Source organism: Dactylosporangium thailandense, from assembly GCF_059739745.1.
The window spans coordinates 11,641,929-12,096,944 of record NZ_AP029195.1 but is presented as its reverse complement, the minus strand read 5'-3'; the positions used below and the strand labels follow the sequence as shown (position 1 = coordinate 12,096,944).

Annotated in this window: 414 protein-coding genes, 7 tRNA genes, 11 pseudogenes and 1 riboswitch (2 of these 433 running past the window's edge); of the genes and pseudogenes, 198 read left to right on the top strand and 234 right to left on the bottom strand. The window is 73.0% G+C overall.

Annotated elements, in window-relative coordinates; all coding sequences use genetic code 11:
• Positions 1-875 carry the 5' portion of a 30S ribosomal protein S1 gene (gene rpsA / locus AC6JBM_RS54550; RefSeq protein WP_433078370.1) on the bottom strand. Its footprint begins 622 nt before the window's first position, so the window shows 875 of its 1,497 coding nt (coding positions 1-875); its start codon is at positions 873-875; the stop codon falls past the left edge of the window.
• Positions 876-1,135: 260 nt separating this feature from the next.
• On the opposite strand from rpsA, the gene AC6JBM_RS54545 reads away from it, so the two are divergent.
• Entirely contained in the window at positions 1,136-1,951 is an 816-nt protein-coding gene (locus AC6JBM_RS54545) for a class I SAM-dependent methyltransferase (protein ID WP_497981318.1), read from the top strand.
• A 749-nt stretch (positions 1,952-2,700) separates the two neighbouring features.
• Here AC6JBM_RS54545 and polA read toward each other — a convergent pair.
• Complete coding sequence (polA, locus tag AC6JBM_RS54540) at positions 2,701-5,394, bottom strand: DNA polymerase I (protein ID WP_497981317.1); 2,694 nt, start codon at positions 5,392-5,394, stop codon at positions 2,701-2,703.
• Between the two features lie 310 nt (positions 5,395-5,704).
• On the opposite strand from polA, the gene AC6JBM_RS54535 reads away from it, so the two are divergent.
• Complete coding sequence (locus AC6JBM_RS54535; RefSeq protein WP_497981316.1) at positions 5,705-6,967, top strand: ABC transporter substrate-binding protein; 1,263 nt, start codon at positions 5,705-5,707, stop codon at positions 6,965-6,967.
• 433 nt (positions 6,968-7,400) lie between these two features.
• Here the strand turns inward: AC6JBM_RS54535 and AC6JBM_RS54530 are convergent, their stop codons facing one another.
• The 5 genes from AC6JBM_RS54530 to AC6JBM_RS54510 all read right to left on the bottom strand — a co-directional run bounded on the left by AC6JBM_RS54530 (position 7,401) and on the right by AC6JBM_RS54510 (position 12,279).
• A complete protein-coding gene (locus tag AC6JBM_RS54530; protein WP_497981315.1) occupies positions 7,401-8,228 on the bottom strand; it encodes an ABC transporter ATP-binding protein in 828 nt (275 codons plus the stop codon).
• The gene (locus AC6JBM_RS54525) at positions 8,225-9,223 is read right to left on the bottom strand and encodes an ABC transporter ATP-binding protein (RefSeq protein ID WP_497981314.1); all 999 of its coding nucleotides are present in this window, start codon (positions 9,221-9,223) and stop codon (positions 8,225-8,227) included. Before AC6JBM_RS54525 ends, AC6JBM_RS54530 begins: the two co-directional genes overlap by 4 nt.
• Positions 9,213-10,211, bottom strand: coding sequence for a branched-chain amino acid ABC transporter permease (locus AC6JBM_RS54520; protein WP_350612731.1), 999 nt, complete (start codon positions 10,209-10,211; stop codon positions 9,213-9,215). Before AC6JBM_RS54520 ends, AC6JBM_RS54525 begins: the two co-directional genes overlap by 11 nt.
• Positions 10,212-10,221: 10 nt before the next feature.
• Complete coding sequence (locus tag AC6JBM_RS54515; RefSeq protein ID WP_497981313.1) at positions 10,222-11,514, bottom strand: branched-chain amino acid ABC transporter permease; 1,293 nt, start codon at positions 11,512-11,514, stop codon at positions 10,222-10,224.
• Positions 11,515-11,667: 153 nt separating this feature from the next.
• A complete protein-coding gene (locus AC6JBM_RS54510; protein WP_350612734.1) occupies positions 11,668-12,279 on the bottom strand; it encodes an ANTAR domain-containing response regulator in 612 nt (203 codons plus the stop codon).
• Between the two features lie 83 nt (positions 12,280-12,362).
• Between AC6JBM_RS54510 and AC6JBM_RS54505 the strand changes: the two genes are divergently transcribed.
• Positions 12,363-12,439: transfer RNA gene (locus AC6JBM_RS54505), tRNA-Leu, on the top strand.
• A 482-nt stretch (positions 12,440-12,921) separates the two neighbouring features.
• Here AC6JBM_RS54505 and AC6JBM_RS54500 read toward each other — a convergent pair.
• The gene (locus AC6JBM_RS54500; RefSeq protein ID WP_497981312.1) at positions 12,922-13,737 is read right to left on the bottom strand and encodes a spermidine synthase; all 816 of its coding nucleotides are present in this window, start codon (positions 13,735-13,737) and stop codon (positions 12,922-12,924) included.
• A 67-nt stretch (positions 13,738-13,804) separates the two neighbouring features.
• Here AC6JBM_RS54500 and AC6JBM_RS54495 point away from each other — a divergent pair, with 67 nt between their 5' ends.
• From AC6JBM_RS54495 to AC6JBM_RS54475, 5 genes are all read left to right on the top strand, one after another.
• Entirely contained in the window at positions 13,805-15,076 is a 1,272-nt protein-coding gene (locus AC6JBM_RS54495) for a sensor domain-containing phosphodiesterase (protein ID WP_497981311.1), read from the top strand.
• Positions 15,077-15,082: 6 nt separating this feature from the next.
• On the top strand, positions 15,083-15,979 hold the full coding sequence (locus tag AC6JBM_RS54490) for a hypothetical protein (RefSeq protein ID WP_497981310.1): 897 nt from the start codon (positions 15,083-15,085) through the stop codon (positions 15,977-15,979).
• A 78-nt stretch (positions 15,980-16,057) separates the two neighbouring features.
• Entirely contained in the window at positions 16,058-18,115 is a 2,058-nt protein-coding gene (locus AC6JBM_RS54485; protein ID WP_497981309.1) for a hypothetical protein, read from the top strand.
• A 140-nt stretch (positions 18,116-18,255) separates the two neighbouring features.
• A complete protein-coding gene (locus AC6JBM_RS54480) occupies positions 18,256-18,531 on the top strand; it encodes a type II toxin-antitoxin system Phd/YefM family antitoxin (protein WP_497981308.1) in 276 nt (91 codons plus the stop codon).
• A complete protein-coding gene (locus AC6JBM_RS54475) occupies positions 18,528-18,782 on the top strand; it encodes a Txe/YoeB family addiction module toxin (RefSeq protein WP_497981307.1) in 255 nt (84 codons plus the stop codon). The genes AC6JBM_RS54480 and AC6JBM_RS54475 overlap by 4 nt, the downstream gene beginning before the upstream one ends.
• A gap of 43 nt (positions 18,783-18,825) precedes the next feature.
• Here AC6JBM_RS54475 and AC6JBM_RS54470 read toward each other — a convergent pair whose 3' ends face one another.
• A complete protein-coding gene (locus tag AC6JBM_RS54470; protein WP_350612743.1) occupies positions 18,826-19,416 on the bottom strand; it encodes a hypothetical protein in 591 nt (196 codons plus the stop codon).
• A gap of 97 nt (positions 19,417-19,513) precedes the next feature.
• Between AC6JBM_RS54470 and AC6JBM_RS54465 the strand changes: the two genes are divergently transcribed.
• Together AC6JBM_RS54465 and AC6JBM_RS54460 are read left to right on the top strand one after the other, a co-directional pair.
• Positions 19,514-20,179: a response regulator transcription factor gene (locus tag AC6JBM_RS54465; protein WP_497981306.1), complete on the top strand. Its 666-nt coding sequence runs from the start codon at positions 19,514-19,516 to the stop codon at positions 20,177-20,179.
• Positions 20,176-21,552 (top strand): HAMP domain-containing sensor histidine kinase, encoded by a 1,377-nt coding sequence (locus AC6JBM_RS54460; RefSeq protein WP_497981305.1) that lies wholly within the window; start codon positions 20,176-20,178, stop codon positions 21,550-21,552. The genes AC6JBM_RS54465 and AC6JBM_RS54460 overlap by 4 nt, the downstream gene beginning before the upstream one ends.
• Before the next feature lie 6 nt (positions 21,553-21,558).
• Here the strand turns inward: AC6JBM_RS54460 and AC6JBM_RS54455 are convergent, their stop codons facing one another.
• The 8 genes from AC6JBM_RS54455 to AC6JBM_RS54420 form a co-directional block, all read right to left on the bottom strand.
• Positions 21,559-22,497, bottom strand: coding sequence for a TAXI family TRAP transporter solute-binding subunit (locus AC6JBM_RS54455; protein ID WP_497981304.1), 939 nt, complete (start codon positions 22,495-22,497; stop codon positions 21,559-21,561).
• On the bottom strand, positions 22,494-23,105 hold the full coding sequence (locus AC6JBM_RS54450; RefSeq protein WP_497981303.1) for an HAD family hydrolase: 612 nt from the start codon (positions 23,103-23,105) through the stop codon (positions 22,494-22,496). Before AC6JBM_RS54450 ends, AC6JBM_RS54455 begins: the two co-directional genes overlap by 4 nt.
• Positions 23,106-23,118: 13 nt before the next feature.
• Positions 23,119-24,192 carry a carboxylate-amine ligase gene (locus tag AC6JBM_RS54445; RefSeq protein ID WP_497981302.1) on the bottom strand — a complete coding sequence of 358 codons (1,074 nt, stop codon included), beginning with the start codon at positions 24,190-24,192 and terminating at the stop codon, positions 23,119-23,121.
• Positions 24,186-25,172: an aldo/keto reductase gene (locus AC6JBM_RS54440; RefSeq protein ID WP_497981301.1), complete on the bottom strand. Its 987-nt coding sequence runs from the start codon at positions 25,170-25,172 to the stop codon at positions 24,186-24,188. Before AC6JBM_RS54440 ends, AC6JBM_RS54445 begins: the two co-directional genes overlap by 7 nt.
• A gap of 38 nt (positions 25,173-25,210) precedes the next feature.
• Positions 25,211-26,989: a bifunctional metallophosphatase/5'-nucleotidase gene (locus AC6JBM_RS54435; protein ID WP_497981300.1), complete on the bottom strand. Its 1,779-nt coding sequence runs from the start codon at positions 26,987-26,989 to the stop codon at positions 25,211-25,213.
• A 19-nt stretch (positions 26,990-27,008) separates the two neighbouring features.
• Entirely contained in the window at positions 27,009-27,629 is a 621-nt protein-coding gene (locus AC6JBM_RS54430) for a TetR/AcrR family transcriptional regulator (protein ID WP_497981299.1), read from the bottom strand.
• A gap of 232 nt (positions 27,630-27,861) precedes the next feature.
• Positions 27,862-29,448 (bottom strand): phytoene desaturase family protein, encoded by a 1,587-nt coding sequence (locus tag AC6JBM_RS54425; RefSeq protein ID WP_497981298.1) that lies wholly within the window; start codon positions 29,446-29,448, stop codon positions 27,862-27,864.
• A gap of 212 nt (positions 29,449-29,660) precedes the next feature.
• On the bottom strand, positions 29,661-30,290 hold the full coding sequence (locus tag AC6JBM_RS54420; protein WP_497981297.1) for a TetR/AcrR family transcriptional regulator: 630 nt from the start codon (positions 30,288-30,290) through the stop codon (positions 29,661-29,663).
• 45 nt (positions 30,291-30,335) lie between these two features.
• Here AC6JBM_RS54420 and AC6JBM_RS54415 point away from each other — a divergent pair, with 45 nt between their 5' ends.
• The 3 genes from AC6JBM_RS54415 to AC6JBM_RS54405 are packed head-to-tail and all read left to right on the top strand — an operon-like array spanning position 30,336 to position 33,924.
• A complete protein-coding gene (locus tag AC6JBM_RS54415) occupies positions 30,336-31,487 on the top strand; it encodes an acyl-CoA dehydrogenase family protein (protein WP_497981296.1) in 1,152 nt (383 codons plus the stop codon).
• A gap of 14 nt (positions 31,488-31,501) precedes the next feature.
• On the top strand, positions 31,502-32,851 hold the full coding sequence (locus AC6JBM_RS54410; protein ID WP_350612757.1) for an aldehyde dehydrogenase family protein: 1,350 nt from the start codon (positions 31,502-31,504) through the stop codon (positions 32,849-32,851).
• Positions 32,848-33,924 (top strand): Zn-dependent alcohol dehydrogenase, encoded by a 1,077-nt coding sequence (locus AC6JBM_RS54405; protein WP_350612758.1) that lies wholly within the window; start codon positions 32,848-32,850, stop codon positions 33,922-33,924. Before AC6JBM_RS54410 ends, AC6JBM_RS54405 begins: the two co-directional genes overlap by 4 nt.
• Here AC6JBM_RS54405 and AC6JBM_RS54400 read toward each other — a convergent pair.
• From AC6JBM_RS54400 to AC6JBM_RS54370, 7 genes are all read right to left on the bottom strand, one after another.
• Positions 33,875-34,690, bottom strand: a complete 816-nt coding sequence (locus tag AC6JBM_RS54400; RefSeq protein ID WP_497981295.1) for an alpha/beta fold hydrolase — start codon at positions 34,688-34,690, stop codon at positions 33,875-33,877. The genes AC6JBM_RS54405 and AC6JBM_RS54400 overlap by 50 nt on opposite strands.
• Positions 34,687-36,129 (bottom strand): flavin-containing monooxygenase, encoded by a 1,443-nt coding sequence (locus AC6JBM_RS54395; protein ID WP_497981294.1) that lies wholly within the window; start codon positions 36,127-36,129, stop codon positions 34,687-34,689. The genes AC6JBM_RS54400 and AC6JBM_RS54395 overlap by 4 nt, the downstream gene beginning before the upstream one ends.
• 99 nt (positions 36,130-36,228) lie before the next feature.
• Positions 36,229-36,978, bottom strand: a complete 750-nt coding sequence (locus AC6JBM_RS54390; RefSeq protein WP_497981293.1) for a hypothetical protein — start codon at positions 36,976-36,978, stop codon at positions 36,229-36,231.
• Between the two features lie 23 nt (positions 36,979-37,001).
• Positions 37,002-37,859, bottom strand: coding sequence for a hypothetical protein (locus AC6JBM_RS54385; RefSeq protein ID WP_497981292.1), 858 nt, complete (start codon positions 37,857-37,859; stop codon positions 37,002-37,004).
• A gap of 55 nt (positions 37,860-37,914) precedes the next feature.
• The gene (locus tag AC6JBM_RS54380; RefSeq protein WP_497981291.1) at positions 37,915-38,544 is read right to left on the bottom strand and encodes a hypothetical protein; all 630 of its coding nucleotides are present in this window, start codon (positions 38,542-38,544) and stop codon (positions 37,915-37,917) included.
• 13 nt (positions 38,545-38,557) lie between these two features.
• The gene (locus AC6JBM_RS54375) at positions 38,558-39,061 is read right to left on the bottom strand and encodes a hypothetical protein (protein WP_350612766.1); all 504 of its coding nucleotides are present in this window, start codon (positions 39,059-39,061) and stop codon (positions 38,558-38,560) included.
• A 204-nt stretch (positions 39,062-39,265) separates the two neighbouring features.
• On the bottom strand, positions 39,266-40,375 hold the full coding sequence (locus AC6JBM_RS54370) for a damage-control phosphatase ARMT1 family protein (protein ID WP_497981290.1): 1,110 nt from the start codon (positions 40,373-40,375) through the stop codon (positions 39,266-39,268).
• A 29-nt stretch (positions 40,376-40,404) separates the two neighbouring features.
• On the opposite strand from AC6JBM_RS54370, the gene AC6JBM_RS54365 reads away from it, so the two are divergent.
• Positions 40,405-40,746: a YkvA family protein gene (locus AC6JBM_RS54365; protein WP_350612768.1), complete on the top strand. Its 342-nt coding sequence runs from the start codon at positions 40,405-40,407 to the stop codon at positions 40,744-40,746.
• Between the two features lie 53 nt (positions 40,747-40,799).
• Positions 40,800-42,242, top strand: coding sequence for a beta-N-acetylhexosaminidase (locus AC6JBM_RS54360; protein WP_497981289.1), 1,443 nt, complete (start codon positions 40,800-40,802; stop codon positions 42,240-42,242).
• On the opposite strand, the gene AC6JBM_RS54355 is transcribed toward AC6JBM_RS54360, so the two are convergent.
• Complete coding sequence (locus tag AC6JBM_RS54355) at positions 42,239-43,276, bottom strand: TRM11 family SAM-dependent methyltransferase (protein ID WP_497981288.1); 1,038 nt, start codon at positions 43,274-43,276, stop codon at positions 42,239-42,241. The two genes, AC6JBM_RS54360 and AC6JBM_RS54355, sit on opposite strands and share 4 nt — an antisense overlap.
• Positions 43,277-43,351: 75 nt before the next feature.
• On the opposite strand from AC6JBM_RS54355, the gene AC6JBM_RS54350 reads away from it, so the two are divergent.
• A tRNA-Val gene (locus AC6JBM_RS54350) sits at positions 43,352-43,423 on the top strand.
• A gap of 58 nt (positions 43,424-43,481) precedes the next feature.
• Here AC6JBM_RS54350 and AC6JBM_RS54345 read toward each other — a convergent pair.
• Positions 43,482-45,185 (bottom strand): outer membrane protein assembly factor BamB family protein, encoded by a 1,704-nt coding sequence (locus AC6JBM_RS54345; RefSeq protein WP_497981287.1) that lies wholly within the window; start codon positions 45,183-45,185, stop codon positions 43,482-43,484.
• A 95-nt stretch (positions 45,186-45,280) separates the two neighbouring features.
• On the opposite strand from AC6JBM_RS54345, the gene AC6JBM_RS54340 reads away from it, so the two are divergent.
• The 16 genes from AC6JBM_RS54340 to AC6JBM_RS54265 all read left to right on the top strand — a co-directional run bounded on the left by AC6JBM_RS54340 (position 45,281) and on the right by AC6JBM_RS54265 (position 62,116).
• Positions 45,281-45,424, top strand: a complete 144-nt coding sequence (locus AC6JBM_RS54340) for a hypothetical protein (protein WP_497981286.1) — start codon at positions 45,281-45,283, stop codon at positions 45,422-45,424.
• A 480-nt stretch (positions 45,425-45,904) separates the two neighbouring features.
• Complete coding sequence (locus AC6JBM_RS54335; protein ID WP_497981285.1) at positions 45,905-46,396, top strand: hypothetical protein; 492 nt, start codon at positions 45,905-45,907, stop codon at positions 46,394-46,396.
• A 163-nt stretch (positions 46,397-46,559) separates the two neighbouring features.
• Positions 46,560-47,423: a DUF4097 family beta strand repeat-containing protein gene (locus AC6JBM_RS54330; RefSeq protein ID WP_497981284.1), complete on the top strand. Its 864-nt coding sequence runs from the start codon at positions 46,560-46,562 to the stop codon at positions 47,421-47,423.
• A complete protein-coding gene (locus AC6JBM_RS54325) occupies positions 47,420-48,169 on the top strand; it encodes an ABC transporter ATP-binding protein (RefSeq protein ID WP_497981283.1) in 750 nt (249 codons plus the stop codon). The genes AC6JBM_RS54330 and AC6JBM_RS54325 overlap by 4 nt, the downstream gene beginning before the upstream one ends.
• Positions 48,170-48,179: 10 nt before the next feature.
• Positions 48,180-48,941, top strand: a complete 762-nt coding sequence (locus tag AC6JBM_RS54320) for an ABC transporter permease (RefSeq protein ID WP_497981282.1) — start codon at positions 48,180-48,182, stop codon at positions 48,939-48,941.
• 66 nt (positions 48,942-49,007) lie between these two features.
• Positions 49,008-49,892 carry a LysR family transcriptional regulator gene (locus AC6JBM_RS54315; RefSeq protein WP_497986739.1) on the top strand — a complete coding sequence of 295 codons (885 nt, stop codon included), beginning with the start codon at positions 49,008-49,010 and terminating at the stop codon, positions 49,890-49,892.
• A 105-nt stretch (positions 49,893-49,997) separates the two neighbouring features.
• Positions 49,998-50,909: a dihydrodipicolinate synthase family protein gene (locus AC6JBM_RS54310; protein ID WP_497981281.1), complete on the top strand. Its 912-nt coding sequence runs from the start codon at positions 49,998-50,000 to the stop codon at positions 50,907-50,909.
• Between the two features lie 13 nt (positions 50,910-50,922).
• Complete coding sequence (locus AC6JBM_RS54305) at positions 50,923-53,013, top strand: golvesin C-terminal-like domain-containing protein (protein ID WP_497981280.1); 2,091 nt, start codon at positions 50,923-50,925, stop codon at positions 53,011-53,013.
• Positions 53,014-53,027: 14 nt separating this feature from the next.
• On the top strand, positions 53,028-53,588 hold the full coding sequence (locus AC6JBM_RS54300; RefSeq protein WP_497981279.1) for a LacI family DNA-binding transcriptional regulator: 561 nt from the start codon (positions 53,028-53,030) through the stop codon (positions 53,586-53,588).
• 7 nt (positions 53,589-53,595) lie between these two features.
• A complete protein-coding gene (locus tag AC6JBM_RS54295) occupies positions 53,596-54,522 on the top strand; it encodes an ABC transporter permease (RefSeq protein ID WP_497981278.1) in 927 nt (308 codons plus the stop codon).
• Positions 54,523-54,530: 8 nt separating this feature from the next.
• Complete coding sequence (locus AC6JBM_RS54290) at positions 54,531-55,403, top strand: ABC transporter permease (RefSeq protein ID WP_497981277.1); 873 nt, start codon at positions 54,531-54,533, stop codon at positions 55,401-55,403.
• Positions 55,404-55,559: 156 nt separating this feature from the next.
• Positions 55,560-56,951, top strand: coding sequence for an ABC transporter substrate-binding protein (locus tag AC6JBM_RS54285; protein ID WP_497981276.1), 1,392 nt, complete (start codon positions 55,560-55,562; stop codon positions 56,949-56,951).
• Positions 56,948-58,789, top strand: coding sequence for an MGH1-like glycoside hydrolase domain-containing protein (locus tag AC6JBM_RS54280; protein ID WP_497981275.1), 1,842 nt, complete (start codon positions 56,948-56,950; stop codon positions 58,787-58,789). Before AC6JBM_RS54285 ends, AC6JBM_RS54280 begins: the two co-directional genes overlap by 4 nt.
• Complete coding sequence (locus tag AC6JBM_RS54275) at positions 58,786-60,384, top strand: FAD-dependent oxidoreductase (protein WP_497981274.1); 1,599 nt, start codon at positions 58,786-58,788, stop codon at positions 60,382-60,384. The genes AC6JBM_RS54280 and AC6JBM_RS54275 overlap by 4 nt, the downstream gene beginning before the upstream one ends.
• The gene (locus AC6JBM_RS54270; protein ID WP_497981273.1) at positions 60,384-61,358 is read left to right on the top strand and encodes an ABC transporter ATP-binding protein; all 975 of its coding nucleotides are present in this window, start codon (positions 60,384-60,386) and stop codon (positions 61,356-61,358) included. Before AC6JBM_RS54275 ends, AC6JBM_RS54270 begins: the two co-directional genes overlap by 1 nt.
• Positions 61,355-62,116 carry an ATP-binding cassette domain-containing protein gene (locus AC6JBM_RS54265; protein ID WP_497981272.1) on the top strand — a complete coding sequence of 254 codons (762 nt, stop codon included), beginning with the start codon at positions 61,355-61,357 and terminating at the stop codon, positions 62,114-62,116. The genes AC6JBM_RS54270 and AC6JBM_RS54265 overlap by 4 nt, the downstream gene beginning before the upstream one ends.
• On the opposite strand, the gene AC6JBM_RS54260 is transcribed toward AC6JBM_RS54265, so the two are convergent.
• Positions 62,113-62,997 (bottom strand): NADP-dependent oxidoreductase, encoded by an 885-nt coding sequence (locus AC6JBM_RS54260; protein WP_497981271.1) that lies wholly within the window; start codon positions 62,995-62,997, stop codon positions 62,113-62,115. The two genes, AC6JBM_RS54265 and AC6JBM_RS54260, sit on opposite strands and share 4 nt — an antisense overlap.
• Before the next feature lie 61 nt (positions 62,998-63,058).
• Here AC6JBM_RS54260 and AC6JBM_RS54255 point away from each other — a divergent pair, with 61 nt between their 5' ends.
• The gene (locus tag AC6JBM_RS54255; RefSeq protein ID WP_497981270.1) at positions 63,059-63,583 is read left to right on the top strand and encodes a TetR/AcrR family transcriptional regulator; all 525 of its coding nucleotides are present in this window, start codon (positions 63,059-63,061) and stop codon (positions 63,581-63,583) included.
• A 10-nt stretch (positions 63,584-63,593) separates the two neighbouring features.
• Positions 63,594-63,953: a GntR family transcriptional regulator gene (locus tag AC6JBM_RS54250; protein WP_433078458.1), complete on the top strand. Its 360-nt coding sequence runs from the start codon at positions 63,594-63,596 to the stop codon at positions 63,951-63,953.
• Here AC6JBM_RS54250 and AC6JBM_RS54245 read toward each other — a convergent pair.
• Positions 63,950-64,840: a hypothetical protein gene (locus AC6JBM_RS54245; RefSeq protein ID WP_497981269.1), complete on the bottom strand. Its 891-nt coding sequence runs from the start codon at positions 64,838-64,840 to the stop codon at positions 63,950-63,952. The genes AC6JBM_RS54250 and AC6JBM_RS54245 overlap by 4 nt on opposite strands.
• A 114-nt stretch (positions 64,841-64,954) precedes the next feature.
• Here AC6JBM_RS54245 and AC6JBM_RS54240 point away from each other — a divergent pair, with 114 nt between their 5' ends.
• From AC6JBM_RS54240 to AC6JBM_RS54225, 4 genes are all read left to right on the top strand, one after another.
• The gene (locus AC6JBM_RS54240) at positions 64,955-66,034 is read left to right on the top strand and encodes a GGDEF domain-containing protein (protein WP_497981268.1); all 1,080 of its coding nucleotides are present in this window, start codon (positions 64,955-64,957) and stop codon (positions 66,032-66,034) included.
• A gap of 42 nt (positions 66,035-66,076) precedes the next feature.
• Positions 66,077-66,916: a hypothetical protein gene (locus AC6JBM_RS54235; RefSeq protein ID WP_497981267.1), complete on the top strand. Its 840-nt coding sequence runs from the start codon at positions 66,077-66,079 to the stop codon at positions 66,914-66,916.
• Between the two features lie 162 nt (positions 66,917-67,078).
• On the top strand, positions 67,079-68,854 hold the full coding sequence (locus AC6JBM_RS54230) for a DUF6311 domain-containing protein (RefSeq protein WP_497981266.1): 1,776 nt from the start codon (positions 67,079-67,081) through the stop codon (positions 68,852-68,854).
• An 84-nt stretch (positions 68,855-68,938) separates the two neighbouring features.
• Positions 68,939-70,153 carry an MFS transporter gene (locus tag AC6JBM_RS54225; protein WP_497981265.1) on the top strand — a complete coding sequence of 405 codons (1,215 nt, stop codon included), beginning with the start codon at positions 68,939-68,941 and terminating at the stop codon, positions 70,151-70,153.
• On the opposite strand, the gene AC6JBM_RS54220 is transcribed toward AC6JBM_RS54225, so the two are convergent.
• The 3 genes from AC6JBM_RS54220 to AC6JBM_RS54210 all read right to left on the bottom strand — a co-directional run bounded on the left by AC6JBM_RS54220 (position 70,143) and on the right by AC6JBM_RS54210 (position 74,050).
• Positions 70,143-71,066: a hypothetical protein gene (locus AC6JBM_RS54220; protein ID WP_497981264.1), complete on the bottom strand. Its 924-nt coding sequence runs from the start codon at positions 71,064-71,066 to the stop codon at positions 70,143-70,145. The genes AC6JBM_RS54225 and AC6JBM_RS54220 overlap by 11 nt on opposite strands.
• Positions 71,067-71,973: 907 nt before the next feature.
• Positions 71,974-73,299, bottom strand: a complete 1,326-nt coding sequence (locus AC6JBM_RS54215) for a chitosanase (RefSeq protein ID WP_497981263.1) — start codon at positions 73,297-73,299, stop codon at positions 71,974-71,976.
• 97 nt (positions 73,300-73,396) lie between these two features.
• Positions 73,397-74,050, bottom strand: coding sequence for a TetR/AcrR family transcriptional regulator (locus tag AC6JBM_RS54210; RefSeq protein ID WP_497981262.1), 654 nt, complete (start codon positions 74,048-74,050; stop codon positions 73,397-73,399).
• A gap of 109 nt (positions 74,051-74,159) precedes the next feature.
• On the opposite strand from AC6JBM_RS54210, the gene AC6JBM_RS54205 reads away from it, so the two are divergent.
• The 5 genes from AC6JBM_RS54205 to AC6JBM_RS54185 all read left to right on the top strand — a co-directional run bounded on the left by AC6JBM_RS54205 (position 74,160) and on the right by AC6JBM_RS54185 (position 78,902).
• Positions 74,160-75,311 (top strand): FAD-dependent oxidoreductase, encoded by a 1,152-nt coding sequence (locus tag AC6JBM_RS54205; RefSeq protein ID WP_497981261.1) that lies wholly within the window; start codon positions 74,160-74,162, stop codon positions 75,309-75,311.
• Positions 75,312-75,321: 10 nt separating this feature from the next.
• On the top strand, positions 75,322-76,482 hold the full coding sequence (locus tag AC6JBM_RS54200; RefSeq protein WP_497981260.1) for a DUF2786 domain-containing protein: 1,161 nt from the start codon (positions 75,322-75,324) through the stop codon (positions 76,480-76,482).
• Positions 76,483-76,529: 47 nt separating this feature from the next.
• Complete coding sequence (locus tag AC6JBM_RS54195) at positions 76,530-77,036, top strand: hypothetical protein (RefSeq protein WP_497981259.1); 507 nt, start codon at positions 76,530-76,532, stop codon at positions 77,034-77,036.
• A gap of 264 nt (positions 77,037-77,300) precedes the next feature.
• A complete protein-coding gene (locus AC6JBM_RS54190; protein ID WP_497981258.1) occupies positions 77,301-78,311 on the top strand; it encodes an SDR family oxidoreductase in 1,011 nt (336 codons plus the stop codon).
• Between the two features lie 174 nt (positions 78,312-78,485).
• Complete coding sequence (locus AC6JBM_RS54185; RefSeq protein ID WP_497981257.1) at positions 78,486-78,902, top strand: hypothetical protein; 417 nt, start codon at positions 78,486-78,488, stop codon at positions 78,900-78,902.
• Between the two features lie 693 nt (positions 78,903-79,595).
• Here the strand turns inward: AC6JBM_RS54185 and AC6JBM_RS54180 are convergent.
• Together AC6JBM_RS54180 and AC6JBM_RS54175 are read right to left on the bottom strand one after the other, a co-directional pair.
• On the bottom strand, positions 79,596-82,775 hold the full coding sequence (locus tag AC6JBM_RS54180; protein WP_497981256.1) for a hypothetical protein: 3,180 nt from the start codon (positions 82,773-82,775) through the stop codon (positions 79,596-79,598).
• 89 nt (positions 82,776-82,864) lie between these two features.
• A complete protein-coding gene (locus tag AC6JBM_RS54175) occupies positions 82,865-85,480 on the bottom strand; it encodes a CHAT domain-containing protein (protein ID WP_497981255.1) in 2,616 nt (871 codons plus the stop codon).
• A gap of 95 nt (positions 85,481-85,575) precedes the next feature.
• Between AC6JBM_RS54175 and AC6JBM_RS54170 the strand changes: the two genes are divergently transcribed.
• From AC6JBM_RS54170 to AC6JBM_RS54125, 10 genes are all read left to right on the top strand, one after another.
• Complete coding sequence (locus tag AC6JBM_RS54170) at positions 85,576-86,745, top strand: S8 family peptidase (RefSeq protein WP_497981254.1); 1,170 nt, start codon at positions 85,576-85,578, stop codon at positions 86,743-86,745.
• A gap of 1,093 nt (positions 86,746-87,838) precedes the next feature.
• A complete protein-coding gene (locus tag AC6JBM_RS54165; RefSeq protein WP_497981253.1) occupies positions 87,839-88,018 on the top strand; it encodes a hypothetical protein in 180 nt (59 codons plus the stop codon).
• An 80-nt stretch (positions 88,019-88,098) separates the two neighbouring features.
• Positions 88,099-89,835 carry a protein kinase domain-containing protein gene (locus tag AC6JBM_RS54160; protein ID WP_497981252.1) on the top strand — a complete coding sequence of 579 codons (1,737 nt, stop codon included), beginning with the start codon at positions 88,099-88,101 and terminating at the stop codon, positions 89,833-89,835.
• 101 nt (positions 89,836-89,936) lie between these two features.
• Positions 89,937-90,410: a hypothetical protein gene (locus AC6JBM_RS54155; protein WP_497981251.1), complete on the top strand. Its 474-nt coding sequence runs from the start codon at positions 89,937-89,939 to the stop codon at positions 90,408-90,410.
• 53 nt (positions 90,411-90,463) lie between these two features.
• Positions 90,464-91,039 carry a hypothetical protein gene (locus tag AC6JBM_RS54150; RefSeq protein ID WP_497981250.1) on the top strand — a complete coding sequence of 192 codons (576 nt, stop codon included), beginning with the start codon at positions 90,464-90,466 and terminating at the stop codon, positions 91,037-91,039.
• A gap of 64 nt (positions 91,040-91,103) precedes the next feature.
• A complete protein-coding gene (locus tag AC6JBM_RS54145; protein WP_497981249.1) occupies positions 91,104-92,150 on the top strand; it encodes a hypothetical protein in 1,047 nt (348 codons plus the stop codon).
• A gap of 13 nt (positions 92,151-92,163) precedes the next feature.
• Positions 92,164-92,940: an ABC transporter permease gene (locus tag AC6JBM_RS54140; protein WP_497981248.1), complete on the top strand. Its 777-nt coding sequence runs from the start codon at positions 92,164-92,166 to the stop codon at positions 92,938-92,940.
• The gene (locus tag AC6JBM_RS54135; protein ID WP_497981247.1) at positions 92,933-93,730 is read left to right on the top strand and encodes an ABC transporter permease; all 798 of its coding nucleotides are present in this window, start codon (positions 92,933-92,935) and stop codon (positions 93,728-93,730) included. Before AC6JBM_RS54140 ends, AC6JBM_RS54135 begins: the two co-directional genes overlap by 8 nt.
• The gene (locus tag AC6JBM_RS54130; RefSeq protein ID WP_497981246.1) at positions 93,727-94,644 is read left to right on the top strand and encodes an ABC transporter ATP-binding protein; all 918 of its coding nucleotides are present in this window, start codon (positions 93,727-93,729) and stop codon (positions 94,642-94,644) included. The genes AC6JBM_RS54135 and AC6JBM_RS54130 overlap by 4 nt, the downstream gene beginning before the upstream one ends.
• Positions 94,641-95,270: a maleylpyruvate isomerase N-terminal domain-containing protein gene (locus tag AC6JBM_RS54125; protein ID WP_497981245.1), complete on the top strand. Its 630-nt coding sequence runs from the start codon at positions 94,641-94,643 to the stop codon at positions 95,268-95,270. The genes AC6JBM_RS54130 and AC6JBM_RS54125 overlap by 4 nt, the downstream gene beginning before the upstream one ends.
• Here the strand turns inward: AC6JBM_RS54125 and AC6JBM_RS54120 are convergent.
• Complete coding sequence (locus AC6JBM_RS54120) at positions 95,191-96,252, bottom strand: helix-turn-helix domain-containing protein (RefSeq protein WP_497981244.1); 1,062 nt, start codon at positions 96,250-96,252, stop codon at positions 95,191-95,193. The two genes, AC6JBM_RS54125 and AC6JBM_RS54120, sit on opposite strands and share 80 nt — an antisense overlap.
• Positions 96,253-96,324: 72 nt before the next feature.
• On the opposite strand from AC6JBM_RS54120, the gene AC6JBM_RS54115 reads away from it, so the two are divergent.
• Complete coding sequence (locus AC6JBM_RS54115) at positions 96,325-96,750, top strand: rhodanese-like domain-containing protein (RefSeq protein WP_497981243.1); 426 nt, start codon at positions 96,325-96,327, stop codon at positions 96,748-96,750.
• On the opposite strand, the gene AC6JBM_RS54110 is transcribed toward AC6JBM_RS54115, so the two are convergent.
• A complete protein-coding gene (locus tag AC6JBM_RS54110; RefSeq protein WP_497981242.1) occupies positions 96,697-97,692 on the bottom strand; it encodes a zinc-binding dehydrogenase in 996 nt (331 codons plus the stop codon). The genes AC6JBM_RS54115 and AC6JBM_RS54110 overlap by 54 nt on opposite strands.
• A gap of 83 nt (positions 97,693-97,775) precedes the next feature.
• Here AC6JBM_RS54110 and AC6JBM_RS54105 point away from each other — a divergent pair, with 83 nt between their 5' ends.
• The 4 genes from AC6JBM_RS54105 to AC6JBM_RS54090 are packed head-to-tail and all read left to right on the top strand — an operon-like array spanning position 97,776 to position 101,860.
• Positions 97,776-98,225: a (2Fe-2S)-binding protein gene (locus AC6JBM_RS54105; protein WP_497986738.1), complete on the top strand. Its 450-nt coding sequence runs from the start codon at positions 97,776-97,778 to the stop codon at positions 98,223-98,225.
• Positions 98,222-99,193, top strand: coding sequence for an FAD binding domain-containing protein (locus AC6JBM_RS54100; protein ID WP_497981241.1), 972 nt, complete (start codon positions 98,222-98,224; stop codon positions 99,191-99,193). The genes AC6JBM_RS54105 and AC6JBM_RS54100 overlap by 4 nt, the downstream gene beginning before the upstream one ends.
• Positions 99,190-101,295, top strand: a complete 2,106-nt coding sequence (locus tag AC6JBM_RS54095) for a xanthine dehydrogenase family protein molybdopterin-binding subunit (RefSeq protein ID WP_497981240.1) — start codon at positions 99,190-99,192, stop codon at positions 101,293-101,295. Before AC6JBM_RS54100 ends, AC6JBM_RS54095 begins: the two co-directional genes overlap by 4 nt.
• 4 nt (positions 101,296-101,299) lie before the next feature.
• Positions 101,300-101,860 (top strand): TIGR03086 family metal-binding protein, encoded by a 561-nt coding sequence (locus tag AC6JBM_RS54090; protein ID WP_497981239.1) that lies wholly within the window; start codon positions 101,300-101,302, stop codon positions 101,858-101,860.
• Here the strand turns inward: AC6JBM_RS54090 and AC6JBM_RS54085 are convergent.
• Positions 101,834-102,721 carry a Dyp-type peroxidase gene (locus tag AC6JBM_RS54085; protein ID WP_497981238.1) on the bottom strand — a complete coding sequence of 296 codons (888 nt, stop codon included), beginning with the start codon at positions 102,719-102,721 and terminating at the stop codon, positions 101,834-101,836. The two genes, AC6JBM_RS54090 and AC6JBM_RS54085, sit on opposite strands and share 27 nt — an antisense overlap.
• A gap of 92 nt (positions 102,722-102,813) precedes the next feature.
• Here AC6JBM_RS54085 and AC6JBM_RS54080 point away from each other — a divergent pair, with 92 nt between their 5' ends.
• The 5 genes from AC6JBM_RS54080 to AC6JBM_RS54060 all read left to right on the top strand — a co-directional run bounded on the left by AC6JBM_RS54080 (position 102,814) and on the right by AC6JBM_RS54060 (position 106,666).
• The gene (locus AC6JBM_RS54080; protein WP_497981237.1) at positions 102,814-103,686 is read left to right on the top strand and encodes an ABC transporter ATP-binding protein; all 873 of its coding nucleotides are present in this window, start codon (positions 102,814-102,816) and stop codon (positions 103,684-103,686) included.
• A gap of 2 nt (positions 103,687-103,688) precedes the next feature.
• The gene (locus AC6JBM_RS54075; protein WP_497981236.1) at positions 103,689-104,426 is read left to right on the top strand and encodes an ABC transporter permease; all 738 of its coding nucleotides are present in this window, start codon (positions 103,689-103,691) and stop codon (positions 104,424-104,426) included.
• A gap of 13 nt (positions 104,427-104,439) precedes the next feature.
• Positions 104,440-105,531 (top strand): sensor histidine kinase, encoded by a 1,092-nt coding sequence (locus AC6JBM_RS54070; RefSeq protein ID WP_497981235.1) that lies wholly within the window; start codon positions 104,440-104,442, stop codon positions 105,529-105,531.
• Positions 105,528-106,136, top strand: coding sequence for a response regulator transcription factor (locus AC6JBM_RS54065; RefSeq protein WP_497981234.1), 609 nt, complete (start codon positions 105,528-105,530; stop codon positions 106,134-106,136). The genes AC6JBM_RS54070 and AC6JBM_RS54065 overlap by 4 nt, the downstream gene beginning before the upstream one ends.
• Before the next feature lie 107 nt (positions 106,137-106,243).
• Complete coding sequence (locus tag AC6JBM_RS54060) at positions 106,244-106,666, top strand: Hsp20/alpha crystallin family protein (protein ID WP_497981233.1); 423 nt, start codon at positions 106,244-106,246, stop codon at positions 106,664-106,666.
• A gap of 490 nt (positions 106,667-107,156) precedes the next feature.
• Here AC6JBM_RS54060 and AC6JBM_RS54055 read toward each other — a convergent pair whose 3' ends face one another.
• Both AC6JBM_RS54055 and AC6JBM_RS54050 read right to left on the bottom strand, forming a co-directional pair.
• Complete coding sequence (locus AC6JBM_RS54055; RefSeq protein WP_350617469.1) at positions 107,157-107,513, bottom strand: histone-like nucleoid-structuring protein Lsr2; 357 nt, start codon at positions 107,511-107,513, stop codon at positions 107,157-107,159.
• Between the two features lie 354 nt (positions 107,514-107,867).
• Positions 107,868-108,329 (bottom strand): TIGR02611 family protein, encoded by a 462-nt coding sequence (locus tag AC6JBM_RS54050; RefSeq protein WP_497981232.1) that lies wholly within the window; start codon positions 108,327-108,329, stop codon positions 107,868-107,870.
• Positions 108,330-108,779: 450 nt separating this feature from the next.
• Between AC6JBM_RS54050 and AC6JBM_RS54045 the strand changes: the two genes are divergently transcribed.
• Entirely contained in the window at positions 108,780-109,211 is a 432-nt protein-coding gene (locus tag AC6JBM_RS54045; protein WP_344503366.1) for an SsgA family sporulation/cell division regulator, read from the top strand.
• Positions 109,212-109,469: 258 nt separating this feature from the next.
• Complete coding sequence (locus tag AC6JBM_RS54040; protein WP_497981231.1) at positions 109,470-111,149, top strand: hypothetical protein; 1,680 nt, start codon at positions 109,470-109,472, stop codon at positions 111,147-111,149.
• On the opposite strand, the gene AC6JBM_RS54035 is transcribed toward AC6JBM_RS54040, so the two are convergent.
• The 4 genes from AC6JBM_RS54035 to AC6JBM_RS54020 are packed head-to-tail and all read right to left on the bottom strand — an operon-like array spanning position 111,146 to position 113,306.
• On the bottom strand, positions 111,146-111,706 hold the full coding sequence (locus AC6JBM_RS54035; protein WP_497981230.1) for a hypothetical protein: 561 nt from the start codon (positions 111,704-111,706) through the stop codon (positions 111,146-111,148). The genes AC6JBM_RS54040 and AC6JBM_RS54035 overlap by 4 nt on opposite strands.
• Positions 111,703-112,335 carry a DUF4352 domain-containing protein gene (locus tag AC6JBM_RS54030; RefSeq protein ID WP_497981229.1) on the bottom strand — a complete coding sequence of 211 codons (633 nt, stop codon included), beginning with the start codon at positions 112,333-112,335 and terminating at the stop codon, positions 111,703-111,705. Before AC6JBM_RS54030 ends, AC6JBM_RS54035 begins: the two co-directional genes overlap by 4 nt.
• Positions 112,335-112,970, bottom strand: coding sequence for a hypothetical protein (locus AC6JBM_RS54025; RefSeq protein WP_497981228.1), 636 nt, complete (start codon positions 112,968-112,970; stop codon positions 112,335-112,337). Before AC6JBM_RS54025 ends, AC6JBM_RS54030 begins: the two co-directional genes overlap by 1 nt.
• 54 nt (positions 112,971-113,024) lie before the next feature.
• Positions 113,025-113,306, bottom strand: a complete 282-nt coding sequence (locus AC6JBM_RS54020) for a DUF4873 domain-containing protein (protein ID WP_350617457.1) — start codon at positions 113,304-113,306, stop codon at positions 113,025-113,027.
• A gap of 48 nt (positions 113,307-113,354) precedes the next feature.
• Between AC6JBM_RS54020 and AC6JBM_RS54015 the strand changes: the two genes are divergently transcribed.
• The gene (locus AC6JBM_RS54015; protein ID WP_497981227.1) at positions 113,355-114,245 is read left to right on the top strand and encodes an AurF N-oxygenase family protein; all 891 of its coding nucleotides are present in this window, start codon (positions 113,355-113,357) and stop codon (positions 114,243-114,245) included.
• Between the two features lie 189 nt (positions 114,246-114,434).
• Here the strand turns inward: AC6JBM_RS54015 and AC6JBM_RS54010 are convergent, their stop codons facing one another.
• From AC6JBM_RS54010 to AC6JBM_RS53995, 4 genes are all read right to left on the bottom strand, one after another.
• A complete protein-coding gene (locus AC6JBM_RS54010) occupies positions 114,435-115,100 on the bottom strand; it encodes a class F sortase (RefSeq protein ID WP_497981226.1) in 666 nt (221 codons plus the stop codon).
• 19 nt (positions 115,101-115,119) lie between these two features.
• Complete coding sequence (locus tag AC6JBM_RS54005) at positions 115,120-115,989, bottom strand: DUF4397 domain-containing protein (RefSeq protein WP_497981225.1); 870 nt, start codon at positions 115,987-115,989, stop codon at positions 115,120-115,122.
• A 265-nt stretch (positions 115,990-116,254) separates the two neighbouring features.
• The gene (locus AC6JBM_RS54000; RefSeq protein WP_497981224.1) at positions 116,255-117,226 is read right to left on the bottom strand and encodes a CAP domain-containing protein; all 972 of its coding nucleotides are present in this window, start codon (positions 117,224-117,226) and stop codon (positions 116,255-116,257) included.
• Between the two features lie 106 nt (positions 117,227-117,332).
• Entirely contained in the window at positions 117,333-117,944 is a 612-nt protein-coding gene (locus tag AC6JBM_RS53995; RefSeq protein ID WP_497981223.1) for a TetR/AcrR family transcriptional regulator, read from the bottom strand.
• Positions 117,945-117,996: 52 nt separating this feature from the next.
• Here AC6JBM_RS53995 and AC6JBM_RS53990 point away from each other — a divergent pair, with 52 nt between their 5' ends.
• Complete coding sequence (locus AC6JBM_RS53990; protein WP_497981222.1) at positions 117,997-118,665, top strand: pentapeptide repeat-containing protein; 669 nt, start codon at positions 117,997-117,999, stop codon at positions 118,663-118,665.
• On the opposite strand, the gene AC6JBM_RS53985 is transcribed toward AC6JBM_RS53990, so the two are convergent.
• Positions 118,610-119,092 (bottom strand): STAS domain-containing protein, encoded by a 483-nt coding sequence (locus tag AC6JBM_RS53985; RefSeq protein ID WP_497981221.1) that lies wholly within the window; start codon positions 119,090-119,092, stop codon positions 118,610-118,612. The two genes, AC6JBM_RS53990 and AC6JBM_RS53985, sit on opposite strands and share 56 nt — an antisense overlap.
• Before the next feature lie 68 nt (positions 119,093-119,160).
• On the bottom strand, positions 119,161-119,727 hold the full coding sequence (locus AC6JBM_RS53980) for an O-methyltransferase (RefSeq protein WP_497981220.1): 567 nt from the start codon (positions 119,725-119,727) through the stop codon (positions 119,161-119,163).
• 51 nt (positions 119,728-119,778) lie between these two features.
• On the opposite strand from AC6JBM_RS53980, the gene AC6JBM_RS53975 reads away from it, so the two are divergent.
• On the top strand, positions 119,779-120,486 hold the full coding sequence (locus tag AC6JBM_RS53975) for a DUF4097 family beta strand repeat-containing protein (protein WP_497981219.1): 708 nt from the start codon (positions 119,779-119,781) through the stop codon (positions 120,484-120,486).
• A 20-nt stretch (positions 120,487-120,506) separates the two neighbouring features.
• Here AC6JBM_RS53975 and AC6JBM_RS53970 read toward each other — a convergent pair whose 3' ends face one another.
• The 6 genes from AC6JBM_RS53970 to AC6JBM_RS53945 form a co-directional block, all read right to left on the bottom strand.
• Positions 120,507-121,721: a serine hydrolase domain-containing protein gene (locus AC6JBM_RS53970; protein ID WP_497981218.1), complete on the bottom strand. Its 1,215-nt coding sequence runs from the start codon at positions 121,719-121,721 to the stop codon at positions 120,507-120,509.
• Between the two features lie 23 nt (positions 121,722-121,744).
• Entirely contained in the window at positions 121,745-122,320 is a 576-nt protein-coding gene (locus tag AC6JBM_RS53965) for an ATP-dependent Clp protease proteolytic subunit (RefSeq protein WP_433078551.1), read from the bottom strand.
• A 139-nt stretch (positions 122,321-122,459) separates the two neighbouring features.
• Positions 122,460-124,337, bottom strand: a complete 1,878-nt coding sequence (locus tag AC6JBM_RS53960; RefSeq protein ID WP_497981217.1) for a propionyl-CoA synthetase — start codon at positions 124,335-124,337, stop codon at positions 122,460-122,462.
• A 414-nt stretch (positions 124,338-124,751) separates the two neighbouring features.
• Positions 124,752-125,030: a DUF6295 family protein gene (locus AC6JBM_RS53955; protein WP_350617431.1), complete on the bottom strand. Its 279-nt coding sequence runs from the start codon at positions 125,028-125,030 to the stop codon at positions 124,752-124,754.
• 1 nt (position 125,031) lies between these two features.
• The gene (locus AC6JBM_RS53950) at positions 125,032-125,766 is read right to left on the bottom strand and encodes a dienelactone hydrolase family protein (RefSeq protein WP_497981216.1); all 735 of its coding nucleotides are present in this window, start codon (positions 125,764-125,766) and stop codon (positions 125,032-125,034) included.
• Positions 125,767-126,049: 283 nt separating this feature from the next.
• A complete protein-coding gene (locus AC6JBM_RS53945) occupies positions 126,050-128,731 on the bottom strand; it encodes an FHA domain-containing protein (RefSeq protein WP_497981215.1) in 2,682 nt (893 codons plus the stop codon).
• 119 nt (positions 128,732-128,850) lie between these two features.
• Here AC6JBM_RS53945 and AC6JBM_RS53940 point away from each other — a divergent pair, with 119 nt between their 5' ends.
• The 12 genes from AC6JBM_RS53940 (at position 128,851) to AC6JBM_RS53885 (ending at position 139,561) form a co-directional block, all read left to right on the top strand.
• Positions 128,851-130,017: a S8 family peptidase gene (locus AC6JBM_RS53940; protein ID WP_497981214.1), complete on the top strand. Its 1,167-nt coding sequence runs from the start codon at positions 128,851-128,853 to the stop codon at positions 130,015-130,017.
• 98 nt (positions 130,018-130,115) lie between these two features.
• Positions 130,116-130,709 carry an RNA polymerase sigma factor gene (locus AC6JBM_RS53935; RefSeq protein ID WP_433078562.1) on the top strand — a complete coding sequence of 198 codons (594 nt, stop codon included), beginning with the start codon at positions 130,116-130,118 and terminating at the stop codon, positions 130,707-130,709.
• Positions 130,710-130,740: 31 nt separating this feature from the next.
• Positions 130,741-131,202: a hypothetical protein gene (locus AC6JBM_RS53930; protein ID WP_497981213.1), complete on the top strand. Its 462-nt coding sequence runs from the start codon at positions 130,741-130,743 to the stop codon at positions 131,200-131,202.
• Positions 131,203-131,276: 74 nt separating this feature from the next.
• Entirely contained in the window at positions 131,277-131,681 is a 405-nt protein-coding gene (locus tag AC6JBM_RS53925) for a VOC family protein (protein ID WP_350617420.1), read from the top strand.
• A 244-nt stretch (positions 131,682-131,925) separates the two neighbouring features.
• Positions 131,926-132,000, top strand: a tRNA-Met gene (locus tag AC6JBM_RS53920).
• 30 nt (positions 132,001-132,030) lie between these two features.
• Complete coding sequence (locus AC6JBM_RS53915; RefSeq protein WP_497981212.1) at positions 132,031-133,386, top strand: SDR family NAD(P)-dependent oxidoreductase; 1,356 nt, start codon at positions 132,031-132,033, stop codon at positions 133,384-133,386.
• Positions 133,380-134,498, top strand: coding sequence for a leucine-rich repeat domain-containing protein (locus AC6JBM_RS53910; protein ID WP_497981211.1), 1,119 nt, complete (start codon positions 133,380-133,382; stop codon positions 134,496-134,498). The genes AC6JBM_RS53915 and AC6JBM_RS53910 overlap by 7 nt, the downstream gene beginning before the upstream one ends.
• Positions 134,499-134,553: 55 nt before the next feature.
• Entirely contained in the window at positions 134,554-135,735 is a 1,182-nt protein-coding gene (locus AC6JBM_RS53905; RefSeq protein WP_497981210.1) for an AAA family ATPase, read from the top strand.
• Between the two features lie 146 nt (positions 135,736-135,881).
• Positions 135,882-137,048: a vWA domain-containing protein gene (locus AC6JBM_RS53900; protein ID WP_497981209.1), complete on the top strand. Its 1,167-nt coding sequence runs from the start codon at positions 135,882-135,884 to the stop codon at positions 137,046-137,048.
• Between the two features lie 67 nt (positions 137,049-137,115).
• Positions 137,116-137,796, top strand: coding sequence for a YqeB family protein (locus AC6JBM_RS53895; protein ID WP_497981208.1), 681 nt, complete (start codon positions 137,116-137,118; stop codon positions 137,794-137,796).
• Complete coding sequence (locus AC6JBM_RS53890) at positions 137,793-138,929, top strand: sensor histidine kinase (RefSeq protein ID WP_497981207.1); 1,137 nt, start codon at positions 137,793-137,795, stop codon at positions 138,927-138,929. The genes AC6JBM_RS53895 and AC6JBM_RS53890 overlap by 4 nt, the downstream gene beginning before the upstream one ends.
• Positions 138,917-139,561 (top strand): response regulator, encoded by a 645-nt coding sequence (locus AC6JBM_RS53885; protein ID WP_497986737.1) that lies wholly within the window; start codon positions 138,917-138,919, stop codon positions 139,559-139,561. The genes AC6JBM_RS53890 and AC6JBM_RS53885 overlap by 13 nt, the downstream gene beginning before the upstream one ends.
• Here AC6JBM_RS53885 and AC6JBM_RS53880 read toward each other — a convergent pair.
• Both AC6JBM_RS53880 and AC6JBM_RS53875 read right to left on the bottom strand, forming a co-directional pair.
• Positions 139,547-140,263: a TetR/AcrR family transcriptional regulator gene (locus AC6JBM_RS53880; RefSeq protein WP_497981206.1), complete on the bottom strand. Its 717-nt coding sequence runs from the start codon at positions 140,261-140,263 to the stop codon at positions 139,547-139,549. The genes AC6JBM_RS53885 and AC6JBM_RS53880 overlap by 15 nt on opposite strands.
• Before the next feature lie 8 nt (positions 140,264-140,271).
• Positions 140,272-141,201 carry an SDR family oxidoreductase gene (locus AC6JBM_RS53875; protein WP_497981205.1) on the bottom strand — a complete coding sequence of 310 codons (930 nt, stop codon included), beginning with the start codon at positions 141,199-141,201 and terminating at the stop codon, positions 140,272-140,274.
• An 83-nt stretch (positions 141,202-141,284) separates the two neighbouring features.
• On the opposite strand from AC6JBM_RS53875, the gene AC6JBM_RS53870 reads away from it, so the two are divergent.
• Both AC6JBM_RS53870 and AC6JBM_RS53865 read left to right on the top strand, forming a co-directional pair.
• Positions 141,285-141,932 carry a TetR/AcrR family transcriptional regulator gene (locus AC6JBM_RS53870; protein WP_497981204.1) on the top strand — a complete coding sequence of 216 codons (648 nt, stop codon included), beginning with the start codon at positions 141,285-141,287 and terminating at the stop codon, positions 141,930-141,932.
• A 22-nt stretch (positions 141,933-141,954) separates the two neighbouring features.
• Positions 141,955-142,878, top strand: coding sequence for a proteasome assembly chaperone family protein (locus tag AC6JBM_RS53865; RefSeq protein ID WP_497981203.1), 924 nt, complete (start codon positions 141,955-141,957; stop codon positions 142,876-142,878).
• 9 nt (positions 142,879-142,887) lie between these two features.
• On the opposite strand, the gene AC6JBM_RS53860 is transcribed toward AC6JBM_RS53865, so the two are convergent.
• Entirely contained in the window at positions 142,888-143,718 is an 831-nt protein-coding gene (locus AC6JBM_RS53860; RefSeq protein ID WP_350617399.1) for a phosphoribosylaminoimidazolesuccinocarboxamide synthase, read from the bottom strand.
• 74 nt (positions 143,719-143,792) lie between these two features.
• Here AC6JBM_RS53860 and AC6JBM_RS53855 point away from each other — a divergent pair, with 74 nt between their 5' ends.
• A complete protein-coding gene (locus tag AC6JBM_RS53855; RefSeq protein ID WP_497981202.1) occupies positions 143,793-144,395 on the top strand; it encodes a cysteine hydrolase family protein in 603 nt (200 codons plus the stop codon).
• On the opposite strand, the gene AC6JBM_RS53850 is transcribed toward AC6JBM_RS53855, so the two are convergent.
• Both AC6JBM_RS53850 and AC6JBM_RS53845 read right to left on the bottom strand, forming a co-directional pair.
• The gene (locus tag AC6JBM_RS53850; protein WP_497981201.1) at positions 144,392-145,132 is read right to left on the bottom strand and encodes an ABC transporter permease; all 741 of its coding nucleotides are present in this window, start codon (positions 145,130-145,132) and stop codon (positions 144,392-144,394) included. The two genes, AC6JBM_RS53855 and AC6JBM_RS53850, sit on opposite strands and share 4 nt — an antisense overlap.
• Position 145,133: 1 nt before the next feature.
• Positions 145,134-146,021: an ABC transporter ATP-binding protein gene (locus AC6JBM_RS53845; protein ID WP_497981200.1), complete on the bottom strand. Its 888-nt coding sequence runs from the start codon at positions 146,019-146,021 to the stop codon at positions 145,134-145,136.
• Between the two features lie 132 nt (positions 146,022-146,153).
• Between AC6JBM_RS53845 and AC6JBM_RS53840 the strand changes: the two genes are divergently transcribed.
• Complete coding sequence (locus AC6JBM_RS53840) at positions 146,154-147,935, top strand: sensor histidine kinase (protein WP_497981199.1); 1,782 nt, start codon at positions 146,154-146,156, stop codon at positions 147,933-147,935.
• Positions 147,899-148,540, top strand: coding sequence for a LuxR C-terminal-related transcriptional regulator (locus tag AC6JBM_RS53835; RefSeq protein WP_350617388.1), 642 nt, complete (start codon positions 147,899-147,901; stop codon positions 148,538-148,540). Before AC6JBM_RS53840 ends, AC6JBM_RS53835 begins: the two co-directional genes overlap by 37 nt.
• A gap of 53 nt (positions 148,541-148,593) precedes the next feature.
• Here the strand turns inward: AC6JBM_RS53835 and AC6JBM_RS53830 are convergent, their stop codons facing one another.
• Positions 148,594-149,493: an NADP-dependent oxidoreductase gene (locus AC6JBM_RS53830; protein ID WP_497981198.1), complete on the bottom strand. Its 900-nt coding sequence runs from the start codon at positions 149,491-149,493 to the stop codon at positions 148,594-148,596.
• Positions 149,494-149,575: 82 nt separating this feature from the next.
• On the opposite strand from AC6JBM_RS53830, the gene AC6JBM_RS53825 reads away from it, so the two are divergent.
• Positions 149,576-150,601, top strand: a complete 1,026-nt coding sequence (locus tag AC6JBM_RS53825; RefSeq protein ID WP_497981197.1) for an ROK family protein — start codon at positions 149,576-149,578, stop codon at positions 150,599-150,601.
• A gap of 81 nt (positions 150,602-150,682) precedes the next feature.
• Here the strand turns inward: AC6JBM_RS53825 and AC6JBM_RS53820 are convergent, their stop codons facing one another.
• Positions 150,683-151,249 carry a hypothetical protein gene (locus AC6JBM_RS53820; RefSeq protein ID WP_497981196.1) on the bottom strand — a complete coding sequence of 189 codons (567 nt, stop codon included), beginning with the start codon at positions 151,247-151,249 and terminating at the stop codon, positions 150,683-150,685.
• A gap of 343 nt (positions 151,250-151,592) precedes the next feature.
• On the opposite strand from AC6JBM_RS53820, the gene AC6JBM_RS53815 reads away from it, so the two are divergent.
• Positions 151,593-152,549, top strand: a complete 957-nt coding sequence (locus tag AC6JBM_RS53815; protein WP_497981195.1) for a pirin family protein — start codon at positions 151,593-151,595, stop codon at positions 152,547-152,549.
• On the opposite strand, the gene AC6JBM_RS53810 is transcribed toward AC6JBM_RS53815, so the two are convergent.
• From AC6JBM_RS53810 to AC6JBM_RS53790, 5 genes are all read right to left on the bottom strand, one after another.
• Positions 152,546-155,437, bottom strand: coding sequence for an RICIN domain-containing protein (locus tag AC6JBM_RS53810; protein WP_497981194.1), 2,892 nt, complete (start codon positions 155,435-155,437; stop codon positions 152,546-152,548). The genes AC6JBM_RS53815 and AC6JBM_RS53810 overlap by 4 nt on opposite strands.
• Before the next feature lie 88 nt (positions 155,438-155,525).
• Positions 155,526-156,569, bottom strand: coding sequence for a hypothetical protein (locus tag AC6JBM_RS53805; protein WP_497981193.1), 1,044 nt, complete (start codon positions 156,567-156,569; stop codon positions 155,526-155,528).
• A gap of 645 nt (positions 156,570-157,214) precedes the next feature.
• Complete coding sequence (locus AC6JBM_RS53800) at positions 157,215-157,763, bottom strand: sigma-70 family RNA polymerase sigma factor (RefSeq protein ID WP_350617374.1); 549 nt, start codon at positions 157,761-157,763, stop codon at positions 157,215-157,217.
• Between the two features lie 1,157 nt (positions 157,764-158,920).
• The gene (locus tag AC6JBM_RS53795) at positions 158,921-159,457 is read right to left on the bottom strand and encodes a hypothetical protein (protein ID WP_497981192.1); all 537 of its coding nucleotides are present in this window, start codon (positions 159,455-159,457) and stop codon (positions 158,921-158,923) included.
• Between the two features lie 32 nt (positions 159,458-159,489).
• Complete coding sequence (locus AC6JBM_RS53790; protein ID WP_497981191.1) at positions 159,490-160,506, bottom strand: potassium channel family protein; 1,017 nt, start codon at positions 160,504-160,506, stop codon at positions 159,490-159,492.
• Positions 160,507-160,583: 77 nt separating this feature from the next.
• Here AC6JBM_RS53790 and AC6JBM_RS53785 point away from each other — a divergent pair, with 77 nt between their 5' ends.
• From AC6JBM_RS53785 to AC6JBM_RS53760, 6 genes are all read left to right on the top strand, one after another.
• Entirely contained in the window at positions 160,584-161,732 is a 1,149-nt protein-coding gene (locus AC6JBM_RS53785) for a polysaccharide pyruvyl transferase family protein (RefSeq protein ID WP_497981190.1), read from the top strand.
• The gene (locus AC6JBM_RS53780) at positions 161,729-163,141 is read left to right on the top strand and encodes an FAD-dependent oxidoreductase (RefSeq protein ID WP_497981189.1); all 1,413 of its coding nucleotides are present in this window, start codon (positions 161,729-161,731) and stop codon (positions 163,139-163,141) included. The genes AC6JBM_RS53785 and AC6JBM_RS53780 overlap by 4 nt, the downstream gene beginning before the upstream one ends.
• Before the next feature lie 26 nt (positions 163,142-163,167).
• Positions 163,168-163,785, top strand: a complete 618-nt coding sequence (locus tag AC6JBM_RS53775) for an FMN-binding negative transcriptional regulator (protein WP_497981188.1) — start codon at positions 163,168-163,170, stop codon at positions 163,783-163,785.
• An 86-nt stretch (positions 163,786-163,871) separates the two neighbouring features.
• Entirely contained in the window at positions 163,872-164,927 is a 1,056-nt protein-coding gene (locus tag AC6JBM_RS53770; protein ID WP_497981187.1) for a hypothetical protein, read from the top strand.
• Positions 164,928-164,989: 62 nt separating this feature from the next.
• Entirely contained in the window at positions 164,990-165,637 is a 648-nt protein-coding gene (locus AC6JBM_RS53765) for a 4'-phosphopantetheinyl transferase family protein (RefSeq protein ID WP_497981186.1), read from the top strand.
• Positions 165,634-166,212, top strand: coding sequence for an HD domain-containing protein (locus AC6JBM_RS53760; RefSeq protein ID WP_497981185.1), 579 nt, complete (start codon positions 165,634-165,636; stop codon positions 166,210-166,212). The genes AC6JBM_RS53765 and AC6JBM_RS53760 overlap by 4 nt, the downstream gene beginning before the upstream one ends.
• A gap of 53 nt (positions 166,213-166,265) precedes the next feature.
• Here the strand turns inward: AC6JBM_RS53760 and AC6JBM_RS53755 are convergent, their stop codons facing one another.
• The 8 genes from AC6JBM_RS53755 to AC6JBM_RS53720 are packed head-to-tail and all read right to left on the bottom strand — an operon-like array spanning position 166,266 to position 175,736.
• A complete protein-coding gene (locus tag AC6JBM_RS53755; protein ID WP_497981184.1) occupies positions 166,266-167,630 on the bottom strand; it encodes a rhamnulokinase in 1,365 nt (454 codons plus the stop codon).
• Positions 167,627-169,636, bottom strand: a complete 2,010-nt coding sequence (locus AC6JBM_RS53750) for a bifunctional aldolase/short-chain dehydrogenase (RefSeq protein ID WP_497981183.1) — start codon at positions 169,634-169,636, stop codon at positions 167,627-167,629. Before AC6JBM_RS53750 ends, AC6JBM_RS53755 begins: the two co-directional genes overlap by 4 nt.
• Complete coding sequence (gene rhaI / locus AC6JBM_RS53745) at positions 169,633-170,811, bottom strand: L-rhamnose isomerase (protein ID WP_497981182.1); 1,179 nt, start codon at positions 170,809-170,811, stop codon at positions 169,633-169,635. The genes AC6JBM_RS53750 and rhaI overlap by 4 nt, the downstream gene beginning before the upstream one ends.
• A complete protein-coding gene (locus AC6JBM_RS53740) occupies positions 170,808-171,131 on the bottom strand; it encodes an L-rhamnose mutarotase (RefSeq protein ID WP_350617348.1) in 324 nt (107 codons plus the stop codon). Before AC6JBM_RS53740 ends, rhaI begins: the two co-directional genes overlap by 4 nt.
• An 8-nt stretch (positions 171,132-171,139) precedes the next feature.
• Positions 171,140-172,198 carry a rhamnose ABC transporter substrate-binding protein gene (gene rhaS, locus AC6JBM_RS53735; RefSeq protein ID WP_497981181.1) on the bottom strand — a complete coding sequence of 353 codons (1,059 nt, stop codon included), beginning with the start codon at positions 172,196-172,198 and terminating at the stop codon, positions 171,140-171,142.
• 57 nt (positions 172,199-172,255) lie between these two features.
• Positions 172,256-173,230: an ABC transporter permease gene (locus AC6JBM_RS53730; protein WP_497981180.1), complete on the bottom strand. Its 975-nt coding sequence runs from the start codon at positions 173,228-173,230 to the stop codon at positions 172,256-172,258.
• A complete protein-coding gene (locus AC6JBM_RS53725) occupies positions 173,227-174,255 on the bottom strand; it encodes an ABC transporter permease (RefSeq protein WP_497981179.1) in 1,029 nt (342 codons plus the stop codon). The genes AC6JBM_RS53730 and AC6JBM_RS53725 overlap by 4 nt, the downstream gene beginning before the upstream one ends.
• On the bottom strand, positions 174,252-175,736 hold the full coding sequence (locus AC6JBM_RS53720; protein WP_497981178.1) for a sugar ABC transporter ATP-binding protein: 1,485 nt from the start codon (positions 175,734-175,736) through the stop codon (positions 174,252-174,254). The genes AC6JBM_RS53725 and AC6JBM_RS53720 overlap by 4 nt, the downstream gene beginning before the upstream one ends.
• Before the next feature lie 167 nt (positions 175,737-175,903).
• On the opposite strand from AC6JBM_RS53720, the gene AC6JBM_RS53715 reads away from it, so the two are divergent.
• Genes AC6JBM_RS53715 through AC6JBM_RS53700 form a run of 4 tightly spaced genes read left to right on the top strand, consistent with a single transcriptional unit; the run spans position 175,904 to position 179,709 of the window.
• The gene (locus AC6JBM_RS53715) at positions 175,904-176,935 is read left to right on the top strand and encodes a LacI family DNA-binding transcriptional regulator (RefSeq protein WP_497981177.1); all 1,032 of its coding nucleotides are present in this window, start codon (positions 175,904-175,906) and stop codon (positions 176,933-176,935) included.
• Positions 176,936-176,937: 2 nt separating this feature from the next.
• Positions 176,938-177,663: a (Fe-S)-binding protein gene (locus AC6JBM_RS53710; protein ID WP_497981176.1), complete on the top strand. Its 726-nt coding sequence runs from the start codon at positions 176,938-176,940 to the stop codon at positions 177,661-177,663.
• Positions 177,660-179,114: a LutB/LldF family L-lactate oxidation iron-sulfur protein gene (locus tag AC6JBM_RS53705; RefSeq protein WP_497981175.1), complete on the top strand. Its 1,455-nt coding sequence runs from the start codon at positions 177,660-177,662 to the stop codon at positions 179,112-179,114. The genes AC6JBM_RS53710 and AC6JBM_RS53705 overlap by 4 nt, the downstream gene beginning before the upstream one ends.
• On the top strand, positions 179,107-179,709 hold the full coding sequence (locus tag AC6JBM_RS53700) for a LutC/YkgG family protein (protein WP_497981174.1): 603 nt from the start codon (positions 179,107-179,109) through the stop codon (positions 179,707-179,709). Before AC6JBM_RS53705 ends, AC6JBM_RS53700 begins: the two co-directional genes overlap by 8 nt.
• A gap of 9 nt (positions 179,710-179,718) precedes the next feature.
• Here the strand turns inward: AC6JBM_RS53700 and AC6JBM_RS53695 are convergent, their stop codons facing one another.
• The 12 genes and pseudogenes from AC6JBM_RS53695 to AC6JBM_RS53640 all read right to left on the bottom strand — a co-directional run bounded on the left by AC6JBM_RS53695 (position 179,719) and on the right by AC6JBM_RS53640 (position 187,796).
• Complete coding sequence (locus AC6JBM_RS53695; protein WP_497981173.1) at positions 179,719-180,471, bottom strand: 4Fe-4S single cluster domain-containing protein; 753 nt, start codon at positions 180,469-180,471, stop codon at positions 179,719-179,721.
• A complete protein-coding gene (locus AC6JBM_RS53690; RefSeq protein WP_497981172.1) occupies positions 180,455-181,129 on the bottom strand; it encodes a helix-hairpin-helix domain-containing protein in 675 nt (224 codons plus the stop codon). The genes AC6JBM_RS53695 and AC6JBM_RS53690 overlap by 17 nt, the downstream gene beginning before the upstream one ends.
• Positions 181,119-181,310 carry a DUF2997 domain-containing protein gene (locus tag AC6JBM_RS53685; protein ID WP_497981171.1) on the bottom strand — a complete coding sequence of 64 codons (192 nt, stop codon included), beginning with the start codon at positions 181,308-181,310 and terminating at the stop codon, positions 181,119-181,121. The genes AC6JBM_RS53690 and AC6JBM_RS53685 overlap by 11 nt, the downstream gene beginning before the upstream one ends.
• A complete protein-coding gene (locus tag AC6JBM_RS53680) occupies positions 181,307-181,750 on the bottom strand; it encodes a hypothetical protein (protein ID WP_350617321.1) in 444 nt (147 codons plus the stop codon). The genes AC6JBM_RS53685 and AC6JBM_RS53680 overlap by 4 nt, the downstream gene beginning before the upstream one ends.
• 2 nt (positions 181,751-181,752) lie before the next feature.
• A complete protein-coding gene (locus AC6JBM_RS53675) occupies positions 181,753-183,372 on the bottom strand; it encodes a Ycf46 family AAA ATPase (RefSeq protein WP_497981170.1) in 1,620 nt (539 codons plus the stop codon).
• Between the two features lie 59 nt (positions 183,373-183,431).
• On the bottom strand, positions 183,432-183,851 hold the full coding sequence (locus tag AC6JBM_RS53670) for a hypothetical protein (protein ID WP_497981169.1): 420 nt from the start codon (positions 183,849-183,851) through the stop codon (positions 183,432-183,434).
• A 38-nt stretch (positions 183,852-183,889) separates the two neighbouring features.
• Positions 183,890-184,441 (bottom strand): M15 family metallopeptidase, encoded by a 552-nt coding sequence (locus AC6JBM_RS53665; RefSeq protein WP_497981168.1) that lies wholly within the window; start codon positions 184,439-184,441, stop codon positions 183,890-183,892.
• Between the two features lie 690 nt (positions 184,442-185,131).
• Positions 185,132-185,299: pseudogene (locus AC6JBM_RS53660) on the bottom strand (IS30 family transposase); the annotation flags it as partial.
• Positions 185,227-185,466: a helix-turn-helix domain-containing protein gene (locus AC6JBM_RS53655; protein WP_497986736.1), complete on the bottom strand. Its 240-nt coding sequence runs from the start codon at positions 185,464-185,466 to the stop codon at positions 185,227-185,229. The pseudogene AC6JBM_RS53660 and the gene AC6JBM_RS53655, both read right to left, overlap by 73 nt.
• Positions 185,467-185,671: 205 nt before the next feature.
• Positions 185,672-186,349, bottom strand: coding sequence for a zf-HC2 domain-containing protein (locus AC6JBM_RS53650; RefSeq protein WP_497981167.1), 678 nt, complete (start codon positions 186,347-186,349; stop codon positions 185,672-185,674).
• Positions 186,346-186,855, bottom strand: coding sequence for a sigma-70 family RNA polymerase sigma factor (locus AC6JBM_RS53645; RefSeq protein WP_350617310.1), 510 nt, complete (start codon positions 186,853-186,855; stop codon positions 186,346-186,348). The genes AC6JBM_RS53650 and AC6JBM_RS53645 overlap by 4 nt, the downstream gene beginning before the upstream one ends.
• A gap of 143 nt (positions 186,856-186,998) precedes the next feature.
• Positions 186,999-187,796, bottom strand: coding sequence for a hypothetical protein (locus AC6JBM_RS53640; RefSeq protein ID WP_497981166.1), 798 nt, complete (start codon positions 187,794-187,796; stop codon positions 186,999-187,001).
• A 462-nt stretch (positions 187,797-188,258) separates the two neighbouring features.
• Between AC6JBM_RS53640 and AC6JBM_RS53635 the strand changes: the two genes are divergently transcribed.
• The 4 genes from AC6JBM_RS53635 to AC6JBM_RS53620 all read left to right on the top strand — a co-directional run bounded on the left by AC6JBM_RS53635 (position 188,259) and on the right by AC6JBM_RS53620 (position 192,978).
• Entirely contained in the window at positions 188,259-188,942 is a 684-nt protein-coding gene (locus AC6JBM_RS53635; RefSeq protein WP_497981165.1) for a KpnI family restriction enzyme N-terminal domain-containing protein, read from the top strand.
• Between the two features lie 106 nt (positions 188,943-189,048).
• A complete protein-coding gene (locus AC6JBM_RS53630) occupies positions 189,049-190,461 on the top strand; it encodes a ParB N-terminal domain-containing protein (RefSeq protein ID WP_497981164.1) in 1,413 nt (470 codons plus the stop codon).
• Complete coding sequence (locus AC6JBM_RS53625) at positions 190,458-192,284, top strand: DEAD/DEAH box helicase (RefSeq protein WP_497981163.1); 1,827 nt, start codon at positions 190,458-190,460, stop codon at positions 192,282-192,284. Before AC6JBM_RS53630 ends, AC6JBM_RS53625 begins: the two co-directional genes overlap by 4 nt.
• A 67-nt stretch (positions 192,285-192,351) precedes the next feature.
• Positions 192,352-192,978 (top strand): (2Fe-2S)-binding protein, encoded by a 627-nt coding sequence (locus tag AC6JBM_RS53620; protein WP_497981162.1) that lies wholly within the window; start codon positions 192,352-192,354, stop codon positions 192,976-192,978.
• Here AC6JBM_RS53620 and AC6JBM_RS53615 read toward each other — a convergent pair.
• Both AC6JBM_RS53615 and AC6JBM_RS53610 read right to left on the bottom strand, forming a co-directional pair.
• Positions 192,975-193,199, bottom strand: coding sequence for a CbtB domain-containing protein (locus AC6JBM_RS53615; RefSeq protein WP_497981161.1), 225 nt, complete (start codon positions 193,197-193,199; stop codon positions 192,975-192,977). The two genes, AC6JBM_RS53620 and AC6JBM_RS53615, sit on opposite strands and share 4 nt — an antisense overlap.
• A 55-nt stretch (positions 193,200-193,254) precedes the next feature.
• Positions 193,255-194,076, bottom strand: a complete 822-nt coding sequence (locus AC6JBM_RS53610; protein ID WP_497981160.1) for a cyclase family protein — start codon at positions 194,074-194,076, stop codon at positions 193,255-193,257.
• Between the two features lie 273 nt (positions 194,077-194,349).
• Here AC6JBM_RS53610 and AC6JBM_RS53605 point away from each other — a divergent pair, with 273 nt between their 5' ends.
• The 4 genes from AC6JBM_RS53605 to AC6JBM_RS53590 all read left to right on the top strand — a co-directional run bounded on the left by AC6JBM_RS53605 (position 194,350) and on the right by AC6JBM_RS53590 (position 196,951).
• Positions 194,350-195,228, top strand: coding sequence for a DUF929 family protein (locus AC6JBM_RS53605; protein ID WP_497981159.1), 879 nt, complete (start codon positions 194,350-194,352; stop codon positions 195,226-195,228).
• Positions 195,215-195,691: a vitamin K epoxide reductase family protein gene (locus AC6JBM_RS53600; RefSeq protein WP_350617301.1), complete on the top strand. Its 477-nt coding sequence runs from the start codon at positions 195,215-195,217 to the stop codon at positions 195,689-195,691. Before AC6JBM_RS53605 ends, AC6JBM_RS53600 begins: the two co-directional genes overlap by 14 nt.
• A gap of 63 nt (positions 195,692-195,754) precedes the next feature.
• Entirely contained in the window at positions 195,755-196,486 is a 732-nt protein-coding gene (locus tag AC6JBM_RS53595) for a YcnI family protein (protein WP_350617299.1), read from the top strand.
• 54 nt (positions 196,487-196,540) lie between these two features.
• A complete protein-coding gene (locus tag AC6JBM_RS53590) occupies positions 196,541-196,951 on the top strand; it encodes a GntR family transcriptional regulator (RefSeq protein WP_497981158.1) in 411 nt (136 codons plus the stop codon).
• Here the strand turns inward: AC6JBM_RS53590 and AC6JBM_RS53585 are convergent, their stop codons facing one another.
• The 4 genes from AC6JBM_RS53585 to AC6JBM_RS53570 all read right to left on the bottom strand — a co-directional run bounded on the left by AC6JBM_RS53585 (position 196,952) and on the right by AC6JBM_RS53570 (position 204,994).
• Positions 196,952-197,632, bottom strand: a complete 681-nt coding sequence (locus tag AC6JBM_RS53585; RefSeq protein WP_497981157.1) for a PP2C family protein-serine/threonine phosphatase — start codon at positions 197,630-197,632, stop codon at positions 196,952-196,954.
• 105 nt (positions 197,633-197,737) lie between these two features.
• Positions 197,738-198,421: a hypothetical protein gene (locus tag AC6JBM_RS53580; RefSeq protein ID WP_350617293.1), complete on the bottom strand. Its 684-nt coding sequence runs from the start codon at positions 198,419-198,421 to the stop codon at positions 197,738-197,740.
• Positions 198,418-203,100 (bottom strand): diguanylate cyclase domain-containing protein, encoded by a 4,683-nt coding sequence (locus AC6JBM_RS53575; RefSeq protein ID WP_497981156.1) that lies wholly within the window; start codon positions 203,098-203,100, stop codon positions 198,418-198,420. Before AC6JBM_RS53575 ends, AC6JBM_RS53580 begins: the two co-directional genes overlap by 4 nt.
• An 85-nt stretch (positions 203,101-203,185) precedes the next feature.
• Positions 203,186-204,994 (bottom strand): hypothetical protein, encoded by a 1,809-nt coding sequence (locus AC6JBM_RS53570; RefSeq protein WP_497981155.1) that lies wholly within the window; start codon positions 204,992-204,994, stop codon positions 203,186-203,188.
• A gap of 135 nt (positions 204,995-205,129) precedes the next feature.
• Here AC6JBM_RS53570 and AC6JBM_RS53565 point away from each other — a divergent pair, with 135 nt between their 5' ends.
• Positions 205,130-205,678, top strand: a complete 549-nt coding sequence (locus AC6JBM_RS53565) for a GNAT family N-acetyltransferase (protein ID WP_497981154.1) — start codon at positions 205,130-205,132, stop codon at positions 205,676-205,678.
• Between the two features lie 18 nt (positions 205,679-205,696).
• Here the strand turns inward: AC6JBM_RS53565 and AC6JBM_RS53560 are convergent, their stop codons facing one another.
• The gene (locus tag AC6JBM_RS53560; RefSeq protein ID WP_497981153.1) at positions 205,697-206,158 is read right to left on the bottom strand and encodes a MarR family transcriptional regulator; all 462 of its coding nucleotides are present in this window, start codon (positions 206,156-206,158) and stop codon (positions 205,697-205,699) included.
• Positions 206,159-206,180: 22 nt separating this feature from the next.
• On the opposite strand from AC6JBM_RS53560, the gene AC6JBM_RS53555 reads away from it, so the two are divergent.
• Entirely contained in the window at positions 206,181-206,528 is a 348-nt protein-coding gene (locus tag AC6JBM_RS53555) for a hypothetical protein (RefSeq protein ID WP_497981152.1), read from the top strand.
• Here the strand turns inward: AC6JBM_RS53555 and AC6JBM_RS53550 are convergent.
• The 5 genes from AC6JBM_RS53550 to AC6JBM_RS53530 form a co-directional block, all read right to left on the bottom strand.
• On the bottom strand, positions 206,511-206,948 hold the full coding sequence (locus tag AC6JBM_RS53550) for an HIT family protein (RefSeq protein WP_497981151.1): 438 nt from the start codon (positions 206,946-206,948) through the stop codon (positions 206,511-206,513). The two genes, AC6JBM_RS53555 and AC6JBM_RS53550, sit on opposite strands and share 18 nt — an antisense overlap.
• Complete coding sequence (locus AC6JBM_RS53545) at positions 206,945-208,978, bottom strand: NAD(+) synthase (protein WP_497981150.1); 2,034 nt, start codon at positions 208,976-208,978, stop codon at positions 206,945-206,947. The genes AC6JBM_RS53550 and AC6JBM_RS53545 overlap by 4 nt, the downstream gene beginning before the upstream one ends.
• A gap of 69 nt (positions 208,979-209,047) precedes the next feature.
• On the bottom strand, positions 209,048-209,911 hold the full coding sequence (locus tag AC6JBM_RS53540; protein ID WP_497981149.1) for a hypothetical protein: 864 nt from the start codon (positions 209,909-209,911) through the stop codon (positions 209,048-209,050).
• Positions 209,912-209,990: 79 nt separating this feature from the next.
• Positions 209,991-210,326: a transcriptional regulator gene (locus AC6JBM_RS53535; protein ID WP_497981148.1), complete on the bottom strand. Its 336-nt coding sequence runs from the start codon at positions 210,324-210,326 to the stop codon at positions 209,991-209,993.
• A complete protein-coding gene (locus tag AC6JBM_RS53530; RefSeq protein WP_497981147.1) occupies positions 210,323-210,976 on the bottom strand; it encodes a hypothetical protein in 654 nt (217 codons plus the stop codon). The genes AC6JBM_RS53535 and AC6JBM_RS53530 overlap by 4 nt, the downstream gene beginning before the upstream one ends.
• A 122-nt stretch (positions 210,977-211,098) precedes the next feature.
• On the opposite strand from AC6JBM_RS53530, the gene AC6JBM_RS53525 reads away from it, so the two are divergent.
• Complete coding sequence (locus AC6JBM_RS53525) at positions 211,099-211,251, top strand: hypothetical protein (RefSeq protein ID WP_497981146.1); 153 nt, start codon at positions 211,099-211,101, stop codon at positions 211,249-211,251.
• Between the two features lie 120 nt (positions 211,252-211,371).
• Here the strand turns inward: AC6JBM_RS53525 and AC6JBM_RS53520 are convergent, their stop codons facing one another.
• The 3 genes from AC6JBM_RS53520 to AC6JBM_RS53510 all read right to left on the bottom strand — a co-directional run bounded on the left by AC6JBM_RS53520 (position 211,372) and on the right by AC6JBM_RS53510 (position 213,214).
• A complete protein-coding gene (locus AC6JBM_RS53520) occupies positions 211,372-212,043 on the bottom strand; it encodes a hypothetical protein (RefSeq protein WP_497981145.1) in 672 nt (223 codons plus the stop codon).
• A 321-nt stretch (positions 212,044-212,364) separates the two neighbouring features.
• Positions 212,365-212,520: a hypothetical protein gene (locus AC6JBM_RS53515; RefSeq protein ID WP_497981144.1), complete on the bottom strand. Its 156-nt coding sequence runs from the start codon at positions 212,518-212,520 to the stop codon at positions 212,365-212,367.
• A gap of 175 nt (positions 212,521-212,695) precedes the next feature.
• Entirely contained in the window at positions 212,696-213,214 is a 519-nt protein-coding gene (locus tag AC6JBM_RS53510; protein WP_497981143.1) for a hypothetical protein, read from the bottom strand.
• 80 nt (positions 213,215-213,294) lie between these two features.
• Between AC6JBM_RS53510 and AC6JBM_RS53505 the strand changes: the two genes are divergently transcribed.
• The 4 genes from AC6JBM_RS53505 (at position 213,295) to AC6JBM_RS53490 (ending at position 216,702) form a co-directional block, all read left to right on the top strand.
• Positions 213,295-213,636, top strand: coding sequence for a hypothetical protein (locus tag AC6JBM_RS53505; RefSeq protein WP_497981142.1), 342 nt, complete (start codon positions 213,295-213,297; stop codon positions 213,634-213,636).
• A 165-nt stretch (positions 213,637-213,801) separates the two neighbouring features.
• Positions 213,802-214,212: a GntR family transcriptional regulator gene (locus AC6JBM_RS53500; protein ID WP_497981141.1), complete on the top strand. Its 411-nt coding sequence runs from the start codon at positions 213,802-213,804 to the stop codon at positions 214,210-214,212.
• A gap of 5 nt (positions 214,213-214,217) precedes the next feature.
• A complete protein-coding gene (locus AC6JBM_RS53495; protein ID WP_497981140.1) occupies positions 214,218-214,958 on the top strand; it encodes a YaaA family protein in 741 nt (246 codons plus the stop codon).
• 46 nt (positions 214,959-215,004) lie between these two features.
• Positions 215,005-216,702, top strand: coding sequence for a CehA/McbA family metallohydrolase domain-containing protein (locus AC6JBM_RS53490; RefSeq protein ID WP_497981139.1), 1,698 nt, complete (start codon positions 215,005-215,007; stop codon positions 216,700-216,702).
• Between the two features lie 4 nt (positions 216,703-216,706).
• On the opposite strand, the gene AC6JBM_RS53485 is transcribed toward AC6JBM_RS53490, so the two are convergent.
• Positions 216,707-216,779: transfer RNA gene (locus tag AC6JBM_RS53485), tRNA-Gly, on the bottom strand.
• 71 nt (positions 216,780-216,850) lie between these two features.
• Here AC6JBM_RS53485 and AC6JBM_RS53480 point away from each other — a divergent pair.
• The 5 genes from AC6JBM_RS53480 (at position 216,851) to AC6JBM_RS53460 (ending at position 218,701) form a co-directional block, all read left to right on the top strand.
• The gene (locus AC6JBM_RS53480) at positions 216,851-217,891 is read left to right on the top strand and encodes a CapA family protein (RefSeq protein ID WP_497981138.1); all 1,041 of its coding nucleotides are present in this window, start codon (positions 216,851-216,853) and stop codon (positions 217,889-217,891) included.
• A 110-nt stretch (positions 217,892-218,001) separates the two neighbouring features.
• Positions 218,002-218,074 (top strand) — tRNA-Gly (locus AC6JBM_RS53475).
• Positions 218,075-218,089: 15 nt separating this feature from the next.
• Positions 218,090-218,160: transfer RNA gene (locus AC6JBM_RS53470), tRNA-Cys, on the top strand.
• A gap of 34 nt (positions 218,161-218,194) precedes the next feature.
• Positions 218,195-218,269 (top strand) — tRNA-Val (locus AC6JBM_RS53465).
• Between the two features lie 189 nt (positions 218,270-218,458).
• Complete coding sequence (locus AC6JBM_RS53460; RefSeq protein WP_497981137.1) at positions 218,459-218,701, top strand: hypothetical protein; 243 nt, start codon at positions 218,459-218,461, stop codon at positions 218,699-218,701.
• Positions 218,702-218,975: 274 nt separating this feature from the next.
• Here the strand turns inward: AC6JBM_RS53460 and AC6JBM_RS53455 are convergent, their stop codons facing one another.
• Positions 218,976-219,731, bottom strand: coding sequence for a DinB family protein (locus tag AC6JBM_RS53455; protein WP_497981136.1), 756 nt, complete (start codon positions 219,729-219,731; stop codon positions 218,976-218,978).
• 518 nt (positions 219,732-220,249) lie between these two features.
• On the opposite strand from AC6JBM_RS53455, the gene AC6JBM_RS53450 reads away from it, so the two are divergent.
• The 4 genes from AC6JBM_RS53450 (at position 220,250) to AC6JBM_RS53435 (ending at position 232,851) form a co-directional block, all read left to right on the top strand.
• Complete coding sequence (locus tag AC6JBM_RS53450; protein ID WP_497981135.1) at positions 220,250-222,091, top strand: ComEC/Rec2 family competence protein; 1,842 nt, start codon at positions 220,250-220,252, stop codon at positions 222,089-222,091.
• Positions 222,092-222,101: 10 nt separating this feature from the next.
• Positions 222,102-226,577 carry a DUF6603 domain-containing protein gene (locus tag AC6JBM_RS53445; RefSeq protein WP_497981134.1) on the top strand — a complete coding sequence of 1,492 codons (4,476 nt, stop codon included), beginning with the start codon at positions 222,102-222,104 and terminating at the stop codon, positions 226,575-226,577.
• Between the two features lie 77 nt (positions 226,578-226,654).
• Complete coding sequence (locus AC6JBM_RS53440) at positions 226,655-229,258, top strand: hypothetical protein (protein WP_497981133.1); 2,604 nt, start codon at positions 226,655-226,657, stop codon at positions 229,256-229,258.
• Between the two features lie 5 nt (positions 229,259-229,263).
• On the top strand, positions 229,264-232,851 hold the full coding sequence (locus tag AC6JBM_RS53435) for a hypothetical protein (RefSeq protein WP_497981132.1): 3,588 nt from the start codon (positions 229,264-229,266) through the stop codon (positions 232,849-232,851).
• A gap of 239 nt (positions 232,852-233,090) precedes the next feature.
• Here AC6JBM_RS53435 and AC6JBM_RS53430 read toward each other — a convergent pair.
• Positions 233,091-233,360: pseudogene (locus tag AC6JBM_RS53430) on the bottom strand (DUF3631 domain-containing protein); the annotation flags it as partial.
• A complete protein-coding gene (locus tag AC6JBM_RS53425; RefSeq protein ID WP_497981131.1) occupies positions 233,357-233,623 on the bottom strand; it encodes a hypothetical protein in 267 nt (88 codons plus the stop codon). The gene AC6JBM_RS53425 and the pseudogene AC6JBM_RS53430, both read right to left, overlap by 4 nt.
• A gap of 114 nt (positions 233,624-233,737) precedes the next feature.
• Between AC6JBM_RS53425 and AC6JBM_RS53420 the strand changes: the two genes are divergently transcribed.
• Both AC6JBM_RS53420 and AC6JBM_RS53415 read left to right on the top strand, forming a co-directional pair.
• On the top strand, positions 233,738-234,184 hold the full coding sequence (locus tag AC6JBM_RS53420; protein ID WP_497981130.1) for a MerR family transcriptional regulator: 447 nt from the start codon (positions 233,738-233,740) through the stop codon (positions 234,182-234,184).
• A gap of 103 nt (positions 234,185-234,287) precedes the next feature.
• Positions 234,288-234,689 (top strand): hypothetical protein, encoded by a 402-nt coding sequence (locus AC6JBM_RS53415; protein ID WP_497981129.1) that lies wholly within the window; start codon positions 234,288-234,290, stop codon positions 234,687-234,689.
• 169 nt (positions 234,690-234,858) lie between these two features.
• Here the strand turns inward: AC6JBM_RS53415 and AC6JBM_RS53410 are convergent, their stop codons facing one another.
• The 3 genes from AC6JBM_RS53410 to AC6JBM_RS53400 all read right to left on the bottom strand — a co-directional run bounded on the left by AC6JBM_RS53410 (position 234,859) and on the right by AC6JBM_RS53400 (position 236,236).
• Positions 234,859-235,089 (bottom strand): hypothetical protein, encoded by a 231-nt coding sequence (locus AC6JBM_RS53410; protein WP_497981128.1) that lies wholly within the window; start codon positions 235,087-235,089, stop codon positions 234,859-234,861.
• 108 nt (positions 235,090-235,197) lie between these two features.
• Positions 235,198-235,812 carry a DUF6193 family natural product biosynthesis protein gene (locus AC6JBM_RS53405; RefSeq protein WP_497981127.1) on the bottom strand — a complete coding sequence of 205 codons (615 nt, stop codon included), beginning with the start codon at positions 235,810-235,812 and terminating at the stop codon, positions 235,198-235,200.
• Between the two features lie 274 nt (positions 235,813-236,086).
• Positions 236,087-236,236 (bottom strand): hypothetical protein, encoded by a 150-nt coding sequence (locus AC6JBM_RS53400; RefSeq protein ID WP_497981126.1) that lies wholly within the window; start codon positions 236,234-236,236, stop codon positions 236,087-236,089.
• A 306-nt stretch (positions 236,237-236,542) separates the two neighbouring features.
• Between AC6JBM_RS53400 and AC6JBM_RS53395 the strand changes: the two genes are divergently transcribed.
• Entirely contained in the window at positions 236,543-237,085 is a 543-nt protein-coding gene (locus tag AC6JBM_RS53395) for a TlpA family protein disulfide reductase (protein ID WP_497981125.1), read from the top strand.
• Between the two features lie 138 nt (positions 237,086-237,223).
• Here the strand turns inward: AC6JBM_RS53395 and AC6JBM_RS53390 are convergent, their stop codons facing one another.
• The 3 genes from AC6JBM_RS53390 to AC6JBM_RS53380 all read right to left on the bottom strand — a co-directional run bounded on the left by AC6JBM_RS53390 (position 237,224) and on the right by AC6JBM_RS53380 (position 242,555).
• Positions 237,224-240,097 carry a PQQ-dependent sugar dehydrogenase gene (locus tag AC6JBM_RS53390; RefSeq protein ID WP_497981124.1) on the bottom strand — a complete coding sequence of 958 codons (2,874 nt, stop codon included), beginning with the start codon at positions 240,095-240,097 and terminating at the stop codon, positions 237,224-237,226.
• A 254-nt stretch (positions 240,098-240,351) separates the two neighbouring features.
• Positions 240,352-241,440, bottom strand: coding sequence for a glycoside hydrolase family 16 protein (locus tag AC6JBM_RS53385; protein ID WP_350617223.1), 1,089 nt, complete (start codon positions 241,438-241,440; stop codon positions 240,352-240,354).
• A 227-nt stretch (positions 241,441-241,667) separates the two neighbouring features.
• Entirely contained in the window at positions 241,668-242,555 is an 888-nt protein-coding gene (locus AC6JBM_RS53380; RefSeq protein WP_497981123.1) for a sigma-70 family RNA polymerase sigma factor, read from the bottom strand.
• Between the two features lie 191 nt (positions 242,556-242,746).
• Here AC6JBM_RS53380 and AC6JBM_RS53375 point away from each other — a divergent pair, with 191 nt between their 5' ends.
• On the top strand, positions 242,747-244,477 hold the full coding sequence (locus tag AC6JBM_RS53375) for a RecQ family ATP-dependent DNA helicase (protein WP_497981122.1): 1,731 nt from the start codon (positions 242,747-242,749) through the stop codon (positions 244,475-244,477).
• 14 nt (positions 244,478-244,491) lie between these two features.
• Positions 244,492-244,902 carry a nitroreductase/quinone reductase family protein gene (locus AC6JBM_RS53370; RefSeq protein ID WP_497981121.1) on the top strand — a complete coding sequence of 137 codons (411 nt, stop codon included), beginning with the start codon at positions 244,492-244,494 and terminating at the stop codon, positions 244,900-244,902.
• On the opposite strand, the gene AC6JBM_RS53365 is transcribed toward AC6JBM_RS53370, so the two are convergent.
• Positions 244,889-245,248 (bottom strand): DUF6980 family protein, encoded by a 360-nt coding sequence (locus AC6JBM_RS53365; protein WP_497981120.1) that lies wholly within the window; start codon positions 245,246-245,248, stop codon positions 244,889-244,891. The genes AC6JBM_RS53370 and AC6JBM_RS53365 overlap by 14 nt on opposite strands.
• A gap of 212 nt (positions 245,249-245,460) precedes the next feature.
• Here AC6JBM_RS53365 and AC6JBM_RS53360 point away from each other — a divergent pair, with 212 nt between their 5' ends.
• Positions 245,461-245,892 (top strand): hypothetical protein, encoded by a 432-nt coding sequence (locus AC6JBM_RS53360; RefSeq protein ID WP_497981119.1) that lies wholly within the window; start codon positions 245,461-245,463, stop codon positions 245,890-245,892.
• 208 nt (positions 245,893-246,100) lie between these two features.
• Here the strand turns inward: AC6JBM_RS53360 and AC6JBM_RS53355 are convergent, their stop codons facing one another.
• Positions 246,101-247,006: an ArsR/SmtB family transcription factor gene (locus AC6JBM_RS53355; RefSeq protein WP_497981118.1), complete on the bottom strand. Its 906-nt coding sequence runs from the start codon at positions 247,004-247,006 to the stop codon at positions 246,101-246,103.
• A 56-nt stretch (positions 247,007-247,062) separates the two neighbouring features.
• On the opposite strand from AC6JBM_RS53355, the gene AC6JBM_RS53350 reads away from it, so the two are divergent.
• A complete protein-coding gene (locus AC6JBM_RS53350) occupies positions 247,063-247,881 on the top strand; it encodes an isocitrate lyase/PEP mutase family protein (protein WP_497981117.1) in 819 nt (272 codons plus the stop codon).
• Between the two features lie 314 nt (positions 247,882-248,195).
• Complete coding sequence (locus AC6JBM_RS53345) at positions 248,196-248,624, top strand: hypothetical protein (RefSeq protein ID WP_497981116.1); 429 nt, start codon at positions 248,196-248,198, stop codon at positions 248,622-248,624.
• 13 nt (positions 248,625-248,637) lie between these two features.
• On the opposite strand, the gene AC6JBM_RS53340 is transcribed toward AC6JBM_RS53345, so the two are convergent.
• Together AC6JBM_RS53340 and AC6JBM_RS53335 are read right to left on the bottom strand one after the other, a co-directional pair.
• Positions 248,638-249,303, bottom strand: a complete 666-nt coding sequence (locus AC6JBM_RS53340; protein ID WP_497981115.1) for a hypothetical protein — start codon at positions 249,301-249,303, stop codon at positions 248,638-248,640.
• Between the two features lie 189 nt (positions 249,304-249,492).
• Positions 249,493-249,978: a beta-class carbonic anhydrase gene (locus AC6JBM_RS53335; protein WP_497981114.1), complete on the bottom strand. Its 486-nt coding sequence runs from the start codon at positions 249,976-249,978 to the stop codon at positions 249,493-249,495.
• Positions 249,979-250,104: 126 nt separating this feature from the next.
• Here AC6JBM_RS53335 and AC6JBM_RS53330 point away from each other — a divergent pair, with 126 nt between their 5' ends.
• Positions 250,105-251,220 (top strand): geranylgeranyl reductase family protein, encoded by a 1,116-nt coding sequence (locus AC6JBM_RS53330; RefSeq protein ID WP_497981113.1) that lies wholly within the window; start codon positions 250,105-250,107, stop codon positions 251,218-251,220.
• 5 nt (positions 251,221-251,225) lie between these two features.
• Positions 251,226-251,672 (top strand): YdeI/OmpD-associated family protein, encoded by a 447-nt coding sequence (locus tag AC6JBM_RS53325; RefSeq protein WP_497981112.1) that lies wholly within the window; start codon positions 251,226-251,228, stop codon positions 251,670-251,672.
• Here the strand turns inward: AC6JBM_RS53325 and AC6JBM_RS53320 are convergent.
• The 4 genes from AC6JBM_RS53320 to AC6JBM_RS53305 are packed head-to-tail and all read right to left on the bottom strand — an operon-like array spanning position 251,665 to position 254,707.
• Positions 251,665-252,318 (bottom strand): pentapeptide repeat-containing protein, encoded by a 654-nt coding sequence (locus AC6JBM_RS53320; RefSeq protein ID WP_497981111.1) that lies wholly within the window; start codon positions 252,316-252,318, stop codon positions 251,665-251,667. The genes AC6JBM_RS53325 and AC6JBM_RS53320 overlap by 8 nt on opposite strands.
• A 4-nt stretch (positions 252,319-252,322) precedes the next feature.
• Complete coding sequence (locus AC6JBM_RS53315; protein ID WP_497981110.1) at positions 252,323-253,360, bottom strand: LacI family DNA-binding transcriptional regulator; 1,038 nt, start codon at positions 253,358-253,360, stop codon at positions 252,323-252,325.
• Positions 253,361-253,385: 25 nt separating this feature from the next.
• Positions 253,386-253,514: a hypothetical protein gene (locus tag AC6JBM_RS53310; protein ID WP_497981109.1), complete on the bottom strand. Its 129-nt coding sequence runs from the start codon at positions 253,512-253,514 to the stop codon at positions 253,386-253,388.
• Positions 253,511-254,707, bottom strand: coding sequence for an ROK family protein (locus AC6JBM_RS53305; RefSeq protein WP_497981108.1), 1,197 nt, complete (start codon positions 254,705-254,707; stop codon positions 253,511-253,513). Before AC6JBM_RS53305 ends, AC6JBM_RS53310 begins: the two co-directional genes overlap by 4 nt.
• Positions 254,708-254,874: 167 nt before the next feature.
• On the opposite strand from AC6JBM_RS53305, the gene AC6JBM_RS53300 reads away from it, so the two are divergent.
• The 3 genes from AC6JBM_RS53300 to AC6JBM_RS53290 all read left to right on the top strand — a co-directional run bounded on the left by AC6JBM_RS53300 (position 254,875) and on the right by AC6JBM_RS53290 (position 258,065).
• Entirely contained in the window at positions 254,875-256,170 is a 1,296-nt protein-coding gene (locus AC6JBM_RS53300) for an ABC transporter substrate-binding protein (protein ID WP_497981107.1), read from the top strand.
• An 18-nt stretch (positions 256,171-256,188) separates the two neighbouring features.
• Positions 256,189-257,547, top strand: a complete 1,359-nt coding sequence (locus tag AC6JBM_RS53295) for a GH1 family beta-glucosidase (protein WP_497981106.1) — start codon at positions 256,189-256,191, stop codon at positions 257,545-257,547.
• Positions 257,548-257,621: 74 nt separating this feature from the next.
• Positions 257,622-258,065 carry a DUF5709 domain-containing protein gene (locus AC6JBM_RS53290; RefSeq protein ID WP_350617188.1) on the top strand — a complete coding sequence of 148 codons (444 nt, stop codon included), beginning with the start codon at positions 257,622-257,624 and terminating at the stop codon, positions 258,063-258,065.
• A 20-nt stretch (positions 258,066-258,085) separates the two neighbouring features.
• On the opposite strand, the pseudogene AC6JBM_RS53285 reads toward AC6JBM_RS53290, so the two are convergent.
• Positions 258,086-259,282, bottom strand: a pseudogene (locus tag AC6JBM_RS53285) (APC family permease); the annotation flags it as partial.
• 73 nt (positions 259,283-259,355) lie between these two features.
• Between AC6JBM_RS53285 and pdxR the strand changes: the two are divergent.
• Both pdxR and AC6JBM_RS53275 read left to right on the top strand, forming a co-directional pair.
• Entirely contained in the window at positions 259,356-260,765 is a 1,410-nt protein-coding gene (pdxR, locus tag AC6JBM_RS53280; protein ID WP_497981105.1) for a MocR-like pyridoxine biosynthesis transcription factor PdxR, read from the top strand.
• 10 nt (positions 260,766-260,775) lie between these two features.
• Entirely contained in the window at positions 260,776-261,618 is an 843-nt protein-coding gene (locus AC6JBM_RS53275; RefSeq protein ID WP_497981104.1) for a L,D-transpeptidase, read from the top strand.
• Positions 261,619-261,815: 197 nt separating this feature from the next.
• Here AC6JBM_RS53275 and AC6JBM_RS53270 read toward each other — a convergent pair whose 3' ends face one another.
• Positions 261,816-262,610 (bottom strand): ArsR/SmtB family transcription factor, encoded by a 795-nt coding sequence (locus AC6JBM_RS53270; protein ID WP_497981103.1) that lies wholly within the window; start codon positions 262,608-262,610, stop codon positions 261,816-261,818.
• A 151-nt stretch (positions 262,611-262,761) separates the two neighbouring features.
• Here AC6JBM_RS53270 and AC6JBM_RS53265 point away from each other — a divergent pair, with 151 nt between their 5' ends.
• A complete protein-coding gene (locus AC6JBM_RS53265) occupies positions 262,762-263,394 on the top strand; it encodes a histidine kinase dimerization/phospho-acceptor domain-containing protein (RefSeq protein ID WP_497981102.1) in 633 nt (210 codons plus the stop codon).
• A gap of 1,214 nt (positions 263,395-264,608) precedes the next feature.
• Here the strand turns inward: AC6JBM_RS53265 and AC6JBM_RS53260 are convergent.
• The 4 genes from AC6JBM_RS53260 to AC6JBM_RS53245 all read right to left on the bottom strand — a co-directional run bounded on the left by AC6JBM_RS53260 (position 264,609) and on the right by AC6JBM_RS53245 (position 267,500).
• Positions 264,609-265,301 carry an IS30 family transposase gene (locus tag AC6JBM_RS53260; protein ID WP_497981101.1) on the bottom strand — a complete coding sequence of 231 codons (693 nt, stop codon included), beginning with the start codon at positions 265,299-265,301 and terminating at the stop codon, positions 264,609-264,611.
• Positions 265,244-265,480, bottom strand: coding sequence for a helix-turn-helix domain-containing protein (locus AC6JBM_RS53255; protein ID WP_497986735.1), 237 nt, complete (start codon positions 265,478-265,480; stop codon positions 265,244-265,246). Before AC6JBM_RS53255 ends, AC6JBM_RS53260 begins: the two co-directional genes overlap by 58 nt.
• Positions 265,481-265,626: 146 nt before the next feature.
• Positions 265,627-266,376: a dethiobiotin synthase gene (gene bioD / locus AC6JBM_RS53250; RefSeq protein WP_497981100.1), complete on the bottom strand. Its 750-nt coding sequence runs from the start codon at positions 266,374-266,376 to the stop codon at positions 265,627-265,629.
• Positions 266,373-267,500 (bottom strand): 8-amino-7-oxononanoate synthase, encoded by a 1,128-nt coding sequence (locus AC6JBM_RS53245; RefSeq protein WP_497981099.1) that lies wholly within the window; start codon positions 267,498-267,500, stop codon positions 266,373-266,375. Before AC6JBM_RS53245 ends, bioD begins: the two co-directional genes overlap by 4 nt.
• A 105-nt stretch (positions 267,501-267,605) precedes the next feature.
• Between AC6JBM_RS53245 and bioB the strand changes: the two genes are divergently transcribed.
• Both bioB and bsaP read left to right on the top strand, forming a co-directional pair.
• The gene (bioB, locus tag AC6JBM_RS53240; protein ID WP_350617174.1) at positions 267,606-268,589 is read left to right on the top strand and encodes a biotin synthase BioB; all 984 of its coding nucleotides are present in this window, start codon (positions 267,606-267,608) and stop codon (positions 268,587-268,589) included.
• A complete protein-coding gene (gene bsaP / locus AC6JBM_RS53235; protein ID WP_350617172.1) occupies positions 268,586-268,765 on the top strand; it encodes a biotin synthase auxiliary protein BsaP in 180 nt (59 codons plus the stop codon). The genes bioB and bsaP overlap by 4 nt, the downstream gene beginning before the upstream one ends.
• Here bsaP and AC6JBM_RS53230 read toward each other — a convergent pair.
• Together AC6JBM_RS53230 and lgt are read right to left on the bottom strand one after the other, a co-directional pair.
• On the bottom strand, positions 268,755-269,939 hold the full coding sequence (locus tag AC6JBM_RS53230; RefSeq protein WP_497981098.1) for an FAD-dependent oxidoreductase: 1,185 nt from the start codon (positions 269,937-269,939) through the stop codon (positions 268,755-268,757). The genes bsaP and AC6JBM_RS53230 overlap by 11 nt on opposite strands.
• Entirely contained in the window at positions 269,939-270,943 is a 1,005-nt protein-coding gene (lgt, locus tag AC6JBM_RS53225; protein WP_497981097.1) for a prolipoprotein diacylglyceryl transferase, read from the bottom strand. Before lgt ends, AC6JBM_RS53230 begins: the two co-directional genes overlap by 1 nt.
• Before the next feature lie 119 nt (positions 270,944-271,062).
• On the opposite strand from lgt, the gene AC6JBM_RS53220 reads away from it, so the two are divergent.
• A complete protein-coding gene (locus AC6JBM_RS53220) occupies positions 271,063-271,548 on the top strand; it encodes an NUDIX hydrolase (protein WP_497981096.1) in 486 nt (161 codons plus the stop codon).
• A gap of 85 nt (positions 271,549-271,633) precedes the next feature.
• Positions 271,634-272,275, top strand: coding sequence for an SGNH/GDSL hydrolase family protein (locus AC6JBM_RS53215; protein ID WP_497981095.1), 642 nt, complete (start codon positions 271,634-271,636; stop codon positions 272,273-272,275).
• On the opposite strand, the gene AC6JBM_RS53210 is transcribed toward AC6JBM_RS53215, so the two are convergent.
• From AC6JBM_RS53210 to trpC, 4 genes are read right to left on the bottom strand one after another with little or no spacing between them, the layout of a single operon-like run.
• Positions 272,264-273,535 carry an outer membrane protein assembly factor BamB family protein gene (locus tag AC6JBM_RS53210; protein ID WP_497981094.1) on the bottom strand — a complete coding sequence of 424 codons (1,272 nt, stop codon included), beginning with the start codon at positions 273,533-273,535 and terminating at the stop codon, positions 272,264-272,266. The genes AC6JBM_RS53215 and AC6JBM_RS53210 overlap by 12 nt on opposite strands.
• 57 nt (positions 273,536-273,592) lie before the next feature.
• Complete coding sequence (gene trpA / locus AC6JBM_RS53205) at positions 273,593-274,390, bottom strand: tryptophan synthase subunit alpha (protein WP_350617161.1); 798 nt, start codon at positions 274,388-274,390, stop codon at positions 273,593-273,595.
• Positions 274,387-275,610 carry a tryptophan synthase subunit beta gene (gene trpB / locus AC6JBM_RS53200; RefSeq protein ID WP_497981093.1) on the bottom strand — a complete coding sequence of 408 codons (1,224 nt, stop codon included), beginning with the start codon at positions 275,608-275,610 and terminating at the stop codon, positions 274,387-274,389. The genes trpA and trpB overlap by 4 nt, the downstream gene beginning before the upstream one ends.
• Positions 275,607-276,410, bottom strand: a complete 804-nt coding sequence (gene trpC / locus AC6JBM_RS53195; RefSeq protein WP_350617520.1) for an indole-3-glycerol phosphate synthase TrpC — start codon at positions 276,408-276,410, stop codon at positions 275,607-275,609. The genes trpB and trpC overlap by 4 nt, the downstream gene beginning before the upstream one ends.
• 173 nt (positions 276,411-276,583) lie before the next feature.
• On the opposite strand from trpC, the gene AC6JBM_RS53190 reads away from it, so the two are divergent.
• The gene (locus AC6JBM_RS53190; RefSeq protein ID WP_497981092.1) at positions 276,584-277,642 is read left to right on the top strand and encodes a hypothetical protein; all 1,059 of its coding nucleotides are present in this window, start codon (positions 276,584-276,586) and stop codon (positions 277,640-277,642) included.
• A 1,084-nt stretch (positions 277,643-278,726) separates the two neighbouring features.
• Here AC6JBM_RS53190 and AC6JBM_RS53185 read toward each other — a convergent pair.
• The 5 genes and pseudogenes from AC6JBM_RS53185 to hisI all read right to left on the bottom strand — a co-directional run bounded on the left by AC6JBM_RS53185 (position 278,727) and on the right by hisI (position 282,413).
• Positions 278,727-279,185, bottom strand: coding sequence for a hypothetical protein (locus AC6JBM_RS53185; RefSeq protein ID WP_497986769.1), 459 nt, complete (start codon positions 279,183-279,185; stop codon positions 278,727-278,729).
• Between the two features lie 115 nt (positions 279,186-279,300).
• A pseudogene (locus tag AC6JBM_RS53180) lies at positions 279,301-279,999 on the bottom strand (DNA polymerase domain-containing protein); the annotation flags it as partial.
• Between the two features lie 10 nt (positions 280,000-280,009).
• Positions 280,010-280,537: a Trp biosynthesis-associated membrane protein gene (locus AC6JBM_RS53175; protein ID WP_497981091.1), complete on the bottom strand. Its 528-nt coding sequence runs from the start codon at positions 280,535-280,537 to the stop codon at positions 280,010-280,012.
• Positions 280,534-282,069 (bottom strand): anthranilate synthase component I, encoded by a 1,536-nt coding sequence (locus AC6JBM_RS53170; protein ID WP_497981090.1) that lies wholly within the window; start codon positions 282,067-282,069, stop codon positions 280,534-280,536. Before AC6JBM_RS53170 ends, AC6JBM_RS53175 begins: the two co-directional genes overlap by 4 nt.
• Positions 282,066-282,413 carry a phosphoribosyl-AMP cyclohydrolase gene (gene hisI, locus AC6JBM_RS53165; protein WP_433609113.1) on the bottom strand — a complete coding sequence of 116 codons (348 nt, stop codon included), beginning with the start codon at positions 282,411-282,413 and terminating at the stop codon, positions 282,066-282,068. The genes AC6JBM_RS53170 and hisI overlap by 4 nt, the downstream gene beginning before the upstream one ends.
• Before the next feature lie 292 nt (positions 282,414-282,705).
• On the opposite strand from hisI, the gene AC6JBM_RS53160 reads away from it, so the two are divergent.
• From AC6JBM_RS53160 to AC6JBM_RS53145, 4 genes and pseudogenes are all read left to right on the top strand, one after another.
• Positions 282,706-285,285: a hypothetical protein gene (locus AC6JBM_RS53160; RefSeq protein WP_497981089.1), complete on the top strand. Its 2,580-nt coding sequence runs from the start codon at positions 282,706-282,708 to the stop codon at positions 285,283-285,285.
• 147 nt (positions 285,286-285,432) lie between these two features.
• Positions 285,433-286,149 (top strand): annotated as a pseudogene (locus tag AC6JBM_RS53155) (ABC transporter ATP-binding protein); the annotation flags it as partial.
• 81 nt (positions 286,150-286,230) lie between these two features.
• A complete protein-coding gene (locus tag AC6JBM_RS53150; RefSeq protein ID WP_497981088.1) occupies positions 286,231-286,968 on the top strand; it encodes an ABC transporter permease in 738 nt (245 codons plus the stop codon).
• A gap of 200 nt (positions 286,969-287,168) precedes the next feature.
• Positions 287,169-287,759: a TetR/AcrR family transcriptional regulator gene (locus AC6JBM_RS53145; protein WP_497981087.1), complete on the top strand. Its 591-nt coding sequence runs from the start codon at positions 287,169-287,171 to the stop codon at positions 287,757-287,759.
• Positions 287,760-287,957: 198 nt separating this feature from the next.
• Here AC6JBM_RS53145 and AC6JBM_RS53140 read toward each other — a convergent pair whose 3' ends face one another.
• The 3 genes and pseudogenes from AC6JBM_RS53140 to AC6JBM_RS53130 all read right to left on the bottom strand — a co-directional run.
• Entirely contained in the window at positions 287,958-288,398 is a 441-nt protein-coding gene (locus AC6JBM_RS53140; RefSeq protein WP_497981086.1) for a hypothetical protein, read from the bottom strand.
• A 724-nt stretch (positions 288,399-289,122) separates the two neighbouring features.
• Positions 289,123-290,913 (bottom strand): ABC transporter ATP-binding protein, encoded by a 1,791-nt coding sequence (locus tag AC6JBM_RS53135; protein ID WP_497981085.1) that lies wholly within the window; start codon positions 290,911-290,913, stop codon positions 289,123-289,125.
• 104 nt (positions 290,914-291,017) lie between these two features.
• A pseudogene (locus AC6JBM_RS53130) lies at positions 291,018-292,973 on the bottom strand (ABC transporter ATP-binding protein); the annotation flags it as partial.
• Positions 292,974-293,081: 108 nt separating this feature from the next.
• Here AC6JBM_RS53130 and AC6JBM_RS53125 point away from each other — a divergent pair.
• Positions 293,082-293,702: a TIGR03085 family metal-binding protein gene (locus tag AC6JBM_RS53125; RefSeq protein WP_497981084.1), complete on the top strand. Its 621-nt coding sequence runs from the start codon at positions 293,082-293,084 to the stop codon at positions 293,700-293,702.
• A 180-nt stretch (positions 293,703-293,882) separates the two neighbouring features.
• Positions 293,883-295,724, top strand: coding sequence for an AMP-dependent synthetase/ligase (locus AC6JBM_RS53120; protein WP_497981083.1), 1,842 nt, complete (start codon positions 293,883-293,885; stop codon positions 295,722-295,724).
• A 769-nt stretch (positions 295,725-296,493) separates the two neighbouring features.
• Here AC6JBM_RS53120 and yczR read toward each other — a convergent pair.
• Positions 296,494-297,966 carry a MocR-like transcription factor YczR gene (yczR, locus tag AC6JBM_RS53115; protein WP_497981082.1) on the bottom strand — a complete coding sequence of 491 codons (1,473 nt, stop codon included), beginning with the start codon at positions 297,964-297,966 and terminating at the stop codon, positions 296,494-296,496.
• Positions 297,967-297,976: 10 nt separating this feature from the next.
• Entirely contained in the window at positions 297,977-298,882 is a 906-nt protein-coding gene (locus tag AC6JBM_RS53110; RefSeq protein WP_497981081.1) for an EamA family transporter, read from the bottom strand.
• A 71-nt stretch (positions 298,883-298,953) separates the two neighbouring features.
• Here AC6JBM_RS53110 and AC6JBM_RS53105 point away from each other — a divergent pair, with 71 nt between their 5' ends.
• Both AC6JBM_RS53105 and AC6JBM_RS53100 read left to right on the top strand, forming a co-directional pair.
• Positions 298,954-299,901: a LysR family transcriptional regulator gene (locus AC6JBM_RS53105; RefSeq protein ID WP_497981080.1), complete on the top strand. Its 948-nt coding sequence runs from the start codon at positions 298,954-298,956 to the stop codon at positions 299,899-299,901.
• Between the two features lie 108 nt (positions 299,902-300,009).
• On the top strand, positions 300,010-300,495 hold the full coding sequence (locus tag AC6JBM_RS53100) for a hypothetical protein (protein ID WP_497981079.1): 486 nt from the start codon (positions 300,010-300,012) through the stop codon (positions 300,493-300,495).
• A 1-nt stretch (position 300,496) separates the two neighbouring features.
• On the opposite strand, the gene hisF is transcribed toward AC6JBM_RS53100, so the two are convergent.
• The 9 genes from hisF to AC6JBM_RS53055 form a co-directional block, all read right to left on the bottom strand.
• Complete coding sequence (gene hisF / locus AC6JBM_RS53095) at positions 300,497-301,258, bottom strand: imidazole glycerol phosphate synthase subunit HisF (protein WP_497981078.1); 762 nt, start codon at positions 301,256-301,258, stop codon at positions 300,497-300,499.
• Complete coding sequence (gene priA, locus AC6JBM_RS53090; protein WP_497981077.1) at positions 301,255-301,983, bottom strand: bifunctional 1-(5-phosphoribosyl)-5-((5-phosphoribosylamino)methylideneamino)imidazole-4-carboxamide isomerase/phosphoribosylanthranilate isomerase PriA; 729 nt, start codon at positions 301,981-301,983, stop codon at positions 301,255-301,257. The genes hisF and priA overlap by 4 nt, the downstream gene beginning before the upstream one ends.
• A gap of 5 nt (positions 301,984-301,988) precedes the next feature.
• Entirely contained in the window at positions 301,989-302,303 is a 315-nt protein-coding gene (locus AC6JBM_RS53085) for a hypothetical protein (protein ID WP_497981076.1), read from the bottom strand.
• A gap of 6 nt (positions 302,304-302,309) precedes the next feature.
• Positions 302,310-302,933, bottom strand: coding sequence for an imidazole glycerol phosphate synthase subunit HisH (gene hisH / locus AC6JBM_RS53080; protein WP_497981075.1), 624 nt, complete (start codon positions 302,931-302,933; stop codon positions 302,310-302,312).
• Between the two features lie 13 nt (positions 302,934-302,946).
• Positions 302,947-303,093 carry a CG2302 family histidine operon protein gene (locus AC6JBM_RS53075; protein ID WP_350617117.1) on the bottom strand — a complete coding sequence of 49 codons (147 nt, stop codon included), beginning with the start codon at positions 303,091-303,093 and terminating at the stop codon, positions 302,947-302,949.
• 82 nt (positions 303,094-303,175) lie between these two features.
• Entirely contained in the window at positions 303,176-303,790 is a 615-nt protein-coding gene (hisB, locus tag AC6JBM_RS53070) for an imidazoleglycerol-phosphate dehydratase HisB (protein ID WP_433609147.1), read from the bottom strand.
• Complete coding sequence (locus AC6JBM_RS53065) at positions 303,787-304,863, bottom strand: histidinol-phosphate transaminase (RefSeq protein WP_497981074.1); 1,077 nt, start codon at positions 304,861-304,863, stop codon at positions 303,787-303,789. Before AC6JBM_RS53065 ends, hisB begins: the two co-directional genes overlap by 4 nt.
• The gene (gene hisD, locus AC6JBM_RS53060) at positions 304,860-306,161 is read right to left on the bottom strand and encodes a histidinol dehydrogenase (protein WP_497981073.1); all 1,302 of its coding nucleotides are present in this window, start codon (positions 306,159-306,161) and stop codon (positions 304,860-304,862) included. The genes AC6JBM_RS53065 and hisD overlap by 4 nt, the downstream gene beginning before the upstream one ends.
• 30 nt (positions 306,162-306,191) lie before the next feature.
• Positions 306,192-306,833, bottom strand: a complete 642-nt coding sequence (locus tag AC6JBM_RS53055; protein ID WP_497981072.1) for a TetR/AcrR family transcriptional regulator — start codon at positions 306,831-306,833, stop codon at positions 306,192-306,194.
• A gap of 94 nt (positions 306,834-306,927) precedes the next feature.
• Here AC6JBM_RS53055 and AC6JBM_RS53050 point away from each other — a divergent pair, with 94 nt between their 5' ends.
• Positions 306,928-307,626, top strand: coding sequence for an LON peptidase substrate-binding domain-containing protein (locus AC6JBM_RS53050; protein WP_497981071.1), 699 nt, complete (start codon positions 306,928-306,930; stop codon positions 307,624-307,626).
• A gap of 263 nt (positions 307,627-307,889) precedes the next feature.
• On the opposite strand, the gene AC6JBM_RS53045 is transcribed toward AC6JBM_RS53050, so the two are convergent.
• Together AC6JBM_RS53045 and dnaE are read right to left on the bottom strand one after the other, a co-directional pair.
• A complete protein-coding gene (locus tag AC6JBM_RS53045) occupies positions 307,890-308,990 on the bottom strand; it encodes a hypothetical protein (protein ID WP_497981070.1) in 1,101 nt (366 codons plus the stop codon).
• Positions 308,991-309,466: 476 nt separating this feature from the next.
• Positions 309,467-312,775: pseudogene (dnaE, locus tag AC6JBM_RS53040) on the bottom strand (DNA polymerase III subunit alpha); the annotation flags it as partial.
• Positions 312,776-312,824: 49 nt separating this feature from the next.
• Between dnaE and AC6JBM_RS53035 the strand changes: the two are divergent.
• Complete coding sequence (locus tag AC6JBM_RS53035; RefSeq protein ID WP_497981069.1) at positions 312,825-314,189, top strand: transaminase; 1,365 nt, start codon at positions 312,825-312,827, stop codon at positions 314,187-314,189.
• On the opposite strand, the pseudogene AC6JBM_RS53030 reads toward AC6JBM_RS53035, so the two are convergent.
• Both AC6JBM_RS53030 and AC6JBM_RS53025 read right to left on the bottom strand, forming a co-directional pair.
• Positions 314,164-314,925 (bottom strand): annotated as a pseudogene (locus tag AC6JBM_RS53030) (MinD/ParA family ATP-binding protein); the annotation flags it as partial. The gene AC6JBM_RS53035 and the pseudogene AC6JBM_RS53030 overlap by 26 nt on opposite strands.
• Positions 314,926-315,359: 434 nt before the next feature.
• Positions 315,360-316,169: a hypothetical protein gene (locus AC6JBM_RS53025; RefSeq protein WP_497981068.1), complete on the bottom strand. Its 810-nt coding sequence runs from the start codon at positions 316,167-316,169 to the stop codon at positions 315,360-315,362.
• A gap of 112 nt (positions 316,170-316,281) precedes the next feature.
• Here AC6JBM_RS53025 and AC6JBM_RS53020 point away from each other — a divergent pair, with 112 nt between their 5' ends.
• Positions 316,282-317,802 carry a carbohydrate binding domain-containing protein gene (locus AC6JBM_RS53020; protein WP_497981067.1) on the top strand — a complete coding sequence of 507 codons (1,521 nt, stop codon included), beginning with the start codon at positions 316,282-316,284 and terminating at the stop codon, positions 317,800-317,802.
• Positions 317,803-317,826: 24 nt separating this feature from the next.
• Here the strand turns inward: AC6JBM_RS53020 and AC6JBM_RS53015 are convergent, their stop codons facing one another.
• From AC6JBM_RS53015 to mraZ, 22 genes and pseudogenes are all read right to left on the bottom strand, one after another.
• Complete coding sequence (locus AC6JBM_RS53015) at positions 317,827-318,756, bottom strand: RluA family pseudouridine synthase (protein WP_497981066.1); 930 nt, start codon at positions 318,754-318,756, stop codon at positions 317,827-317,829.
• Positions 318,749-319,237: a signal peptidase II gene (lspA, locus tag AC6JBM_RS53010; RefSeq protein ID WP_350614800.1), complete on the bottom strand. Its 489-nt coding sequence runs from the start codon at positions 319,235-319,237 to the stop codon at positions 318,749-318,751. The genes AC6JBM_RS53015 and lspA overlap by 8 nt, the downstream gene beginning before the upstream one ends.
• A 95-nt stretch (positions 319,238-319,332) precedes the next feature.
• Positions 319,333-319,764 (bottom strand): TraR/DksA family transcriptional regulator, encoded by a 432-nt coding sequence (locus tag AC6JBM_RS53005; protein ID WP_433079024.1) that lies wholly within the window; start codon positions 319,762-319,764, stop codon positions 319,333-319,335.
• Positions 319,765-320,206: 442 nt separating this feature from the next.
• The gene (locus AC6JBM_RS53000) at positions 320,207-321,724 is read right to left on the bottom strand and encodes a potassium/proton antiporter (protein WP_497981065.1); all 1,518 of its coding nucleotides are present in this window, start codon (positions 321,722-321,724) and stop codon (positions 320,207-320,209) included.
• Positions 321,721-322,020, bottom strand: a complete 300-nt coding sequence (locus AC6JBM_RS52995) for a DUF167 domain-containing protein (RefSeq protein ID WP_497981064.1) — start codon at positions 322,018-322,020, stop codon at positions 321,721-321,723. The genes AC6JBM_RS53000 and AC6JBM_RS52995 overlap by 4 nt, the downstream gene beginning before the upstream one ends.
• Before the next feature lie 112 nt (positions 322,021-322,132).
• Positions 322,133-322,930, bottom strand: a complete 798-nt coding sequence (locus AC6JBM_RS52990; protein ID WP_497981063.1) for a hypothetical protein — start codon at positions 322,928-322,930, stop codon at positions 322,133-322,135.
• A gap of 261 nt (positions 322,931-323,191) precedes the next feature.
• Positions 323,192-323,989, bottom strand: a complete 798-nt coding sequence (locus AC6JBM_RS52985) for a DivIVA domain-containing protein (RefSeq protein WP_497981062.1) — start codon at positions 323,987-323,989, stop codon at positions 323,192-323,194.
• A gap of 49 nt (positions 323,990-324,038) precedes the next feature.
• Entirely contained in the window at positions 324,039-324,344 is a 306-nt protein-coding gene (locus AC6JBM_RS52980) for a YggT family protein (protein ID WP_344612605.1), read from the bottom strand.
• 17 nt (positions 324,345-324,361) lie between these two features.
• On the bottom strand, positions 324,362-325,045 hold the full coding sequence (locus AC6JBM_RS52975) for a cell division protein SepF (protein WP_497981061.1): 684 nt from the start codon (positions 325,043-325,045) through the stop codon (positions 324,362-324,364).
• Between the two features lie 126 nt (positions 325,046-325,171).
• Positions 325,172-325,879 (bottom strand): YggS family pyridoxal phosphate-dependent enzyme, encoded by a 708-nt coding sequence (locus AC6JBM_RS52970; protein ID WP_497981060.1) that lies wholly within the window; start codon positions 325,877-325,879, stop codon positions 325,172-325,174.
• Between the two features lie 80 nt (positions 325,880-325,959).
• A complete protein-coding gene (gene ftsZ, locus AC6JBM_RS52965; protein WP_350614811.1) occupies positions 325,960-327,072 on the bottom strand; it encodes a cell division protein FtsZ in 1,113 nt (370 codons plus the stop codon).
• A gap of 365 nt (positions 327,073-327,437) precedes the next feature.
• Positions 327,438-328,199 carry a cell division protein FtsQ/DivIB gene (locus tag AC6JBM_RS52960; RefSeq protein WP_497981059.1) on the bottom strand — a complete coding sequence of 254 codons (762 nt, stop codon included), beginning with the start codon at positions 328,197-328,199 and terminating at the stop codon, positions 327,438-327,440.
• A 1-nt stretch (position 328,200) separates the two neighbouring features.
• On the bottom strand, positions 328,201-329,643 hold the full coding sequence (gene murC, locus AC6JBM_RS52955; RefSeq protein ID WP_497981058.1) for a UDP-N-acetylmuramate--L-alanine ligase: 1,443 nt from the start codon (positions 329,641-329,643) through the stop codon (positions 328,201-328,203).
• Complete coding sequence (murG, locus tag AC6JBM_RS52950) at positions 329,640-330,746, bottom strand: undecaprenyldiphospho-muramoylpentapeptide beta-N-acetylglucosaminyltransferase (protein WP_497981057.1); 1,107 nt, start codon at positions 330,744-330,746, stop codon at positions 329,640-329,642. The genes murC and murG overlap by 4 nt, the downstream gene beginning before the upstream one ends.
• A complete protein-coding gene (locus AC6JBM_RS52945) occupies positions 330,746-332,143 on the bottom strand; it encodes an FtsW/RodA/SpoVE family cell cycle protein (RefSeq protein ID WP_497981056.1) in 1,398 nt (465 codons plus the stop codon). The genes murG and AC6JBM_RS52945 overlap by 1 nt, the downstream gene beginning before the upstream one ends.
• 61 nt (positions 332,144-332,204) lie before the next feature.
• Positions 332,205-333,326: a phospho-N-acetylmuramoyl-pentapeptide-transferase gene (gene mraY / locus AC6JBM_RS52940; RefSeq protein ID WP_497981055.1), complete on the bottom strand. Its 1,122-nt coding sequence runs from the start codon at positions 333,324-333,326 to the stop codon at positions 332,205-332,207.
• Complete coding sequence (locus AC6JBM_RS52935; RefSeq protein WP_497981054.1) at positions 333,323-334,723, bottom strand: UDP-N-acetylmuramoyl-tripeptide--D-alanyl-D-alanine ligase; 1,401 nt, start codon at positions 334,721-334,723, stop codon at positions 333,323-333,325. The genes mraY and AC6JBM_RS52935 overlap by 4 nt, the downstream gene beginning before the upstream one ends.
• Positions 334,720-336,192 (bottom strand): UDP-N-acetylmuramoyl-L-alanyl-D-glutamate--2,6-diaminopimelate ligase, encoded by a 1,473-nt coding sequence (locus tag AC6JBM_RS52930; protein ID WP_497981053.1) that lies wholly within the window; start codon positions 336,190-336,192, stop codon positions 334,720-334,722. The genes AC6JBM_RS52935 and AC6JBM_RS52930 overlap by 4 nt, the downstream gene beginning before the upstream one ends.
• A gap of 45 nt (positions 336,193-336,237) precedes the next feature.
• Positions 336,238-338,394, bottom strand: coding sequence for a peptidoglycan D,D-transpeptidase FtsI family protein (locus tag AC6JBM_RS52925; RefSeq protein WP_497981052.1), 2,157 nt, complete (start codon positions 338,392-338,394; stop codon positions 336,238-336,240).
• 261 nt (positions 338,395-338,655) lie between these two features.
• Entirely contained in the window at positions 338,656-338,976 is a 321-nt protein-coding gene (gene ftsL, locus AC6JBM_RS52920) for a cell division protein FtsL (RefSeq protein WP_497981051.1), read from the bottom strand.
• Between the two features lie 293 nt (positions 338,977-339,269).
• Positions 339,270-340,199: pseudogene (gene rsmH, locus AC6JBM_RS52915) on the bottom strand (16S rRNA (cytosine(1402)-N(4))-methyltransferase RsmH); the annotation flags it as partial.
• Positions 340,200-340,404: 205 nt separating this feature from the next.
• Complete coding sequence (gene mraZ / locus AC6JBM_RS52910; protein WP_350615145.1) at positions 340,405-340,836, bottom strand: division/cell wall cluster transcriptional repressor MraZ; 432 nt, start codon at positions 340,834-340,836, stop codon at positions 340,405-340,407.
• Positions 340,837-341,249: 413 nt separating this feature from the next.
• Here mraZ and AC6JBM_RS52905 point away from each other — a divergent pair, with 413 nt between their 5' ends.
• Entirely contained in the window at positions 341,250-342,494 is a 1,245-nt protein-coding gene (locus tag AC6JBM_RS52905) for a Mur ligase family protein (protein ID WP_497981050.1), read from the top strand.
• The gene (locus AC6JBM_RS52900; protein WP_497981049.1) at positions 342,484-343,194 is read left to right on the top strand and encodes a type 1 glutamine amidotransferase; all 711 of its coding nucleotides are present in this window, start codon (positions 342,484-342,486) and stop codon (positions 343,192-343,194) included. The genes AC6JBM_RS52905 and AC6JBM_RS52900 overlap by 11 nt, the downstream gene beginning before the upstream one ends.
• 41 nt (positions 343,195-343,235) lie before the next feature.
• Here the strand turns inward: AC6JBM_RS52900 and leuS are convergent, their stop codons facing one another.
• Both leuS and AC6JBM_RS52890 read right to left on the bottom strand, forming a co-directional pair.
• Positions 343,236-346,091, bottom strand: a complete 2,856-nt coding sequence (gene leuS / locus AC6JBM_RS52895) for a leucine--tRNA ligase (RefSeq protein WP_497981048.1) — start codon at positions 346,089-346,091, stop codon at positions 343,236-343,238.
• A gap of 206 nt (positions 346,092-346,297) precedes the next feature.
• Positions 346,298-347,683: a serine/threonine-protein kinase gene (locus AC6JBM_RS52890; RefSeq protein ID WP_497981047.1), complete on the bottom strand. Its 1,386-nt coding sequence runs from the start codon at positions 347,681-347,683 to the stop codon at positions 346,298-346,300.
• Between the two features lie 283 nt (positions 347,684-347,966).
• On the opposite strand from AC6JBM_RS52890, the gene AC6JBM_RS52885 reads away from it, so the two are divergent.
• The 3 genes from AC6JBM_RS52885 to AC6JBM_RS52875 are packed head-to-tail and all read left to right on the top strand — an operon-like array spanning position 347,967 to position 352,797.
• Positions 347,967-349,010: an AAA family ATPase gene (locus AC6JBM_RS52885; RefSeq protein ID WP_497981046.1), complete on the top strand. Its 1,044-nt coding sequence runs from the start codon at positions 347,967-347,969 to the stop codon at positions 349,008-349,010.
• Positions 349,011-349,012: 2 nt separating this feature from the next.
• A complete protein-coding gene (locus AC6JBM_RS52880) occupies positions 349,013-350,311 on the top strand; it encodes a DUF58 domain-containing protein (RefSeq protein ID WP_350614835.1) in 1,299 nt (432 codons plus the stop codon).
• On the top strand, positions 350,308-352,797 hold the full coding sequence (locus AC6JBM_RS52875) for a transglutaminase TgpA family protein (RefSeq protein WP_497981045.1): 2,490 nt from the start codon (positions 350,308-350,310) through the stop codon (positions 352,795-352,797). The genes AC6JBM_RS52880 and AC6JBM_RS52875 overlap by 4 nt, the downstream gene beginning before the upstream one ends.
• A 980-nt stretch (positions 352,798-353,777) precedes the next feature.
• Here the strand turns inward: AC6JBM_RS52875 and AC6JBM_RS52870 are convergent.
• On the bottom strand, positions 353,778-354,161 hold the full coding sequence (locus AC6JBM_RS52870; protein ID WP_433079067.1) for an SCO2097 family morphological protein: 384 nt from the start codon (positions 354,159-354,161) through the stop codon (positions 353,778-353,780).
• Positions 354,162-354,324: 163 nt separating this feature from the next.
• A complete protein-coding gene (locus tag AC6JBM_RS52865) occupies positions 354,325-355,632 on the bottom strand; it encodes a DNA polymerase IV (RefSeq protein ID WP_497981044.1) in 1,308 nt (435 codons plus the stop codon).
• A gap of 67 nt (positions 355,633-355,699) precedes the next feature.
• Here AC6JBM_RS52865 and AC6JBM_RS52860 point away from each other — a divergent pair, with 67 nt between their 5' ends.
• Positions 355,700-356,158, top strand: a complete 459-nt coding sequence (locus tag AC6JBM_RS52860) for a hypothetical protein (protein WP_497981043.1) — start codon at positions 355,700-355,702, stop codon at positions 356,156-356,158.
• A 539-nt stretch (positions 356,159-356,697) separates the two neighbouring features.
• Here AC6JBM_RS52860 and AC6JBM_RS52855 read toward each other — a convergent pair.
• From AC6JBM_RS52855 to thiE, 9 genes are all read right to left on the bottom strand, one after another.
• Positions 356,698-357,852 carry an alkaline phosphatase family protein gene (locus tag AC6JBM_RS52855; RefSeq protein ID WP_497981042.1) on the bottom strand — a complete coding sequence of 385 codons (1,155 nt, stop codon included), beginning with the start codon at positions 357,850-357,852 and terminating at the stop codon, positions 356,698-356,700.
• Positions 357,849-358,565, bottom strand: coding sequence for a class I SAM-dependent methyltransferase (locus AC6JBM_RS52850; protein WP_497981041.1), 717 nt, complete (start codon positions 358,563-358,565; stop codon positions 357,849-357,851). The genes AC6JBM_RS52855 and AC6JBM_RS52850 overlap by 4 nt, the downstream gene beginning before the upstream one ends.
• Before the next feature lie 10 nt (positions 358,566-358,575).
• Entirely contained in the window at positions 358,576-360,084 is a 1,509-nt protein-coding gene (gene thiC / locus AC6JBM_RS52845) for a phosphomethylpyrimidine synthase ThiC (RefSeq protein ID WP_497981040.1), read from the bottom strand.
• An 86-nt stretch (positions 360,085-360,170) separates the two neighbouring features.
• Positions 360,171-360,959 carry a bifunctional hydroxymethylpyrimidine kinase/phosphomethylpyrimidine kinase gene (thiD, locus tag AC6JBM_RS52840; protein WP_497981039.1) on the bottom strand — a complete coding sequence of 263 codons (789 nt, stop codon included), beginning with the start codon at positions 360,957-360,959 and terminating at the stop codon, positions 360,171-360,173.
• Positions 360,956-361,471 carry a thiamine phosphate synthase gene (locus tag AC6JBM_RS52835; protein ID WP_497981038.1) on the bottom strand — a complete coding sequence of 172 codons (516 nt, stop codon included), beginning with the start codon at positions 361,469-361,471 and terminating at the stop codon, positions 360,956-360,958. Before AC6JBM_RS52835 ends, thiD begins: the two co-directional genes overlap by 4 nt.
• Positions 361,465-362,229: a thiazole synthase gene (locus AC6JBM_RS52830; protein ID WP_350614853.1), complete on the bottom strand. Its 765-nt coding sequence runs from the start codon at positions 362,227-362,229 to the stop codon at positions 361,465-361,467. The genes AC6JBM_RS52835 and AC6JBM_RS52830 overlap by 7 nt, the downstream gene beginning before the upstream one ends.
• Positions 362,222-362,425, bottom strand: coding sequence for a sulfur carrier protein ThiS (thiS, locus tag AC6JBM_RS52825; RefSeq protein WP_350615147.1), 204 nt, complete (start codon positions 362,423-362,425; stop codon positions 362,222-362,224). Before thiS ends, AC6JBM_RS52830 begins: the two co-directional genes overlap by 8 nt.
• Positions 362,425-362,535: riboswitch (TPP riboswitch) on the bottom strand. Its footprint overlaps the gene before it by 1 nt.
• 25 nt (positions 362,536-362,560) lie before the next feature.
• Complete coding sequence (gene thiO, locus AC6JBM_RS52820) at positions 362,561-363,598, bottom strand: glycine oxidase ThiO (protein ID WP_497981037.1); 1,038 nt, start codon at positions 363,596-363,598, stop codon at positions 362,561-362,563.
• Entirely contained in the window at positions 363,595-364,212 is a 618-nt protein-coding gene (gene thiE, locus AC6JBM_RS52815) for a thiamine phosphate synthase (protein WP_497981036.1), read from the bottom strand. The genes thiO and thiE overlap by 4 nt, the downstream gene beginning before the upstream one ends.
• Positions 364,213-364,230: 18 nt before the next feature.
• Here thiE and AC6JBM_RS52810 point away from each other — a divergent pair, with 18 nt between their 5' ends.
• Positions 364,231-365,211 carry an aldo/keto reductase gene (locus AC6JBM_RS52810; protein WP_497981035.1) on the top strand — a complete coding sequence of 327 codons (981 nt, stop codon included), beginning with the start codon at positions 364,231-364,233 and terminating at the stop codon, positions 365,209-365,211.
• Between the two features lie 78 nt (positions 365,212-365,289).
• Here the strand turns inward: AC6JBM_RS52810 and AC6JBM_RS52805 are convergent, their stop codons facing one another.
• Positions 365,290-365,715, bottom strand: coding sequence for a hypothetical protein (locus AC6JBM_RS52805; protein ID WP_497981034.1), 426 nt, complete (start codon positions 365,713-365,715; stop codon positions 365,290-365,292).
• 189 nt (positions 365,716-365,904) lie between these two features.
• Between AC6JBM_RS52805 and AC6JBM_RS52800 the strand changes: the two genes are divergently transcribed.
• Genes AC6JBM_RS52800 through AC6JBM_RS52790 form a run of 3 tightly spaced genes read left to right on the top strand, consistent with a single transcriptional unit; the run spans position 365,905 to position 367,499 of the window.
• Positions 365,905-366,267: a hypothetical protein gene (locus AC6JBM_RS52800; RefSeq protein ID WP_350614863.1), complete on the top strand. Its 363-nt coding sequence runs from the start codon at positions 365,905-365,907 to the stop codon at positions 366,265-366,267.
• On the top strand, positions 366,260-366,715 hold the full coding sequence (locus tag AC6JBM_RS52795; RefSeq protein ID WP_497981033.1) for a hypothetical protein: 456 nt from the start codon (positions 366,260-366,262) through the stop codon (positions 366,713-366,715). Before AC6JBM_RS52800 ends, AC6JBM_RS52795 begins: the two co-directional genes overlap by 8 nt.
• 19 nt (positions 366,716-366,734) lie before the next feature.
• Complete coding sequence (locus tag AC6JBM_RS52790; protein ID WP_497981032.1) at positions 366,735-367,499, top strand: hypothetical protein; 765 nt, start codon at positions 366,735-366,737, stop codon at positions 367,497-367,499.
• 16 nt (positions 367,500-367,515) lie between these two features.
• Here the strand turns inward: AC6JBM_RS52790 and AC6JBM_RS52785 are convergent, their stop codons facing one another.
• From AC6JBM_RS52785 to AC6JBM_RS52760, 6 genes and pseudogenes are all read right to left on the bottom strand, one after another.
• Complete coding sequence (locus AC6JBM_RS52785) at positions 367,516-370,827, bottom strand: error-prone DNA polymerase (RefSeq protein WP_497981031.1); 3,312 nt, start codon at positions 370,825-370,827, stop codon at positions 367,516-367,518.
• Positions 370,827-372,341, bottom strand: a complete 1,515-nt coding sequence (locus AC6JBM_RS52780) for a DNA polymerase Y family protein (protein WP_497981030.1) — start codon at positions 372,339-372,341, stop codon at positions 370,827-370,829. The genes AC6JBM_RS52785 and AC6JBM_RS52780 overlap by 1 nt, the downstream gene beginning before the upstream one ends.
• A 17-nt stretch (positions 372,342-372,358) precedes the next feature.
• Positions 372,359-373,015: a DnaE2-dependent mutagenesis accessory factor ImuA' gene (imuA', locus tag AC6JBM_RS52775; protein WP_497986734.1), complete on the bottom strand. Its 657-nt coding sequence runs from the start codon at positions 373,013-373,015 to the stop codon at positions 372,359-372,361.
• Positions 373,016-373,703: 688 nt separating this feature from the next.
• Positions 373,704-374,345 (bottom strand): hypothetical protein, encoded by a 642-nt coding sequence (locus AC6JBM_RS52770; protein WP_497981029.1) that lies wholly within the window; start codon positions 374,343-374,345, stop codon positions 373,704-373,706.
• Between the two features lie 506 nt (positions 374,346-374,851).
• Positions 374,852-375,376, bottom strand: coding sequence for an SAV_6107 family HEPN domain-containing protein (locus AC6JBM_RS52765; RefSeq protein ID WP_497981028.1), 525 nt, complete (start codon positions 375,374-375,376; stop codon positions 374,852-374,854).
• Between the two features lie 561 nt (positions 375,377-375,937).
• Positions 375,938-376,042 (bottom strand): annotated as a pseudogene (locus AC6JBM_RS52760) (DNA glycosylase AlkZ-like family protein); the annotation flags it as partial.
• A 362-nt stretch (positions 376,043-376,404) separates the two neighbouring features.
• Between AC6JBM_RS52760 and AC6JBM_RS52755 the strand changes: the two are divergent.
• The 6 genes from AC6JBM_RS52755 to AC6JBM_RS52730 are packed head-to-tail and all read left to right on the top strand — an operon-like array spanning position 376,405 to position 381,361.
• Entirely contained in the window at positions 376,405-376,893 is a 489-nt protein-coding gene (locus tag AC6JBM_RS52755; protein ID WP_497981027.1) for a YbaK/EbsC family protein, read from the top strand.
• Positions 376,894-376,940: 47 nt separating this feature from the next.
• Complete coding sequence (locus AC6JBM_RS52750) at positions 376,941-377,573, top strand: monooxygenase (protein WP_497986733.1); 633 nt, start codon at positions 376,941-376,943, stop codon at positions 377,571-377,573.
• Positions 377,570-378,106, top strand: a complete 537-nt coding sequence (locus AC6JBM_RS52745) for a GNAT family N-acetyltransferase (RefSeq protein ID WP_497981026.1) — start codon at positions 377,570-377,572, stop codon at positions 378,104-378,106. Before AC6JBM_RS52750 ends, AC6JBM_RS52745 begins: the two co-directional genes overlap by 4 nt.
• On the top strand, positions 378,103-378,834 hold the full coding sequence (locus tag AC6JBM_RS52740) for a carotenoid biosynthesis protein (RefSeq protein ID WP_497981025.1): 732 nt from the start codon (positions 378,103-378,105) through the stop codon (positions 378,832-378,834). The genes AC6JBM_RS52745 and AC6JBM_RS52740 overlap by 4 nt, the downstream gene beginning before the upstream one ends.
• On the top strand, positions 378,822-379,928 hold the full coding sequence (locus AC6JBM_RS52735; protein ID WP_497981024.1) for a glycosyltransferase family 2 protein: 1,107 nt from the start codon (positions 378,822-378,824) through the stop codon (positions 379,926-379,928). The genes AC6JBM_RS52740 and AC6JBM_RS52735 overlap by 13 nt, the downstream gene beginning before the upstream one ends.
• The gene (locus tag AC6JBM_RS52730; RefSeq protein ID WP_497981023.1) at positions 379,916-381,361 is read left to right on the top strand and encodes a phytoene desaturase family protein; all 1,446 of its coding nucleotides are present in this window, start codon (positions 379,916-379,918) and stop codon (positions 381,359-381,361) included. Before AC6JBM_RS52735 ends, AC6JBM_RS52730 begins: the two co-directional genes overlap by 13 nt.
• Here the strand turns inward: AC6JBM_RS52730 and AC6JBM_RS52725 are convergent.
• Entirely contained in the window at positions 381,348-381,707 is a 360-nt protein-coding gene (locus AC6JBM_RS52725; protein WP_497981022.1) for a hemerythrin domain-containing protein, read from the bottom strand. The genes AC6JBM_RS52730 and AC6JBM_RS52725 overlap by 14 nt on opposite strands.
• A gap of 67 nt (positions 381,708-381,774) precedes the next feature.
• Between AC6JBM_RS52725 and AC6JBM_RS52720 the strand changes: the two genes are divergently transcribed.
• Positions 381,775-382,224 (top strand): MarR family transcriptional regulator, encoded by a 450-nt coding sequence (locus tag AC6JBM_RS52720; RefSeq protein WP_497981021.1) that lies wholly within the window; start codon positions 381,775-381,777, stop codon positions 382,222-382,224.
• Positions 382,225-382,590: 366 nt separating this feature from the next.
• Here the strand turns inward: AC6JBM_RS52720 and AC6JBM_RS52715 are convergent, their stop codons facing one another.
• Both AC6JBM_RS52715 and metF read right to left on the bottom strand, forming a co-directional pair.
• Entirely contained in the window at positions 382,591-383,253 is a 663-nt protein-coding gene (locus AC6JBM_RS52715) for a CDP-alcohol phosphatidyltransferase family protein (RefSeq protein WP_497981020.1), read from the bottom strand.
• Positions 383,240-384,157, bottom strand: a complete 918-nt coding sequence (gene metF / locus AC6JBM_RS52710) for a methylenetetrahydrofolate reductase [NAD(P)H] (RefSeq protein WP_497981019.1) — start codon at positions 384,155-384,157, stop codon at positions 383,240-383,242. The genes AC6JBM_RS52715 and metF overlap by 14 nt, the downstream gene beginning before the upstream one ends.
• 154 nt (positions 384,158-384,311) lie before the next feature.
• Between metF and AC6JBM_RS52705 the strand changes: the two genes are divergently transcribed.
• Together AC6JBM_RS52705 and AC6JBM_RS52700 are read left to right on the top strand one after the other, a co-directional pair.
• Entirely contained in the window at positions 384,312-386,321 is a 2,010-nt protein-coding gene (locus AC6JBM_RS52705; protein ID WP_497981018.1) for a helix-turn-helix transcriptional regulator, read from the top strand.
• A 10-nt stretch (positions 386,322-386,331) separates the two neighbouring features.
• Positions 386,332-387,393: a polyprenyl synthetase family protein gene (locus AC6JBM_RS52700; protein WP_497981017.1), complete on the top strand. Its 1,062-nt coding sequence runs from the start codon at positions 386,332-386,334 to the stop codon at positions 387,391-387,393.
• Here the strand turns inward: AC6JBM_RS52700 and AC6JBM_RS52695 are convergent.
• From AC6JBM_RS52695 to AC6JBM_RS52685, 3 genes are read right to left on the bottom strand one after another with little or no spacing between them, the layout of a single operon-like run.
• Complete coding sequence (locus tag AC6JBM_RS52695) at positions 387,329-387,682, bottom strand: lycopene cyclase domain-containing protein (RefSeq protein ID WP_497981016.1); 354 nt, start codon at positions 387,680-387,682, stop codon at positions 387,329-387,331. The two genes, AC6JBM_RS52700 and AC6JBM_RS52695, sit on opposite strands and share 65 nt — an antisense overlap.
• The gene (locus AC6JBM_RS52690; RefSeq protein WP_350614895.1) at positions 387,667-387,987 is read right to left on the bottom strand and encodes a lycopene cyclase domain-containing protein; all 321 of its coding nucleotides are present in this window, start codon (positions 387,985-387,987) and stop codon (positions 387,667-387,669) included. The genes AC6JBM_RS52695 and AC6JBM_RS52690 overlap by 16 nt, the downstream gene beginning before the upstream one ends.
• 2 nt (positions 387,988-387,989) lie before the next feature.
• Positions 387,990-388,298, bottom strand: a complete 309-nt coding sequence (locus tag AC6JBM_RS52685; protein ID WP_497986732.1) for an Rv2175c family DNA-binding protein — start codon at positions 388,296-388,298, stop codon at positions 387,990-387,992.
• A gap of 83 nt (positions 388,299-388,381) precedes the next feature.
• Between AC6JBM_RS52685 and AC6JBM_RS52680 the strand changes: the two genes are divergently transcribed.
• The 4 genes from AC6JBM_RS52680 to AC6JBM_RS52665 all read left to right on the top strand — a co-directional run bounded on the left by AC6JBM_RS52680 (position 388,382) and on the right by AC6JBM_RS52665 (position 393,460).
• Entirely contained in the window at positions 388,382-388,996 is a 615-nt protein-coding gene (locus AC6JBM_RS52680; protein ID WP_497981015.1) for a hypothetical protein, read from the top strand.
• A gap of 34 nt (positions 388,997-389,030) precedes the next feature.
• Positions 389,031-391,031 carry a Stk1 family PASTA domain-containing Ser/Thr kinase gene (gene pknB, locus AC6JBM_RS52675; protein WP_497981014.1) on the top strand — a complete coding sequence of 667 codons (2,001 nt, stop codon included), beginning with the start codon at positions 389,031-389,033 and terminating at the stop codon, positions 391,029-391,031.
• Between the two features lies 1 nt (position 391,032).
• Positions 391,033-391,905: a deoxyribonuclease IV gene (locus AC6JBM_RS52670; protein ID WP_497981013.1), complete on the top strand. Its 873-nt coding sequence runs from the start codon at positions 391,033-391,035 to the stop codon at positions 391,903-391,905.
• A 397-nt stretch (positions 391,906-392,302) separates the two neighbouring features.
• Positions 392,303-393,460, top strand: coding sequence for an MFS transporter (locus tag AC6JBM_RS52665; RefSeq protein WP_497981012.1), 1,158 nt, complete (start codon positions 392,303-392,305; stop codon positions 393,458-393,460).
• A 295-nt stretch (positions 393,461-393,755) separates the two neighbouring features.
• Here AC6JBM_RS52665 and AC6JBM_RS52660 read toward each other — a convergent pair whose 3' ends face one another.
• From AC6JBM_RS52660 to AC6JBM_RS52645, 4 genes are all read right to left on the bottom strand, one after another.
• On the bottom strand, positions 393,756-394,784 hold the full coding sequence (locus AC6JBM_RS52660) for a threonine aldolase family protein (RefSeq protein WP_497981011.1): 1,029 nt from the start codon (positions 394,782-394,784) through the stop codon (positions 393,756-393,758).
• Positions 394,777-396,171 carry a class II 3-deoxy-7-phosphoheptulonate synthase gene (locus AC6JBM_RS52655; protein WP_350614905.1) on the bottom strand — a complete coding sequence of 465 codons (1,395 nt, stop codon included), beginning with the start codon at positions 396,169-396,171 and terminating at the stop codon, positions 394,777-394,779. The genes AC6JBM_RS52660 and AC6JBM_RS52655 overlap by 8 nt, the downstream gene beginning before the upstream one ends.
• Positions 396,172-396,259: 88 nt before the next feature.
• Entirely contained in the window at positions 396,260-397,639 is a 1,380-nt protein-coding gene (lpdA, locus tag AC6JBM_RS52650; protein WP_497981010.1) for a dihydrolipoyl dehydrogenase, read from the bottom strand.
• A complete protein-coding gene (locus tag AC6JBM_RS52645) occupies positions 397,636-398,604 on the bottom strand; it encodes a magnesium transporter CorA family protein (protein ID WP_497981009.1) in 969 nt (322 codons plus the stop codon). Before AC6JBM_RS52645 ends, lpdA begins: the two co-directional genes overlap by 4 nt.
• A gap of 28 nt (positions 398,605-398,632) precedes the next feature.
• On the opposite strand from AC6JBM_RS52645, the gene AC6JBM_RS52640 reads away from it, so the two are divergent.
• The 5 genes from AC6JBM_RS52640 (at position 398,633) to AC6JBM_RS52620 (ending at position 403,317) form a co-directional block, all read left to right on the top strand.
• Positions 398,633-399,385, top strand: a complete 753-nt coding sequence (locus AC6JBM_RS52640; protein ID WP_497981008.1) for a thioesterase family protein — start codon at positions 398,633-398,635, stop codon at positions 399,383-399,385.
• Between the two features lie 324 nt (positions 399,386-399,709).
• Entirely contained in the window at positions 399,710-400,099 is a 390-nt protein-coding gene (locus tag AC6JBM_RS52635) for an NYN domain-containing protein (protein ID WP_497981007.1), read from the top strand.
• 374 nt (positions 400,100-400,473) lie between these two features.
• A complete protein-coding gene (locus AC6JBM_RS52630; protein ID WP_497981006.1) occupies positions 400,474-401,094 on the top strand; it encodes a winged helix-turn-helix domain-containing protein in 621 nt (206 codons plus the stop codon).
• Positions 401,057-402,916, top strand: coding sequence for an endonuclease/exonuclease/phosphatase family protein (locus AC6JBM_RS52625; protein WP_497981005.1), 1,860 nt, complete (start codon positions 401,057-401,059; stop codon positions 402,914-402,916). Before AC6JBM_RS52630 ends, AC6JBM_RS52625 begins: the two co-directional genes overlap by 38 nt.
• A gap of 101 nt (positions 402,917-403,017) precedes the next feature.
• A complete protein-coding gene (locus AC6JBM_RS52620) occupies positions 403,018-403,317 on the top strand; it encodes a hypothetical protein (RefSeq protein ID WP_497981004.1) in 300 nt (99 codons plus the stop codon).
• Between the two features lie 65 nt (positions 403,318-403,382).
• On the opposite strand, the gene AC6JBM_RS52615 is transcribed toward AC6JBM_RS52620, so the two are convergent.
• From AC6JBM_RS52615 to AC6JBM_RS52560, 12 genes are all read right to left on the bottom strand, one after another.
• Entirely contained in the window at positions 403,383-404,672 is a 1,290-nt protein-coding gene (locus AC6JBM_RS52615; protein ID WP_497981003.1) for an AAA domain-containing protein, read from the bottom strand.
• Entirely contained in the window at positions 404,669-406,144 is a 1,476-nt protein-coding gene (locus tag AC6JBM_RS52610) for a hypothetical protein (RefSeq protein WP_497981002.1), read from the bottom strand. Before AC6JBM_RS52610 ends, AC6JBM_RS52615 begins: the two co-directional genes overlap by 4 nt.
• On the bottom strand, positions 406,141-407,268 hold the full coding sequence (locus AC6JBM_RS52605; RefSeq protein ID WP_497981001.1) for a hypothetical protein: 1,128 nt from the start codon (positions 407,266-407,268) through the stop codon (positions 406,141-406,143). Before AC6JBM_RS52605 ends, AC6JBM_RS52610 begins: the two co-directional genes overlap by 4 nt.
• 12 nt (positions 407,269-407,280) lie before the next feature.
• Positions 407,281-408,093, bottom strand: coding sequence for a hypothetical protein (locus AC6JBM_RS52600; RefSeq protein ID WP_497981000.1), 813 nt, complete (start codon positions 408,091-408,093; stop codon positions 407,281-407,283).
• Positions 408,094-408,172: 79 nt separating this feature from the next.
• Positions 408,173-409,210: an acyltransferase family protein gene (locus tag AC6JBM_RS52595; protein WP_497980999.1), complete on the bottom strand. Its 1,038-nt coding sequence runs from the start codon at positions 409,208-409,210 to the stop codon at positions 408,173-408,175.
• Between the two features lie 125 nt (positions 409,211-409,335).
• Positions 409,336-409,806, bottom strand: a complete 471-nt coding sequence (locus AC6JBM_RS52590; RefSeq protein ID WP_497980998.1) for a DsbA family protein — start codon at positions 409,804-409,806, stop codon at positions 409,336-409,338.
• An 84-nt stretch (positions 409,807-409,890) separates the two neighbouring features.
• Positions 409,891-411,078 (bottom strand): elongation factor Tu, encoded by a 1,188-nt coding sequence (gene tuf, locus AC6JBM_RS52585; protein ID WP_497980997.1) that lies wholly within the window; start codon positions 411,076-411,078, stop codon positions 409,891-409,893.
• Between the two features lie 303 nt (positions 411,079-411,381).
• Positions 411,382-412,473 (bottom strand): FHA domain-containing protein, encoded by a 1,092-nt coding sequence (locus AC6JBM_RS52580; protein WP_497980996.1) that lies wholly within the window; start codon positions 412,471-412,473, stop codon positions 411,382-411,384.
• Positions 412,474-412,753: 280 nt separating this feature from the next.
• Positions 412,754-413,254, bottom strand: coding sequence for a DUF2199 domain-containing protein (locus AC6JBM_RS52575; RefSeq protein WP_497980995.1), 501 nt, complete (start codon positions 413,252-413,254; stop codon positions 412,754-412,756).
• Positions 413,255-414,234: 980 nt separating this feature from the next.
• Positions 414,235-415,038, bottom strand: coding sequence for a pyrroline-5-carboxylate reductase (proC, locus tag AC6JBM_RS52570; protein ID WP_350614936.1), 804 nt, complete (start codon positions 415,036-415,038; stop codon positions 414,235-414,237).
• Positions 415,039-415,127: 89 nt separating this feature from the next.
• Positions 415,128-416,156 (bottom strand): 6-phosphofructokinase, encoded by a 1,029-nt coding sequence (locus AC6JBM_RS52565; RefSeq protein WP_497980994.1) that lies wholly within the window; start codon positions 416,154-416,156, stop codon positions 415,128-415,130.
• Between the two features lie 120 nt (positions 416,157-416,276).
• On the bottom strand, positions 416,277-416,915 hold the full coding sequence (locus AC6JBM_RS52560) for a MerR family transcriptional regulator (RefSeq protein WP_497980993.1): 639 nt from the start codon (positions 416,913-416,915) through the stop codon (positions 416,277-416,279).
• An 86-nt stretch (positions 416,916-417,001) separates the two neighbouring features.
• Between AC6JBM_RS52560 and AC6JBM_RS52555 the strand changes: the two genes are divergently transcribed.
• Both AC6JBM_RS52555 and AC6JBM_RS52550 read left to right on the top strand, forming a co-directional pair.
• Positions 417,002-417,928, top strand: coding sequence for a hypothetical protein (locus AC6JBM_RS52555; protein ID WP_497980992.1), 927 nt, complete (start codon positions 417,002-417,004; stop codon positions 417,926-417,928).
• Positions 417,925-418,392 (top strand): ABA4-like family protein, encoded by a 468-nt coding sequence (locus AC6JBM_RS52550; RefSeq protein ID WP_497980991.1) that lies wholly within the window; start codon positions 417,925-417,927, stop codon positions 418,390-418,392. The genes AC6JBM_RS52555 and AC6JBM_RS52550 overlap by 4 nt, the downstream gene beginning before the upstream one ends.
• Here AC6JBM_RS52550 and AC6JBM_RS52545 read toward each other — a convergent pair.
• Complete coding sequence (locus AC6JBM_RS52545; protein ID WP_497980990.1) at positions 418,342-418,836, bottom strand: polyadenylate-specific 3'-exoribonuclease AS; 495 nt, start codon at positions 418,834-418,836, stop codon at positions 418,342-418,344. The genes AC6JBM_RS52550 and AC6JBM_RS52545 overlap by 51 nt on opposite strands.
• 33 nt (positions 418,837-418,869) lie before the next feature.
• The gene (locus tag AC6JBM_RS52540) at positions 418,870-419,754 is read right to left on the bottom strand and encodes a phosphotransferase (protein WP_497980989.1); all 885 of its coding nucleotides are present in this window, start codon (positions 419,752-419,754) and stop codon (positions 418,870-418,872) included.
• 325 nt (positions 419,755-420,079) lie between these two features.
• On the opposite strand from AC6JBM_RS52540, the pseudogene AC6JBM_RS52535 reads away from it, so the two are divergent.
• Positions 420,080-420,773, top strand: a pseudogene (locus AC6JBM_RS52535) (Crp/Fnr family transcriptional regulator).
• A 115-nt stretch (positions 420,774-420,888) separates the two neighbouring features.
• The gene (locus tag AC6JBM_RS52530; protein WP_497980988.1) at positions 420,889-424,470 is read left to right on the top strand and encodes an AAA family ATPase; all 3,582 of its coding nucleotides are present in this window, start codon (positions 420,889-420,891) and stop codon (positions 424,468-424,470) included.
• Between the two features lie 125 nt (positions 424,471-424,595).
• On the opposite strand, the gene AC6JBM_RS52525 is transcribed toward AC6JBM_RS52530, so the two are convergent.
• Entirely contained in the window at positions 424,596-425,300 is a 705-nt protein-coding gene (locus tag AC6JBM_RS52525; RefSeq protein ID WP_433609349.1) for a lysophospholipid acyltransferase family protein, read from the bottom strand.
• 178 nt (positions 425,301-425,478) lie between these two features.
• On the opposite strand from AC6JBM_RS52525, the gene AC6JBM_RS52520 reads away from it, so the two are divergent.
• Positions 425,479-426,306 carry a DUF308 domain-containing protein gene (locus AC6JBM_RS52520; protein ID WP_350614954.1) on the top strand — a complete coding sequence of 276 codons (828 nt, stop codon included), beginning with the start codon at positions 425,479-425,481 and terminating at the stop codon, positions 426,304-426,306.
• Between the two features lies 1 nt (position 426,307).
• On the opposite strand, the gene AC6JBM_RS52515 is transcribed toward AC6JBM_RS52520, so the two are convergent.
• The 6 genes from AC6JBM_RS52515 to AC6JBM_RS52490 are packed head-to-tail and all read right to left on the bottom strand — an operon-like array spanning position 426,308 to position 431,015.
• Positions 426,308-427,102: an alpha/beta hydrolase gene (locus AC6JBM_RS52515; RefSeq protein WP_497980987.1), complete on the bottom strand. Its 795-nt coding sequence runs from the start codon at positions 427,100-427,102 to the stop codon at positions 426,308-426,310.
• A gap of 11 nt (positions 427,103-427,113) precedes the next feature.
• On the bottom strand, positions 427,114-428,526 hold the full coding sequence (locus tag AC6JBM_RS52510) for a flavin-containing monooxygenase (protein WP_497980986.1): 1,413 nt from the start codon (positions 428,524-428,526) through the stop codon (positions 427,114-427,116).
• Positions 428,527-428,544: 18 nt separating this feature from the next.
• On the bottom strand, positions 428,545-429,231 hold the full coding sequence (locus AC6JBM_RS52505; protein ID WP_497980985.1) for an endonuclease/exonuclease/phosphatase family protein: 687 nt from the start codon (positions 429,229-429,231) through the stop codon (positions 428,545-428,547).
• A gap of 8 nt (positions 429,232-429,239) precedes the next feature.
• The gene (locus AC6JBM_RS52500) at positions 429,240-430,184 is read right to left on the bottom strand and encodes an ROK family glucokinase (protein WP_497980984.1); all 945 of its coding nucleotides are present in this window, start codon (positions 430,182-430,184) and stop codon (positions 429,240-429,242) included.
• Between the two features lie 31 nt (positions 430,185-430,215).
• Positions 430,216-430,575 (bottom strand): hypothetical protein, encoded by a 360-nt coding sequence (locus AC6JBM_RS52495; protein ID WP_497980983.1) that lies wholly within the window; start codon positions 430,573-430,575, stop codon positions 430,216-430,218.
• Positions 430,572-431,015 carry an SRPBCC family protein gene (locus AC6JBM_RS52490; RefSeq protein ID WP_350614963.1) on the bottom strand — a complete coding sequence of 148 codons (444 nt, stop codon included), beginning with the start codon at positions 431,013-431,015 and terminating at the stop codon, positions 430,572-430,574. The genes AC6JBM_RS52495 and AC6JBM_RS52490 overlap by 4 nt, the downstream gene beginning before the upstream one ends.
• Positions 431,016-431,257: 242 nt before the next feature.
• Between AC6JBM_RS52490 and AC6JBM_RS52485 the strand changes: the two genes are divergently transcribed.
• From AC6JBM_RS52485 to AC6JBM_RS52475, 3 genes are all read left to right on the top strand, one after another.
• Positions 431,258-433,048: an AMP-dependent synthetase/ligase gene (locus AC6JBM_RS52485; RefSeq protein ID WP_497980982.1), complete on the top strand. Its 1,791-nt coding sequence runs from the start codon at positions 431,258-431,260 to the stop codon at positions 433,046-433,048.
• A 126-nt stretch (positions 433,049-433,174) separates the two neighbouring features.
• Positions 433,175-434,767 (top strand): sensor histidine kinase, encoded by a 1,593-nt coding sequence (locus AC6JBM_RS52480; protein ID WP_497986731.1) that lies wholly within the window; start codon positions 433,175-433,177, stop codon positions 434,765-434,767.
• Positions 434,768-434,800: 33 nt separating this feature from the next.
• The gene (locus tag AC6JBM_RS52475; protein WP_344610478.1) at positions 434,801-435,469 is read left to right on the top strand and encodes a response regulator transcription factor; all 669 of its coding nucleotides are present in this window, start codon (positions 434,801-434,803) and stop codon (positions 435,467-435,469) included.
• Positions 435,470-435,689: 220 nt separating this feature from the next.
• Here the strand turns inward: AC6JBM_RS52475 and AC6JBM_RS52470 are convergent, their stop codons facing one another.
• Both AC6JBM_RS52470 and AC6JBM_RS52465 read right to left on the bottom strand, forming a co-directional pair.
• Positions 435,690-436,817 (bottom strand): glycosyltransferase family 4 protein, encoded by a 1,128-nt coding sequence (locus tag AC6JBM_RS52470; RefSeq protein WP_497980981.1) that lies wholly within the window; start codon positions 436,815-436,817, stop codon positions 435,690-435,692.
• A 66-nt stretch (positions 436,818-436,883) separates the two neighbouring features.
• Positions 436,884-437,462: a GDSL-type esterase/lipase family protein gene (locus AC6JBM_RS52465; protein WP_497980980.1), complete on the bottom strand. Its 579-nt coding sequence runs from the start codon at positions 437,460-437,462 to the stop codon at positions 436,884-436,886.
• 89 nt (positions 437,463-437,551) lie between these two features.
• Here AC6JBM_RS52465 and AC6JBM_RS52460 point away from each other — a divergent pair, with 89 nt between their 5' ends.
• Together AC6JBM_RS52460 and macS are read left to right on the top strand one after the other, a co-directional pair.
• A complete protein-coding gene (locus AC6JBM_RS52460; RefSeq protein ID WP_497980979.1) occupies positions 437,552-438,283 on the top strand; it encodes a D-alanyl-D-alanine carboxypeptidase family protein in 732 nt (243 codons plus the stop codon).
• Positions 438,284-438,291: 8 nt separating this feature from the next.
• On the top strand, positions 438,292-440,352 hold the full coding sequence (gene macS / locus AC6JBM_RS52455) for a MacS family sensor histidine kinase (protein WP_497980978.1): 2,061 nt from the start codon (positions 438,292-438,294) through the stop codon (positions 440,350-440,352).
• Between the two features lie 888 nt (positions 440,353-441,240).
• Here the strand turns inward: macS and AC6JBM_RS52450 are convergent.
• The 4 genes from AC6JBM_RS52450 to AC6JBM_RS52435 form a co-directional block, all read right to left on the bottom strand.
• Positions 441,241-442,497 carry a M48 family metallopeptidase gene (locus AC6JBM_RS52450; protein ID WP_497980977.1) on the bottom strand — a complete coding sequence of 419 codons (1,257 nt, stop codon included), beginning with the start codon at positions 442,495-442,497 and terminating at the stop codon, positions 441,241-441,243.
• Positions 442,494-442,751 carry a hypothetical protein gene (locus AC6JBM_RS52445; protein WP_497980976.1) on the bottom strand — a complete coding sequence of 86 codons (258 nt, stop codon included), beginning with the start codon at positions 442,749-442,751 and terminating at the stop codon, positions 442,494-442,496. Before AC6JBM_RS52445 ends, AC6JBM_RS52450 begins: the two co-directional genes overlap by 4 nt.
• 9 nt (positions 442,752-442,760) lie before the next feature.
• On the bottom strand, positions 442,761-442,997 hold the full coding sequence (locus AC6JBM_RS52440; protein WP_497980975.1) for a hypothetical protein: 237 nt from the start codon (positions 442,995-442,997) through the stop codon (positions 442,761-442,763).
• Between the two features lie 253 nt (positions 442,998-443,250).
• Entirely contained in the window at positions 443,251-444,624 is a 1,374-nt protein-coding gene (locus AC6JBM_RS52435; RefSeq protein ID WP_497980974.1) for an NYN domain-containing protein, read from the bottom strand.
• Positions 444,625-444,752: 128 nt separating this feature from the next.
• Between AC6JBM_RS52435 and AC6JBM_RS52430 the strand changes: the two genes are divergently transcribed.
• The 7 genes from AC6JBM_RS52430 (at position 444,753) to AC6JBM_RS52400 (ending at position 453,266) form a co-directional block, all read left to right on the top strand.
• On the top strand, positions 444,753-445,700 hold the full coding sequence (locus tag AC6JBM_RS52430) for a sensor histidine kinase (protein WP_497980973.1): 948 nt from the start codon (positions 444,753-444,755) through the stop codon (positions 445,698-445,700).
• Between the two features lie 36 nt (positions 445,701-445,736).
• Positions 445,737-447,470, top strand: coding sequence for a DEDD exonuclease domain-containing protein (locus AC6JBM_RS52425; RefSeq protein WP_350614978.1), 1,734 nt, complete (start codon positions 445,737-445,739; stop codon positions 447,468-447,470).
• 1,236 nt (positions 447,471-448,706) lie between these two features.
• Positions 448,707-450,482: a RelA/SpoT family protein gene (locus AC6JBM_RS52420; protein WP_497986730.1), complete on the top strand. Its 1,776-nt coding sequence runs from the start codon at positions 448,707-448,709 to the stop codon at positions 450,480-450,482.
• Positions 450,483-450,511: 29 nt separating this feature from the next.
• Complete coding sequence (locus tag AC6JBM_RS52415) at positions 450,512-451,030, top strand: NUDIX hydrolase (RefSeq protein ID WP_497980972.1); 519 nt, start codon at positions 450,512-450,514, stop codon at positions 451,028-451,030.
• Positions 451,027-451,842, top strand: a complete 816-nt coding sequence (locus AC6JBM_RS52410; protein WP_497980971.1) for a nucleotidyltransferase family protein — start codon at positions 451,027-451,029, stop codon at positions 451,840-451,842. The genes AC6JBM_RS52415 and AC6JBM_RS52410 overlap by 4 nt, the downstream gene beginning before the upstream one ends.
• A gap of 37 nt (positions 451,843-451,879) precedes the next feature.
• The gene (locus tag AC6JBM_RS52405) at positions 451,880-452,167 is read left to right on the top strand and encodes an Lrp/AsnC family transcriptional regulator (RefSeq protein WP_433079229.1); all 288 of its coding nucleotides are present in this window, start codon (positions 451,880-451,882) and stop codon (positions 452,165-452,167) included.
• Between the two features lie 82 nt (positions 452,168-452,249).
• Positions 452,250-453,266, top strand: coding sequence for an aspartate-semialdehyde dehydrogenase (locus AC6JBM_RS52400; RefSeq protein ID WP_497980970.1), 1,017 nt, complete (start codon positions 452,250-452,252; stop codon positions 453,264-453,266).
• A 155-nt stretch (positions 453,267-453,421) separates the two neighbouring features.
• On the opposite strand, the gene AC6JBM_RS52395 is transcribed toward AC6JBM_RS52400, so the two are convergent.
• Positions 453,422-455,016: the 3' portion of a S9 family peptidase gene (locus tag AC6JBM_RS52395; protein ID WP_497980969.1), read on the bottom strand. Its footprint extends 262 nt past the window's final position; only the last 1,595 of its 1,857 coding nucleotides appear in the window; its start codon lies off the right edge, out of view; the stop codon is at positions 453,422-453,424.

The following is a 455,016-nucleotide window of genomic DNA, read 5'->3' as shown; positions in this document are numbered from 1 at the left end:
AACTGACGCCACGGGTCCTCCTGGGTCGCCTTCAGCGACAGGGAGACGCGCTCGCGGTCCAGGTCGACGTCGAGGACCTCGACCTCCACCTCCTGGCCGACCTCGACCACCTCGGACGGGTGATCGATGTGCTTCCAGGACAGCTCGGAGACGTGGACCAGACCGTCGACACCACCGAGGTCGACGAAGGCACCGAAGTTGACGATCGAGGACACGACGCCCTTGCGGACCTGGCCCTTCTGCAGCTTGTGCAGGAACTCGGTCCGGACCTCGGACTGGGTCTGCTCGAGGTAGGCCCGGCGGGACAGCACCACGTTGTTGCGGTTCTTGTCCAGCTCGATGATCTTGGCCTCGAGCTCCCGTCCGACATACGGCTGCAGGTCGCGCACGCGGCGCATCTCGACCAGGGAGGCCGGCAGGAAGCCGCGCAGGCCGATGTCGAGGATGAGACCACCCTTGACGACCTCGATGACGGAGCCGCGGACGACGCCGTCGTCCTCCTTGATCTTCTCGATCGTGCCCCAAGCGCGCTCGTACTGCGCACGCTTCTTCGACAGGATCAGACGGCCTTCCTTGTCCTCCTTCTGGAGAACGAGGGCCTCGATGTGGTCACCGACCGACACGACCTCAGCAGGGTCGACATCGTGCTTGATCGACAGCTCGCGCGAGGGGATGACACCCTCGGTCTTGTAGCCGATGTCGAGCAGGACCTCGTCCCGGTCGACCTTGACGACGGTGCCTTCGACGATGTCGCCGTCATTGAAGTACTTGATGGTCTCATCGATCGCGGCGAGGAACGCCTCCTCGGAACCGAGGTCGTCGATGGTGACCTTGTTGCTGCTGGCGCTCGAGGTGGCCTCGATGCTGCTCGTCATGTGGGCTGTTGCTCCGGTCGGTGGATTACCTGGTGAACCTGCGCGCTCCCGCGGACCCGTCGTCGGGCACAACCGGCCAGTCGCAGTGCAGGATCAGTGCATTGGAAGCTCAGGATGTGTTCGGCGACCGTGAGCCTGCTCCATGCCGAGGCGCACAAACCCACGAGTGCACCGATCAGCCTACCCTGCGCCATACCACATGGTCCAACCCTCCCCCATACCCGATCTGCCGAGTTTCGCAGGGCCTACCGTTGCTCCCCATGGAATCGTCACCTGACGCAGGCGTCACACGACGCGCCGTGAGCCCCGCCGAGAGCCGGAGGGCGAGCCGGCGCTGGTGGGACGCCGACGCCGACGACTACCAGGCGGAACACGGTTCCTTCCTGGGTGACGCCGACTTCGTGTGGTGCCCCGAGGGCCTGCGCGAGGCCGACGCGCGCCTGCTCGGCGACGTCAGGGGCCGCAAAGTCCTCGAGATCGGCTGCGGCGCGGCCTCGTGCTCGCGCTGGCTGAAGACCCAGGGTGCCGAGGTCGTCGCGTCCGACCTCTCCGCCGGCATGCTGCGCCACGCGAGCGCCGGGTCCACCCGATCGGGCGTACGCGTCCCACTCCTGCAGGCCGACGCCACCGCGCTGCCGTTCGCCGAGGGCGCATTCGACATCGTGTGCACGGCCTTCGGCGCCGTCCCGTTCGTGGCGGACTCGTCCCGCGTGATGCGCGAGGTGTACCGCGTCCTGCGCCCCGGCGGCCGCTGGGCCTTCTCGATCACGCACCCGATGCGCTGGGTCTTCCTCGACGACCCCGGCGAGGGCGGCCTGGTCGCCGTGCACTCGTACTTCGATCGCCGCGCGTACGTCGAGGAGGACGAGCGGCACGTCCCGACCTATGTGGAACAGCACCGGACGCTGGGCGACCGCATCCGGGAGCTGGTGACCGCCGGCTTCGTCCTGGATGACCTGATCGAACCGGAATGGCCGGACGGCCACGACAAGACCTGGGGTCAATGGAGCCCGCTCAGGGGCCGGATCTTCCCCGGCACGGCGATCTTCATAGCGACGAAGCCCACGAAATCATGAAATGTCCGAAAAGTCGTGGCGCGAAGCGCCCGACTTTTCGGCAACCCCCGCGACCCACGCAAACCCCGCGACCCACGCAAACCCCGCGACCCAGGGCAAACCCCGCGGCCATGCAACCGCGCATCCCAGGCAAGTCTCGCGGCACCGATAAGCCTCGCGGCACGGACAAATCGCGCAGCCCAGGCAGAACCCGCGACTCAGTCAAGCCGCGCAGCACCGATAAACCCGGCAGAACACGAGACCCCGGGCACAGGCGAAGCCGCGGGACAAATGCAGCCGCGGACCGAGCAGCCTCGACAGGGAGACGGGCCGACGTGCAGGCCGGCCCGCCCCAACGTGCACACCAGCAGCGCGCCGCAGCGTCAGACCGACGCCGCGGCGCGACCGCGGCCGAGCGCAGAGCAAGCCGGGCGCGCTGCGGCGTCAGAGCGACGCTGCGGCGCACCCACGACCGAGCCGAAGAGCAAGCCGAACGCGCCGTAGCGTCAGACCGACGCTGCGGCGCGACCACGAGCGAGCCGAAGAGCAAGCCGAACGCGCCGCGGCGTCAGACCGACGCCGCGGCGCGACCACGAGCGAGCCGAAGAGCAAGCCGAACGCGCCGCGGCGTCAGACCGACGCTGCGGCGCGACCGCGGCCGAGCGCAGAGCAAGCCGGGCGCGCTGCGGCGTCAGAGCGACGCTACGGCGCGACCACGAGCGAGCCGAGGAGCGGGCCGGCCCGCGCCCAAGAGCACCGGCGGGCTCGAATCAGTGGTCGGCGGCGTTCCAGTCGGAGCCGATGCCGACCGAGACGCCCAGGGGTACGTCGAGCGGATAGGCGCCGCCCATCGCCTCGCGGACGAGTGCTTCCAGGGGCTCGCGCTCGCCCGTGGCCACCTCGAACACCAGCTCGTCGTGGACCTGCAGGAGCATCCGCGAGCGCAGGCCGGAGGAGCGCAGGGCCTCGTCCACGCGCAGCATCGCGACCTTGATGATGTCCGCGGCCGAGCCCTGGATCGGGGCGTTGAGCGCCATGCGTTCGGCCATCTCGCGGCGCTGGCGGTTGTCGCTGTTGAGGTCGGGCAGGTAGCGCCGGCGGCCCAGCACCGTCTCCGTGTATCCGTCCCGGCGGGCCTGGGCGACGATCGAGCGCAGGTATTCGCGCACCCCGCCGAACGTGGCGAAGTATTCCTCCATGAGCACCGTCGCCTCGGCCGGCGTGATGCCGAGCTGGGTGCCGAGCCCGTAGGAGGACAGGCCGTAGGCGAGCCCGTAGTTCATCGCCTTGATCTTGCGGCGCTGGTCGGGCACGACCTCGGCGACGGGCACCGAGAAGACCGAGGACGCGGTCGCGGCGTGGAAGTCGAAGCCGGAGTTGAATGCCTCGATGAGCGCGGCGTCCTTGGACAGGTGCGCCATGATCCGCATCTCGATCTGGCTGTAGTCCGCGGTCAGCAGCGTCTCGAAGCCCTCGCCGACGACGAAGGCGCGGCGAATGCGCCGGCCCTCCTCGGTGCGGATCGGGATGTTCTGCAGGTTGGGGTCGGTGCTGGAGAGGCGCCCGGTGGCCGCGACGGTCTGGTAGTAGGTCGTGTGGATGCGCCCGTCGTCGCTGATCGACTTGAGCAGCCCGTCGACGGTGGTCTTGAGCTTGGCGACGTCGCGGTGGCGCAGCAGGTGCTCCAGGAGCGGGTGCTCGGTCTGGGCGAACAGGCTCTGCAGCGCGTCGGCGTCGGTCGTGTAGCCCGTCTTGATCTTCTTCGTCTTGGGCAGCCCGAGCTCGTTGAACAGGATCTCCTGCAGCTGCTTGGGCGAGCCCAGGTTGAACTCGCGCCCGATCACGCCGTAGGCGGCCTGGGCGGCACCCTTCACCCCGCCGGCGAACTGCGCCTCGAGCTCGCCGAGGTATTCCGTGTCGGCCGCGATCCCGGCCCGCTCCATCTCGGCGAGCACGTAGACGAGCGGCAGCTCGACCTCGGCCAGCAGGCGGGAGGAGGAGTCGCCGTCGCGGCGCAGCTCCTCGCCGATCGCCTCGGCGAGGTCGAGGGTGGCCCGGGCGCGGAGCATGAGGTTTTCCTCGGCCTCGCCGGTGTTGCCGCCGAGCCCCTCCAGGGTCAGCTGCCCGCTCTCGGGGGCATCGACGCGCAGCTCGCGCTTGAGATAGCGCAGGGCGAGGTCGTTGAGGTCGTAGGAGCGCTGGTCCGGCCGGGCCAGATAGGCCTCCAGCGCGGTGTCGCTCACCACGCCGGCCAGCTCGCCCCAGCCGCGGGCCTGGAACGCGAGGCGGGCGGGCTTCACGTCGTGCAGGACCTTGGGCCGGTCGGTGGCGGCGAGCCACGCGCCGACCGCGGCGTCGTCGGCCTCGTCGAGCTCGGTGGGGTCGAACCAGGCCGCGGGCCCGCCGGCGACGGCGAGCGCGATGCCGGTGAGCGAGCCCGTGCCGCGCCCGAACTTGCCGGCGACGGCCACGCCGGTGCGCACCCCGGCCGGGGCGTGCTGCCCGAGCCAGGCGCCGACGCCGCCGCGCAGCACCTCGCCCTCGAGGTCGAAGCCGGACTCGGCCTCGGGCTCGACCGCGTCGAGGTACTGATACAGCCGATCCCGCAGCACCCGGAACTCCAGCGAGTCGAAGATCTGGTGCACGGCCTCGCGGTCCCAGCCCCGCCAGCGCAGGTCCTGGGGCCCCAGCGGCAGCTCCAGGTGGTCGACGAGGTGGTTGAGCTCGTAGTTGCGCATGACGTCGGCGAGGTGGGCCCGCACGTTCTCGCCGGCCTTGCCCTTGATCTCGTCGACCCGCGCGATGATCCCGTCGAGCCCGCCGAACTGCACGATCCACTTGGCCGCGGTCTTGTCGCCGACCCCGGGCACCCCGGAGAGGTTGTCGCTGTCCTCGCCGACGAGCGCGGCCTTGTCCCGGTACTGCGACGGCGGAATCCCGTATTTCTCCTCGACCCGCGCCGGGGTCATGCGGTCCATCTCGGTGACGCCGCGCTTGAGGTAGAGCACCGTGACGATGTCGCTGACCAGCTGGAACGAGTCGCGGTCGCCGGTGATGATCGAGGTCGGCAGACCCTGCTCGGTGGCCTGCCGGGCGAGCGTGGCGATCACGTCGTCGGCCTCGTAGCCCGGCTTCTCCACGAACGGGATGCGCAGCGCGTTGAGGACCTCCTTGATGAGGTCCACCTGGCCGGAGAACTCGGGCTTGGACGCGGAGCGGTTGGCCTTGTACTCCGCGTATTTCTCCAGCCGGAACGTCTGCCGCGAGACGTCGAACGCCACCGCGATGTGCGTGGGCCGCTCGTCCCGCAGCATGTTGATCAGCATCGACGTGAAGCCGAAGACGGCGTTGGTCACCTGGCCCGTCGCCGTGGAGAAGTTCTCCGCGGGCAGGGCGAAGAACGCCCGGTAGGCGAGCGAGTGCCCGTCGAGCAGCAACAGCCTGGAGTCAGTCGAACCCGTCACACCACCGAGCCTAGTCGTGGGGTATGACAAAAAACCGCCCAGCCCCTCGGGGCGTTTCAGGCAGAATGTCCGATTCACCCGGCGGGCGGCACTTGCCGGGAAGCCTTGCCGGAAGGCCGGAACGAAAACCCCGGACAAAGCGATTCGCGTTGCGGTTGCGAACACGAAGATTACGACTGCGCAACTTCCTTGGGCGTGTTGGGCCGAAGGCCTAGTGCCGCGCGGGCACTGTCATTAGGTTGAGCCCTCATCAGCGTCTTGGCATCTAGGCGCAACCACGCCTACCGCGCTGTTAAAAAGGAGACAGGTGATGATCCGCCCCAATCTCGGATGGCGCTCCGTCGCCGTGCTGAGCGCCGCCTGCCTGGCGCTCGGTGCGTGTGGCGACGACAAGGCCGACAGCCCCTCGACGGGCGCCACCAGCGGCGGCGCCGCGGCGGCCGGTGACGGCGTGCTCAAGATCGGCACGATCCTGCCGCAGACCGGCTCTCTGGCCTTCCTCGGCCCGCCGGAGTTCGCCGGCGTCGACGTGGCCATCAAGGAGATCAACGACAACGGCGGCGTGCTGGGCAAGCCGGTGCAGATCACCCACATGGACTCGGGCGACACCTCCACGGACATCGCCACCCAGTCGGTGAACAAGCTGCTCACGGACAAGACCGACGTCATCATCGGCGCCGCCTCGTCCTCCGTCTCGCTGTCCGTCATCGACAAGATCACGGGCGCCGGGGTCGTGGAGATCTCGCCGGCGAACACCTCGACGGCGTTCACCACCTACAACGACCACGGCCTCTACTTCCGCACCGCGCCCCCGGACACCCTCCAGGGCCGCGTGCTCGGCGACCTGATCCTCCAGGACGGCAACGCGAACGTCGGCATGCTGGTCCTCAACGACTCCTACGGCACCGGCCTCGCCGAGAACGCCAAGAAGCAGATCGAGGGCGGCGGCGGCAAGGTCGTCGCGTCGGTGACCTACGACCCGAAGGCCGCGGACTTCAGCGGTGAGGTCGGCCAGATCAAGGCGGCCAACCCGGACGCGATCGCGATCATCGGCTTCGACGAGACCAAGAAGATCGTCCCCAAGCTGGTCGAGCAGGGCCTGAAGAGCAAGAAGTGGTACTTCGTGGACGGCAACATCGCCGACTACTCGAAGGACTTCCCGGCCGGCACGCTGACCGGCTACAAGGGCACCCAGCCCGGCGCCGAGACCAAGGCCGACTTCAAGCAGCGCCTGCTCGCCGCGAACAAGGACCTGAAGGACTTCAACTACGCCGTTGAGTCCTACGACGCGACCATCCTCGCGGCCCTGGCCGCCGAGGAGGCCGGCAGCGACAACCCGGCCGAGATCGCCAAGCACCTCACCACCGTCTCCAAGGGCGGCGAGAAGTGCACCACGTACAAGCAGTGCGTGGACCTGATCAAGGCCAAGAAGGACATCGACTACGACGGCCTCTCCGGCCCGATCTCCTTCAACGACGCCGGTGACCCGGCCGAGGCCACCATCGGTGTCTACACCTACGGCCCGGACAACAAGCTCCTCCCGGACGTGAAGTACCAGAACGGCAAGATCTGAGCCTGACGGCCCCGAAGGCCCCCGTCGCGCGAGCGGCGGGGGCCTTTTCGTGCGTCCGCGCACAGTTCCCGATAAACGAGCAAAAAGCCGCAAAAGCCTATGGCTCGGGCCGCGTCAGTCACAGACCGTCGCTCCCGCCAGACAAAAGGGCGGTCCCCGGAGGGCCTTCGGCCGAGGGGGACCGCCCTAGCCAGGTCCGGGGGGCCAAGGACGGAACGCCGGCCCCGACGGCCCCGATATGACCTCGGAAAATCACCGTTCCGCGAGCGGAACAATGGCCGGATCACCAAGGTCATCATGAATATCGCATTACGCAAGCGGGCGCCGGTAAAAACGCCGTGAAATCGGGAACGAAAGCGAGCCGGATGAGGAGCCGAAAAATCCCGCGCCCCCGAGGGAGGCGCGGGATTTTCCGCGGTGCGAAAACGACGGTTCAGGCCCGGGCGAGCGTCCCGAGGTACAACTCGATGACCCGCGGGTCGTTGATCAGTCCCTGTCCCGACGCGGTGTAGGCGTTGCGGCCCTGGTCGAGCACGTAGCCACGGTCGCAGATCTGCAGGCACCGCCGCGCATTCTGCTCGACCATCACGACCGTCACGCCGGTCGAGTTGATCTGCTTGGTCCGGAAGAACACCTCGTCCTGCAGCGCCGGCGACAGACCGGCCGACGGCTCGTCGAGCAGCAGCACGCTGGGCTCCATCATGAGCGCCCGGGCCATCGCCACCATCTGCCGCTCGCCGCCCGACATGAGGCCGGCCCGCTGCTTGCGCCGCTCGGCCAGGGTCGGGAAGAGCTGGGTGACGAAGTCGAAGCGCTCCTTGAACCGCTTGGGGCGCAGGAACGTGCCCATCTGCAGGTTCTCCTCGATGGTCAGCGCCGCGAAGACGTTGTTCGTCTGCGGCACGAAGCCGATGCCCCGCTCGACCAGCGCGTGCGCCTTGAAGTTGGTGATGTTCTCCCCGCGCAGCGTGACCGCGCCGGAGCGGATGTTCACCAGCCCGAACATCGCCTTGAGCAGCGTGGACTTGCCGGCGCCGTTCGGGCCGATGATGCCCACGAGCTCGCCGTCGTGCACGTAGAGGTCGGCGCCGTTGAGGATGTTGACGCCGGGCAGGTATCCGGCGACGACGTCGTCGGCCCGCAGGATCGCGCCCTCGGCCTTCTCCAGGTGCTCGGAGCGGTCGACGATCTCGTTGCTGGCCGGCGCCTCGGACTCGTCGGGCAGTTCGGTCTCGTCGGGCAGTTCGGGAGAGACGGTCACGATCGGTCCTTTCGGTCGGAGCCGTCGGCCGGCGACTGCTCCTGCTCGAGCTCGTCGACGGCCGGGATCAGGGCCACGTCGCCGCCCTCGGCGAGCTCGCCGGCGTCGACCTCCTCGCCGCCGACGGTCTTGACCGCACCGTCGTGGTGGGCGCCCAGGTAGGCGTCGATCACCCGCGGGTCGGCCATGACCTTGTCCGGGGTGCCCTCGGCGATCACGCCGCCCTGCCCCATGACGATGATCCAGTCGCTGATGTCGTGGACCATGTCCATGTCGTGCTCGACGAACAGCACCGTCATGCCGTCCTCGCGCAGCTGCTTGACGTGGCCGAGCAGCGACTGCGTCAGGGCCGGGTTCACGCCGGCCATCGGCTCGTCGAGCATGACCATGTCGGGCTGCACCATGAGGGCCCGGGCCATCTCCAGCAGCTTGCGCTGGCCGCCCGAGAGGCTGCCGGCGAAGTCGTCCTTCTTGGCGATGAGCTTGAAGCGGGTGAGCAGATCCTCCGCGCGGGCGGTGATCTCCGCCTCCTGCTGCTTCCAGATGCCCGGGATCAGGGCGCGCCAGAAGCCCTCGCCCTTCTGCCCGGTGGCGCCCAGCCGCATGTTGTCCATGACGGTGAGCTTGGACAGCGCCTTGGTCAGCTGGAAGGTGCGGACCATGCCGGAGCGGGCGACCTTGTGTGCCGGTACCCCGGAAAGGCTCTTGCCATTGAACGTCCAGGACCCCTCGTCCGGCGCGTCGAAGCCGGTGAGCAGGTTGAAGAACGTCGTCTTGCCGGCGCCGTTGGGCCCGATGAGCGCGGTGATCGAGCCGCGCTGCACCTCGGCGTGCTTGACGTCGACGGCGGTGAGGCCGCCGAAGCGGCGCACGACGCCGTCGGCGACGAGGATCGGGTCGGGCTTGGGCACACCCGGCTCGCACGCGACGTCGGCCAGGGCCGCCGTCGCCCGCTCCTTGGCGGTGCCGGTCGCCTGCAGGGACTCAGCGGACATCGAGCATGACCTCCCTCTTGTCGCCGAAGATGCCCTGCGGCCGGTAGATCAGCAGCAGGATCAGGCCGATGCCGACCAGGATGTACCGCACCGAGCCGGCCTGGTTGGTGCTGATCAGCCACGACGGGATGTCCTTGTGGTTGATCGCCTCGGACAGCGTCGAGTCGATGAAGACGAGCAGCACCCAGAAGATCGACGCGCCGACGACGGGGCCGAAGACCCGCGCCGCGCCGCCGAGGATGACGATCGTGTACGCGAAGAACGTGAACTCCGTGCCGTACGTGTCCGGCTGCACCGCGGCCCGGTCGAGGGCGAAGACGAAGCCGCCGAGCGCGCCGATGACACCGCCGAGGACCAGCGACTGCATCTTGTAGGAGAAGACGTTCTTGCCGAGGCTGCGCACCGCGTCCTCGTCCTCGCGGATGGCCTTGAGCACGCGGCCCCACGGGCTCTTCATCAGCAGCCAGACGACCAGGCAGGCCAGCAGCACCAGGCTCCAGCCGACGACCAGCACCCACAGCTCACGGTCGGTGAACGTGATGAGGTCGGCGATGTTGACGCCCTTGCTGCCCTGGAACGGGCTCAGGTCGTAGAACTCCTGCGAGAAGTTCTGCAGGCCGTCCGAGGCGCCGGTCCACTTGCGCAGGCCGGTGGCCCGGTAGATGAGCCGGATGATCTCGGCCGCGGCGATCGTGACGATGGCGAGGTAGTCCGCGCGCAGCCGCAGGGTCGGGATGCCGAGCAGCAGCGCCAGGATGATCGCGGCGGCCAGGCCGATCGCGACGCCGAGGAAGAACGGCAGGCCGAACGTGGAGACCGTGATCGCGATGCCGTAGGCCCCGACGCCCAGGAACGCCGACTGCCCGAAGTTGAGCAGGCCAGTGTATCCGAAGTGGACGTTGAGGCCGACGGCCGCGAGCGCGTAAGCAATAGTGGTGGACCCGATGATCGCTTCCAGCGAGACGCTGAAGATGGAGTGCCAGTTCATCGTGTCCCCCTCAGCCGATCCGGGTCCGGCGGCCGAGGATGCCCTGCGGCCGGAAGAGCAGGATCACGATCAGTACGGCGAGCGCGCCAACGGTCTTGAGCTCGGACGGGATCCACAGCGTCGACAGCTGCACGAACAGGCCGATCACGAGGCTGCCCACCAGGGCGCCCCAGGCCGTGCCGAAGCCGCCGAGCGTGACGGCCGCGAAGACCAGCAGCAGGATCTGGAAGCCCATCTGGTAGCCGACGTTCTGGTAGGTGCCCAGCAGCACGCCGGCCAGCGCGGCAAGGCCGCCGCCGAGCGTCCAGACCAGCCGGATGATGCGGTCCACGTTGATGCCGGAGGCCGCGGCGAGGGCCGGGTTGTCGGCGACCGCGCGGGTCGCCTTGCCCAGCCGGGTGCCGAGCAGCGCCCAGGACACGCCCACGATGGCCAGGATGGCGATCACGTCGCAGACGAGGTTCTTCGGCGCGATCGTGAACGGCCCGTACTGGTGGCCCGGCTGGCCGTTGTACTCCCCGAAGGACTTGGCCTCGCCGCCGAAGAAGTACAGGAAGATGTACCGCAGGGCGAGGGACAGACCGATCGAGATGATCATCGTGGTCACCATGTTGGTGCGGCGCCGGCGCAGCCAGCCCCAGAACACCCGGTCCTGGGTGTAGCCGGCCACCGCGCCGATCACGACCGCGATGAGCCCCGACAGGACCAGCGGCAGCCCGATGGTCACGTTGAACAGGAAGGTCATCAGCGCGCCGAAGGTGACCAGCTCGCCGTGGGCGAAGTTGGTCAGGCCGGTGGTACCGAAGATCAGCGAGACGCCGAGCGCGGCCAGCGCGATGATGAGCGCGAAGTGGACGCCGGTGTAGAGCAGGTCCGCGTAGCGGTCGAAGCTCGACGGCGCCTTGGGCGCACCCGGATTGTTCTGGCCGGCGGCACCGGCCGCCCCGCCGAGCGGGAAGAGCACGTTGCGTGCCTGCCCGTCGGCCACGGCCGGCGTCAGGCTCGGGCGGTTGTTGGTCACGGTCAGACCGGACGGGAGCGTGGACACGTCGAGGTCGACCCGGTACGTGCCGGGGCCCGGGACGGCGATGGTCCATTTGCCCTGAGCGTCTGAGGTTGCTACGCCGACGGACGCGCCGTCCTGGGTGAACGCACTGATCTTGACCCCGGCGACGGGTGCGTCGCCGTTCTTCAGCGTTCCCTGCAACGCCTCTCCCTCGGCCCAGGCGCTTGTAGCGCCGATGCCGAAGGAGAGCATCACGCAGGCCAGGAAGGCCGTGAGCATGATCACGGCTCTACGCAATGGTGCTCCTCGAATAACGGTGACTCACGGTGGATCCCGACCCTCGGGACTGGCGGATCATAGCCCGGGGTACAAGCCATTTGCGCGCCGTTACCAAGCCGTTATTCGATGTCGAGCAAGCTGCCACAAAACGTGCCGTGCGCAGGTAAAAGGTCAGGACTCCGCGGTTACGGTGCTGTTTCCGCCGGCGGTCTCGGCAATGATGCGATCGGCGACTTCCCGCATCGTCATGCGGTGATCCATCGCGGTGCGCTGGATCCATTTGAAGGCCTGCGGCTCGTTCATGCCGTACGTCGCCATGAGCTGGCCCTTGGCGCGCTCGACGACCTTGCGCGTCTCGAGCCGCTCGGTGAGCGTCGCCACCTCGGACTCGAGCACCGCCAGCTCCGCGTACCGCGACACGGCGATCTCCACCGCCGGCACCAGGTCGCTCTTCTGGAACGGCTTCACCAGGTAGGCCATCGCACCCGCCGCGCGCGCCCGCTCCACGAGGTCCCGCTGGCTGAACGCCGTGAGGATGACGACCGGCGCGATCCGCCCGCCGGCGATCTTCTCGGCCGCCGCCAGCCCGTCCATGATGGGCATCTTGATGTCCAGGATCACCAGGTCGGGCTTGAGCTCCTCGGCGAGCCGGACAGCCGTCTCGCCGTCGCCGGCCTCACCGACGACGTCGTAGCCCTCCTCCACGAGCATCTCGCGCAGGTCGAGGCGGATGAGGGCCTCGTCTTCCGCGATGAGCACCCGACGGCTCTGTGCCTCGGCCACAAGCCTCTCCCGATCCGATCCGACGCGTCCGACGGCGGTTACCGTCGCGATCAGAGTAGTGGGTACCCTAGTGCGGCGTACTCGTCCCGGTATCCCAATCGGCAGAGGAACGGAGCTCAAACCTCCGACAGTGTGGGTTCGAATCCCACCCGGGGCACCAAACCGGCACACAAGCCCCACGAGAACGTGACGCCGGACACCATTTGGCCGGCGTAACTACCACGGCGCGCGCGAGTCGATGCGCGTTGCGTCGATCCCCGCGGCCTTGCACGAGCACTCAGGACGCACTTCGACCGCCTCCAACCGCGACCCTAACACGCATCCTCACGTGTCGGATATTTCGCCCGACAGGGTAAATATCGGGCAACGACGGGTCTTGTCCCGATCGGCCACCCGCGATCGGCAACGCGCAGCCGAAAGTGCAAGCGAGCGTGGCGCAGAGACCCGCGGGGTGCAGAGACTCGAGTGAGGGCAGTGCAGAGACTCCGGCACCGAGCACCCGGGAAGTCGCAGGAGCCTCGCCGAGCCGAGCCGAGCCGAGACCGAGCGGGCCGAGCGGAACCGACGGAGCCAGGTGCGACCGCAGGCGGAGCCGGGCCCGCACGAGCGCGCCAGCCGGACGAGTCCGGCGAAGTGGGCCGCCTAGTCGAGCTGGACCGGCTCGGCGCCCTCGGTCAGCAGGTCCAGGCTCGCGCCCGTCACGACCTGGGCCGGCTGCCGATCCCGGCCCGCGATCGCCGCCAGCCGCTGCACCGGCAGCCGGTCCGCCTCCAGCGCCGCCGCGAAGACCACGTTGCCGAAGCGGCGCCCCCGCAGCAGCTCCGGCCGCACGATCAGGCACACGTCGGCAAAGGCGGTGCGCAGGGTCGCGGCCTGGCCCCGGGAGAAGTTGAGCGGCGCGAGGTCGGCGACGTTGAGGGCGTACACGCCGCCGGGGGCGAGCAGGCGCGCCACCGAGGCCGCGAAGCCGACGTCGGAGACGCTCTCGGGCATCTGGGCGGCGTCGTACACGTCGCCGATGATCAGGTCCCAGGCGCCGGGCTCCAGGCCGGCGACGGTCGCGCGGGCGTCGCCGAAGAGCAGGTCGATCGAGGCGTCCTCGGGCAGGGGCAGGATGCGCTGGACGAACGCGGCCAGGCGGCGGTCGCGCTCGATCACGAGCTGCGGGGAGCCCGGGCGGGTCGCCGCGACGTACCGCGGCATCGTGAACGCCCCGCCCCCGAGGTGCAGCACGCGGATCGGCTCGCCCTCCGGGAACGCGGCGTCGACGACCGAGCCGAGGCGGCGGGTGTACTCGAAGTACAGGTGGGTCGGGTCGCGCACATCGACGTACGACTGCTGCACCTCCTCCACGAGGAGCGTCCAGCCGCCCTTGCGCCGGGGGTCGCGCACCAGGCGGGCCGCGCCGAACTCCCCGTTCTCGGCGATCCCGTCGATGATCTCCCGCCAGCTTCCCATTGGGGCACAACCTACCGTGCAGGTGCGAAACCCTCAGCTGAGGGCAGGACCAGCCGAATCTGCGGACATGGAGGGCCGCACCACCATCATCCGCACGGTCGACGACGTCATCGACGCCCGCGCGGTCACCACTGTCTTCCAGCCCATTGTGCGTCTCGACTCCTGGAACCACCGCCGGCACGAGGTCGTCGGCTACGAGGCACTGACCCGGGGCCCGGCCGGCACCCCGTGGGAGGAGCCGCTGCCGCTGTTCGAGGCGGCGGCCGGGCGCGGGCGCCTCGCCGAGCTCGACTGGGTGTGCCGGGCCGCGGCCTACCGCGCCGCCCTCGACGCCGGCCTGCCCTTCGGGCTCACGCTCTTCGTCAACGCCGAGCCGGCCGCGCTCGGGGTGCCGTGCCCGCCCGACCTGGCCCCGACGATCCTCGACGCCCAGCTGCGGCTGCGGGTGGTGGTCGAGATGACCGAGCGGGCCATCGGCCACGACCCGTCGGCGCTGCTCACCGCGGCCGAGGCGTGCCGCGGGGCGGGCTGGGGCGTGGCCCTGGACGACGTGGGCGCGGAGCCGGCGTCGCTGTCGGTGATGCCGTTCGTGCACCCCGACGTGGTCAAGCTCGACCGGCACCTGACCCAGCGGCCCGCCGGCGGCGACGCCGCCCGGGTGGTCAACGCCGTCGTCGCCTACGCCGAGCGCGCGGGCGCCGCGCTGCTGGCCGAGGGGGTGGAGACCCGTGAGCACCTCGACGCCGCGCTCGGCATGGGGGCCACGCTCGGCCAGGGCTGGCTCTTCGACCGGCCCGGGCCGCTCCCGGCCGACGTGCGCACCCGCCCCGGCTCGGCCACCGTCCCGTTCGTCGTCGCGCCCGCCTCCCCCGGGGGCCGCACCCCGTACGAGCTCGTCGCCGCCCGCCGGCCCACCGCCGAGGCGACGAAGCGGATGCTGCTGCCGCTGAGCCACTACCTGGAGGCGCGGGCCCACGACCCCGCCGAGCCGCCGATGCTGCTGGCCTCGTTCCAGGAGGCGCGGCACTTCACGCCCGCGACCGCCCGCCGGTACCGTGCCCTGGCCCGCGACGAGTCCCTGGTCACGGTGCTGGGCACGGAGCTGCCGAGCGTGCCGGTGGACGGGGTACGCGGGATCGCGCTGGCGAGCGACGACCCGCTGCGCGGCGAGTGGAACGTCATCGTGGTCGGGCCGCACTTCGCGGGCGCCCTCGTGGCCCGGGACCTGGCCGACACCGGCCCCGAGGAGCAGCGGCGGTTCACCTACGCGCTGACGTACGACCGGGATCTTGTCCTCGACGCGGCCCGTGCGCTCCTGCAGTGGGTTGTGCCAACATAGGCGTCCATGAGGCGCCTGCTCGTCGTCGCGCTGCTGGTGCTCGTCTCGCTGGGCGGGGCGGCGCTGGCCGGGCACGCGCCGCCCCTTGCCCCTACCCCGGCTCCGACGGCCGGCCCCGCGCTGCCGGTACGGGTCGAGCTCACCCAGGGGCGCGTCGACGAGGTGCGGCACACCGTGCAGATCTCGATGCACAACGACGGCGCCGACAAGCTGATCGTCGAGCGGGTCGAGCTGCAGTCGCCGTCGTTCACCGGCACCGAGCAGGTCAGGGCCGACGCGTGGCTGCCGCCGGGCGGCCTGCAGGTCGACGTGCCGGTGTCGTACGGCAAGGGCGTCTGCACCGGCGACGACCTCAAGCCGCGCGCCGCCCCCTCGTTCGTGGCCCTGCGCGTGCGCACGGAGAACGGCCCGGCCCGCGACGTGCGGTTCCCGCTGGCCGACCCGAACCCGATGCTCGACAAGTTCCTCGCGATCGACTGCCAGCAGGCGTACCTCGACCGCCAGGCGACGTTCACCTTCGGCCCCTGGACGCACCTGCCCAGCGGCTGGGTCGACGGCACCGTGGTGGTCCGGCGCACCGGCTTCAAGGGCACGATCACGCTGCGGGAGTTCGTCGGCAGCATCCTGCTCGAGGTCATGCCCGTCCCGCTGCGGGAGGCGACCCCGAAGCCCTACGGCGTGCTCCCGCCCGGCACGGACGAGCTGAAGATCCCGATCATCGTCGACGGGGAGCGCTGCACCCCGCACGCGCTCGCCGAGATCAAGAAGCCGTACGTGTTCCCGGCCTGGGTCAGCCTCGACGGCGGCCCGCCGCTCTACACCGAACTCAAGATCACCGATGCCGAGGTCGCCGCGTTCAAGCCGGTCATCGACGCCTGCGCGGCCGGGCACACGCAGATGTGACGCCATCGTGGCGCCGGAGTTTTAAGCCAGCTTTAGGCCGGTTGCGACGATGTGACGGCTGGTGCCATGCTCCCAGCCATGTCCGAGGCCGGTCGGCGGGCCCAAGCCGCTCTCCCCGCGGTCGCCCTGCTGGTCCTCGCGACCGGGGCGGCGCTGGGCCTGTCCACGCTGCTCGGCTTCGCCCCGCTGCCGCCCGCCTGGCGCATCGCCCTCACGCTCGTGCTCGCGCTGCTGCTCGCGCTGGCCGCCGCCGACCAGGTGCGGGCCGCGCTCACCGACTGGCAGGGGGCGGCCGCCGCCGAGTGGGGCGCACACCGCCGCCCGCGCCGCAACCTCGTCACCGGCGACATCACCCAGCCCAGCCGCTCGCTGGAGCGGCCCAAGGCCCGCCGTCCGTCCTGGGCGCGGCTCGCGATCACCGTGCCGATCGCGCTCGTCCTGGCCGCGCTGCTGTGGGTGCCGCAGGTCCCCCCGCACGCGGTGGCGCTCAAGGCGACGACGTTCTTCCTGGGGTACGCCGCCTACTCCCTGCCCGTCCTGCCGCTCCTGCTCACCTGGCCCCTCCCCCGCCTGCCCCGCGAACCGTGGCCCTGGCGGCTGCTGCTCGTCCCGGTGGCCGACCGGCGGCTGTGGCGCGGCGCCGAGCTCGCCACGCTCGCCCTCGCCACCTGGGCGTTCCTGCGCGAGCGGGTGCTGACCCGGGCCACCGGCATCGTCGTGGCGACGGCCGGCCTGCTGCACCTGGTGCGCGGCAACCCGAACGTGCTCGACGGCGGCGCGGCCCGGGCCGGTGGCCTCCTGGGCTTCCTCATCGCCGAGCCCTTGGCGTTCGTACTGTCCGCAGGCGGCGCGATCGCCCTGCTCGGCGGCGTGCTCGGGGTCGCCGCGGGGGTCATCGCCGCGTCGGTCGGGCGGGCCTGGGGCACCGTCGTCGGGTACGCCACCCTCGCCCTCGCCGTCGCGGTGCCCCTCGGCGCCGTCGGGGCCGGGCACTGGTACGGCTACGAGTACTTCCTGCGCACCGAGAACGGCCGCGTGGTCGTGGTCGCCGGGCTCTCCCCCACGCACCGGCAGGCGGTGCACGACACGAGCCTGTCGGTCGACGGGCTCAGCCCGTCGCTGCGGCAGCTCTTCGCCGACGGGCTCCCGGTCGCCGACTACGCCGACGGGGACCGGATCGCGAAGGCGCTCGCCGCGCCGGCCACCGCCGCGGCCGACGCCTACGCCGGGGAGCAGTTCGACCTCAAGGCCGGCGAGTGCTTCGACTGGATCGGCGGGTCGTCGCAGCTGCGGTACGTCGCGCAGTGCAACGCCGCCCACGTCGGCGAGGTCACCTTCGTCGGGCACCTGCCCTTCACCGTCGACCCCGGCGAGAAGGCGGTGCAGATCGCGACCCGGGCGATGTGCGAGCAGTCCTACGGCGACTACCTCGGCGTCCCCTTCGGGCAGTCCTTCCTGACGCTGGAGAAGCCGCTGCTGCCGCCGGGGCTGGACAAGGCCTGGCACGCCAAGCCGGTCATCGCCTGCTGGCTGCAGTCCGTCGGGCCGTGGCCGCTCAAGGGCACCCGCACCGTCGCGGCGCTGCAGCAGAAGGCGGCCTGGGGCCCGGCCGGCGGCTGCAAGATCGAGGTGCCGGACGCGCTGCGGATCACCGCCGAGCAGCCCAACGTGCGCTGCGTGGCCCCGGGTCCCGAGCAGCGGCTCAGCGTGCCCGGCGCGGGCTTCAACATCGACCTCGAGTTCGCCGCGATCGGCAAGTCGGCCGGCGGGGCCCGCATCGGAGCCGGGTGCTACGACGGGTCGAACCTCGCCAACGGGTACAGCTTCGAGGTCACCGCCGACGGGGTGATCGAGATCTACAAGCACGCCGGGGACCAGCACCCCAAGGTGGCCGCCTCCGCCAAGCCCAAGAACGCCGGCCCGCCGACCACCGCCTCGACGCCGCTGCAGGTGACGTGCAAGCCGACGGGCGACGGCGGGGTCGAGCTGACCGCGTTCTCGACGGGCAACCGCAAGGCGACCTACGTGGACAAGGAGAACCCGTTCACGTCGCTGAGCCCACGCCTGGTCCTGGCCAACGCAGCCACCGGCGGCGTGGTCATGACAACGATGATCTTCAGCGCGACCCGCCTCTAGGCAGCGTGGGGCCTACCGCCTGGGGCCGTTCGCTCGACGAGCCGGCGTCGCGCATCGACAGGACCGCGGCGCATCCGCGGTTTCCCTTGGCGCTCGGGGAAAGTTGTACAATTTCTTGTACGTCAGCACTTGGGGGACTCATGCGCACCGTCAGCTACTCGGAGGTCCGGCAGAACCTGGCCAAGGTCCTCGACCAGGTCGTCGACGACGCCGAGGAGGTCGTGGTGACCCGTTCCGGTCGCGAGGCCGCGGTCATCATCTCGCTGCGTGAATACGAGTCGTTGAAGGAGACGGCCTACCTGATGGCCAGTCCCGCGAACGCCCGCCGGCTGAACGAGGCCATCGAGGAACTCCGCACCGGCGGCGGCGAAGTCCACGACCTGATCGACCCGGACGGCGCCGCGGAGGCCGCGTGAAGGTCCAGTTCGCCTCCCGCGGCTGGGAGGACTACCTGAGCTGGCAGCAGAACCGCCAGATGCTTCGCCGGGTCAACCAGCTGATCGAGGACATCCGGCGCAACGGCCACGAGGGCGTCGGCAAGCCCGAGCAGCTGCGGGGCAGCCGGGCCGGCTTCTGGTCCCGCCGCATCGACCACGAACACCGCCTCGCGTACCGCATCGTCGACGACGTGGTGCAGATCGCGCAGTGCCGATACCACTACGAGTAGCGCTCGCCCTCTTCAAGCCTCGCCCCGGAGTGGCGGATCGGCGTCAGGCGGCGGCTACGGCGGGCATGACCAGCAGCAGCTGGCCGCCCGGGCGGGTCGACATGCGCACCGGCAGCGCCATCATCCGGCCCGCGCGGATCAGCACCGTCGCGGTGTCCAGGTCGGCCACGCGCAGGCCCGGCGAGCCGCTGCGGGCCGGGCCGGAGACCATGAGCACGCCGCGCCAGGCGGCCTCGGCCAGGCGGCGGGAGTGGCGGACCTGGCGGGTCGAGCGGGGTTCGGTGGGCACGGCGCACAGATCGGTGTACCCCTGCGCCCACGCGCGGTCCAGGAACTGCCCGGCTCCGGGGTCGCCGAAGACGCGGAAGATCTCGTACCGGTGGCGATTCCCGGCCGTGTACCGGTGCACGCTCGCCGTGCGCCCCGCGGCGGTCAGCAGCTCGGCGAGCCGCTCGGCCGCCGCCCCGCGGTTGAATTCCGCCAGCACGCCGTCGAGAGATCGTGCCCGGGAGCCCCCCAGCGCCCGGGCACGGCCTCCACCTCCACACACCCCAGTACATCGCACCAGCACGGCCGCCTCGAACGCGGCGACGGTCGAGGCCCGGTAACGCTCGCCGCTCGGCACGATGTCCACCGCACAACCGTGGCAAACGGGCGCCCGGCTGCGGGAGGGTCCGCCCCGGTTCCTTGACGAACTCTTGAAGGTGAGCCTCCCGTACCATGGGCGCACGATGCGGGTGATGCTGGTGGAAGACGACGCACGGGTGGCGGCCGCCCTGGCCACGGCCCTGCGCCGGCGCGGGCACGAGGTGGTGCACTGCCCGACCGCCACGTCCGCCCTCGACACGTTCGCGGGCGAGCCCTTCGACCTGGTGCTGCTCGATCTCAACCTGCCCGACGGCGACGGCATCGACGTGTGCCGAACGCTGCGCCGCAAGGACGAGAGCGTCGCCATCATCGCCGTGACCGCCCGGGCCGAGGAGCGCGACCGGGTCGTCGGGCTGCAGACGGGCGCCGACGACTACGTGGTGAAGCCGTATTCGATGGCCGAGCTCAACGCGCGCATCGAGGCGGTGCTGCGCCGGGCCGCACGGGCCGCGCCGCCGCCGAGCGAGGTGCTCGCGGCCGGGCCGGTCACCGTGGACGTGGCCGCGCGCCGGGTGGTCGCCGACGGGCGGGACGTGTCGCTGACCCGCAAGGAGTTCGAGATCCTCGCGGTGCTGGCCCGCACGCCGGGGGTCGTGGTGTCCTACGACCGGCTGATCCTCGCCGTGTGGCAGACGAGCTTCGTCGGGCGGCACACCCTCGACGTCCACGTGGGCTCGCTGCGCGCGAAGCTCGACGTGCCCGGGCTCGTGCAGACCGTGCGCGGCGTCGGTTACCGCCTCGCGCCATGAGGGTCCGACTGGTCGCGGTGTACCTCGTGCTGCTCCTGCTGGTGCTGGCGGCGCTGGAGGTACCGCTGGCGATCTCTCTTGCGGGACGGGACACCCAGCGGCTGGTCGCGGACCGGCTCGCCGACGCGACGCGGTTCGCCACGCTCGCCGAGCCCGCACTGCGCGACACCGACACCGCGGAGCTGGCCGCCGAGCTGACCCGCTACGACGACGTCTACGGGGTGGCGGCCGTGGTCGTGGACCAGGACGCGCACCAGGTCGTCGGCTCCCGCCCCGACCTGCGCCTCGCCGACGGCAACGTGCTGCGCCAGGCCCGCCGCGCGCTGGAGGGCCGGGAGGCGAGCGAGGACGGCACGGTCTGGCCCTGGCGCACCCAGCCGCTCGTCGTCGCGGTGCCGGTCGGCCGGGGCGGCGAGGTGATCGGCGCCGTCGTGACCGTCTCGCCGACCCGCAGCAACGCCAACGGCGTCGGCAGCGCGTGGGGCATCCTGGCCGGCGGCGGGCTCGTGGTCCTCTTCGCCGGCATCGTCGCGGCCTGGTCGCTGGCGCGCTGGACGCTGCGGCCGGTCGCCGAGCTCGACTCGGCCGCGCACGAGCTCGGGGCCGGCGACTACGCGGTGCGCGTCCCGGCCGCCGACGGCCCGCCGGAGCTGCGCCGCCTCGGCAGCGCCTTCAACGAGATGGCGGCGACCGTCGCCGACTCCCTGGAGCGGCAGCGCGCGTTCGTCTCGCACGCGAGCCATCAGCTGCGCAACCCGCTGACGGCGCTGCGCCTGCGCGTGGAGGACCTCGGCGCCGACCTCACCGACCCGCAGGCGATCGAGGGCCACCGGCTCGCGCTGGAGGAGGCCGAGCGCTTCGGCGAGGTCCTCGACAGCCTGCTCGCCCTGGCGCGGGCCGAGCGGGGCAAGTACGACCTCGCCGTCTTCGACGCGGGCGAGACCGCCTGGGCCCGGGTGCTGGCCTGGCAGCCGGTGGCCGCGAAGAAGGACATCACGCTGCGGTACGTGCGCCCGGCCCGGCCGCTGCGGGCCCGCGCCGTGCGCACCGCGATCGACCAGGCCCTGGACGCGCTCATCGACAACGCGGTGAAGTTCTCGGGGCCCGGGACGACGGTGACGGTACGCCCCGGCGCCGACGATCACGGCGTGGCCCTCCATGTGATCGACAACGGCCCGGGCCTGACCGAGGAGCAGCGCGAGATGGCGACCGAGCGCTTCTGGCGCGCCCCGGACGCCCAGAACGTCGACGGCAGCGGCCTGGGCCTGCCGATCGTCGCCGTGCTCGTCGACGCCTCCGGCGGCCGCTTCGACCTGCTGCCCAACGAACCGTCGGGCCTGCACGCCCGGGTCTGGTTCCCCGCCGCGCTGTGACCGGCGCTACGCCTTCTGGTCGCGGTAGTAGCGGATCGCGCCCGGGTGCAGCAGCAGCGGCGGGGTCGAGATGGCGGAGCGGATGTTCAGCCGCGCGGCCGCCTGGTGGGCCTTCGCGAGTTCGTCGCGGCCCTCGAAGAGCAGGCGGGTCACGCCGTACGCCAGCGGCTCGCTCATCGACAGGCGCACCACGAGGTAGTTGGCGATGCCGATGGCCACGGTGGCCGTGATGCCCGTGTACGTCGAGGCCGGCACCACCCGCTCGGCGTAGTAGTCGCCGTACTCCCCGCGCAGCAGCTGCACCGACTCCTCCAGCGGCAGCAGCGCGATCGGGAACGCGCGGGCCAGGTCGGCGATGGCCGCGACCGGCAGGCCGCCGGAGAAGAAGAACGCGTCGATGGTGCCCGCCTGCAGCGCCTTCACCGAGTCGTCGAGGCCGAGCGGCTGGGCGTCGACGGTGACGTGCGAGACCTCCAGCACGCGGGCGGCGGTGATCGCGGTGCCGGAGCCCTCGGCGCCGATCGAGACCTTGCGGCCCGCGAGGTCCTGCAGGCGCCGGATCCGGCTGCCGGCCGCGACGACGACGTGGATGTGGTCGTCGTAGAGGCGGGCCAGGGCGCACAGCTGCTTCGGGTGGCTCTGCTCGTTGCCGGCGGCGATGTCGGCCTGGGTGAACGCCACGTCGGCGGTGCCGTCGAGCACGCTCTGCACGTTGTACTGCGACGCCGCCGTGGTCAGCACGCTCGCGTGCACGTTGGGCAGGTACCGCTTGCACAGCTCGGCGATCGCCGTGCCGTAGCGGTAGTAGACGGCGCCCGGGCTGCCCGTGGCGATGCGCAGGTCGCCGGTGGCCTCGGCCCCGTCGTCGTCGCAGCCGGCCAGCCCGGGCAGGGCGAGCGCCACCGGGCCGGCCGCGGCCAGGCCCAGCAGCGTCCGGCGTCTCATGCCGGCAGGCCCAGCAGCGGGCGCAGGGCCTCGATGGTCGCCGCCGCGCCCCGGTGGTGCAGCGTGGTCATGCCCAGCGCGCGGGCGGGCTTGAGGTTGCCGGGCAGGTCGTCGACGTAGACGCACTCGGCCGGGTCCAGCCCGACCGCCTCGGCCCCGAGCGCGTAGATCTCCGGGGCGGGCTTGCGCAGCCCGACCTCGGCGGAGATCACGACGCCGTCGAAGAGCTCGGCGAGCAGGACGCGGTCGTACCGGTCGAGCCCCCACGAGTTCGAGATGAGCCCGGTGCGGATGCCGGCGTCGTGGGCGGCCCGCACGAAGCCGAGCATCGCCACGTCGTCCCCGGCCTCGCCCATGAGCCGCGGGATGAGCCCCTCGGCGGCGATGCCGGGCCCGAGCAGCGCGGCGAACCCGGCCTCGAACCCGGCCTCGGGCAGCGTGCCGTCCTCGAGCCCGGCGAGCAGCTCCCGCGCCCGGGGGTCGGTGCGGAACAGCTCCCGAACGGTCCCCGGCGCCAGCCCCTCCCGCGCGCAGAACGCGTCGAACGACGCGAACACGTCGGTGGTGAGCACGCCGCCCCAGTCGACCAGCAGACCCCTGTGCGTCATGCCCCGAGGGTAGTCACCCCTTCGCGGTCTCGGCGGCGAGGGCGAGCACCACCTCCCGGTGCGACCCGGCCTGGCGCTGCCGGTGGGCGGAGGTCCCGCGGGAACGGAGGGCGGCCAGGAGCTCCAGCGCGGTGTCCCACTCGTCGCGGGCCTCCAGCGCCGGGCGCACGTGCTGCAGGAGCGCGTCGATGCGGACCCCGGCCGGGACCGCGGAGCGGGTCGTCGGGTCGACGAGGTGCCCGCCGAGGCCGGAACGGGCCGCGCGCCAGGTGGCCGCGCGCAGCAGCACCTGCGGCGCCTCCGGCAGCGGCCGGCCGGCGTCGTCCTCCTCGGCGGCGACGGTGACCAGGGCCCGGGCGAGCGCGGCCAGCAGCACCACGTCGTCGAGGTCGGGGCAGGAGTCGGCGACGCGCACCTCGACGGTCGGGTAGCGGGCCGACGGGCGGGCGTCGAAGTACACCATCCCGGCGTCGCTGATCACGCCGCTCTCCACGAGGGTGGCGACGACCCGCTCGTACTGCGCCGCCGAGTCCAGGTCCGGCGGCGGCCCGACGGTGGGCCAGCGCGAGGTGACGATCGTGCGGTAGCTGGCGTAGCCGGTGTCCTGGCCGGCGAAGTACGGCGAGGAGACGCTGAGCGCCAGCAGGGTCGGCAGCCACTCCCGGATGCGCCGGGTGATCCGCACGGCCTGGTCGCGGTCCGGCACCCCGACCTGCACCTGGCACGCGGCCACCTGCTGCTCGTCGACGAGCTGCATGTACTCCTGGGCCATGCGCTCGTAGCGCTCGTTCGGGTACACCCGGCTGGGCGTGCTCCCGGAGCTCGGCACCGTGCCGGCGGCGACGATGGCCAGCCCGTGCCGGCCGGACGCCTCCACGAGCGAGCGCCGCTTCTCGGCCAGGTCGGCCCGCAGCGCGCTCAGGCCGGTGTGCACGGCGCTGCCGGTCTCGACCATCGACCGGTGCAGCTCCGGCTCGGCGTCGGCGCCGCGCAGGACCCGGCGGGCGGCCGGCTCGAGGTCGCCGGTCTCGCCGTTGACGACGTGGAACTCCTCCTCGACCCCGATGGTGTCCCCGACGGCTACCACCGGCCGTGCACCGACTCACGCACGAGGTCGTCGTAGACGCGGGCGACCGCGTCGTGGGTTTCGGCCGGCAGCGGCGGGAGCGCGGCGGCCCCGGCGTTGCCGCGGGCCTGCTCGCCGTTGCGGGCGCCGGGGATGACCACGGAGACGGCGGGGTGGTCGATGATCCAGCGCAGCGCGAACTGGGTCATGGTGGCGCCCTCGGGCTTGAGCTCGGCCAGGCGGCGCACGGCCCGCAGACCGGTGCCGAAGTCGACGCCGGAGAAGGTCTCGCCCTGGTCGAAGGCCTCGCCGTGGCGGTTGTACGTCCGGTGGTCGTCGGCTCCGAAGGTGGTCTGCTCGTCGTACCGGCCGGAGAGCAGCCCGCTGGCCAGCGGCACCCGGGCGATGATGCCGACCCCGGCCTTCTCGGCCGCCGGCAGGACCTCGTCGAGCGGCTTGAGCCGCAGCAGGTTGAAGATGATCTGGACGCTGGCCACGTTGGGCCGGGCGATCGCGGCGAGGGCCTCGGCGGTCGTCTCGACGCTCACGCCGTACGCCTTCATGCGCCCTTCGGCGACCATCTCGTCCAGCCCGTCGAACACGGCGCCGGTGTGGTAGACCTCGGTCGGCGGGCAGTGCAGCTGCACCAGGTCGAGGGTGTCGACGCCGAGGTTCTGCCGCGAGCGGTCGTTCCAGGCGCGGAAGTTGTCGAGGTTGTAGTTGGGCGCCTCCTGGGGCACCCGCCGCCCCATCTTGGTCGCCACGGTGACCGTCCGGTCCTGCGGCAGCGAGCGCACGAACTGCCCGACGAGGCGCTCGCTGCGCCCGTCGCCGTACACGTCCGCGGTGTCGATGAACGTCACGCCCGCCTCGTGCGCGGCGGTCAGGGTCGCGAGCGCGTCGTCCTCGTCGACCTGGCCCCAGTCGGCGCCGAGCTGCCACGCGCCGAGTCCGACGACACCCACGGGGACACCGGTGCGCCCCAGAATCCTCTCCTGCATGGAGACCACCCTAAGGCGCACCGGATCACGCCGCCCGGCTAGAACACGGGGGTTCCCTCGCGCACGAGCTTCCAGTTGGCGACGAAGAAGTCCGCGGGGTCGATGGAGCCCTTGGCCTGGGCCCAGTCGATGAGCAGCTGGCGGATCTCCTGCTGCGCGTTGTACACCTGCGTCTTGACGATCCCGGGGAAGTTCCCGCCCCCGGAGCGCCGGTAGTTGTTCACCGCGACGACGAACTGCTCGGCGTCGCCGACCGGGGCGCCGGTGCCGGGGTGCACGAGCCGCGTGATGCGCTGGCCGACCGGCTTGGAGATGTCGATGTCGTACTCCACGCCCGAGAGCGTGTCGTAGTTGTAGTCCGGCACCGACGGGTCGCTGATCGTGGCCGGGTCCACCGGGGCGCCCGGGGCGAGCGTCACGAAGTACTTCGCCGAGTACTCGAGGTAGGCCCGCACCTCGGCGCCGGTGAGCACGACGGCCTCGAGCGTGTTGTCGTAGATGTAGAGCCCCGCGACGTCCTTGATCTTCACCTGCCCGGCCGGGAACAGCGCGGTGCGGGAGAAGGGCGCGGCGATCGACAGCACCGGCAGCGACGCGTACTGCCCACCGGCCATGGCCGCGGCCACGGTGTCGGTCTGGACCTTGTTGATGTAGTCGAGGATCGCCGTGTCCTTGTAGCGCGACTCGGCCGCCGAGAGCTCCTGCGTCGAGGTCGCGACGACCTGGTTGACGTAGGCGACGGTCGTGTTGTGCTGGGCCTTCACCGCGGCGAGGACGACCGGGTCGGCCGCGTACGCGTTGGTGTTGATGGTCGAGGCCGCCTTGGTGGTGATCTGCCAGCGGCCGCGGTCGCGGCTGAGCGTGAAGTCCATCCGGGTGACCCGCTGGCCCCACTTCGACGGCTCGGACAGCAGCACCTGCGCGCCGGTCGCCGTGTTGGTCACGAAGCGCTGCGGCACCTCGTTGTGCGCGTGGCCGAACAGGATCGCGTCGATGCCCGGCACCTGCGCGGCGATGAGCGCCGACGGGTTCTCGTTGGGCAGCTCGGGGCCGTAGCTGCTGGTGCCGCTGTCGCCGCCGTGCGCGCTGATGAGCACGATGTCGGCGCCGCGGCGGCGCATCTCCGGCACGTACTTCGCCGCGGTCGCGATCATGTCGTCGAAGCGCAGCTTCCCCTCGACGTTGGCCCGGTCCCAGATGGCCACGCCGGGGTTGGTCAGGCCGAGGATGCCGACGCGCAGGTTCGGAGCGCCCTGGCCGAGGTCGACCTTCTTGATGACGTACGGCGTGAAGGCCGGCCGCCCCGTCTTGGCGTTCACCGCGTTCGCGGCCAGGGCCGGGAACCCGAGCTGGCGGATCCACAGGTCCAGCAGCGGCAGCCCGTAGTTGAACTCGTGGTTGCCCAGCGTCACGGCGTCGTAGCGGATGACGTTCATCGCCCGCGCCATCGGGTGCCGCTCGTGGGTGGTGGTGATCGGCTCCTGCTTGGCGTAGTACGTGGCCAGCGGCGTGCCCTGGATGGTGTCGCCGGCGTCGAGCACGAGGGTCGCCTTGCCGCGGCGCTCGGCCCGGATGGTGTTCACGACCGTCGCGGCCTTGGCCAGCCCGACGTCGTTGTGGGCGCTGTCGTCGTACTCCGCGTCGCGGTAGTAGTCCCAGTTGTAGACGTTGCCATGCGTGTCGGAGGTGCCCAGCAGGGTCAGGTCCCAGGTCTTCGGGCCGCTCGGGTGCGCCTCGGCCGCCGAGCCGGCGACGAACGGGGCGGCCGCCGCGGCCGCGGCGGCCGCGAGGACGCCGCGCCGGGAGAGGTTGGTCATGTCACGCCTTCCATGGTGATCAGTCCGCCTCGTGGGCGTCCCGAGCACCATAACCGCCGATCAATGACCGGATCCCGTCCAGGTATGTGGCATTGTCCACGCTTCCGGCCAGGACGTGCTGGATCACGTACCCCTGCACCAGCCCCATGACGACCGCGGCCACCGCGCCCGGGTCGGCACCGGGGTCGAGCAGCCCGGCGTCGCGCTGCCGCGTGACCAGCGCCGTCGCGCTCGCCCGGATGCGGCCGTAGATGCCGCCGACGAGCTCGGCGAACGCGGGGTCGTAGGCGGCCTCGCCCCACACCTGCACCGCGATGCGCACCGGCCCGCCGCCGCCGAGGTTGCGGTCGACCTGCCCGATGAGCTCGGCGAAGGCCTCGGGCAGGGCCGGGGGCGGGTCCTGGGCGAGCAGCTGCTCCAGGGTGCCGAGGATGCTGCCGACCTTCTCCTCGGCGATGGCGTGGATGAGCTCGGCCTTACTGTTGAAGTACCGGTAGAACGCGCCGACCGAGAGCCCGGCCTCCTTGATCACGTCCTGCATCGAGGTCTGGTGGAAGCCGTTGCGCAGGAAGCAGCGCGTGGCGGCGTCGAGGATCTGCTCGCGGCGTGCGGCGAGGTGTGCTTCGGAGACGCGGGGCATGTCCCCGATAGTAGAGCGAACGCTCGCTTTCCAAGGCTCGGGCCCAGCCACTGACCGGCCAAAATCCGGCGAGGCAATTGGCCTTGCCCGTGAATCCGTAGGTTCGAGTCCCTGGCGGCCCGCCGATTTCGCGCTCGTTTCGTCGCTCCAGGCGGGGCGCTTCGCCACCTCGCAACCGGGGAAGCCGGGGGTGAATCTCGACGGGGCCGGCTCCTTGGTCGGCGGCTGCGGGTCAGTGCCGCCGAGCCTGCCGTCGGGTCAGTCTCTCTGCGACGATGTGCCCGGAGCCGCCGCCGAGCCCTGCCCCGGGATGGGTGGCGGCACCGATGTGCCACAGCCCGCGTACCGCCGTCGCATGCCGTCCGGACGAGGGCAGCGGCCGCCACAGGAAGCTCTGGTCCAACTCGGCGCAGCCGCCGTACGGGTCGCCGTCGACCGCGTTCGGGTTGTGCTCGGCCAGTTGGGTTGGCGTGACCACGTCGACGGCGAGGACCCGGCCCGGCAGATCCGGTGCGTGTACGGCGATCCGGTCGAGGATTCGGTCGGCGTATCCCCGGGCCAGGTCTGGTTCCCAGCCCCGGGCCACGTCAAGGTTGCCGGCGGCGTCACCGCGCGGTACGTACGGAACCTCCTGGAGTTGCAGCCACAACGCCGCGCGTCCGGGCGGGACCCGCACCGGGTCGAGGAGGAACTGCTGCCCGACCACCACGGTTGGCCGGGCGGGCAGCAGCCCCGCCTCGGCCTCGGCGCAGGCGATGCCCGTGCTGGCCGCGCCATCGGAGACGTGCACGATCGGCATCGCGCCGAGTCGCTCGTCACGCCAGGCGAGCGGAGCTGACAGCGCGACGTGGATCTGCATCGCGGCGCGGCCGTACCGGAATCGGTGCGCCTCTTCACGCATCCGTGCATCCGACGTGCCCTGAGGCAGGAGGCTGCCGTACAGCGCGGCCGGTGTCACCGAGGCCAGCACCGCGCGCCGGGCGTGGATCACCCGGTTGCCGGCCAGCACGCCCACGGCCCGGCCCCGCTCCACCAGGATCCGTTCGACCGGTGTACCCGTCTCGACGTGGACTCTGAGGCTGTCGAACAGCGACCGGAACGCCTCGACAAATCGGCCGGCGCCGCCGGCGACGACCGGCGCGCCGTACTCGTGCAGGGTCGCGGCCAGCAGCGGCATCATGAATCCGCCTCCGGCATGGTCGGGCGACAATCCCGCGTGCAGCAGCCATGGGGTGAACAGGTGGTCCACCTCGGTCCCGCGGAACGTCGCCCGTACGTATCCACGGCCGCTGGTGACAGTCGAGCGCAGCCAGGACTCCACGCCGGTGCGGCCGCCGATCCGCAGCAGCCCGGCGACGTGGCGCAGCAGCGTCGGTGAGCGCGGTTCGCTGCCCATGAGTCCGGCGATCGGGCCGATGTTGTCGCCCAGCCGTCGCAGGGACGCCAGGTAGGCGGTGCGGTCGGCCGAGACCGCGAACCCGTCGGCGGTGACCGCGGGGTCCCGGTGCGCCACCGTCACCCGCCCGTCGTCGGCCACGCTCGCGCACAGCCAGGCTTCCGTGTTGTGGTACCGCAACCCGTGCTCGGCCAACGGTTGGCGCAGGCGTGCGAACGCCGGCCCGGCCAGGAACAGCGGATGCCACGACGAGTACGTGTCGTGCAGGTATCCGGGCAACGTGCGCTCCTCGGTAGCGATGAACCCACCGAGATCGCGGTTGCGTTCAACCAGCGCAACGGACCATCCTGCCAGGGCCAGCTCAGCGGCGGCAACCAGTCCGTTGATCCCGGAGCCGATCACGACGGCATCGACTGTGGCCACCCCATGAGCGTGCGTCCCGCAACCCGACCCCGGTTCACCCGCATGGTTGTATATGCGTGTCTCGGGCTGCCTTCACCGGCCGGTCGACGGGCAGACGTCCGATCAGTGGGCAGCGGTAGCCTGCGTCCGACGCGGCGGTCCTCGCCTCGCGGCGCGGCAGCTCCGTGCCGATCCGCTGCGGTAGCCGATCGGGACATGGACCCTCCGGTTGCTCAGCGCTCCAGCTCGGCGAACCGCCGCTCCAGGCCGTCGACCAGTGCGTCCAGGCCGAGTTCGAAGGCCGAGTCGTCCACCTGGGCGTGCCGGCCCGCCAGCCGGTGTGCGTCGCGCAGGTGTGGGTAGTCGGACGCGTACAGCGAAGGGTCGTCGACGAAGCCCAGCGCGAACGAGCCCAGCGCCGAGCCGGCCACGAAGTACCGCATCGCCGCCCCGATCCGCGTCGCCTGCGCCGGGGGCCAGCCCGCGTCGACGAGGGCGCCGTACACCGCGTCCGCCAGGCGCAGCGAGGCCGGGCGGCGGGCCGGGCCGCGGGCCAGGAACGGGACCACGTTCGGGTGGGCCCGGAAGGCGGCCCGGTAGGCGCGGGCCCACGCGCGCAACGCGGCCGGCCAGGGGTCGCGGCCCAGCATCGACAGGTCGACGCCCGCCACGATGGCGTCGCCGATCGCGTCGACGATCTCCTCCTTCGTGGCGAAGTGGTTGTACAGCGACGGCGCCTGCACGCCGAGCTCGCGGGCCAGGCGGCGCGTCGAGAGGGCGTCCAGGCCCTCCGCGTCCACGATCGCGGTGGCGACCTCGACGATGCGGTCGCGGTTCAGCAGTGGCGTTCGGGGACGGACCATGAGTACGATCCTAGAAACTAACAGCGTTAGTTAAGGAATCAGGCTATGGATCTGACCCTCAGCGACGAGCAGCAGGCCGTCCGGCGCATGACCGCCGAGTTCACCAACCGCGAGATCCTGCCCCATGCGGCGGCCTGGGACCGGGCCGAGCAGGTGGACCTCCAGATCGTCAAGAAGCTCGCCGGCCTGGGGCTGTTCGGCGTCACGATCCCCGAGGAGCACGGCGGTAGCGGGGGCGACCACCTGACCTACTGCCTGGTCCTCGAGGAGCTCGGCCGCGGCGACTCGTCGGTGCGCGGGATCGTCTCGGTCTCGCTCGGGCTGGTCGCCAAGACGATCCTGCAGCAAGGCACGGCGAGCCAGAAGCAGCAGTGGCTGCCCCGGCTGTGCTCCGGGGAGGACCTGGCCTGCTTCGCGCTGACCGAGCCCGACACCGGCTCCGACGCCGGCAACCTCGCCACCCGCGCCACCAAGGCCGACGGCGGCTGGCGGATCGACGGGGCCAAGATGTTCATCACCAACGGGACCTGGGCGAGCGTGGCGCTCGTCTTCGCGCGCACCGGCGGGCCCGGGCCGAAGGGGGTCTCGGCGTTCCTGGTGCCGATGCCCGCCGAGGGCCTGCAGGTCACCGAGATCCACGGCAAGCTCGGGCTGCGCGGCCAGGCCACCGCGATGCTCAGCTTCGACGACGTCTTCGTGCCCGCCGCCAACATGCTCGGAGCGGAGGGCGAGGGCTTCAAGATCGCCATGGCGGCGCTGGCCAAGGGGCGGATGTCGCTCGCCGCCGGCTGCGTCGGCATCATCCAGGGCTGCCTGGACGCGGCGAGCGCCTACGCGACCCAGCGGGAGCAGTTCGGCAGGAAGATCGCGTCGTTCCAGCTCGTGCAGCAGCTGCTCGCCGACATCGCCGTGGAGGCCGACGCGGCGCGGCTGCTCACCTGGCGGGTCGCCGACCTCATCGACCGCGGGCAGCCGTTCGCCACCGAGTCCTCGACCGCGAAGCTCTTCGCCAGCGAGGCCGCGGTCCGCGCGGCCAACGCCGCGCTGCAGGTCTTCGGCGGATACGGGTACATCGACGAGTACCCCGTGGGCAAGTACCTGCGCGACGCGCGGGTCACTACCGTGTACGAAGGCACCAGCCAGATCCAGAAGCTCATCATCGGCCGTGCTCTCACCGGCGTGAGCGCGTTCGCGTAAAGGGGCCCAGCACCGTGATCGACGTCGTCAATCCCGCCACCGAACAGGTCGTCGGCTCCGTCCCGCCCGGCTCGGCCGACACCGTCTCGGGCGCCGTCGCGGCCGCCCGCGCCGCCCAGCCCGCCTGGGCCGCCCTCCCCCGCGCCGAGCGGGCCGAGCGCCTCCAGGCGCTGCTCGACGCGATGACCGCCGCCGCGCCCGAGCTCGCCGAGCTGATCAGCTCCGAGATGGGCGCGCCGCTGCCGATCGCCCGCAAGGTGCAGGTCGGGCTGCCGCTGGCCACCCTCGGCTCGATGGTCGGGCTGCTGCGCCGCCCGGAGGAGCCCGAGCGCATCGGCAACTCCGAGGTGTACCGCGAACCGGTCGGCGTCGTCGGGGCGATCACGCCCTGGAACTACCCGCTGCACCAGACGATCGCGAAGGTGGCGCCCGCGCTCGCGGCCGGCAACACGGTGGTGCACAAGCCCAGCGAGGTCGCCCCGCTGTCGGCCAACCGCCTCGCCGAGCTCGTGCGGGCCGCCGGGATCCCCGACGGGGTCTACAACGTGGTCCACGGCTACGGCGACCCGGCGGGCGCGGCCCTGGCCGGGCACCCGGGCATCGACCTGATCTCGTTCACCGGCTCCACCGCCGCCGGGCGCAAGGTCGCCGCGCTCGCCGCCGCCAACGTCACCCGGGTCGCGCTCGAGCTCGGCGGCAAGTCGGCCAACGTGATCCTGCCCGACGCCGACCTCGCCGCTGCGGTGAAGGTCGGCATCGGCAACTGCTACCTCAACTCCGGCCAGACGTGCACGGCCTGGACGCGGATGCTCGTGCCCGAGTCCCGCCACGACGAGGCCGTGGAGCTGGCGGTGGCGGCCGCGGCGAAGTACACCGTCGGCGACCCCGCCGATCCGGCCACCCGCCTGGGCCCGCTCGCCTCCGCGGCGCAGCGCGACCGGGTGCTCGGCTACATCGAGCGCGGGCGGCGGGACGGGGCGACGATGGCGTTCGGCGGCGGCGAGGTGCCGTCCGTCGGCTACTACGTCGCCCCGGTAGTCTTCGCGGGCGTCGACCCCGGCAGCGCCATCGCCCAGGAGGAGATCTTCGGGCCGGTGCTGTCCATTATCCGGTACCGCGACGAGGACGACGCCGTGCGCATCGCCAACGCCACCAAGTACGGGCTGGCCGGCGCGGTCTGGTCCGCCGACCGCGACCGGGCGGTGGCCTTCGCCCGGCGCATGCGCACCGGCCAGGTCGACATCAACGGCGGCGCCTTCAACCCGCTCGCGCCGTTCGGCGGCATCGGGCACTCGGGCTACGGCCGCGAGCTCGGGGCGCACGGCTACGACGAGTTCACGGCCGTGAAGTCGGTGCAGCTGTGACCCGGGCCGCGGTGATGCGCTCGCTCGACGGGCCGCTGGCCCTGGAGGAGATCGAGCTCAACCCGACCGGGCCCGGGCAGGTGCGGGTGCGCCTCGCCGCCGCCGGGGTCTGCCACTCCGACCTGTCGCTCGCCAACGGCACCCTGCGCCAGCCGCTGCCCGCGGTGCTCGGCCACGAGGGCGCCGGGGTCGTCGTCGAGGTCGGCGAGGGCGTCACGGACCTCGCCGCCGGCGACCACGTGGTGCTGAACTGGTCGCCGCCGTGCCGCGCCTGCTGGTACTGCGAGCACGGCGAGCCGTACCTGTGCCTGCACGCCGACGACGCCCGCGGGGTGCCCTTCGCCACCGCCGCCGGCGAGCCGGTCTACGCGGGCCTGGGCACCGGCGCGTTCGCGGCCGAGACGGTCGTCGGCGCGCACGCGTGCATCCCGGTCCCGGCCGACATCCCGCTCGCCGAGGCCGCCCTGCTCGGCTGCGCCGTGCTCACCGGCGTCGGCGCCGTCACGAACGCGGCCCGGGTCCAGGCGGGCCAGACGGTCGCGGTCATCGGGCTCGGCGGCGTCGGGCTGGCCGCGATCCAGGGCGCCCGGCTGGCCGGCGCGTCCGCGATCATCGCGGTGGACCCGGCCGCGGCCAAGGAGGAGCTGGCCCGGTCGCTCGGCGCCACGCACTTCCTGGCCCCGCACGCCGGGCTGGCCAAGGAGATCCGGGCGCTCACCGGCGGGCTCGGCGCCGACCACGCGATCGAGTGCGTGGGGCGCGGGGAGACGATCCGGGCCGCCTGGTCCGCCACCCGCCGCGGCGGCACCGCGACAGTGGTCGGGCTCGGCTCGGCGCAGGACCCGGTGACGTTCAACGCCCTCGAGGTCGCGTTCTTCGCCCGGACCATCGTCGGCTGCATGTACGGCAGCACCGACCCCGCCGTCGACGTGCCGATCCTGCTGGAGCACTACCGGGCGGGCCGGTTGAACCTGGCCGCGCTCGTCTCCGACGAGGTGGACCTGTCCGGCGTCGGCGCGGCGTTCAGCCGGATGCGGGCCGGTCAGGGAGCACGGACGCTGATCCGGTTCTAGCGACCGTGCCGAGCACGACCCGGACCACGGCGTCCGGGTCGTCGCTCATCGGCACGTGCCCGCAGCCGGGCAGCTCCACGAAGCACGCGCCCGGCAGGACCTCCCGGGCCCGCCGGGCCTGGACGGGCCGCAGTATCCGGTCCCGATCGCCCCAGGCGACGGTGACCGGGACCGTTCCCGGGTCGCCGGTGAACGCGTAGGCGGCCCCGTGCCGGGCCACCGCCGCGAATCCCTTGCCGCCGCGCAGGGCCAGGGTGTCGGCCAGGGCCCGCTCGGGCGTGAAGTACGACGTGTCGCTGACGAGCGGGGCGAAGGAGAACCGGCGGCCGAAGGCGGTGCGGTAGAACGCGCGCAGCACCGGCGCCGGGGTGAACGCGCCGAGCCGCATGCTCCGCAGCGTCCGCAGGGCCCGGCGCACCTGGGCCGGGGTGGCGAAGCCGGCCGGGGAGAGCGCGGTCGCCGAGCGTGCCAGGCCGGCCGCGGCCAGCTCCAGCGCGATCGCGCCGCCGAGGCTGTTGCCGGCCACGTGCGGGCGGTCGAGGCCGAGCCCGGCGAACAGCTCGCCCAGCGCGGCGACGGCGGTCGGCATGCCCCGGTTCACGGCGGGGGCGGGCGAGCGGCCGAAGCCCGGCAGGTCCAGCGCGATCACGTCGTGGCGCTCGGCGAGGCGGTCGAGCACGGGCTCCCACGCCCGCCAGTGGTGCCCGATGCCGTGGATGAGCACCAGGGGCTCGCCGTGGCCCCGGCGGACGAAGTGGACCGTCATGCCGTCACCTCGCGGTAGGCGCGGCGGTCGAAGCGGCGCATCTTCAGGCGGTACCCCCACGTCGAACCGGGCCAGAGGGTCGAGTTGCGGCCGGTGGAGTCGAGATACCAGCTGTGGCAGCCGGTCGCCCACACGGTGCCGGCCATGCGGCGGTCGACCCGGGCCACGAAGCGCGCCTGGGCCTCGGGGCGGGGCTCCAGCGCCCGGATGCCCCTGCGGTCCAGGGTTCTGAGGGCGGCGAGGACGTACGCGATCTGGGCCTCGATCATCAGCACGACCGAGTTGTGGCCGAGCCCGGTGTTGGGTCCCAGCAGCAGGAAGAGGTTCGGGAAGCCGGCCACGGTGGTGCCGCGGAACGCCTGCGGGCTGCCCTGCCAGTGCTCGGCCAGGCTGCGCCCGTCGCGGCCGCGGATGCGCTCGGCGATCGGCAGGTCGCTCACCCGGAAGCCGGTGCCGAAGACGATGACGTCGGCCGGGTGCTCGGTGCCGTCGCGGGTGACGACGGCGTGCGGGCGGACCTCGGCGATCGCGTCGGTGACGACCTCGACGTTGTCGCGCACCAGGGCCGGGTAGTAGTCGTCGGACTTGAGCACGCGCTTGCAGCCCATCCGGTAGTCCGGGGTGAGCCGGGCCCGCAGCCCCGGGTCGCGCACGGCCTTGCGCAGGTTCGCCAGCGCCGCCCGCTCGGCCAGCCGCATGAGCGCCGGGCGCAGGAAGGCCAGCACCGTCGCCTCGATCTGCCAGTACGCGAGCGTGCGCACGAGCCGCTGGGCGCCGGGGATTCGGCCGTACATCCGCTGCTCCCACGGCCGCAGGGGCCGCTCGCCGCGGGGCATCACCCACGCCGGGGTGCGCTGGAACAGGGTGAGCGCCCCGGCCACGGGCTGGATCGCGGGGACGATCTGGATCGCGGACGCCCCGGTGCCGATCACCGCGACCCGGCGCCCGGCCAGCTCGGCGCCGTGGTTCCAGCGGGCGGAGTGGAACGCCTCGCCGCGGAACGTCTCGAGGCCGGGCAGCTTCGGGATCACCGGCTCGTTGAGCGGACCGCCGGCGGCGATGAGCACGTCGGCGGTCCACGTGCCGGCCGACGTCTCGAGGCGCCAGCGGCCGTGGTCCCAGGCGGCGGCGCGCACCTCGGTGCCGAAGCGGATCGCGGGGCGCACGCCGAAGCGGTCGGCGCACGCGCGCAGGTAGGACCAGATCTCGTCCTGCGGGGAGTACGTGCTCGTCCAGCGCGGGTTCAGGGCGAAGGAGAAGGAGTACACCTGGCTCGGCACGTCGCAGGCGCAGCCCGGGTAGCTGTTCTCGCGCCAGGTGCCGCCGAGGTCGTCGGCGCGCTCGAACACGACGAAGTCCGTCCAGCCACGCTGCTTGAGCCGGATGGCGGCGCCCAGGCCGCCGAAGCCCGCGCCGATGATCGCGATCCGCGTATGCATCCGGCCCCCTTGGTACTGTCTGGTACCAAGGGACGTTACCACCGGGTACGGCACGGCAAAAGGCCCGCCTCGGGGGGGCGGGCCTTTTGCGTGAGCGGGTCACATGCCGAGCAGCCGGTCCAGGTAGTCGCGGTAGCCCCGCACGGCCGCGCGCAGACGCTCGGTGTCGTCGCCGGGCTCGTTCTGCCAGTTCGCGAGGTCGCGGCGCTGGGCCTGCAGGGCGTTCGTGATGGTCTCGACGGCCTCGCCGACCAGCGCGTCGGCCTCGTCGGCGACCGAGCGGGGGTCGTCGATGAAGCGGAGCTGCAGCTCGCGCCAGCGGTCGCGCAGGCCGTCGACGGCGCCGTCGGCCCACACCGCCCCGATGGCCGTCACGTCCACGGACCCCGGCGTCGAGGCGACCGGCTCGCCCTCCGCGGGCTCCACGACCTGTTCGTCGGTCGCCGCGTGCTCCGCGGCCCACTCCCGGTCCTCCCGGGCCTCGGCGGTCGCGACCTCGTCCTCGTCGCGCTCATTCTCGTCGTCGTGGGCCTCGTTCTCGCGGACCGCGTCCTCGTAGACCGCGTCGGCCTCGTCCTGGTCGATCACCTGAGTCTCGTCGTCGCGCTCCTCCTCGGCCAGGGCCTCGTCGCGGTCGACGACCTCGACGTCGTCGCGGTCGGCCAGGTCCGGGTCGGCCGAGCCCGACGCGTACGTCGCGGCCGGGTAGCCCTCCTCGTCCGAGTACGGCGCCGGGTCCTCGTCCGGGTGGGGCGCGTGCGCGGTGCCGACCGCCACGTGATCGTCGTCGTGCTCACCGTCGCGCTGGCCCGGCATGTACGTCTGGTGCTGCTCCTGCTGCTGCGTCATCGCCGAAAGATCCTTCCCCGGCCCTACGACCGGCTGCGGGTGTCGTGCGGATGCGGCAGGCGGCCGCCGGTGCGCTGGGCGGGCACGCCGTCAACGGCGTCGTCATCGTCGGCACGGTGCAGCTCGGCGTCGTGGCGCGCCTCGGGGTCGTCGAACCCGGTGACGTGCTCGGCGTCGTGCTCGGCCGCGCGGGCGGCGGCCTCGGCGTGGTCCTCGCGGTCGACCGGCCGGTCGGCGACGGTGTCGGCGGCATCAGTACGGGCGGCATCGGTACGGGCGGCATCGGTACGGGCGGCATCGGCACGGACGGCGTCGCTACGGACGGCATCGTGGCGCCCGTTGCCGGGGGTGACGTCGGTGCCGAGCAGCTCGGAGAAGAGCGTGCGGTAGTGCACGACGGCCTGGCGCAGCTGCTCCGTCGTGGCCTCGCCGCGCTGCGAGAGCTGGGAGATCTCGTGGGCGTCGCGGTAGTGCCCGATGGTGCGGGCGTGCTCGACCGACAGGTGGGCGAGGTGCTGCTCGTAGTCGCCGGTGGGGTACCCGCGCTCGGCGACCAGCTCGGTCACCAGGGCGTCGGCGTCGCGGACGGCGCCGGACGGGTCGTCCAGGAACCGGGCCTGGATCTCCTCCCACTTGCCGGCGTACCGGGCCCGGGACTCCGGGGAGAGCTCCTTGATCTCGAGCTCGGCGTGGCGCCGTTCGCGCTCACGCAGCTCGCGCTCGGCGGCGAGGCGGCTGTCCCCCTCGGCTACGGCCCGGTCGTACTCGGGGCCGAACCGGTTCTGCAGGGCCCGCCGCCGGGTGACGAACCAGATGCCGTAGCCGAGCGCGGCGATCACGACCAGGACAATGATCGTGACCAATACTTGGGTGGCTGTCATGGCGGTCCTCCTTCAATGGAGGTATTCCCGCCCATCACCCTCGCTCAAACGGAGTTCATGCGCCGACTAGGTGGTTGAGGAAGTCCCGGTAGCCGTGGACGGCCGCCCGGAGCTGCTCGGTGTCGTCCCGGCCGGACGCCCGCCAGTTGCTGAGCTGGTCCTTGCGCGCGTTGAGCGAGGCGGTCACCCCGGCGAGGGCGTCGTCCACGAGCCGCTCGGCCTCCCCGGCCGCGGTCTGCGGGTCGTCGACGAAGCGCAGCTGGAGCTCCTGCCACCGGGTGCGCACCTCGTACGCGTGCGCCTCACTCGTCAGCGGCGCGGTCACCGCGAAGCCGGTCCCGCCGAACGGCACCGACGACATCGGCGCGGCGGCCGGGGCCATCGGCGCGGCGCTCTGGCCCATCGCCGGGGCCATCGGCTGACCCATCGACTGGCCCATCGGCTGGGCCATCGGCTGCTGCTGGGCCATCGGGACGGCGGCCTGGGCCATCGGCGTCCCCCCGGGTGCCACGGGCGCGGCGCCGGCCGCGGGGGACGGGGGGCGAGGCTGGGCCACCGGTGCGGCCGTGGCACCCGAGGCCTCCTCCAGCTCCTCCTCGTCCTCCTTGCCGCCGCGCAGCAGGATCCAGCCGCCGACCGCCAGGGCCAGCACCACCAGGCCGATCGTGATCGTCGTGGAGTTCATTGGGTACCACCCCTCACAGTCCGAGGATGCGATCGAGGAACTCGCGGTAGTCACGCAGCGAGGCGCGCAGGTTCTCCGTGTCCAGCCCGCGGGCGGCCCGCTGCTGGTGCAGCTGGCCCCGGCGCGCGTCCAGCGACGCGCTCAGCGAGGTCACCGCCTCCTGCACGAGCCGCTCCGCCTCGCCGGCCACCAGGTGCGGGTCGTCGATGAAGCGCAGCTGGAGCTCCTGCCACTTGGCCTTGATGCGCTGCCGGTCGCCGTCGTTCCACAGCGCCGCCAGGGTTCCCGCCGCCGAGCCGCCGACCGGCCGGTACGGCGAACCGTTGACCGTCGCCGAACCGTGCGCCGGCGCCGGGCCGCTGGCCGACGCCGTCCCGCTGACCGACGCCGCCCCGCTGACGGGCGCCGCCCCGCTGACCGGTGCGGACCCGTCCGTGGGGGCCGCGGAAACGCTCTCCGGCGCGGGCGGGGCGTCCTCATCCGGTTGGGGCGCCAGCTCGTCGCCTTCAGGTTGCATGCGCGCGTTCCTCTCCATCGGGAGGTGGCGCGATACCCCGGTACACCGGGGCAAAAGCCACTCCCGAGGGTGACCCCGGACACGCTTGCTGGCCTTCGCAAGTCGGCCGCAAGTGCTCGCCAAGTCCGTCACGGCAGAGTGCTGAGCATGACGAACTCCTGCAAGTCCTGGGCCGGCCCGACCTTCGCCTCCCCCGCCGCGGCCTCAGCCGCGCACTTGGACAAGGGCAAAAGCGCCGCTGGTGCGCCATGACTCGGGCAGTCCGCGCTCCGCGTCCGCGCCCAGCCCGGCGACCACGTCCGACTTCACCGTCCGCAGCGCGGCGACCGGGCCCGGAAAGTACGCGCTGACCTCCTCGAACGGCGTGTCCACCGGCCAGCGCCGGTCCCCGACCAGGCGGCGGTAGTTGAGATCCCCCTTGAGGATGGTCAGCTCCGCCGCCGCGAACCGGGCCGCGAGCCCGTCCGGTGCGTCGTGGAACGTCAGCGGCGCGCAGTAGAAGTCCTCGGTGTGCAGCTCCAGCCGCCCGCCGCGCAGCGCACCGTCCAGCCGCCCGCCGATCGCACTGCCGGCGGGAAAGCGCCCGAGCTCGGCCAGCACGTCGGCGGTCAGGGCGTCGGAGACGAAGTACGGCGCCGGCTTGACGTGCAGCTCGACCCGCGACGCCCGCCCGGTGCGCAGCAGGAAGTCGATGAGCACCAGGTCGGGCAGCAGCTCCCGCCCCGCGTTGTCGGCGACCACGATCACCGTGCCGCCGCGGGTGAGGCTCCACAGCCGCGCGCTGTCGTCCACCAGCAGCTCGTCGACGCGCTCCGCGTGCGACGCCACCAGCCCGAACCCGAGGTCGGCCCGGTTGCCCCACAGCGCCGCCCGCACCACGCCCGCGGCCTGCTCGTCCCCGGGCAGCTCCTGCAGCGCGTCGAGCTCGGCCAGCTCCCGCTCCCCCGGCAGGTCGGCGGCCTTCTGCGGCCCGAACGGGTCGATCCCCCGCCAGGCACCCGGCGCGTAGTAGCCCACCGCGTCCAGCAGCCGGCGGTAGAAGAAGTTCTCGGCGAAGAGAAACGGCACGTCGTACCACGATCTCCCCCACATCCCCGCACCCCAGACCGCCCACGCCGCGGCGTCGTGCGCGGCATCGTCCAGCGGCACGACGGCCTGCTCTTGCAAGAGCATTTCCAGCCGCTTCTGTACCTCCGGTGCGTACGGATATGCCGCCAGCACCTTCGCCACGATCGCCGGGTGCCGGTCCCGCAGCACCGAATGCGGGAACGAGCTCGGGTCACTGCTCACGATCACGGGTGGCTCGACGCGCATGGGGGCAGTATCGCCCGTAAACTCGAACCATGTCGGACGACTGGCTCTATGCGCTCTTCGTGATCGGCGCCCTGGTGCTGGTCGCCCTGCTGGTGGTGGCGATCGTCCTGGCCGTCCGCGTCTGGAAGACCGGCAAATACCTGCAGGCCATGGGCGTCGGCGGCCGCTGGGTCTTCTGGGGCGCGATCATCTACACGATCTTCCCGATCGACCTGCTGCCCGACCCGATCTACCTGGACGACGTCGGCGTCCTGGGCGGCGCGCTCATCTACCTGAGCCGCCTGGCCGTCAAGGCGCGCCAGAAGCAGCAGGCCCAGCAGGCGGTGCCCCCGTCGCAGGCCCAGCGTCACCCGCCCCAGCGCACCCGCTGACCCCCGCGGCCCACGGGCCGGCCCGGCCTTCGCTTTCCTGCGATGATCGGGACATGAACGACATCACGGTCGTACCCGTCCCGGCCCTCGTCGAGCCGTCGAACGCCACCTTCGAGCTGCGAGCCGACGCGGCGATCCGCTCGGACTCCGCCTCCGCCGGGGCGTACCTCGCCGAGGCACTCCGGCCGGCCACCGGGTTCGCGTTGCCCGTCGAGGCCGCCCATCCGCGTCCCGCGATCGAGCTGCGGCTGGTCGAGCACGGCTCGGACGAGGGCTACGAGCTCGTCGTCGAGGCGGACGGGGTCGTCGTTCGGGCCCGCAGGGAGGCGGGGCTGTTCTACGGCGTGCAGACGCTGCTGCAGCTGCTGCCGTCCACCGTGGACGCCGCGACCGTCCAGGATGGACCGTGGACCGTCCCGGGTGGACGGATCGCCGACGAGCCGCGGTTCGCCTACCGCGGGGCGATGCTGGACGTGGCGCGGCATTTCTTCGGCGTCGAGGTCGTCCTGCGGTTCATCGACGAGCTTTCGCGGTACAAAATCAATGTCCTGCACCTGCACCTCAGCGACGACCAGGGCTGGCGGATCGCGATCGAGTCGTGGCCGGAGCTGGCCCGGGTGGGCGGCGCGACGCAGGTCGGCGGCGCGGGCGGCGGGTGGTTCAGCCAGGCCGACTACGCGCGGATCGTCGCGCACGCGGCGGCCCGGCACGTGACCGTCGTGCCCGAGATCGACCTGCCCGGACACACGAACGCGGCCCTGCACGCCTATGCGGAGCTCAACGACGACGGGGTGGCCCCGGCGGCGTACACCGGCGTCGACGTCGGCTTCAGCACGCTCGCGGTCGGCCGCGAGGTGACGTACGCGTTCGTGCGTGACGTGCTCGCCGAGGTCGCGGCGCTCACGCCCGGGCCGTGGCTGCACATCGGCGGCGACGAGGCGCAGAGCACGTCCGCCGAGGACTACCGGACCTTCATGGCGCGCGTGCAGCCGATGGTGACGGCGCTGGGCAAGACGGTCGTCGCGTGGCACCAGATCGGTCCGGCGGCGCGGGAGCCGGGGCGCATCGCGCAGTACTGGGGCGCCAAACCCGAGCCCGACGAGGACCTCCTGGCCGCGCTCGCCCAGGGCGACCGGATCCTGTTGTCGCCCGCGGATCGGGTGTACCTCGACATGCGCTACACCGCGGAGACCCCGATCGGCCACGACTGGGCCGGGTACATCACCACGCGCACCGCCTACGACTGGGACCCGGACACGCTGCTGCCGGGCCCCTGCGACATCGCCGGGATCGAGGCTCCACTGTGGACCGAGTCGGTCGCGACCGCGGCCGACATCGACCTGCTCACGTTCCCGCGCCTGCCGGCGATCGCCGAGGTGGCCTGGTCGCCGCAGGCCGCGCGGGACTGGTCCGGGTTCCGGGCCCGGCTGGCCGCGCACGGTCCACGGTGGACACTGCGGGGAATCGCCTTCCACCCCGACCCGACCGTGTTTTAGGCGGGCTTCCTCGCGACCAGGACGTCGCGCATGATCGCCTGGTCGACGCGGTGGCGGAACGATTGGTAGGGCTCGTCGTCGACGACCTCGAGCCCCGCCTCCTCCAGCAGGCCGGCCGCGAGCTCGCGTTTGGCCACGAACGTGTTCCACGCGATGCCCATCGCCCCGCCCGGCCGCAGCAGCCGCGCCCACACCGGCGCCGCCTCCGCGAGCAGGTCCTCCGGGCTGCGCGTGAGCCCCTTGCCGGCCGTGCGGCTGCCGTGCTGAACTCCGTAGGGCGCGTCGGTGACGACGAGGTCGAACGAGCCGTCCTTGAAGAACTCCCGCGACCGCAGGGTGTCCACGTTCACGACGTCGAGCAGCTGGGTAGCCTTGGACTTGTAGTCGTCCTTGTCGGCGGCGAGCTCGATGCGCAGCCGCTTCGCGACCACCTGCCGCTCCCGCCGCACCGGCCCGAACTCGGCCTTGTGCTTGATCCGCTTCCGCTTGAGCCAGGTCTGGATGAAGGTGGCGTACGCCTCGAAGTCCTTCTGGTCCCGATCCACACCGGCGGCGTCGAACCCGTACATGAGCGCCTGGTTGAGCGTCGTCCCACGCCCACAGAGCGGGTCGAGCACGCGAAACCGCCTCGTGAGCAGCTCCGAAGCGTGGTCGGACGCGAGCAGGGTGACGTTGAGCAGCAGCTTCGTGAACTGCTCGTTCGTCTTGCCCTGGTACTTCTGGATGGTGATGAGATCGTCGTCGAACCGATCGAGCGACCCGGTCGGCATCGGCCGCAGCAGCTCCCCGACGACCTCGAACAGCGCATACCCGGACGAGAGATTCCCGAGCACCGCGACGTCGCGCTCGGTGAGCTCGTCAACCTCGAACGTCACGTACGGCACCCCGCCGACGACGCGCGGCCCCACCTCACCGAGCCGGTTGCCGAGCACCCCCCGGTCGAACGCCCGCAGCTCGGCACAGGTGAGCTCAACGGACGCGTCGGCGTAGACACGATTGGCGGAGGGCAGGATGAGCAGCGCATACAGGGCCATAGGACACCCACCCTACCGACACGGGCGGTACCGGGATGCAGCGGCGCCCCTTGGTGATGTACAGTTCTGCGGCAGGGGCGATTGGCGCAGCGGGAGCGCGCTTCGTTCACACCGAAGAGGTCACTGGTTCGATCCCAGTATCGCCCACCGCAGGTCAAAGGCCGTTTCCGATCGCCGGAAGCGGCCTCTCGCCCGTTCAGGGGGTCTAACTCTTGCCCCGCCCGGCGGGCGCGGCCGCCCGCCGCCAGACTGCAATGCGGTCCTGGTCCAGCTTGCACGCCAACAGCGCTTCCATGGTGAGGCACTCCGGCGGAGCGGACCAGCGCGGCGCCCGCGCGAGCACCGTCACCGCGCCGGTCTCGATATCGAGGCGTGCGATCAGCGAGCCGCCGGCGGCGCTGCGGCCCGCGACCAGCAACCGGGTTCCCGCCAGGTCGCCGACCGGCTCCCAGCCGTCGATGCGGCGGACGACCCGGCCGGTGGCCGCGTCGAGCACGAGGTGATGGCCGTCCGGCGGGGACGGCGTGGCCAGCGTGTACCGATCGGTGAGGCCGCCCAGATCCGTCCGCTCGCCCACGCGCCATCGCTCACGTCCGGTGTCCGGGTCCAGCACCACGGTCGGCCCGTCGTTCGCCCCGTCGGTCGCACGGGCGCAGATCGCCCGCCCGCACCACCAGAGGCTCTCACCGTCGGGCTCGGCCGTGCGTTGCCACAGCCGCCGACCGGTAGCCAGGTCGAACGCGGTGGTGCCGAGGATGGTTCCCAGCCCGGAGCGGTAGACCAGCAGCCGGTCGCCGGAGATGGCGAACGCGTCGACCTGCCCGGGATCCTCCAGGTGGACCGTCCGTACGACCTCGGCCGTCTCGGCGCTGTGCAGCCGCAGCGTGCCATCGGTGTCGAGCACCGCGATCCGGACCCGCTCGCCGGGTCCGGACGGGACTCGCCGCCGGCCGCCCGGCGGCGTGACGAGCGACCAGCGCACGGCGCCGGTGCGCACGTCGATGCCGGCCAAATAGGGGGTCAACCGCTGCCGTTCCTGCTCCGGGTCGCCGCCCGGCGGATACATCTCGGCGACTACCACCCCGCACGCACAGCCGTGCCCCACCGGTACGTAGCCGGTGGTCCGCCACACCGGCGCGCCGGTGGCGGCATCAAGCCCGACCAGCATCGACGCCGCCAAGCTCGTGACGTCCTGGACCCCCACGACCACCCGCGCCTCGTCCACGGCCAGCAGTTGCGTACCGGCCGCGACCGGCACCGCCCACCGCCGGGCACCGTCCGGCATCCGGTACGCCGCCACGGAGGCCCTCGACAGCACGTACATCGTGGACCCGTCACTGTCGACCGCGCTCACCCCGTCGCCGCGCAGTACCACCGCCGGGTCCAGCGACATTCCCGGCCGCGCGCCACCGGCCAGCCCCAGCACCCCGACGAGGAGCAGGCTGAACCGCCGCCAGGGCCGACGGGACCGCCGCGTCGCACCGCGCGGTTCCGCATCGAGGTCAATCACCGTCACCGACCGTATCAAGCGCCCGCCGGCGGAGTCGCCGCTGATGACCAGTTCGCCCGGTTCGGCGCCCCGCTCGAGCAGCCATCGGTAGGCGCGGAAGGCATCGTCCAGCGCGGCAGGGAGTCCGGCAGCAGCCACGGGGACACCGTTCGCGGCGGCCAAAGCGCCGGCCAGCGGGCGGTAGCCGAAGGCGGAGCCGGAGATGTAGCCACCCGCGCAGGTGGAGCATCGTGATTGAGCCCTGTGGCCACAGCGACGAACGCGCGCAAGTGCTTGAGCTCGATCGCCTCGGCGGTGGGCGGCATCGACGACGGAGGATCGGGCATGCCTCGAGTATCGCTGCGACCGGCCGTGCCCGCGTAATACGGGCCGCGCAACACGGTGATGCGAAACCGGCATTTCCTTCGGCTACGACCGGCATGGAAGGGTTGGTCGTGGCCGAAAGAGCTGGCCATCGCGGCGCGCAGCCGCATCTGCGGGGAGGTGGAGCACGGGTGGACCGGCCGTCCGGGCGCGTCGCGGCGCCGCCGCTGCCGGTCTGGATCACCGCGAGCGGATCGGCCGGCGAACTGGCCGTTGCCGGGGGCATCGTGATCTCGGCCGGGCTGCGAGCCTTCCCCGCCGCACGGGCCGGCTGACCTACTCACTGGCCCGACCAAGGCCCGTACGTGTGGAACAGGGAACACCGGGCTACCGGACTCGAACCGGCTCACACCTCGGCGAGCTGAAACGCCCGGTGAGCACTCCGCGGCAAGCCAGGCCGCCGGGAGTCCCCGTAGCTCCGCGGGCCGGATCGCCGCGGTCGGTGCCGGACATCGTCCCCCGCCCGGCGGCGATGATCTGCCCGCAGGACGGGAAGGCAGGCTGCCCCGGGTGCGGGCGCGCGGCGGACGGCGGGCGGCGGGCGGCGGGGCTATCCCGTGGGGGCCGGGTTCTTTCCGGGCGGCCCCGGCGCGGTGACGGCCGCGCTGCGCCGAAGGTCGGCTCCCGCTGACCCCACCGCGGAGCCTGGGTTACGAAGGCGTCAGGAGCCGGTGACACCACTCGTGGCGGCGCGATGGTGTCGCATGGTGTCACTCCGACTTGTACTGACACCACGTGGGTGCTAACTTGGTGTCATGGACCTCGACCGGTACGTCTCCGAACTCCAGACGCAGCTCGCCGCGGCCGCCGAGCACGGGGACGAAACCGCCCGAGCCGTTGCCGAGCAGCTCAACGCCGCCCTCGACGCCGCGGTGCGCCTGATGCTGCTGGGAGTCCTGAGCGACGTGGCCGGCGAGATCACGCAGCAGATCGCGCCCGGGTCGGTCGACGTCATGCTGCGAGGGCGTGATCCGCACCTGGTGGTGACTCGTCCCGCAACGGCGCAGACGGACGCGCCCGACATGGCGGCGCCGGCCGAGCCGCTCGACGACACGGTGACCTCTCGGACCACGCTGCGGCTGCCCGACCGGCTCAAGGCGCGGGTCGAGCAGGCCGCGTCCGAGGAGGGGGTGTCGGTGAACTCGTGGTTCGTCCGCGCGATCGCCGCCGCCCTGGAGCCCTCCGCCCGTCCCGCCGCCACGCGCAAGACCGGCAACGGCGAACGCTTCACCGGCTGGGCCCGCTGACTCCCGCCAAAAGCAAGAGCTGACTCCCGCCAAAAAGCAAGAGCTGACTCCCGCCGAAAAGCAAGAGCTGAGTCCAGCCAAAAGCAAGAGCTAGCCACACAAACAGTTGCGCAGTCCCGTCGCATGGCGGGACCGATCCGGCATGCCCATGTGGAGGCCAACCATGCCCAGTTACGACGTGTCCGGTCCGATCGACCTGGACGTCACCGCCGGTGTCGCGTTCGTCGACATCGTCGCCTCGGACCGGCCCGACGCCGTCGTCGAGATCGTGCCGAGCAGAGCCGGCCGCGGCGGCGACGAGTCGCTCGCCCGCGACGCCACGGTCACGTTCGACAACGGCCGGGTGCGGGTCAAGGTCCCGCGCCGGCTCAACCTGTTCAGCAAGGGCGACTCGGTCGACATCCGCTGCGAGATTCCGACCGGGTCGCGGGTCACCATCGAGAACACGTACGGCTCGGTGCTGACCCGTGGCGTGCTCGGGGACGCCCGAATCGTGGCGAAGTACGGCGGCCTCACCGCGGACACCGTCGCCGATCTCGTCCTCGAAGCGCCGTACGGCAGCAGCGCCATCGCCGAGGTGACCGGCCGGCTCGACGTCACCATCGGCCACGGCACGGTGCGCATCGCCGAGGTGCACGGCGATGCCCGGCTGCGCGCCTCGCACGGAGGCATCGAGCTGGGTACCACCGCCGGCAACGTGGAGGTCGCCACGTCCGGGACGCTCACCATCGACCGGGCCCTCGGCGACGTGACCGCGCGCAGTGCCCACGGACCCATCCGCATCCGGGAGGTCGGCGGCGGCACGATCCGGCTCGACAACGGCTACGCCGACATCGACGTCGGCGTCCCGACCGGCATCGCGGCCTGGATCGACGCCAGCTCGGCCAACGGCCGGGTCCGCAACGAGCTCACCCCCGACCCGGAGGCCGCCGGGAGCGACCGCACGGTCGAGCTCCACCTGCACGCCAACTACGGCAACGTCTTCGTCCGCCGCGTCTCCACCCCCCGAAGGGAAGCCACGACATGATTCAGGTGCAAGGCCTGCAGAAGGCGTACGGCACCGTGCGGGTGCTGCACGGTGTGGACTTCGAGGTGGCCAAGGGCGGCATCTTCGCCCTGCTCGGCTCGAACGGGGCCGGGAAGACCACGGTCGTGAAGATCCTGTCCACGCTGCTCAAGGCCGACGCCGGCACCGCCCGCGTCAACGGGTTCGACGTCGGCAGGCAGCCGGCGGACGTGCGCGAGTCCATCAGCCTCACCGGACAGTTCGCCGCCGTCGACGAGATCCTCACCGGCCGCGAGAACCTCGTCCTCGTCGCCCAGCTGCGGCACCTCAAGAAGCCGGGCCGGATCGCCGACGACCTGCTCGCACGGTTCTCGCTGACCGACGCGGCCGCGCGGAAGGTGTCGACCTACTCGGGCGGCATGCGGCGACGCCTCGACATCGCGATGAGCCTGGTCGGGAATCCGCCGGTCATCTTCCTCGACGAGCCGACGACCGGGCTCGACCCGCAGGGCCGCATCGAGGTGTGGCAGTCGGTCAAGGAGCTCGCAGGCCGGGGCACGACGGTGCTGCTCACCACCCAGTACCTCGAGGAGGCCGAACAGCTCGCCGACCGGATCGCGATCCTCCACGAGGGCCGCATCATCGTCGACGGCACCCTCGACGAGCTCAAGCGGCTCCTCCCGCCGGCCAAGGTCGAGTACGTCGAGAAGCAGCCCACCCTCGAAGACGTCTTCCTCGCCGTCGTCGGCGCCGGCACGGACAGGTAGGGAACCCCCGATGACCAGCCACTTCTTCGGCGACACCGCCGTGCTCACCAGACGCTCCCTGCGCCACATCACGCGCAGCCTGGACACCATCATCACCACCACGATCATGCCGATCGCGTTCATGCTGCTGTTCGTCTACGTGTTCGGCGGCGCGATCAACTCCGGCTCGAAGTCCTATGTGGACTATCTGCTGCCCGGCATCCTGCTCATCACGGTCGCCTCGGGCATCTCGTACACCGCGTTCCGGCTCTTCCTCGACATGAGGAGCGGCATCTTCGAGCGGTTCCAGTCCATGCCGATCGCCCGCTCGTCGGTGCTGTGGGCGCACGTGCTGACCTCGCTGGTGGCCAACCTCATCTCGGTCGTGGCCGTGCTGCTCGTCGCCCTCCTCATGGGCTTCCGCTCCTCGGCGGGATTGGCGGCCTGGCTGGCCGTCGCCGGCATCCTGGTCCTGTTCACCCTCGCCCTGACGTGGATCGCCGTCATCCCCGGCCTCACCGCGAAGTCCGTGGACGGCGCGAGCGCGTTCTCCTACCCGCTCATCTTCCTGCCGTTCATCAGCTCGGCCTTCGTGCCGACCGCCACCATGCCCGGCCCGGTGCGCGCCTTCGCCGAGCACCAGCCGGTGACGCTGATCGTCGACGCGATCCGCGACCTGTTCACCGAACAGCCCATCGGCACCGGCATCTGGCTGGCGCTCGCCTGGTGCGCCGGCATCCTCGTCGTCGCGTACGCCTTCGCCATGGTCACCTTCCGCCGCAAGATCTCCTAGAACGCACGCCAGGCCCGGTCACCAGCGTGGACGGCCGGGCCAGGCGGTACCTTGGCGCTGGTGGAGATGCGCGAGATCGAGGCGTTCCTCGCGGTCGCCTCGGAGTTGCACTTCGGGCGGGCCGCGCAGCGGCTGCGCGTGACCACCTCCCACGTCAGTCAGACGATCCGCACCCTGGAGCGGCGCATCGGCGGGCAACTGCTCGAGCGCACCAGCCGCCGGGTCACGCTCACCCCGCTCGGCCGGCAGCTGCGCGAGCAGCTCGAGCCGGCGTACGCGCAGCTGTTGGCCGCGATCGCCAACGCCCGTCAGCAGGCCGCCGCGCTGCGCGGGGAGCTGCGTATCGGCTACCACAGCATGACCGCCGGTGGCACGTTCGCCGCCGTCGCCGGGCGCTTCGAGGACGAGCACCCGGAGTGCGCCGTCAGCCTCATCGAGGTGCCGCTGAAGGACCCCTATGGGCCACTCACGCAGGGTGACATCGACATGCTGGTCAGCTGGCGGCCGGTGGAGGCCCCGGCCGGCCTCGTGGTCGGGGCCATCCTGGACAGCCAGCCCCACGTGCTGGCCGTCGCGGCCGACCATCCGCTGGTCACCGCCGGTGAGATCAGCATCGAGCAGGTGCCGGACTGGCCGCTGACGCACACCGGCGAGGCCATCCACCCGGCACTGCTGCGCGCGATCGTGCCCGCCACCACGCCGGGCGGGCGTGCCCTGCGGCGTGCCGTCACCTCTCGCAGCCTGCACGACACCGTCCGGCTCGTGGCCACCGGGCGCGCCGTCCACCTGACCGTCGGGGCGTTCCGGGCGTACGGCCTGGACGACCGGGTGACCACGATCGCGGTGCCGGACCTGCCGCCGGTGGACCGGGTGCTGCTGTGGCGGGCCGACGACCGCAGCCCCCAGATGCGGCAGTTCGCGGCCCTGGCGGGCACGCCTGTCGATTGTTAAGTGGCGGTTCATGATCGTGTAGCGAACCGGCGTTGATCTCCATCCGCTCCTGCACCGAAGGTGTGAGGACACCGCGTTACGGCGGTGTTAACGGCTGGAGGGTTCGTGAAGCACCTGCTCGGTGGCCTGGTGGTGCCACTGGTCACGCCGATGGCACGCCCCGGTGAGCCCTCCGCGGAGGCCGCCGCGCCGCTGCTGCGGGCGATGGCCGGTGCCGGAGTACGCCGGCTGATGCTGCTCGGCAGCAACGGCGAGGGGCCGCTGGTGCGCGCCGACCGGGTTCCCGGCTTCGTCGCCGGCGTCGCCGAGCGCTGGCGTGACCTGGTCGACGACGCCGTCGTGCTGGTCAACGTCACCGCCGCCGGCACCGACGAGGTTCGCCGGCGCGCCGAGGACGTCAACGGCCGCGGCGCCGACGCGCTGGTGCTCAGCCCGCCGACGTACTTCCGCCACCGCACGGACGAGGTCGTCGCCCACTACGCGGCCCTCGCCGGGCACGGGCTGCCGGTCGTGGCCTACAACGCCCCGCGGTACGCCACCCCGCTCACCGAGGCCAGCATCGACGGCCTCGTCACGCTGCCGCACGTCGTCGGGGTCAAGGACTCCTCCGGCGACCCGGCGCTGCTGCGGTACCTCGTCGCCGCGGCCCGGCGCCGACCCGGCTTCACCGTCAGCCAGGGCGACGAGCGCGGCCTCGCGGCGGCGCTGCGGGCCGGCGCCGGCGGCATCGTGCCCGGCACCGCCAACCTCGCCCCCGGCCTGGCCGTGGGCATGGTCGCCGCCCACGAGGCCGGCGACCTCGCCGAACTGGACCGGTTGCAGGAGCTGACCACCAGCCTCACCCGTCTGCACCAGGTCCGCCCCGGCGTCCCGGCGGTCAAGGCGCTGCTGCACCGCTGGGCGTTGTGCCCGCCGTACGTCGCACCGCCGCTGACCCCCTGCACCCCGCAGGAGACCCGCGCCCTGGTTGACGCGGTCCTCCCGCTGCGCCCGCACCTTCTCGACCCCACCGCCTGATGGGAGCACCCGCATGACCACGATCGGCCGACGGACGTTCACGCTCGGGCTGGCCGCCACCGCCGCCACCGTCATCGGCGGGACCGGCGCGTTCGCCGCACCGCAGGGCGGGCGCCACCACCCGGACGAACCCTTCTTCGACGAGACCACGCTGTGGGACTCCACGGTGGACCCGCTGGAGAACTACCACGTACACGGCCTCGTGGTGCTGCCGGACGACACGATCCTGGTGGCGACCGAGGGCCGGCACGAGGTCTGCGACGCCGGTCCCCGCGACCTGCTGATGCGCCGCAGCACCGACGGCGGCGACACCTGGGGCCCCACCCAGACCGTCGTCGCGTCCGCCGACGGGCAGTCCTGGGGCAACCCGGCCCTGCTCGCCGACCGCGTCACCGGCGAGGTGTTCCTGTTCTACAACCTGTCGCTGCGACTGCCGGAGAACACCACCTGCTCCGGCGACAGCGCCGAGATGTACGTGGTCTCCAGCCGCGACGGCGGCCGGACGTGGGGCGAGCCCCGCCACCTCGCCGGTCTCTTCGACGCGTTCCCCTACACGTGGGCGCTGCACAGCCCCGGCCCCGGCCACGGCATCCAGCTGGACAGCGGCCGGCTGCTGCTCAACGTGGCGCACCGCCGCGTGATCGTCGGCAACACCGTCGAGCAGCGCTTCTACGGCGTGGCCGGCATCTATAGCGACGACCACGGGCGCACCTGGAAGGCCACCGGCGAGATCCCCGTCTCCACCGGCTATCCGATCAACGAGGCCCGCATCGTGCAGCGGCGCGACGGCGCGGTCGTCATCAACGGCCGGGCGGCCTCGGGCGGCAACCGGCAACGCATCACCGCCGTCAGCGAGGACCGCGGCCTGACCTGGTCGGCGCCGAAGCTCGACGGCGCGACCGGGGTGTTCAACGCCGTCGACGCGAGCGTGGTGCGCTACACCGGCGGCCCGCGCAGCCGCGACGTCGACCGGATGCTGTTCAGCCGGCCCGACGCGCCGATGCGGTGGAACATGACCGTGTCGGTCAGCTACGACGAAGGCGTCAGCTACCGGTACAGCCGCATCGTCAACCCCGGTCGTTCGTACTACTCCGACCTCGCCCGGCTCCGCGACGGCACCATCGTGCTGGTCTACGGCTGCGACGGCGACATCGCCAGCTTCCCCCGCCGGGTCGCCGTGGCCCGGTTCAACCTGCCGTGGCTCACCCAGGGCCGCGACAGCCTCGCCGGCGGCCCGCGGCTCACCGAGCACACCTACGACCTGGGCCGCACCGCCCCCCACGCGACCCTCCGCGGCGGCACCGTCGCCGTGGTGCGCGAGCCCACCGCCCGCGGCGGCGCCCGCGCCCTGTACACGCCGGCCGCGGCCGGGGACTCCATCGAATATCCGATCGAGGTGCCGCGCGGCGGGGACTTCGAGCTGTGGCTGCGCTACTACCGGCCGGTCGCGGGCGGCACCGTCACCGTCAGCGTCGACGGGCGGGCTCCACGGGTCTCCACGCTGGACACGACGGCGGAGAGCAGCGACGGCTACGACGTGGTGCGCCTGGACCGGATGCGGCTCAACCCGGGCCGGCACCGGGTGCGCTTCACCCTCGCCGGCCCCGGCCGGGGCGGCGGCACGCTCATCTCGCTCGACGAGCTGAGCGTGATCGAGGCGCCGGCCCCGGCCGACGTGCGCGAGAGCGTCACCGTCGACAACGGCGAGCAGGGCTACACGGTGGTCGCCGGCACCTGGTCGGCCGGCACCGGCGTCGCCGGGTACTACGGCAGCAACTACGCCTCGCACGCGGCCGGCACCGGCGGCGCCGTGGTGCGCTGGCGCCCGGCCCTGCCGGCCGAGGACCGCTACGAGGTGCGGGTGTCGTACACCGCCGCGTCGAACCGGGCCACCAACGCCCCGTACGTGGTGCACCACGCCGACGGCGACACCACGGCGCCGGTCAACCAGAAGCTCGCCGGGGCGCCGGACCCGCGCGGCGGGGAGTGGACGTCGCTGGGCGTGTTCCGCTTCGCCGGCGGCATCGACGGTTCCGTCGAGCTGTCCGACGCCGCCGACGGTGTCGTCATCGCCGACGCCGTGCGCTTCGTGCGGCAGGGCTGAGCGAGGTGGTCGCGATGAGGGGCCGGGTCCGGCAGGTCGACATCGCCCGGCGGCTCGGGGTGTCCCAGACGACGGTGTCGCTGGTGCTGTCCGGGCGGGACGTCGCGATCGGCCCGCGGCTGCGGGAGCGGGTGCTGCGCGCCGCCCGGGACCTGGACTACCGGGCCGACCCGGCGGCCCGCAGCCTGGCCGGGGGAAGCAACCGGCTGCTCGGCGTGGCCACGTTCGCCCCGCTCGGGCCGGGCGGACTCGGCCCCTTCGGCGCCGTGCTGGCCGGGATCGAGGCGGAGGCCGCCGCGACGGGCCACGACCTGGTGCTGTTCCCCGGCCCCAGTGTCACCCGCCTCGGCCTGGCCGACGGCGGCCTGCTGCTCGGCGCGGACGCGGACCGGCGCGAGCTGGCACGGCTGATCGCCGACCGGTTCCCGTTCGTGTTCCTCGGCCCGCCGCGCGTGCTGGCCGCCGCCGGCGCCGAGCGGCCCGCCGCCTGCATCCCCGGCCGCGGCCGCGGCGGCGAGGCGCTCGGCCGTGCCGCCGTGCGCATGCTCATCGACAAGCTCGACACAGGGAGGTGACCCGGCGATGGCCATGATGGTGATACGGCGCCTCGCCAGCGCGCTGGTCGTCATGTGGGGTGCCGCGAGCCTCATCTTCGTGGTGATCCGGCTGGCCCCGGGCGGCCCGGCGGTGGTACTGCTCGGCCCGGACGCCGATCCGGACGCGGTGGCCGAGCTGACCGGGCGGCTCGGCCTGGACCGGTCCCTGCCCGAGCAGTACCTGACCTACCTGCTCGACGTCGTCCGGCTGGACTTCGGCGAGTCGTACCGGCTGGACATGCCGGCCATGGAGGCGGTGCTCAACCGGCTGCCGGCGAGCATCGAGCTGGCCGCCACCGCCGCGGTGATCGCGGTGTGCGCCGGGCTGGCCCTGGGCCTGCTCGCCGGCTACCGCCGCGGCGGGGCGCTGGACCGCATCACCTCCACGCTGACCATCGGCCTGCAGGCGTTCCCGACGTTCTGGGTCGGCATCATGCTGATCCTGACCTTCTCGCTGGTGCTGCGGCTGCTGCCCAGCTCCGGTGTCGGCACCCCGGCGCACATGGTGCTGCCGGCCGTGACCCTGTCGCTGCCGTTCACCGCCATCGTGGCCCGGCTGACCCGCAGCAGCGTCGTGGAGGAGCTCGACGAGCCCTACGCCGGCACCGCCCGCGCCAAGGGGCTCACCGACCGGCAGGTGCTGCTCGGCCACGCGCTGCGCAACTCGCTGATCCCGGTACTGACCGTGGTCACCCTGCAGTTCGGCGCGCTCATCGGCGGCGCGGTGGTGGTGGAGAACGTGTTCGCCTGGCCCGGCCTCGGCTCGCTGATCGTCTCCGCGGTCGCCGGCCGCGACTACGCGGTGGTGCAGGCCGCGGCGCTGACCATCGCCGGGATCATCGTGCTGCTGAACCTGGTCGCCGACCTGCTCAACGCCCGCCTCGATCCACGTATCCGGTTGGGGAACGCATGAGTGGCGCCATGAGTGAAGCGATCGGCCTGGTCCGGCTGCGGCGCGGCCGGCCACGGCGCACCGCCCTGTGGATCCCGCTCGGGATCGTCGCCGGCTACGTGCTCGTGGCCGTGCTCGGCCCGCTGCTGCTCGGCTACGACCACGTCGCCACACCGGTGGGCGACCGGCTGCGAGCGCCGGGCTCGGCCACCGCGAACGGCACGGCCTGGCTCGGCACCGACGGGCTCGGCCGCGACGTCGCCGCCCAGATCGTGTACGGCGCCCGCACGTCGCTGCTCATCGCCACCGTCGCGGTGACCCTCTCCGCGCTGGTCGGCATGACGGTCGGCGCCCTCGCGGGGCTCACCGGCGGCTGGTTCGACGTGGTGATGTCCCGCGTGATCGACGTGCTGCTCACCTTCCCCGGCGTGCTGCTCGCGATCGTGGTCGCCGGCCTGTTCGCCCGCGGCCTGCCCACGGTCATCCTGTCGCTGTCCATCACCGCCTGGACGCCGTTCGCCCGGGTGGCCCGCAACGTCACGCTCAGCATCAAGGAACGGGAATGGGTCAGCGCGGCCCGCCTCATGGGCGTGCCCCGCCTGGTCATCCTGGTGCGGCACGTGCTGCCGTTCGTCCTGCCGCCGATCGTGGTGATGGCGACGCTGGAGTTCGCACTCGTCGTGCTCGCCGAGGCCGGCCTGAGCTTCCTGGGCATCGGGCTGCCGCCGAGCACGCCGTCGTGGGGGCAGACCGTCGCCAACGGCAAGGAGTACCTCGCCACCGCCTGGTGGATCTCCGCATTCCCCGGATTCGCGCTGTTCCTGCTCGTGGTCAGCGTCGGCCTGCTGGGCGACCAGCTGTCCGCGCGGCTCGGGCGCAACAGCCGCTCCCGTACGTCGTAAACCCCCGCCGACAGGAGTCAGATCATGCACGCCAACCCGAAAGCCCTGATAAGACCCGCCCTGACTGCCGCCCTGGCCGCCGTCCTTGCCCTCTCGGCCCTCGCCGCCTGCAGCACGACCAGCGGTGGCGGCGACAGCGCCCAGCGGGACTCGATCGTGGTCAGCGGCACCTACCCGGTCGACTCGCTCGACCCGCACTCCGCGGCGGGCGGCTCGGCCGGCAAGGAGTTCACCGGCCAGTCCATCTACGGCCGGCTCACCCGCCCCGACGCCAAGGGCAAGATCGTCGCCGACCTGGCCACCAAGTGGACCCCGGACGCCACCGCCACGGCCTGGACCTTCAACCTGCGCAGCGGGCTGCAGTTCTCCGACGGCACCCCGCTGACGTCCGAGGACGTGGTCGCGTCGTTCCAGCGGCTGCTCGCCGGGGACAGCCCCAACAAGAGCAACTTCACCGGCGCCAAGATCGCGGCCCCGGACAAGGACACCGTGGTCATCACCGCGGCCAAGCCCGACGCGGCCCTGCCCAGCAAGCTCGCGATCTTCTTCGTCCTGCCCAAGACCATCGGCGCGGACTTCTTCAAGAAGCCGGTCGGCTCCGGGCCGTACATGGTCAAGTCGTTCGCCCCCGGAGAGCGCCTCGTGCTCACCGCCAACGACAAGTACTGGGGCGGCAAGCCGAAGATCGAGACCGTGACCGTGCGCACCATCCCGGACCTCTCCGCCCGGCTGACGGCGCTGCGCACCGGCGAGGTCGACCTCATCTGGGGCGTGCCCGACGACCAGCTCAAGACCCTCAAGGCCGACGCCGGACTCAAGCACGAGTCGGTGCCGAGCCACCAGGTGTTCACGATGTGGTTCAACTCCTCCATCCCGGCGCTGGCCTCCCCGGCGGTCCGCAACGCGCTGTGGAAGGCCGTCGACTTCAAGACCATCATCGCCGGCCTGTATCCGGAGACCGGCGCGCTCGCGGTGGCCCCGGTCGCGCCGACGGTGTTCGGCTACAGCCCGCAGCAGCCCAAGACGTACGACCCGGCGGCCGCCAAGGCCGAGCTGAGCGCGGCCGGCTTCGACTTCGGCAAGCCGCTGCGGCTGCAGTTCGCCAACGCCGAGTTCCGCGCCTTCAACCAGGCGGTCGTGTCGGACCTGGCGAAGATCGGGGTGAAGATCGACCTGCAGGAGAAGGAGCAGGCGGTGTTCATCAAGGACCTGCTGGCCATGGACTGGGATGTCAACTTCCAGCAGCTGGGCACCGCGGGGTTCGACGCCTCGGCCAACCTCGGCCGGCTCTACCCGTGCGCGGCCAAGCGCACCGGCTACTGCAACGCCGAGCTGGACAAGCAGCTCACCGCGGCCGGCACCACCACCGACGAGAACGCCCGTGCGGCCGACTACGCCGCCGCGAGCAAGATCATCTGGGATGACGCCGTGGGCATGTACCCGATGACGGTCCAGATCGCGTACGTGTGGAACAAGCGGCTGGACGGGTTCACCCGCGACGCCAGCGGCTACCCGGACTTCTCCGCGGCGACGGTCAGCGCCACGTGACCGCCTACGACGAGGTCCAAGCCCGCCTGGCCCGCGGCTGGAACACCTTCGACACCCGCAGCCTGCTCACCCAGGTGCTCCTGCCCGAAGGGCTCGCGGTCGCGCTGGGCATCAAGGAGTACTACCGCGGCAACGCCCTGCACCAGGTGCAGATCGGCCGCCGTGACGAGGACGCCGAGGAGGTGAGGCTCGGCCCGCACGCCGTCGACGGCTCCTACACCGCGCTCACCGTGCGCTGGCGCGGCATCGAGCTGGACGTGGAGACCGCGCACGCCGGAGCGGACCTGGTGATCCTGGTGACCCCGCGGGCGAACCAGGCCCAGCCGGCGACGCTGACGGTGTCGGCCGGTCCACTGTGGAATCTCCCCGGCTCGGTCCGCCGCGCCGGGGAGGTCCTCGAGGCGTCGCTGCCCGGCCGGGACGAGCCGCTGGCCGTGCACACGACCGCCGCGCCGGTCGACGACCCGTACGCCGACCTGACCGGGCCGTACCTCGCGGCGCGCCTGGACGGGCCGGTCGGGGTGAGCACCGGCACCGCCCGGGACCTCGCCGGGATCGAGGCGGCCGTCGCCGCCGGCCGCGAACGGCTGCGGCCCGCGCCGGCCGGCACCGACGCGGAGCACCGGGACCTGATCCGCGACGCGATCGCCTGGAACACCGTGTACGAGCCGGCGGGCCGGCGCGTGGTGACCACCGTGAGCCGGCTGTGGAACGTCGGCAAGCGCGGCGGGTACGCGCTGTTCTGCTGGGACAACTACTTCAACGCGCTGCTCGCCGGGCTGTTCAGCGCCGATCTCGCCTACGCCAACGCGGTGGAGATGACCCGCGCGCTCACCCCGGACGGGTTCGTGCCCAACGTCGAGCAGGGCACCGGCCGGCGCACGTACGACGGTTCGCAGCCGCCGGTCGGCGCGATGGTGGCCCTGCAGCTGTACCGCCGCTTCGGCGAACGCTGGTTCCTCGAGGAGGTCTTCCCCGGCCTGCTCAGCTGGAACCGCTGGTGGTGGCGGGTACGCCGGGACGGCGATCTGCTCTGCCTGGGCTCGACCGCGTTCGAGCCGCAGTGGCCGTCGCCGCAGGACGTCCCGCGGATCAACCAGCACTTCGGGGCCACCTGCGAAAGCGGCTGCGACGACCATCCGATCTTCGCCGACATCCCGTACGACCCCCGGGCCGGCCTGCTGCGCGCCCACGACATCGGCCTCAACAGCGAGTACGCGATGGACTGCGAGGCCCTGGCGGACATCGCCGCGATCCTCGGCCACGCCGCCGAACGCGACGAACTGCGCGAGCGCGGCGCCGCGGTGGCGGCCGGCGTCGAGCGGACGCTGTGGCAGGAGGACACGGACTCCTACCGCAGCCGGCGCACCGACACCGGCGCGTACACGCGCGACATCTCCCCGATGAGCTTCTACCCGCTGCTCGCCGGGATCGGCGCCGGCGGACGGGCCGCCCGCACCGTCGGGCGGTACCTGCGCGACGAGCGGTACTTCGGCGGCCGGTGGGCCATCCCGTCCACGCCGCGCACCGACGCCGAGTCGGCCTCCCGCAGCTACTACTGGAAGGGCCGGGTCTGGCCGCCGATGAACTTCCTCGTCTACCTGGGCCTGCGCCGCGCCGGCCTGGCCGAGGAGCGGCGCTGGCTCGCCGAGCGCAGCGCGGACGTGGCGATGCGGGAATGGCGCGAGGCCCGGCACGTGCACGAGAACTACTCCGCCGCCAGCGGCGAGGGCTGCGACAAGGCCAACAGCGAACCGTTCCATTCCTGGGGGGCCCTGCTCAGCCTGATCCCCCTGATCGAAAGCGGCGACGCACCGTACTTCCAGGAGGGGTCATGAGCGTGGACGTCCTCGTCGTCGGCGGCGGACTCGGCGGGGTGGCCGCCGCGCTGGCCGCCCTGCGCCGCGGCCGCACGGTGCTGGTCACCGAGGAGACCGACTGGCTGGGCGGGCAGCTCACCGCCCAGGCCGTGCCGCCCGACGAGCACCCGTGGATCGAGCAGTTCGGCTGCACCGCCTCCTACCGCGCCCTGCGCGAGGCCATTCGCGGGCACTACCGGCGCTGGTACCCACTGAGCGAGCGCGGCCGCACCGCGCTGCACCTCAACCCGGGCGAGGGCACCGTCAGCCCGCTGTGCCACGAACCGCGGGTCGCCGCGGCGGTCATCGAGTCCATGCTCGCCCCGTGGACCGCCGCGGGCCGGTTGCGGGTGCTGTACCGGCACCGCCCCGTCGCCGCCGACGTCGCCGGGGACCGGGTGCGGGCCGTGGTCGTCGAGGACGCCGACGGCAACCGGATCGAGCTCGCGGCGCCGTACGTCATCGACGCCACCGAGCTCGGCGACCTGTTGCCGCTGACCGGCACCGAGCACGTCACCGGCTTCGAGTCGCGCGAGCGGACCGGCGAGCCACACGCCCCGGCCGAGGCGCAGCCGGACAACATGCAGGCCTTCAGCTGGTGCTTCGCCCTGGACCACCGCGCCGGCGAGGACCACACCATCGACAAGCCCGCCGAGTACCACTTCTGGCGCTCGTTCAGCCCGGAGTTCTGGGGCGGCCCGCTGGTGTCGCTCACCGCGCCGGATCCGCGCACGCTGCAGCCGTACGCGCGCTCGTTCGTGCCGAACGCCGGTCCGGACGGCGACATCGTGGCCGACCAGAGCCGCAGCGCCGGCGACAGCGAGCTGTGGGTCTTCCGCCGGATCGTCTCGCGGCGCATGTTCACCGACGGGTTCGCCGGCAGCGACGTCACCCTGGTCAACTGGCCGATGATCGACTACTTCCTCGGGCCGCTGATCGGCGTCAGCGAGGAGGAGAAGGCCAAGCATCTCGCCTCGTCCCGGCAGCTGAGCCTCAGCATGCTCTTCTGGCTGCAGACCGAGGCGCCGCGGCCCGACGGCGGCACCGGGTGGCCGGGCCTGCGGCTGCGGGGCGACGTCATGGGCACCGGCGACGGCTTCGCCAAGGCGCCGTACATCCGCGAGTCGCGCCGGATCGAGGCCGAGTACACGGTCGTCGAGCAGGATCTGTCGCTCGAGGTCCGCGGCGAGCGCGGCTCGGTGGTGTATCCGGACAGCGTCGGCGTCGGCGCCTACCGCATCGACCTGCACCCCTCGACCGGGCTGGAGACGTACATCGACATCGGCGCGACCCCGTATCACCTGCCGCTCGGCGCGCTGCTGCCGGTGCGGGTCGACAACCTGCTGCCGGCGGCGAAGAACATCGGCACCACCCACATCACCAACGGCTGCTACCGCATGCACCCGACCGAGTGGAACATCGGCGAGGTCGCCGGCTCGCTCGCCGCGTACTGCCTGGAGCACCGGCTGGCGCCCCGGCAGGTGCGCGCCGACCCGCGCCGGTTCCGGGACTTCCGCGCCTCCCTCGTGCGCGCCGGCGTCGAGGTCGGCTGGCCCCGGATCGGCGGGTACTGATGGAGGCCCTGCTCACCGTGCGCGACCTCGTCGTCCAGGCCGAGCGGCCCGGCGCCGAACCGCTGCGGATCCTCGACGGGGTCGGCTTCGAGGTGCCCGCCGGGCAGACGCTCGGCGTCGTCGGGGAGTCCGGCAGCGGCAAGACCATGACCGCCACGGCCGTGCTGGGCCTGCTGCCGAGCGGCCTGTCCGTGACCTCCGGCGCCATCGAGTTCGCCGGCACCGACCTGGTCGGCCTGCCCGAGCCGCGGCGCCGGGCGCTGCGCGGCAGCGACATCGCGATGGTCTTCCAGGACCCGCTGTCTGCGCTCAACCCGGTGCAGCCGGTCGGCCGGCAGGTCAGCGAGGTGGCCCGCCGGCGCGAGGGCCTGTCCCGGGCGGCCGCCGGCCGGCTCGCGGTGGAGTTGCTCGAGCGGGTCGGCGTGCCGGACCCGGCCCAGCGGGCCCGCGCGTATCCGCATCAGCTGTCGGGCGGGCTGCGCCAGCGGGCCGTGATCGCGATGGCGCTCGCCGGGCGGCCGCGCCTGATCCTGGCCGACGAGCCGACGACCGCGCTGGACGTGTCGGTGCAGGCCCGCATCCTCGGGCTGCTGGCGAAGATCCAGGCCGAGGACGGCGTGTCGGTCCTGCTGATCAGCCACGACCTGCGGGTCATGGCGCACGCGACCCAGCACGTGGCCGTGATGTACGCCGGCCGGGTCGTGGAGCGCGGCGCCACCCGGGACCTGCTCGACGCGCCCCGGCACCCGTACACCGCGGCGCTGGTCCGCTCGGTGCCGGCGGTGCACACCCGCACCGCCGCGGTGGCGCCGATCCCGGGCAACCCGCCGAACCTGGCCGCCCTGCCGCCGGGGTGCCGCTTCCACCCGCGCTGCCCGCTCGCCGCGGACCGCTGCCGCACCGAGGCGCCGGCGCTGCGAGAGGTCGCGCCGGGCCGGCTCGCCGCCTGTCACTTCGCCGAGGAGCTGTCATGACCCTGCTGTCGGTCGAAGAGGTCTGGACCACATTCCGGGCGCCCGGCGGTCGCGGGCTGCGCCGCCCCGAGATCCAGGCGGTGGCCGGCGTCGACCTCACCGTCGCCGCCGGCGAGACCGTCGGGCTCGTCGGCGAGTCCGGCTCCGGCAAGTCCACCCTGGCCCGCACGATCGTCGGTCTCGAACGCGCGCGCCGCGGCCGGATCGTCTTCGACGGCACGAACGTCACCCGCGGCTGGCCGCGCGGTCTGCGCCGCGACGTCCAGATGGTGTTCCAGGACCCCCGCTCCTCCCTCAACCCGCGGATGCGCGTCGGTGACATCGTCGCCGAGGGCCTGCGCGCCCGGCCCGCATCGGTGGCGGCCGACGTCGCGAAGCGCCTGGAGCAGGTGGGCGTCGACCCCGCCCTCGCCGCCCGACGCCCGGCGGAGCTGTCCGGCGGCCAGTGCCAGCGCGTGGCGATCGCCCGGGCGCTGGCGTTGCGGCCGCGGCTGCTGGTGTGCGACGAGGCGGTGTCGGCGCTGGACGTGTCGGTGCAGGCCCAGATTCTCGCGCTGCTCGCGGACCTGCGCGCCGAACTGGGCCTGACGATGCTGTTCATCTCCCACGACCTCGGCGTGGTCCGCCAGCTCGCCGATCGCGTCGCCGTCATGTACCGCGGGCGGATCGTCGAGCAGGGCCCGGCCGAGCAGGTGTACGAGGAGCCGGCCCACGAGTACACCCGGAGCCTGCTCGCCTCGGCCCTCGAACTGCACTAGGTGCCGATCTCGTAGGCGAGCTTGCCGCGGCGGGAGGTGGTCTCGAAGGCGCGGTGCGCCGCGGGCGGGTCGGACATCGGGTACGTGGCCTGCAGCGGCACCCGAATCCGGGCCGCCTCCGCGAGTCCGTGGTGGCCGCCGGGCTCCCCCGCCGGCTCGCCCATGGACAGGGCGGCGCCGAGCCCGGGCGCGGCGAAGTCGGCGATGCTCAGCACGCGGGCCGCGTCCCCGGTGGCCTCGATCAGCGCCGGGAGCAGCCCGCCCCCGGCCGTGTCCAGGGCGCGGTCGAACCGGCCGGCGATCTCCCGGCCCAGGGGCTCGGCGCCCAGGGCGGCCACGAAGTCGGCGGCGTCGCTGCTGCCGGTGCCGTACACCCGGATGCCCCGCAACACCGCGAGCTGGACGGCGATGCTCCCCACCCCGCCCGCCGCGCCGGTGACGAGCAGGCGCATGCCGGGCTCGAGCGCGAGCCGGTCGAGGGCGCGCGTGGCCGTCTCCAGGCTCGTCGCGGCCGCGCCCGCCTCGGCCCACGGCAGTCGCGGGGGCCGGCGAGCCCAGTGGCGCAGAACGGCGAGCTGGGCCGTGGCCCCGCCCAGGGTCGCGAGCGGCACGATGCCGAAGACCTCGTCGCCGGGCGCCCATCCGGTGACGCCGGGGCCGAGCTCGTCGATCACGCCGGCCGCGTCGACGCCGGGGATGTGCGGGCGCGGCAGCCGGGCCGCGGACGGGGACGTGCCGGCCCGCAGCGCGACGTCGACAGGTGAGACGCCCGCGGCGCGGACCCGGATGCGCACCTCCCCCGGGCCGGGGTGCGGGTCGGGGGCCTCGGCGAGCTGGAGGACCTCGGGCGGTCCGAACTGCGCGAACTGTACGGCGAGCATGCGGGCTACGGTAGGCACGTCCCCGCCGCACCGGCCGGAAGTGAGTGCCTTGGACTCGCAAGTGACTCGGAAACGGCGCGCGGACGCGCTGGAGAACCGCGACCGGATCGTGGCCGGGGCGCGGGCGACGTTCGGGGCCGGCGGGCTGGACGTGCCGACCCGGGCGGTGGCGCGGGCCGCGGGCGTCGGGGTCGCGACCGTCTACCGGCACTTCCCCAGCCGCGGGGAGCTCGTCGACGCGGTGCTGGACGAGCTCGTCGCCGGGTGCGAGCGGGACCTGCGGGCGGCGGTGGGACAGGCCGATCCCCGGGCGGGGCTGGAGCTGGTGGTGCGGGGGTTCGCGGGGCGGCGGGTCGCGGCCGGCGGGCTGGGGGAGGTACTGCTGCGGCGTTTTCCCGCACAGCGGGCCGACCATGCCGCGCAGCTCGACGCGCTCGTCGCGCGGGCGGTCCGGGCCGGCGTGGTGCGCGACGGGCTGACGGTGCGCGACGTGCGGGCCGGGCTCATGGGGATCGCGGGGGTCGGTGCGGTGCCCGAGGCGGCGACGCGGCTCACGGAGGTCGTGCTGGCCGGGATATTGGCGTGATACTGGCGTGATGTTCGTCATCGACGCGGGGTCGGCGGTGCCGCCCTTCGAGCAGCTGCGGCTGCAGGTCGCGGCCCGCATCCGGGACCGCTCGCTCGCCGTGGGCACCCGGCTGCCGACGATCCGCAGCCTCGCCGCCGAGCTGGGGCTCGCCGTGAACACCGTCGCCCGCGCGTACCGCGAGCTGGAGGACGCCGGGCTGATCGAGACGCGCGGCCGGGCCGGCTCCTACGTGACCGCGGCCGGGCAGGCGGCGCTGGAGCGGGTGCGGCGGGCGGCCGAGGAGTTCGCGGCCGTCGTCGCCGCCTCCGGGATCGGCCCCGAGGAGGGGCTGCGGATCGCGGAGGCGGCGCTCAACGTCAGGACCTAGCCCGTGACGGCCATCGACTGGAGCATGAGCTTCGCCTGGATGGCCGCGGCCGAGGGCTCCATGGGGTTGAACATGAAGGCCAGCAGCGCGTCGGTGCCCACCCAGGCGCAGATGGACAGCGTCACCCCGGTCGCGTCCGTCTTCTGGCACTCGGCCTTGCCGCCGAGCTTGCCCGGGTCGAACGGGGTCGAGTCGCTGCCGGTGCCGCCGAGGGACTTGAAGGCGCCGTCGAAGAAGTCCTTGAGCTGCTTGTCCGGGCCGCCGATGCTGAACCCCGAGCCGGTGCCGCCCCAGGCCACGACGACCTGCGAGCTCTTCTGGGTGTTCTGGTACTGCGCGGCGAACGGGTTCTGCACGCCGGCGTCCGTCATCTGCTGGCTCATCGTCTTGGCCTGGTCCTGGTTGGACTGCTTCTTCCAGTTGCCGATGGTGGCCGGGTCGGTGAGCGTGACCTTCGGGGTCTTCGGGGCGCTCGTGGTCCGGGTCGGGCCGGCCGACGCCTGCGGCTTCGCGCTCTCGGTCGTCGAGGAGGCCGTCGGGGTCTTCGCCTCGTCGTTCTTGTTCAGGTTGACGTAGGCGACCGCGCCGACGCCGCCGCACAGGACGACCACGATCGCGGCGATGCCCAGGCCGATCAGCAGGCCGTTGCCCTTCTTCTTGGGCGGGGGCGTGTAGAGCGGCGGCGGCTGGTTGTAGCCATAGCCCTGGTCGTAGGACGGGGGCTGCTGGTACGCGGGGGGCTGCTGGTAGGAGGGCGGCTGCTGCCCGTACCCCTGGTCGTACGCCGGGGGCTGCTGGCCATAGCCCTGGCCGTATCCCTGGCCATAGGAGGGCTGCTGCTGGCCATAGGGGTCGTAGTTCGGCTGGGGCGCGTAGGGGTCAGACATGAAAGCTCCTCGGCACACTGAAGACCCCGCGCAGCATAGTCGGCCCTCGCTACACCCGGTGTCTGATAGTGGGCGAACGCTCAGCTTCGCACCCTGGCCGCCGATCGGCATTCGGTGTGGCGCGCGGCGGTCCGGCCCCTGATCCACGCGCGCGACCGGGTGGCGGCGACGCGGGCGGTGGCGTACTTCCTCATGGCCGGCGGCTCGGTCGTCGGCGCCTGCGCGCTGCTCGTGCCGGGGTTCGCGGGCGGATCGACGCTCGGCGTGCTGACCACCGAGGCCGTGGCCGGGGCCATGGTGGCCGCGGGCGCGCTGTGCCGGCTGGCCCCGCAGCGGGTGCCGGAGCCGTTCTGGGTGATCGTGCCGTTCCTGGCGGTCCTGCTGATCGGCGTCCTGAACCTCGTCACGCGGGACGTGAGCGTCAGCGCGCACCTGTACTTCCTGTGGCCCCTGCTGTACGCCGCGACCTTCGTCCGCCGCGACGTCATGTACGTCCTGCTCGCCGTGGCCAGCCTGACCGACGCCGTGGTGACCTTCTGGATCAAGTCCGACGTGACCGCCGTCACCGACATCGCCGCGCTCGTGACCGCCTACGCCGTGTCCACGATCGTCGTGTCGAAGCTGCAGGCCCGGTCCGAGGCCCTGGTCACCCGGCTCGAGGAGCAGGCGCTCACCGACCCGCTCACCGGGCTGCCCAACCGGCGCGCGTTCGACCTGGACCTGGGCCGGGCGCTGCACGCCGGGGCCGAGCGCGCCCTGCTCATCATCGACGTCGACCACTTCAAGACGATCAACGACACCTGGGGGCACGGCACCGGCGACGCCGTCCTCACCCGCGTGGGCGCGGCCCTGCGCGCGGCGGCCGGGCCCGGCGACTGCCCCGCCCGGCTCGGCGGCGACGAGTTCGCGGTCGTGGTCGCCGGCGCCGAGGAGCGCGCCCGGGCCGTGGCGGCGCAGGTGCGCGCGCACGTGGCGAGCGGCTCGGACCTGCCCGACGGGCTGCCCACGCTCAGCATCGGCCTCGCCACCACCGCCGACCTGCCGGCACCCACCGCCGAGGCGCTGCTGGCCGCGGCCGACCGGGCCCTGTACGACGCCAAGGTGCGCGGCCGCGACCGTGTGGCGTCGACCAGCACGCGCGACGAACGGCGCAAAGATCCTCGTTTTCTGACTACAAGGAGTAGCGATGGGTAAACATAGGGTGACTGCTACCGAGACCAACGGGGGTTTCACCCAATGCCTGCCAGCAAGAGCAAACGGCGACTGCCGGTCGCGGTCGGGGCCGCCAGCTTCCTCGCCGTGCTGACCGCCGGCGTTGTCCACCAGACCGGGGCCGACGCGCAGACCGTGCCCGGCGGGGTGCGCGCGGCCGGGACCATGACGCCGGACCCCGCGCTCAGCGCGTGGACGACGGCCTACCCGGGCGCGCCCACCGCCACGGCGACGCCGTGCCCGACCGACACGTTCGGCAACCCCGGGATGCCCAACCCGGGCGGCACGATCGTCATGCCGCCGAGCCTGCCCGCGCCGGGCGCCTCGGTGATCATTCCGCCGGGCGCCTTCGACACGCCGAGCGGTCCCGCGGGCGCGGTGGAGGAGACTCCGTCGACGCTGCCGACGCAGGACCCGATCCCGGACCCGACCGCGACCACCATGCCGGGCGTGACGCCGACCTTCGGCGGGGACGTCGTGCCGGCGCCGACCGACACGGTGAACCCGCAGCCGACCGACACGGCGACCCCGCTGCCGACCGGCACGGTGACGGCCCCGGTGCCGGCGCCGACGGACACCTGCACCACCGCGCCGATGCCGGTGCCGACCGACACGTTCGGCAACCCGGTGCCGCAGCCGACGGACACGCTGCCCGTGCCGATGCCGACCGACACGCTGAACCCGGGTCCGGTGCCGACCGACACGACCAACCCGGTGCCGGTGCCGACCGACATCAACGGCAACCCAATCCCGCTGCCGGCGCCGACCGACACGTTCGGCAACCCCGTGCCGGTCCCGACCGACACGTTCGGGACCCAGCCGGTGCCCATGCCGACGATCACCTACACCGAGCGCGGCCGGTAGGTAGCGGCCGTTCAGCGGCGGCGAACGACGCGGGGCGGGTCCGGGTTCCCGGATCCGCCCCGCTGATATTGTCACGCGATGTTGACGGGTACGGCCGGTTCTGACGACACGGACGACACGACCGCACCTGCCACCGGCAGGCTCGTGCGACAGCGCGGCAGAGTGCCGCAGGAGACCAGCGAGGAATCGGACAGCATCGCCGCCATCACCACCACGCGGACGTCCAGCCGCCGGGCCGACCTGCTCGCGCTCGGCAGCTACCTGCTGGGCGCGCTGTTCGTGGTCGCGCCGATCCTGGCCCACTACGGCCGGCGGATGCCGATCAGCCCCGGCGACCGGGCCCAGGCCGAATACTTCCTGGCCTGGTCGGCCCGGGTGGTCTCGCACGGCGAGAACCCGTTCCACATCGTGCAGTACAACGCGCCCCTCGGCGTCAACGGCATGGCCAACACGAGCGTCCTCGGCCTCGGGCTGCCCCTCTCGCCGATCACGCTGCTGTTCGGGCCGCAGGTCACGTTCGACATCCTGATCGTGCTCGGCATCGCCGGGACCGCGGCCGCGTGGTACTGGGTGCTGTCCCGGCACCTGGTCGCCGGCCGGACCGCCGCCTGGGTCGGCGGGCTCGTCGGCGGGTTCGCGCCCGCGGTGACCTCGCACGCGTCCTACCACGTGAATCTCGTCGCGCAGTTCCTGGTACCGCTGCTGGCCTGGCGTTCCCTGAAGCTGCTCGAGGGCCGCCCCGTGCGCAACGGGCTGATCCTGGCCGCGCTCGTCGTCTACCAGGTCTTCATCAACGAGGAGACGCTGTTCCTGGCCGCGCTCGCGATCGGGGCGGTGCTGATCCTCTACGCGGTGCAGCGCCGCGACCGGGTGCGGGCCGCGCTCCGGCCGCTCGCGGCCGGGCTCGGCGTGACCCTGGGCGCCTCCATCGTGGTGCTCGCCTACCCGCTGTGGTTCCAGTTCTTCGGCCCGGGCGCGTACAACGGCGGCGAAAAGTACATGACCACGTTCCGCATGGACGTGCTCGGCATGACGTCGTACGGCAGCAACAGCGTGGCCGAGCGCCTGCGCCGCTTCGGCGAGCCCCCGCCGCCGCTGGGCGCGGAGGAGCACGGCTACCTCGGCTGGGCCCTGGTGCTGCTGCTGGTCGCGCTGGTCATCTGGCAGTGGCACGACGTGCTGGTGCGCTGCCTGGCGATCACCGGCCTGGGCTTCCAGATGCTGGCCTGGGGCACCCCGCTGCAGTTCCAGGGCCGCGACACCGGCGTGCCCGGCCCGTTCTGGGTGCTGCAGCACCTGCCGCTGTTCGACACGCTGCTGCCGACCCGGCTCGGCGAGGTCACGAACTGGGCGGTCGTGCCGATCCTCGCGATCGGCGTGCAGCGGCTGATCGACCTGCGCGGGCTACCGGTGCGCACGCGGCGGCTGTTCCTGGTCACGGCGCTCGCGGCGGCGCTGGTGCCGGCCGCGCCGATGCCGATCAAGGTCGTGACGCGGCCCGCGATCCCGCAGTTCGTGGCGGCGGGGACGTGGAAGCAGTACGTCGGCGCGGATCAGACGGTGCTCATCGTGCCGCTGCCGCAGTGGGACTTCCCGACGGCGATCTTCTGGACCGGATCGACCAACACGAACATGAAGGTCTCGCACGGGTACTTCCTGGGTCCCGCCGACGGCGTCACCGGCCACCACGCCTTCGTCGGGCCGGTGCTGCGGCCGACCGACCGGCTCTTCACGCAGGCGATGTACCAGCAGACGGCGCCGCCGGTCACCGACGCCGACCGGGCGCGGGCGCGGGAGGATCTGCGGTACTGGCACACGTCGCTGATCCTGGCCCCGGAGGGCGCGCAGTGGACCGCGGTGCGCACCACGCTCACCGCCCTCTACGGCCCGGGCACCAACACCGGCGGCCTGTGGATGTGGGACGTCCGCTCGCTCTAGCGGCCGGCGCCGGTGACCCGTAGCGGTTGACAGATCGCGCTCCGCGCGCGTCCATCGAGTAATGCCGATCGAGGACGCGCGCGGGTGAGGCGCGTGCTCGCCGTGCCGGCGGCCCGGACGTACCTGCTCGGGCAGACGGTGTCACTGCTCGGCGACTCGACCCTGTGGCTGGCCATGAGCGTGTGGGTCAAGACGCTCACCGGGAGCAACGCGGCGGCCGGGCTGGTGTTCCTCTGCTTCACCGCCCCGGCGCTGCTCGGACCCGTGGCCGGGGCCCTGGTCGACCGGTTCCGCCGGCGCTCGCTGCTCATCTGGGCCAACGCCGCGGCGGGGGCGGCCGTGCTGCCGCTGCTGGCGGTGGACGGCCCGCGCCGGATCTGGCTCGTGTACTGCTCGATGGCGCTGTGCGGCGCGGCGTACACCCTGCTCACCCCGGCCCAGTCCGCCCTGCTGGTCTCGATCGTCCCCCGCGACCTGCTCGCCGACGCCAACGGCCTGCTGCGCACCGCCCAGGAGACGCTGCGCCTGGTCGGGCCGCTGCTCGGGGCCGGGCTGTTCGTGGCGGCCGGGCCGAAGGCGGCGGTGCTGATCGACGTGGTCAGCTGCGCCGTGCCGATCGCCTGCCTGCTGCGCCTGCGGGTCGAGGAGCGGCGGCCGGAGCGGTTCACGGGCGGGGGCGGCGGCCTCGGGTTCATCGCCCGCTCGCCCCGGCTGCGGGCCGTGGTGCTGGCGGCGGCGGGCGCGCTGTGCGTCTTCGGCTTCGCCGAGACCACCGTGTTCGCGGTCGCCGAGCAGGGCCTGCACCGCTCCCCCGCGTTCGTCGGGGTGCTCGCCGCCGTGCAGGGGGCGGGGGCGCTGGTCGGCGGGCCGAGCGCGGCGCCGCTGGCGCGGCGGCTGGGCGAGGCGCGCCTGATGGCCGCGGGCATGCTGGCCGGGGCGGCGGGGGCACTGCTGCAGGCGGTTGCGAACCATGCGGCGGTACTGCCCGGAGCCGCGCTGTTCGGCATCAGCCTGCCCTGGCTGACGGTCGGGTTCACCACCCGCCTGCAGCGCGCCACGCCCGACCGGATGCAGGGCCGGGTCTTCGCGGCCGCGACCATGGCGGTGACCGTGCCGCAGACCGCGTCGATCGCGCTCGGGGCCGGGCTGATCGCCGTGACCGGCTACCAGGCACTGCTGGCGACCATCGCGGTGGTGCTCGTGCTGTGCGCGGCGTACCTGTTCGCACAGCCGGCCGAGCCTCCGGGGCCGGCCGGGCCGCCGGCACCAGGGCATCGCCGCGCCGAGGTCAGCCCATGACCCTCGCGCCGTAGGCGGTGGCGACGGACAGCAGGGCGCGGGCGGTCCGGGCCCGGCGCAGGTCGGCGGCGGTCAGGGCGCGCCAGTCCGGGGGCAGGGCGTGCAGCTGCGCGACCGTCATCGGCAGGTGGCCCAGGCTCAGCCGGGTCAGGTCGGCGGCGTGGGGCCTGGCGGCGCGGGCGGTCAGGCTGCGCACGAACCACATCCAGCGCCAGACCCACTCCTCGCGGGGCCAGGCGCCCGCGTCGGCGGCCTGGTCGAGCAGCCACAGCTCCAGGCCGGCCCAGTCGGCCGCGTGGTCGGGGTCGCCGAAGCGCAGGGTGGCGAGCGGGTGCAGCAGGGAGGTCCACCAGTCGGCGGCCTCGGAGGTGTCCGGGACCCGGTCGGCGAGCCACTCGGCGCGCTCGGTGCGCGAGAGCGGCAGCAGCAGGGACAGGCTCTCGCAGACCGCGCGCCAGCGAGCCTCGGGCAGGGCCGGGAGGTCGGGCACGGGCCAGACGGGCGCGGCGATCGCGATGACGGTGCCGTCGTCGGCGGCGGTGACGGTCGAGCCGCTCAGGGGCGCCCGCAGGGTCTGGTCGGTGACGCCGGCCCGGGTCGCGGGCAGCTGGACCAGGCTCTGGCCGGCCCGGCGCAGCTCCTCCCGGAGGTCGTCGAGGCGGACCCGGGCCGGGAGCCGGTCGGCCCGTACGACCAGGAAGCGGCCCTGCCACGGCTCGTCGGGGCCGAGGCGCTCGTAGTGGACCTCGACGTCGCCGAAGTCGCGGTACATGCCGTCGGGGCCCGCGTGCTCGGCGAACTCGGCGCCCAGGGTGGCGGCGAGGGCGTGGATCGGGGCGTCGGCGCTCAGGCCCTGCACGCGGGCGGTGGCGAGCGCCTCGGCGCACAGCTCGAGGGGTCCGGGGGCGCTCATTGCGGCCACCCGCCGGCACCGAGCCGGGCCCGGCGCGCGGCCACGTTCGCCGCGCGCGGGGATGCAGTGAGATCGAAGATCGCCAGCGCCACGCCAGCGATCGTACGCACCCGTGCAAAGGGGCGCCCGGCGCTTGCCGATCACGGCCCGGGACGGGGTCGATGCGCTGGGTGGCCACCGGCGGCCTGGCACGCCATACGGCCGGCCACGGCCCGGACACGCGGCGCGAACTCGGGCCCACGGCGCGCGCTCAGCAACGGCCCGCACCTGGACACGGCCCCCGCGCTCGGACACGGCCCGCACTGAGACACAGCCCGCACTCAGACACGGCCCGCACTCGGACACGGCCCACGCTCGGACACGGCCCACGCTCGGACACGGCCCACGCTCGGACACGGCCCACGCTCGGACACGGCCCACGCTCGGACACGGCCCACGCTCGGACACGGCCCGCGGACGGCGCAACCGACTGCGCGGCCCCGCACGGCGCGGCCAACCGCGCGGCCCGCACTCGGCGCGACCTGCCACGCTCGGCGCGATTAACCTCGCGGACCGCACTTGGCGGAACCAACTGCGGTCCACGCTCGGCGCGACCGACCGCGGCCCGCACCCGGCGCGACCTGTCGAAGCCCCGCGCGCGGCGAGAGCGTGTGGCCGCAGGTTCCCGCGCGGTCAGCCGCAGAAGGCGCTGAATACGACCTTGCGCGTATATCCGAAATGTCGGATATGTCGTGGCGCGCCAGCGCCCGACATATCCGGTTCGACTGTTCGGTGCGGGTAGGAGGGCGCCGGCCCTTGGCACCGCGGGCCTGGCTGGGCGGGCCCCTCCGGCCGAAGGCCCTCGGGCCCGCCCATTTGTCTGGCGGGAGCAACGGTCAGATCGTGACGCGGACCCGAGTCATGGACCCTACGGAATGCGGTAGCTCTCCCCGTAGACCTTCCACGCGAGCGGCGTGTGCAGGTCCAGGTTGCCGTCCCTGAGGAACTGGCGCTGGGCGGTGTCCACGCGGCTCGTGTCGCTGTGCGCGGCCTCCGTGCGCATGGCCGCGGCGCGCGCGTCCAGGAACGCGGCCAGGAAGGCGGGCTCGTCACCGCCCTGGGCCGGGGACTTCGCCCTGGCCAGCGCCGCCTTGCGGATGCCGCCGAAGCTGTCCGCGTCCGGGCCGGGGCCGTGCATGACCATCGCGTCGTAGTAGGCGAACTGGCCGAGCACGCCGAGGCCGTCGGACTTCGCCTGGGTCACGGCGGGGTTGAAGTACACGCGGTCGCGCTCGTCGTCCTGGGCCTTCGTGAACTCGGGGTCGGCCGCGGCCGAGCGCCAGGCCTCGGGGAAGCCGTCGAGGCCGGCGTGGGAGTCGGTGCCGTTGACCTTGCGCAGCGCGGGCAGGAACCGCGCGAGGGGGTTGCCGGGGACGCGGGACGTGTACGCCTCGACGAGGTCCAGCATGTCGCCGGTGCCGGAGCAGAAGCCGATGATGCCGCCGGTGTAGCCGCGGCCGTCGTTGATGTCCTCGATGTAGCGGTACTGGGCCTTCCAGTCCAGGCTCGAGTTCTCGGCCGAGGAGACCAGCTGCATCGCGATCTCCTTCTTGCGCGGATCCGCCAGGCCGGTGCCCGAGGGTGTCGCCGTGGCCGTCCCGGCGGTCGCGGGCCTCGACGGGCGCGGGGCGCCGGAGGTGATCACCGGGGCCGCCTGCGAGGCGCGGCCGGGGCGTCGCGGGGCGGGGGCGTCGCCCGAGGCCGGGCCGGTGCCATAGATGTCGAAGTCGTACAGCGAGTAGCCCCACCTGGTGCCGCGGGCGGTGCCGTACATGCGGACGTAGCGGCCCTCCCCCGTCAGGCCGGTCAGGTCGTCGGTGCCCCCGTCGCCGGCTCGCGTACCGGCGATCGTGGTCCACGTCGTACCGTCGTCCGAGGTCTGCACGTCGTACGCCCGGCCGTACGCGGTCTCCCAGCGCAGCCGGACGCGGCCGATCGCGTGCCGCGCGCCGAGGTCGACGGCGATCCACTGCGGGTCGGCGCCCTCCTCGCTGCCCCACCGGGTCCGGCCGTCGCCGTCGACGGCGTTGGCCGCGCCGAGCTCGGGCGACTCCACCGAGGAGGCCTCGACCGGCCGGCCCGCCGACAGCAGCGCGTCGGTGGCGGCCTCGGCGCCGGCGTTGGCCCAGACGGCGACCGGCAGCGCGACGAGCACCCCGGTGGCGGCGAGCCACCCGGCGAGCCTGCGAGACATGTGCATCGGGCCCTCCCGGCTCACGGTTGCGACGGGAGGATCGGACCACGCGTGAGGGTCCGCTGACTGCGCGCTAAAGCTGGATTTCAGGCAAGCCTCAGCCCGCCGCATCACGTTCGGGTGACGCCGTGAAAGGAAGCGGCCCCGCCAGCCCGTTGAGCAGCAGGTCCGTGAAGGCGTCGACGACCTGCTCGTCGTCGTAGGCGCCGCCGGGCGGCAGGGCGTAGCTCACCAGGGCCAGCATCGCGCCCAGGCCCGCGGCGAGCAGCTCGGGCTCGCCCGGCAGGGGGTGGCCGCGCTCGCGCAGCCACTCGAGGTGCTCACGCAGGATGCCCGTCTGCTCGGTCAGGTCGCGCCAGGAGCGGCCCGAGGCCGGGTCGTCGGCCACCATCGACTGGAACATCGCCACCTGGATCGCCCGGTGCTGGCGCATCACGCCCCACGCGATGCCGAGGTGCGCGCGCAGCTGGGCGCGGTCGGTCAGGTCGTGGTCGCGGGGGTGTGCGCGGGAGTGTTCGTCGGCGGCCAGGCGCTCGTCGGCCGAGGCCTCGATGTCGCCCATGAGCGCCCGCAGCAGCTCGTCCTTGTCCGCGAAGTGCTCGTAGAACGAGCCCGTCGAGCGGCCGGCGGCGGCGGTGATGTCGGTGATCTTCGTGTTGAGGTAGCCGCGCTCGCCGAACAGCGTGCGGGCCGCGTCGAGCAGCGCGGCCCGGGTCTGCGCGGCCCTCGCCTTGCGTACCCCCTGCGTCATGGCCAGTGATCCTTCCAGATTTCCGCGGGTTGACAGCCACCACGCTACCGAACACACTTTCACCGAAGGCAGATTCAGTGAATCGGAATTCAGCCAAGGAGGGGCAGCCATGCGGGCGATCGTGATCGGGGGCGGGGTGGGCGGGGCAACGGCGGCGCTGGCGCTGCGGCGCATCGGGGCCGGCGTGACGGTCTACGAGGCTCACGAGGACCCGGCCGGCGACGTCGGGGCGTGGATCAGCCTCGCCGCCAACGGGCTGCGGGCCGTCGACGCGCTGGGGTGCCTGGACGCGGTGCGGCGGGCCGGGTTCGAGATCGAGCGGCAGCGGATGTGGTCGGCCGGGGGCATGCTCATCGCCGACGTGGCCCGCGGCCGGCGCGAGCGCGACCCGCTGCGCAGCGTGTCGCTGCTGCGGGGCCGGCTCGTCGCCGTGCTGCGCGAGGCCGCGGCGGAGGCGGGCGCCCGGATCGTCACCGGCGCCCGGCTGACCGGGGTCGCCGAGACCGGGACGGGCGTGCTGGCCACGTTCCAGGACGGGTCCACCGACACCGCGGACGTGCTCGTCGCCGCCGACGGCATCTGGTCGACGGTGCGCGGGCAGCTCGACCCGGGCGCGCCGGTGCCGCAGTACGCCGGGCTGTACTCGGTCTCCGGCGTGTCCGAGCCGGGCGGGATCGACCCCGGGGTGTTCAACCTGACCTTCGCCCGCAACGGCGCCTTCCTGCACCTGCGGGCCGGCGACGAGGTGTGGTGGTCGGCCCAGGTCGCCTCGCCGGTCGCCCCGGTGCGGGCCGGGGTCGCCGACGCCGACCGGCTGGCCGCGCTGGCCGAGGCCTTCCGCGAGGAGACGGCGCCGGCCGCGATCATCGCGGCGACCACCGCGCTGCAGCCCACGACCGTCATGCACGTGCTCGAACCGGTCACGACCTGGCACAGCGAGCGCATCGTGATCATCGGGGACGCCGCGCACCCGGTCGGGGCCGGGCAGGGCGCCTCCATGGCCGTCGAGGACGGGCTGACGCTCGCCGCGGCCCTGCGGGCGGAGCCGTCGATCGCGGGGGCCCTGCGCCGCTACGACGCCGAGCGGCGGCCCCGGATCGCGAAGGTGCTGGGCACGGCCGAGGACAACCGCGGCGCCAAGACGGCCGGGCCGGTCGGGCGCCGCCTGCGGGCCGCGATGATGAAGATCTTCGTGCCGTTGTTCTACGAGCGGGCCACAGCCTGGTTGTACGCGTACGAGCCCGCGAAACTCGGCCAGTAGCCTTGGCGCGGTGAAGCAGATCGACGACCTCGTGCGCGGGGCGGTGGCCTACGACGACGGGCTCGACCTCCTCGCCGTCGCCCCCGCCGCCGAGGTCGACCCCGCCCTGTTCGCCGCGGTCGCCGACGCCGTCGCCCGGCTCGTGCGGGGCGGGTGGCAGCCGGCCGAGCTGCACCGGGCCGTGGTGCGCCGCGGCGGGACCGACCGGCCGTTGCTCGCCCACGCCGTCGTGGACGGGATCGCCGGCTTGCTGCGGCGGTACGACCGCAAAACCGTCGACGACCGCTGGCTCGCCCAGGCCGACGAGCTCGCGGCGAAGGTGTGGTGGAGCACCGACGCGCGCTATGTCACCGAGCTCACGGCCCGTCGGCGGCTCGACCGGATCTCCGTCGTCGACGATCTCGTCGGCCTGCTCGTCGTGCTCGCCGAGCTGCCTTCGATCGAGGTGCTGGTACCGCCGCCGGGGTCTGCGCCCAAACCGAAGCCCAGCGCGTCGAGGGTCGACGAGCGGCTGCTCGACCGGGTGCGGGCGCTGCTGGCCAAGGCCGAGTCGACCGGCTACCCGGCCGAGGCCGAGACGTACACGGCGAAGGCGCAGGAGCTCATCGCCCGCCACGCGATCGACGAGGCGCTGCTGGCCGGGCGCGAGGGCGGCGCCGACGTGGTGCCGTTCGCGCGGCGGATCGGGGTCGACCACCCGTACGAGGGCGAGAAGGCCTCGCTGCTCAGCGCCGTGGCGGAGGCGAACCGCTGCCACACCGTGTGGTCGCCCGACCTCGGCTTCACCACGGTGTTCGGGTTCGACGCGGACATCGACGCCGTCGACCTGCTGTACACCTCGCTGCTCGTGCAGGCCGGGCGGGCCATGGCGAAGTCCGAGCCGCCGGGCGGCAAGGCGGGCCGGGCGCGGCTCAAGGCGTTCCGGCAGTCGTTCCTCGTCGCGTACGCGGTGCGCATCGGCGAGCGGCTGGCCCACGCGACGGAGCTGGCGATCGAGGAGGCGGCCGCGGCGAGCGACCTGCTGCCGGTGCTGCGCTCCCGGGACCAGCAGGTGCGCGAGACGATGGCCCGCGTCTTCCCGCGCACCGTGCGCGGGCGCGGGAGCCGGGTCGACAGCCGCGAGGGCTGGGAGTCGGGCCGGGAGGCGGCCGACCGGGCGACCTTGAACTGATCGAACGTCCGAGGCGACCAGGCCGATGGCGTGGGATCCTCCCGCGCATGCTCAGAATTCCCGCCGCGCAGGTCGCCAACGGCCATCTGCCGCACGTCTGCCCGCGTCACGGCGAGCCGGCGATCGAGATGAAGCGGATGAAGCTGATCTCGAAGCCGCCGTCCTGGACGCCGGTGCTGATCCTGCTGGCCGTCATCGTGTACGTCATCGTGGTGACCGTGCTGCGCAAGACCGTCCAGGCGCCCGCCTGGCCGTGGTGCGCGCAGTGCAAGGCCGCCCGCTCCCGCAACCTGGCCATCGGGCTGCCCGTGCTCGGGCTCGGCATCGTGCTGTTCGCCGTCGGCATCGCCACCATCGACGGCGACATCGGGCCGATCATGTTGCTGCTGGGCCTGGTCGCGTTCCTCGTCGGCCTGATCGTCGCGGCGCGCAGCGGGGCCCAGACGGTCGCGGGCGCGTTCGTGTCGCAGGACGGGCAGTTCGTCGAGGTGCCCAAGTCCGACCCGCGGTTCATGCAGGCGCTGCAGTACGGGGCTGCCCCGCAGCGGTTCTAAAGAGCGAGGCCGCGCACTCCGCCAACTGGTGTGCGCGGCCTCGCCTCCCCCGCCCTCAGGGGGTCTTGGTCAGGGCGTAGTCGTCCACGCAACGGCGGCGCTCGCCCCGGAATTGGCGGAAAGGCTTGAGCGCCCTTCGGGGTGAGAGAGCGCTCTCTGAAGAGTTCCCCTTGTCGTCGCTCCTGTCAAGGAGACACCTTGGGCTTTCGCAGGAGAGCGCTCTCCGATTGTTAGGCCCGGTTTCGCGACGGGTAACCGTTGCTCATGGAGCATGAGGGCGTTGGGCAGGTCGTTGTCGTCACCGGGGCCAGCGGCGGGATCGGGCGCGCGGTGGCGCGCCGGTTCGCGGCGCGCGGGGCCTCCGTCGCGCTGCTCGCCCGCGGCGAGGCCGGCCTGGAGGCGGCCGCCGAGGACGTGCGCGAGCTGGGCGGGCGGCCGCTGCCCATCCCCGTCGACGTCGCCGACCAGCGTGCCGTGGACGCCGCGGCGAGCCGGGTCGAGAAAGAGCTGGGCCCGATCGACGTGTGGGTCAACGACGCGTTCACCTCGGTCTTCGCCCCGTTCATGCAGATCGAGCCGGACGAGTTCAAGCGCGTGACGGAGGTGTCGTACCTCGGCTACGTCTACGGCACCCGCGCCGCCCTCGATCGCATGCTCCCCCGCGACCGGGGCACGATCGTGCAGGTCGGCTCGGCCCTGGCGTACCGGGGGATCCCGCTGCAGAGCGCGTACTGCGGGGCGAAGCACGCGATCCAGGGCTTCCACGAGTCGCTGCGCGCCGAGCTGCTGCACGACAAGCGCAACGTGCACGTGACGATGGTGCAGATGCCGGCGGTGAACACGCCGCAGTTCGACTGGGTGCTGTCCCGCCTGGGCCGGCACGCCCAGCCGGTGCCGCCGATCTACCAGCCCGAGATCGCCGCCAAGGCCGTGGTGTACGCGGCGGACCATCCGCGCCGCCGCGAGTACTGGGTGGGCGCCTCCACCGTGGGCACGCTCATCGCGGACAAGTTCATGCCCGGGGTGCTGGACCGGTATCTGGCCCGGACCGGGTACGACTCGCAGCAGACCTCGCAGCGCCGCAACCCGAACCAGCCGCGCAACCTCTGGCAGCCCGCCGACCGCACCACCGACTTCGGCGCGCACGGCGGCTTCGACGACCGCTCGACCCGGCGCGCGCCGCAGCTGTGGGCGTCCCAGCACCACGGCCTGCTGGCGGCGGCCGGGGCGGGCCTGGTCCTGCTGGCCGGCGCCGCCGTGGCCCGCCGCCGCTGACCGTGGTGCATGCGCCGGTATGAGCATGCTGCTCGACGCGCGACCGCTCCCTCGGCTGGTTGGCCGGGTCCGGGTGTGCCGCTGTGTCTTCTCCCGGCGCGGCGCTGCCCGTGTCGTGGGGCGTGGTCCACGAATCGCGTTTGCGCGAGGCAGGGGCCGGGTAGCGTCGCGCTCATGTGGCTGATCGCACGCTCCGCCCTGCTGGGCATCGCCTCCGGCGGCCGCAGCCTGGCGGCCCCCGCCGCCGTGGCCTTCGGCAGCGGCTCCCGCGCCCTACGGCTGGCAACCGCCGCCGCGGCGGCCGGCGAGTTCGTGCTCGACAAGCTGCCGGCCGCCCCGAGTCGCCTGGCCGCCGCTCCCCTGGCCGGACGCGCGGTCTTCGCCGGCCTGGCCGCGGCCGCCCTCGCCCGGCGCGAGGGGAGCAACCCGATCGCCCCGGCCCTGGTAGCGGCGGCGGCCGCGGCGGGCGGAAGCCTGGCGGGTGCTCGCTGGCGCGCGCACGCCGAGGACCGCCACTGGCCCGCCCTCCCCGCCGCCTTGGCCGAGGACGCCGTGACCTGGACCCTTGCCACAGCCGCCACCCGCCGCTGATCCCCCACCGATTTCGCGAACGCCCTCCGAGGCGGTGACCGCCCACCCCGTGACGAGACCTCCCAGTTCGGCCACCGCGTGAACCTGGGACCCGGCCTCTCGCCGCAGCCGTCCGGTGCCACCGGAGCCTTCGCCCCAAGAAGCGACAGCCAGCGGACACGGCATGCTCCGGGCTGGCGGACATGAGAAACCGTGTCCGCGGACCCGGCGGCCCACTGCCCGCCCACCCGGACCACCAAATGTCCGTTGGCAGCGACCACCACGCGAACCTCACGGCGCCGGCTCTCACTGCAGCCGCCGATCGCCGCCACCAGCCGCACGGCCGGGGCAAGCCGCGACCGGAAAGCCGGGGCACAACCCGCGCCTCAGCCAATAGGCGCATCTCCCCGACTTGTAGCTGCGCGGCCGACAGTTGCTGGTCTCGCGATCCGGTGCGGGCTCGCCCCACGCCTCGATCCCGCGACACCGGTCGGCGGCGCGCCTTGTCCCGCAGCCTGGCGCCGGCAGGTGGGCTGCGCGGCGGGCGTCAGAGCTCGTGGAAGCGGTGCAGGCCCGCCCACGTCTCGATCTCGCCCCGCCGGCCCGCCGCACGGGTTCGCCCCACAGCCGCGCGGCGGCGCAGGCTTGCCCCCACGTCGCGGTCGCCCCGCCGGCCCGCGGGCCCACGGCCGCGGGTGGCGCCGTGCCGCAGGGTCAGAGCGCGTGGCGGGGGCGGTGATCCTGGTCCTGGTCTGGCCGCGGGATTCGGGACGGCAGCGGGATGGCGGGGCGGCGGGAAGGCAGAGCCGGCAGCGGCGCGGCGCTCGTCGAGTCCTCCTCGGCCTGGTCGGGGGCGTTGCGGGAATGGCGGCCCGACGGGCCCGCCGGGAGCGCCGGGCGCGGGGGTTCGAAGGGGACGCGCGAGCGGCGGCGCAACGACAGCAGGGCCGCCGCGCAGAGCAGGACCGCGCCCAGGGCCACCGCCGCCTCGGGCAGGAAGGTGGGGATGCCCAGGTACACGGTGATGCCGAGGATCCGCGACAAGCCCCAGGGCAGGAGCGCCATCTGGTCGTTCCAGATGGTCAGGGAGCGCTCCAGGCCCAGGGCCGACACCAGGCCGCCCAGCACGACGAGGGGCATGCCGATGCCGGCCAGCACCACGGCCGTCGCGCGCCGGCGGGGCAGCGAGTAGCGGTCGCGCAGGACCAGGGCCACGGCGACGAAGAGCCATGCGAACGCGGCGAAGGCGATGGACACGTACACCGAGCGCCGCACCGGGTCGGCCCAGAAGGCGAACCAGTAGCCGCCGGGGCCGCGCAGGATCATGGCGGCCAGGAGGATCACGGTGCGCAGCATGGCCACGCCACCGATGGCGGCCCACAGGTGGAACGGGTCGCGGCGGCCGGCCAGCACCCGCGCGGTCAGGGCGAACAGCAGCCAGCCGCCCAGGCTGACCACGAGGTGGGCGGGCGCGGCGAACCACGTGTAGACGAGCCGGGACAGAACGAGCGCGGCGACCGGGATCGCGATCACGAGCAGGCGGTCGAGGCGGCTCGGCAGCGGCGCGAGATCGGCCAGGCGCCACGGGCGGGTCGCGCCGAGCCAGAGCGCGCGCATCCCGGTGGAGCGCCCGACGGCGCCGACGAGCAGCAGGAGCACCACGAGGCCGAGCAGGATCCGGGCCAGCACGGCCATCAGGGGGTCGCGGTCGGCGCGGGTCGCACCGATGTCGGCGGCGGTGAAGTTGTACGCCGGCAGGTCCACGTCCCCGCCGTAGCGCGCCACGTGCGCGTCGTGGGCCGCGCGATACCGGCCCTCCGCGTCCTGCCACGCCGTGCGCGCCGACGCCGAGCCGGTGTCGAGCCACTGGGCGTGCCGCAGGACCATGGTGCGATAGGCGCCGAGGGTGCGGAACAGGTCCGTCTCGTAGGCGAGGGTGTCGAGGAGCTTCGCCCGCAGCGTCGCGTCGCGCCACGACACCGGGTCGGTGGCCGCGATCGTCTCGTGCATCGAGGCGGCCAGGGCAACGGCGCGGTCGCCCTCGGCGATGGCCTGCTCGAGGTGGTCGCGGCTGACGGCGTAGATGCTGTCCAGCGCCGCGGAGTCGCCGGTGACGATGTCCCACTCGAAGATCCACATCATCGGCGGGGGTTCGAGGCCGAGCGCCTTGACCTTGTCGTCGGCGTAGGGGCCCAGGTAGAGACCCTTGGTGACCGCCTCGCGCGACATCGACATCATGCGGCAGATCGCGGTGACGGTCGCCGGGTCGTCGGAGAAGGTCTGCCGGGCCCAGTCGGCGGTGATCTGGGCCGGCGGGGTCGCCGGGTCCCAGGCGAGCCGGCCGAGGGCGTAGGAGTTGAGGTCGTACAGCTGCCAGAAGCCCGAACGCAGCAGGAGTGTCATCGGCCCGGCGCGCAGCGGACCGCCGTCCTGGGTCCAGGTCCACACGCCCTCGACGTGCGGGTTGGCGGCGAGGAAGCGCTGCAGGGCCTGCTGGTGCAGGCCGGTCAGGTCGTTGGGCAGCGAGCCGAACGCCTCGAACTCCCGCCGCGACTGGAACTCCACGATGCGCCGCTGCGCGCCGACCTCCAGCGTCGCGTTGAACGGCAGGTGGCTGTAGAAGTCGCCGAGCGTGTATTTCGTCGACACGATCAGGTGCGCGTTGTCGAAGTCGCCGAGGACCTGCTCGTAGGCGGCCGGGTCGGTGTGCAGGTCACCGACCGCGCCGACGCCGACGGTCCAGGTGCGGAAGATGATGTCGCGGCCGGCCTCGCCCGCGGCCTCCAGCAGCGTGCCGAGCATGGTGCGCACGGCCTGCGGGGTGGTGACCGCGATCTTCGACTCGTAGTCCCAGCCGGGCTGCTTGTAGACGTCGCCGCCCTCGCCCACGCGGATCATGAGCCCGCTGACGAACGGCATGCGCTCGAAGAGCTCGGCCAGGCCCAGCGCGTAGACCCGCCAGAAGTGCGGATCCTCGACCTTCAGGCCGCCGTAGGTCCGCTCCAGGTAGCGCTGCAGCGGCGGCGACAGCGCGAGCATGTCGGTGAGCAGGTAGACCTTCATGCCCATGTCGGCGGCGTAGCGGAACACGGGCGCGAAGGCGGCGGTGAGCGCATCGGCGCGGGCGACGTGCGAGTCGTCGCGGGGATAGACCGCGTGCCCGTCGCCGACCCGGCTGAACGCGATGTATTCCAGGAAGCCGGGCAGGACCACGGCGTTGTACCCCTGTGCGAGCGAGTGCTCGACGAACTGGTGGAACTGCCGGGAGACCCGCTCGACGGCGACCTGGTCGACCCACGGCGCGGCCGGCAGCAGGGCACCACCGACGACGTCGGTGTTGAGCGAGTAGTCGGTGCCCGCGGCGAACGCGGCGACGTCGGGCTCGCGGCCGACCGAGCCGGCGTCGGTGAGCCGCAGCCCGAGGCGGGGCGTGACGACCTCGCCCCGCTGGTCGTCCGGCAGCGGCGGCTCGCCCGAGCGGATGCGGTCGGCCAGCGCGTAGAGCCCGGAGGCGGCGCCCGACTCGTCGCCGCCGGTGAGCACGAGGGGCTCGTCGAGGCGGTAGGAGCCCGCGGGAATGGACTGATCCACATGTACCGCTACATCGGCCGGACCGTCGGCACCGATCACCGGCCGGGCACTCCCGCGGGCCACGAGAGCGTCGGCGACCGCCGCGGCGGCCAGGCTGAGCCGGGGCGAGGCGGGCACCGAGATCGACGCGATCGCGACGGGCGCGGCCGGGCCGACATCGGCGACGGCGGAGCGCTCCACCGGGATCGCGGCCCGGTCGAAGCGCAGGCCGAGGGCCCCGCCGACGCCCCAGGCCACGAGCGCGCCCAGCATCAGCAGCACCGCCAGGGCGGTGAGCGGGATGCGAGCACGTCGTCGGGTCACGTTCGGCATCGTAGGCCCGGGGTCCGACAAATTCCGAGAGTGATCACCTAGGCACGACTGTGCGTGATGTCGTGCTCACTCGGCCAGGGTCAGCCGGCGCCGAAGCAGACGAAACTCTCCGCGCTGGCCCGGTCGCGCGGCCCGGCGGCGGCCTGAGCGGCGGCGAGCGCGGCGGCCGGGCCGAGTCCCGTGGCGAGCCGGCCGTAGAAGGCGCGCATGAGGTGGCGGGTGGCCCCGTCGTCGACGGGCCCGGTGGATGCGATGACGGTGGCGGTACCCATGTTGAGCAGCGCCGCCACGAGTCCCATGAGCTCGTCGCCAGGGTGCACGGCGGCCAGGCCGGTGTCGCAGCCGGACAGCACCAGCAGGGCGGGCGGGCGCCGCAGGGCGGTGAGGTCGTACACCGTGAGCGGCCCGTCGGCGAGCATGAGGAACGAGAACAACGGGTTGTCCACGCGGAACTCCCCATGCGCGGCGATGTGCCCGATCGCGGCCCCGTCCAGCGCGGTCAGGGCGGGCTCGACCCGCGCCCGGTCGCCGGCCAGCACCGTGGCGCCCGCGCGGTCCGCGGCGATCTCCCGCACCTCGTCGGCCGCCTGCTCCGCCGAATGGGCTCCCACCAGCACCAGCTTGCCGTCCACAGTGGACGAGGTCGCGCAGCGCAACCAGATCGTCGCGGAGGGTGCGACGGTCAGTGAGCGTCCGCGGAGGCGGGGTAGCATTCCCCACGGCAGCGCGTGGAGGGCTCCGGTCGGCACCAGGACCAGCGGCCCGTCGCCGAGCAGATCGGCGAGGGGACCCAGCAGGAGCCGGTCGAGGACCTCGGCGCGCCGCTCGAGTCGCTCGCCGCCCGCGGCGTGTCCCAGCACCTGGTTGTGCAGGGCGAACCTCAGCGACTCCAGCTCGGCTCGCACCGCCTCGATCTCGCCGACGATGCGATGCGTGACCCTGCGCCCGCGCACGACGAGGGCATGCAGGCGCCCGTCGATATCCAGCAGTTCGACGAGCACCCGCTCCCCCAGCGCCGTGGCCAGCGTAGGGAGGGACAACTCCACAGCGTTGGGCGAAGAACCGGGCGCACGCCACGAGCGGCGGCGGATTTCGGCCTCCAGCACGCGCTGCCGCCGCAGCAGCCGGCTGGTGCGCTGGGGTCCCGTGGGTGCCGCGGCGAGCTCGCCGTTGATCCGGCGCAGCTCGGTCAGGTGCCGGGCGACGACCGGGTCGGTGGACGGGTGCGTCGGCGGCAGGGAGAGGGCGGCGGCGCGGCATCGCTGGGCCCAGGCCAGGGCGGAGGCCGGTCCGCCGTGGACCAGGGCGAGCCGCAGCCGCAGGCCGGCCAGGGCCGCCGTCTCCGCACTGCCGCGCACGCGCAGCTCGGTGGCGCCGAGGCTGGCCCGGTAGGCGTCGGCCTGGCGCAGGCCGGAGGTGGCCGCCCGCACCGACTCCGCGACGGCGCCGGAGGCGAGCTCGACGCGGGCGCGGATGTGCCACCACCGCACCCGCAGCGGGGCCGGGCCGAGCTTGGCGGCGCCGCCCGCCTCGGTGAGCAGCTCACGGGCCGTGTAGAGCTCGCCGAGGTCGACCGCGAGCTGGGCGGCGTCGAGCAGCGCGTCCCAGCCGGGCTGCAGCCAGCCGGCCTCGAGCAGGTGCGCGGCGACGGTGCGCAGGTCGCGCAGGGTGCCGCGGTTGGCCTTGCCGAGCGCGACGACGGCGGCGAGCTCGGCGACCCGGGCGCGGGCCATCCACACGCTGCGCCCCTGGCGCTGGAACACCCGGCGCGCGGCGGCGGCCGCGGTCTTCGACTCGGCCGGTGTGCCGGCGGCGAGGCCGTGCCGGGCGAGCATGAGGTGGGCCTGGCCGAGCACCGAGTCGAGGTGGCCGTCGGTGCAGGCGTCGATGGCGGCCCGGATCGCGGCGTCGGCCTCGGGCAGCAGCCGCACCGACAACAGCAGGTCGGCGCGGTCGAGCAGGCTGACCGCGTCGACGCCGGTGCTCCACAGCCGGTCGTGGGCCCGGTCGTAGCGTGCCAGGGCGGTGGGCACATCGCCGGCCTGGGCCGCGACGAAGCCGAGGTTGTGCTCCACCTGGGCGGCGGCGGTGGCCATGCCGAGCCGGTTGTAGAGCGCCTGGGCGGCGCGCAGGTCGACCTCGGCCTGCTTGAGATTGCCGCGGAAGCCGTGCAGGACGCCGCGGTTGGTGAGGGTCCGTGCCTCCCAGACCTGGTCGCCGGTGGTGCGGAAGGCGCGCAGGGCCCCTCGGTACAGCTCCATGGCCTGATGGTCGAAGCCGAGCCGGCGCAGGATGAGGGCCCGCTGCATGGTCGCGCGGGCGCGCCGGTGGCCGTGCAGCTCGGCGACCGCCCGGTCGATCTCCTTGAGGGCGGCGCTCGGGCGGCCGAGGTCGTCGAGGATCAGGGCGTGGCTCATGCGGGCCTCGGCCTCGTGGACCTTGAGCCCGTGCCGGCGGGCGACGGTCATCGAGGCGCGCAGGTGCTGGGCGGCCCCGCCGGCGTCGTGGCGGGCGCGGGCCACCAGGCCGAGGGCGCGCAGGGCCACCGCCTCGCGGCCCGGGTCGCCGTCGCGACGAGCGTCACGCAGCGCCGCCTCGGCGAGATGCTTGGCCTTCCCGGGGTCCGCCATGACAATCGGGAGCAGCCGCTGCGCCAGATCATCGTCGGCGGCGGGGAGCACGGACGCTGCCGTCATGGTTGCATCCTGCCAAAGGCTCGGATGTGTATCACGGGGCCCGGAGCGCGACTCATGTCACCGGCCTCATTGTTGATCCGTTTTGGGGAGCATTCATGTCCGTACCGAACGATCGTCTTCGACGGTGGGAGCAGGTCCGCACCGAGCGCCTGTCCACCTTGCCGTGGTTGCGCACCGAAGTACAGTCCGGCCGGCCGGTGCGCTTCGTCGCCGACGAGATCCTGGTCTCCGACCAGGGGGCCGGGATCGCGCACAGCACCCTCGCCGGCCTGGGCCACCGGGCCAGCGACATCAAGGAGGACGAGCCGCACCGGGGGCTGCGCCGGCTCAAGACCCGCGGGCTCGACGTCTCGGCCGCCGTCCGCCAGCTGCGCGGCCAGCTCCCGGACGCCGTCGTCGGCCCGAACCACGTGTTCCTGTCGACCCCGCACGAGCACGGCGGCCCGTTCGGCCCGCCCGTGGCCGCCGACGCTCCCCCGTCCAAGCTCGCCCCTTCGGCCGGAGGCGCATCGTCCGTCCGGGTCGTTGTGATGGACACCGGGGTGTACGTCGACAGCCCGCTCCCGGCCGGCTGCTACTCGGCTACGGCGGAGAACGTCGAGACCGTCCTCGACGGCGACAACGACGGCGAGCTCGACTCCGACGTCGGGCACGCGAACTTCATCGCCGGGGTCGTGGTGCAGGGGACCGACGCCGCGCAGATCCGCATCGTGAAGGTGCTCGACAGCTTCGGCATGTGCACCGAGGCCGACCTGGCCGCCGCGATCACCGGGCTCACCGACGTCGACGTGCTGAACCTGTCGCTGGGCGGGTTCTCGGTCGGCGACCAGCCGCCGGCGATCCTCTCGGCGGCGCTGTCGGGCTTCCTGTCCGGCACCGGGCGGGTCGTCGTCGCGGCGGCGGGCAACGACGGCATCCACGACCGCCCGTTCTGGCCGGCGGCGTTCGCGGCGAGCGGCTCGCCGTGGGCGGGGCAGATCCTCGCGGTGGCGGCGCACGACGGCACCGGGGTCTGCGAGTGGAGCAACCGCGGGCCGTGGGTGAGCCTGGTGGCGCCGGGCGCGGACATCGTCAGCACCTTCATCCACCACCCGGGCTTCGCGTCGGGCTGGGCGGCGTGGAGCGGGACCTCGTTCGCGTCGCCGAAGGTGGTGGCGGCCCTGGTCGAGCGCACGGCGGCGGCCGGGTCCGTGGTGGCGGCGGCGGAACAGGTGAAGGCGGAGGCCTCGCAGCAGCAGCTGGGCGGGTTCCCCTCGCTGCGCTGAGCGGGGGTCTCACGGGGGAGGGCGCTGCGGGCGGCGAACCGCAGCGCCCGGTGTGGGCCGCGCACCTCCGCGCGCCCACGGCACGGCCGAAACGCGGCCCCGCGGCACGGCCGCCACGCGGCCTCCGGGGCAGCCGCAACCGCCACGCGCGCGGCACCCTGGGGCTGGCACAACCGCCACGCGCGCGGAGCGGACCGCACCACCGCGCGCCAGAGGGAAGGCCCGTCTCAACACCTCGCCCGGCCCGCGCAGTGACCCGCGGGTGGGCGGCCGACCGCAGCGCCGCTGGCCCCGGGTCGTCGCGTTCGAGGAACGGGATCATCGCGGTCGGTCGGCACGGGCGCCGCACGTGCGCACGCGCCGAGGTGCGGTGCGGGTGCGGTGCGGTGCGGTGCGGCGGAGCATCCGAACGGGCCGCTAACCGCCGCGCGCGCCCAAATTGCGGCGCAACGAGCGGCTGCCCTCCAGCGCATGCCGCGTTGCGCCGGCCGATCGGACCACTGCGCGCCGGACGAGTGCTGCGTGCATGACGTGACGCCAGCAAATGCGAGTCGGTGAACAGACGGACCACCGCACGCCGAACGGGTGCTGCGTGCATGACAAGGCGCCGGCAAATGCGAGTCGGTGAACAGACGGACCACTGCACGCCGAACGGGTGCTGCGTGCATGACAAGGCGCCGGCAAATGCGAGTCGGTGAACAGACGGACCACTGCGCGCCGGACGAGTGCTGCGTGCATGACGTGGCGCCGGCGAATGCGAGTCGGTGGACAGAAACTCTCGGCGGCGGCCCTCATCCACACCCAACCGGCGCCCCGGGCTCGTGAGCGCGTTCGCGAGGCCGCGGGGCGTGGTGTCACTCGCCGCCGTGCTCGCGGTAGCCTCCGCAGTGGCCGAACGGGCTCGGGCTCTGGATGCCGGCCGTCGTACGCTGGGCGCGGCTGGCCGAGGACGACGGCCCGCGGCGGGAGCTGCCGGCCCAGGCCACGGCGGCCCGGGAGGCGCTGCCGGGCACCGGGGCCGCGGAGCTGGTGGTCTCGCGGCTGCGGAAGGAGCACGAACAGCCTGCGCTAGGGCGGCGAGGAGAACGACTGTGTGGAGCGGATCGAACACGAACAGTACACGACGCTGAAGCTGCAACCCCTGGCCCACAAACGGGCGACGGTCGTGCGTCTGCGGGATGAACGACCGATCGATGACGTGGCGCTCAGGCGGTCGCAGGGCAGACTTGACATCGAAGAGGTTCGACTCACAGGCACCTATACGACAGAGTGAACCAACCGATTGCCCGACCTGCACGGCGGGCGCAGGCATGCTGAGATGTCCCTTTCACGGCAACTGGGCGGGATCTGATCTTGAAAACGCTGGCGGACCGGTACCGGCTGGACTACGCGATCGGCGCGGGCGGCATGGGCATCGTGTGGCGCGCCCGTGACCTGCGGCGGCAGCTCATGGTGGCGATCAAGGAAGTACGGCTGCCGGAGCTCATGACGACCGCGGAACGCGACCGGGTGAACCGCGAGGCGCGGGCCGCCGGGCGCGTCGAGCACCCCGCGATCGTCCGGGTCCATGAGGTCGTCGTCACCGATGACGGGCCGTGGATCGTGATGGATCTCGTCGAGGGCCGCTCCCTCGGCGAGCGCGTCAGCACCGAGGGACCGCTGCCGGCGGCCGAGGGCGCGGCGCTCGGCCTGGTGCTGCTCGACGCCCTCGCGGCCGCGCACGCCGCGGGCATCACGCACGGTGACGTCAAGCCGGCCAACGTCCTGCTCCCGCCGGACGGGACCGCCCAGCTCACCGACTTCGCCGTCGCCGCCATGCTCGACGGGCATCTCCCGCTGAGCGACCCGGCGTTCGTCGCGCCCGAGCGGCGTCAGACCGGCGAGGGCGGGCCCGAGGCCGACCTCTACTCGCTCGGGGCGACCCTGGCGCTCGCCTCCCCCGACGCCGCGCCCGAGATCGTCGCCGCCCTCATGGACGAGGACCCGCGGGCCCGGCCGTCGCCCGAGGCCGTGCGCGCGGCGCTGTCCGCCGCGGCGGGGCATCCGGCCGCCGTCACCGCAAACCCCAAGCCAAGGGACGCATCGGCCCCCGCGAGCGAGCCCGGCACGGCCGGCGAAGGTCCCGCCGCGACCACGATCGCCATGGCCCTCAGCGGCACGCCGAGCGGGCCCGATGCCGCGGACAACACCACCGCACCCGGCGAATCCGGCATCCCAAACGAAGCCGGCCAAACCACCGCGAGCCCGGGCAGTTCCGCCCACCAGCACGACGGCGCGGATGTCACACAGGAGCAGCCCCTCGTCCCCGCCGGAGCCACCCCAGGGACCCCCGAAGCCGCACAGACACCCGGCGAAGCCGCGCAAGCACCCGGCGAAGCCGCGCAGGCACCCGGCGAAGCCGCACAGACACCCGGCGAAGCCGCACAGACACCCAGCGAAGAGGCACCGGCACCCGCCGAAGCCGCGCCGGCCGCGAAGAACGAGCGCCCCGCGCCGCCGGGCATCCGGTCCGAGCTCAAGGTCGCCGCACTCATCGGCGCCGGCGTGCTCGCGTTCCTCATCGCGGTCGCGTTCTTCCTCGACGGCGGCACCCCCACGAACGCGAACCAGGCCGCCGCCCAGACGAGCCCAGCCACCGACGCGGCCCTGGTGAACACCGAGCCCTCCCCGCCACCGTCCGACGATCCCCCCTCACCGAGCGTCGAGCCGTCCCCGTCGTCGCAGCCCCCGACCACGACCCGGGCACCGAAGACCACCCGGCCCACGACGACCTCGCCGAAGCCGGCCACGGTCACGTCGGCGAAGATCGGGCTCAACCCGGTGACGTACAGCGGGCCCTGCTCCGGCAACGGGCTCGACGTCCAGGTGACCGTGACGATCACCACGAATCAGCCCGGCACGAAGGTGACGTTCGCGACCACGGGCAAGGCCGCCAAGACGGTCACCGCCGTCGACGGGACGTACACCGAGACCTACCGCATGCGGGTCGACAGCAGCAGAAAGTACTCGTTCCCGATGACCCTGAGCGTGACCAGCCCGGGCACCACGACGGACTCGCTGACGTTCACCAACGCTTGCACCAAGCCCTAGAGAACTAGGATGTTGCGCCGGGCGACAACGCAACACACCACGATGTGCGTCTAGGGTTACGACCGCAGCACGTTGACCGTCATCTGCCGGAAGGTGGTCGCATGACCGACGACGACGCCACGCGCGACGGGCTGCCCAGATTCATCTACGGTGAGTACACGGGCGAGATCAAGCTGCCACCGCGGCCCGAAGAGGACGAGGCCGCGGGCCCGATGGATCGCAAGACCAAGATCCTCGTGGCGAGCGGTGGCGTGGCCCTGGCGCTGATCGTCGGGCTCGTCGTCGCGGCGCTGAGCACCAGCAGCGGGCCGGACGCCACGCCCGCCGCGGCGAACCCGGAGTCCTCGGTGGTGAGCGTGTCGTCCTCCGCCGCACCGGGGCCGACCGATGACGTCGCCCAGCCGACCCAGTCGTGGCCGCAGCTGAAGAACGACGACATCCCCGGCGGCAAGCCCACGACGTCGGGCAACCCGGGCGCCACCAAGACCACCAAGCCGGCGACGCAGACCACGAAGCCCGAGAGCAAGCCGACCACCCACAAGCCGCCGAAGCCCTCGTTCCCGGGACCCCGATGACCGAACCCGGCTCAGCGGAGGACGGGTTAGCGGGGAGGCCTGACGGTTTTCCGGTGCCACCACCGGAGGGCCTGTCGCGGCGCGCGGTCGCGCTGCTGGCCGGCGGCGGGCTCGCGGTCGTGCTCGTGGTCGGGACCGCGCTGGTGGCGCTGACCACCGGCGACGGTGACCGGCCGCGACCACCGGCGGCGGTGCGGGACACGCCGCAGCCGGTCGTGCCCGAGGACGCGGTGACGATCGGGCCGCCCGCGACCGCGCTGCGGACCACGGCGTCGGCGCGGCCGTCGGCGACGAAGACCCGGACGGCCTCGGCGGCGCCGACGACCCCGAGCGGGCCGCGGGTGCTCACGGTGACGGTGACCGCCGACCCGGACCGGTTCACCAGCTGCCGCGGCACGCTCGTCACCAAGCTCACGGTGCGCATGACGCTGAGCCAGCCGGGGCTTCAGGTGCAGTACACGATCAACGAAGGGTCGGCCGTGCGCCGGACGGCCTCGGGCACCACCTTCAGCGAGACGACACGCGCCACGGTCGGGCAGTCCCAGGGCGACCACCAGGTGCGCATCGCCGTGTCGCAGCCCAGCACCGCGAGCGCCACGACGGTCATCGAGGTCGACTGCGCCAGATGAATGTTCGTGAATCCCCCACGATTGGTTACGATCTATGTACCAACCGTGACGGGGTTGATCGGCCATGCTCGACGCGCGGAGCCTGCTCGTGTACTGCACGACGAACCAGGCCCTGCGCTGCGCCCCGATCGCCGACCGGCCGCACGGCGGGCTCGTCGTCGCGCCGCACCAGGGCGACGAGCGCGGCCTGCTCGAGACCGCGGCCTACCTGCGCGGACGCGCCCGGTTCGGCGCCCCGCTGCTGCTCGACGCGGCCCGGTACGCGGGCCCGGACCGGCTGCCGGCCAGCGCCCCGTTCAACCCGCGATGGCTGCGCCGCCAGCGCGAGCTGGGCCTGCCGGTGCTCACCGACTCCGGATACGTCGACGCCGGCGACGAGCGAGGCCTGGCCGGCATCCTGCACCGCACGATGGCGATCCCCGACGCCGTCGCGGTGCTGCCGCTGCACCCGGCCTGGCTGCGCGACCGGCTCCACCTGAACGTCCTCACCGGCCACCTGCGCGCCGCCGCGGTACCGGTCGCCCTGGTGCTGGAGGCGCGGGCCGACCCGTTCGCGCTCGACGGGTGCGTGCCCGGGCTGCTGGCGGTGCTCGGCTGCGGGGTGCCCGTCATGCTGCTGCGCTGCGACCTGTCCTCGCTCGGCGCGCTGTGCCACGGGGCGGTCGCGGCGGCCGTCGGCACCGTCGCCGCGCTGCGCCACCTCGCACCCCGCGAGGCCGACGGGGTGCGCCCGCCGTCGACGATCTTCCGGCCCACGATGTCGTACCGCCGGATCAGCGCGATCCAGCGCGCCAAACGCACCCGTCCCGACCCGCGGCTCTGGTCCTGCGACTGCCCGGTCTGCGCGGGCCGGGACCTCGACTGGATGGCCGGCCTCGGCGACCGCGAGCGCGAGGTCCCCGCGTTCGAGCACGCCGCGGCCGTGCTGTTCGCGCTGCGCGACGAGCTGCTCGGCGACGGGCGGCCGCTCCCCCGCGCCGCGCGCGACTGGGCCGAACGGTGCGCCGACGCCGCTCTCCGCGAGCGCGAGCTGGGCTGGGCCGTCACCCCGATGCTGCGCCACTGGCGGGACGCGGGCCCGAATCCGGTCGATCTGCGGCTGGCGAGCTGACAGAATCCGGCCGGTGTACGCGACCCTCTTCGTGCTCGGCATCCGACGCTGGTCCGCATACCGCACCGCCGCCCTCGGGGCGGCGTTCACCAACTGCGTGTTCGGCCTCATCCGCTCGGCCGTGATGCTCGCCGTCGTCGCCACCGCGGGCGGGACGCTCGGCGGCTACGACCAGGCGACCACGGCCACGTACGTGTGGCTCGGCCAGGCCCTCGCCGGGCCGATCAGCCTCTTCGGCTGGGGCGAGCTGGCGCAGCGCATCCGCTCCGGGGACATCGCGGTGGACCTCGCCCGCCCCGCCGACCCGATGCTGTCCTTCCTCGCCGCCGACCTCGGCCGGGCCACGTTCTCGCTGCTGCCCCGGGGCATCCCGCCGCTGCTCGTCGGCGCGCTCGTGACCGGGCTCGCGCTGCCGCACGTCCCGGGGCCGTATCTCCTCGGCGCGCTCAGCGTGGCGATCGCGAGCGCCCTGTCGTTCGCGTGCCGGTGGCTGGTCAACCTGAGCGCGTTCTGGCTGCTGGACCTGCGCGGGCCGATGACGCTGTACCTGGTGCTGTCCAATGTCCTGTGTGGACTCGTGGTGCCGGTGCGCTGGTTCCCGCACTGGCTCGCCGTGCTGGCCTCGGCGACGCCGTTCCCCTCGCTGCTGCAGGCGCCGATCGACGTGCTCACGGGAAAAGCAGGGGCGGCCACGGTACTGACGCAGGCTCTCTGGCTCGTGGGCCTGCTCGTCCTCGGGCGCCTCGTCTTCGCGCTCGGGGCGCGCAAGCTGGTGGTGCAGGGTGGCTGACCGGCCCTACCTCACCCTGGCGCGCATGCACGTGCGGGCCCAGACGGTGTACCGCGGATCGTTCGCCATCGAGCTGTTCGCGAGCGTCGGCGCGACCGTCAGCGGGCTGGGCGAGATGTACGTGGTCTTCGCCAACGTCCCCGCGCTCGGCGGCCTGACGTTCCCCGCGGCGCTGCTCGTCTTCGCGCTCGGGCACATCTCGATGAGCCTCGCCGACCTGTTCTTCGGCCATCTCGACGCGCTGCCGGGCTACCTGCGCGCCGGCACGCTCGACGCGTTCCTGCTGCGCCCGCTGCCGGTCCTGCCGCAGCTCATCAGCGCCGAGCTGTCGCTGCGCCGGCTCGGGCGGACCGCGGCCGGGGCGGTCGTCGCGGCGCTGGTCCTGGCCCGGCTCGACGTGCGGTGGACGGCGGCGAACGCGGCCCTCGTCGCGCTCACCGTGCTGAGCGGGGCGGCCATCTTCGCCGCGCTGTTCACGGCCGCGGCCGCGGTGCAGTTCTGGCTCGTCGACGGCGCCGACATCACCTCGTCGTTCGTCTACGGTGGACAGTACGCGTCGCAGTTCCCGGCCACGATCTACCCGGATCCGGTGCGCGTGCTGTTCACGTTCGTGGTGCCGACGGCGTTCGTGGCCTACCTGCCGGCGCTGACCCTGCTGCGGCTGCCGCCACCGCCGGGGTTTCCACTGTGGATCGGCTGGTGCGCCCCGCTCGCCGCGGCGGCGGTGTGGGCCGTCGCGCTGCTCGGCTGGCGGTCCGGGCTGCGCCACTACACGGGGGCGGGATCATGATCATCGAGGTGGACGGGCTGCGGCGGCACTTCGGCAAGGTGGCCGCCGTCGACGGGCTCTCGTTCGGGATCGAGCCGGGCGCGGCGGTCGGCTACATCGGGGCCAACGGCGCCGGGAAGTCCACGACCATCAAGATGCTCACCGGCATCCTGCGGCCCACCGCCGGCTCGGTGCGCACCTGCGGCCTGGAGCCGATGCGGCAGCGGCGCCGCCTGGCCCGGCGCATCGGCGTCGTCTTCGGCCAGCGCAGCCAGCTGTGGTGGGACCTGCCGCTGCGCGACTCGTACCGCGCGCTGGGCGCCATCCACCGCCTCGACCACCGCCCCCGCCTGGCCGAGCTCGGCGAGCGGCTCGACCTCACGCCCTTCCTGGACACGCCGGTGCGTCAGCTCTCCCTCGGCCAGCGCATCCGCGGCGAGGTGGCGGCCGCCCTGCTGCACTCCCCGGAACTGCTCATCCTCGACGAGCCGACGATCGGCCTCGACGTGCTGAGCAAGGAGCGGCTGCGCGCCTTCCTCGTGGAGCAGCGCGAGCTCGGCACCACGCTGCTGCTGGCCACGCACGACATGGGCGACGTGCGCCGGCTGACCGACCGCCTGCTCGTCGTCGACCACGGCCGGCTCGCCTTCGACGGCACCCTGGACGCGCTGGCCCGGCAGGTCGGCGCCGAGCGCATCCTCGTGCTCGACCTCGCCGAGCCGGCCCCGCCGCTGGCCGCGGTGCCCGGGGCGCGGCTCGTCGGCGTGGAGGCCGGCGGGCTGCGCCAGCGCCTGTCGTTCGCGCCCGGCACGACGACGGTGGCCGCGATCCTGGCATCGGTGGCGGCCACGGCCCAGGTGCACGACCTCACGATCGAGGAGCCCGACATCGAGGGCGTGGTGCGGCAGCTCTATTTGCTAGCGTCGAGCCCGTGACCCTGGCTGGTGCTGACGTCCTGCGCGCTGTGTCCCTCGTCCGGACGACCTTCGCCGACGTGCCCGACGACGGCTGGGACCGGCCGGCCGGCACGCTGTCGTGGACGTGCTGGGAGACCATGGAGCACATGGCCGACGACCTGTTCGCCTACGCGGGCCAGATCGCCGTGCCCGACTCCCCCGAGGACACCTACGTGCCGTTCGCGTGGCGCCCGCTGCGCGAGGGCGGCCCGGCGAACACCATCTTCGTGGAGGCCAAGAGCGGGACACTGGGCCTGCTGCGCTCCCTGTCGGCCTGCGGCGCGATGCTCGCGGCCGTGGTGGATGCCGCGCCCGCCGCGCGCCGCGGCTACCACCCCTACGGCGTGAGCGACCCGGAGGGCTTCGCCGCGATGGGCGTGGTCGAGGTGCTCGTGCACGCCTGGGACGTCGCCGACAGCGTGAACCGCGCGTGGACGCCGCCGGCCGACCTGTGCCGCGAGGTGCTCGACCGCCTCTTCGTGGAGGTGCCCGACCACGACGACCCGTGGCGGGTCCTGTTGTGGGCTACCGGGCGGGCCGAGCTGCCGGGCCGGGCGGCACGGACGTCGTGGCGGTGGGACGGCCGCCCGCTGGCGGGGCGGTAGTCCGGAAGGCCTGCCGATACGCGGACGGCGACGTGCGCATCGCGTTGGTGAAGTGGTGGCGGAACGTCACCGCGGCGTCGAAGCCCACGGCCGCCGCCACCTGCTCGATCGGCGCGTCGGTCGTCTCCAGCAGCGGCAGGCTCGCCTGAATGCGCTGGCGCAGCAGCCAGCGGATCGGGCTCGTCCCGGTGGCGCGCGTGAAGTGCCGCAGGTAGGTGCGTGGCGACATGTGCGCCTGCCGCGCCAGGTCGGCGAGGGTCAGCGGCGAGCGCAGGTGCGCCAGCGCCCACGCCAGGCTCGCCGCGATCCGGTCGTCGTCCGCGCCGGCCGGCACCGGGGCCTCGATGAACTGGGCCTGGCCGCCGTCGCGGTGGGGCTGCACGACCAGGCGCCGGGCCACCGCGTTCGCGACCGCCGCCCCGTGGTCGGTGCGCACCACGTGCAGGCACAGGTCGAGCCCGGCCGCGCTGCCGGCGCTGGTCCACACGTCGCCCTCGGCGATGTAGAGCACGTCCGGGTCCAGGTCGAGGTGCGGGAAGCGGGCGCGGAAGACGTCCGCGTAGCGCCAGTGGGTCGTGGCGCGGCGACCGTCGAGCAGGCCCGCGGCGGCCAGCGCGAACGCGCCCGAGCAGATGGACAGGATGCGCGCGCCGCGGGCGCGGGCCTCGCGCAGGGCCTCGAGGACCTCCGGCGGCGGGTCGGCGTGGACGGACTCGACGCCGGGGACGATGACGGTGCCGGCCGACGCGAGCAGGTCCAGGCCCGCCGGCGGGTGCAGGGTCGCCCCGCCCACGACGGGGATCGCGGGCGCCGGCTTCGAGCGCGTGGGGGCGCAGATCGTCAGGCGATACCAGGGAATGTCCAGCTCGGGGCGCGGAAGGCCGAAGATCTCGGTCACGATGCCGGTCTCGAACAGGGACATCCCGGCGAAGGCCAGCACCGCGACCGAGTCGCCGGCCGTCCTCGGGGCCGCAGCACGCATGGCGAGATCTTAGCCAGTAGCGGCGTTTTCGCCACTGGTGCGAGTCCCGGCCGCGACCGCAGGATCGTCGGTATGCGTGAAGCGATTGAGCACTTCGCCCGGCGGCTGCGGTTCGAGACCGATGTCAGCGACGTGCACTCGGCCCTGGCGGCCGGCGGCGGGAACCTGGTGGTGGTCGACTCCCGCGGCGATCAGGCCTGGGCGCAGGGGCACGTTCCGGGGGCCGTGCACCTTCCCACCGCCGACATCGCCGCCCGGGCGCGCGACCTCGTCGACGCCGGCCGGGAGGTCGTCACCTACTGCTGGGGGCCCGGCTGCAACGGCGCCACCCGGGCCGCCCTCGAGTTCGCGCGGCTCGGATACCGGGTGCGGGAGATGATCGGCGGGTTCGAGTACTGGGTGCGGGAGGGGCTGGCGTTCGAGACGAGCCGGGGGCCGCAGCGGCTACCGGCCGACGCTCTGACCGCCCCGCTGCGGGCCGTCTCCTGCGACTGCTGACAGGATCAGGGTCTTGCCGATCGCCGTCCTCGCCTCGATCGCGCGGTGAGCGGCGGGGGCGTCCCGCAGGCCGTACATCTGGCCGATCAAGGGCTCGAAGCGCTGCTCGGCCAGGGCGTGCAGCGCCTCGCCCAGCAGCTGCCGATGGCGCTGCACGGACAACTGCACGTCCGCGATGCCCGTCGTCGTGATGCCTCTCGCGTCCGCGGGCGGGGCGGTGAACGAGCCCGCCGGCGTGCCGTGGGCCGAGAAGCGGCCGCCGTCGCGGACCGCGTCGAAGGCCGCCCGGCCGTAGTCGCCGCCCGCGCCGTCCAGGGCGATGTCCACCGGCGCCAGCGACGCGGACCAGCCGGGAGCCGAATAGTCCACCACCTCGTCCGCGCCCAGGCCGCGCAGGCGGCCGAGCTTGGCCGGGCCGCGGGCCGCCGCGATCGCCGCCGCCCCGGCCGCGCGCACCAGCTGCACCAGGATCGCGCCCATGCCTCCGGCGGCCGCGGTGATCAGCACCCGGTCGCCGGGGCGGACCTCCACCAGTCGCAGCAGGGCCAGGGCCGTCACGCCGTCGTGCAGGACGGCGGCGGCATCCGGGTCCTCGACGCCGTCCGGGATCGGGACCAGGGCCGCGGCCTCGGCCAGGGCGACCGTCGCGTAGCCGCCGCCCGCGTGGCCGGTGCGGGCCACCACCCGGCGGCCGATCCACTGTGGATCCACGCCGCCGCCGACCGTGGTCACCGTGCCGGCCACGCCGACACCGGGGTGGTACGGGAGGGTGACGGGGAAGAACGGGGCACCGTGGCCGGCCCGCACGCGGGTCTCCAGCCACAGGGTGTCGGCGGCGGCCACGGCGATCTGGACCTGGCCGGGGCCGGGCGCCGGGTCGGGCGCGTCGACGGGGACGAGAACCTCCGGACCGCCGAAGCGGGACACCTCGATCACACGCATGGAACCACCCTCGGACCTCAAGCATGGTTCATGTCAAGCCGGGTAGCGGCTGCGGCGTGAGCGGGACTGAAACCGAAAGCGACGTGACGCTGCACGTCAACGGGCGCGAACACCAGCTGCGGCTCGACAACCGCAGCACGCTGCTCGACACGCTGCGCGAGCAGCTCGAGCTCACCGGGGCGAAGAAGGGCTGCGATCACGGGCAGTGCGGGGCGTGCACGGTTCTGCTCGACGGGCGGCGGGTGGTCAGCTGCCTGGTGCTCGCGTGCTCGGTGGACGGCGCCGCGGTGACGACCGTCGAGGGGCTCAGCGCGGGGCGGGGGCTGCACCCGATCCAGGAGGCGTTCATCGCGCACGACGCGATGCAGTGCGGGTTCTGCACGCCGGGGCAGGTCTGCTCCGCGGTCGGGCTCACGGCGGAGGAGACCGAGTCGCCGGCCGCGATCCGGGAGGCGATGAGCGGCAACATCTGCCGGTGCGGGGCCTACACGCACATCGCCGCGGCCGTGTTCGAGGTGGCGGCGGCGGTATGAGGCCATTCGAGTACGAACGACCCGGCGACGGGCCCGGGGCCGTCGCCACCATGGCGCGGCCGGGGGCGATGTTCCTGGCCGGGGGCACGAACCTCGTCGACCTCATGAAGCTCGGCGTCACGTCCCCGGAGCTGCTCGTGGACATCACGGGCCTGCCCTACCACGGCATCGAGACGGGCGAGGGGGTGCGCATCGGAGCGCTGGTGTCCAACACCGAGCTCGCCCGCGACGAGACGATCCGCCGCCGCTACCCGGTGGTGTCCGAGGCGATCCTGGCCGGCGCGTCGGGGCAGCTGCGCAACCGGGCGACCGTCGCCGGCAACCTGCTGCAGCGCACCCGCTGCCGGTACTTCCAGGACGTCACGAAGGCGTGCAACAAGCGCTCGCCGGGCACCGGCTGCGACGCCCGCGACGGGGAGCATCACGACCTGGCGATCCTGGGCGCGTCGCCGCAGTGCGTCGCGACGAACCCGTCCGACCTGGCGGTGGCGCTGTCCATCGTGGACGCTTCGGTGCACTATCTCGGGCCCCACGGCCCGGCCGCGATCAGCGTGCACGACCTGTACCGCCGGCCCGGCGACCGCCCGGACCTGGACACGAACCTGCCCCCGGGGTCGCTGATCACCGGGGTCGTCCTGCCCGAGTGCCCCATCGCCGCCGGCTCGCGCTACCGGAAGGTCCGCGACCGTGCGAGCTTCGCCTTCGCGGCCGGCTCGGTCGCGGCCGCGCTCGACGTGCGCGACGGCATCGTGCACGACGTGCGGCTGGCCTGGGGCGCGGTCGCGCACCTGCCGTGGCGGGCCTGGGCCGCGGAGCGGGCGCTGCGCCACGGGCCGGCCACGCCCGAGCACTACGCCCGGGCCGCCGAGGAGGAGCTGGCGTTCGCGAAACCGTTGCGCGACAACGCGTACAAGATCACGCTCCTGCGGAACCTGACCGTCGAGCTGCTGCGGGAGTTGACGCCGTGACCCTCCTCGAGACGACTGTCCACATCGGACGCGCGGAGCCGCGGCTCGAGGCGCGGGACAAGGTGACGGGGCACGCGCGGTACGCCGCCGACCACCCGATCCCGGGCGCCTGCCACGCCTGGCCCGTGCCGGCCGGGTTCGCCCGCGGCCGGATCACCGCCGTGGAGGCCGAGGCGGCGCTCGCCCTCGACGGGGTGCTCGCGGTCATCTGGCACGCGAACGCGCCGCGCCTGGAGCCCGTCGACGATCCCATGCTCCTGCTGCTGCAGTCGCCCGAGGTGTCGTACTACGGCCAGATCATCGCCCTCGTCGTGGCCACGACGCCGGAGCGGGCCCGCGAGGGCGCCGAGGCGGTGACGGTCCGCGCCGACGTGTCCCCGCCCGACGCCGTGCTGCGCGCCGACCACCCCGGCCTCTACGAGCCCGAGATCGTCAACGCCGGCTACCGGGGCCGGCTGGACCGCGGCGACTTCGACGCCGGATACGCCGCCTCGGCGGTGCGGGTCGACGCCACCTACCGCACCCCGACCGAGCACCACGTGGCGATGGAGCCGCACGCGACCACCGCCTTCTGGGAGCGCGGGCGGCTCGACGTGTTCGACTCGACCCAGGCGTCCTCGACGGTCCGCGAGACCCTGGCCGCGCTGTTCGGGCTGGCGCCGCAGCTCGTGCGGGTGCACAACGAGCACGTGGGCGGCGGCTTCGGCTCCAAGGGCACGGCGCGGCCGAACACGGTGCTGGCCGCGCTGGCCGCCCGATGTGTCGGCCGCCCGGTCAAGCTGGCCGTGCCGCGCTCGATGGTGTTCGCGCTGGGCGGGTACCGCACCCCGACCATCCAGCGTGTCCGGCTCGGCGCCGACAGCACCGGCCGGCTGCTGGCGATCGGGCACGACTCCATCAGCCAGACCTCGCGCCTGACGGAGTTCGCGGAGCAGTGCGCGGTGGTCAGCCGCGTGCACTACGCGGCGCCGAACCTGACCACCAGCCACCGCGTCGTGGCGCTGGACGTGCCGCCGCCGACCTGGATGCGGGCGCCCGGCGAGTGCCCGGGCTCGTTCGCGCTGGAGTCGGCGATCGACGAGCTGGCCGCGGCCGGCGGCTGGGATCCGGTGCGGCTGCGCATCGGCAACGACACCGACCGGGACGCCGAGGGGCGGCCGTTCTCCAGCCGGCACCTCGTGGAGTGCCTGCGCGAGGGCGCGAGCCGGTTCGGCTGGGCCGATCGCGACCCCCGCCCGGCGGCGGTGCGCGAGGGCCGCTGGCTGCTCGGCACCGGGGTCGCGGCGGCGTCGTTCCCGGCGATCACCTGGCCGTCGACGGCGACGGCGCGGGCGACCGCCGACGAGCACTTCGAGGTCGCGGTCAACGCGGCCGACATCGGCACCGGGGCCCGCACGGTGCTGCGCCAGATCGCCGCGGACGCGCTCGGGTGCGACGAGATATGCGTGGAGATCCGGGTCGGCGACAGCGCGATCGGCTACGCGACCGTCGCGGGCGGCTCGATGGGCACGTCGTCGTGGGGCTGGGCGGTGACGAAGGCGTGCCGCCTGCTGCGCGAGCGGATCGACCGGGTGCACGGCGGCGAGGTGCCGCCCGAGGGGGTCGCCGTGACCGCGGACACCACCGCGGACATCGCCGCCCGGGAGGAGTACGCCCGCCACGCCTTCGGCGCCCAGTTCTGCGCGGTGCGCGTGGACCCCGAGACCGGGGAGGTGCGGCTGGACCGGATGCTCGGCGTGTTCGCGGGCGGCCGCATCGTGAACCCGACCACGGCCCGCTCGCAGCTCATCGGCGGGATGACGATGGGCGTGTCGATGGCGCTGCTGGAGCAGACGGTGCTCGACGCGCGCTCGGGCGCGTTCGTGACGGCGGACCTGGCGGCGTACCACGTCGCCGTCAACGCCGACATCCCGCGCATCGACGTCACGTTCGTGCCCGAGACGGACCCGCACCTGAACCCCATGGGCTCGAAGGGCCTCGGCGAGCTCGGGATCGTGGGCGCGGCGGCGGCCGTGGCCAACGCGGTCCACCACGCCACCGGGGTGCGCTGCCGATCGCTGCCCATCACGCCCGCCCTGCTGCTGCCGGCCGTGCCAGGATGAGGCCATGGCCATTCCGGACTACCGCGCCGCGGACGCGATCGCCGTGCGCGCCAGCGTCACGCTGCTCGACGGCCCGCTCGACCTGACCCTGCCCACCCCGTGCGCCGGCTGGACCCTCGCCGACCTGCTCGCGCACATGACCGTCCAGCACCTCGGCTTCGCCGCCGTCGCACGCGGGGAGTCGTGGCCGCTCGAGCGCTGGGCGCCGAAACCGCTCGGGGCCGACCCGGCCGCCGGGTACGCGGCCGCGGCCGACGAGGTGATCGCCGCGTTCGCCGCCGTGGACCTGGACCGGGACGCGCACTTCGCGGAGCTCGCGCCGGTGCCGATCCCGGTCCGGCGGGGCATCAGCGCGCACGCCATCGACTACGTGGTGCACGGCTGGGACGTGGCCACGACCCTCGGCCGGCCGTGGGAGCTGCCCGAGGACGTGCTGGAGACGACGTGGCCGATCGCCGAGGGGGTGCCCGACACGACGAAGGCGTTCGCGGCCCCGCGGCCCGCACCCGCGGGAGCGTCCACGATGGACCGGATCCTGCTACGCCTCGGGCGCGTACCGCGCTAGCGCCTCGACGGGCGGGATCACGTAGTAGGCGCCGGTGAGCGGGGCCGTGTAGCGCGTCAGCGCGTCGCGCACCCCGTCGCCGACGCCGGCCATGCGGCGCAGCATCTCCGCCAGGGGGTGCTGTGTCGCGCAGAAGCCGACGAACATCGTGCCGTGCTCGCGCACGGTGCCGTAGGCGGTGTTGCGGCGCAGGATCTTCAGCTCCTCGCCGTCCTGCTCGATCACGGTGCGGGCCACGTGCGAGGTCGGCGGCTTGTGCTCGTCGTCGAGCTCGACGGAGTCGGCCTTGGTGCGGCCGATGACCGCCTCCTGCTCGGCGACGGTGAGCGCCTCGAACGCGTCGGAGTCGTGCCGCCACTGCTGCACCAGGGCCACGCTGCAGCCCGCGGCCGGGCCCTCGGCGAGCGCGGCGACGGACGGGGCCTGGCTGCGCGGCGGGTTCTCGGTCCCGTCGATGAAGCCGGTCAGGTCGCGGTCGTGGTGGTACACCCAGCCGGCGACCTCGGTGGCGGTGACCGCGACGGTCTCGAGGATCGCCAGCGCGGCCCGGGTGTAGTCGAACAGGGCGGTGCGGTCCGCGCCGGCCAGCCACAGCCAGGCGTCGTGCTGGGTCGCGGGCATGGTGAACCCGTCCGGGCCGGCGATCGCCTCGGTGAAGTCCGCGGCGACGACCGGCTCCCACAGCGACGGGCGGACGCCGACGACCACGTTGATGGCGCCCGTCGCGGGCATCGGCTCGCCGACCGCGGTCAGCGCGGTGAACAGATCGCGCGGCGCCGCCCCCGGGCGCAGGTCGAACTCGAGGTACGCGTGCTCGGCCAGGGCCGCCGCGAAGATGCCCGGCTGCGGGGTCGGTGCCATGCGCTTGATCGTAGGCGACAGGACATTTGTCACCGCCGGACCGCGATCGACGAATCTGCCCGGCGGCCGGCCGCGACCCTAGCGTCGATGTCATGAACGCGGTCGATCTGCAGAACCTCTCCTACGCCTACGGCGGCGTGCGGGCCGTCGAGGACGTGACGCTGTCGGTGCGGACCGGCGAGGTCGTCGCCGTCCTCGGTCCCAACGGGGCCGGCAAGTCCACGACGCTGCTCATGCTGCTCGGACTGCTGCCGCCGAGGACCGGCACGGTGCGGCTGCTCGGCCGGGAGCCGTCGGCCGCGGCCGCCGCCGGGCTCGTCGGCGCGATGCCCCAGGCCGGTGGGCTGCTCCCCCGGTCCACCGTCGGCGACCTGCTGCGGTTTCTCCATGACGTGTACCCCCACCCCATGCCGATCGCCGAGGCGCTCGAGCTCGCCGACCTGACCGGGCTGGCCGGGCGGACGGTCGAGCGGCTCTCCGGCGGCCAGGCCCAGCGGCTGCGGTTCGCGATGGCGGTCATCGGCCGCCCCGACCTGCTCGTGCTCGACGAGCCGACCGCCGCGCTGGACGTGGAGGCCCGCCGCGACTTCTGGACGGCGATGCGCGCCTACGCCGGCCAGGGCCGCACGGTGCTGTTCTCGACGCACTACCTCGAGGAGGCCGACGACAACGCCGACCGCATCGTGGTGCTCGACCGCGGGCGGGTGATCGCCGACGGCACCGCCGCCGACGTGAAGCGGCGGGTGGCGGTGCGCACGGTGAGTGTGACCAGCCTCGATGCCGACTATGCCGCGCTCCCCGGCGTCGTGACGGTCGCCGAGCGGGCCGGGCGGACGGTGCTGACCAGCACCGACGCCGACGCCACCGTCCTCGCCCTCGCCTCCGCGGGCCTGCTGCGCGACCTCGAGGTCGTCGGCGCCGGGCTCGAGGAGGCCTACCTCGCCCTGACCCGCCTGGAGGCCTGACCATGCTGCCCTACATCCGCCTCGAGCTGCGCCGGCTGATCCGCACCCCCGGGCTGCTCATCTTCACCGTGCTCATGCCGCTGCTGAGCTACGTGCTGTTCACGAACATCAGCACGGTCACCGGGCAGGACAAGAGCATCGCCGCGGTCTACACGATGGTGTCGATGGCCGGGTACGGCGCGATCGGCGGCCTGCTCAACTACGCCTCCGGGCTCGTGATCGACCGCTCCGTCGGCTGGCTGCGGCAGCTGCGGCTGACCCCGCTGCCGCCGGTCAAGGTGGTGCTGGGCAAGGGGCTCGCCGCGATGGCCGCCGGGCTGCCGCCGGTGCTCGCGCTGTGCCTGGCCGCGGTGCTCATCAACGGGGTGCGGCTGGACGCCTGGCGGTGGCTGGCGATCCTGCCCCTGCTGTGGGCCGGGGCGCTGCCGTTCGCGCTGCTCGGGCTGGGGCTGGGCTACCTGGCCACCAGTCAGACCGCGCAGCCGCTCAACCTGCTGGTGTACCTCGGGATGTCCATCCTGGGCGGGCTGTGGCTGCCGCTGTCCATCATGCCGTCCTGGGTCGCGGCGATCGGGCGGCTGCTGCCCACGTACGCGTACGCGGACATGTCGTGGCGGGTCGCGTTCGGCGGGGCGCCGAGCCTCGGCGACGTCGTGACGCTGCTCGTGTGGCTGGTCGCGTTCACCGGGCTGGCGATCTTCGGCTACCGCCGCTCGGTCCGCCGCATCGCGGTGCTGTGAAAGGGTGGGCGGCATGACGCGCGGGAACCGTCCCACGATCGGCGGGATGATCTGGGTCGCGGTGTGGACGTTCCCGCTCATCGATCCGCTGACCAACGCCACCAGCACGACCGCGGTCGCCGGGCTGGTCGCGTTCGAGCTGCTGTACGTCTTCACGGCCGCCCTGGGCTTCGACTCGCTCGCCGTCACCCGCCGCCACCACGTCCTCTTCGGGCTGGTGGCGGCGCTCGGGGCCGGGCTCGCGCTCACGCAGGGCTCGCACTGGATCGTGCTGCTGCTGTTCGTGTCGACCTGCGGCGTCGCGGTGTACACCGGGACCGAGCGGCCGGTCGGCGCCGTGTGGGTGCTCGCCGGCGCGCTCGCCGCGCAGATCGGCATCGGGCTCGCGGTCGGCGCCGACTGGTGGCAGACCGGCAGCGTCATCATCGGCACGATCCTGTCGTCGCTGCTCGTCGGGGCGGTGCGGCAGATGATGCGGCTCGTCCGGGAGCTGCAGCACACCCGGGAGGCGCTGGCCGAGGCGGCGGTCGCCGAGGAGCGGCTGCGCTTCTCCCGCGACCTGCACGACCTGCTCGGCCACACCCTGTCCGTGATCGTCGTGAAGGCGGAGGTCGTGCGGCGCATCGCCGAGCGCGACCCGGCCGCGGCGGCGGCCCAGGCGGCCGACATCGAGCAGGTCGGGCGGCGGGCGCTGGTCGAGATCCGGGAGGCGGTCACCGGCTACCGCGAGACCGGCCTCACCGCCGAGCTCGCCCGTGCGAAGGGCGCCCTGACCGCGGCCGGCATCACCGCCGAGGTGCTGCGCACCGCCGACCCGCTGCCGGACGCCGCCGACCGGCTGCTCGCATGGGTGGCGCGGGAGGCGGTGACGAACGTGATCCGGCACAGCGGGGCGGGCCGGTGCGACATCTCGGTGACGACGACCGGCGGGGCGGCGGTGCTGCACGTGAGCGACGACGGCGACTTCGCCCCGGACGCCCCGGCGCCGGAGCCCGGCAACGGCCTGCGCGGCCTCGGGGAGCGGCTGCTCGGCGCGGGCGGGGCGCTGGAGACGGGCCCCCGGCCCGAGGGTGGGTTCATGCTGACTGCGAGGCTGCCGCTGTGACGATTCGGGTGTTACTGGCCGAGGACCAGGGCATGATGCGGGGCGCGCTGGCGCTGCTGCTCGGCCTGGAGCCCGACCTGGAGGTGGTCGCCCAGGTGAGCAGCGGCGACGCGGTCGTGCCGGCGGCGCTGGAGGCCCGGCCCGACGTGGCGCTGCTCGACATCGAGATGCCGGGCGGGGACGGGATCAGCGCGACGGCGGAGCTGCGCCGGAGGCTGCCCGGGTGCCGGGTGCTGATCCTGACGACGTTCGGGCGGCCGGGGTACCTGCGGCGGGCCATGGAGGCGGGCGCCAGCGGCTTCCTGGTGAAGGACGGGCCGGTGGAGTCCCTGGCCGCGGCCGTGCGGCGGGTGCTCGCCGGCGAGCGGGTGGTCGACCCGGAGCTGGCCGCGGCCGCGCTGGCGGCGGGGCCGGACCCGCTGACCGAGCGGGAGCGCGACGTGCTGCGCGAGGCGGCCGACGGCTCGACGGTCGCGGACATCGCCAAGCGGCTGCACCTGTCGGAGAGCACGGTGCGCAACTACCTGTCGGCGGCGATCACCAAGACGGGGACCCGGAACCGGATCGAGGCGGTGGGCGTGGCGCAGTCCCGCGGGTGGCTCTGAAAGTTGAGTCGAGGTGACTCAGGTCACGTTCGCGGACGGAAGACGGTGGGCACCCCCGAGGTTGTAAGACTTGAGCGACACGGGCTCAACCTTGGAGGGACTGCATCATGTTGCTGCGCACCGCACCGTTGCGGAATGTTGACGCGTTCGACCAGTTCTTCGGCTCGCCGGTTCGCGGCGGCGCCACCGCCGCGCTGGACGCGTACCGCGACGGGGACACCTTCTTCGTCGAGATCGACCTGCCCGGCGTCGACCCGGCGACCATCGACGCCACCGTCGACCGCAACGTGCTCACCGTCCGCGCCGAGCGGACCCGCACCGAGCGCGAGGGCGTCCGCCGCGTCATCACCGAGCGCCCGACCGGCACCGTGACCCGGCGCCTGGTCCTGGGCGACAGCCTCGACACCGAGCGGCTCGAGGCGAGCTACGACGCCGGCGTGCTCACGCTGAGCATCCCGGTGACCGAGCGGGCCAAGCCGCGCCGGATCGAGATCGGCACGGCCCCGCGCGAGCTCGCCACCGCGCGGTAAAGAATGCCGGCCCCGCGCTGACGGGCGCCGAGGGCCGCGGTCCCCGAGGGGGCCGCGGCCGTCGCGTTTCCGGGGCGATTCGGAATCGATCGTCGTCGCCACAGCCGGTTATTCCCGATGCGCTCGCGGTGATCATCCGGCGTATTTGCCCGGTGGCAAAATGCCCCGGAGGCGGTGGCGGGGCGTCCGACGGGTGGGACGGGGCCGGCGGCAAAGGGTGGCGGCGAGGGTGCACACCGTCCCGGCGGCCGGTCCGCGCAATTGCGGCGGGGCGCCCCCGGCGGCAAAGGCGACCGGCCTCGGCGGCAAAGGCGACCGGATCGATCGGCAATGCGCGGGGTCTTAGCGAATCCGCGCGGGGCGCGGGCCCCGAATGGGGAAAGCGGCTGCCCGAACGACCGTATGGCCTCAGGAATGCAAAACGGGCCGGGTGCACGATTCGTGCACCCGGCCCGCCCGCTTCGATCACGTCACGCCCGCGGGCGTGCGGTCAGCGGCCCGCCTCGGCGTGGTAGCGGTCGACGATGTCCTGCTTGATGCGGCCCCGGTCGGACACGTCGATGCCCTTGGCCTGCGCCCACTCGCGGATCGCGCGGTTCTGGTCGCGATCCCCGCGGGTCACGCTGCGGCCCCGGGCCTCCCGGCCACGCGAGGTCGCCACGACACCGCCGCGACCGATCTTCGTCGCGGCGGCGACGAAGGGAGCCACCGCGTCGCGCAGCTTGGCCGCGTTGCCGGCGGACAGGTCGATCTCGTACTGCACGCCGTCGAGCGCGAAGACGATGCTCTCGGCGGCGGGCTTGCCGTCGATGTCGTCGATCAGCTCGTGGATGACGCGTTTTGCCATGAGTGGCCTTTCCTCGGTCGTACCCAGGTGTAGAGAACCGTTGTGCAGAACTATGCGCACCGAACCGATCCGGGCCTCGGCACCGAGCGCACCGGCCGTATCATTCGGACACAAACACATTACTTGGCGACATGCTACGCCCATGACTCGGGCGAGATTACCTCCACACTAGCTCTTTCGTCCGCCCGGCACCGAAATCGGCATGTCACGAAACGCATACAACACGAAACGCACACGATCGGTAAAGACGACGCGGCGAATAGGCGTGATCGGCGTGCCCCGATCGCGTCAACGGCCACCCCGGGCGGATGGCGGGAACTCACCCGAGAGCCGCACAACATCGCAGTCGTGGAGTCAGGCGAGTATCCGCAGCGACAGCAGCAACGCGCCACCGACCACGAGGAGCAGCCCGCCGACGGAGGCGATCCGCACCAGCCACGACCCCTCACGCACCAGGCGGGTCCAGTGCAACAACTGGGCACGGGTGAAGCCGAGCAGCCGGCGGGCCCAGGCGAACTCCATCGCGAGCAGCGCCAGGCCGGCCAGGATGACGACCCAGCCCGGGCCGGGCAGCGGCAGGAGCACCACGCCGACCGCGATGACCAGGGTGCCGACGACCGCGACGGCGATCTTCACGCCGAGGCGGCCGAGCGGGGTGGAGTACGCCCGCGCCCGCATGCGCAGGTAGGCATCGCGCACCCGGTGGACTCTCGCCCGCGCGGGCGAGAGGGCGGGTCGATCGGGGGCGGTGGCGGTGTCGCGTGGCTGGTCGGGCACCGTTCCATGGTCCACGCTCCGGCAACCGGGGAGCACCATGCCCGGCAAATCGGACTAATTACGCATAGTCACCACATACGGGACGAGAATCGGCGAAGTTCGCATCCATGTGGCCGGTACAACCACGGCCACGACACGCCGAAAGTCACCCTCGCGAGCCGGGAGAGGTCCGGAATCAGGCGTAACGCCCGACCCGTCCACCTCACTGCCGCGCAATTCTCGTTCCCATCACGCAAAGAGCCGTCACTCCCATGCGCCACAGGACGTTACCGGAATGAATTGACGTACGGCCCACACGTCACGTCAAGGACCCCGACCGCGCCCAGAAAACCAGACATCGCACGCAGGATGTTCGGTTGACGGCAAATCGGGCCCAGAAACACTACAGAGTGAGATCGTAGAATCACTGCGCGTAACACTGGGAATCGCCTCAACATAGGAGAGGCGGGGCACGGCATGCTCCGCGAGCGGTGCCGGGGGGAGTACGACATGAGCGCTATCCGACCATCGACCGTCGAGGTCGAGACATCCCTACGACTCGTCGCGCCCGACGCGACCGCGCTGCCGGTGCGAGCCAGCCTGCGCTATGACCCGAACGACCCGTACGCGGTCCACGTGCTCTTCCATGCGGAGTCCGCGGGCGGCGAGCCGGTCAGCTGGTCGTTCGCGCGGGAGCTGCTGTTCACCGGGCTCGACGAGCCCGCAGGCATCGGCGACGTGCGCGTCTGGCCGTGGAACGGGCCACGTGGCGACTTCGTCGCGCTGGCGCTGTCCTCGCCGGACGGCAATGCACTCTTCGAGGTGCCACGCAGCGTGCTGGTGCGGTTCCTGCGGCGCACCTACAGCGTGGTGCCGCGCGGTCACGAGACCGACCACCTCGATGTCGACAACGCGGTGAGCCGGCTCCTCGCCGGCCGCTGAGCTCGACGGCGCGCCCCTCACCGGCCGGCCGCGGACCACCTCCGCGGCCATCGCGCGGCACCACCCGCCCGCCGGAGAATCCCGCGCCGACCAGTACCCGCCGGCCCTCACCTGCCACCCGCGGTACACCCGAACACGAGCGAAACCGGGCGCCACGCCATGCCCTCCACCTCCGGCACTCCGCCAGATGCCGGGACCGGGGCCGGCGTGGCGCCCGACGCGTTGAGCCGGGCGCCCGCACCGGGATAGCCTCCCTGCGTGACGGGGGGCCTGATGGGTGCGTCCAGGCGCGGACCGGCCGACGTCGGGTCCTTCGCCGGCACCGCCCTGAGCCTGATCGGCCGCCACTTCCCCACGCTGCTGGCGGTCGCCGCGGCCGGCTTCGCCGCACGGTGGGGCGCCACGCGCCTGGCCGTCGTCGCGAGCGCCTGGCACCCGCTCGCGGGCACGCTGCTGCTCATGGTCGTGCCGCTGCTGGTGCTCATGACCTACGTGTTCATGATGCGCGTCGTGCGCGGCTCGCTGCCGTTCGCCCGCGCCGCCCACGACCGCGCCGGCACCTGGCACGACGGCATCCTCGACCACCTCGGCAGCGTGCTGCTGCCCTTCCTGGCCGTGTGGTCGGCGCAGGGGTACCTCGACGACACCATCGAGCGCTACCGGTACGCGGTATGGGACGACTACCACCAGGCCCGCTTCGCCGCCGTGCTCGAGGGCGGCCCGATGCCGCTCACCGACACCCAGCGGCTGGACCTGGGCCTCTCCCCCGCCGTGCTCGCGGTCGTCGCCGTCGCGTTCGCCGCGCGCTGGGGCCTGGGCCGGCTGCGCAGGCCGCGCGAGGAGGGCGCCCCGCCCCGGGGCCCGCACTGGCTGGGCCTGCTCGCCGCCTACCTCGAGTCGGTCTGGCTGATGCTCGTGTTCATCCCGCTCGCCGCGCTCCCCGGGCTCGCCGGCGACTGGTTCGGCGGCCTGCGCATCGGCTCCTGGCTCGGCGCGGTGCGGGCCGACATCACCGGCGGACTCGGCGACATCGGCAACCCGTTCGCGATCGCCGCGGGCGCCGTGTTCGTCGTCGCGGGGCTGCTGCTGGCCAACGCGCAGACCGTCGTGCTCGCCCCGGTCGCGTGGCTCACCGTCGGCGCGGTCGTCTACGGCCACCGCCCGGCCGACCTCGCCCGCGACCACGAGGAGCGCCACGCCGGCCGGGCCGGCCTCGTGCGGCAGTGGGCGAGGCGTCAGGTCCGCGACGAGTTCAACGACCGCTTCGGCCCGCTGCTGGGCGGCCTGCGGCTGCTCGCCCGCGGGAGCACCCGGCCGCTGCTGCTGTTCTGCCTCCTCTTCGTGGCGGTCTCGCCGCTGGTCGTGGACGGGCGCCGGCTCGGCGGCCTGGAGGCGTGGCTGTGGGATCTCGAGCGCTGGATCGCCGGCCCGCGCGACGACCAGACCTGGCTGTTCCTGGACCAGATGCTGAACCCGCTCAACGAGATCGTCGCGAACGTGGTGCTGGTCTGCCTGCTGAGCGCGGCGATCGACCGGCTGGTGCTGGCGCAGCGGCTGGACCCCGAGCTGCGCGACGCCGCCGCGCTCCCGGAGCCCGCCGACGCCCCCGAGCCCGTCCCGGCCGCGGCGGCGTGGGCACCCGCGGCCGAGGCGCCGGCGCGCAACCCGGAGGCGCCGTTCGCGGTGCCGATCGGAACCCCGCCCGCCGATCCGCCTCCGCTCGCGGAGGACGACGCGACGCAGGAGATGGCCGCGCCCGCACCCGCGCCTCCGGTCCTGGAGGACGACGCCACGCAGGAGGTGGCGGCGTCACTGCTCACGGCGCCGCCGCTCACGGCGCCGCCGCAGGACGCGACGCCGGATGACGCGACGCAGGAGATGGCGCTGCCCCGCGTCCGGCCCGAGGACGAGCCGACGCGCGAGATCGGGCGGTTCTAGGGCCGCGGCAGGCGGGCGTAGGACGGGTACGCGGTCGGAACGCCCACGAAGAAGGCCGCCGGGGTCGCGCCGGCCGGGAGCAGGAAGTAGTAGTCGCGCTGGTAGGGGCCCTCGCTCGCGGGCGCCGAGGCACCCGCCGCCCGGGGGCGGTCGCAGCCACCGCCGGACGGGAGGCCGACCGGGGACAGCTCCACCGGCCGGTCCCCGAACCGCCGCGCGCCGCCGTCCTCCAGGTAGACCGTGCACCCCGCGAGGGCCCCGGCGTCGGCGGTCTCGTACGTGACCTTCGCCTGCCACACCCGCCCGCCGCCCAGGTCGACGGGCTTGCCGGAGCGGTCGGCCGGGGACTCGACCTCGGTGACGGCGTCGAGGCGCATCCGGGCGCCCGCGTACGTCACCCAGCCGCCCTGCGCCCCCGTCACCGGCACGTGCGGCTCGGTCGGGTTCTCGAGATAGACGTGGGCGTCGCGGAAGTAGGGCCCGGCGAGCGCGGCGGCGACGGCCGGGACGAGCAGGAGCAGGCCCCAGCGGTTGCGTCGCCACCAGCCCCCGTTCACGCCGCGAGCCTCGCGTCCGGGACGTCCAGCGGGGTGGACTGGCCGAGCCACTGGGGTACCGATGCGGCAATCGGCACTTCGGCCAGGGTCAGCAGGCCCGGTCCGAGGCCCGAGTGCTCGCCCAGGAGCAGGGTCAGGTCCTTCGCGTCCCTGGCGACCTCGAAGACGATGTGGCCCTCGACCCAGACGCCGGGCTGGAACGCGCGGCCGTCGGTGAGGGGCTGGGTGACGCGGCCCGTCGCGCTGAAGGTGCGGTCGCGGTCGTCGCGCAGGCGCGCGTACTGCAGGATCACCGGCTCCCGCGTCGCCGCCACCCGGACGCGGACCAGCACCCACACGCCGGTGGTGTCGAGGGTCAGGCCGTTGCGCGGGTGCTTGAGCTTCGTGCCGCCCGCCGCGTCGAGGACGACGACCTGGAAGGTGTCCACGTCGACGACGCCGCCGGCCTTCCCGGGCCGCAGGAAGGGCCGGCCGCCGTGCTCCTGATCGGGCTTGAGGCGCACGACCAGCGCCCCGGCCGCGACCGTCGCCAGCACCAGCAGCGCGGTGACCATCCGGGTCCGCAGCGGCGGGCCGGCCCTGCGGTGCCGGGCGGCGGCCGGCGGTGCGGACCGGTCGGTGGCGACCATCAGGAGGCCGGTTTCGTGTCGATCGGGACCATCGCCACCGCGGCCGGCCGCTCCTTCGCCGGCAGCCACGCGCCCTTGTTGCTGGCGTTGTCGAAGGTGTACGTGAGGGCGAAGATGTCCACCTGCAGCTCGGTCGGCACCGGCGCCTCGGCCCGCTGCTCCCAGAAGTAGCCGAACCGGGCCGGCACGCCGGGCTGCACGGCCGCGTTCTCGGCGGCGTCGGCCGCGCCCGCCACGTGGTCCGCGTACTTCGCCGGCACCCCCTTGACCCCGTGGATCCGCAGGGCCTGGGTGTGCAACAGGGTGCTCTCGCCGGCGTCGGTCACCTCGACCGTGGCGACCACGACGATCCAGCGCCAGCCGCTGTTCTCCTTGTGCCGCAGCGGCGGCAGCTCGTCGAGGGCCCGCACGCCGAGCACGGTGACGGTCCAGCCGCCGGCCGCGTAGGGCTGCCCGACGGTGAACTTCGGCGGCCCGTCCGGCGCGGCCTTGTCGAAGCCGCCGAACGCGCCGGAGACCAGGATCGCGACCGCCGCGATGCCGGCCACGAGCCAGCGGACGGGGGCGTTGAGCAGCGCCAGCCTCAGCCGTCCGGCCGGCGGCGGATCGGCCGTCCCTGCCCCTGGGCTCGCCACGCCGCAGAGCATACGACAAGCCGGGGCGCCCGCCCGAGGTCCCGCGAACGCCGCTCAGCCCGGCGGGCGCCCGGTGCCGGCGACCCGGATCTCGCCCCACGGGTTGAGCTCGAGCAGCCGCGCGGGGACCGGGTCGGCACCGGCCGGGCCCGCCAGGAGGACCTCGCGGCGGCCGGCGCGCAGCAGGGCCACCACCTCGGGGCCCGCGGACATCCGCGCACTCCAATGGAACCGGCCGTCGATGGGCTGGAACTGGCCGGAAACGCGCAGCTCAACGGCGTAGGTGCGCCCCTCGAACGACAGCGAGGCCTTGACCGGCGGCGATTCCTCGGGCATGGTACTGACTAGTACCAACTACCGGCCGGTAACGTCAAGGAGTCCGCCATGCCGGATGTCGCCGCCGCTCGCGAGGCCACCGCCGCCCGCCTGCTGAAGATCTCGGCCGGCAACTCGTACGACCCCGAGATCGACATCGACTGGGCCGCGCCGCAGCCCGCCGGCCTGCTCTACGCCCCCGAGCGCCGCCTCTCGCTCTACGGCACCGAGCTGTGGGACGCGCTCACCCCCGAGCAGCGCGTCGAGCTCTCCCGGCACGAGGTGGCCAGCATCGCGAGCATCGGCATCTGGTTCGAGGTGCTGCTCATGCGCATGCTGCTGCGCCACGTGACCGGGATGGACCCGCGCAGCGGGCACGTGCAGTACGCGCTCACCGAGGTCGGCGACGAGTGCCGGCACAGCGTCATGTTCGGCCGGATGATCGACGCGCTCGGCACGCCCGCCTACCAGCCGGCCGCGGTGCACCGGGCGCTCGGGCGCTACCTGGGCGCGACCGCCGGCGGGATCCAGACGTTCGCGGCCGCGCTCATCGCCGAGGAGATCCTCGACGCCCTCCAGCGCGAGGCGATGGCCGACGGGAGCCTCCAGCCGCTGGTGCGGATGGTCTCGCGGATTCACGTGGTCGAGGAGGCAAGGCACATCCGGTTCGCGCGCGACGAGCTCGCCCGGCAGGTCGCCTCCGCGTGGAGACCCCGGCGGTGGTACTGCCAGATCATCGTCGCCCGCGCCGCGTACACCGTCACCCACACGCTCATCAACCCGCAGGCGTACGCGGCGGTCGGGCTGGACCCGGCCCGGGCCCGCGCGGTCGCCTGGGCGAACCCGCGCTTCCGCGAGACGCTGCGGTGGGCCGGCACCCGCGTGACGACCTACCTGCAGGAGCTCGGCCTGGTCGAGGGCCCGGCGAAGTCCGTCTGGCGGGCCGCCGCGCTCATCTGAGGGCTGTGTTCTCGATCACGGGACGAGGCGCGGCGACCGCGCTACTGTTCATGGAGTCGGTGTGCTGTGTGTCCCCGGGCCTCACCACACTGCCTTCACGGAATACCGTTCGGCTGGAGCCGTGTCGCGCCTATCGCCGCGAGGCGACCTGGCACACCGACCCTAAACGTTCAGCCCAGATCAGCGCGCTCAGATCAGCACCGCGTAGACGACCAGGTTGTCGCGGTACGAATGGCGCGCCTGATCGAAGGTGCCCCCGCACGTGATGAGCCGCAGCTCCGGCACCGGCGTCGGCCCGTAGACCCGCGCGCTCGGGAACTGGGCCTTCGCGTAGTGCTCGCTCGCCGTCACGCGGAACGTCAGCCAGCCGTCGCCCCGCTGGACGTCGACCGTGTCCCCCGCCGCGAGCTCGTGCAGCCGGTAGAAGACGGCCGGGCCGGTCTTGGAGTCCACGTGCCCGGCCAGCACCGCCGGGCCCGCGTCGCCGGGGTAGGTGCCGCCGGTGAACCAGCCCGCCTCGCCGAACGCCTTCGGGCTCTCCAGCACCCCCGCCGCGTCCATGCGCAGGTCCTCGAGCGGCGTGTCCACGCCGAGCTTCGCGATGCGCAGGCGGGTCGGGGGCGCGTCCGGCGCGGCGTTCGCGGCCGACAGGTCGATGCTGTGCGGCACGATCCAGGTGGCGTCGCCGGCGTCGATGTCGACCCGGCGGCCGACCAGCGTCGCGGCCCCGGCGATCATCGGCGCGGCCAGGGCCAGCACGCACCCGATGAGCATGAGGGTCCGGCGCCGGGTGGCGGTCAGGTGCAGGCGCTGCCGCAGCGCCCGGTGCCTGACCACCCTTCCGGTCTTGCCCATGGGGTCGAGCGTAGGCCGGTTACGCGGCCGCCGCCGTGCGGGAACGGCCCCGGCGCCAGAGCAGGCCGCCGGCCACCGCCAGCAGGACCACGGCCACGCCGCCGCCGATCGGCAGCAGCGGGTTGAGACCCCGCTCGCCGGCCGTGCCGCCGGCGCCGGTGTCCACGCCGCCCTCCGGCACCCCGCTGCTGGAGGCGTCGGTGCGCAGCTGCGCGGTCAGGCCGCCGCTGCCGTCGAGGATGATCAGCGAGTACACCGCGCCGGCCTTGAGCGGGGCGGTCACCGTCGTCGCGGCGCCCGTCGCGCCCGGGGCGGAAAGCCGCAGCGTCCAGCGGCCGGGGTCGACGGTCTGGTACGACGTCGTCGTGGCGAACTGCACGCCGTCGGCGATCTTCGCGCCGCCCGACACCGAGACGTCCAGCACCGGCTGGCGCACCGAGGCCTGGATGACCCGCACCTTCGCCTTGCCCGGCTCCGGCAGGCCGAGGTCGTCGGCGATCACCTTCAGGCCGAGGTCGGCGAACTTGCCGGTGCCCGCGACCGTGTAGGCCTTGCCCTCCTCCACCGTCGCCTGGGTGCTCAGCACCGGCGCGGCCGAGGCCGGGTCGCCCTTCTTGCGCATCGCCACCGCGTAGGTGCCGGGCGGCAGCGGCAGATACTTGGAGACGGTGCCGTACGCGACGGCGTCGAACTTCTGCTGCGGGATGGCGCCGGTGACCGAGCTCAGATAGACGTCGACCGCCGGCGTGTCGGGCGAGAGGTGGGCGAGGCGGACGTACCCGACCCCGGCCGCGGCCGCCGGCGAGGCGTCCACCATCGTCAGTCCCAGGCCGAGGAGCGCCGCGGCGGCCAGCGCCGCGAGCCGCCGCCGCTGGGGAGCAGCGAACACGTTTGTACCCCCTGCTGTGCGCACAGCGAATGCTGGAGATTCCCGAGTGGAACGCACCCGGCGGGGGTTTGAAAGTGAGTAATCCGCGCGGGCACCGTAAGCACTGATCGCGGTGAGTCTGGCACGTCGCTGAGCAACACGCCACCCGCACTGGGCAGGGATCATCGCGCCGTGTGTACGGTGCCCGACGCTGTGCTGCGGCACAACCTCCGGACGGACGAGGCAACCTACTCTTCGGTACCGATCAATCTCTTGATCGGGATCTCTACATCTGGGTGCCGAAGTCCTGGGTCCAGATCGCCGTCTTGCCCTGGTAGGCCAGGCCCACGCCCAGGTCCTTGAGCTTGCAGTTGAGGATGTTGGCGCGGTGCCCGGAGCTGTTCATCCAGGAGTTCATGACCTCTTCGGGCGTGCGCTGGCCCTTGGCGATGTTCTCGGCCGCGTTCGACCAGCGGTATCCCTCGTTCGAGATCCGGGTGGCGAAGGAGGTGCCGTCCTGCGAGTCGTGCGAGAAGTAGTCCTTGGCGGCCATGTCGGCCGAGTGCTTGTACGCGGCCGCGCGCAGCTTCGCGTTGTAGGCCAGCGGCTGGCAGCCGGCCTTCGCGCGCTCGGTGTTCACGATCGCCAGGACCTGGTTCTCGTACGCCACGTTGCTGCCCCCGCCCGCCGCGGTCGTGGGCTTCTTGGTCGTCGGCGTGGGCTTCGGGGCCGCGGCGGTGGTCGGCGCCTTGGTCGTCGGGGCCGGCGCGGTCGAGGCGTTCTCGGCCGGGGCGCTCGAGCCGGCGGCACCCGGGTCGCCGGAGGCGCCCGCGAACAGGTCACCGGCCTCGGTGGTGGCCGAGGCGCCGGCGGCGAGGTTGGACTGCGGGGAGGCGTTGGAGCTCTTGGACAGCAGCAGCGAGCCGCCGAACGCGACCGCGCCGACCACGACGAGGGCGACGGCGCCGATGGCGACCACGAGCAGCATGCGCTTGCCGCGCCGCGCGTCGTCCGGCTCCGGGGCCTCCTGGTAACCGCCGTACGGGCCCCGCTCGTTCTCCGGGGCCTCCTGGTAACCGCCGTACGGGCTCCGCTCGTTCTCCGGCGCGTCCTGGTAACCGCCGTACCGGCCCGGCTCGTCGTAGAAGCGCCGCTCCGGCTGCCCACCGCGGTCGCCCCAGCCGTCGCGGGCGGGCTCGGCACCGTACGGGTCGTAGCGGTCGTACCGGTCCGGGTAACCGTCGCCGTACGCTGACACCAGAGCCTCCAGGCATGCGTGCGAATCGAAGCCGCACCTGACACTAGAAGGCCGGGAGCGCCGGATTCGCCCGCGGAAGCCGATTTAACGACGGTCTAAGCCAAACTTATGCCGTGCCTGCGGCCGGTAGCAGGGCGCTCACCACGCGGCGCAGCACCGCCGTGGCGCCCGCCACGTCGAGGTGCAGCTCGTCGCGCCACATCGACCAGCCCGCGAAGGTCACGGCGACGGTGAGCGCGTCCACCACCTCGGCGCGGGCGCTCCCGGCCGCCTCGAGCTCCGGGGCGAAGAGCGTCTGCAGCTCCTCGCGGGCGATCTCGAGGTACCAGGCCCGGTTCTTGCGCAGCTGCGCCGAGAACGGCTCGCGGATGCGCGCGGCGCGGGCGGCCGGGGCGATGAGCTCCAGCAGGCGGGCGCGCTGGGCGCAGTACCGCTCGATGCGCTCCTGCAGCGGCAGGTCGGCCGGGATCGGGCGGTACTCGGCGCGCTGGCGCTCCATGAGCCGCTCGCCGGCCGCCGCGAACAGGCCCTCCATGTCCTTGAAGTTCGTCCACAGCGCGCGCAGCGACACCCCGGCCCGATCGGCGATCCGCTCGGCGGTGGGCCGCAGCTCACCCTCCTCGAGCAGCGCGAAGTGCGCGTCGGTGATCGCCCGCCGGGTGCGTTCGGCCCGTAATGTGCGCCCGTCCACCCGCGGCCGCACTCCCGCTTCGTTCATGACCTGACAGCCTACGTGCCACACCCTCGGGCGACCCTCTACGGTGAGGTACGTGGCAGTGCGCAGCGTGCACGACATCGACATCGAGCTCCCCGCGTTCGACTCCGGCGAGCTGGAGCCGGTCAGCGCTCCGTGGGGCGGCAACCTCAACGAGGCCCACGTGCAGACCGGCCGCGCCATCCGCACCACGCTCATCGACGCCCGGTTGCGCCGCTCCCACCTGGAGAACCTCGACCTCAACGGGGTCGTGTGGGAGGACGTGACGATCACCGGCTGCCGGTTCGAGAAGGTCGACTTCACCGCGGCGCGGCTGACCGGGCTGACCCTGGAGCGGGTGCATTTCGTCAACTGCAAGCTGACGTGGGCCAGCCTGGGCGAGTCGCGCCTGTCCGACGTGCTCTTCGAGGGCTGCCGGCTCGACGGGGCCACGCTCGACGAGGTGAACACCACCGGCCCGACCGGGTTCGTCGGCTGCGTGCTGGTCAACACCAACCTGCGCGACTGCGTGCTGCCCCACGCGGCGATGCAGGGCTGCCGGCTGCGGCAGATGTCGTTCGAGAGCTGCGACCTGCGCGGCGCCGACCTGCGCGGCAATCAGCTGTCGGAGGTCAGCGGGATGACCAGCCTGCGCGGCGTGACGATCGAGCCGGCGCAGCTGCCCGGGCTCACCGACGCGGTGATGCGGGACCTCGGCGTGATCGTGCGCGGCCCGAAGGGTTGACCCGCCAGCGTGGGCGGCCGTGCGGGAACGTGCGGTGCTCGTCCGGGCTGAGCGGGGGCGGCGGCGGGTCCTCGACGCAGATCGCCGGCGCCGGCATTGCCGGGCCGAGCAGGTCGCGCGGGTCGGCCTCCAGGGCGCCCTCGATGGTGGCGAACGTGGCGATGTCACTCATCCCGGCGGCGACCCCGAGCCAGGAGCGGATCGCGGGCGACGGCGCGGCCAGGCGCAGCTCGCCGCCGCGGGCGCGGGCCATCCCGGCCACCCCGACGAGCAGCTCGGCGCCCGTGGTGTCGCACACCGTCACCTGAGACACGTCGAGCACCAGCCGGGGCTCGTCGGCGACCAGGAGCCCGGCGAGCACCGGCCCGATCGTCACGACGGTCCCCTCCACGAGAAGCCCGTGCAGGGCCAGCACGACCGCACTCATCGCTGATGACGGTACCGACCGCGCTCCCCCGGCGTCAGCGGCCGCGCGGCCGACCCCGCCCGCGCCGTTCAGCCCGCCGGGGGTCGACGGACGCCGATGATCATGCCCGAACCGTGGGCCAGCTCCACGGCGACCAGCTCCGGGTCGGCGAGCAGCGCCCGGCGCACCCCGTCCTGCTTGGCCCGGAAATCATCCGGCCATCCCTCGACCGGGGTCATGTCGTCGACCACGAGGGTCCCCCGGGGGTTCAGTTTGGCGACGGTACGGTCGAGCCCCTCGATCTTCCCGCCGAACGCATCGGCGAACACGAGGTCGAACCCGCCGGGCGCCGCCGCGAGGAACTCGAGCGCGTCGGCCACGTGCAGGCGCACGAAGGACGGCCAGTCCCCGGTCGCGGCGACGGCCGCGACCGCCGGGTCGGCCTCGATCGAGTCGACGGTGACATCGGTGCGGGGGCGCAGGCCCTCGGCGATCCAGGCGGTGCCGGCCCCGGCGCCGGTGCCGATCTCCAGCACCCGGGCGCCCGGCGGCAGGGCGGCGGCGAGGGCCGCGAGCAGCCGCCCGACCTCCGGCTCGCAGGACTGCCCGAAGCCGTTGGCGGCGGCCCGGGCGTACGCGGCATCGACGAGGTTCACGGCGGCGACCCTACCGAAGATCGTCGCGCTCCGCGTGCAAAGCTGTGCCCCGTGAAGTCACTGCCACTGCGCGTCCTCACCCCCGCCGCCGCCGTCCTGCTGGCCCTCGGCGCCTGCGGTTCCCCGTCGCAGTCGCCGGACAAGGCCTCCAAGGACGGCCCGGAGCAGACCGCCACCAACGCGTTCGAGGTCAAGGACGACGTGAGCGTCGTGGAAGTCGACAGCGAGGGCGGCGCGATCGCCATCAAGGCCGGCAGCGGGGCCACCATCAAGGTGACCGAGACGATGAAGTTCAAGAGCGACAAGCCGGGCCGCAAGCAGAGCATCGACGGCGGGGAGCTCATCCTCGGCTCGGGCGGCTGCCCGAAGAGCGACTGCTCGATCTCCTACGAGATCGAGATGCCCTCGACGCTGAGCGTCCGGCTGGACAGCTCCGGCGGGCGGATCGAGCTGCACGGGCTCACCGGCCTGATCGACGTGCAGTCCGACGGCGGCGGCGTGAACGGGGAGGGGCTCGCCCCGCCGGAGTTCAACGCGCGCACCGGCGGCGGCCCGGTCGACCTCAAGGTCACCCAGGCCCCGGACCGCATCGACATCGACAGCGGCGGCGGGAACGTGAACCTGCGGCTGACCTCGGACGGGTACGCGGTGGACGCCCAGCTCGACGGCGGCAAGCAGACCGGGTCGATCAAGACCGACCCGGGCTCGGTGCACAAGGTGCGCATCGCCACGGGCGGCGGCAGCCTCACGTTCGTGTAGGAGGCCGCTCGCCGGCGCGGCTAGTCGGTGAGCGCGCTGTAGATGAGCTGGCGCAGCTGGGGGCGCAGCGGGTAGGTGCTCGACGGCAGCAGCTGGGTGTAGAAGCCCACGGTCAGCCGCTCGACCGGGTCGATCCAGAAGGCCGTGCTCGCCGCGCCGCCCCAGTAGTAGGTGCCGGGGCTGCTGAACACCCGGGCCGGGACGGGGTCGCGGACCACGGCGAAGCCCAGGCCGAAGCCGACGCCCTCGAACGTCGTCTCGGCGAAGCCGCCGGTCTGCACCGTGTCGAGGTCCACGTCGCCGGGCAGGTGGTTGCGGGTCATGAAGGCGACGGTGCGCGGGGCGAGCAGCCCGTCGCCGCGGCGCAGCAGCATGGTCATGAACTTCTGGTAGTCGGCGGCGGTCGAGATCAGGCCGCCGCCGCCCGCCGGGGCCTTCGGCTCCTCGAACGCCATGTCGCCCACCGCGTCGAAGCGCACGCGGCGGCCGTCGGGGCCCGGGACGTACAACGCCGCCATCCGCGGCTCGCCCGGCGCCACGGACCAGGTGGTCTCGTGCATGCCCAGCGGCTCGAGGATTCGGGTGCGCACGAACTCCGGCAGGGACATGCCCGCGACCACCTCGACCAGGCGGCCGAGCACGTCGGTGCTGACCCCGTAGCCCCAGGCGGTGCCCGGCTGGAACAGCAGCGGCAGCGCGGCGAAGTCGCGGCAGGCCTCGGCGAGGTCGGCGCCGGGCCTGGTGGTCAGGTCGTAGCCGGCCTTGCGGTACAGGGCGTCGACGACGGAGGTGTTCAGGAAGCCGTACGTCAGCCCGGACGTGTGCGTGAGCAGGTGCCACACCCGGATCGGCTCGGCCGCCGGGACCGTGAACGGCTGGCTCGCCGAGCCCTTGTCGTAGACCCTCATGTCCCGGAACTCGGGCAGCCAGTTGCTGATCGGGTCGGTGAGCTCGAAGTGGCCCTCCTCCCACAGCAGCATCGCGGCGACGGAGGTGACCGGCTTGGTCATCGAATACAGCCGCCAGAGGGTGTCGGGTTCGACCGGCCGCCCGGCCTCGGCGTCGCGCTGCCCGTAGACGCTGTGGTGCACGACCTTGCCGTCGCGCGCGATCGCGAGCTGCCAGCCGGCCAGGCGGCCGTCGTCGACATATCGCGCGAAGTGGGCGTCCAGGCGGGCCAGCCGCCGTGCGTCGAACCCGGCCTGCTCTGGCGCCACTTCGCGATCAATGCTCACATCTCGGGACTGTAGATCGTGGCTCACGAAAGCGCGAGCTGCTCGGCCCCCTCGACGACCCGGTCGACGAACCCGTAGTCCTTCGCCTCCTGCGCGGTGAACCAGCGGTCGCGGTCCGAGTCGGCCTCGATCTGCTCGTAGGTCTGCCCGGTGTGCTCGGCGATGAGCCGCTGCATGGTCTTCTTGGTGTAGAGCATCTGCTCGGCCTGGATGGCGATGTCGGCCGCGGTGCCGCCGATGCCGCCCGAGGGCTGGTGCATCATGACCCGCGAGTGCGGCAGCGCATAGCGCTTGCCGGGCGTCCCGGCGCTGAGCAGGAACTGGCCCATCGACGCGGCCATGCCCATGACCACGGTCGACACGTCGTTCTTGATGAACTTCATGGTGTCGTAGATCGCCATGCCGGCGGACACCGAGCCGCCCGGGGAGTTGATCCAGAAGGCGATGTCCTTCTCGGAGTCCTCGGCGGCGAGCAGGATCAGCTGGCCGCAGATGCGGTTCGCGCTCTCGTCGTTCACCTCGGTCCCGAGCACGATGATGCGCTTGCTGAGCAGGCGCTCGAAGACGGCGCTGTCGAACGGGATCTCAATATCGGCCATGCTGTCGACGGTATTGCCTCGGCGGCCCGTTGAGATCCCCCGTTCGCCGTGAGCGTGTTCGCTGTCAGCGTCACGGCTCTCTGAGCACCGGGCGGTCACGGCTCTCCGAGCACTGCTTCACGGCTCTCTGAGCACTGCTTCACGGCTCTCCGAGCACAGTGCGCAGGGCGTCGAGCACCGCGGGATCCTCGATGGTCGAGGGCACCGGCTCCTCGCGGCCGTCGGCGATCCCCCGCATGGTCCGGCGCAGGATCTTGCCCGAGCGCGTCTTGGGCAGCGCGGCCACCACGCGCACGCTGCGCAGGCTCGCCACCGCCCCGATGCGCTCCCGCACGAGCTGGACCAGCTCGGCCGCGACCGTCTCGGCCGGGGTGTCCACGCCCGCCTTGAGCACCACGAACCCGCGCGGCACCTGGCCCTTGAGCTCGTCGTCGACGCCGATGACGGCGCACTCGGCGACCGCTGGGTGGGCGGCGAGCACCTCCTCCATCGCGCCGGTCGAGAGGCGGTGGCCGGCGACGTTGATGACGTCGTCGGTGCGGCCCATCACGTAGAGGTAGCCGTCCTCGTCGAACCGGCCGCCGTCGCCGGTCAGGTAGTGGCCGGGGTAGGCGGAGAGGTACGAGCGCACGTACCGCTCGTCGTCGCCCCACAGCGTGGGCAGGCAGCCGGGCGGGAGCGGCAGCCGGATGGCGATGGCGCCGTCGGTGCCGGTCGCGGCGTCCTGCCCGTCCGGGGTGAGCACGCGCACGTCGTAGCCGGGGATCGGTACCGACGGCGAACCCGGCTTCGTGGGCAGCTCCTCGAGACCGCGCGGGCTCGCGGCGATCGGCCAGCCGGTCTCGGTCTGCCACCAGTTGTCCACGACCGGGACGCCGAGCCGCTCGCCGGCCCACTCGTAAGTCTGCGGGTCGAGCCGCTCCCCCGCCATGAACAGGGTGCGCAGGCACTTGATGCGCTCGCGGTCGATCCGGGCCCCGTCCGGGTCCTCCTTGCGGATCGCGCGGATCGCGGTCGGGGCGGCGAAGAGCACGTTGACGCCGTGGTCGGCGACGACCCGCCAGAACGCGCCGGCGTCGGGGGTGCCGACGGGCTTGCCCTCGTACAGCACCGTCGTCGCGCCGGCGAGCAGCGGGGCGTAGACGATGTAGGAGTGGCCGACGACCCAGCCGACGTCGGACGCCGCCCAGAAGACGTCGCCCGGCCCGCAGCCGAAGATGTTCGCCATCGACCACGTGAGCGCGACGGCATGCCCGCCGTTGTCGCGCACGATGCCCTTGGGGCGGCCGGTCGTGCCGGAGGTGTAGAGGACGTACAGCGGATCGGTGGCCGCCGCCGGAACGCACCCGGCCGCGCCGGCGTCCTTGATCGCGTCGGCCCAGGTCAGCTCGCCGTCGCGCAGCAGCGCCGGGGCCTGCTCGCGCTGGAGCACCACGACGTGCTCGGGCCGGTGCCCGGCCTCGTCCAGGGCGGCGTCGAGCAGCGGCTTGTACTCCACCACCCGGCTCGGCTCGATCCCGCACGAGGTCGCGACCACGACCTTCGGTTTGGCGTCGTCGATGCGGGCCGCGAGCTCCTTGGGCCCGAAGCCGCCGAACACCACCGAGTGCACGGCGCCGAGCCTCGCGCAGGCCAGCATGGCGATCACGGCCTCGGGCACCATCGCCATGTAGACGACGACCCGGTCGCCCCGCTCGACGCCGAGCCTGCGCAGGGCGCCCGCGAAGACGGCGACCTCGTCGCGCAGTTCCCGGAAGGTGTACCGGCGGACGGTGCCCGTGACCGGGCTGTCGTACACGAGCGCGAGATCGTCGCCGCGCCCGCCGTGCACGTGCCGGTCCAGGGCGTTGTGGCAGGTGTTGAGCTCGGCGTCGGGGAACCAGCGGTAGAACGGGGGGTTGTCGGCGTCGAGGATGCGCATGGGCATGCGGTCCCAGTCGACGCCGGCGGCCGCGTCGCGCCAGAACCACTCGGGGTCTTCGAGGCTGCGCTGGTACGTGTCGCGGTAGGCGCCCATTCCCTGATCCTGCTCCGCCGGGCCGCGCTGCGGTAGGGCCGGATATGTCGCGCCCGTTTCCACGACACGACATATCCGGATTTATCGGTTTACTTCCCTGCCACGGCTTTTGCGGCTTCTCCCGCTCCTACGGCTTGTGCGGTTCATGCGGCTTGTGCGCTTGTCGACGGCGCTCGGACGCGGTGTGCTGGCACCCACACCGACGCGGCGGCGCTGGCGCTCGGACCGGCGCGGTGGCACTGGCGCTCGGACGCGGTGCGCTGGCACCCACACCGGCGCGGTGGACCGGCACCCACACCGGCGCGCTGGCGCTGGCGCTCGGACCGGTGCGGTGGCACTGGCGCTCGGACGCGGTGGCGCTGGCGCTCGGACCGGTGCGGTGGCACTGGCGCTCGGACGCGGTGGCGCTGGCGCTCAGACCGGTGCGGTGGCGCTGGCCAGGCCCGCGGGGGCGTTGGCCAGGGCCTGCTGGATGGCCGCGACCAGGGCCAGCGCGGCCTCCTCGGTGAGCTCGACCGCGACCCGGGCCGACGGGCCGAGCGCCGGGTTGGCGAAGTCGATGTTCAGGGTGTGCCCGAACTGGGCGTGCACCGGGTGGTCGACGTAGACCGCCGCCCGGGTCACGTCGAACCAGCCCGTCGCGCCCTTGCCGGCGCCCTCGATGTCCACCAGCTCGGTCTCGTAGGTGCACATGTCAGGCCCCCAGGTGCGTGCCGAAGAACGTGAAGATGCGCTTCCAGCCGTCGACCGCGGCCTCGGGCCGGTACGACGGGCGGTCCACGGCGAAGAAGCCGTGCCCGGCGCCCTCGTAGCTGTGGTGCTCGAAGCTCTTGCCGTGCCCCTCCAGCAGCTCGGCGAGGCGCGCGACCTCGGCCGGTGCCGGGAACTTGTCGTCGTCGCCGAACAGCCCGAGCACCGGGCAGCGCACGTCGCCCAGGCGGTCCTGGATCGAGCCGACCTTGAGCGGGAACCCGGTCGGGGGCGCCTCGAGCGCGAACGCGCCGTAGCAGTCGACGGCCGCGTCCACGTCGACCGCGGTCGAGACCAGCAGCGACTGGCGGCCGCCGGAGCAGTGCCCGATCACGCCGACCTTGCCGCTGGCGTTGTCCAGGGCGCGCAGCGCGGCCGCGGCGGTGGCGACGTCCCGGATGATCTGCTCGTCGGGGATGCCGCCCTGCCCGCGCACGAACGCGGACGCGTCGTCGGGCGACGCGTCGGGGGCCTCGCGCCAGAACAGGTTCGGACAGATCGCCGCGTACCCGTTCACGGCGAACCGGCGCACCATCTCCTTGGTGGCCTCGTCGAAGCCGGGCAGGTGGTGAATGACCACGACGCCCGGGAACGGGCCGGGGTCGAGCGGGCGGGCCTGGTACGCCTGGATCTGCTCCTCGCCGATGAACACCGTCTCGGCCCGGATCGCATCTGACATGCTGCACTCCGTCGTTCACTGGTGCGGTTTTCCTTAGCCGGGCAAACAATATCCCCGCCGTCGCGTTGTATGCGTCGGCGGAGACAGATGCGCGGCGGCCGGACCGTGTTCGGCAACCGGCGGCGTCACCCGGCTCGGCGCCCGGGCCGCTGACCGCCGGGCGCCAAGCGTCGCCACCCCGGCCAGGCCCCGAGCAGCGCAGGGCCGGCCGGGCCCAGAGCGGGCAGGTCCGGCCGGGGCCTCGGCGCGAGCCCGAGCGGGCAGGGCCCCGGCGCGACCGGTCCTACTGGCGGCCGGGCTCCGAGCGGCGCAGCGCCAGCCGGGCCAGGCCGATGAGCAGCGCGATCTGCGCGAACAGGATGAGCACCGAGCGCCACCAGGCACCGGTGGTGTGCTCCCACAGGGCGTCCTTGAACGGGATCATCGACTGCAGGTCGACCGTCGACGCGCCCGCGGCCAGGCCCCAGCGGGTCGGGAAGAGCCAGGAGATCTGCTCCAGGACGTTCTGCCCGTCGAGCTCGAAGAGGCCGCCGGAGAGCACGAGCTGGGCCATCACCACGACCACCAGCACCGGGGTCGTCTGCTCGGTCGTCTTGACCAGCGCGCTGACCAGCAGGCCGAACGCCATCGAGGCGAGCGCGACCATGGCCACCGGGATCGTGATCTCCACCAGCCAGTGCTTCGGGAAGATCAGCGGGTCCTTCGGCGGGTTCTTGCCCAGCAGCGCGAGCCAGCTGAACAGCGCGGTCTGCACGATGATGATCAGCGAGAAGACGAAGACCTTGGAGGCGAGGTAGGCGCCGGCCGAGAGCCCGACCGCGCGCTCGCGCTTGTAGATCGTGCTCTCGTTGACCAGCTCGCGAATGGCCGCCGCGGTGCCCAGGAACGCGGCGCCGACCGCGAGCACGACCAGCAGCCGCTGCGCCTCGAGGCTGTATTTGAGCAGGCCCGGGGCGAGGCCGTTGTCCCCCGGCACCGTGCGGGTGAGCAGGGCCAGGGCCAGCGGCAGGCCGATCATGAACACGCTCAGGCCGCGGTCGGCGCCGATCACCCACAGCATGCGCAGGCACAGGGTGAGGAACTGGCGGATCGGGGCCGCGGGATGCAGTGCCCGGCTGCGCAGGGACGCCCCGCCGAGCTTCACCCGCGCCCGCCCGACCGCTTTGTCCGGCTTGGCCGCGCCCGACTGGGCCGCGCCCGACCGGACTGCGCCCGACTGGGTTGTTGCCGGTCGGGCCGGCGCCGGGGAGGGAGCCGGCGCAGGGGCGGCCGGTGCGGGCCGGGCGGGCATCCGCTGCTCCGCGGTCGGCGACTCGAGAGAGCCCGAGGGACGCGGCGGCATCTCCTGCTCGGCCGTCGGCTCCCCGGCCGCCGTCGTGGCACCGGCCGACGCCGTGGACGCACCCGCGGATGCGGCCGGGGCCGGGGCCGAGGGCACGTGCGCGGTGGCGGAGGCGACCCGCTGGGCCGGGACGGTGACCTGCTCCACCGCCTCCGGCTTCGGCGGCGGGGCCTCGGCGATCTGGTCGGTGACGTATCGCGTGTAGAGCTCGGACGAACGGTACTTGCGCGTCCAGTGCTCCGCGTTCTTCGTGACCTCGCGGAACACCTCGGCGTAGTCCTCGGCGCCGAAGAACTCCAGCAGCTCGCCGGGCGGGCCGAAGTAGCCCATCCGGCCGCCTACGGTGAGCACGAGCACGCGGTCGGTGAGGTCGAGGTGCATGACGTTGTGCGTGACGACGGCGACGGTGCGGCCCTTGTCCGCGAGCTCCCGCAGCTCCTCCATGACCTCCTTGTCCAGGGCCGGGTCGAGGCCGGACGTGGGCTCGTCGAGGAAGAGCAGGGACGGCTCGGTGAGCAGCTCCAGCGCCACCGAGACGCGCTTGCGCTGGCCGCCGGAGAGGCTGTCGATGCGCTGCTTGGCCCGCTCGGTCAGGTTGAGCGTCTCGAGCACCTCGGCGACCTTGGCCCGGCGCTCCTTGCGCGGCACGTCGTCGGCGAAGCGCAGGGCGGCGGCGAAGCGCAGGGCCCGGCGCACGGTGAGCTGGCGGTGCAGCACGTCGTCCTGCGGCACCATGCCGATGCGGTAGCGCAGCTCGGCGTAGTCGGCGTAGAGGTCGCGGCCGTCGTAGCGCACCGCGCCCTGGGTCGCGGGGCGCAGCCCGGCCACGGCCTTGACGAGCGTGGACTTGCCGCAGCCGGAGGGGCCGATGACGGCGAGCAAGCTGCCCTCGGCCAGCGCGAAGCTGACGTCGTCGAGCAGGACCGCGTCCTTGATCCGCACCGTGAGGTCGTCGGCGATGAGCGAGGAGGGGCCGGCGTCCTCGAACTCGTGCAGCCGGGCGCCGTCGAAGATGAACTCGTGCTTGCCGATCGAGATCAGGTCGCCGGGCCGCATGTCCTCGCGGGTGACCTGCTTGCCGTTGTGGAACGTGCCGTTGCGGCTGCCGAGGTCGACGACCTCGAAGCCGCCGGTCGCGGTGCGGCGCAGCTCGGCGTGGTTGCGGGAGCTGCGCAGGTCGCTCAGTACGATGTCGTTGTCGGCGCCGCGGCCGATGCGGATGCGCCCGGCCTCGAACTCGTGCCGGGTCGCCTCCCGCTGCGGCGGCGAGGGCTCGACCGGCAGCTGCTCGGTGATCGTCCTCACCCGGAACGTGATCTTCGGGCCGTCGGCCGAGCCGAGGTGGACCTCGCCGCCGTCGGTGGCGGCGATGAAGGCCGCCCGCTCGCCGCCGACGAAGGTGCCGTTGCGGCTGTCGAGGTCGCGCAGGAACCAGCCGTCGTCGTTCCAGATGACCTCGGCGTGCCGCCGGGAGATCAGATTGCCCTCGATCACGAGGTCATTGGCGGCGTCGCGACCGATGGTCACGGTGTCGTCCGGACGGACGGTCGCCTGCTTGTCGCCGGTGGTCACCTCGAGGACCGTGAGCTCCCGGGTCACCGTGCGCTGATCGATGCTCGCCACGGCGCTCATCATGCCGTGGGGGTATGACAGAAAGAAGTCGGGGTGGGTTTGTATCAGGACAACTGTCGCGGCCCTCATGTGTGTCGAGAACGAAGACGGCACGGTGAGGAGGAGCCCCGATGGCCGCGGACACCCGTCCGGACGAGTGGCGCTCCCGGCGCGCCCGGCGACTGGCCGGGCTGCCGTGGGTGCGCCGCGAGGACCGGGCGGACGGCACGCCGGTGCGTTTCGTCGCCGATGAGCTCGTCGTGCGGGCGGAGCACTTCGGCACCGCACGCCAGGCGTTCGCCGAGCAGGGCTTCGACGCCCGGGACATCGTTGAGGAGGGGGATGTCCCGGACGGCTTCCGGCGGGTCCGGCTGCCCGGTCTGGACGTCGCGCGGGCCGCTCGGCGCGTGCGCGTGCAGGCGGAGGCGGCCGGGGACCCGAGGGTGGCCGCAGCGCCGAACCACGTCTTCGTCTCGACACCGTTCGCGCACGCCGGAGCGTACGGGCCGCCGCGCCCGGCGCCGCCCGGTGCGCTGACCCCGCCGGTGGAGGGGACCGGCGGGGTGAGGGTCCTGGTGCTGGACACCGGGGTGTGGCTGAACAGCCCGTTGCCGAAGGAGCGGTACGTCACCGACGACTTCGAGCCCGGCGACGACGGCGCGGGGGTGCGCCAGGGCGACGCCGGGCATGCGAACTTCGTCGCCGGGGTGATGCTGGGCCGGTCGCGGCGGGTGCGGCCGAGAGTGGTGCGGATCGTCGACACGTTCGGGGTGTGCCGGGAGAGCGACCTGGTCGCGGCCCTCCGGCGGGCGGTCGACGACCCGATCATCAACCTCTCGCTGGGGGGATACTCGCTCGACGACCGGCCACCGGTCCTGCTCACGGCGGCGCTGACAGAGCTGCTGACGAGCGGTGACCGGGTGGTCGTGGCGGCGGCCGGCAACGACGGCCAGCACGACCGGCCGTTCTGGCCGGCCGCGTACGCCGGGACGGGCGCGCCGTGGCGGCGGCGCGTGGTCGCGGTCGCCGCCCACGACGGCCGGCGCATCTGCAACTGGAGCAACACCGGGCCGTGGGTGACGCTCGCGGCGCCGGGAGCCGACGTGCTCAGCACCTATGTGCACCACGAGGGCTTCCCGGACGGCTGGGCCCGGTGGAGCGGCACCTCGTTCGCGGCGCCGTTCGTCGCCGCGGCGATCGCCGACGCGCTGCCGGAGTCCGGCTCGGCCGGGCTGGCGGCGCAGTCGGTCGTGGCGGGGGCGGGGCTGCGCTACGGCCGTTACGCGGGGGTGGCGTGAGGGCCATGCATCACACCAGGGGGAGGGTGGTGACGGGGTGCGGCACGCTGGTCGCCGTGCCCCGTCGCCCGGTGGTCCCGGTGCTACCCTTCGGAGCCATGGCCGACCCCGAAAGTCCCGGTGAACACGAGAATGCCGCACTTCTGCGGGCTGCTTCGGCCGGGGACCAGCAGGCGTGGGAGTCCATTGTGGACCGGTACGCCAACCTGGTCTGGTCGGTGGCGCGCAGCTTCCAGCTCGGCCAGTCCGACGCCGCGGACGTGAGCCAGGCGACGTGGCTGCGGCTGGTGGAGCACGTCGACGCCGTGCGGGAGGCCGACAAGCTCGGCTCCTGGCTGGCGACCACCGCCCGCCGCGAGGCGATCGCGCTGCTGCGCAAGAGCGGGCGCGACGTGCCGGCGGGGGCGGCCGGCGACTTCGTGGAGACGCTGGGCGGCGCCCCGGCCGGCGTGGATCCGGTCGAGGAGGAGCCGGACGCGGGCGTCCTGCGCGACGAGCGCGACGCCATGCTCTGGCAGGAGTTCCAGACGCTGTCCCGCCAGTGCCAGCAGCTGCTGCGGGTGCTCATCGCCGATCCCCCGCCGAGCTACGCCGAGGTCTCGGCCGCGCTCGACGTGCCGATCGGCAGTATCGGTCCGACTCGCAAGCGCTGCCTGGGCACGCTGCGCCGACGATTGGCGACTTCGATATGACCACCCACCGCGGCTGCGCAGGGCCGACCCGATGATCGGGGAGGAAGAGGTGCTGAGCTCTTTGCGTGACATCGCCGGCCGGCGCGACCCGGTGCCGCCGAACGTGCTGGCGGCCGCCCGGGCGAGCCTGTCCTGGCGCGACCCGGACGCGGCGCTGGCCGCGCTGACCCGCGACTCGCTGGACCGGCTCATCGCCGTGCGGGGCGGGATCCGCGGCGGAACCCCGCGAGTGCTGACGTTCTTCAGCGGCGCCCTGACCATCGACGTCCAGGTGACCGCGCGCTCGGGCGCCGTCGACGTGGTCGGCGAGCTGGCCCCGGTGGTCGCGGCCAAGGTCGTCGTGGAGTCGCCGGCGGGGTCGCACGAGACGGCGGCCGACGACGAGGGCCGCTTCCGTTTCGAGGGGGTCGCGACCGGCCCCGTGCGGCTGCGCTGCGAGCCGGAGGTCGAGGGGGCATTCGTACCGGTCCGCACAGAATGGGTGCAATTGTAGAATTCTTCGCAAAACCCCTGGTCGCAGCGGGTACCGTCGCGGAAAAGGTGCCGCGACGTTGCGAGGAGCCGGCCATGCCCATCGACCACGTGCAGATCGTGTCCATTCCCGTGACCGACCAGGACCGGGCCCGCGACTTCTACCTCAACGCCCTCGACTGGGAGCTGATCAGCGACAACGACGAGGGCGACCGCCGCTGGGTCGAGGTCGCCCCGAAGCACGGCCAGACGTCGTTCACGCTGGTCACCTGGTTCGAGTCGATGCCGCCCGGATCGCTGCGCGGGATCGTGCTCGACACCGACGACATCGAGAAGACCTACGAGGAGCTCGCCGAGCGCGGGATCGTCTTCGAGTCCCCGATCGAGGAGGGGCCGTTCTCGCGGGTCACGAGCTTCGCCGACCCGGACGGCAACACCTTCGTGCTGCATCAGCTCTACCAGCCGCGGACCCGGACGGTGAGCTTCGCCTCGGCACTGTAGTCCGCGCTCGCTCCGCCGGTCCGGCCGCTCGCAACGGTGAGCTTCGCCTCGGCGCGGCGTCACCTCGGACGGTGTCCGCGCCTCCTGCGGTGTCAGAGGCCGCGTCACCGGGCACCGCGGCCGAGCCGGGGCGGTCCGCCGCCATGAGCCGCGGCGCGATCCCGGCGGTGCTGGAGTTCGCACTCGCCCCGGCCGGACCCGCCCGCTCCGCCGGTCCGGCCGCTCGCATAGGCTCCTGGCGCGGTGGGCCGTAGCGCAGAGGTCGTCGCGCGCCGACTCATAATCGGTGAGGACGCCGGTTCGATTCCGGCCGGCCCGCCGCCTTCGCGCGGGCGGCTACCATACGGCGGTGCCGCTCGACCCTGATGACGTCGAGGCCTGCCTGCGGGTGCTGGCCGCGATCGGCGACGCCGACGAGCGGGTCGCGGCGGCGGTCGACAAGGCCTACCGGGCGCGCAAGAAGCGGCGCAAGGCCGAGCGGCGCACGGCGACGGCCGAGCACGACCGGCGCCTGGTGACGCAGCCGCGGGCCGACGACCCCGCGCTGCTGCGGGCGCGCCGGTGCTACGTGTGCAAGTCGCCCTACCGCGAGGTTCCGCCGTCGTACCCGCAGATGTGCGCCGAGTGCGCGACGAGCAACACCGCGCGGCGGCACGCCCGGGCCGACCTGACCGGGCGGCGCGCGCTGATCACCGGCGGCCGCATCAAGATCGGGTTCGAGACCGCGCTGAAGCTGCTCCGCGACGGGGCCGAGGTCATGGTCACGACGCGGTTCCCGGGGGATGCGGGGCGGCGCTTCGAGGCCGTACACGATGCCGGGCTTTGGCGGCACCGGCTGCACATCCACGGCGTGGACCTCCTCGACCTGGCCGGGGTCGTCGGGCTGACCGACGCCGTCGCCGCGCGCTGGGGCCACCTCGACATCCTCGTCAACAACGCGGCCCAGACCGTCCGGCGGCCGCCCTCGTACTACCGCGAGCTCGCCGCCGCCGAGGGCCGCCGCCCCGCGCTGCCCGCCTCCCCCGCCGACCTGGTCTTTCCGGCCGGCGCGCTGGACGAGACCGGCGCGCTGGACAGGACCGGCGCGATGGACAGGACCGGCGCGATGGACAGGACCGGCGCGATGGACGGGGCCGGCGCGATGGACAGGACCGGCGCGATGGACGACCTGTTCTTCCCGGCCGGCGCGCTCGACGAGACCGGCGAGCCGCTCGACCTGCGCCGCGCGAACAGCTGGACCCTGCGGCTGCACCAGGTCACCCCGCGCGAGTGGCTGGAGGTGCAGGTCATCAACGCCTTCGCGCCCTTCCTGCTGATCGCGCGCCTGCGGCCGCTGCTGCGCGCGGCGCCGAGCCCCGACCGGTACGTGGTCAACGTCTCGGCCATGGAGGGCAGCTTCAGCCGCGCGCACAAGACCGCCGGGCACCCGCACACGAACATGGCCAAGGCGGGCCTGAACATGCTGACCCGGACGATCGCGGACGAGTACGCGGCCGAGGGTATTTACGTCACCAGCGTCGACACCGGCTGGGTCACCGACGAGCGGCCGCACGCGACCCGGGAGGCCCTGCGCGGCCGGGGGTTCCGGGTGCCGCTGGACGTGGTGGACGGGGCCGCGCGCGTCTACGACCCGATCGTGCGGGGCGTGCACGGCGACCCCGTGCACGGTGTCTTCCTCAAGGACTACCGGGTGGTGCAGTGGTAGAGACCGAGATCTCCTGTCCCGTGCTGGCGGCTCCGGCGGTACCGTCGGCCGATCTCACGCTGCTCGAACCGCTGCTGGCGCGGCTGTCCGACCCGTCCGGGGTCGCCGCGACCGAGCGCTTCCCCCTGGGCACGCTGCAGCCCGACGGGCGGCTCGACCTGTGCAAGCAGGGCCTCGGCGCGGACGGGGTGAGCCGGGTGCTGGATCGCGTGGTCGGGTCGGGTCATGCGGTACACCTGCTGCTCGGCACGAACGGCCTCGGGGCGCCCGGGACCGCCGCGCTCGCCGCGTCGCTCGCGCCCGGGCACGGGGTGCGGACGCTGTACCTCGGCTGCAACGCCATCGACGCGGGCGGCGCGGAACCGCTGTTCGAGCGGCTCGCCGGCGACGACACCGTGACCGCGCTGTGGCTCAAGCGCAACCCGCTCGGCGACGACGGGATCGCCGCGCTGGCCGCGATGCTGCGCGCGAACACCGCCCTCACCACCCTCGACCTCGTCAACACCGGGCTCACCGACGCCGGCCTGGCGCTGCTCGTCGACGCCCTCGCCGCGCGGGAGCGGCCCGTCGCGCGGGTCTTCCTCGGCGGCAACGGGCTCGGGCCGTCGGCCGCGCCGCTGCTGTCCCGCCTGCTCACCGACTGCGGCGTGACGGGCCTGTTCCTCGCGGCGAACCGGCTCGGCGACGCCGGCGTCCGGGTGCTCATGGACGGGGTGGTCCGCGGCGGCAGCACGCTGGGCCTGGGCGGCAACGGGCTGACCGACGCCGCCCCGGTCGCGGCCCGGCTGTCCGTGCTGGAGGCGCTGGACCTGAGCCGGCCGCAGTCGCTGCGGGTGCTGGGCGCCACCGGCAACACGATCGGCGACCCGGGCGCGCGGCTGCTCGCCGAGGCGTTGCCCGGCAGCCCGTTGCGCCGCCTCGACCTGCGGCACACGGGCATTCGCGGGCGCGGGGCCAAGGCGCTGCTCACCGCGGTCGAGACCGGCCGGACGGCGCTGCGGCGCCTGACGCTCGGGCCCGATGTGCCGAGGCGCGTCAAGCGCGTGCTCGCCCAGCTGCTGCCCGGTGGCGAGCCGCCCCTGGCGAGCGAGATCCTCAGCGTGTACCGCTAGCAGCACCCGCCGTTCACCCGAAAAACTGTCGTACCTCCCCGCTACTCTCGCGGGCATGACGGAGGCCCTGAACCTGCTCGCCGCCGCGGACGAACTGCTCGCCGCGACCCGCGCGACCCGCGTCGAGCTGCGCGACAACGTCCAGCTCGAGGCCCTCGCGCTGGCCGTGTCGGCCAACCTGCCGGTGCTGCTGTGGGGCGAGCCGGGCATCGGCAAGTCCTCCGCGCTGCAGCAGCTCGCCGACCGGCTCGCGGTGCCGATGGAGACCGTCATCGCGAGCATCCACGAGCCCTCCGACTTCGCCGGCCTGCCCGTCGTCGGCGACGACCCGGCGACCCAGGGCGTGCCGATGGCCCCGCCGGACTGGGCGATCCGGCTCACCCGCGGCGGCGTCGGCCTGGTCTTCTTCGACGAGCTGTCCTCGGCCCCGCCCGCGGTGCAGGCGGCCCTGCTGCGGGTCGTGCTCGAGCGCCGGGTCGGCAGCCTCGAGCTCCCGCCGGGGGTGCGCGTGGTCGCCGCGGCCAACCCGCCGGCCAGCGCCGCCGACGGCTGGCACCTCAGCCCGCCGCTGGCCAACCGGTTCGTGCACCTGCACTGGACCCACGACCCCGCCGTCGTCGCCCGCGGCCTCGCCGGCACCTGGCCCACCGCCGACATCCCGCGCATCGACCCGCGCCGGGCCGGGTCCGCGCTGGCCCGCGCCCGCGGCACGCTGTCGGGCTTCCTCACCGCCCGGCCCGGCCTGACCCACCACCTGCCCGCCGACGCCGAGGGCCGCGGCGGCGCCTGGCCGTCCCCGCGCACCTGGGAGATGGCGCTGCGGCTGCTCACCTTCGCCCTGGCCAGCGACGCCTCGCGGGAGGCCCTGGCGACGGCGCTGATCGGCGCGATCGGCGACGGTGCCGGCCTGGAGTTCATCACCTACCTCGACGAGCTCGACCTGCCCGACCCCAACCGGGTCCTGGCCAACCCCGACGCGTTCGCGCTGCCGGAGCGCGGGGACCGGCAGCTCGCCTTCCTCACCGCGATCGTGTCGGCCGTGCAGTCGGACGTGTCGCGGCCCCGGTGGGAGGCGGCGTGGGCGGTGCTCGCCAAGGCGGTCGAGGCGGGGGTGCCGGACGTGGCGGCCCGGGCGGCGGCGGACCTGGCGGCCATGCGCGAGAAGTCCTGGCCGGTGCCGGCGACGATCGACGCGTTCGTGGACATCCTGCGCCTCTCGGGGGCGATGCAACGATGACCTCGGAGTCGCCCTCCTCGCGGCCCGCGGGCGCAGAACCAGAAACGGCGGCGGGCGCAGAACCAGAAACGGCCGGCACAGGCCCAGCAGCGGCGGCGGGCACGGGCCTAGAGGCGTTCGCGGTGGTGCCGCCCGCGCGGCTGGCGATGGATCGGACGAAGCTGCTCGCGGGGCGGTATCGGGCGGCCAAGCTGCGGCCGTATCTCGCCTCGGCGATGTACGCGCTGTCCGTGGTGCCGTCGTGGCACCTGTCGACGATGGGCGTGGACCGGCACTGGAGGCTGTACGCGAACCCGGACTTCGTGGCCGCGCACCCCGTCGAGGAGCTGGCCGGGGTCTGGGTGCACGAGGTCGCGCACCTGTTGCGGGACCACCACGGGCGGGCCGAACGGCTGCGGCACGTCGACCGCGACGACCACCTGCGGGTCAACCTCGCGCAGGACTGCGAGATCAACGACGACCTGATCGCCGACGGGCTGCCGCTGCCGGCGAGCCGCGTGGAGCCCTCGACGTTCGGGCTGGCGCCGGGGCGGCTCTTCGAGGAATACCTGGCCGGCATTCCGCATACGCACGTCGTCCACGTGCAGTGCGGCTCGGGCGCGCACGGCATCCCGGTGCCGGGCGAGATCGGGGCCGACGGCGCGCCCGCGGTGCCCGAGGTGGAGGCGGGCGCCATCCGCCGGACGACGGCCGAAGCCATCCGCGCGCACGTACGCGCCCGGGGCACCGTCCCGTTCGGCTGGCGGCGGTGGGCCGACGAGATCGCCGAGCCGACCGTCGACTGGCGCCGCCTGCTCACCGGCGCGCTGCGCCAGGCCGTGGTGTGGGCGAGCGGGGCGGCCGACTACACGTATGCGCGCCCGGGCCGGCGCAGCGCCGCCCTGCGCGGGGTCGTCCTGCCGAGCCTGCGCCAGCCCCTGCCGCGCGTCGCGATCGTGATCGACACCTCGGGCTCGATGGGCGACGACCAGCTCGCGTCGTGCCTGGCCGAGGTGACCGGCGTGCTGCGCGCCGTGGGCATTCGCGGCAACCGCGTCACGATCCTGGCCTGCGACGCCGACGTCCAGGCCGTGACGCGGGTGACGAAGGCGGAACAGGTCCAGCTGAGCGGGGGCGGCGGGACCGACATGCGCGTGGGCATCGAGCACGCGCGGCGGGGCCCCGAGCCCCCGAACATCATCGTCGTGCTGACCGACGGCCTGACCCCGTGGCCGGCCGAGCCGACGGGCTGCCGCCTGATCGCCGGCCTGATCGGGCCCAACCCCCCGGACACCCCGCCCTGGATCGAGACGATCCACATCACGGACGGCTGAGCCCGTGGCGCCGGCGGCTACTTTCGGCGACTGTCCCGCGGGGCGGCGGCTGCCTAGCGTTGGTGTCATGGCTGATCACGAGCTGGGGCTGACGCGCGGGGACCGGGTTGTCGTGCTCGCGGGGCTTCCCGTCGCCGGGGGGCTGCTCGGGTGGGGGCTGCCGATCGCGGCTCGGTGGTTGCTGTCGCTGCCGTGGGTACCGTTCGGGGGGCCGCTGCGGCTCGTGCGGCACCTCGGTTCCGGGTGGGGGCTGGCGGCGCTGGCCGGGGCGGGGGTGCTGCTCGGGTTCGGGCTCGGGCTGGTCGCCGTGCACGAGGCGCTGCGGGTCACCGTGGCCGACGGCGAGATCGTCCTGGTCAGCGGGGAGGCCCGGCGGGCCGTGAGCCGGCGGGACGTCGAGGCGGTGTTCGTGGACGGCAAGCTGCTCGTGGTGCTCGATCGGCAGTCGCGGCAGGTGGTGCGGGACCGGCTGGAGAACGCCGGGAGCCCCCGGGTCGAGCGGGCGTTCCGGGAACACGGGTACCCGTGGGTGGGGCAGGACCCGTATGCCGAGCTCTATCGGCGGTGGGTGCCCGACCTGCCCGAGCTGCCGGGGGCCGTCAACGCGGTGCTGGCCGCGCGGGCCAAGGCCCTGGAGAACAAGAGTGCCGCCGACGCCGACGAGCTGCGTGACGAGGTGCAGAAGCTCGGCTTCACCGTGCGGGATGTCGGGGTCGTCCAGCACTGGCGGCCCTTGGTGAAGTCGTGAGGAGCCGGGCTCGCGACCTCGCCGTGGACGTCACGTCCACGGTCATCTCGGTGCTCGTGGCGCTCATGGCGGCCGCCAGCGGGCTCGACAACGGGCTGCTCAGCGACGAGCGGCTGCTCGTCTCGCTGGCCGTCACCGCGCCGGCGATCGTGGTGCTCTGGTGGCGGCGCAAGCACCCGGTCGGGGTCGCGCTCGCGCTGCTCGCGCCGATCGCGGTCACCGACATGGCCGGCGGGGCCGTCGCCATCGCGGTGTTCGGAGTCGCGGTCCACCGGCCGTTGCGGACCGCCCTGTGGGTCGGGGCCCTGCACGTGCTGGCGCCGATTCCGCTCAGCATCCGGTATCCGGATCCCGACCTGCGGATCATCGGGGCCAACACGCTCGGCGTCACGGTCCTGGCGATCGCGATCGCCTGGGGCGCCGCGGTCCGGGCGCGGCGGGAGCTCATCGCCACGCTGCGGGAGCGCGCCGTGCGGGCCGAGGCCGAGGCGCGGCAGCGGGGCGAGATGCTGCGCGGGCTGGAACGGGAGCGCATCGCCCGGGAGATGCACGACGTGCTCGCGCACCGCATCTCGCTCATCAGCCTGCACGCGGGGGCGCTGGAGATCCGCGGGGATCTCTCGCGGGAGCAGGTCGCCGACGCGGGGGCGACCATCCGCACCAGCGCGCACCACGCGATGGAGGAGCTTCGGGAGATCCTCGGGGTGCTGCGGGCCTCCGACCGGGAGGAGCTGCGGCCCCGGCAGGGGCTGGCCGACCTCGGCGAGCTGGTGGAGGAGGCGCGGAAGGCCGGCACGACGGTACACCTGGATCATCGCCTGGACGGGGAACTGCCCGCGGCCGTGGACCGCACGGCGTTCCGGCTGGTGCAGGAGGGGCTCACGAACGCGCGCAAGCACGCGCCGGGCGTGGCGGTCAGCGTGCTGCTCGAGCGCGGGGACGAGGTGCACGTCCGGGTCAGCAACCCGCTGCCCGCCCGGCCCGCGCCGCCCTCGCTGCCGGGCACGCGGTCCGGGCTGGAGGGGCTGGCCGAGCGGGTCGGCCTGGTCGGCGGGCGGTTCGAGCAGGGAGTCCGGCGCGGGGACGGCGGGGCGGCGTTCACCCTGGAGGCGTGGATACCGTGCAGCCGCTGATCCGGGTCGTGGTGGTCGACGACGACGCGCTGGTGCGGGCGGGGCTGGCCATGGTGCTCGGGGGCGGCACCGGGGTCGAGGTCGTCGGCGAGGCCGCCGACGGGGCGCAGGCGGTGCGCACCGTGCGCGCCGTGCGGCCCGACGTCGTGCTCATGGACATCCGCATGCCGCGCATGGACGGGCTGGCCGCGCTCGAGGCGCTGCAACCCGACGGGGCCCGGGTCATCGTGCTCACCACGTTCGACACCGACGAGCACGTGCTCCGGGCGCTGCGGCTCGGCGCGCACGGCTTTCTACTCAAGGACACCCCGCCGCTGGCCATCCTCGACGCGGTGCGGCGCGTCGCGAGCGGGGAGCAGACGCTCTCGCCGTCGGTGGTGCGGCAGCTCATCGCGCACGTCGCGGCCGACGATCGCGGCGCGGCGGCCCGGCGTACCCTCGCGGCCCTCACGCCCCGCGAACGCGACGTGGCCGAGGCGGTCGCGGAGGGGCGCTCGAACGCGGAGATCAGTGCCGCGGTGCACATGAGCGTGGCGACGGTGAAGACGTACGTCTCGAGGATCCTGGCCAAGCTGGGCTGCACGAACCGCGTCCAGGTGGCGATCCTGGTGCACGAGTCACGACTGGACTGAGCCCGCGACGCCGTCGAGGACCGCCTGGAGGCCGCGCTCGAACTGCGCCGCCACCGCGTCGGGGCCCGTGGCGGGGCCGGCGACCTCGGGCGAGCCGGGCTCCCGGCCGCCGAGCAGGGCCGCGGTGTGCGGGTAGCGGCCGGTCGCGAGCTGCTCCATCCCGTAGGCCACGACGGCCTTCACCAGCTCCGGGTCGGTCTCCGCGCGGGCCTCCGCGGCGCGCAGGGCGCTGCCGAAGACGTACGCGTCGACGATCGCGATCACGTCGAACCGGCCCGCGTTGTCGAGCCCGGTGCCGGCCAGGGCCGCGAGGCTCTGCTCGAAGTGCAGCATGGCGTTGGGCCCGATCGCGGGGCCCGGACGCAGCGTGACCGCCCACGGGTGCCGCGAGAGCACCGCCCAGGTCCGCCGCGCGATGGCCGCGGTCGCCTCCCGCCAGTCCGCCGGCAGCTCGCCCTCGGGCACCACGGCCTCGGCCATGAGCGCGTCGTCCATGAGCGCGAAGAGCTCGTCCTTGGTCTCGACGTAGTTGTAGAGCGTCATCGTGCCCGCGCCGAGCCGCGCGGCGACGTTGCGCATCGAGACCGCCTCGATGCCCTCGGCGTCGGCGATCTGCAGGGCCGTGGCGGCGATGCGCTCGCGGCTGAAGCGGGGCGCGCGGGAACCGGGCTCCGGGCGCGCCCAGATCGGCGGTCGGGGCATGGACACGATTATCGGTGATAGCGGTTCGCGATGAACCCGGGCTCGGTCGCGGGTTCGGCCGGCCGGGTGACGACCGGCAGCGCGGTGTGTGCCCCGAAGCCGCGGCCGAGCGTGCGGACCTGCTCCTCCATGAGCGGGACGCTGTGCCGGGCCTGCGACTCGACGACCCGCTCGGCCAGGCGGCTGTTGAGCAGGGTGCGCAGCCAGTACACGAGCATCACGCCGCGGGGCACGAAGACCTTGCGGCGGCGGCGCTCCAGCGCGTCGGCGAAGGCGGCCGCGCAGCGCTCGACGGACGTGGTCGAGCCCAGCGGGGGCGGCAGGCGGCGCAGCGTGTCCTTGAACGCGGGCAGGTCATCCTGGGCGTCGCGGACGAGGTCGGTGTCGATCCAGCTCGGGTGGGCGGTGCCGACGGCGACGCCGTGGTGGGCCACCTCCAGCCGCACCGCGTTGCCGAAGTGCTCGACGCCGGCCTTCGAGGCGCAGTACGGCGCCATCCCCGGCAGCGCCGCGAACGAGGCGGCCGAGGCGACGATGAGCAGGTAGCCGCGGGCCGCGATGAGGTGCGGCAGGCACGCGGCGGTCGTGCGCATGACGCCGACCAGGTTGACCTCGACCGTGTGCACGAGCGCCTCAACGTCGCCGGTCGCCATCGTGCCGCGGCTGGCGACGCCCGCGTTGGCCACCACGGCGTCGATGCGGCCGTAGGCGCCCAGCACCCCGTCGACCGCGGCCGCCATACTGGCCTGGTCGGTGACGTCGGCGGCGAACCAGACCCCGCCGAGCTCCTGGGCGAGCGGCTCCAGCCGGTCGGGCTCGAGCCCGACCAGCGCGACGCGGGCGCCGCGGGCGGCGGCCTCACGCGCGGTATGTTCGCCGATGCCGCGGGCGGCACCGGTGATGAGCACCACCTGACCGGACAGACTCTTGCGCCGCACCGAGGGCCTCCCATCGGCGGTACCGTTCAGTACCAGGCAAACTAGCACCCGGGGACATTGTCGCGAAAGGTGAAGGCCACCGCATGACGAGCACCAGGACCGCCGAGGAGCTGCGCGCCGACCTCACGGGCGGGCTGGCCGAGTCGATCGCCGCCAAGGGCTACGCCGCCACGACGATCGCCGACATCGTGATGCACGCGCGCGTGTCCAAGCGCACGTTCTACGAGCACTTCGCGGACAAGGAAGCCTGCCTGATGGCCCTCTACGCGCAGGGCTGCGAGCACCTGCTCGAGGTGGTGCGCAGCGCCGCCAGGCCCGGCGGACGGCCATGGAAGGAGATGGTCTCCAGCGGGGTGACGGCGTACCTCACCGCGCTGGAGACCATGCCCGCGGTGACCCGGACCCTGCTGGTGGAGATCCAGGCGGCCGGGCCCCGGGCGTTCCGGCTGCGCCAGCAGATGCAGCGCCGCTTCGCCGACGCGCTGGTCGAGGTGATCGAGCGGGCCCGGGCGGCCGACCCCGGCATCCCCCGGCTGTCGCCGCTGCTGGCCATCGCCCTCGTCGGCGGCGTGCACGAGATGATGCTGCAGGTCTGCGACCCGTACACGGGGGCCGGCCCGTCGTTCACCGAGCTGACGCCGGCCGTGGACGAGCTGGTCTACGCGATCCTCACCAACCCCTGGATGACAACGGATGGAATGATCGGGCCTACTGCCGGGTTGCACGGTTGAAAAAGGGAAGGGACGCTTCGCGGTGCTGAACCCCAGCGAACTTTACGAGCTCACCGATGATCCGCCGGCGGCCGACCGGCCGGTGCTCGTGCACGCGCTGACGGGCTTCGTGGACGCCGGCAACGCCGCCCGCCTCGCCCGCGAGCACCTGCTCAGCGTCGGCTCGGCGCGCACGATCGCCACGTTCGACCTCGATCAGCTCTACGACTACCGCGGCCGGCGCCCCCCGATGCTGTTCGTCGAGGACCACTGGGAGCACTACGAGCAGCCCCAGCTGCTGCTGCGGGTGCTGCGCGACGCCACCGGCACCGAGTTCCTGCTGCTCGACGGGCCCGAGCCCGACCTGCAGTGGGAGCGGTTCACCGCGGCCGTGCTCGAGCTCATCGAGCGCTTCGACGTGCGGGCCACGGTCGGGCTCACCGCGATCCCGATGGCCGTGCCGCACACCCGCCCGACCGGCGTGACCGCGCACGGCACCAGCCGGGACCTCATCGCCGGCTTCGAGCCGTGGCTGCAGCGGGTGCAGGTGCCGGGCAGCGTCGGGAACCTGCTGGAGTACCGCATCGGCCAGCAGGACCGCGACGCGTTCGGCTTCGCGGTGCACGTGCCGCACTACGTGGCCCAGGCCGAGTTCCCGGCCGCCGCGGAGAAGCTGCTCTCGTGCCTGGCTGACGCGACCGGGCTGCGGGTTCCGATGGACCAGCTGCACGCCGCGGCCGACTCGGTGCGCGCGGAGATCGACGTGCAGATCGCCCAGGCCGACGAGGCCGCGTCGCTGGTGCGGGCGCTCGAGGAGCAGTACGACGCCTTCACCCGCGGCCGCACTGGCAACAACAACCTGCTGGCCGACTCCCCCGCCCCGCTGCCGACCGCGGACGAGATCGGCGCGGAGCTGGAGCGGTTCCTGGCCGAGCAGACCCGGGGCGACGAGCCGCCCAACCTGTGAGGCGGCGGCCTACCAGCTCGTGCCGGTGAGGCGCTCGTAGACCTCCACGTACCGGGCCCGGGTCAGGGCGACCACGTCGTCCGGCACCTCGGGCCCGGGAGCGGTCTTGTTCCAGCCGGTGGACAGCGACCAGTCGCGCACCTGCTGCTTGTCGAAGGAGAACTGGGTGCGGCCCGGCTCCCACTCGTCCAGCGGCCAGAAGCGCGACGAGTCCGGGGTGAGCACCTCGTCGCCCAGCACCACGGTGCCCGCGCGGTCGCGGCCGAACTCGAGCTTGGTGTCGGCGACCACGATCCCGCGCTCGGCGGCGAGGGCGGCTCCGCGCGAATACACCCGGAGCGTGAGCTCCCGCAGCTCCTCCGCGAGGTCCTTGCCGATCTCCTCGGTGACCTCGCCGAACGTCACGAACGCGTCGTGCTCGCCGGCCGGGGCCTTGGTCGTCGGGGTGAAGATCGGCTCCGGCAGGCGGTCCCCCTCGACGAGCCCGGGCGGCAGCTCGACGCCGGACACGGCACCGTGCGCGGTGTACTCCGACAATCCCTGCCCCGCGAGGTAGCCGCGCGCGATGCACTCGACCGGCAGCATCTCCAGCCGCTTGCAGCGGATCGCCCGCCCGGCGAACTCGGCCGGCACGTCGGTCGCGGAGATCACGTGGTTGGGCACGATGTCGGCGAGCTGCTCGAACCACCACAGCGACAGCCGGGTGAGCACGGCGCCCTTGTCCGGGATCGGCGTCGGCAGCACCACGTCGTAGACGGAGAGCCGGTCCGAGGCGACGAGGATGAGGTCGTCGCCGTCGGCGTACACGTCACGGACCTTGCCGGAATGCAGGAGTTCCACGCCGTCGAGCCTATCGGAGCGGCGTAGGGTGAGCTGCGTCACGACCATGTCGCCGACTGTCGCCGGAGGTCAGCATGCCCCTCGATCCCGCGAAGACCGCCATCGTCCTCATCGAGTACCAGAACGACTTCGTCTCCGAGGGTGGCGCGTTCCACGCCGCCGTCCAGGGCGTCATGGACAAGACCGGCATGATGGCCAACACGCGCAAGGCCGTCGCCGCCGCCCGGGCCGCCGGGGTGACGATCATCCACGCCCCGATCACCTTCGCGCCCGGGTACAACGAGATCACCTCGCATCCGTACGGCATTCTCAAGGGCGTCGTGGACGGCAACGCGTTCGTCAAGGGCGAGTGGGGCGCGCAGATCGTCGACGAGCTCGCGCCCCAGGCCGGGGACATCGTCGTGGAGGGCAAGCGCGGGCTGGACACGTTCGCCAGCACCAACCTCGACTTCATCCTGCGCAGCAAGGGCATCACCACCATCGCCATCGGCGGATTCCTCACCAACTGCTGCGTCGAGTCGACCATGCGGACCGGCTACGAGCACGGCTACCAGGTGATCACCCTGCAGGACTGCGTGGCGGCCACCTCGCAGGAGGAGCACGACAACGCGCTGAAGTACGACTTCCCGATGTTCTCGACACCGATGTCCGCGGACGACTTCGCGGGCCAGATCTAGCCCGCTTTGTAGTGGCGCAGGGCGAGGCCGCCGGCGAGCAGGAAGCTGGCGGCCAGCACCACCAGGTGCAGCGGGTGCGGGGCGTCGCCGGCCCACGCGGCCTGGACGGCCTGGCGGAACGCGCCCAGCGGGGTGAAGTCCCCGATCCTCGCCAGCACGCGCGGCAGGTACTCCACCGGCACGTACAGCCCGGCGAAGAACGCCGACGGGAACCACAGGGCGAGCGCGTACCCGGTGGCCGCCTTCGCGCTGCCCGCCACCGCCGCGACGAGCAGCCCGATCGGGAAGAGCCCGAGCACGCCCAGCAGGAACACCGGCCCCACGAGGGCCAGGTTCGGCACGTGCATGCCCAGCGCGGCGACGCCGATGACGAGCGTGAGCAGCGTCGAGAGCAGGACCACCCCGGCGTTCATCACGAGCTGGGCGCCGAGCAGGGCGGCCGGGCGCACCGGCGTGGTCGCGAACCGGCGCAGCACCCCGCGCTCGCGGTAGTTCGCCAGGACCGTCGGCAGCATGAAGAACGCCACCATCGCCATCGACACCATGATCGACATCGACGGGATGACGGTGTCGACGCCGCGCCGGCCGCCGAGCGCCGGGTCGGCCGTGTGCGCGCTGCCGGGCAGGCCGAACACGACCAGCAGGGCGACGGGCAGCAGGACGGTGAACATCGGGCCGGCGATCTCGCGCAGCATGAGCCGCGTCTCGATCACGGTCAGGCGGGTCAGGGCGCGCATGTCAGGACTCCTTGCCGGTCAGGGCCACGAAGGCGGATTCGAGGTCGGCCTGGACGATGTTCAGCTCGAGCGGGACGACCTGCTGGGCGGCCAGCGCCCGCGACACCTCGTGGGCGAGGTTGCCGCCGCCGGTGACGGTCCACAGGCCGTCGTCGACCGTCACCGAGCCGACGCCGGGCACCCCCGCCAGCTCGGCCGGGCCGGACGGGCGGAACGTGACCGTCACGCCCGCGGCGGCGCCGCGGATCAGCGCGCTCGGGGTGTCGACGGCGACGGTCCGGCCGTCGTCGATCACCGCGATCCGGTCGCACAGCCGCTCGGCCTCGTCCATGAAGTGCGTGACGAGCAGGACGGTCACGCCCCGGTCGCGGATATCCGAGATCAGCCGCCAGGTGTCGCGGCGGGCCTGGGGGTCCAGCCCGGTGGTCAGCTCGTCCAGGACCGCCACCTCCGGCGATCCGACCAGGGACAACGCGATCGACAGGCGCTGCTTCTGGCCGCCGGAGAGTTTCTTGTACTGCATGCCGCCGTGCTCCCCGAGCCCCAGCCGCTCCAGCAGCGGCCCGGTCGCGGCCGGCCGCTCGTAGAAGGACGCGAAGAGCTCCATCGCCTCCCGCACCCGGATGCGGTCGGGCAGCTGCGACTCCTGCAGCTGCACCCCGAGCCGCTGGCGCACCACCGGGTCGCTGGGCTCCCGGCCGAGCACCCGCACCGAGCCGCCGTCGGGCGTGCGCAGGCCCTCGACGCACTCGACCGTCGTGGTCTTGCCGGCGCCGTTGCGCCCGATGATGCCGAAGATCTCGCCGCGCTCGACGGCGAAGGTCACGTCCCGCACGGCCTCGCGGTCGCCGTACCGCTTCTGCAGGCCGCGCACGTCGATGACTGTCATACCGAGCACTCTCCCGGCTCCGGCGACCGGGCAGAATGACGCTGGATGCCGAGGCGGGGGTGCAGTTATCTGCACCCGGCACGGCAGCCAGGGCCGATGTGCGCGGCGACGGGGAAGGCGAGGCTCGATGGCATGACGTACTCCAGGGCGCTCGTCCGCAGCGCGCAGCTGCTCGGGATGACCGTGCTCACGTTCGCCCAGTTCGTGCTGACGGTCCTGCCGAGCGCCGTGGTCGTGGTCGCCCCCGGGATCGCCACGCGCCGGCTGACCAACCGCTGGCGGGCGCTGTTCGGCGACTGGCTCGGCCGCGAGATCCCGGTGCCGTACCAGCCCGAGCCGGAGCCGCCGCGGCCGGACGAGGAGGGGCTGTACCGCCACGACAACCAGCTCTACCGCTCGCCCCGCGTGCCCGCGTACCTGCGGCGGGTCGACTGGTTCGCCAAGGACCCCGCGCTCGCCCGCGACCTGACCTGGATGCTGTGGTTCCCGCTCGTCGTGCTGCTGGTGATCCCGCTGGGCCTGCCGGTCGCGCCGCGGGCCGTGGGCCTGGTCGCGCGGTGGAGCGAGGCCCGGCTGCGCCCGGTCGCCGGCCCGCGGCGCAGCCGGCCGAAGCGCTCCGACCGCATCCTGCTGGCGTGGGCCCGCTGCGGCCTGCTCGCGCTGAGCGCCGTGGTGCAGGTCGTCCTGTTCGCGCTCACGCTGGTGTGCTTCGTGCTCGGCTTCGGCCTCGGCCTGGTGTTCCTGATCCCGCTCGGCCTGACCCACTTCCGCTGGCTGGCGAACCTGCGCCGGGAGTGGGCGGCCTGGGCCGATGTCGCCATCGAGCCGCCCTACACCTCCCGCAAGCGCCCGGAGCTGCGCCCGGACGGCCTGTACCGGGTGGACCGCAGCCTCTACAAGACCGCGGGCATGGCCGAGTTCAACGCGCGCTGGCAGTGGATCTGGCACGACGCCGCCTCGTGGCGGGACCTGCTGTGGCTCGTCGCCGACGCGCTCGTGGTCGGGGTCGTGGCCGGCGTCCCGGTCGCGGCCGGGATCTACGGCGCCTGGTGGCTGGCGCTGCCCTGGGTGTGGACGCAGTGGTTCGGGGCGGAGTCGAGCCGGTGGTACGGCGCCCTCGACGGCCACCGCACCGCCGGCCTCGTCGCCGGCCTCGCGCTCGTCGCCGCCTCCTTCGCGCTGGCCCCCGTCGCGGTGGGGCTCGCCTCGCGCTGGAGCGCCGTCCTGCTGCGCCCGACCGCGAAGGAGCAGCTGCGGCGGCGGGTCGAGCGGCTCACCCAGACCCGGGCCGACGCCGTCGACGCGCAGGCCGCCGAGGTGCGCCGCATCGAGCGCGACCTGCACGACGGCGCCCAGGCGCGGCTCATCTCGGTCGGGCTCACCCTGGGCGCGATCGAGCGGCTCATGGACACCGACCCGGACGCGGCCCGCAAGCTCGTCGCCCAGGCCCGCGAGACCTCGCAGACGGCGCTGAGCGAGCTGCGCGCCCTCGTCCGCGGCATCCACCCGCCGGTGCTGTCCGAGCGCGGCCTGCCCGACGCCGTGCGCGCCCTCGCCCTGGACACCGCGGCCGACGTCACCGTCACCGGCCGCCTCGCCGGGCGGCCGGAGGCCCCGGTCGAGTCCGCGGCCTACTTCGCGGTCAGCGAGCTGCTCGCCAACGCGGTCCGCCACGGCCACGCCGCGCACATCATGGTGCACATCGCCTTCGCCGACGGCCTGCTGCGCATCACCGTGACCGACGACGGCGACGGCGGCGCGGACCCGTCGCGCGGCACCGGGCTGCGCGGGATCGAGCGGCGGTTGGGTACCTTCGACGGGACGCTCGCCCTGCACAGCCCCGCGGGCGGGCCGACCGTAGCCTCCCTGGAGCTGCCGTGCGCGTTGTCCTCGCCGAAGACCTCTACCTCCTGAGGGACGGTCTGGTCCTGCTGTTGCAGAGCCACGGCTTCGAGATCGTGGCGGCCGTCGACACCGGACCGGACCTGCTCGCCGCCCTGCTGGAGCACCGGCCCGACGTCGCCGTCGTCGACGTGCGGCTGCCGCCGAGCTTCACCGACGAGGGCCTGCAGGCCGCCCTGGCCGCCCGCCGTGAGGTGCCCGGCCTGCCCGTGCTCGTGCTCTCGCAGCACGTCGAGCAGCTCTACGCCCGGGAGCTGCTGGCCGACGGCACCGGCGCGGTGGGCTACCTGCTCAAGGACCGCGTGTTCAACGCGGACCAGTTCGTCGACGCGGTGCGGCGGGTGGCCGGCGGCGGCACCGTCATGGACCCGTCGGTGATCGCGAAGCTGGTGGCCCGGCCGACGCCGCAGACGGGCACCCTGACGCCGCGCGAGCGCGAGGTGCTGACGCTGATGGCGGAGGGCCGCTCGAACGCGGCGATCGCCAAGCAGCTGTTCCTGTCGGAGAGCGCGGTGAACAAGCACATCGCGAGCATCTTCGGCAAACTGAACCTGCCGATCTCGGACGACGACAACCGCCGCGTGCTGGCCGTGCTCGCACACCTCCAGGGGGCGTGATGCGATAAATCCCGATCGCTGCCGCGATCAGGATTTATCGGACATATCACGATTTAGACGGCCAGGACGATCTTGCCGCGGCCGTGGCCGGTCTCGATCTCGCGATGCGCGTCGGCGGCCTCGGCGAGCGGGTAGACGCGGCGCACGTGCCACTGGGTGCGGCCGGAGGCGTACAGGTCGATCAGCTCGGCCAGTGCCTCGTTGCTGCGCCGGCCCTGGATGCTGCCCAGCCCCAGCTCCTCGATGCGGTCGTGCGCGACGAGGGTGATGATCCGCTTGCGGTCGGGGACGAGCGCCAGCGACGTCTCCAGGGCCTCTCCCCCGGCGCCGTCGACGGCGGCCGTCACGCCCTGCGGCGCGAGGGCGCGGACCCGGTCCGGCAGGCCGGGGCCGTACACCACGGGAATCGCGCCCAGCGAGCGCACATAGTCCTGGTTGGCCTCGCTCGCCGTGCCGATGACCGTGGCGCCCAGGATCCGGGCGAGCTGCACGCCGGCCGTGCCGGTCGCGCCCGCCGCGGCGTTGATGAGCACGGTGTCGCCCGGCCCGGCCCCGATCGCCGAGAGCGCCAGGCGGGCCGTCTGCCAGCCGGCCGTGAAGCCGCCCGCGACCTCCCACGGCACGCTCGCCGGCTTGGGGGTCACCTGGTCCTCGGGCACCACGATCCACTCGGCGTACGCGTTGAACACGCTGAACCCGAGCACCTCCGAGCCCACCGGCACGGCGTCGGTGCCCTGGTCGACGACGCCGGCGAACTCGTTGCCGGGGATCTGCGGGAGCGTGACAGCGGCGTAGGGCGGGACCCAGCCGCGGCGCAGCCCCGCGTCGAACGGCTGGACGCCCGCGAAGCGCACGCGGACCCGGACCTGACCGGGTCCGGCCTGCGGCTCGGGCAGGTCGTGGAGGCGAAGGACGTCGGGCGGACCGGGTTCGGCGAACGCAGCGGCTCTCATGAGCAACGACTGTGCGACCTGAAGCGCGCTTGAGGTCAATGGGGTACCGTGCTTCCGCGCCGAAGTTCTCAGGGAGTCGACGATGGTGAACGCGAAGGACTGGGTCGTTGTCGGTCTCGACAACGGCGGCACCGCGAACAACGCTACGGTGCTCGACCACGAGGGCTCGTTCCTGGTGGACGGGCTCGTCGAGGTGCCGAGCCGGGTGCTCGACGGCCCCGAGGCGGCCGTGGAGTCGCTCGCCGGGGCGTTCGACAACATCCTCGCGGTGACCAAGGTCGACCGCTCCCGCGTGGTCGCCGTCGGCCTGGACACGCCCGGCCCGGCCAGCGCCGACGGGGTCATCTCGTCCAAGGGCGCGACGAACTTCTCCCAGCCGGCCTGGTGGGGCTACGACTTCCGCGGCGCGCTCGAGCGGCGGCTCGGCCTGCCCGTCGTCTACAACAACGACGGCAACGCGGCCGCCCTCTACGCGCATCACGTGTACTTCGGGCCGGCCGCCGACATCAAGTCCTCGGTCTCGGCGATCGTCGGCACCGGCCTCGGCGGCGGCGTCATCGAGCAGGGCAAGGTCATCCGGGGCGCGGCCGGCATGGCCGGCGAGCTCGGGCACGTGCACATCCCGATGCACGGCCTGCTGGAGGAGGGCCAGCCGCTGCCGTCCTGCGGGTGCGGCTTCCTCGGCGACGTGGAGAGCGTCTCGTCGCTCACCGGGATCGTGCGCAACCTGCTGCCGTACTGGCTCACCCGCTTCCCCGACCACCCGCTGCACGGCGCCGATTCCCTCAAGTCCGCCGCGAAGCAGGTCCGCTCCTACGCCGAGCGGGGCGACGAGCTGGCCCTGCACATCTTCGAGCAGCAGGCGATGGGGCTCGGCCGCCTGTTCACGATCGCCGCGAACTTCACCGACCCCGACTGCTACTTCGTCGGCGGCGGCGTGGTGGAGGCGGCACCCCACTTCCGCGACTGGTTCCTGGGCCGGGTGCGCGAGCACACGCTGCTGCGCGAGGAGCAGGCCGCGGTGGCCGAGTTCTCGCTGGTGCCGGAGCGCGATATGGCGGGCGCGCGGGGCGCGGCCATCGCCGCGGCGGGGACGGTCGTCGCTTGATATGTCGGGCGCTGCGCGCCACGACATATCCGCATTTTTCTCCCGGCGCCGCTTATCCGAGCGTTGCCCGGTGTCGCCGTCTCAGGCGGTCTCGACCGGGACCGGGGCCCGGGGAACGTTCTCGGCCGTCAGGTTGAGCACGCCCTTGTCGTCACGCTGCCAGCGGCGGCCGCTCGCGTCGGTGAAGCGCAGCTCCACGTGCATGTCGGCCGACGGCGCGAGCCGGATGGTGCCGTCGTCGTTGATGCGGTCCCGGTCGACAGGGCCGTCGGTCTGCTCCTGGTCGAACCCGGCGTACACCTCGGGCTGCTCCCCCGGCGGCACGATCCGCACCCGGCGGATCGCCGTCCACGCGGCGGGCGGGTCGTGGAAGACGATCTCGACGTCGTACACCGGCGCCTGCCCGGCGTTGCGCACCGCCGCCCCGACGACGCCGCGCGTGATGATCTTCTCGAACGTCTCGCGCTCGCTGACCGCCCACGCGCAGACGCGTTCGGCGTCGCGCCGGTCGTCGGCGAGGCGGTACAGCGCGGCCAGCTCGCCGACAGCGCTCGCGGCCTGGCGGGCGGCCTGCAGCGCGGCCCAGCCGAGGCAGACGGCGCCCCCGGCGACGAGCACGGCGAGGATCGCGGCGACGAGTAGCCCCACGTTCGCCAACGTACCGGCTCGATACCGACCATCGGCGGCTTTTCCCAGATAAACGACATATCGCCTGACGGGGCATAAGTCCGAAAAGTCGCGGCGCGGAGCGCCCGACTTTTCGCTCCTCGCGACGCCGAGCGCCCGGCATTTCGCTCCTCGCGGGAAGTCGCGGCGCAGAGCGCCCGGCATTTCGCTCCTCGCGGGAAGTCGCGGCGCAGAGCGCCCGGCATTTCGCTCCTCGCGGGAAGTCGCGGCGCAGAGCGCCCGGCTTTTCGCTCCTCGCGGGAAGTCGCGGCGCAGAGCGCCCGGCATTTCGCTCCTCGCGCGAGTGTCGAGCACAATCGGGAATGTGAGCAACCTGGAGGGGCAGCCGGCCGAGGTCGAGCTGCCGGTCGACACCGATGCCGCGCCGTGCGCCGAGCTGCTCGAGGGGCGCGACGTGCCGCTCGGGCGGTACACCGTCGTGCGCCGCAGCCTGCCGAACAAGTCGCGGCGGACCGTCGGGGCGTGGTGCTTTCTCGACCACTTCGGGCCCGAGGACATCACCGGGACGCCGGGCATGCGGGTCCCGCCGCATCCGCACATCGGGCTGCAGACCGTGAGCTGGCTGATGAGCGGCGAGGTGCGCCACCGCGACAGCCTCGGCTCCGATCAGGTCATCGTCCCGGGGCAGCTCAACATCATGACGTCCGGGCGCGGCATCGCGCACTCCGAGAACTCGCCGACCGCCCGGCCGCCGATCCTGCACGGCCTGCAGCTGTGGGTCGCGCTGCCGGAGGGCGAGCGGCACCGGGCGCCCGCGTTCCAGCACATCGCGGACCTGCCCGAGCTCGCCGACGGCGGCACCCGGATCATCGTCGCGGTCGGGGAGCTCGAGGGCGCGCGGTCGCCCGCCGAGGTGCACACCGAGCTGCTCGGGGCCGACGTCCGGCTGGCCGGGGGCGCCGACATCGCCGTACGGGCCGACTTCGAGCACGCGGTCGTCGTCACCGAGGGGGTCGCCCGGGTCGAGGGGGTGCGGGTGGCGCCGGGGTCGCTGCTGTACCTCGGGGCCCGCCGCGACCGCCTCCGGCTCGAGGCCGAGGACGGCGCGCGGCTGTTCCTGCTCGGCGGGGTGCCGTTCGAGGAGGACCTGGTGATGTGGTGGAACTTCGTGGGCCGCTCGCACGAGGAGATCGTCGAGGCCCGCGAGGACTGGACGCGCGGCGCGGACCGCTTCGGCGTCGTGCCCGGGGGCGAGGAACCGCTCCCCGCCCCCGGGCTGCCCACGACCCGGTTGATGCCCCGGCCGCGGTACCGCCGCTAAAGCAGTTTCCACAGATGGTCGGCGGTGCCGTTGTCGGTGAACTGCACCACCTGGGCGCTGTTCGCCGTCGACATGCCGGACACGCCGAGCACCTTCAGGCTGTGCTGGACCTGAATCCGCACCCAGCCGTCGCCGTTGTCGACGAGCCGCCACAGGTGATCCGCGCTGCCGTTGTCCTCATACTGCTGGACCAGCGCGCCGTCGGCCGTCGACATGTTCTGCACGGCCAGGAGCTTCCCGCTGTTCTGGTTCTGGATTTTGTACCACCCTGAGCCCGCGTCGATCAGGCGCCAGTTGTGGTCCGCCGTCCCGTTGTCGTCGAACTGCACGACATTGGCGCTGTTCGCCGTCGACATGCCCGCGACACCCAGCACCTTGAGGCTGTTCTTGTTCTGGATGCGCTTCCAGGAGATGGGGGCCGTGGTGCCCTCGACGCGCATCTCCAGCATGCCGCCCGAGAAGCCGGCCTTGAGCTGGACGACCACGCGCAGGGCCGACGTGGTGATCGCGTTGAAGGTGACCCGGTTGAAGGTGTTCAGCGCGGTCCCGTACGCCGAGGCCCCGCTCACCGCCGTCCACTGCCCGGAGGCGTTGAGGTACTGCACCTGCCACGACTGCGGCACGCGACACTGCCCGGCGCCGGTGTCGTCGAACCAGTACACGGAGACCGCACCGGTGTTGATCGGCGTCGCGTAGGACAGTTGCGCCCACTCGCTCGTGCCGAGGTGGTCCCACCAGGTCAGCCGCGGGATGGACTGGTCGCCGGAGCCGCTCGGGACCTTGCCGTCGTTGATCGCCCCGACGCTGTCGCCGCCCCAGCACCACGACGCCGAGGCCGTCGCCGGGATCGACCACTCGATCGCGTCCGAGCCGTCGCTGATGCGCGGGAACGTCGTGATGCGCACGCGCTGCGCGCCCATCGGCAGCAGGGTCACGGTCTCGTTGGGCTGGGTCGAGCGGGCCGGGCTCTGCTGCAGCGTGCGGACGATCCCCTCGGCGTCGGCCTGCCAGTTGGGGATCTTGCGCCCGGTGGCGGTCAGCGAGATCGGGGCGCCGTCGCGGGTGAACGGGTTCGCGGCCAGCGGGCCGGACTTGCGGGTGACGGTGACCGCGGGGTTGTTCGGGTCCAGCAGGAGCCCGTAGTTCCAGGCGGCGTCCGTGTACACCTCGTTGCTGGGCCACGCGTCGGTGCCGCCGATGCGCGACCAGCGCTCCGGGATCGACAGCGAGAAGGTCAGCGGGCCGTTGTCGACGCTGACCGCGTTGCCGTTCTTGGCCCAGGTGCGCACCGTCGTGCGCATCGGCAGCGTGACGGTGACCTTGTCCCCGTTGTTGAAGGTCTGGTCGAGGATGACGAACGAGCCCGGCTGCAGCGTGCCGGTGACCAGGGTGCCGTTGACCCGGACCTGGGCACCCGTGGACCAGCCGGGGATCCGCAGGTACAGCGGGAAACTCACGGCCCCGGGCGTGCCCAGCGTGAACGTGATCGTGTCGCTGAACGGGTAGTCGGTGTCCTCGGTGATCGTGACGGTGGTGCCGTTCGCGCCGACCTTGGCGGTCACCTGCGAGGCGCCGTACATCGAGGCGCACAGGCCGTTGTCCCACGTGCCGAACCACAGCTCCTGGGCGTAGTACGGCCAGCCCATGCCGTAGTTGTGCGGGCAGCACCGGTAGTTGTGGATGCCGAGCATGTACGCCAGCATCGGGAAGCCGTTCTGGAACTGCCCCTGCGTCAGCGTGCGGTTGGTGAGCGCGATGCTGTTCGCGCAGCTGATGTAGTGGATGCCCTTCTGGGCGGGGTCGAGCGCGGCGGGCAGCGAGTTGAACGCGAGATCCTCGCAGCGGTCCAGCCACACGGAGTCGCCGGTCATCCGGGCGAGCATCTGGTGGCTGTGCATGAACTCGACGATGCCGCAGGTCTCGAAGCCCTGGCGGGGGTCGGTGTAGCCGGTGCGGCAGTTCTCGTCGCCGGCGAAGCCGCCGCCGGGGAAGTTGCCGTAGAGCCCCATCACCGTGTTGTAGTCGTTGTACGTGGCCTGCTGGAACTTCGGGTCGGTGTCGAGCAGCCCGTACTGGGCCGGCTCCCGGAACCCCTGGGCCAGGTTGACGTTGTGCCAGTTCGGGATGCCGTTGGTGTAGTCGGCCGAGCCCGCGTGGATCTTGCGCACGAGGTCGAGCAGCCAGCTCTCGCCGATACGGTTGTAGAGCCAGTAGATGCTGTCGATGTTGTCGCCCCAGCGCAGGGCGGCCCAGCTGCGGTTGAACACGGCAGCCGGCTGGGCGTTCTGGAACTGGAAGTACTTGCGCATGAACGGCACCACGCGGGTGTCGCCGCTGTACTCCGCGAACGAGCGCAGCGCGTCGAGCAGCGGCATGTGCGGCCAGAAGTCCGGGCCGCCCTCGAGGCTCGTGCGCAGGCTGTCCGGCCCGAAGAAGCCGTCGGCGGCCTGGTTGGCGATGATGCCGTCGATCCACTGGCGGGCGAGGGTGAGGATGCGCGTGTTGCCGGTGACGTACCCCAGGTCGCCGAAGCCGCGCAGCCAGTACGGCAGCTCCTCCCAGGCGCCCTTGGTCTTGTCGACCCAGCCGCAGTTGGCGTACACCAGGTAGTCGGAGACCTCGGTCATCCGCCCGCACAGGCCGTCGGCCTCGATGTTGAGCTGGTTGCGAATCCACCCGCGCGGCTGCACGGCCCCCGAGGGCAGCTTCAGGAACGGGGTGGCCTTGAGCGGGGCGAGGTTCGGCGAGTACTGCCCGGTGCGCGCCCCGGCCGTGACGGTCTTGCTGGTGCGCACGGCGGCGTTCGCGACCCCGGCGACGGCGGTGCTGAGCGCGATCGCGCCGCCGGTGACGACGGCCCCTCGCGCGACGAAGGTCCTACGGTCCACGATCGGACTCCTTTGCTCCTGGCGGGGAACATCGATGCCCGATTATGCAGAAAAACGGTTGTTTGTGAAAGAACTCGTTCGCTTTTGTTTACTTCTCCAGTGATGGTTGTGCACTCTCCGGCGACGCCTGGTCACGCTCTTCCCGGCCGGTCTGCTCGCGGTCGCTCTGCTCTGAGTCGTCCTGCTTTAGGTCGCTCTGCTCTGGGTCGCTCTGCTCTGGGTCGCTCTGCTCTGGGTCGCTGTGTTCGCCGGTCGCCTGGTACCACCGCAGTCCGCCGGCAACCGCGAGCCCAGCGCCCACGGCCAGCGCTACGACGACGCCCCATCTCCCCCACGCCGGCCCGGCGAGCGTCCCGTACCGGAACACCGCCGAGTCGCCCACGCCCACCATGACCGCAAGACACGCCCCGGCGATCGCCACCACGATGTCCACACGTTTGAACAGCGACAGCACCCCGGCCGCCACCACGCCGACGGCCGCCACGAGCGGCCACAGCCGGGCCAGCACCTGCACTCCGACCCCATCGGCCGGCGAGGCGGCAAGCCCGGCGGACTGCACAATCCAGACGGAGGCGACGACCCCGCCCCCGACCGCGACGACGGCGAGCACGGTTCGCAGTCGCCACACCAGCCCGACGACCACGGCCCCGAGCAGCCCCCCGGCCCACCACCAGCCGGTCTGCGGTGCCGGGGCGGCTGCGACGGTACCGCGCACAATCCCCGGTTCCCGCCCGTCGATCAGCAGCGGCACGCTCCACGCACGAGCCGGCAACTCCCGGGCCCGCTCGTCATGCCACCGGACCCGAGGCTCCCCCACCACGAGATGCCACTCGGGCGCGGCGGTCGCGTTGCCGCCGGTCGCGCTCCCGCCGATCGACCGGCTGGCGAACCAGGTGGGCGACTGCCGGTTCTCCTCCACCCCGTGATCGCTGACGCGCAGGAACGGCTCCCCTTGCAGCCCGAGCACGACGACCTCGCGCCCGGACCGGTTCACGAGCTCGAGCCGAGCCCCACCTTCGACCGCGCGAACCTCAACCCCGGAAACGGAGACGGACGCGACGCGCACGACATAGTCGACGGCAACGGGCGCATCGGCCCCGTGCGCGGCCGCCGGCCCGCCATAGAGCAGCACGCCAACGACCCCGACGCAGACCGCGGCGACAAGCCGCCAGACAACGCCCCGGAGGTGCGGACCGCCTCGGCCGGCCACCACGCCGCGAATCATCGGCCACACCTCATTCCCACATTCCCACAGTCCCCGCCGCCGCCCCGACCGCCCGCCCGGTCCCCCACCGATCCGCCGGGCCGAACCGCCCCCGCGACCCGGCTCCCGGCGCATGCCCAGCAGCCCTCGACGAACGAACGCTTCCCGACGGCCGCACCTCGGCAGCCGTCAGCTGGACAGCAGCCCTCGGCGAGCCGGAGCGTCCCGCTGCGCGCACCTCGACGCGCGGCGGAGACGCTTCATTCCGCGGCGCAGGCACTTCAACGCTCGGCACGGACGCTGCGATCCACGGCGCACGCGTTTCGATTTGCGGCGCAGGCACTTCAACGCTCAGCGCCGACGCTTCAGTTCGCGGCGCGGACGCCTCGGTTCGCGGCGCGGACGCCTCGGCTCGCGGCGCAGGCACTTCAGCGCTCGGCACGGACGCTGCGATCCACGGCGCACGCGTTTCGATCTGCGGCGCAGGCACTTCAACGCTCAGCGCAGGCACTTCAGCGCTCGGCACGGACGCCTCGGTTCGCGGCGGGCGTGGGTCGTCGAGGTGAGCGTCGGTCATCCGGCTCGGGCGGCCGCGATGGCGGTGACCAGGTCGGCGCGCGCCCGGGCGACCCGCGAGCGGATGGTCCCAACGGGGACGTCCTCGATCTCGGCGGCCTCCGCGTATGACACGCCGAGCACCTGCGTCAGCACGAACGCGACCCGGCGCTCCGCGGGCAGGGCGGCGACCAGCGCGTTCGTGGCGTGCAGGCCCGCGTGGTCGGTCTCGGCCAGCGGCGCCGGCTCGGCCACGACCCGGGCCTCGAGGCGCCGCGCGCGTACGGCCGCCCGCACCTGGTCGGCACACGCCCGCCGGGCGATGGAGAGCACCCACGTGCGCGCCGAGGAGCGGCCCGCGAACTCGGGCAGCGCCCGGAAGGCCCGCAGGTAGGTGTCCTGGGTCACGTCGTCGGCCTGCGCCACGCCGACCAGCGCCGCGACGAACCGCCAGACCTCCGCCTGTGTGGCCCGCACGAAGGCAGCCGCGGCCCGCTCGTCGCCCGATCGCGCGGCCAGGAGCGCCTCGGTCGCCGGGTCCACCTCGCCGTTGGCCTCAGCAGTCACGCAGCGAGCCTAGCGCCCCACCCTGACAATCCCCCTTCCGCCTCACCAGGGTGTAGCCGAGCCCACCGAGCGTGAACCTTCACCGGCCGGTGAAAACACCACGGTTGCTCGGGTGGGCCCCGCGCTAGGAGATCAACGCCCGCCCGGGAAAGGATCGCGGGCGATGAAGCGGAAGAGAGTCGGCCGGGTTGCGGGCCGTCCGAGCTAGGTAAAGAGGCCGACGAAGACGACGGAGCCGGGGCCGCGGGTTGAGCCTGGCCGGCGTCGGGCGCCGGGGGCGCGGGCGAGTGGGTGTCGGGCGCGGTCGCCGTCGCGGGCGCAGGTGCCGGCGGAGGCGGGGGTGCGGATGCAGGCGTGGACGCGGTCGCCGTCGCGGGCGCGGGCGTGGGCGCCGTCGCGGGTGCCAGCGGAGGCGGGGGTGTGGGCGCAGGCGAATTGGTGCCGAGTGCAGCGGGCGGCGGGGGTGCGGGCGCGGGCGTGGGCGTGGGTGTGGGCGTGGGCGAATGAGTGTTGGGTGCGTCTGGCGGCCGAGGCGGGGCCGGGGCGCGTGGTCGGCGGGCGGATCTGGCGGCGCGGGCGTCGCGTTCGGCCCAGTGCGCCTCCAGCTCAGCGGTGCGGGCCTCGCGGTCCATCCGAGCCAGGCGCTCGGCGTGCCGCTCCTCGAGCCCCCGTCGCCTCGCCTCGGCGAAGGAGGTCCGGATCGCGGCGCGACGCGCGCGGCGGAGCCGGTGCTCGGCCAGCATCGTCTCCAGCCGGTTGCGCCATTCTGACGGGTTCTCTGCGGTCAGCACATGTTCCATGTCGACAATTTAGAACAGGGGTACGACAAAAATTGGGCGACGAAACAAGGCCACCAGCCCGGCAAACGGCGTGCCGGAAGCGGGAGCGACCTCAGGGCCGTTCCCGCCGCCACGTCGGCCACGACCGGGGGCCGGGGGCCAGCCACAGCGGCCTCAGGCGCGCTTCCGGCCGCGCACCAAGACGTCCACCAACCGGGAGGCCGAGGCCAACCACAGCAGCCTCAGGCGCGCTTCCGGCCGCGCACCAAGACGTCCACCAACCGGGAGGCCAAGGCCAACCACAGCAGCCTCAGGCACGCTTCCGGCCGCGCACCAAGACGTCCACCAACCGGGAGGCCAAGGCCAACCACAGCAGCCTCAGGCACGCTTCCGGCGGCGCACGAAAACGGTCGCCGCCGCGCCCGCCACCAGCAGGGCGGCCAGCGTGAACCAGAGTGGCGTCAGGCTGCCGCCGCCGCCCGGTGACGGCGCCGCCGCAGTGGATGAGGCCGTCGCCGGGATCAGGCACGCGACCTCCGTCGGCGTGGCCGTGGCCGTCGGAGCGGCGACCGGGATGACGGCCTGGCAGTGGCCGTTCACGGGCGCGCCGAGGTCGATCGCCACGTGCCAGGAGCCGGGGGTCAGCGTGCCGCTGTACGTCTGGGTGCCGCGCTCGTCGCCGGTCTGGCGCAGTACCGACGGCGCCACCGAAGCCGAAGTGCCGTCCGAGGCCGTCAGCGTCACGGTCGTCGGCTCGTTGATCGGGTGGCCGTCCTGCCATTGGGCGGTGATCCACACGGAGCCGAGGCCGTCGGAGTGGATCGTCACCGAGGCGCCGCCGTGGGCCTGGGCCGGCGTCGCCACCAGCAGCAGGAGCACGACGGTCGCGAGGAACGTCCCGATGCGCGCCGCCACCCGACGAACCCTACGGCACCCCCAAACGGGCGCTACGGCATGGCGGGGATCGACTCGGGGCGGTCGTCGCGGACGTAGACGATCATGTCTCCGGTCTGGATCGCCGTGCCCTCGGGATCGGCCAGCGACAGCACCTTGCCCCGGCGGAACAGCGCGATCACCAGCTCCGTGAGCTCGCGCGGCGAGGAGCCGACCTCGTCGCGCCGGGCCGAGCGCATCGCGAGGGCCATTCCCTGCCCGGGCGTGAGCAGGTCCTCGACGACCTCGATGAGCGGCGGCGCGGTCGTGGACAGGCCGAGCAGCCGGCCGGCGGTCGCGGAGGAGACGATGACGTGGTGGGCGCCGGACTGGCGCAGCAGCGGCGCGTTCTCCGCCTCGCGGGCCGCGGCGATGATCGACACCTTGCCCGCGGTGAGCTGGCGCACGGTGAGCGTGACCAGGACCGACGCGTCGTCGCTGTCGGTCGCGATGATCACCGCCTTGGCCTCCTGCACGCGCGCCTCGACGAGGATGCCGGAGCGGGTGGCCGAGCCCTCGATCGCGACGAGCCCGTCGGACGTGGCCTGCCGCAGCGCGCCGCGGTCGCTCTCGACGACCACGACGCTGGTCTTGTCGAAGCCGTTCTCCAGCAGGGTGCTGACGGCCGCCCGGCCCTTGGTGCCGTAGCCGCACACGATGACGTGGTTCTTCACGCGCTTCCTCCACCGCTGCAACCTGAGGTTGGTGCGGTACTGGTCGGTCAGGACTTCGAGGGTGGTGCCGACCAGAATGATCAGGAACAGCACGCGGGCCGGCGTGATGACGAGGATGTTGACGAGCCGGGCGGACTCGGACACCGGCGTGATGTCGCCGTAGCCGGTCGTCGACAGCGTCACGACGGCGTAGTAGAAGCAGTCCAGCAGCGACAGACCGTCGTCGTTGACGTCCCGGTATCCGCCGCGGTCGATGAAGATGACCAGGACGATCGCGCAGACCAGGCCGACGGCGAGGCCGAGACGGGCACTGATCGCTCGCAACGGGCCGCGACGTACGGCTGGAAGGTGGATCACGAAATCCACCATAAGGGTCGGGTGTGACAGTTCCGCTCGTGGGTAGTCGGGCCGGCTCTGGCGACGGGAGGCGCGACATGGGCGAGCACGGTCCACGGGTGGGTGTTCTGGGCTCCTACGGCGGGTACAACCTCGGCGACGAGGCGATCCTGGCCAGTCTGCTGTCCGACCTGCGGGCCCGGCGCCCGGACGCGGACGTCCTCGTGTTCTCGCGGGACCCCGACCACACCGCCGCCGAGCACCCGGGCATCGGCGTGGCACCGTGGGAGGGCGTCGGACGGGACCGGACCGCCGAGTCCCTGGCCCGCCTCGACCTGCTCGTCCTGGGCGGGGGCGGCATCCTGTACGACACCGAGGCCCGCCGCTACCTGCGCGTCGTGAAGACCGCCCAGGAGCGGCGGGTGCCCGTGTTCACGTACGCCGTCGGCGCCGGCCCGCTCACCGAGGACCTCGACTGCACGATGGCGCGCGAGGTGCTCGGCGCGGCGACGGAGCTCACGGTGCGTGACGAGGAGTCGAGGGTCGCGCTGGAGGAGGCGGGCGTGACCGCGCCGGTCACCGTGACCGCGGACCCGGCCCTGCTGCTGCAGCCCGAGGAGTTCGACGCCGGCATGCTGCACGGCACGCTCCCGCCGGGGCGGCGCGTGGTCGGCATCAGCGTCCGCGAGCCCGGCCGGGCGGCGCAGCACCTCGATGCGGACGAGTACCACCAGCTCCTCGCCCACGTCGGGGACTTCATCGTGCACCGGCTCGACGCGGCGCTACTCTTCGTGCCTATGGAGCGCTCGGACATCCGGCACTCTCACGCCGTACTGTCGCGAATGACCGCCGCCGAGCACTGCCGCGTGCTCAACGGGCAATATCGGCCCGGCCAGATCCTCGATCTGATGCGTCACCTGGACCTCGCGGTCGGCATGCGACTGCACTTCCTCATCTTCGCGGCTCTGGCGGGTGTACCGCTCCTGGCGCTGCCGTACGCCGGCAAGGTCTTCGACTTCGCGCAACGCATCGGTGCGCCCGTACCCCGCGGGGTCGTGCGGGAGGCGGCCGGGCCGCTCATCGCCCAGGTCGACCGGTTGTGGGACGAGCGGCCGCAGCGGCAGGAGGAGGTCTCCGCGCGGGTGGCCGGGCTGCGGCAGCGCGCGACGGAGACCGGCCGGCGGCTGGGTGCGCAGCTGGACCGCCTGGTGCCCGTCGCCGGCCGGGAGGAGGCGGTGCACGCATGACCGCGCTCGAACGGCCGAGCGGGCTGCCCGCCGTGCAGCTCCCGCCGCGCTCGGCGACGCACGGCGGCCGCACGGAGGTGCTGGTCGTGGGCGGCGGGCCGGCCGGCATCGGGGCGGCGACGGGCGCGGCCGCGGCCGGGGCCGACGTCGTGCTCGTGGAGCGCTACGGGTTCCTCGGCGGCAACGCGACGGCCGCGCTGGTCATGCCCCTCATGAGCTTCCACAACGAGATGAAGCAGGCCGTGGGCGGCGACGACAACCGGCTGTTGCCGACCGACCACGGCGAGGGCGAGCCGGTCGTGGCGGGCGTCCTGTGGACGCTGCTCGATCGCCTGGTCCGGGCCGGAGGCGCCATCGCGCCGGACCCGAGCACCGGCTACACCGTGCCCTTCGATCCCGAGCTGTTCAAGCTCGTCACCTACGACATGCTGTCCGGCTGCGGTGTGCGGCTCCTGCTGCACGCCTTCGCCTCGGACATGATGCCGCTGCCCGACGGCGGCTCCCGGGTCGTGTTCGAGACGAAGTCCGGCCCGGTCGTGCTCGATGCCGATGTGGTCATCGACTGCACGGGCGACGGCGACCTCGCCGCGGCGTCCGGCGCGCCCTACGAGATCGGCCGCCCCGACGACGGCCTGACCCAGCCGATGACCCTGATGTTCCGCGTGGGCAACTTCGACCGCTCGGCGTTCCTCGGCTACGTCCACGAGCATCCCGACCAGTGGCGAGGGGTCCACGGGCTGTGGGATCTGATCCGCCAGGCGCGCGAGGCGGGCGAGCTCGACCTGCACCGCGAGGACGTGCTGTTCTTTGCCACCCCGCACCACGATGAGGTGTCCGTCAACTCGACGCGGATCGGCGGACTGGGCATCAGCGTGTGGGACCTGACCCGCGCCGAGCTGGACACCCACCGGCAGCTGGCCCAGATCGCGCGGTTCCTCAAGGATCGGGTGCCGGGGTTCGAGGAGTCGTACGTCCTGCAGAGCGGCGTGCACGTCGGCGTTCGCGAGACCCGGCGGGTGCTCGGCGACTACCAGCTCACCGGCGAGGACGTGCTGAGCGCGCGCTCGTTCGACGACGCGATCGCGCGGGGCGCCTACCCGGTGGACATCCACAACCCCAACGGGCCCGGCACGATCCTGCGCCGCGTGCCGCAGGGGCGCTCGTACGACATTCCGCTGCGCTCCCTGCTCCCCCGCGACACCGACGGGCTGCTCGTGGCGGGCCGCTGCATCTCGGGCGACCATGTGGCGCACAGCTCGTACCGGATCATGCCGATCTCGATGGCGACCGGGCAGGCGGCCGGGGTGTGCGCCGCGCTGGCCGCCCACATCGGCAAGCCCCCGCGGGAGATCCCGGCCGCCCAGGTCCAGCGCGTCCTGCGAGCCCAGGGCGCGAGCCTTCCCGCCTGAGCCGTTCATGGCGCAAGCTGGTCCTCGTGCTGGTACATCCGTGGGACGCGCCGATCGACGGGTCCGAGTGGCGACAGTGGCTGGGCGGGCACGACTTCGGGCAGCTCATCGCGCCCGGGCGGGGCCGGGACCTGCCGGTGGTGGTGCCGACCCACTTCTCGTTCGACGGCGCCGAGGCCGTGTGGCTGCACCTCGCGCGCGCCAATCCGGTGTGGGCGGCGCTGCAGGAGCACCCGCGGGCGCTGCTGACGGTGGTCGGCGAATACGTGTACGTGCCGTCGGACTGGAACGCGAAGCCGGGCACCGATCCGCGCGACGGGGTGCCGACCTCGTACTACGCGGCCGTGCAGCTCTCGTGCGACGTGCGCGTCATCGACGACCCCGCCGAGAAGGCCGCCCTGCTGCACCGCCAGCTCGCGCAGTTCCAGCCCGCGACCGAGCGCGCGCCGGTGCTGCCGTCGGACCGCAACCTGCCCGGCATCCGCGGCATCGAGCTGACGGTCACGGCGGTGGCGGGCAAGTTCAAATACGGCGGCAACCGTACGCCCGAGCACCGCCACGAACTCGCCGCGCGCCTGGCCGCGCGCAACGGGCCGATGGACGCCGGGGCCCGCGACCACCTGCTGCGCCGGACGACGACCTGACCGAACCGCCCGTTTTGGGCACCCCGGGCGGGGCTGTCGGCCGAAACGAGGCTGTGCGCGCGGGCGTGATGCGTCAGGATCGATGGATGGCGTCCACGGTTTCCGAACGTACCGCTGCGCGCCGACCGGTTTCGACCGATCGGCGGGATCTCGTCGTCGCGCTCGCCACGGTCTGGCTGGCCGGCGGGTTGTTCATGGACGGGTGGGCACATTCGCACGTGCCGTCGCTCGAGACGTTCTTCACGCCGTGGCACGGGGTGCTGTACAGCGGCTATGCGGCCCTCGCGATCAGCCTCGTGCCCGCCCGGCTGTGGCGCGGGCGCCCGGAGGGGGCGGTGCGGACCTGGGTGCCGGCCGGATACGGGCTCGGGCTGCTCGGGGCGATCCTCTTCGCCGCCGGCGGGGCCTTCGACATGATCTGGCACATCACGTTCGGGATCGAGGTCAACCTCGAGGCGCTGCTCAGCCCGCCGCATCTGCTGCTGCTCACCGCCGGGTCGCTGATGATCGCGACGCCCGTGCGCGCCGCCGCCGCCAAGCGCGCCCGGCGCGACGGCCCGGCGAGCCCCATGGGCGCGGCCGAGGTGCCGGTGCTCATCAGCGCCACGAGCGGGACCTCGGTCGCGGCGTTCTTCCTCGACTATCTCTCGCCGTTCACGGATGCCCCGGCGGCCAGCAGCGGATACGGCAACGGGCAGGCGTTCGGGCTGGCGCAGTACCTGACGTACTCGGTGCTGGTCGTCGCCGCGGTGCTGTTCGTCTGGAGCCGGCTCGGGCGGGTGCCGTTCGGGCTCGTCACGCTCGTGGTCGCGGCCGCCTCCGTGCCCAACGGGCTGTTCTCCGACTTCGAGAATCTCTCCGCGCAGCTCTGGCCGCTGCTCGGGGCCGTCCTGGCCGATCTCGTGGTCCAGGGGGTTCAGGGGGGCGTAGCCCGGCGGGCCGGGATGGTGCCGCTCGCGATCGGGGTGGTCGTGCCGCTGCTCGTCTGGCCCACGCACCTCGTCGGGGTGCAGCTCTCGCTCGGGGTCGCGTGGTCGCTGGAGCTGTGGAGCGGCGTCGTCGTGCTGACGATGCTCGCGGGGGCGGTGCTCGGCGGGCTGTTCCTGCCATTCACCACCCGCGATCCGGAAACCGGCCGCTGACGCCGGGATCGGGTGAGCCGGCGGGGTGGGCGCAGGTGTGCGCGAAAAGTAGAGTCGCTCGGGTGCAGGACCTGTTGCCGGAGTGGGTGGCCGTCGAGATCGCGGGAGAAGCCGACTACACGGCGGAGCTGCTGCCCGACGAGGCCGCCGGGCTCAGTGCCCGGGCCGTGGAGAGCCGGCGGCGGGAGTTCACCGCCGGGCGCAGCTGCGCGCGGCGGGCGTTGTCGCGGCTCGGGGTGCACGCCAGGCCGCTCGTGCCGTCCGAGAACCGGGCGCCGATCTGGCCCGACGGGACGACCGGGAGCATCACGCACACCGCCGGCTACTGTGCCGCGGCCGTCGCCCGCCGCGACGACGTGCGGGCCGTCGGGATCGATGCCGAGCGCCGCACGATCCTGCCGCAGAACATCCGGTCCGCGATCTGCCGGCCCGAGGAGCTGGCCTGGTGCGCGGCCCGCGGCGACGAGGACTGGTGGCCGGCGGTGCACTTCTCGGCCAAGGAGGTCGTCTACAAGCTGTGGTCGCCGATCGTCGGGACCTGGCTGGACTTCCTCGACGCCCGGCTGACGATCGACGTGGAGACCGGCTCGTTCGAGGCGCAGATCCTCCCGGAGCGGCTGCGGAAGTCACCCGGCGCGCCCGCCGTGTTCCGCGGACGGTTCCACGCCGCGCCCGACCTGGTGCGCAGCGCGGGGATCGTGACCGCGTGAGCACCCTGGAGCGGGCGGTCACCGAGGAGGGGCTGCGGCCGCTGCCGGAGGCGGCCGCCGCGCTGCTACGGCAGGTCGGCGCGCCGCCCCGGCTCGGTGCCCATCTGCGGGCCGTGCACGACGTCGCCGTAGAGATCGTCGACTGGGTCGGCGGCGAGGTGGACTCGAAACTGGCCATCGATCGGGCGGCGGTCCTCTTCGGCGCGGCCACCCACGACATCGGCAAGGTCCGCTTCCCTGGCGAGCTGTCCGGGTCCGGTGCACAGCACGAGCCGGCCGGGCAGCAGCTGCTCGTCGAGCTCGGCGTCGAGCCGCGCCTGGCCCGGTTTGCGGCGCTGCACGGGAATTGGCGGCGCGACGCGGCCGCGCTCGAGGAGCTGCTCGTCACGCTCGCCGACACGGTCTGGAAGGGGCGGCGCGAGGCCGGGCTCGAGGAGCAGGTCGCGCAGGTCATCGCCGGGGCCAGGGGCGAGCCGGTCTGGGCCGTGTTCATGCGCCTCGACGACGAGCTCACCCGCATCGCGGACGGCGCCGACGCCCGCCTGGCCTTCCAGTCGAGATTCCCCACGGCCTAGAACGCCTGTTCTAACCATGCCGCCACCGTACCGCAGGGGTACGACAAATCCGCCTAGGCGCGCGGCGTGTACCGCACGATCGGCTGCGTCGAACGCACCAGCTCCCGCATGTCCGCCAGGTCCGAGTCGACCACCCCGAGCGCCCGCGCCTGCACCAGGATGTTGCCCAGCGCGCCCGCCTCGACGGGGCCGGCGAGGACCGGAAGACCGCAGGCGTCCGCGGTGAGCTGGCACAACAGCGTGTTCAGCGCGCCGCCGCCCACCATGTGCACCACGTCCACCGACACCCCGGCCAGCCGCCGCGCGTCGTCGATGGCCCGCCGGTAGGCCAGCGCGAGGGAGTCGAGGATGCAGCGCGTCATCTCCGCGGGCGTCGACGGCACCGGCTGCCGGGCCGCCCGGCACGCCGCGGCGATGCGCGCCGGCATGTCGCCCGGCGCGAGGAACCCGGGATCGGTGGCGTCCACGACGCTCCGCCCGCCGGGTGCCGCCGCGGCGCCCTCCAGCAGCCCGGCGAGCGGCAGGGACCACTCCCGCATGCATTCCTGGAGCAGCCAGAGGCCCATGACGTTGCGCAGGTACCGCACCGTCCCGTCGACGCCGATCTCGTTCGTGAAGCCGGCCTCGTAGGAGTCGCGGGTCAGCACCGGCGCCGGCAGCTCCACGCCGACCAGCGACCAGGTGCCGCAGGAGATGTACGCGAAGTGCCCCGCACCGGGCACCCCGGCCACCGCCGACGCCGTGTCGTGCGACGCGACGACGGTGACCGGGGTGCCCGGCGACACCCCGATCGAGGTCTTGATCGTGCCCGCCGGAGCCCCGGGGGCACGCAGGGGCGGGAACAGGGCCGCGTCGACCCCGGCGAGCGACAGCAGGCCCGGCGACCATCCGCTGCCGCCGCCGGCCGCGAGCAGTCCGGTCGTCGAGGCGTTCGTGAGCTCGGTGCCCACGATGCCCGTCAGCCGGTACGACAGCAGATCCGGCACCAGCAGGAGCGTCCGCGCCGCCTCGAGCTGCGCGCTGCCACGGGCCGCGGCGAGCTGGAAGATCGTGTTGAACGGCAGCGTGGCGATGCCGGAGGCCCGGTAGAGCTCGTAGCCGTCGAACCGGTCGGCGACCCCGTCCGTCCGCGCGTCGCGGTAGTGGACGGGGTTGCCGAGCAGGGCACCGCGCTCGTCGAGCAGCCCGTAGTCCACGGCCCACGAGTCGATGCCGACCGAGTCCAGCGGGCCGGCCGCCGCCAGCCCCTCCAGCACCCCCCGGTACAACGCCTCGAAGTCCCAGCTCAGCACGCCGCCGACCCGGATCGGGTCGTTGGCGAACCGGGCCACCTCGGCGAAGGTGAGCGACGAGGACGAGACGTCCCCGACGATCACCCGGCCGTTCGAGGCCCCCAGATCGACCGCCGCGATTCTCATCGCAGGAACGCCGCCGCCACGCCCGCGTCCACCGGGATGTGCAGGCCGGTGGTGTGGGACAGCTCGCCGCCGGTCAGCACGAAGACCGCGTTGGCCACGTGCTCGGGCAGGACCTCCTGCTTGAGGATCGTGCGCTGCGCGTAGAAGGCGCCGAGCTCCGACTCGGGCACCCCGTAGACCGCGGCGCGCTGGGCGCCCCAGCCGGAGGCGAAGATGCCGGAGCCCCGGACCACGCCGTCGGGGTTGACCCCGTTGACGCGGATGCCGTGCTCCCCCAGCTCCGCCGCCAGCAGCCGCACCTGGTGCGCCTGGTCGGCCTTCGTCGCCCCGTAGGCCACGTTGTTCGGCCCCGCGAACACCGCGTTCTTGCTGGCGATGTAGACGATGTCGCCGCCGAGCCCCTGCCTGATCATGGCCCGGGCCGCCTCCCGCGCGACGAGGAACGAGCCGCGCGCCATCACGTCGTGCTGGCGATCCCAGTCGGCCGTGGTGGTCTCCAGCAGCGGCTTCGACACCGACAGGCCGGCGTTGTTGACGACGAGGTCGACGCCGCCGAACGCGAGCACGGCCGCGTCGAGCGCGGCCCGCACGGCGTCCTCGTCGGTGACGTCCACCGTCACCGGCAGCGCCACGTCGGCCCCGCCGATCTCGCCCGCCACGGCCGCCGCCGCGGCGGCGTCGCGGTCGGCCACGACGACGCACGCGCCCTCGGCCGCCAGGCGCAGGGCGATGGCCCGCCCGATGCCGGAGCCGCCGCCGGTGACCAGCGCGATGCGGGTCGCGAGGGGCTTGGGCTTCGGCATGCGCTGCAGCTTGGCCTCCTCGAGGGCCCAGTACTCGATCCGGAACTTCTCCGCCTCGTCGATCGGCGCATAGCTCGACACGGACTCGGCCCCGCGCATCACGTTGATCGCGTTGACGTAGAACTCGCCCGCGACCCGCGCCGTCTGCTTGTTCGCGCCGAAGGAGAACATGCCCACGCCCGGCACGAGCACGATCGCCGGGTCCGCGCCGCGCATGGCCGGCGAGTCCGGCGCCGCGTTGCGCTCGTAGTAGGCGGCGTAGTCGGCCCGGTACGCCGCGTGCAGCTCGCGGATGCGTTCCTCGCTGCCGCCGCCGGGCTCCAGGACCATCGGACGCACCTTGGTCCGCAGGAAGTGATCGGGGCACGAGGTCCCGAGCGCCGCGAGCCGGGGCATCTGCGCCGATCCCACGAAGTCCAGCACCACGTCGTCATCCCGGAAATGGCCGACCTGCCGCCGGTCGGTCGACGCGAGCCCGCGCAGCAGCGGCATGAGCTCGGCCGCGAGCGCACGGCGCGCTTCGGGTTCGAGCGGAGCATGCGCCTGGGCGCCGAAAGGATCCGGCCGTCCGCGTGAGGCCAGAAACGCCGTGGCGGTCGCGATGATGTCGAGCGAGTTGCGCTCACACTCGTCCGAGGTCGAGCCCCACGCGGTGATCCCGTGCCCGCCGAGGATCACGCCGATCGCCTGGGGGTTGGCGCGTTGCACGGCGGCGATGTCGAGGCCCAGCTGGAACCCGGGGCGGCGCCACGGCACCCACAGCACGCGGTCGCCGAAGCACTCCTTGGTCAGCGCCGGACCATCGAGCGCCGTGGCCAGGGCGATCCCGGCGTCGGGGTGCAGGTGGTCGACGTGCGGGGCCTCGACGAGGCCGTGCATCGCGGTGTCGATCGACGGGGCCGCGCCGCCGCGGCCGTGCAGGCAGTAGTCGAACGCGGCGACCATCTCGTCCTCGCGCTCGACGCCCGGGTAGACATCCACCAGCGAACGGAGGCGGTCCAGGCGCAGCACCGCGAGGCCGGACGACGTCAGCGTGCCGAGGTCGCCGCCCGAGCCCTTGACCCACAACAGTTCGACGGGGCCGCCGGTCACCGGGTCCGTGTCCGACCCCTTGGCCGACGTGTTCCCGCCGGCGTAGTTGGTGTTGCGCGGGTCGGCGCCCAGCCGGTTCGACCGCGCGATCAGATCGTCGGCGGCACTCACGCGCCCCACCCCGCCTGGTTGCCACCGACGCGCGAAGCCACAATTTCCTCCAGGTAGCCGGAGCGCTTGTACGCCCCGATCGGGTCGGGGTCGAGCCCCATGTCCTCGCGCACCGAGCGCAGCAGCGGCCGCACGTCGCAGTTGTACGCGTCCATCAGCACCTCGTTCGCGCCGAGCACGTCCCCGGCCTCCTGCGCCGCCTTCAGCGCCGCGTGGTCGACGAGCAGGGCCTTGGCCGTCGCCTCCTGCACGTTGAGCACCGAGCGGATGACCGCCTGGATCTTCGGCTCGATGTTGTGGCACTGGTCGAGCATGAACGCGATACCGCGAGAGGTGAGCGCGTCGGCGAGCACGATCTCGTGCATGATCCGGAACAGCTGGAACGGGTCCGCGGCCCCGACCATGAGGTCGTCGTCGGCGTAGAAGCGCGAGTTGAAGTCGAAGCCGCCGAGCTTGCCGGCCCGCAGCAGCATCGCCACGATGAACTCGATGTTCGTGCCGGGCGCGTGGTGGCCGGTGTCGATGACGACCTGGGCGCGCTCGCCGAGGGCGGTGCAGTGCAGGTAGGCGGTGCCCCAGTCCGGCACGTCGGTCATGTAGAACGCCGGCTCGAAGAGCTTGTACTCCAGCAGCATCCGCTGGTGCTCCCCGAGCCGCGCGTAGGTCTCCGCGAGGGCGTCGGCGAGCCGGTCCTGCCGGGTGCGCACATCGTCCTGCCCCGGGTAGTTGGTGCCGTCGGAGAACCACAGCTTCAGGTCACGCGACCCGGTGCGGTCCATCACGTCGACGCACTCCAGCAGGTGCCCGATCGCCTTGCGCCGGATGCCGGCGTCGGGGTTGGTGACGCTGCCGAGCTTGTAGTCGTTGTCCTGGAACACGTTGGTGTTGATGGTGCCGACCTGCACCCCCAGGTCGGACGCGTGCCGGGCCAGGTCCGCGTAGTCCTCGACGAGGTCCCACGGGATGTGCAGCGCGACGCTCGGCGCGACGCCGGTGAAGCGCTGGACCTGGGCGGCGTCGGCGAGCTTCTCGTAGGGGTCGCGGGGCACGCCCTCCTGCGCGAACACCTTGAAGCGGGTGCCCGAGTTGCCGTATGCCCAGGACGCCGTCTCGATCCGCTGATCGCGCAGCCGCGCCGCGACACGTGCCCGCGTCTCCGGGGCGAGATCGGTCATTGCAATGCTCCAAGCTGGTGCTCCAGGTTGAACACCTCGTCGAGGACGACCAGCCGCCGCCCGTGGATGAAGAACTCCGCCATCTGCGCCTCCCAGCGCGCGGACACCTCGGTGGCGTCCATGGCGGCCTGCGCGGCGGCGAGGTCGTCGGCGAGCAACGTGCCGACGAGCAGCCCGTCGTCGCGCAGGAAGAGTTGGTACTCGTGCCAGCCGGCGCCGCGCAGCGCGACGAGCATCTCCGGCCAGACGTGGGCGTGCCGGCGCCGGTACTCCTCCAGCAATTCGGGTTTCACCTGCAGCGTGAAGCAGTACCGGCGCACGACGACCCTTAGAAGTTGAACTGGTCGATGTTGTCGGCCTTGAAGGTGTACGGGTCGCCGAGCAGCACGACACCGTCCTTGCCGACGGTGAACTCGCCGAGCTTGCCGGCGGTGAACTTGTCGCCCTCCTTGCCCTTGATCAGGCCGGAGGCGAGCGCGGCGCCGGCGTAGGCGGCCAGGTAGCCGAGGTCGGCCGGGTTCCACAGGGCGAAGGCCTTGACGGTGCCGTCCTTGACGTACGCCTTCATCTGGTTCGGCGTGCCGAGCCCGGTCAGCTGGACCTTGCCCTTGTACGACGAGCCGCTCAGGTAGCGGCCGGCGGCGGCGATGCCCACGGTGGTCGGCGAGATGATGCCCTTGAGGTTGGGGTGCTTGGCGAGCAGCCCCTGGGCCTCCTGGAACGACTTCTGGTCGTCGTCGTCGCCGTAGACGGTGTCGACGAGCTTGAGCTTGCTGTACTCCGGCTTCGCCAGCTCGGTCTTCATCTGCTCGATCCAGGCGTTCTGGTTGGTCGCGTTCGCCGTGGCCGAGAGGATCGCGATCTCGCCGCCGTCGGCGCCGATCGCGTCCGAGATGAGCTTGACCTGGATCTTCGCGATGCCCTCGGTGCTGGCCTGGTTGATGAACAGGTCGCGGCACTCGGGCTTGGTGTCGGAGTCGTAGGTGACGACCTTGGCGCCGTTCTGCCGCGCGTCCTTGAGCGCCCCGCAGATGGCGTCCTTGTCGTTGGCCGACACGGCGATCACGTTCGCGCCCTGCTGCGACAGGGTGTTGATGTAGCTGACCTGGGCCGACGGGCTCGCCTCGGACGGGCCGGTCTCGCTGTACGTGCCCTTGAACTCCTCGACGGCGACCTTGCCGCCCTTGTTGTCGGAGGTGTCGAAGTACGGGTTGTTGACCTGCTTGGGCAGGAAGGCGACCTTCAGCCCGCTCTTGATGGTGCCGGAGCCGCCGGCGCCCCCGCTGCTGTCGGCGGACGTCGAGGAGCCGGAGTCTTCGGCGCAGGCCGACATGCTGAACGCGAGGGCGGTCGCGACCACGGCCGAGAGGAGCTTGCCTCGTCTCATGTGAATCCTTTCAACTGGCGGGCGGGCGGGACTTACCTGGGGGTGTTCGGCGAACCTTCAGGCGGGCCGGCGACGGCGCAGGCGTTCCCGCGCCATGGCGACGGCGTTCGGTCCGACGACCGAGGCGATGAGCAGCGATCCGGTGACGATGGTGAGCGTGTTCTCGGGCACGGAGGCCAGCTGCAGCGCGTTGCGCAGCACGCAGATGAGCACGACGGCGCCGAGGACGCCGAGCAGGCCGCCGCGCCCGCCGAAGATGGACACGCCGCCGAGGAGCACGGCCGCGACCACGGCGAGCTCCAGGCCGTTGGCGTTGTCCGCGCGGGCGCTGGCGAAGCGGAAGGTCCAGAAGACGCCGGCCAGGGCCGACATGGTGCTCGTGGCGACGAACAGCCAGAACTTGGTGCGGCCGACGGCGATCCCGGCGAAGCGGGCGGCCTCGGCGTTGTTGCCCATCGCGTAGAGGCCGCGGCCGATCGGCGTGGCGTGCAGCACCACGGCGAAGAGCACGGCGAGGACCGCCACGACGATGATGAACCAGGGGATGGTCAGGCCGGGGATCGCCTTCGTCGAGCCGCTGGTCCACGAATCCGGGTAGTCGGAGATCGCCCGGTCGCCCAGCACGACGTAGGCGAGCCCCCGGTACAAGGCCAGCGTCCCGATCGTGACCGCGAGCGAGGGCAGCCCGAAGACCGTGACGAACAGGCCGTTGACCGCCCCCAGCACGGCGCCGAGGACCAGGCTCAGCGCCACGAGCACGGGCAGCGAGGTGACCCCGTGGGCCCACAGGTCGCCCATCACCGCACAGGTCAGGCCCATGACGCTGGCGACGGACAGGTCGATCTCGCCGGTGATGATGACGAGCGTCAGCGGCAGGGCCACGATCGCGATCGGGATGACCTCGAGCGTCACGAACCGCCAGAAGCGCGGGCTCGCCACGCCCTCGATCGTGCTCGCGCCGATGACGACGACCAGCACGAGGGCGAGCAGGACGATCAGATCCCAGGAGCCCAGCCTGCGGATGACATTCACTGGTGTACCCCTCGCTGCAGGCTCTTGGTGACGCGCACCGACAGCGCCCGGTCCAGCCCGATCGCGGCCAGGATCAGCGCGCCGACGGCGGCCTTCTGCCAGAACGGGGTGACGCCGAGCACCGGCAGGGCGCTGCCGATGGTGGTGAGCAGCATGGCGCCCAGGGCCGCGCCGTAGACGGATCCGCTGCCGCCGAAGATCGCGACGCCGCCGACGACGACCGCGGCCACGACGTTGAGCTCCTGGCCGAGCCCGGCGTTGGCGTCGAGGGTGCCGAAACGGGCCACGTACAGGGTGCCGGCGAGCCCGGCGAGCGCGCCGCAGGTGACGAACGCGAAGAACACCCGCCGGCCGACCGCGATGCCGGACAGCCGGGCCGCGGCGGGATCGGAGCCGATGGCGTAGAGCTCGCGGCCGCTGCGGTAGGAGCGCAGGTAGAAGCCGGCGGCGAGCACGACGACGAGGGCGAAGAGCGTCAGCAGCGGTACGCCCAGGATCGTGCGCGTCCCCATGTGCAGGAACGCGACCGGGATGTCCGCGGCGTTGATCTGCTTGCCGGTCGCCCATCGGTAGTCGATGCCGCGGAAGACGTACAGCGTGCCGAGGGTCACCACGAGCGCCGGCACCCGGGCGGCGGCGATGAGGGCGCCGTTGACCGCGCCGCACACCGCGCCGAGCGCCGCGCCCGCCACCAGCACCACCGGGATCGGCAGGCCGGGGTGGTTCAGGAAGAGCGTGCCGGTCAGGAACGCCGACAGGCCGAGGACCGAGCCGACCGACAGGTCGACGTTGCGCGTGATGACGACGATCGCCTGCCCGGTGGCGAGGATCGCCAGGATCGTGGCGCCGAGCAGCAGGTCCTTGACGCTCTGGTGGGACAGGAAACGCGGGTTGGTGATCGCCGTGATGCCGATCAGCAGCACGAGCGCGGCGACGATGCCGAGCTCGCGGACGAGGAAGACGCGGTGGGTGAGCCGGGTGGCCCGGGCGGTGCGCGGCGGGGCCGGGCTGTCGACGACGGTCATCGCTCCCCCTGCCCGGTGGCGGCCAGCATCACGGACTCCTCGTCGGCTCGGGTCCGGGGGATGTCGGCGGCGAGCCGCCCTTCGTGCATCACGAGGACCCGGTCGGCCATGCCCAGCACCTCGGGCAGTTCGCTGGAGACCATGAGGACCGCGACGCCTTCGCCGGCCAGCCGGGTCAGCAGCCGGTGGACCTCGGCCTTGGTGCCCACGTCGATGCCGCGGGTCGGCTCGTCGACGATGAGCACGCGCGGCCGGGTGGCCAGCCACTTGGCCAGCACGACCTTCTGCTGGTTGCCGCCGGAGAGCGTGGAGACCGGGTCGCCGAGCCGGCCCGCCTTCACCTGCAAGCGCCCGGCCCAGTCCTGGGCGGAGCGCCGCTCGGCCCCGCCGAGGAGCAGCCCGAGCCGGGACAGCGACCAGCGCCGCGGCAGGGTGGCGTTGCGCTCGACGGACAGCTCCATCACCAGGCCCTGCTGGCGGCGGTCCTCGGGCACGAACGCGAGGCCGGCCCCGATCGCCGCGGACGCGCTGCCCGCGCGCAGGGGCCGGCCGTCGACCAGCACCTCACCCGAGTCGTAGCGGTCGACGCCGAAGACGGCCCGGATGACCTCGGAGCGCCCGGCCCCGACGAGCCCGGCCAGGGCGACGATCTCGCCGCTGCGGACGGTGAAGCTGACGTCGTGGAAGGCGCCCTGCCGGTTGAGACCGCGCACCTCCAGCCGCGCCTCCCCGATCGCCGCCTCCTCCTTGGGGAACAGCTCGCCGACCTCGCGACCGACCATGCGGCGCACGACGTCGGCGACGGTGAGCTCGCCGGCCGGGTCGGTGGAGACCCACTGCCCGTCGCGCATGACGGTGATGCGCTGGCACAGCGCGAACACCTCGTCGAAGCGGTGCGAGATGAACAGGACCGCGGCCCCGGCGTCGCGCAGCGAGCGGGCCACGGCGAAGAGCCGCTCGACCTCGACGCCGGACAGCGCCGCGGTCGGCTCGTCCATGACGAGCACCCGGGCGTCGAAGGAGAGCGCCTTGGCGATCTCGACCAGCTGCTGGTCGGCGATCGACAGGCCGCGAGCCGGGCGGTCGGGGTCCATCTGCACGCCGAGGCGGGCGAACAGCTCGGTCGCGCGGCGGCGCATCTCGGCGGTGTCGATGCGGCGGCCGGACTTCAGCGGCTGGCGGCCCATGAAGATGTTCTCGGCCACCGAGAGGTCCGGGAACAGCGTCGGCTCCTGGTAGATGACCGCGATGCCGGCCGCGCGGGCGTCGGCGGGGTTGGCGAGCACCAGCGGCTCGCCGTCGAGGCTCAGCGTTCCGGCGTCGGGCGCGTGCGCCCCGGCCAGGATCTTGACCAGCGTGGACTTGCCGGCGCCGTTCTCGCCGACGAGCGCGTGGGCCTCGCCGGCGCGCAGGTCCAGGCGCACGTCGCGCAGCGCCGCGACGGCACCGAAGGACTTGCTGACGCCCTCGAGTACGAGCACGCGGGCCCCCTTTCGAAGGGTCCTTGTGAAACGTTTCATAGACTGGTTAGAGTGACGGTAGAAGCCGAGCCCTGACGCCGTCAAGGGTTTCGATCGCGTTACCGATTTGATACACCGGACGCGGCGCACCGCAGCGCGCCAATTGCTTAACACGTTTCAGGAGATCGATGACCACCACAACGGGCATCAAAGAGGTCGCACGGCGGGCTGGCGTCTCCATCGGTACCGTCAGCAACGTCCTCAACCGCCCCGAGCTCGTCGCCACGAGCACCCGCCAGCGCGTGCTCGACGCGATCGCCGAGCTCGGCTACGTGCGCAACGACTCGGCGCGGCAGCTGCGGGCCGGGCAGAGCCGGCAGATCGCGCTGGTGGTGCTCGACGTGACCAACCCCTTCTTCACCGACGTCGTGCGCGGCGCGGAGGCGGCCGCCGAGGACCACGGCGTGATGGTCGTGGTGTGCAACAGCGGCGAGGACGCCCACCGGGAGCAGCGCCACCTCGAGCTGCTCGAGGAGCAGCGGGTGCGCGGGGTGCTCATCACGCCGGTGGACGAGGGGCCCAGCTCCCGCCTCGAGCAGCTCATCCAGCGCGGCACCCCGGTCGTGCTCGTCGACCGCGGCTCGGGCCGGCACAGCCGCTGCTCGGTCGCCGTCGACGACATCCTCGGCGGCCGGCTCGCCGGGGAGCACCTCGTCGAGCAGGGGCACCGGCGCATCGCCTTCGTCGGCGGGCCGATGTCGATCGCCCAGGTCCAGGACCGCCGGGCCGGCATCGCCGAGGCCGTCGAGGGCCGGGCGGAGCTGGTCGTCGTCCCGACGCCGAACCTCACGGTCGCGGCCGGCCGGGCCGCCGCCACGCAGATCGCCTCCGGCCCGGACGGGGAGCGCCCGACCGCCGTGTTCTGCGCCAACGACCTGCTCGCCCTCGGGGTGCTGCAGGAGATGACCCAGCGCGGCCTGCGGGTGCCGCAGGACGTGGCGATCGTCGGCTACGACGACATCGAGTTCGCCGCGGCCGCCGCGGTGCCGTTAAGCTCGGTCCGGCAACCCCGCGAGCAGCTCGGCCGCACGGCGGCCGCCCTGCTGCTCGAGGAGATCGAGGACGACGGCCGGCACGAGCACCGGCACGTGGTCTTCCAGCCGGAGCTGATCGTCCGCGAGTCGAGCGGCCGCCCGCGCGGCCGTCGAAAGGGCCGGTGACCGTGCGCGTAGCACTGTTCGTCACGTGTCTGGCCGACGCGATGTTCCCGCAGGTCGGCAAGGCCACCGTGACGCTGCTGGAGCGGCTCGGGCACGAGGTGGTGTTCCCCGAGGCCCAGACCTGCTGCGGGCAGATGCACGTGAACACCGGCTACCAGCGCCAGGCCGTCAAGCTGGTCGAGCACCACATGCGCACGTTCGAGCCCTACGACGCGATCGTGGCGCCCTCGGGCTCCTGCGTGGGCTCGGTCCGGCACCAGCACGCCGCGGTCGCCGAGCGCGCCGGGAAGCGCCAGCTCGCGGCCCGGGCCGGCGAGGTCGCCAAGCGCACCTACGAGCTGTCCGAGTTCCTGGTCGACGTGCTCGGCGTGACGGACGTCGGCGCCCGCTACCCGCACCGGGTCACCTACCACCCGACCTGCCACTCGCTGCGCATGCTGCGCGTCGGGGACCGGCCGCTGCGGCTGCTGCGCGAGGTCGAGGGCATCGACCTGGTCGAGCTGCCCGACGCCGAGCAGTGCTGCGGCTTCGGGGGCACCTTCGCGCTCAAGAACGCCGACACCTCGGCCGCGATGCTCGCCGACAAGCTGCGCAACGTGCTGTCCACCGACCCCGACGTCGTCTCCGCCGGGGACTCGTCCTGCCTGATGCACATCGGCGGCGGGCTCTCGCGGCTGTCGGTGGAGACTCGTCCGGTACACCTGGCGGAAATTCTGGCGTCGACATGAACACGTTTTTGGGAATGCCGACCGTGGCGCCGCGCGGGGTCGGGCAGCTGCGCGGCGACGAGCCCTTCCCCGCGGCGGCCCGCACGGCGCTGGGCAACGAGCAGCTGCGGCGCAACCTCGGCCACGCGACCCGCACCATCCGGGCCAAGCGGGCGGCGGTCGTCGCCGAGGTGCCGGACTGGGAGGAGCTACGCCGGGCCGGCGAGGCGTTGAAGGCCGCGACCATGGCGCGCCTGCCCGAGCTGCTCGTCCAGCTCGAGGAGCAGGTGACGGCGCGCGGCGGGCACGTGCACTGGGCCCGCGACGCCAACGAGGCCAACGCCATCGTCGCCGACCTGGTCCGCCGGGCCGGCGCCGACGAGGTCGTCAAGGTCAAGTCGATGGCGACCCAGGAGATCGGGCTCAACGAGGCCCTCGAGGCGCAGGGCATCGCCGCGTGGGAGACCGACCTGGCCGAGCTGATCGTCCAGCTCGGTCACGACAAGCCCTCGCACATCCTGGTGCCGGCGATCCACCGCAACCGCACCGAGATCCGCGACATCTTCCTGCGCGAGATGGAGGGCGCGCCCGCCGACCTGACCGACGAGCCGCGCCAGCTCGCCATGGCCGCCCGGGCCCACCTGCGGCGCAAGTTCCTGACCGCGCGCGTCGCCGTGTCCGGGGCCAACTTCGCCGTGGCCGAGACCGGGACGCTCGCCGTGGTCGAGTCCGAGGGCAACGGCCGGATGTGCCTGACCCTGCCGCAGACGCTCATCACCGTCATGGGCATCGAGAAGCTCGTGCCCACGTGGACCGATCTCGAGGTGTTCCTGCAGCTGCTGCCGCGCTCCTCGACCGGGGAGCGGATGAACCCGTACACCTCGCTGTGGACCGGCGTCACCCCCGGCGACGGCCCCCAGGACTTCCACCTGGTGCTGCTGGACAACGGGCGCACCGCGGTGCTGGCCGACGAGGTGGGCCGCTCGGCGCTGCACTGCATCCGCTGCAGCGCCTGCCTCAACGTGTGCCCGGTCTACGAGCGCACGGGCGGGCACGCGTACGGCTCCGTGTACCCGGGCCCGATCGGCGCCGTGCTCAGCCCCCAGCTCACCGGGGTCGAGGACAACGCCTCGCTGCCCTACGCGTCCAGCCTCTGCGGCGCCTGCTTCGACGCCTGCCCGGTGCGCATCGACATCCCGTCGCTGCTCGTGCACCTGCGGGCCCGCCACGTCGAGGAGCACCGCGGCCCGTCGGCCGAGGCGATCTCGATGGCCGCGGTGTCGTGGGTGATGGCGCGGCCGGGCCGCTTCCGCGGCGGCGAGCGGCTCATGCGCCTCGGCCGGCTGCTCGGGCGGAAACGGGACCGGATCGGCACCCTGCCGCCGCCGCTGTCGGCGTGGACGGCGAGCCGCGACCTGCCCCGCCCGCCGGCCCAGACCTTCCGCGAATGGTGGCGCACGCGCAATGGCTGACGACTCGCGCTCCGTGGTGCTGGCCCGCATCCGCGCCGCGCTCGGCTCCTCCCCCGCCGTGCCCGCGGTCCCGCGCGACTACCGCCCGGCCGACCCGTCCCGCCGGGGCGACCTGGACCTGCTGGTCGACCGGCTCGAGGACTACAAGGCGACCGTCGTGCCCACGACCGCCGCCGCGCTCGAGTCCGACCTGGCCGCGGCGCTGGACGGCGTGGGCCCGCTGATCGTGCCGCCGGGCCTGCCGTTCCCGGTGCCCGGCTCCACCGTGGACGACGGCTCGCTCTCGGCCGCGGAGCTGGACGCGTTCGCGGGCGTGGTCACCGCCTGCGCGGCGGCGGTGGCGGAGACGGGGACGATCGCGCTGGACGGTTCGCCGGACCAGGGCCGCCGCGCGATCAGCCTGGTGCCGGACCGGCACTTCTGCGTGGTGCGGGCGGACCAGGTCGTGCAGAGCGTCCCCGACCTGCTGGCGCGGCTCACCCCGACCCGCCCGCTGACGCTGATCAGCGGCCCGTCGGCGACGAGCGACATCGAGCTCGACCGCGTCGAGGGCGTCCACGGCCCCCGCACCCTCGTGGTGCTGCTCGTGCGCTGAGCCGGCGCGTCAGCGGGTGCGGGCCGGTCGGGCCGAGCGGCCCAGGTCGTGCAGGAGGGCGTCGAGGGTCTCGTCGTCGGCCCAGCCGTTGACCGCGAGGGTGCCGTCGGCGCCGACGGTGATCTCCAGGCGGTCCGGGGTCGCGGCCACGGCGGACGGGGGGATACGGTCGCCGCGGTGGACGTACTCCTGGTTCGTCGAGCCGGCCCACGGGCGGGCGCGGTCGACCAGGGCGGCGACGTAGGGGCCGGCGATCAGCAGGTCCGTCGCGTCCAGCAGCGCCGCGACGTCGGCGCGGCCGTTGTGCACGGCGCGGTTCAGCTGGGCCGTCGTGTAGCCCGAGAACGTCAGGACCGAGCGGCCCTCGGCCCGCACGCCCGCGGCGAGCACGGCGAGCGGGGCGGCGTGGTCGAAGGGCTCGCCGCCGAGCAGGGTCAGGCCCTCCGTGCCGGCGGCCAGGATCCGGGTCAGGATCTCCGCCGTCGGGGTCGGGGTGCCGCCGCGGAATGCCCACAGGTGCGGGTTGAAGCAGCCGGCGCAGTGGATGGTGCAGCCCTGCACCCACAGGGCCGTGCGCTCCCCCGGGCCCTCGGCCGTCGTGCGCTCCACGAGCCGGGCCACGGCCACGGTACCGGCGTCGACCGGCGGGCGCGGTTGAGATGTCTCGGCCGTCGTGCCCGCGTCGACCGGCGGGCGCGGTTGAGATGTCTCGGCCGTCGTGCCCGCGTCGACCGGCGGGCGGGGCTCAGAAGTCCAGGACACGGCCCGGGCCCTGCTGGTGCGGTGCCCGGGGGCGCGGGGTGCAGGTGAGGCCGGCGCGGATGCGGGCGAACTCGTGCGGCGCGAGGGCCGCGGCCGTCGCGAACTCCTCGACGGTCTGGAAGCCGCCCCGGGCCTCGCGATCCGCCACGACCCGCTCGGCCCGCCCGGGGTCGAGGCCGGCCGCGCGGGCGAGCTGGGCCGCCGTCGCCGCGTTGACGTCCAGGGCCGGCGCGGAGGCGGGCGGAGCCGCGAAGGCCGGAGGCGGCGCGGGGGCGGACGGGGCCGCGAAGACCGGCGGTGGCGCCAGCCGCGCGGGCTGCGCCTGGGGCTGGGAGGCCTCGAACCAGGGGCGGTTCGCGGCGCGCCAGCGCAGCCAGGAGCCGTTCAGGATCAGGGCGTGGACGATGCTCGCGAACCACAGGGCGAAATAGGCCACGGCGAGCGTGGTGCTCAGCTGGGAATCCTCGCCCAGGCGGTTGATGGCGACCAGGGCGGACCACGGCAGCAGGAGGTACGCCACCCCGATCCCCCACCAGGACGGGCGCCGGGCGGTGATGCCGATGTAGAGGAAGCCGGTGCCGCTGAGGCAGCCCAGGCCGAGGACGACGAGCACGACCCACCAGCTGTTGCGCAGCCGCCACCCGAAGCTAGTGGGCATCGTGCTGCTCCTGCCTGGTCGTCTGCACCGCCGCCTCGCGGGTGTACTCGCTGTGCACCGTCTGAGCCATCAGGAGATCCTCGAGCACGGCGATGTAGTCCAGGCACGTGGAGCCGCTCATGCCCAGCGTCTCGGCGGCGACCGTGCCGTCCTCCGCAACCGTCACGACGATCCGCTTCATCCGGCCCGCTCCACGGCGAAGACCAGGCGCACGGCCCGGTCCGGGGTCACCGAGCGCGACTCCAGCCGCAGGCCCGCGGCCGGGGCCCGATGGGTCAGGCGCTCGAGCACCGCGGCCTGGACCTGCCGACCGTAGGCCGCGTCGACCGCCCGCACGATGTCCACCGCCCGCGGCTCGTCGACGTCGCCGGTGAAGTGCGCGGACCAGACCTGCCGCTCGTCGCGGACGAAGCGGGCCCGCACGCCCGCCCAGTCCGCGACGAGCGCGTCCCCGTCGGGCGTCACCGCCGCCCGGGTGTCGCGCAGGGCGGCCGCGAGCAGGCCCTCGTCGCGCATCCGGGTCTGCACCTCGCACACGGTCGCGTCCTTGCCCTTCGTGAGGCCGGCGTGGGCCGCGGCGGCGGCGATCGCCAGCGGCAGGAGAATCAGCGAAACGCTCATCGTCAGACCTCGATCGTGCGTCCGCGCGTGCCCAGCACGGGGATGGGGGCGGTCGGCGGCTCCTCGCCGGGGTCCCAGTCCTCGGCGGCCGTCGCCGCCACGGCGCGGGTGCGGGCCCAGTCCCGGATCGCGCCGAGCTTCTCGGACTGGGTGACGCTCAGCGGTACCGTCGCCGCCGTCGCCCGCAGCAGGTCCTCCTGGTGCAGGGGGCGCCGCTCGGAGAACGCGTCGAAGAGCGCCGCGACGACCGCCTGCTCGATCTCGGCGCCGGAGTAGCCGTTCGACAGCGTGCACAGCTCGCGCAGCAAATTGTCATCGACGTGCAGCGCGCCCTGGACCGCGGGCCGGGTCAGCCGCCGGCGCAGGTGCAGGGCCCAGATGGAGGCGCGCTCGGACCGGCTGGGCAGGTCCACGAAGAAGATCTCGTCGAAGCGGCCCTTGCGCAGCAGCTCCGGCGGGAGGCGCTCGATGTCGTTGGCGGTCGCGATGACGAACACCGAGCCCGTCTTCTCCTGCATCCAGGTCAGGAACGTGCCGAAGACCCGGTTGGTCGTACCGCCGTCGTTGGACGCGCTCGCCGCGAAGCCCTTCTCGATCTCGTCGACCCACAGCACGCACGGAGCGCTGGCCTCGGCGGTGCGCAGCGCGGCCCGCATGTTCTGCTCGCTGGAGCCGATCAGGCCGGAGAAGACGCGGCCGATGTCCAGCCGCAGCAGCGGCAGCCCCCAGGCGGCGGCGACGGCCTTGGCGGTCAGCGACTTGCCGCAGCCGGGGACGCCGGTGATGAGCACGCCCTTCGGGGCGGGCAGCCCGTAGTCGGCGGCGGCCGCCAGCCAGGTGTTGTCCCGCTTGGCCAGCCAGCGCTTGAGGTTCTCCAGCCCGCCGACCTGGTCGAGGCGCACCTCGGCGTCGACGTATTCGAGGACCCCGGCCTTGCGTACCGCCTGCCGCTTCTCCTCGTGCACCACGTCGAGGTCGTGCAGGTCGAGCACGCCGTCGTTGACCATCGCGCGGGCGAACGCGTTCTCGGCCTCGTTGAGCGTGAGCCCGGTCGCGGCCTTGGCGAACTTCTCCCGGCCGACGGGGTCGAGCTCGATGCGAATCCGCCCGCCGGCGGCGTTGCCCGCGATCATCGCCTCGAGCACGCCGCGGATCTCGGCCTCGGTCGGCAGCGGGAAGTCGACGATCGTGATGTCCTTCTCCAGGTCCGGCGGGATCCGCAGGACCGGCGCGACGATGACGAGCGTCCGGGGCACCGCGCCGGCCTTGAACGCCGCGGCGATGTCGCGCAGCCGGCGCACCACGCTGGGCAGCACCGGCACGTCTCCGCCGAGGGAGTTGTGCAGGTCGCGGAACACGAACAGGCCCGGCTGCTGGATCCGCAGCACCGCGTCGAGGGCGTTGTCGGGCTCGGTCGTGTACTGCGTGGCGACCCCGTCGGGCTGCAACAGCCCGCTCGTCGCCGACCAGGTCCACACCGGCCGAGGGGTGCGCACGAGCGCGGCGTCGCCGCAGACCGCGGCGAGCTCGGTGAGCACCCGGTGCTCCTCGTACGACTCGACGTACAGGACCGGGAACCTGGCCTTCAACAGCTGCGCCAGATCGTGGCGGAAACCGGTCACCGGGCTACCCTCTCCTTACGTTTGTCAGGTCGCACCCGACCCTAACCGCGGCGGGGAGATCAGAAGAGTCCGCTGGTTGCCGCCAGACCTGTCAGAAACGCGCCACCGGCCAGCACGGTCATCACCCACGCCTGGGCGCGCAGTGCCCGGCGGAACGCGGGACGCTCGGCGGGCAGCGCGAACACGCGGGCCGGCCAGTGCCGCCAGCTGACGTTCGCGAAGATGACGGCGGCCAGGAGGTACACCGGCAGCAGGTAAAACATTCTCGCCAGCGCCGCGGTGACGAGCAGCCCGGCGATCAGCGGCACCACCTTCCACCGGTTCCCGTGGGCCATGACCAGCAGAAAGTCCTCGTATTCGCCATCCCGCCCGGCGAAGAAGCGCTCGGCCTTGGGCTGTACCACGAGCAGGCTGTAGCCCATCGCCCCCGCCCACGCGGCGGCCAGGGCGAGGTGGACGGTCGTGAAGAGCGCGATCACGCCCCTATTTTGCTGCCCGGCATAATTTGCTGCCCGGCCTATTTTGCTGGCCGGTATGCCCAGTGCCACGGTTCCCGCGGTGTCGTCTCGGCGAATCCGAAGCGCCCCGCGTTCTGCCGCATCCACGCCTGGGCCTTGCCGTCGAGGTCGAGGTCCACGGCCATGCCCCAGCCGTGGTCGCTGGTCCCGGGCTTGGCGGCGAGCCCGCCCTGCGAGTAGAGGCCCTTGCGCTTGACGAGGTCGACCTGCTCGGCGAAGGGCCGGTACGAGTCGGTGATCCCGATGTTCACCCCCTGCTGCCGGGCCGCGCGCATGAGCGCGTCGAGGCTCGACGCGGCCGGCCCCCACAGCCGGTGCCCGGTGCCGCCGACCTGTTGCAGGGCATCCTCGGGGATCTTGCCGTTGCCGTACCTCGCCAGCTCGACCGGCACCCCCTCCGGCGTACGCGCGGTGCGCAGCGTCGTGTCGAGGGTCTGCTGAAACGACTCGGCACCGGCCACGGCCGGCGTCGCCTGCGGGCGGAAGGCGGCAATCTGGGAGCGGATCTCCGCCATGCGGGTCGCGATCCCGCCTACTCCTGTGACCTCCACATCGCAACCATCGGCCACCCGAACCGCAACCTTTACGGCTTTGCCCCGGCAAGTCGGGCACTCCGCCCCGGTGGCCCAGCTCGGTCGCGCCTCCCCCACGGAGAGCATGCCCGCGCCGCGCCTCGGCCTGCACGCGTTCCTCGATGCCGGCGGCCGGGGTGGATTTTGGCCCGCACATTTCTTCGACTCGGGACTCGCGGTGCCGGGTTCGGCGGTGGGCTGGTGCGATTGTCCGGACGGACCGGCAGGTGCCACTGTTGCGCGGTGTTCGACGATTCCGGCGGGGTCGGACGGTGGCCGCGCCGGGGTGTTTTCCGCGGAGCAGTGGATGCGGCGCAACTTCTCCGCATGCCGCATCACCAGCCCAAAGTCACGCCGCCGCTGCGCCTCTTTCCGGAACTCATCCTTCCCCGGCCACCAATTCTTGGCCCTCGTACGATCCCGCATAGCAGCCAATTCCCGCGAGCTGAACAACTGCATCTGCCCCATACCAACAATTGTCCCAGAATACGACCGAAACCTCGATCCCGACCACACCCCAGCACAAATGGCGAACATATTGGAACCGGGACCACCGAATGATGACCCGCACGAACCCGGCACACCCGGGACGGCCGAGAGGAATGCCCAGTGGGCAACGACGCCACTGGACCACGCTTACTCATTGGGGCAACCAACGGCGGCCCGCTGGAGCGCGGACCGGCCGTCTTTGCCGATGACGAGGTCGCCTTCCCAGTGCCCGGGGATCGCACGGTCGTCGGCTTCGGCGGGCCGGTCGCTGATCATCAGCATCGGTGCGGTGAACCGCGACCCGCGCCTGCTGGTGGTGCGGGGCCGGCGCATCGCCCGGCTCGTGCGCGGCGAACGGCTGGTAGCCGCCGCGGGTCCTGGTTCCGGGCGATCTCCCGGCTGATCGTGCACCGCGGCCGACCCAACTCCACCGCGACCGCCGCCTGCGACACACCGGTAAGCAACCGGTCACCGATCACGACCCGCTCCTCAAGCGACAAGAACCCGGCCGACACCACCACCGGCGCCGCCACCCCGTCCGCACACCCTGCCCAACGAGCTCGGCATACACCCCGGCGGGCGACGACTCTCCCGGATCTCGAACACGGCAACCCCTGATCAGGTCAGGTGTTGCAATGATCCCTTTAAAACCGGGGACGGGGTATAAATCCGATATGTCGTGGCGCGCCAGCGCCCGACATATCGAGATCAAGACAAGCGTCAGGCGAGACGGGCCGATCCCAGCAGGTGGCCGTCATGGTCGGCGACCTGGATCGAGTCCACGTTCGCCAGCTGGATCGAGCTCGCCCCCGTCACCCGAGCCTGCGCCGTCTGGGTGCGCCCCCAGCACGCCGCCTGTTCGGACTGGCCGCCGCGACCGAGTACCTGCATCGTGAACGGGCCCTCGCCGGGCAGCCCGGCGAGTTCGAGGGAGACCGACACGCCCCACTGCCGCGGGCTCAGCGTCGCCCGGCCCGACAGGCCGCTGCCCGCGGCGGCCTCGAACTCCACGATGGTGCCCGGGTTCGCCGAGGCGCTCGGCGACGCGACGGCCTGCGGTGGCGGGGACGACGGCTCCGGGCGGCTCACGGCCAGGAGACCGACCAGCACCGCCAGCACGAGGCAGGCGGCGGCGAGGACCACCACGGGCAGTCGCCGCGGCCTGGCCCGGCGCAGGAAGGCGTCGAGGCCGGCGCGGGAGGGCGGCTCGAGCGGTGCGCCGGGGCCGTTCGGGAGGCGTTGCAGCAGCTCCGGTACGGCGGCCAGGCGCCCCACCTCGCCGCGGCACTCGGCGCACGTGCTCAGGTGGGCGTCGACGGTCTCCTGGTCGGTGTCGTCGAGGCCGCCCAGGACGTAGGCCCCGAGCAGCCGGCGCACCGCGTCGTGGCCGGCGGTCACCGTAACACCCCCATCTCCTCGAACACCGCCCGAAGCGCGCGGACCGCGTAGTACGCGCGCGACTTGACGGTACCCTCCGGTACCGAGAGGCGTTTCGCTGTGTCGGCGACCGTACGGCCGTCGTAGTACACCGACCGGATCACCTCGCGGTGCTCGACGGAGAGGCGGTCGAGGGCGGCGGTGATCAGCCAGCCCTGGACGAGCTCGTCGACGTTGTCGGGGTCGGCGACGGCCGCGACGGCGTCGGGGTCCGAGACCAGTCGGGGACGGCGCTGCTCGGCCCGCCAGTTGTTGCTGACCACGTTGCGCGCGATGGTGAGCAGGTAGGCCCGCGTGGTGTCCCGGCTGACGTCGATGCGCTCGATGTGCCGCCAGGCCCGCAGGAGGGTGTCCTGCACGAGGTCCTCGGCGCGGTGGCGGTCCCGCTCGTACCGCGAGACGAAGGCGAGCAGCACACCGTAGTGCTCGGTGTACAGCGCGGTCATGAGCTCTTCGTCGCGCGTCACGCGCAGCCCCTCTCGACGGCCTCCCTGTCGACCTCTACCCCACCAGACGGTTCAGGGTTCAACCAGCTTCCGGGACTTTTTCCAGAGCTTGGCCGCGGCCTCGCGGATCGCGCACCTCCGGCCGGCGCAGCATCCCGCCTTTACTACCCGACACCCGCGCCGAGCAGGTCTTTGGCCAGATCGATGTGGTCGCCGTCGAGCAGCACCTTCGCAATGATCATCACGTCCCGCACGGCACGCTGAGCGGCATGGACGATAAGCGCGCTCTCCGCATCGGCGAGCCCCTCACTCCTGCATGCCGCGAGGGCGGCCGCCGTCTCTGGGGGCGGCACGTCGAGGCCGAGGTGGCGCAGGATGCCGACGGCGTCGGCAAGCTGGCCCGCCACGAGCCGGGCGTTGAGATCGCGAATTCCGAGCCGGTCCGTCGCGATCGTGAGTTGCCGGTCCCCCTCGGGCCGGGGGACCGGCAACCGATCAATTGCCGCAGCGGACCCACGCGTGGCGTTCGCCGGCCCATCGCCCACCGGCCGATCGCGCGCATCTGGCCCGGCACCGCCGGATTCAGCCGGCCTCTGCGTCAATCTGCCGGTCCTGGCGGCTGGACAAGCCGAGCAGCGCTGGCGCCCCGCCTGCTGCAACTCGAGGTCCTCGCGGATCTGCTGCACACGAGCCCGGGGCATCGGCAAACGGTCTTCGCCCAGCGTCTTCACGGCCAGGTCGCAAAGGTCGGTCAGGAAAGCCGGGTCGGGGCGTTTGAGTTTCCCGTGGCAGTAGTCGCTAACGGAGCTCTTCACCCGGTGGAGTGCCCGGGCAAGCCCTCCGTAGGACATTCCCAGAGCACCGTGGAAAAGCTTGATGGCATCGAAAAACTCGCGGCGCTCGGCCGGGAGCAGCCCAACCGGAGGTTCGGCCAGTTGCCCGGCGGGACTCGGACGCGGCAATGAAGCCTCCTCGACGGGTGGACGAAACCGATCGGGCTGTGAGGCTACCAGCGGTCGGCCAGCTTCCGGCACGTAGTTGGCGGCCGACCAGCAGGACCGGCGCACCGGGACCAGCAGGACAGATGCCGAATTCCCGCGTACGCCCGAGATGGATCACGGGCAGATGCCGGAGTTTCCAGGCGCAGCATCGCGACCCGGAGGTTTGCCGGTCCCCCTCAGCCGTTCGGCGAAATTGCAAAACGGCGAACGGCCAGCCCCTTCCGCCGAACGCTTCAGTCAGTCAGCTTTATTTGCGTGACCGCTGGCCGATGACGAGCCACGTGCACTAGCGGCGCAGGACGGATCGGTATGAGCAGTGCCGAGCCGTGATGCAGCGTGCAGCAAACGTGCATAGCGCTACAAAAGTACGTATGTGATGAACGCCGGAAGTCCGACGAACACCCACGAAGGCGGGTAATTGGCATGGACATGCCGAAGTGGAATGACACTCAGCTCGGCACGATGAAGCGAGCGGCTCTCTGGCTCGTCCAGGTTGTCGGCGAAGGCGAGATCTTCACCAAGAACGAGTTGCGGGATGCCTTCCCGGACGTGTCGCAGATTGACCGGCGGATGCGGGACCTGCGCCAGTTCGGCTGGAAAATCGATACCAACCGCGAGGATGTCAGCCTCACCGCCAGCGAGCAGCGCTTCGTCCGGATCGGTCAGCTGGTCTGGGAGCCGGGCAAGGCGACGCCGGAAAAGTCCGCGACGATCACCGCGAGCCAGCGGCACGAAGTGCTCATGCGCGACGGGTACAAGTGCCGCAGCTGCGGGATCGGTCCCGGGGAGACGTACACCGGCACCGAAGCCACCTCGCAGCTCGACGTCGCCCGCCGGCCCGTACGCCTTCCCGATGGCAGTACGCGGACGCAGCTCGTCATTGAGTGCAACCGGTGCCGCGTCGGCAGCCGCGAACTCGTGGCGGACCTCGCCGGCGTGCTGACCCGGATCGCCAAGCTGGCGCCGATCGAGCGCAGGATGCTCTCGAACTGGGTCGACCAGGACACCCGGACGCTGAGCACCGTCGAGGACATCTGGGCCGTCTACCGGACGCTGCCGGCCGAGGCGCGCGCGACGGTCCAGGAAGAGCTGGCCAAGCAGTCCTGATCCCGGGCCAGTGCTCACACCAGCACCGGCCCGGCAGAAGCCGCACGCAACAGAGCAGCCGAAAGAGATACAACGCGTCAGCCTCGCTGGAAGGAACGTCACGAACATGCAGGATCTGGGCAGCCCGCCGCGGGCGGATGAGAACCGGGCGCTCGTCAGGGAACGGCTGGACGAGGTCCGCCACCTCCGCGGAGTGCCGGAAACCCTGAAGATCGAGTTCCGCGGCCAGCCGCTGAACGTCGAGGTGATCGACATGCCGGTCGCGAACCTGTACTACAACCCCGGCACCCACCGCATCCGCGCCCAGCGCAGCCACAACCTGGAAAAGGATGCCGCACTCACCAAGGACCCCTGGAGCGTCGAAAGCCAGGAGTACCTGCACTACCTGCTCACGACCCTGCCGGCCGACCCGTCGCGCCGCGACCCGCGGTTCGACGAGCTCATGGAGAGCCTGCGCGACTACAAGCAGTCGGAGCCCGGCCTGATCACGCACGATGGCGTTCTGGTCAACGGCAACACCCGGCGCGCCGCGCTGAAGGAGCTCGGGGTCGCTACCATCCGGGTCGGCGTGCTCCCGGCATCGACGGCGTGGGCCGACATCCACGCGGTCGAGCTCACGCTGCAGCTGCGCCAGGACCACCGCCGCGACTACTCGTACATCAACCATCTGCTGACCCTCGAGGAGCAGATCGCGCTGGGCCGGCCGCTCTCGGATGTCGCGCGGGATTTCCACACCACGACGCCGGCATGCGAGCGTGACGCCTGGATCCTCAATGAGCTCAACGAACTCGTCCGGCGCAGCGTCAACGGCAAGTACGCGCTGCGCCTCATGGACTTCGAGGACGCCAAGGAGAAGCTCTTCGAGCTCTATCGCGCGTTCACCGCGGAGAAGAGCAAGGAGAAGGCCGACCTGCTGAAGGAGTCGCGGCTCGCGGCCATCGCGCTGGACTTCGCGAAGACCGATGTGCGGTACATCGGCGCCGACTTCCAGGCCCGCTTCCTGGACCAGCGCCTGCCCGACGCGGTCAAGGCCACGACCGCCGTGACGCAGGCGCCGAAGACGGTGTCGATCCCCGGGCTCAACCGCTCGGTTCCGGCCGCCGCTCCGAAGGTCGCCGCGGCCCGGGCGCTGACCGATGCCGTGCTCAAGGCCAAGGCGGTCGTGGTGGCGGGCGAGAGCGCGGAACCGGGCCAGCTGGCCGACGCATCGACCGCGAAGGCCGACCTGAAGGAGGCGTTCGACGAGGCCATCAGCTTCGCCGGCAAGGACTTCCGGCTCCGCAAGAAGCTCCAAGCCGCCCCGGACCGGGTGGTCGATGCCTGCAAGTCCCTCGAGCAGTGCATCACGGATCTCGTGATGTCGCGGGCCAACGGCAGCCTGGACCAGGAGGCGTTCGACGACGCGCTGATCAAGCTGCGCCAGGTGATGGGCAAGCTCGCCACGGAGGCCGGGAAGACGATCGAGCTGCCGGGCGACGGCCTCTCGTGGCTGCGGTCCGTTGCGGAGATCGGGCAGTGAGCACCGCTGCGGATGGCCCCGCATCGTCGCTGGAGCTGAGGTTCGACGTGACGCGCACGCGCGCCGTGCTGCGTACCCGCAGCGAGTTCCGCGAGGACTTCACCCGGATGGTGGCGCGCATCGCGGTGGGTGCCCAGACCGGTCCGCTCACGGCCGAGGTCGACCTCGATGACTTTCTCGTCGGCATCAACGAACTCGGCGCCTGGGAGCACGAGGACGTCGACTGGGAACCCGCCCTCGCCGAGCTTGTCGGCGGGGTCCTCGACGACGCGGAGATGGCCGAGCGCAGTCTGGCGGGCGCGGCGCCGCTCGCCGGGGCTGCGGCGGTGTCCCTCGGGGACATCGATGCGATGCTCGGCCTGTCGTGGACGGCGGACCTCACCCCGTTTCAGCGCCGCGACATCAGCCGCCTGCTGACGCTCCGGCATGGGGCGAACTTCAGCGTCCCCGGGGCGGGCAAGACGCGGGTCGCGCTGGCGGTATTCGCCGCGATGCGGGAGCAGGGCGAGGCCAAGCGGCTCCTCGTGATCTGCCCGAAGTCCGCCTACGAGGCGTGGAGCTACGAGTCTGCGGTCTGCTTCAAGGAGCCCCTCCGGGCGTCGATCATGGCGGGCCGGCCCGATCCGGGCGTCGAGGTACTCGTCATGAACTACGAGCGGCTTGCCCGCGCGACGACCGCGCTGGCCGGCTGGCTGCGTGCCGTGCCCTCGATGATGATTCTCGACGAGGCCCACCGCATGAAGCTTGGCTCGAGCGGCGCCTACGGGTCGGCATGCCTGGCCCTGGGGCCGCTGGCTCGCCGCCGGCTGATTCTCACCGGAACTCCTGCACCTAACGGCGCCCGGGACCTGGAGAGCCTGCTGTCCTTCGTCTGGCCCGGGCACGGGAAGCGCGTCGTCGAGGACGCGGTGGGCGGAGGGAATCTGGCCCATGCCAGCAGGGTGCTCCGGCCGCTCTTCACCCGCACCACCAAGAGCGAGCTCGGGCTCCCGCCGGTCAGCGTCAAGATCCGCTACGTCGACTTGCCGCTGCACCACCGGGAGATCTACGAGGCACTGAGGGGAAATCCGACCGCGCGCTCGGGCGACCTCGAGGCTCTGGGCAAGACCATGCTGCGCATGCTCATGGCGGCCACGAGCCCGGCGCTGCTATCGGAGGGCACGACGCGGTACGAACCCCTGGACTATCAGGTGCCGCCACTCGAGCCGTCCCCGGGCGACTCGTTGCATGATCTGCTGAAGAACCTGCCGCACTACGAGCTGTCACCGAAGTACGCGGAAGCGGTCAAGATCGTGGACCAGAACGCGCAGCTCGGGCGCAAGACACTGGTCTGGACGACGTTCGTGCGCAGCATTACCACGCTGGATCGGCTCCTTGAACCGTTCCGGCCAGCCGTCGTGCACGGCGGAACTCCAGACCGGGACGAGCAGCTCCGGCGCTTCCGCGAGGACCCGGACTGCATGGTGCTGGTCTCGAACCCGGCCACCCTGGGCGAGGGCATCAGCCTGCATCAGGTGTGTCACGACGCGTTGTACGTCGACCGCGACTTCATGGCGGGCCGCTTCCTGCAAAGCCTCGACCGCATCCACCGGCTCGGCCTGGCACCGGGTACGGAGACCCGCGTCACGGTGCTGGCGGCGCGGAGCACTGTCGACGAAGTCGTTGCCTTGCGGCTCGATCAGAAGCTCGAGTTCATGGGCACGATCCTTGACGATCCGGCGGTCCGCCAGCTTGGTGACCTGCAGGAGGAGGAGTCGTTCGCGGCCGGCGGCATGGACACCGCCGATATTCAGGCGCTCCTCGCCCACCTCGACAACAGGTAGACCCGATGTGAAGGCCTGCGCGCCCTAGTTCCCGGTTGCTCACGCGGCCGGGCGCTAGGGTACGGGCGTGAATCCGTACTTCGTCTGGGAGCCGTTCACGGGCGGGGCCGGGTGGCGGCCGTTCACGGACCTGCTGGAGCCGGACGTGGCGGCGGCCCGGGTCGCGGCGTCCCGGGAGGCCCTGGCGGGGATGTTCGGGCTAGACGTCGCCGCGCTGCCGGAGCGGGTGGTGGCGTCGGTGCTGTTCCTCGGGTACGCGGCGCGGCTGGTGTCGCCGCCCCTCGCTGAGGCGCTGTCAGGGTCGATTCCGGCCGTGACGCCGGGGGATCTCTGGTGGCGGGAGGTGCCGGGCGGGCCGCTGCCGGTGGCGGTCTCGGGTGCGGGGTCCCGGCCGGCGGGCGAGTTCTTCGAGGTGGTCGTGCTCGGGCTGGTCGAGCCGCTCGTCTCCGTGTTCGGGGAGCGGTTCCGGCTCTCGCCTCGGGTGCTCTGGGGCAACGTCGCCTCGGCGCTCGGCGGGGCCGCGGGGCAGCTTTCCGCCGACGCCTGGCCCGTCGTCGCCGGGCTGCTGGAGCGGCCGCCGCTCGCGGGCATGGCCGTGATCCAGGACGGGCGGCTGCGCCGGAACAACTGCTGCCTCTACTACCGCATTCCCGGCGGCGGGACCTGCGGGGACTGCGTGCTCAACGAGCGCTAGTGGCAGGGGAAGCCGAGGAAGTGCCGGCCGTCGTGGATGAACTCGTGCACGTGGCTGTCGCTGCCGAAGATCGATACGGCGCCCTGGTCGATGCCGATGAAGTAGTACAGCAGCAGGGCCAGCAGCGCGGTGCCGCCGAGCCAGACCAGCGAGCGGGAGATGGGCAGGACCAGCGGGGTGGTCGCCGCCTGGGACGACTCGGCTCCGGACATCGTGCTCATAAAAGGACACTAAGGCGGGCCGGTCCTTACGTCAATCGGACCGGCCCGACCTCACTCACACATGCACTCCCGGCGGGATGACGCCGAAGACGAGGGCGGTCGAGCCCGAGCCCTTGTAGTTGATGAACCCGCCGGCGAGCACCGAGGCGCCGGTGGTCGGGAACTGGGCCAGGTTCGCGAGGATCTCGAGGCTGATCCGGTGGCGCCGGTAGACCAGCAGCGACGCCAGGTACTCGGGGTCGGTGCCGAGGTCGGGGCCGAACGTGTCGATGCCGGTGCCCCCGTTGCGGCCGATGCGGCCGGTGTCGATGAACCACTGGATCGTCTCGGGCGCGAAGCCGGGCTGGTGCAGCACGCCGTCGCGGTCGAGGTTCGGGAAGGCCGGGGTGCCCCATTTGTACTCCCAGCCGGTCCACATGATGATCATGGATTCGGCGGGAATGCGGCCGTGCCGCTTCTCCCACTGCTTGACGTCGTCGATCGTCAATGCGTAGTCGGCGTTGCGGGCGCATTTGTCGCGCACGTCGATCTTCACCGCGGGCAGGAACAGGTCGTTCGGGTCGAGGTCGTCGGCGAGGGGCTCGCCGGCGTTGAAGTGGCCCGGGGCGCCCCAGTGGGTGCCGGTCGCCTCACCCTCGCGGACGTACTGCAGGTAATACCCCTCGTTCTCGATCGTCGCGATCGTCTCGAGCGTGAACGCGGGGTCACCTGGGTAGATGTTGGTCTTGGCCGGGTCGTTGACGTGGGACAGGCTGATGAGCCGGGTCTTGCCCGGGCGTAAGGAGTCGGTGCTGGCGGCGTCCGCGGTGCCGGCGAGCCCGGCGGCGCCCGCGACGGCCCCTCCGGCCGCGGCGGCGAGCAGGTGTCGTCTCTGCATAGGCGTCAATCTACGTGGTGCGGTCCCGCCCACCGCGGAGGCCGGGATTCCTGACGGGAGCAACGGTCGCGCCCACGACGGACCTGAGTCATGGATGTTTCGGGACTTTCGACTCGGACTTCCCACAACCGGGTCGCTTAGGGTGATCTTTGGGCGGTTGGCGGGAACCGGTCGCCCGCCCCGTGCGACTAAGGAAACGAACGCAACCGCACATCGCAGGAGGTTGGCCGCGTGTCGAAACGGCAGCGTGACTCGCGCGAGTATGCGCGGCGCATGCGCATGATCCAGGAGCGGTCCACCGCCCGGCGCGGCCGGATGCGGATCGCGTACTCCGCGATCGGGGCCGTGCTGCTGGTCTTCGTGGTGATGGGGCTGGTCAAGCTCGGCACCGCGGGCGGCGGCACGGAGGCGCCGAGCGCCCTGCCCACCGGCGCCTCGGCCGAGGCGGTCATCAGCGGGGTGACCTCGGTGCCGGCCACGACCCTCGACACCGTGGCCGCGGGCGAGAAGCCGGCCCTGCCGACCGCGCTGACGGGGCAGCCCGCGCTCACCGACGGCGGCAAGCCGCTGGTGCTCTACGTCGGCGCCGAGTACTGCCCGTTCTGCGCGGCCCAGCGCTGGCCGGTGGTCATCGCGCTGTCGCGGTTCGGCACGTTCAGCGGGCTGTCGCTCACGACGTCCGCGGCGGACGACACGTACCCCAACACGCCGACGCTGTCGTTCCACGGCGCCACGTACACGAGTCAGTATCTGGCGTTCCAGGGCGTCGAGACGACCACGAACAAGCGGGTCGGCGGGCAGTACGCGCCGCTCGACCAGCTCACCGCCGCGCAGCAGCAGGTGCTCGCCAAGTACAACGCGCCGCCCTACGTGCCCCAGGACTCGGCCGGGGCGATCCCGTTCATGGACTTCGCGAACAAGGCCATCCAGGCGGGCGCCTCCTACAGCCCGCAGCTGCTCGCGAACCACACGCACCAGCAGGTGCTCGACGCGATCAAGGACCCGAACAGCCAGCTCGGCCGGGCGATCGACGGCAGCGCCAACGCCATGACCGCCCTGCTGTGCAAGATCACCGGGAACCAGCCCGCGGAGGTGTGCTCCAGCGCGGCCGTGCGGGCCTACCAGGGGGAGTTCGCGAATGTCGGCCAGTGAGATCGAGCTCGACCGCAGCCTGGTCCAGCCGTGGGTGCCGCTGACGTCGCTGGTGCTCTCGATCGCCGGCCTCGGGATCTCGGTGTACCTCACGATCGAGCACTTCACCGCGTCCACGACGCTCGCCTGCCCGGACACCGGCGCGCTGAACTGCCTGAAGGTCACCACGTCCGAGCAGTCGGCGGTGTTCGGGATCCCCGTGGCCGTGCTCGGCCTCGTCTACTTCGTCGCGATGCTCGCGCTCTCGCCGGCCCCGCTGTGGCGCTCGTCGATGCCCGCGATCCGGATGGGCCGGCTGGCCCTCGCCGCGATCGGCGTGCTCTTCGTGTTCTACCTGGTGTTCGCGGAGCTGTTCACGCTGCACGCGATCTGCCTGTGGTGCACCGGGGTGCACGTGCTCGCGGTGGCGCTGTTCGCGGTGACGGCCGTCGGGACCGCCTACGCCGATCCGTCCGATCTGTAGGAACTTTCGGGGGGCGTGCGCCGACTACCCGCGGTACACGTCTCCCGAGAGGATGCTCCCGTCATGCGCCTGACCCACGTGGTCCGCGCCGGTGTCGCCGTCGCCGCGGCCGTCACCGCGGCGCTCGCCTTCCCCGCGCTCGCCTCCGCGCACGTCACGGTCAACCCGAACACCGCCGTCCAGGGCGGGTACACGAAGGTGACCTTCCGCGTGCCGAACGAGCGCGACGACGCCAGCACGACGAAGGTCGAGATCGCCATCCCGACCGACAAGCCGATCGCGTCGGTGTCGCTCAAGCCCGTGCAGGGCTGGACGGCGGCGACGGAGACGGCGAAGCTGGCGACGCCGGTGAAGACCGAGGGCGGCGCCGAGCTGACCGAGGCCGTCTCGAAGATCACGTGGACGGCGGACGCGAACTCGGCGATCAAGCCGCACCAGTTCCAGGAGTTCGACGTGTCCCTGGGCCCGCTGCCGCAGGTCGACCAGATCGTGTTCAAGGCCCTGCAGACGTACTCCAGCGGCGAGGTCGTGCGCTGGATCGACGAGCCCGCGGCGGGCGCCGAGGCCGAGCACCCGGCGCCGGTGCTGAAGCTGTCGAAGAAGACCGACACCGCCGCGGCCGCCGCGACGACCTCGGCCGGCCCGGCGGTGAACGCCGCCGACTCCTCGGCGTCGTCCTCCTCGTCCTCGGACGGCACCGCGATCGGACTGGGCATCGCCGGGCTGGTCCTGGGCCTGGCCGGACTGATCGTGGGCGTGCTGGCCTACCGCCGCTCCCCGTCCCCGAGCGCCTAGCCGGCGCATCGAAGGGGATTTTGTTCCGTAGGGCCACTTGGCTACATTGAACGGGTGGCGCGCTACGACCATATCGCGGACGTCCTGCGGCAGCGGATCTGCGGCGGAGAGCTGGCCGTCGGGGCGCTGATGCCCAGCGCCGACCAGATCGCCAAGGAGTTCGGGGTCGGGCGGGACACCGCGCTCAAGGCCGTCAAGATCCTGCGCAACGAGGGGCTGCTCGTCATCGGGCGGGACTGCAACATCCGGGTCGAGCGGCGGGCCGTGCAGGCCGTCGAGTCGCCCGGAAACGTGGTCGAGGCCGGCCCCGCCAGCGTGGTCCGGGCCCGCATGCCCACGCCCCGCGAGCGCGACGAGCTCGGGCTGCCCGACGGGGTGCCCGTGCTCGTCGTGCGCACCGGGGACGTCGAGGAGGTGCACCCGGCCGCGGGGACCGGGGTCCGGTGGCCGCGGCCCGGGGACTAGCTAGACGTTGTCGACCACGACCACGGTCACGTTGTCCCGGCCGCCGGCCAGCACCGCCCGGCGGACCAGCTCCTCCGCCGCCGCCTGCGGGTCGTCGCAGCCCGTCAGCACCGTGGCGATCTCGTCGTCGGTGAGCTCCAGCGGCAGGCCGTCCGAGCAGACCAGGAAGCGCTCCCCGGCCTCGGCCGTGCGCACCCACAGGTCCGGCCGCGGGCCCGGGTCGGTGCCCAGGGCGCGCGTGATCACGCCTCGGCGCATCGTCACCGCCTCGGGGGCCACGTGGTCGATCGTGAGCTGGTCGAGGGCGCCGGCGGCGAAGCGGTACACCCGCGAGTCCCCGACGTTGAAGATGATCCAGCATTCGTCGCCGTCGACCTTGCCCAGGCACAGGCCGGCGGCCGTGGTGCCCATGCCGCCCTGGGTCGGGTCCGCCGCGGCCGCGGCCAGGATGTCGGCGTTGGCCTGGACGATCTCGTCGCGGATGTCGAGGGGGCCCGGGCCCGCGACGCCGTCCAGGCGCTCCAGGGCCGTGACCGCCAGGTGGCTGGCGACGTCGCCGGCCGCGTGGCCGCCCATGCCGTCGGCCACGGCGAAGATGCACTCGCCGACCAGTGCGCTGTCCTCGTTGCGGCGGCGGATCTTCCCGACGTCGGTCGCCTTGCCGGCCCGGATTGTCGCCATCAGCCCTCCACCGCCATCGAAACCACGAACGCCATCAAGATCCCACTATCGTCAAGATCGCACCATCGCCGAAACGACCGGACACGACGGACTGCCCGGCGCCCATCAGACTCCCACCGGCTGCGCGAGCAGCGACAGGAGGCGGGCGACGACGGCCGCACGGGCCAGGGGGCGGCCCGGGTCCGGTCGTTCCAACGAGTCGGACATGAACCAGGCACCGGCGGCGCTGCGGGCGACCGCGACGCCGGACTCGTCGGCCGCGCCGGCCTGGGTGCGGATGAGCACCGTGGCCGCGCCGTCGCCGGAGGTGCACAGGTCCAGGAACCGGATCACGGGCGCCGACAGGGGCTCGGTCGCGTCGATCAGCTCGACGGAGAAGAGCCCGTAGGAGCCCGGGTAGACCGCGAGCCGGCCGGTCACGCCGGAGAACAGGTGCACCACGACGGGGCGCTCGTCCAGCCAGCCGGCCGCCTCGGTGCTCGTGTGCCGGGTCGCCAGGGCCGCGATCGCGCCCTGCACGAACTCGCCGGGCCGCACGCCGCTGTCGTCGAGCCGGCACAGGTCCCGCGCGACGAGGGAGGCGACCCCGGAGGCGACCACGATCCCGGTGGAGACCCCGGGCTGGAAGTTGAGCCGGCGGCGCACGTCGTCGACCTCGACCCCGCGCTCGGCCGCGGAGCGCAGCACGAACTCCAGCTCCGCGAACGTCAGCGTCACCGGCCCGCCGGCCTGCTCGCCGGTGGGCTGGTCCGCGCGGTGGTCCGCCATCGCCGTTGCTTGCTCCCTCAAACCGCTGAGATTACCGGGGGCCGCAAACCCGGCGCGACCCGGTTGCGCCCTTCGCGCTTCGCCTCGTACAGCGCCACGTCCGCGGCCTCGACGAGCTCCTCCGGCTCGCCCCCTCCGCCGGGCCGCGCGGCCGCCACGCCGACGCTCACGGTGACGACGCCGGGGCCGGTGCGCAGGTGCGGCTCGCCGAGCCCCTCGACCCCCGCCCGCAGCCGCTCGGCGGCCACGCAGGCGCTGGTCAGGTCGGTGTCGGGCAGCACCACCGCGAACTCCTCGCCGCCGAGCCGGGCGACGAGGTCGGTGGCGCGCACGGTGCGCCGCAGGACGCCGGCGACCTTGCGCAGGCAGGCGTCCCCGCCCGGATGGCCGAAGTGGTCGTTGTACAGCTTGAAGTGGTCGATGTCGATCATGGCGACGGCGAGCGTCCCGTCGTTGCGCGCGGCCCGGCGCCACTCCTCGCCGAGGCCGTCGGTGAACTTGCGCCGGTTGGCCAGGCCGGTCAGCGGGTCGGTGATGCTGAGCAGGGCCAGCCGCTCGTTCGCGGCCTCCAGGGCCTCGGTGCGCTCGGCGACCTTGCGCTCCAGCGACGCGTACAGCAGCGCGTTGTCCAGCGACACGGCCAGCTGCCCGGCGATGAGGTCGACGGCGTCGAGGCGGTCGCCGGTGAACGCGCCGCGGCTGAGCCGGTTCTCCAGCACCAGCATGGCCCGCGGCTGGCCGTGCACGACGACCGGCAGGACCATGAGCGAGCAGGCGTCGAGGCCGGTGAGGTACGGGTCGCGGGCGAACCGGCCGTCCTGGCACGCGTCGGCGACCACGAGCGGCTCCCGGACCCGGTCGGCGTAGCGCACGGCGGTGACCGGCAGCAGCCCGGCCGCGCCGGCGTCCTCGAGGCTCTGCTCCCCCGCGTCGGTCGACAGCCGCCAGGCGCGCGCGTCCGGATCCCACAGCAGCAGCCGTACCGCCGAGGCCCCCGTCATCGCGCTGAGCACCTCGGCGACCTGGTCCCGGAGCCGGTCGAGGCTGGTCTGCGAGCTCAGCGCCCGCGAGGCCGCGAGCACCGCCATGAGGTCGATCGCGTCGCTGGTCACCAGCCCGTCTACGGACCCGCCGTGGCCGACGGACCCGCCGCGCCCGCCGGCCGGCTCGCCCGCCATCGCGAGCGCCTTGCCGCGGGCGCCCCAGGCCGCGTAGAGCCCCCGGGCCTCGTCCAGCAGGGCCCGGCCCGTGTGCGTGAGCCCGGCGGCGAGGTGGGCCAGGCCGGCGCGCTCGGTGATGTAGGCGCGATGCCACGGGCGGGGCACGGGCGGTACGACATCCAGGGCTCGTTGAAACGCGCGCAGCGCGTCGAGCGGATCCGGGCACCGCTCGGCGTCGACGAGCGCGGCCAGGTGCGCGAACGTGCCCGGCGACTCCCCGGCCCGCTGCCGCAGCCAGCCGTGGACCCGCTCGAGCTCGTCGGGGTCGCCGTCCGGGGCGCGGCTCAGGGCGAGGGCGCGCACGAGGTGCGCGGTGGCGGTCGTGTAGATGCCGGGGATGGCGCCGAGCATCGTCATCGCCGTCGCGCTGTGCTCCCGCAGGGCGTGCTCGTCACCCATGAGGGCGCCCTCCAGCGCGCGGTACACGTGGAAGTTCGCGAGCCCGACCGGCTGCTTGGCGTAGTCCGGCTCGGGTCCGCGCGGCTCCCCGCGCAGGGTCCGCAGCAGCTGCGCGAACGGCTCGTAGCTGATCAGGCCGATCTCGTTGCGGGTCCGCTCGGCCAGCGCCAGGCCGGCGTCGATCTCGGCCGCCCACGCGTCCAGGGTCGGCGCGCAGTCGAGCAGGGCCGCGATCGAGAAGTCGTACGCGAAGCAGGCGTACTGCACGTCCCCGGTGTGCAGCACCTCCTCCCGCGCCCGGGCCAGGGTCGCGACGTTGGCCTCCAGCGGCTCGAACCACGGCTGCACGAACCCGGCGAAGACGTAGCGGACGCGGGCGGCGCCGACCACGTACCCGCGGTCCTCCCCCACCGCGAGCACGTGCCGGGCCACGTCGTACGCCGTGCGGTAGTCCTGCCCCATCGCGATGACCACGGTCGGAATGCGGCCCAGCCCGGCCATGAGCGACGGGCTCGGTCCGTGCTCGACCCAGCGCCGGTGGCTCTCGAGCACGACCCAGATGAACGCCATCCGGTCGCAGAAGAACGCCGGCGACAGCATCTTCTCGAGGATCTTGCCGATCCCGGCGAGGGTCGGGTCGCGCCGCTCGGGCCGGTCGTCGCGGCCCCGCGCGACCTCGGCCGCCCACCGGGCCAGGTCCCGCAGCCGCTCGCCGAGGGTGTCGCCGAGGTTCCCGGGCCGGGTGACGCCGAGCCGGGCCAGGAGCCGCTCGCCGAGCGCGACGGCCTCGGGTGAGCGGTGCCGGTTGGTGAGGCTGTAGATCTGCACGCAGGTGGCGTCGACGAGCTCCAGCGGGTCGGTGCCGCACCGCTCCAGCTCGGCGAAGAGGTCGTCGGCCTCGGCGAGGCGGCCCACCTGGTAGAGGGTGGCGTGCAGCTCGGTGAGCAGCTGCGGGTCGTGCTCGTCGCCGAGGTCCTGCGCGGCGAGCAGGAACCGCTCGGCGACGCCGCCGTTCATGAGCCGGATCGCCCCGGCCGCGGCCCGGAACAGCCCGGCGACGCGGGCCTTCTCGGCCGGGTCGTCGAGCAGGTCGACGGCCTGCAGGTACTGCTCGGCGGCGAGGTTGCCCTCCCCGACCCGCCGCGCGATGCTCAGGTGCCGGGCGCGGCGCTGGTCGGGGGCGAGCATCCGGTACGCGGCCTGCTGCACCCGGTCGTGGCGGAACCGCACGACGTCGCGCTGCTCCTCGAGCACCAGCAGCCCGTCCTCCAGCGCCGGCACGAGCGCGTCCGGGTCCTCGACGTCGCCGAGCTCGACCTCGCCGCCGAGGCAGGCCAGGGACTGCACGGCGTCGCGGGCCGCCGGCGGCAGCGCGCCGATGCGGGCCACGACGAGGTCGAGGACGTCGGTGGCGCCGATGTGGCCGCGCACCGCCCCGGGGTCCCAGCGCCAGCCCTCGGCCTCCAGGGTGAGCACCCGGTCGCGGCGCAGGGCGTTGACGAGCTCGACGGTGTCGTACGGGTTGCCGCCGGTGTGCCGCCCGACGGCCGCGGCGAGCTCGGCGGCCCGCACCGGCTCCAGGCGCAGCATCTCGCCGAGGAATTCGGCCAGGTCGGCCGGGGGCAGGTTCGCCAGGCGCAGCACCGCCGGGGCGCCCGGCTGGCGGGCCCAGCGCGCCTGGGTGGCGGCGAGCGGGTGGGCCTCGTCGACCTCGGCGTCGCGGTAGGCGCCGACGACGAGGACGCCCTGCAGCGTGGTGTCGGACAGGATGGCGTCGATGACCCCGATCGGGAAGGCGCCGGCCCACTGCAGGTCGTCGACGACCATGACGACCGGGTGCACCGGCGAGGCGACGGCCCGCAGGACGTCCACGGCGGCCTGCTGCAGCCGCGAGCCGGTCTCCAGCTCCGTGGTGTCCGGCTCGGGTTCGGCGCCGAGCAGGACGGCGAACTCCGGCAGCGCCCCCGCCAGGAGCCCGGCGTTGGGGCCGAGGGCGTCGCGCAGCCGCGGGCCGAGGTCCTGCCCGGCCTCGGCGAGCAGCAGCCGGGCGAGGGCGCGCATCGACTGGCGCACGGCGTCGGAGTCGGGGTCGCGGCGGTACTGGTCGAACTTGCCCGTGACGAACCAGCCGCCGCTCGCGGTGACCAGCGGCCGCAGCTCGTCGATGAGGGCCGTCTTGCCGACCCCGGGCGCCCCGGCGGCGAGCAGCCCGCGGGTCCGGCCGGCCAGGGCGTCGGCGAACGCGCGGTGCAGCGCCTCGACCTCCCGCTCACGGCCGATCAGCCGCGACGGCGGGCTGAGGCGCCGGGCGAAGTCCCGCTCGCCGAGCACGGCCGGGCGGGTGCGCAGGTCGTGCAGAAGCCCCTCCGCGCTCTGGTACCGCCGGTCGGGCTCCTTCTCCAGGAGCTTGGCGATGATCGGCCCGAGCTCGCCGCCGGCCGGGGCGGGCGCGGTGGCGAGGTGGTCGTGGACGAGCTGCAGGGCGGTGCCGGCCGGGAACGGGGGGTGGCCGGTGGCGTACTCGTAGAGGGTGGCGCCGAGCGAGTACAGGTCGGCGCGGTGGTCGACGGGCCGCCCGGTGCGGCCGGTCTGCTCGGGCGCCAGGTAGGCGAGGTTCCCGGCGATCTCGTGCTGATGCGTGAATCCGGGCCGCTCCTCGGCGAACGTGGTGGCAAGATCGAAGTCGACCAGCAGCGGCCCGCGGGCGGTGGCGTAGATGTTGGCCGGGTTGACGTTCTTGTGCACGACGCCGCGGTCGTGGACGGCGGCGAGGATCCGCGCCAGCCCCTCGGCCAGCTCGCCGAGCCGCCGCGGGGTCTGCCGGCCGGCGACCGGCTCCCCGCCGAGGTCGGCCAGCAGCAGGCAGGTCCCGTCGCACGGCTCCAGCAGGACCGGCACGCCGTCGACGCCGGCGAGGCGCGCCAGGATAATGCCCTCGCGGCGCAGGCGGTCGCCGGCGTCCTCGTCGCCGGCCCAGGCCTTGCGCACCGCGGGGCGGCCGCCGGGCAGCGTGACGGGCGTGAGCGTCTTCGCTCCCGTGCGCGGGAGCGCGCCCAGCCGTCCGGCCGCCTCAGGGTGCACACGGTCCCCATCGACCGCCCCGGCCGGGACTTGACCGTTTTGTCCGCCGTTGCTGGTTTACGCCGCCGTGGCCGATCGAGGCGCCTCACACCGGCCGGTACGAGCAGTGCCGCCCCGTGTGCACGGTCTCGCGCAGGTGCCGGCCCAGCCCCGCGTCCGACTCCTCGACCCGGGCGATCGCGCGGCGGATCGCCTTGCCGACCGCGACCCGCGCCCGCTCCGCGTTGTCGACGAAGCGCCGGCTCCGGCCGCCGATGCCCACGCTGCCCGCCAGCTCGGCCATGAGGGCATCGCTCTCCAGCCGGGCGGCCTCCGCGCGGCGGCGGTCCGAGGTGGACTCCATCTCCGCGCGCAGGTCGGCGACGCGGGTGCGGTACCGCCGCATCGCCTCCTGGTCGAGGACCGCCTGCGGGGACGTGCGCGCGCCCATGGCCTGGGCCAGGCCGGTGACGCCCATCGCCAGCTCGACGGCGGGGATCTCGGTGCCGGGGTTGGCGAGCAGGACCGCGAGGTGCAGCATGCCCACGCTGTTCTCCACGAGCACCGACCGCTCGCCCCAGGTCAGGCGCCAGTGCTGCCGCTCGCGCACGCAGGTGGCCCGGTCGGGCTGGCCGGGGCCGAGCCGGTCCAGGGCGCACCGGGACGCCTCGGCGGCCGGCCAGTGGCCGAGCGCGCGGTTGTGCTCGACGGCCCGGGTCAGATGCTCCACCGCCAGGTCACGGCGGCCGAAGACGCCGGCGGCCACGCCGAGCGCGTGGTGTACCGACCCGAAGCACGCGATCCCGAGACTGACCATCGCCGGCCGCTCCGCGTGCGGCAGCAGCAGCTCGTAGGCCTCGGCGGCCAGGTCGGCGTCGCCGACGAGCCGGGCCGCCTCGACGATGCCGTGCATGGTGACCAGCCAGCTGCCCGAGCGCGGGAGCTCCTTGAGCGACGGGTCGCGCAGCCGGGCCAGCGCGTGCGCGGCGGTGCGCAGGTCGCCGGCCTCGGCCGCGGCGACGGCGTGCACCGCGTAGTACGCGTTGTCCACCGCGGACAGCGTCGGCTCGTGCACCATCCGGTCGAGCATCGGACGCAGCTCCGGCAGCCGGCCCTGGTACCAGCGGATGGCCACGAGGTGCGCCCCGTACCAGCCGGCGGCGTCGGCGTCCCCGGCCCGGCCGCCGTGCTCGAAGCACGCCTGCGCGGCCCGCTCGGCCTCGTCGAACCGCCCGCCGCGGATCTCGCGCATGACGTCCATCGCGTCGGCGACGTAGCCGACGGCGAGGTGCGGCCGCTCGGCGAGCAGGCGGCGCAGCTCGCCGAGGCGCCGCTCGGCGTGCCGGTCGCCGTCGAGGAACAGGTCGGCGGTGATCCACAGCAGGCCCATGACGAGGTCGCCGCGGCGGCCGGTGCGGGTGCTCACGCCGAGCAGCTCCACGGCGATCTCGCGGCGCAACAGCCGCTGCTCGGGGCCGAGCAGGCAGTGGTGCGCCAGGCTGAGCGCCTCGGCGTGGGCGACGGGGTCGCCGTGCGCGCGGGCATCCTCGAGCACGGCGAGGACGGCGTCGCTGCGGCCCTCGCGGTAGTCGCGCTCGGCGGCGAGGCGGGCCCGCAGGCGCAGGGCCGTGGCCCCCTCCGGATCGACCAGCCCCAGCAGCCGGCTCAGGCGCTGCTCCAGCACGGCCGCCCCGGCGCCGGTGCGATGCTCGTGCACCCAGACGCCCGCGAACCCGAGCGCGGCCTCGGCCATGCCGGCCACGTCCCCGGCCGCCTCGGCGCACGCGTACGCGGCGTCGAAGCACCGGCGTGCGGTCTGCAGGTCCCCGTCGGCGTGCAGCGCGCGCAAGCCCTCGGCGACCGGTTGTGCGATGTCAGTCTCGACGCATCCAAGCGCGCCGGAACCCGACGTCATTGCGGTTCTCCAACCTCTGCCCGCGCCCATCATCGTCCACCGGCACGGGTTCGGCTCGTCCCCGACGGGTTCTCGACAGACTGCAACCGAACGGGCGGGCCGTCGATCCGCCCCGGCCGCCGGTACGCTGCGCCCGTGGATACTCCGGACGTGGTGCTGCGGCCGGTGACGGCCGCCGATCTGTGGCTGCTGGAACGACAGGCCGACGATCCCGAGACCGGCGGCGGGTTCAACTGGTCCGGGTACCGCGACATCGCCGCGACCCGCCGCCGCTTCGACGAGAACCGGCTCATCGGCCCGGACGCCGGGTGCCTGATCGTGCAGCTGGACGGGGCCTCCGGCCCGGTCACAGCGGGAACCGTGCACTGGAGCCGCAACACCTACGGGGTGCCGATCTGGGCGTGCTGGACCATCGGCATCCAGCTGCTGCCCGAGTTCCGGGGCCGGGGCGCGGGCACGGCCTCGCAGCGGATGCTGGCCGCGTACCTGTTCGGCACGACGCCGGTCGAGCGCGTGGAGGCGTACACCGACGTGGAGAACGTCGCCGAGCAGCGGGCGCTGGAGAAGGCCGGGTTCACCCGCGAGGGCGAGATCCGCGCGTCGCAGTTCCGCGAGGGCCGGTGGCGCAGCCTGTACCTGTACTCGATGGTGCGCGCCGAGTACGCCGGCGACCCGCGCCCGTAGCCCGTCGCGCCCGGCCGATCAGGGACGCGGCAGGCCGGCCTGGGCCGCGACCAGCCGGCCCATGAGGGCGACGAGCGCGCGCACGTCGCCGTCCGGCCAGCCGGCGGTCAGGTCGCGCAGCACCTCGTCCTGCCAGGCGTGCGCGTGCGCGAGCAGGTCCTCGCCCGCGGCGGTGACGGTGACCGCGGTCGCGGCGCCGACGCCCCGGGGCGCGCGCCGCAGCAGCAGCCCGAGCCGCTCGGCCCGGGCGACGAGCCGGCTCGCGCCGGACTGGTCGAGGCCGAGCTCGCGGGCCACGTCGTTGACCGACGGCGGGCCGGCGCCGCGGCCGGTCAGCGCGGTGACCGCCTCGAGCACCATGACGTCGCGGCCCCGGTCGGGGTCGGCGCCGGTCCAGCGGCGCGACCAGAACCGCACGAACGCGAACAACACCCGGCCGCCGCCCGGCTCCATGGACCGCACCCCCTTGTCGCCCCGCATGCAAAACGCATACGGTGAGGCCATGGTAGAGGACGCGATCAACGCCTGGCACGACGCGGTCAACCGCCGGGACCCGGATGCGGCCCGCGCCGCCGTCACCGATCCCGTCGACGTCTCGGGGCCGCGCGGGGCCGGCCCGATCACGGCCGACGCGTTCGCCGAGTGGGTCACCCGCTCGGGCATCGCCCTGCGGGCGGTCTCGTGGCATCCCGCCGGGGCCGGCGCGATGGTCGTCGAGCAGGACGCCGACTGGGACGGCGGGGCGGCGGCCCGGGTCGCGACGTTGTTCCGGGTCCGCGGCGGGCGGGTCGCCGTGGCGCACCGGTTCGGCTCGCTGGCCGAGGCCCTCGCCTCAGCGCAGGCGGGCTGAGAGGGCGGCCGACACCTCGTCGACCCGCTCCGCCGGGACGACCAGGCCGGGCGCCGGGCGGAGCAGGCTGAAGATCCCCGGGCCGCGCGCCGGGTCCGGGAGGTCCGCGGCCCGCGGGACCAGGTGGAAGTGCACGTGCGCGAAGCCCTCCGCCTCCGAGAACTGGGCCACGTACGTCTTCACGCAGCCCGTCACCTCGTGCAGGGCCCGCGACAGCCGCACCTGCCACGTGCCCAGCGCCGCGGCCTCGGCATCCGTCAGCTCGGCGATCGACAGCACGTGCCGGCGCGGAACCAGGATCAGCCAGCCCGCGACGCCGGTGTCGAAGGCGTGCGCCACCCGCCAGTGCTCGTCCACGGCGATCCGCTCGCGCAACGGAAGGTCGGAGCGTGCGTTCTGCGTACAGCTGAAACAGCTCACGACATGTCCCACCGTTCGAGGTCACGCAGCCAGGCGTTCGCGTTGCCGTCCGACGGGGCCCGCCAGTCGCCGCGCGGGGACAGGGAGCCGCCCGCCGAGACCTTCGGGCCGTTGGGCAGGGCGGAGCGCTTGAACTGGGCGAAGCCGAAGAACCGCCGGCAGAACACCTCGAGCCAGTGCCGGATCTCCGGCAGGTCGTAGGCGACGCGCCGGTGGTCCGGGAAGTGCACCGGCCACGCGCCGGCGTCGGCGTCGCGCCACGCGTGCCAGGCCAGGAAGGCGATCTTCGAGGGGCGCATCCCGAAGCGCAGCACGTGGAACAGCGTGAAGTCCTGCAGCGCGTACGGGCCGACCTTCGACTCCGAGGACTGCAGCTCCTCCCCCGGCACGAGCTCGGGGCTGATCTCCTGCTCGACGATCACCGAGAGGATCTTGGCGACCTCGTCGGTGAACTGCCCGCTCGCGGCCACCCAGCGGATCAGGTGCTGGATGAGCGTCTTGGGCACCCCGCCGTTGACGTTGTAGTGGCTCATGTGGTCGCCGACGCCGTACGTCGACCAGCCCAGCGCCAGCTCCGAGAGGTCCCCGGTGCCCAGCACGATGCCGCCGCGGTGGTTGGCGATCCGGAACAGGTAGTCGTACCGCAGCCCGGCCTGCACGTTCTCGAACGTCACGTCGTAGACGGGCTCGCCCGCGGCGAAGGGGTGCCCGAGCTCGGCGAGCATGAGCCGCGCCGTGGGGGTGATGTCGAGCTCGTGCACGCTGACGCCCAGGGCCCGCATCAAGGCGAAAGCATTGTCCTTGGTACCGCTCGACGTGGCGAAACCCGGCATGGTGTACGCCAGGATGTCCGTGCGCGGGCGGCCGGCCCGGTCCATCGCGCGCGCGGCCACGATGAGCGCGTGGGTCGAGTCGAGCCCGCCGGAGACCCCGATGACGACCTTGGGTTCGCCGATCGCGGCGAGGCGCTGGCGCAGGCCGGCGACCTGGATGTTGTACGCCTCGTAGCAGTCCAGCGCGAGCCGCTCCACGTCGGCGGGCACGAACGGGAAGCGCTCGACCACGCGGCGCAGCCCGAGGTCGGTGTCGGGCGGGGCGAGCGTGAACGCGATGCGCCGGAAGCCGCCCGTGCGCTCCTCGTGGGTGCGCCGGTTGTCCTCGAACGTGCCCATCCGCTGGCGCTCCTGGCGCAGCAGGTCCAGGTCGACGTCGGCGACGGCGTGCCGCTCGCCGTCGGGGAAGCGCTCGGTCTCGGCCAGCAGCGACCCGTTCTCGTAGATCATCGTCTGGCCGTCCCACGACAGGTCGGTCGTGGACTCGCCGAGGCCGGCGGCGGCGTACACGTACGCGGCCAGGCACCGCGACGACGCCGACCGGCACAGCAGCCGGCGGTCCTCGGCCCGGCCGACGGTGATCGGGCTGCCGGAGAGGTTCGCGAGCACCGTCGCCCCGGCGAGCGCGGCCTCGGCGCTCGGCGGGACGGGCACCCACATGTCCTCGCACACCTCCACGTGCAGGACGAACGCCGGCAGGTCCTCGGCGGCGAAGAGCAGGTCGGGCCCGAACGGCACGTCCGCTCCCCCGACCCGGATCGTCCCGCCCCGCTCGGCGTCGCCCGCGGTGAGCTGGCGGGCCTCGTAGAACTCGCGGTAGTTCGGCAGGTATGACTTGGGCGCGACGCCGAGCAGGCGGCCGCGGTGCACGACGGCCGCGCAGTTGTAGACGCGCCCCCGGTGCCGCAGCGGCGCCCCGACGACGAGCACCGGCAGCAGATCGGCGGATCCGGCCACGACCTGCGCGAGCGCGTCCTCGACCCCGTCGAGCACGGCGTCCTGCAGGAGAAGATCCTCGATGCTGTACCCGCTGAGGCCGAGCTCCGGGAAGACGGCGAGGGCGACCCCCTCGTCCGAGCACTCCCGCGCCTGCCGCAGGATCGCCGCGGCGTTGGCGGGCGGGTCGGCGATGGCGGTCCGCCCGGTGCAGGCGGCCACCCGGGCGAAGCCGTGGGCGTAGATCGAGCGGAAGTTCACGGTCCCATCATGGTCCAGCCGCGCCCACGGCCGGCACGGGTCCCGCCCGCACCGGCCGTGATGTCGGCCTCAGCGCTTGACGGCGCCGCGCTCGATGGCGCAGGTGAGGTGGCCCGCGTACGCGCGGTACTCGGCCGTCGGCGCCACCACGTTGCCGTCGGCGTCGATCGCCTGGCGCAGGATCGACAGGCAGGAGGTGCCCGCGGGGATGTCGCCGCTCCAGCGCTGCCCGGAGCGCAGGGCGAGCTGCCCGTTGCTGGTGCCCGGGAACGGCGAGAAGGTCTCGTTGCCGGTGCTGTACCACACGCGCAGCCCGTACACCTGCCCCGTGTCGTTGCAGAAGTTCAGCCACGCCGGTCGCGGGTCGGCCAACCCCGCCTGCACCGGCGGGATCGTCAGCGAGGTGACACCCTCGCGCTCGATGTTGATCGGACCGAACGAAGCGCCCATGTCGTCGTCATCCTCCTCGTCGCCGCCGCCGAGTCCAGCGCCGATCGTCTGCCAGGGTTGAGTGCCGTCCGCCCGCGCGTCGCCGACGACGGACAGGTGGCCGTGCGTGAAGTGCCGGTCGCCGTTCTTGGGGTTGTAGGGCCGCCAGGTCCAGGCCCCGTACCCGCTGACCGCATAGCTGGAGAACATCTGCCCGTTGGAGATGCCGTACTTCACCCGGCCGTCGTGCGAGCGCCGGATGTCGTCGAGCACCCGGTGGGCATCGAGCCCGAGGTCGGGCCGGTTGGGGAAGTCCGCCGCGGTGACGATCTGGTTTCCCCAGCCGGGAAAGTTGTGCGGCGAGTGGTCGGACGTCGGATCATGGGCCGCGTCGCCGATCAGCCCCCACTCGTCGGCCCCGGTCCCGGGCGGCCGCGCGCGAGGCGCCCCGGCTTGCAACTGTTGGTGGAGGACCAGCAACGAGCGTGCGGCTCTCCATGCCATCGCTACCTCCTGCTGTAGGTATCGACGCCGACGCTAGCCGCACCGCGCACCGCCCGCACACTTCCAAGGGCCGGGCCGCTCAGTCCTCCTGCCGGTGCTCCACGGTCTCGACCCGGGCGATGAGCAGCTTGAGCCGGGCCACCTCCTCGGCGAGCGCGGTGTCCCCGGCGGCGGTGAGGCTGATCCAGGTGCGCCCGCGCTTGCCGGCGTAGCCCTTCTCGATCTCGATCAGCCCGGCCGCCTCCAGCACGCTCAGGTGCTTGGAGAGGTTGCCGGCGGTGAGGTCCAGCTGGGTGCGCAGGTAGCCGAACTCCGCCCGTCGCGCCTCGTGGGCGATGGTGAGGATGCCCAGCCGGACCCGCTGGTGGACCGTCTCGTCCAGCCCGTTGACGGGGTGCAGCGGCTCGTCGGTCATCGCCGCCGCCGGTCGGCCAGCCGGAAGCCGATGGCCCCCAGCAGCAGCACGGTGCCGTTGATGAACTGCTGCGGCAGGAACCAGGTGCTCTCCTGGCCCTGCCAGTGCCAGCCGAGGTCGATCGGCACCAGCACCACCGCCAGGTACGCGACCGTGAACACCAGCAGCCCGAGGTTGCGCTCCAGCCGGGCCAGCACGAGCAGCGCCACGCCGATCGTGCCCCACGGCGCGATGAGCCGGTCCACCACGAGGACCCACTCGGGCAGCCGCTGCGGATGGCTCGGGAAGTACAGGCGCGCGGCGATCCAGGCGGCGGTGAACAGCACGGTCAGCGCGATGCCGGTGATCGCGTAGGGCAGCACCCGGGCGCCCAGCCCCCGCTCCCGGGCGACCCGCACGTAGCAGACCGCGATCGCCGCGTAGGACAGCAGCAGGGCCGGGGGCCAGAAGAACAGCACGCCGCGGCGCCAGGACAAGGCGGGGTCGAAGAAGTACCAGTCGAACGGGATGGCGACGAACGTGACCACCGCCAGGACCAGCAGCGCGAACCAGGTCACCCGCTGATCGACGCGAACCCGGCGGGCGAGCCCCTGGGCCTCCGAGAGCAGCCGCCGCGGATCTTCCCCGGCGGGCACCGAATCAGTACTCATGCCAATAGGTTGGCACAGGAAACCTATTTTCGCCACCACCATCCGCCGCCGCGTCGAGGACGGAATCCGACCTATACGACGGCTAGCGTCGGCGGCACCGTCCCGCACGCAGAGGAGCCGAGGTGCGCGACCCGTTCGGCAACGTGTGGTGGATCCAGACCCACATCGAGGACGTGACGCCCGAGGAGCTGGAGCGCCGCTTCGGCGACCCGGCGTTCACGGCGGCGATGGCGTACATGCAGCGCCCGGAGACCGAGATCTTCCCCCGGAGCTGAGGCTGCGCACTGTGTCAGGGACGGGAGGGACGCCCCTGCCGCTCCCCGACTGATCATGACGGGGGCGTCTTTCTCTGCGACGACGGTTGCGGCTTCTCCACGCTTCTGGTGGTCAACTGGCTAGTCGTCTGGGTCGGCCAGGAACCGAGTCCCGCCTTCCGCACGTTCGCGCTGAAATGACCGCCACCAGTGTTCGGCTTCATAGGAGCCTGCTGCAGGCGGCAAATCGTCCGCGTGCGGACTGGTCTTCAAGACATAGCCACCGGTCCTGGCCTGCTCAACGCTGCTGAACAGGTTCGTGGCGACGAGTGCGTCCCGGCCGCCGAGAAGGTCGCCGATCTCTCGAGCCATGAGTGCGATCCACAGCCTGTCTCGGCCTGGAGGAAGCCTGGGTGGGTTGACGTCGTCGCCCGGACGCAGATTGATCGTGACGTCGCCGTCGAAGATCGGGTACTGGTCGGCCAGCGCCGTGATCAGCTCCAGAAGGGCTGACTCGCCGTCGCTGCCCGCTGCGAGCAGTTGTGGATGGGCCTCCAGCCGGAGGCATCCGACTCGGGCACCCCGGGGATGCCGGATGAACGTCATGCTGAGGTTGAACGGCCCTAGGTCATACGACTCGGACGCGTCGATGACCGCGGCCTGAACCTCGGGCGGCAAGGTGTGCCTATCAATGACGCCGATATCGAGGCGCAGATTGTCCCCACCCTCGGTACAGCGGCGCCGCGATGCGACGCAGACCGTCGTCGAACCACCGCACGAGCAGCGGGCCGGCATGCCCAGCACCAAGGTCAAACCTGAGATCCAAACGAACGCGGCGCAACGTCTTCACCAACCGTGCCGTCACGCGAGGAGCCGCCGAAACAGACGGGCCATTCCGCTCCTGTTCAGAGGGTCCAATCAGCGCCGATGTCGGCCAGAAGCTCGCCAAGTTCCTTCACCGACCGGCCGCGGGCGTAGATCCACGGGGGTTGGTGCTGGTCGACCCGCACCAGCTTGCCCGGCGCCGACAGCCACAGTGTCGGGCCGGCGCCGGGGTATGCCTGATACTCCGGGAAGGCACCGCGTTGTAGATGCTCCGCACTGTTGTACAGATCCTCGTCGGCGAAGACCGTCTCACTCGGCGGTGTACTGGTTCTCGTCCCGGATCACCAGGACGCCGTTGTCGACGCGCAGCCGCGCCGGCTCGACGATCCGGTCCTGCCCGTCCGTGAACTCGGGGCGCCGGCCGAACCGGCGGTGGAACCCGGCGACGGCGGCGGGTAGCGGCATCGGCGCCGCGGCGAGCTTGTCGGCGGTGTAGCCGTCGGTGTCCGCGACGGGCCGCCCGAAGCCGGCGAACAGTTCGGCGATGAACCGCCAAGCCTCGGCGGGCGTGTGCGGCCCGGGCCCATGCGTTCGGCGACGTCCACGCCGCCGAGCGTACGACGGCAGACCCCTGAACGCGTCAAAGACGGTTTCCGGCCGCCCTCTTCAGCATGCTCAGCTGGATGGCGTGCGCGATGCCGAGCGCGGCCGCGCAGAGGGCGAGGACGAGCCCGGCCACGCCGCCGTCGGTGAGGTCCGGGGTGGGGGTGCCGGTGCCGGGCTTCGTGGCGAGCATCAGCGCGATCAGCCCGGCGCAGGCCGCGATCACGCCCGGCACGACCGCGGTGCGGGCCCGGAACGCGGCGTAGGTCAGCGCGGCGACCAGTACGCCGAGCAGCAGCACCCCGATCACGGCCGGGCCGCCGCCGGGGCGGCCGGCCATGTCGAACACGGTGCCGTACCGCGTGGTGAGCTCCACGTTGCCCTCCGCGTCGCGGACCACCACGTCCTCGAAGAGCGGCAGGAACGCCAGCGCCGCGCTGCCGACGGCCAGCGGCGCGTAGAACCGGGCGTAGCGATCGGACACGCCGCCCCGCACGACGGCCACGTACTGTGCCCACTCGACCAGGACATGCGGCTGCTGTTCGGGGGCGGGCATGCCCGGTATCTTGGCACGGCGCACGTCAATTCGCCGTCGGTGCCATTGTCGCCGGCCTCGAGCCTGGTCATGCTGCAGGGGTGAAAACGGCCGCGCCGCGACGCGCGCTCCTAGTCGTCGGATCGTTGTTCATCCTTGCCGGGTTCCTGGCGTGGCTGCTCGGCACTCCGTATTTCTTCCGGATGGCCAGGCACGTGAATGCGTGCACCGATCCGGATGACGGGTCGATGATGTTGCTTGCCGCCTGTGGGGTGGGCGGCCCGCTGCTCGTCGCGGCCGGGTTCGGCCTGGCGGGTCGCCGGCGAGGCGCGCTGATCTGGATTGCGCTCGCGCTCGCCACGCTGGTCGGGCTGTGTGCCGTCGGTGCGGTCGTGCTGGATCAGGTCAGGCTGGAGCAGTCGTACGTTCGGTGTGACGGCTGAGCCATCTGCCGGATCGTGCCAGTGACAGCAACTCCTCCGGACTGACAGCGAGATCACCCCTCGGGACCTGATCCACAGAGTCGGAGCCTCGTGGCGGCTATCGGCGGAAGCACTTGTGTTGAGCAATATTTATGGCCATACGGCCTTGTGGGCTACCGTCGCCGCGTGCGGGGGCGGAGCAGTGGGCCGGCGGTGCGGTACCGCGCCGTGGCCGACCGGCTCCGGGAGCAGGTCGCGACCGGCGAGTACCCGGAAGGACTGCCGCTGCCCGCCGAGGCCCTCCTCATGCGGGAGTTCGCCGTCAGCCTCATGACCGTCCGGCGCGCCCTGGCCCTGCTGCGCGAGGAGGGCCTCATCGCCACCCAGCGGGGCCGGGCGGCGCGGGTGCGGGCCCGGCCGAAGCGGCGGCGGGTCGTGCTCGAGCGCGGGGCCGTGCTCGTCGGGCGGATGCCCAGCCCGCAGGAGCGGGCGCGGCTCGGCATCGAGCGCGGCGTGCCGCTGCTGGAGATCCGCCGCGCCGACGGCACCGTCGAGCAGGTCGATGCCGAGACCGTCGAGGTGGTTGTTGAAGAATAGGCGCCGTGTTCATCCTGCTGCCGCCCTCCGAAGGCAAGGCCGACGCCCCGCGGCGGGGGCGGGCGGTCGATCTCGCCACGCTGTCCGTTCCCGAGCTCGGCGACGCGCGGCGGCAAGTGCTCGACGACCTCGTCGCGCTCGCGGCCGACCCGCAGCTCGCGATCGGCACGCTCGGGCTCGGCGCGGGGCAGACCGGTGAGGTCGAGCGCAACGCGCGGCTGACCAGCGCCCCCGCGGTCGCCGCCGGGAAGGTGTACACCGGCGTGCTCTACGACGCGCTCGGGCTCGCCAGCCTCGACGCGGCCGCGAAACGACGGGCCGCGAAGCAGCTGCTGATCTTCTCCGGGCTGTGGGGCGTGGTCGGGGTCGGGGACCGGATTCCGCCGTACCGGTGCTCGATCGGGGTGCGGCTGCCGTCGACCGGGCCGCTCGCCGCGCACTGGAAGGCGGCGCTCAAGGCGCCGCTGGACGCCGTGGCCGGGGACGAGCTGGTGCTGGACCTGCGCTCGTCGGCGTACGCGGGCATGTGGACGCCGCCGCACGCCGTCACGGTGCGGGTGCTGCACGGCGGGAAGGTCGTCAGCCACTTCAACAAGGCGACGAAGGGCCGGATCGTGCGGGCGCTGCTCGAGTCCGGGGCGCGGCCACGCACGCCGGCGCGGCTCACGGAGACGCTGCGCGACCTCGGATACCGCGTCGAGGAACCCCGGCCGGGTCAGCTCGACATCCATGTGGAGCAGCTTTAGCGATTCGCCTGCGCCGCCCGGCGGTGTTCCGGGAACGTCAGGGAATGTGGACCACCCACTGACCCGCCGCACCGTGCTGAGCGCCGCCGGGGCCGCCCTCGCCGCCGGAGTCGTGCCACCCGCGACGGAGCCGGCCCCGGGAAATGTGCGGCCGGTCAGCATGGCGACGCACATTCACGGCCCGTTCAGCGAGGGCCTCGCGAGCTTCTCCGCGCACCTCGAACAGGCCCGCGCAAACAATGTCGACGTGATCTGGTGGACCGATCACGACTTCCGCATCGCCGCGTTCGAGCACCGCCAGGCGGTCCATTTCGACGGGACCGCCGAGCCCGAGCGCGGAATGGACTGGACATGGGTCAAGGAGACCGAGGGCAAGCCGACCGGGGTCGTGGCCGAGTTCGTCGCCTCGCCCCATTCGCCGCAGGACGGCACCGGCAAGGCCCTCCGGCTCGTTTCGAAGAACAAGGGCATCATCTGGTACCGCGGGCAGTCCTGGAACAACACCATGAACGCCTGCATCGCCGACACCGAGCTGACGCTGGACCTGTTGCCGGAAACGCTCCCGGCGGACGGCTCCCTGCTGTTCGAGCTGCAATTGTCGAACCATCCCGGCCTCGGGGTGCTGCGGATGCGGTACCAGATCGGGCCCTTCGCCGCCGCCACGCACACGGCCGCGGGGCCGAACGGGACGGTGCGCCTGCCCATCAAGGCTGGTCAATGGCAGGAATGCACGTTCGTGCCGCGCGACGACGTCGCGAAACTGTGGCCGGCCATCGCCGCCGGCGACAACGCGCTCACCGGGCTGCGCATCGGGGTCCAGCGCGCCGGATTCGTCGCCGACCGGCTCACGTTCCACCGCTCGCGGCGCGCCGGGCAGGCCGGTGAGCAGCTGCGGGCCGAGGTCATCGCGGCCGCGGCGGCGAAGCACGGGGCGGGCGTGACGCATTTCCGCGCGATGGAGATCTCGCTCGTGCGGCACCTGAACTGGTTCGGCGGCGACCAGCGGTTCCCGTCGTTTCCGAGCCCGCCGGTCCGCGACGACAGCCCGGCGCTGACGGCGTCGATGGTGCGGTACCTGAAGGCGCACGGCGGCCTCGTCTGCTGGAACCATCCGATGGACGTGGCGAAGCGCGACGAGCTCGTGAAGCTGATGCTGGAACGGGACTTCCTCGGCGTGGACCTGGTCGAGATCGGCCGGAAACCGTACGACGACCTGCTGTGGGTGTTCGACGTCGCCTGCCGCAACGCGCTGTTCTTCACCGCGGTCGGCAGCAGCGACGACCACGACGCGACGGACTGGGCGAAGGAGCCGGAACACGACATCACCTATGTGTGGTCGCCGTCGCTCGCCCAGCCGGATCTGCTCGCCGCGATGGCGAAGGGGGCGGCGTGGTTCACGGATCTGGCGCGGTACCGGGGCAGCCTCGATCTGCGCGTCGGCGGCGTTTCGCATCTGGGTGCCGTGCTCATGACGCGGGCGCCGGTGACCGTCGACGCGATCGCGACCGGCCTGCCCGGCGGGGCGAAGGCGGAATTGGTCGTCGGGGTGGTCGACGAGGCGGCCGCGGTACCGTCGGCAAAAACGGTGAAATCGAAAACCGTCACGGTATTGCCGGGTCATTACGTCCGGCTGCAGGTCCGTCTCGCCGGGGGCGACGTGGTGGGCGTGTCCAATCCGCTGTGGGTGCTGGACAAGGCCCCGAAACGACCGATTCCCGCCGGGCGCCGGCGGGAATCGGTATGAAAAGAGCGGACGACCGGATTCGAACCGGCGACCCTCACCTTGGCAAGGTGATGCGCTACCAGCTGCGCTACGTCCGCACTGAGAAACGACTCTAGCGCATTCGCCCGCGGGACTCCCAGCCGGGGTCGTCACCCGTTAGCGTGACGCCGTGAAGGTGCGTGCGCTCGCCCTGACGCTGCTGCTCGCGGGCTGCAGCGATGCCCCGGCCGCGACCCCTCCGCCGGCGGCCCCGGCCCCCGCGTCGGCCGCGGCGACTCCGTCCGCCTCCCCCGCGCCGGCCGAGCTGCACCTCGCCTTCGCCGGCGACGTGCACTTCATGGACCGCACCGCGAAGCTGCTGTCGAACCCGGCGACCGCGTTCGGCCCGATCGCGTCCACGCTCGCCGACGCCGACCTCACGGTGGTCAACCTCGAGACCGCGATCACGACCCGGGGGACGCCGGAGCCCAAGACGTACCATTTCCGGACCGACCCCAGGGCCGTCGACGCGCTGAAGGCCGCCGGGATCGACGCGGTCACCATCGCGAACAACCACATCCTCGACTACGGCCGAGTAGGCCTCCTGGACACCCTCGACGCCCTGCACGCGGCGGACTACCCGTACTTCGGTGCCGGCAAGAACACCGAGGACGCCTACGCGCCCCTCTACACCACCGTGAAGGGCGTCCGCATCGCGCTGCTCGGCTTCAGCCAGGTCCACGAGCTCGCCTCGACGTGGGGCCCCGGCCCCGACAAGCCCGGCGTGGCCCTGGCCTTCGACACCGACCGCGCCGTAGCGTCGGTGACCGCCGCCCGGGCCCAGGCCGACCTCGTGATCGTGTTCAACCACTGGGGCGAGGAGGCGAACAGCTGCGCCAACAGCGAACAGAAGACCTTCGCGTCCCGCCTCGCGAAGGCCGGCGCCGACCTGATCATCGGCGCCCACGCCCACACCCTGCAGGGCTCCGGCTGGCTGGGCAGCACCTACGTGGCCTACGGCCTGGGCAATTTCCTCTGGTACGGCACCTCGAAGAGCACCGAGACCGGCATCCTGCGCCTGACGGTCCGCGCGAGGGCCGTGACCAAGGCGGAGTTCCTGCCCGCCGTCGTCTCCGACACCGGCCAGCCCGTCCTGCTCACGGGCGCCGCGGCCGACAAGCTCAGCCGCCGCTACGCGGGCCTGCGCACCTGCGCGGGTTTGTCCGGATGAAGAACCCCAGCTCAGACGGTCTCGACGCGCCGAAGCGGGATACCGGTTTGGCATGGGGGTTGGAGGTCGGCTAAAGTTTGCATCCGTCGCCAGGGAACGCAGCTGGCGGTGCGGACGTAGCGCAGCTGGTAGCGCATCACCTTGCCAAGGTGAGGGTCGCGGGTTCGAATCCCGTCGTCCGCTCGGGAAAGTCACCACGGTGGGGTGGCCGAGAGGCGAGGCAACGGCCTGCAAAGCCGTGTACACGGGTTCAAATCCCGTTCCCACCTCGGAGTCGCCGCATTTTGTGTGGCAGCACCGCTAGGGCGATTGGCGCAGTGGGAGCGCGCTTCCTTGACACGGAAGAGGTCACTGGTTCAAACCCAGTATCGCCCACCATGAAGTACCAGGTCAGAGGCCAGATTCGGAAGCCGCGGATCTGGCCTCTTGATCGTTTGACCGTCGTTTGACCGTGGACCCAGCCTCAGACGGTGGCACAGATCACCACGTCATCCACAAGCTGCCGCGCTCCCGTACAACCGTAGTCGCGCTGGGGCACTGGCATGGCGACGCCCGTAGGTCGCCTGGATGGAAAAACGGGAGATCTTGGTCGCCTTCGGCGTGGACACCTCCGGCCCGCTCGGCAACATCTGGCGCATTACCGCTGAGAAGACCGATTTCTACCTTGAACCTCTCGGCGTAGAGCAAGCCATTCACCTCTCGGTTCACGGTCCAAACGCCGAGCACCCGGAGGGTCATCGGTTCCACGTCAAGGTCGATAGCAAGGCGGCTGTGACCGCCAAGGCGCAGGGGCACCTTCATCATCCATAGAATCCTCAGCCAGGGATACCCCATCGATGGCCGCGAAATTGGACCAAGCGCATTTCTCGTTGCGCGCATCCGCTGGCGGGGGCAAGGCCCTGTGCCATGTTCTCGAGGTTGCTGCCGACGCCGATCTCGGTTTCTTCATCATCCGGCGTGAGGTGCCCTGCGCCATATCTGGCTCTGGGGCAGCGATAGACCGACTTCTGCGGTGGTGGGGCGTCGCCGGCCGGAAGTCGCCCGACCGGTCAGCGCTCCTGCTCGGTGGGCGCCGTCACCAGGTTCAGGCACCGGCCTCGAGCATGGCGAGGTCGCGTACCGCGTAACGGTGATGCTCGGCCTCTTCCTTGAGCACCACCTTGAGGCAGCGGCGCACGACGTACTCCCGGTCTGGATATGGGTCCGCCGGCTTGCGACCACACACCCGATCGAGCTCGGCCTCGGTGAGCCCGTCGACGACACGCCGCATCGTGGCCATGCGAGCGAGCCGCGGCGCGAGTACCTCGTCGAGCGTCGGGGTGGCTTCGAGGGTGAGCCCGAGCTTCGCCGCTGCGTCGGGCGGCATCCCGCCGTGGGGAAGGCCCAACGGGTGATACGGCGCATCCTCCTCGAGCACGGCATTACCAAGCCAGGCATCGCCGGCCATCAGCAGGTGCCGTTGGGTCTCGACGAACGACCACTCGCCGTTGACCTGCTCGTGCAGCTTGGCCTCGGGCAGGAGCCCTGCTCGGTCGAGCGTCGCCTCCCATTGCGTCTCGATGGCATCCCAAGCAGCCCGGTAGTCGACGCAGGACGCGGCGTCACGCGCCAGCACCCGCGTGGGATGCTGCCGGTCGAGCTCGGCCTCGACGTAGGCAGTCACGTCGACGTCGTTAACAACGAGGCGCTCGAAGGCGCCACCGAGGTAGACGTCGCCCCCATAGCAGTCCACGATCTTCAGGCCGCTGACCTCGCAATCGCGAATCTCAAGGCCGGCAAGATCGCATAGGTGGATGCGGGCACCACGGAACTGGTCACTCTGGGCGTAGGCAGCAGGCATCGAGACAACTTTCCCCATCCGTCCCGCCTGCGTCAACGAGTAGCACAGCGTGCGTCTTCGCGCCGTCCGACTGGCACGCCGACCAGGCGTCGAGTCGCTGACCGCGTAGGCAGGTGAGCATGTCGGCGAACGACCGGACCAGGTCGGTGGCGGCGCGTAGTTGCGGGCATCGCTGGAGGATCGCCTGCAGTTGGACGCTGTCGCGGTCGACCAGGTCGTCGGGTCGTCGGCAGATCCATCGGTTCAACTGCCGCACCGAGGGCGCCATTCCGGCCTCCCGGTCGTATCCGGCCACAAAGTCTTCTGGGTCGGCCGTCCGGTTCGCCAGTGCGCCAGGATGTCGAGGACCAGCACCCACGTCGCTCCAGCCATTGATGCCGGGCGTTGGCCTTGAAAGCCGTCAAATTCGTCGAGTTGGATCGTGTACATTGCCGGTCGTCGGCAGTCTGTGGGCTGCGGCTGAACGATGTCGCGGCGGTGCCGCAGGCCGAACCGCAGACCCGCCGGGAGGCGCACCGATGACCTGGACATTGGAGATCCACCACATCGACGTCGTCGGTTCCGGTGATGCGACCCTGATCGTCGCCGAAGACGACGGCCTCGGCCACGCACACGGGCCGTCCATGCGCACGTGCCTCGTTGACGGTGGCCGGGCGATGGCGGGCAACACGGTGCACGACTACCTGATCAACAACGTGAATCTTGGCACCGGCGGCGGTCAGCACCCACTCGACGTGATGGTGGTGACGCACTACGACGCGGACCACATGGACGGTATCCGGAGCCTCCTGCTGCGCCCCCATCATGGGATCTACGACAACACTTTGGTCTTCGACCAGGGCGAGACCGCCTCGGACGAAGCCAACTACCTGCTGTATGCAAACGCCATCGGGGTGAGGCACGGGCGGACCAGGGTGACCCGCAATGTCGCCAACACCCAGGTGCCGGTCAAGGACCGCAAGGCTGTGCGGGTGCGTCCCGCTGCGGTGAACAATGTCCGGACCCAGCCGATGATGTTCGGCGTGCACGGCGCCGTGCCGCCCAACCCGCCCGTCAATGCGCCGGCACCGCTGGCGGTGCCGCCCGGCGCCGTGATCCACGCCGCCACACTGGCCGACTGGTGGCACCCCTATTGGCTGGTCGGCCGGGAAATCTTGTGGACCGACGCGGCCGGGGAGCCGTCAAACCAGCCCCGGCCCGGCGCGCCGACCATGACGTGCATCGCCGCGAACCGGTTCGTCCGGGAGGACGCGGGCAACTCGCTCTACCGCGTCGGCTCCGCGCTCGCCAGCGCCGAGAAGATTAAAAACGAGATGAGTCTCGCCTTCGAACTGCAGTTCGGCACGTTCCGGTACTACATCGGCGGAGACATCGAGTCGGCCCAGGAACGCCTCATCGCCGAATACCTCAACAGCACCGACTCGGTAGCCGGCCGCGTGCACGTGGTGAAGGCCAGCCATCACGGGGCCAAGACGGCCTCCCGGCGCAGCTTCATCGATCGGATGCGGCCGGAGGCCGTCATCATCTCCTGCGGGACGGCGAACCAGTACCACCATCCGGCGCAACGGACCGTCGGCATCCTGGACGGTCATCCGGATGTTGCCGGCGCAGCGCCGCCGCAGCTGCGTCCCGTGCCGAACTATCTCACCGGATACGAGTTCCCGCACAATCCCGGCGGGCCGGCCCACGGAGGGGGAGACTCCTCGGAGATCGCGGGCGATCCGGTGCCCGCGGTGCTTCCTGTCAAACCGGGCCACGTACGGCTGGACGTCACCCAGGTCCAGTCGCAGTACGACGCCAGGGGCCTGCAAGCGTGCGCCCTGGACGCCACGCTCACCGAGACGGCCAACGTCCTCGGTGTCGCGTTGCCTGCCCTGCTGGGGCCGGAACTGGCCGACGCGCTGCTCGGTGCGGGCCCCGCCGACCTCAGGATCGACTTCGTCATCCAGGCGATCCTCGGTGCGGCGCCCGGCCTCGGCCCGGCCCCGGCGGCGATCGTGGCGGCCGTCGCCGCGGGCACGGCGGCGATCGCAGGTGGTGTGCCAGCCATCGTCGCGGCCGTCCACGCCGCGGCGACCGGTGCGGCGGTGGCGGCACCCGAGGCCGCGGTCGTCGCCGCCGTGGCCGCGGTCGCCGGCACCTTGGGCGGGATCGGGCACGCGACGGTGCTGGCCCGCGTCCAGCAGGCGGTGCATGCCGCCGCGCTGCTGGGCGGGGCTGCCGCCGGAGCGGCCGCGGCTGCCGGGGTGACCGCGGCCGCAGTCACGGCGGCGGCTGCCCCCGCCACCGGCCGGTTCACCGCCAGCTACTGGATCCGCTACGTGGCGGTCCCGGGACTCCACGTCGAGACGATCTACTGAAGGGCCACGGATGGACATCGCCGGCCTTCCGCTGGGGGAAGTCAGGTCCCGGCTGGAGTCACAGGTCACCGACGGACACCTGGTGCTCGCGCCGGGCACCATCGACGACACCCGGCTGGCCGGGTTCCTGGGCGGCCTGCCCGGTGGCCGGCTGTCACTCGCCACGCCGTCGTTCACCCTCACCGACACCGCTGTCTGGCCGCAGCGCCTGACCGTCACCGGACATGCGGCCGGGGCATGGCCGGTCAGCGCGTTCGGCGTGGACGCGCTCGTTCCCGGCACGGTCACGCTGACCGTCGGCAGGATCGCGGCCGGCCGTATCCCGGAGGTGAGCCTCGGCGTCGACGGGATCCTGCACGTCGGCCCGCTGGCGCTGCCGGTCGCCGGGACAGTCACCGACGACGGGCTGCGCTGCGTTCTGGGCGCGGACGGGCCACCCCCGCGGCGTGTCGCCGACCTCATGGCGCTGCTGACCGGCGCGCCACCCGCCACCGCCCTGCCCGCCGCCGGACCCTTCGCCGCCGCGGTCACCATCGACGGGCTCGATCTGCTGACCCGCAACGGCCCGGCGCCGATGAGCACCCTGACGCTCAGCCTGGGCACGGCCGTGGACTGGGTGATCGTGCCCGACCTGCTCGTCCTGCGCTCCGTCGGGCTCACGCTCGGCCGGACGCACCGGGCGCGCCCCAACGGCCTGTCGACCACCTGGTTCTCCGCGCGTCTGCGGGCCACGCTGATCATCGGGCGCGAGTTCACGATCTCGGTCGACTTCGGCGCCCCCGGACCGTGGGAGCTGCGCATCGTCCCGGCCGACGGCACGCTGCCGAGCCTGGCCGACATGGCCGGGTTCGTCGGCGGCGCGGCATTGCAGGAGACGGTCCGCGCCGGCACGGACGCGGTCGGCCTCGGCGAGATCAGCATCGACGGGGTCACCATCGGCTTCGACCCGCACGCCGCCGCGCTGCGCCACACCGTCCTGGCCGGCCATGTCACGCTCGCCGGCGTCCGGATCGACGTCAGTGTGCGCCTGCCCGACTTCCGGTTCGGCGGGCGGCTCGCCCGCGGCAGCAGCATCCGCCTGCGGGCGCTGTTCGAGCACTGTTTCGGCACGGCCGGGGGGTTCCCCGACATCGTCGTCACCGAGCTGGCCCTGAGCGCACAGCCGGACCTGGGCGGCTACACGTTCGAGCTGACCGCGGAGGACGACGACCTCGCCATCGGCCCGCTGGCGCTGCGCGGCCTGAGCATCACGGTGACGAAGGAGCAGGTCGGCTACTCCGGCAGCCTCCTCGCCGACGTCGAGCTCGGCGGCGCCACCCTGCTCATCGAGGCGCGCAGCCCCAGGACGGGCGACAGGTGGGTGTTCACCGGCGCCACCAGCCAGCGGGAGAGCATCACGGTCGGCGCGCTGATCGCCGACCTGGCAGGGCGGTTCGGGGCGGTCACCCTGCCGCCCGCCGTGACCGGCATGCTCGTCGACGAGCTGTTCGTGCAGTTCGACACCGAACACAACTTCACCTTCACCGCCCACGTGCGGCTGCCGGTCAGTGACAGCGACCATCTCGGCCTGCGGTTGCACGTCGACGTCACCGCCGCCGGCGCGGACGGCTTCTCGGTCCGGTGCACCGCCGCACTGGCGATCGGCCGGATGCTCTGCGAGGTGGCGCTCGACCGGCGCGAAGGCCGCAGCGACACGAGCATCGGGGCGCACTGGACGGCCGACCCGCAGCATCCCCCGCTCTCCCTCAACGACCTGGCCGCGGAGCTGGAGCTGCCGGTGCCCGGGCTGCCGCCGGGCCTGGACCTGACGCTGGCCGCTGCGGACCTGACCTACGACTCGGCCTCCCGGCGGCTGATGGTCGCCGCCCGGTCGGTGGCGCACGGCACGGCGGTCTTCGTCGCGCTGCCCGCCCAGGACGCCGGGACCCGCTATCTGGCTGCGTTGTCCGTCGGGGGCCCGGTCGGGCTGTCGGATCTGCCGCTGGTCGGCGGCGCGCTCGGCGGCACGTTCGGCGACGAGACCTGCGCCGCCGAACTGTTCCAGGTGGTGCTGTCCGGTGAGCCGATCACCCCGGAGGTGGCGGCCGAGGCGAACACGCTCGTGCGGGCGGGCTATCCGAGGTTCCCGGAGCAGGGCACCGCTGCCGCCTTCGCTGTGTCGGCCGTACTGCGTTTCGGCGCGCAGCGCATCCCGATCACGCTCGGTGCTGCCGCAGCCGGTGGTTCGGCCACTACGCCGGCCCGCAGCGGTTCGACCGTCGGCCCGTCGTCCGGACCCGGCGGGGTGGTCGCCGCACCGCCGAGCGACCCCGACGGCACGGTGTGGTTCACCGTGCAGAAGGCGTTCGGGCCGGTCACCATCGCGCGGGCCGGTGCCCGCTTCGCCGACGCCGCGGTGTGGTTCCTGCTGGACGGTTCGCTGGAGGCTGACGGGTTCTCCCTGGTCCTGCAGGGTGCCGCGATCGGCGTGCCGGTGACCGACTTCGTGCCGCGGTTCTCGCTGCGGGGCATGGCACTGTCGTATGCGAATCCGCCGCTGGTGATCCTCGGCGGGTTCAGCGCTGTGCCACCGGCCGATGGTGCCTCGTTCCGGTACGACGGCGGCGCGGCCGTCTCGGCGCAGTCCTGGGGCGCCCTGGCGTACGGCTCGTACACCGAGGTCGACGGGCAGCCGTCGATGTTCCTGTTCCTGCGTGCCGCGGCGGCGTTCGGCGGCCCGCCCGCGTTCTCGGTCACCGCGCTGGCGGCGGGCTTCGGCTACAACTCCACGATCCGGCTGCCCTCGATGACCGAGGTGGCCGAGTTCCCATTGGTGGCCGGCCTTAGCGAGCTGGGGACGGACGGCGGTGCGGCGCAGGCGCTGGCCGCGCTCACCGGCGGTCCGCGGCCGTGGCTGAGTCCCGCCGCGGGACAGACGTGGCTGGCCGCCGGGGTCCGGTTCCACACGTACCGGCAGTTCGACACGACCGCGCTGCTGGCGGTGGAGTTCGGCAACGCCCTGACGGTGATGCTGCTCGGGGTTACCACGGCCCGGTTCCCGTCGACCGGGGCCGCCCGCCCGTATGCCCAGCTGCAGCTCCAGCTGCGCAGCGTGCTGCGGCCCGGTGAAGGGGTCTTCGCGCTGTCCGCCGTGCTGACCCGCAGCTCGTACCTGCTCGACCCGGCCTGCGTGCTCACCGGCGGGTTCGCCTTCTACGCCTGGTTCGGCGAGCACCGCAACGCCGGCGACTTCGCGATCACCGTCGGCGGCTACCATCCGGCCTTCGACACGCCGGATCACTACCCGGTCGTGCCGCGGGTCGGGTTCAGCTGGTCGCTCGACGAGGCGGTGCGCATCTCCGGCACCGCCTACTTCGCCCTGACCCCGTCGGCGATCATGGCTGGCGGGACGCTGGACGTGCGGTACCACGACGGCAGCCTGACCGCCTGGTTCACCGCGCAGGCGGACCTGCTGGTCGCATGGGCCCCGTTCCGGTTCCGGACCACGGTCGGGGTCAGCGTCGGCATCGAGTACACAGCCAACCTGCTGTTCACGTCGAAGACCCTGCATCTGGAGGCGGGCGCGCAGCTGGAGCTGTGGGGACCACCGACCGGCGGGACGGTCACGGTTCGGCTGTGGGTCGTCACGTTCACCATCGCCTTCGGGGCGCCGGAGGACCCGGCCGAGGCAGCGCTGCTGGACTGGGCCGGTTTCCAGGAACTGCTGCCGGTGCCTGCGGCCAGCACGACGTTCACCGCGACGGCGGGCCTGGCCGTGCCGCAGACCGGCCCCGGTGAACCAGCCGGTGAACCAGCCAGCGGCCCTGCCGGTGCGGCGGAGCCGTGGCCGGTGCGCGCCGACGGTTTCGCCGTCACGCTGCGCAACGCCGTGCCGGTCACCGAGGTGCTGCTCGGCTCCACGACGCAGCACTCCGTGCTGACCGCGGCGCCGGTGTCGATCAGACCGCTGCGCAGGGCCGGCCTGACCGTGCAGCAGACCGTCGTCCTGCAACGCTCGGCACACGGTACCAACGAAGAAATCGACATGGCAGCAACCGGCTGGCACGCGGCCGGCGTCACCTCCGACGTGCCGGCAGCGCTGTGGGGCACCGGCACAGGAGCGATGCTCGAGGCGGGCGATGCGCAGCTGGTCCCCGACCGGCTCACCGGTCTGACCCTCACCGCACCGGCCGCGGTGGCGGGATGGAGCGGGGGACCTGTCGACGCCGCCGGCACCCTCGGTGTCGCGCAGGTCCAGAACGACGCAACCCTGCCGCTGGGCCGTGCCGCGGATCCGGCCGGCGCGGTGGCCGCACACCCCCGGGCGGTCGGCGCGATCGCGTCGCAGATCGCCGCCCCGGGCGCCGTGGCCGCGCGCGCCGCCCTGTTCGCGGCACTCGGCGAGCTCGGCACGGCCCCCACGGCCAACGGTCCGGTCGACGCCTTCGCCGCGGCCGCCGGGACGCTGTTCACCGACGAGCCGATGCTCACCGGTGCCGCACCCTGACCGGGCCGCGGCGCACTGCAAGCGGACACGAACCGCACCGGCAGCCGCCGGGTGGCACCAGCTGGAGAGGAATGTCGATGAGCGAGCCGACGCCGGGCGCCAGACCCGCCACGGAGGCGGCGCTGCCACCGGGCGCCGTGCAGTTCTACGACCTGTTCCGCCCGGGCCTCGAGGCGGGGACCTACGAGCTGACCGCCGACCAGCACATCGTCGGACTGGCGACCGGCACCTACTTCGGGTCGCGCACCCAGTCCTTCACCGTCGACGCCCCGCGGTTCGTGCTCGACGCAGGTGACGTCGGTGAGGTGTACCCACCCGCGAACAGCTCCGGGAACTTCGGGGCCACCCTCCCATCGATCGTGCTCAACCGGCGCACACTGCCCTGGGAGCGCCGGCTCGGCGACGACCCGGACGCTCCGTGGCTGGCGCTGCTGGTGCTGCGCGCCGACGAACTGGAGCCCGGTCCGGTGCTGCACCGCGGGACCGTCGCGCAGTTTCTGGACCGCTCCGACCCGGCGGTGCGCCCACCGGCCGTCGCCGCCGACGGCTTGTCGGCGCAGGTGCTGGCCACGGAGATGACCAGCCTGACGCTGCCCCGGCGGCGGTTCACCGCGATCACACCCACCGGCGCGGAGGCCCGGCTGCTGGCGCACGTCCGGCGCACCGACACCGACACCCGCGCGGCCGGTCAGGCGGCTCGGGACGGCTGGCACGCCGTCGTCGTCGGCAACCGCCTGCCCGGCGACGGGTCGGCCAACCTCGCCTGTCTCGTCTCCCTGGAAGGGCTCGCCGCCTATCTGCCGGGCGCGGACGGCACCCCGCCCGACGACGCGGACGTCCTGCTCCGGCTGGCGGTGCTCACCTCCTGGTCGTTCACGTCGAACACCGCCGGCGGCGGCGACATCGGCCGGCTGCTGGCCGGTCTGGCACCCGCGGGGCCCGAGGCGATGCTGCCGCGCATCCCGGTGCCGGCGGACGCGCCACCGTCCGCGGCGCTGACCCGCCTCCGGCAGGGCTACACGGCGCTGGACTACCGGCTGCCGACCGGTGAGCAGACCTTCGCCTGGTACCGCGGACCGTTCACCCCGTACCCCGCGCAGCCGCTGCCCGGCCCGGTCGACGGCACCCCGCACTACGCGACCGCCGCCGAGGTGACCATCTACTCGCAGTCCGACGGCGTCTTCGACGTCTCCTACGCCGCAGCGTTCGAGGCCGGCCGGCTCGCGGCGCTGGCCGACCGCGGCTTCGCGGTGGCAATGGTCAACGCCCGCCGGGCCGCGTTCCAGGTCGTGGGCATGCTGCAGGCGCGGGCCGGTTCGCCGTTGTTCGCCGACCTCACACCGGCGCCGGGTTCGGGGCGACCGCCGGGGTCGACCGCGGCGGATCTGCTCGCCGCCAGCAGCCGGGATACGTTCGCGCAGCTGCTGTCCGGCGCGATGGGCGACCGGCTGACCTCGATGCTGACCAGCGCACCTCCTGCACCTGCCGCGCCCACTGCACCTGCCGCGCTGACCGCTGCCGCGGCGGCGCTGCTTCCCCCGCTCTCACCGCTGTACCTCCAGGGCACCCTCGACGGCACCGACGGCATGCTCGAGGCCGCGCCGGAGGTGGTGCCACCGCGGCCGCCGGAACTGGACCCGCAGGCCGCGTTCGTCCCCCGCAGGCCGGGGCGCGGCGGTGGGCTCGACCCGGTCGAGCAGTTGCAGGAGCTGCTCTCCCGCGCCGATGTCCAGGACCTGCTGGCCGGGCACGCGCGCGGCCCGGCGACCGACGCCGCCACCGGCTGGCTGGCCGAGCTCGCGCTGCTGCACCGGGTCCCGTTCCGCCATCTGATCCCGGACGAGCGGATGCTGCCGGTCGAGTCGCTGCGGTTCTTCTACCTCGACAGCGGCTGGATCGCGGCGCTGATCGACGGTGCGCTGAGCATCGGCGTCGAAGGCAGCCGCGACCTGGAACTGCACCGGGCGATCAGCCGGCCGCTGGTCGAGATCGTCGCCGCCAAGGTCGGCGCGGTCCGCGCCGCGGACCGTGGCCGGCCGGAGCTGGCCGTGCCCACCGGCGGTGCCGGACCGGCCGGGATGGGTGCCTCCGCGGCAGCCGGAACGGCCTCCTCCACACCCGCTCCCTCGGGGCTGCCGGACATTCCCGGAGCGCCGGAGCGTCCCGACCCTGGCCCGGATGCAGTTAGGACACCGCAGCGGCGCACGGGACTGTTGCTGCGCTCGGCTGTGGTCGCCGGATGGCCCGGCCTTGCCGTCGAGGCCAGCGCCGGCGGCGAACATGTGCCGTTGCTGCGCCTGGACCGGCTCTCGGACACGGTGCTGCTGGCCCTGTTCGACCGCGTGCCGGACACGGTGACGCTCACCGAGCCCTGGCACGGCCTGCACTTCGCTTTCGACGCCGACGGCTCCGACGGCGTGGTCCTGCGCCGGCCCGACGGCACCGAGCTCGGCGCCCATTTCCCGGCACCGGGGCAGCCGGGCCTGCGGGCCGCCTTCACCCGCTCCGCCGACCCGTCCGTCGTCCGGGTGTACGACCTCGCCGAGGCCATCCACGCCCGGCTGCTGCAGCTGATGCCCGGCACCGACGTGCCGATGGGCTCCGCCCTGTTCGCCACCGAACTGCTCGCCCCGGCGCACCGGCTCACCCTGCACACCACCCCGACCAGCGGAAAGGCGTGAGCGTTGTGCCCATTGCGCTGATGGTCCCGATCCAGCTCCAGGCGCTCCTGGTCAACGCGGGCGTTCGGGCCCAGGGCTTCACCCGCTGGAGCATGGACTACGACCAGCTGCCCGGGTTCGGCTCCCCCGAGCCCCGGCCCTTCACGGAGACGGGGACCGGCTGGGCCGGCCGTCCCGACAGTGACGGGGTCCACCTGCAGTGGATCCTGCCCGCCGCGCTGCGCACCGGCCGGCACGATCCGGCGGACGGCACGACGACCTACCCGCCGGCGCCGAACCGGTGGCTGGTCACTCGGAGCGCGACCCGGCCAGATCAGCCGCCCGGCGACCCGGACCGGACCCGCAGCTGGGTCGTCGAAAGCGACTACCTCGGGCCGGACGGGGCATCGCCCTACCTCGACCCGACGGCGGCGGCACCGACCCCGACACGGATCGGCCGGGTGCAGCCCCTCACCACCTGGCACGAACCGGGCAGCCGCCGGGCGCCGTTTCTCACCGCGGTGGCGCCCGGCAACATCGCCTTCGCGGCCTACCAGCCGCACTCCGCCGGAGTGTTCTCGCTGCACGACCCGGCCGACGACGTCGAGGAAGGCGCGATCCTGTCCTACCTGGTCGTCGGCTGGTACGCCGACCCCGCGGCGGACGTGCTCGCCCCCGCACGACAGCCCGCCGGCACCGCCGCCCGGCTCGCCGAGCTCGGCTGGTCCGCGCCGCCCGGGTGCCACGCCGACACGACCATCTGCCACGGGGCGATCCGCGCCCTGACCTACTCCCGCACGGCCGTCGCCCCTCGCCCTGCGGCAGCCGCCCTTGCCGTAGGCAACACCACCGTCGACGCCGTCACCGCCCTGCTCCGGAACCAGCCGGACCCCGGATTCGACCCGGACCTGCTCGAGGCGTTCCAGTACGACCTGCTGCACACCCTCGACGAGCCGGACGGCCCGGCGCAGCTCGGGGCACGCATCCACGACGCCTGGTTCGGTGCCCGCCCCGGCGGATCGGTGTGGCAGGTGGTGCCGGCAGAGGACGGCCCTTCCAGTGGTCCTTCCGCTGACCCTTTCGCTGATCCGGACTGGCTCGCCGGGCTGAACCGTGACCAGAGTGCCTACGATCTCGCCGTACGACGGCTGGCGGCCCTGCAGCGTGACCTGTATGAACTGTGGTGGAAGCGCGGCCGCCGCAATGCCGTGCCGGCCCCGCCCACAGACCTGACAGACGCGCAGTTCGCCGCGGAGCTCGACCCGGCCCGGCCGCAGAGCCTGGCCGGGCGGGTCGCCGCAGTGCGCCGGCAGGTCGGGCAGACCCAGGCCCGGATCCCGTGGGGCGCCTCGGCGCGGGAGCTGGCGGACGCGATCGACGTCTACACCGCCCGGCACCCGCTGCCGCCCGGCACTGTCCTCAAGCGGGCGGAACTGCCGGCGTTCCGCCTCGCCGCGGACCCGGTCGTGGTGATCGCGGGTGTCCGGGCCGGCGCGTTCGACGAGAACCTCGGCGTCGGCGCGGACGGGCTGCTGCCCTGCCGCGTCGCCACGGTCAGCGCGCTGTCGCTGCCACTGACCGGCTCGTCGGAACCGGTCGGCCCGAACGGCCGCCTTCCGGACGGCTCGATCCCGCCGCCGGGCATCGAGATCCCGGTGAGCGTCAACATGCTCCCGACCTTGCCGGCGGTCGCGTCCTTCCCCGTCACCTCCGGCATCGCGGACACGGTGGTGTCTGCGTTCGTCGCCCTGCAGATGGAGATGTACCTGCTTGACCCGGTGCACGCCGGGGCAGTCGCGGCGATCGCGGCCGGCCACGTCGGGCAACCTCAGGCTGCGGCCGAACTGACCGTCACGGCGGAGCGGCTCATGCGCGGTGGGTTCGGCACGACCGGGCCGGTGTCGGCCATCCTGCCGCAGCGTTGGGCGCAGCCGTGGGCGCCGCTGTTCCTGGAGTGGCAGGTCTCCTATCACCCGCTCCCGCCGGGCCTCTGGCGCTTCGACGGAACCTCGTACCAGGCGTCCTGGCCGACCACCTGGGCCTATCCAGGACCTCAGCCCGGCCAGATCCCGGGTCCCCCGGTGGTGCTCAGCGGCCGCAGCCTGCTGACCCCGCAGCCGTCAGCCGGGTTCAAGTCCCGCCTGGACACCTACCTGGCCACACTGCCGGAGGCGGCCGCCGCCGCGCTGTCGTCGTTCGCGGCGGCCGTCGGCTCCTGGGATCTGCTCTCCCAGGCGCTGAGCGGCTTCAACGAGCAACTGGCGCTGCGCGACCCGGCGAGCCTGCGCACCCCGGACGCCGTCGACGTGGTCCTGCCGCCGGACCTGACGATCGCGGACCTGATCGGCGGCGGGGCGGTCGCGATGCCGATGGCCGACCGGTCGGGCGGGTTCCAGCAGCTGCGGGCCGGGCAGTTCGCGTTCCTCGAGGTCAGCGTCGTCGACCGGTTCGGCCAGCGCGTCGACGTGTTCGACGCCACGGGGGCGGGGCCACTCACCCTGGCGCTCGGCGAAGGGCTCACCCCGCAGCAGCCCATGGGACCGAAGTTCGTGCAGCTGCCACCGCGACTGCTGGAGCCGGCCCGGCTGGACGTCGACTGGACGCCGGACGGGCACGACCCCGGCACCGCCGCGGATCTGGTGTGTGCCTGGATCGTGCCCAGCCCGCTCGACGAGGCCCTCGCCTGCTACGCCCCGGACGGCACCGCCCTCGGCGAGCTCACCGAGACGGCAGGCCCCGAGGGCCCGCGGATCTCCTGGCTGCCCGCACCCGACTCTCCCGCCAGCACCCTCGCATTACTCACCGAACCGTTCCCGGTCCTCGCCGGGTTCCTGCGCGACCTGGTCACGGCGGGCCCGGCGGCCTTCGCGGACCTGCTGCGCACCATCGACACCACCCTGTGGACCATCGACCCGCCCGGCGGCGGGGACGAGACCTACCTGGCGGCACTGGCAGGCCGGCCACTCGCCTTGGTCCGCGCCACGCTCCGCGGCGTGTCCGGCAGGCCGCCCCGCACCGACCCGCGGTGGCCGTACACGTTCGCCCCGATCCCGTCCACCGTCCCCGAGCACCCCTTCCCGGTGCGCGTCGGCGACGCCGCGCTCCGTGGCGACGGCCTGATCGGCTACCTGAGCGGTGAGCACTTCCGCGCCGCCTACCGTCCGCGCGACCTGGCCACCGGCTACGTCGAGCCGATCGGCCCGGGCACGTTCCCGACGGTCCGGTTCGACGAGGCTTCCCACACCGACCTCACCCTGCTGATGGACCCGCACCTGCCGGTCCACCTGGTAACCGACATCCTGCCGGTGAAGACCCTGCGCCTGCCCGAACGCCTCGTCGCCGACGCAATGGCGGCGATGGCACTGACCGTCCGCTTCGGCCCGCTACTCAGCGACCTGCGGGCGCCGGCCCTTGGCGCCGCCGGTCCCACGATCGTGCTGCCAAGGCCGCCGCAGGTCAACGGCACGTGGTCCTGGGCGGAACCGGACGGCCGCGGCAGCGTCACGGCATTCGACATCACACCGGCCGACGATGCCGCCCGTTTCCCCGGCACCGTGCCGACGGTGCGCACCGGCTGGCTGCGCCTGCACGGCGGGCTGGGATCCTCACAGTGACCAGCCTCAGATGGTGGCGCGCAGATACCTGGTCGCGTGGTCGATGCGCTGACGGTCGCTCGCGGTCTCGGCCAGCCTTCAACACCGTGCTTGGATTGACCGTGCACGAGGAGTAGCCCCATCCGCAATGCCTCACGCACCGGTCGGATCAACTGCGCATACGCCGGAGTTGATCACCTTGTGCAGTCCTTTCCAGGTGCTCGGACCGAGACCGGCTAATCGGTACGGCAAGGACGACAAGCGGGTTGCGTGGCAGACACAACGTCGGCCGGGTTGTGACAGGTGCCCTCGACCACGTCCAGCAGCCGCGACTTGCCGCACCGCTTCTCGGGGGCGCGGATGACCAGCCGGGGCGCGTGCGCCCACGCCTGCCGCACATGGGTTGCTGCGATCCACAGCACCACGGCGTCGACAGCGGCGGCCGAAGGCAGGATCACGTAGCGAGTGATGGTGGCGTGCAGCCGGTCGAGGATCGCGGCGCCGTCGAGCCCCTCGGTGGTCGCGTTCATGCGGCAATCCCTTCGGTGGCAACGTATTCGTCGCGGAAGCCGCCCGCGATGGCGGTGCGGATCTCGCGGGGTGTCTGGTCGGCGGCGCGGCCCGCGTCGGTGAGGGCGGCGAGCGCGTCGGCCTGGTCGATGGCCCCGGCGGCGACCAGGCGGGCCACGCCGCGCGCGGCGCCGTAGAGCGTGGTGCGGCGTTTGCCGGCCGGGGCGTTGGCGGTCGCGTCGAGGTGTGCGCGGAGCAGGGCGGCGGGTGATGAGATGCCCACGCCGAGGCGTCCCTGACTGCACGAGACAGGCGTTGCCTGGTGGCGGTAGTACAGGTGCCATCCGCTCTTGTCACACTTGCATTCGGTACCTGGGTACAGGCTTACCGTTGACGCATGTTCACCGCCCCTGAGGCGTCCGCCGGTCTGGTGGGCGATGGTGTGACGTCCGGCCGCCTGCGCACCGGGGAGGTCGCCGCACTCACCGGCCTCAATATTCAGACCCTGCGCTACTACGAGCGTCGTGGCCTGCTCGCCGAGCCGATCCGCTCGCCCGGCGGCCACCGCCTGTACCCGCCGGACACCGTGGTCCTGTTGCGCCTGATCAAGACGGCGCAGCGCCTCGGCTTCACCCTCGGCGAGGTCGCCGAGTTTCTCGAGGCCGGTCGCCGCCGGAATCCCACCGAGGACCTGCGCCGGCGAGCCCTCGAAAAGATCGCCGAGATCGACGCGAAGATCGCCGACCTGACCGCGATCCGCGGCGCCCTGACCGGGGTGGTCGACGCCCGCTGCTACAGCCTCACCGACTGCACCTACCCCGACGTCCCCCTCGGCCTCTGCTGATCCTCGAACGTCCACAAGGGAAGAACCCATGCAGCCCGTACCGCCCCCGATTCAACCTGGACAGCCGCCGAAGCCCCGGCGGCGGCTCAAGTGGTATCACTTCGTGATCGCCGGCGTCGTCGCGGTGTGGCTTCTGTGCTCCTGCGCCGGCGTGGTGGTGTACCGGCAGTTCCAGTCCGGCCGGGCCTCGGGCGACATCGCCGCCTGCGAGCTGGCGATACGGGGCGTCGACCCCGCCACCGGCGCCGGCCGCGACACTCCTGAGATGGCCGCCGACTATCGCAAGGCGGCGGACCTGGCGAAAAGCCCAGACCTTCGTACGGCGATGCTCACCGCCGCCGATGCGTTCGACGAAGCCCACGCCGCCGCCGACAAATCCGGTCAGCTGCGAGGAACCGATCCCGAAAGCGCTGACGCCGCACACACCGAAGCGGAAGCGTTGCGCGAGATGTCAGCGGCGTACGGGAACATGATGACACTCTGCAAACAAGCCGGCTGGCACTGAGCCGGTCTGCCGTTGAACCGCCGGCCGGGGAGAACCGTCGTGATCAGGGCGCCTCCGAGGGGCGGACGATCGGGCCCTACCGCCGGCTAGACCGCCTTCGTGTCCCGCGTGCCAGCGTGACCGACAAGATCGGCGATCTGCGCATGAGGCGGGGATCATGGCGTTGCCGTCATCGATTTCGCAGCTCCCGCTCATATGCCCTCAGCACCCGCCGGTCTTTGGCCTGGCTCACCAGGTCGATGAGCCAGACGAGCGCTGGGTACACCACCGCCGCACCCGGCACCGCCACGGCCGAGCGCTCGCGGGCGGAGGCCGGCACCGACACCTCGTTCCAGCCGTCGGGCAGCGTCGGCCCGATGCTGTACCAGTCGGCGCGGCTGACGCCTGATACGAGGTGCACCCGGCCGGTGACGGTGAACCTCGCGGTCGACCAGCGCCCAGTGCACCTGGTCTCATACGGCGTCCACCCGTCGCCGGGCAATCGCCTGTAGCGATGGTCGACTGTCGCCTAGGTCGAACTTCCCGGGAAGAACCCGGTGACGAGGCCGAGCGCGAGGGCGACCGTTCCCCAGAGCGCCCACGACTTCCACACCCCGGTCGTGAAGCTGAAGCACAGGGACGCGAGGCTGGTGTACGGATACAGTGCGCGCAGCACCGGCTGTGCCTGGGCCGCGTCGATGATGTCCACGACGAACCGGAACGCAGGGTCCTTGTCGCTGATGCCGGCCCAGCGGCGGCGCAGGTGCCGCCACTGGACGGCGACCTCCTCGGCCGGCCCGAGTTCGGTGGCCCGGGCGTGGTCGTCGACCTCGAGGAACGGCGCGGCTGCGGTGATCTCGGCGAGGGTGGCCGCGTGCCGCCAGGCCCCGGCGGCCCGCACGATCTGGCCGAGGTCGGTGGTAGCGCCCCCGGCAAGGTGCACCCCGCGGCTCCATCCGTCGACCACGAACGTCGGGCCGCCGGGCGAACCGTCGATCCGCATCGGCTCGCGCGGCTCGACCAGGCTCTCGACCAGCGCCGTCGTCGCCGGGTGCTCCTCGGCAACGCCGACGGTTCCGAGATCGACGTCGAGTTCGCGGGCCAGCGCCGCGACGGCGCCGGCGATTCCTTCGGGCTGCTCCATGGCGTGAGGCTACGGCTGCTCCGCCAGGGACCTGATCCAGCACCACCGCACCGACGGCACACAGCCCAACCAGCATGACGAGCGCGAACGCAATCCAGATCAGCGCGCCTCGCCGGCGACCCGCCAGCCCGATAAGCCGCATCGAGCGGCGCTCCCGCGTGCACGCACAGCTCAGGGAGCGCCAAAGTGCGCGACTGCTTCGGCTTGATGCCGCCGTGCTCCCGGACCGAACGCCACGCCGACACGGAGGGGGCACCGGCGGGTCAGCGTCGGCCTAGCCGAAAGCGCGGGTGCCGATGGCCGTCTTACCGTCCGATTCATACACGGTAGTCACCCGCGGCGGCTTGCCTTCGTTCTGTCGCGACCATTCGGCGGCGTCCTGAGGATTGGTGAAGGTGGGTTGCTCAAGATCCTTCTTCTTCACGTACCCTCGTCGGCCCTGGTCGAACGAGACAAGGATCAGGTCAGGCATCTGGTCGGACGACCACGCCTCGGCGGCCGACCCGTACGTCTCACCAGCCGCATTTCGCGGGTAGCCAGGATCCGGGCCCCTTGCCGGTACCGGAACGGCCCGCTCGGTGTTGAAGAGGTTGGGTTGGAGGCGCTGCTCGATGCGTCCATGGCGTCCATGATGCGGCAGCGGCGCCCTAGCATGGAGAGCATCGACCTCTGAGGGGGTGCGTTGTCCACACGTCGTCGCGTTGCCGCATGCGCAATCGTCGCGGTCAGTATGGTGGCGGCGTGGTACTTGCAGGAAACGGATGCCGCGAACGGCCCGGAGGACGGTAAAGCGCGTCCATCCGCCACCGCGATGCTCCAGTTTCCGCCGGCAAGCCGTCAGGCCGCGCCGGCGTTGACCGGACATCTCCTCGACAACAGCGCGTTTCGGCTCGCCGACTGGCGCGGCTCCGTTGTCGTGGTCAACTTCTGGGCGTCCTGGTGTGCGCCCTGCGGTGACGAAGCGCCGGATCTACAAGCTGTCGCCGACGCCACCGCCGACCTCGGTGTGCACCTGCTCGGCGTGACCGTCAACAATGATCGCGACGACGCCAGGAAATTCGTCAAGTCCTATCATCTGACCTATCCGAGCCTGTTCGATCCGGCCGGTGAGATCCCGCTGATCTTTCCCGCGATCTCGCCCCGCACACTCCCGAACACCGTCGTCCTCGACCAGGCCGGCAAAATAGCAGCCGTCGCTCGCGGCAAAGTCACCCGCACCGAGCTCGAGGCCACTGTCCGAGCCCTCGCGGTGGCATCGGCTGCAACCGGCTGACTGTCCAGCCCTACTGCACTTCTGCCGGGGACGCCCGACGGTGAGAAGCCGTTCGAGGGCGCCATGGAGCGTGCCGGCGTGCGAGTCCGGACCGGCCGGGTCCCTGAGCGGGGCCCGGCCGGTCGGCGACGGGTCTGATCAGGCGGGGGCGATGCTGAACTTCTCCCACGCGCCGATCTCGGTGCGGTTGGCGATCAAGGGCTGGCTGCCGCCCTTCTCCGCCGTCACGTAGCGGCCGTTGGCGTTGGCCTTGAAGCTGACCGTGCCGTCGGCGTTCGTCACCATCTGGAACTTCTCCCAGGCGCCGACCGCGGTGCGGTTGGCGATGAGGGCCTTGCCGCCCGCGCTCTCGGCGGTCACGTACCGGGAGTTCGCGTGGGCCAGCAGCGCCACGTAGCCGTCGCCGGCGTCGACGATGTCGTACGTCTCCCACACGCCGACGACGCCGCGGTTGGCGATCAGGGGCTTAGTACCATGCAGCTCCGCCGTCACCAGCAGGTTGTTGATGTACGCGGTCACGCTCACGGTCGTGGGCGCCTTCACCTTCGTGAACTTCTCCCAGGCGCCGATCGCGGTGCGGTTGGCGATCAGGGCCGCGTTGCCGCCGTTCTCCGCGGTCACGTAGTTGCCGTTCGCGTTCGCCTTCAGGCTGATCGTGCCGTCGCCGTTGTCGATCTGCTCGAACTTCTCCCAGGGGCCGACGGCGGGGCGGTTCGCGATCAGCGGGGCGTTGCCGCCGTTCTCCGCGGTCACGTACTGCAGGTTCGAGCGGCTGCGCAGCGCCACGAAGCCGCCGCCCTGGTCGATGACGTCGAACTGCTCCCAGGCGCCGATGACGGTCCGGTTGGCGATCAGCGGGGCCTTGCCGCCGTTGTCCGCGGTCACGTAGTTGCCGTTCGCGTTCGCCCGCAGCTCGATCGGGGCGGTGCCGTTGTAGGTGGCCGTGTACGTCGTGGCGGCCGACGGCGCCGTCAGGGTGTGCGTCTGGGCGCCGTTGTCGGACCAGTTGCCGTACGAGTACAGCATCGTGCTCGTCGTCTGCGGCGCCGGCGCGCTGATCGAGTTCGTCGAGCCGACGATGACCCGGCGGGTGAACGGCGTCGCCTGGCTGGACGAGCCGACGACGACCTGCAGGCCCGAGGGCTTGCTGGCGAAGGACAGCTCGACGGTCTTGGGCTGCAGGTCGACGGTCGCGACGCTGGTCAGGTTGGCGTCGTTGGTGGCGGTGAGCTTCAGACGCAGGTACGACGGGTATTCGTGGTCCGGCGCCTCGAACGAGCCGCTGCTCACCTGATCGAATGTCTGCAGGAAGTGGGTGTGGCAGTTGTCCGGAGCTGAACAGTGCTCCAGCTGGAGCTCCCACTTGAGGGCCGAGTCCGGCAGGTTGCCCTTCGTCTGGGGGTCGTACGCATGGCCGGAGAAGTGCACCGTGTCGCCGACGCCCCAGGTGAACGTGCCCGCCGGGGAGTCGATCACCGCCGTCGGGGTCTCGGCGCCGGCCGTGATCGTGGTCGTCGCGGTGCCGCTCGCGCCGAGCGGGTCGGTGACCTTCAGGATCGCGGTGTAGCTGCCGTTCTTGTCGTACGTGTGCGAGACCTTGACCCCGGTCTGGTCGAACTTCCCGTCGCCGTCGAAGTCCCACTGGTAGGTGAGCTGGTTCTGGTCCGCCACGTCGGCATCGGTGGAGGCCGACGCGTCGAACTGGGCGACGAGCGGGGTCGTGCCCGAGGTCGGGGTGGCGGTGAAGGAGGCCACCGGCGGGCGGTTCGTCGGGAAGTACCGGATCCGCCGGACGGTGCCGCCGACCAGGTCGACGTAGTAGAGGTCGTTGCCGGGGCCCATCGTGAGGTACGCCGGATACGCCGCGCCGGCCGAGAACGTCTGGATCTGGGTCGGGTCGGGCTGCCCGTTCGCGCCCTTGAACATCGCCCAGATGCAGCCGCGGGCGTAGTCGGCGAAGAACAGGGCGCCGTTGTACGCGCTGGGGTACGACCCTCCGCCCGGGTAGAACGCCACGCCGGTGATGGACGAGCCGCCCGACGGGCAGGCCTCCCCCGGCACGATCTGGTTGGCGTGGTTGTAGGTGTAGTACGGGCTGGTCTGCCCGCCGTTCGCGTACAGGCTGTTGCACAGGCCCAGGTTGGCGCCCTCGTAGCCGGGCTGGCGGGCCGCGCCCTCGAAGCAGGGCCAGCCGAAGTTCACCGGGGAGGAGGTCGACGGCGTCGGGATCCGGTTGATCTCCTCCCACGAGTTCCAGCCGACGTCGCCGGCCCAGATCTCGTTCGTGCCCGGGCGGATGGTGAACCGGAACGGGTTGCGCAGGCCGAGGCCGACGGGCTTGGCGGCGGCCGGGTTGGCCGGGTCGACACGCAGGATCGAGCCGTCGTACTGCAGCGGGTCCCCGGTGCTGCGCAGGTCCTGCGAGCGCAGCGCGCCGCCCTCGCCGGACGGGTCGCCGCAGGGGTTCACGGGGTTGCCGAACTGGCCGTAGTCGACGGTGCCGAAGCTGGCGCCGTCGCCGGAGGAGACGTAGAGCGCGCCGTCGGCGCCGAAGTGCAGGTCGCCGATGGAGTGGCTCGGGAACTGCTGGCACCAGTCGTTGATGAGCGGCGTCTCGGTGCCGTTCCACTGGTTGCCGGCCGCGGTCAGCTTCGACAGCCGGGCGGTGATGACGCAGTTGCCGCCGGCCCCGCCGCCCTCGACCACGCAGTCGTCGTGCCAGACGGGGGCGGTCTTGCCGGGCGGGGCGTCGTAGCTGTAGAGCACGTACACGGACGGGTCGTCCGGGAATGCCGGGCTGAGCGCGAAGCCGAGCAGGCCGCGGTCCCAGTAGTCGTGCACCTTGGCGGACAGGTCGGCGAAGACGGTCCCGGTCGGCGCCGACAGGCTGGCGAAGGCCTTGATCACGCCGTTCTTCTGGGCGACGAACACGCGGCCGTCGGATGCGAACTGAATGCTGGTCGGCTGGGTCAGGCCGCTGAACACGACCTGTTCCTGGAAGCCGGTCGGCATTGTCGCCGCCGTTGCGGCGGAATGTCCGAATCCGAGCGCGAATGCGGCGCCGGCGGCCGTGATGGCGACTGCTGCGAAAACCGACAAATGCCGACGCAGCGACATATTTACGCCCCCTGTCCACGCACGAAACAGGCGACAGCGTATCGCTGGACGTCGACAGGGTTAAGTGTTCGATATGCCGAGAAGGGATTGACCGTTCGGTCAGCATCCGGGCCCGCCGGTCACGGAAACCGGCGGGCGGACACGATCGGCTAGGCGGGCGTCTGCTGATAGACGCGGATGTAGTCGACCTCAAGCTGGCGGGTCAGCGTCGGGTCGGTGAGCCCGACGCTCCAGCCGCGCTGCCAGTCGTTGTCGACCATCATGTGCATGAGCAGCTGCATGGGGCCCTTCTCGATGGCGGGCGCGTTGGTGAACCGCGCGCACTCGACGCCGTCGATGTACCAGGAGATGTGGTCGGGCTCCCAGTCCACGCCCATCCGCACGAAGTCCTTCGAGTAGTCCTTCGCCGCGCACTTGCCGTTGTTCTTCTTGCCGGTGTTGACGTGCATGGACTCCTTGCGGTCGTCCCAGTGGTACGTCATGTACATCGTCGAGGGGTCGTCGCCCATCTCCTCGAGGATGTCGAGCTCCGTCTTGTAGTTGTAGGACGGGTCGGCCGGCAGCATCCAGAACGCGGTGAAGAAGCCCTGCGTCGCCGGGAACTTGAAGCGCGACTCGACGTAGCCGAACGTGAACGAGTACAGGTACTTCGAGCCGTTGTCGGCGTTCGGGCGCGCCGTGGAGACCAGGCCCGCCTTGTACGTGCACGACCCGCCCTGGCACGCGCTGCTCTTGTACGGCGGGCTCAGCGGCGCGGCGATGAGCTTCGCGGTGCCGCCGGAGACGACCACCTGGCTGGGCTGGTAGTGCTCCCGCCCGCCGTTGAACGTCGAGGTGCAGTCGCCGGTGTTCCAGTCGAAGCAGGGGCTGAGCTTGGTCTTGTCCAGCGAGCTGCCGTTGAACTCCTCGCTGAAGCCGATGGTCCAGCGCTTGCCGGCCGCGGGCGGGATCGACGGGGCGCCCGGGGCCGAGCCGACGCCGGCCTTGGAGGCGGTGGCGCCCGGCTTGCCCGACGCCGACGGGCCGGCCGACGCGGACCCCGAGGGCCCCGCACCGAGGCCCGACTCGCCCGCGGGGTCGCCGTTGCCCGCGGCGTCGATCGCCTGGCCTGTCTCCGGGCTCGACGCGGAGTCCTTCTTCATGTAGGTGACCGCGCCGGCGCCGGCCGCGACGAGCAGCACCGCGGCGGCCGAGGCCACCACGACCCCGAGCCGGCGCCCGCCCCGCCGCCGGCGCACCGGCAGGGCCGGCTCCCCCGGCCGGTCATCATTTTCCGGAGTGTCGACATCATCCGGTTGGAAACGCATTCGCCCGCCAATCGGTGCGCATTTGTGCACGTATCGAGCACGTGCCGGACCAATTGCAGCGGCCACCCTACCACCGCTGTGCGCACGATCTTTGGCTTTGTAATGACGTGCGGCCGGGAGCTGCCATATACATGACAGACCCGGCCGCGTATCCGGATCTAGGCGTGGCGGCCGGACTGGGTGAACGGCATGCCGTGGTGATTGGTCTGGGCCAGGCGGCTGTTGAGGTTGCCCGCGTTGGCGATCTTGTCGTGGTACGCCTCGCGGCGGCGGGCCACACACCCCGTCGGCTTGTCGCTGGCCGAGACGAGATCCGGGTCGAGGTGGGTGTTGAGCCCGTCGCGCAGCAGCATCAACGCCTCGGCCCGCAGCTGGGAGACCCGCGACTCGGTGACGCCGAGCTCGTGCGCGATCTCCATCATCGGGCGCTCCTGGAAGAAGTACCCCTTGACGACCTTCCCGAGCCGCTCGGGCAGCGCCTCGACGGCGTTGTGCAGGTAGCCGATGCGCTCCCGGTGCAGGATCAGGTCCTCGGGCCCGGCGGCCCGCTCGGGGACCATGTCCTCGGCGCTGCCGGCGGCGAATCCCTGCAGCGACAGTACGGCCGCCCGCTGGACGTCGTCGTCGATGGCCTGCAGCTCGTCGATGCCCACCCCGAGCGCCTCGCCGAGCTCGGCGTTCGTCGGGGTGCGGCCGAGCGCCGCGGTGAGCTCCTGTTGCATCGCGTCGACCTGCCGGGCCCGGGCCCGCACCGAGCGGCTCGCCCAGTCCAGCCCGCGCAGCTCGTCCAGGATCGCGCCCCGGATGCGGGTGGTGGCGAAGCTGCCGAACGGGATGCCGCGGCTCGGGTCGAACGCCTTGGCGGCGCCGGCCAGGGCCGCCATCCCGGCCGAGACCAGGTCCTCGCGGCTGACGTGGGCAGGCAGGCGGCCGAGCGTCTGGCGCACCAGATGCCCGACGAGCGGCAGATGCTCGCGGATCAGGTCCTCGAGCTCCCGGCCTTCCAACTGGACCTTGAGCGTGGCACCCTCAAGGGTCGTTGTCATCGGTTCCCCCTCGTGTCCGGGTGGACCCCGTGCAGGCGGTCCACCTGCTGACACGAAGAACTTTCGACTACGAAGGGTGCTTACGCCGTCACTTTCGGGTGCATCTCGGTTGCTGAACGGTGAGAGTCCTCAAGGCTCGGCGTGTCGCGTAGCGCGCCGAAGCGTTCGAACACCGGTACAGTCAGCGCCCGATGAACCTTGTGCCCCACGCGCCCCGCCTGCGCCGTGCCGCCCGCCGAGAGTTCGGCTGGGAGACCCTTCGTCCCGGACAGCTGCCGCCGATGCGCGCCCTGCTCAAGAAGCGCGACGCACTCGTCGTGTTACCCACCGGCGGCGGAAAATCCGCGATCTACCAGGTGCCGGCGACCTTGATCGCCGGACCCGCTGTCGTCATCTCACCACTTCTGGCCCTCCAGCAGGACCAGATCGCCGGGCTCAACCGCCGCCGCGAGGGCCAGGCCGTGCGGATCAGCTCCGCCGAGACCCCCGCCCAGCAGCGCCGGGCGCTCGAGGCGCTGCGGGCCGGCACCGCCCGGTTCCTGTTCATCACGCCCGAGCAGCTCGGCAACCCCGAACGCCTCGCCGAGGTCAAGGCGCTGCGCCCGGGGCTCGTGGCCGTCGACGAGGCGCACTGCGTCTCCTCGTGGGGGTACGACTTCCGTCCCGACTATCTGCAGCTCGGGCACCTCATCCGGGAGCTGGGCCGGCCGCCGGTGGTCGCGCTCACCGCCACCGCCTCGCCGCCCGTGCGGGCCGACATCATCGCCGCGCTCGGGCTGCGCGACCCGTTCACGCTCGTCGCCGGGCTGGACCGGGCCAACCTGCAGCTCGGCGCCGTGCACTGCACCAGCGACGAGCAGCGCTGGCAGCGCCTCCTGGCCCAGGTCGAGCAGGAGCAGCACCCCGGGATCGTGTACGCCCCGACGCGCGCCATCGCCGAGCAGTACGCCCAGCGCCTCGCCGACCGGGGCATCGACGCGGTCGCCTTCCACGCGGGCCTGGCCGCGGGCGAGCGCAACCGCCGCTACGAGGACTTCATGGCCGACCGGATCCCGGTCATGGTCGCCACCAGCGCGTTCGGCATGGGCGTGGACAAGCCCAACATCCGCTGGGTGCACCACGTCGCCCTGCCCGACTCCCCCGACAGCTACCTGCAGGAGATCGGCCGCGCCGGGCGCAACGGCGAGCCGGCCCGCACCATCCTGTTCTTCCGCGCCGAGGACGTCGCCCTGCAGCGGTTCTTCGCCACCGGCGCGCCCGACGGCAAGGAGCTGACCCAGCTCGCGGCCGCGCTGCGCGAGGGCCCCGCGACCCGGGCCGCGCTCGCCACCCGCAGCGGACTCCCGGCCCGCCGGATCACCGCGCTGCTGAGCCTCCTGGAGCAGGTCGGCGCGGCCGAGGTCGGCGCCGGGAACAAGCTCACCGCCCCGCGGTACGCGCCCGCCCCGGCCGAGGCGTCCCGGCTCGCCCTGGCCCAGTTCGAGCGGCACCAGACGCTGCGGCGCTCGCGGATCGACATGATGCGCCAGTACGCCGAGAGCGCGAACTGCCGCGGGCGCTCCCTGCTGGCGTACTTCGGCGAACAGGCCGACGCGCCGTGCGGGCACTGCGACAACTGCGCGAACGGCACCGTGGTCGTGGACCCGGTCGTGCCCGCCCTCACGTGGTACCAGAAGCTGTTCCGCCGCCCCTCCGCGCCCGTGCCCGCGCCCTCGCTTTCGCACCCGGCCTCGCCCGGGGCCAAGACCGTCGACGAGAGCCGGCCGTTCCCGGTCTCCAGCGAGGTCCGGCACTCGGCCTGGGGTACCGGCACGGTCATGGCCTACGAGCAGGACCGCGTCGTGGTGCTCTTCGAGCAGGTTGGGTACAAGACGCTCAGCGTGCCCATCGTGCAGAAGTCGAAGCTGCTCGAACCGGTGTAGGAGGGGTTGCTGCCATGGCCGAGATTCCCGCGGACCTCAATGCCGCCAACGCGAAGCTCGTCGAGGAGTTCCGGGCCGCCGGGCGCCGGCTCGAGGGGCGGCCGCTGCTGCTGCTCACCACCACCGGGCGGCGCACCGGCCGGCGGTATACCAACCCGATGATGTACGTCCGCCTCGACGGGCGGCTGCTCGTCATCGCCTCCGCGGCCGGGGCCGAGCACGACCCCGACTGGTATCAGAACCTCGTCGCCGACCCGGCCGTCACCGTCGAGGTCGACGGCGCCGAGTACGCGGCCACGGCCCGCCCGGCGCCCGACCGCGATCCGCTGTTCGCGCGGATCGCCGAGCAGTACCCCTTCTTCGCCGACCACCAGCGGGGCACCGCCCGCACGATCCCCGTCGTGGAGCTCGTCAGGTCGGCGTGATGACCCGCTCGGGCTCCACGTGCTCGCGCTCGGTCCCCGGGAGCTGTTCGGTGTTCCACCACGCATCGGTGTGGTACTCCTCCGGCAGCTCGTCCTCCCACGGGTCCAGGCCGAGCCCCTCCATCGCGTCGAACCAGGCGTCCCGCCGCGACTGCGGCAGGCGGGTGCCGCACCACGGGCAGTAGCCGATCACGACCATCGACGTGCCCCCGTCGCGGACCGGCAGGCCGTACTCGTCGAACTTGGCCGTGTAGACGACGACCACGTCCGGGTCGTCCCACGGGTCCACGTCCTCGCCCTCGTCCTGAAACTGGGCACGCATCCCGTCGCAGCAGTGTCGTAGCACCGCAGGAGTATGCACCGGTCACCGCGCCGCGACGAAAACTAGCTGATCAGCTGTCATGTGGGGGATAGTTCGGCCCGTGATCGCGGGGCTACGCTCCCACCAGCACGTTCTCACCACGCATTGCACAACGCGCCGCTGGCACGTTTCTCGCGAATCGTCAGGCCGGCACCACATAGACCTTTACGCACAGACCCTTTGAAGGGACCCATCCCATGAGCGACTTCGAGACCGGCGACACCGGCGCGGACTACGGCCACTACGAGGCCGGCCAGGAGAGCGGCGAGCTCGAGCAGCTGCACCAGGCGCAGGGCTCCGAGGCCGACGCGCAGTCGCAGTTCGGCGTGTACGAGCAGGACCACCACACCGCCGAGTCGACGGACTTCTCGCAGGGTCACCACGTCGAGTACGACGCCCCGGCGGCCGTGCACTACGAGTCGGACGACTACACCAACTACTCGCACGACGCGACCTCGGACGACCACGTCTTCGCCGCCGAGGGCAGCGAGTCTTCGCACCAGGCCGAGTTCAGCGAGCTCAGCGCCCTGCAGGAGAAGTTCGATGCCGCGTTCGCGCAGGGCACCGAGGTGCACCAGCAGGGCGTGGCGGGCGCGGGCTCGGCCGAGCTCGGCGCCTCGGAGAACTGACCGTAACGGCATTTCACCGACCGTAACCACGGTCAATGTTCTTGAGCCGGCCGGCGCTACCATTGGCGCCGGTCGGTTTTTCTTGTGCGGCCCTCTGATTACTCCTCGTGTTCTTTCGGAAGATCGATTAGGTGGCATGGTGTATGGTGCTATTGGAAAACGGAGTGCGGCACCACCTGAGTCACCCGTGTCATCTTTTCCGGGCTCCTCACCCCTGAGCCTCGATCAGGACCTCGGCGGCCTCGGTCCGGACATTGATCACGGCCCGCCCGGCGCGATGCGCCCGCACCAACCCCGCCGCGCGCAGCACCGCGAGATGCTGCGACACCCCGCCGGGCGTGAGCCCGGTCCGCCCCGCGAGATCACTCGTGGAGGCCGGCACCGCGAGCTCGGCGAGCAACCGCGCCCGGGCCCGCCCGACCAGCGCCCCCAACGCGCCGCCGCTCCCGTCCCCTCGCGACTCCCACAGCGCCCCGACCCCGCGCGGCGGATACGCCAGCTGAGCCCGCTCCCCGAAGACCGTGAGCACCGACGGCCAGACGAACACGGACGGCACGAGCACCAGATCCCCGCCGTCGCGCACGTCCCCGGCCGCGCACCAGCGCTGCAACACCGACAGCGTCCCGTCCGCGAAAGACACGTTGGCGTGCAGGTCATTGAGCAGCCCGCCCACCCCGTCGGCGGCGAGCGACCGCGCCCGCGCGTAGACCTCCGACTCCAGCAGCACCCGGATGCGCGCCCAGTCGGGGGCGATCGCCGCGGCGAAGTACTCCCGCAGCCGCCCCGCCAGCACCCCCGGATCGAGGTCGCTGCCCGTCTGCGCCCGCACGACGCCGGCCGGGGTGGCCGCGAGCAGCGCCAGCTCGTCGTCGAGCTCCGGGAACGGGCCCGGCGGCGTCGGGGTGAGGAAATCCGGGATGTAGCCGGGCGCGGGTGGCACCAGGCCCGCGAGTCCCGGCAGGTCCAGACCCCTCACCCTCGACACCCAGGGCAGATGGATCGCGTGCGCGCCCGGGTCGCGCAGCACACGCAGGCTCGCGATCGTCTCCCACAGCGGGGAGACCGCGAACCGGATCCGCGCGATCGCGGACGCGGACAGACCGATCGACACCACGGCAACAATTTAGTGTGGACTGAAACGTTGGGGCAGCCCCGCGCGGCGGCGGAAGAATGACGCGCATGACCAACCGCGCCGCTCGCTTCCGGGCCCTGCACACCGCCACTGACCCGCTCGTGCTCGTCAACGCCTGGGACGCCGCGTCCGCCCGCGTCGTCGCCGCCGCCGGTGCCCCCGCGATCGCGACCACCTCCGCCGGCGTGGCCTGGACCCTCGGCGCTCCCGACGGCGACGCGCTCGCCCGCGACCAGGCCCTCGAGCACCTCGCCCGCATCGTGCGCGCCGTCCCCGCCGACCTGCCCGTCACCGCCGACATCGAGTCCGGCTTCGGCGCCACCCCGGCCGACGTCGCCGAGACGATCCGCGGCGTCCTCGCGGCCGGCGCCGTCGGCGTGAACCTCGAGGACACCGCCCGCGACGGCGACGTGGCGGGGCTGCGCGACATCGCCGGCCAGCAGGCGCGCATCGCGGCGGCCCGCGCCGCCGCCGACGACGCGGGTGTGGACCTCTACATCAACGCGCGCGTCGACACGTATTTCCGCGGGCGGGCCGACGAGACCGTCACACGGGCGGAGGCGTACCTCGCGGCCGGCGCCACCGGGATCTTCGTGCCCGGGGTCGCCGATGCCGGGACGATCGCCGCGCTCGCCAAGGCGATTCCGGCGCCGTTGAACGTGCTCGCGCAGCCGGGGACGCCGCCGGTCGGGGAGCTTGCGGGGCTTGGGGTCGCTCGGGTCAGCCTCGGGTCGTGGATCGCCGAGGCCGCGTATGCGCTGGCTCGGCGGGCTGCCCTTGAGGCGTACACCGCTGGTACGTACAGCTCGCTGGCGGACTCGTACGACTTCGGTGCGCTGAATTCGCTTATGTCCTGAAATTTTTGGATTTATTGCTCGAAGTCGTGACATCCGCGGGCCGTTGCGCCCGCTGGACATCGGGCGGTCCCGCGAGGGCCTGGACCTGGACCGCCCAGCCAGGCCCTCAGTGCTTGCGGACGCGTGGCCCCTGGATGACGTCAGTGGTGCGGGAACCCCGAGCGCGAGGAGCGGCTCGCCGAGCGGCCGCGAGCTCGCCGACCGGCGGTCAGCGTCTTGGCGAGCGCGGCGGCACCGGGCGGCGAAGATGGCCGAGCGCATTCCGCCCTTCCGGCCGGTGTCTCGCCGGGCCGGGGCTGGGCGAGAATCCGGGGGTGACGCTGCCCGTGCCGTACAGCGGCGCCCCGCTCTACAACGGCCCCGACATACGCATCGGCGACGTCCGCGTCGACGGGGTGGCGATCTACACGCCGGTCGGCGTGTGGCCGATCCGCGGCAGCCGCTGGATGGTGGTCTCGCAGCCGATTCCGATCACGACGACGGCGGGCTGGGGTATCGGGCTGGCGGTGACGTGCGCGGTGCTGGCCCTGCTGCTGTCGATCTTCACGTGCGGGCTGAGCCTGTTCCTGCTGTTCGGCCTGCTGTTCCTGACCGCGAAGACGCACGCGATGTCGGGGCCGCTCGTGGTGTCGATCCAGTCGGGGCCGAATCAGTATCTGGCGCAGGAGATCGTGTACTCGCCGCTGCACACGGCGGAGGCGATCCAGCGGGTCAACTTCGCGCAGGCCCTGGCCGTCCAGTGACCGCCGGGCCGGTTCAGCCGGTTCCGTAGGCGTCGTACCCGGCCAGCAGGTGCGCCCGCGTCCCCGTCAGGTGCGGCTCGATGTCGCGGACCCGCGCCAGGGCCAGGTCCGCCGGCGCCAGGCCCGACACGCGCAGCAGCAGGCCCGGCACCTCGTCGAGGATCGCCAGCCAGCCGCGGCCGAGGGCGTCGCCCAGTGGCTCGTCCGGCCAGCGGGAGAACTCGCGGGGCACGCCGTCCACCGGGATCGTGACGCGCTCCGGGGCCGGGGTCGAGGCCACGCGCAGGGCGCGTTCGACGCCGCGGCGGTCGGTCCTCGTGGCGACCGTGGCGGCCATGCGCAGGTCGATCAGCTGGGGCATCGGCGGGCCGGCGGTGGTGATCACCTCGACCCAGGGGCCGTCCGGGGCCGGAGCGGTGGCCGTCACGGTGGTGCCGGACGAATCCCGGCCGGCGCTGGCCAGGGCCGAGGCGGCGGTCGCGGTAAGGGGGGCACCGAAGAGCAGGCCGGCGTGCATCAGGCGGTCGTCTTCCCAGCCCCACGCGCCCAGGCGGCACGAGCCCGGCCAGGTCGCCGGGCCGTAGAGCGGCAGGGTCGCGGCGTTCGCGCGGACCCGGCCGGCCTGCTGGTCGATCAGGGCTGTGAATTCGATCCGGTTGAGTCTCCCCCCGTATCGCATGGGTCCGATCGTGCCGCATGCATCACCCCATGCGGACGGCGTGGATCCCTCGGCGCAACCCCTGCCGTATGCGATTTGCGGTAAGGGGTCACGGGTCGACACGCACCGCACGGACGCGTCTACGCGCAGTACCGGGCGGCGTTCACCATGCGGACGTCGATGTCCGGCATTCGGGAGCGGGGCCGGACGTCAGACGACCTCTTCGATCTTGGCGGTCGCCACGTCGAAGATGAAGCCGCGGACGTCCTCGCGGTGCGGGATCCACGGGCACTCGCGGACCGTGCGGATCGAGTTGCGCATGGTGTCGTGCAGGTCGCTGAAGCCCGGCACGTTCCAGGTCGGGGTCACGCCCGTCGCGGCCAGCTCGGCGCGGAACGCCGGGTCGTCGAAGCCCTCCATGCCGCACTCGGTGTGGTGGATGAGCACCACCTCGCGGGTGCCGAGCTTGCGCTGGCTGATCGCGAGGGAGCGCAGCACCTCCTCGGTGGGCAGGCCGCCGGCGTTGCGGATCAGGTGAGCGTCGCCGATCTCCAGGCCCAGGGCGCCGAAGAGATCCAGCCGCGAGTCCATGCACGAGATCACGGTCAGGCGCAGCTTCGGGCGCAGCGGGCGCGGGCCAGGGAAGGTCTCGGCGTACCGGGCGTTCGCGTGGATCAGGTGGTCGATCGCGGACATGAACCGAGTGAAGCATGTTCGTCACCCGAACGGCTGATGTGTTGGTCACACGAGGCCAAAGTCACCCTGGCCGGACGGCCGGAGCACGAGCGCCGGGACATCGGGCCGGACCGTTAAGGTGCTCGGGTGACTGACTGGGACGTGGCGATCATCGGTGGCGGGCCGGCGGGACTGTCGGCCGCGTACGAGTCCGCCCGGCGAGGCGCGCGCACGCTCGTCCTGGAGAAGGCGACGCACCCGCGGTACAAGACCTGCGGCGGCGGGCTGATCGGCCAGTCGGTGACGGCGGTCGCCGATCGCATCACGATCCCGGCCGACGACCGCATCGAGCGGGCCGACTTCACCCACGACGGGCGGGCGGCGTTCACGCGCACGTCCGGGCGGCGGCCGCTGCTGGCGATGGTCCGGCGGCCCGCGTTCGACGACGCGCTGCGGCTCGCCGCGGAACAGGCGGGTGCGACGGTACGGCAGGCGACCCCGGTCCGCGCCGTCGAGCAGGACGAGGGCGGGGTGCGCATCCGGCTCGCCGGCGACGAGACGGTGACGGCCGCGGCCGCGATCGGGGCGGACGGGTCGTCGGGGGTCACGGCGCGGCATGTCGGCGTCGAGTACGGGCAGGTCGACCTCGGGCTCGAGGTGGAGCTGCCGATCGGCGCGGACCGGCAGGCGCAGTGGAAGGGGCGGCTGCTCATCGACTGGGGGCCGCTGCCCGGCTCCTACGCGTGGGTGTTCCCGAAGGGTGACCTGCTCACCGTCGGGGTGATCTCGGCGCGCGGGGACGGCGAGCGGACCAAGGCCTATCTGCGGGACTTTCTGGTGCGGCTGGGGCTCGACGGGATCGAGCCGGTGCACGACTCGGGGCATCTGACGCGGTGCCGTACGGAGTCCTCGCCGCTGCGCCGCGGCAACGTCATCGTCGCCGGGGACGCCGCGGGGCTGCTCGAGCCGTGGACGCGGGAGGGGATCAGCTTCGCCACCCGCTCGGGCGCGCTGGCCGGGGCGGCGGCGGCCGGGAAGGACCTGCCGAGGTACGAGCGCGATGTCACCGAGACGCTGGTGCCGACGATGCGGGCCGGCAGCCGGCTGCTGGCCGTGTTCGCGCGCCATCCGCGGCTGTTCCACAATCTGCTGCGCACCCCGCCGGGCTGGCGCATGTTCGAGCGCTTCTGCCACGGGGAGACGTCCTTCGTGGGCACGGTCGAGCGTTTTCCTGTACGGCAGGCGCTGCGCCTGCTTGGCTGATGTCCATGAGATTCCGCGCGACCCTCGAGCTGCACGGCAGGACCGCGACCGGCATCACCGTGCCCGCCGAGGTCGTGGAGGCGCTCGGCACGAGCAGGAAGCCGCCGGTGACGGTGACGATCAACGGGTACACCTACCGCAGCACCGTCGCCTCGATGCGCGGCGCGTTCCTGCTGCCGGTCTCGGCCGAGGTGCGGGCCGGGGCGGGGGTCGCGGCCGGCGACACGTTCGACGTGGACGTCGAGCCGGACGACGCGCCACGGACGGTGGAGGTGCCGGCCGACCTGGCCGCGGCGCTGGACGCCGAGCCGTCGGCGCGGGCGCGGTTCGACGCGCTGTCGTACAGCAACCGGAGCCGCCACGTGCTGCCCGTCGAGGGCGCGAAGACCGCCGAGACCCGGCAGCGCCGCGTGGCCAAGGCGGTCGCGGCGCTCCTCGACCAGGCTATTTGACGAGGATGCCCAAGGCCTGGGCCAGGGCGGGCGCGAGCTCCATGAGCTGACGCTCGTCCACGGTCGCGCCCCGCAGCGCGTCGGCGCCGTCGGCGACGTCGAGCTCGCGGGCGCCGCGGAAGTCGACCTTCTTGCACGTCACCCGGGAGAAGCGGGCGTTGCGCAGGGACGAGCCGGGGAAGGTGACGTTCGTGAGGCTCGCCCCGGCGCAGTCGAGCTCGTTGAGCTCGCAGTCCTCGAAGACGACGTCGGCGAGCGTGGCCCCGCGCAGGTTCAGGGTGTCGATCTTGCAGCCGCGGAAGGTGACGCGGCGCAGCCGGGAGCTGTACGCCTGCACGCCGGCGAGCGAGCTGTCGAGCACGGCCACGTCGAGCCACTCGCCGTCGGCGACACGCACCCCGACCCAGCGGTTGCGGCTCAGCCACACGTCGCTGAACCGGGCCCGCTCGAGGCCGACGGTGGTGAGGGTCGTGCCGGTGAACGCGGACTCGATGAACTTGGCGCTGGTCGCCTCGCCGCCGTCGAACGCGGCCCCGTCGAAGTGGACCTCGGTGTAGTCGCCATCGGGCACGAGGGGTTCGCCGTCGGCGTGACGCTGGAGGTAGGCGGCGTAGGGGAGCTCCCCCAGCGACTGCGCGACGGCCATGCGCTCAGCCTATCGGCCCGGTCGTCGCGCGCACGACGAGCCGCGGCCGGAAGACCAGCTCCCGGTGGCGGTGGCCGGCGGCGTCCTCGGAGAGCAGCAGCTCGGCGGCGACCCGGCCGAGCTCGCGGATCGGGCGGGCGATCGTGGTCAGCGCGGGGCGCACGTGCGCGGCGAAGGGCAGGTCGTCGTAGCCGACCACGGACAGGTCGCCGGGCACGCGCAGGCCGCGGGCCTCCAGGCCGCGGATGAGGGCGAGCGCGACGACGTCGTTGACGCAGACGGCCGCGGTCGGCGGGTCGGCCCGGTCGAGCAGGGCGCTGATCACCGCGTCGGTGCCCTCGGCGAACCCGGCGGGGGCCATGCGCAGCTCGACGAGGCCCGCGCCGCGGGAGGCCGCGGCGAGGCCGTCGCGGCGCTGGCGGACCGGCTCGATGTCGGGGCCGGCGGTCACGAACGCGATGCGGCGGTGGCCGAGGCCGATGAGGTGTTCGCCGGCCAGCCGGCCGCCGAGCTCGTGGTCGACGGCGACGGCGCACAGGTCGGTGCCGGCCTGGCGGGCGTCGAGCAGGACGACGGGGGTGCCGCGGGAGCTGACCGCGGTGAGGCGCTGCGGCTGCTCGCCGGTCGGCGTGATGATGACGCCGCGCGGGGACTGCTCCTCCAGCAGCCGCAGGGCCCGCAGCTCCTTGTCGGGGCTCAGGTCGGTGCTGCACGCCAGCAGCATGCAGCCGGCCTCGTCGAGGTGGTCCTCGATGCCGCGGTTGAGCTCGGCGTAGAACGGGTTGCTCTGGTCGAGGGTGATCGAGCCGACGAGCCGGCTGGGCAGGCCGCGCAGCTGCCGGGCGGGGGCGCTGCGGACGAAGCCGATGGCGTCCATCGCCGCCTCGACCCGGGCGCGGGTGGCCTCGGCGACGACGGCGGGGTTGTTGAGGACGTTGGCGACGGTGCTGACGGAGACGCCGGCCGCGGCCGCGACGTCGCGCATTCCCCGGCGCCTGCGCGCGTCCTGGACCACGACGCGCACGATACCGGCATCGATCAAGTCGCCTGCGTCGATACTCGCCGGGTCACGCGGCCGGCGGGCCGGCCTCGCCACCGGTGAGCGGGCGCGCGAGCCGGCCGAGCCGGGTCACGTGGCGGGCGGGCCGAGCCCGGCCACCGGTGAGCAGGCGCGCGAGCCGGCCGAGCCGGGTCACCCGGCCAGCGGGCCGACCCCGCCGCCGGTGAGCAGGCGCGCGATCGGCAGGGTGGCCGCGCCGAGGGCGACCGCGTCCAGGCCGAGCCGGCCGAGCTCGATGCGGGCCTGGGCGAACGGCTGGCGCAGGGCGTGCCGGCCGGCGGAGGCGCGGATGCGCGGCAGGACGTCCTCGAGGGCCAGCGCGGCCCAGCCGCCGAGGACGACGAGCTCCGGGTTGAACAGGTTGACGAGGTTGGCGACGCCGGCGCCGAGGTAGTCGGCGGTCTCGTCCAGGGTCGCGCGGGCGTCGGGCTCGCCGGCGGCGGCCGCGGCGGCCAGGGCGGTGAGCCGGGACTCCTCGTCGCCGCCGGGGGCCGGGCGGCCGGAGCGCTCGCGGTAGCGCTCGAGGATCGCCTCGGCGCCGGCGTAGGCCTCCAGGCAGCCGGCGGAGCCGCAGCGGCAGGGGCGGCCGCCGTAAACGAGCGTGGTGTGGCCCCACTCCCCCGCGCTGCTGGACGCGCCGCGGTAGGTGGTGCCGCCGGTGACGACGGCCGCGCCGACCCCGGAGCCGAGGAGGGCGAAGACGGCGTGGCGGTGGCCGCGGCCGGCGCCGAACCACATCTCGGCCTGGCCGAGGGTCTTCGCGCCGTTCTCGAGGTGCAGCGGCACCCGGGTGCCGGCGCGCAGGAGCGCCTCCAGCGGTACGGCGTCCCATCCGAGCGTCTGCGCGTGCACGAGGGCACCCTCCGGCCGCTGCTGGACGATCCCGGAGACGCCGACCCCGGCGCCGAGCACCTCGCGGCCGGCCGCGACCGTGTGCAGCCCGGTGAGGATGTGCCCGGCCACGGCCTCCGGCGGTGTCCCGCCCGGCTCGATCGGGTGGTCGTGCTCGGCGAGCCGGCGCAGGCCCAGGTCGAACAGCTCGACGCGGACCCGGGTCTCGCCGACGTCGACGCCCGCCACGACGGCGAAGCCGGGGTCGACGCGCAGCATCATGCTGGGCCGGCCGCCGTCGGACTCGAGGGCGCCGGCCTCCTCGACGATCCCGTCGTCGATGAGGTCGCTCACGACGTTGCTCACCGCGGGCTGGCTCAGGCCGGTGCGGCGGGACAGGTCCTGGCGGGTGAGCGGGCCCTCCAGGAACAGCCGGGTCAGCAGGGCGGAGCGGTTACGGAGTCGTACTCCTCGATTGCTCGCCCGCTCGACCTGCACGCCAGCCCCCGTCGTCGTCGCCGCCCGCGCTGGCAACTCTAAGGGCAGAGACCTTGACGCACGATCTGAGCACCATTTAAATGACGACATAAATTAAGTCTCGATAGATTGCGTCTCGATAGATAAGGGACACCGCCGCCACCCCTCCTGTCGAGAAGGGCCCCGCCATGCCGCTGCGACGCGCCATCCTCAGTCTCGCCGCCCTGACCCTCTTATCCGGGTCGGTCGCGGCGTGCGACGACCCCGCGGCCGACGCGAAGACCCTCGTCTACTGGGCCAGCAACCAGGGCCCGAGCCTCGACTTCGACCGGGCCACCCTGCAGCCGCAGCTGGACGAGTTCGAGCAGCGCACCGGCATCCACGTGAAGCTCGAGGTGGTGCCCTGGCCGGACCTGCTGGACCGGCTCATGGCCGCGACGAAGGACGACGGCGGGCCGGACGTGGTGAACATCGGCAACACCTGGTCGGCCTCGCTGCAGGCGACCGGGGCCTTCGTGCCCTTCGACGGCCGGACCCTGGACAAGGTCGGCGGCCGGGACCGGTTCGTGCCCAACGCGCTGGCCGCCGCGGGGGCGCCCGGCACGCCGCCGTCGGCCGTGCCGCTGTACTCGCTGTCCTACGCGCTGTACTACAACAAGCGCATGTTCGCCGACGCGGGCATCGCGAGCCCGCCGAAGACCTGGGACGAGCTGGTCGCGGACGGCAAGCGGCTCACCAAGCCCGCGAAGGGGCAGTGGGGCCTGGCGATCGAGGGCGGCAACCCGGCCGAGAACGCGCACCACGCCTTCACCTTTTCGCAGCAGTACCGCGGGCAGTGGTTCGCCCGCGACGGCAGCCCCACCTTCGACACCGACGAGAACGTCGCGGCGATCAAGCGCTACGTCGGGCTGATGGCCGACGAGCACATCGTCGACCCGGCCGGGGCGGGCTACGCGAAGAACGAGTCGCGGGCCGACTTCGCCGCTCGCAAGGCCGCGATGCTGCTGTGGCAGGCGGCCGGGCCGTCGCTGCAGCAGGCCGGGATGAACCCCGACGAGTACGGGGTCGCCCCGGTGCCGTTCCTCGCCGACCCGTACAAGGCCGGCGGCGTGCGGATCAACAGCATGGTCGCCGGCATCAACATGGCCGTGTACAAGCACACCCGCAACCTCACCGGCGCGCTGGACTTCGTCGAGTTCATGACCAGCGACCGGGAGCAGATCATCCTGAACAAGGCCTACGGCTCGCTGCCGTCGGTGCGCTCGGCGTACTCCGACGCGGCGTTTCGCACGCCCGAGCAGGAAGTGCTCTTCCAGGTGCTCAACTCGACCGCGGCCCCGCTGCCGCAGGTGCCCGAGGAGAGCCGGTTCGAGACCCTCGTCGGCACGGCGATGGCGGAGCTGTTCGCCGACGCGGCGGCCGGCAAGCCGGTCACCACCGAGTCCATCAAGGCCAAGCTCAGCTCGGCCGAAGGCAAGATCTGACCTGAGGAGAACCGCCCCGTGCTGGATCTGTCCGCACTCCCGCCCGGCTTCATCTGGGGCGCCGCCACCGCCGCCTACCAGATCGAGGGCGCCGTCGCCGAGGACGGCCGCAAGCCGTCCATCTGGGACACCTTCTCGCACGCGCCGGGCAACGTCGACAACGGCGACACCGGCGACGTGGCGTGCGACCACTACCACCGCTGGCCCGAGGACGTGGCGCTCATGCGGCGGCTCGGCCTCGACGCGTACCGCTTCTCGGTCGCCTGGCCCCGGGTGCTCCCCGACGGCACCGGCGCCGTGAACGCGGCCGGCCTGGACTTCTACGACCGGCTCGTGGACGCGCTGCTGGCCGAGGGCATCCGGCCCTTCGCGACGCTGTACCACTGGGACCTCCCCCAGGCCCTGCAGGACACCGGCGGCTGGCCGAACCGGGACACGGCCCTGGCCTTCGCCGACTACGCCGCGATCGTGGCCGGGCGGCTCGGGGACCGGGTCGCCGACTGGAACACCGTCAACGAGCCGCTGTGCGTGTCCTGGATCGGGCACCTCGAGGGCCGCATGGCGCCGGGCGAGCGCGACCTCACCCGGGCCGTGCACACCTCGCACCACGTGCTGCTCGGCCACGGCCTCGTCAACCAGGCGATCCGGGCGAACGCGCGGCTCGCGCCGAACGTGGGCATCGTGCTCAACCTGAGCCCGATCGAGCCGGGCAGCGACCGGCCCGAGGACGTCGCCGCCGCCGTGCGCGCCGACGGGCACACCAACCGCTGGTGGCTCGACCCGGTGTTCGGCCGCGGCTACCCGGCCGACATGGTCGAGTGCTACGGCGTCGAGCCGCCGGTGCGCGAGGGCGACCTCGGCGTCATCGCGTCGCCGACCGAGTTCCTGGGCGTCAACTACTACTTCCGCCAGATCGTGGTCGACGACCCGGCCGGGACGGCGCCGTTCGCGCGGCAGATCCCGGTGCCCGGGTCGCTCGAGACGGCGATGCCGTGGGAGGTGTACGCCAAGGGCCTCGAGGACATCCTGGTCTCCGTGGCCGGCACCTACCGCCCGGCGAGCATCCTCGTCACCGAGAACGGCTCGGCCTGGCACGACACCGTGGAGGCCGGCGGCGAGATCCAGGACAAGGAGCGCACCGACTACCTGGAAGGGCACCTGGACGCCGTGCGGCAGGCGGTGCTGCGCGGGGCGCCGGTCGACGGGTACTTCGCGTGGTCGCTGCTGGACAACTTCGAGTGGGCGTACGGCTACGACAAGCGGTTCGGGCTGGTCCGCGTCGACTACGACACCCAGGCGCGCACGATCAAGGCGAGCGGGCACCGGTACGCGGAGCTGATCGCCGCGCACAAGCGTTCACGCGAAGCCGTGATCTAGGCTCGGATTCGGGCGCCGCTGGGTATAGAGGACGAAGCAGCGCCCGAATCAGACGCCTTCGAGGGGACTTCGACATGACGCAGCAGACCGACAGCTGGGATCCGGATCCGGACGACGAGGGCCAGCTGTCCGCGGAGGACACGCTGTCCGACCGCGGGCTCGACGACTCCCTCGACGAGGGGTACTCGCCGCCGGAGAAGCCGCGTGGGGTGACCGCGTTCGGGGTCACCCAGGCCGAGGCCGAGCGGGGTGAGTCGCTCGACCAGCGGCTGCGCCAGGAGGAGCCGGACCCGTCCACCCGCCCGGACCTCGACGACTACGGCCGCACCACCGAGTCCGGCGAGTTCTTCGACGGCGGCGAGGTCGGCGACCGGCGGGCCGGGCGGCTCGTCGCGCCCGACGAGGGCGTCGGCGAGGACGAGGAGAAGGACGAGATCGGCTCCGACGTGGGCATCGACGGCGGCGCGGCCTCGGCCGAGGAGGCCGCCATGCACATCGTGGACGACCGCGACCTCTGACGGCGCGCGGCGGCGGCCTGGTAGGCGAGGGCCGCCGCCGCGACCAGCCCCGTCCACAGCAGGTAGGCGCCGGTCAGGGCGAGCAGGCCCACGACGGAGGCCAGCGCGACGGCGGCCGTGCGCCGGGCCGCGGACCGGCGCGGGAGCAGCTTCACGGCGGCGGCGGTGCCCAGCAGGTACACCACGACGAACGATCCCGTCGTGAGCAGCATCAGGGGCCGGGGACCGAGCCCGGTCGCGGCGGCCACCGCGAGCGTGGCGGCGGCGAGGGCGGCGACGACCGCGAGGCTGCGGCGGGGCACCTGGCCGGCGCCGGCGCCGCGGCCGAACCAGGCCGGCAGCCCGCCGTCGCGGCCGAGGGCGGCGCCGAGGCGGGCGGCGCCGGCGAAGTACGCGTTCATCGCCCCGGCGGTCAGCAGCAGCGCCACGACGGCGGTCAGCGCCCGGGCGCCGTGGCCGAAGCCGAGCGCGAGCAGGTCGGCCAGTGGCGCGTCGGACGGCTCGGGCAGCACGAGCTGGCTGGTGGCGGCGACGGCGAGGTACAGCACGCCGACGACGGCGACCGCGATCCAGGTCGCGCGGGGCACGTCGCGGCGCGGGTCGCGGTAGTCGGCGGCCAGGGACGTGAGCGCCTCCCAGCCGGCGAACCCCCAGACGAGCACCGCGATCGCCGGGCCGATCGCGGCCCAGCCGTGCGGGGCGAACGGGCGCAGGTTGGCCGGGTCCGCGTGCGGCAGGGCGGTGACGATCGCGGCCAGCAGCAGGGCGACCAGGACCGCGGCCAGGCCGAGCTGGAAGCGGCCGCTGAGCCGGACGCCGCCGAGGTTCGCCGCGGTGACCAGCGCGACCAGGGCCGCGGCGGTCAGCAGCGTCGTGCGCTGGCCGCCGCCGAGGACGGCGGTGACGTACGCGCCGCCGAACGTGGCCGCGGGCAGGGCCCCGACCGGCACGGCGAAGTAGAAGGCCCAGCCGACCACGGCCGCGGCGCGGGGGCCGAACGCGCGCCCGGCGTAGGAGGCGACGCCGCCGGTGTCGGGGAAGCGGGCGCCGAGGGCGGCGAAGGTGAGCGCGAGCGGGGCCGACAGGGCGATGAGCGCGACCCAGGCGACGAGCGACGCCGGCCCGGCGACCTGCGCGGCGAGCCCGGGCAGGGCGATGACGCCGGTGCCGAGGACCGCGCCGACGGACAGTGCCGCGCCCTGCTTGACGGTGAGCATGCCACCGACGCTAGGGTCGGATTTGGCCCCGCTGAAGGGCCAATTCCGCGCATGATCGATTGGGCCAAAGCCGGTGGACCTGCACATCAGCCTGGAGGGCCGCGGCGACCGCACCGACCGGATCTACCGGCAGCTGCGCGACGCGATCCTCGACGGGCGCCTGCGGCCCGGGGAGCGGGTGCCGCCGAGCCGGGAGCTGGCCCGGGACCTGTCGGTCGCCCGCAACACGGTCGCCGCCGCCTACGACCGCCTCGTCGGGGACGGATTCCTCGCCGGGCGGTCGGGGGCGGGGACGTTCGTGTCGTACGGCGGGTCGCCCGCCCTCTCCCGCCGCGCGCCCGCCGGCCCGCTGCGGCCGACGCCGCGGTTCCTGGCGATTCCGCCCGACGCGTCCCCCACTCCCGGGGCCCGGTTCGACCTGCGCATCGGGCACCCCGATGCGTCGCTGTTTCCGCTCGCCACCTGGCGGCGGCTGCTGGCGCGCTCGGTGCGGGCGTCCGCGGAGTACGACGATCCGGCCGGGCTGCCGCCGTTGCGCGCGGCCGTCTCCCGGCACATCGGGTTGTCGCGCTCGGTGCGGGCCGCCCCCGCGGACGTGATCATCACCGCGGGCGCGCAGCAGGGGCTCGACCTCGTCGCGCGGGTGCTCGTCGAGCCGGGCGCGGTCGTCGCGGTCGAGGAGCCCGGCTACCGGCCCGCCCGGCGGCTGTTCCGCGGCCACGGCGCGCGGGTCGCCGGGGTGCCGGTCGACGCCGACGGGATCGTCGTGGAGCGCATTCCCGCGGCGGCGCGGCTGGTGTACGTCACCCCCTCCCACCAGCACCCGCTGGGCACCGCGATGTCGCTTCCGCGGCGCACCGCGCTGCTGGCCTGGGCCCAGGAGCACGGCGCCGCCATCGTCGAGGACGACTACGACAGCGAGTTCCGCTACTCCGACCGGCCCCTGGAGCCGCTGCAGAGCCTCGACCGCACGGGCCGGGTCATCTACGTCGGCTCGTTCTCCAAGACGCTGCTGCCGTCGCTGCGCCTCGGCTTCCTGGTCGCGCCCGAGGCCCTGCGCCCGGCGCTGCGCACGGCCCGCGCCCTGGCCGACTGGCACGGCGAGCCCGCGGCGCAGGCGGCCCTCGCCGCGTTCATCGACGAGGGGCTGCTGCGGCGGCACCTGCGCAAGGTCAGCCGGGTGTACGCGGCCCGCCACGACCTCGTGGTCAAGGCCGCCGCCGGGCCGCTGGCGCCCTGGTTCGCGCCGGTCCCGTCCAGCGCCGGGCTGCACCTGGCGCTGCGCTGCACCGGACCCGCCGACGTCGGCGCGCTCGTGCGCGCGCTGCGGGCCGCGGAGGTGGCCGTGGAGCCGCTGTCGCACTTCTACGCGTCCGCGGCCGACGATCCCGGGCTCGCCATCGGGTTCGGCGCCATCGCCACGGCCGATCTGCCGGCCGCCTTGGACCGGCTGACCGACACGGCGGCGGCCCTGAGCCGCTAAGTTCATACCCATGCTCGCCCGCCGCGCCGTCGTCCTCGCCGCGCTCGCGATCACCCTCACGGGGTGTTCCGCCAAGCACCACCAGGCCGGCCCCGGCGCCACGCCGGCCGCCCCGGACCCGACGACGCTCGTGGCCGGGCCGTCCTCGCCGGCGCCGTCGGCCGCGCCGCCGAGCGCGGCCCTGCCCGCCGCGGGGCTGACCACGATCACCTACACGCAGGCGGCGACCGGGTTCCCGGCCGACCCCGACCAGGCCTCGACCGTCCCGCTGACGGAGGGGCTGCAGGTGCGGGAGAAGCAGCCGGTGTACGACGGGGTGGGGGGCACGGCGCGGGCGTACCTGACCCCGCAGATCAGCGGCGTGAACCTCGTGATGCCGGTGGTCGCGCGGCAGGACGGCTGGGTGGCGGTGCTGCTGCCGTCGATGAACCGCAGCATCGGCTGGCTGCCGCCGGGCGGCTGGAGCACCACCCCGCTGCGCGACCAGATCGTCGTGCACCGCGGCGCCTACACGCTCACCTGGGTGCGCGACGGCCAGGCCCAGCAGACGTGGACCGTGACCGTCGGCGCGCCCGCGACCGAGACGCCGCTCGGGCGGACCTTCGTGCTGGGGCGCTCGGCGCAGCCGAGCAAGGTGTACGCGGGGCTGGACGTGCTCGCCCTCGGCGCGGTGCCGGACGACAAGAAGGCCGTCGCGAGCGGGCTGGCCGACGCGCACACGGGCATCCACGCCTGGTACCGCAACGAGTTCGGCTACCGCAAGTCCAACGGCTGCGTGCGGATGCCGCCGGCGGCCCAGAAGACCCTGCTGGACAACATCGGCTCGGGCACCTCGGTGGTCGTGCTCCCGTAGGGATCAGATCGGGGTGACCGGCGGCGGACCTGGCAGCGACGGCGCGCCAGCGCCGAGCGGTGTCTGGCGGGAGCGACGGTCCGCACCACTGCGGACCCGAGTCATGTGCTTGAGTTTGCGCGGGACCGTTCGGGGAGGCGATATGTCGCGGCGCTTCGCGCCGCGACATATCGGACATTTCATGATTTAGCGGTATCTCATGCCGTGTTCAGGGGTTCGCCGGTCTCCAGCAGCGACTTCAGGCTCGCGATCAGCTCCGGCCAGCCCTCCGACAGGCCCGGGAGCACCGCGCTGCCCTCCTCGAAGCCGTCGTGGGTCACGGTGAGCTTCACGTGCTCGCCGCGCGGCTCGAGCTCGAAGGTCACCTTCGAGCGCGGCTCCCCTGCGACCTCGTCGAGGTAGCGCTCGTCGATGTCGTAGGCCTTGGCCCACTCGGGGGTGAAGCTGTGCCACGAGTACGACAGGCGGGTGAACGGGTCGGCGACGAGCACCACCTGCTCGGGATCGGCGAGCACCGTGTCGTTGCGGTCGAGCCGCCAGGTCATCACGGAGCCGGGGCGCCAGTCGGTCTCGAAGGCCAGCCCCCAGTACCGCCGGGTGAACGCGGGGTCCGTGATGCCCTTCCAGAGCTGCTCGGGCGTGGTGCGGATGTAGGTCGTGTAGACGAACTCGGGCCTGCTCATCGATGGTCCCTCCAGAGCCTTCTTGAGGTCGGCGAGCGCGTCGACCCGCCGCCGGTCGTAGCGGCTGATCCAGCGCTCGGCGATGTCGCTGATCGGGGCGGCGTTGAGGTAGTGCAGCTTCTCCCGGCCCCGGCGGACCGTGGTCACCAGGCCGGCCTCCTCCAGCACGGCCAGGTGTTTGCTGACCGACTGGCGGGTCATGTCCAGGCCCGCGCAGAGCTCGCGCAGGGTCTGCCCGTTGGCGTGGTTGAGCCGGTCGAGCAGCGCGCGCCGGCTCTCGTCGGCCAGCGCCCGGAACACATCAGTCACCGTCGCACCCTAATACGCAGCCTTTCGGTTGCCCATGTTAGGCAGCCATTTGGTTGCCTGTCAACGCGAACGAGTGACTGGGCGAACCTTCGCGGTGCCGCACCCGGTTTGACGTTCTGTGTTCACCACCGGTGATGATGCGGCGGCCCGCATGCGCCATGAGCTGCACACGCCGCTGACCTCGATCAAGGCGTACACCCGATTGCTGCGCGACGACCTGCCCCCGGACGGCCCCGGCGATGGCGCGGCATGCTTGGACGCGATCGATCGCAACGCGCTGCGGCTGGAGCGGTACGTCGACAGCGTCGTGCTCCCCCTGGCCTCCACGACCACCACCACCCCGCCCGCCCGGGAGGGCGCGACAGACCTCGTGGCCGTGGTACGCGACGCCGTGGACCTGGCCCGCCGTGTGGCCGTCGCCGGCGCGGTGAGCGTGCACGCCGACGCGCCCGAGACCGCCCGGGTCGCCGTGGACGAGATGATCTGCCGGCACCTCGTGGGCCAGCTCGTCCTGTGGCTGACGATCGCGGCACCGCCGCGCGCCCACGTGGAGATAACCTTGCGCCGCGACCCGTCCATCCGCCTCGACGCCCGAATCGTGCCGGCGGGCGAACTGACGTCGGCAGCCCCCCAGCGACGCCCGAGCGACACACCCCCGAAGCCGGCCCCGGACGTCCAGGTCGCACGGGCGGTGGCGAACCTGTGCGGCGGAGACTTGCGCTTGGACGACACCTCGTTCCGGCTGTCACTGCCGTCCTCGGTCTTGGCCCCGTCGCCGCGCTGATGCTGCTCGCTTCTCCGCGCGGATCCGGCACGCTCTTCCACGAGCACGGCGCGTTGACGCCTTCACGTGCACCATTCACGCGAGCGCTGTTCGCGCTAAGCGCGCCTGTTCACGCACACGTCCGAGCGCCGCAAGCCCTGCCGCCCCGCAGGCGTCTGATCTGCACGCCGCGTCCACGGGCACGCTCCCGTCGGCACCCCATCCACGCAGGCGGCCGAACCGCGCGCCTCCACGCCGCGTGCACGCAGGGATCCGAGCGCTGGGCGCCTCCGCACGCCCCCACACGCCCCGTTCACGCACACGTCCGAGCGCCGCACGCCGCCACGCGCCGCATCCGCATAGGCGACCGAACGCCGCCCTGCCTGGACTCCGGACTCACACGGCACGCATCCGAGCACCACGGGCCGCGTCGGCGGTCGGGCATCGCGGGGCCGTCGACGGGCGCTCCCGGCACGCGACATCGACAGTGCCCCGACCCGTGCTCGCGCGCCGTCGTGCGGCACGCTGGTCCGAGCCGTGGCCAAAGTGAGGTCGAAATCGATTGCCATCCGGATCGGTACCGCTGATTCGGGTCGGACCGGCCGCGTGCGGGTGGCTGTTTCCTGGTCGCTTTCGGCGGTGCAATCGCGCGGCTGCGGCCTGCAAGATTGTTGCGCCGGAGGAACAGTGGCGGCAGGCTCGGAGCAGACGCTGGCGGGATTTTCCTCGGCGGGCCGGGTTGCGTCGGGTTGCGCCTGTGCCGGGGCGTTTTCCGCAGTTCCATGGATGCGGCGCAGCTTCTCCGCATGCCGCCGCACCAAACCCCAATCACGCCGCCGCTGAGCTTCCCGACGAAACTCATCCTTCCCCGGCCACCAATTCCGGGCCTTCGTCCGATCCCGCATAGCAGCCAATTCCCGAGAACTGAACAACTGCATCTGCCCCATACCAAGAATTATCCCAGAGTACGACCGATCCAACGATCCCGGACCAGGCCACTGCACAAATGGCGAACATATTGAACCGGGACCACCGAATGATGACCCGCACGAACCCGGCACATTCACAACGGCCGAGAGGAATGCCCAGTGGGCAACAACGCCGCTGGACCACGCTTACTCATTGAGCGACCAACGACGGCCCGCGCCTCCGACCGCCCAGCGAAGCAAAGGCAAAGGCATCCTGAAGCTGAAACCGGGCACGGCGGTTTCCAGGGGTCGTTGCAACACGGAGTGTTAGCTGGTGGCGGCTAGGACTCGGGTGAGGCGTTCGGCTGGGGTGTCCCAGCCGAGGGCTTGGCGGGGCCGGCCGTTGAGTTCGGCGGCGACGGCGGCAAGGTGTTCGGGGCTGTGGCCGGCCAGGTCGGTGCCTTTGGGGAAGTATTGGCGCAGGAACCCGTTGGTGTTTTCGTTGGAACCGCGTTGCCAGGGGCTGTGCGGGTCGCAGCAGTAGACGGACATGTCCGCGGCGATGCTGAACTGGTGTGGTGTAGGGCCATTTCTGCGCCTTGGTCCCAGGTCAGGGATCGTTTCAAGGTGGTTCGGAAGGGTGGCGGCGGTGTCGAGGAGGGCGTCGCGGACGGTTTCGGCGCTGCGGCCGCGGTCGCCGAGGTGGACGAGCATCACGTAGCGGGTGGCGCGTTCGACGACGGTGCCGATCGCGGACCGGCCGTCCTTGCCGATGATGAGGTCGCCTTCCCAGTGCCCGGGGATCGCGCGGTCGTCGGCTTCGGCGGCGGAGCCGGCGCTGATCTGCGCCGGGCTGTGCCGGCAGGCGAGCAGGTCCCGGACCAGATCCCGCAGGACCGGGTTCCCGGCCAGCTTCGGCGTCTTGGGCCGGGCCCGGCGGCGCGCTGCTGCGCGGCGAACGGCTAATAGCCGCCGCCGTCCAGGTCCCGGTTCCGGGCGATCTCCCGGCTGACCGTGCACCTCGGCCGGCCCAACTCCACCGCGACCGCCGCCTGCGACACACCCGCAAGCAACCGGTCACCGATCACGACCCGCTCCTCAAGGCGACAAGAACCCAGCCGACACCACCACCGGCGCCGACACCCCAACCAACCGACACGCCACACCCGTCCGCACACCCAGCCCAACGAGCTCGGCATACACCCCTGCAGGCGACGACTCTCCCGAATCTCGAACACGACAACCCCTGATCAAGTCAGGTGTTGCAACGACCCTCTGAAACCGGGCACAGGCGAAATATCCGAAAAGTCGCGGCGCGCAGCGCCCGACTTTTCGCGCGAACACGTCAGCGGCTATGCGAGCGGAACGCCACCGGATCGAAGCGGCCGTGCAAGCGTGCGTCCAGCCAGTGCAGGGCCTCCCGCCGGAAGACCTCCGGCGTCATCGCCCCCGCCCCGTCCGGGATCGCGCCGGCCAGGTCGCCGTCCAGGTCGTGCAGGTTCGTGCGGTGTACGAGTTCCGGCTCCGCCGGCCAGGTGCCGAAGACCACCAGTGCCGGGATCTCCCGCTCGGCCAGGGCCCGCAGGGTGAGGGCCGTGTGGTTCAGGGTGCCCAGCCCGGGCCGGGCGACCACGATCGCCGTGGCCTGCAGCGCCGCGGCCAGGTCCAGGATCGTCCAGCCGCCCTCGCCGAGCGGGACCAGCAGGCCGCCGGCGCCCTCGATCAGGGTCACGTCATGGTCCTCGACGACGGTGCGGATCGCCAGCTGGGCCATGACCGCCGTGAGCGCGTCCTCGCCCGCCACCCGGGCTGCGGCCAGCGGGGCGAGCGGGTCCGGGAACTCGGACAGGGTGCGGGTCGTGTCCGGGCCGGCCAGGCGGGCCACGGTCATCGCGTCCGGCTCGTCGCCGTCGGCGGTGCCGGTCTGGGCCGGCTTCACCACGGCGACGCGCTGGCCCGCGGCCGTGGCGGCGGCGGCGATGGCGGCGGTCGCGATGGTCTTGCCCACGCCGGTGTCGGTGCCGGTGATCACGAGCGGGCCGGTGAGCGGGCCCGGGATCTCCTCGCCGAACAGGGCGTCCAGGGGGGCGTTCAAGGGCGTTCCTTCAGGATGATGTCGAGCGCCTCGTCGAAGGCCTCGGGCGCGAGGCCGACGTTGACGGTCAGGCGCAGGCGGGAACGTCCGTCCGGTGTGGACGGTGGGCGGAAGCAGCCTACCGCCACGCCCCGCTCTCGGCAGGCCTGCGCCCACGCCAGGGCCTCGTCCGGACCGGGGGCCGCGACCGAGATGACGCCGCCGGCCGGGGTGGGGACCTCCAGGCGCTCGGCCGCGCGGGCGGCCCGGGCGCGCAGCTCGGCGCGCAGGTCGTCGCCGCCGGCGAGCAGGTCCAGCGCGGCGCGGGCGCCGGCGGCCACGGCGGGCGGGAGGGCGGTGTCGAAGATGAAGGTGCGGCCGGTGTCGACGAGCTGGCGGTGCAGCTGGGGCGGGCCCGCGATCACGCCGCCGGACGCGCCCAGGGACTTCGACAGGGTCGCGGTCACCACCAGGCCGGGCGCGCCCGCCAGGCCGGCCGCGGCGACCCCGCCGGCGCCCCGGGGGCCGATGACCCCGAGGGCGTGGGCGTCGTCGACGAGCAGCAGGGCGCCGTGGGCGCGGGCGGCCTCGTAGAGCTCGGGCAGCGGTGCCAGGTCGCCGTCGACGGAGAAAACGCTCTCGGTCACGACCAGCGCCGGGCGGCCCGGGTGCGCGGCGAGGAGGGCCCGGACGGCGCCGGGGTCGGCGTGCGGGGCGACCACGGTCTCGGTCCCGTCGCGGCCGGCCCGGGCGAGGCGGCAGCCGTCGACGATGGAGGCGTGGTTGTGGGCGTCGGAGACGATCAGCGCGCCGGGGCGGGCCAGGGCGCGCACGGCGCCGAGGTTGGCCAGGTAGCCGGACGAGTACACCAGCGCCGACTCGAACCCGAGCAGCGAGGCGAGGCCGTCCTCCAGCTCCTCGTGCAGCGCGGTCGTCCCGCGCACCAGGCGCGAACCCGTGGCGCCGAGACCGTACTGCGACAACGCGGAAGCGGCGGCGGCGAGCACCGCCGGGTGGCGGGAGAGACCGAGGTAGTCGTTGCCCGCCAGGTCGAGCAGATCGGCGGCGCGGGGCCGCAGCTCACGGCGCAGACCGGCCGCCCGCCGGGCCGCGGCCTCCTCATCGAGCGCGGTCAGCCACTCCACCGGGACTCCCCCTGCCGTTGTAGGACCCCTACGATACCGATTGTGCGGTGTGCACAAAGTCATCGGGTACGGACAGGCGACCCGAACGATTTGTAAGGTACGAGCATGCTTGATGCTGCCAAGGCCGTGCTGGACACCGGCAAGGGCCTCGACCTCGACGGGGTGCTCGCGGTGCTGACCTGCGCCGACGAGGAGCTGCCGGAATACCTCGCGATCGCCCACGACGTGCGGATGCGCTGGTGCGGCCCGGAGGTCGAGGTCGAGGGCATCGTGTCGCTCAAGACCGGCGGCTGCCCCGAGGACTGCCACTTCTGCTCCCAGTCGGGCCTGTTCGCCTCGCCGGTGCGGGCCGTCTGGCTCGACATCCCCTCGCTGGTCGAGGCGGCCCGGCAGACCGCGGCGACGGGCGCGACCGAGTTCTGCATCGTGGCCGCGGTGCGCGGGCCCGACGAGCGGCTCATGACGCAGCTCGCCGACGGGGTCGCGGCGATCCGCGCGGCCGTGGACATCAACATCGCCGCCTCGCTCGGCATGCTCACCCAGGCGCAGGTGGACCGGCTGGCCGAGCTGGGCATCCACCGGTACAACCACAATCTCGAAACCGCGAAGTCCTACTTCCCGAACGTCGTGGGCACCCACACCTGGGACGAGCGCTGGGACACGCTGCGGATGGTCCGCGCGGCCGGCATGGAGGTCTGCTGCGGCGGCATCCTCGGCCTCGGCGAGAGCGTCGAGCAGCGCGCCGAGTTCGCGATCCAGCTGCAGGAGCTCGACCCGCACGAGGTGCCGCTGAACTTCCTCAACCCGCGCCCGGGCACGCCCCTGGCCGAGCAGCCGGTGCTCGACCCGAAGGACGCGCTGCGGGCGATCGCCGCGTTCCGCCTGGCGCTGCCGCGGACGCTGCTGCGGTACGCGGGCGGCCGGGAGATCACCCTGGGCGACCTCGGCACCCGCGACGGGCTGCTCGGCGGGGTCAACGCGGTGATCGTGGGCAACTACCTGACCACGCTCGGCCGCTCGCCCGAGCAGGACCTGGCGCTGCTGGACGAGCTGAGCATGCCGGTCAAGGCCCTGTCGGCGACGCTGTGACCTACTGCGACCGGTGCGGGGAGCCGCTGGCCGGCGGCTCCCACGACGCGTGTGCGCAGGCCAGGACGCTCGAGCCGCCGCGGTACTGCACCCACTGCCGCCGCCGCATGAAGGTCCAGGTGCTGCCGAGCGGGTGGTCGGCCGCCTGCGTCGAGCACGGCGTGCTCACGAGGTAGGGCCGCCCCACTCGGTCGCCGCGGCCGCGGCGCGCTCCAGCGTGCGGGGGTTCACCCGGGCGATGGAGGCCGCGATCCGGCCGCGGCTCTGCAGCACCGCCGCGGCTCTTCTGGTCTGCTGGAGCACCCGGAGAATCCGGGGACGGCGCAGCCGGTTGTACTCCTGCAGCGCCGCCGGCACCGCCCCGCCCGCGAGCACCGTCTGCAGGGTCGCCACGTCCTCCAGCGCGAGGGAGGCGCCCTGGGCCAGGTGATGGGGCATGGCGTGGGCCGCGTCGCCGACGAGCGCGTAGCCGCCCGCGCCCGCCACCGGCCCGAACGTGTCCGGCAGCGGGGTGAGCTCGCCGACCGGCTCCTGCACCAGGTCCTCGGCCTCGGTGGCGTCCAGCAGCTGGGCGACGGGCGCGTGCCAGCCGGCGAACCAGCGCCGCAGCAGGGCCAGCTGGCCGGCGGGCGGCTCGGGGCGCAGCGCGCCGGGCACGGTCGCGACCCAGGAGATGCCGCCGCGGGTCGAGCCGCCGGCCGAGCCGCGCTCCCCGAGCGACGCGTAGGCGAAGCGCTGCCCGGAGCCGAGGAGCTCGCCGTGCGCGGGGAGGCCGGCGGGGAGCTCGGGGACTCGGTACCAGGGGATGACCGCCCGCCACGCCGCGAACCCGGCGCTGGCGAAGGTGGTCGCGGCGGCGAGCCGGCGCCGGATCGCGCTGTCCGGCCCGTCCGCGGCCACGATCAGGTCGGCCTCGAACGTCACCCGGCCGTCGCCGACCGCGGGCCGGTCGCGGCGCACCCGGGCGCTCTGCACGGCGATGCCGCTGCGGACGTCGACCTGGTCGCCGAGGCCGGCGATGAACGCGTCGTGCAGGTCCTCGCGGTGCACGACGACCGGCGGCGAGCCGACGTCGCCGGTGGTCGTGACCGCGGCCGGCGGCACCAGCCAGGAGCCGTCCGGCCGGCGGATGCCCGCGGGCGGGACCGGCGTGGAGATGCCGTCCAGGCCGGCGGCCAGGCCCAGGGCCCGCAGCGCGCGGACCCCGTTGGGCCACAGGACCAGCGCGGCGCGGCCGGGCCGGAGCCGGTCGTCGCGTTCGAGCAGGGTGACCTTCCAGCCGGAGCGGGCCAGCGCGCCGGCGGCGGCGAGCCCGCCGATGCCGGCGCCGACCACTACCGCCGTGCGCATCAGCCCTGCGTTTCCTTGGTTTCCTTCTCTTCCTTCGCCGCTTCCCCGGGTTCTTCCTCGGGCCCGGGAGCCGCCTCGACCGCCTGCGGCTCCTCGTCGGCTCCGGCGCCGGCCGGGGCGGCGTCCGGGTCGACCAGCGTGATGTGGCCGTCCTCGTCGTACGTCACGTGCTCCTGCGGGCCGCGCACGCGCAGGAAGTACACGAGTGCCGCGGCGAAGACGATGATCGACGTCCAGTTGTTCAGGCGCATGCCCAGGAAGTGGTGCGCGTCGTCGATGCGCAGCAGCTCGACCCAGAAGCGCCCGACGGTGTAGAGCATCACGTAGATCGCGAAGGCGCGGCCGCGGCCGAAGCGGTACTTGCGGTCGAGCAGCCAGACGGCCACGGCGACGCCGATGCACCACAGCGACTCGTAGAGGAACGTCGGCTGGAACACGCCCAGGACGATCGGCTGCCCGCCGGCCTCCAGCGCCCGGCCGTGCTCGGTGTCCCAGTTGTAGACCTTGAGGCCCCACGGCAGGGAGGTCTCCTTGCCGTACAGCTCGTTGTTGAACCAGTTGCCCCAGCGCCCGAGCGCCTGGGCCACCGGCAGCGCGACGGCGAGCGCGTCGGCCGTCATCGCGAACGGCAGGTTCATCCGGCGGCACGCGATGTAGGCGCCGAGCGCGCCCGCCGCGATGCCGCCCCAGATGCCGAGGCCGCCCTCCCAGATCTTGAATGCCTTGAGGATCGAGCCGTTCTCCCCGAAGTACGCCTCCGGGGACGTGATCACGTGGTAGAGCCGGGCGCCGACGATGCCGAACGGCACCGCCCAGATCGCCACGTCGAGGATCACCCACGGCGGCGCGCCCCGCGCCCGCAGGCGGCGGTCGGCGATGTAGCAGGCGGCCACGATGCCCAGCACGATGCAGAGCGCGTAGGCGCGCAGGGGAATCGGTCCGAGGTCCCAGACGCCACGGGTCGGGCTCGGGATCTCGGCCAGCGGAGAGAGGGCAGCATTCACGGGTGCACACGCTACCGCCGATCCGCCAGGAAGCGATGCCCGGGCCGGGTGGAGACCCTGGAGAGATCACCACCAGCGAAGGTCTCGCGACGCTGCGCAGGCCGGCCTAGAGTCGGGACATGAGCTACTCAACGCTGAGTAACGGTAGCAAGGTGACCTGCGCGGTCGCCGCGGTCATCGAGGACGCGGCCGGCCGCGTTCTTCTTTGCCGGCAGGCCGGCGGCCACGGGCTGTGGGGACTGCCGGGCGGGAAGATCCGCGCGGAGGAGAGCCCGGTGCACGCGGTCATCCGGGACGTGCGCGAGGAGACCGGCCTGGAGACCGAGGTCGTCGAGCTGCTCGGCATGTATCAGCTGACCGGCGACGGGTGTGGCAGCAGCACCCCCGACCTGTTCGTGCACGTCTTCCGCGGCCGGCTCGACGGCGGCGGCCCGGCCGTCAACGCCCCCGGCCGGATCAGCCGGCTCTCGTGGCACTCCCCCGGCGCGCTGCCCGAGCCGATGACCGCGACGACGCGCACCGCGCTCGCCGACGCCGCCGCCGGGCGGGCCGGCGTGATCCGCGAGCTCGAGCGCGACCCCGAGCCCGAAGTCATCGACGCCTGAAGTTTTCCCGTAGTTTTCATGAGGGACCGGGACCGCCGCCCCGCCCTCTGGATCGCGGCGCCCCCCATCCGCGATGATCTTCGGTATGGCCCCGCGGTACTACGCGCTCGGCGACTCGATGTCGATCGACGACTACGCGGGCGGGCCCGGACTGGGCGCCGCCTCCCTGCTCGCCGACGACCTCGGCATCGAGCTGAAGCTGCTCGCGCGCGACGGCGCGACGAGCGATGACGTCGTGCGCCGCCAGATCGGCCAGGTCGCGGGGCGCCCGGCCCTGGTGACCATCACGATGGGCGGCAACGACCTGCTCACCGCGATCGTCGAGTCCCCCGACAAGGTGCCGGCCGCGGTCGAGGCGACCGCCGCGAACTACGACGCGACCCTGGCGACCCTCGCCGCGACCGGCGCGCGGATCGTGGTGAGCACCGTGTACGACCCCACGGACGGCACCGGGGACCTCTCGTGGGCCGGGCTGCCCGACGTCGACGAGGGCCTGGCGCTGCTGCACTCCATGAACGCGGCGATCCGGGCGGCGGCGGCCCGGCACGGCGCGGCCGTCGCGGACCTGCACGCGGCGTTCCTCGGGCACGGCGCGCAGGCCGGCGACATCACCCGGCCCGACTCGCACCCGGCCAACCGCGAGCTGTGGCTGTGCGGGCACATCGAGCCGAACGCGTGGGGCGCTCAGGCGATCCGGGACACCTGGCGGGCCGCGCTACGAGGCTGAGAACGCGTGGAGCTTCTGGACGGCGGCGAAGTACACGTGATCGCCGGCCAGCAGCAGGGGCTCCTCGCCGCGCATGGCGTCCACGCCGATCTCCAGGCGCCGGATGAGCCGGCCGGTGCCCGTGTCGGCCGCGATCAGCTCGACGCGGTGGGTGCTCACGCCGCCACGGACCGCGAAGTGGTACACCATCGCGTAGACGACGCCGCCGCCGTTCACCGGGGCCCAGTAGGAGGCGTCGACCTCCCCGCCGAGGCCGTAGGAGGTCCGCCAGCGCCGGGCCCCGGTGCCGGTGTCGAACGCGGCCAGGCCGCCGTGGCCGTCGACGACGAAGAGCGCGCCGTCGCCGAGGCTCGCGTGCACCGGCGCCTCCAGGGTCTGCGCGTCGCACCAGCGCAGGGCGCCGTCGGCGGCGGCGTAGGCGCAGATGCCGCGCTCGCCGACCGCGTACACGGCGTCGCCGGCCGCCACGAGCTCGGCGCCGCTCGCGGGTCGCCGCCAGACCTGGGCGCCGGTGACGGCGTCGAAGGCCGCGACGGCGGGCTGGGTGCCGTTGGACCCGCTCATCTCGACGGTGTTCGGTTCGGTGCCGATCGACGTGATGCCGCCCGGCTCGATGCCCTGCAGCACGAGGCCGCCGAGCCGGACCGGGACGTGGAAGCCGGGCTCGCCGCCGAGCGGGGCGGTCCAGGCGGCCGAGCCGTCGGCGGTGCGGTACGCGGTGAGGGTGTCGCCGGCCGCGCGCAGGATCAGGTCGCCGGCCGCGGTGAAGCCGCCCGAGACCGGGTCGGGCAGGTCCACGGTCCACTGCCGTTCGCCCCGCAAGGTGTACGCGCGCAGCGTGCGCAGCAGCGCCGGGCGCTCGACCGCCTCGACGAGCAGCGTGTCCCCGGCCGCCGCCAGCTGCCCGAACGCCAGGCCCGGGGCGTCGGCCACGGGGCCGAGGTCGTGCCCGGTCGCGGCGTCGTAGCGGCGGATCTGCCCCGACGGGCCGCCGGACGAGCGGAACACGGTGCCGTCGATCACGATCGCGCCGCCGACCTGCTCGCCGGGGCGGGTGGCGGGCGCGGCCCAGGCCGGACGCAGGTGCTTCGCGGTGGCGGCGTCCAGGGGACCGGTCAGCGCCTGGTGACCGGAGCGGCCGGGGTCGCCGCCGTCCTGCCGCCAGTCGGCGTCGGCGGTGGAGCCGTAGCCGATGCCGGCCGCCTCCGCCCCGCCGGGCAGGGAGACCAGCGCGGTGGACACGGCCGCCAGGAGGAGCACGTGTGGTACAAAACGGAAAGAAAGCCGCACGGGGGACTCAACGAGCCCACCCGCCCGTTAGTGGCGGCGAACGCCCTCGGCCAGTTCCGCGCTCAGCTTGGCCACCGCCGCGACGCCGGCCGCCGGGCTGTCGGCCTCCAGCAGGCACCGCACGAGCGCGCTGCCGACGATGACGCCGTCGGCGAAGGCCGCGGTCTCGGCCGCCTGGGCGCCGTTGGAGACGCCGAGGCCGACCGCGACCGGCACGCTCGAGCCGATCGCGCGGACCCGCTCGACGATCACGGGGGCGGCGCTGCTGGTCCGGTCGCGGGCGCCGGTGACGCCCATGACGCTCGTGGCGTAGACGAAGCCCCGGCAGGCCGCGACGGTGCTCGCGATGCGGGCGTCGGTCGAGGACGGCGAGACCAGGAAGACGCGGTCGAGGCCGTGCTGGTCGGACGCGGCCAGCCACGGGCCGGCCTCGTCCGGGATGAGGTCGGGCGTGATGAGGCCCGCCCCGCCGGCCGCGGCCAGGTCGGCGGAGAAGCGCTCGACGCCGTAGCGCTCGACGAGGTTCCAGTAGGTCATGGTGAGGATCGGCGCGCCGGTCGCCGCCGCGGCCTCCACGGTGGCCAGGCCGTCGCGGACCCGGAAGCCCGCGGCGAGCGCGGCCTCGGTGGCGCGCTGGATGACCGGGCCGTCCATGACCGGGTCGGAGTACGGCAGGCCGACCTCGACGATGTCGACCCCGTTGTCGATCATGGCGCGGACGGCGTCCGTCGCGGTGGCGACGTCCGGGAACCCGGCCGGCAGGTAGCCGATCAGCGCGCTGCGCCCCTCGGCCTTGGCCTTGTCGAACGCGGTCTGGACGCTCATACGCCGAACCACTCCCGGGCGGTGTCCATGTCCTTGTCGCCGCGGCCGGACAGGCACACGACCACGGCCGGCTCGCGGCCCAGCTCGGCGGCCAGGGCCGGGATGACGCGCAGCGCCCCGGCGACGGCGTGCGCGCTCTCGATCGCCGGGATGATGCCCTCGGTGCGGCACAGCAGCTTGAACGCGTCCATCGCCTCGGCGTCGGTCACCGGCTCGTAGCGGGCGCGGCCGGTGTCGTGCAGGTAGGCGTGCTCGGGCCCGACCGCCGGGTAGTCCAGGCCGGCCGAGATCGAGTGCGACTCGACCGTCTGGCCGTCCTCGTCCTGCAGCAGGTAGGTCCGCGCGCCGTGCAGCACGCCGGTCGAGCCGCCGGTGATGCTGGCCGCGTGCCGGCCGGTGTCGACGCCGTCGCCGCCGGCCTCGAAGCCGTAGAGGCGCACGTCCGTGTCGGGCACGAACGCGTGGAACGCGCCGATCGCGTTGGAGCCGCCGCCGACGCAGGCCGCGACCGCGTCGGGCAGCCGGCCGGTCTGCTCGAGGATCTGCCGGCGGGCCTCGACGCTGATCCCGCCGACGAAGTCGCGGACCATCGCCGGGAACGGGTGCGGGCCGGCCGCCGTGCCGAGCAGGTAGTGCGTGTCGTCGACGTTGGTCACCCAGTCGCGCAGGGCCTCGTTGATCGCGTCCTTGAGCGTCTTGGAGCCGGTCGTGACGGGCACGACGGTGGCGCCGAGCATGCGCATGCGGGCGACGTTGAGGGCCTGACGACGGGTGTCCTCCTCGCCCATGTACACGACGCACTCGAGGTCGAGCAGCGCGCACGCGGTGGCGCTGGCCACGCCGTGCTGGCCCGCCCCGGTCTCGGCGATGACCCGGGTCTTGCCCATGCGCTTGGTCAGCAGCGCCTGGCCGAGAACGTTTCGGACCTTGTGCGCACCGGTGTGGTTGAGGTCCTCGCGCTTGAGGAAGATCGTCGCACCGGTACCACGGGAGAGCCGCTCGGCCCGGTAGAGCGGGCTGGGCGTGTTGGCGTAGTCGCGCAGCAGCCGCCCGAACTCGGCCTGGAACGCCTCGTCGGCCTGGGCGTGGCGGTAGGCGGCGTCGAGCTGGTCGAGCGCGGCGATGAGCGCCTCGGGGACGAACCGGCCGCCGTAGGTGCCGAAGTGCCCCTCGGGGTCGGGCAGCAGGCCCGCCGCCGAGAGGAACGCGCCGGCACTCACCGGGCCGCCCGCGGGGTGGCCGGGTGGCTGCCGGCGGTGACGAGCTCGGCGACGGCGTCGCGCGGGCTCTTCTGCGTGACCAGGCCCTCGCCGACCAGCACGGCGTCGGCGCCGGCGGAGGCGTAGCGGATCAGGTCGTGCGGCCCGCGGACCCCGGACTCGGCGATCTTGACGACCTCGGCCGGCAGCCCGGGCGCGATGCGCTCGAACACCGTCCGGTCGACCTCGAGCGTGCGCAGGTTGCGCGCGTTGATCCCGATGACCCGGGCGCCGGCCTCCAGCGCGCGGTCGGTCTCCTCCTCGTCGTGCACCTCGACCAGGGCCGTCATGCCGAGGCTCTCGATGCGGTCGAGGAGCCCGGAGAGCGTGTTCTGGTCGAGCGCGGCGACGATCAGCAGCACCAGGTCGGCGCCGTAGGCCCGGGCCTCGTGCACCTGATACGACGACACCACGAAGTCCTTGCGCAGCATCGGGATGTCGATCGCGGCCCGGACGGCCGCGAAGTCGTCGAGGCTGCCGCCGAACCACCGGCCCTCGGTGAGCACGCTCACGCAGCGGGCACCGCCGGCCGCGTATTCCTTCGCGAGCTCCGCCGGGTCCGGGATCTCGGCCAGCGCGCCCTTCGACGGCGAGGCGCGCTTGACCTCGGCGATGACGCCGACGCCGGGGGCGCGCAGCTTGGCGTAGGCGTCCCTCGGCGGCGGGGCCTCGGCGGCGCGCTGTTTGATCTCTGCCAGGGGCACCTGGGCCTCGCGGACCGCCAGGTCCTCGCGCACTCCGGCGAGGATCTCGTCGAGCACCCGGCCGCTTTCCGCGTTGATCAAGGAGCTCCCCTCTCCGGTGGTCATGCGACCGATGCTAGGTCGCCCCCGGTCAGTGGACGGTCGCGGGGGTATGGCCGACATCACCTGATGGACTAGGGCATAATGCCTCGCCGCCGCGTTTTGTCGTACCCCCGCTCTAGGGTGTCGGCATGAGCGTGACGCGAGCGAACACATTGACGGCCACCTGGGCGTCCGTGTCCGCCGCGGCGGTCCTCTCGGCGGCGGCGATCTATCCCCTGCTGGCCCTGCTCGCCTCCGTCGCCGGTGGCCGGGCCCGCACCGAGCTGCTCGCGGTCGCCCCCACGCCGCTCGATCTTCCCGTCCGCGGCGCGCTCGGGCTGTGGGCGCGGGAGGGGGTGCCGCTCACCCTCGACTGGGCCGCCCGCGCCGACCCGCGCCTGACCGGCGACCCCGCGATCGACCGCCCGCTGCTGGACGCCTGGGCCGCGGCCCAGACCGGCGCGCCGGTGCCCCCGTTCGGGTTCGCCGGCGCCGACGAGGGCGCCCTGGTCCTGGCCGCGGCCCTGGCCGTCACCGCCGACTGGGCCGGCCCGTTCACCGACGGCGTGCTGCGCCCCGCGACCGGCCCGTGGGCGGGCCGGCGCCTGGCGTCGCTGCACCGCCGCGACCCCGACCTCACCGCCCTGCGCTGCGCCACCACCCCCGCCGGCCCGGTCACGCTGCTCACCGTCCGCGGCACCGGCGACGTCGACGTGGTCCTGTGCACCGCGGGCGGCACGGCCCCGGCGCCGGCCGTGCTCGCCGCGGCCGTGGAAACGTTCACCGCCGCCCCCGTCGGCCGCCGCGGCCCCGGGATCACCGCGGCCCTCGTCGACGCCGACGACCCGGCGCCCGAGCTCGTCGTGAAAGTTCCCCGCTTCGCGGCCTCGGCCGCGCACGACCTGCTCGGCGCGGCCGAGGTGTTCGGCCTGCGCGCGGCCGCCGCTCCCGGCCTGTTCCCGGGCATCAGCGCCGAGCCGCTGCGGGTGGCGGCGGCGGGGGGTGAGCGTGGCGGCGGCCTTCACCGGCCCCGGGTTCCGCGCCGCGCCGGTGACGCGCGCACCGGTCGTGCCGATGCTGCCGGGCCCGGCGGAGGGCACGGCCCGGGCGCTGCGGGTGACGGTCCGCTTCGACGAGCCGTTCGGCTATCTCGCCGTGCACCGCCCGACCGGCCTGGTGCTCATGGCGGGCTGGGTCGACACCCCTGAGGAGGCCCGGTGACGCCCGCTTCCCGCACGGCCCTCATCCGCGGCTCGCCCGCCGGTCGTCCGCCGGTTCCCACGCCACTCGCGGCCCCGGCTTCACACCTCGCGGACGGACGCCGCCCTTCCGACACCATGCCGCCCCGGCTTCGCACCTCGCGGACGGACCTTCCCGCACGGCCTTCGTCCGCGGCTCGCCCGCCGGTTCCCACGCCACTCGCGGCCCCGGCTTCACACCTCGCGGACGGACGCCGCCCTTCCGACACCATGCCGCCCCGGCTTCGCACCTCGCGGACGGACCTTCCCGCACGGCCTTCGTCTGCGGGTCGCCTGCCGGTCGATCGCCGATTCCCGCACCGCTCCTGGCCCCGGCTTCGCACCTCGCGGACGGACGCCGCTCTTCCGGCATCGCGCCGCGCCGGCCCGCAGCGCGCGCACCGGCCGCGGTCGACACGCAACCGACCTTCCCGCACGCCCCGCGCTCGTCCCCCACTCCTGCGGGCGCTTCCGAGCCGCAGCGCACACGCCAGCCACGATCCATACGCGACCGACCTGCCCGCACGGCCCGCACTCGTCCCCGGCTCCTACACCGCTCCCGGCCTCAGCTTCGTGGACGGGCGCCGCTCTTTCCGGCGCCGCACCGGGCACGCCAGCCACGATCCACACGCGATCGGCCTGCCCGCACTCGTCCGCGGCTCCTGCACCGCTCCCGGCCTCAGCTTCGTGGACGGGCGCCGCTCTTTCCGGCACCTCGCACGGCGGCCGCGATCCACACTGGACCGGCCTGCCCGCACCGTCCGCGCTCGTCCCTGGCTCCTGCGGGCGCCGTCCTTCCGGGCCTCAGCGCACACGCCGGCCGTGGTCCGCGCGGGATCCAGCCGCTTCCGGCACGACGTGGCACGGCCCGGCCCGTCGCGATCATGCTCGCGGTGGTGCTGAGCCAGTCGTTGGCGAAGGCGTGCGCCACAGGACCGGCCGGGTCGCGGTGCGGACTTGCGTTCTGGTGCGGGGGGCGAAGGCGTGCGCCACAGGACCGGCCGGGTCGCGGTGCGGACTCGCGTTCTGGTGCGGGGCCTGCGAAACCGGCCGGTCAGGACTCCTCGTGCTCCGGGACCGGCTCCGGCTCCGGGCGGCGCCAGCGGGCCGGGATCTCGCCCCTCGCCTGCATTTCCTTCCACTTCGCGAAGGGGTCGAACTCGTGCTCCAGCGGCTCCTGCTCCGGGCGTTCGGCCTCGGGGACGTGGATGAGGTTGATGCGGATGCGGTACCAGACCGAGTTGATCCCCCGCATCGAGTCGACCAGGACGTCGGCGGGCTCCAGGAGGGGCCAGACCGTCGCGTGGCGCTCCTTCCAGCGGTCGAGGTCGGCCAGGGCCTCCTCGCGCGTGGCGGTGCGCGTGATCTCGATCAGGGGCATGCTCGGCTGGCGGCGGCCGGCGCCCTTCTTGGCGGGCGCGCGCTTCTTGAAGGTGGACGCGAGCTCCAGCAGCGGCTCCAGCGAGCCGCGGGCGGACTCGATGCCCGTCCACGGGTCGGGGCGGGCGGGCACGGTGTCCACGGTGTACGCGGCCGGGTCGCAGCCGGGGACCTCGTCCCAGCTCAGGGGGGGCCGAGACCTTCGCCTCTTCCGACGGGCGTACCGAATAACCGGACGCGGTGGTGTGGTCCTTCGCGTTCTGGTTGTAGTCGAGGAACACCCCCTGCCGCTCCTCCTTCCACCACGCGCCGGTCGCGAGGTCCGGGGCGCGGCGGGCGACCTCGCGGGCGAAGCCCTCGGCGGCGCGGCGGACCTCGGCGAAGGTCCAGCGGGGCTCGATGCGCGCGTAGATGTGGAAGCCGCGGGAGCCGGAGGTCTTCGGCCAGCCCGCGAGCCCGTACTCCTCGAGGACCTCCCGCGCGATGAGCGCCACGTCGACGACCTGGCCCCAGGGCACGCCCGGCACCGGGTCGAGGTCGATGCGCAGCTCGTCGGGGTGGTCGAGGTCCTCGGCGAGCACGGAGTGGGTGTGCAGCTCCAGGCAGCCGAGGTTGATCACCCAGGCGAGCTGGGCGGCGTCGCGCAGGACGATCTCCTCGGCGGTGCGGCCGGACGGGTAGCGCAGCTGCGCGGTCTCGATCCAGTCCGGCCGTTTGGCGGGCGCGCGCTTCTGGAAGAACGCCTCGCCCTCGATGCCGTTGACGTATCGCTTGAGGGCCATCGGCCGCCCGCCCGCGCCCCGCAGGGCACCGTCGGCGACGGCCAGGTAGTAGCGCACCACGTCGATCTTCGTGCGGCCGGACTTCGGGAAGTACACCTTGTCCGGATTGGTGATCGTCACCTCGCGCCCGGCGACCTCGATCACTTCCTCAGCGCTGCTCGCCATGGGCCGAACCCTACTCGGGTCGATCACCCCTCGTCGGATCTTCGCCCCGGTCGAGCGCGTCCCACATGTCGGTCTGCGGGTGCTGGCGGCGGGCCGGCGCGGAGGTGCGTTCGTAGCGCGCGCCCATGCCCGGCCACGAGCGGCCCGAGCGCACGGTGACCGCGCCGGCCGCGGCCACGACGAGGCCGCCGAGCACGCACAGCAGCGGCCAGGCCACCCGGACGTGGTCGCCGAGGGTCACCAGGGACGCGACGGCCACGCCGGCGCCGGCGACGACGAGCAGGACGCCGACCGCGAGCCGGGCGGCGGCCCGGGTGGCCAGCAGCGCGCCGGCGCCGGCGAGCCCGACGACGGCCAGCGCGGTGAGCCAGGGCGCGATCTCGGTGCCGGTGCGGTCGACCTTCAGCGGCGGCAGCGGGGCCGGCTGCACGGTGACGACGGTCTGCCAGGATCGGGTGGCGGCGAACAGTACGACCGCAGCCGCCACGGCGCAGGCCACCGCCGTGGTCGCCAGGCCCCGCCGCCCCGAGAGGTTCACCGGGCCGGCCGCAGCGTCTCGGCGGTCGCGATGGCGGCCAGCACCGCGGCGGCCTTGTTGCGTGTCTCCGTCTCCTCCGCGGCCGGGTCGGAGTCGGCCACGATGCCGGCGCCGGCCTGGACGTAGGCGGTGCGGTCGCGCAGCAGCGCGGTGCGGATGGCGATGGCGGTGTCCATGTCGCCGCCGAAGCCGAAGTACCCGACGACGCCGCCGTACAGGCCGCGGCGCGTCGGCTCGAGCTCCTCGATGATCTCCATCGCGCGGACCTTCGGCGCCCCGGACAGGGTGCCGGCCGGGAACGTGGCCGCGAGGGTATCGAAGGCGGTGCGGTCGTCGTGCAGCTCGCCGACGACGGTCGAGACGATGTGCATGACGTGCGAGTACCGCTCGACCGTCATGAACTCGGGCACCTCCACCGTGCCGGGCTTGCACACCCGCCCGAGGTCGTTACGGGCCAGGTCGACGAGCATCACGTGCTCGGAGCGCTCCTTGGGGTCGGCGAGCAGGTCGGCCGCGAGCGCCGCGTCCTCCTCCGGCGTCGCCCCGCGCCACCGCGTGCCCGCGATCGGATGCAGCAGTGCCCGCCGCCCGTCGACCTTCACGTGTACCTCGGGTGAGGACCCGACCACGTCGAAGCCGTCGAAGCGCAGCAGGTACATGTACGGGCTGGGGTTGGTCGTGCGCAGTACGCGATAGACGTCGAGGGGGTCGGCGTCGGTCGCGCGCTCGAAGCGCTGGGCGACCACGATCTGGAAGCACTCCCCCGCGCGGATGGCCTCCTTGGCGGCCTCGACCGCCTTCGGGTACTCCCCGGCCGGCGTCCGGCTCACCACGTCGCCGAGCGGCACCCGGTCCACAGTGGACACCAGCGGCGGCGTCGGGCGGGACAGCGCGGTGGTCATCGCGTCGAGCCGGCCGATGGCCTGGTGGTACGCGGCGGCGACCGCGGCGTCGTCGGCCCCGGCCGCGGGCAGCACCGCGTTGGCGATGAGCAGCGCGGCGCCCTCGAAGTGATCCAGCGCGACGAGATCGGTGGCGAGCATCATCCCGAGCTCGGGGTGGCCGAGGTCGTCGAGGGCGATCTCGGGGAGGCGCTCGAAGCGGCGGACGGCGTCGTACGACAGGAAGCCCACCAGGCCGCCCGACAGCGGCGGCAGGTTGAGCTCGCGCAGGTCGGCGTCGTCGGCGGTCAGCGCGGCGATGGTCGCGCGGAGCACCTCGGTCGGGGCCCCGTCGAGCGGGACGTTCGCCGGGGGCGCCCCGAGCCAGTGCGCGTGCCCGTCCCGCTCCACGAGGGTGGCCATGCTGCGGACGCCGATGAAGCTGTACCGCGACCAGACGGCACCCGCCGCGCCCGCCCCCTGCTCCGCGGACTCCAGCAGGAACGTGCCGGGGCCGCCCGCCAGCTTGCGGTACACGCCGACCGGGGTCTCGCCGTCGGCCAGCAGGCGCCGCGTCACCGGAACGACACGCCGGGTGCGGGCGAGCTCGCGGAAGGTGGCCTCGTCGGGGGCCACGGCGCCGGTCGTCATCCGGATACCTCCAGCGGGGTGTAGAAGCAGGTGTGGTTGCCCGTGTGGCAGGCGGCGCCGGTCTGCTCGACCGTGATCAGCAGCGTGTCGCCGTCGCAGTCGACCGCGACCGACTTGACGTGCTGGACGTGCCCGGAGGTCTCGCCCTTCACCCAGTACTCGTTGCGGCTGCGCGACCAGTACGTGGCGCGACCGGTCGTGAGCGTGCGGTGCAGGGCCTCGTCGTCCATCCACGCGAGCATCAGCACCTCGCCGGTGCCGTGCTCCTGCACGATCGCCGGCACGAGTCCGGCCTCGTTGCGGCGCAGACGGTCGGCCACTTCTGGATCAAGGTTCGACGGCACGACGGCAATTCTCCCGCACCGTGCAGACTCGGCAGTTTGGGGTCTATGGCTGCTGGTGTTGAGGGGGTACCTTGGCGGTGCGCCGCACGGAAGATCTGCGCGGTCGCCCACCCTTCCCCGCCTGCCGACGGCCACCCCCTATCCGTCTTCCAGGGGGCACCCCACCGCCGGCCATGCGGTCGTCGGTTGCGGGCGCCGCACGGCCTCCCGGCGTCCGCGACCCCTGCGCTGAGCCAACCAGCAGTCCGACCGGGAGGCTGCCCCCGTTCGGACCGAGCCGGACGGAGGACCCATGCACCCCAACATCACCCCGCCGAACGACCAGCCGCCCTCCTCGTCGTCGTCTTCTTCCACTCCAGAGGCGGACGCGCCCGCCGAGGCCGTCGTACCGGCGCCGCGCGAGCCGCTCGACGACGCCGCTCCTGTCGCCACTGCCCCTGCCGCCACTGCCCCTCCCGCCGCTGAGGAAACCGCGGCGCTCGCTGATGATCCGGCCATCTCCGTCGCGGTGCCGGACGACATCTCGGCCCTCGTCGAGACCACTGGGGTTGCGGATGCCGAGGTCGTCGCGGGCGACGACACTCCTGCTGTCACCGATTCGGCCGTCGTTGAGAGCGAGGCGGTGGAGGATGGCGCGCCGGGCTCGGATGGGGAGGTCGCGGAGAGCGACGAGCCGGTTGCGGCGGCGACGGACGTCGCGGTTGCGGACGAGGCACCCGCGGACGTGACGTCGGTGGCCGACGAGACCGAGGAGGGCGGCGCTGCGGAGGAGGCCGCGGCCTCCGACTCGCCGGCCGCGCTTGTGGTTGAGGACGTCGCTGCGGAGGAGGTCGGCGCTGCGGAGGAGCCGGTCGCCTCGGTCGACGTGGAGGAGAGCGACGCCACCGAGGAGCCCGCGGCTGAGGCCGAGACCGCCGACGAGCCGGAGGTTGAGGCCGCCGCCGTCGTCTCGGACGAGGCCACTGAAGCCGAGGAGCCCGTGGTCGAGGCCGAGACCGCCGACGAGCCGGAGGTTGAGGCCGCCGCCGTCGTCTCGGACGAGGCCACTGAAGCCGAGGAGCCCGCGGCTGAGGCCGAGACCGCCGACGAGCCGGAGGTTGAGGCCGCCGCCGTCGTCTCGGACGAGGCCACTGAAGCCGAGGAGCCCGTGGTCGAGGCGGAGGCGTCCGCCGACGAGGACGCGACGGACTCGGACGAGCCGGTTGCCGAGGCCGAGACCGGGGAGAGCGACGCCGACGAGCCGGACGCCGAAGCTGCCGTCGTCGTTTCGGACGAGGCCGCCGAGGAGCCCGCCGCCGAGGCCGAGGCCGAGGAGATCGAGGCCGACGAGGAGCCCGCCGCCGAGGCCGAGGCCGAGGAGATCGAGGCCGACGAGGAGCCCGCCGCCGAGGCCGAGGCCGAGGAGATCGAGGCCGACGAGGAGCCCGCCGCCGAAGCGGAAGCGTCCGCCGACGAGAACGCCGCGGACTCGGACGAGCCGGTTGCCGAAGCCGAGACCGAGGAAAGCGACGCCGACGAGCCCGCCGCCGAAGCTGACGCCGAGGAGATCGAGGCCGCCGAGGAACCCGCCGCCGAGGCTGACGAGGCCGAGGAGAGCGACGCGGTCGAGGACGTCGCGGAGGCCGCCGCGGCCGACGACGCCGATGGTGAGGAGGCCGCGGAGGAGCCGGCCGCCGAAGCCGACGCCGACGCCGAAGAAGGCGACGTGACCGAGGAGGCCGCCGCGGAAGCCGACGGCGAAGAAGGCGACGCGGCCGACGAGCCCGCCGCCGAAACCGACGCCGAGGAAGTTGACGCCGTCGAGGAGGTCGCCGCGGAGGCCGGTGACGCCGACGAGGCGGACGCCGAAGCTGCTGCCGACGAGGTAGTGCTTGTCGAGGACGACGCCGCCGCCGAGGAGATCGCCGTCGAGGCCGACGACGCTGCCGACGAGGACGTCGCCGAGGAGCCGGTTGCCGAAGACGTCGTGCTCGTCGCGGTCGAGGACGACGCCGAGGTCGAGGAGGCCGCGGCCGAGGCTGACGACGCTGCCGAGGAGGAGGGCGCCGCCGAGGAAGACGCGGCCGAGGAGATCGCTGCCGAGGAGATCGCCGCCGAGGCCGCGGACGAGGACGTCGCCGAGGAGCCGGTTGCCGAGGAGGACAGCGCCGAGGATGTCGTGCTTGTCGTGGTCGAGGCGGACGGCGACGAGGAGGCCGGCGAAGTCGTGCTCCTCGTGGCCGAGACCGACGCCGAGGACGCGGATGACGACGTCGTGGCCGAAGCCGACGACGAAGACGAGGACGCGGACGACAACGACGACGTCGTAGCCGAAGCCGACGACGAAGAGGACGAGGACACCGACGACCTCGTGGCCGAGGCGGACGACGAAGACGAGGACGGGGACGCGGGTGAGCCCGTGGCCGAGGCCGAGGACGACGAGGAAGACGACGAGGTCGAGGACGTCGTGCTCCTCGTCGCCGACGCGGGCGACGAGGAGGACGCCGGGGACGGCGTGCTGCTCATCGTGGCCGAGGACGAGGAGGACGAGGTCGAGGAGGACGACGAGCTCGAGTACGCGGCGGTCGCCCCGGCTCAGCTGCGCCCCGGCGACATCGTCGAGGAGCGGATCGTGCTCTGGAAGCGCAAGCGGGCCGACAAGTTCCGCACGCGCATCGCGAAGGCCGAGTCCAAGTTCGTCGACGACCCGGTGAAGGCGGTGGCCCGGGCCAGCGCCGTGGTCAGCGACGCGATCGAGACGCTCGCCGAGAAGCTGCAGGAGCAGCAGCACGCGCTCAACCCGAACAAGAGCTCGAAGCACCCCGACACCGAGTCGCTGCGGGTGGCGCTGCGGCAGTACAAGGACTTCCTGGAGCGGGTCCTCTCGCTCTGACCCAAATCCCAGCACAAGGGGGCGGACCGGGCAACCGGTCCGCCCCCTTGTCGCATCCACATCGTTGCCCGCGGTCGCGATTTCATCTACCGTTGATTTCATCAAGCGTTGAGTTCTTTATCCCTCCGCCAGGAAGGACCAACCACGATGGACAACGCGATCGAGGTCGAGCACCTCGTCATCGCGCGCGGCAAGCGGCGGGTGCTGCACGACTTCACCTGCGCCGTCCCCGCCGGCAGCGTGACCGGCCTGCTCGGGCCCAGCGGCAGCGGGAAGACCACGTTCATGCGGGCCGTCGTCGGCGTGCAGAAGGTCGCGAGCGGCACCGTCACCGTCCTCGGCCACCCGGCCGGGTCGCGGCCGCTGCGCGACAAGGTGGGCTACCTGACCCAGGCCCCCAGCGTGTACGCCGACCTGACCGTCCGCGAGAACGCGCGCTACTTCGCGTCGCTCTACGGCCTCGGCGCGCACGAGGCGGACGAGGCCGTCAGCGACGTGGGCCTGAGCAAGGCCAAGGACCAGCTCGTCGGCCGCCTCTCCGGGGGCCAGCGCGCCCGCGCCTCGCTCGCCTGCGCGATCGTGGGCAAGCCGCGGCTGCTCGTGCTCGACGAGCCGACCGTCGGGCAGGACCCGGTCCTGCGCAACGAGCTCTGGCAACGCTTCCACGCCCTCGCGAAGGCCGGCTCCACCCTGCTGGTGTCCAGTCACGTAATGGACGAGGCCGGCCGCTGTGACCGCCTGCTGCTGATCCGCGAGGGCCACCTCATCGCCGATCAGACCCCGGCCGCCGTACGCGCATCAGCCGGCACCGACGACCTCGACGAAGCGTTCCTCAGGCTCGTGCAGGCCCACGAGACCGAGACGGTCCACGACGCGACGAAGCAGAGCCGCGAGACGGCCGGCGCACACGAATCCACCGGCCACACGACCAAGGCGGGCTGATCCATGTCGCTGCGACTGACCTTCGGCACCGCCGGGCGCATCCTGCGCCAGCTGCGCCACGACCGCCGGACGATCGCGCTGATCCTCGTGGTCCCCACGGTGTTGCTCACCCTGCTGCGGTACCTCTACGACGACAACCCCCTCCTGTTCGACCGCGTGGGCCTGATCATGCTCGGGGTCTTCCCGCTCGTGATCATGTTCCTGCTCACGAGCGTGGCGATGCTCCGCGAGCGCACGAGCGGCACCCTCGAGCGGCTCCTCACCACGCCGATCGGCAAGGTCGACATCCTGCTCGGGTACGGGCTGGCCTTCGCCGTCGCGGCCGCGGTGCAGGCGGCGATCGTGTCGGCGCTCGCGTACTGGCTGCTGGGCCTCGACACCGCCGGCCCGGCGTGGCTCGTGGCCGTCATCGCGGTCGGCAACTCGGTGCTCGGCATGGCGCTCGGCCTGCTGGTGAGCGCCTTCGCCGACAGCGAGTTCCAGGCGGTGCAGTTCATGCCGGCCGTCGTGCTGCCCCAGGTGCTGCTCTGCGGCCTGCTCCAGCCCCGCGACCGGATGCCCGGGTGGATGGAGGCGATCAGCGACGTGCTGCCCATGTCGTACGCCGTGCAGGCCCTCACCGAACTGGGCACCCGCACCGAGCCGACCGCCGTCATGTGGCGCGACCTGGCCATCATCGTCGGCTGCGTCCTGGTCGCCCTGCTCCTCGGCGCGGCCACCCTGCGCCGCCGCACCGCGTAGCACCCGGTTGCGGCCGCGACCGGGCCGAACGCGCACCAGGTCCGATGCGCCCGGCCCGGGACCTGGGCGCATCGAACGCCGGCCGAGGAGCCCGCGCCGGCGCCGATCGACGCATCGAGGGCGCCGCCGCACCGGCCGAATAGGCTGGGCGCTGGGCGGGGCCGGCGGGCACCGCACGGTACGACATCAGGAAGAGGCATATGGCACGCACCGGACGACGCCCCGGCAACCAGGACACCCGCGAGGCGATCCTGAACGCCGCCCGCCAGGCGTTCGCGGAGCGGGGCTTCGACGGGGCGTCCATCCGGCAGATCGCGACCAGCGCCGGCGTGGACCCGGCGCTGGTGCACCACTACTTCGGCGCCAAGGACCGGCTGTTCCTGGCGACCATGGACGCCCCGTTCGACCCGGGCGAGGTCCTCCCGCAGGTCTTCGACCCCGGCCTCGACGGCGTCGGCGAGCGGCTGGTCCGCATGTTCGTGTCGGTCTGGGACTCCCCCGCGGGCACGCCGGTCGTAGCGTTGGTGCGCAGCGCGATGCAGCACGACTGGTCCGCCCGCATGCTGCGCGAGTTCCTGGTGAGCCAGATCCTGCGCCGCGCGACGCGGGCCCTGAACCTCGACCCCGCCGAGGCCCCGATCCGCACCTCCCTGGTCGCGTCGCAGCTGATCGGGCTCGCGATGCTGCGGTACATCCTCAAGCTCGAACCCCTCGCCTCCATGCCCCCCGAGGAGGTGGTGCGCTACGTCGCCCCGACCATCCAGCGCTACCTGGCCGACCCGCTCCCCTGAACACGGCTGTCTTCAGTCGTCCGCGAGGTCCGCGCAGTGCGTATCGCACCCCGCGGGGCCTACGAGCCGCCGCTCGTCAGTCGTCCGCGAGGTCCACTCAATGCGTGCGCACCCGCGCGTCCACGAGCCGCCGCTCGTCAGTCGTCCGCGAGGTCCACTCAATGCGTGCGCACCCGCGCGTCCACGAGCCGCCGCTCGTCAGTCGTCCGCGAGGTCCGCGCAGTGCGTGCGTGCCTGCGGGGTCAGCAGCAGCCCGACCATCGCGGCCGCGCACACGGCCGGCACGTACCGCAGCGACACCGGCGCGTCCAGCACCCACGCGAGCAGCGGCGTCATCGACCCCGCGAACGCCCAGAACACGAGGCTCGCCAGCCACGCCCAATGCTCGCCCCGCCGCACCCGCACACCGAGGAACACCAGGACCCCGGCCAGCGGCGACAGGAACAGCACCGCGTTGAAGAACAGGACAAAATCCAGATATCCGGTACCACCCTGAGCCACCGGATCCACCTGCATCCCCGACAGCAGCACGCCCAGGGCCATGAGCGCGAGCGTGAGCATGATCCCGCCCACCGCGTGGAACCCCGTCACCGCGACGCGCACCTGCATCGGCACGAATCGGCGCCCACCGGCTGCCATGCGCCCAATGTAGGCCATCCCCGGCCTGCGAGAACCCCCGACACATAGAGCCAGACGTGAATCGACCCGTTGCAAATCCTCGCAGATCTAATTTACGGCCCGTCGGGGTATAAATCCGATAAGTCGCGGCGCGCAGCGCCCGACTTATCGTTGAGCCAAGGCGCCTCCAGCACCTTCTCGAGTTCAAGATCCCGCTCCGCCCGCGCGCCTTCGGCCATCGCGGCTCAGGCCCGAGCCGCGCACAGCGCACCTACGCACCGAGCCAGACGCGCGCCGGAGCCCGAAGCCGGACCAAACGAGCCGCAGACGCCAGACGCACGCCGGAGCCAGCCACGCAACCGAGCCAGACGCGCGCCCAAGCCGCAGACGCCGAGCCGGAGCCGCAGACGCCGAGCCGGAACCGACGCCCGAACCGCAAGCGCGCCGAAGCGAGCCGAACGCGTCCGAACCGCAAGCGCGCCGAAGCGAGCCGAACGCGTCCGAACCGCAAGCGCACCGGGGCGAGCCGAACGCGTCCGAGCCGCAGACGCCGAGCCGGAACCGACGCCCGAACCGCCAGCGCACCGGGGCGAGCCGAACGCGTCCGAGCCGCAGAAGCCGAGCCGGAACCGACGCCCGAACCGCAAGCGCAGCGGGGCGAGCCGGGCGCGTCCGAGCCGCGGGCGCTGGGCCGGAAGAGCGCGCCGGGGCTGGGGTGATCGCGTTGGCGGGTGGGGTCAGGGCGTCAGCGGGTTTGTTCCAGCCACGAGGCGTAGAGGCGGGCGTAGATCGATGCCGGGTCGGTCAGCAGGGCCGTGTGCGGGCCGCGCTGGACGATGCGGCCCTTGTCCACCACGATGACCTCGTCCGCGGACTGGGCCGTGGACAGGCGGTGGGCGATCGCGATGGTCGTGCGGCCGCGGGTCACGGCGTCCAGGGTGCGCTGCAGGCGGACCTCGGTCGCGGGGTCCACGGCGCTCGTCGCCTCGTCCAGGACCAGCAGGTCGGGGTCGGCCACGTACGCGCGGGCCAGGGCCACCAGCTGCCGCTCGCCCACCGACAGGGACTCGCCGCGCTCGCCGACCTCGGTCCGCAGCCCGTCGGGCAGGGACTCCAGCCAGTCGATCAGGCCCAGCTCGGTGAAGGCGTGCAGCAGGTCGGCGTCGGTCAGCGACGGGCGGGCGAAGCGGACGTTGTCGGCGATCGTCGCGTCGAACAGGAAGCCGTCCTGGGGCACCATGACGACCCGGCTGCGCAGCGAGTCGAAGCGCAGGGTGTCCAGCGGCACGCCCGAGAGCAGCACGCGGCCCGTGCTCGGGTCCATGAGCCGGGTCAGCAGCTTCGCGAAGGTCGTCTTGCCGCTGCCGGTCTCGCCGACGACCGCGACGCGCGTGCGGGCCGTCACCGTCAGGTCGACGTCGCTGAGCACCTCGGGGCCGTCGGGGTAGGCGAAGTGGACGTGGTCGAAGCGCACGTCGATCGGGCCGTCGGGCAGCGTGCGGCCGTCCTTGCCCGGGTCGGCGACGTCGGGCTCGGTCTCGATGATGTCCAGCACGCGGCGCCAGCCGGCGATCGCGTTCTGGGCCTCGTTGAGCACCTCGGTGGCGACCTGCACCGGCTGCACGAACAGCGTGGCCAGGAACAGGAACGCGGTGAGCTGCCCGACCGTGAGGTGGCCGCCGACGCCGAGCAGGGTGCCCACGACGATCACGCCGCCGAGCGCGAGGCCGGCCGCCAGCTCGCCGAAGCTCATGCTGATCACGTTGTTGCTCTGGGCGCGGAACTGGTTGCGCCGCGCCTGCTCGATCGCGCCGTCGAGCCGCTCGCCGGTGCGGCGCTGAATGCCGTAGGCCCGCACGACCGGCGCCCCCACGACGCTCTCGGCGATCACGCCGAGCATCGTGCCGACGCTCTCGCGCACCTCGAGGTAGAGGACGCTGAGCCGCCGCTGGAAGAACCGGACCACGAACACGAGCGGGGCGAACGCGGCGAACACGACGAGGGTGAGCTGCCAGGAGTACCAGAGCATGACGATCGTGGTGACCGTGAGCTGGCCCAGGTTGACCACGAAGAGCAGGCCGCCGAACTGCAGGAACTGGCTGATCTGGTCGACGTCGCCGGTGACCCGCGAGACCAGCGCGCCGCGGCGCTCGGACTGCTGGTGCAGCATCGACAGATCGTGGATGTGCCGGAAGGTGCGCGCCCGGATGCCGGCCAGGGCCGTCTCGCTCACGGTGAACAGGCGCACGTTCATGAGGTAGGAGCAGACCATCGTGACGAGCAGCACCCCGGCGGTGACCGCCACGATGCGCGTGATCACGCCGAGGTCGGGGCCACCCGGCGCGCGGATGCCCCGGTCGATGCCCTGCTGGATGGCGACGGGCACGGCGACGCGGCCGGCGGTGGCGAGCAGGGCCAGGCCGAGCGTGCCGGCGAGCCCGGTGAACAGCTCCGGGGACAGGGCCAGGCCGCGGCGCAGCACCGAGGCCCGGGGGGCGGTCGCGGCGGGCGCGGTGGCGCTCTCGACGGTGGTCATGCGCTCAGGGTCTCCTCGTCCAGCCGGCCGTCGCGGTCCTCGTCGAAGCGCTGGGCGCCGAGCCCGGCCCCGCGCCCGTCGCGGCCGTCGTCCAGCCGGTCGCCGTCGAAGGCGTGCTCGCGCTCCCGCTCCTCCTCCGCCTTCTCGTAGGCGGTGACCAGGTCGGCGTAGCCGGGCGCGGTCTCCAGCAGCTCGGCGTGCGTGCCGCGGGCCACGACCCGGCCGCGTTCGAGGTAGACCACCTCGTCGGCGAGGGCGATCGTGGCCCGGCGGTAGGCGACGACGAGGATCGAGGCGGCCTGCGCCGGCCGGTCCGCCTGCGGCGCCGCCGGGGCCGGGCCGGACCCGGCGGCTCCGGTCACGGGCCGGGCCACGGCGCCCGGCGCCGACGAGCCGGACTCGAGGCCCGGGGACCCCGCGCCGGGGCGACCCGCGAGCGGCGTCTCCGGGGCCGGGGCCGGGGCCGGGGCGGAGCCGTCGTCGCGGCGCAGCGCGGCCAGGATCGCGGCCTCGACCCGCGGGTCGACGGCGCTCGTGGCGTCGTCGAGCACGAGCAGCCGCGGCGACCCGGCCAGCGCCCGGGCGATGGTGAGCCGCTGCCGCTGCCCGCCGGACAGAGAGGTGCCGCGCTCGCCGACCGTGGTGCCGAGACCGTCGGCGAGGTGCCCGACGAACCCGTCGGCCTGGGCCAGCCGCAGCGCGCTCCAGGCCGCCTCGTCGTCGACGCCGGGCCGGTCGAGGGTGATGTTGCCGCGGATGGTGTCGTCGAAGACGAACGGGACCTGCGCGACGAGCGCGGTGCTGCCGGTCAGCGCGTCCTGGTGCAGCTCCCGCACGTCGACGCCGTCGAGCGTCACGGTGCCGGCCGCGGGGTCGACGAGCCGCGCGGCGAGCGCCGCGATGGTGGACTTGCCCGAGCCGGTCGGCCCGACCAGCGCGACCGTGCGCCCGGCGGGGACGTCGAAGGTGACCCCCGTGAGCACGTTGGGCCCGGTGCCGGTCTCGTCGGTGTAGGCGAAGTCGACGCCCTCGAAGCGCAGGGCGGCCGGGCCGGTGCCGGCCAGGGCGGTGGTGCCGTAGACGGTGTCACCCTCGGCGTCGAGCACCCGGCGGATGCGTTCCCAGCCCACGACGCTGCGGGGCAGCTCGGCGAGGACCCAGCCGATCGCCCGGACCGGGAAGGCCAGCACGGTGAACAGGAACGTGACGCTGACGACCTGCTCGACCCCGACCGCGCCGGAGCGGTACCGATACCCGCCGACGACCAGCACCGCCAGGGTGCCGATGCTGGGCAGCGCGTCGAGGACCGGGTCGAACATGGCCCGCACCCGGCCGACCCGGATGGTGGCGTCGCGCAGCTGCACGGCCTTGGCCGCGAACCGCTCGGTCTCCGAGGCCTCGCGGCCCATCGTCTTGACGACCAGCGCACCGTCGAAGCTCTCGTGCGCGACCGCGCTGACCTCGGCCCGCAGCTGCTGGGCCCGCGCCACCCGCGGCGACATGCGCCGCGAATAGGCCACGTTGACCAGCAGCAGCGCGGGGAAGACGGCCACGCCGACCAGCGCCATCGCCCAGTCGGTGACGAAGAGGGAGGCGACCGCGGCCACGAGCATCACGACGGTGCCGACCGCGAACGGGAACGGGGCGATCGGATACCACGCCGACTCCACGTCCGCGTTCGCGTTGGACAGCAGCGTCCCGGTCGCGTGGCGCTGGTGCCAGGCCAGCGGCAGGCGCAGGTAGCGGCGGGTCACGGCCCGGCGATACTTCGCCTGCAGGTTGAACTGCATCGCGCCGGCGCCGAGCCGGCGGCCGAAGATGCCCACGATCTTGCCGAGGCTGACCGCGAGCACGGCCAGGCCGCCCAGCACGAGCGTGCCGGTGGCGACGCGGCCCCGGTCGAACGCCGGCACCACGAGCTCGCCGACCACACGCCCCGAGACGAACGCCGTGGCGATGGTCAGCAGGCTGAACAGCACGCTGCCGAGGACGGACCACACGAACATGTGAGGCTCGTCACGGACCGCGTGGCCGAGCACCCGGAAGCCCTTCGCGAGCACCTTGCCACTGGTCAACACACGCTCCCTGGTTCCGCGCCGGTAAGCGACCCGAGCGCACGACAAACCTTACCGACGAGGTACGACAATTTCGGGGCTAGCGTTATGCCCATGACTGCCTTCGCCCGTTCGGAGCGCGCGGCGCTCGCCGACGCCCTGCTCGCCGCCGGGCCGGACGCGCCCACGCTGTGCGAGGGCTGGGCGACGCGGGACCTGGCCGCACACCTCGTACTGCGCGAGCACCGCCCGGACGCCGCCGCCGGGATCATGCTCAAGGCCGCCGCCGGGCACACCCAGAAGGTGCAGGACGAGTTGGCCGCGGGCGATTACCCGGCGCTCGTGGACCGGGTGCGGCGCGGGCCGCTGCTGCTGCGCCCGTTCGACGAGGCGATGAACGTGACCGAGTTCTTCGTCCACCTCGAGGACGTGCGACGGGCCGCGCCGGGCTGGACGCCGCGCGAGCTTCCGCCGTCGTACGCCCAGGCTCTCGCCGCCCGCGCGAAGACCACGGCCCGCTTGTCCGCCCGCCGCTTCCCCGCCCGCATCGAGGTCTCCGGCCCCGGCGTGGAGCCGTTCACGGTCAACCCGAAGCGGGAGCCCGTCGTGCGGGTGTCGGGCGCGCCCGGGGAGCTGGTGCTGTTCTTCAGCGGGCGCCAGTCCGCCGCCGAGGTGTCGGTGACCGGCCCGGACGATCTGGCCGAAAAGCTCCGCGGGGCCCGGCTCGGCATCTGAAAGTACGACTGCTGGGTCTTGAATCTGGTTCCAGAGCACGCGTTCTGCGGCTTGCTCACGTTTCGGTTTCGGGTCTAGCCGGTAACGGGATCGACGGTTTACGGTCTGGTAACCGACGGACGTGACGGTGCTCACGGCCGGCGGCGTATTCTCCCGGACCGCCCGGAAGGCAGCCCGATCATGACCCAGACCCAGCGGCTCGTACTGCCGTACCGCTCGATCCCGGACATGTTCCTGCACCGGGTCGCCGAGAACCCCGACGCCCACGCCTTCGGCCGCCCCGCCCCCGACGACGCCGGGGACCCGATCTGGATGACCTGGCGCGAGGTCGACGAGCACGCCCGGGCCATCGCGGCCGGCCTGACCACGCTGGGAGTCGCGCCCGAGGACCGGGTCGCGGTGCTGTCGAGCACGCGGCTGGACTGGATCCTCGCCGACCTCGGCGTGATGCTCGCGGGCGCGGCGACGACGACCGTGTATCCCACGACCGAGCCCGAGGAGGCCGTGTACATCGTCGCGGACTCCGGCTCCAAGGTGCTCTTCGCCGAGAACCCCGAGCAGGCGGCGAAGCTCAAGGACGCGGAACTGCCGAACCTCACGCACATCGTGCTGATCGACGGGGCTCCGGACGGTACCGAAGCCAAACCGACGATGACCATGGCGGACCTGGAATCCGCCGGGCGCGCCGCGATCGCCGCGGACCCCGGGCTCATCGACGGCATCGTCGCGGGCATCGAGGGCGACCGGCTCGCGACGCTCATCTACACGTCCGGCACGACGGGGCGCCCGAAGGGCGTCGAGCTGCTGCACGCCGGCTGGGTCTGGCAGGGCAAGACGCAGCAGGACACGGGCGTGCTCACCGCCGACGACCTGCAGTACCTCTGGCTGCCGCTGTCGCACTCGTTCGGCAAGACGCTGCTGTGCGGGGTCCTGTACGTGGGGCTGCCCACGTACGTCGACGGCCGCGTGGACAAGCTCATCGACAACCTCGGCCGGATCCGCCCGACGCTCATGTGCGCGGCGCCGCGGGTCTTCGAGAAGGTCTACAACCGCGTGGTGACCGGCGCCCAGGCCGACGGCGGGGCCAAGCTCAAGATCTTCACCTGGGCCCTCAGGGTCGGCAAGCGCGCCTCCGCCGAGCGGCTGGCCGGCCGCGAGCCCGGCGGCCTGCTCAAGTTCCAGCTCGGCATCGCCGACAAGCTGGTCTTCAGCAAGCTGCGCGCCCGCCTCGGCGGCCGGATGCGCGCGATGGTCTCCGGCTCGGCGCCGCTCGCCCCGGAGATCGCCGAGTTCTTCTTCGCCGCCGGGCTGCCGATCCTGGAGGGGTACGGGCTCACGGAGACGTCCGCGGGCTCCTTCGTCAACCGGGAGGGCAAGGCGCGCATCGGCACCGTCGGGCAGGTCCTCGGCGACCTCGAGATCCGCCTCGACTCCGACGGCGAGGTGCTGCTGCGGGGCACGCCGGTGATGCGGGGGTACCACAACCTGCCCGACGAGACCGCGGCCGCGTTCACCGAGGACCGCTGGTTCCGCACCGGCGACATCGGCGAGCTCGACGACGCCGGCTACCTGCGCATCACCGACCGCAAGAAGGACCTGATCAAGACCTCGGGCGGCAAGTACGTCGCACCCAGCCACATCGAGGGCCTGTTCAAGTCGGTCTGCCCGTACACCTCCCAGGCCATCGTCGTCGGCCAGGCCCGCAACTACGTGACGATGCTCGTCTCCCTCGACCCGGACGCGATCACCGGCTGGGCCGCGGGCACGCCGCTCGCCGGGAAGTCCTACGCGGAGATCGTCTCCTCCCCCGAGGCCTTCGAGCTCGTCGACGGCTACGTGCGCGAACTCAACGCGAAGCTGAACCGCTGGGAGCAGATCAAGAAGTTCAGCATCCTCGGCCGGGATCTGTCCATCGAGGACGGAGAGCTGACGCCGTCGCTGAAGGTGAAGCGCCGGGTCGTGGAGAAGTCCTTCGCGGCCGACATCGACCGGATGTATGCCGGGACGCTCGCGGAGATATAAGGACCTCTATTCACACCCCACAGTGTCGTGGCCCCCGGGAACCGCCATCCCCGGGGGCCACGACGCGTAATCGCCCGGTCACGCGACCCGAGATCGACTTGGAGGCCGGGTGTACCGTGGTGAATGAAACGGAACGGCACCGACGCGGCGTGGTCCTCGTGTTCGCTCGCATGGGGTTCGCGCTTGGATTGGCCAGTCGCAGTCGTCTTGGTCTCGAAGTCTGCTGAGTGCGCGCACGCCCGCGCGAGCCACGCGCCTTGATCCTGGATCACGGCTCCGACCTGGAGCTTTCGGGCTCATTCGACGCGGCTGTCGAGCTCGATCGGCGCGACTGTCGAGCTTGTTGGGCGCGGACTGCGGCTCATTCGACGCGGCTGTCGAGCTCGATCGGCGCGACTGTCGAGCTTGTTGGGCGCGGGCTGCGGCTCGATCGGCGCGGCTTTCGGGCTTGGTCGGCGCGGGCTGCGGGCTCGTTCGGCGTGGGTTTTGGCTCTACCGCGCGGCTCGGCCGAGGTCCGGACCCGTCGCAGTCGCGCCGGGCCCGGAGCGCAAGCCAGGTGAGCGCCGCCTGCGTTGACCAAAAGAGCCGGCGCGGCCTTCGGGCTCGACCACGCGGCTCGGGCCGAAGCCCGGAGCGCAGGCCAGATGAGCGCCGCCTGCGTTGACCAAAAGAGCCGGCGCGGCCTTCGGGCTCGACCACGCGGCTCGGGCCGAAGCCCGGAGCGCAGGCCAGATGAGCGCCGCCTGCGCGCCGGGCCCGGACCGCGGATCAGGCGAGCACCGTCTGCGTCGACCAGGAGTGGCGGCGCGGCCGGTCCAGGTCGGTGCGGGCCTCCGCGAGCCGCCGCACCGCCTCGACCAGATCGGCCTCCGGGAGCGTGAACGGCAGCCGCATGAAGCGCTCCATGGTGCCGTCCGCGCCGAAGCGGGGGCCGGGCGCCACGCGCACGCCCAGCTCCTCGGCCGAGCGGGCCAGCGCGCTCGACACGGGCGCGTCGAGCTCGGCCCAGATGACCATCCCGCCCCGCGGCAGGACGAAGCGCCACTCCGGCAGCTCGGCCCGCAGCGCCGCGGCCAGGGTGTCGCGCTGGACCAGCAGCTGCTTGCGGCGCGCGGCCACGATCGTGTCGCGGCGCTGCAGGAGGCGCGCGGCCACGAGCTGGTCGAGCACCGGCGAGGCCATGTCCACGCCGACGCGCGCCGCCGCGAGGCGGGCGATCAACGGGGCCGGGCCGCGCACCCAGCCGATGCGCAGGCCGCCCCAGAAGGCCTTGCTCATGCCGCCGATCGTGAGCACCCGCGCGGTGCGGTCGAACGCGGCGACCGCCGGCGGCATCGCGGCGGCCACGTCCGGGTCGAGAGCAAGGTCCACAAAGGACTCGTCGATGATCAGGTCCGTGCCGGCGGCGTGGGCCGCGGGCGGGAGCTTCTCGCGCAGCGCGGCCGGCATCAGGTGGCCCGTCGGGTTGTGGAACTCCGGAATCAGGTACGCCACCCGCGCCTGAGCGGCCCGAACCGTCGACAGCAGCAGGTCGGCATCCCAGCCGTCGGGGCCGATGGCGTAGGAGCTGATCCTGGCCCGGCCGGCCAGGAACGCGCTCAAGGCGTTCGGGTACGTGGGGGTTTCCACGAGCGCGCGCTGACCCGGTGCGACCAGGAGGCGCAGCAGGAGATCCAGGGCCTGCTGGACGCCGCCGGTGATCATGACCTGGTCGGGGGCCGTGGGGAGGCCGCGGGCGGTGTAGGCGCACGCGATCGCCTCGCGCAGGACCAGCAGGCCCATGGGCTGGTAGCCGGGGCCGCACAGGTACGGCTCCAGGTCCGTCACCGCCTCCGCTGCGGCCGCCGCGAGCTCCGGCGGGGCCGGCATCGCGGCACAGCCCAGGTCGATCAGGCCGGCGTCGTCGCTCGGGGTCCACAGGCCCGACGTGCCCACCCGGTGCCCGGCCGGCAGCTCGGTCCAGCTGCCCGCGCCCCTCCGGCTCGACACGTGCCCGCTCTCGCGCAGCTCGCGGTAGGCGGCGGTCACGGTGGTCCGGCTGATGCTTAGCGCCGCGGCCAGCTCCCGTTCCGCGGGCAGCCGCACGCCCAGGGCCAGGCGGCCGTCGATGAGCAGGCCGCGCACGGCGTTGGCGAGCACCACGTACTCGGGCCGCTTCCCGCCCGGGCCGCGCACCCCGACGGCGACCTGCCAGGCGTTGAGCATGCGGGCCAGCTGGGCACCGCGGACAATCGCTGACAAAATTGGCCCCCTAAACGCGCTCGATTGGCCTCAGACTGGCATCAGTGGCCTCCGAGGGCAAGTCCAATTTCGCCATTGCGCCCAACAGCACACCGCCGAGGATCGCGGCGCCGCCCACGAGGTCGTACCAGTGGATCCTCTCGTGCAGGAACAGCGCCGACGACAGGATTGCGAACACCGGCGCCAGGGCCGCGAACGGCGCCACGGTCCCGGCCCCGTAGCGGCCGATCAGCCGCCCCCACACCCCGAAGCCGAGCAGCGTGCTCAGGTAGGCGATGTACGCGATCGCTGCGACGGCGACGAGGTCGAGACCCCGAAGGGCGCTCCAGACGTACGCGGGCCCGTCGACGGTCAGCGTCAGCAGCACCAGCGGCGGGGTGGCGACCGCGCTCACCCACACCATGAAGTTGAGCATGTCGGCGGCCGCGGCCTTGCGCATCGCGACGTTGGCCAGGCCCCAGGCCGCGCCGGCCGCCACGACCAGCAGGAACGCGCCCAACGGGCGGTCCAGGCCGAGCTGCGTGGCGATCAGCACGATCCCGGCCCCGGCCAGCACCACGCCGCCGACGCGCCTCGGGCCGGGGCGGTCGCGCAGCAGTACCGTCGCGAAGACCAGCGTGAAGACGACCTGGCTCTGCAGGACCAGCGCCGACAGCCCGGACGGCAGCCCGGCCGCCATGCCGGCGAACAGCAGCGAGAACTTCACCACCCCGAGCGCGATCCCGGTCGCGATCACCCAGCGCCAGGGCGCCTTGGGCCGGCCGACCAGGAACACCGCGGGCAGCGCGGCGACCCCGAAGCGCAGGGCGCAGAACAGCAGCGGCGACATGCTGTCCAGGCCCACGTGGATGACCACGAAGTTGACGCCCCAGATGACCGAGACCACGAGCGCCAGGGCGAGGTCGCGAGGTTTCATGGCTCGATGATTGGCCCCCGAACCGTGAAGCACCATCGAAAAGTACTGCATCCAGGTTTTAGCATTGCTTCATGCTTGACCTGTCGCGCCTCCAGGCGCTCCGCGCGGTCCAGACGTTCGGCACGGTCACGGCCGCGGCGGGCGCGCTGCACATCACCCCGTCGGCGGTCTCCCAGCACATCGCGAAGCTGGAGCGGGAGACGCACACCACGCTCGTGGAGAGGGACGGCCGGCGGCTGCGGCTGACCGAGGCCGGGCGGGTCCTCGCCGAGCACGCGGGCCGGGTCCTCGAGGCGGTCGAGGAGGCCGAGGCGGCGCTCGCCGCGCACCAGGAGACGGTGTCGGGGCGGCTGAGCATCTCGTCGTTCCCGACGGCGTGCCGGGGCCTGCTCCCCCACGCGCTGCGCCGGCTCGCGGCGGACCATCCGGCGCTGGAGCCGACGCTGCTGGAGACGGACCGGGAGGCGAGCTTCGCCGGCATCCTGCGCGGGATCGTCGACGTCGCGCTGATCGACGAGTGGCTGGAGATCCCGGTGACGTACCCGCCCGGCATCGCCAGCGTCGAACTGGGCCTGGACGTCGGGGATCTGATCCTGCCGGCCGGGCACCCCCTGGCGGACGGGGCCGGCCCGGTCACCCTCGACGAGGTCCGCGAGGAGCGCTGGATCGGCTCGACGCCGGGGACCGTCTGCCACGAGTGGCTGCTGCGGATGCTGCCCGGGCTGCGCCCGGCGATCCTGGTGAACGAGTTCGAGACGCAGCTGACGTTCGTCGCCGAGGGGCTCGGGGTGGCGTTCATCCCGCGGCTGGCCCGCACCGCCCTGCCGCCCGGGGTGGTCGCGCGCCCGGTGGCCCCGGAGGCGGCCCGGCGGGTGAGCGTCGCGTGGCGGGCGGCGGCCGCGACCCGGCCGGCGATCGGGGCGACCGTCACGGCCCTGCAGGAGGCCTGGGCGCTGCGCCCGGCTTCGGGTGATCTACCCGATTGGGTGATCGGCGGGGCCGGAATTCATGTGGTGTGAGGCAAGTTTTCCCAGGTCGTAAACCTGGGCCGGGCCCGGTTCGCGCCCATCGTTCATTCAGCGTATTCACTTCGGCGCGGATTCGGGCCGCCCCTTACATTCATTGGTATGGCCCTCTTCCGTTCCCGGACCGCGACCGGCGCCGGCATTCTGGCAACGGTCCTGCTGGTGCTGATCTTCGGCAACCAGATCTTCACTGAGTGGGTCGACCGGCACAGCGACGGTTCGACCGTTTGGGGCTTCTTCCTGCGCATGCTGGCCTGGCCGCGCTGGTGGATCAGCCCGCGTGACGGCTCCGGCAACGCCGCCCGGGAGCTGCTCGCCAACGACCTGCGCGCACTGCTGTTGATCCTGTTCGTCGCGCTGGTCCTCGCCATCTCCGCCAAGACGGTGGCCGGCGGCGGTGGCGCGGTCGTGGTGGGCTGGGCGGCGCTGATCTTCGGCGCCGCGCTCGCCGCGTTCACGACCGCGTTCATCATCGCCGACCCGACGATGCTCGGGGCGCTCAACGCCGCCGCGGCGGCGTCGGGCTACGGCCTGTTCGTCGGCTGGATCGTCGGCATCGCCGTCGCCGCCGGCAAGAAGGCCGGCTGACCTACCGGATCGGGTGCCCGGCCGAGCGCAGGGCACCCTTCACATCGCCGATCGTCAGCTCGCCGAAGTGGAACACGCTGGCCGCGAGCACGGCGTCGGCGCCCGACTCGACCGCCGGCGCGAAGTCGGCGACCTTTCCGGCCCCGCCGCTGGCGATCACCGGGATGTCGACGACCTCGCGCACGGCCCGGATCAGCTCCAGGTCGAAGCCGTCCTTGGTGCCGTCGGCGTCCATCGAGTTGAGCAGGATCTCCCCCGCCCCGAGCTCGGCGACCCGCGCCGCCCACTCGACGGCGTCGAGGCCCGCGCCCCGGCGCCCGCCGTGGGTGGTGACCTCGAAGCCGCTGGGCTGGCCCTCGCCGCGCCGCACGTCGAGCGAGAGCGTGAGGACCTGGTTGCCGAAGCGCTGCGCGATCTCGGCGATGAGCTCCGGGCGCGCGATCGCGGCGGTGTTCACCCCGACCTTGTCCGCGCCGGCGCGCAGGAGCGTGTCGACGTCGCCGACGCTGCGCACGCCGCCGCCGACGGTCAGCGGGATGAAGACCGTTTCCGCGGTACGGCGGACGACGTCCAGCATCGTGGCGCGCCCGTCCGAGGAGGCGGTCACGTCGAGGAAGACGAGCTCGTCAGCGCCCGCGGCGTCGTAAGCGGCGCCCAGCTCGACCGGGTCACCGGCGTCCCGCAGGTTGAGGAAGTTGACGCCCTTGACGACCCGGCCCGCGTCGACGTCCAGGCACGGAATGACCCGCACGGCTACGGTCACGCCGACTCCTGCAGTGCCGCGAGGGCCTCGGTGACGGTGAAGGCTCCGGCGTACAGCGCCTTGCCCACGATCACGCCCTCCACGCCCGCGGGCTCGAGCGCCGCGAGCTGGCGCAGGTCGTCGAGCTTGGACACGCCGCCGCTGGCGATCACCGGCTTCTTCGTCCGGCCGGTGACCTCGAGCAGCAGGGTCAGGTTCGGGCCGGTGAGCGTGCCGTCGCGCATCACGTCGGTGACCACGTACCGCGCGCAGCCCGCCTTCTCGAGCCGGTCGAGCACCTCGAAGAGGTCGCCGCCCTCCTTGGTCCAGCCCCGGGCCGCGAGCTGGTGCCCGCGCACGTCGAGGCCGACCGCGACCTGCTCGCCGTAGGTGGCGCAGACGTGGTCGCACCAGTCGGGGTTCTCCAGCGCCGCGGTGCCGAGGTTGACGCGGGTCGCGCCGGTGGACAGCGCCGCCTTCAGCGAGGCCTCGTCGCGGATGCCGCCCGAGAGCTCCACCTGCACGTCGAGGCGGCGGACCACGTCGGCGAGCAGTTCGGCGTTGGAGCCGCGCCCGAAGGCGGCGTCGAGGTCGACGAGGTGAATCCACTCCGCGCCCTGCCGCTGCCAGGCCAGGGCGGCCTCGAGCGGGTCGCCGTAGGTGGTTTCGCTGCCGGCGGCGCCCTGGACGAGACGGACGGCCTGGCCGTCGGCGACGTCGACGGCGGGCAGGAGCTGCAGGGCCATGAGAGTCAGATCCTTCGGTCCAGAACGAGCACGGTGAGCGCCGGGGTGGCGACGATGAGGATCGCGCTGATGCCGATCCGGGCCGGCCAGGAGTCGATCGACGTCCAGACCAGGGCCAGGACCGCCAGCACGAGGATGGCGATGATGATGCGCTGCTTCCAGGAGCGGCGCGCAAAGATCTTACCGGTCCGCCCGACGCGGACCTTGGGCACCAGCCGGCGCACGGCGGCCCGGCGGGCCCGTTTGCGCTCGTGCCGGCGCATCCGCTCGGCGCGCTCGGCCTCCAGCAGCGCGCGCCGTTTCGCCCGTTCCTTGGACAAGCGGGATCAGAGCGTCCCGAGCCAGTTGGCGAGCAGGGTCGCCCCGGCGTCGCCGGACTTCTCGGGGTGGAACTGGGTGGCCCGCAGCACTTCGGTCTCGAACGCGGCGACGAACGGCTCGCCGTGCACGGCGGTCGCGACGCGGACCCCGGCCTCGGCCTGGGCGTCGGTGACCGTCGAGGCGTAGGAGTGCACGAAGAAGAAGCGGGTGTCGTCCGGCACGCCGGCGCCGAGGACCGAGCCCTCGGGCCAGGTGACCGTGTTCCAGCCCATGTGCGGCACGACCGGCGCCTGCAGGCGGGTCACCGTGCCGGGCGCGAGGCCGAGGCCCTTGGTGACGACGCCGTGCTCCTCGCCGGCGTCGAACAGGATCTGCATGCCGACGCAGATGCCGAGCACGGGCGCGCCGGTGCGGACCCGCTCGGCGATCACCGGGCCGGCGCCGAGGGTCTCGATGCCGGCCATGCACGCCGCGTAGGCGCCGACGCCCGGCACGACCAGGCCGTCCGCGCGGGCGGCCCGGCCGAGGTCGTCGGTGACCTCGACGTCGGCGCCGACGCGGGCCACGGCCCGCTCCGCCGAGCGCAGGTTGCCGGAGCCGTAGTCGAGAATCACCACGCGTTTCGCCACGATCCGCCTCCCCTTAGTTGAGCCACAGCACGCCGGCGGCCGCGGAGATCGCGGCCAGCAGCAGCGTGATGACGAACGGTACCTTCGACTTGCTCTGCTGCCGCAGCGAGAGCGCCCCGCCGAGCAGCAGGCCCGCGAGTGCCAGCAGGGCAATGCTCACGTCGTCGCCTCCGCAAGCTCCGGCGCCGACGCGGTCGAACTGATCCTCTGGTGAGCGGCCCCTCCGCTGCGCTCCGGACCGCTCACAGCGCGCCCTTGGTGCTGGGCACGACACCGGCGTTGCGGGGGTCGATCGCGCAGGCCTGGCGCAGGGCGCGGGCGACGGCCTTGAACTGGGCCTCGACGATGTGGTGGGCGTCGGGCTGGGCGCCGTGGCGACCGGCCCGCAGGATGCTCACGTGCAGCGTGACCTTGGCCGAGTGCCCGAAGGACTCCCAGATGTGCCGGGTGAGGCTCGTCGGGTAGTTGCCGCCGATGTGCGGGGCGATGTTCGCCGGCTCCTCGTGGACCACGTACGGGCGGCCGGACAGGTCGACGACGGCGGAGGCGAGCACCTCGTCGAGCGGGACCTGGGCGTGGCCGTAGCGGGTGACGCCCGCCTTGTCCCCGAGCGCCTCCGCGAACGCGGCGCCGAGGGCGAGCGCGGTGTCCTCGACGGTGTGGTGGGCGTCGATCTCCAGGTCGCCGACGGTGTTGACCCGCAGGTCGAAGCCGCCGTGCTTGGCGATCTGGTTGAGCATGTGGTCGTAGAAGCCGACGCCGGTCGATATCTCGCCGACCCCGGTGCCGTCGAGATCGAGCTCGACGAGGACCTTGGTCTCCTTCGTGACCCGCTCGATCCGGGCAGTACGGCTCACAACAGCTCCTCAAGTGCGTTCAGGAAGGCGGAGGTCTCCTCGGGCGTGCCGGCGGTGACGCGCAGCCAGCCGGGGAGCCCGACGTCGCGGATGAGCACGCCGCGGTCGAGCAGGGCCTGCCAGACCCCCTTGCTGTCGCCGCCCGGGGCGCCGAACAGCACGAAGTTGGCGTCGCTGTCGGCGACGGGCAGGTTCCAGCCGCGCAGGGTGGCCACGATGCGGTCGCGCTGCTCCTTGACCGCGTCCACGGTCGACAGCAGGGCGTCGGTGTGCGCCAGGGCGGCCCGGGCCACGGCCTGGGTCATGGCGCTGAGGTGGTACGGCAGGCGCACGAGCTGCACGGCGTCGACCACGGCGGCGTCGGCGGCCAGGTAGCCGACCCGCCCGCCCGCGAGCGCGAACGCCTTGCTCATCGTGCGCGTGACGACCAGCCGCGGGTACCGCTGGATCAGGCTCAGCGCGAAGACCGTGCCGGTGCGCGCGAACTCGGCGTAGGCCTCGTCGACGATGACCATCCCGCGGGCCGCCCCGGCCGCGGCCTCGACGACCTCGAGGGGCAGCGCGGTGCCGGTCGGGTTGTTGGGCGAGCAGAGGAACACCAGGTCCGGGTCGCACTCGCGGATCTTCGCCACCACGTGCCCGGCGTCGAGCGTGTAGTCGTCGGCGCGGCGGCCGTCGACCCACGCGGTGCCGGTGCCCGCGGCGAGCAGGGGGTGCATGGAATACGACGGCGTGAACCCCAGCGCGGTGCGCCCGGGGCCGGCGAAGGTCTGCAGCAGCTCCTGCTGGATCTCGTTGGAGCCGTTCGCGGCCCAGACGTTGTGCCAGGTCAGGCCGTGGCCGAGGTACGCGGCGAGGTCGGTGCGCAGGGCAACGGCGTCGCGGTCGGGATACCGGTTCAGGTCCCGCAGCACCGACGAGAGCGCCTTCTCCATCTCCGCGACGGCCGCCTCGGGCACGGGGTAGGAGTTCTCGTTGGTGTTGAGGCGCACGGCCACGTCGAGCTGGGGCGCGCCGTACGGCGACATCCCCCGCAGCTCGTCGCGCAGTGGCAGGTCGTCCAGCGTGGTCATGCGTCGAACCTGACGGTGACGGCGGCGCCGTGGGCGGGCAGGTCCTCGGCGGTGGACAGGGCCACCACGTGTCCGGCGACCTCCCGCAGGGCGTCGCGGCTGTACTCGATCAGCTGCACGCCGCGCAGGAACGTCTGCGTCGACAGCCCGGACTGGTGGCGCGCGCAGCCGCCGGTCGGCAGCACGTGGTTGGAGCCGGCGCAGTAGTCGCCGAGCGAGACCGGCGACCACGCCCCGACGAAGATCGCACCGGCGTTGCGCACCCGCTCCGCCACGGTGCGCGCGTCGCGGGTCTGGATCTCGAGGTGCTCGGCGCCGTACGCGTCGACGACCCGCAGTCCCTGCTCGAGGTCGTCGACGAGGACGGTCGCGGACTGCGACCCGCGCAGCGCGTCGGTGACGCGCTCGAGGTGCTTGGTCGCGGCCACCTGGCGGGCGACCTCGGCGTCGACCGCGTCGGCGAGCTCGGGGCTGGTGGTGACGAGCACGCTGGCCGCGAGCGGGTCGTGCTCGGCCTGGCTGATCAGGTCGGCGGCGACGTGGCGCGGGTCGGCGGTGTCGTCGGCGAGGATGGCGATCTCGGTCGGGCCGGCCTCGGCGTCGATGCCGACGGTGCCGCGCAGCATGCGCTTCGCGGCGGTCACCCAGATGTTGCCCGGCCCGGTGATCATGTCGACCGGGGCGCACCCGGGCTCTTCGTCGCCGAAGCCATACCCGAGCATGGCGATCGCCTGCGCGCCGCCGACCGCGTACACCTCGTCGACCCCGAGCAGCGCGCACGCCGCCAGGATGTTCACGTTGGGCAGGCCGGTGTCCTTCTGCGGCGGGCTCGTCACGGCGATCGAGGCCACCCCGGCGGCCTGGGCCGGCACGACGTTCATGACGACGCTGGACGGGTAGACGGCCAGGCCGCCGGGCACGTAGAGCCCGACCCGGCCGACCGGCAGCCAGCGCTGGGTGACGGTGCCGCCCTCGGCGAGGACGGTCGTGGTCTCGGCGCGGCGCTGGTCCTCGTGCACCTTGCGGGCCCGGGCGATCGACTCCAGCAGCGCGGCGCGCACGTCCGGCTCGAGCTCGGCCTCGGCCCGCTCGATCTCCTCGCGCGGCACGCGCAGCTGCTTGACGTCGACGCCGTCGAAGCGACGTGCCGCCTCGCGGATCGCCGACGCGCCATGCTCACGGACCGCTTCGACGGTCGGGCGCACCTGCTCGGTGGCGACGGATACGTCAATGGCGGCTCGGGGCAGCAGACGGCGCGGGTCCTCGGCGGAGCCGCGCAGGTCGATCCGGTTCAACACCCTTGCGAGTCTATTCGGCGTCGCCAGCGGTTATGCGCCGCCGTCCCGCCCTGCGGGCTGTCGGGATTGCGCCCAGCGCCAGTTGAGCTCGCCCGGCCCCGGGGCCGGTCCGGGGAGGTTCCCGCGCTCGCCGGCGCGCAGGCCGTCCAGGATGAGGGTGAGGTACCGCCGGCGAAGCTCCGCCGTCCGTTCCCGGTCCGGCACGCGGATCGCCGCGCACCCCTCCAGCACGAGCGTGATGTCCGTCGCCCCGGCGTCGGGGCGCAGCCGCCCGCTCACGTGGGCGCGCTCGACCAGCCCCTCGACCAGCCCGCCGGCCCGCACCGCGTCGGCGATCATCTCCGGCGTCGAGGTGAACGTCCCGGCGAGGTGCACGGTGAGCGAGTGCACGTCGGCGTCGACCACCGCGCGGAGGAAGCCGGTCAGCGCCTCCCACCCGTCCTCGAGCGCGGCGGCCGCCTCGGCCTCGGCGATGAACCGCGTGAGCCCCTCGTGGCAGAGGGTTCGCAGCAGCGCTTCCTTGCCGTTGTACCGCCGGTAGAGCGCGCTGATGCCGACGCCGGCCCGCTCGGCCACCGCGGCGATCGGCGCCTTGGGGTCCTCGATGAACACGTCCCGCGCGGCGGCGAGGATGACCCCGTCGTTGCGCTCGGCCTCACGCTGGCGTCCCATAGGCCCAACCTTACCGGAACGGACCATTCCGGTCTCATTTGCCGCCGCGCGTCCTGAGCGACGGTGCCCCCGGTGCTCCGCTACGCTTCGGCACGTGGAGCTGCTGCCGCTCTTTCCGCTGGGCACCGTGCTGTTTCCCGGGCTGGTGCTGCCGCTGCACGTGTTCGAGCCGCGGTACCGGACGCTCGTGCAGCATCTCACCGAGCTGCCGGCGAGCCTGCCACGCGAGTTCGGCGTGATCGCGATCCGGCGCGGCTGGGAGGTCGGCCGCCAGTCGGAGGCCGCGGACGCGTCGATCACGGCCGGGGAGTCGCTGTCGCTGTACGAGATCGGCTGCGCGGCCGAGATCCGGCAGATCACCGAGCTGCCCGACGGCCGCTTCGACCTCATGACGCTGGGCCGGCGCCGGTTCCGCCTGCTCGGGCTGGCGCGCAACGACGCGCCGTACCTGACCGGCGAGGTGGAGTGGCTGTCCGAGCCGAAGGGCGAGCCGGACCGCGAGGGCGAGCTGGCCGCGGGCGTGCTGGCGGCCTACCAGGACTACCTGCGCGCGGTCCGCGCCGACGAGGACGGCGAGCAGCTGCCGGACGACCCGACGGTCCTGTCGCACCTCGTCGCGGCGACGGCATCGTTGACGCTGGAGGATCGCCAGGCCCTGCTGTCCGAGCCCGACACGGCGAGCCGCCTGAAGGCCGAACGCGCCCTGCTCCGCCGCGAGACGGCCCTGCTCGGCCAGGTCCGCGCGGTCCCGGTCTCCCTCGGCGACCTCGCGGTCCCCTCAAGCCCGAACTGATCCCCGCCCGGCCGCGCTCGGCACCTTGTCCGCGCCGAGGGCGACCGGTCGACGTCCGCGCTCGGCGACCCTGCGACCAGGACCACAGCGGACGAGTCCCCCCGTGAGACAGCAGCCACACGGCACCGAGGCCACGGCGCACGCGCCCTCGAGCCCGAACCGATCCCCGCTGCGCTCGACAAGTCCGGCACCGGGCGGGTGCTCTGGGCGAACCGGGCCGCCGCCAACGCTGGACGGCCGCGCCGCCCGGCTCGGTTCCGGCGTCAGGAGCGCGGCGGCTCCGCGTTCGGCGACTGCGGCCACAGCGGCGACTCCGACGACGGAGCCGGAGGCGGCGGGGCGCCGGGGGCTGTCCAGTTCGCCGGCCCGGCGGACGTTTCGGACTCGGCCGGCGTCGATGGCGAGGGCGCACCGGGGTGCTGCGCACCGTGGCCGAATTGCGCCGCGCCCGAACCCGCCTGAGCCGAACCCGGGGCGCTCGGGAACTGCGGGGCCTGGTCGTACGCCGCCGCGAGCGGACCGGGCGCCGCCGGATGCGGGCCAGGCGCAGCCGAGTGCGGGTCGAGCGAAGCCGTGAGCGGACCGGGCGCCGCCGGGTGCGGGCCGGGCGCTGCCGGTGCCGGTGCGCCGGGGAACTGAGCGGCCTGGCCGTACGGGGCCGGCGGGTAGGGCGACGGGGAGCCCGGGTGCGGACCCGTGGCCGGGTAGGGCGCCGGGTACGGGGCGCCGGGCGGCGGGGGCGGCGGCGAGAGGTACTCGGGCGGGATGTTGTCGTAGCGCAGCGTCGGCGACACGTGGAAGCCGGCGAGGCCCGTGTAGACCGCGGCGGCGGCCAGGCTCTGGATGAGCATGGTGCCGCGGACCCAGGGGATGAAGCCGAACAGCAGCGACGAGACGCCCGTGCGCAGCTTCACCGGGCGGAAGATGTGCGTGTCGACCGGGGCGTGCTCGGCCAGGTCCATGTAGTGCGCCCAGCCGATCTTGTTGCCCAGCCAGGCGCCGAGCACCGAGGCGCCCGCGGAGCCGATGACCAGGCCGAGGAGCATGATCGGGCCCCGGTATCGCCGCAGCAGGAACCACGCCGCGAGGGCGACCAGGATGCCCATGCCGATCGCCATGAGGACGAACCAGCCGTCGTCGGCCCAGTAGCCCTCGGGCTCCGGATCGATCGGATACGGCCCGTACTGCGTCTGCACGAGCTCCACGTGCGGCGCCAGCTTCGACCACAGCAGGCCGAAGGGCGCGCCCAAGCCCGCGACCACCACGGCGGCGAGCAGGGCGACGAGCACCTCCCGAAGGATCGGTACGCGCGCCGGACGAACGGCCTCGGCCTGCTCGACGGGCGAAATCGGGGCGATGCTCACGATCCCATCCTGCCAGGCCGGCGCCTCGACCCGGCAAGCGAGTCGACATCACCTTTCGAACCCGGCGAAACCCCCGCATACCGCCCGGATGCCGCCGAATCTCCCGAAGTTCCCGGCTCCGCCGCGTTCGAGAAGGGGTCGTGCAGATGGGCGGCCCGCGACCGTGAGGAGTCCGGAAGACCGCCGTCCGGGCGGTCGCCCGGCGAGCGTCCGGCCTCCGAGAAGGGGTCGCGGGAGACAGGGGGCCGCGAGCGGGACGAGTCCGGCTGCGAGCCGAGTGTGGACTCGGACCGAGCGCGCGAAGCGTCCGAGAACGGGTCGTGCGAGACAGGGGGCCGCGAACTGCCGGGCTGCGGGAGGGAGTCGTGCGAGGAGGGGCCGCGCGAAGCGGCGTGGAGGGAGTCGTGCGAGGAGGGGCCGCGCGAAGCGGCGTGGGTCGAAGGGGCGAACGAGGAGGCAGTGGACGGCGAAGCGGTGGGGGGCGTCGACGTGGGCCAGGGCGGGAGTGGCGTCGATGGGGGTGGAGTGGTCAGGTCCGGCAGGGTCAGGTCCATGGCCATCAGGCGTGGGGCCTCCTCCCGGCGGTCCACGCGGCCCTTGACCGCCACGACCGCGTCCTCGGCCACCCACTGGTCGACCAGCTCGTAGGTGTCCGGGAAGAACATGACCTCGATGCTGCCGTCCAGGTCCTCCAGCACCGCCTGGGCCCACGGGCGGCCCTGGCGGGTCACGCGGCGCTGCACGCCCGACAGGATGCCGGCCAGGCGGACCACGGCGCCGTCGGCGACGGTGCCCTCCTCGGCCAGGGCGGCGATCGGGCGGTCGGCGGCGGCGCGCAGGACGTGCTCCAGGCCGCGCAGCGGGTGGTCGGAGACGTAGAGGCCCAGCATCTCGCGCTCGAAGGCGAGGCGCTCGGGCTTGTCCCACTCCATCGCGGGGACGGGCGGGGCGCTCAGCAGCGGGGCGCCGAAGAGGTCGAACTGGCCCATGGCCTCGTTGCGCTTGACGCTCGAGACGGCGTCGAGGGCGTCGGCGTGCACGCTGAGCAGGCCGCGGCGGGAGTGGCCCAGGGAGTCGAAGGCGCCGGCCTTGATGAGCGACTCGATGGTCTTGCGGTTGCACACGACCTGGTCGACCTTGGCCAGGAAGTCGTAGAAGTCCTCGAACGGGCCCCGCTCGCGGCGGGCCCGCAGGATCGACTCGACGGCGGCGGCGCCGACGTTGCGCACGGCGCCGAGGCCGAAGCGGATGTCGGTGCCGGCGGCGGCGAAGCGGCCCTGGGAGGCGTTGACGTCGGGCGGCAGGACGCGGATGCCCATGTGCCGGCACTCGGCGAGGTAGAGGGCGGAGCGGTCCTTGTCGCCGCCGATGGAGGTCAGCAGGGCGGCCATGTATTCGGCGGGGAAGTTGGCCTTCAGGTAGGCCGTCCAGTAGGCGACGAGCCCGTAGGCCACGCTGTGCGCCTTGTTGAACGCGTAGTCGGAGAACGGGACCAGGATGTCCCACAGCGTGCGGATCGCGGCCTCGGAGTAGCCGCGCTCGCGCATCGCCGGGGCGAACAGCGTGAACTCCTCGTCGAGGATCTCCTTCTTCTTCTTGCCCATGGCCCGGCGGAGCCGGTCGGCGGCGCCGAGGGTGTAGCCGGCGACCCGCTGGGCGATCGCCATCACCTGCTCCTGGTAGACGATCAGCCCGTAGGTGTCGCCGAGGATGTCCTCGAGCGGCGCGGCGAGCTCCGGGTGGATCGGCGTGACCGGGCGGCGGCCGTTCTTGCGGTCGGCGTATTCGTTGTGGGCGTTGGCCGCGATCGGCCCGGGCCGGTAGAGCGCCCCGACGGCGGAGACGTCGGCGAAGCCGTCGGGGGCCATCGAGCGCAGCAGCTGGCGGACCGGGGTCGCCTCGAACTGGAACACGCCGAGGGTGTCGCCGCGCGACAGCAGCGCGTAGGTCGGCCCGTCGTCGAGCGGGGCGTCCTCGATGACCACGTCGGTGCCGCGGTTGTGCCGGATGGCGTCGAGGGCGTCGTCGATGATGGTGAGGTTGCGCAGGCCGAGGAAGTCCATCTTGAGCAGGCCCATGGCCTCGCAGGCGCCCATGTCCCACTGGGTGATGATCGCGCCGTCCTGCTCCCGCTTCTGGATCGGCAGCACGTCGATGAGCGGCTCCCGGGACAGGATGACGCCGGCGGCGTGCACGCCCCACTGCCGCTTGAGGCCCTCCAGGCCGCGGGCGGTGTCGACGACGGTGCGCACCTCCGGCTCCGTCTCGTAGAGCCGGCGCAGCTCGCCGCCCTCCTTGTAGCGGGGGTGGGCCTGGTCGAAGACGCCGTGCAGGGGCATGTCGCGGCCGAGCACCGGCGGCGGCACCGCCTTGCTGATCCGCTCGCCGAGGGAGAACGGGAAGCCCAGCACCCGGGCGGCGTCCTTGATCGCGGCCTTGGCCTTGATGGTGCCGTAGGTGATGATCTGCGACACCCGGTCCTCGCCGTATTGCTCGGTGGCGTAGCGGATCATCTCGCCGCGCCGGCGCTCGTCGAAGTCCATGTCGATGTCGGGCATGCTGGGCCGCTCGGGGTTGAGGAAGCGCTCGAAGAGCAGCCCGTGCGCGAGCGGGTCGAGCTCGGTGATGCCCAGCGCGTAGGCGACCAGCGAGCCGGCGGCGGAGCCGCGGCCCGGGCCGACGCGGATGCCCTCCCGGTGGGCGTGGGCGACGAGGTCGGCGACGACGAGGAAGTAGCCGGCGAGGTCGGCCCCGGCGATCACGCCGAGCTCGTAGCCGGCCTGCTCGCTGTGCGGCCGCGGGACGCCGCCAGGGAAGCGGCGGGCCAGGCCGCGGTGGACGGCGGCCCGCAGCTGGGCCTCCTCGGTGGTGCCGGGCGGGACGGGGAAGGCGGGCATCAGGCTGCGGTGGGCGAAGACCTCCGCGTAGTCGCCGACGCGCTCGGCCACGGCGAGGGTGTTGTCGCAGGCGCCGGGGACCTCGGCGTCCCAGATGCGGCGCATCTCGGCGGCGGACTTGAGGTAGAAGTCGCGGGCGTCGAACTTGAAGCGCTTCGGGTCGGCGAGGGTGGTCGCGGACTGCACGGCCAGCAGCGCCTCGTGGGCGTCGGCGTCGCCGGCGAACGTGTAGTGCAGGTCGTTGGTCGCGACCGGCGGCAGGCCGAGGCGGCGGCCGAGGCGCAGCAGGTCGGCGCGGACCCGCTGCTCGATGCCCAGGCCGTGGTCCATCAGCTCCAGGTAGAGGTTGCCGGGGCCGAAGATGTCACGCAGCTCGGCGGCGGCCGCGCAGGCCCGCTCGAAGTCGCCGATGCGCAGCCAGGTCTGGATCTCCCCGGACGGGCAGCCGGTGGTGGCGATGACGCCGGGGGCGTATTCGGCGAGCAGCTCCCGGTCGGCGCGGGGCTTGTAGAAATACCCCTCCGTGCTGGCCCGCGACGAGAGGCGGAACAGGTTGCGCAGGCCGGTCGCGGTCTCGGCCAGCAGCGTGAGGTGGGTGTAGGCGCCGCCGCCGGAGACGTCATTCTCGCCGCCGTCGGCCCAGCGCACGCGGGTGCGGTCGCCGCGGCGGGTGCCGGGGGTCAGGTAGGCCTCGACACCGATGATCGGCTTGATCCCGGCCTTCGCGGCCGAGTGGTAGAAGTCGTGGGCACCGAACATGTTGCCGTGGTCGGTCATGGCCAGGGCGGGCTGGCCGAGCCGGGCCGCCTCGGCGAAGAGCGGCCCGAGGCGCGCGGCCCCGTCGAGCATCGAATACTCGGTGTGCACGTGCAGATGGACGAAACCCACGGCCCGAACCTATCGCGGGGGTACGACATTTTCGGCGACACTGCTCGGCATGATCGACCGTGACCGGCTCGGCGCGCTGCTGCGCCGCGAGCGAGCCGCCTTCGCCGACCGCAACCCCCGCTCGGCAGCCGAGTACGCGCGGGCCGGGAACCTGTTCGGCCGGGTCCCGATGACGTGGATGAACAAGACCGCGGCCGGATTTCCGCTGTACCTCGCCGAGGCCCGTGGCGCCACGGTCACCGATCTCGACGGGCACGAGTACATCGACTTCTGCCTCGGCGACACCGCCGCGATGGCCGGGCACTCCCCCGCACCCGTGGTCGCCGCGGTCCGGGAGCGCTTCGAGACCCTCGGCGGGGCGTGCGCGATGCTGCCGACGGCGGACGCGGCGTGGGTCGGGGCCGAGCTGACCCGCCGGTTCGGGGTCACCCGCTGGAGCTTCGCGCTGACCGCCACCGACGCGAACCGGTGGGCGATCCGGCTGCTGCGCGCGGTCACGGGCCGGCCGAAGATCCTGTTCAACAGCTACTGCTACCACGGCTCGGTCGACGAGTCGCTGATCGTGAACACCCCGGACGGGCCGCGTCCCCGGGCCGGGAACGTGGGCGCCCCGGTCGACGTGACCGTGACCAGCCGCGTCGCCGAGTACAACGACCTGACCGCCCTGGAGCGGGAGCTGGCCCACGGTGACGTGGCCGCGGTGGTGATGGAGCCGGCGCTGACCAACATCGGCATCGTCCTGCCCGAGCCGGGCTACCTGGCCGGGGTGCGCGCGCTGACCCGGCGGTACGGCACCTACCTGGTCAACGACGAGACGCACACGTTCTCGGCCGGCCCGGGCGGGGCGACGGGCCTGTGGGGCCTGGAGCCGGACGTGGTGACGATCGGCAAGGCGATCGGCGGCGGCATCCCGGCCGCGGCCTACGGGCTGTCGGACGAGATCGCCGAACGCCTCGGCCGGATGCGCGATCTCGACCTGGTCGACATGGGCGGCGTCGGCGGCACCCTGGCCGGCAACGCCCTGTCGATCGCCGCGACCAGGGCCACGCTGCAACACGTGCTGACAGAAGCCGCGCATGCCGAAATGTCAGAAAAATCGGAGGCGTTCGCGGCGCAGACCCGGGCAACCATCGCCGAGCACCAGCTCCCGTGGTCGGTGACCAGACTCGGAGCGCGGGTCGAGTACCGCTTCGCCGACCCGGCACCCAGGAACGGGACGGAGTCGAACGAGGCCGCGGACCCGGACCTGGAGGACTATCTGCACGTCTACCTGGCCAACCGCGGCATCCTGCTCACGCCGTTCCACAACATGGCCCTGATGAGCCCGGCCACCACCGGCGAACAGGTCGCCGAGCACCAGAGGGTCTTCCGCGGCGCGGTCGGGGAGCTTACCGGGCGTACGGGTCCATCATGACCGCCGCCGCCCGCAGCCACGCGCGCTTGGTCGCCGGCGCCAGCATCGGGTATTCGATGTTGGAGCCGCTCTCCAGCGCCGGGTCGTAGGGCACGACCACGACGGCCCGGGTCCGGGTGCGGAAGTGCCCGGCCAGGTCGTCGATGAGCGGGGTCGGGTTGGGCGTCGGGCAGGACAGCAGCGTGACCGCGTTGGCGACCAGCTCCTCCATCCCGGCCTCGTCGAGCAGGTCGAGCATCCAGTCGGCGGTGAACGCGGCGTCCTCGCGGGGCACGCTGGTGACCACGAGCTGGTCGGCGGCCTGCAGGACCGTCTGCCAGTTGGGGCTCTCCACGTTGTTGCCGGTGTCGACGCAGATCACGTCGTGGGTGCGGCGCAGCAGCTCCAGCACCCGGCGCACGGTGTGCGGGTCGAGGCGCTGGGCGAAGCGCGGGTTCTCCTCGCCGGCGAGCACGTCGTAGGAGCCGTCGGAGGCGTGGCGCAGATAGTCGTCGAGCATGTCGTACAGGTCGTAGCCGGTCGCGTGCTCGACGCGCACGAGGTCGGCGATGAGGTGCCGGATCGTGCGCGCGTGCCGGGCGCTGCCGGCCCGCAGGCCCAGCGTGCCTCGCAGCTCGTTGTCGTCCCAGGCGATGACGCCCTTGCCGCGCACGCTGCCGATCGTGGCGGCGGTCAGCACCGTCGCGGTCGTCTTGTGCACCCCGCCCTTGGGGTTGGCGAAGGCCAGCACCTTCGGGGTGGGGATGTCGCGGCGCAGGATCTGCACCATCTGCTCGTTGGGGTCGGCCGGACGGGGCTCCTGGTATTCGACCATGGGCTCACGGCGCGCGGGCCCGGCGGTGCGGAGCGGCGCGTCATCGTACGGGCGGGTGCCGTTGGTGGGAGGCATTGGTTCGTCATCGTATTGGGGCGAGCCCGGATATGGGGCCGAGGGGCGCCCAAACCTTCCGTCGTAATCCAGATCACCCGGGCTCGATCGCCCCAGCAGCGCCCGGTCCAGCAGCGAGCGCCAGCGGGGAGCCGGATCCGCCGACCTGTCCTCCACCCCGGCCCCTCCTCACACGCGCACGTGTCAACCCGACCCCCAGGCTACGGACCGAAGACTATTCGGACCACTCCTGCGAGCCCATCCCCTGCATCAACTGCACGACAGGCCGAAGGGATATCGCCTCAGGACGGACCGGGGGACGCGACCACGGTTCCCGCGCCCTCGCGGACCGGTTCCGCGACCGTGGTCTGCTCCGGCAGCGGGGGCATGAACACGGTGCGATCGAGCCGTCGCAGTTCGGTGATGGGGTCGACGACGCGGGTCTCGGGCCGGGCGGCGACGGCGCGCAGGGCGGCGGGCGGGGCGTAGACGACGGCCGCGTACACGCACGAGCAGTGCTCGCGATAGGCGGTCGCCTCCTGGTCGGCGACGATCGCGCCGGAGAGGTACAGCTGCCGGTTCTCCTCGGGGATGTCGTCGGGCCGGGCGAGCAGGTCGCGGTAGTGCCGCGCCTCCTCCGTCTTGCGCCGCGCGGTCTCGTCCATGGCCGACACCACGTCGTCGGGCAGCTTGTACGCGTCCAGGCGGACGAGCTCGGTCTGGGTGCCCGGCAGCGGCACCCGGGCGAAGACGCTCGACACCGGGGCTTCCGCGAGCACGGGTGTGAGCCGCTCGGGGGCCAGGTAGGCGGTGAACGACACGAGCGCGTAGACCGGCGCGTCGCCCGGCAGGGCGGCCAGCTCGTCCCGGCCCGCCTGCAGGTAGCCCGGGATCGAGCCGCCCTCGGCGACCCCGACGCGCAGAACGTCGCCGAGGGACGGGTCGCTGCGGGGCCGCTCGCCGCGGTGCACGGCGAGCAGGGTCGCGGTCACCGCGACGATCCCGACCACGACCGTGAACGCGCGCAGCCGCTGGGCGCCCCGGAACACCCGGGCGAGGACGTTGCCGACCGGTGGCAGGAGCCGCTGGTCGAGTTGCTGGAGCTGCTTCATCGCCCCACGAGGGTCGCACAGTGCCGCCTTAAGGGTGACTCATGGGGTCTTGACATCGATGCAGTGAAGGATTTCTATCAGGAAGGTTTACTAACAATCGAGGTGAGGTCTCATGCGCAGATCGACCAGAGTCCGTGGCATCGCGGCCGCCGCGGTGGCGCTCGCCGCCACCGGGGTCGTCCTCGCGGTCACGCCGTCCGCCCAGGCCGCGACCGCCATCCCCGCCCACGTGTTCGCCCCGTACTTCGAGGCGTACAACGGCGACAGCCTCAACGGGCTGTCCCAGCAGTCCGGCGACAAGTACCTGACCATGGCCTTCATCCAGACCGCGAGCCGCGGCTCGTGCACGGTGTACTGGAACGGCGACACCGGCATGCCGATCGCGAACTCGACGTTCGGCAGCGACATCGCCGCCATCCGGGCCCGCGGCGGCGACGTGATCCCCTCCTTCGGCGGCTACGCGGCCGACAACGGCGGCACCGAGATCGCCGACAGCTGCACCGACGTCAACCAGATCGCGGCGCAGTTCGAGAAGGTCATCACCACCTACGACGTCACCCGCATCGACCTCGACGTCGAGGACAACTCGCTGACCAACGCGGCCGGCATCGACCGGCGCAACAAGGCGGTCAAGCTCGTCGAGGACTGGGCCGCGGCCAACGGGCGGACCATCCAGTTCGTCTACACGCTGCCGACGACCACGAGCGGCCTGGCCGACAGCGGGCTCGCGGTGCTGCGCAACGCGGTCGCGAACAACGCGCGGATCGACATCGTCAACCAGATGACCTTCGACTACTACGACAACCAGCCGCACCAGATGGCCGACGACACCAAGACGGCGTCCAACGGGCTGCACGCACAACTGCAGCAGCTGTACCCCGGCAAGACCAGCCAGCAGCTGTGGTCCATGATCGGCGTCACCGAGATGATCGGCGTCGACGACTTCGGGCCGGCGGAGACGTTCACCATCGCCGACGCGAACGCGGTCGCCTCCTGGGCCACCCAGCAGGGCATCGCCGAGCTGTCGTTCTGGGCGCTGCAGCGCGACAACGGCGGCTGCCCCGGCGGCGCGGCCTCGGACACCTGTTCCGGCATCGCCCAGAGCACCTGGCAGTTCTCGCACATCTTCGCGCCCTTCACCAGCGGCGGCGGCACTCCGGGCTCGCCCAGCCCGACGCGCAGCAGCGCATCGCCATCGCCGAGCCCGAGCCGCAGCACGTCGCCGAGCCCGAGCCAGAGCACCGGGACCGGGCTGGCCAACGGCACCTTCGAGACCGGCTCGCTCGCGCCGTGGACCGGGAGCCTCTGCAGCGTCGTGAGCACGCCCGTGCACGGCGGGAGCAAGGCGCTCAAGGCCGCCGCGTCCGCGTCCGACAACGCCCAGTGCAGCCAGACGGTGGCCGTCCAGCCCAACCGGACGTACACACTGACGGCCTGGGTCCAGGGCAGCTACGCGTTCCTCGGCGCCACCACGGGGGCGGGCGACGTGAGCGCGTGGTCGCCCGGGTCCGGCTCGGCCTGGACGAAGCTGACCGTCTCCGTCAGCACCGGCAGCGCCACCTCGATCAAGGTGTGGGTGCACGGCTGGTACGGCACCGGCACGATCTACGCCGACGACGTGACCCTGGCCTGAGGCCGGTGATCCCGGCCTGAGGCGTTACGCGGCGGCGCTCAGCACCTCGAGCGCCGCCGCCAGGTCGGCCGGGTACTCGCTGACGAACGAGACGTATTCGCCGTCGCGCGGATGGATGAACCCGAGCTCGCGGGCGTGCAGCCACTGCCGCGACAGCCCGAGCCGGGCGGCCAGGGTCGGGTCGGCGCCGTAGGTCAGGTCCCCCACGCACGGGTGCCGCAGCGCCGAGAAGTGCACCCGGATCTGGTGCGTGCGCCCGGTCTCCAGCTTCACGTCGAGCAGGCTCGCGGCCGGGAACGCCTCGATCGTGTCGTAGTGCGTGACGCTCGGCCGGCCGCCGGAGACCACCGCGAACTTGTAGTCGTGGCTCGGATGCCGGTCGATGGGCGCGTCGATCGTGCCGCGCAGCGGGTCCGGGTGGCCCTGCACCACGGCGTGGTAGCGCTTCTCGACCTCGCGGGCCTTGAAGGCGCGCTTCAGGGCGCTGTACGCCGGCTCGCTCTTCGCCACGACCATGAGCCCGGTGGTGCCCACGTCCAGCCGGTGCACCACGCCCTGACGCTCGGCCGCGCCGCTGGTGGCGACCGTCTGGCCCATCGCCGCCAGGCCGCCGATCACCGTCGGGCCGGTCCAGCCCGGGCTCGGGTGCGCGGCCACGCCGACCGGCTTGTCGACCACGACGATGTCGTCGTCGCTGTAGACGATGCCGAGCCCGTCGACGGGGACCGCCTCGACCGCGACCGCCCCGGCCGGCGCCGGCAGCGTCACCTCGAGCCAGGCGCCGGCGCGGACCTTGTCGGCCTTGGCCCGCACCTCGCCGTCGACCGAGACGTCCCCGGCCTCGACCAGGTCCGCGGCCGCGGTGCGGCTGAACCCGAAGAGCCGGGTGAGCGCCTGGTCGAGGCGGGTGCCGTCGAGGCCGTCGGGCACCGGCAGCGAGCGGACCTCACGCATCTTTCTTGGCCCGGGTGCCGTCCCGCCGCCGCCCCATGAACTCCAGCAGGATCGCCAGGGCCACGCCGACGGTCAGCGCCGAGTCGGCGATGTTGAACACCGGGAAGTGCCCGGCGTGGTCGTCCAGGAAGCTGAACATGTCGACCACGTGCCCGCGGAACGGCCCCGGCGCCCGGAAGAGCCGGTCGCCGAGGTTGCCCGCGGCGCCGCCCAGCACCAGCCCGAGCGCGATCGCCCAGGCGGTCGAGACCGTGCCCTTGATCATCCAGAACAGCCAGCACACGACGCCGAGCGCGATGATCGGGAAGATCCACGTGTGCTCTTGCAGCATGCTGAACGCGGCCCCGCTGTTGCGGGTGTAGATCACGTAGATCAGGCCGCCGAACAGCTTCAGCGGCTCGCCGTGGGCGATGGTCGAGGTCGTCCACTGCTTCACGGCCAGGTCGATCGCGATGATCGCCACCGCGACCAGGCCGAACACGGACCAGGCCCGAGTCCGTGACCCGGACGGCGCGGCCTCGGGGGTCGCTGCGTCCGGGGCCGGCTCGGCCCGGTCCTGGGTGGGCTCCTGAGTGGTCAGCGCCGCTCCTCCAACTGCTTGCAGGTGACGCAGAGCGTAGCGGACGGGAACGCGGCCAGGCGCTCCACGGGGATGGGGTTGCCGCACTTCTCACACCAGCCGTAGCCGCCCTCGTCGAGCCGCTCCAGCGCCCGCTCGACCTGCAGGATGCGGTCGGCCAGGTTGTTGGCGATGGTGATCTCCTGCTCGCGCTCGCCCGTCTTCGTGCCGGTGTCGGCCTGGTCGTCGCCCGCGGAGTCGGTCAGGCGGTGCTGCTGCAGCTCGTGGATCTCCAGGAGCGTCTGGTCGTGCTCGGCCTTGAGCTCGTCGCGGCGCTCGATCAGCGCCACGCGGATCTTCTCCGTCTCGGCTGCCGTGCGCGTGCCACGGGCGGGCTTCGCCCCAGCGGTCTTGGCCGCGGTGGTCTTCGGTTCTGCGGTCTTGGCCATGGTGGCTCCCTCGGCCGCACGGGCGGCGGTTGACGTGGTCGGCGCTGTCGTCGTGCTGGTGGTGCGGGCGGATCCTGCCGTCACCGACCTGCGGGCCGAGGCCCGTTCGGCCGGCACGGCCTTGCTCGCCGTGGCGGCGGGGGCGGCCTTCTTCACCGGGGTGGCGGCCGCTTTCGTCGCCCGGGACGGCGTCCCGGCTTGCCGAGAGGTGGCTTGCTGTGCTCTTGTCACAGTGGTACCTCCCGTCACATCGGCGGCATTGCCCCGCCCGGCACCGCTCGCTGACCGCCTCGTCGGCACGGCATCAGCCCGCTCGGCCATGGCTCCCCCAGATGCAAAATGGGCGCGCGACGCGCGGTCGCGCACTCCAGTGGCTGGCAAGAATACGGAATGTGCACGCGTCCGACAAACACGCCACACGTATTCGGACCAATTTGATCAGTTATTGGCGCCGATCATCGCCATGTTCGGCAAACCAGCGAGCCAGTCTTCCGCGCCTGCTCACGGCCCGCAGCCGTTGCTCCGCAGCGTCGCGCACCTGCTCGGTGGTGACGATCAGGAGGCTGTCGCGGGTCTTCAGACGGGTCTCCGGCGCCGGCACGAACGCACCGCCGTCGCGCAACACCAGCGTCACGACCGCGCCGAGAGGCAATCGTAACTCGTCCACGTGCACGCCGTTGAGCTTCGAGCCGTCCGGCACCTCGACCTGCAACAGATCCGCCCGCATCCGCTCCAGCGGCGCCGCCTCGACCTGCAGGTCGGTGGGCTCGGCGGGCGCGGTGACGCCGAGGCGGCGCGCCACCGGGGGCAGCGTGACGCCCTGGGCCGCCGTGTAGATCACGACGAGCACGAAGACGACGTTGAACAGGTCCTGCGCGCCGGGCAGCCCGGCCGAGAGCGGGATCGTCGCGAGCACGACCGGCACCGCCCCCCGCAGCCCGGCCCAGGACAGGAACGCCTGGTCGCGCCAGCCCGGACCGGCGCGGGTGAGCAGGAACGGGGCGCTGCTGACCAGCACCGACAGCGGGCGGGCGAGCAGCACCAGGACCAGGCCGACGACCAGCGCGGTGACCACGGCGCCGCCCAGCTGGCTCGGCGAGGCGAGCAGGCCCAGCAGCACGAACAGGCCGATCTGGGCGAGCCAGGCCAGGCCGTCGGCGAAGCCGAGCATGGCGCGCCGGTGCGGCAGGCGGGCGTTGCCGAGCACGACGCCGGTGACGTAGACGGCCAGGAAGCCGGAGGCGTGCGCGACGGAGCCGGCCGCGTAGGCGAGCACGGTCAGGCCGATCGCGGCGAGCGGGTAGAGGCCCGCCGAGGGCAGCGCGGCCCGGCGCAGCGCCCAGGCGCCGCCGAACCCGACCAGCAGGCCGATCGCGCCGCCGGCGACGAGCTCGTAGGCGACGAGGGCCAGCTGCTGGTACCAGGGCTCCTGGCTGCCGAGGGGCGCCGAGAGCAGCACGACGAGGATGACCACGGGGGCGTCGTTGATGCCCGACTCCGCCTCCAGCAGCGCGGCGAGGCGCGGCCGGACCGGGACCCGGCGCAGCGTGGAGAAGACGGCGGCGGCGTCGGTGCTGGAGAGCACGGCGCCGTACAGCAGCGCCTGCTGCCACCCGACCCCCAGCGCGAAGTGCACGACCGCCCCGACGACGGCGACGCTGACCACGACCCCGACGGTCGAGAGCACCACGGCCGGGCCGAGCACCGGGCGCAGATGCGACCAGCGCGCGGTGAGGCCGCCCTCGGCGATGATCACCACCAGCGCGCAGATGCCCAGCGTGCGGGTCAGCTCGGCGTTGGCGAACTGGATGCCGAAACCGGCCTCGCCGATCGCGACGCCGAGCAGCAGGTAGACCAGGAGGCTGGGCAGGCCGAGGCGCACCGAGAGGCGGACCGCTCCCACACACACCAGCAGGACCGCCGCGCCGACGAGGAGCGCGACGTTGAGCTCGTGACTCAACGGCGGCCCGCCAGCAGGCCGGCGACCCGGTCGGCAAGCTCCGCGGATGACACGGTGGACGGATCGGCGAGCTCGACGAGCTTGTCCCGGCTCGCCGCCCCGGCCTTGAGGCGCAGGGCGGACGGGCGCACCCCGATCGCGGCGGCGAGGGCCTTCAGCGCGGCCTCGGTCGCCTGTCCGTCGACGGGGCGGGCGTGCACCGCGACGACCACGGCGGGACCGAACGGCCCGGGGTGGCTGCCGCCGACCGCGGTGCGTGAGGCACCGGGGCGGACGCGGATCGCGATGGTGGGCATGCCTCATTGTGAAGGTTCACCCGATCGAGGTCGATCCTCCGGCCGGGCGGTATCGAAGACCGCAAGCAGAAGGCCGTGACGGCAGGAGCGTCACGGCCTGCCGAACGTCGTCCTACCGCCGGGCGGCGAGCAGCACATCGTTCGGCGCGCACATCGCGCACGGGGTGAACCCGAGCTCGACCGCCTCGTGGGCCGGCAGCGGCTCGTGCTCGCGGCCCAGCAGGTGCGGGCAGCTCGGCACGTGGTAGCGGGGGCGGCCGTCGATGACGAGCACGTCGTCGTGCAGCGCGGCGACGCGGGCGAGGTCGGCCGCCGTGGAGAGCTCGATCGCGGGCTCGTCCGCCGGGTCCTCGTCGTCGTAGTCGTCATCGTCGTCATCGTCCTCGGCCGCGGCGGGCTCCTGGTAGGCGTTCTCGTAGGCGCCGGCCGGCGGGTGCTGGTCGTACTGCGGCGGGTACTCGTCGTAGCGGCCGCCGCTGTCGCCCTGCTGCGGGATGGCGGACTCGGGCTCGTCCCGGAGCGGAGCCATCATCGCCGTCTCGTCCGGGACCGCGGGCCGCCCGCCCGTGGAGCTTCCGTAGGTGGTGCCGGCGCGCGCCCCGGCCCCGACCGCCTGGCGCTCGACGCGCCGGCCGTACTCCCCCGCGTGCTCCTCGTCCTCGCCGCCGAGCTCGTCCGAGCCGAGGTGGGAGGCGAACGGGTCGTAGCGCTCCGAGGGCACCTGGCGCCCGGTGCGGGTGGTGCGGGCCGAGCGCGCCGCCGCGGCCTGGCGACCGCCCACGATCAGCGCTACCGCGGCCAGCAGGCTTGCCCCGATGGACGCCACCAGCAGGGCGTCCGAGCCCTGCAGCAGGCCCAGCACGAGCAGGCCGACGGCCACCACGATCAGCAGCAGGCTTCCGACGATCACGGCCCTGTCCCTCCGCACAGCGAATCCCGGGGCGAGTACCGAAGGCCTCTCCGGGCGAGTGTCTCTCAGCCGGTACAACGAACGAGCCTGTCGGAAGTCTCCCAGAATGACCGGCGCCCCAGCCGAATTTCGACTGGGGCGCCGCGTGTCGCATTGACCGGCCGCGTGTCGGCCGCTGCCGGTCAGCCGCTCTGTGCCGTCACTTCACTCGTGTGGGTGTCGTGCTGGGTCGTGCTTGGCCACGCTGGGGGGACCAGCGGGTCAGCGACCCGCACCCTCGTAGCCGCCCGCGAGGCCGGCCGTGGCCAGGCCGCCGCCGACCGCCGGGCGCGCCGCGCCCTCGCCGCGCTGCGCCATCTCGGCCTCGAGGCTCTGCTCACGACCGGTGAGGTCGCGCAGCTGGCTCTCCAGGTAGGCCTTGAGGCGGGTGCGGTACTCGCGCTCGAACTGCTTGAGCTCCTCGATGTGCTTCTGCAGCGCGGTGCGCTTGGCGTCCAGGCCGCCCATGGCCTCCTGGTGGCGCTGGCGGGCGTCACGCTCGAGCGCGTCGGCCTTCGCGCGCGCGTCGCGGGTGACCTCCTCGGCCTTGGTGCGGGCCTCGGACAGAAGCTTGTCGGCCTCGCGGCGCGCGTCGGACACGTGGTCGTCCGCGGTGCGCTGGGCCATCATGAGCACGCGCAGCGCCTGCTGCTCGCCGTCGCCGGTGCCACCGGCGCCGCCCGGACCGCCCTGGGCCCGGATCTGGTCGAGCTCCTGCTGCATCCCGCGGGCGGCCTGCTCCGCGGAGGACTTCTCGCGCTGGACGCGCTCGAACTGCGTCTTGAGGTCGGCGAGCTCCGCGGCCAGGCGGGGGTCGCCGCCGGCGCCGGGCGCCACGCGGGCGGGGCCACCGCCGCGCTCGAGCTGCGCGCGCAGCTCGTTGTTCTCTTCGATCAACCGGGCGAGCTCACGCTCGACCTCGTCGAGGAAGGCGTCGACCTCCTCCTCGTCGTAGCCCCGCTTGCCGATTGGGGGCTTCTTGAAGGCGACGTTGTGAACGTCGGCCGGGGTCAGCGGCATCGAAACTCCTCGGGTCAGTTGCGGCCGCGTGGCCGCCGAGCGGTGCGTGTCACGAGAACGCCGCGATCAGCCGCCCTAACACGACGTACATCAGCACGAACAGGATAACCAGCAGCACAAGCGAAGACAGGTCCACGGCCACGGTACCAATACGCAGCGGACGAATCACCCGCCTCAACGCTTTGAGCGGCGGATCGGTGACGCTCCACACCACTTCCAGCGCCGCCGCCGCGCCCCGGCCGGGTTGCCAGCGGCGTCCGAACTGCATGACGTAGCCCATCACGAAGCGTGCGAGGAGCGCCACCAGGAAGAGGTAGAGCAGCAGATGCACGATCTGCAAGGTGATGGACACCACGGTCGTTGAGTCCTCGCTCAGCTCTGGTTGAAGAACCCGCCCTCGGCGATCTTAGCTTTGTCCTCCGCGGTGACCTGGACATTTGCCGGTGAGAGCAGGAAGACTCGGTTGGTCACCCGCTCGAAGTTACCACGCAGGCCGAATACGAGTCCGGCCGCGAAGTCGACCAAACGTTTGGCGTCCGCCTCGTCCATTTCGGTGAGGTTCATGATCACCGGCACGCCGTCGCGGAAGTGCTCACCGATCGTGCGGGCCTCGTTGTAGGTGGTCGGGTGCAGCGTGGTGATCGCGTAACGGCGGTCGTCGCTGTCCTCGTCCACCTGGGCGCGCTCACGGACGGAGCTGGTCGGGGCGAGTGCGAGATTGTCGCGCGTCGGGTAGCTGACCGACGTGTTCGGGCGCGTGATCGAGCGCACGGTGCTGGCCCGGCTCGCGGAGCCGGTCTCCAGGCGCTCGGCGGCCGACAGGCGCTCCGAGGCGGACAGCCGCTCGGACGACGAGAGCCGGTCGGAGGCCGAGATGCGCTCCGAGGCCGACAGGCGCTCCGAAGTCGTGCGGGAACGCGGCGCCGGGACCTCGTCGACGTCGTCCTCGTCGTCGAGAAGGTCGTCGCCGTACCGGTAATGACGATCGTCGTACCCACGATCGTCCTCGTCCTCGACGAGACCGAGCCAGACGCCCGCCCTGCGCAGAGCACCCATCCGCGCTCCTCCGTCCACCGCCATGCGGCACTTCCCCCCGTTGTCGGTGCCACCGATCACGTTGTGCGACACCGCCCCGCCGGCGCAGAACCACACCCGTGTAGTTTTCCGTTCCCGCGGGCCAGGCTACCCCAGCGGGGTGCGTTTTCCGAGCAATGCGCTGCCGACACGAACGTGTGTCGAGCCGTGCAGAATCGCGGATTCGAGATCGTCGCTCATACCCGCCGAAATCCAGTCCGCCGCACCGTCCGGACCGGAAAAACGCTGACGAATGCGCGCCGCGATCGCCTCGAGCCGGGCGAATGCCTCGTCCGGCTCCCAGCCCAGCGGCGCGACCGCCATGACCCCGCGCAGGGCGAGGCCGGGGCTGGCCGCGATCGCCTCGGCGACCTTCTCGACCTGTCCCGTGAGCGCACCGCCGCGGTGCTCGTCGTCGTCCAGGCTGACCTGCACCAGCGCCCCCAGCGGGGTGTCCCGCCCGGCCTTGAGCACGGCGTCGGCCAGGGCGTCCACCAGGCGCAGGCTGTCCACGGAGTGCACGACATCGGCATAGCCGGCCACCGAGCGCGCCTTGTTGCGTTGCAGCTGCCCGACGAAGTGCCAGCGCAGGCCGGGCACGGCGGCGGCCTTGGGCGCCGCCTCCTGGTCCCGATTCTCGCCGACGTCGCGCACGCCCAGCTCGGCCAGCCGGGCCACGTCCTGCGCCGGGTAGGTCTTCGTGACGGCCACCAGGGTGACCGACTCCGGCTCGCGTCCGGCGGCGTGGCAGGCCGCGGCGATCCGCTCCCGCACCGAGGCGAGATTGGCCGCGATCTGCTCGGTCCGCACGTCCACGAAAACCCCCTGAAAAACGGCGATTGGGTAGGCCGCTCTTGCGGCCTACCCAATTCAAGCAGAGCTTACGCCGTGATCAATTACGCACCGTTCTTGAGGAAGTCGGGCACGTCGACGTCGTCGAACAGGACCCGCCGGGGCGGCGGCGGGGCCTGGCGCTCCTGCGGGGCCGGCTCCTTGGGCTGGCTGTGCTGCGGGCCGTGCGGCGTGCGCGGGGCCCGCGCCTCGATCGGGCGGTACGCCGGGGCGCCCCCGTCGAAGCCGGCCGCGATGACCGTGACGCGCACCTCGTCGCCGAGCGCGTCGTCGATGACCGCGCCGAAGATGATGTTCGCGTCCGGGTGGGCGGCGTCGGTGACCAGCTGCGCCGCGTCGTTGATCTCGAACAGGCCCAGGTCGGAACCGCCGGCGATGGACAGCAGCACGCCGCGCGCGCCGTCCATGCTCTGCTCCAGCAGCGGGCTGGAGATGGCCGACTCGGCGGCCTCGACCGCGCGGTTGTCGCCGCGGGCGCTGCCGATGCCCATGAGCGCGCTCCCGGCTCCGCTCATGACGCTCTTGACGTCGGCGAAGTCGAGGTTGATGAGGCCGGGCGTGGTGATCAGATCGGTGATGCCCTGGACACCGGAGAGCAGCACCTGGTCCGCCTGGCGGAACGCGTCCATCATGCTGATGCCGCGGTCACCGAGCGCCAGGAGCCGGTCGTTGGGGATCACGATGAGCGTGTCGCACTGGTTGCGCAGCTCCTCGATGCCCGCCTCGGCCTGCACCTGCCGGCGCTTGCCCTCGAACGAGAACGGCCTGGTGACCACGCCGATGGTCAGCGCGCCGAGCTTCCGCGCGATGTTGGCCACGACGGGCGCGCCGCCGGTGCCCGTCCCGCCGCCCTCGCCACAGGTGACGAAGACCATGTCGGCGCCCTTGAGCACCTCTTCGATCTCGTCGCGGTGGTCCTCGGCCGCATTCTTGCCGACATCGGGATTGGCGCCCGCACCCAGCCCGCGGGTCAGTTCCCGGCCGACGTCGAGTTTGACGTCGGCGTCGCTCATCAGCAGGGCCTGGGCGTCGGTGTTGATCGCGATGAACTCGACGCCCTTCAGGCCAACCTCGATCATGCGATTGACGGCATTGACCCCGCCGCCGCCGATGCCGACGACCTTGATGACCGCGAGATAGTTGTGCGGATGTGTCATCGGACCACCTTTCCTTTCGAGGTTGGCGAGCGCCGATCCTGTCCGGTGCCGAGCGATGAATCCCGGTCCGATCCCTGAGGGACCTGTCCCGAGCCCGACCCCGTGACGGGCGGCGTCCGCCAATGCGAACGCAGCGGATGGGGGTCCCGCAAACCCTCACCCTTTACTAGAGGCTTATAGTTATGTCAACTAATGCCTTATCGCAAGGTAAGGGCCCGACTGTCGTGATCCAAGGACCGTGCCCCGGCGTGTCGGGCGATTCGCCTGCGACGCCGTCGAATTCCTAACGGCCGCGGCGAGCCCGGTGTGACGGGCAGGTGCCCACTTGTCCGGGCTCACACATGCCCCGGCTCACTTCTCCGGGCTCACTTCTCCAGTACGACGCCGGGCGCGCTCACGTCGAGGGTGCGCCCCGGCTCGATCGTCGTGCGCTCCAGGACCCGGACCTTGGCCGCGTTCTGGGTGGCGTCGCCCCACAACACGACCCGATCGCCGGTCAGCTCCAGCTTGATCCGGGTCGGCGACTCGGCGACCAGCGCCGTCATCTGCGCGAGCACCGGCGGGGAGAGCGCGGCCAGCACGGTCAGGGCGCTCTCGGTGGTGGCGTCGCCGGGCTCGGGCTGGGCGACACGGACCATCGGCAGGCCCGGCGGCGCGGCGTCGACCGGCAGGAACGCCACCCCCTCGGCGTCGAGCAGCGTGAAGCCGCCGACCTTGGGCACGGCCGCGACCGCGGTGCGCTCGGTCACCGCGATCGCGAGGGTGTGCGGGTAGTGCGTCTGGACCTGCACGGTGCGCACCGGCTTGAGCGCCTCGCGCACGCGGCGCTCGACCGCGCGCACGTCCACCCGCGGCATCGGGGTGCCGTCGCGCACGGCGGCGGCCGCGCGCACCGACGCCGGGTCGAGCACGCCGGCGCCGGCGACCTCGATGCGCTCGACGCCGAGGGCCGGGGTGAGGTACACCACCGCCGCCGCCCCGCCGAGCAGCGCGACGACGCCGAGCACCACCAGCCAGGGCAGCGCCGCGCGGATGCGGTGCTGCCGGGCCCGGCGGGCGAAACGGCGCACGGACTGCGGCGCGTCCCGGGGAGCCAGGACGAGCCGCCACCCGCGCGTGCCACTCATGTCAGTCGTCGCTGCGGGAATGCCGGCCCACGTACTCGTCCGGCTCGTCCCCGCCCTTGAGCGCGGCGAGCAGCTCGTCGCCCATGAGCGAGATCGGCGGAGCGCCCATGGTGACGACCACGTCGCCCTCGCGGACGCGGGCCACCACCTCGCCGGGCACGTCCTCCCAGGACGGCACGAACACCTTCTGCGCGTCGGGCAGGTTCACCGCCGCGGTCAGCGCGACGCCGCCCTCGCCGGGCTCGCGCACCTCGCCGGGGCCGAAGACCTCCATGATCACGGCCTCGTCGGCGAGCGAGAGGCCCTCCGCGATCTCGGCCTGGAAGTCGCGGGTGCGGTACACCCGGTACGGCTGGAACACCACCACGAGCCGCCCGTCGCCGGCCACCTCGCGCAGCGTGCGCAGGGCCGCGGCGATCGGCACCGGGTGGTACGCGTACTCGTCGTAGACCCGCACCCCGCCCTCGGTGCCCTTGAACTCGAAGCGGCGGCGCACGCCCGGGAACGTCGCCAGGCTCTCGATCGCCGTCTCGGCCGGCACGCCCAGCCGCAGCGCGGTGAGGATCGCCCCGGCCGAGTTGAGGCCCAGGTGCGCGCCCGGCACCGGCAGGAACACCTCGCCCAGCGGCACCCCGTCGTGGTGGGCCATGTAGCGCACCCCGTGCACGGACGAGCGGACCTCGCTGATGCGCAGGTCGGCGTCGGGTGCGGTGCCGTAGGTGACGACGTCGGCGCCGGCCGCCCGGGCCCGCACCGCCATCCGCATCGCGCCGGGGTCGTCGGCGCACGTGACCACGAACCCGCCCGGCTCGACCCGGCCGCAGAACTCGACGAACGCGTCCTCGAGGCCCTGCAGGTCGCCGTAGGTGTTGAGGTGATCGGCGTCGATGTTGGTGACGAGCGCGACGTGCGGGGAGTAGAGCAGGAACGAGCGGTCGCTCTCGTCGGCCTCGGCCACGAACAGCTCGCCGCTGCCGTGGTGGGCGCTGGAGCCGATCGCGGAGATCTCCCCGCCGATCACGAACGACGGGTCGAGCCCGGCGTGCTGGAGGATCAGCGTGATCATCGAGGTGGTGGTCGTCTTGCCGTGCGTGCCGGCCACGGCCACGGCGCGCCGGCCGTTCATGGTCGCGGCCAGGGCCTCGGAGCGGTGCAGCAGGCGCAGGCCCCGCTCGCGGGCGGTGACGAGCTCGATGTGGTCCTTGGGGATGGCGGTGGAGTAGACGACCGTGTCCACGCCGTCGAGGTTGGACGGCTCGTGGGTGCGGTAGATCGTGCCGCCGAGGGCCTTGAGGGCGGCCAGGTGGGGCCACTCCTTGAGCTCGCTGCCCGAGGTCGGGATGCCGCGGGTGAGCAGCAGGCGGGCGAGCCCGCTCATGCCGACCCCGCCGACCCCGACGAGATGGACCTTGCCCAGCTCTTCCGCCGTGATCCCCGTGCTCATGCTCCGACCACCTTCAGGAGGTATCGACGAAGGGCCTCGTCGCCGTCGCGGCGCCCGTATCCGGCGGCCGCGCGGCTCATCGCCGCGAGCCGGGCGCCGTCGCGCACCAGCGGGACGATCTGCTGGGCCACGTATTCGGGCGACAGGTCGCCGTCCTCGACGATCAGCCCGCCGCCGGCCTCGACCACCGGCAGGGCGTTGCGCCGCTGCTCGCCGTTGCCCCAGGGCAGCGGCACGTAGACCGCCGGGATGCCGATCGCCGCGGTCTCGGCGCAGGTGATCGCGCCGCCGCGGCAGATCGCCAGGTCACCGGCGGCGTAGCCGAGCTCCATCTCGGAGAGGAACTTGATCCGCACGTACGGCGCGGGCAGGCCGGCCGGGATGTCGAAGTCCTCGTTGCGGGCCCCGACGATGTGCAGCACCTGCACGCCGGCCGAGGTGATCGCCTTGGCCGCGCCGGCCACCGCGTTGTTGATCGAGCGGGCGCCCGAGGACGCGCCGAAGACGAACAGCGTCGGAAGATCGGGGTCGAGGCCGAAGTAGCGGCGGGCCTCGGCGCGGCGGGCGGCCCGGTCCAGGGTGGTGATGCTCTGCCGCAGCGGCACCCCGACCACCGGCGCGTCCGCCACGGCCGGCATCTGCCGGGCCTGGTGGGGGAAGCCGAGGACGACGTTCTTGGTGAACCGCATGGCCATCTTGTTGGCCACGCCCATCGGGACGTTGACCTCGTGGATCACGCTGGGCGTCTTGCGCCGCCAGGCGGCCAGGTAGGCCGGGACGGACACGTACCCCCCGAAGCCGACCACGGCGTCCGCGTTGACCTCGTCCAGGATCGCGCGGGCCGCCTTCGCCGCCCGCCACATCCGGTCCGGGGTGCGCACCAGGTTCATGTTCACCGAGCGCGGCAGTTGGTAGGCCGGGACGTGCCGCAGGTCGTAGCCGGCGCGCGGGATGAGGTCGTTCTCCATGCCGCTCGCCGAGCCCAGACACGTGATGCGGACGTCGGGGTCGTGCCTGCGCAGGCAGTCGGCGAAGGCCAGCAGCGGGTAGATGTGCCCGCCGGTGCCTCCGCCGGCCAGCACCACCGAGCGCAGCGCTGCCATCAGGTGCTCCTTCCGCGGGGCGACCCCGCGAAGGTGGGCCGGCCCGTCGTGCGTGTCGAAGGGTCCGTGCCGTCGTCGTCCTCGCGAGCGCGCGGAAGCGGCGGCAACGGCGCCCAGAGTAGTCGCACCCATTTCCGCGGCGGACGGGCGTGCATGGCTCGCGCGCAGTCCGGCTCGGCGCGGGCCGCCGACGTGAGGATGCCGGCCGCGCCGAGCGCGACGACCAGGGCGCTGCCGCCGTCGGAGATGAACGGCAGCGGCAGGCCGGTGATCGGCATCAGGCCGACGACGCCGCCGATGTTGATGATCGCCTGGCCGACGAACCAGATCGTGATCGCCGCGGCGACCAGGCGGCGGAAGGGGTCCTCGACGCGGCGGGCGATGCGCAGGCCGGTGTAGGTGAGCATGCCGAACAGCAGCAGCACGACCATGCAGCCGACCACGCCGAGCTCCTCGGCGACGATGGCGAAGATGAAGTCGTTGTGCGCGTTGGGCAGCCGGCCCCACTTGAGCTGGCCCTGGCCGAGGCCGACGCCGAACCAGCCGCCGTCGGAGACCGCCCACAGGCCGCGCAGGTACTGGTACCGCCCCGCCTTCGCGTCCGGGTCGATGCTCGGGTCGAAGAAGACCTTGAGCCGGTCCAGCCGGTAGTCCTTCTTGGCCGGCAGCAGGATGAGCGCGACCACGCCCGCGAGGAAGAACCCGCCGAGCCAGCCGAAGACCGGCAGCCGGGCGCCGGCCGCCCACAGCAGCCCGGTGAAGAGCACCACCATGCAGATCATCGAGCCGAGGTCGTTGTAGCCCACGAGGATCAGCAGCAGGATGGTCACCGGGAACAGCGGCATGGCCAGCTCGCGCCAGGTCATGATGGTGCGGCCCTTGCGCACGAGCAGGTCGGCGCCCCAGACCACGAGCGCGATCTTGGCCAGCTCGGCCGGCTGGATCTGGAAACCGCCGATGTGCAGCCACAGGTCCTCGACCCAGATCGGCCCGAGATGGATCGCCGACGCGCTCTGCCCGTCGGGGGCGCGGCGGCCCGACAGCCAGCCCATCAGGTCCACGAAGCACATGAGCACGATCGAGGCGATCAGCATCGGGATGGCCACGGCACGGAACGTGCGCACCGGCAGCCGCTGGCACACCCAGAACGCCAGCAGGCCGACCACGGCCGAGAGCGCCTGCTTGGCGATCGAGGTGAACGGGCTGCCCGTGGTCGCGTAGCTGTTGACGCTGGTCACCGAGAACACCATGACCAGGCCGATGAACACGAGCAGGCCGACGCTGGACAGCAGCAGGTAGTAGGAGGCGAGCGGACGGTCCAGCAGACCCCGCAGCGACCCGACCAGGTTGGCGAGCCAGCCGCCCTCGTTCGGAACTTCCTCCCCGTCGCTCCTCATGCCGCCCATCATTCCGGCTGCGCCGCGGCCGGGCGGCCGCGACGCGCCGTCGGGATGTGCCTTAGGAGGCGCCGCTCATCACACGCAGGAAGTCGGCGGCGAAGAGCCCGAGGGCCGCCGCGACGCCGAGGCCGGAGATGATCCAGAACCGGACCACGATGTTGACCTCGCTCCATCCGGCCAGCTCGAAGTGGTGCTGGAGCGGGACCATCCGGAAGATGCGTTTGCCGGTGGTGCGGTACGAGCCGATCTGCATGACCCAGGTCACCACGATGATCACGAAGAGCAGGCCCAGCAGCGGCAGCAGCAGGATGGTCTTCGTGGCCACCGCGAGCCCGGCGATGAGCGAGCCGAGCGCCATGGAGCCGGTGTCGCCCATGAAGATGCGGGCCGGGGACGTGTTCCACCACAGGAAGCCGACGAGCGCGCCGACGGCGGCCCCGGCGATCAGGGCCATCTCCAGCGGGTCGCGCACGTCGTAGCAGTAGGGGGCCTGGTACGACGGGTCGGCGCACCAGTGCCGGTACTGCCAGAAGGCGATCGCCATGTAGCTGATCAGCACCAGGATCGACGTGCCGGTCGCGAGGCCGTCGAGGCCGTCGGTCAGGTTGACCGCGTTGGACATCGACATGACCACGAACACGAAGAAGATCACCGCGGCGATCTTGCCGATGTTCAGCCAGTCGATGTCGTGCACCCACGACAGCTTCGGGCTGGCCACGGTGGTGACGTCCTGGCGGCCGGTCTTGTCGGCGGAGACGTAGAGCGCGATCGCGCCGAAGATGGCGCCGATGAGCGCCTGGCCGATGAGCTTGCCCCGCTTGTTCAGGCCGTCGCTGTTGCGCTTGGCGACCTTGAGGTAGTCGTCGAGGAAGCCCAGCAGGCCGGTGAAGACGAACAGGCCCAGCAGCACGACCGCGGTGGCCGTCGGGCCGGCCGGGCGCAGCTGGGCGTCGGGCAGCGTGGTGAGCGCGATGTGCCCGCCGGTGTAGGCGACCAGCGTGGCGAAGATGAACACCACGCCGCCCATGGTCGGCGTGCCCTTCTTGCCGAGGTGGGTCTGCGGGCCCTCGGTGCGGATGGGCTGGTCGGCCTTCAGGCGGGTGAAGTACTTGATCGCGATCGGCGTGCCGAACAGCGAGATGAGAAACGCGACGAAGGCCGCGACGAAGACGGCCCTCACTTGCGGAAATCTTCCGTGCGCAGGGCGTCGGCGACGTCCCAGGTCCGGTAGCGCGATCCCTTGACCAGGACCACGTCGCGTGGAAGCAGCTCGGCGCGCAGCAGCGCCACGGCGGCCTCCTGATCGGTCACGAGCACCGAGTCTCCTCCCCAACTCGCCACGGCGGCCGCCCCGGTCAGGATCGGCGCGGCCTGCTCGCTGACGGCCACGAGACGGTCGACGCCGAGCTCCGCGGCGAGACGACCGACCTCCTCGTGTCCGGCTCGCTCGTACCCGCCGAGCTCCGCCATGAAGCCGAGCACGGCGATCTTGCGCCGCCCGCCGGCCACCGCGACGAGCGCGCGCAGCGCGGCCGCCATGGACGCCGGGTTGGCGTTGAACGAGTCGTCGATGACCGTGACATCGTCGGCACGGTCGAAGACATCCATCCTTCGGGTCGACAAACCCTCGAGATCGCCGAGTCCCGCCGCGATCGCGGCTGGCTCGAGGCCCGCCAGCGTCGCGACGGCCGCGGCGAGTAACGCGTTGCCGACGCTGTGGCGCCCCGCGACACCGAGGCGGACCGGGACGGGCGCCGCGCCGGGGACGGTGAGGGTGAAGCCGAACCGGCCGCGGTCCAGGGCCACGACGTCGGTCGCGCGCACCTGCGCGTCGGCGGCCTCGCCGGCCAGCACGACGCGGCCCGTGGTGCGCCCGGCCATGGCCCGGACCCGCTCGTCGTCGGCGTTGAGCACCGCGACGCCGCCGGGGCCGAGCGCCTCGACCAGCTCGCCCTTGGCCTGCGCGATGCCGTCGACCGAGCCGAACTCGGCGATGTGCGCGACGCCCACGTTGAGCTCGACGGCGACGTCCGGCGGGGCGATCTCGCAGAGGTACTTGAGGTGCCCGATCCCCCGCGCGCCCATCTCGAGCACGAGGAAGCGGGTGTGCTCGTCGGCCTTCAGCACCGTGTACGGCGTGCCGAGCTCGTTGTTCTCCGAGCCGGCGGTGGCCACGGTCGGGCCCTGCGCGGCGAGCAGCCGGGCGACGAGGTCCTTGGTGCTGGTCTTGCCCGAGGAGCCGGTGAGCGCGACGACGGTGATGCCCGCCTCGGCGTGCAGCCGGTCGAGCACCGCGCGGGCCAGCAGCCCGAGCGCGTGGCGGGGGTCGTCCACGACGACGACGGGCACCCCGGGCACGGGCCGGCTGCCGAGGACTCCGGCGGCGCCGTCGGCCATCGCCTTGCCGGCGAACTCGTGGGCGTCGACCTTCGCGCCCGCGAAGGCCACGAAGAGGCTCCCGGGACCGATCTTGCGGGAGTCGTACTCCACGCTGCCGTCGACCACCGCGTCCCCGCCGCCGCCGTGCAGCTCGCCACCGACGATCGCCGCGATCTCGGCCAGCGTCAGCGCGATCATGAGGCCGCCTCCGCCAGCGCGGCGGCCAGCTCCACCCGGTCGTCGAACGGGAGCACCTCGCCGCCCACCTCCTGGCCCGTCTCGTGCCCCTTGCCCAGCAGCGCGACCACGTCGCCGGGCTTGGCCTGCGCGACCGCGTGGGCGATGGCGTCGCGCCGCCCGCCGATCTCCACCACCTCGGCCGGGCCGCCCGCGGCCCCGGCGAGCACCTCGGCGCGGATCGCGGCCGGGTCCTCGGTGCGCGGGTTGTCGTCGGTGACGATCACGAGGTCGGCCCCGTCGGCGGCGGCCCGGCCCATGAGCGGGCGCTTGCCGCGGTCCCGGTCGCCGCCGGCCCCGACGACACAGAGCACCCGGCCGCCCCGCGAGGCCGCGAGGGTGCGCAGGGCCTTGAGGACCTCGACCATGGCGTCGGGCTTGTGCGCGTAGTCCACGACGCCGACGACCTCGCCGGGGGCCTCGACGCGCTCCATGCGCCCCGGCGAGCCCGGCGCCTCGGCCACGGCCCGGGCCGCGACGTCGAGGTCGACGCCGACGGCGACGAGGGAGGCGACGGCGAGCAGCGCGTTGGCCACGTTGTGCCGCCCGGGCAGCTGCACGCCCGAGCGCGCCGTCCGTCCGCGCCAATGCACGTCGAACGCCTGGCCGTAGCCGGCGGTGGTCACGCCGGAGACACTGAAGTCGGCTTCGTCACCAGCAATGGAGTAGGTCCACGACCCGGGCTTGCGCAGTCGCATTACCGACACATCGTCGAAGTTGAGGATCTCCACGGCGGCGCGGCCGTCGAACAGGCGCGCCTTGGCCGCGAAGTAGGCCTCCACCGACGGGTGGAAGTCGAGGTGGTCCATGCCGAAGTTGGTGAAGCCGGCGGCGGCGAAGCGGACCCCGCCGACCCGGCCGACCTCGAGGGCGTGGCTGGAGACCTCCATGGCCACCGACTGCACGCCGCGCTCGAGCGCCGCGGCGAAGAGGGCGTGCAGGTCGGTCGCCTCGGGGGTGGTCCGGATGCTCTTGACGGTCAGGTCGCCCAGCCGGGTCTCGACGGTGCCGATGAGGCCCGTGACCTGGCCGGCGGCGCGCAGCCCGGCCTCGATGAGGTAGGTGGTCGAGGTCTTGCCGGCGGTGCCGGTGACGCCGATGGTGGTCAGTCGGCGGGTCGGCTCGCCGTACACCTTGGAGGCGACGCCGCCGAGCACGTCCCGGGGCCTGTCCACGACGATGAACGGGACCCCGGCGCCGGGGCGCACCCCGGCGGGGTCGGTGAGCACCGCGACCGCGCCGCGCTCGAGCGCCTCGGGGATGAACTGGGCCCCGTGCACCCTGGCTCCCGGCAATGCCGCGTAAAGATCACCCGGCAGCACCGCCGAGCTACTGTGTGTCACCCCCGTGACCGAGACGTCTTCCGAGCCGCCGCCCAGCTCACCGATGAGCGTGGGGCGGACATTCCGCGGACGGGGATAGCCGGGCACGGGGTCAGACCCTACCCGCCCGTCCGCGCGGCCCCGGAGCCGGTGTCACGGGTAGATCGTCAGCTTCGGCGGCTCGGTGCCGGTCGGGGTGACCCCGAACGTGGACAGGGTGAGCGCCATCATCTCCTTGAACGCCGGGGCGGCCACCGAGCCGCCCGCGCCGCCGGGCACGTGGGCGTTCACCGCGATCACGTAGCGGGGCGCCTCGGCCGGGGCCATGCCGATGAACGACACGACGTCGCCGGGGGCGTAGCCGCCGTTCTGCGGCAGCTTCGAGGTGCCGGTCTTGCCGGCGATGCGGTACCCCGGGATCGCCGCCTGCTTGCCGGTGGCGTCGTCGAGCGTGGTCACGCCCTCGAGCATCACCCGCAGCTCCTGCGCGACCTTGGGGTCGAGCACCCGGCGGGTCTGCTGGGCCGGCGGCTTCGTCACGGTGCCGTCGGGCGCGATGATCTTCTTCACCAGGGTCGGCTGGACGTAGAGGCCGTCGTTGGCGATCGTGGCGTACACCGCCGCCATCTGCAGGGCCGTCGTGGCCACGCCGTTGCCGATCGGGATCGAGCCCGGGCTGGAGCCGGTCCACTGGTTCGGCGGCAGGAGCTGGCCGGGCGACTCGTTGGGCAGCCCGACGCCGGTGCGCTGGCCGAGGCCGAACTTCTGCTGGTACTCGTACAGCTTGTCCTTGCCCAGCCGGTCCGCGACCGCGATGGTGCCGACGTTGGACGACAGCGCCAGGATGCCCGGGATGGTCATCTGCGTACCGTCGCGCTGCGGCGGGTGGTCGGTGTAGGTGGTGTCGCCCTTCTTCACCTTCGAGTTTACCGTGACCGCCGTGCCCGGGGTGATGATCCCCTCCTGGAGCGCGGCGCCCATGACGATCGCCTTGTGGATCGAGCCGGGGTCGAAGACCGTCGCGGTGCACTGGTCCTTGAGCAGGCTCGGGTCGGTGCGCCCCGGGTCGGCGGCGGCGAAGGACGGGTAGCTGGCCATCGCCATCACCTCCGACGTGTGCGCGTCGAGCACGACGGCCGTGGCGAAGTCGGCCTTCAGCGGCTCCATCCGCTCGGCGAGGGCGCTCTGCACCGAGAACTGCAGGTCCTGGTCGATGGTGAGCTCCACGTTGCTGCCCGGGCGGGCCGGCTTGAGCTCCTCGTAGCCGTAGGGCAGCGGCTTGTCGAGGTCGCCCTCGCCGTGCTCGTACACGTGCAGCCCGTCGACGCCGCGCAGCACCGAGTCGTACTGCTTCTCGATGCCCATCTGCCCGTTCAGGTCAGGCTTGGACGTGAAGCCGATGATGTTCGAGGCCAGGTCGTAGCCGGGGATCTCGCGGCGCTCGTCGCGGTCGACCTTGAGCGCGCCGACGTGCAGCGCCTCGATGCGGTCGCCGTCGGCCGGCTCGATCTGGTGCACGAGGTATTCGAAGCGCACGTTGGTCCGGCCGTCGGCGGCCTTGTGCGGGGTCATCTTGCGCACGAGGTCGGAGCGCGGCACGCCGTACTTGTCCAGGATCGTGAAGAGCTTGTCGGCCAGCGCCTCGGGGTCCTTCACCGCCATCGGGTCGACGGCGACGTAGCGGGTCTCGACCGAGTGCACCAGGATCTTGCCGTTGCGGTCCAGGATGGCGCCGCGCGAGGCGGGCAGCACGGCGCGCACGAGGCGGTCCTTGAGCCCCTCGGCGGCGTAGGCGCTCGCGTCCGTCAGCTGCAGCTGCACCAGGCGCACGCCGATCGCGGCGAACAGCACCAGCGCGAGGACGGTGGCCAGGCGCAGGCGGCGGCGCGGCTCGGCGAGCTTGGGCAGGCCGGGGCGGCGCTTGAGCCGGGGCACGCTCACCCGGCTCTGCTTCTTGCGCACCGGGGCACGCTTGGCGGGGGCCTTGCGCGGGTTCGGCGCCTTGCGCAGCGGCGAGCCCGCGGCCTTACGGCCGGCCGGGTTCGCGGCCTTGCGGACGGCAGGGTTCGCGGACTTGCGGACGGCCGGGGTGCGCCGCTGCCGCGGCGCCGGCTCCTCCGGGTCCAGGTCGATCGGGTCGGGCTCGGGTTCGGGCGCCGCGGGGCGGCGGCTCGCGCGCCGCGGCTGCTCGCTGCGCCCGCCCTGGATCACCTCCAGGGCGGGGCGGAACGGGTCCCCGCGCCCGCCCGCGTCGACCGAGGCGTCGCGCACGGAGCGCCCGCGCGGCGTGTACCGCTTCGCCTCGGACATCGTCCCGCGCAGCGGCGGCTCGTCGGCCGCCCCGCCCGAACGGGAACGGGCGGAGGCACCGGTACCCCCCGCACCGGCGCGACCGCCCGTTCGCTGCCGGCCGGCGGCGCTCCCGCGCTCGGTGGTCTCCCGGCGCCCGGCGCTCCCGCGCCGCTCGCCGCCCCGCCGATCAGGAGTGTCGCCAGCCATGGTCCTGACTTCCGTTCGCGTCCACAGTGGACCCACAGTGGATCCCGCTCTGGACTTGGTGGAATCGCTTGGTTACTTGCTCGGACCGGGCATCTCCAGCTTGGTGCCGTCGGGCAGCACCAGGAACGCCGGCGTGCGCGAGGGCACGAGCCCCAGCTGCTTCGCCCGCGACGCGAGCGTCACCGGCGACTCCTTGTTGGCCAGATCGCTGCGCAGCCGCTCCTCGTCGCGGTCGAGGCCCGCCTGCTTGGTCTTCAGCGCGTCGAGCTTGAACGCGTTCTCGGCGATCCGGGTGTTGAGCACCAGGATGCCCACGACGCCCGAGAGCACCAGCACCAGCACCAGCACCACGAAGGGCGCCCGCGGCGCACTGACCGGTGCCGGTGGTGCCACCCGCAGACGGCCCTCCCGCCCCGGTCGGGCGGGCTGGGTCGACGGCTGGGCGGACCTGGTTGCGTGCTCGGTCTCGGGCTCCGGCTCGTACTGCGGCTGCAGTGCCGTCGCACCGTCGATCTGTGGGTCCCGTCGCGCCTCGAACTGCTCAGCGCCGCGCCCCGTGGTCCGGCCCCCCGACCGCGGTGCACTCCGCTGACTCCTTCCCTGCCGGTCAGCCGGCAGTGTCGTCACGTTCATCACACCTCCCCCAGTGTGTCTGCCCGAACTCCAGACGGATTCGGGCCTGGCTTGCGTTCCACCGCGCGGAGCCGAACCGACGCCGCGCGCGGGTTGGCCGCTGTTTCGGCCGCGCCGGGGAGCTCGGCCCCCCGGGTGAGCGCCCGCAGCTCCGGTTCGCTGCCGGGCGGCTCGAACGGCAGCTCGACCGGGACGGTCGAGCGGGTCCGTTCCGTGATCGCCTGTTTGACCAGGCGGTCCTCGAGTGAGTGGTACGACAGCACGACCAGCCGCCCCCCGGGCCGCAGCGCGTCGAGCGCTGCGGGGATCGCCGACTCGAGGACCGCGAGCTCGCGGTTGACCTCGATGCGCAGCGCCTGGAAGGTGCGTTTGGCCGGGTGACCGCCGGTGCGCCGGGCGGGCGCGGGGATGGCGTCACGGACGAGCTCGGCAAGGCGGGCCGAGCTCGTCAGCGGCGTCTTCTCACGCTCCCGGACGATGGACGCGGCGATGCGGGAGGCGAACTTCTCCTCCCCGTAGACGCGCAGGACCCGGGCCAGCTCGCCGTGGCTGTAGGTGTTGAGCACCTCGGCCGCGGTCGTGCCGCGCGTCTGGTCCATGCGCATGTCCAGCGGTGCGTCCTGGGCGTAGGCGAACCCCCGCCCGGCGTCGTCGAGCTGCATCGACGACACGCCCAGGTCGAACAGTCCGGCGTCGATCCGCTCGCCGCCGAGGACCTCGGGCAGCTCGTCGTAGACGGCGTGCACGAGGCGGATCCGGTCGGCGAACGGCGCCAGCCGCTTCGCCGCGAGGCCGAGGGCCTGCGGGTCGCGGTCCAGGCCCAGCAGCCGGGCCTGCGGGTGCGCGCGGAGGACGGCCTCGGCGTGGCCGCCGAGGCCGAGGGTGGCGTCGAGGTACAACGCTCCCGGCCGGGCCAGCGCGGGGGCGAGCAGCTCGAGGCAGCGCTCGAGCAGCACGGGCACGTGAACGTCCCGCTCCCCCATCGTCGACCCCCTGCCAGCGGCGGAAATCGCGGTCCCGCCGTGCTGCTCCCCAAAAAAAGTGCTCACGTGCGCGAGCGCCGTACCGCCAGCTCCCCATCCGCCCCTCCGCCCTGGCGCCGGGGAAGTGGCGTCAGGACTTCGAGAAACTCTGAGCGGCTGGAGAGCTGCCGGTACGGCGGCCTCAAAGTCGGTTGCTGCAGGGATCTCACAGCCCTCCCGGCAGCACCCCCTCCTCGATGCCCGCGAAGTCCTCTTCGCTCTCGGCGAGGTAGGTGTCCCACGCCTGGCGGTCCCAGATCTCCACCCTGGTGCTCGCCCCGATCACCACGAGGTCGCGGTCCAGCCCGGCATACTCGCGCAGATGCTGCGGGATGGTGACCCGGCCCTGGCGGTCGGGAACCTCGTCGTGCGCGCTGGCGAAGAACACCCGGCCGTAGGCGCGGGCCGCCTTGTTCGTCATCGGTGTGGCGCGAAGCTGTTCGGCGATCCGGGCGAATTCGGCGCCGGGGAACACGTAGAGGCAGCGCTCCTGTCCCTTGGTGATCACGACACCTCCCGCCAGCTCGTCCCGAAACTTGGCCGGCAGGATCAACCGGCCCTTTTCGTCCAGGCGAGGAGTGTGGGTGCCCAGAAACACGGACAACCACCCCTTCCCACCGCGAACGGTCCCCCCGGGGCCGGCCGAGCCCCCCGGCTCCGCCATCGCGCTCCACTGTACTCCACTTCCCTCCACCGTCAACGGAAAACCGCCCGATCCGGGCCCGCGTCGTGTGAAGAAATCCCACGTCAAACGGGGTGGAGCCTGGTGGAGGAGCCCGGGCGTGCCCGATCGGGGGAGGCGGTTCCACCGGCTCCAGGATTCGGACATATCGCCCTCTTGGCCGGACATCTCCACACACTCGGCGCGTCCGGGGTTTCGGGTGGAGGAAAATGGGGGAACCCGGGGAGCGGTGTGGAGCGCGCGGGTCCGGGCGGTTCGCCGGTGGACCCGTTGGGGGTGTCGCGCGGGCCGGGTAGGGTCAGCGCATCGCCGGACACCGTGGAAGCGAGATGACGGACAACAAGCTGCCGATGCGGGCCAAGCTCGCCACCTCACTGTCGCGCGGCGCCGCCGCGCTGTCACGCGCCACCGGACGGGGCGACGGCTCGGTCATCGGCGGCCGGATCGGCCTCATGGTCGACCCGAACCTGCTCGCCGAGCTCGCCGCGGGCCGGGAGATCGCGCTGATCTCCGGCACCAACGGCAAGACGACGACCACGCGCCTGACCGCGGCCGCGATGGGCGTGCTGGGCGACGTGGCCACCAACAGCCTCGGCGCCAACATGCCGACCGGGCACACCTCGGCGCTGGCCAAGGCGGGCGCGACGCCGTATGCGGTGCTGGAGGTCGACGAGCACTACCTCAAGCAGGTGCTCGACCAGACCAGGCCGCGGGTCGTCGCGCTGCTGAACCTGAGCCGCGACCAGCTGGACCGGGCCAAGGAGGTCGCCATGATGGCGGCCCTGTGGCGCGACGCGCTGCCCGGCCGCGGGCTGCACATCGTGGCCAACGCCGACGACCCGATGGTCGTGTGGGCCGCGGGCAAGGCCGTGGCCCAGGGCACGGCGGTGACGTGGGTCGCCGCGGGCCAGCGCTTCCACGACGACTCCTGGGTGTGCCCGGAGTGCGGCGGGTCCATCGAGCGCAACGGCGAGCAGTGGGCCTGCGTCGAGGGCAACCTGAGCCGGCCGGTCCCCCACTGGACGGTGTCCGGGGACGGCGTCGTCGACAACACCGGGACGTACCACCAGATCACGCTGCAGCTGCCGGGCCGGGTGAACCGCGCGAACGCCGCGACCGCCCTGGCCGTCGCCGCGCAGTTCGGGGTGCCGCCGGCCAAGGCGGTGCCGGAGCTGGCCAAGGTCGCCTCGGTGGCCGGCCGCTACGCCACGGTGCACCGCGACGGGCGGGTCATCCGGCTGCTGCTGGCCAAGAACCCGGCCGGCTGGCTGGAGTCGTTCGACATGGCCGAGGACGTCCCCACGCTGCTCGGCATCAACGCCCGGGACCCCGACGGGGCCGACACGTCCTGGCTGTACGACGTCGACTTCTCCCCGCTGCGCGGCCGCAGGGTGCTCATCACCGGCGACCGGGCCATGGACCTGGCGGTGCGGCTGGAGGTCAACGAGGTGCCGTTCGAGCACGTGCGCTCGTTCGGGCAGGCGCTCTCGCTCGTGCCGCCGGGGCGGCTCGAGGTCATCGCCAACTACACCGCCTTCCAGGACATCCGAGCGGAGCTGGACCGTGTCAACTGAGTCGCACCTGCGCCTGATCTGGCTGTACCCGGACCTGCTGTCCACCTACGGCGACCGGGGCAACCTGCTCATCCTGGCCCGCCGCGCCGACCTGCGCGGGCTGCCGGTGGAGTGCGCCGAGGTGCGCGCGGACCAGCCGGTGCCGGCCGACGGGGACGTCTACCTCATCGGCGGCGGCGAGGACGGCCCGCAGGCCCTGGCCGCTCAGCGCCTGGCCGCCGACGGCAACCTGCACCGGGCCGTGGAGCGGGGCGCGACGGTGTTCGCGGTGTGCGCGGGCTACCAGCTCATGGGGCACTCGTTCTTCGCGAAGGGGGCGAAGTACCCGGGCCTGGGCCTGCTGGACATCGACTCCGACCGGGGCGAGACCCGCGCGGTGGGCGAGCTGGCCGGGGATATGCACCCGGCGCTGGGCCTGCCGGCGCTGACCGGCTTCGAGAACCACGGCGGGCGCACCCACCTCGGCCCGGGCGTGAAGCCGCTGGCCAAGGTGACCACCGGCATCGGCAACGACGGGCAGTCCGAGGGCGCCTGGAACGGCCGGATCCTGGGCACGTATTCGCACGGCCCGGCCCTGGCCCGCAACCCCGCGATCGCGGACCTGCTGCTGCGCTGGGCGACCGGGATGACCATGGAGCCGATCGACGACCGCTGGCCGACGGCCCTGCGCAACGAGCGCCTGGCCGCCGTCGCCAAGTAGGTCCCGCGCTGGGGCCCCGTCGCCGGGGCCCCAACCGCGTTTCAGATCACGACCGAGACCATGCGGCCCTTGACCACGATGACCTTCTTCGGGGTCTTGCCGGCCAGCTGCTCGGCCACCGCGTCCAGGGCGGCCGCGCGGACCGTCTCCTCGTCGGCGTCCGCGGCGATGTCGACCTTGCCGCGCACCTTGCCGTTGACCTGCACCGGGATCGTCACCGACTCGGCCACCAGGTAGGCCGGGTCGGCGACCGGGAAGTCCGCGTAGGCGACCGAGGTCTCGTTGCCCAGCCGCTGCCACAGCTCCTCGGCCAGGTGCGGGGCGAACGGCGCGATCAGGCGGACCAGCGGGTCGGCGACCTCGCGCGGGGTGCCCGCGGCGGAGACCTGGGTGACCCGGTTGGTCAGCTCGATCATCTTGGCGATGGCCGTGTTGAAGCGCATCTCCTCGATGTCGCCCCGCACGCCGTCGATGACCCGGTGCAGCAGCCGGCGCGTCTCGTCGTCCAGCGCCTCGTCGCTCACGCGGGTGGCGTCGTTCTGCTCGTCCACGACCAGCCGCCAGACGCGCTGCAGGAAGCGCTGGGCGCCGACGACCGCGCGGGTCTCCCAGGGGCGGGAGACGTCCAGCGGCCCCATCGACATCTCGTACACCCGGAAGGTGTCCGCGCCGTAGCGCTCGCACATCTCGTCGGGCGTCACGACGTTCTTCAGGGACTTGCCCATCTTGCCGTACTCCCGGGTGACCTCCTGCTCACCGTAGTAGTACTTGCCGCCGGCGCCCTCCCGGACCCGCTCGGCCTCGACGTACACGCCGCGGGCGTCCTTGAACGCGTACGCCTGGATGTAACCCTGGTTGAACAGCTTGCGGAACGGCTCCTGCGAGCTCACGTAGCCGCGGTCGAACAGCACCTTGTGCCAGAAGCGCGCGTACAGCAGGTGCAGCACCGCGTGCTCGACGCCGCCCACGTACAGGTCGGCGCCGCCGACGTCGCCCGGCTGCTGCGGGCCCATCCAGTACCGCTCGTTGGCCGGGTCGACCATCTTCGTGGCGTTGGCCGGGTCCAGGTAGCGCAGCTCGTACCAGCTCGAGCCCGCCCACTGCGGCATGACGTTGGTCTCGCGGGTGTACGTCTTCGGCCCGTCGCCCAGGTCCAGGGTCACCTCGACCCACTCCTTGGCCCGCGACAGCGGCGTCTCCGGCATGCTGTCGGCGTCGTCGACGTCGAACGTGCGCGGCGAGAAGTCCTCGACCTCGGGCAGCACGACGGGCAGCATCGCCTCGGGCAGCGCGACGGGCATCCCGTCCTGGTCCCACACGATCGGGAACGGCTCGCCCCAGTACCGCTGCCGGCTGAACAGCCAGTCGCGCAGCCGGTAGGTGATGGCGCCGACGCCGTGGCCGTTCTCCTCCAGCCAGTCGATGATCGAGGACTTGGCCTCCGCGACGCCCATGCCGTTCAGGAACGACGAGTTGATCGCGGGGCCGTCGCCGGTGTAGGCCTTGCCGTCGGCCGGGAAGTCGGCGGACGGCTGGACCGTGCGGATGATCGGCAGCTCGAAGACCTCGGCGAACTCCCAGTCGCGCTCGTCCTGCCCGGGCACCGCCATGATGGCGCCGGTGCCGTAGCCGGCCAGCACGTAGTCGGCGATGAAGACCGGCACCTCCCGCCCGTCGACCGGGTTCGTCGCGTAGGCCCCGGTGAAGACGCCGGTCTTCTCCTTGGCGTCGGCCTGGCGCTCGACGTCGGACTTCGACGCGGCGAACGCGCGGTAGGCGGCGACGGCCTCGGCCGGGGTCGCGGCCCCGCCGGTCCACTTCTCATTCACGCCCTCGGGCCAGGCCGCGGGCACCAGCTCGTCGACCATGGCGTGCTCGGGGGCCAGCACCACGTACGTCGCGCCGAACAGGGTGTCGGGGCGCGTGGTGAAGACCCGGATCGGGGTGCCCGCCGCGGTGGCGAAGTCCACGTGGGCGCCGCGCGAGCGGCCGATCCAGTTGCGCTGCATGGACTTGACCTTCTCGGGCCAGTCCAGCCGGTCCAGGTCGTCCAGCAGCCGGTCGCCGTAGGCGGTGATCCGCATCATCCACTGGCGCAGGTTGCGCTTGAAGACCGGGAAGTTGCCGCGCTCGCTGCGCCCGTCCGGGGTGACCTCCTCGTTGGCCAGCACCGTGCCCAGGCCCGGGCACCAGTTGACGGGGGCCTCGGTGATGTAGGCCAGCCGGTGCTCGTCGACGATCCGGCGCCGCTCGGCCGCGCTCAGCGAGTCCCAGTCGCGGGCGCCCTCGTCCGAGCCGGGCACCGGGCGGGTGCCGGCCGCGAACTCCTCGATCAGCTCCTCGATCGGGCGGGCCTTGGCCTGCTCGGGGTCGAACCACGAGTTGAAGATCTGCAGGAAGATCCACTGGGTCCAGTGGTAGAACTCGGTGTCCGTGGTGGCGACGCTGCGCCGGTCGTCGTAGGCCAGACCCAGGCGGCGCAGCTGGCTGCGGTACCGCTCGATGTTCGCCTCGGTCGTGGTGCGCGGGTGGGTGCCCGTCTGCACCGCGTACTGCTCCGCGGGCAGGCCGAACGAGTCGAAGCCCATCGGGTGCAGCACGTTGTAGCCGGCCATGCGGAAGTACCGCGTGTAGCAGTCGGTGCCGATGTACCCCAGCGGGTGCCCGACGTGCAGGCCGGCGCCCGACGGATAGGGGAACATGTCCATCACGTACAGCTTCGGCGCCCCGGCCCGCGGGTGGTTCGGGTCGCTGAGCGGGCCGGTCGGGTTCGGCGCGTGGAAGGTGCCGTGCTCGGACCAGTAGTCCTGCCAGCACGCCTCGATGTCCGCCGCCATCGCCGCGGTGTACCGGTACGGCGGGATGTCGACCGCTCCGTCGGTCACTGCCTCGCTCATGACTTCGTCGCCACCTCAGGTCTCGGAATTCCCTAGCATTGTCCGGGCATGAAAAAACCCCTCACGCAGGAGGGGTCGCCGTGCCGTCGCGAGGTGTGTTCGCGTCAGCACGGCTCGCTAAGAAGCCGGACTACCCGGGTCATATCCGCAGTGTACCGCAGCTCCCAACCCGAATTCGGGCCCGCCCATCGAGCGGTCACGCTCTGTCAGTGCACGCTTGCCATCGGTGACCCACCCTCGCAGGCCACGTCGTAGCGCAGCCGCTGCCCCTGCTTGCGGAACTCGACCCGGGCCTTCATGTGCAGGCCCAGGTCGGCCTGCACTAGCTCGACGCCGGCCGCGGGCATCACCCGCAGCACGGTGATCTTCTTCCCCGCGCACGCCGCGACCACCACACCCCCGCGGGTCGCCACGTCGATGCTCGGCACCGCCCGCCCCCCGGGCGTGGTCACGGGCAGGTCGGCCGAGGGCGGGGGCGCCTGCGGCTCCTGCGAGGGGGCGCCGGAAACGGGGGCGTCGAAATCGGGGGCGTCGAAATCGGGGGCAGAGGAATAAGGAACGACCGGGGCCGGGCGGGCCGGGTCCGCGGCGGTGGCGGCCGGGTCGTCGTCCGAGCCGCGCAGGGCCACGCCGGTCAGCAGCGCGGCGATCGCGACCAGGGCACCGACGCCGAGCAGCGCGCGCCGGCGCGCGCCCGCGGGCTCGACCAGCTCGGTGGGGCCGTCGAGCGGGGCGACACGGGTGACCGGCTCCCGCGGCAGCGCCGAACCGCGCGGCACGATCCCGGCCGCCAGGGCCAGCCGGGTCGCGACGGCCGCGGCGTCCGGGCGCTCCCGCGGCTCCTTGGCCAGGCACTGCGCCCACAGCTCGCGCACGTCCTCGGGCAGGCCGGGCAGATCCGGCAGCGGCGCCGGGGCGACGGTCATGTGGGCCAGCACCATCTGGGTGGTGGTCTCGAAGTCCCACGGCAGGCGGCCGGTCAGGCAGCGGAAGAGCAGCAGCCCGAACGCGTAGACGTCGCTGGCCGGCGTGATCTCCCCGCCCGTGAGCCGCTCGGGGGCCAGGTAGGCCGGGGTGCCGAGGACCTGCTCGGAGCCCTCGTCCAGGTCCGGGCCGCCGACGAACCCGACGATGCCGAAGTCGAGGATCTTGGCCGCGTCGGGCGTGAGGACGACGTTGGCCGGCTTGACGTCGCGGTGCACCAGGTCCTCGGCGTGCGCGGCGGCCAGCCCGGCCGCGACCTCGGCGCAGATGCGCAGCGCGGCGGCGGGCGGCAGCGGCCCGTCCTGGAGGCGCTGGGCGAGGGTCCGGCCGCGCAGCAGTTCCATGACGACGAACGGCACCTGATCCGAAGTCTCGCCGTAGTCGTACACATTGGTGATGTTCGGATGCGTCAGCCGTGCGGCCGCGCGCGCCTCCAGCCGGATGCGCCGGCGCCACTCCGCGTCCGGGACCAGGCGGGCGTTGAGCACCTTGACCGCGACGTCGCGGTCGAGGACCTCGTCGCGGGCGCGCCACACGACGGACATGCCGCCCGCCCCCAGCCGCTCGACGAGGAGGTACCGCCCGTTGAGAAGCTGCCCTGCGTCCACGCTGTCAGTCTGCCCCCACAAGACGCACCACGGCACTCCAGCCGCCCGTTTGCCAGGGTTTTGCAGGGGTACGTCCGGGCGTCCAAAAAAGTACCGCCGACCAGGCGGGCGGGATGTCCGTTATAGACGTATTTCCGTCCGGCGACATGTCAATTCCCCGGCTAGCCTGAGGGGATAACAACGGCTCGGTTGCAATCTGATGACAACGTTTTCCTGCAACCGAGCGGTTCACCTGTGGGTCTTACACCTAACGGTGGCCACGGCACGACCATGAGGAGGCCAGTTGACCAGGCACCGCACATTCGAGGAACTCGGCGCCCCGCTACCACCGCCGGAGTTCCGTGCCGCGACTGATGCGATCGTCGCCAACATCGAGCAGGTCATCGAGGGCAAGACCGCCACGGTGCGGCTCGCCCTGGCGGTGCTGCTCGCTGAGGGCCATCTCCTCATCGAAGACGTTCCCGGCGTCGGCAAGACCAAACTGGCCAAGGCGCTCGCGCGCTCGATCGACTGCTCGGTCCGGCGCATCCAGTTCACGCCCGACCTGCTGCCCAGCGACGTCACCGGCGTGAGCGTCTACAACCAGGAGACGCGCGACTTCGAGTTCAAGCCGGGCGCGGTGTTCGCGAACATCGTCGTCGGCGACGAGATCAACCGCGCCTCGCCGAAGACGCAGTCGGCGCTGCTGGAGAGCATGGAGGAGCGGCAGGTCACCGTCGACGGCGCGACCTACCCGCTGCAGGTGCCCTTCATGGTCGTCGCGACGCAGAACCCGATCGAGATGGAGGGCACCTACCCGCTGCCCGAGGCCCAGCGCGACCGGTTCACCGCCCGCATCGCGATGGGCTACCCCGACATGGGCGCCGAGCTGGCCATGCTCGACGTGCACGGCCGTCACGACGCGCTCGACGACCTCGCGCCCGTCTCCGACGCGAGCATGATGCGCCGGATGATCGCCACGGTGCGCGATGTGCACGTCGCCGACGCGGTGAAGCAGTACGCGGTCAACATCGTCACCGCCACCCGCGAGTCCGGCGAGCTGCGCCTCGGCGCCTCCCCGCGCTCCACGCTGCAGCTGCTGCGCACCGCCCGGGCCGTCGCCGCCATCGAGGGCCGCGAGTTCGTGCTCCCCGACGACCTGCAGGCGCTGGCCGTGCCGGTGCTCGCCCACCGCGTGATCCCGACGGCCGAGGCCCAGCTGTCCCGGCGGACCACCGACGCGATCATCGCCGAGCTGGTGCACCGGCTGCCCCTGCCGTCCGACCGGCCCCAGCGCAATCCCTACGACACGCGGCCGCAGCGGCCCCAGCAGTACGGGGGCCGCTGAGCATGCGAGAGGCGCTGCGGGGGCTCACCACCCGGGGTCGTAGTTTCCTGGCCGCCGCCGCAGCGGCCCTCATCGCCGCGCTCATCCTCGGCGAACGCGACCTGTTGCGCGTGGCGCTGCTGCTGGCCGCGCTGCCGCTGCTGTCCGCGGCGTACGTCGGGCGGACCCGCTACCGCCTGTCGTGCAGCCGCACGCTCGACCCGCACCGCGTCCAGGTCGGCGCGAGCGCGCGGGTCATCCTGCGCCTGCAGAACCTCTCCCGGATGCCCACCGGCACGATGCTGCTGGAGGACCGGCTGCCCTACGCGCTGGGCTCCCGGCCGCGGCTGGTGCTGGAGCGGCTCGGCGCGCACCAGGCCAGCTCCGTGGCCTACACCGTGCGCGCCGACGTGCGCGGCCGCTACGAGGTCGGCCCGCTGGTGGTGCGCCTGACCGACCCGTTCGGCCTGTGCGAGCTGACCCGGGCCTTCCCGTCCGTGGACCGCCTCACCGTCATCCCGCAGGTGGTGCCGCTGCCGTCGGTGCGCCTGGCCGGCGAGTTCGCCGGGTCCGGCGAGAGCCGCGCCCGGTCCGTCGCCGTGCACGGCGAGGACGACGCGGCGACGCGGGAGTACCGCTACGGCGACGACCTGCGCCGGGTGCACTGGCGCTCCACCGCCCGCACCGGCGAGCTCATGGTGCGCCGCGAGGAGCAGCCGTGGGAGAGCCGCGCCACGGTCGTGCTCGACACGCGCTCCACCGCCCACCGCGGCGAGGGCCCGACGGCGAGCTTCGAGTGGGCAGTCTCGGCGGCCGCGAGCATCGCGGTGCACCTGCGGCATGCGGGGTACAAGATGCGGCTCGTCACCGACGCCGGCGTGGACGTCGACGCGACCGAGATCGACGGCGACGGCCCGCTGCTCGACCAGCTCGCCGACGTGCGGCTGGCCCAGCGCGGCGACATCGCGGCCCTGATCGAGCGCGTCCGGCGGCGCAGCGATGGCGGCCTGATCATCGGCATCTTCGGGCTGCTGTCCTCGGCCGAGGCGGAGCTGCTGGCCTCGTTCCGCTCCAACAACGCGACCTGCGTCGCGCTGTTCATCGACTCGTCGACCTGGCTGAACCTGCCGACGACGGCGCGCGAGGAGGCCGACCGCGCACACGGCGTGGCGTCGCTCGCGCTGCTGCGCAGCGGGTGGCGGGTCGTCGAGGTGCCGCACGGGGCGAAACTGTCCGCGCTGTGGCCGCAGACCGGGCGGGGGTCGCAGGGCTTCGCCTGGCGGGCCGCGTCCGCCGAAAGCGTGGCTGGAGGAGTCCGGTGAACCAGCGCAAGCATCTGACGCTGATCGCGGCCGGCGCCGCGTTCCTCGCGTCGCTGCCGCTGATCAACGTCTTCGATCACTACACGTGGGCGATCCGGTCGTTTCTGGTGGTCGCGGTCATGTGCGGGGTCGGGCTGCTGGTGCGCAGCCTGCGGGCCCCGGCCTGGGCACCGACGGCGGCGATGGCCGTCGCCGCGCTGCTGTCGCTGACCTGGCTGTACCGCAGCCACGAGGAGTTCCTCGGGATCATCCCGTCGCCGGGCACCATCGTCCACTTCGGGCAGCTGCTGCGCACGGCGTCGGAGGAGATGAGCCAGTACGCCATCCCCGTCGGTGACCGCGAGAGCTTCCTGTTCCTGGCCACGCTCGGCGTCGCCGCGGTCGCGCTGATCGTCGACCTCTTCGCGGTGGTCCTGCGCCGGCCCGCGCTGGCCGGCCTGCCGATGCTCGCGATCTACTCGGTGCCGGTCACCGTCGACACCGAGACGACCGCGTGGTTCCCCTTCGCGCTCGGCGCCGTGGGCTTCCTCTGGCTGCTGGTCACCGACAACGTCGACCGGGTGCGCCGCTTCGGCCGCCGCTTCACCGGCGACGGGCGCGACGTGGACCTCTGGGAGCCCTCGCCGCTCGCCGCGGCCGGCCAGCGCCTCGGCGCGGTCAGTGTCGCCGCCGCCCTGCTCATCCCACTGGTGCCGTTCGCGATGCCGGCCGGCGTGCTCGACAGCCTCGGCAACGGCGCGGGCTCCGGGGGCAGCGGGATCGGCAACGGCCGCAACGGCAAGCAGGTCAGCATGTTCGCGCTGCTGTCCGGCCAGCTCAACCGCAACCAGTCCGTCGACATGGTCAAGGTGACCAACGTCGACGACGACCACCCGTTCTACCTGCGCTTCAGCGTGCTCGAGGACCTGAACTCGAAGGGCTTCGCGCTGCGCCCGATCAGCGGCGGCGCGCCGGTGAGCAACGGCTTCGGCAAGCCGGAGTGGGGCTCGTCGGTGAAGACGGAGACGCACACGGCGAAGATCGAGGTCAGCAACGAGCTCGCGATCTCGTACATGCCGATCTACACCTGGCCGACCAAGATCGACCGGCTCAGCAACCAGTGGGCCTTCGACCCGAAGACGGCCGTCGTGTACTCCGGCAAGGACACGACCGCCAAGAAGACCTACTCGGTCACGTACCAGCGCCCGGACATCACCCCGGACCAGCTGCGCCAGGCCGGGCCGATCAACGCGAACGACCCGCTGCTCAAGGACCTGATGACGGCCCCGAGCAACCCGTACGTCAAGAGCAAGGTCGACGAGACCATCAAGGGCAAGACGAACGAGTACGACAAGGTCAAGGCGCTCTTCGACTTCTTCTCGACCGCGAACGGGTTCCAGTACGACATCACGACCGGCCCGGACACCAGCGGCACCAAGATCGCGGACTTCCTGCAGAACAAGCGCGGGTACTGCGCCCAGTACGCGGCCGCCTTCGGCTGGATGCTGCGCGAGGCGAAGATCCCCTCCCGGGTCGCGTTCGGCTTCGCCCGCGGCGGCAAGACCACCGACCGGACGATGACGCTGACCAACTTCAACCTGCACGCCTGGACCGAGGTGTACTTCCCCGGCTACGGCTGGCTGCCGTTCGACGCGACGCCGTCGACGTGGATCAACGGCAGCGTCACGGCCTCGTACCTGCCCGCCCCCGGCGCCGTGACGGGCAACGACGACGTCGACCGGCCCGGCAACGACCGCGGTGGCCCGCAGGCCGACGCCTCCGCGCCGGCGGCCCAGACCGACACCCACGACAACCCGGGCGACACCAACGCCGACGCCAAGTCCACCGACGTGGCGGCCCTGGTCCGCGTGGGGAACTTCCTGACCAGCGTGGCGGGCATCGTGCTCCTCGCCGTGGTCCTGCTGGCCCTGCTGCTGGCGACGCCGGCCCTGGCCCGCTCCCGCACCCGCCAGCGCCGGCTCGCCTTCGCCGCGGCGATGCCGGCCGCGACACCGATCCCCAACGGCGACGGCCCGGCCATGACCGTCATCCCGGACGAACGCGTGCTCGGCGCGGCCCGGGAGGACGCCCACCGGGCGTGGGACGAGCTCATCGACACGATGGTCGACTACCGCGTGCCGATCGACGAGGCCGAGACGCCCCGCGCGACGGTCGACCGCCTGGTCAAGAAGGAGCACCTGCGCGACGCGGCCGAGTCGGGGGCGCGGCTCATCTCGACCGCGGAGGAGCACGCGCGCTATGCCCGGCAGCCGCTCACCGGGCGCGAGTTGCGCTCGGCGATCACGTCGGTGGAGTCGGCCTTCGCCTCGAACGCGACGCGCAAGGTCCGGCTCCTCGCCCGGTTCCTGCCGCCGTCGGTCCTGCGGCGGTGGCGTACGCGGTTCTCGGCCGGCACTGGTGGGGCGGCTGTCGCCGTCGGGCGCGGGTGGGACGCGTTGATGCGGACCTTGAGCGTGCGGCGGATTGTGGCTCGGCGCGTGGAGTAGTCGTTGCCGTTCTTCGGGCCGCTCCCCTGTTCGCGGGGGGCGGCCCGTTTTTGCTCGATGAGCTGGGCGCTGGCGGTCGTTGGCTGGCCGGAACAGGCTTACTTCGCCGGAGGCACGGCCGGTGAGTAAGCGTGGTTCAGCGGCGTCGTTGCCCACCGGGCATTCCTCTAGGCCGTTGTGAATGTGCCTGGTCCGTGCGGGTCATCATTCGGTGGTCCCGGTTCCATTATGTTCGCCATTTGCGCCTCGGCGTGGTCCGGGATCATGGTTCCGATCGCATTCCGGGATAATTCTTGGTATGGGGCAGATGCAGTTGTTCAGTTCTCGGGAATTGGCTGCTATGCGGGATCGTACGAAGGTCAGGAATTGGTGGCCGGGGAAGGATGAATTCCGTCAGGAAGCGCAGCGGCGGCGTAATTGGGGCTTGGTGCGGCGGCATGCGGAGAAGCTGCGACGCATCCACGGACCTGCGGAAATCGCCCCGGCACAGCCGCCGTCCAGCCCACCTCAACCTGCCGGGGAAGATCGCACCGGCGTCCGCTGCGAGCCCCCGAAGCAACTGTCCGACAAGCCGCAGCCGCGCAATTTCACTGTCGCCGATCCAACAGCACCGCCGCCAGTGCCGGCGCGGCAGCCGCGCCCCTCAAGCCAACGGGACGGAAGTGCGATGTCGCGGCGTACGGCCTTGAGCGCGGATTCTGCGCTCGGCCGTCACGGTGGCCGCGCCGCGGAGGATGGAGCCGGCCCCGGGACGTCACGGACGGTCGGCTTGGGGCGCCGCCACGCGGTGATCGTGGCTCGCCGGGAGGAGCGGCACAGAGGCGCGGCGGAAGAACGGAGGCGCGGCGAAGCGGATCACCCTCGACACCGGGCCGCGTGCCAGGCGGTGTCAGGGCATGGTGCAGCCAGGCGGGCCATCCACCGCGGTGGTGGGCGACCGCAAGCGGTCGCCCTCAGGCCCGTGCCCGCTCAGGCGACCGTCAGAGGTCGCCCTCGGGGCGGCGGCGCCAGCGTTCCTCGAGACGGTCCACCAGCCCGCCGCGGCGCTGGCGGGTGCGGCGCGTGGCCGTCCCGCCTACCGCGTGCAGGTCCGTGGACTGGCCCCGGCGGTAGGCCTGGACGCCGAACGCCAAGGCGCACAGCATCACCAGGAAGCCGCCGACGCCGAGGAGTGGAATGGAAATGGCGACACCGTAGACAAGCAGCGCCATGCCGGCCAGCAGCAGGATCCCTGCGGCGATCATCCGGCGCTTGGCATGGAACCGCGGGTCGGTGGCGCGCACCGCCGAAGCGAACTTGGGATCCTCGGCTAGCGACCGCTCGATCTGCTCGAACAGCCGCTGCTCGTGCTCCGAGAGCGGCACGGCACTCCTCCCCGGTCGCGAAGGCCGGCCCTGGGCGGGCCGGCGGTCCGGCACAGCCGGACGGCTGCGTACTGGCAAGTTTACGAGGGGGTCAACGCGTCGGAAAGCGGGACGATGGTCCGGCCGTGCCGATTTTCCGACCAACTTCCCGAAGAGGTGGCCCCTATGTCCTTCCATTGTGGCCTCTCGGGGACCCGGTTGCCCCCTCCCCGCGCGGTGCGGCTCCGTTTCCGTCGGTACGCATTCCGTCACCGCGGAGCAGGCTGGCGGGCTTGACGAGGCCCCGGCCGAAGCGCGCGGCGACCGCGTCGGCGGCGCGTTCGGCCTCTCGCCAGCCGTGGTCGCGCTCACCCAGCGTCATCTGCCGGGGCGCCCCGTCGGCGTGGACGAGGCCCTCGACGCGCACGCCGATGAGCCGGATTCGCTCGCCTGGGCGTGCGGCCTGGAACAACGCCCAGCCGAGCTCGAAGATCTCGCGGGCGACGTCGGTGGGGACGTCTACCGTGCGTGATCGGCTCAGGGTCTGGAAATCGGCGAGCCTGATCTTGACCGAGACCGTCCGGCCGGCCTGCCCGGCGTGGCGGAGGCGCTCGGCGACCTTGCCGGACAGGGCGAGCATCGCGCGTCGGATGGTCGACAGGTCGCTGACGTCGACGTCGAAGGTCGTCTCGGCGCCGATGGACTTTTCCACATGGTCGGGAATCACCCGTCGGGGGTCACGGGCCCAGGACAGCTCGTGCAGATGACGGGCCGCGGCCTCGCCGACGGCGGAGCGCAGGAGGCCGACCGGGGCGGCCGAGAGGTCGCCGATGGTCTTGAGCCCGAGCCGCTGGAGATGCTCGGCCGTGCGCTCGCCGACGCCCCACAGCGCCTCGACGGGCAGCGGGTGCAGGTATTCGAGCTCGCGCGAGCGCGGGACCACCACCATCCCGTCGGGCTTGGCGCGGGTGGAGCCGAGCTTGGCCAGGAACTTGGTGCCGGCCACCCCGACGGAGCACGTGAGCCGCTGCTCCTGCGCGACCCGGCGGCGGATCAGCGCGGCGATCTCGGCCGGGCGCCCGAGCAGCTTGAGCGCCCCGGCGACGTCGAGGAACGCCTCGTCGAGGGAGAGCGGCTCGACCAGCGGCGTGACGTCGCGGAAGATCGCCATCACGGCGCGGGAAGCCTCCGTGTAGGCCGCGAAGTCCGGCGGCAGGAACACCGCGTGCGGGCACAGGCGCTGGGCCCGGCTGCCCGGCATCGCGCTGCGCACGCCGTATTTGCGCGCCTCGTAGCTCGCCGCGGACACGACCCCGCGCGGCCCCGCCCCGCCGACGACGACGGGCTTGCCGCGCAGGTCGGGCCGCCGCCGGATCTCCACCGACGCGTAGAACGCGTCCATGTCGACGTGCAGCACGGTGCAGCCCGTGTCGTCGGCGTGCGGCCCGAACTCGCCGGCGCCTCCGCGTGGTACCACCTGACTTCGCCCCACATCGCGAACCTTAGCGGGACCCCCTGACAATATTGACGAGAACTTAGGTTTGCCTTACCTTCCGGGTATGGCTCACGTCGCGATGACCTCGCCCCTGGCGCCGGTCGTCGCGGCCGTCGAGGGGCTGCGCCGCCGGCACCCGGCGCTGACCGGCTGCGTCTTCCCCGGTCTGGTGATCACCCCGACGGCCGGCTGGGCAAAAGCCATGAACCAACAAGCCGCCGCCGTACTGGTCGTCGCCGGCTGGACCCGAGCCCGCCGCGTGCCACTGCTCATCCCGGGCGAGACGTTCGTCAACCGCGCGGGGCAGCTGGGCGTGCGCCGGGCCGACGTCGCCGTGCTCGCCGGCGATCCCGCGGCGGGCGCGCCGGGCGTGATCGTCGCCGCGGACCGGGACGAGCTGCTGGCCCTGGTCGCGCGGCACACGGAGGCGCCGGGCGCGGAACTGGCGCGGCACGTACGCCACCTGACCGCGCTACTGGCCACACCGGCACAATCGCCTGCTAAAAACCCCGTCGGGGTATAAATCCGAAATGTCTGGCTGGGGGACGAAGCCCGACATTTCGGCGCGGAAACCGGCTCATCGGCGCACGCCCAGCAGCGCGAGAACCAAGACTCGGCGACACTCGACCAGCAGCGCAAGCCGCGCTCAACGGCGCCCGACAAGCAGCGCGACGCCGCGCTCAGTGGCGCACGTCCCGCGAGAGAGTCTCCCCCGCGAAACCGCCCTCAGCAGCGCACGCCCCAGCAGCGCACGTCCCGCGAGGGAATCTCCCCCGCGAAACCGCCCTCAGCCGCGCAGCCGCAGCAGCGCAAAGCCGCACTCAGCCACGCAGGCCCCAGCAGCGCACGTCCCGCAAGGGAATCCCCCGCGAAACCGCCCTCAGCGGCGCAGGTCGCCCGGTCGCGCCTGCCCAGACTCGCGCGAAGCGCCGCAGCGGGCCAGCGGTGCGCTGCGGTGCCGACCAGCGAGGGAACCATCTCCGCGCAGGCAAACCGCCCTCAGCGGCCAACGACCGGCGAGGGGAAGCGCTCAGCGGCAAAACCCTCGGCGCGAAGCCGGGCTCAGCGGCGCACGACCAGCAACGGGATCTCCATCTCCGCCGTCGTGTTCGCGCCGTGGAAGGCGACCATCTCCGCCAGCCGCGCCGGCTCGTGTGCGCTCGCCATCACGACCCAGCGCTCGCGGCACACCACCACCACGTCGCCGATGCGCTGCAGGTGGGACTCGGGCACGGGGCCGAACCAGCCCGACGCCACGGCCTCGTCGCGCTCGGCCACCCACGCGCGGTCGCCCAGGACGTCGCGCCACGCGCTCAGCACGTCCGGCCGGGCGCCCGGCAGCGTGTGCAGGTACCGGACCCGCGCCTCGCCGGCCACGTGGGCCACGCCTGCGCTCAGGCGCTCGTCGCGGTCGAGGTCCAGGCGGCGGTCGGCCGGGATGTCGAGCTGGCCGTGGTCCGCGGTCACGATCAGGGCCGTGTCCGGGGGCAGGCCGTCCACGAGGCGGGTGATGAGGCGGTCGGCGTCGGCGGCCGCGCGATGCCAGTCGGGCGAGGCGATGCCCGAGTCGTGGCCGGCCTTGTCGACGTCGTTGAGGTAGCCGTAGACGAGCCGGGACTCGGCCAGCGCGGACAGCATCTCGTCGGCGATCGCGTCCGGGCGCACGCCGGGGCCGAGGCGCGCGCCGCGGTACGCCGACAGGGACAGCCCGGTGCCCTCGAACTTCGGGTCGGTCACGACGGTCGGGGCCAGGCCGGCCTCGCTCGCCCGGGTGAACGCGGTCGGCACCGGCTGCCAGGTGGCCGGGTCGGGCTCGTTCGTCCAGTGCAGGTGGTTGACGACCTGGTCGGTGCCGGGGCGGTGCAGGTTGAAGCCGACGATGCCGTGGCGGCCGGGTGCGGTGCCGGTGCCGAGGGTGACCAGGCTGACCGGGGTCGTGGACGGGAAGCCGGACGTGATGGGGCGGGCGAGGCCGAGGCGGCCCTCGGCGATGTCGGTCATGGTCGGCGCGTCGGGCGCGGCCAGGGGCAGCTGGTGCCAGCCCAGGCCGTCCAGCAGTACCACCGCGATGCGCCGCACTCCCTCCAGCGCCCCGGCGAGGTGCAGCGCGTCCGGCTCCCCCGGGACGCCGAGCGCGTGCAGGGCCGTGGGCATGACGTCGGCCAGGCTGTCGTGGCCGTAGCGCGGCTCGATCGGGTCGAGCAGGCCCGGGGTCATGTGCGGCGGGCGAGCAGGTGGAGCTGGGTCGCGATGTCGCGGTACGGCGGCGTCCCCGCCAGGGCCAGCTCGAACGCGGCGAGCGCCTCGGGCTCGCTCTCGGCCACGGTGCCCGGCACCAGGTCGGCCACGACGCGCACCCCGTGCACCTGCTCCACGGCCAGGCCGCACGCGTCCAGCAGCGCGGTGGCGCTCTGCGCGTCGTAGCGGCGGCGGAGCCGGTCGCGGGCGTCGCCCCGGCCGTCGGGGCTGGCCACGAGCAGCGAGGCGGCGGCGAGGTGGCCGCCGATCGCGCGGGCCAGCACCGCGGCGGCCCGGTTGGCGACCACGACGCTGGCCGCGCCGCCGGGGCGCAGGGTCCCGGCGAGCGCGGCGACGACCTTGTGCGGATCGTCCACGACCTCGAGCAGGCTGTGGCAGAGCACCAGGTCCACGCTCTGCGGCGCGACCAGGTCGGCCAGGCCGTCGCCGTCGCCCTGCACCGCGATGACCCGCTCCCCCACCCCGGCCTCGGCCGCGCGGCGGGTGAGCGCGGCGAGCGCGTCGGGGCTGGCGTCGACGACGGTGACGGTGTGGCCGGCCTGCGCGAGCGGGACGGCGAAGCCGCCGGTGCCGCCGCCGACGTCGAGGGCGTTCAGCGGCCGGGCGGCCCGGGCCAGCTCGTCACGCAGCACCCGCCAGACCACGGCGGTGCGGGGCGCAGAAGACTCCACCCAGACGACCTTAGTGGAGCAGCGGCAGGTACACCTGACCGCCCGTCTCGGCGAACTCCTCGGACTTCTGCCGCATGCCCAGCTCGGCGTACTCGCGCAGGTCCTGGCTGATCTTCATGGAGCAGAACTTGGGCCCGCACATGGAGCAGAAGTGCGCGGTCTTGGCCGGCTCGGCCGGGAGGGTCTCGTCGTGGTACGCGCGGGCCGTGTCCGGGTCCAGGGCCAGGTTGAACTGGTCCTCCCAGCGGAACTCGAACCGGGCCTTGGACAGCGCGTCGTCCCACGCCTGGGCGCCCGGGTGGCCCTTGGCGAGGTCGGCGGCGTGCGCGGCGATCTTGTAGGCGATGACCCCGGCCTTGACGTCGTCGCGGTCGGGCAGCCCGAGGTGCTCCTTGGGGGTGACGTAGCAGAGCATCGCGGTGCCGTACATCGCGATCATCGCCGCGCCGATCGCCGAGGTGATGTGGTCGTAGGCGGGCGCGATGTCGGTCGTCAGCGGGCCGAGCGTGTAGAAGGGCGCCTCGTGGCACCACTCCATCTGCAGGTCCACGTTCTCCTTGATCTTGTGCATGGGCACGTGGCCGGGCCCCTCGATCATGACCTGCACGTCGTGCGCCCACGCGATCTTCGTGAGCTCGCCCAGGGTCTTGAGCTCGGCGAGCTGGGCCTCGTCGTTGGCGTCGGCGATGGAGCCGGGGCGCAGCCCGTCGCCGAGGGAGAACGCGACGTCGTACCGCGCCAGGATCTCGCACAGCTCCGCGAAGTGGGTGTAGAGGAAGTTCTCCTCGTGATGGGCCAGGCACCAGGCGGCCATGATCGAGCCGCCGCGGGACACGATGCCGGTGACCCGCCGGACGGTCATGGGCACGTAGCGCAGCAGCACCCCGGCGTGCACGGTCATGTAGTCGACGCCCTGCTCGGCCTGCTCGATGACCGTGTCGCGGTACGCCTCCCACGTCAGCCGCGTCGGGTCGCCGCCGACCTTCTCGAGGGCCTGGTAGATGGGCACGGTGCCGATGGGCACCGGGGAGTTGCGCACGATCGCCTCGCGGGTGGCGTGGATGTGCCGGCCCGTGGACAGGTCCATGACGGTGTCCGCGCCCCAGCGGGTGGCCCAGGCCAGCTTGGCGACCTCCTCCTCGACGCCGGAGGAGACGGCGCTGGTGCCGATGTTGGCGTTGACCTTCACGAGGAACCGGGAGCCGATCACCATCGGCTCGCTCTCGGGGTGGTTGACGTTGTTGGGCAGGATGGCCCGGCCGGCGGCGATCTCGGAGCGCACCAGCTCCGGCTCGACGCCCTCCCGGATCGCCGCGAACCGCATCTCGCGGGTGATCACGCCCTGGCGCGCGTAGTGCAGCTGCGTGCGCTCGACCGGGCCGCGCTCGGCGATCCACGCGGCGCGCAGCGGCGGGTCGCTGACCGGGCCGGAGGTGTCGTACAGCCGGACGGGCGGGTTGTCGCCGGAGAGCTGGACCTCGGCGAACGGGACTCCCTCGACGAAAACCTTGCGTTTCATGACAAACCTCCCGTAAAAGGGCATGGATGACCTGAGGAAGCGGCGAACTGGCGCCTGGAAGCAGTGGTGCTGAGCAGCGGTGGTGCTTAGAAGGGGCCCCAGGCCAGCGGGCCGTGGCCGGCGCCCAGGGTCCAGGACGCCGAGCGGGTGAGGGCCGAGTGGACGTAGGACTTGGCGCGCGCGAGGGCGACGGGCAGCTCGTCGCCGGCCGCGAGCCGGGCGGCGGTCGCGGCGGCGAAGGTGCAGCCGGTCCCGTGGTTGTTGGTCGTGTCGATCCAGGGGGCGCTCAGCAGCGAGGTGTGGCCGTCGTACCAGACCGCATCCACGGCCTCGGCGCTCCCCCGCAGGTGGCCGCCCTTGACCACGACGCACCGGGGCCCGTAGGCGGCCAGGTCCCCGGCGGCCTTGGCGGCGTCGTCGGCGTCGAGGACCTCGCGGCCGAGCAGCACGGAGGCCTCGCGCAGGTTCGGCGTGACCACGGCGGCGTGCGGGAAGAGCAGCTCGAGGTAGGCGCGCTCGGCGTCGGCGGTGAAGAGCCGGTCGCCGGAGGAGGCCACGAGCACCGGGTCGACCACCAGGTTCGGCAGCCGCGGGGCGAGCCGGGCCACGAGCGCGACGGTGTCCGGGGTGGCCAGCATGCCGGTCTTCACCCCGGCGACGGGCAGGTCGTCGAGGACGGCCTCGAGCTGGGCCTCGACGAACCCCGGGTCGACCGCGGAGATGGCCCGCACGCCCGCCGTGTTCTGCGCGGTGAGCGCGGTGATGACGCTGGTGCCGAAGACCTCGTGCGCGGCGAAGGTCTTGAGGTCGGCCTGGATCCCGGCCCCGCCCCCGGAGTCGGAGCCGGCGATGGTGAGCGCCACGGGAGGGTTCATACCGCCAGCAGCTCCTTGACCAGGCGGGCCGGGTCCTCGGCGCGCATGACGGCACCCATCACGGCCACACCCGCGGCGCCCTCGTCGAGGCAGTCGCGGACGCGGCCGGGGGTGTCGACGCCGCCGAGCGCGAAGACCGGCACGGGCGCGGCCATCGCCATCCGGCCCAGGGCGGCCAGGCCGAGCGGCGGGCCGTAGCCGGGCTTGCTGCGCGTGGCGAAGATCGGCGAGAGGGTCACGTAGTCGGCGGGGTCGTCCGCGGCCGCGACCAGCTCCTCGAGGCCGTGGCACTTGCGCAGCGCCCCGTCCTCCTCCAGCAGCAGCCGGCCGCCGACCTGGTCGAGGAGGCTGCGCAGGGTGGAGGCGAGCTTGAGCCGGCGCCGCGGCGGGAGGTCGTGCTCGCGCAGGACCACCACCCGGGCCCCGCCGTCGACGGCGCCCGCGATCACCTCGTCCAGCGGGCGCTCGCTCTGCCGGCGGTCGGTGAAGACGATGAGGCCGGGCTCTACCACGGCATACCTCCGGTCGGGCTGGATGCGGTCGCGTGCAGGCGCCGGGGGATGCGCCCGGCCAGGTGGGCCAGCCGCCCGGCCCGCACCGCGAGGCGCATCGCCTCGGCCATGCGCGCCGGGTGCTCGGCCCGGGTGACGGCGGAGGCGAGCAGCACGCCGTCGCAGCCCAGCTCCATCGCCAGGGCCGCGTCGGAGGCGGTGCCGATCCCGGCGTCGAGGATGACGGGGACGGTGACGAGCCGCCGGATGAGCGCGATGTTGTGCGGGTTGCGGATGCCCAGGCCGGAGCCGATGGGGGCGCCGAGCGGCATGACGGCCGCGCAGCCCACGTCGGCGAGGCGCTGGGCGAGGATGGGGTCGTCGCTGGTGTACGGCAGGACGGTGAACCCGTCCCCGACGAGCCGCGCGGCCGCGTCGACCAGCTCGACCCCGTCGGGCAGCAGGGTCTCCTCGTCGCCGATCACCTCGAGTTTCACCCAGGCGGTGCCGAAGGCCTCGCGGGCGAGGTGGGCGAGCTTGACCGCCTCGGTCGCCGTGTAGCAGCCGGCCGTGTTGGGCAGGACGCGCACCCCGCAGCGCTCGACGACGTCGAGCAGCGAGGGCGCGGCCGGGTCGAGCCGGCGCAGGGCGACGGTGACGAGCGCGGTCTCGCTGGCCCGGATGGCCGCCTCCAGGGCCGCGTGGCTGGTCGCCCCGCCGGTGCCCAGGATGAGCCGGGACGGCAGCTCCACGCCGTCCAGCACCAGGGCGTCAGCCACCCTGCACCGCCGTCAGCACCTCGACCTGGTCGCCCTCGGCCGGGCGGGTCTGCGCCCAGCGCGAACGGGGCACCACGTCACCGTTGAGGGCGACGGCGATCCCGCGCGGATCCTCTCCGGCGAGCATCCGCACCACGTCGGCGACGGTGATGCCCTCATCGACGGTCGATGCGACGGCGTTGACCACGAGCTGCATAGAACTCACTCCTGCCTCCCTGCGCCGGCATGATCCGGATCAGGTTCTACGGTCGGGGGCTCACAGCCCCCCTCTCAGCCCGGTCGCACCGGACTCCCGTGGGGTACGTGTCCGACGATAACGCCGCCGGAGCCGTCAGGTAAAGCGCCCGGCCCCGAAGGCGCGAACGTCGACCCCGGTCGCGCCGAGCAGCGCCAGGTCGGCGACGGCGGCGGCGGTCGCCGGGGCCAGCAGCACCCCGTTGCGGTGATGGCCGGTGGCGACGATCGCCCCGGACGCGAGCCGGTCGATGACCGGGGCGTTGTCGGGCGTGCCCGGGCGCAGGCCGGCGAGGGTCTCGGCCAGGACCAGCTCGGCGACCCCGGGCAGCAGGTCGGCGGCCGGGTGGAGCAGGTCCAGCACGCCGCCGGCGGTGACCGTGGTGTCGGCCCCGCGCTCCTCCTCGGTGGCGCCGACGACCAGCTCGCCGTCGCGGCGCGGCACGAGGTACACGTCCCGGCCCCGGGCCACGCCCCGCACGACGTGCCGCAGCAGCGGCTCGGCCCCCCGCAGCCGCAGCAGCTGGCCCTTCACCGGGCGCACCGGCAGCCCGGTCAGCGCGGCCGAAGCGGCGCCGGCCGCGACGATGATCACATCGTCCCGCAGGGTGGACGGGTCGGCGACGTCCCGCGCCTCGAACCGCACCGGCAGGGTGCGCAGGGCCCGCAGCAGCAGCCGCGGGTCGACCTGGTGATCGCCGGGGGCGAGGGCGCCGCCGCGGACCCGCGGGGCGAGCAGCGGCTCGCGCTCGCGCAGCTCGCGGCCGGTGAGCGGCTCGATCGGGGTGCCGGCGCGGCGGTAGAAGCCGATGAGCCGGTCGATCTCGGCCTGGTCGTCGGCGGTGAGCGCGACGAGGAGGGTGCCGTCGGTGCGGTACGAGATCGGCATTGCGGTCCGCGCCTCGACCCGCTCGGCGAACGACGGCCAGCGGCGCATCGACTCGAGCATCAGCGCCTGCAGATCCTCCTCGCCGAAGACGGCCTCGGCCGTGGGCGCGAGCATCCCGGCCGCGACCAGCCCGGCGCCTCTCGCGGGGTCGCCGTCGTACACCGTGATGCCCCCGGCACCCCGCTCGACGAGCTCGAAGGCGATGCTGAGCCCGATGATCCCGCCGCCCACGATGCCGATGCTCATGCCGGAAACTCCAGGAACTCCCGGGCCGCCGCGTACGGGTCCGCCGCGCCGCTGACCGCGCCCACCACGGCGACGGCGTGCGCGCCGGCCGCGAACAGCTCGCCGGCCCGGGCCGCGGTCACCCCGCCGATCGCCACCACCGGCACGGGCACCGCCTCGGCCACCTCGCGCACCCCGGCCGGGCCGATCGCGTCGGGCAGCCCGCTCTTCGTGGTGGTCGTGAACGCGGGCCCGACGCCGAGGTAGGAGGCCCCGTCGGCGACCGCCCGGCGCGCCGTGTACGGGTCGCGGGCGGTCGCGCCGAGGATCGCGTGCGGGCCGAGGATGCGCCGGGCCGCGGCCACCGGCAGGTCGTCGGCGCCGACGTGCCCGCCGTCGGCCCCGGCCGCGAGCGCGAGGTGCAGCCGGTCGTTGACCAGGCACGTGCGGCCCAGCTCGCGGCACATGGCCAGCACGCGCACGGTCAGCTCGAAGGCCTCGCGGTCGGTCAGGGCGTCCTCGGGGCGCACCTGCACCGTGTCGAAGCCCGCGCGCAGGGCCGCGGCGACGACCTCGAGCGCGTTGCGGCCGGGCCGGGTGTCGGTCACGAGATGCAGTCGTCCGAGGGTGGGCACCACGATAGTTTTTCAGACATGAAGCAAGTGCGACTCGGCCGGACCGGCCTGCAGGTCTCCGAAATCTGTCTCGGCATGATGAGCTACGGCGATCCGGCCCAGCGCCCATGGGCCCTGGACGAGGCGGGCGCCGACCCGTTCGTGCGCCGCGCCGCCGAGGCCGGGATCACGTTCTTCGACACGGCCGACGTCTACTCCCTCGGCGCCAGCGAGGTGATCACGGGCCGGCTGCTGGCGAAGTACTTCGCGCGCCGCGACGACTACGTCCTGGCCACGAAGGTCCACGGCCGGATGAGCGACGCCCCCAACGACGGCGGCCTGTCCCGCAAGCACATCCTCGCGGGCATCGACGACTCACTGCGCCGCCTCGGCACCGACCACGTCGACCTGTACCAGATCCACCGCTGGGACCCGGCCACCCCGATCGAGGAGACGATGCAGGCCCTGCACGACGTCGTCCGCGCCGGCAAGGCCCGCTACATCGGGGCGTCCAGCATGTACGCCTGGCAGTTCTCCAAGGCCCAGTACCTCGCCCGCGCGAACGGCTGGACCCCGTTCGTGTCGATGCAGAACCACTACAACCTGGTGTACCGCGAGGAGGAGCGCGAGATGATCCCGCTCTGCGCGGACCAGGGCGTCGGCGTGATCCCGTGGAGCCCGCTGGCCCGCGGCCTGCTGGCCGGCAACCGGGGCCGCGGCGGCGAGCGGCGCACGACCCGGGCGAACAACGACCCGTACGGCGACCAGCTGTACTCCGAGGACGACTTCAACGTCGTGGACGCCAACGCCGCCCTGGCCGCCGAGCGCGGCGTCTCCCCGGCCCAGACGGCCCTGGCCTGGCTGCTGTCGAAGCCCGCGGTGACGGCCCCGATCGTCGGCGCGACGAAGCTGCACCACCTGGAGGACGCCATCGCGGCGACGGAGCTGTCGCTGGACGAGCGGGAGCTCGAACGCCTCGAGTCCCCGTACGTCCCCCACCGCATTCTCGGCCACGCCTGAGGGACCCCGCCGGACGCACGAGTGCCCGGCCGGGGCGAGCCGGCCGGGCACTCTCTGTGCTGGTGCTGCTGGGCGGGACTAGTTGCCCGCGACGCCGAACTGGCCCTCGCCACCCGCCGAGTGGAACTCCGTGCCGTCGACGAACGACTTGCCGAAGCTGTTCTCCAGCTGGTCGAGCTCGCTGAAGTTGGCCTGGTGGGCGTTCTCGCTGCCCTCGGCGGCGAAGACGTGGTCGTCGGAGGTCGCGTCGTGCGAGTAGTTCGTGAAGTCGTCCGACTCGTAGTGCACGGCCGCCGGCGCGTCGTACTCGACGTGGTGACCCTGCGAGAAGTCCGTCGACTCCGCGTCGTGGTGGTCCTGCTCGTACACGCCGAACTGGCTGTTGTGGTCGGCCTCCGAGCCCGCCGCGTGGTGCAGCTGGTCCAGCTGGCCATGCTCCTGACCGGCCTCGTAGTGGCCGAAGTCCACGTCGTGACCGGTGTCGCCGGCGTCGAAGTCGCTCATTGTCGTTCCCCTTGGTCGTCGTGTTTCGCTGCGATGAACGGTACGGCCACGGTGGCGCGGAACAATCCCGGAAATGTGCCAGTGGCGGGTAGCCGACAGAAGTGAACCATGCTCGCGGAGCCGGGCGTGTCCTACCTCCGGCCGAGACCTCCAGGCAGGACATCCGGCGCGGCCCGATACGCTTCGGCCGTGATCGGGCCGCTGGCAGTCGCCACCCACGTGCTGTCGCTCGCGCTCGCCGCCTGGGCGTTCGTGGAGTTCTTCCGGCAGCGTGAGCCGTCCCGGCCGCTGTTCGCGGGCCTCTGGCTGGTCGAGGCGCTGGTGCTCGTGCAGGTCGTGGCGCTGGTGGTGCGGCTGGCGGGCGGTGGCGAGCCGCACGGCGGGGACCTCGTCACGCTCATCGGATACCTGCTCACCGCGGTCCTGCTCCCCCCGGCCGGCATCGTGCTGGCCCGCATGGAGCCGACCCGCTGGGGATCGCTGCTCATCGGCGCGGCGGCGGTCATCGTGCCCGTGCTCATCCTGCGACTCGGACAGATCTGGAATGGCTGACACACCCAAACCCACTGGCTCGACCGGCAAACCGCTGAACCGCGGCTTCGGGCGCGTGCTCGTGTTCGTCTACGGCGTCTTCGCGCTGTCGGCGAGCGCCCGGGCCGGCGTGCAGATCGGCACCAAGTTCTCCGAGGCCCCGCTGGCCTACTCGCTGTCCGCGCTGGCCGCGCTCGTCTACATCGTGGCCACCGTCGCCCTGGCCCGCTCCAGCGCCACCTCGCGCCGGGTCGCCTGGTTCGCGGTCGGGTTCGAGCTGCTCGGGGTGCTCGCCGTGGGCACCGCGAGCCTCGTGGACGGCAAGGCGTTCCCGGACGCGACGGTCTGGTCGGACTACGGGCAGGGGTACGGGTACGTCCCCCTGGTCCTGCCGTTCATCGGACTCTTCTGGCTGTGGCGCACGAAGCGACACGAACCCGTCGCGGAGACGACAGCGGCGAAGGGCTGACTGTCCCACCATTCGCGGCATGACCACTTCGCGCGGGCCGGCCATCATCATGTACCTGGTGGGCGGATTCGAGTTCGTGCTCGGCGCCATCTTCTTCTCGGTCGGGAACTTCGTGCCCGAGGTGCGAACCACGTTCATGCTGGTCGGCGGCGGGCTCGCGGCGACCGCCGTGATCCTGGTCCTGGTCGGCACGCGCTTTCACCGGCGTTTCCGGGAGGCCCAGGCGCTGCGCGAGCGCGGGGTGCCGGGCACCGCGCAGGTGCTCGGCGCGCGCCAGACCGGGGTGTACATGAACGAGCAGCCGCAGGTCGCCCTCCAGCTGCGCATCACCGCGCCCGGGCACGGGACCTACGACACGACGGTCAAGGAGTACGTGCCGCTCGTCGCGACCGGCATGCTCGGCACCGGCCGCCCGCTCACGGTCCTCGTCGACCCGCTGGACCCGGCCAAGGTCGTGATCGAGTGGTCCTTCGCCGCCCCGGCGACGTCCCCGGCCGCGTCCGCGTTCACGAGGGAGCAGATCCTCGCCACGGGGGTTCCCGGCACCATCCGGGTGCTCGCCGCCGAGTTCGCGGGCAGCCTGGACGAGCAGGGGCGGCCGGTGTACTCCACCCAGCTGCACATCACCGTCGAGGGCCGCGCCCCCGTCGCCGGGCCGGCCGTGTTCGCGGTGCCGCTCGATCGCGTCTCGGTGATGCAGCCCGGCGGCGTGATCCCGATCAAGGCGGACCCGTCCGACCCGAAGAAGTTCGCGGCCGACTGGGACCGGCTCGCGACCGGGTGAGCGGGGCCCGCGGGGCTCAGCGGAAGTCGCGGCTCGGGGAGCGGATCGGCAGGCTCAGCACCGCCAGGTGATCGGCTCGCAGGTTGAGCACGCCCTCGGCCTTCTCGAGCACCCCGCGGATCACCATCGCGTTCGCCGTTCGCGCGACCTTGCGGTACCGCTGCCAGAGCCCCGGCGTGCAGGTGACGTTCAGCATCCCGGTCTCGTCCTCGAGGTTGATGAACGTGACCCCGCCCGCCGTGGCCGGGCGCTGGCGGTGGGTGACGATCCCGCCGACCGACACCCGGCGCCCGGCCGAGACCCCGTGCAGGGCCTCGACCGCGACGGCGCCGATGGTGTCGAGGTAGGGGCGGGCGAACTGGGCCGGGTGTGCGTCCGGGGCCAGGCCGGTCGCCCACACGTCGGCGACCATCCGCTCGACCGCGTCCATCCCGGGCAGCATCGGGGCGTGCTGGCCGCCGACCGTGCCGGGCAGCCGGTTCGCCGTCTCGCGGGCCGCGGCGCCGGCCGCCCACAGCGCCTCGCGCCGGGTGAGCCCGAGGCTCGCGAAGGCGTCCGCGGTCGCCAGTGCCTCCAGGTGTACCGCCGACAGGCCGGCCCGCCGCGCGACGTCGGTCAGCGAGGTGTAGGGGCCGCCTTCCGCCCGTACCGCCGCGATGCGCTCGGCCACCGCGTCGCCCAGCGTGCGCACGGACGTGAAGCCGAGCCGGACGGCGGGGCCGCCGCGGCCCCAGTCGCGCGGGGCGTCCGCGACCTCGTCCAGGTGCTCCCCCTCCAGCGTCGCCGCCGCGGCGCTCGCGTTGATGTCGGGCCGGCGCACCTCCACCCCGTGCCGGCGGGCGTCGTCGACCAGGGACTGCGGCGAGTAGAAGCCCATCGGCTGGGCATTGAGCAGCGCGGCGCAGAACGCGGCCGGGTGGTACCGCTTGAGCCAGGCGCTCGCGTAGACCAGGTAGGCGAAGCTCATCGCGTGGCTCTCCGGGAAGCCGTAGTTGGCGAACGCGGCCAGCTTGTCGAACAGCTCCTCGGCCAGCGGGCCGGTGATGCCGTTGCGGGCCATGCCGGCGAAGAGCCGGTCGCGGATCGCGCCCATCCGCTCCATCGAGCGCTTCGAGCCCATGGCCCGGCGCAGCTCGTCGGACTCGGCGGGGGTGAACCCGGCGACGTCGATGGCCATCTGCATGAGCTGCTCCTGGAACAGCGGCACGCCGAGGGTCTTCTCCAGCGAGGGCTTGAGCAGCTCGTGCGGATACGTGATCTCCTCCTGGCCGTTCTTGCGGCGGATGTACGGGTGCACGGAGCCGCCCTGGATCGGACCCGGTCTGATCAGGGCGACCTCGACGACCAGGTCGTAGAACTCGCGGGGCTTGAGCCGCGGCAGGGTCGCCATCTGGGCCCGGCTCTCCACCTGGAACACGCCCACGGAGTCGGCGCGGCAGAGCATGTCGTACACCTCGGGGTCGTCCAGGGGCATGTGCGCGATGTCCAGCTCGGAGTCGATCATCTCGAAGGCGTACCGCAGCGCCGAGAGCATGCCCAGGCCCAGCAGGTCGAACTTGACCAGCCCGACGGCCGCGCAGTCGTCCTTGTCCCACTGCAGGATGGTCCGGTTCTCCATGCGGGCGTGCTCGACCGGGCACACCTCGATCACGGGCCGGTCGCAGATGACCATGCCGCCGGAGTGGATGCCGAGGTGCCGCGGGAAGGTCAGCAGCTCGTTGGCGAAGTCCACGACGGGCTTCGGGATCTCCTCCACCTCGCCCACGCTGACGGCACCCCAGCGCTCGACCTGCTTGCTCCACGCGTCCTGCTGGCCGGGCGAGTGCCCGAACGCCTTGGCCATGTCGCGGACGGCGGACTTCGGGCGGTACGAGATGACGTTGGCGACCTGGGCCGTGAACGTGCGGCCGTACTTGCCGTAGACGTGCTGGATGACCTCCTCGCGACGGTCGGACTCGATGTCGATGTCGATGTCCGGCGGCCCGTCGCGCTCCGGGGACAGGAACCGCTCGAACAGCAGCCCCCAGCGCACCGCGTCGACATTGGTGATCTTGAGCGCGTAGCAGACCGCGGAGTTGGCCGCCGAGCCCCGGCCCTGGCAGTAGATGCCGTTGTCGCGGCAGAAGGTGACGATGTCGTGGACCACCAGGAAGTACCCCGGAAAATCCAGCTCCTCGATCAGCGCCAGCTCGTGTTCGAGCTGCTCGTGGGCCTTCTGATTGCCGGGGTAGCGCTCCTTCGCGCCCTGCGCCGTGAGGTGGCGCAGCCACTCCATCTCGCTCACGCCGGGCCGGGGCACCGGGTAGGCGGGCAGGTTCGGGGCCACCAGCTGCAGGTCGAAGGCGAGCTCGCGGCCGAGCCTCGCCGCGTTCGGTACGGCATCCGGAAAGGCGGCGAACCGCCGGGCCATCTCCTCGCCGGAGCGCAGGTAGGCCGAGCCGGCGGCCGGGAGCCAGCCGTCGATCTCGTCGAGGCTGCGGCGGGCCCGGACCGCGGCCAGGGCGGTGGCGAGCCGGCGCTGCCGGGGCTGGGCGTAGTGGACGTTGTTGGTGGCGATGGTCGTGAGGCCGGGGTCCAGGCCGGCCAGGGCGTCGTTGCGTTCGTCGTCCAGCGGGTCGCCGTGCGAGGTCAGCTCGACGACCACCGACTCGGGGCCGAAGAGCGCGGTGAGCCGGTCGAGCTCCTTGCGGGCCGCGTCCGGGCCGTGTTCGAGCAGGGCCGCGGGCACCAGGCCCTTGCGGCAGCCGGTGAGCAGCACGACGTGGTCGCGCAGGGCGGCGGCCGTCTGCTCCAGGTCGTACACCGGGCGGCCCTTCTCGCCGCCGCGCAGGTGCGCCTCGCTGAGCACGCGGGAGAGCCGGGCGTAGCCCTCGGGGCCGCGGGCGAGCAGCAGCAGGTGCCGGCCGAGCGGGTCGGGCTCGCCGTTCTGCGGGCCGGGCAGGCCGAGGGAGAGCTCCGCGCCGAACACCGTGCGCAGCTCGAGCGCCCGGGCGGCCTCGGCGAAGCGCACGACGCCGTAGAAGCCGTCGTGGTCGGTGATCGCGAGCGTCTCCAGCCCCAGGCGCGCGGCGGTCTCGGCCAGGTCCTCGGGGTGGCTCGCGCCGTCGAGGAAGCTGAAGTTGCTGTGGCAGTGCAGCTCGGCGTACGGGACGGTCGACTTTTGGTAGCTTATGTCGGGTTTTTGATACTCCGGGCGCTTGCGGGACCACGCCGGGCCGTCGCCGCCGTCGGCCGACAGCACGTCGGGGTGGTAGTCCGGGCCGGGCGGCTCCCAGCCCATCTGCTGCCGCAGCCGCTTCCACGGGACGTCGGGGTTGGTGAAGCCCATCAGTCGTACATCGCTTCCATGAACCAGGACCCGTTCCGCAGTACCGCCAGGTAGGCGCGCTCGTCCTCGAGCTGGATCTGGAAGCGGGCCGCCCGTGTGGCCTCCTCCTCGTCCCACCAGCGCTCGTCGATCGGCCAGGGGCCGGCCCAGGCCTTGATCCCGGCCGCCGGCTCGTCGGCGATCTGCGCGTATCTGGGGGGACCGCTCAGCTCCAGCCGGCCACTCACCTGGACCGTTTGGTGGTGCTCGTCGAGGACCTCGGCGGGGATGGGCTCGGGGTAGACGGTGGCGGGGCTCGGGCCCGGGACGCGGCCCGGCCACGGCGCCTCGGCGCCCCGCGCGACCCGCTCGTCGCCCCAGGCCACGAGGCGGATGCGGCTCTTGTCGGCGCGGCCGCCGTCGAGCACGGCGGTGAGCACGGCGTCGGGGCCGAGCAGTCCCTGGACGCGGCTCATCGCCCGGTGCGCCCGGTCGCGCTCCTCGCCGGCCTCGCCCCAGAGTCCGGGTTGCAGCCCAAGATGCTCGACCACCCCTTCCGGGACAAGTCTGATTCTTACGACTTTTCTCTCTTGTCCGTTTCCTTCGCGTCGAACCCACCCCTCCAGCTGCCAGCGCAGGCGGTCGGCGACGGCGTTCACGCTCAGCAGGCCGTCGTGGCGCCAGGTGCGGACCAGCTCCTCGCCGGTCTCCGTAGCCGCCTCGATCGCCAGGCGGGTGCAGGCCAGCCCGTGCGAGGCGAGCCGGTCGTGCAGCCGCTCGGCGAGCCCCCGGGCCGCGAACGCGGCCGCGTCGACGCGCTCGATCGGCTCGTCGAACGTCTCGCTCACGTCGAGGTCGGGCGGCATGCGGCGCGGGGCGAGGGGCCGCTCGTCGCGCCCGCCGGCCAGCCGGTGCGCGAGCGCCGCGTCGAACCCGAACCGGTCCAGCACGTCGGCCCCCGGCAGCGCCGCGAACTCCCCGAGCGTGTGGATGCCGAGCCGCCGCAGCAGGTCGACGAGGTTGGGCCGCCCGATCGCCGCGATGCTCAGCCCCGCCAGGAAGTCCGCAGTCTCGCCGTCCGGCACCAGGACGCCCGCCCGCGCGGCCAGCCCCGCCGCGAACGTGCCCTCGGCGATGCCGGCCTGCGCCTCGACGCCGCACTGCTGCGCGATCTGCTCGACGATCCGCTCGGCCGCGGCCGCCTCGCCGCCGTAGTACCGCGCGGGCCCGCGAGCGGCCAGCGCACACGCCCCCGGCCGCAGCGCCTCGACCCCGGCCGCGATGCCCTCGACGGCCGCGAGGACCGGCTCGAACGCGAGCATGTCGCGGCCGGGGTCGTGCTCCAGCACGATCAGGTGGGGGCAGCGCCCCTGGGCCTCGCGCTTGCGCAGCCCGCGTTTCACGCCCTCCTCCCGCGCGGCCGGGGACGCGACGAGCACCCGGTTCGCGTGCAGGACGGCGACGGGCTCCTGCGCCGGGTAGCCGTCCACGATCTCGGCCGCCACGATCGGCCAGTCGGGGCACCAGATCACCATCGTCCGCACGGTCCTCGTCACCCCACCCTGCGCAGCGGGCCGTCCTGCACCGCATCGCTCCCGCCCCCGGCCACCGCCGGCAGCGCCCCCGAGATCTCTGGAAGCTGCAGCGTGACCTCGCGCGGCGCGGCGGCGGACCCGCGCCCCCGGGCCTGAATGGTGAGCTCCCGGGCCCGCAGGCGCCCACGCCCGGCCCCGAGCCCGGCCCAGGCCCGGCGAATCGGCGCGAGGACCAGATCGGCCCCCGCCCACGACCCGGCGGGCATGAGCACACTCCCCCGCTGCCGGGCCCGGGCCGCCAGCCGCGAGGCCACGACGGGCGCGATCGGCCCCGGCGGCGCCGCGACGACGATGTCGAACCCGTCGAGCAGGGCGGCCACGATGGTGGTCCATTCGGTACCGGGATGCGGCACCAGCGCGAGCCGCTCGAGCGCGATCCCCATCTCGGCGGCCGCGACCGGGCTGAGCGCCGGCAGCCCGACGACCGCGCACCAGGACCCGCTCCTCGAGGCCGCCGCGAGCAGGGCGAGCAGCACGGAGGAGGTGTGCACGGCCACGGTCGCTCCGCGGCGCAGCCCGCCGCCGGGCAGGAGGTCCCGCAGCCCGGCGAGCACGGGCAAGGTCTTCGCACCGGCGAGGATCTCGGCATCGCGCTCGCCGGCCGTACGCACCATGCCGCCCAGCCCCGCGGCCTGCACGACCTGCAGCCCCGCGGCCCGCCGCCTCCCAGCGCTCTCGGCGTTCTCGGCGTTTTCGGCGCTTCGGCGCTCCCCGACGGTCTTCGCGCTTTCCCGGCTTGTGAGGCTCTCGGGGCTTCGGCGCTCTCCGGCGGCCTCCGCATTGCCCCGTTGTGCGGGGCTTTGGACGCTTCGGCGCTCTCCGGCGGCCTCCGCATTGCCCCGTTGTGCGGGGCTTTGGACGCTTCGGCGCTCTCCGGCGGTCTCCGCGCTGCCACGTCTTGCCGGGCCCGCCAGTCCGGCGGACGTCGCCGCGCCGATGGCCGTGACCGTGGCCCCGCCCTTGTCCCGGCCGGCCAGCTGGCGCACGAAGGCCCGGGCCTCCCCCAGCGCACCGGGTTCCGCCCGCCCGCCCCCGGACTCCGCGGCCGCCGAACGATCGAGACGCCGGGCGGCCCGGCCCCCGACGACGCTGATCGTGGACCAGTCGTCATCCTCGGGGCGCACGTCGTCGTACGCCCCGCCCTCGAACTCGGCGCCCACCGAAGCCGATGTGCCAGCCACGGCTCCTTGCTCCCCCACATGTTGTGCTACCCGGCCTCCCGGCGAAACCCCGGAAGATAAGTCTGCATAAATACGGGCAAATCGCCCTCAGCTCGCCGCACGCCTCGCGACGAGCGACCGCTCAGTCCTCGCGCTCGCCGCCGGCGGACTCGCCCGGCGGCGCGGTGAGGAATCCGGGCCACGCGGCCCCGGGCGGCACGAACCACACAGAGACCGAGCCCTCGGGCGGAGCCACGACCGGCGCGTACACGACGGTGGGGGCCATCGGCACAAACGCAGGAACGGACACGCCAGCATCGAGCACCGAAACCCCGGCCACGGCAACACCACGCCCGCCCGCAGCGACCGACCGCGCCCCGGCCACGTCGGCAGCGCGCCCGGACGCGGCAACCGACCGCACCCCGGACGCGTCAGCAACGCGCCCGGACGCAGCGACCGACCGCACCCCGGACGCGTCAGCAACGCGCCCGGACGCGGCAACGCCGAACGGCCGAACCCCGGCTACCGGCCGCACTCCAGGCATGACGGCGCCGAACGGTTGCACTGCCCCGAGAATCTCGGCCGCAACCACGCGATCGTCACATTCCGAGCCGGACTCGAACTCGATCGGCGGCTTGAACTCGACCGCCGGAACAGCCCGAGGCGCGACGACGGATGCTTCCCCGCCCGCGACGGGCTCGGACAGCGGCACGAACGCGGCGAACACCGGCACCGCCGACCGCGGCGCGACGAAGACCGGCCGCGTCGCAGCATCAGAGGCCACTGCCCCGACGGGCCGGGCCACAAGAGCGCCGCCGACGACTCGACCGGCAGCCAAGGCGACCGGCTCCCGACCTGGCACTGCCGCAGGAGCCACGGACACGGGGGCCGGGCGCGCCGCAGGCTCGGAGGGCGAAGAGGCGATCGCGCTCGGGCCCGAGCGCGAGAAGACAGCCGAAACCGATCGCGCGGCCCGTCCAGGCACCGACGAGCCCGGCGCGCTCCTCGGGCTTGAGCGCGGCGCCAGATCGGTGCGCTCCGGCGCGAGGAGCGTCGAGGATCGGGCGGGCGCCGTGGAATGAGCGGGAGCCGGGGAGCTGACGGGCGTGCGGGCCGGGGAGCTGACGGGTGTGCGGGCCGGAGAGCTTGACGCGCTCCTCGCGCCCGGGCGGGAGCCAGCGCCGGCCGCGGTGTGGTCCGGGGCCGGAGCGCTGGGTGGGGCCGGGGGCTCGGGTGGCGATGAGCGCGGGCGGCTGGTGGTGGCGGGCACGGGCTTGGCGGGACGGCGGGTCAGCTGGCCAGGCCTTCGAGCCTCGGCTGGTATGAGTAGCCGAGGGCGACCTCGACGACGGCGATGAACTGCTCCGCGGAGCGCATCAGGTCGTCGGCCTCGCGGGCGGTGACCACGCGCGGGATGCCGGCCTCGGCCGCGGAGCGCTTGCTCGCGGTCGAGGCGAAGAAGGCGGACCACTCGCTCAGCTCCGGGGCGACCAGGACCAGCAGGGACCAGACGCTGGTCACTCGGCTGCGGCGGCCGGGGGCGGCGGGGACGGCTCGGGCGGCCAGGACCGCGGCGGCCGCGCGCAGGGCGGCCAGGTGGGCGGTCGCGTAGCGCATGCCGTCGGCGCGGATCTCGGCGGCCTCTTCCAGGCCGTGGCGGGCCATGGTGAGCAGCTCGCGCGGGGTGCGGTGGGGAAGCGCGTGCGCGGGGATCGGGAGCTGCCGGCGGGACGCACCGCTGTCCGGCCCGGCGGTCGAGGCGGGGGCCGGGAAACGACTGATGTTGGACGAGCTGGTCGATCGGTTCGTCGGCATCGGTGCTCTCCCTCGGTGGTGCGTCGGCAGGGTCGTGCCTGCGCCTGTGGGTGCGCGTGGTGCGCATGCCGGGTCGCCGCGGGGGGAGTCGCGACCGCCTGGCGGTGTGGAACAGCTCTCGCCGGTCGGCCGCGGGTGCGCGGGAACCGGCCGGAGCCGTCTTCCAGTCACGCCGCGGGATCGGGGTGGGAGCCCGGGGAACGGATGAAGTTGTAGGTCGAGCGAGTGCCGGTCCGCGACTGCGACGGCGTGCCGGTCGGGTGTGGAGCTTCCCCACACCACACCCGACCGGCTGGGTCGCCGTTCGCCGCCCGGGGGTCGTGGACGGCGAACGGCGGCCCCGCCTGAGGCCAGACCCGCGAAAATCCGGCCTCCGCGGTGTCGCGGACCGCGCTCGGGATCAGCGCCGCGAATCGCTTTCCCGAAGCAGTTCGAACATTCGTTCGATGGGATAAGAGTACACCGCGGGGTTCGCGCGCGGCAGTATTTGGGGCAGGTTTTTCGAACATCCGTTCGGGTGATCATCCCTGCGGCCGGGCGGCAGCACGGGAGCCAAGGCCAGAAGAGGTCGGTCAGCCAGCCGAGGTCGGCGGCGGCGACCAGGTGCAGGGTGCCGCGCATCAGCCAGGTGCGGGCCAGCTCGCCGCGGGCCAGGGCGCCGTCGACGTCGGCGGCGGTCCCGGGTGCGGGCCCGCACGGCGAGGCGGGCCGCGGGCCAGGACTGCGCCTGCACGCCCACCAGCCGCTCGACCGCGGCCAGCGCGCCGTCCGCGGGTGGCCCGGACAGCAGCTGGGCCCGCATCCGCCGCGCCCCCACCGTCATATCCGCACCATAGCGGCGGGGTACGACAAAAAACCGAGGCCAGGAGCCGCGTAATGGAAATATCGCCCAACGCCGTATAAATCCGATATGTCGGCCGGTTCGGCCGCGAAGCGGCCGACATATCGGCACCAAGCGAACGGCCAAGGCCCGGAAGAACGACCAAGGCCCGGAAGCCGGCCGAAGCAGGGAGGGCAAGATAGAAGGCATGCAGCCTCATCCCAACGTCCAGGCGATCCAGGACGCGCTCGACGCGGCCGGGGCCAGCGACGAATCCGGCCGCCCGTGCCAGGTCAAGGTGCTCACCGAACCGGTCCACACCGCCGCCGCGGCCGCCGCCGCGCTCGGCATCGAGGTCGGCCAGATCGCCAACTCGCTGATCTTCAACGCCGACGGGGAGCCGCTGCTCGTGCTCACGTCCGGCGCGCACCGGGTCGACACGGCCAAGGTCGCGGCGCTGCTCGGCATCGCCAAGCTCAAGCGCGCCGAGCCGGACTTCGTGCGCGTCAACACGGGGCAGGTCATCGGCGGAGTGTCGCCGCTGGGCCACCCGAAGCCGCTGCGCACGCTGGTGGACGTGGATCTCGGGCAGTACGGCGAGGTCTGGGCCGCGGGCGGCATCCCCCAGGCGGTCTTCCCGATCACGTACGCGGAGCTGGTGCGCATCACCAGCGGTACCGCCGCCGAAGTGGCGTGACCGTCCGGCTGCACGTGTGGCGGGTGCCGAAGCGCGCGATCCCGGCGATGTTCTGGTCCATGGCGTTCGACCGGCGGCGGGTCCGGCGCACGGCCGAGTTCGCGAAGCTGCTCGGCACCGGCAGGGGCAGCGAGTTCGGGCTGGGCTCGGCCGACCTGACCCGCTGGGCCGCTCTGGTGGCCGGGGACGCGGCGACGGTACCGCCGATGCGTGGCGCGATCACGAGCTGCACCCTGACGCTGGAGCCGATCGCCGCCCGCGGGACGTGGTCCGGAAGATCGCCGTTCACACCGGTGCAAGCCGGAAAGCCGGTGCAAGCCGGAAAGCCAGTGCAAGCCGGTAAGGACGACGGTCCGGTCGCGGTGCTCACACGAGCGCGGCTGCGGCCGCGGCTCGCGAGAGCGTTCTGGAAGTCCATCGAAGGGATCACCGTCGACGGGGCCGAAGGGCTCCACTGCGCCTTCGGCTTCGGCGAGGCCCCCGTAGGATTCCAGGGCACGATGAGCGTCTGGCGCTCCGCGGCGGACGTCGTGCGGTTCGCGTACCGTCGGCCCGAGCACGCCGCGGTCGTGACGCGCACGGCGGAGCTGGGATGGTATGCGGAGGAGCTGTTCGCCCGCTTCCGTGTGCTCGGCATCGACGGCGACCGGCAGGTGATCGGGTGGAGGGACGGCCAGTGAGGCTCGTGCGGTGGCGAGGCGAGGACCTGCTCGAGCGGCTCGATGACGTCATCGCCGTCTACGGGGAGGCGATGGGGTACTCCGTGCAGCTGCTGCAGACCCGCCGCGGCTACGTCGCCGGGCACACCCGCCGGGACTCGTTCGAGGCGGTCGCCACGCTCGACGACGACGGCAGCCTGCTCGGCTTCGGCTACGGCTACCGCGGCACCAGCGGCCAGTGGTGGCACGACCAGGTGCGCAACGCGCTGCGCCGCGACGCGCGCAAGCTCTGGCTGACCGACTGCTTCGAGCTGGTCGAGCTGCACGTCCGCCCGCACGCGCAGGGCAACGGCATCGGCGCCCGCCAGCTGCACGACCTGCTCCAGCGCGCGGCGCACCAGACCGTGCTGCTGTCCACCCCGGAGGCGCCCGAGGACACCTCGCGGGCGTGGCGGCTGTACCGCCGCTTCGGCTTCGTCGACGTCCTGCGCCACTTCAACTTCCCGGGCGACGACCGCCCCTTCGCCGTGCTGGGCCGCCGGCTGCCGCTGTGAGACCGATCTGGGCGCTGTTCGGCGCCCTCGTGCTCGCGGAGATCGCGTACCCGCTGACCGGCGGCCCCGCCCGCACCGCGCTCGTCGTCGCCACCGTCGGCCTCGGGTACGTCGTGTCGGTCGCGCACGCGTGGGTGACCCGCGGCCCGCGCACCGCCGGCGCCCTGGTGCTCGTGACGACCGGCGGCGGGTTCCTCGTCGAGGCGATCGGGCGCTCGACCAGCTACCCGTTCGGCGACTACGACTACACCGGCGCGCTCGGCCCGCGGCTGCTCGGCGTGCCGCTGGTCATCCCGCTGGCGTGGACGTGGATGGCGTGGCCCGCGTGGGTCGCCGCGGGGCGGTTGACCGCGCGGACCGGTGCCCGCATCGCCGTGGCCGGCGTCGGGCTCGCGGCCTGGGACCTGTTCCTCGATCCCCAGATGGTCCGGCAACGGTACTGGCTGTGGCACACGGACTCGCCCTCCCTCCCCGGCGTGCCGGGCATCCCGCTCACCAACTACCTCGGCTGGCTGGTCGTGGCCGTCGCGCTCATGGCCCTGCTGCGCGCCGCGGCGGGAACGAAGCCCGGCAACGACGCGCCCATGTACGCGATGTACCTGTGGACGTACGCCTCGAGCATCCTGGCCCATGCGGTCTTTCTCGGGCTCCCCGCGTCGGCGGCCTGGGGAGCCCTGGGCATGGGGCTCGTCGCGATCCCGCTGGCGGTGCGGCTGTGGCGCTCCTGATCGCCTGCGCGGCCCTGCTCGCGCTGCTGGCCCACACGCTCGTGAACGCCCGCCTCCTGCGGCGCCCGGGTTCCACAGTGGACCCCGCAGCGGACTCCCCGGCGGACTCCGCGGCCGGCTCGGTGGCGGTGCTCCTGCCGCTGCGCGACGAGGCCGGGCGGGTGGAGCCGTGCCTGCGCGCGCTGCTGCAGCTGCCGCCCGCCGTACGCCTGCTGATTCTTGACGACGGCTCGTCCGACGGCACCGCGGAGCTGGTGCGGCGCGTGGCCGGGGACCGGGTGACGCTGCTGGCCGGGCGCCCGCTGCCGCCGGGCTGGCTGGGCAAGCCGCACGCGTGCCAGCAGCTCGCCGACGCCGCCGGTGACGCGACGGTGCTGGTCTTCCTCGACGCCGACGTCGTGCTCGCCCCGGACGCCGTCGACCGCGCGACCGTCCTGCTGCGACGGTCCGATGTGGACCTGCTCAGCCCGTACCCGCGGATCGAGGCCGGCACCGCGGGCGAGCGCCTCGTCCAGCCGCTGCTGCAGTGGTCCTGGCTGACGTTCCTGCCGCTGCGGGCCATGGAGCGCTCGCCCCGCCCGTCGCTGGCCGCGGCCGGCGGGCAGTTCCTCGTCGTGCGCCGGGACGCGTACGTGCGCGCGGGCGGCCACGCGGCCGTGCGGGACAAGGTGCTGGAGGACATCGAGCTCGCGCGGGCGGTGAAGCGCGCCGGCGGGAGGATCGCGCTCGCGGACGGCTCGGGGCTGGCGCGCTGCCGGATGTACGACTCCTGGAGCGAGCTCGCCGAGGGCTATTCGAAGTCGCTGTGGGCCTCGTTCGGCTCGCCCGCGGGCGCGGCGGCGGTGCTGGGCCTGCTGCTGGCGCTCTACGTCGTGGCGCCCGCGTCCGTCCTGTTCGGACAGTGGTGGGGGCTGCTGGCGTACGGCCTGGGCGTGGCCGGCCGCGTCGTGAGCGCCCGGGCGACCGGCGGCCGCGCGCTGCCCGACGCCCTCGCCCACCCGGTGTCGGTGCTGCTGTTCGCCTGGCTGGTGGTGCGCTCGTTCGCGCGCCGCGGCCGCACGACGTGGAAGGGCCGTCCGACGTGGCAACCGTAGTCGTGGTGGGGGCCGGGGTCGGCGGGCTGGCCGTCGCGGCGCGGCTGGGCGCGGCCGGGCACCGGGTGACCGTGTTCGAGCAGGCGGAGACGGTCGGCGGCAAGCTGGGGCGGCACGTGCGCGAGACCGATGCCGGGACGTTCCGCTTCGACACCGGGCCGAGCCTGTTCACGCTGCCCCAGGTCGCGGCCGAGCTCTTCGCCTCGACGGGCGGCGGCGGGCTGGACCTGGTGCCGCTCGACCCCATCGTGCGCCACCACTTCCCGGACGGCTCCACGCTCGACTCGGCCGCCGGGGACGCCTTCGCCGAGCGGATCGCGGCGGCGTTCGGGGCCGGCGCGGCGGCGGACTGGCGCCGGCTGTGGCGGCGGGCCGGGCGGGTGTGGGCGACGTCCTGGCGGCACGTGCTGACCGCGCCCGTGGACTCCCCGCTGCGGATGGCCGGCCTCGCGTGGCGCCTGCGCGACCTCGCCGCGATCGCGCCCGGGCGCACGCTGCGCGGGCTGGGCCGCACGCACCTGCGCGACCCGCGGCTGCGGATGCTGCTGGACCGCTACGCGACGTACACGGGCGCCGACCCCCGCCGCGCCCCGGCCGCGCTGCTGGCGATCCCGTTCGCGGAGCTGGAGTTCGGCGGGTGGTACCTGCGCGGTGGCCTCGGCACCCTCGCCGACGCGCTGCTCGAGCGCTGCCTGGAGCGGGGCGTGCGCGTGGTCACCGGGGCCGCGGTGCGCTCGATCGCCGTGGCCGGCTCCCGCGCGGCCGGCGTGGTCCTGGCCGACGGCACCGAGGTCCCCGCCGACGTCGTGGTGGCCAACGCCGACGCGCTGCACGTGTACCGCGACCTGCTCCCCCGCCCGCGCCTGGCCCGCCGCCTGGAGGCGCGCAGCCTGGGCGGCTTCGTGCTGCTGCTCGGCCTGCGCGGGCGCACCCCGGGCCTGGCCCACCACACGGTCTTCTTCCCGCGCGACTACGACGCCGAGTTCGACGCCATCTTCGGTACCGCGCCCCGCCCCGTCGAGGACCCGACGGTCTTCGTCACCGCCGCCGACGACCCGCTCGTGCGCCCGGACGGCCACGAGGGCTGGTTCGTGCTGGTGAACGCGGCCCCGCAGGGCGCCGTCGACTGGACCGCCGCCGGGGACGACTACGCGGAGCGGGTGCTCGGGGTGCTGGCCGCGCGGGGGTACGACGTGCGCGACCGCCTGCTCTTCCGCGACGTGCTCACCCCGGCCGACCTGGAGCGGGCGACGCGCTCCCCCGGCGGCGCGATCTACGGCACGGCGAGCCACGGCCTGGGCGGCCTCCTGCGCCCGCCGAACCGCGCCCCGGTGCCGGGCCTGTTCCTGGTGGGCGGGTCCGTGCACCCCGGCGGCGGGCTGCCCCTCGTCATGCTCTCGGCGAAGATCGTGGCCGGGCTCATAGGCGGCTGATCAGCGGTACCAACTCCGCTTCCTCGACCGCGAAGTGCTCCTCGAGCTCGACCGCCATGCGCTCCAGCGTGCCCGCGTCCGGCTCCGCGGCGATCTGGCTCGCGATGCGCCGGTGGTCGTCGCGCAGCCGCGCGATGAGCGGGGCGGCCTGCGGGAACGCGCGCTCGATGCGCGGGAACACGGCGTCCTCGTTGCCGTGGTGCCCGCTGAGCGCGGCGCAGAACGCGAGGCAGTGCGCCCGGGGATCGCGCCGGGCCGCGGCGAGGTCCCGGCGGAGCATCTCGTGGATCGCGGCGAGCTGCTCGCGGGCGGCCCGGACCCGGTCCGGCTCCGGCTCATCGGTCATGATGGGTTCACCTTCGCTTTGTTGATGAATTTGCTTTGATTGCAAAGCTACTTTGAGGAGCAAGACAGTGTCAACGTCGGTCGATGACGCCGTCCGCACCCTGCTGCTGCTCATGCCGCGCATGGTCGGCCGGGCCAAGCGCACGCCGCCGCCGCCCGAACTGGCATCGTTCAATTTGGCGCCGCGGCACTTGTCGCTGCTGTCGTACCTGCTGCTGGAGGGCGCGCTGGGCGTCGGCGAGCTGGCGGCGCGGCTCGAGGTGGCACCGGCGACGGTGAGCCTGATGGTGGGCGACCTCAGCCGGAAGGGGGTGCTGCGGCGGCGGGAGGACGACGCGGACCGGCGGCGGACGATCGTGAGCATCGCGCCGGAGCATCATGCGGCGATCGACGGCTGGCTGGGGCGGGGCGCCGCGGCATGGCGCGTGGCGCTGGGCCCGCTGAGCGACGAGCAGCGCACGTTGGTCGTGTCGACGCTGCTGGCCTTCGAGCGCGCACTGGTCGCCGACGCGGACTGAGCCCGCCGCGGCTCGTCCCGCTGAGCGACGAGCAGCGCGCCGGTCGCGTGGATACCGCTGGCCGCCGAGCGCGTGGGGCTGACGCTCACCCCTCTCGACGGCCGGCTAGGGCGAGGCGCCGAGCGACGAGCAGCGCGCCCTGACCGCGTCGCCCCCGCCAGCCTTCGAACGCGCCCTGGACGCTGACCCTGACTGAACCCGCCGCCGCACGCCGTTCGACGGCCGGCCGAGGCGAGGACGGACCCGCCGAGCGACGAGCGGCGCGCCCTGGACGCGCTCCGATTCCGCTGAATCGGATTTATGGGCCGACGGGGTATGAGTCGGATAAGTCGTGGCACGAAGTGACCGACTTATCGTCTCCGCAGGTCACCGCAGGGCCCGGCGGACCGCTCGCAGGAGCTGCGCGAAGCCGGCCACGGTGACCAGCAGCGCCGCGGCCATCGTGACCGTCGACGCCCGCGGCTCCACAAGCGTCGCGAGCAGGCCAAAGATCGTAAGCAGCACTCTCGTCGGGCGCTCGGCGACGGTGACGGTGCCGATGTCCGTCATGCCGGCGATCGAGGCGCGGGCCCGGACGTACTCGTGCAGCCACATCGCGCCGCCCGCCGCAACGGTCAGCCAGACCGGGGCGCCCAGCAGGGCGAAGGCCAGGAGCCAGGCGGCCTCCGACACGCGGTCGGCGGCGGAGTCGTAGACCTGGCCCAGACGGCTCGCGCGGCCGGCCAGCACCGCCAGCACGCCGTCGATGGTGTCGGCGAACGCGGAGAGCAGAACCAGCACGGCCGCCCAGAACGGGCCGCCGGGGAGGAGGGCGGCGACGGGCGGTACCGCAGCCGAGAGCAGCAGGCCGAGGGACGTCACGGCATTGGGGCTGCGCACGCCGGCCCGCAGCAGGGTCGTGCCCAGGGCGTGGCTCAGCCGCAGCCAGCCCCGGACCAGGGACGGGGCCGTGCGCGGGTCGTAGCCGCCGTGAGCGGCGGACCAGCGCTCGCAGTATCCGTCCCAGCCGAGGGGTTCAGGCCCGCGCACCGACGCCGAGCTGCTGCCAGACCTCGCGGGTCGCGGTCGAGCGGTTGAAAGTGATGAAGTGGATGCCGGGCACGCCCTCGTCGAGCAGGCGCTGGCTCATCTCGGTGCAGTGGTCGATGCCCAGGCGGCGCACGGCCTCCGGGTCCTCGGCGACGCGGTCGAAGCGCTCGAACAGGGCCGCCGGGAACGGGGCGCCGGTCAGCTGCTGGGAGCGGGCGATGGTGCCGATCTTGGTGACCGGCATGATCCCGGCGACGATCGGCGTGGCGCACCCGGCCGCGGCGACCCGGTCGCGCAGCCGCAGGTAGTCGTCGACGTCGAAGAACATCTGGGTGATCGCGAAGTCGGCGCCGGCCCGGCATTTGCGCACGAAGTTGGCGGTGTCGGACTCGACGTCGGCCGAGCGGGGGTGCTTGTAGGGGAACGCGGCCACGCCGATGCTGAAGTCTCCGGCCTCGCGCACGAGCCGGACCAGGTCCTCGGCGTAGAGCACGCCCTCGGGGTGGCGCACCCACTCCGCCGTCGGGTCGCCGGGCGGGTCGCCGCGCACGAGCAGGAAGTTGCGGATGCCGGCCCCGGCGAGCTGGCCGATGACGTTGCGCAGCTCGGCGACGGAGTGGTTCACGGCGGTCAGGTGCGCCATGGGCAGCAGCGTGGTCTCGGCCGCGACGCGCTCGGTGACGGCGACCGTCGTGTCGCGGGTGGAGCCGCCGGCACCGTAAGTGATCGACACGAACGACGGCTGCAGCGACTCGAGCTCACGGATCGCCTGCCACAGCTGCCGCTCCCCCTCGGGCGTCTTCGGCGGGGAGAACTCGAACGAGAAGGTCGGGCCCTGGTTCGCGATCAGATCACCGATCGCGGCGGGTCCGCCGGCCATGACAGAGGGAAGTCCGAGAGCCACACCCCAGACTGTAGTGCCCCGAGCCCGTCGATGAGCACTCCCGTTCTCGCGGGGAACCTGTCGTACCCCTGGGGTATAAGGAGGGTGGACATTGCTTCGGGTGGGGCCGCCGTGGTGGACGCCGGCCCGGGGCGGCGTTCCCGGGAGGTGGATCATGCCGGCTCGACCCGACCCCGTCCCGGGCGACGACGAGACGTTCGGCGCCCTGCTCACCCGCCTGCGCCTCGCGCGCGGACGCTCCCAGCTGCGGCTGGCCGAGATGCTGTGCGCGGCCGCCGACGTGCCCACGATCACACGGCACGAGGTGTCGCGGTGGGAGCGCGGCGACCGGGTGCCAGGGGCGCCGTGGCTGGCCTGGCTCGCGTTCGTGCTGCAGGCGCCGCTCGAGGACCTCGAGCGCGCGGCCGCCCTCTCGCGCCGGCGCCGGCTCGCCGGATGGGCCGATCGGGCGGCGGATACCGCCGAACCCGAGCCTCCCACCACGACCGGCGCGCGAGCCGGCGCGGCGACCGGACGCCCGACCGCCAGGTGGGCCGATCGGGCGGCGGATACCGCCGAACCCGAGCCTCCCACCACGACCGGCGCGCGAGCCGGCGCGGCGACCGGACGCCCGACCGCCAGGTGGGCCGATCGGGCGGCGGATACCGCCGAACCCGAGCCTCCCACCACGACCGGCGCGCGAGCCGGCGCGGCGATCGGGCGCCGGTCCGGTGCTGGGCGGGACGGGCGCGAGCCGGGGCTGGACGCGGCGCGGCTGGCCGAGCTGCGGCGGATGGACGACCTCCTCTCGGGGCCCGAGGTCGTGCGGGTCGTGCGGGACGCCTACGCGGAGGCGGCGCGGCGGGCCGGTGCCTTCGGCGGGCGGGACGAGTTCGGGCTCGTCGCGGAGCTGGCGCAGCTCGCGGTGTGGGCCGGGGTGGACGCGGGCGCCGCGAGCGACGGGCGGGCGGTGGCCGGGCTGGTGCGCGACGGCGTCCGGGCGGCCGTGCGGGCCGGGCAGCGCGGGCTGGCCGGGCACCTGCTCGGATGCCTGGCCCAGCTGCGGGCCGAGATCGGCGACGGCGCCGGGGCGTCGCGGCTGGCCCGGGCGGCTCGGCGGATCGCGGAGCCGTCCGACGCCGGGACGCTCGCGGTCCTGTGGCTGCGGGAGGCGGCGGCCGCGGCGGCCCTCGGCGAGCGGGCCCGGTGCGATGCGGCGCTCGCCGCGGCCGAGAAGGCGCACGGGGTGCGGGGTGCGCACGATCCCGCCTGGCTGTACTGGCTCGACGACGCCCGCCTCGCGGCCGCGGCCGGGCGCTGTCAGGCGGTGCTCGGGCGGCACAGGCTCGCGCTGCGGCTGCTCGACGCCGCGCTGCGGTCTCCCGGCGAGGGGGCCGTGGCGGCGGGCGGCGAACCGGGCCGCGCGCGGGACGAACGGGGTCCCGGCGGCCACCCCGGGGCCGGCGGACCGGGCGGCGGGAGCGGCCGCGACGGCCGAGCCGGCCGAGCCCCGCGCGCCAGAGCCGACGACGGGCCTGGTGGCCGGCGACGGGCGGGCGGCGGCGGGAGCCCGATCGCGCGCAACGGCAGCGGCGGCGGGGCGCGGCCCGGCGACGGCCGCGGGGCGGGCGGCCGGGGCGGCGGCAACGGGGCAGGCAGCCGGGGCGGCGGCAGTTGGGCGGGCGGCCCGGGTGGCGGCAACGACGCAAGCGCCCAAGGCGGCAGCTGGGCAGGCGGCCGCGGTGGTGGCGGGGGCGCAGGCGCCCAGGGCGGCAGCTGGGCGGGCGGCCGGGGCGGTGGCAGGGGCGCAGGCGCCCAGGGCGGCAGCTGGGCGGGCGGGGGCGCAGGCGCCCAGGGCGGCAGCTGGGCAGGCGGCCGGGGTGGTGGCAAGGGGCCCGGCGGCGGTTCCGTGCGGTTGCGGGGGCTCGGGCTCGTGCAGCTCGCGCGGGCCCGGGCGCTGGTCGCGGCCGGGGAGCTCGACGCGGCCTGCGCAGCGGCGTGGCTCGGGGTCGCGGCGGGGGCGGCCTGCGGATCCGTTCGCGTCGCGCGGGAGGTGGCGGCCGTGCGGCCGGGGCTGCGGCGGGCGCGGGGATATCGCGAATTCGCCGAAATGTACGAGTCTGTGCGCTGGATCGCGCGAGACGGGCACGACACCCGCTCGTCGGGACGGCTGGTTTCGGACTAGCGTCTCTGCCGTGACACACCCCTTCCTCGACCGGGCCGGGCTTCGCGAGCGGGTCCAGGAGGCCCTCGCCGGGTTCCTCCGGCGGCGGCGCGACCGGCTCGACGAGATCGAGGCCGACGCCCTCGCGCCCGTCGCCGGCGCGATCGACGCGCTCGTGCTGGGCGGGGGGAAGCGGCTGCGGCCGGCGTTCGCGTACTGGGGGTATCGCGGGGCCGGCGGCGAGGACCGCGACGAGATCGTGGCGGCCGCCGCCTCGCTCGAGCTCGTCCAGGCCAGCGCGCTCATCCACGACGACGTCATGGACGGCTCGGAGACGCGGCGCGGGGAGCCGGCCGTGCACCGGCGGTTCGCGCGGCTGCACGCGGCCGGCGGGTGGCGGGGCGACGGCGACTGGTTCGGCACCTCGGCGGCGATCCTGCTCGGCGACCTGTGCCTGGTCTGGTCCGACGAGATGCTGCACGCCAGCGGGGTCGACCCGGCGACGCTGGCCCGCGCGCGGCCCGTGTTCGACCAGATGCGGACCGAGGTGACCATCGGGCAGTACCTCGACGTGCAGACCCAGGCCACCGGCGACACGTCCACGGCCCGGGCGAGCCTGGTGGCGCGGTACAAGTCGGCGAAGTACACCATCGAACAGCCGCTGGTGTTCGGCGCGGCGCTGGCGGACGGGGGGCGGCTCGCCAAGGCGTACTCGGCGTTCGGGCTGCCGCTCGGCGAGGCGTTCCAGCTGCGCGACGACGTGCTCGGCGTGTTCGGAGACCCCGCGGTCACCGGCAAGCCGGCCGGGGACGACCTGCGCGAGGGGAAGCGGACCTACCTCGTCGCGGCCGCGATCGAGAGCGTCGGGCCGGCCGTGTTCGAGGACCACCTCGGCGACCCGTGCCTCGACGAGCAGGGCGTGGCGCTGCTGCGCAAGACGATCGTCGAGAGCGGGGCGCTGCGGCGCACCGAGGAGCGGATCGAGCAGCTGACCGCCACCGCCCTCGAGGCGCTGGCCGAGGCCGAGATCACGGACGAGGCTCGCGAGGTTCTGACGGGCCTGGCGGGGGCGGCGACGCAGCGCGCGGTCTGAAGAAGACCCACAGGGCGAGGGTGGCGAGCACGAGCGCGAAGCCGAACAGCAGGTCCTCGACGGGCGCATAGGCCAGCCGTACGCCCATGATCGCCGACGGGTTGTAGAGGACCACCCCGCGGCCGGTCAGGATGCCGTTGGACAGCAGCTGGAAGGCGACCACGATCGGGTACGAGCACCAGAACACGCGCCCGAGCACGACTCTGGTGCGCAGCACGGCCACATCCAGTACCAATGCCGCCAGAACGCCGGCGAGGGCCGCCGCGGTGTAGGTCACCGCCGCGACCACCGCTCGAGCGTCTGGCGGGTCGCCTCGAAGCCGAGGATCGCGCACACCGGGACGACGAGGAAGAACAGCAGCTCCTCGAGCGGCAGGCCACCCGGAAGGATGACGCCGGCGATCTGGCGCGGGTCGAACGTCCAGTGCCCGGCGTGGATGGCCAGCAGGTCCCAGACCACGAACACGGCGGCGACCGGCGCGATGGTGAGCACGAGCCGCCGGACCTGCCGCAGGACACCGACCTTGAGCAGCGGCTCGAGCCACAGGGCGCCGAACAGGCAGCCGGCCAGCACCAGCAGGTAGGTCCAGCGCACCGTCAGAAGCCCAGCGCCTGCGCGCGCCGCTTGACCTCGGTCGCCCGGTTGCCGCGCAGTGCCTCGGCGGGGGTGCCCGGCAGCGACTCGTCCGGCGTGTAGAGCCACCGGAGGGCCTCCGCCTCGTTGTACCCAGCGTCGTACAACAACGTGAGCACGCCCGGGAGGTGCTTGACCACCCCGTCGTCCGTGATGAAGTCCGCCGGGACGCGCAGCACGCCGCTCTCCCGGACCGCGATCAGGGACTGGTCGCGGACGAGCTGGTGCACCCGGTTGACCGGGATGCCGAGGCGCTCCGCGACGTCGGGCATGGTCAGCCACTCGGTGGGGCCGGCAGGTTGTTCGCTCACACCAAGACAGTAATCCGTGCACCGCGATCGGGAAGGAACGGGCAGTGGGGCTCTGGCTCAAGGTTCACCGAGAGGTCGCCGGTGCCTGGCGCTCCGCGTGCTACGACATGTACCGGCACGCGAACCGCCGCCGCGACGTGCGCCTGCGGATGGCGGAGACGGCCGAGTACGGGCCCCGCAACCACCGCGGCCAGCACGTCATGAAGGCCTCCAACCGGCACCGGGCCGCGGCCACGACCGGCGTCGCGCTGCTGGTCGCGGGCGGGGCCGCGGGCACGTACCTCGCGGTCGCGGGCAGCCTCGCCGCCCTGGCCCCCGAGCCCTACGAGGCCCCGGTCGCCGCGCCGGCCGCGCCCGCGACGAGCCCCGGCAGCGCGGCGAGCCAGATCCGCCCGTCGGCGCCGCCGCCGACCCAGGTCCGGCCCCAGGTGCGCCGGACCACGCCCCCGCAGGTGCTGGCGCTGCCCGGCGTCACAGGCCCGGCGGTCGTACCGCCACAGCAGACGACGGATCCGGAGAGCACCCCGACGTCGTCGCCGAGCACGAGCCCCAGCCCGTCCGCCAGTCCGTCACCCTCGGTGAGCAGTCTGTCGCCCTCACCCTCCTGGACAAAGCGCTCGAAATGGGGACGTTCCGCGGATGGAAGCGAAGGGCACTGAGGATTTAGGGGTCCCAGCCGTACACTCGCAGCCAATGGATACCACGGTCGCCGATCCTCTTCTCGGTGCGCTTGTCGACGGGCGCTACCGCGTTCGCTCGCGTGTCGCCAAGGGCGGCATGGCGACGGTCTACACGGCACTCGACGAGCGGCTCGAGCGCATCGTCGCACTGAAGATCATCCATCCCGCGCAGTCCCGCGATCCGCTGTTCGTGGACCGGTTCACCGACGAGGCCAAGACGATCGCGCGCCTCACCCACCCGAACGTGGTGGCCGTCTACGACCAGGGCACCCACCAGGGGCTGCCGTATCTGATCATGGAGTACGTCCGCGGGCACACCCTGCGCGAGCTGCTCGCCGAGCGGCGCCGCCTGCAGCCGCAGGAGGCGCTCGCGATCATGGAGCAGATGCTCGCCGCGATCGCCGCGGCGCACCGCGCCGGGCTCGTGCACCGCGACGTCAAGCCCGAGAACGTGCTCGTCGCCGAGTCGCCGGGCGATCAGCACAACCTCATCGACGGCGTGGTGAAGGTGGCCGACTTCGGCCTCGCGCGCGCGGTCGAGGCGAGCGCCGACGAGACCGGCTCACACCTCATGGCCACCGTCGCCTACGTCGCCCCCGAGCTGGTCACCGACGGGCACGCGGACCCGCGCACCGACGTGTACTCGGCCGGCATCGTGCTCTTCGAGATGCTCACCGGGCGGGTGCCGTACGAGGCCGACCGGCCCGTCGAGGTGGCCTGGCAGCACGTGGACCGCGACGTGCCCTTCCCGTCGCGCTACGTGCCGGGCCTGCCGGCCGCCGTCGACGACCTCGTGGCCCGGGCGACCCGCCGCGACCCGGGCGGCCGCCCGACCGACGCCGGCGCGATGCTCGCCGAGGTGCAGGCCGTCCGCGACGACATCGGCGCCACGCCCACCAGCCGCGGCCGGCAGATCGCCCCGCCCACGGTCATGGTGCCGCGGGTCGAATCCGTGCCCCAGTCGCACGCCCTGACCCAGGCGCACCCGGTGACGCAGACCTACCAGGCCAGCCGCCGCCCGTCCTGGGCCCGGCTGCCCGCCTCCGCTCCCCCGCAGGCGGTCGCCCGCCGGCACCGGACCGAGGTCGCGCACCGCGACGGCGAGGGCGGCGGCCTGCAGGGGCTGCTCGCGCAGATCAACGCCAACCCGCGCACCCGCCTCGCGGTGATCGCCGGGATGCTCGCCTTCGGGCTGCTCGTGGCCATCGGCGGCTACTGGTTCGGCGTCGGCCGCTACACCGACACCCCCGACCTGCGGGCCAAGACCCGCGAGCAGGCCACGCACCTGGCCACCACGGCCGGATTCAAGGTCAAGTTCGCCGACCCGAAGTTCGACGCCTCCGTGCCCAAGGACCAGGTCCTCGCCCAGGACCCGGCGGCCGGCGGGCGCATCCTCGACGGCGGGACGATCACGCTCACCCTGTCGCTCGGGCCCGAGGTCTACAAGGTGCCCGACATCGCCGGCAAGGAGTGGGACCTCGCGCAGGTCGACCTGCAGGCCATGAAGATCACCGGCAACAAGGCCGACCGGTTCGACGACGCCGTGCCCCCGGGCTACGTCGTGGACACCGACCCGAAGATCGGCACCCAGGTCAAGCCCGGCCAGACGATCACCGTGTTCGTCAGCAAGGGCCCCAACCCGGTCAAGGTGCCGCTGGTCGTGGGCAAGAACGTCGACCAGGCCAAGAACGACCTCGCCAAGGTGAAGATCGCCGTGGGCAAGGTCGAGGAGGTCGAGAGCGACAAGCCCAAGGGGCAGGTCGTCTCGCAGAGCATCGGCGACGGCAACAGCGTGACCGACGGCATGGTCATGGACCTGCAGATCTCCAAGGGCCCGGCCCAGGTCCCGATGCCCGAGGTGCGCAACATGCCGCTCGACCAGGCCAAGGCCCAGCTGGAGCAGCTCGGCCTGGTGGTCGACTCGCAGGGCTTCGGCACCGTGCGCCAGCAGAACCCGGCGCCCGGCACGCCGGTCACGCCCGGGCAGCACGTCTCGCTCTTCGCGTTCTTCTAAATTGGACGCCACCATCGCGCCGGTCGGCGGGCACGCGCCCGCCGCCGGAGGTCTCGCCAAGGCCGCCCTGCGCTACGTCGAGCTCACGACGGCGTCGGCGGTCCAGGTGTACGTCTCCAACCCCCGCGGCTGGGCCCTCGCGGCCGGCGACGCGAAGCAGGACGACGCGTTCCTCAGGGGCTGCGCCGACCGCGGGGTGATCGCCTACGTGCACGCGGCCCTGCTCGTGAACCTCGGCTCGCCGACCGAGGCCACCGTGGAGCGCTCGGTCGCGACGCTGGAGCACGCACTGCGGCGCGGGCAGGCGATCGGGGCGCGGGGCGTCGTCTTCCACGCCGGTTCCGCGGTGGATGCGGAGCACGCGGAAAAGGCCTTCGCGACGGTACGGCGGGTGCTCCTCCCCCTCCTCGACCAGGCCGGCCGTGAGGGCTGGCCGCCACTGCTCGTGGAGCCGAGCGCGGGGGGCGGGCGGTCGCTCGCGTCACGGGTGGAGCACCTGGCCGAGTACCTCGACGCGGTCGACCGGCACCCACTCCTCGGCGTCTGCTTCGACACCTGCCACGCGTGGGCGGCCGGGCACGACCTGGCCACGCCGGGCGGGATGACGCAGACGCTGGACGCGCTGGTGGCCGCGGCCGGGCCGGACCGGCTCAAGCTGATCCACGCCAACGACTCGAAGGACGCCTGTGGGTCGCTGCGGGACCGGCACGAGTCGCTGGGCAAGGGGCTGATCGGCTCTCCCGCGTTTGCCGAGCTGCTCGCGCATCCGGCGGCGCGGGGTGTGCCCCTCATCGTGGAGACGCCCAGCGGGGACGATCACGCCGATCATGCGGCCGACATCGCGTTGCTGCGGTCCAGCGCTCCTCGGGGCTGAGGCCGGGTGGCTTCGGATATGTCGGGCGCTTCGCGCCGCGACATATCCGACATTTCGGTTATGCGGCTTTCTGTGTGCGATGGTGGCTCGGTGTCGCCGTCCGGACGCCGTGCGGTGGGCTCGCATCGACTGTCACCCGCCGCCCGCTGCGGGCTTGCACGGACCGCCGCTCGCCGTGGGGCTCGTATTGCAGCGGCGGCGGACGCCGCCGCGCGAGACAGGCGCCGCGCGAGGCGCAGCTCCGAACGGGCGCAGTGGCGGTGGGCGGATCGAGCGTGACGGCCTCGGTGCAGGCGGCGGGTGTGGCAGCGGGTTGCGGACGAGGCGCGACAGGGGCCGCGGCCGCTATGGTGGCCGTCGATGCGACGGGACGGGGGCCTGAACCGTGAGCGATCGAGTGGCAAGGCGCGATCTCAACCTGCTCGCCGCCGGGCTTGCGCTGTCCACCGCCGGCGACGCGGCCGCGCTCGTCGCGCTGCTGCTGCGCCTCCAGCCTCACGGGAGCGGCTGGGTGGCGGGGTTGCTGGCGGCTGAGCTGATCCCGTACGTGGTGCTGGCGCCGCTCACCGGGCGCGTCGTGGACCGCCTCGAGACGCGGTCCGTGCTGCTCGTCGCGCTGGCCGGGCAGGCGGTGCTGTGCGTGCCGCTCGCCCTCGCCGACGCGCTGTGGGCCACGGTCCTGCTCTTCGCCGGGGTCACCGCGCTCTCGGCGTTCGTGCGGCCGGCGACCTCGGCGCTGGTGCCGGCGATCACGGGCGAGGGGGGTGCGCAGCGCGGGTACTCCCGGCTGGCCACCGGCACCGGGCTGGGCTGGATCGCCGGCCCGGCCGCGGGTGGCCTGCTCACCGGCGCCTTCGGGGCGACGACGGCGATCCTGGCCGACGCTGTCACGTTCGCGCTGCTGACGCTGGCCTGCTCGGCGGTGCGGGCCCGTCGCCATCCGGCCGCCGCGACCGCGGACGGCGAGACGGCCCGCGGCGGGCTGCGGCTGGTCCTCGGCGACCCGCTGCTGCGCACCGCCCTGCTCGGCAGCGCCGTCGCGGTCAGCAGCGGCGTGATCGACAACGTGGCGGCGCCGTTCCGGTTCGTCGGGCAACTGGGGGCGAGCGACTCGGGCTACGGGCTGTACCTCACGCTGTGGGGCGTCGGCGCCCTGGCCGGGGCCCAGCTCGTCACCCGTATCCGGCTCTCCAGCGGCGCCCTGCTGGCGCTGGGCAACCTGCTCACGGGCGCCGGGATCGCGGGGATCGGGCTCGCGCCGGGGCTCGTGCTCGCGTACGTCGCGTCCACCGCCGGCGGCGTCGGCAACGGGATCGCGAACGTGTCGCAGTCGGCGCTGATCAGCACCCGTACCCCGGCCGCGCAGCACGGCCGGGCGTTCGCGGCTTCGGGTGCGGTGCTGCAGACGGCGATCGGCGTGGGCACGGCGGCCGGGGCGCCGCTGGTCGCCCTGCTGCAGGCGGACGGCGCCATGCTCTGGGCGGGCCTGCTGACCTGCGCGAGCTCGCTGGTCGCGCTCCTGCTCACCGGGCGCGCACGGCCGCCGGCGCAGTGATCGCGACGGGAGCGGTCCGCGCGAAAGCGACGTAACCGATAAATCCGATATGTCGCGGCGCGCCAGCGCCCGACATATCGGCCAAGCAGCGGACGCGGAAACGGACCGCCGGAGCCGCCCCGGGCACCGAGCACGAGTGGCGGCACGGCAGCGCCCGACAGAGCGGCGAGCGCAGAACGCAAGCCAGTCGGAAGCAGGGCAGCGCCCGGCAAGAATCGGCCGAGCGCGAGCCGGTCGGAAGCAGGGCAGCGCCCGGCAAGAATCGGCCGGACCCGAGCCGGTCGGTGCAGCCGCCTCACAGCAGCGTCGGCAGCACCTTCACCGCATGGTCGATGCCGTCAGCAGTCTGGTCGAGATGCGTCACCAGGCGGACCAGCCGCCGCCCCAGCACCGACACCAGCACCCCCTGCTCCCGCGCCGCCGCCGCGAAGGCCGGGCCGTCCACCGCCGCGCCCGTGAGGTCGAGCGGCACGATGTTGGTGCGGATGCGGGCCGGATCCACGACGCCGTGCGGGGCGAGCGCCTCGGCCAGGCGGTGGGCCCGGGCGTGGTCCTCGGCGAGGCGCGGGATGTTGTGCCGCAGCGCGTAGAGGCCCGCCGCGGCCAGGATGCCCGCCTGGCGCATGCCGCCGCCGAGGCGCTTGCGCAGCTTGCGGGCCGCGGCGATGCGCTCGGCCGAGCCCACGATCAGCGAGCCGACCGGGGCGCCGAGGCCCTTGGAGAGGCAGACGGAGAGCGAGTCGAAGAGCCGGCCGTAGGTGTCCAGCGGCACGCCGTCGGCTACGTGGGCGTGCCAGATGCGGGCGCCGTCGCAGTGCAGGTGGACGCCGGCCTCGGTGGTGGCCGCGCGCAGGGACTCCAGGACGCCGAGCGGGATCACCGCGCCGCCGAGGCGGTTGTGGGTCTGCTCGACGGCGATCGCGCGGGTCGGGACGGCCACGAAGCCGTCGGGGCGGATCATGTCCGCGACGGCGGCGGGGTCGAGGTCGGCGGCCGCGGACGGCCAGGTGCGGGTCGACACGCCGCCGAGGGCCGCGGCCGCGCCGATCTCGTCCGTCACCACGTGCGCGGCGGCGTCGCACAGCAGCTCCTCGCCGCGCGGGACGGCGAGCTGCAGGGCGATCTGGTTGGCCATGGTGCCGCTCGGGGCGAACAGGGCCGCCTCGTGGCCGAAGAGGGCGGCGACCTCGGCCTGCAGCTCGTGCAGGGTCGGGTCCTCGTCGAACACGTCGTCGCCGACCTCGGCCGTCGCCATCGCCTCACGCATGGCGGGCGACGGCCGGGTCAGCGTGTCCGAGCGGAAGTCGATGACGACCTCAGCCACGCAGCATCTCCGCGACGAGGAAGGCGAGCTCGAGCGACTGCTGGGTGTTGAGGCGCGGGTCGCAGGCGGTCTCGTAGCGGTCGGGCAGGTCCTCGTCCACGATCGCCTGGGCGCCGCCGAGGCACTCGGTGACGTCCTCGCCGGTGAGCTCCACGTGCAGGCCGCCGGGGTGGGTGCCGAGCTCGCGGTGGACCTCGAAGTAGCCGAGCACCTCGTCGACGATCCGGTCGAAGTGGCGCGTCTTGTAGCCGTTGGACGACTCGTGCGTGTTGCCGTGCATCGGGTCGCACTGCCACACGACGCGGCAGCCGGCCGCGGTGACCTTCTCCACGATCGGCGGGAGGGCGTCGCGGACCTTGGTGCTGCCCATGCGGGCCACGAACGTGAGCCGGCCGGGGACGTTCTGCGGGTTGAGCTTCTCGAACAGCTCGATCGCCTGCTCCGGCGTGGTGGTCGGGCCGAGCTTGACGCCGATCGGGTTGGCCAGGCGGGACATGAAGTCCACGTGGGCGCCGTCGAGCTGGCGGGTGCGCTCGCCGATCCACAGGAAGTGCCCGGACAGGCCGTAGGGCTGCCCGCCGGCGATGCGGACCAGGGGGCGCTCGTACTCCAGGGCGAGGGCCTCGTGCGAGCAGTACAGCGTGACCGTGCGCAGCGCCTCGTCGTCGTTGACGCCGCAGGCCTGCATGAAGCGCAGGGCCCGGTCGATCTCGCGGGCGATGGCCTCGTAGCGCTGACCGGCCGGCGAGGTCACGACAAAACCCTTGTTCCAGTCGTGTACCGCATGCAGGTCGGCCATGCCGCCCCCGAGATACGCCCGCAGCATGTTCATCGCGCTGGACGAGTTCGCGTAGGCCCGGACCATGCGCTGCGGGTCCGCGATGCGGGCCTCGGGGTCCTGGTCCAGCGAGTTGATCATGTCGCCGCGGTAGGCCGGCAGGCCCAGCGAGTCCAGCGCGGACGAGCGCGGCTTGGTGAACTGGCCGGCGACGCGCCCAATCTTGATGACCGGCAGCGAGGCGCCGTAGGTCAGCACGACCGCCATCTGCAGCAGCGTGCGGGCGTTGCCCAGCACGTGCGCCTCGGTGTTGTCGGCGAACGTCTCGGCGCAGTCGCCGCCCTGGAGCATGAAGGCCTTGCCGTCGGCGACGAGGGCGAGGCGCTCGCGGAGCTGGTCGACCTCGTAGGGCGCGACGATCGGCGGGACGGAGGACAGCAGGCCGGCGACCTCGTCGACCGCGACCGGGTCCGGCCACGGCGGCGTCTGCGCCCGGGGCAGCGACCGCCACCGGTCGAGGCCGAACACGTCGTCATCGGAGTTGCCCGGGACGGCGACGCGGGAGATCTCCGGTCCGGGGTACGTGAAGTGGTGCCACTCCTGGCGCATGACCAAAAGCCTACCGAGCGCGATCGGCGGGTGGAGGGCGCCACCCGCCGATCCCGCAGGCTGGACCGGGGAGTTGCCCGACGTCGCACTACATGTTGATCATGTGCCCGGCCAGGCCGTGAACGGCCTCCTTGACCGCCTCGCCCAGGGTCGGGTGGGCGTGGACGTTGCGCGCGACCTCGTGCACGGTGAGGTCCCACTGCTGGGCCAGGGTCAGCTCGGGCAGCAGCTCGGTGACCTCGGGGCCGATCAGGTGGGCGCCGAGCAGCTCGCCGTACTTCCCGTCGCTGATGATCTTCACGAACCCGGTCGGGTCGCCGAGCCCGTGCGCCTTGCCGTTGGCCGTGAACGGGAACTTCGCGACCTTGACGTCGAAGCCCTTCTCCCGGGCCTGCTCCTCGGTCCAGCCGAAGCTGGCGATCTGCGGCTGGCAGTACGTCGCCCGGGGGATCATGACGTAGTCGAGCTCCATGGTCTCGGCCCCGGCGATCGTCTCGGCGGCCACGATGCCCATGGACTCGGCGGCGTGGGCGAGCATGAGCTTGGCGGTGACGTCGCCGATGGCGTAGATGTGCGGCACGTTGGTGCGCAGCCGGCCGTCGACCGCGATGGCGCCCCGCTCGGTGAGCCGCACGCCCGTCTTCTCCAGCCCGTAGCCCTCGACCCGCGGCGCGAAGCCGATGGCCTGCAGGAGCTTGCCGGCCTCGAGCGTCTGGCTCTTGCCGCCGGAGCTCACGGTGACCTTCACGCCCGAGCCGGTGTCCTCGACCGTCTCGACCCGCGTGGAGGTGAGCACCTGGATGCCGAGGCGCTTGTACCGCTTGAAGAGCTCGGCCGACACCTCGGCGTCCTCGAGCGGCACCATCCGGTCGAGGAACTCGACGACGGTGACCTTTACGCCGTAGTTGTGCAGCACGTAGGCGAACTCGACGCCGATGGCGCCCGCGCCCGCGATGATGATCGACTCGGGCAGGTCCTCGCTGAGGATCTGCTCCTCGTAGGTCACGACCCGCTCCGACAGCGAGGTGCCGGGCAGCAGCCGGGTCGTGGCACCGGTGGCGATGATGCAGTTGGCGAAGGTGATGGTCTCGTCGCCGACCCGCAGCGTGTGGTCGTCGACGAACGAGCCCTTGGCCTGGTACTGCCGGATCTCGTTCTTCTTCATCAGGTAGTGCACGCCCTTGACGCGGCCGTCGGCCACCTTGCGGCTGCGCTGGAACGCCGCGCCGTAGTCGAACGTGACCTCGCCCGAGATGCCGAACGTCTTCGCCTCGTGGTTGAAGATGTGCGCGAGCTCGGCGTTGCGCAGCAGCGCCTTCGAGGGGATGCACCCGACGTTCAGGCAGACGCCGCCCCAGTACTTGTCCTCCACGATGGCGGTGCGCAGGCCGAGCTGCGCGGACCGCACCGCGGCGGTGTACCCACCCGGGCCGGCGCCCAGGACAACGACGTCGAAGTGCTCAGTCATAGCCAATCCTTGCGTTTGAAGGTGACGTACAGCACCACGGACAGCACCACGATCAGCACGGCCGAGGTGATGAACCCCGACAGCTTGTCAGAACCCGGATAAGGCACATTCTGCCCGTAGTAACCAGTAACCGCGGTCGGCACGGCGATGATGGCGGCCCAGCTCGTGACCTTCTTCATCACCGTGTTCTGGCGGTTGCCCTGCACCGCCAGGTTGGACTCCAGGATCGTGGCGGTGAAGTCGCGGAGGTTCTCGGTGAACTCGGTCACGCGCAGCACGTGGTCGTAGAGGTCCTGGTAGTACGGCACCATCTCGTCGTCGACGAGGTACTCGCGGGAGTGCATGAGGCTGCCGACCACCTCGCGCATGGGCAGGATGACCTTGCGGATGCGCCCGAGCGTCTTGCGGAGCCGGAAGCTGCGCTGCTGCACGTCGCGGATCGCCTGCGCGGTCTCCTGGAAGAGCTGGTCCTCGAGCTCCTCGAGCTCGTCGTCGAGGGCCTGCGCCGCGTCGAACTGCCCGTCGACGACCACGTCGAGCAGGCCGTGGGCGAGGTAGGGCACCCCCTGGCCGGCCAGCTCGCCGGTGGCGTCCCAGCGCTCGACCACGGCGTCCATGTCGAAGCCGGACCCGTGCGCGGTGATGAGCGCCTGGCGGGTCAGGAACGCGGAGACCTCGTGCAGCTCGGCGCCGTCGCCGCCGTGGAAGGTGACCTGGTACGCGTTGAAGAACAGATGCCCCGGATAGTGCAGGAGCTTGGGCCGCTCGTGCGGCGACGACGCGTCCTCGATGGCCAGCCGGTGCAGCCCGAACTCCTCCTGGACCCGGTCGTAGTCGTCCTGCCCGGGGTCGGTCAGGTCGAGCCACACGACCGCGGCGGAGTCCTTGAGATGCTCGGAGATATCGTCGAGCGGAAAGTCCTCGGCTTCCAGCCGACCGTCCCGGTAGAGCCGCGTGCGCGCCATAGGCTCATCAAAGCAGAAGGAGGCCCCGGTGGCCGGTTTCGCGGAGGCGACCGCGGTCGAGGACGGCGCGGCCCGGCTGGATCCACAGTGGACCGTCGGCGGGCGGCCGAACGGCGGATATCTGCTGGCGGTGCTCGCCCGGGCCGCGGTGACGGCCACGCACCCGCATCCGCTGAGCGCGAGCGCGGTGTACATGGCCCCGCCCGAGCCCGGCCCGGCCACGGTCGCGGTGGAGCCGCTGCGCGACGGGCGCTCGGTGAGCCAGGCCCGGGTCCGGCTCACCCAGGGGGACCGGATCTGCGTGGAGGCGCTGTTCACGCTCGGGGACGTGGCCACGGCCGGCGAGGCCCGGTTCAGCGCGGCCGAGCCGCCCGACGTCAAGCCGCGCGACGAGCTGCCGCGCACGCCGGTCGAGCCGCCGGGGGCCGGGGTGCGCATCACCATGCTGGAGCAGGTCGACCAGCGGGTGGACCTGAGCCGCCCGGGCGACCTGCGCGGCTGGCTCAGCTTCGACGACGGGACCCCGTTCGACGCGTTCTCGCTGCTCTACGCGGTCGACGCGTTCCCGCCGGCCACGTTCACGCTCGGCGGCAGCGGGTGGACGCCGACGCTGGAGCTGACCGCGTACGTGCGGGGGCTGCCCGCGCCGGGGCCGCTGCGGGTGCGGCAGTACGCCCGGATGGTCACCGACGGCCAGCTCGACCAGGTGTGCGAGGTCTGGGACGCGGCCGGGCGCCCGGTCGCCCAGGCCACCCAGCTCGCGATCTACCGCAGGGCCTGACCCACCACCGCGACCGCGCCGCGCTTGGCCGGTCGGCGACGCCCGCCATCCGCCCGGCGGTCTCGCGGGCCTTGGCGGCGTGCTGCGAGGTGTCAGGGGTGTCAGGGGTGTCATAGGCGGCCACGAGGATGCCCTACGGGTGCCCGGGCAGCGCGATGTCCGCCACGACCAGCATGTCGTGGCCGAACGTGTCGAGCAGGGTGAGGCCCGCCGTCTCCCGCATCGTCTCCATGGCGCCCTCCGAGGCCAGACATCGGCCCGCCGGAGCGCGGGCTGAGGGCAATCGCGTGGCCACCGCGCAGCGCACGGGGTAACACTGGCCACATGGACCCGCTCATCATCGTCGACGGAGCCAACGTGGTCGGATCGGTGCCCGACGGCTGGTGGCGCGATCGGGCGGGAGCGGCGGCCCGGCTGCGCGACGCCCTCGCGGCCCGCGACATCGCGGCCCTGCCGGGTGAGATCACGCTCGTCGTGGAGGGCGCGGCCCGCGGCGTGGCGCCGATCGACGGGGTGGCGGTCGAGGCGGCGCCGCAATCCGGCGACGACCACATTGCGGCGCTCGTGCGCGACAATGTGTCACATCGGCCCGTCGTCGTGGTGACGTCCGACCGGGGGCTGCGGCAGCGCGTGACGGAACTGGGTGCGGGTATTGTCAGCCCCGGTCGACTGCGGGCCACCATCTCATATGGTGGACGGTCGGACTCTACCTAGCCGATATGATTTAGGGGAACCATCGTCACTGCATGAGTGCATGGCAATACGAGAACGTCAGCCGATCTTCCACAATGTGAGAAGCGGTTGACCGCAACCGGCGACTCACGCAAAGTTATCCGGGTACCGGTGTCGTGAATTGCCGGTGAATACCTCCCCAAAACGTCAGACGAATTACTGTCGATCTATTCTGTGCGGCACGTAACACGGCTGTCGCTTCATGTGACGTACCTGGTAAGGTCGGTGCCATGTGCCCTGAGGTGCAGCTTGATCCAATGTGGATATCCCGCCGCGAACACCATTTCGACGGCCTTTGTCGAGTGACCCCCGGTTGAAATCGGCGTTCATTCAGAAGGTTTTCGAGAGGATTGAAAATGGCCGTTTCGGTCGTGGGCGCGCCCGACGTCGCACCCTCCGTGGTCACCATCACCGTCCACATCACGCTCAACGGCGAGGAGCTCCCACCGGAGGCCTCCCGCCTGCTGAGTGACCTCGAGGCCCTGGCCGCCAGCCAGGCCGGCCCGCAGATCCAGCGCACCGCGCCCCTGCCGCGCACCGCGTCCTCCGCTCCCGCCGCCGCTCCGGCGCGCAACCTGCGCCTGGTCGAGCAGCCGGCCGCCGAGCTCGCCGCGGCCGCCGCGCTCGACCCCAAGGTCAAGCGCATCGGCCGGGCCACGCCCGACGCGCCCTCCCTCTACCTGTGCACCGGCTCGCGCCTGGTGCTGCAGGACGGCGCCCCGGTGCCGCTGACCCGCCGCGAGTACGACCTCTTCCTCTTCCTCTGCGAACACCCGCGCCGCGTCTTCAGCCGCGCGCAGCTGCTGCGCCAGGTGTGGGGCTACGACATGGTCGGCACCGAGCGCACGGTCGACGTCCACGTCCGCCGGCTGCGCGTCAAGCTGGGCGACGCCGCCCGGATCATCGCCACCGTGCGCGGCGTCGGCTATCGTCTCGACGATGACGCCGCCGTCCAGGTCGTGGTCCGCGAAGACTGACGTCGCGACCGCCGCGGGCATCCTGCTACTGCTCGATGTCCTGCGGGTTTGGCTCCCGTCGATCATCACGATCTTCGGGCAGGCGGCCTCGACCCCGGCCGAGCTCATGGGCGCCTTCGCGCTCGCGTGGTTCGTCGCCGGCGTCGCGGCCGCACCCCTGGCGAACCGCCTCGGCCCCCGCCGCCTCGCGCTGACCGCCGGGGTGATCCTGGCCCTGGCCCGGCTCGCGCTGGTGTTCGTCCACGGTGGACAGCCGCAGCTCTACGTCGCCTCGGCCGGCCTGCTCGCCGGCCTCGCCTTCCTGGCCGCCTCCGCCGCGGGGGGCGCCCGCGCCGCGGCCGGCGTCCCGGCCGGCCTCGCCGCCGCGGCCCTGGAGCACGCCGCGCTCGGCACCGTCGACGCGACCTGGCGGGCCTGGTGGGTGGCGGTCCCGCTGAGCCTGGTGTTCGGCGTCGCGCTGCTCTACGGCACCACCGAGCTGGAGCACACCGCGGCCCGGCCCGCGGCCGGCGGCTGGTTCCTGGCCGGCCCGGTGATGCTGCTGACCGGGATGTACGCCCTCTCCCCCGCCGTCGCCGCCGTGGCCGCCTCCTACGGCACGGACGGCTTCGCCACGACACCGCCCGCCCTGCTGCCGCCGCTGGGCATCGGGCTGGCCGTGCTCGCGTTCCTCGCCGTCGCCTTCGCGCCCCGGGTGCCCTCCGGCCGCGTCGCGTGCGTGATCGCCGCGGTGCTGCTCGTCGCCTCGGCCGCCTGCTTCGCCTACGACTTCGCCGCCCCCGCCCCGCTGTGGCTCGCGCTGCTGCTCGGCGCGCCCAGTCTCGGCCTCGCGCTGCGGCTGGCCGGCGGGCGCTCGGCCCCGCGGGCCGGCTACGCCGCGACCCTGGGCCTGCTCGTGTTCGGCGTCGCCGCGATCGCGTACTACGCCGCCTACGACATCGGCTACCCGAACCAGTGGGTGCCGGTCGCGGTCGCGCTCATCCCGGCCGGCGCGCTGCTGCGCGGGGCCGGGCCGGTGACCGTCCGGCTGCCGCGGCGCGCCCTCGCCACGGCCGGGGCCGCGTGCCTGGTCCTGCCGCTCGCCGGGCTCTGGGTCCCGCCCTCGCCCCGGGCCGGCGGGGACCCGCGGGAGATCGGCATCGCGGCGTACAACATCCGCATGGGCTTCGGGCTCGACGGCACCTTCCACCCCGACGACCTGGTGGCCGCGATCCGCGCGACCCCGGCCGACATCGTCCTGCTCTCCGAGGTCGACCGGGCCTGGCTGCTCAACGGCGGCCACGACACCCTGGCCGTGCTCGCGCGCAGGCTCGGGATGCGGTACTGGTTCGGCCCCGCCGCCGACGCGGTGTGGGGCGACGCGATCCTGACCCGCCTGCCCGTCTCCGCCGTGCGGTCCGTGCCGCTGACCGCCGCCGGCGCCCCGACGGGCGCGCAGGCCCTCGGCGCGATCGTCACGGTCGGCGGGCGCGAGCTCGCCGTGGTGGCCACGCACATCCAGCCGCCGCCCGGCGCCGAGCCGCTGCGGCAGGCGGGCGAGATCGCCGCCTTCGCCACCCGGTTCGCCGGCGACCGCCCGGTCCTCATCGCCGGCGACCTCAACATCACGCCCGGCAGCGCCCCGTTCACCGCGATCACTGCGGCCGGCTTCACCGACCCGCTCGCCCCCTTCCGCCCGGTGCGTACGTTCCCGGCCGACCACCCCGCCGAGGAGATCGACCACGTGCTCGTGCGCGGCCTGGACCTGCGCGGCCACTCGGTCGGCGCCGGGATCATCGCGTCCGACCACGCCGCCCTGCACGTCACGCTGGCCTTCGCCTGATTTCGGGGTATTCGTCACCATTCTGGGCGACGGATCGGCCAGATCGTGATTGGCCGCCGGGCCGATTGGGCATCCCCGAGACAAGAGAGAAAGGGGCAGCGATGAGCGTGACACATGCGAACGGGAGCATGACCGAGACCCGCAAGGACTTCGGCCAGGCGGTCGGTGACCTGTCCACCAAGGCCAAGGACAGCGCGGCCGAGCTGGCCGAGCAGACCAAGGACGTGGCACGTCGTCGTCCCGTTCCGCTGGTGACCGCCGCCGCGGCCGGACTCGCCACCGTCGTCGTGGCGGTGGTGGCGGTCGTACGGCGCCGCAAGGCGAGTCAGACCCCGCAGCAGCGGGCGATGCGGGCCCTGCGAAGCACCGGCAAGAGCGTGAAGAAACGAATCAAGCGGTAACCTCCTCTCCCCTACGGCCGCGGCCCCCGCACCGATCCGACCGGTGCGGGGGCCGCGGTCGTTCCCTACGCGTCCACAGTGGACAAATGGGCGAGCATCGCCTGGTTCGCCTCCCAGCCGTCGGGGAAGCGCACGGGCACGTTGAGGTGGACGGGCTCGGCCGAGGGGTGGGTGTCGAGCAGCTCCGCGATGCCGGCCCGGGCCACGACGATGCACGCGTGCCGGTGCCGCGAGGCGAGCACGCACAGCCGCCCCGCCTCGAGGTGGAACGCGCTCGCGTCGCGGCGGCCCGAGAGCGGGTGCAGGATCACGGTCACGTCGTACTCCCGGCCCTGCAGCCGGTTCGCGGTGTCGACGGTCACGTCGGCGGCGACGGTGTCGGCGAGGGCCAGCCGGATCGCGGCCACCTGGTCGCGGTGGGCGGCCCCGACGGCGACCCGGTCCGCGGTCACCGGGCGGCCCTCGGGGGCGTGCTCGGAGTACGCGATCGGCCCCCGCCGCAGCAGGTTCACGACGAGGTCGGCGATGGCGGCGACGGCCTCGCGGTCGGTGCGCACGGTGTGCCGGGGCGGCAGCTCGTGCAGGGCCCAGCCGGTGCGCCGGGCGGTCTCCAGGGACGCCTCGACGCGCGCGTCGCCGCCGATGGCCCGCACCGAGAACTCGAGGCTGCGGTCGGCGGGCCTGGTGCCGGCCTCGAACGGCGTGAACGGGTAGAACGCCGCCGAGACGACCTCGGCCGCCGACGGGGGCAGCCGCCACGACACGGGCAGGCGGTGCACGGGCAGGTCCGGGTTGTGCCGCAGGAGCACGGCGACGGCGCTCTGCATCGGGTCCCAGGACAGCCCGGCCCAGCGCTCGACGGCGACGACGGAGAACGGGTCGAGCTGGCCCGGGTCGCCGACGAACAGGCCCCGGGAGAACCGGCCGGCCACGCGCAGGAGCATGTCGGAGCGCATCTGGTACGCCTCGTCGACGATCGCCCGCTCCCAGGTGCCCTCGGTGACCGTGGCCCACTTCGCGGCCGTGCCGATGACGACGGCACTGGTCTGCACGTCGGAGACGGCGCCGCTGACGGTGACCGAGCCGTGCTTGGCCACGCGCTGGGCCGGCACGTACGTGGACGCGGACAGCCGCCCGATCTCGATGGTGGGCGCGGCCGAGGCGAGCCGGTCGATGAGGTCGTCGACCTGCTCGTTGGTCTGGGCCACGACCATGAGCCGCTCCCCTGCCTCGGCCATGGTGCGGGCGGCGCGAACGACCAGTGTGGACTTTCCCGCGCCCGGCGGGGAGTCCACGACCACCCCGCGCCCGACCGCCTGGCCGAAGTCCGTGAGGATGTCGTCGATCACCGTCACGACCAGTCCTCCGCGGCGTCGATGTCGTTGGGCTGGTAGTCCGGGGGCGGGCCGCCGTGCGTCCACGGGGTGTCCTCGCGGGACGGGAACCGGCCGGGCGGCTGGTAGGCGTCGCTGACGGGGCCGTACGTGACGACGTCCCCGACCTCGGGCACCGACCCGGGCGGGGCCTGCTTGGTGGAGCGCCCCATGCCCTTCGACAGCTCCAGCACGACGTCCACAGAGGACACCGAGACGACCATCGCCTGCTGCGACAGGCGCGCGGGCGACACGAGCAGCGCCCCGGGCTCCAGCCGCACCGGGTCCTCGGTCTGCACGGTGATGTGCGGGCGCAGGGCCGCCTTCTTGCCGGACGTGTCGACGCGGTTGGGCGAGGCGGACACGACGGTGCCGGTGAACGCCTCCCCCGACAGCCGGAACTCGGCCATGACGAGCGGGTCGTCGAGCGCGCGCTGGGCCTCGTAGCGGGCCTGCTCGCGCTCCAGGCGGTCGAGGCGCCCGGCCGCGGCGACGGCGCTGTCCCGCCTCGGTTGCGGCAGCGCGGTGCCCTCGGCCAGGGACATGTGGTACACCGTGAACACGTCGCGGTCGATCGCCCACCGGGCCTCGACGGAGCCGCCCGCCGGCCGGGCCCGCAGCAGGTCCACGGCCCGCCACATGAGCCCCCAGGTCGGCTCCAGCTGCTCGCGGATCGCGCCGCCGAGCGCGGACTCGGCCCGGCTCTGCGCCTGCGGGTCGGCGGCGCGGGCGTAGGCGCTCAGGGCCGGGGCCAGGATCTCGTTGTCGAAGGTGGGATCGGTGCTCGGCCCGGCCGGCGGCCAGCGCAGCGGATCCTCGGCCAGCTCCGCGGCGGCGGCGCCGTCGAGGCCGTCCGGCGGGTCGATCCAGCCCAGCAGCGCGGCCAGGTTGGCGTCCTCGAGGCCGCTCTGGCCGGTCGCCCAGTGCTCGCCGAGCACCTCGGTCATCGCCAGCAGCATCGCCGAGCCCGGGTGGTCGGCCCGCTCGCGCAGGAACGTGAACCACTGGCCGAGCAGCGGGACGGTGCGGTGCACCGGGTGCGGGCCGTACGTGCGCCGGAAGCGGGTCGAGCGGCCCAGCAGCCGGATGAACTCCACGCCGCCGCGGTTGGGCACGAGCACCTGGGGCGCCTCGGCGTAGCGCAGCTTCGCGGTGTGCGTGGCGTCGACGGCGCGGGAGCAGCCCTCGACGTACGTCAGGAAGATCTTCGCCAGCTGCGCGACGAACTGGAAGCGCTGGGTGCGGTCGCGGGGGTTGGCCACGACGAGCAGCCGCCCGCTGCCGCGGTCGGTGCCGACCATGGCGGCCAGGGGCGCGGCGGCCTCGCCGGCCAGGGCCAGCGGCACGAGCACCAGCGGGCGCTCGGCGACGTGCGTGTGCCGGACCGTGGTCAGCGGCTGGGCGCGCCCGGACTCGACGGCCTCGGCCCGCGCCAGCGCGGTGAGGACGCTCACACAGCTCCTTCCAGGCACTCGCGCCGGAGCCGGTGGGCCACCCGCAGCAGCCCGGCGATCTCCTCCTGCCCCGCGCCCGGGGTGAGCGTGCCACGGGCCAGGCCGAGCACGGTCGAGACGCTCTCCACGCCGCCGAGGTCGTCGCGGATGGAGCGGCCCAGCGCCGTGGTCGAGCCGGCCGCCTCGTCGCGGCAGAAGAACGCCATCTCGCACGAGCCCAGGCAGTCGGGGCTGTAGCGCGCGTCGATCTCGCTGACCGCCTTGTGCAGCTCGTCCGGCGGGCGGGTGGCGTTCTGGTCGCTGTCGTAGGCCAGGTCGAAGGAGAGCCCCGGCGGCAGCGCGTCGAGGATCTTGTCCAGCCGGGTGAGCCGGGACAGCTGCCGCTGCAGGACGGTGAGCTGCTTGCGCACGTCGACGAGGGTGGCCGTCGGCCGGTTGGCGAAGTTCTCGGGGCAGACCAGCACCACGTTGTGCGACACGGACTCCGGCGGGTAGCCCAGCTCGCCGAGCAGCTCGCGCATGGCCAGCACGTAGACCGCCGACTGCTTGGCCGCGGCCGCCGCCTTGCCCGGGTCGGCCTGCCCGTCGATGACCGCGAACGACTTGATCTCCACGACATGGAAGCGCCCGCCGGCGCGGAAGGCGATGAGGTCCGGCTCGAGGTACGCGTAGTAGCCCGCGATGTCCAGCCGCAGCATCGGGTGGTCGAAAAGCGTGCCGGCGTCGTCGCGCTCGGCCGCCGCGCGGGCCAGCAGGCTGCGGGTGCGGGCGTAGCGCACCTCGCGGCTGGCGTTGCCGCCGACGTTGGACAGGTCGTCGTAGGCCACCTCGGGGATGGCCAGCCCGAGCCGCTCCCGCAGCAGCTGCAGCAGCTCCGCCGCGCCGTCGGCCTTCACCTGGGCCTCGAACGCGTTGCCCCGGGCGATCGCGAAGCGCGACTGGCCGAAGGCGGCCGGGAAGCCGAGCTGCCCGGCGACGGCGCCCTTGTTCACCCCGGCCGCGTCCATCAGCCCCCGCCGGCCGCAGCCCGGGTTGGTGGTGAGCGCGGCGATGGTGCGGGCGTTGTGGTTGCGCGGCGCCACGGTGCCGCGGATGCGGTCCAACCGGTCTACCAGTGCGTCCATGCGGGTCTCATCTCACTTCGCGGTTTTGCGCAGGCGCTGGAGACGGGCGCCGAAGAGGGCCTCGGCGCCGTCGAGGCGGTCCTGCGCGCGGGAGGCCGCCGCGGCGCGGTCCGCGGTGTCGGCCTCGAGGTGCACGTCGAGCTCGGCCTCGGCCTGCTTGGCGACCAGGCCGGGGTCGGCGCCGCCCGCGACCGAGGCCGCGCCCGGGATGCCGGCGGCGAAGCGCCACAGCAGCCGGCGCGCGTCGTGGGCGTCGTCGGGGAGCTGGGCCACGCGCTGCGCGACCTTGACGGCGGCCACGAGGAAGTCGACCCGGGCGCTGAGCGGCCCGACGACGCGGTTCGCGAGCGGCCAGGTGGAGATGGCCAGCAGGCCGCGCGCCGGGGCGAGCAGGTCGGCGGTCAGGGCGGGGCAGAGGTAGTACGGGCGGCCGTAGGGGGCCACCTTGAACGAGCGCTCCTCGTCGCGGCGCAGGCTCGTCAGGCGCGCGGCCACGAGCTCGCCCGGGAAGAAGGCGTCGTGGACGGCGATGATGAGCTTCGGCGCGGCGGGGACCGTCAGCAGCGTGAGCGCGTGGTGCACCTGCTCCCGGATCGAGAGCATGGGCGGCGCGGCGGGCTGGCGCGGTACGACCGGCGCCCGCTCCTCCAGGCGGGCGAGCGCCTCGTCCCACTCCTGTTCGACCCGGCGCAGCTCCGCGCGCAGGGTGCGGGCGTGGGCACGATCCCCCGTGGTGGCCGCGCGGCGCAGGTCTCCGCGCAGCCGGTCGATCCGGCGCTCGAGCAGCTCGATCCGCTCGCCCGGGGCCGAGATCGATTCGGACACGAACGGCACGGTAACCGGTTCCAGCAAGTTCCAGCAAAGACCAGTGTCGGCGTGTCGCGCTTGCTTTTTCCCGACTTTTCTACGCCGGTACGGGCTGTGGCTGCTCGACCGCTCTGGGTGCCGGCGTCCGCTTCGGCAGGGGCCACAGCTGCGGCCGGCGCTTCGCCGCGAGGTCCTCGACCCAGCCGAAGGCCAGCACGAGCGCCGCCGTCAGCACCGCGACCAGCGTCAGCTGCACGGCGCTGTGGTAGCCGCCCACCAGCGTGATACCGAGCCACACCCCCACCATGCGCACGAAGGTGATCACGGCCTCGTGCCACAGGTAGATGGTCAGCGCGCGGCGGTTGACCGCCTCGACCGCCGGCTCCGCGGCGCCGAGCGAGAGCGCGGCCGGCGCGGCGTTGAGCATGACGAGCAGGAAGGCCGTCGACCACAGGGTGTCCGCGATCGGGGCGTCGTTGAGGTCGTACCCGCGCGGGCCGGGCGTGTGGAAGAGCAGCGCGAGGCCGATGCCGCCCATCACCAGGCACGCGGGCCAGAGGATCTTCTTCGAGATGCGCTGCAGCGTGCCGTCGTGATGTGCGAAACCGAGCATCCAGGCCGGCGCGTACATGAAGAAGTCGCGCACGATGCCGCCGGAGCCGTGGCCGGTCTCCCACAGCACCACCAGCACCGCGAACGGCACCAGCACGCTCGGGATCGGCCAGCGGCGGAACACCCACAGCAGCACCGGCGAGGCGATGATGAACCAGAGGTACGAGCGCACGTACCAGATCTGGCTGAACCAGAGCCCGCCGTTCTCGGTGGTCGGCGGGTCGTCGAGCGGAAGGAACCACAGCAGCGTGCGCCAGCTGTGCTCCATGCCGCCCCAGAGCGACATGAGCGTGACGGCGAACACACCGAGGACCCAGAACGGGATGATGATGCGGCGCATCCGCCGTCCTATCGCCTTCGCGCCCGAGCGATCGAGCGAGGCGGCCATGAGCGAGCCGCCGAGCGCGAACATCAGGCCCATGGCAGGGAAGACGACGGTCAGCCACGCGAATCCGAGGGTGTGGTACGTGACCACGCGGATGATCGCGACGGCTCGCAGGAGGTCTACGTACCGGTTCCGCATCCCCTACAGGTTGCCCTGTGACCCTTAGGGGCAACCTTCTTTCAGCTCAAAATTGGCTGTGTTTCTTCTCAAAGATCCTAGAGTGCCGGTCCCGTAACCGATCGGGCAATCGACCCAGTTCACCCTCATGTCACCCCGAGTGCCCCGGTGAGCGTGGGGAAGTCGTTCGGCCCCGAGTGCATCGTCCCGTTCACGAAGAACGCCGGGCAGTCGCGCACGCCCCGCTCGCGGCCGCCGGCCATGTCCCGCAACACCCGTTCGTGGTGCTCCCGCGTGCCGCCCGCGTCGGGCAGGCCGAACCGTTCGGCGTAGCGGGCCAGGTCCTCGTCCTCGAGCGCGTCCTGGTGGGTGAGCAGCAGCGCGTGCATGCCCCAGAACGCGTCGGCGTCCGCGGCCGCCTCGGCCAGCAGCGCCGCGGGCATGGCGCGCGGGTGCGCGTCGACCAGCGGGAAGTGCCGGAACTCGAACCGCAGCGCCTCGCCGTAGTGCAGCTGGATCCGTTCCACGACGCCGAAGGCGCGGCCGGTCTCCGGGCACGCGTAGTCGCCGTACTCGACCAGGCGCAGTGGCGCACCGACTCGACCCTGAACATGCATGGGGTACCTGTGCCCCGTTTTCTGACGTGAATGCCCCTCAGGGAGCTTCCCTAAGGGGCATTCGCCGTCTCGAGGCATTCGCCGTCAGTCGAGCAGTTCGGTGACGGTGCCGGCACCGACCGTGCGGCCGCCCTCGCGGATCGCGAAGCCGAGGCCGGCGTGCATCGCGACCGGCTTGCCGAGCTCGACGGTCAGGTCGACCGTGTCGCCGGGCATCACCATCGTGACGTCACCCAGGTCCACCGAGCCCATCACGTCCGTGGTGCGGAAGTAGAACTGGGGCCGGTAGTTGGCGAAGAACGGCGTGTGCCGGCCGCCCTCCTTCGTCGTCAGCGCGTACACGTGCGCCTTGAACCGCCGGTGCGGCGCGACCGATCCGGGCAGCGCGACCACCTGACCGCGCTGCACGTCACCCCGGCGCACGCCGCGCAGCAACAGCGCGGCGTTGTCGCCGGCCTCGGCCGAGTCCAGCTGCCGGCCGAACATTTCCATCCCGGTGACCACGCTGGACTGGGTGGGGCCCAGCCCGACCACCTCGACGGGCGTGTTGAGCACGAGCGTGCCGCGCTCGACGGAGCCGGTGACGACGGTGCCGCGGCCGGTGATGGTGAGCACGTTCTCGATGGGCATCAGGAACGGCTCGCCGGTGACGCGCTCGGGAAGCGGCACGTACTCGTCCACCGCGTCGAGCAGGTCGGCGACCGACTGCACCCACGCGGGCTCGCCGGCGAGCGCCCTGAGCGCGGACACCCGCACGACCGGAATGTCGTCCCCGGGGAATCCGTACTCGCTCAGCAGCTCCCGCACCTCGAGCTCGACGAGGTCGAGCAGCTCGGTGTCGTCGACCGCGTCGGCCTTGTTCATGGCCACGACGAGGTACGGCACCCCGATCCGCCGCGCGAGCAGCACGTGCTCGCGGGTCTGCGGCATGACCCCGTCGACGGCGCTGACGACGAGGATGGCCCCGTCCACCTGCGCCGCCCCCGTGATCATGTTCTTCACGTAGTCCGCGTGCCCCGGCATGTCGACGTGGGCGTAGTGCCGCTTGCCGGTCTCGTACTCGACGTGCGCGATGTTGATGGTGATGCCGCGCGTGATCTCCTCGGGCGCCCGGTCGATGCCCTCGAAGCTCGTGTAGCGGTTGACGCCCGGGTACCGCTCGGCGAGCACCTTGGTGATGGCGGCGGTCAGGGTCGTCTTGCCGTGGTCGACGTGACCCATCGTGCCGATGTTGAGATGAGGCTTGTTCCTCGTGAACGTCTGCTTGGCCATCTGACTCTCCACAGTGGATTTGTGGCGTGGATGCGCAGAACCATGTGGCCGTGTGCCGGTGTGCTCTGAAGGGGCGGACCGGCTCGGCCGGCTCACCCTCCTCCGTCGGTTCCGCATGGTGTCTGCGGGAGGAGGGTCAGCGTCGCAGGCCGGCCTCTAGCGCCGCGGCTAGCGCTTCGGGCGCCCAGGCGACCGCCGAGCCGGCCAGGTGGCCGTGCTCCAGAAGGGCGGTCGTCGCGATCATGTCCGAAAAGGTAGCCCGGGTGCCCGGCCCCGGCAACGCATTTACGAGCGGCCAGGCCGCTAGGAGCGCGGCGGCGGGGGCAGGCGCAGGGCGATCGTCGGCGCGTCGGCCATCACCGAGTTCGGGGCGCCGCCGGTCGGGGCGTCCGCCGGCGGACGGTCCGCGCGGCCGACGGTGATCTCCGGGTAGATCTCGACCTCGTCCCACTCCCCCATGGCCTTGGGCTCGCCGCGGGTCAGCTCGATCTCGCGCGGCGCGGTCGTCGGCCCGGTGCGGGCGAGCACCGCGGCGCCGTTCGTGCTCACGTCGGTGACCAGAAGCATGCCGTCGCGCAGCTCGAAGCGCAGGTGGTTGCGGCTCACCCGGCGGCTGGACTCGTCGTCGAGCCAGTTGCCGATGGTGATGCCGCCCTGCTCCTCGGGCGCGCGGCCGACGACGACGGGCCGGGCGGCCGTGACCGGGAAGCGGGTGCGCACGGTGCCGTTGATCCGCACCGCGAGCGGGGTCGCCGGCGGGCGGGGGCCGGCGTCGAGGAGCCGGTCGCCGTGGCGGGGGCAGATGGGAGCGCCGCTCGGCAGGGCCGGCGGGGCCTGGCCGGCGCCCTGGGCCGGCGGGCGGCCGAAGACCGGGCAGTCGGTCGCGGGGCAGCGCCAGTAGCGCTGCAGCACCGGGTGGGGCCGCGGGGTCGAGCCGGTCGACGGCGCGAGGGTCAGCTCCATGCCGCCCTGGGCGCCGGTCGTCAGGTAGACGGGGCCGGGGTGGCCGGGCAGCGGGTTGCGGCTGATCACCGGCACGCCGGTCAGGTGCGCGACCTCCCGCACGCGCGCGTTGACGCGGGCACCCGGGGGCAGCATCTCGATGAGGCCGTCGTCCGACCACCGGCGCAGGACCATGCGCTCGTTGGACGTGAAGTCGGTGTCCGACATCGCGCCGCGCTCGGTGATCGCGTAGAGACCGGTGTTGCCGTCGCCGAGGCGCCGGCTCAGCGCGTCGATGAACATCCCGAGGCGCAGCAGCGCGGCCGGCCGTCCGCCGTCGAGGTCGACGCTGCGCGCGGCCTCCACCAGGTCGATGACGCCGCCCGCCGCCAGGGGGTCGACGGTCAGGCGGCGCTCGATCGCGTCAAGCGCTCGGCTCGTTTCGAATCGCACCGGAACATTCTGCCTCAGGCGCCGCCACGTGGCGCATACCCGCCACGGCCGGGCCGCAAAGCCGCCGCCGACCACCTCTGCGGTCGACGGCGGGCTTTACGCCGCGCACTCGGCGAACCCTCGGGGGGAGGATGGGAAGGCGCCGGGCGCGGTACACACGACGGGGGCATGGGGGGAGTGCCGGGTTCGTCGTGGGTAGGCGGTGCATGACTGTTGGTAAGGAAAAGATAGATCACCATTGAAGAGGTCAACAGCGGTGAATGCCTGAATGAACGAGATCTCACCCGCCGCAGGACTCGGCGACCTCGATGAGGCGATGCGCGTCGATGCCGTCGCGCTGCTCGACGGCCAGCGGGTGGTCGGTCGGCTCGAGCTCGACCAGCGGCCGGCGGCCCGGTTCCCGAGTATGCACGCGGGTCTTGAGCCGGATGGTGTCGGGGTACCCCGGGATGTTGTTCGACAACCATCCGAAGTACGGCTTCTCGGTGACCCGCTCGGGGTCGTCCCAGCGCTCGACCGCGCGCTCGAAGTTGACCGGACTCAGGCTGACCCAGACGTTGTACGTCAGCGGCTCCTCACGGCCGCGCACCGGGATCTCGATCAGTCCCCGGATGAAGAAGTGCAGCTCGTCGAGGTCGGGCGCGTCGATGCAGCAGAGTTCGTCCTCGAGGAAGGACTCGCCGCCGGCATCGGGGGCGCCCCAGTAGTCCGGCGCGGAGAACGCCCACACGGCCGGCGCGTCGCCCAGCTCCGTGCCGCAGCACTCGCAGACAGAAGTCACCGCGGCATGGTAGACCCGCGCGCTTGAGCCCTGTCTCCGCCCGCTCGGCGCGCGCCCCGCCATCGGGCACCACGGCCTCGACCGCGCGGCCACCGCTGCGGCGCCTGCACAGCCGCGACCGGCGCGCCGGACCGCCGCACGGCGGCGCGGCCAACCCGGTCGCGCCCGCCAACGGGACCCCTCGGCGCCGGCACAGCCCCCCGGTCTCCCGCACCTAACCCAGTTGCGCCCGCCACCGCAGGGCCAAACCCGGCCGCACCCACCAACGGGCACCACCACGGCGCCCACACAGCCGCAACCGGCCCGCCGGACCCGCACGGCGGCGCGACCAACCCCCACCACCCCGCGCCCCGCAGCGCCCACACAGCCCCACCGGCGCGCCGCGCCGCCAACCCGGCCGCGCCCGCCAACGGGCACCACCACGGCACAGCCCCCACTGACACGCCGGACCGCCGCACGACAGCGCCACCAACCCGGTTGCGCCCGCACAGGCCCCGACGGCGCGCCGGATCACACGCGCGGCAGCGCGGCCAACCCAGCCGCGCTCCGCCACCGCAGGACCGGCACGGCCGCGATCGGTGTGCCGCCGGGCACTGAATCCGATAAATCTCCCGACAGGCGAAAAATCCGATAAGTCGTGGCGCGGAGCGCCCGACTTATCGGGCCGAAACCGGCCCGCCGGACCCGCACGGCGGCGCGACCAACCCCCACCAACCCGCACCCCGCGGCGCCCACCCAGCCCCCACCGGCGCGCCGCGCCGCAGCGCCACCAACCCGGTTGCGCCCGCACAGGCCCCGACGGCGCGCCGGATCACACGCGCGGCAGCGCGGCCAACCCAGCCGCGCTCCGCCGCCGCAGGACCGGCACGGCCGCGATCGGCGTGCCGCCGGGCACTGAATCCGATAAATCTCCCGACAGGCGAAAAATCCGATAAGTCGTGGCGCGGAGCGCCCGACTTATCGGGCCGAAACCGGCCGCGTCAGCCCTGAGCCGCGATCTCCCGAGCCCGGTCGCGAGCCGCCTCAAGGGCCGCGAGCAACGCCGCCCGCACCCCGTGGTTCTCCAGCTCACGGATCGCGTTGATCGTGGTGCCGGCCGGCGACGTGACCGCCTCGCGGAGCTTCACCGGGTGCTCGCCGGACTCGCGCAGCATCACCGCCGAGCCGATCGCCGTCTGCACGATCAGGTCGTGGGCCACCTGGCGGGGCAGGCCGAGCAGGATGCCCGCGTCGGTCATGGCCTCGACGAGGTAGTAGAAGTAGGCCGGGCCCGAGCCGGACAGGGCCGTGACCGCGTCCTGCTGGGACTCGGGGACGCGGATGGTGCGCCCGAGCGGGCGGAACATCTCCTCGGCGACGGCCAGGTGCTCGGCGGTCGCGAAGGAGCCGGCCGAGATCGCGGTCATCGCCTCGTCGACGAGGGCCGGGGTGTTGGTCATGACCCGCACGACCGGGGTGCCCTCCGGCAGGTGCTTGGCGAAGAAGGCCGTGGGCAGGCCGGCGCACAGGGACACGACCAGCTTGCCGGCGGGCATCTTCGGGCCCAGGTCGGCCAGCAGCGCGCCGGCGTCCTGGGGCTTCACGGCGATGGTGACGACGTCCGCCTCGCGCAGGGCGGTCTCGTTGTCCACGACGCGGATGCCGTACCGCTCCGCCAGCTCGCGAGCGCGTTCCGGCCGGCGGGCCGTGGCGATGAGCCGGTCCGCGGGCCACCCCGCGCGCTGCAGGCCCGACAGCAGGACCTCGCCGAGCTTTCCGGCACCGAAGACGGCGATGACGCGCACGACACAACCCCCAGAGACAAGGACGCGCCTGGGGCCGAACGCGCGGCCCCAGGCGTCACCAGAACAACAACCAGGCGGTACCGGGGAAATCAGGAACCGAAGAAGACCTCGGCCTCGGTGTAACGCTCCACCGGCACGGTCTTGAGCTCGCGCGTCGCGTCCGCGAGCGGGACCCGCACGATGTCGGTGCCGCGCAGCGCGACCATCTTGCCGAAGTCGCCGTCGTGCACGGCGTCGATCGCCTGCAGGCCGAAGCGGGTCGCGAGCACGCGGTCGAACGCGCTCGGGGTGCCACCGCGCTGGATGTGGCCGAGCACGACCGTGCGGGCCTCCTTGCCGGTCTTCGACTCCAGCTGCTCGGCGAGCCACTGGCCGATGCCGCCGAGGCGGACGTGGCCGAACGCGTCGAGCTCCTGGTTGAGCAGCGTCATCTGGCCGTCGAGCGGCTGGGCGCCCTCGGCGACGACGACGATCGGGGCGTACTGCGTCTGGAAGCGCTTCTCGACGTAGCCCGCAACCTGGTCGACGTCGAACTGCCGCTCCGGCAGCAGGATCACGTTCGCGCCGCCGGCGAGGCCCGCGTGCAGGGCGATCCAGCCCGCGTGGCGGCCCATGACCTCGACCACGAGGGTGCGGTGGTGCGACTCGGCGGTGGTGTGCAGCCGGTCGATCGCCTCCATGGCGATGTTCACGGCGGTGTCGAAGCCGAACGTGTAGTCGGTCGCGCCGAGGTCGTTGTCGATCGTCTTCGGCACGCCGACGACGTTCACGCCGAGGTCGGTGAGCTTGCTGGCCACGCCGAGGGTGTCCTCGCCGCCGATCGCGACGAGCGCGTCGACGCCCAGCTCGGCCAGGTTGGTCTTGATCTTCTCGACGCCGCCGTCGATCTTGAACGGGTTCGTGCGGGACGAGCCGAGGATGGTGCCGCCGCGCGGAAGGATGCCACGGACCTGGGCGATGCCCAGCTCGCGGGTGATGCCCTCGAGGGGACCGCGCCAACCGTCACGGAAGCCCACGAACTCGTGGCCGTAGGTGGAGATCCCCTTGCGGACCACGGCACGGATGACCGCGTTGAGGCCGGGGCAGTCGCCGCCCCCGGTCAGTACGCCGATACGCATGCTTGATCTAGCCTTCCTGGTTGCGTGCCCGACCCCGAGAAGGGCGCGGTCGAGCCGGAGGTACCGCATCATGGCGACGCTGCCGATTCACAGCGCACTGTAGTCGCTCCGGCTGAACCCTCAGCAGTCGTCCCCGCGGATCCCGAACTTCTTCGCCGACTCGTGCTCCTGGGTCAGCCGGCGCAGCGCGGCCAGCAGCGAGTCGCCGAGGATCGAGCCGACGACGGCGGCGTAGAGCATTCCCTCGGGGCCGGTGGCCCGCCCGACGAAGGCCAGATCGTGCACCGCGATCGTCTCGGCGACGTCGGCGTACTCCTCCAAAAGTACCCCCACATCCGCCCCCACCTGCTCGAACGCGGCAAGCACCTCGGCCGCGGCCTGCCGTGCGGGCGCCTGCGGGCCGACCAGCCAGCCCCGCTCCTCGGCGAGCCGGTCGATGCGCTTGCGGGCCGCCGCGACCGACTCGGGATCGATGGACTCCCTGCCGTTCACGGACGAGGGCAGGGCGTGGCCGAGCACGTGGTGCACGTCCGGGTCCGGCTCGTCGAGCGCCTCGAGGAGCTGACGGATCGTGGCGATCGGCAGCCGGCCGATGTCCAGCAGCACCCGGACGAGGCGCAGCCGCTGGACGTGGCGATCGTCATACCGCGCCTGGTTCGGGCTGGTCAGCTCCCCGGCCGGGAGCAGCCCCTCGCGCAGGTAGTACTTGATCGTCGGCACCGGGACACCGGTCTGACGGCTCAGTTCCGCAATGCGCACAGGACTCCTTCCGACCTTGGAATGGATAGTGTACCTTTCCGCTTATGGAGAGCACAGCTATCCACTATCCAAACAAGGGAGCGGACATGCACCGGCCCCTCATCGCTGTCGCCGGCCTGATGGCCGCCCTGGCCCTCGCCACCCTCATCGGCGTCTTCGTCGACGACCGCACCCTGCTCGGCGCGCCGATCTGGCTCAAGCCGCTCAAGTTCTCGGTGTCGATCGCGATCTACGCCACCACGATCGCGTGGCTGCTGCCGCGGCTCGAGCGGCGGCCGCGGCTGGGCTGGTGGCTCGGCACGGTCATCGCGGGCACGATGCTCGTCGAGATGGTGATCATCACCGGGCAGGCGGCCCGCGGCCACCAGAGCCACTTCAACAACCGGACGCCCCTCGACGCGACGCTGTACGGCGTCATGGGCGCCACCATCGCGATCGCCTGGGTCGCCACGCTGATCATCGCCGTCCTGCTGCTCATGCAGCGGATGCCCGGCCGGGCCGACGCCCTCGCGGTGCGCCTCGGCATCCTCGTCGCGCTGGCCGGCATGGGCGTCGGCTTCCTCATGACCATCCCGAGCGCCGCCCAGCTCGCGACCGGCAACCCCACGATCGTCGGCGCGCACGCGGTCGGCGTCGCCGACGGCGGCCCCGGCCTGCCGCTGGTCGGCTGGAGCACCACCGGCGGCGACCTGCGCGCCGGGCACTTCATCGGCATGCACGCCCTGCAGGCGCTGCCGCTGTTCGCGTTCGCCCTGGCCCTGGCCGGGCGCCGGATCGCCCGGCTGCGCGACGAGCGGGTCCGCGTCCGGCTGATCGGCGTCTTCGGATTCCTCTACGCCGGGCTCACGGCGCTGGTCACCTGGCAGGCGCTGCGCGGGCAGCCGCTCGTGCACCCCGACGCGGTGACCCTGTCCGCCACGGCCGGCCTGCTCGCGCTCGCCGTGGCCGGCGCGGCCTGGGCCGGGTCCGGACGCTCGAAGGCGACCGTCGCGCCCGCCGAGGCACTCGCATGAACGAGACGCTGTTCGAGCTGGCGTTTCTGGCGACGGTACCGTTCTGGGCCCTCATGATCCTGGCCCCCGCCTGGCGCTGGACCCACCGGATCGTCTCCTCGCCGCTCATCGTCCTGCCCACGCTGCTCGTCTGGGCGGTGGCGATCGCGCCGGGCTTCGGGGACTTCGCGCGCGAGATGCTCGGCCCCGACCTGGCCGGGGTCAAGGCGCTGTTCGCCCGCGACGACGTGGTGGCCGCGGTGTGGGCCCAGGTCATCGCGTGGGACCTGTTCATCGGCCGCTGGATCTACCTCGACAGCCGGGTGCGCGGCCTGCACCCGCTGCTCATGGCCCCGCTGCTCGTGCTCACGATCCTGCTCTCGCCGGTCGGGCTGCCGCTGTACTTCGTGATCCGGCAGTTCAGGCGGCCCGGGTCAGCCGTGCATGACGCGCCAGCGGGCGAGGTTGTGGCGCGCGTCGACTAGGGCGTCGTGGCGGCCCTCCGCGACCGGCAGCGGGGGGCGCCCGGCGTCGTCCCACAGCTGGCGGAGGTCCTTGGTGAAGCGCGGGATCTCCCGGGGCAGGGCCGGCATCGAGCCCCACAGCTGGGCCAGGGCGACGTGGTCGTAGGCGGCGTACCAGGCCCACAGCTCGATCTCGGCCGCGTCACCGGCCTTGAGCGGCTCGGTGAGGAAGTCCAGCAACTCCTCGCGGATGCGCTCCCGCGACCGCCACGCCTTGTCGGCCGGCGACGGCAGCTTGTCCAGCACGTTGCGGCGCACCCACGAGACCGCGCGCGAGTCGTCGAACTCGGTCGAGACCGCGTAGTACTCGCGGCCGTGCTCGTCGACCACGCCGATCGACACGAGGTCGATCAGCTTGCCGTCCTCGATGAACTCGCAGTCGTAGAAGTACCGATAGGGGGCCACCGGCCCCATCCAACACCATCCGGTCCCGGGTGATCACAGGGCGTCGGACAGTTGCGAGTACAGCCCGGCGAGCCGCGCCAGCTCGGCCCGGTCCTCGCCCCGGCCGCCACCGGCGTGGACGCGCGCCGCCGCGCCGGCCGCGGCCAGGGCCGTGGCCAGGCACAACAGGGCCGGCAGGACGGCCTCGCACTCGTCGCGGGGCACGCGGGACGAGTGCAGGTAGGCGTCCACGAGCCCGCCGGCCGCGTCCGGCCCGCCCGCCGCGAGCACCGCGGCGGCCAGGTCCGCCAGCAGCGGCCCGGTGCCGGCCGCGGACCAGCCGACCAGGCCGGCCGCGCCCGTCGCCGGGTCGAGGCGGAAGTGCGCGGCCCGCGGGTCGTTGTGCAGCACGCCGTAGGTGAGCTGGTCGGTCACCATGATCCGGCGCACCGCCGCGGCCGCGTCCCGGACCGCCGGCCCGAGCCAGGGGTCCACGCCGAGGTGGGGGCCCTGGGCAAGTACCGCGGCCGGATCGAACTTCGCCAGGTGCCGGTGCGTGAACCGGCGCAGGGTGTGGTGCGCGGACCCGAGGGTGTCGCCCCACCACTGCCGGTCGAGCGGGTCGGCCGCGCGCAGGGGGCGCCCCGGCACCAGGTGGAGCAGGGCCACCACGCCGTCGCCATCGGCCACCGTCAGGGCACCGTCGGCGGCGCGCACCGCGGTCCCGGCCCCGACGCCGGTCGCGTCCACGTGCTCGGCCGCGGCGAGCCCGGCCTCGAAACCGGACCGGCCGCGCATCGACACCCATTTACCGACGAATTGGCCGCCGTTGATCTCGACCTGCCATGCGCACCGGTCCAGCGGAATGCACGGACCGGGATTGCACTGCCAGCTTCGGCGCAACGTCGCGCGCACCTGCTCGGCGGCGGGGGCAGCCACGCAGCGCAGTATCCGCCTCCCCGGCGGCCCGCACCCGGAAATCGGCGGAAATGCTCCGAGATCACCCGCGGGCAGTGGCGGGCCGAAGAGTGCGCGCACCACCCCCGGCCCGCCCGGCACGGTGCCGCGCCCCCCGCCACCCGGCCGCTTGCGCGATGGCACTAGCCTGCGTGCGGACTCATGCGCGGCGCTGTCAGTGAGCCGATGCGGGGGATGTACAGACTCCGACACGCACGTCATGATCTGGTAGAAGTTCCGTACTGTCGTCGTGATCACCTACCGTGATCACGAGTCCGATCAACGCCGAACCGGGAGGGGTTTGACCGTGGAGGGTCGGCTGCCAGATCCCGGCGACGCACTGACCGGTGTGGAAATGTTCAGTGGTCTGGAGCCCGATGTGCGTCAGCGGGTCATCCAGGCGGCGGTGCCACGGACATACCGCAAAGGCCAGCTGCTGTTCGTCGAAAACGATCCGGGAGAGTCGCTCATCGTGCTCAAGCGCGGTGCCGTGATGGTGTTCCGGACCGCTCCGACCGGCGAACGCGCGGTCCTCTCCGTCGTGCGGCCCCCCCGACACGCTGGGCGAGGTGGCGCTGCTCGACGGCGCGGCGCGCTCGGCCTCGGCCGAGGCGATCGAGGACTGCCAGGCGCTGGCCCTGTCCCGGCACGCGTTCATCGAGCTGGTCCACGCCAACCCGCGGATCCTCGACGCCGTGATGCGCTCACTGGGCATGCTCATCCGGCGGCTCACCGAGCAGAACGCCGATCACGTCTTCCTCGACCTGCCGGGCCGGGTGGCCAAGACGCTGGTCCGGCTGGCCGGCGAGACCACCGCGCCGATGGTGACCATCGAGCTCAACCAGAGCCAGCTCGCCGAGATGGCCGGCGGCTCGCGGCAGAGCGTCAACCAGGCGATCGGATCGTTCGCCAGCCGCGGCTGGCTGCGCACCGAGGGCCGCCGGATCGTCGTGACGGACCTGACCGCGCTGCGCCGGCGTGCCGGAATGACCGACCGGTAAGTACCGTTTCGGGCCAGGATTGTAGGGCTGGACGGCCGGGGTAGCGGGTGCCATTTCGGACACCTGGTCGCCCCGGCCGCCGCCGTGTGAGGATGGGATCTCACAGGGCAAGGGAGTGTCGGCGATTTCCAGTCAGTGCGCACGCTGCGGCCGCCAGGCGGGCGAGGGCGACCGTTTCTGCGGTGGATGCGGCGCCGAGCTGAGCCCACCCTGCCCCACGTGCGGGCGCACGCTCGCCCCCGACGCCGCGTTCTGCACCGGCTGCGGCACCCCGCGGGCGGACACGACGGCGGCCCGCAGCCTGATCCGCGCCGAGCGGGCGACCGGCCGGGCCCAGGTGCCCGCGATCCCGCCCGCCCGCAGCGAGGACCGGCGCCGCATCAGCGTGCTGTTCGTGGACCTGATCGACTTCACGCCCTACGTCGAGCGCGCCGACCCCGAGCTCGTGCGCGAGCTGCAGAAGAGCTTCTTCTCCACCGCCCGCGAGGTCATCGGGCAATACGGCGGGGTCGTGGAGAAGTACATCGGCGACGCGGTCATGGCGCTCTTCGGCGCGCCCGTGGCCACCGAGACCGACGCCGTGCGCTGCGTGCGGGCCGGCCTGGAGCTGCAGCGGGTGCTCGCCCGCTACGCCAGCACCGGCGAGGGCGAGCGCGAGCTGCGCTTCCGCGTCGGCGTGGCCACCGGCGAGGCGCTCGTCGACGTGGCCGCGGCCCGCGACGGCGGCCAGGCGATCGTCGCCGGCGACGTGGTCAACACCGCCTCCCGGCTGCAGTCGCTGGCCCCGCCCGGCGGGGTGCTGGTCTGCGGCACGACCTACGCGCTGACCAAGTCCTCCATCCGCTTCGAGCAGCAGCCGCCGGCCACGCTGCGCGGGCGCTCCACGCCGACCGAGGTCTGGCTGGCCCTGGCCCCGCTGCGGCGCAACCACCCCGACCGCGAGGCCGGCTCCACGCCGCTGGTCAACCGCACCCACGAGCTGAGCCTGCTGGTCAACGCCCTGCACCGGGGGCTGCGCGAGCGCACGCCGCAGCTGGTGACCGTGCTCGGGCACGCCGGGATCGGCAAGAGCCGGCTGGTGCACGAGCTGTTCCTGCACGCCGAGCGGCTCTTCGACGCGCCGGTGGCCTGGCGGACCGGGCGCTGCCCGCCCTTCGGGGAGAACGTCACCTACGCGGCGCTGGCCGACGTCGTCAAGGCGCAGGCCGGCATCCTCGACACCGACTCGGCCGAGACGACCCGGGAGCGGCTGGACACGGCCCTGGCCGCGATCGTCGGCCCGGCGGTCTCCTCCTCGGAGGCCGAGCGGCTCGCCGACGCGCTGAGCCCGCTGGTCGGCCTGCCCGGGCCGAAGCTCGCGCCGGACGAGACCGAGTCGGCCTGGCGGCGCTTCGTCGTCGCGCTGGCCGCGCACCGCCCGACCGTCCTGGTCTTCGAGGACCTGCACTGGGCCGACGAGTCGATGGTCCGGTTCGTCGAGCGGCTCGGCGCCTCGGTGCGCGACGTGCCGCTGCTGCTGCTGTGCACGGCGCGCCCGGAGCTGCTGGAGCGCAACCCGAGCTGGGCCGGGGCCGTGGCCGGGGCGGTGACGATCACGCTGCCGCCGCTGCGCGACGCCGAGATCGCCACGATGTACGCGCACCTGCTCGGGGCGGCCACGTTCCCGTCGCAGTCGCTGAGCTCCCTGGTGGAGCTGGCCGACGGGAATCCGCTGTACGCGCTGGAGTACACCCGCATGCTCGCCGAGCAGGGCAGCGTGCGGGCGACCGACGCCCTCGGCCGCACGCTGCCGATGCCCGACAGCGTGCACGCGGTCATCGCCAACCGGGTCGACCTGCTCGACGCCGCCGACCGCGCGGTGCTGCAGGCCGCGGCCGTGGTCGGGATGAACTTCTGGCCGGGCGCGGTGGGCGCGGCGATGAGCCGGCCCGCCGACGGGATCGAGCGCTCGCTGCGCCGGCTGGAGCAGCGCGACCTCATCCACGAGCAGGCCGCCTCGACGATGGAGGGGCAGACGGAGTACCGCTTCGGCCACGTCCTGGTCCGGGACGTCTGCTACCAGCGCCTGCCCCGCACCGAGCGGGTGGCCCGGCACGAGCTGACCGCCGAGTGGCTCGACGGCCTGGCCGCGGGCCGGGACACCGATCTCGCCGAGGTCGTGGCGAACCATCGCTTCACGGCCTTCGAGATCGCCCGCTCGCTGGGCCTGGACGCCTCGCGCTACGGCGTGCCGGCCCGCGACGCGATGCACCGGGCGGCCCAGCGGGCCTACGCCCTGCACGCGCTGGAGGCCGCGGCCGCGCACGCCAACAAGGCGCTCGCGCTGTGCGACGCCGGCACCGACCCGCTCGAGCGGCTGCGCATCGAGCAGCTCAGCACCGAGATCCTGTTCTACGGCAACCCGGAGGCGTTCCTGAGCGGCGGCGGCGCCGACCGGCTGGTCGGGCTGGCCGAGCGGCTCTACGCGGCCGGCGACCAGGCCGGCGCGGCGCGCGCGTGGACCGTGCGGGGCCAGGCCGCGTGGCTGCGCGCCGACCGCCTCGACGCGCTGTCCTGCCTGGACCGCGCGGTCGAGCTCTTCGACGAGCTGCCCGACGGGCCGCCGAAGGCGGACGCGTACGCCGAGCTGGGCCGCCTGCACATGCTGAACTTCGAGGTCGACCCCGCGGTCGCGGCGGCCAGCGCGGCCGCGGAGATCGCCGACCGGCTGGGCCTGGTCGAGGTGGCCACCGGCGCCCGGATCACCATCGGCACCGCGCTGTTCCAGGCCGGCGACCGCAGCGGGCTGGTCGAGCTGCAGACGGCGCTGGACGTCAGCCGCGAGCGGCGGCTGCTCTCGGAGCACCGGGCGCTGCGCAACGTCTCCTGGGCGCTGCTGGAGGACGGCGACTGGACCGCGGCCGCGGCCCTGCTCGGCGACAGCCGCAACGCGGTGCCGGGCAGCCACACCCTCGCGACCGGCTACTCCGACGTGGCCCAGTCGGCGTACTTCACCGGCGACTGGCCCGCCTACGTGGCCGCGGCCGAGGCGATGGCCGAGACCGGCGCCGAGTGGGACCTGCAGGTGCGCGGGGTGCGCGCCTGGATCCGCACGCTGCGGGGCGACGACGGCGACGACGACGTCGAGGAGCTGGTCGCAGCCGGCCGCCGCTCCGGCTTCTACCGCCTGCAGTGGGTCGTGCTCGGCCACGGCGCCCTGTGCCGGGCGTTGCAGGGCCGCGACCGCGAGGCCGAGGCGCTGATCGTGGAGCTGGCCAAGACGTGGCGCGAGGTGCGGGCGATCGCCAGCGGCGAGTGGATCGACGCGACCGCGCACGCGGCGGTGCTGTCGGGCCGGGTGGCGATGATGGCGATCCGGGACATGCTCGCCGACGTGCCGCACCGCACCCCGTGGGTGGAGGCGGCGCTGCGCACGATCACCGGGGCGATCGCGTCCGTCGACGGCGACCACGCCCGGGCCGCGGACATGCACCTCGCGGCCGCGGAGATCTACGGCGAGATCCCGAACAACTCCGCGCGCATCCTGTCGGTGACCTGGGCGGTGCGGGCGCTCGGGCTGGCCGGGGACGAGCGCATCGAGCCGTGGCGGGCCGAGCTCGTCGCCTTCGCCGAGCAGGCGGGCACCCCCCACCTCCTCACGCTGGCGGGCCTCACGCCGCCACCGCTTCGCTCCGGCGACGCGAGCCCAGGAGACTGAGCTTCCCGATCGCGGCCCCTCCGCTTCGCTCCGGACCGCTCACGCCGCCTCCGCTTCGCTCCGGCGACGCGAGCCAAGGGCACTGAGCTAGCTGATCGCGGCCCCTCCGCTTCGCTCCGGACCGCTCAGGCCGCCACCGGCTCCTGCGGGGTCGGCTGAGCCGCGTTCTTGACCTTCTGGGCGTACATGTCGATGTACTCCCGGCCGCTCAGGGTCATGAGCTCGTACATGATCTCGTCCGTGACCGCGCGCTCGATGAACCGGTCCCCCGCCATTCCGGCATATCGGGAGAAGTCGAGTGCGGGGCCGAACTTGATGTGCACGCGCCGGAGGTTCGGCAGCTTCTGCCCGATCGGCTGCACTTTGTCCATGTTCATCATGGCCACGGGCACCACCGGGGCGCCGGACTCGAGGGCCAGGCGGGCGACGCCGGTCTTGCCGCGGTACAGCCGACCGTCCGGCGACCGGGTGCCTTCGGGGTAGATGCCGAAGATCCCGCCCGCGCGCAGGATGCTGAGCCCGACCTCGAGCGCGGCCCGGGCCGCCTTGCCGCCGGAGCGGTCGATGGGGACCTGACCGGTGCCCGCGAAGAACAGCTTCGTGAGCCAGCCCTTGATCCCCTTGCCGGTGAAATACTCCGCTTTCGCCGGGAACGTGACCCGGCGCCGGACGCTCAGCGGCATGAAGATCGAGTCGGCGAAGGAGAGATGATTGCTGGCGATGATCACCGGGCCGGTGGCGGGCACGTGCTCAAGCCCCTCCACCTTGGGTCGGAAGACCAGCTTCAGCCAAGGTCCGAGGACGATGTACTTGAGGAGCCAGTAGAGCACGGCCGGCCTTTCGGGATCGCGCGACAATCGGTGATGACCGTCGCAAAGAGCCTACGAACCAGTACGGCACACCACAACGCACTCCCGGAACGACGGCCGGGCATGTCAGGATTTCGGTCAGCGGTTTTTTCGCGGCGCACCCGGTCGTCGCGACGTCGGCCGCGGGGAGGGGCGAGCTGTGCCAGGGGGTGGGGCGCGGCGCGGCCGGCGGGACAACGGCCTGGTGGCGCAGGAATACGCGGTGGTGGGCGACGTCGACCCGCGGGTCGGCGAGCATCTGCTGGAGATGCTGGCGGAGGGCGGGATCGCCGCCTATCTGCAGCCTGCCTCCGACCTGCATCCGCTGACCCGCACCACGACGCTGCCCGCGCGGCCGACCGACCGGCTCTACGCCGATCGGGAGCACCTGTCCACCGCGCAGGACTATCTCGCCCAGCTCACGTCGGCCGTGCCCGAGCAGAAGACCCCGGCCGGGGAGTCGGCGGCGCCGGTGCCGCTGGAGGGCACGGCCCCGCCGACCCAGTCCGACGAGGACGCGTTCGCGGCGATCGTGGCCGGCTTCCACACCACCGTCGACCCGACGGTCGCGGTGCCCTGGCCGGCCGCCGAGGACCTGGACTCCTCCAGCACCGCCGCGCCGGACATGGACACCGAGCCGGCCCCGCGCACGTCGCTGCGCCGGCCCTCTGACGCCGTGGACCGCTCGCTGCTGGACAGCCTCGACACCTTCGGCACCAACCTGCCGGACGACGAGGAGGAGGACGAGGGCTACACGCCGCCGCCCCCTCCCCCGCTGCCCCGGGTCGCGCCGGTCACGATCGTGGCCGTGCTCGCCCTGGCCGCCGGGCTCGTCCTGCTGTTCTGGCCCGACCTGCTGCCGCTGGGCTCGCAGACCACGCTCTTCCTGGGCTTCGCGGGCGTGCTGGCCGGCTTCGTGACCCTCGTGCTGCGGCTGCGCCCCGGCGACGAGGAGGACGACGACCCGGACAACGGCGCCCGGGTCTGAGCTACCCGCCGGCCTTGCCGAGCCAGTCCGCGATCGCATCGATCGGCTCCTGCCAGCGCGCGTCGAGCATGAGGTCGTGGCCCATGCCGGGGAAGAGCAGCGGGGAGCCGCCGTAGCGCCGGGCCACCCACTCCAGGGCGGAGCCGGCGACCACGCGGTCGTCGGGGCTGCCCACGACCAGCACCGGCGGGGCGCCGACCGGGGCCTCGGGCTGGCGGCGGGTGATGAGCTGGCGCTGGGCGCCGCCGGGGACCCGCTGGAGGCGCTGGACGTAGGCCTGGCTCGCGTTGGCCGGCAGCGCCCGGCTGAACAGCTGCTCGCGGCCGAGGGTGACCCGGCCGCCGAAGATCCCCGGCAGGGTGCCCACCGGGTTGCGCCCGAGCAGGCCGAACGCGGTGCCGAGGCCGCCGAAGACCGGGGCGACCAGCACGCCGGCCCGCACCGGGTAGCGCGCCATCGCCATGGCCACCACCAGCGCGCCGGCGCCGTGGCCGACCAGGACCGCCTGGCGCGGCAGCCCGGCCGCGACCTGGGTCACGTCGTGCACGTAGTCGCGCAGGCGGGCCTGGGGCGCCGGGCCCGAGCCGCCGTGGCCGCGCAGGCTCATGGCGTACGCCGGGAAACCCCGCTGCGCCGTGTGCTCCAGCCAGTGCTCGGCGAAGGCCCAGGCGCCGTGGCCGTAGCCCGGCACGAACAGCACCGGGGTCGCGGCGGGGTCGGCCGGGCCCGGGGGCTGCGCGTCGAGGACCTCGCGGCGCACCGGCTCGGGCGGGTCCGCCCACTCGTCCGACCTCATGACGCGCGTGGTCATCGGACCGCCTCCAGCTCGTGGAGCGACTTCTCGAGCTCCTTGAGGTACACGAAATGGCTCACCTCGAACCAGTGGCGCGTCGAGTCCGTGACCTTGGCCTGGGTGTACCGCCGATCGCCCTCGACCCGCAGGCGCGCCCAGACGGCCTGCGCGCGGTCGGGTGCGGCGTCGAGAACCCGCAGCCACTGCGCGATGAACACGGCCTGCCAGTGCGAGAGCGTGAACAGCGCCGAGTCCGGCTGCAGCAGCCCGGCGACGGCGAGCGTGGGGTGGGTGCGGGAGAGCATCTGCAGGGCCAGGCGGGGCCGGCCGGACGCGTCGGACGAGAGCAGCTCCGGGGCCAGGAACTCGAACTTCGGCAGGTAGCCGGTGGCCATGACGACCAGGTCGGGGTCGATCGAGCGGCCGTCGGCGAGCACCACCTCGTAGCCGTCGAAGTGCTTGACGTCGGGGACCGCGAGCACGTCGCCGTGGCCGAGGTAGTACGGCAGCTGGCTGTTGACCAGCGGGTGCATCTCGAGGATGCCGTGCTCGGGCTTCGGCAGGCCGAAGCGGGTCAGGTCGCCGACGGTCATGTTGATCGTGCGGTGCAGCAGCCACTGGCGCACCCGGGCGGGCAGCCGCATCGCCAGAATCCGGTCGTTGACCTGGTCCGCGGGGCGGCCGAGGGCGAACTTGGGGGCGTACCAGTAGCCGCGCCGCGTCGAGTGCCAGCACTTGGCCGCCTGCTGGGCCGCCTCGACGGCGATGTCGCAGCCGGAGTTGCCGGCCCCGATCACGAGCACCTTGCGGCCGCGCAGCTGGGCGGCGTCCTTGTACTGGCTGGCGTGGATGACCTTGCCGCGGAACTCGGCGAGCCCCTCGTAGTCGGGCATCTTCGGCGCCCAGTTGTGCCCGTTGGCGGCGACGACGGCGGCGTACCGCATGGTGCGCGGCGCCCCGCCCCGGGAGCCCTTCACGGTCACGTCCCAGCGCGGGGGCCCGCCGCCGGGGTCGTCGACGGGCTCGGCCCGGGCGACCTCGGTGCCGAACCAGATGTGCTCGCGCAAGCCGAAGTGGTCGGCGTAGCGCTCGAAGTACTGCAGCATCTGCGAGTGATGCGGGTAGTCCGGCCAGTCGTCCGGCATCGGGAAGTCGGGGAACTGCGTGAACGGCTTCGACGAGATCAGGTGCGTGCTGGCGTAAACCGGGCTGCGGTCGTGCCGCCAGTTCCAGCCCCCGCCGACGCCGGTCTCGCGCTCGTAGCAGTCCACCCCGAACCCGGCCTCGCGGAGGTTCTTGATCGCGGTGAGGCCGGTGCCGCCGGCGCCGATGACGCAGACGGTGTCGCCGCGGTCGTAGACGGGCTCGCCGTCACGCCAGTGGGTCGCGTTCCCGGCGAGATCATCGAACCGACCGTCAGCGCTCACCGCGGCATCATCCCGGATTTATGCGTCAATTTCCAGGTCGGCGATCACCGGGAAATGATCGCTGGCGGCGCGGGACTGCGGCGTGTCGATCACGTCGTACTGCAGGACCGTGATCCGCGGATCGGCGAAGATCACGTCGAGGCGCTCGCGGGCCGCCGTGGCCGGGAAGGTCGGCCGCTCGTCGAACCCGTCCGCCGTCGCGGCCGCGTCGGTGAGCCCGTCGCCGATCATGCGCCAGGCCGCCCCGCCGGAGTTCTCGTTGAGGTCGCCGGCGAACACCAGCGGCTCGGCGACCTCCGCCATGTGCGCCTTGAGCAGCTCGGCCTGGGCCGGGCGCTCGGCCGAGTCGGTCGACAGGTGCGAGCCGGCCGCGACGAACGTGGACCGGCCGACGCGGCACCGCACGAAGGCGGCGCCGCGCATGTGCCGGCCGGGCGTCAGCGGGTAGCGCAGGTTCCACGACTCCACGGCGCGCACCCGCAGGTTGGTGAGGATCAGGTTGCCCAGCGCCGGCAGCCCGCCGCCGCCGATGACGAGCTCCAGCTCGCGGCTCAGGGCCGCGCACTTCTGCCGCCAGCGGAAGCGCCGCGGCGCCTCCTGGAGGATCGCGATGTCCGGCGCCGCCTCGCGCACCACCGACGCGAGCGCGCGCCGGTCGTCCTTGAGGCCGTGCAGGTTGTACGACAGTACCCTGATCTTCGTCACCGATTCACCTACATACGTGCCAGATCCGCTGCGCCGACCACGCCGGCCAGGTTGCCCATCAGTGCCGGGCGGACGTCCGCGACCGGGAGCCGTCCGCGCTGGGCCAGCTGCTCCTCGTAGCTGGCCCGGGCCGGCTTGAGCAGCAGGTCACCGGCGTCGATCACGCCGCCGCCGACCACGATGACCTGCGGGTCCAGCGTCTGCACCAGGTCCGCGAAGGCGACCCCGAGCCAGCGCCCGACCTGCTCGAACGCGCCGATGGCGACCGGGTCACCGAGCCGCGCGGCGGCGGTGACCGCCGGGCCCTGGATCGCGTCCGGGTCGCCGCCGGCCTCGCGCAGCAGCACCGCGGCCGCCTCGGGGCGGGCCTTGGCGTCCGCGCGGGCGAAGCGGACCAGGGCGTTGCCGCTGGCGTACTGCTCCAGGCAGCCCTTGCGCCCGCAGCCGCACGGGTGGCCGTCCGGGACCATCGTGGTGTGCCCGACCTCGCCGGCGACGCCGTTCGCGCCGCGGATGAGCCGGCCCCCGAGCACGATGCCGCTGCCGATGCCGGTTCCCACCGTGTACAGCACCATCGAGTCGTCGGCGTCGTGCGCGGCGCCGAAGCGGAACTCGGCCCAGGCCGCCACGTTGCCGTCGTTCTCCACGACGGTGGGCAGGCCGACCGCCTGCTGGATCTTGTCGCGCAGCGGCTCGTCGCGCCAGGCGAGGTTGGGCGCGAACTGCACGATCGAGCGGGTCGCGTCGACCCAGCCGGCCGCGCCGATGCCGACGGCGTCCACCCGGTGCGCGGCCGAGAGTTCCTTGATCACGTCGATGATGCGCTCGGCGGTCTCGCCCGGGTCCTGCGCGGGCGTGTCGCGCCGCGTCTGGACGAGCACGTCGCCCGCGGTGTCGACGACACCGCCGAGCACCTTGGTTCCGCCGATGTCGACGCCGATGGTCAGACCCACTGCGGCTGGCTCCTCTCGTTGCTGCTCGGGGTCAATCCTGTTCGACGTCACTGTCGGTGGTTGACGTTTCGTGCGTGGCCTTGTGCCAGGCGTCGGTGTCGGTGTCGGCACCGCCCCGCTCCGGCTGCTCCGGCCGCTTCGGCGCCGCCGGGGGCGGGCTGAACTGCCGCAGGAACGACGCCACGCCGGCGGCCACGTCGCCGGCTCCCGTCGCCAGGCGCTCGGCGAAGTCCGGATCCGGGTCGCGGGCGGCGGCGATGGCCTTGCACAGCGGGCACACGCAGCACTCGGCGGAGCCGGTGGCGAAGCCGGTCGTGCTGTTGGCGGCCATGGACACGGCCGCGAGCGCGGCGGCGACCAGGCGCTCGGCCTCCTCGCGGGGATCCCTCATGAGCCCTCGACCCGCCGCTTGAGCTCCTTGAGCGCGGTATCCATGATCATCTTCTCGGCCTTGCGCTTGAACATCCCGAGCATCCCGATCGCCAGCTCCACCGACAGGGAGTAGGTCACCGTGGAGGTGCCGTCCGCGTTGGCGCCGATGTCGTAGGAGCCGTTCTGCTGCTTCTGCACCTTCGACGGGGCGGTGAGGCTCCACTCGATGCGGCTCAGGTCCTCGGCGTAGGCGTACTGCAAGGTGTACTCATCGGACACCGGGCCCGAGTCGAGCACGAAGTGGACCTGGCTGGCGTAGCCGTCCTCGTACTCCTCGACCACCTCGGCCGACTTCACCGCCGCCACCCAGTCCGGATAGCGGGCGAAATCGGCGATGACCGCGGCGACCCGCTCCGGGGGCGCGTCAATGACGATCGACTGAGTCGAAGTGTCGGCCATGCGTGGCAGGCTACCTCTGCCGCGGCACGCGCGGGGCGTCGGCTCGCCTGCTGGCAGGCACCTCCGTGTAATTGGGGTGTGGGCGCCCTGTGCGTGCTGTTACGCGGAACGGCACGCGCGGGGCGTCGGCTCGCCTGCTGGCAGGCACCTCCGTGTAATTGGGGTGTGGGCGCCCTGTGCGTGCTGTTACGCGGAACGGTAGGTTCCCGATACAGAAGTACAGCGTCGAAATGGAGCCGGACGTGCGCGAGTTCTCCGTCCCCGCCGCGGTCACCGTCGCCGAGACGGCCACACTGACCGACCCGGTCTGGGACAACGCCGCCGTGGCCCCCGCCACGGTGCAGTTCCAGCGCCTGGTGGACGGCACCTGGCAGGACGTGACCTGTGCGGATTTCCTCGACCAGGTCGTGGCGCTGGCCCGGGGCCTGCTGGCGGCCGGCATCGAGCCGGGCGAGCGCGTCGCGCTCATGAGCAAGACCCGCTACGAGTGGACCCTCATCGACTACGCGATCTGGACCTGCGGCGCGGTCACCGTCCCGATCTACGAGACCTCCAGCCCCGAGCAGGTGGCCTGGATCCTCGAGGACTCCGGCGCGGTCGCCTGCTTCGTGGAGACCGACGCGCACCGCGACGCCGTGGCCCAGGTGCGCGAGCGGGCGACCACGCTGGCCCACGTGTGGCAGATCGACGGCTCGCCGGGCGCGGTCGAGCAGCTCGTCGGCGACGGGGCGGCCGTGGCCCGCGAGGACGTCGACCGGCGGCGCACCGCGACCAAGGCCGACGACCTGGCGACGATCATCTACACCAGCGGCACGACGGGCCGCCCCAAGGGCTGCATGATCACCCACCGCAACATGCTCTCCGACATCGTCAACGCGATCCCGGAGCTGCGCTCGCTGTTCAACGAGGGCGCCCGCACGCTGCTGTTCCTGCCCCTCGCCCACTCGTTCGCCCGGCTCATCCAGATCGGCGTGGTCCAGGCCCGGGCCACCATGGGGCACACGGCCGACACGAAGAACCTGGCCGACGCGCTGAAGAGCTTCCGGCCCACGTTCGTACTGTCCGTGCCGCGCGTGTTCGAGAAGGTCTACAACACCGCGAAGCAGCGGGCCCAGGCCGACGGCAAGGGCGCGATCTTCGACCGGGCCGAGCGGGTGGCGATCGACTACAGCGCGTCGCCGTCGCCGGGGCTGCTGCTCAAGGCCCAGCACGCGCTGTTCGACCGGCTCGTCTACGGCAAGCTGCGGGCCGCGCTCGGCGGCCAGTGCACGCGGGCCATCTCCGGCGGCGCCCCGCTCGGCGAGCGGCTCGCGCACTTCTACCGCGGCATCGGGGTGACGATCTACGAGGGCTACGGGCTCACCGAGACCTCGCCCGCGACCAACGCCAACCGCGACAACGGCGTGAAGATCGGCACCGTCGGGCGGCCGCTGCCGGGCGTGACGATCCGCATCGACGACGACGGCGAGATCCTCGTGCAGGGCGACATCGTGTTCAAGGGCTACTGGAACAAGCCCGAGGCCACCGCCGAGGTGATCGACGAGGACGGCTGGTTCCACACCGGCGACCTCGGCGAGCTCGACGACGACGGGTTCCTGCGCATCACCGGGCGCAAGAAGGAAATCATCGTCACCGCCGGTGGCAAGAACGTCGCGCCGGCCGTGCTCGAGGACCGGGTCCGGGCCCACGCGCTGGTCAGCCAGTGCATGGTCGTCGGCGACCGGCAGCCGTTCATCGCCGCGCTGGTGACCATCGACCCCGACGCGCTGCCGGCCTGGAAGCGCGACAACGGCAAGCCCGAGGACGCCTCGATGGAGAGCCTGGCCGGCGACGAGCAGCTGCGCGCGGAGATCCAGAAGGCGATCGACGAGGCCAACCAGGCGGTGTCGAAGGCGGAGGCCATCAAGGTCTTCCGAATCCTGCCCCGCGACTTCACCGAGGCGACCGGGGAGCTCACTCCGTCGTTGAAGGTGAAGCGCAACGTCGTGATGCAGGAGTACGCCGGCGAGATCGCCGCCATCTACGAGCGCTGAGCACCACCCGACCGCAGTGTTGACAACCCCGGCCGCCTGAAGGGATCGCAGTTGACGGACCTGTCCGCTACCCGCACGGCCGCGCCGGCTCGCAGCACGCCGGCCGGTGAGCGCGCCGGGGCGACCGTGGCGCAGGCGCGCTCGGCGATCGTCGTCGTGCGGGTGCTGCTGCTGGCCCTCGTCGCCGTGCTGCTGCTCTCCGACGACGTGCGCGGTTCCGAGCTGCTCTGGCTCGCGCTGCTGCTCGCCGCCGCGGTCGTCGCGACCGTCGCGCCAGACTCGCACGAGGTCGGCCGGCTCGGCCGGACCGCCGAGGTCCTCATCACCGCCTTCGCCGCGTCCACGCTCAACCACGACGCCGAGGCGCTGCTGCTCTACCTGCCGGTGCCGATCGTCGCGGCCGCGCTGTCCGAGGGGCGCCGCCTCGCCGGGGCCTATCTGGCCGCGGCGGCCGCGCTGCTCGTCATCGGCGGCGCGGTCGAGGGGCGGCTCGACGAGCGGGACTATCTCGCCGCGGGCGGCACCTGGCTGGTCGTCGCCGGGGTCGCCGCGTTCCAGGCCACGATGCTGCAGCGGGTGCTGCTGGCCCGCCGGCCCGAGGCCACGCCGCAGCCCTACGCCGAGGCCACGCGCCTGCTGACCCAGCTGCGCAGCGTCGCCCGGCAGCTGCCCGGGGCCACGCTCGACCCGGGCGGGCTGGCCGAGCACCTGCTCGACGAGGTCCGCGCGCTGGTGCCCTCCACCCGCGGGGCCGTGCTGTCCGGCAGCGGCGGCGGGCGGCTGGTCGTGCTGGCCCAGGCCGGCGTCGAGCGGCTCGACTGGGAGACGGCGCTGGACACCGAGAGCGCGGTCGCCGACGCGTGGGCCACCCAGCAGCCGGTCGTCTCCGGGCGCTCGCAGGCCCGCTCGGTCGCCCGCGGGCAGAGCATCTCCTCGATGGCCGTGCCGCTCATCGCCGGGGTGCGCACCGTCGGGCTGATCGTGCTGGAGTCCGACTCCCCCGGCTCCTACCCGGCCGCGCTGGTCAGCAAGGTCCAGTCGGTGACCGGGGCGGCGGCGCTGCGGCTCGAGGCGGCCCTGCTCTTCGACGAGGTCCGCTCCCTGGCGACGACCGAGGAGCGGCAGCGGCTCGCCCGCGAGATCCACGACGGGGTGGCGCAGGAGCTGGTCATGGTCGGCTACGGCATCGACAACGCGGTCGCCGCGCTGCCCGACGCCGAGGCGGCCGAGGAGGAGCTGCGAATCCTGCGGGCCGAGGTCACGCGGGTCATCACGGAGCTGCGGCTGTCGCTGTTCGAGCTGCGCAGCGAGGTGGACCGCTACGGCGGGCTCACCGCGGCGATCTCCGACTACGCACGGACCGTCGGCGCGTCGGCCGGCCTGCGGGTGCATCTCTCGCTCGACGAGACCACCGCCCGGCTGCCGGCCGCCGTCGAGGCAGAACTGCTGCGCATTGCCCAGGAAGCCATCACCAACGCGCGGAAACACGCCGGCGCGGAGAATCTTTGGGTAACGTGCGCGGTCGATCCACCGTTCGCACAGGTAGAAATATCCGACGATGGCAGCGGCATCGGCGAGAACCGCCCGGACGGCCACTATGGTCTTGCGATCATGGCCGAGAGGGCGGAACGTATCCGGGGCCGGTTGGAGATCACGCCACGCGTGCCGAATGGGACCACAGTGGCGGTTGTGCTCGGAACCGCACCGCGTGCGCGGTAGCGTGAAGGCACCCAGAGGGAGAGAGCACCGGGAATGTCTACTACCGCGACGCCGACGACTCGCACCAAAGTGCTGCTCGTCGACGACCACGATCTGATTCGCCGAGGGCTGCGGCACGCGTTCGAGCGCGACCGCCAGTTCGAGGTGGTGGGCGAGGCCGCGACCGCCGCCGAGGCGATCCGCCAGGCCGGCGCGCTGCAGCCCGACGTCGTGATCATGGACCTCCGGCTGCCCGACGGCAGCGGGCTGGAGGCCACCCGCGCCCTGCGCAAGACCAGCAACAGCATGGGCATCGTGGTGCTGACCATGTATGCGGGCGACGACCAGCTCTTCGGCGCGCTCGAGGCCGGCGCCTCCGCGTTCGTGCCCAAGACCGCCCCGGCCGACGAGGTCGTGGCCGCGGCCCGGCACGCCGCCTCGGCGCCCAGCGCGTTCACCGCGGCCGACCTGGCCGAGGCGATGAAGCGCCGGCTGGCCCCGAGCGGCCCGCAGCTGTCGCCCCGCGAGGGCCAGGTGCTGCGCCTGCTCGCGGACGGCATGAGCGTGGCCGGCATCGCCAAGCAGCTGTTCGTCTCCGAGTCCACCGCGAAGACGCACATCTCGAAGCTCTACGAGAAGCTGGGCGCGGCCAACCGTGCCCAGGCCCTCATGACGGCATTGCGCCTCGGTCTGCTCGAAGCCCCCGACGCCCCCAGTTTCTGACGCGTTCTTCCCCCACCCCCGCCAATCGCGCTGACGGCCGGCTCCCGATACCCCCGGGCAGCCGGCCGCGCCATTCCCGGAATGCGCCGGCGTGGATACGCCTGCCGTTTCCGGCCGCGTTTCCCGTCGCTTTCGATTCCGGCGCCCGGCCGCGTTTCCCCGTCACCGATTTCCGCGCCGCTGCCGTCCGGCTCCGTTTCCGAGCGACTTCGACCCGGCCCTATCGCGGGGCGAGGAGGGACTGGAGGCGGGCGGCCTGTGTTTCCCAGCGCCATTCGGACTCGACCCAGGCCCGGCCGGCCGCGCCCATGCGCTCGGCCAGGTCGCGGTCCTGGAGCAGGGTGATGAGCCGGTCGGCCACCGCCCGCACGTCGCGGCCGGGGACCACGAAGCCCGTCTCGCCCTCCCGGACCGCGTTGGGGGCGCCGCCCGAGTCGCCCGCGAGGACGGGCAGGCCGGTGGCGGAGGCCTCGAGGTACACGATCCCGAGCCCTTCGACGTCGAGACCGCGGCGCCTCGTGCGGCAGGGCATCGCGAACACGTCCCCGGCCGCGTAGTGCGCGGGCAGCTCGGCCCACTCGACGGGGCCGGTGAAGACCACGTCGCCGCTCACGCCCTGCTCGCGGGCGAGGCGTTCGAGGGTCGCGCGGTACGGGCCGCCGCTCACCACCAGCAGCGCCGCGCCCGGCACCGCCCGGCGGATCCGCGGGAGGGCCCGGATGAGCACGTCCTGGCCCTTGCGCGGCACCAGCCGGGAGACGCACACGATGACCGGGCGGCCGCCCAGCCCGTGACGCTCCCGCACCCCCGAGCCGTCGACCCGCGGCGAGTAGGCGTCCACGTCCACGCCCGGCGCGAGCTGCTGCAGGTCCGTCAGGCCGCCGATGGCGCGGCCGAGGCGCACCCGGAAGTACTCCCCCAGGTACGTGACCACGTCCGTCCCCCGCGCGATGCGCCGCAGCAGGCTCCGCGCGCCCGGCAGCGCCGCCCACCCGGCCTCGTGGCCGTGCGTGATCGCCACCGCGCGCTCGATCCCGGCGCGGCGGCGCAGGCCCTCGGCGAGCAGCCCGAGCGGGGCCGCGGCGCCGAACCAGACCCGGTCGCAGCCGCGGGCGCGGGCGATCTCGGCGGCCCGCCGGGCCACGCGCGGGGTCGGCAGCAGCATGCCGGTGTTCTCGCGGACGACCTCGAACGGCTGCTCGGCGTCGAACTTCCCGGCGCCCGCGAAGGTCGACGCGTAGACGACGACCTCGTCGCGGGGCTGGCGGACGGCGAGGTTGTGCACGAACTGCTGAATCCCGCCCGGCCGGGGCGGGAAGTCGTTGGTGATCAGCAGTGAGGTCGCCACCGGCAGACTGTACCGGCGCGGGCCACAGGACCCGGCCACGAGGCGCCGCGGGCCAGGGCTCAGGGGTCAGGCGTCGAGCCACCTGGTCCAGGCCGGGGCGACCAGGCGGGTCAGGGCCTCGTAGCCGGCCGCGCCCGGATGGGCACCGTCGCCGTCGCGGACCTCGCGCATCCAGACCGGGTCGCGTACCAGGTCGGGCAGCGTGCTCACGTACGGCACCCGCAGCTCCCGGCAGGCCTCCGCGAAGGTCTCGTCGAGGGCGGCGAGCGCGCGGTTGACCGGCTCGTCGTCGATCGGTGGCGGGCCGACCACGAGCCGCGGCCACGCGGCGGCGCCGGTCAGCAGGGTGCGCAGACGGCCGGCGGAGTCGGCCGCGGGCAGGCCCTGCACGGTGTCGTTGACCCCGAAGGAGAGCACGATCCGCGCGTCGCAGCCGTCCGGCAGGCGCGGGGTGCACTCGGCGCGCCAGCGGGCCAGCACGTCGGCCGACGTGTCGCGGCGGATGCCCAGGTTGTAGGCGGTCAGCGGGGTGCCGCGGCGATGGGCCAGCGCGGCGAGCCGGCCCGCCCAGCCGAGGCACTGGGGATCGCCGACGCCGGCGACGAAGGAGTCCCCGAGGAAGCACATGCGCACATCCGACGACATGGGTCCATTGCATCTGAGTGGCGCTACCCAGCGCGAATTGGGTACCCCGACTCAGGCCCGCGCCCCGGCCCGACCGGCAGATTCTTCGCATGCCGTACACGCTCGCTGACGGGGGCGCCGCGACCACGCGGCGACGGGACGTGGTGTACCGGCGGGTCACGCGCGCGCTGGCGGTCGCGCTCGTGCCCGTCGCCTGGCTCGCGGCACCGCACCGGTGCGCGAGGACCGCCCGGGAACGGGCACCGCGCGGCTCGCGCGCGCGGACGCTCGGCTCGCGCGGCCGGACGCTCGGCTCGCGCGCGCGGACGCTCGGCTCGCACGCGCCGACGCTCGGGCCCGCGCGGCACCGGGCCTGCCAGTGGGCGCTCGCGGCGCGGTTCCCGGCCGAGGAGCTGGCCGGGCTGACGGGGGCGACGCGGGCCGCGTTCGAGGCGGCCCGCGCCGAGGCCCTGTGGCGCCACGGCGAGCTGATCGGCCTGACGTCGGGCTATCGCGACCCGCGGGAGCAGGCCCGGCTCTTCGCCGCGGCGGTCGCCCGCGACGGGTCGGTCGCCGCGGCCTGGCGCCGGGTGCTGCCGCCGCACGCGTCGCGGCACGTCGCCGGGACCGCGCTGGACGTGCGGCCGACCGAGGGCGCCCGCTGGCTCGAGCGCCACGGCGACCGGCACGGGCTCTACCGGACCTACGACAACGAGTGGTGGCACTTCGAGTACCGGCCGGACGGGCGGCCGGTACGCCTGCCGCACCCCGGGGTCCCCGAGCCGTGCCCGCCGCGGCGCCCCGATTCACGCACGTGCATGAGCGCGGCAAGTCGGCGATGATCGCTGCGATGTCCACGCCGATCCCGCCCACCCAGATCCCGTCCGCCCAGATCCCGTCGACCCAGGTCCCGCCCACCCGGATCCCGCCCGTCGCCACGCCGCGGCAGCGGACCGCGGCCCTCGCCGGTGCGCTCAGCGGCGCGCTGCTGCTCGTGGCCACGTCCTCGGCGCACTCGCCCGACGGCGGCCCGGGCAACCCGGTGCTCAACCTCGCGCTGCAGGCCAGCCCGCGCGACGCGTTCGACGCCGCCTACGAACTGGGGCCGATCGTCGTCATCGTGGCCGCGCTCGTGCTGCTGCGCCGGTGGCCGGTGCTGATGGCGGGGGCGGGGCTGCTGGCGGTACCGATGCTGCTGCCGATGGAACTGGCACGGCACCTGCCGCTGTCGGTGTCGCTGCTGACCCGCTGCGCCCAGCCGCTCGCGCTCGTCGCCGTGCTCGCGGCCGCCCAGGCGATGCTCCGGCGCGGCGAGACCGGCCGGGGCACGCTGGTCGCGGGACTCGGCGTCGGGACCACCCTGCTCGGCATGGCCATCGCCGACGCCTGGTGGCAGCCGTACGGCGCCGTCTACGACTGGCAGCGCACGCTCGTCGTGCTCGGGATCGCCGGCGCGGCCACGGCGGCGTGGCTGCTGCGCGGGCACGACCCCGCGGCCCGCCCGGACGGCCCCGAGCACCAGGGCTGGCCCCGGCTGCGGCTGGTCCTGGCCGGCGGCCTCGCACTGGCGCTCGCCTTCCCGCTCGGCCTGCTCACGCCGGACCGCCTCGCGCTGCTGCTCGGGGTCTCGCAGAGCGCGATGTACCGGCACGCGTACGTGGCCGGGGCCGTCATCGGCACCATCACGCTCATCGTGGTCGCCGCGCTCGCGGCGATGGCCGGCCCCTGGTCCCTCGGCGGGGCCCTGACCGCCGCGACGGCCCAGGTCGGCATGGTCGCGCCGCTCATCCTGGCGATGGGGGCGCTGCGGTACACCACCCTGCCCTTCTTCTCCGTGCTCGGCGGGCTGGCCCTCGGCGCGGGCCTGGCCTGGACCCGGCTGCGGGTCCCGCTCACCGCCGGCGTGACCGTGGCCGCCGCGACCGCGCTGTTCATCGCGTACGCGGCCACGACCGGCCACCCGGAGAAGCTCGCCAACCAGGGCAGCCTCGTGCCGGGCGTCCTCATCGCGGTGCTCATCACCGCGGCGGCCACGGCGATCGTCGGCACCATCGCGCCGACCCTCGCCCCGTCGGGCGCCGCACCCGCGACCCTCGGCCCGCTCGCGGTCGTGCTCGCCCTCGGCGGGCGGCAGGCGATCGAGGCCACGTACCTGCAGGACGGCCTGCCCGCCTCCTCGTACTTCAACCCGGTCTTCCACCTCACCACGTCGGCCGTCCTGCTCCTCGTCGCCGCGGCGGGCGTCGGCGGGCTCGGCTTCGCCCAGCAGTGGGCGTCGCGCCGCGCGGACCGCCTGCGCGCGGAGCAGATCCGCCGCGAGGCCGCCGAGGCCGAACGCAACCGGCTCGCCCGCCCCATCCACGACGGGGTCCTGCAGGTGCTCGCCCTCATGCAGCGCCACGGCAACGAGCTCGGCGGGGCCGGCCCTCAACTCGCCACCCTCGCCGGCGAGCAGGAGCAGGCGCTGCGCAACCTGCTCTCCGGCGGCCCCATCGCGCCCGCGGCCAACCGCCTCGACGTGCGCGCCACCCTCACGGCCCTCGCCTCCCCGACGGTCGAGGTCGCGGCGCCCGCGGATCCGGTGCTCCTGCCGGCCGCCGCATCCACCGAGCTCACCTCCGCCGTCCAGGCCGCCCTCGACAACGTCCGCCGCCACGCGGGCCCGACGGCGCGCGCGTGGGTCCTCGTGGAGGACGAGGGCGATGCCGTACGCGTGACCGTCCGCGACGACGGCGTGGGCTTCGCACCGGAGCGCCTCGCGGAGGCCGCGGACGCCGGGCGGTTAGGCGTGGCGCAGTCGATGCGGGGGCGCATCGCGGACCTGGGCGGGACGACGGAGATCTACAGCCGCCCCGGCAAGGGCACCGAGGTCGAGTTCTACGTCCCCCGCCGCCGCGACTCCCCCACCTGACGCGGCCGTCCCCTTCGCGATGCCAGCACCGCCGACCAGGCAGGGCTCGTGCTCCGGCTCGGCTCCTCCCCGTCGACCTCCGCCGCGGCGACGCGAGAACTCGATCGGTTGACGGCGCGGGCAGGGGCGGCCTCGGCCGGGGCGATGCCCCCGGGCGCGCGAAGCCGGGACGGTCGCGGCCGGTCAGAACGGACGCAGGCTCGCTCGCGCGGGACCGGCGAGACGGCTCGCGGGATTGCCGAATCCCGGACCGTTCCGCCCGGCTGAGAACACGGACGTGGCTGGACTCGGCCGAACGGCGTGCGCCCGGCGAGACGGATCGCGGGTCTGCCGAGTTGCAGACGGCCGCAGCGGGTCGCGCGGGCTCGGCTGGGGCGCGGAGTTGAGGACGTTCGCGGCTGGTCGGGGCGGGCACGCGTGGGCTCGGCTGGGGCCGTGGAGTTGCAGACGGCCGCAGCGGGTCGCGCGGGCTCGGCTGGGGCGTGGCGTTGCGGACGGTCGGGCGGCACGCGTGGGCTCGGTTGGGCTGTGCGGGCGGCGAGGCGGGTTGCGGGTCGCGTGGGCTCGGCTGGGGCGTGGCGTTGCGGACGGTCGGGCGGCACGCGTGGGCTCGGTTGGGCTGTGCGGGCGGCGAGGCGGGTTGCGGGTCGCGTGGGCTCGGCTGGGGCGTGGCGTTGCGGACGGTCGGGCGGCACGCGTGGGCTCGGTTGGGCTGTGCGGGCGGCGAGGCGGGTTGCGGGTCGGCGGGGTTGCGGACGGTTGCGGCAGCGCGGGCGTGCGGGGCAGGCGGCGAGGCGGGTTGCGGGTCGGCGGGATTGCGGGCGGTTGCGGCTGGGCGGGCGTGCGGGCGGTTGCGGCGGGGCAGCGTGCGGGCGGGGCGGGTGCGGGCTAGGGGTGGGCGCGGGCCCAGGCTCGGGAGGCGGCCATGCGTTCGACCGCTGTCGGGTGGCTGCCGAAAAGGAACTGCTCCAGGGGGTTGGGGTCCGGGTCGCCCAGGTTGACCAGGGCCAGGCGGCCCTGCATGGCCTCGAACTCCTTCGGATTCGAGGTCAGCCGCAGGGCGTGTTCGTCGGCTCGGGCCTCGACTCGGCGGGAGACAAAAGCCTGGGCCGGGCCGGCGAACAGGCTCGCGATCGTGGCCAGCGCCAGGAGCAGGGCCAGGGCCCGGGGTTCGGCGATCGAGTCGACGCGGGCGAGGCGGAGCAGGGCCGACCAGGAGCCGATCAGGTAGAGGGCGCAGACCGCCGCCGCGGCGCCCAGGGCGCCCAGCAGGGTGCCGGTCAGAACGTCGCCGTCCTTGGCGTGGCCGAGCTCGTGGGCCACCACGGACTCGACCTCGGCCGGCGGGGCCTTCTCCAGCAGGGTGTCGTAGACGACGATGCGCCGGGTCGGGCCCAGGCCGGAGACGTAGGCGTTCACGGCCCGGGTGCGCCGCGACGCGTCGGCGACGAGCACGTCGCGGACCGGGACGCCGTCGCGGGCGGCCAGGGTCATGAGGCTCGTGCGCAGCTCGCCGTCGGGCATCGGGGTGAACTTGTTGAACACCGGCTCGACGAGGACGGGCAGGATGAACGAGAACAGGATCGTGAGCACCGCGGCGCCGGCCGCGCCCCAGGCCCACCACCAGCGCGGGGCGAAGTGGGTGACCGTGTAGAAGCCGACGAGCACGATCGCGCCGATGACGGCGCCGACGGCGTAGCCCTTGAGCAGGTCGACGGTCCAGGCGCCCCAGCCCTGGGTGGACAGGCCGTAGCGGCGCAGGATCGACTGGCGCCACGCGGACAGGGGCAGCGCGACGACCTCGCCGACGAGGGTGACGACCAGGCCGCCGAGCAGAGCGCGGGCCAGCCAGTGGCCGCCGAACGGGCGACCGGCCTGCTCCACGAGCCAGGCGCCGGCCGGGGTGAGGCCGAGCACGAGGGCGACGATGAGGCCGAGGACGATCGAGAGATACATCCCCGGTCGCAACGCCGCATGGAAGGCGCGCCCCTGGGCGACCGCGTCGTGCGGCAGGGTGTCGAGCGCGGCGAGCTGATCGGCGCGCGGCGCGGGCGGCGCCGACCACGGCACCCGCAGCAGCGCGACGACGGCCGCGGCGACGAGCAGCACGACGAGCGTGATCGTGGCCCAGAGACGGGGAGTCATCGTGTCAGCCTATGCGGCACACCGCCGGCCGCGCCCGGCACGAGGAGCGTGATCGCGGGACGGAAGCGGGTGGTCATCGCGCCGCCGGCCGCGCCCGCACGCCAAGCCTGATCGCGGGACCGAGGGTGGGCCATCGCGCCGCCGGCCGGGCCCGGCACGAGGAGCGTGATCGCGGCACGGAAGCGGGTGGTCATCGCGCCGCCGGCCGGGCCCGGCACGAGGAGCGTGATCGCGGGACGGAAGCGGGTGGTCATCGCGGCGGCCTACGCGGCGCGCCCGCGGCGACGGCGGGGTGAGGGCACGGGGGTCACGGGGATGGCCTCGAAGTGGGTGGGCTCCAGGACGGTGACGTCGAACCCGGCCAGCTCGAACACCTCGATGGCGCGCACCTCCTCGGCGCCGAGCTGGTGCAACGCGGGCGGGGTGTCGAGCAGCAGGGTCACCACGCAACTCCTGCAGGCGTTGCCCCGCACCGAACAGCTTTCGCAGTCGACGAGCATCGCTCCTCCAATACCGACGATCCGCCGGAGCCGGGATCCGCCCGGCATATGGCGTATCGGTGAACCCGATAGCACGAACGGTAGCGAGGGGGTACGACAAAAAATGCAAACGCCCAGGTCAGAACTCTGATCACGGAGCGTACAGAGGGGCGTCGGACCCGCCGGCGCGCGGCGGTGCGGGAAACAAGGCGCCGAACGAGCCGCGCAGGAAGCGGGGCGCCGCAGGAAGCGGGGCGCCGCAGGAAGGCAGGGGTCAGGAGCGGGACAGGCGGCGCAGGAGGGTGTCGGAGGAGAGGGGGTAGGCGCCGTGGCGGCGTACGCCGTCGATGACCTCCTTGTCGGAGGAGATCACCACGATCGGGCGCCCCGCGGGTTCGGCTCGGACCAGGCGCCGGATCAGCTCGTCGGCCGTCTCGCCCTTGCGGGAGAACAGCACGCGCACGCCCCGCGGCGCCGGTGGCAGGCCGTGCACCCGCTCGGCGCCGTCGAACACGACGGTGACCTCGGCGCGGGTCTGCGCCGCGAGGCCGCCGACCCCGGCGATGAGGCGGTTGCGCTGCTGCTCGAGGGAGATCTCCGCGTACCCCTTCTTCGTGACGTTGTAGCCGTCGACGATCATGTGCGCCTTGGGCAGGCTCAGCAGCTGGTCGAGGCGGGCCGGGTCGTCGGCGTCCAGGGCGCGCGCGGCGGCGGTGACGCCCTCGGGGCGCTCGGCGGCGACGTCGGCGACGAAGTCGGCCGGGAGCTTGTCGGTCGGGTCGAGGGCGAGCTCGCGGCGCAGGCCGACGGCGGCCTGGCCGATGGTCTCGAGCAGCAGCCAGAGGCGGGCGTCGTCGACGGCGCGGGCGTCCTTGGCGCTCTGCCGCTGGGCGCCCGCGGCGGTCTCGGCCTCGGCCAGGCGGGCCCGCAGGCGGCGCAGCTCGGCGTCGTGGTCGGCGTTGACCTTGGCGGCGCGGCCCTTCTCGGCCGCGAGCATGTCGGTGGCCTTGCGCTCCTTGGCCTGCGACTCGCGCAGCGACTTGCCGAGCGCACGGGCCTCCTCGCGCAGGCCGGCCGTCTCGTCGCGGAGCCGGGCGAGCTCGTCGCGCAGCTTCTCGGCCTCGACGCGGGCGACGGCGCGGTCGTGCTCGGCGCGCGCGAGGCGCTGCTCGACGTCGCGGAGGCGCTCGGAGGCGACGGCCCCCTCGGCCTCGGCGCGCACGGTCTCGGTCGCGTCGGTGACGAGCCGGCGCCAGCCGTCGGGGCGGGCGAGGTACGCCAGCGCCGCCACCTCGACCGGGTCCGCCGCCGCCGGGGCGACCCCCTCGAGCACGGCCGCGCCCAGGTCACCGGCGTCGTTGACCACCCGGGTGGCCAGGCGCTGACGCAGCAGCGGGTCGCCGGAGAGCTGCATGGCGATGACGGGGCCGCCGAGGCGGGCGCGGCGGTTCGGGGCGAACTTGGCCACCCGGCGCAGCGGCATGGGCAGCTCTTCCAGCGGGAGCCCGGTCATGGCGCCCGCCGCGAGGGCGATCACTCGCTGCCGAACGACCTCGGGAAGCACCGGCTCGAGTTCGTCCTCCGTGGCCTGCGCAGCCTCCACCGCGGCCTCGACCTCGAGGTCGTCGGGAGCGTCGTGCGCAGACATCACTCCAGTGTCGCATTGTCGACCACATTCGCCCGGGATGGTGTCCAGGACGGCCGCCTTACCTCGGACGGCTAAAAGCTGACATATCCTTGTTTCACCCGATTAGGTGTACGGCTTGGGAGGCGGGGATGGCGGTACCGGTACCCAGCAACGAGGCGGACCGCGTCTCCGAGCTGCATGCGATGGCTGTCCTGGACACGCCGCCGGAGACCGATTTCGACGACATCGTCCGAATCGCGAGCGAGGTCTGCGGCGCGCCGATCTCGCTGGTCACGCTCGTGGACACCGAGCGGCAGTGGTTCAAGGCCAAGGTCGGCGACATGGATCTGGAGGAGACGCCCCGCGAGGTGGCCTTCTGCGCCCACGCGATCATGGGCCGCGACCTCATGGTGGTGCCCGACGCCACCGCGGACGCGCGCTTCGCCGACAACCCGTACGTCACCCAGAACGACGGCATCCGCTTCTACGCCGGCGCTCCGTTGCTCACGGCGGCAGGCGCGGCCCTGGGCACCCTGTGCGTCGTCGACCACAGCCCGCACCGGCTCAACCTCGACCAGATGAGGGCGCTGCGGGCCCTCGCCAAGCAGGTCACCGAGCTGCTCGAGCTGCGCCGGCTGGTGGTGTCCGACGACCTGCGGGCCCGGCCCGAGCCCCGGGCGGTGGACCTCGCCTACCTGACCGAGGCCCGCATCCTGGAGCTGCGCGGGATCGCGGACGCCCGCAACATCGCCATCACGCTCGGGCTGACCGACCCGGCAACGATCCACGCGGACCCGGCGCGGCTGTCCCGCGCGCTCGACTACGTCATCTTCGGCGCCCTCAAGCTGGCCCCGGCCGGCGGCCGGGTCGCGGTGCGGGTGCTGGGCACCCCGGTGCCGACGATCGAGATCGGCCACGCCGGCGGCAGCATCCGGCCCGAGTGGCAGGCCGACCTCGCCGGGCTGCGGCCCGCCGACGAGCCCGTGCCCCGGGCCGTGGCCGACATCCTGCGCGCCCACGGGGCCACCGTCATGGACACGTCGGCCATGATCGGCTCCCCCGACGTGCGCATCGAGCTGCGGTTCCCGCCCCACTAGGAATTTTTTGTCACACCCTGGTCGTAGTGTGCGCCCGTGCCCCACTACCACCAGGAATCGCTCGACGCCCTGTTCGACGACCCGCGCGCCGCCACCCTGTTCTCCACCACGTTCGTCGTGGTCGACCTGGAGACCACCGGCGGCGCCCCGGACGGCGGCGGCATCACGGAGATCGGCGCGGTGAAGGTCCGCGGCGGCGAGATCCTGGGCGAGTTCGGCACCCTGGTCAACCCGGAGGAGCGGGTGCCGGCGTTCATCACGGTGCTCACCGGCATCACCGAGATGATGCTGCTGGAGGCGCCGCGGCTGGAGACGGTGCTGCCGAGCTTCCTCGAGTTCGCCCAGGGCGCGGTGTGGGTCGCGCACAACGCGCCCTACGACACCGGGTTCCTCAAGGCGGCCTGCGCCAAGCACGGCTACGCGTGGCCGAAGCCGATCGTGCTCGACACCGCCGCGATCGCCCGGCGCGCGATGGTCGCCGACGAGGTGCCCAACCATCGCCTGTCGACCCTCGCGCGGCACTTCCGGGCCTCGACCCAGCCGGTCCACCGGGCGCTGGACGACGCCCGGGCCACCGTGGACGTGCTGCACGGGCTCTTCTCCCGGCTCGGCAGCCTCAAGGTGCACACCGTCGGCGACGTGATCGAGTTCGTCAAGGCGGTCAGCCCGGCCCAGCGGCGCAAGAAGCACCTGGCCGAGGGGCTGCCCGACGCGCCCGGGGTCTACATCTTCCGGGGGCACAAGGACCGGCCGCTCTACATCGGCACCAGCTCCTCCATCGCGACCCGGGTGCGCAGCTACTTCACGGCGGCGGAGAAGCGCGCGCGGATCAGCGAGATGATCAACGCGGCCGAGCGCGTCGAGGCCATCCCGTGCGCGCACTCGCTGGAGGCCGAGGTGCGCGAGCTGCGCCTGATCGCGGCGCACAAACCGCCGTACAACCGCCGCTCGAAGTTCCCGGAGCGCGTGGTCTGGCTCAAGCTCACCGCGGAGGCCTACCCGCGGCTGTCGATCGTGCGGGAGGTGCAGGGCGACGGCGCCGCCTACCTCGGGCCGTTCGGCTCGCGGCGCTTCGCCGACCTCGCGGCGGCCGGGCTCTACGACGCGCTGCCGATCCGCCAGTGCACCCACAAGCTGTCGCTGCGCACCCAGACCCCGGCGTGCGCGCTCGCCGAGCTGGGCCGCTGCCCGGCCCCGTGCGAGCACCGGATCTCGGCCGAGGACTACGAGACGGCGGCCGCGGCGCCGTTCCGGGCGGCCACGGTCGGCGACCCCGGGCCGGTCGTGCGGGGACTCATGGCGCGGATCGAGGCCCTGGCCGAGGCCGAGCGCTACGAGGACGCGGCGACGATCCGGGGCCGGCTCGTCGCGTTCCTGCGCACCGCGATCCGCCAGCAGCGGCTGGCCGGGCTGAGCGGGCTGCCCGAGGTGGTGGCCGCGCGCCCCTCGGCCTCCGGGGGCTGGGAGATCGCGGTGGTGCGGCACGGGCGACTCGCGGCCGCAGGCGTTTCACCCCCGAGGGTGCATCCACAGCCGACGCTGGATGTGGTGTTGGCCACAGCGGAAACCGTCCAGCCCGGGCCGGGACCGACGCCGCGGGCCTCCCCGGAGGAGACCGAGCGCATTCTGGCGTGGCTCGAGCGGCCCGAGACGCGGCTGGTCAAGACCGATATCGGCTGGTCGTCGCCGGTGGACGGGGCCGCGCGGTGGCGGCCGTTCCTCGTGCGGGCCGAGGCGGCCGCCTCGGTTCAGACCGACTTGGACGGGTAGGTACATCGGACGAACGACCATACTCAAATGACCGATCGGATGCCCGGTGGGAAACTAGGCTGGAACCTACCCAAACCCAGGCCTGTGCAGGCCCGTCGGTGAGGAGGTGCCGCTATGGAGCCCGGAATGCAACCCGGCGCGTCTTTTGGTGCGGGCTCCTCCCCGGCACCGGGCGCCCTTCCAAGTTCGGCACTGCCGAGTGTTGAGTCCCACGAGCCGGGGGCTTCAAACATCTCGGGTGCGGCGGATGTCGCGGGCCCCAATGCGACGCACAGCGAGTACATGGTGGACCCAGCGGCGTCGGACGGCAACCCCATGGAGTTTCCGAATTTCCGCGGCGCCGGGACGAATCCGCTCGCAGGCCCGATGACCAGCCAGGACGCGCACCGGCTGGTCGACGAGGCGGTCGCGGCGCTGGACGACTCCGGCGTGTCGCCGCCGGGCCGCCTCTCCCCCGACGACGGATCGGGCGGAACCCTCGGGGCGGTCGGGCCGCGGACGATACGCGTCGAGAACCTCGGGTCCGGCGGGTTCCTGGCCCCGGGCGAGCGGGCCCGGCCGGCGGAGATGTTCCTCGGGCCCAAAGGACTCCCCACCGCGACCATCGCGACGCCCGAGCGGCGGCGGGTCGCGCCGCCAGGCGAGCGGGCCGGGACCGAGCGGTCGCCGAACGACCGGGGCGGCGACGGCACCGAGCACCCACACGAACAGCAGCACGCGGACCGAGTGCCCGCGGATCGGATGAGCCTGGATCGAGCCCGACGGCCCGACCACGCGCCGGCCGACCGCGGGCATCAGCATGACCGGGCAGTGAACGACCGCGCCCCCTCCGCCGAGCGACCCACGAACGAGCACGGCGGGCGGGCCGAGCGCGGGGGCAACGAGCACGAGTCACGAGCCGGTGGACCCGACTGGCCCGCCAACGACCGGACGATCGAGAACCGGCCGCGACGCACCGAGACAGAGACCGAGACCGAGGCTCAGACCGCCCCGGCCGACGAGCCGGAGACCCCCGGCGAGGCGACCGAGACCGCCGAGGGTGGGAAACCGCGCAACACGCACGAGCCGGACGCGAGCCGCACAGGCCGCAAGAACGCGCTGCCCCGGCCGAGCCGGCGGGAGCCGATGCTCGACGACCGGTACGCGGCGCCCCGCAAGAAGCTGATCGCGCCGGCGGCCGACGACTCACCCGAGGTACCGCCGCCGCCGAGCTATCAGGCGCTCGCCGGGGGCACGGTGCCGGGCGACCCGACCGCCACGTACACGGCGATCATCGGGGCCCGGCTGCGGGCGATGCTGCCGTGGCAGTCCGGCGACGATCCGATGGCGGGCATTCTCCGGGTACACCGGCAGATCCATCCATCCGCGGACATCGCGCTGCTGCGCCGGGCATATGCGACCGCCGAGCAGATGCACCGCGGGCAGATGCGCAAGAGCGGCGAGGCCTTCATCTCGCACCCGCTGGAGGTCACCGAGATCCTCGCGGACCTCGGGATGGACACGACGACGCTGGTCGCGGCCCTGCTGCACGACACCGTCGAGGACACCGACTACACCCTCGGGGCGTTGGAGCGAGACTTCGGCGGCGAGGTCGCGCTGCTCGTCGACGGCGTCACGAAGTTCGACAAGATGTTCTACGGCGCCGACGCCGAGGCCGAGACGATCCGCAAGATGATCGTCGCCGCCGGGCGGGACGTGCGGGTGCTCGTCATCAAGCTCGCCGACCGGCTGCACAACATGCGCACCATCGACGCGCGGTCGGTCAAGAGCCGGGTCCGCATCGCCACCGCGACGCGGGAGGTGCTGATCCCGCTGTGCGAGCGGCTCGGCATCCAGGCGCTGAAGCGGGAGCTCGAGGACTGGGTGCTGCGGGCGGTGTCGCCCAGCGGCTACGCGGTGGTCGCCGACTACGTGGAGCAGCGGGTCGGCTGGGACGGCTACCTCGAGAAGATCATCTCTGCCGTGAGCGGCGACCTCAAGCGCTTCGGCCTCGACGCCACCGTCTCCCCCCGGCCGCGGCACCTGCACTCCATCTGGAAGGACACCGTCGACGGCAACCACGCCGAACCGCACGACCTGCCCCGGGTCGTGATCGTGGTCGACGGGCCCGACACCGACTGCTATGCGGCGCTGGGCGCCGTCCACGGCAAGTGGCGGCCGGTCCCCGGGCGGTTCAAGGACTTCATCGCGACGCCGAAGAACAACAACTACAAGTCGCTGCACACCACGGTGCTCGGGCCCGAGGGCCGCTCGGTCGAGGTGCTGATCCGCACCGTCGAGATGCACCAGGCGGCGGAGTACGGCATCGTCGCGAACTTCCGCTACCCGAGCACCGCCGCGCGCTTCGGCCCCGCGTCCAAGGCCGAGCAGCTCGACTGGCTGCGCCGGCTGCTCGACTGGGAGGCGGCCGCCTCCGACCCGTCGCAGTTCATCGCCTCGCTGCGCTGCGACCTCGCCGAGGACCAGATCCTCGTGCTCACGGCGGGCGGCGGGCGCCCGGTGCTGCTGCCCGAGGACGCGACGCCGGTCGACCTCGCGTACATCCTCGGCGCCGACGTCGGCAACCGATGTATCGGCGCCCGGGTCAACGGCCGCCTCACCGCGGTCTCCTCCCCCCTCGCCGACGGCGACACGGTCGAGATCATCACCCGCGCCGGCCAGCGCGACGAGTTCGACTTCGACGCGGACGCCCCGGCGCGCGGGCCGTCTCCGGAATGGCTGGACTTCGTGCGTACTCCGCACGCCCGCCTCCACATCAGCCGATGGTTCGAGGCCCACGAGGCCCCGGCGATCACCGTCGCCAACAAGGTCCGCCTGGGCCGGCTCGCCATCGGGCTCGCGCTGCGCCAGCAGGGCCGCGGCCTCGCCAGTGACCTGCCGCTCGTGCGCCTCGCGCCCCGCCTCGGCTTCCCCGACCTCGAGACCCTCCTCGTCGCCGTCGCCGACCACGCCCGCACCGCCGACGAGGTCGTGGCCGAGCTGATCGCTCTGGTCGACCACTCGCCGCATTAGCCCCGCGCGCGATTCACTAGCCTTACCGGATGACCGACATGCGTGGGCGCGTGCGCGCGCTGGCGTACCGCACGTTCTACCGGCTCCCCGGGCGCTGGAAGCGGCGAATCGTGCGCACGTTCCAGCCGACGTACACCATCGGCGCCGTCGCGATCGTCCGCGACCCCGCGCTCACGCAGATCCTGCTGCTGCGCCAGCCGCCCGGCGCCGGCTGGTCGCTGCCGGCCGGGCTGATGGACCGCGGCGAGACCCCGGCCCAGACCGCCGCCCGCGAGCTGCACGAGGAGACCGGCGTCAGGCTCCCGCCGGAGCGGATGCGCCCGGCCGCCCCCAACGCGATCGTGCACACCCGCGGCCAGTGGGTCGACATGGTCTTCGAGGCCGAGATCGAGCCCGGCGACGAGCTCGTCGTCGACCACGCCGAGATCCTCGAGGCGGCCTGGCACCGGGTCGACAACCTGCCGCCGCTGACCGTGTCCACGTCCCGGCTGCTCGCGCACTACGGCATCGGGCCGTACAAGGACTACCCGGAGGTCCTGGAGGCATGAGCGCCGACGTCTGCGCCGTGGTCCTCGCGGCCGGTGAGGGCCGGCGGCTGCGGCCGCTGACGGAGCACCTGCCCAAGGCGCTGTGCCCGGTGGGCAACGTCGCGCTGCTGGACCGGGCGCTGGAACGGGTGCGGCGGCTCGGGCTGGACCCCGCCGTCAACGCCTGCTACCTCGGGCACCTCGTCGCCGAGCACGTCGGCTCGCGCGCCCACCTGTCCGTCGAGCCCGGCGACCCGCTCGGCACCGCCGGCGGGATCGGGCTGCTGCGGGACTGGATCGGCGGGCGGGGCGTGCTGGTGGGCAACGCCGACGCGTACCTGGCCTCGGAGCTGGCCCCCGGCGCGGACATCGCCGCGCTGCTGGACGGGTGGGACGGGGACACGGTGCGGCTGCTCGGGGTGCCGGGCCCGCCGTACGAGTTCGGCTCCCACCGCTTCGCCGGGTTCTCGCTGCTGCCGTGGGACCTGGTGAAGGGTCTCGAGCCGGAGCCGTCCGACCTCGTCCGGCTCGCGTGGCGGCCCGCGGAACGGCAGGGGCGGCTGGAGGTCGTCGAATACCCGGGCACCTACCTGGACACCGGCACTCCCGCGGATTATCTGGCGGCGAACCTGCATGCGGTACACGGGGAAAATCTCGTGGCCGCGGACGCCGTCGTGACCGGAACGCTCGACGGGGCCGTCGTCGGCAGCGGGGCCCACGTCGCCGGACGGGTCAGCGGCGGGGTGGTGTGGCCGGGCGGGGTCGTCGCGGCGGGCGAGACCCTGCGGCAGGCGATCCGGGTCGGCCGGTCGCTCACCGTCCCCGCGCACTAGCATGGCTGTTGTCCACAGGCCGGAAGGAGCTCCGCAGGTGATCACCGCGATCGTCCTCATCGACTGCGCCACCGACTCGATCCCGGAGGTGGCCGAGAACATCGCCAACCTCGACGGCGTCAGCGAGGTGTACTCCGTCGCCGGCAACGTGGACCTCATCGCCATGGTGCGGGTGCAGCAGTTCGACGAGATCGCCGAGGTCATCGCGAACCGCATCTCCAAGGTTCCCGGGGTTGTGGAGACGGACACCCACATCGCATTTCGTGCGTATTCCCGCCACGATCTGGAAGAAGCTTTCGCGATCGGGCTCCCCGACGCCGACTAATTCCTGTTTGCCCTGCTGAGGCCCCTTTGCAGTGGTTCAAATCGCATCGAATGCGGGCTCCGGAGGCGGTACCCTCGCCGCCATGAGGATCGGCATCGTAGGAGCCACCGGGCAGGTCGGCAGCGTCATGCGCCACATCCTGGCCGAGCGGCAGTTCCCGGTAGACGAGTTGCGCCTGTTCGCCTCCGCCCGCTCGGCGGGGCGGACCATCGACTGGCAGGACAAGCAGGTCACGGTGGAGGACGCGGAGACCGCGGACTACGCCGGGCTGGACGTCGTGCTGTTCTCCGCGGGCAAGGGCACGTCGAAGGAGCTCGCCCCGAAGGTGGCCGCCGCGGGCGCCGTCGTGATCGACAACTCCTCCGCGTGGCGGATGGACCCCGAGGTGCCGCTCGTCGTCGCCGAGGTCAACCCGCACGCCGCCGCCAACCGGCCCAAGGGGATCATCGCCAACCCGAACTGCACCACGATGGCCGCGATGCCCGTGCTGCGCCCCCTGCACGACGAGGCCGGGCTGGTGGCCCTGGTCGCCTCGACGTACCAGGCCGTCTCCGGCGCGGGGCTGGCCGGCGTCGCCGAGCTCGACGAGCAGGTGCGCAAGGTCGCCGACGGCGCCGCGGCGCTCGCCTTCGACGGCTCCGCCGTGGCGTTCCCGGCCCCGGCCAAGTTCGCGCGGCCGATCGCCTTCAACGTGCTCCCGCTCGCCGGCGGCCTCGTCGACGACGGCTCCTTCGAGACCGACGAGGAGCAGAAGCTGCGCAACGAGAGCCGGAAGATCCTCGAGATCCCGGACCTCCGCGTCTCCGGCACGTGCGTCCGCGTGCCCGTCTACACCGGGCACTCCCTGCAGATCAACGCCCGCTTCGCCCGGCCCATCTCGGTCGCGCGCGCGACGGAGCTGCTGGCGTCGGCGCCGGGCGTGGCGCTGAGCGACATCCCGACGCCGCTGCAGGCCGCCGGCGCCGACCCGTCGTTCGTCGGCCGCATCCGCGTGGACGAGACCGTGGACAACGGCCTCGCCCTGTTCATCTCGAACGACAACCTGCGCAAGGGCGCGGCGCTGAACGCGGTGCAGGTGGCGGAGCTGCTCATCGCGTAGTGGCCCGATTACACCGCGCCCACCTTCAATGTGATCAACTTGAATGGCCGTGCTAGGCTAGGTGTATATCGGAATGCGGCACCTCGAGGGTCTCTGCATTGTCTGAGCTCTCCCGGGTCGGACGCGTGCGATGGTTTCGCGTCCGGCCCGGGCCCTCAGAGGTGGCGGCCGAACCAGTCGAGGATCGCGTCGAAGCGCTGGATGCGGTGCGACGGCCGGCCGGTCCTCGACAGCTCGTGCCCCTCCCCCGGAAAGAGCAGCAGCTCGGCCGGGGCGCCGTTGCGCTTCAGGGCCACGAAGAGGCGGTAGGCCTGCTCGACGGGGCAGCGCCAGTCCTGCTCGGAGTGGATGATGAGCATCGGCAGCGAGATGCGGTCCGCGTAGGACAGCGGGCTCTGGCGGGCGACCTCGCCGCCGTACAAGGCGTCGGCGAAGAACCAGCCGATGTCCGACGAGCCCGTGAAGCTGTCGATCGCGTTGACGGCCCGCTCGGAGACGGCCGCGCGGAAGCGGTCGCCGTGGTGGGCGGCGAGCCAGGTGGTCATGAAGCCGCCGTGGGAGCCGCCGAGCACGCCGACGCGGGACGCGTCCAGGCCGGGGTCCCGCAGGGCCTCGTCGAGCAGCGCCAGCAGGTCGGTCGCGCTCACCTCGCCCACGTTGCCGCGGATGGGCTCGCCGTGGGCCTCGCCGTAGCCGGACGAGCCGCGCGGGTTGCCGTAGACGACCGCGTAGCCGGCGTCCGCGTAGACCTGGGGCTCGTCGAAGAGGCGCCAGCCGTACTGGCTGTAGGGGCCGCCGTGGATCATGAGGAGCACCGGGTGGGGGCCCTCGCCGGCGGGGCGGACGATCCAGCCGTGGACCGGGTAGCCGTCCGGGGCCGTGGCCGTCAGCTCGACCTGCTCCAGCGCCTCGAAGCCCTCGTTGAACGCCGTCAGCTGCCGGCCACCGGCGTGGAGCTCGCCCCAGTTGGACGGATTCGCCTCATTTGTCACGATAACACCGTTTTGGCAGGCGAACGCGGCCACCTGGAGGGCGCCGGTCACGAGGGGCGTCGGCTCCTCGCCGGTGTACGGGACGCGCAGGAGCTCCACCGCGCCCCGGTTCTCGGTCGTGAACAGGGCGCCCTCCGGCGTCACGTCCATGTCGCCGCCCGGCATGGCCAGGTGGTGGCGCGCCGGGTCCAGCAGCGGGACCGCCTCGCCGCCCTCCAGCGGGATTGACCAGAGGGACTCGTTTCGCAGTACCGCCGCCGCCGGAGACGCCGTGAAGAGGACCGCGCGGCCGTCCGGGCGGAAGCGGGGCCGCGCGGCCGCGAACGTGCCGCTGGTCAGGACCCGCTGGTCCGAGCCGTCCGCGCGGCAGACGCACACGTCCGCGGCCCAGTCGTCGCCGGGCGGGGCGAGGTAGGTCAGCCACTCGCCGTCCGGGGAGAAGCGCGGGTCGCCCTGGCCTTCAATCAGCCGGGTGAGCTCGCCCGTCGGGGTCACCGTGAAGATGTGGGACGGGCGGTCGCGGAAGAAGCCCAGGCCGTCCAGGCGGTTGAAGACCTGGGTGAGCCGTCTCGGGGGTTCGCCGTCGGGGCCGATCCGCTCGCCGTCGTCCGTGCTGGCGGTGCCGTAGCGGGACTCCTGCGGTACCCGGGCGGAGAATGCCAGCCGGGCACCGTCGGGCGACCAGTCGGGCACGCCCGCGCCCAGGGGGCAGTCGGTCAGCGGCCACGCGTCGCCGCCGGTCAGCGGCAGGAGCCACA

Bases quoted from the DNA above. Each gene is read 5' to 3' on its own strand.
- AC6JBM_RS54545 (WP_497981318.1), top strand. From the start codon at position 1,136: ATGGAATCGTCACCTGACGCAGGCGTCACACGACGCGCCGTGAGCCCC.
- AC6JBM_RS54535 (WP_497981316.1), top strand. From the start codon at position 5,705: ATGATCCGCCCCAATCTCGGATGGCGCTCCGTCGCCGTGCTGAGCGCC.
- AC6JBM_RS54525 (WP_497981314.1), bottom strand. From the start codon at position 9,223: ATGTCCGCTGAGTCCCTGCAGGCGACCGGCACCGCCAAGGAGCGGGCG.
- AC6JBM_RS54520 (WP_350612731.1), bottom strand. From the start codon at position 10,211: ATGAACTGGCACTCCATCTTCAGCGTCTCGCTGGAAGCGATCATCGGG.
- AC6JBM_RS54500 (WP_497981312.1), bottom strand. From the start codon at position 13,737: ATGGGAAGCTGGCGGGAGATCATCGACGGGATCGCCGAGAACGGGGAG.
- AC6JBM_RS54495 (WP_497981311.1), top strand. From the start codon at position 13,805: ATGGAGGGCCGCACCACCATCATCCGCACGGTCGACGACGTCATCGAC.
- AC6JBM_RS54490 (WP_497981310.1), top strand. From the start codon at position 15,083: ATGAGGCGCCTGCTCGTCGTCGCGCTGCTGGTGCTCGTCTCGCTGGGC.
- AC6JBM_RS54485 (WP_497981309.1), top strand. From the start codon at position 16,058: ATGTCCGAGGCCGGTCGGCGGGCCCAAGCCGCTCTCCCCGCGGTCGCC.
- AC6JBM_RS54480 (WP_497981308.1), top strand. From the start codon at position 18,256: ATGCGCACCGTCAGCTACTCGGAGGTCCGGCAGAACCTGGCCAAGGTC.
- AC6JBM_RS54465 (WP_497981306.1), top strand. From the start codon at position 19,514: ATGCGGGTGATGCTGGTGGAAGACGACGCACGGGTGGCGGCCGCCCTG.
- AC6JBM_RS54460 (WP_497981305.1), top strand. From the start codon at position 20,176: ATGAGGGTCCGACTGGTCGCGGTGTACCTCGTGCTGCTCCTGCTGGTG.
- AC6JBM_RS54455 (WP_497981304.1), bottom strand. From the start codon at position 22,497: ATGAGACGCCGGACGCTGCTGGGCCTGGCCGCGGCCGGCCCGGTGGCG.
- AC6JBM_RS54450 (WP_497981303.1), bottom strand. From the start codon at position 23,105: ATGACGCACAGGGGTCTGCTGGTCGACTGGGGCGGCGTGCTCACCACC.
- AC6JBM_RS54440 (WP_497981301.1), bottom strand. From the start codon at position 25,172: ATGCAGGAGAGGATTCTGGGGCGCACCGGTGTCCCCGTGGGTGTCGTC.
- AC6JBM_RS54435 (WP_497981300.1), bottom strand. From the start codon at position 26,989: ATGACCAACCTCTCCCGGCGCGGCGTCCTCGCGGCCGCCGCGGCCGCG.
- AC6JBM_RS54430 (WP_497981299.1), bottom strand. From the start codon at position 27,629: ATGCCCCGCGTCTCCGAAGCACACCTCGCCGCACGCCGCGAGCAGATC.
- AC6JBM_RS54420 (WP_497981297.1), bottom strand. From the start codon at position 30,290: ATGGTCCGTCCCCGAACGCCACTGCTGAACCGCGACCGCATCGTCGAG.
- AC6JBM_RS54415 (WP_497981296.1), top strand. From the start codon at position 30,336: ATGGATCTGACCCTCAGCGACGAGCAGCAGGCCGTCCGGCGCATGACC.
- AC6JBM_RS54400 (WP_497981295.1), bottom strand. From the start codon at position 34,690: ATGACGGTCCACTTCGTCCGCCGGGGCCACGGCGAGCCCCTGGTGCTC.
- AC6JBM_RS54395 (WP_497981294.1), bottom strand. From the start codon at position 36,129: ATGCATACGCGGATCGCGATCATCGGCGCGGGCTTCGGCGGCCTGGGC.
- AC6JBM_RS54390 (WP_497981293.1), bottom strand. From the start codon at position 36,978: ATGACGCAGCAGCAGGAGCAGCACCAGACGTACATGCCGGGCCAGCGC.
- AC6JBM_RS54385 (WP_497981292.1), bottom strand. From the start codon at position 37,859: ATGACAGCCACCCAAGTATTGGTCACGATCATTGTCCTGGTCGTGATC.
- AC6JBM_RS54380 (WP_497981291.1), bottom strand. From the start codon at position 38,544: ATGAACTCCACGACGATCACGATCGGCCTGGTGGTGCTGGCCCTGGCG.
- AC6JBM_RS54375 (WP_350612766.1), bottom strand. From the start codon at position 39,061: ATGCAACCTGAAGGCGACGAGCTGGCGCCCCAACCGGATGAGGACGCC.
- AC6JBM_RS54370 (WP_497981290.1), bottom strand. From the start codon at position 40,375: ATGCGCGTCGAGCCACCCGTGATCGTGAGCAGTGACCCGAGCTCGTTC.
- AC6JBM_RS54365 (WP_350612768.1), top strand. From the start codon at position 40,405: ATGTCGGACGACTGGCTCTATGCGCTCTTCGTGATCGGCGCCCTGGTG.
- AC6JBM_RS54360 (WP_497981289.1), top strand. From the start codon at position 40,800: ATGAACGACATCACGGTCGTACCCGTCCCGGCCCTCGTCGAGCCGTCG.
- AC6JBM_RS54355 (WP_497981288.1), bottom strand. From the start codon at position 43,276: ATGGCCCTGTATGCGCTGCTCATCCTGCCCTCCGCCAATCGTGTCTAC.
- AC6JBM_RS54345 (WP_497981287.1), bottom strand. From the start codon at position 45,185: ATGCCGGTTTCGCATCACCGTGTTGCGCGGCCCGTATTACGCGGGCAC.
- AC6JBM_RS54335 (WP_497981285.1), top strand. From the start codon at position 45,905: ATGGACCTCGACCGGTACGTCTCCGAACTCCAGACGCAGCTCGCCGCG.
- AC6JBM_RS54330 (WP_497981284.1), top strand. From the start codon at position 46,560: ATGCCCAGTTACGACGTGTCCGGTCCGATCGACCTGGACGTCACCGCC.
- AC6JBM_RS54325 (WP_497981283.1), top strand. From the start codon at position 47,420: ATGATTCAGGTGCAAGGCCTGCAGAAGGCGTACGGCACCGTGCGGGTG.
- AC6JBM_RS54320 (WP_497981282.1), top strand. From the start codon at position 48,180: ATGACCAGCCACTTCTTCGGCGACACCGCCGTGCTCACCAGACGCTCC.
- AC6JBM_RS54315 (WP_497986739.1), top strand. From the start codon at position 49,008: ATGCGCGAGATCGAGGCGTTCCTCGCGGTCGCCTCGGAGTTGCACTTC.
- AC6JBM_RS54305 (WP_497981280.1), top strand. From the start codon at position 50,923: ATGACCACGATCGGCCGACGGACGTTCACGCTCGGGCTGGCCGCCACC.
- AC6JBM_RS54300 (WP_497981279.1), top strand. From the start codon at position 53,028: ATGAGGGGCCGGGTCCGGCAGGTCGACATCGCCCGGCGGCTCGGGGTG.
- AC6JBM_RS54295 (WP_497981278.1), top strand. From the start codon at position 53,596: ATGGCCATGATGGTGATACGGCGCCTCGCCAGCGCGCTGGTCGTCATG.
- AC6JBM_RS54290 (WP_497981277.1), top strand. From the start codon at position 54,531: ATGAGTGAAGCGATCGGCCTGGTCCGGCTGCGGCGCGGCCGGCCACGG.
- AC6JBM_RS54275 (WP_497981274.1), top strand. From the start codon at position 58,786: ATGAGCGTGGACGTCCTCGTCGTCGGCGGCGGACTCGGCGGGGTGGCC.
- AC6JBM_RS54270 (WP_497981273.1), top strand. From the start codon at position 60,384: ATGGAGGCCCTGCTCACCGTGCGCGACCTCGTCGTCCAGGCCGAGCGG.
- AC6JBM_RS54265 (WP_497981272.1), top strand. From the start codon at position 61,355: ATGACCCTGCTGTCGGTCGAAGAGGTCTGGACCACATTCCGGGCGCCC.
- AC6JBM_RS54260 (WP_497981271.1), bottom strand. From the start codon at position 62,997: ATGCTCGCCGTACAGTTCGCGCAGTTCGGACCGCCCGAGGTCCTCCAG.
- AC6JBM_RS54250 (WP_433078458.1), top strand. From the start codon at position 63,594: ATGTTCGTCATCGACGCGGGGTCGGCGGTGCCGCCCTTCGAGCAGCTG.
- AC6JBM_RS54245 (WP_497981269.1), bottom strand. From the start codon at position 64,840: ATGTCTGACCCCTACGCGCCCCAGCCGAACTACGACCCCTATGGCCAG.
- AC6JBM_RS54235 (WP_497981267.1), top strand. From the start codon at position 66,077: ATGCCTGCCAGCAAGAGCAAACGGCGACTGCCGGTCGCGGTCGGGGCC.
- AC6JBM_RS54220 (WP_497981264.1), bottom strand. From the start codon at position 71,066: ATGAGCGCCCCCGGACCCCTCGAGCTGTGCGCCGAGGCGCTCGCCACC.
- AC6JBM_RS54215 (WP_497981263.1), bottom strand. From the start codon at position 73,299: ATGTCTCGCAGGCTCGCCGGGTGGCTCGCCGCCACCGGGGTGCTCGTC.
- AC6JBM_RS54210 (WP_497981262.1), bottom strand. From the start codon at position 74,050: ATGACGCAGGGGGTACGCAAGGCGAGGGCCGCGCAGACCCGGGCCGCG.
- AC6JBM_RS54205 (WP_497981261.1), top strand. From the start codon at position 74,160: ATGCGGGCGATCGTGATCGGGGGCGGGGTGGGCGGGGCAACGGCGGCG.
- AC6JBM_RS54195 (WP_497981259.1), top strand. From the start codon at position 76,530: ATGCTCAGAATTCCCGCCGCGCAGGTCGCCAACGGCCATCTGCCGCAC.
- AC6JBM_RS54190 (WP_497981258.1), top strand. From the start codon at position 77,301: ATGGAGCATGAGGGCGTTGGGCAGGTCGTTGTCGTCACCGGGGCCAGC.
- AC6JBM_RS54185 (WP_497981257.1), top strand. From the start codon at position 78,486: ATGTGGCTGATCGCACGCTCCGCCCTGCTGGGCATCGCCTCCGGCGGC.
- AC6JBM_RS54175 (WP_497981255.1), bottom strand. From the start codon at position 85,480: ATGACGGCAGCGTCCGTGCTCCCCGCCGCCGACGATGATCTGGCGCAG.
- AC6JBM_RS54170 (WP_497981254.1), top strand. From the start codon at position 85,576: ATGTCCGTACCGAACGATCGTCTTCGACGGTGGGAGCAGGTCCGCACC.
- AC6JBM_RS54155 (WP_497981251.1), top strand. From the start codon at position 89,937: ATGACCGACGACGACGCCACGCGCGACGGGCTGCCCAGATTCATCTAC.
- AC6JBM_RS54145 (WP_497981249.1), top strand. From the start codon at position 91,104: ATGCTCGACGCGCGGAGCCTGCTCGTGTACTGCACGACGAACCAGGCC.
- AC6JBM_RS54130 (WP_497981246.1), top strand. From the start codon at position 93,727: ATGATCATCGAGGTGGACGGGCTGCGGCGGCACTTCGGCAAGGTGGCC.
- AC6JBM_RS54120 (WP_497981244.1), bottom strand. From the start codon at position 96,252: ATGCGTGCTGCGGCCCCGAGGACGGCCGGCGACTCGGTCGCGGTGCTG.
- AC6JBM_RS54115 (WP_497981243.1), top strand. From the start codon at position 96,325: ATGCGTGAAGCGATTGAGCACTTCGCCCGGCGGCTGCGGTTCGAGACC.
- AC6JBM_RS54110 (WP_497981242.1), bottom strand. From the start codon at position 97,692: ATGCGTGTGATCGAGGTGTCCCGCTTCGGCGGTCCGGAGGTTCTCGTC.
- AC6JBM_RS54100 (WP_497981241.1), top strand. From the start codon at position 98,222: ATGAGGCCATTCGAGTACGAACGACCCGGCGACGGGCCCGGGGCCGTC.
- AC6JBM_RS54090 (WP_497981239.1), top strand. From the start codon at position 101,300: ATGGCCATTCCGGACTACCGCGCCGCGGACGCGATCGCCGTGCGCGCC.
- AC6JBM_RS54085 (WP_497981238.1), bottom strand. From the start codon at position 102,721: ATGGCACCGACCCCGCAGCCGGGCATCTTCGCGGCGGCCCTGGCCGAG.
- AC6JBM_RS54080 (WP_497981237.1), top strand. From the start codon at position 102,814: ATGAACGCGGTCGATCTGCAGAACCTCTCCTACGCCTACGGCGGCGTG.
- AC6JBM_RS54075 (WP_497981236.1), top strand. From the start codon at position 103,689: ATGCTGCCCTACATCCGCCTCGAGCTGCGCCGGCTGATCCGCACCCCC.
- AC6JBM_RS54070 (WP_497981235.1), top strand. From the start codon at position 104,440: ATGACGCGCGGGAACCGTCCCACGATCGGCGGGATGATCTGGGTCGCG.
- AC6JBM_RS54060 (WP_497981233.1), top strand. From the start codon at position 106,244: ATGTTGCTGCGCACCGCACCGTTGCGGAATGTTGACGCGTTCGACCAG.
- AC6JBM_RS54055 (WP_350617469.1), bottom strand. From the start codon at position 107,513: ATGGCAAAACGCGTCATCCACGAGCTGATCGACGACATCGACGGCAAG.
- AC6JBM_RS54050 (WP_497981232.1), bottom strand. From the start codon at position 108,329: ATGGTGCTCCCCGGTTGCCGGAGCGTGGACCATGGAACGGTGCCCGAC.
- AC6JBM_RS54045 (WP_344503366.1), top strand. From the start codon at position 108,780: ATGAGCGCTATCCGACCATCGACCGTCGAGGTCGAGACATCCCTACGA.
- AC6JBM_RS54030 (WP_497981229.1), bottom strand. From the start codon at position 112,335: ATGGTCGCCACCGACCGGTCCGCACCGCCGGCCGCCGCCCGGCACCGC.
- AC6JBM_RS54020 (WP_350617457.1), bottom strand. From the start codon at position 113,306: ATGCCCGAGGAATCGCCGCCGGTCAAGGCCTCGCTGTCGTTCGAGGGG.
- AC6JBM_RS54015 (WP_497981227.1), top strand. From the start codon at position 113,355: ATGCCGGATGTCGCCGCCGCTCGCGAGGCCACCGCCGCCCGCCTGCTG.
- AC6JBM_RS54010 (WP_497981226.1), bottom strand. From the start codon at position 115,100: ATGGGCAAGACCGGAAGGGTGGTCAGGCACCGGGCGCTGCGGCAGCGC.
- AC6JBM_RS53995 (WP_497981223.1), bottom strand. From the start codon at position 117,944: ATGAACGAAGCGGGAGTGCGGCCGCGGGTGGACGGGCGCACATTACGG.
- AC6JBM_RS53985 (WP_497981221.1), bottom strand. From the start codon at position 119,092: ATGAGTGCGGTCGTGCTGGCCCTGCACGGGCTTCTCGTGGAGGGGACC.
- AC6JBM_RS53965 (WP_433078551.1), bottom strand. From the start codon at position 122,320: ATGGCCGATATTGAGATCCCGTTCGACAGCGCCGTCTTCGAGCGCCTG.
- AC6JBM_RS53960 (WP_497981217.1), bottom strand. From the start codon at position 124,337: ATGGGCGCCTACCGCGACACGTACCAGCGCAGCCTCGAAGACCCCGAG.
- AC6JBM_RS53955 (WP_350617431.1), bottom strand. From the start codon at position 125,030: ATGTGCACCTACGAGACCGAGCTGGTGGACATCGAGGGCGCCGGCAAG.
- AC6JBM_RS53950 (WP_497981216.1), bottom strand. From the start codon at position 125,766: ATGTCAGATGCGATCCGGGCCGAGACGGTGTTCATCGGCGAGGAGCAG.
- AC6JBM_RS53940 (WP_497981214.1), top strand. From the start codon at position 128,851: ATGGCCGCGGACACCCGTCCGGACGAGTGGCGCTCCCGGCGCGCCCGG.
- AC6JBM_RS53935 (WP_433078562.1), top strand. From the start codon at position 130,116: ATGGCCGACCCCGAAAGTCCCGGTGAACACGAGAATGCCGCACTTCTG.
- AC6JBM_RS53930 (WP_497981213.1), top strand. From the start codon at position 130,741: ATGATCGGGGAGGAAGAGGTGCTGAGCTCTTTGCGTGACATCGCCGGC.
- AC6JBM_RS53925 (WP_350617420.1), top strand. From the start codon at position 131,277: ATGCCCATCGACCACGTGCAGATCGTGTCCATTCCCGTGACCGACCAG.
- AC6JBM_RS53905 (WP_497981210.1), top strand. From the start codon at position 134,554: ATGACGGAGGCCCTGAACCTGCTCGCCGCCGCGGACGAACTGCTCGCC.
- AC6JBM_RS53900 (WP_497981209.1), top strand. From the start codon at position 135,882: ATGGATCGGACGAAGCTGCTCGCGGGGCGGTATCGGGCGGCCAAGCTG.
- AC6JBM_RS53895 (WP_497981208.1), top strand. From the start codon at position 137,116: ATGGCTGATCACGAGCTGGGGCTGACGCGCGGGGACCGGGTTGTCGTG.
- AC6JBM_RS53880 (WP_497981206.1), bottom strand. From the start codon at position 140,263: ATGCCCCGACCGCCGATCTGGGCGCGCCCGGAGCCCGGTTCCCGCGCG.
- AC6JBM_RS53870 (WP_497981204.1), top strand. From the start codon at position 141,285: ATGACGAGCACCAGGACCGCCGAGGAGCTGCGCGCCGACCTCACGGGC.
- AC6JBM_RS53855 (WP_497981202.1), top strand. From the start codon at position 143,793: ATGCCCCTCGATCCCGCGAAGACCGCCATCGTCCTCATCGAGTACCAG.
- AC6JBM_RS53850 (WP_497981201.1), bottom strand. From the start codon at position 145,132: ATGCGCGCCCTGACCCGCCTGACCGTGATCGAGACGCGGCTCATGCTG.
- AC6JBM_RS53845 (WP_497981200.1), bottom strand. From the start codon at position 146,021: ATGACAGTCATCGACGTGCGCGGCCTGCAGAAGCGGTACGGCGACCGC.
- AC6JBM_RS53840 (WP_497981199.1), top strand. From the start codon at position 146,154: ATGACGTACTCCAGGGCGCTCGTCCGCAGCGCGCAGCTGCTCGGGATG.
- AC6JBM_RS53830 (WP_497981198.1), bottom strand. From the start codon at position 149,493: ATGAGAGCCGCTGCGTTCGCCGAACCCGGTCCGCCCGACGTCCTTCGC.
- AC6JBM_RS53825 (WP_497981197.1), top strand. From the start codon at position 149,576: ATGGTGAACGCGAAGGACTGGGTCGTTGTCGGTCTCGACAACGGCGGC.
- AC6JBM_RS53785 (WP_497981190.1), top strand. From the start codon at position 160,584: ATGGGCGAGCACGGTCCACGGGTGGGTGTTCTGGGCTCCTACGGCGGG.
- AC6JBM_RS53780 (WP_497981189.1), top strand. From the start codon at position 161,729: ATGACCGCGCTCGAACGGCCGAGCGGGCTGCCCGCCGTGCAGCTCCCG.
- AC6JBM_RS53770 (WP_497981187.1), top strand. From the start codon at position 163,872: ATGGCGTCCACGGTTTCCGAACGTACCGCTGCGCGCCGACCGGTTTCG.
- AC6JBM_RS53755 (WP_497981184.1), bottom strand. From the start codon at position 167,630: ATGAGAATCGCGGCGGTCGATCTGGGGGCCTCGAACGGCCGGGTGATC.
- rhaI (WP_497981182.1), bottom strand. From the start codon at position 170,811: ATGACCGATCTCGCCCCGGAGACGCGGGCACGTGTCGCGGCGCGGCTG.
- rhaS (WP_497981181.1), bottom strand. From the start codon at position 172,198: ATGAGACGAGGCAAGCTCCTCTCGGCCGTGGTCGCGACCGCCCTCGCG.
- AC6JBM_RS53725 (WP_497981179.1), bottom strand. From the start codon at position 174,255: ATGACCGTCGTCGACAGCCCGGCCCCGCCGCGCACCGCCCGGGCCACC.
- AC6JBM_RS53715 (WP_497981177.1), top strand. From the start codon at position 175,904: ATGACCACCACAACGGGCATCAAAGAGGTCGCACGGCGGGCTGGCGTC.
- AC6JBM_RS53705 (WP_497981175.1), top strand. From the start codon at position 177,660: ATGAACACGTTTTTGGGAATGCCGACCGTGGCGCCGCGCGGGGTCGGG.
- AC6JBM_RS53700 (WP_497981174.1), top strand. From the start codon at position 179,107: ATGGCTGACGACTCGCGCTCCGTGGTGCTGGCCCGCATCCGCGCCGCG.
- AC6JBM_RS53690 (WP_497981172.1), bottom strand. From the start codon at position 181,129: ATGCCCACTAGCTTCGGGTGGCGGCTGCGCAACAGCTGGTGGGTCGTG.
- AC6JBM_RS53685 (WP_497981171.1), bottom strand. From the start codon at position 181,310: ATGAAGCGGATCGTCGTGACGGTTGCGGAGGACGGCACGGTCGCCGCC.
- AC6JBM_RS53680 (WP_350617321.1), bottom strand. From the start codon at position 181,750: ATGAGCGTTTCGCTGATTCTCCTGCCGCTGGCGATCGCCGCCGCCGCG.
- AC6JBM_RS53635 (WP_497981165.1), top strand. From the start codon at position 188,259: ATGGACATGCCGAAGTGGAATGACACTCAGCTCGGCACGATGAAGCGA.
- AC6JBM_RS53630 (WP_497981164.1), top strand. From the start codon at position 189,049: ATGCAGGATCTGGGCAGCCCGCCGCGGGCGGATGAGAACCGGGCGCTC.
- AC6JBM_RS53615 (WP_497981161.1), bottom strand. From the start codon at position 193,199: ATGAGCACGATGTCCGGAGCCGAGTCGTCCCAGGCGGCGACCACCCCG.
- AC6JBM_RS53610 (WP_497981160.1), bottom strand. From the start codon at position 194,076: ATGCAGAGACGACACCTGCTCGCCGCCGCGGCCGGAGGGGCCGTCGCG.
- AC6JBM_RS53605 (WP_497981159.1), top strand. From the start codon at position 194,350: ATGCGCATGATCCAGGAGCGGTCCACCGCCCGGCGCGGCCGGATGCGG.
- AC6JBM_RS53600 (WP_350617301.1), top strand. From the start codon at position 195,215: ATGTCGGCCAGTGAGATCGAGCTCGACCGCAGCCTGGTCCAGCCGTGG.
- AC6JBM_RS53595 (WP_350617299.1), top strand. From the start codon at position 195,755: ATGCGCCTGACCCACGTGGTCCGCGCCGGTGTCGCCGTCGCCGCGGCC.
- AC6JBM_RS53585 (WP_497981157.1), bottom strand. From the start codon at position 197,632: ATGGCGACAATCCGGGCCGGCAAGGCGACCGACGTCGGGAAGATCCGC.
- AC6JBM_RS53570 (WP_497981155.1), bottom strand. From the start codon at position 204,994: ATGACGTCGGGTTCCGGCGCGCTTGGATGCGTCGAGACTGACATCGCA.
- AC6JBM_RS53560 (WP_497981153.1), bottom strand. From the start codon at position 206,158: ATGCGGGGCGACAAGGGGGTGCGGTCCATGGAGCCGGGCGGCGGCCGG.
- AC6JBM_RS53555 (WP_497981152.1), top strand. From the start codon at position 206,181: ATGGTAGAGGACGCGATCAACGCCTGGCACGACGCGGTCAACCGCCGG.
- AC6JBM_RS53540 (WP_497981149.1), bottom strand. From the start codon at position 209,911: ATGGCATGGAGAGCCGCACGCTCGTTGCTGGTCCTCCACCAACAGTTG.
- AC6JBM_RS53535 (WP_497981148.1), bottom strand. From the start codon at position 210,326: ATGACCGACGAGCCGCTGCACCCCGTCAACGGGCTGGACGAGACGGTC.
- AC6JBM_RS53530 (WP_497981147.1), bottom strand. From the start codon at position 210,976: ATGAGTACTGATTCGGTGCCCGCCGGGGAAGATCCGCGGCGGCTGCTC.
- AC6JBM_RS53515 (WP_497981144.1), bottom strand. From the start codon at position 212,520: ATGCCGCTACCCGCCGCCGTCGCCGGGTTCCACCGCCGGTTCGGCCGG.
- AC6JBM_RS53510 (WP_497981143.1), bottom strand. From the start codon at position 213,214: ATGCCCGCCCCCGAACAGCAGCCGCATGTCCTGGTCGAGTGGGCACAG.
- AC6JBM_RS53460 (WP_497981137.1), top strand. From the start codon at position 218,459: ATGGAAAAACGGGAGATCTTGGTCGCCTTCGGCGTGGACACCTCCGGC.
- AC6JBM_RS53455 (WP_497981136.1), bottom strand. From the start codon at position 219,731: ATGCCTGCTGCCTACGCCCAGAGTGACCAGTTCCGTGGTGCCCGCATC.
- AC6JBM_RS53450 (WP_497981135.1), top strand. From the start codon at position 220,250: ATGACCTGGACATTGGAGATCCACCACATCGACGTCGTCGGTTCCGGT.
- AC6JBM_RS53445 (WP_497981134.1), top strand. From the start codon at position 222,102: ATGGACATCGCCGGCCTTCCGCTGGGGGAAGTCAGGTCCCGGCTGGAG.
- AC6JBM_RS53440 (WP_497981133.1), top strand. From the start codon at position 226,655: ATGAGCGAGCCGACGCCGGGCGCCAGACCCGCCACGGAGGCGGCGCTG.
- AC6JBM_RS53420 (WP_497981130.1), top strand. From the start codon at position 233,738: ATGTTCACCGCCCCTGAGGCGTCCGCCGGTCTGGTGGGCGATGGTGTG.
- AC6JBM_RS53405 (WP_497981127.1), bottom strand. From the start codon at position 235,812: ATGGAGCAGCCCGAAGGAATCGCCGGCGCCGTCGCGGCGCTGGCCCGC.
- AC6JBM_RS53395 (WP_497981125.1), top strand. From the start codon at position 236,543: ATGGTGGCGGCGTGGTACTTGCAGGAAACGGATGCCGCGAACGGCCCG.
- AC6JBM_RS53390 (WP_497981124.1), bottom strand. From the start codon at position 240,097: ATGCCGACCGGCTTCCAGGAACAGGTCGTGTTCAGCGGCCTGACCCAG.
- AC6JBM_RS53380 (WP_497981123.1), bottom strand. From the start codon at position 242,555: ATGACAACGACCCTTGAGGGTGCCACGCTCAAGGTCCAGTTGGAAGGC.
- AC6JBM_RS53375 (WP_497981122.1), top strand. From the start codon at position 242,747: ATGAACCTTGTGCCCCACGCGCCCCGCCTGCGCCGTGCCGCCCGCCGA.
- AC6JBM_RS53370 (WP_497981121.1), top strand. From the start codon at position 244,492: ATGGCCGAGATTCCCGCGGACCTCAATGCCGCCAACGCGAAGCTCGTC.
- AC6JBM_RS53360 (WP_497981119.1), top strand. From the start codon at position 245,461: ATGAGCGACTTCGAGACCGGCGACACCGGCGCGGACTACGGCCACTAC.
- AC6JBM_RS53350 (WP_497981117.1), top strand. From the start codon at position 247,063: ATGACGCGCATGACCAACCGCGCCGCTCGCTTCCGGGCCCTGCACACC.
- AC6JBM_RS53340 (WP_497981115.1), bottom strand. From the start codon at position 249,303: ATGCGATACGGGGGGAGACTCAACCGGATCGAATTCACAGCCCTGATC.
- AC6JBM_RS53335 (WP_497981114.1), bottom strand. From the start codon at position 249,978: ATGTCCGCGATCGACCACCTGATCCACGCGAACGCCCGGTACGCCGAG.
- AC6JBM_RS53325 (WP_497981112.1), top strand. From the start codon at position 251,226: ATGAGATTCCGCGCGACCCTCGAGCTGCACGGCAGGACCGCGACCGGC.
- AC6JBM_RS53320 (WP_497981111.1), bottom strand. From the start codon at position 252,318: ATGGCCGTCGCGCAGTCGCTGGGGGAGCTCCCCTACGCCGCCTACCTC.
- AC6JBM_RS53300 (WP_497981107.1), top strand. From the start codon at position 254,875: ATGCCGCTGCGACGCGCCATCCTCAGTCTCGCCGCCCTGACCCTCTTA.
- AC6JBM_RS53290 (WP_350617188.1), top strand. From the start codon at position 257,622: ATGACGCAGCAGACCGACAGCTGGGATCCGGATCCGGACGACGAGGGC.
- AC6JBM_RS53275 (WP_497981104.1), top strand. From the start codon at position 260,776: ATGCTCGCCCGCCGCGCCGTCGTCCTCGCCGCGCTCGCGATCACCCTC.
- AC6JBM_RS53265 (WP_497981102.1), top strand. From the start codon at position 262,762: ATGCGCCATGAGCTGCACACGCCGCTGACCTCGATCAAGGCGTACACC.
- AC6JBM_RS53255 (WP_497986735.1), bottom strand. From the start codon at position 265,480: ATGCCGAGCTCGTTGGGCTGGGTGTGCGGACGGGTGTGGCGTGTCGGT.
- bioB (WP_350617174.1), top strand. From the start codon at position 267,606: ATGCTTGATGCTGCCAAGGCCGTGCTGGACACCGGCAAGGGCCTCGAC.
- AC6JBM_RS53230 (WP_497981098.1), bottom strand. From the start codon at position 269,939: ATGCGCACGGCGGTAGTGGTCGGCGCCGGCATCGGCGGGCTCGCCGCC.
- AC6JBM_RS53220 (WP_497981096.1), top strand. From the start codon at position 271,063: ATGAGCTACTCAACGCTGAGTAACGGTAGCAAGGTGACCTGCGCGGTC.
- AC6JBM_RS53215 (WP_497981095.1), top strand. From the start codon at position 271,634: ATGGCCCCGCGGTACTACGCGCTCGGCGACTCGATGTCGATCGACGAC.
- trpA (WP_350617161.1), bottom strand. From the start codon at position 274,390: ATGAGCGTCCAGACCGCGTTCGACAAGGCCAAGGCCGAGGGGCGCAGC.
- AC6JBM_RS53190 (WP_497981092.1), top strand. From the start codon at position 276,584: ATGAGCGTGACGCGAGCGAACACATTGACGGCCACCTGGGCGTCCGTG.
- AC6JBM_RS53170 (WP_497981090.1), bottom strand. From the start codon at position 282,069: ATGACGACCGGCGCCGTGGCCCCCGACGAGGCCACCTTCCGCGAGCTC.
- AC6JBM_RS53160 (WP_497981089.1), top strand. From the start codon at position 282,706: ATGCACCCCAACATCACCCCGCCGAACGACCAGCCGCCCTCCTCGTCG.
- AC6JBM_RS53150 (WP_497981088.1), top strand. From the start codon at position 286,231: ATGTCGCTGCGACTGACCTTCGGCACCGCCGGGCGCATCCTGCGCCAG.
- AC6JBM_RS53145 (WP_497981087.1), top strand. From the start codon at position 287,169: ATGGCACGCACCGGACGACGCCCCGGCAACCAGGACACCCGCGAGGCG.
- AC6JBM_RS53140 (WP_497981086.1), bottom strand. From the start codon at position 288,398: ATGGCAGCCGGTGGGCGCCGATTCGTGCCGATGCAGGTGCGCGTCGCG.
- AC6JBM_RS53135 (WP_497981085.1), bottom strand. From the start codon at position 290,913: ATGACCACCGTCGAGAGCGCCACCGCGCCCGCCGCGACCGCCCCCCGG.
- AC6JBM_RS53125 (WP_497981084.1), top strand. From the start codon at position 293,082: ATGACTGCCTTCGCCCGTTCGGAGCGCGCGGCGCTCGCCGACGCCCTG.
- AC6JBM_RS53120 (WP_497981083.1), top strand. From the start codon at position 293,883: ATGACCCAGACCCAGCGGCTCGTACTGCCGTACCGCTCGATCCCGGAC.
- AC6JBM_RS53110 (WP_497981081.1), bottom strand. From the start codon at position 298,882: ATGAAACCTCGCGACCTCGCCCTGGCGCTCGTGGTCTCGGTCATCTGG.
- AC6JBM_RS53105 (WP_497981080.1), top strand. From the start codon at position 298,954: ATGCTTGACCTGTCGCGCCTCCAGGCGCTCCGCGCGGTCCAGACGTTC.
- AC6JBM_RS53100 (WP_497981079.1), top strand. From the start codon at position 300,010: ATGGCCCTCTTCCGTTCCCGGACCGCGACCGGCGCCGGCATTCTGGCA.
- priA (WP_497981077.1), bottom strand. From the start codon at position 301,983: ATGGCCCTGCAGCTCCTGCCCGCCGTCGACGTCGCCGACGGCCAGGCC.
- AC6JBM_RS53065 (WP_497981074.1), bottom strand. From the start codon at position 304,863: ATGACCACGCTGGACGACCTGCCACTGCGCGACGAGCTGCGGGGGATG.
- AC6JBM_RS53055 (WP_497981072.1), bottom strand. From the start codon at position 306,833: ATGGGACGCCAGCGTGAGGCCGAGCGCAACGACGGGGTCATCCTCGCC.
- AC6JBM_RS53035 (WP_497981069.1), top strand. From the start codon at position 312,825: ATGATCGACCGTGACCGGCTCGGCGCGCTGCTGCGCCGCGAGCGAGCC.
- AC6JBM_RS53025 (WP_497981068.1), bottom strand. From the start codon at position 316,169: ATGAAGCAGCTCCAGCAACTCGACCAGCGGCTCCTGCCACCGGTCGGC.
- AC6JBM_RS53020 (WP_497981067.1), top strand. From the start codon at position 316,282: ATGCGCAGATCGACCAGAGTCCGTGGCATCGCGGCCGCCGCGGTGGCG.
- AC6JBM_RS53015 (WP_497981066.1), bottom strand. From the start codon at position 318,756: ATGCGTGAGGTCCGCTCGCTGCCGGTGCCCGACGGCCTCGACGGCACC.
- AC6JBM_RS53005 (WP_433079024.1), bottom strand. From the start codon at position 319,764: ATGGCCAAGACCGCAGAACCGAAGACCACCGCGGCCAAGACCGCTGGG.
- AC6JBM_RS52995 (WP_497981064.1), bottom strand. From the start codon at position 322,020: ATGCCCACCATCGCGATCCGCGTCCGCCCCGGTGCCTCACGCACCGCG.
- AC6JBM_RS52985 (WP_497981062.1), bottom strand. From the start codon at position 323,989: ATGCCGCTGACCCCGGCCGACGTTCACAACGTCGCCTTCAAGAAGCCC.
- AC6JBM_RS52975 (WP_497981061.1), bottom strand. From the start codon at position 325,045: ATGGGTGCTCTGCGCAGGGCGGGCGTCTGGCTCGGTCTCGTCGAGGAC.
- ftsZ (WP_350614811.1), bottom strand. From the start codon at position 327,072: ATGACACATCCGCACAACTATCTCGCGGTCATCAAGGTCGTCGGCATC.
- AC6JBM_RS52960 (WP_497981059.1), bottom strand. From the start codon at position 328,199: ATGAGTGGCACGCGCGGGTGGCGGCTCGTCCTGGCTCCCCGGGACGCG.
- murC (WP_497981058.1), bottom strand. From the start codon at position 329,643: ATGAGCACGGGGATCACGGCGGAAGAGCTGGGCAAGGTCCATCTCGTC.
- murG (WP_497981057.1), bottom strand. From the start codon at position 330,746: ATGGCAGCGCTGCGCTCGGTGGTGCTGGCCGGCGGAGGCACCGGCGGG.
- AC6JBM_RS52945 (WP_497981056.1), bottom strand. From the start codon at position 332,143: ATGAGGAGCGACGGGGAGGAAGTTCCGAACGAGGGCGGCTGGCTCGCC.
- AC6JBM_RS52935 (WP_497981054.1), bottom strand. From the start codon at position 334,723: ATGATCGCGCTGACGCTGGCCGAGATCGCGGCGATCGTCGGTGGCGAG.
- AC6JBM_RS52925 (WP_497981052.1), bottom strand. From the start codon at position 338,394: ATGTCCGAGGCGAAGCGGTACACGCCGCGCGGGCGCTCCGTGCGCGAC.
- AC6JBM_RS52905 (WP_497981050.1), top strand. From the start codon at position 341,250: ATGACGGACAACAAGCTGCCGATGCGGGCCAAGCTCGCCACCTCACTG.
- leuS (WP_497981048.1), bottom strand. From the start codon at position 346,091: ATGAGCGAGGCAGTGACCGACGGAGCGGTCGACATCCCGCCGTACCGG.
- AC6JBM_RS52880 (WP_350614835.1), top strand. From the start codon at position 349,013: ATGCGAGAGGCGCTGCGGGGGCTCACCACCCGGGGTCGTAGTTTCCTG.
- AC6JBM_RS52860 (WP_497981043.1), top strand. From the start codon at position 355,700: ATGGCTCACGTCGCGATGACCTCGCCCCTGGCGCCGGTCGTCGCGGCC.
- AC6JBM_RS52855 (WP_497981042.1), bottom strand. From the start codon at position 357,852: ATGACCCCGGGCCTGCTCGACCCGATCGAGCCGCGCTACGGCCACGAC.
- thiC (WP_497981040.1), bottom strand. From the start codon at position 360,084: ATGAAACGCAAGGTTTTCGTCGAGGGAGTCCCGTTCGCCGAGGTCCAG.
- thiD (WP_497981039.1), bottom strand. From the start codon at position 360,959: ATGAACCCTCCCGTGGCGCTCACCATCGCCGGCTCCGACTCCGGGGGC.
- thiS (WP_350615147.1), bottom strand. From the start codon at position 362,425: ATGCAGCTCGTGGTCAACGCCGTCGCATCGACCGTCGATGAGGGCATC.
- thiO (WP_497981037.1), bottom strand. From the start codon at position 363,598: ATGAGCATCGGCATCGTGGGCGGCGGGATCATCGGGCTCAGCATCGCC.
- AC6JBM_RS52810 (WP_497981035.1), top strand. From the start codon at position 364,231: ATGAAGCAAGTGCGACTCGGCCGGACCGGCCTGCAGGTCTCCGAAATC.
- AC6JBM_RS52805 (WP_497981034.1), bottom strand. From the start codon at position 365,715: ATGAGCGACTTCGACGCCGGCGACACCGGTCACGACGTGGACTTCGGC.
- AC6JBM_RS52795 (WP_497981033.1), top strand. From the start codon at position 366,260: ATGGCTGACACACCCAAACCCACTGGCTCGACCGGCAAACCGCTGAAC.
- AC6JBM_RS52790 (WP_497981032.1), top strand. From the start codon at position 366,735: ATGACCACTTCGCGCGGGCCGGCCATCATCATGTACCTGGTGGGCGGA.
- AC6JBM_RS52785 (WP_497981031.1), bottom strand. From the start codon at position 370,827: ATGGGCTTCACCAACCCCGACGTCCCGTGGAAGCGGCTGCGGCAGCAG.
- AC6JBM_RS52780 (WP_497981030.1), bottom strand. From the start codon at position 372,341: ATGGTGATCTGGTGCCCCGACTGGCCGATCGTGGCGGCCGAGATCGTG.
- imuA' (WP_497986734.1), bottom strand. From the start codon at position 373,015: ATGGTGCGTACGGCCGGCGAGCGCGATGCCGAGATCCTCGCCGGTGCG.
- AC6JBM_RS52765 (WP_497981028.1), bottom strand. From the start codon at position 375,376: ATGCCGACGAACCGATCGACCAGCTCGTCCAACATCAGTCGTTTCCCG.
- AC6JBM_RS52755 (WP_497981027.1), top strand. From the start codon at position 376,405: ATGCAGCCTCATCCCAACGTCCAGGCGATCCAGGACGCGCTCGACGCG.
- AC6JBM_RS52750 (WP_497986733.1), top strand. From the start codon at position 376,941: ATGTTCTGGTCCATGGCGTTCGACCGGCGGCGGGTCCGGCGCACGGCC.
- AC6JBM_RS52725 (WP_497981022.1), bottom strand. From the start codon at position 381,707: ATGACCGATGAGCCGGAGCCGGACCGGGTCCGGGCCGCCCGCGAGCAG.
- AC6JBM_RS52705 (WP_497981018.1), top strand. From the start codon at position 384,312: ATGCCGGCTCGACCCGACCCCGTCCCGGGCGACGACGAGACGTTCGGC.
- AC6JBM_RS52685 (WP_497986732.1), bottom strand. From the start codon at position 388,298: ATGCCCGACGTCGCGGAGCGCCTCGGCATCCCGGTCAACCGGGTGCAC.
- pknB (WP_497981014.1), top strand. From the start codon at position 389,031: ATGGATACCACGGTCGCCGATCCTCTTCTCGGTGCGCTTGTCGACGGG.
- AC6JBM_RS52655 (WP_350614905.1), bottom strand. From the start codon at position 396,171: ATGCGCCAGGAGTGGCACCACTTCACGTACCCCGGACCGGAGATCTCC.
- lpdA (WP_497981010.1), bottom strand. From the start codon at position 397,639: ATGACTGAGCACTTCGACGTCGTTGTCCTGGGCGCCGGCCCGGGTGGG.
- AC6JBM_RS52645 (WP_497981009.1), bottom strand. From the start codon at position 398,604: ATGGCGCGCACGCGGCTCTACCGGGACGGTCGGCTGGAAGCCGAGGAC.
- AC6JBM_RS52635 (WP_497981007.1), top strand. From the start codon at position 399,710: ATGGACCCGCTCATCATCGTCGACGGAGCCAACGTGGTCGGATCGGTG.
- AC6JBM_RS52630 (WP_497981006.1), top strand. From the start codon at position 400,474: ATGGCCGTTTCGGTCGTGGGCGCGCCCGACGTCGCACCCTCCGTGGTC.
- AC6JBM_RS52625 (WP_497981005.1), top strand. From the start codon at position 401,057: ATGACGCCGCCGTCCAGGTCGTGGTCCGCGAAGACTGACGTCGCGACC.
- AC6JBM_RS52620 (WP_497981004.1), top strand. From the start codon at position 403,018: ATGAGCGTGACACATGCGAACGGGAGCATGACCGAGACCCGCAAGGAC.
- AC6JBM_RS52605 (WP_497981001.1), bottom strand. From the start codon at position 407,268: ATGGACGCACTGGTAGACCGGTTGGACCGCATCCGCGGCACCGTGGCG.
- AC6JBM_RS52595 (WP_497980999.1), bottom strand. From the start codon at position 409,210: ATGCGGAACCGGTACGTAGACCTCCTGCGAGCCGTCGCGATCATCCGC.
- AC6JBM_RS52590 (WP_497980998.1), bottom strand. From the start codon at position 409,806: ATGCATGTTCAGGGTCGAGTCGGTGCGCCACTGCGCCTGGTCGAGTAC.
- tuf (WP_497980997.1), bottom strand. From the start codon at position 411,078: ATGGCCAAGCAGACGTTCACGAGGAACAAGCCTCATCTCAACATCGGC.
- AC6JBM_RS52565 (WP_497980994.1), bottom strand. From the start codon at position 416,156: ATGCGTATCGGCGTACTGACCGGGGGCGGCGACTGCCCCGGCCTCAAC.
- AC6JBM_RS52555 (WP_497980992.1), top strand. From the start codon at position 417,002: ATGCACCGGCCCCTCATCGCTGTCGCCGGCCTGATGGCCGCCCTGGCC.
- AC6JBM_RS52550 (WP_497980991.1), top strand. From the start codon at position 417,925: ATGAACGAGACGCTGTTCGAGCTGGCGTTTCTGGCGACGGTACCGTTC.
- AC6JBM_RS52515 (WP_497980987.1), bottom strand. From the start codon at position 427,102: ATGAGGTCGGACGAGTGGGCGGACCCGCCCGAGCCGGTGCGCCGCGAG.
- AC6JBM_RS52495 (WP_497980983.1), bottom strand. From the start codon at position 430,575: ATGAGGGATCCCCGCGAGGAGGCCGAGCGCCTGGTCGCCGCCGCGCTC.
- AC6JBM_RS52490 (WP_350614963.1), bottom strand. From the start codon at position 431,015: ATGGCCGACACTTCGACTCAGTCGATCGTCATTGACGCGCCCCCGGAG.
- AC6JBM_RS52475 (WP_344610478.1), top strand. From the start codon at position 434,801: ATGTCTACTACCGCGACGCCGACGACTCGCACCAAAGTGCTGCTCGTC.
- AC6JBM_RS52465 (WP_497980980.1), bottom strand. From the start codon at position 437,462: ATGTCGTCGGATGTGCGCATGTGCTTCCTCGGGGACTCCTTCGTCGCC.
- AC6JBM_RS52460 (WP_497980979.1), top strand. From the start codon at position 437,552: ATGCCGTACACGCTCGCTGACGGGGGCGCCGCGACCACGCGGCGACGG.
- macS (WP_497980978.1), top strand. From the start codon at position 438,292: ATGTCCACGCCGATCCCGCCCACCCAGATCCCGTCCGCCCAGATCCCG.
- AC6JBM_RS52450 (WP_497980977.1), bottom strand. From the start codon at position 442,497: ATGACTCCCCGTCTCTGGGCCACGATCACGCTCGTCGTGCTGCTCGTC.
- AC6JBM_RS52445 (WP_497980976.1), bottom strand. From the start codon at position 442,751: ATGACCACCCGCTTCCGTCCCGCGATCACGCTCCTCGTGCCGGGCCCG.
- AC6JBM_RS52440 (WP_497980975.1), bottom strand. From the start codon at position 442,997: ATGCTCGTCGACTGCGAAAGCTGTTCGGTGCGGGGCAACGCCTGCAGG.
- AC6JBM_RS52435 (WP_497980974.1), bottom strand. From the start codon at position 444,624: ATGTCTGCGCACGACGCTCCCGACGACCTCGAGGTCGAGGCCGCGGTG.
- AC6JBM_RS52430 (WP_497980973.1), top strand. From the start codon at position 444,753: ATGGCGGTACCGGTACCCAGCAACGAGGCGGACCGCGTCTCCGAGCTG.
- AC6JBM_RS52415 (WP_497980972.1), top strand. From the start codon at position 450,512: ATGACCGACATGCGTGGGCGCGTGCGCGCGCTGGCGTACCGCACGTTC.
- AC6JBM_RS52410 (WP_497980971.1), top strand. From the start codon at position 451,027: ATGAGCGCCGACGTCTGCGCCGTGGTCCTCGCGGCCGGTGAGGGCCGG.
- AC6JBM_RS52400 (WP_497980970.1), top strand. From the start codon at position 452,250: ATGAGGATCGGCATCGTAGGAGCCACCGGGCAGGTCGGCAGCGTCATG.